Annotated in this window: 428 protein-coding genes, 4 tRNA genes and 16 pseudogenes (1 of these 448 cut by a window edge); 182 read left to right on the plus strand and 266 right to left on the minus strand. The window is 69.4% G+C overall.

The window, feature by feature from the left end; genetic code table 11:
- The 3 genes in view from HHL28_RS11395 to HHL28_RS11405 are tightly spaced (at most 58 nt apart) and all read right to left on the minus strand, a layout consistent with a single transcriptional unit that may run on beyond the window.
- Nucleotides 1-544, minus strand: partial view of a cisplatin damage response ATP-dependent DNA ligase gene (locus tag HHL28_RS11395; protein WP_075771855.1) — the 5' portion only. It extends 1,061 nt beyond the left edge of the window; the window shows 544 of its 1,605 coding nt (coding positions 1-544); the start codon lies at nucleotides 542-544; its stop codon lies off the left edge, out of view.
- Nucleotides 541-1,590 (minus strand): ligase-associated DNA damage response exonuclease, encoded by a 1,050-nt coding sequence (locus tag HHL28_RS11400; RefSeq protein ID WP_075771856.1) that lies wholly within the window; start codon nucleotides 1,588-1,590, stop codon nucleotides 541-543. The genes HHL28_RS11395 and HHL28_RS11400 overlap by 4 nt, the downstream gene beginning before the upstream one ends.
- A 58-nt stretch (nucleotides 1,591-1,648) precedes the next feature.
- The gene (locus HHL28_RS11405; RefSeq protein WP_075771857.1) at nucleotides 1,649-3,217 is read right to left on the minus strand and encodes an AbgT family transporter; all 1,569 of its coding nucleotides are present in this window, start codon (nucleotides 3,215-3,217) and stop codon (nucleotides 1,649-1,651) included.
- Between the two features lie 183 nt (nucleotides 3,218-3,400).
- On the opposite strand from HHL28_RS11405, the gene HHL28_RS11410 reads away from it, so the two are divergent.
- Nucleotides 3,401-4,369: a pseudouridine-5'-phosphate glycosidase gene (locus HHL28_RS11410; protein ID WP_075771858.1), complete on the plus strand. Its 969-nt coding sequence runs from the start codon at nucleotides 3,401-3,403 to the stop codon at nucleotides 4,367-4,369.
- A gap of 100 nt (nucleotides 4,370-4,469) precedes the next feature.
- Here HHL28_RS11410 and HHL28_RS11415 read toward each other — a convergent pair whose 3' ends face one another.
- Nucleotides 4,470-5,882: a DegQ family serine endoprotease gene (locus HHL28_RS11415; protein WP_404325613.1), complete on the minus strand. Its 1,413-nt coding sequence runs from the start codon at nucleotides 5,880-5,882 to the stop codon at nucleotides 4,470-4,472.
- Nucleotides 5,883-5,916: 34 nt separating this feature from the next.
- Nucleotides 5,917-6,153, minus strand: coding sequence for a hypothetical protein (locus HHL28_RS11420; protein WP_169655149.1), 237 nt, complete (start codon nucleotides 6,151-6,153; stop codon nucleotides 5,917-5,919).
- Nucleotides 6,154-6,287: 134 nt separating this feature from the next.
- On the opposite strand from HHL28_RS11420, the gene HHL28_RS11425 reads away from it, so the two are divergent.
- Nucleotides 6,288-6,485 carry a hypothetical protein gene (locus tag HHL28_RS11425; protein WP_075771861.1) on the plus strand — a complete coding sequence of 66 codons (198 nt, stop codon included), beginning with the start codon at nucleotides 6,288-6,290 and terminating at the stop codon, nucleotides 6,483-6,485.
- 414 nt (nucleotides 6,486-6,899) lie between these two features.
- On the opposite strand, the gene rplQ is transcribed toward HHL28_RS11425, so the two are convergent.
- From rplQ to HHL28_RS11625, 40 genes and pseudogenes are all read right to left on the minus strand, one after another.
- Nucleotides 6,900-7,319, minus strand: coding sequence for a 50S ribosomal protein L17 (gene rplQ, locus HHL28_RS11430; protein WP_075771862.1), 420 nt, complete (start codon nucleotides 7,317-7,319; stop codon nucleotides 6,900-6,902).
- A gap of 207 nt (nucleotides 7,320-7,526) precedes the next feature.
- The gene (locus HHL28_RS11435) at nucleotides 7,527-8,543 is read right to left on the minus strand and encodes a DNA-directed RNA polymerase subunit alpha (RefSeq protein ID WP_075771863.1); all 1,017 of its coding nucleotides are present in this window, start codon (nucleotides 8,541-8,543) and stop codon (nucleotides 7,527-7,529) included.
- 236 nt (nucleotides 8,544-8,779) lie between these two features.
- Nucleotides 8,780-9,178, minus strand: coding sequence for a 30S ribosomal protein S11 (rpsK, locus tag HHL28_RS11440; protein ID WP_075771864.1), 399 nt, complete (start codon nucleotides 9,176-9,178; stop codon nucleotides 8,780-8,782).
- 15 nt (nucleotides 9,179-9,193) lie between these two features.
- Nucleotides 9,194-9,562, minus strand: a complete 369-nt coding sequence (gene rpsM / locus HHL28_RS11445) for a 30S ribosomal protein S13 (protein WP_075771865.1) — start codon at nucleotides 9,560-9,562, stop codon at nucleotides 9,194-9,196.
- A 355-nt stretch (nucleotides 9,563-9,917) separates the two neighbouring features.
- Nucleotides 9,918-10,565, minus strand: coding sequence for an adenylate kinase (locus tag HHL28_RS11450; RefSeq protein ID WP_075771866.1), 648 nt, complete (start codon nucleotides 10,563-10,565; stop codon nucleotides 9,918-9,920).
- Entirely contained in the window at nucleotides 10,562-11,905 is a 1,344-nt protein-coding gene (gene secY, locus HHL28_RS11455) for a preprotein translocase subunit SecY (RefSeq protein WP_075771867.1), read from the minus strand. Before secY ends, HHL28_RS11450 begins: the two co-directional genes overlap by 4 nt.
- A gap of 109 nt (nucleotides 11,906-12,014) precedes the next feature.
- Nucleotides 12,015-12,503 carry a 50S ribosomal protein L15 gene (gene rplO / locus HHL28_RS11460; RefSeq protein WP_075771868.1) on the minus strand — a complete coding sequence of 163 codons (489 nt, stop codon included), beginning with the start codon at nucleotides 12,501-12,503 and terminating at the stop codon, nucleotides 12,015-12,017.
- A 36-nt stretch (nucleotides 12,504-12,539) separates the two neighbouring features.
- Nucleotides 12,540-12,731 carry a 50S ribosomal protein L30 gene (gene rpmD / locus HHL28_RS11465; protein ID WP_075771869.1) on the minus strand — a complete coding sequence of 64 codons (192 nt, stop codon included), beginning with the start codon at nucleotides 12,729-12,731 and terminating at the stop codon, nucleotides 12,540-12,542.
- Nucleotides 12,731-13,363 carry a 30S ribosomal protein S5 gene (gene rpsE / locus HHL28_RS11470; RefSeq protein WP_075771870.1) on the minus strand — a complete coding sequence of 211 codons (633 nt, stop codon included), beginning with the start codon at nucleotides 13,361-13,363 and terminating at the stop codon, nucleotides 12,731-12,733. The genes rpmD and rpsE overlap by 1 nt, the downstream gene beginning before the upstream one ends.
- 10 nt (nucleotides 13,364-13,373) lie before the next feature.
- Nucleotides 13,374-13,736, minus strand: a complete 363-nt coding sequence (gene rplR / locus HHL28_RS11475) for a 50S ribosomal protein L18 (protein ID WP_075771871.1) — start codon at nucleotides 13,734-13,736, stop codon at nucleotides 13,374-13,376.
- 11 nt (nucleotides 13,737-13,747) lie between these two features.
- A complete protein-coding gene (gene rplF / locus HHL28_RS11480; protein WP_075771872.1) occupies nucleotides 13,748-14,281 on the minus strand; it encodes a 50S ribosomal protein L6 in 534 nt (177 codons plus the stop codon).
- Nucleotides 14,282-14,292: 11 nt separating this feature from the next.
- The gene (gene rpsH, locus HHL28_RS11485; protein ID WP_075771873.1) at nucleotides 14,293-14,691 is read right to left on the minus strand and encodes a 30S ribosomal protein S8; all 399 of its coding nucleotides are present in this window, start codon (nucleotides 14,689-14,691) and stop codon (nucleotides 14,293-14,295) included.
- 12 nt (nucleotides 14,692-14,703) lie between these two features.
- A complete protein-coding gene (rpsN, locus tag HHL28_RS11490; RefSeq protein WP_075771874.1) occupies nucleotides 14,704-15,009 on the minus strand; it encodes a 30S ribosomal protein S14 in 306 nt (101 codons plus the stop codon).
- A gap of 16 nt (nucleotides 15,010-15,025) precedes the next feature.
- A complete protein-coding gene (rplE, locus tag HHL28_RS11495) occupies nucleotides 15,026-15,568 on the minus strand; it encodes a 50S ribosomal protein L5 (protein ID WP_075771875.1) in 543 nt (180 codons plus the stop codon).
- A gap of 8 nt (nucleotides 15,569-15,576) precedes the next feature.
- Entirely contained in the window at nucleotides 15,577-15,897 is a 321-nt protein-coding gene (rplX, locus tag HHL28_RS11500) for a 50S ribosomal protein L24 (RefSeq protein WP_404326915.1), read from the minus strand.
- On the minus strand, nucleotides 15,894-16,262 hold the full coding sequence (rplN, locus tag HHL28_RS11505; protein ID WP_075771877.1) for a 50S ribosomal protein L14: 369 nt from the start codon (nucleotides 16,260-16,262) through the stop codon (nucleotides 15,894-15,896). Before rplN ends, rplX begins: the two co-directional genes overlap by 4 nt.
- A gap of 12 nt (nucleotides 16,263-16,274) precedes the next feature.
- The gene (rpsQ, locus tag HHL28_RS11510) at nucleotides 16,275-16,532 is read right to left on the minus strand and encodes a 30S ribosomal protein S17 (protein ID WP_075771878.1); all 258 of its coding nucleotides are present in this window, start codon (nucleotides 16,530-16,532) and stop codon (nucleotides 16,275-16,277) included.
- A 13-nt stretch (nucleotides 16,533-16,545) separates the two neighbouring features.
- Complete coding sequence (rpmC, locus tag HHL28_RS11515; RefSeq protein WP_075771879.1) at nucleotides 16,546-16,752, minus strand: 50S ribosomal protein L29; 207 nt, start codon at nucleotides 16,750-16,752, stop codon at nucleotides 16,546-16,548.
- Nucleotides 16,749-17,174, minus strand: coding sequence for a 50S ribosomal protein L16 (gene rplP / locus HHL28_RS11520; protein WP_075771880.1), 426 nt, complete (start codon nucleotides 17,172-17,174; stop codon nucleotides 16,749-16,751). The genes rpmC and rplP overlap by 4 nt, the downstream gene beginning before the upstream one ends.
- Before the next feature lie 41 nt (nucleotides 17,175-17,215).
- Complete coding sequence (gene rpsC / locus HHL28_RS11525) at nucleotides 17,216-17,893, minus strand: 30S ribosomal protein S3 (protein WP_075771881.1); 678 nt, start codon at nucleotides 17,891-17,893, stop codon at nucleotides 17,216-17,218.
- The gene (rplV, locus tag HHL28_RS11530; protein WP_075771882.1) at nucleotides 17,893-18,291 is read right to left on the minus strand and encodes a 50S ribosomal protein L22; all 399 of its coding nucleotides are present in this window, start codon (nucleotides 18,289-18,291) and stop codon (nucleotides 17,893-17,895) included. The genes rpsC and rplV overlap by 1 nt, the downstream gene beginning before the upstream one ends.
- A 2-nt stretch (nucleotides 18,292-18,293) precedes the next feature.
- On the minus strand, nucleotides 18,294-18,572 hold the full coding sequence (gene rpsS / locus HHL28_RS11535; RefSeq protein WP_075771883.1) for a 30S ribosomal protein S19: 279 nt from the start codon (nucleotides 18,570-18,572) through the stop codon (nucleotides 18,294-18,296).
- A gap of 12 nt (nucleotides 18,573-18,584) precedes the next feature.
- A complete protein-coding gene (gene rplB / locus HHL28_RS11540; protein ID WP_075771884.1) occupies nucleotides 18,585-19,409 on the minus strand; it encodes a 50S ribosomal protein L2 in 825 nt (274 codons plus the stop codon).
- Nucleotides 19,410-19,419: 10 nt separating this feature from the next.
- Entirely contained in the window at nucleotides 19,420-19,737 is a 318-nt protein-coding gene (locus HHL28_RS11545; protein ID WP_075771885.1) for a 50S ribosomal protein L23, read from the minus strand.
- Complete coding sequence (gene rplD, locus HHL28_RS11550) at nucleotides 19,734-20,354, minus strand: 50S ribosomal protein L4 (protein WP_075771886.1); 621 nt, start codon at nucleotides 20,352-20,354, stop codon at nucleotides 19,734-19,736. Before rplD ends, HHL28_RS11545 begins: the two co-directional genes overlap by 4 nt.
- A 5-nt stretch (nucleotides 20,355-20,359) precedes the next feature.
- The gene (gene rplC, locus HHL28_RS11555; protein WP_075771887.1) at nucleotides 20,360-21,064 is read right to left on the minus strand and encodes a 50S ribosomal protein L3; all 705 of its coding nucleotides are present in this window, start codon (nucleotides 21,062-21,064) and stop codon (nucleotides 20,360-20,362) included.
- Between the two features lie 61 nt (nucleotides 21,065-21,125).
- Nucleotides 21,126-21,434, minus strand: a complete 309-nt coding sequence (gene rpsJ / locus HHL28_RS11560; protein WP_075771888.1) for a 30S ribosomal protein S10 — start codon at nucleotides 21,432-21,434, stop codon at nucleotides 21,126-21,128.
- A gap of 91 nt (nucleotides 21,435-21,525) precedes the next feature.
- Complete coding sequence (gene tuf / locus HHL28_RS11565; protein WP_169655151.1) at nucleotides 21,526-22,713, minus strand: elongation factor Tu; 1,188 nt, start codon at nucleotides 22,711-22,713, stop codon at nucleotides 21,526-21,528.
- A gap of 30 nt (nucleotides 22,714-22,743) precedes the next feature.
- A pseudogene (gene fusA, locus HHL28_RS11570) lies at nucleotides 22,744-24,818 on the minus strand (elongation factor G).
- Nucleotides 24,819-24,854: 36 nt separating this feature from the next.
- Nucleotides 24,855-25,325 (minus strand): 30S ribosomal protein S7, encoded by a 471-nt coding sequence (gene rpsG, locus HHL28_RS11575; protein ID WP_075773114.1) that lies wholly within the window; start codon nucleotides 25,323-25,325, stop codon nucleotides 24,855-24,857.
- Between the two features lie 435 nt (nucleotides 25,326-25,760).
- A complete protein-coding gene (locus tag HHL28_RS11580; protein ID WP_075773113.1) occupies nucleotides 25,761-26,327 on the minus strand; it encodes a Uma2 family endonuclease in 567 nt (188 codons plus the stop codon).
- Nucleotides 26,328-26,421: 94 nt separating this feature from the next.
- Entirely contained in the window at nucleotides 26,422-30,717 is a 4,296-nt protein-coding gene (rpoC, locus tag HHL28_RS11585; protein ID WP_075773112.1) for a DNA-directed RNA polymerase subunit beta', read from the minus strand.
- 137 nt (nucleotides 30,718-30,854) lie between these two features.
- Nucleotides 30,855-35,048 (minus strand): DNA-directed RNA polymerase subunit beta, encoded by a 4,194-nt coding sequence (rpoB, locus tag HHL28_RS11590; protein WP_075773111.1) that lies wholly within the window; start codon nucleotides 35,046-35,048, stop codon nucleotides 30,855-30,857.
- A 359-nt stretch (nucleotides 35,049-35,407) separates the two neighbouring features.
- Entirely contained in the window at nucleotides 35,408-35,794 is a 387-nt protein-coding gene (gene rplL, locus HHL28_RS11595; protein WP_075773110.1) for a 50S ribosomal protein L7/L12, read from the minus strand.
- A gap of 47 nt (nucleotides 35,795-35,841) precedes the next feature.
- A complete protein-coding gene (rplJ, locus tag HHL28_RS11600) occupies nucleotides 35,842-36,360 on the minus strand; it encodes a 50S ribosomal protein L10 (RefSeq protein WP_075773109.1) in 519 nt (172 codons plus the stop codon).
- A 340-nt stretch (nucleotides 36,361-36,700) separates the two neighbouring features.
- Nucleotides 36,701-37,408 carry a 50S ribosomal protein L1 gene (gene rplA, locus HHL28_RS11605; RefSeq protein WP_075773108.1) on the minus strand — a complete coding sequence of 236 codons (708 nt, stop codon included), beginning with the start codon at nucleotides 37,406-37,408 and terminating at the stop codon, nucleotides 36,701-36,703.
- Between the two features lie 4 nt (nucleotides 37,409-37,412).
- Nucleotides 37,413-37,846, minus strand: a pseudogene (gene rplK, locus HHL28_RS11610) (50S ribosomal protein L11).
- 159 nt (nucleotides 37,847-38,005) lie between these two features.
- A complete protein-coding gene (nusG, locus tag HHL28_RS11615; protein ID WP_075773106.1) occupies nucleotides 38,006-38,536 on the minus strand; it encodes a transcription termination/antitermination protein NusG in 531 nt (176 codons plus the stop codon).
- Between the two features lie 3 nt (nucleotides 38,537-38,539).
- Nucleotides 38,540-38,737, minus strand: coding sequence for a preprotein translocase subunit SecE (gene secE, locus HHL28_RS11620; protein ID WP_075773105.1), 198 nt, complete (start codon nucleotides 38,735-38,737; stop codon nucleotides 38,540-38,542).
- A gap of 89 nt (nucleotides 38,738-38,826) precedes the next feature.
- Nucleotides 38,827-38,902, minus strand: a tRNA-Trp gene (locus tag HHL28_RS11625).
- 283 nt (nucleotides 38,903-39,185) lie between these two features.
- Between HHL28_RS11625 and HHL28_RS11630 the strand changes: the two genes are divergently transcribed.
- Nucleotides 39,186-40,157, plus strand: coding sequence for a glycosyltransferase family 10 domain-containing protein (locus tag HHL28_RS11630; RefSeq protein WP_075773104.1), 972 nt, complete (start codon nucleotides 39,186-39,188; stop codon nucleotides 40,155-40,157).
- A gap of 27 nt (nucleotides 40,158-40,184) precedes the next feature.
- Here the strand turns inward: HHL28_RS11630 and HHL28_RS11635 are convergent, their stop codons facing one another.
- The 4 genes from HHL28_RS11635 to HHL28_RS11650 all read right to left on the minus strand — a co-directional run bounded on the left by HHL28_RS11635 (nucleotide 40,185) and on the right by HHL28_RS11650 (nucleotide 42,580).
- Nucleotides 40,185-40,937 (minus strand): glycosyltransferase family 25 protein, encoded by a 753-nt coding sequence (locus tag HHL28_RS11635; RefSeq protein ID WP_075773103.1) that lies wholly within the window; start codon nucleotides 40,935-40,937, stop codon nucleotides 40,185-40,187.
- Between the two features lie 161 nt (nucleotides 40,938-41,098).
- Nucleotides 41,099-42,286, minus strand: a complete 1,188-nt coding sequence (gene tuf / locus HHL28_RS11640) for an elongation factor Tu (protein ID WP_169655151.1) — start codon at nucleotides 42,284-42,286, stop codon at nucleotides 41,099-41,101.
- 52 nt (nucleotides 42,287-42,338) lie between these two features.
- Nucleotides 42,339-42,412: transfer RNA gene (locus HHL28_RS11645), tRNA-Gly, on the minus strand.
- 81 nt (nucleotides 42,413-42,493) lie between these two features.
- Nucleotides 42,494-42,580, minus strand: a tRNA-Tyr gene (locus tag HHL28_RS11650).
- Nucleotides 42,581-43,020: 440 nt separating this feature from the next.
- Between HHL28_RS11650 and rlmB the strand changes: the two genes are divergently transcribed.
- The 3 genes from rlmB (at nucleotide 43,021) to HHL28_RS11665 (ending at nucleotide 45,742) form a co-directional block, all read left to right on the plus strand.
- Complete coding sequence (gene rlmB, locus HHL28_RS11655) at nucleotides 43,021-43,905, plus strand: 23S rRNA (guanosine(2251)-2'-O)-methyltransferase RlmB (protein WP_083699543.1); 885 nt, start codon at nucleotides 43,021-43,023, stop codon at nucleotides 43,903-43,905.
- 48 nt (nucleotides 43,906-43,953) lie between these two features.
- Nucleotides 43,954-44,028: transfer RNA gene (locus HHL28_RS11660), tRNA-Thr, on the plus strand.
- Between the two features lie 283 nt (nucleotides 44,029-44,311).
- Nucleotides 44,312-45,742 carry an OprO/OprP family phosphate-selective porin gene (locus HHL28_RS11665; RefSeq protein ID WP_075773130.1) on the plus strand — a complete coding sequence of 477 codons (1,431 nt, stop codon included), beginning with the start codon at nucleotides 44,312-44,314 and terminating at the stop codon, nucleotides 45,740-45,742.
- A gap of 119 nt (nucleotides 45,743-45,861) precedes the next feature.
- On the opposite strand, the gene HHL28_RS11670 is transcribed toward HHL28_RS11665, so the two are convergent.
- Both HHL28_RS11670 and HHL28_RS11675 read right to left on the minus strand, forming a co-directional pair.
- On the minus strand, nucleotides 45,862-46,602 hold the full coding sequence (locus tag HHL28_RS11670; protein ID WP_075773131.1) for a hypothetical protein: 741 nt from the start codon (nucleotides 46,600-46,602) through the stop codon (nucleotides 45,862-45,864).
- A 57-nt stretch (nucleotides 46,603-46,659) separates the two neighbouring features.
- The gene (locus HHL28_RS11675; RefSeq protein WP_075773132.1) at nucleotides 46,660-47,130 is read right to left on the minus strand and encodes a hypothetical protein; all 471 of its coding nucleotides are present in this window, start codon (nucleotides 47,128-47,130) and stop codon (nucleotides 46,660-46,662) included.
- Nucleotides 47,131-47,309: 179 nt separating this feature from the next.
- On the opposite strand from HHL28_RS11675, the gene HHL28_RS11680 reads away from it, so the two are divergent.
- The gene (locus tag HHL28_RS11680; RefSeq protein WP_169655153.1) at nucleotides 47,310-47,465 is read left to right on the plus strand and encodes a hypothetical protein; all 156 of its coding nucleotides are present in this window, start codon (nucleotides 47,310-47,312) and stop codon (nucleotides 47,463-47,465) included.
- A 71-nt stretch (nucleotides 47,466-47,536) separates the two neighbouring features.
- Here the strand turns inward: HHL28_RS11680 and HHL28_RS11685 are convergent, their stop codons facing one another.
- A complete protein-coding gene (locus HHL28_RS11685; RefSeq protein WP_169655155.1) occupies nucleotides 47,537-47,899 on the minus strand; it encodes a hypothetical protein in 363 nt (120 codons plus the stop codon).
- Nucleotides 47,900-48,043: 144 nt separating this feature from the next.
- Nucleotides 48,044-48,781 carry a phosphate signaling complex protein PhoU gene (phoU, locus tag HHL28_RS11690; RefSeq protein ID WP_075773134.1) on the minus strand — a complete coding sequence of 246 codons (738 nt, stop codon included), beginning with the start codon at nucleotides 48,779-48,781 and terminating at the stop codon, nucleotides 48,044-48,046.
- Nucleotides 48,782-48,895: 114 nt separating this feature from the next.
- On the opposite strand from phoU (HHL28_RS11690), the gene HHL28_RS11695 reads away from it, so the two are divergent.
- Nucleotides 48,896-50,194 carry a pentapeptide repeat-containing protein gene (locus HHL28_RS11695; protein ID WP_075773142.1) on the plus strand — a complete coding sequence of 433 codons (1,299 nt, stop codon included), beginning with the start codon at nucleotides 48,896-48,898 and terminating at the stop codon, nucleotides 50,192-50,194.
- A gap of 77 nt (nucleotides 50,195-50,271) precedes the next feature.
- Here HHL28_RS11695 and HHL28_RS11700 read toward each other — a convergent pair whose 3' ends face one another.
- The 4 genes from HHL28_RS11700 to HHL28_RS11715 all read right to left on the minus strand — a co-directional run bounded on the left by HHL28_RS11700 (nucleotide 50,272) and on the right by HHL28_RS11715 (nucleotide 55,773).
- Nucleotides 50,272-51,879, minus strand: coding sequence for a carboxyl transferase domain-containing protein (locus tag HHL28_RS11700; protein ID WP_075773135.1), 1,608 nt, complete (start codon nucleotides 51,877-51,879; stop codon nucleotides 50,272-50,274).
- A gap of 345 nt (nucleotides 51,880-52,224) precedes the next feature.
- Complete coding sequence (gene clpA / locus HHL28_RS11705) at nucleotides 52,225-54,537, minus strand: ATP-dependent Clp protease ATP-binding subunit ClpA (RefSeq protein ID WP_075773136.1); 2,313 nt, start codon at nucleotides 54,535-54,537, stop codon at nucleotides 52,225-52,227.
- Nucleotides 54,538-54,543: 6 nt separating this feature from the next.
- Nucleotides 54,544-54,870: an ATP-dependent Clp protease adapter ClpS gene (gene clpS, locus HHL28_RS11710; RefSeq protein ID WP_075773137.1), complete on the minus strand. Its 327-nt coding sequence runs from the start codon at nucleotides 54,868-54,870 to the stop codon at nucleotides 54,544-54,546.
- 432 nt (nucleotides 54,871-55,302) lie between these two features.
- Nucleotides 55,303-55,773: a phasin family protein gene (locus HHL28_RS11715; RefSeq protein ID WP_083699546.1), complete on the minus strand. Its 471-nt coding sequence runs from the start codon at nucleotides 55,771-55,773 to the stop codon at nucleotides 55,303-55,305.
- Between the two features lie 367 nt (nucleotides 55,774-56,140).
- Between HHL28_RS11715 and HHL28_RS11720 the strand changes: the two genes are divergently transcribed.
- From HHL28_RS11720 to HHL28_RS11730, 3 genes are all read left to right on the plus strand, one after another.
- The gene (locus tag HHL28_RS11720) at nucleotides 56,141-56,875 is read left to right on the plus strand and encodes a peptidase (protein WP_075773139.1); all 735 of its coding nucleotides are present in this window, start codon (nucleotides 56,141-56,143) and stop codon (nucleotides 56,873-56,875) included.
- Nucleotides 56,876-57,068: 193 nt separating this feature from the next.
- Entirely contained in the window at nucleotides 57,069-58,379 is a 1,311-nt protein-coding gene (locus tag HHL28_RS11725; RefSeq protein WP_404325627.1) for a D-alanyl-D-alanine carboxypeptidase, read from the plus strand.
- A 137-nt stretch (nucleotides 58,380-58,516) separates the two neighbouring features.
- Nucleotides 58,517-59,587, plus strand: coding sequence for a CPBP family intramembrane glutamic endopeptidase (locus HHL28_RS11730; RefSeq protein ID WP_169655157.1), 1,071 nt, complete (start codon nucleotides 58,517-58,519; stop codon nucleotides 59,585-59,587).
- On the opposite strand, the gene HHL28_RS11735 is transcribed toward HHL28_RS11730, so the two are convergent.
- The 4 genes from HHL28_RS11735 to HHL28_RS11750 all read right to left on the minus strand — a co-directional run bounded on the left by HHL28_RS11735 (nucleotide 59,473) and on the right by HHL28_RS11750 (nucleotide 63,358).
- Nucleotides 59,473-60,837 (minus strand): UDP-glucose dehydrogenase family protein, encoded by a 1,365-nt coding sequence (locus tag HHL28_RS11735; protein WP_169655159.1) that lies wholly within the window; start codon nucleotides 60,835-60,837, stop codon nucleotides 59,473-59,475. The genes HHL28_RS11730 and HHL28_RS11735 overlap by 115 nt on opposite strands.
- A 63-nt stretch (nucleotides 60,838-60,900) precedes the next feature.
- Entirely contained in the window at nucleotides 60,901-61,776 is an 876-nt protein-coding gene (galU, locus tag HHL28_RS11740; RefSeq protein ID WP_169655161.1) for a UTP--glucose-1-phosphate uridylyltransferase GalU, read from the minus strand.
- 136 nt (nucleotides 61,777-61,912) lie between these two features.
- Nucleotides 61,913-62,635 carry a J domain-containing protein gene (locus tag HHL28_RS11745; protein ID WP_075769796.1) on the minus strand — a complete coding sequence of 241 codons (723 nt, stop codon included), beginning with the start codon at nucleotides 62,633-62,635 and terminating at the stop codon, nucleotides 61,913-61,915.
- A gap of 9 nt (nucleotides 62,636-62,644) precedes the next feature.
- Nucleotides 62,645-63,358, minus strand: coding sequence for a vWA domain-containing protein (locus tag HHL28_RS11750; protein ID WP_169655163.1), 714 nt, complete (start codon nucleotides 63,356-63,358; stop codon nucleotides 62,645-62,647).
- A gap of 363 nt (nucleotides 63,359-63,721) precedes the next feature.
- Between HHL28_RS11750 and HHL28_RS11755 the strand changes: the two genes are divergently transcribed.
- Together HHL28_RS11755 and HHL28_RS11760 are read left to right on the plus strand one after the other, a co-directional pair.
- The gene (locus tag HHL28_RS11755; protein WP_075769794.1) at nucleotides 63,722-64,366 is read left to right on the plus strand and encodes a response regulator transcription factor; all 645 of its coding nucleotides are present in this window, start codon (nucleotides 63,722-63,724) and stop codon (nucleotides 64,364-64,366) included.
- A 27-nt stretch (nucleotides 64,367-64,393) separates the two neighbouring features.
- A complete protein-coding gene (locus HHL28_RS11760; protein WP_075769817.1) occupies nucleotides 64,394-65,311 on the plus strand; it encodes an SAM-dependent methyltransferase in 918 nt (305 codons plus the stop codon).
- A gap of 203 nt (nucleotides 65,312-65,514) precedes the next feature.
- Here the strand turns inward: HHL28_RS11760 and HHL28_RS11765 are convergent, their stop codons facing one another.
- Nucleotides 65,515-66,288, minus strand: coding sequence for a patatin-like phospholipase family protein (locus HHL28_RS11765; RefSeq protein ID WP_404325630.1), 774 nt, complete (start codon nucleotides 66,286-66,288; stop codon nucleotides 65,515-65,517).
- 143 nt (nucleotides 66,289-66,431) lie between these two features.
- Here HHL28_RS11765 and HHL28_RS11770 point away from each other — a divergent pair, with 143 nt between their 5' ends.
- Nucleotides 66,432-67,310, plus strand: coding sequence for a sterol desaturase family protein (locus HHL28_RS11770; RefSeq protein WP_075769792.1), 879 nt, complete (start codon nucleotides 66,432-66,434; stop codon nucleotides 67,308-67,310).
- A gap of 161 nt (nucleotides 67,311-67,471) precedes the next feature.
- Here HHL28_RS11770 and HHL28_RS11775 read toward each other — a convergent pair whose 3' ends face one another.
- The 7 genes from HHL28_RS11775 to HHL28_RS11805 form a co-directional block, all read right to left on the minus strand.
- A complete protein-coding gene (locus HHL28_RS11775; RefSeq protein WP_075769791.1) occupies nucleotides 67,472-68,674 on the minus strand; it encodes a BaiN/RdsA family NAD(P)/FAD-dependent oxidoreductase in 1,203 nt (400 codons plus the stop codon).
- Nucleotides 68,671-69,294 carry an alternative ribosome rescue aminoacyl-tRNA hydrolase ArfB gene (gene arfB, locus HHL28_RS11780; protein ID WP_404325632.1) on the minus strand — a complete coding sequence of 208 codons (624 nt, stop codon included), beginning with the start codon at nucleotides 69,292-69,294 and terminating at the stop codon, nucleotides 68,671-68,673. Before arfB ends, HHL28_RS11775 begins: the two co-directional genes overlap by 4 nt.
- Entirely contained in the window at nucleotides 69,294-69,671 is a 378-nt protein-coding gene (locus HHL28_RS11785; protein ID WP_075769789.1) for a helix-turn-helix domain-containing protein, read from the minus strand. The genes arfB and HHL28_RS11785 overlap by 1 nt, the downstream gene beginning before the upstream one ends.
- Before the next feature lie 18 nt (nucleotides 69,672-69,689).
- Nucleotides 69,690-69,992 carry a type II toxin-antitoxin system HigB family toxin gene (locus tag HHL28_RS11790; protein WP_075769788.1) on the minus strand — a complete coding sequence of 101 codons (303 nt, stop codon included), beginning with the start codon at nucleotides 69,990-69,992 and terminating at the stop codon, nucleotides 69,690-69,692.
- Nucleotides 69,993-70,033: 41 nt separating this feature from the next.
- Nucleotides 70,034-73,405, minus strand: coding sequence for an error-prone DNA polymerase (locus tag HHL28_RS11795; protein ID WP_075769787.1), 3,372 nt, complete (start codon nucleotides 73,403-73,405; stop codon nucleotides 70,034-70,036).
- Between the two features lie 309 nt (nucleotides 73,406-73,714).
- Nucleotides 73,715-74,269, minus strand: coding sequence for a DUF6504 family protein (locus tag HHL28_RS11800; RefSeq protein WP_169655165.1), 555 nt, complete (start codon nucleotides 74,267-74,269; stop codon nucleotides 73,715-73,717).
- Nucleotides 74,262-75,566: a Y-family DNA polymerase gene (locus HHL28_RS11805; protein WP_169655167.1), complete on the minus strand. Its 1,305-nt coding sequence runs from the start codon at nucleotides 75,564-75,566 to the stop codon at nucleotides 74,262-74,264. The genes HHL28_RS11800 and HHL28_RS11805 overlap by 8 nt, the downstream gene beginning before the upstream one ends.
- Nucleotides 75,567-75,734: 168 nt before the next feature.
- Here HHL28_RS11805 and HHL28_RS11810 point away from each other — a divergent pair, with 168 nt between their 5' ends.
- The gene (locus HHL28_RS11810) at nucleotides 75,735-75,884 is read left to right on the plus strand and encodes a hypothetical protein (RefSeq protein ID WP_169655169.1); all 150 of its coding nucleotides are present in this window, start codon (nucleotides 75,735-75,737) and stop codon (nucleotides 75,882-75,884) included.
- Between the two features lie 82 nt (nucleotides 75,885-75,966).
- Here the strand turns inward: HHL28_RS11810 and HHL28_RS11815 are convergent, their stop codons facing one another.
- Together HHL28_RS11815 and HHL28_RS11820 are read right to left on the minus strand one after the other, a co-directional pair.
- Nucleotides 75,967-76,431, minus strand: a complete 465-nt coding sequence (locus HHL28_RS11815) for a helix-turn-helix domain-containing protein (RefSeq protein ID WP_075769785.1) — start codon at nucleotides 76,429-76,431, stop codon at nucleotides 75,967-75,969.
- An 18-nt stretch (nucleotides 76,432-76,449) separates the two neighbouring features.
- Nucleotides 76,450-76,764, minus strand: coding sequence for a hypothetical protein (locus HHL28_RS11820; RefSeq protein WP_169655171.1), 315 nt, complete (start codon nucleotides 76,762-76,764; stop codon nucleotides 76,450-76,452).
- A gap of 323 nt (nucleotides 76,765-77,087) precedes the next feature.
- Here HHL28_RS11820 and HHL28_RS11825 point away from each other — a divergent pair, with 323 nt between their 5' ends.
- On the plus strand, nucleotides 77,088-79,625 hold the full coding sequence (locus tag HHL28_RS11825; protein ID WP_075769783.1) for a cation:proton antiporter: 2,538 nt from the start codon (nucleotides 77,088-77,090) through the stop codon (nucleotides 79,623-79,625).
- Between the two features lie 18 nt (nucleotides 79,626-79,643).
- Here HHL28_RS11825 and HHL28_RS11830 read toward each other — a convergent pair whose 3' ends face one another.
- The 7 genes from HHL28_RS11830 to HHL28_RS11855 are packed head-to-tail and all read right to left on the minus strand — an operon-like array spanning nucleotide 79,644 to nucleotide 83,216.
- Entirely contained in the window at nucleotides 79,644-79,952 is a 309-nt protein-coding gene (locus HHL28_RS11830; RefSeq protein ID WP_075769782.1) for a type II toxin-antitoxin system RelE/ParE family toxin, read from the minus strand.
- Complete coding sequence (locus tag HHL28_RS11835; protein WP_075769781.1) at nucleotides 79,953-80,198, minus strand: type II toxin-antitoxin system ParD family antitoxin; 246 nt, start codon at nucleotides 80,196-80,198, stop codon at nucleotides 79,953-79,955.
- Nucleotides 80,199-80,257: 59 nt separating this feature from the next.
- A complete protein-coding gene (locus HHL28_RS11840) occupies nucleotides 80,258-81,268 on the minus strand; it encodes a sensor histidine kinase (RefSeq protein ID WP_404325637.1) in 1,011 nt (336 codons plus the stop codon).
- Nucleotides 81,163-81,753, minus strand: a complete 591-nt coding sequence (locus HHL28_RS18680) for a hypothetical protein (RefSeq protein WP_404325639.1) — start codon at nucleotides 81,751-81,753, stop codon at nucleotides 81,163-81,165. The genes HHL28_RS11840 and HHL28_RS18680 overlap by 106 nt, the downstream gene beginning before the upstream one ends.
- A gap of 38 nt (nucleotides 81,754-81,791) precedes the next feature.
- Nucleotides 81,792-82,670 carry a response regulator transcription factor gene (locus HHL28_RS11845; protein ID WP_083698892.1) on the minus strand — a complete coding sequence of 293 codons (879 nt, stop codon included), beginning with the start codon at nucleotides 82,668-82,670 and terminating at the stop codon, nucleotides 81,792-81,794.
- Nucleotides 82,609-82,896, minus strand: coding sequence for a hypothetical protein (locus tag HHL28_RS11850; RefSeq protein ID WP_169655173.1), 288 nt, complete (start codon nucleotides 82,894-82,896; stop codon nucleotides 82,609-82,611). Before HHL28_RS11850 ends, HHL28_RS11845 begins: the two co-directional genes overlap by 62 nt.
- Entirely contained in the window at nucleotides 82,851-83,216 is a 366-nt protein-coding gene (locus HHL28_RS11855) for a hypothetical protein (protein WP_169655175.1), read from the minus strand. Before HHL28_RS11855 ends, HHL28_RS11850 begins: the two co-directional genes overlap by 46 nt.
- Nucleotides 83,217-84,009: 793 nt before the next feature.
- On the opposite strand from HHL28_RS11855, the gene HHL28_RS11860 reads away from it, so the two are divergent.
- From HHL28_RS11860 to HHL28_RS11925, 14 genes are all read left to right on the plus strand, one after another.
- Complete coding sequence (locus tag HHL28_RS11860; protein WP_169655177.1) at nucleotides 84,010-85,389, plus strand: hypothetical protein; 1,380 nt, start codon at nucleotides 84,010-84,012, stop codon at nucleotides 85,387-85,389.
- A 106-nt stretch (nucleotides 85,390-85,495) separates the two neighbouring features.
- Entirely contained in the window at nucleotides 85,496-85,807 is a 312-nt protein-coding gene (locus HHL28_RS11865) for a phage holin family protein (protein WP_404325642.1), read from the plus strand.
- 21 nt (nucleotides 85,808-85,828) lie between these two features.
- Nucleotides 85,829-86,839 carry a hypothetical protein gene (locus tag HHL28_RS11870; protein ID WP_075769776.1) on the plus strand — a complete coding sequence of 337 codons (1,011 nt, stop codon included), beginning with the start codon at nucleotides 85,829-85,831 and terminating at the stop codon, nucleotides 86,837-86,839.
- Nucleotides 86,840-87,197: 358 nt separating this feature from the next.
- Nucleotides 87,198-87,680: an SUF system Fe-S cluster assembly regulator gene (locus tag HHL28_RS11875; RefSeq protein ID WP_075769775.1), complete on the plus strand. Its 483-nt coding sequence runs from the start codon at nucleotides 87,198-87,200 to the stop codon at nucleotides 87,678-87,680.
- A gap of 29 nt (nucleotides 87,681-87,709) precedes the next feature.
- Nucleotides 87,710-89,191, plus strand: coding sequence for a Fe-S cluster assembly protein SufB (sufB, locus tag HHL28_RS11880; RefSeq protein ID WP_075769774.1), 1,482 nt, complete (start codon nucleotides 87,710-87,712; stop codon nucleotides 89,189-89,191).
- On the plus strand, nucleotides 89,191-90,030 hold the full coding sequence (locus HHL28_RS11885) for a GNAT family N-acetyltransferase (RefSeq protein WP_083698891.1): 840 nt from the start codon (nucleotides 89,191-89,193) through the stop codon (nucleotides 90,028-90,030). The genes sufB and HHL28_RS11885 overlap by 1 nt, the downstream gene beginning before the upstream one ends.
- 12 nt (nucleotides 90,031-90,042) lie before the next feature.
- Nucleotides 90,043-90,801, plus strand: coding sequence for a Fe-S cluster assembly ATPase SufC (gene sufC / locus HHL28_RS11890; RefSeq protein WP_449686628.1), 759 nt, complete (start codon nucleotides 90,043-90,045; stop codon nucleotides 90,799-90,801).
- Between the two features lie 14 nt (nucleotides 90,802-90,815).
- A complete protein-coding gene (locus HHL28_RS11895; protein ID WP_169655179.1) occupies nucleotides 90,816-91,685 on the plus strand; it encodes a GNAT family N-acetyltransferase in 870 nt (289 codons plus the stop codon).
- Nucleotides 91,686-91,689: 4 nt separating this feature from the next.
- On the plus strand, nucleotides 91,690-93,009 hold the full coding sequence (sufD, locus tag HHL28_RS11900) for a Fe-S cluster assembly protein SufD (protein ID WP_075769772.1): 1,320 nt from the start codon (nucleotides 91,690-91,692) through the stop codon (nucleotides 93,007-93,009).
- Complete coding sequence (locus tag HHL28_RS11905; protein ID WP_075769771.1) at nucleotides 93,009-93,902, plus strand: GNAT family N-acetyltransferase; 894 nt, start codon at nucleotides 93,009-93,011, stop codon at nucleotides 93,900-93,902. Before sufD ends, HHL28_RS11905 begins: the two co-directional genes overlap by 1 nt.
- Before the next feature lie 103 nt (nucleotides 93,903-94,005).
- Entirely contained in the window at nucleotides 94,006-95,295 is a 1,290-nt protein-coding gene (locus HHL28_RS11910; RefSeq protein WP_075769770.1) for a cysteine desulfurase, read from the plus strand.
- 8 nt (nucleotides 95,296-95,303) lie between these two features.
- Entirely contained in the window at nucleotides 95,304-95,786 is a 483-nt protein-coding gene (sufU, locus tag HHL28_RS11915) for a Fe-S cluster assembly sulfur transfer protein SufU (protein ID WP_075769769.1), read from the plus strand.
- A 10-nt stretch (nucleotides 95,787-95,796) separates the two neighbouring features.
- Nucleotides 95,797-96,186: an SUF system Fe-S cluster assembly protein gene (locus tag HHL28_RS11920; RefSeq protein WP_075769768.1), complete on the plus strand. Its 390-nt coding sequence runs from the start codon at nucleotides 95,797-95,799 to the stop codon at nucleotides 96,184-96,186.
- Between the two features lie 17 nt (nucleotides 96,187-96,203).
- Nucleotides 96,204-96,554, plus strand: a complete 351-nt coding sequence (locus HHL28_RS11925; RefSeq protein ID WP_075769767.1) for a HesB/IscA family protein — start codon at nucleotides 96,204-96,206, stop codon at nucleotides 96,552-96,554.
- Between the two features lie 400 nt (nucleotides 96,555-96,954).
- On the opposite strand, the gene HHL28_RS11930 is transcribed toward HHL28_RS11925, so the two are convergent.
- The 4 genes from HHL28_RS11930 to HHL28_RS11945 all read right to left on the minus strand — a co-directional run bounded on the left by HHL28_RS11930 (nucleotide 96,955) and on the right by HHL28_RS11945 (nucleotide 99,477).
- On the minus strand, nucleotides 96,955-97,383 hold the full coding sequence (locus HHL28_RS11930; RefSeq protein ID WP_075769813.1) for a copper chaperone PCu(A)C: 429 nt from the start codon (nucleotides 97,381-97,383) through the stop codon (nucleotides 96,955-96,957).
- Nucleotides 97,384-97,600: 217 nt separating this feature from the next.
- The gene (locus HHL28_RS11935) at nucleotides 97,601-98,311 is read right to left on the minus strand and encodes an ATP-binding protein (RefSeq protein WP_075769766.1); all 711 of its coding nucleotides are present in this window, start codon (nucleotides 98,309-98,311) and stop codon (nucleotides 97,601-97,603) included.
- A 12-nt stretch (nucleotides 98,312-98,323) separates the two neighbouring features.
- Nucleotides 98,324-98,887: a hypothetical protein gene (locus HHL28_RS11940; RefSeq protein ID WP_075769765.1), complete on the minus strand. Its 564-nt coding sequence runs from the start codon at nucleotides 98,885-98,887 to the stop codon at nucleotides 98,324-98,326.
- Entirely contained in the window at nucleotides 98,884-99,477 is a 594-nt protein-coding gene (locus HHL28_RS11945) for a hypothetical protein (protein ID WP_075769764.1), read from the minus strand. The genes HHL28_RS11940 and HHL28_RS11945 overlap by 4 nt, the downstream gene beginning before the upstream one ends.
- 240 nt (nucleotides 99,478-99,717) lie before the next feature.
- Between HHL28_RS11945 and pepN the strand changes: the two genes are divergently transcribed.
- The 9 genes and pseudogenes from pepN (at nucleotide 99,718) to HHL28_RS11990 (ending at nucleotide 110,263) form a co-directional block, all read left to right on the plus strand.
- Nucleotides 99,718-102,378, plus strand: coding sequence for an aminopeptidase N (gene pepN, locus HHL28_RS11950; RefSeq protein ID WP_075769763.1), 2,661 nt, complete (start codon nucleotides 99,718-99,720; stop codon nucleotides 102,376-102,378).
- The gene (locus HHL28_RS11955; protein WP_075769762.1) at nucleotides 102,375-102,893 is read left to right on the plus strand and encodes an O-acetyl-ADP-ribose deacetylase; all 519 of its coding nucleotides are present in this window, start codon (nucleotides 102,375-102,377) and stop codon (nucleotides 102,891-102,893) included. The genes pepN and HHL28_RS11955 overlap by 4 nt, the downstream gene beginning before the upstream one ends.
- A gap of 21 nt (nucleotides 102,894-102,914) precedes the next feature.
- On the plus strand, nucleotides 102,915-103,424 hold the full coding sequence (locus tag HHL28_RS11960) for a macro domain-containing protein (RefSeq protein WP_075769761.1): 510 nt from the start codon (nucleotides 102,915-102,917) through the stop codon (nucleotides 103,422-103,424).
- Between the two features lie 539 nt (nucleotides 103,425-103,963).
- Nucleotides 103,964-104,758, plus strand: a pseudogene (locus HHL28_RS18685) (type III PLP-dependent enzyme); the annotation flags it as partial.
- A 600-nt stretch (nucleotides 104,759-105,358) separates the two neighbouring features.
- Nucleotides 105,359-106,776 (plus strand): annotated as a pseudogene (locus HHL28_RS11970) (homospermidine synthase).
- A gap of 125 nt (nucleotides 106,777-106,901) precedes the next feature.
- Entirely contained in the window at nucleotides 106,902-107,174 is a 273-nt protein-coding gene (locus tag HHL28_RS11975) for a type II toxin-antitoxin system VapB family antitoxin (protein WP_075769758.1), read from the plus strand.
- Entirely contained in the window at nucleotides 107,171-107,569 is a 399-nt protein-coding gene (locus HHL28_RS11980; RefSeq protein ID WP_075769757.1) for a type II toxin-antitoxin system VapC family toxin, read from the plus strand. The genes HHL28_RS11975 and HHL28_RS11980 overlap by 4 nt, the downstream gene beginning before the upstream one ends.
- Before the next feature lie 132 nt (nucleotides 107,570-107,701).
- A pseudogene (locus HHL28_RS11985) lies at nucleotides 107,702-108,852 on the plus strand (ATP phosphoribosyltransferase regulatory subunit).
- A gap of 118 nt (nucleotides 108,853-108,970) precedes the next feature.
- The gene (locus HHL28_RS11990; protein WP_075769755.1) at nucleotides 108,971-110,263 is read left to right on the plus strand and encodes an adenylosuccinate synthase; all 1,293 of its coding nucleotides are present in this window, start codon (nucleotides 108,971-108,973) and stop codon (nucleotides 110,261-110,263) included.
- Between the two features lie 306 nt (nucleotides 110,264-110,569).
- On the opposite strand, the gene HHL28_RS18695 is transcribed toward HHL28_RS11990, so the two are convergent.
- Together HHL28_RS18695 and hisS are read right to left on the minus strand one after the other, a co-directional pair.
- Complete coding sequence (locus HHL28_RS18695) at nucleotides 110,570-110,767, minus strand: His/Gly/Thr/Pro-type tRNA ligase C-terminal domain-containing protein (protein ID WP_404325647.1); 198 nt, start codon at nucleotides 110,765-110,767, stop codon at nucleotides 110,570-110,572.
- Nucleotides 110,764-111,915 carry a histidine--tRNA ligase gene (hisS, locus tag HHL28_RS11995; RefSeq protein ID WP_404325649.1) on the minus strand — a complete coding sequence of 384 codons (1,152 nt, stop codon included), beginning with the start codon at nucleotides 111,913-111,915 and terminating at the stop codon, nucleotides 110,764-110,766. Before hisS ends, HHL28_RS18695 begins: the two co-directional genes overlap by 4 nt.
- A 165-nt stretch (nucleotides 111,916-112,080) precedes the next feature.
- On the opposite strand from hisS, the gene HHL28_RS12000 reads away from it, so the two are divergent.
- Complete coding sequence (locus tag HHL28_RS12000; protein WP_075769753.1) at nucleotides 112,081-112,389, plus strand: HigA family addiction module antitoxin; 309 nt, start codon at nucleotides 112,081-112,083, stop codon at nucleotides 112,387-112,389.
- Here HHL28_RS12000 and HHL28_RS12005 read toward each other — a convergent pair.
- Nucleotides 112,358-113,149: an endonuclease III domain-containing protein gene (locus tag HHL28_RS12005; RefSeq protein WP_075769752.1), complete on the minus strand. Its 792-nt coding sequence runs from the start codon at nucleotides 113,147-113,149 to the stop codon at nucleotides 112,358-112,360. The genes HHL28_RS12000 and HHL28_RS12005 overlap by 32 nt on opposite strands.
- A gap of 130 nt (nucleotides 113,150-113,279) precedes the next feature.
- Between HHL28_RS12005 and pyrC the strand changes: the two genes are divergently transcribed.
- Entirely contained in the window at nucleotides 113,280-114,350 is a 1,071-nt protein-coding gene (gene pyrC / locus HHL28_RS12010) for a dihydroorotase (protein WP_075769751.1), read from the plus strand.
- Nucleotides 114,351-114,468: 118 nt separating this feature from the next.
- Nucleotides 114,469-115,140, plus strand: coding sequence for an orotate phosphoribosyltransferase (locus HHL28_RS12015; protein WP_075769750.1), 672 nt, complete (start codon nucleotides 114,469-114,471; stop codon nucleotides 115,138-115,140).
- A gap of 74 nt (nucleotides 115,141-115,214) precedes the next feature.
- Here HHL28_RS12015 and HHL28_RS12020 read toward each other — a convergent pair whose 3' ends face one another.
- Entirely contained in the window at nucleotides 115,215-115,802 is a 588-nt protein-coding gene (locus HHL28_RS12020) for a hypothetical protein (protein ID WP_083698889.1), read from the minus strand.
- Between the two features lie 98 nt (nucleotides 115,803-115,900).
- Complete coding sequence (locus HHL28_RS12025; protein WP_083698888.1) at nucleotides 115,901-117,589, minus strand: methyl-accepting chemotaxis protein; 1,689 nt, start codon at nucleotides 117,587-117,589, stop codon at nucleotides 115,901-115,903.
- 402 nt (nucleotides 117,590-117,991) lie between these two features.
- Between HHL28_RS12025 and HHL28_RS12030 the strand changes: the two genes are divergently transcribed.
- Nucleotides 117,992-118,306, plus strand: a complete 315-nt coding sequence (locus HHL28_RS12030) for a hypothetical protein (RefSeq protein WP_075769749.1) — start codon at nucleotides 117,992-117,994, stop codon at nucleotides 118,304-118,306.
- A gap of 155 nt (nucleotides 118,307-118,461) precedes the next feature.
- Nucleotides 118,462-119,316: a helix-turn-helix domain-containing protein gene (locus HHL28_RS12035; protein ID WP_075769748.1), complete on the plus strand. Its 855-nt coding sequence runs from the start codon at nucleotides 118,462-118,464 to the stop codon at nucleotides 119,314-119,316.
- 7 nt (nucleotides 119,317-119,323) lie between these two features.
- Here HHL28_RS12035 and HHL28_RS12040 read toward each other — a convergent pair whose 3' ends face one another.
- The 4 genes from HHL28_RS12040 to HHL28_RS12055 all read right to left on the minus strand — a co-directional run bounded on the left by HHL28_RS12040 (nucleotide 119,324) and on the right by HHL28_RS12055 (nucleotide 122,325).
- A complete protein-coding gene (locus HHL28_RS12040; protein WP_404326921.1) occupies nucleotides 119,324-120,424 on the minus strand; it encodes a serine hydrolase domain-containing protein in 1,101 nt (366 codons plus the stop codon).
- Nucleotides 120,425-120,595: 171 nt separating this feature from the next.
- The gene (locus tag HHL28_RS12045) at nucleotides 120,596-121,045 is read right to left on the minus strand and encodes a hypothetical protein (protein ID WP_075769746.1); all 450 of its coding nucleotides are present in this window, start codon (nucleotides 121,043-121,045) and stop codon (nucleotides 120,596-120,598) included.
- Nucleotides 121,046-121,224: 179 nt separating this feature from the next.
- Complete coding sequence (locus HHL28_RS12050) at nucleotides 121,225-122,145, minus strand: NAD(P)/FAD-dependent oxidoreductase (RefSeq protein WP_075769745.1); 921 nt, start codon at nucleotides 122,143-122,145, stop codon at nucleotides 121,225-121,227.
- Nucleotides 122,146-122,160: 15 nt separating this feature from the next.
- Nucleotides 122,161-122,325 (minus strand): hypothetical protein, encoded by a 165-nt coding sequence (locus tag HHL28_RS12055; RefSeq protein ID WP_169655183.1) that lies wholly within the window; start codon nucleotides 122,323-122,325, stop codon nucleotides 122,161-122,163.
- Between the two features lie 128 nt (nucleotides 122,326-122,453).
- Here HHL28_RS12055 and HHL28_RS12060 point away from each other — a divergent pair, with 128 nt between their 5' ends.
- From HHL28_RS12060 to HHL28_RS12080, 5 genes are all read left to right on the plus strand, one after another.
- Nucleotides 122,454-122,615 carry a hypothetical protein gene (locus HHL28_RS12060; protein WP_169655185.1) on the plus strand — a complete coding sequence of 54 codons (162 nt, stop codon included), beginning with the start codon at nucleotides 122,454-122,456 and terminating at the stop codon, nucleotides 122,613-122,615.
- A 279-nt stretch (nucleotides 122,616-122,894) separates the two neighbouring features.
- Nucleotides 122,895-123,128, plus strand: a complete 234-nt coding sequence (locus HHL28_RS12065; protein WP_169655187.1) for a hypothetical protein — start codon at nucleotides 122,895-122,897, stop codon at nucleotides 123,126-123,128.
- Nucleotides 123,129-123,222: 94 nt separating this feature from the next.
- Nucleotides 123,223-123,975: an enoyl-CoA hydratase-related protein gene (locus tag HHL28_RS12070; protein WP_075769743.1), complete on the plus strand. Its 753-nt coding sequence runs from the start codon at nucleotides 123,223-123,225 to the stop codon at nucleotides 123,973-123,975.
- Nucleotides 123,976-124,051: 76 nt separating this feature from the next.
- On the plus strand, nucleotides 124,052-124,933 hold the full coding sequence (locus HHL28_RS12075) for a MipA/OmpV family protein (protein WP_075769742.1): 882 nt from the start codon (nucleotides 124,052-124,054) through the stop codon (nucleotides 124,931-124,933).
- A gap of 100 nt (nucleotides 124,934-125,033) precedes the next feature.
- The gene (locus HHL28_RS12080; RefSeq protein WP_075769741.1) at nucleotides 125,034-126,005 is read left to right on the plus strand and encodes a glutathione S-transferase family protein; all 972 of its coding nucleotides are present in this window, start codon (nucleotides 125,034-125,036) and stop codon (nucleotides 126,003-126,005) included.
- A gap of 188 nt (nucleotides 126,006-126,193) precedes the next feature.
- On the opposite strand, the gene HHL28_RS12085 is transcribed toward HHL28_RS12080, so the two are convergent.
- From HHL28_RS12085 to HHL28_RS12100, 4 genes are all read right to left on the minus strand, one after another.
- Nucleotides 126,194-127,756: a SpoVR family protein gene (locus tag HHL28_RS12085; RefSeq protein ID WP_075769740.1), complete on the minus strand. Its 1,563-nt coding sequence runs from the start codon at nucleotides 127,754-127,756 to the stop codon at nucleotides 126,194-126,196.
- A complete protein-coding gene (locus HHL28_RS12090; protein ID WP_075769739.1) occupies nucleotides 127,753-129,072 on the minus strand; it encodes a YeaH/YhbH family protein in 1,320 nt (439 codons plus the stop codon). Before HHL28_RS12090 ends, HHL28_RS12085 begins: the two co-directional genes overlap by 4 nt.
- Before the next feature lie 135 nt (nucleotides 129,073-129,207).
- A complete protein-coding gene (locus HHL28_RS12095) occupies nucleotides 129,208-131,154 on the minus strand; it encodes a PrkA family serine protein kinase (RefSeq protein ID WP_075769738.1) in 1,947 nt (648 codons plus the stop codon).
- A 787-nt stretch (nucleotides 131,155-131,941) separates the two neighbouring features.
- A complete protein-coding gene (locus HHL28_RS12100) occupies nucleotides 131,942-132,475 on the minus strand; it encodes a pyridoxamine 5'-phosphate oxidase family protein (RefSeq protein WP_404325653.1) in 534 nt (177 codons plus the stop codon).
- 339 nt (nucleotides 132,476-132,814) lie between these two features.
- Between HHL28_RS12100 and HHL28_RS12105 the strand changes: the two genes are divergently transcribed.
- The gene (locus HHL28_RS12105) at nucleotides 132,815-133,012 is read left to right on the plus strand and encodes a hypothetical protein (protein ID WP_075769736.1); all 198 of its coding nucleotides are present in this window, start codon (nucleotides 132,815-132,817) and stop codon (nucleotides 133,010-133,012) included.
- Between the two features lie 117 nt (nucleotides 133,013-133,129).
- Here HHL28_RS12105 and HHL28_RS12110 read toward each other — a convergent pair whose 3' ends face one another.
- The gene (locus tag HHL28_RS12110) at nucleotides 133,130-133,660 is read right to left on the minus strand and encodes a hypothetical protein (protein WP_075769735.1); all 531 of its coding nucleotides are present in this window, start codon (nucleotides 133,658-133,660) and stop codon (nucleotides 133,130-133,132) included.
- A gap of 389 nt (nucleotides 133,661-134,049) precedes the next feature.
- On the opposite strand from HHL28_RS12110, the gene HHL28_RS12115 reads away from it, so the two are divergent.
- From HHL28_RS12115 to HHL28_RS12125, 3 genes are read left to right on the plus strand one after another with little or no spacing between them, the layout of a single operon-like run.
- Nucleotides 134,050-134,898 (plus strand): glycosyltransferase, encoded by an 849-nt coding sequence (locus HHL28_RS12115; protein WP_169655189.1) that lies wholly within the window; start codon nucleotides 134,050-134,052, stop codon nucleotides 134,896-134,898.
- Complete coding sequence (locus tag HHL28_RS12120) at nucleotides 134,898-136,358, plus strand: oligosaccharide flippase family protein (protein WP_075769733.1); 1,461 nt, start codon at nucleotides 134,898-134,900, stop codon at nucleotides 136,356-136,358. The genes HHL28_RS12115 and HHL28_RS12120 overlap by 1 nt, the downstream gene beginning before the upstream one ends.
- A gap of 4 nt (nucleotides 136,359-136,362) precedes the next feature.
- Nucleotides 136,363-137,592, plus strand: coding sequence for an oligosaccharide flippase family protein (locus HHL28_RS12125; RefSeq protein WP_075769732.1), 1,230 nt, complete (start codon nucleotides 136,363-136,365; stop codon nucleotides 137,590-137,592).
- A gap of 88 nt (nucleotides 137,593-137,680) precedes the next feature.
- On the opposite strand, the gene HHL28_RS12130 is transcribed toward HHL28_RS12125, so the two are convergent.
- Nucleotides 137,681-138,754, minus strand: a complete 1,074-nt coding sequence (locus HHL28_RS12130; protein WP_075769731.1) for a glycosyltransferase family 2 protein — start codon at nucleotides 138,752-138,754, stop codon at nucleotides 137,681-137,683.
- Nucleotides 138,755-138,809: 55 nt separating this feature from the next.
- Nucleotides 138,810-139,913: an acyltransferase family protein gene (locus HHL28_RS12135; RefSeq protein WP_075769730.1), complete on the minus strand. Its 1,104-nt coding sequence runs from the start codon at nucleotides 139,911-139,913 to the stop codon at nucleotides 138,810-138,812.
- Between the two features lie 198 nt (nucleotides 139,914-140,111).
- Between HHL28_RS12135 and HHL28_RS12140 the strand changes: the two genes are divergently transcribed.
- Nucleotides 140,112-141,479: an O-antigen ligase family protein gene (locus tag HHL28_RS12140; RefSeq protein ID WP_169655191.1), complete on the plus strand. Its 1,368-nt coding sequence runs from the start codon at nucleotides 140,112-140,114 to the stop codon at nucleotides 141,477-141,479.
- A 102-nt stretch (nucleotides 141,480-141,581) separates the two neighbouring features.
- Nucleotides 141,582-142,037, plus strand: coding sequence for a dihydroneopterin aldolase (gene folB, locus HHL28_RS12145; protein WP_404325658.1), 456 nt, complete (start codon nucleotides 141,582-141,584; stop codon nucleotides 142,035-142,037).
- Nucleotides 142,038-142,104: 67 nt separating this feature from the next.
- Here the strand turns inward: folB and HHL28_RS12150 are convergent, their stop codons facing one another.
- The 5 genes from HHL28_RS12150 to HHL28_RS12170 all read right to left on the minus strand — a co-directional run bounded on the left by HHL28_RS12150 (nucleotide 142,105) and on the right by HHL28_RS12170 (nucleotide 145,977).
- Complete coding sequence (locus HHL28_RS12150; protein WP_075769728.1) at nucleotides 142,105-142,770, minus strand: DUF799 domain-containing protein; 666 nt, start codon at nucleotides 142,768-142,770, stop codon at nucleotides 142,105-142,107.
- A 7-nt stretch (nucleotides 142,771-142,777) separates the two neighbouring features.
- Nucleotides 142,778-143,191, minus strand: coding sequence for a DUF4810 domain-containing protein (locus tag HHL28_RS12155; RefSeq protein WP_083698886.1), 414 nt, complete (start codon nucleotides 143,189-143,191; stop codon nucleotides 142,778-142,780).
- A gap of 21 nt (nucleotides 143,192-143,212) precedes the next feature.
- Entirely contained in the window at nucleotides 143,213-143,518 is a 306-nt protein-coding gene (locus HHL28_RS12160; protein WP_075769726.1) for a hypothetical protein, read from the minus strand.
- Nucleotides 143,519-143,526: 8 nt separating this feature from the next.
- Entirely contained in the window at nucleotides 143,527-144,519 is a 993-nt protein-coding gene (locus HHL28_RS12165; RefSeq protein WP_075769725.1) for a CsgG/HfaB family protein, read from the minus strand.
- 219 nt (nucleotides 144,520-144,738) lie between these two features.
- Nucleotides 144,739-145,977, minus strand: coding sequence for a threonine ammonia-lyase (locus tag HHL28_RS12170; protein ID WP_075769724.1), 1,239 nt, complete (start codon nucleotides 145,975-145,977; stop codon nucleotides 144,739-144,741).
- Between the two features lie 633 nt (nucleotides 145,978-146,610).
- On the opposite strand from HHL28_RS12170, the gene HHL28_RS12175 reads away from it, so the two are divergent.
- Nucleotides 146,611-146,907, plus strand: a complete 297-nt coding sequence (locus tag HHL28_RS12175) for a hypothetical protein (protein ID WP_075769723.1) — start codon at nucleotides 146,611-146,613, stop codon at nucleotides 146,905-146,907.
- A gap of 581 nt (nucleotides 146,908-147,488) precedes the next feature.
- Nucleotides 147,489-150,391 (plus strand): annotated as a pseudogene (locus HHL28_RS12180) (type ISP restriction/modification enzyme).
- A 279-nt stretch (nucleotides 150,392-150,670) separates the two neighbouring features.
- Here HHL28_RS12180 and HHL28_RS12185 read toward each other — a convergent pair.
- Nucleotides 150,671-154,168: an indolepyruvate ferredoxin oxidoreductase family protein gene (locus HHL28_RS12185; RefSeq protein ID WP_075769722.1), complete on the minus strand. Its 3,498-nt coding sequence runs from the start codon at nucleotides 154,166-154,168 to the stop codon at nucleotides 150,671-150,673.
- Nucleotides 154,169-154,528: 360 nt separating this feature from the next.
- Between HHL28_RS12185 and HHL28_RS12190 the strand changes: the two genes are divergently transcribed.
- The gene (locus tag HHL28_RS12190) at nucleotides 154,529-154,837 is read left to right on the plus strand and encodes a carboxymuconolactone decarboxylase family protein (RefSeq protein ID WP_075769721.1); all 309 of its coding nucleotides are present in this window, start codon (nucleotides 154,529-154,531) and stop codon (nucleotides 154,835-154,837) included.
- 46 nt (nucleotides 154,838-154,883) lie between these two features.
- Here the strand turns inward: HHL28_RS12190 and HHL28_RS12195 are convergent, their stop codons facing one another.
- On the minus strand, nucleotides 154,884-156,035 hold the full coding sequence (locus tag HHL28_RS12195; protein ID WP_075769720.1) for a serine hydrolase domain-containing protein: 1,152 nt from the start codon (nucleotides 156,033-156,035) through the stop codon (nucleotides 154,884-154,886).
- A gap of 128 nt (nucleotides 156,036-156,163) precedes the next feature.
- On the opposite strand from HHL28_RS12195, the gene HHL28_RS12200 reads away from it, so the two are divergent.
- Nucleotides 156,164-156,634 (plus strand): RNA pyrophosphohydrolase, encoded by a 471-nt coding sequence (locus HHL28_RS12200; RefSeq protein WP_075769719.1) that lies wholly within the window; start codon nucleotides 156,164-156,166, stop codon nucleotides 156,632-156,634.
- A 198-nt stretch (nucleotides 156,635-156,832) separates the two neighbouring features.
- Here HHL28_RS12200 and HHL28_RS12205 read toward each other — a convergent pair whose 3' ends face one another.
- The 6 genes from HHL28_RS12205 to HHL28_RS12230 all read right to left on the minus strand — a co-directional run bounded on the left by HHL28_RS12205 (nucleotide 156,833) and on the right by HHL28_RS12230 (nucleotide 162,850).
- Entirely contained in the window at nucleotides 156,833-157,633 is an 801-nt protein-coding gene (locus HHL28_RS12205; RefSeq protein WP_075769718.1) for an acyl-ACP desaturase, read from the minus strand.
- Nucleotides 157,634-157,825: 192 nt separating this feature from the next.
- Nucleotides 157,826-158,239 (minus strand): ATP synthase F1 subunit epsilon, encoded by a 414-nt coding sequence (atpC, locus tag HHL28_RS12210; protein ID WP_075769717.1) that lies wholly within the window; start codon nucleotides 158,237-158,239, stop codon nucleotides 157,826-157,828.
- Nucleotides 158,240-158,301: 62 nt separating this feature from the next.
- Nucleotides 158,302-159,729: a F0F1 ATP synthase subunit beta gene (gene atpD, locus HHL28_RS12215; RefSeq protein ID WP_075769716.1), complete on the minus strand. Its 1,428-nt coding sequence runs from the start codon at nucleotides 159,727-159,729 to the stop codon at nucleotides 158,302-158,304.
- Between the two features lie 61 nt (nucleotides 159,730-159,790).
- Complete coding sequence (locus HHL28_RS12220; RefSeq protein ID WP_075769715.1) at nucleotides 159,791-160,693, minus strand: F0F1 ATP synthase subunit gamma; 903 nt, start codon at nucleotides 160,691-160,693, stop codon at nucleotides 159,791-159,793.
- Nucleotides 160,694-160,760: 67 nt separating this feature from the next.
- A complete protein-coding gene (gene atpA / locus HHL28_RS12225) occupies nucleotides 160,761-162,290 on the minus strand; it encodes a F0F1 ATP synthase subunit alpha (RefSeq protein WP_075769714.1) in 1,530 nt (509 codons plus the stop codon).
- Entirely contained in the window at nucleotides 162,290-162,850 is a 561-nt protein-coding gene (locus HHL28_RS12230; RefSeq protein WP_075769713.1) for a F0F1 ATP synthase subunit delta, read from the minus strand. The genes atpA and HHL28_RS12230 overlap by 1 nt, the downstream gene beginning before the upstream one ends.
- A gap of 410 nt (nucleotides 162,851-163,260) precedes the next feature.
- Here HHL28_RS12230 and HHL28_RS12235 point away from each other — a divergent pair, with 410 nt between their 5' ends.
- From HHL28_RS12235 to HHL28_RS12245, 3 genes are all read left to right on the plus strand, one after another.
- Nucleotides 163,261-163,596 carry a hypothetical protein gene (locus tag HHL28_RS12235; RefSeq protein ID WP_075769712.1) on the plus strand — a complete coding sequence of 112 codons (336 nt, stop codon included), beginning with the start codon at nucleotides 163,261-163,263 and terminating at the stop codon, nucleotides 163,594-163,596.
- Between the two features lie 373 nt (nucleotides 163,597-163,969).
- A complete protein-coding gene (locus tag HHL28_RS12240; protein WP_075769711.1) occupies nucleotides 163,970-164,830 on the plus strand; it encodes a UDP-2,3-diacylglucosamine diphosphatase in 861 nt (286 codons plus the stop codon).
- The gene (locus tag HHL28_RS12245) at nucleotides 164,827-165,849 is read left to right on the plus strand and encodes a glycosyltransferase family 4 protein (protein WP_075769710.1); all 1,023 of its coding nucleotides are present in this window, start codon (nucleotides 164,827-164,829) and stop codon (nucleotides 165,847-165,849) included. Before HHL28_RS12240 ends, HHL28_RS12245 begins: the two co-directional genes overlap by 4 nt.
- A 703-nt stretch (nucleotides 165,850-166,552) precedes the next feature.
- Here HHL28_RS12245 and HHL28_RS12250 read toward each other — a convergent pair.
- The 6 genes from HHL28_RS12250 to HHL28_RS12275 form a co-directional block, all read right to left on the minus strand.
- The gene (locus HHL28_RS12250; RefSeq protein WP_075769709.1) at nucleotides 166,553-167,677 is read right to left on the minus strand and encodes a phage minor head protein; all 1,125 of its coding nucleotides are present in this window, start codon (nucleotides 167,675-167,677) and stop codon (nucleotides 166,553-166,555) included.
- Between the two features lie 113 nt (nucleotides 167,678-167,790).
- On the minus strand, nucleotides 167,791-170,031 hold the full coding sequence (locus HHL28_RS12255) for a primosomal protein N' (RefSeq protein WP_083698885.1): 2,241 nt from the start codon (nucleotides 170,029-170,031) through the stop codon (nucleotides 167,791-167,793).
- A 242-nt stretch (nucleotides 170,032-170,273) separates the two neighbouring features.
- Nucleotides 170,274-170,777: an HXXEE domain-containing protein gene (locus HHL28_RS12260; protein ID WP_075769708.1), complete on the minus strand. Its 504-nt coding sequence runs from the start codon at nucleotides 170,775-170,777 to the stop codon at nucleotides 170,274-170,276.
- Between the two features lie 269 nt (nucleotides 170,778-171,046).
- Nucleotides 171,047-171,601 (minus strand): carboxymuconolactone decarboxylase family protein, encoded by a 555-nt coding sequence (locus HHL28_RS12265; RefSeq protein WP_075769707.1) that lies wholly within the window; start codon nucleotides 171,599-171,601, stop codon nucleotides 171,047-171,049.
- A gap of 137 nt (nucleotides 171,602-171,738) precedes the next feature.
- Nucleotides 171,739-172,278 (minus strand): peroxiredoxin, encoded by a 540-nt coding sequence (locus HHL28_RS12270; protein ID WP_075769706.1) that lies wholly within the window; start codon nucleotides 172,276-172,278, stop codon nucleotides 171,739-171,741.
- A 241-nt stretch (nucleotides 172,279-172,519) separates the two neighbouring features.
- Nucleotides 172,520-173,572 carry a GlxA family transcriptional regulator gene (locus HHL28_RS12275; protein ID WP_075769705.1) on the minus strand — a complete coding sequence of 351 codons (1,053 nt, stop codon included), beginning with the start codon at nucleotides 173,570-173,572 and terminating at the stop codon, nucleotides 172,520-172,522.
- A 198-nt stretch (nucleotides 173,573-173,770) separates the two neighbouring features.
- On the opposite strand from HHL28_RS12275, the gene HHL28_RS18700 reads away from it, so the two are divergent.
- Complete coding sequence (locus HHL28_RS18700; protein WP_404325664.1) at nucleotides 173,771-174,106, plus strand: hypothetical protein; 336 nt, start codon at nucleotides 173,771-173,773, stop codon at nucleotides 174,104-174,106.
- Nucleotides 174,016-174,882 (plus strand): class I SAM-dependent methyltransferase, encoded by an 867-nt coding sequence (locus tag HHL28_RS12280; protein WP_404325666.1) that lies wholly within the window; start codon nucleotides 174,016-174,018, stop codon nucleotides 174,880-174,882. The genes HHL28_RS18700 and HHL28_RS12280 overlap by 91 nt, the downstream gene beginning before the upstream one ends.
- A gap of 361 nt (nucleotides 174,883-175,243) precedes the next feature.
- Here HHL28_RS12280 and HHL28_RS12285 read toward each other — a convergent pair whose 3' ends face one another.
- The 3 genes from HHL28_RS12285 to HHL28_RS12295 form a co-directional block, all read right to left on the minus strand.
- A complete protein-coding gene (locus HHL28_RS12285; RefSeq protein WP_075769806.1) occupies nucleotides 175,244-176,953 on the minus strand; it encodes a S8 family serine peptidase in 1,710 nt (569 codons plus the stop codon).
- A gap of 100 nt (nucleotides 176,954-177,053) precedes the next feature.
- Nucleotides 177,054-181,523 (minus strand): translocation/assembly module TamB domain-containing protein, encoded by a 4,470-nt coding sequence (locus HHL28_RS12290; protein WP_169655195.1) that lies wholly within the window; start codon nucleotides 181,521-181,523, stop codon nucleotides 177,054-177,056.
- Nucleotides 181,524-181,537: 14 nt separating this feature from the next.
- The gene (locus HHL28_RS12295) at nucleotides 181,538-183,415 is read right to left on the minus strand and encodes an autotransporter assembly complex protein TamA (protein ID WP_169655197.1); all 1,878 of its coding nucleotides are present in this window, start codon (nucleotides 183,413-183,415) and stop codon (nucleotides 181,538-181,540) included.
- A 688-nt stretch (nucleotides 183,416-184,103) separates the two neighbouring features.
- Between HHL28_RS12295 and typA the strand changes: the two genes are divergently transcribed.
- Nucleotides 184,104-185,930 (plus strand): translational GTPase TypA, encoded by a 1,827-nt coding sequence (gene typA / locus HHL28_RS12300; protein ID WP_075769703.1) that lies wholly within the window; start codon nucleotides 184,104-184,106, stop codon nucleotides 185,928-185,930.
- Nucleotides 185,931-186,311: 381 nt separating this feature from the next.
- On the opposite strand, the gene HHL28_RS12305 is transcribed toward typA, so the two are convergent.
- Nucleotides 186,312-186,887, minus strand: coding sequence for a hypothetical protein (locus tag HHL28_RS12305; RefSeq protein ID WP_075769702.1), 576 nt, complete (start codon nucleotides 186,885-186,887; stop codon nucleotides 186,312-186,314).
- Between the two features lie 467 nt (nucleotides 186,888-187,354).
- Between HHL28_RS12305 and HHL28_RS12310 the strand changes: the two genes are divergently transcribed.
- The 3 genes from HHL28_RS12310 (at nucleotide 187,355) to HHL28_RS12320 (ending at nucleotide 190,940) form a co-directional block, all read left to right on the plus strand.
- Nucleotides 187,355-188,530 (plus strand): acetyl-CoA C-acetyltransferase, encoded by a 1,176-nt coding sequence (locus HHL28_RS12310; RefSeq protein ID WP_075769701.1) that lies wholly within the window; start codon nucleotides 187,355-187,357, stop codon nucleotides 188,528-188,530.
- A 183-nt stretch (nucleotides 188,531-188,713) separates the two neighbouring features.
- Nucleotides 188,714-189,436 carry an acetoacetyl-CoA reductase gene (phbB, locus tag HHL28_RS12315; RefSeq protein WP_075769700.1) on the plus strand — a complete coding sequence of 241 codons (723 nt, stop codon included), beginning with the start codon at nucleotides 188,714-188,716 and terminating at the stop codon, nucleotides 189,434-189,436.
- A 145-nt stretch (nucleotides 189,437-189,581) separates the two neighbouring features.
- Nucleotides 189,582-190,940 carry a glycoside hydrolase family protein gene (locus HHL28_RS12320; protein ID WP_169655199.1) on the plus strand — a complete coding sequence of 453 codons (1,359 nt, stop codon included), beginning with the start codon at nucleotides 189,582-189,584 and terminating at the stop codon, nucleotides 190,938-190,940.
- Between the two features lie 64 nt (nucleotides 190,941-191,004).
- Here HHL28_RS12320 and HHL28_RS12325 read toward each other — a convergent pair whose 3' ends face one another.
- Nucleotides 191,005-191,586, minus strand: coding sequence for an NAD(P)H-dependent oxidoreductase (locus HHL28_RS12325; protein ID WP_075769698.1), 582 nt, complete (start codon nucleotides 191,584-191,586; stop codon nucleotides 191,005-191,007).
- 117 nt (nucleotides 191,587-191,703) lie between these two features.
- Here HHL28_RS12325 and HHL28_RS12330 point away from each other — a divergent pair, with 117 nt between their 5' ends.
- Nucleotides 191,704-192,135, plus strand: coding sequence for an NUDIX hydrolase (locus HHL28_RS12330; RefSeq protein WP_075769697.1), 432 nt, complete (start codon nucleotides 191,704-191,706; stop codon nucleotides 192,133-192,135).
- Between the two features lie 47 nt (nucleotides 192,136-192,182).
- Nucleotides 192,183-192,749: a phosphatase PAP2 family protein gene (locus tag HHL28_RS12335; RefSeq protein WP_075769696.1), complete on the plus strand. Its 567-nt coding sequence runs from the start codon at nucleotides 192,183-192,185 to the stop codon at nucleotides 192,747-192,749.
- A gap of 10 nt (nucleotides 192,750-192,759) precedes the next feature.
- Here HHL28_RS12335 and HHL28_RS12340 read toward each other — a convergent pair whose 3' ends face one another.
- Both HHL28_RS12340 and HHL28_RS12345 read right to left on the minus strand, forming a co-directional pair.
- Nucleotides 192,760-193,149, minus strand: a complete 390-nt coding sequence (locus HHL28_RS12340) for a hypothetical protein (RefSeq protein ID WP_075769695.1) — start codon at nucleotides 193,147-193,149, stop codon at nucleotides 192,760-192,762.
- 9 nt (nucleotides 193,150-193,158) lie between these two features.
- Entirely contained in the window at nucleotides 193,159-193,515 is a 357-nt protein-coding gene (locus HHL28_RS12345) for a hypothetical protein (RefSeq protein WP_075769694.1), read from the minus strand.
- Nucleotides 193,516-193,896: 381 nt separating this feature from the next.
- Here HHL28_RS12345 and HHL28_RS12350 point away from each other — a divergent pair, with 381 nt between their 5' ends.
- The 4 genes from HHL28_RS12350 to HHL28_RS12365 all read left to right on the plus strand — a co-directional run bounded on the left by HHL28_RS12350 (nucleotide 193,897) and on the right by HHL28_RS12365 (nucleotide 196,723).
- The gene (locus HHL28_RS12350; protein ID WP_169655201.1) at nucleotides 193,897-194,391 is read left to right on the plus strand and encodes a hypothetical protein; all 495 of its coding nucleotides are present in this window, start codon (nucleotides 193,897-193,899) and stop codon (nucleotides 194,389-194,391) included.
- A gap of 49 nt (nucleotides 194,392-194,440) precedes the next feature.
- A complete protein-coding gene (locus HHL28_RS12355) occupies nucleotides 194,441-195,235 on the plus strand; it encodes a metallophosphoesterase family protein (protein ID WP_075769692.1) in 795 nt (264 codons plus the stop codon).
- Nucleotides 195,236-195,404: 169 nt separating this feature from the next.
- Nucleotides 195,405-196,496 (plus strand): sensor histidine kinase, encoded by a 1,092-nt coding sequence (locus HHL28_RS12360; RefSeq protein ID WP_169655203.1) that lies wholly within the window; start codon nucleotides 195,405-195,407, stop codon nucleotides 196,494-196,496.
- Nucleotides 196,403-196,723, plus strand: a complete 321-nt coding sequence (locus HHL28_RS12365; protein ID WP_404325671.1) for a response regulator — start codon at nucleotides 196,403-196,405, stop codon at nucleotides 196,721-196,723. The genes HHL28_RS12360 and HHL28_RS12365 overlap by 94 nt, the downstream gene beginning before the upstream one ends.
- Nucleotides 196,724-196,873: 150 nt before the next feature.
- Here HHL28_RS12365 and HHL28_RS12370 read toward each other — a convergent pair whose 3' ends face one another.
- Nucleotides 196,874-197,365, minus strand: coding sequence for a YajQ family cyclic di-GMP-binding protein (locus tag HHL28_RS12370; RefSeq protein ID WP_075769690.1), 492 nt, complete (start codon nucleotides 197,363-197,365; stop codon nucleotides 196,874-196,876).
- Nucleotides 197,366-197,515: 150 nt separating this feature from the next.
- Here HHL28_RS12370 and HHL28_RS12375 point away from each other — a divergent pair, with 150 nt between their 5' ends.
- Nucleotides 197,516-197,908, plus strand: a complete 393-nt coding sequence (locus HHL28_RS12375) for a hypothetical protein (RefSeq protein WP_075769689.1) — start codon at nucleotides 197,516-197,518, stop codon at nucleotides 197,906-197,908.
- A gap of 68 nt (nucleotides 197,909-197,976) precedes the next feature.
- Here the strand turns inward: HHL28_RS12375 and HHL28_RS12380 are convergent, their stop codons facing one another.
- A complete protein-coding gene (locus tag HHL28_RS12380; RefSeq protein ID WP_169655205.1) occupies nucleotides 197,977-199,047 on the minus strand; it encodes a S10 family peptidase in 1,071 nt (356 codons plus the stop codon).
- The gene (locus tag HHL28_RS12385; RefSeq protein WP_169655207.1) at nucleotides 198,942-199,454 is read right to left on the minus strand and encodes a hypothetical protein; all 513 of its coding nucleotides are present in this window, start codon (nucleotides 199,452-199,454) and stop codon (nucleotides 198,942-198,944) included. The genes HHL28_RS12380 and HHL28_RS12385 overlap by 106 nt, the downstream gene beginning before the upstream one ends.
- Nucleotides 199,455-199,777: 323 nt before the next feature.
- Between HHL28_RS12385 and HHL28_RS12390 the strand changes: the two genes are divergently transcribed.
- The gene (locus tag HHL28_RS12390; protein WP_075769687.1) at nucleotides 199,778-200,095 is read left to right on the plus strand and encodes a hypothetical protein; all 318 of its coding nucleotides are present in this window, start codon (nucleotides 199,778-199,780) and stop codon (nucleotides 200,093-200,095) included.
- Nucleotides 200,096-200,243: 148 nt separating this feature from the next.
- Nucleotides 200,244-200,672 (plus strand): CBS domain-containing protein, encoded by a 429-nt coding sequence (locus tag HHL28_RS12395; protein ID WP_075769686.1) that lies wholly within the window; start codon nucleotides 200,244-200,246, stop codon nucleotides 200,670-200,672.
- Between the two features lie 252 nt (nucleotides 200,673-200,924).
- Here the strand turns inward: HHL28_RS12395 and HHL28_RS12400 are convergent, their stop codons facing one another.
- The 28 genes and pseudogenes from HHL28_RS12400 to HHL28_RS18730 form a co-directional block, all read right to left on the minus strand.
- Nucleotides 200,925-202,433 carry an AMP nucleosidase gene (locus tag HHL28_RS12400; protein ID WP_075769685.1) on the minus strand — a complete coding sequence of 503 codons (1,509 nt, stop codon included), beginning with the start codon at nucleotides 202,431-202,433 and terminating at the stop codon, nucleotides 200,925-200,927.
- Between the two features lie 221 nt (nucleotides 202,434-202,654).
- On the minus strand, nucleotides 202,655-202,879 hold the full coding sequence (locus tag HHL28_RS12405) for a DUF6491 family protein (protein WP_169655210.1): 225 nt from the start codon (nucleotides 202,877-202,879) through the stop codon (nucleotides 202,655-202,657).
- Complete coding sequence (locus HHL28_RS12410) at nucleotides 202,861-203,049, minus strand: hypothetical protein (protein WP_169655212.1); 189 nt, start codon at nucleotides 203,047-203,049, stop codon at nucleotides 202,861-202,863. Before HHL28_RS12410 ends, HHL28_RS12405 begins: the two co-directional genes overlap by 19 nt.
- Nucleotides 203,050-203,104: 55 nt before the next feature.
- A complete protein-coding gene (gene ftsY / locus HHL28_RS12415) occupies nucleotides 203,105-204,421 on the minus strand; it encodes a signal recognition particle-docking protein FtsY (RefSeq protein WP_075769683.1) in 1,317 nt (438 codons plus the stop codon).
- Between the two features lie 19 nt (nucleotides 204,422-204,440).
- Nucleotides 204,441-205,616: a tRNA (N(6)-L-threonylcarbamoyladenosine(37)-C(2))-methylthiotransferase MtaB gene (gene mtaB, locus HHL28_RS12420; RefSeq protein ID WP_169655694.1), complete on the minus strand. Its 1,176-nt coding sequence runs from the start codon at nucleotides 205,614-205,616 to the stop codon at nucleotides 204,441-204,443.
- 133 nt (nucleotides 205,617-205,749) lie between these two features.
- On the minus strand, nucleotides 205,750-206,589 hold the full coding sequence (gene dapF, locus HHL28_RS12425) for a diaminopimelate epimerase (protein ID WP_075769682.1): 840 nt from the start codon (nucleotides 206,587-206,589) through the stop codon (nucleotides 205,750-205,752).
- 194 nt (nucleotides 206,590-206,783) lie between these two features.
- On the minus strand, nucleotides 206,784-207,137 hold the full coding sequence (locus HHL28_RS12430; RefSeq protein ID WP_169655214.1) for a GtrA family protein: 354 nt from the start codon (nucleotides 207,135-207,137) through the stop codon (nucleotides 206,784-206,786).
- Between the two features lie 3 nt (nucleotides 207,138-207,140).
- The gene (locus HHL28_RS12435; protein WP_075769681.1) at nucleotides 207,141-208,151 is read right to left on the minus strand and encodes a glycosyltransferase family 2 protein; all 1,011 of its coding nucleotides are present in this window, start codon (nucleotides 208,149-208,151) and stop codon (nucleotides 207,141-207,143) included.
- A gap of 120 nt (nucleotides 208,152-208,271) precedes the next feature.
- Nucleotides 208,272-208,454: a hypothetical protein gene (locus HHL28_RS18705; protein ID WP_404325676.1), complete on the minus strand. Its 183-nt coding sequence runs from the start codon at nucleotides 208,452-208,454 to the stop codon at nucleotides 208,272-208,274.
- 8 nt (nucleotides 208,455-208,462) lie between these two features.
- The gene (locus tag HHL28_RS18710) at nucleotides 208,463-209,275 is read right to left on the minus strand and encodes a hypothetical protein (RefSeq protein WP_404325677.1); all 813 of its coding nucleotides are present in this window, start codon (nucleotides 209,273-209,275) and stop codon (nucleotides 208,463-208,465) included.
- Between the two features lie 23 nt (nucleotides 209,276-209,298).
- Nucleotides 209,299-209,880 carry a hypothetical protein gene (locus tag HHL28_RS18715; RefSeq protein ID WP_404325679.1) on the minus strand — a complete coding sequence of 194 codons (582 nt, stop codon included), beginning with the start codon at nucleotides 209,878-209,880 and terminating at the stop codon, nucleotides 209,299-209,301.
- 77 nt (nucleotides 209,881-209,957) lie between these two features.
- Nucleotides 209,958-210,314, minus strand: a complete 357-nt coding sequence (locus HHL28_RS12445; protein WP_169655216.1) for a type II toxin-antitoxin system RelE/ParE family toxin — start codon at nucleotides 210,312-210,314, stop codon at nucleotides 209,958-209,960.
- 400 nt (nucleotides 210,315-210,714) lie between these two features.
- Nucleotides 210,715-211,172, minus strand: a pseudogene (locus tag HHL28_RS12455) (aspartate 1-decarboxylase).
- A gap of 61 nt (nucleotides 211,173-211,233) precedes the next feature.
- Nucleotides 211,234-212,562 carry a thymidine phosphorylase gene (gene deoA, locus HHL28_RS12460; protein ID WP_075769676.1) on the minus strand — a complete coding sequence of 443 codons (1,329 nt, stop codon included), beginning with the start codon at nucleotides 212,560-212,562 and terminating at the stop codon, nucleotides 211,234-211,236.
- An 84-nt stretch (nucleotides 212,563-212,646) separates the two neighbouring features.
- On the minus strand, nucleotides 212,647-213,459 hold the full coding sequence (locus HHL28_RS12465) for a TAXI family TRAP transporter solute-binding subunit (protein ID WP_169655220.1): 813 nt from the start codon (nucleotides 213,457-213,459) through the stop codon (nucleotides 212,647-212,649).
- Nucleotides 213,460-213,815: 356 nt separating this feature from the next.
- Nucleotides 213,816-214,169, minus strand: a complete 354-nt coding sequence (locus HHL28_RS12470) for a hypothetical protein (protein ID WP_075769674.1) — start codon at nucleotides 214,167-214,169, stop codon at nucleotides 213,816-213,818.
- A gap of 168 nt (nucleotides 214,170-214,337) precedes the next feature.
- A complete protein-coding gene (locus HHL28_RS12475; protein ID WP_075769673.1) occupies nucleotides 214,338-215,102 on the minus strand; it encodes a methyltransferase domain-containing protein in 765 nt (254 codons plus the stop codon).
- Nucleotides 215,103-215,203: 101 nt separating this feature from the next.
- Nucleotides 215,204-216,193 (minus strand): CDF family Co(II)/Ni(II) efflux transporter DmeF, encoded by a 990-nt coding sequence (gene dmeF, locus HHL28_RS12480; protein WP_075769672.1) that lies wholly within the window; start codon nucleotides 216,191-216,193, stop codon nucleotides 215,204-215,206.
- 148 nt (nucleotides 216,194-216,341) lie between these two features.
- The gene (locus HHL28_RS12485; protein ID WP_075769671.1) at nucleotides 216,342-216,614 is read right to left on the minus strand and encodes an SDR family oxidoreductase; all 273 of its coding nucleotides are present in this window, start codon (nucleotides 216,612-216,614) and stop codon (nucleotides 216,342-216,344) included.
- Between the two features lie 6 nt (nucleotides 216,615-216,620).
- Nucleotides 216,621-216,746, minus strand: coding sequence for a hypothetical protein (locus HHL28_RS18720; protein WP_404325683.1), 126 nt, complete (start codon nucleotides 216,744-216,746; stop codon nucleotides 216,621-216,623).
- Nucleotides 216,747-216,757: 11 nt separating this feature from the next.
- On the minus strand, nucleotides 216,758-217,588 hold the full coding sequence (locus HHL28_RS12490) for a metal ABC transporter permease (RefSeq protein WP_404325684.1): 831 nt from the start codon (nucleotides 217,586-217,588) through the stop codon (nucleotides 216,758-216,760).
- Nucleotides 217,576-218,511, minus strand: coding sequence for a metal ABC transporter permease (locus HHL28_RS12495; RefSeq protein WP_075769670.1), 936 nt, complete (start codon nucleotides 218,509-218,511; stop codon nucleotides 217,576-217,578). The genes HHL28_RS12490 and HHL28_RS12495 overlap by 13 nt, the downstream gene beginning before the upstream one ends.
- Nucleotides 218,512-218,518: 7 nt before the next feature.
- Nucleotides 218,519-219,301, minus strand: a complete 783-nt coding sequence (locus tag HHL28_RS12500) for a metal ABC transporter ATP-binding protein (protein WP_075769669.1) — start codon at nucleotides 219,299-219,301, stop codon at nucleotides 218,519-218,521.
- A 9-nt stretch (nucleotides 219,302-219,310) separates the two neighbouring features.
- Nucleotides 219,311-220,294: a metal ABC transporter solute-binding protein, Zn/Mn family gene (locus tag HHL28_RS12505; RefSeq protein WP_075769668.1), complete on the minus strand. Its 984-nt coding sequence runs from the start codon at nucleotides 220,292-220,294 to the stop codon at nucleotides 219,311-219,313.
- A 101-nt stretch (nucleotides 220,295-220,395) separates the two neighbouring features.
- Nucleotides 220,396-220,746, minus strand: coding sequence for a helix-turn-helix domain-containing protein (locus HHL28_RS12510; protein WP_404325687.1), 351 nt, complete (start codon nucleotides 220,744-220,746; stop codon nucleotides 220,396-220,398).
- Entirely contained in the window at nucleotides 220,727-221,011 is a 285-nt protein-coding gene (locus HHL28_RS12515) for a BrnT family toxin (protein WP_075769667.1), read from the minus strand. The genes HHL28_RS12510 and HHL28_RS12515 overlap by 20 nt, the downstream gene beginning before the upstream one ends.
- Before the next feature lie 43 nt (nucleotides 221,012-221,054).
- The gene (locus tag HHL28_RS18725; protein WP_404325688.1) at nucleotides 221,055-221,669 is read right to left on the minus strand and encodes an HAD family hydrolase; all 615 of its coding nucleotides are present in this window, start codon (nucleotides 221,667-221,669) and stop codon (nucleotides 221,055-221,057) included.
- The gene (locus tag HHL28_RS18730) at nucleotides 221,666-222,133 is read right to left on the minus strand and encodes a hypothetical protein (RefSeq protein WP_075769666.1); all 468 of its coding nucleotides are present in this window, start codon (nucleotides 222,131-222,133) and stop codon (nucleotides 221,666-221,668) included. The genes HHL28_RS18725 and HHL28_RS18730 overlap by 4 nt, the downstream gene beginning before the upstream one ends.
- Before the next feature lie 82 nt (nucleotides 222,134-222,215).
- On the opposite strand from HHL28_RS18730, the gene HHL28_RS12525 reads away from it, so the two are divergent.
- Nucleotides 222,216-223,157, plus strand: a complete 942-nt coding sequence (locus HHL28_RS12525) for a nucleoside hydrolase (protein WP_075769665.1) — start codon at nucleotides 222,216-222,218, stop codon at nucleotides 223,155-223,157.
- Nucleotides 223,158-223,387: 230 nt separating this feature from the next.
- A complete protein-coding gene (locus HHL28_RS12530) occupies nucleotides 223,388-224,785 on the plus strand; it encodes a sensor histidine kinase (protein ID WP_075769664.1) in 1,398 nt (465 codons plus the stop codon).
- Nucleotides 224,786-224,791: 6 nt separating this feature from the next.
- Here HHL28_RS12530 and HHL28_RS12535 read toward each other — a convergent pair whose 3' ends face one another.
- The 6 genes from HHL28_RS12535 to HHL28_RS12560 all read right to left on the minus strand — a co-directional run bounded on the left by HHL28_RS12535 (nucleotide 224,792) and on the right by HHL28_RS12560 (nucleotide 229,513).
- A complete protein-coding gene (locus HHL28_RS12535) occupies nucleotides 224,792-225,109 on the minus strand; it encodes a hypothetical protein (RefSeq protein ID WP_075769663.1) in 318 nt (105 codons plus the stop codon).
- 331 nt (nucleotides 225,110-225,440) lie between these two features.
- A complete protein-coding gene (locus HHL28_RS12540; RefSeq protein WP_075769662.1) occupies nucleotides 225,441-226,160 on the minus strand; it encodes a Bax inhibitor-1/YccA family protein in 720 nt (239 codons plus the stop codon).
- A 424-nt stretch (nucleotides 226,161-226,584) separates the two neighbouring features.
- Nucleotides 226,585-226,812 (minus strand): hypothetical protein, encoded by a 228-nt coding sequence (locus HHL28_RS12545; protein WP_075769661.1) that lies wholly within the window; start codon nucleotides 226,810-226,812, stop codon nucleotides 226,585-226,587.
- Nucleotides 226,813-226,826: 14 nt separating this feature from the next.
- Nucleotides 226,827-227,417: a DUF4142 domain-containing protein gene (locus tag HHL28_RS12550; protein ID WP_075769660.1), complete on the minus strand. Its 591-nt coding sequence runs from the start codon at nucleotides 227,415-227,417 to the stop codon at nucleotides 226,827-226,829.
- Between the two features lie 128 nt (nucleotides 227,418-227,545).
- Nucleotides 227,546-228,589: an SRPBCC family protein gene (locus HHL28_RS18735; protein WP_075769659.1), complete on the minus strand. Its 1,044-nt coding sequence runs from the start codon at nucleotides 228,587-228,589 to the stop codon at nucleotides 227,546-227,548.
- Nucleotides 228,590-228,703: 114 nt separating this feature from the next.
- Nucleotides 228,704-229,513 (minus strand): DUF2141 domain-containing protein, encoded by an 810-nt coding sequence (locus HHL28_RS12560; RefSeq protein ID WP_075769658.1) that lies wholly within the window; start codon nucleotides 229,511-229,513, stop codon nucleotides 228,704-228,706.
- Between the two features lie 223 nt (nucleotides 229,514-229,736).
- Between HHL28_RS12560 and HHL28_RS12565 the strand changes: the two genes are divergently transcribed.
- Nucleotides 229,737-229,919 (plus strand): hypothetical protein, encoded by a 183-nt coding sequence (locus tag HHL28_RS12565; RefSeq protein WP_075769657.1) that lies wholly within the window; start codon nucleotides 229,737-229,739, stop codon nucleotides 229,917-229,919.
- A 7-nt stretch (nucleotides 229,920-229,926) separates the two neighbouring features.
- Here the strand turns inward: HHL28_RS12565 and HHL28_RS12570 are convergent, their stop codons facing one another.
- From HHL28_RS12570 to HHL28_RS12590, 5 genes are all read right to left on the minus strand, one after another.
- On the minus strand, nucleotides 229,927-230,589 hold the full coding sequence (locus tag HHL28_RS12570; protein WP_075769656.1) for a beta/gamma crystallin-related protein: 663 nt from the start codon (nucleotides 230,587-230,589) through the stop codon (nucleotides 229,927-229,929).
- 148 nt (nucleotides 230,590-230,737) lie between these two features.
- Nucleotides 230,738-231,175 (minus strand): DUF2141 domain-containing protein, encoded by a 438-nt coding sequence (locus HHL28_RS12575; RefSeq protein ID WP_075769655.1) that lies wholly within the window; start codon nucleotides 231,173-231,175, stop codon nucleotides 230,738-230,740.
- A 349-nt stretch (nucleotides 231,176-231,524) separates the two neighbouring features.
- Nucleotides 231,525-231,746, minus strand: a complete 222-nt coding sequence (locus HHL28_RS12580) for a hypothetical protein (RefSeq protein WP_075769654.1) — start codon at nucleotides 231,744-231,746, stop codon at nucleotides 231,525-231,527.
- A gap of 130 nt (nucleotides 231,747-231,876) precedes the next feature.
- Nucleotides 231,877-232,821, minus strand: a complete 945-nt coding sequence (metF, locus tag HHL28_RS12585) for a methylenetetrahydrofolate reductase [NAD(P)H] (RefSeq protein ID WP_169655222.1) — start codon at nucleotides 232,819-232,821, stop codon at nucleotides 231,877-231,879.
- Nucleotides 232,818-233,792 carry an ArsR/SmtB family transcription factor gene (locus HHL28_RS12590; protein WP_075769798.1) on the minus strand — a complete coding sequence of 325 codons (975 nt, stop codon included), beginning with the start codon at nucleotides 233,790-233,792 and terminating at the stop codon, nucleotides 232,818-232,820. Before HHL28_RS12590 ends, metF begins: the two co-directional genes overlap by 4 nt.
- 302 nt (nucleotides 233,793-234,094) lie before the next feature.
- Between HHL28_RS12590 and HHL28_RS12595 the strand changes: the two genes are divergently transcribed.
- The 7 genes from HHL28_RS12595 to HHL28_RS12625 all read left to right on the plus strand — a co-directional run bounded on the left by HHL28_RS12595 (nucleotide 234,095) and on the right by HHL28_RS12625 (nucleotide 240,709).
- Nucleotides 234,095-234,952 carry an MlaA family lipoprotein gene (locus HHL28_RS12595; RefSeq protein ID WP_075769653.1) on the plus strand — a complete coding sequence of 286 codons (858 nt, stop codon included), beginning with the start codon at nucleotides 234,095-234,097 and terminating at the stop codon, nucleotides 234,950-234,952.
- Nucleotides 234,953-235,039: 87 nt separating this feature from the next.
- A complete protein-coding gene (locus HHL28_RS12600) occupies nucleotides 235,040-235,699 on the plus strand; it encodes an MlaC/ttg2D family ABC transporter substrate-binding protein (RefSeq protein WP_075769797.1) in 660 nt (219 codons plus the stop codon).
- A 131-nt stretch (nucleotides 235,700-235,830) separates the two neighbouring features.
- Nucleotides 235,831-236,601, plus strand: coding sequence for a hypothetical protein (locus tag HHL28_RS12605; RefSeq protein ID WP_075769652.1), 771 nt, complete (start codon nucleotides 235,831-235,833; stop codon nucleotides 236,599-236,601).
- Between the two features lie 413 nt (nucleotides 236,602-237,014).
- Entirely contained in the window at nucleotides 237,015-237,653 is a 639-nt protein-coding gene (locus HHL28_RS12610; RefSeq protein WP_075769651.1) for a TetR/AcrR family transcriptional regulator, read from the plus strand.
- A complete protein-coding gene (locus tag HHL28_RS12615) occupies nucleotides 237,643-238,623 on the plus strand; it encodes an HlyD family secretion protein (RefSeq protein ID WP_075769650.1) in 981 nt (326 codons plus the stop codon). Before HHL28_RS12610 ends, HHL28_RS12615 begins: the two co-directional genes overlap by 11 nt.
- A complete protein-coding gene (locus HHL28_RS12620; RefSeq protein WP_075769649.1) occupies nucleotides 238,620-239,573 on the plus strand; it encodes an ABC transporter ATP-binding protein in 954 nt (317 codons plus the stop codon). Before HHL28_RS12615 ends, HHL28_RS12620 begins: the two co-directional genes overlap by 4 nt.
- A complete protein-coding gene (locus HHL28_RS12625) occupies nucleotides 239,570-240,709 on the plus strand; it encodes an ABC transporter permease (protein ID WP_075769648.1) in 1,140 nt (379 codons plus the stop codon). Before HHL28_RS12620 ends, HHL28_RS12625 begins: the two co-directional genes overlap by 4 nt.
- 111 nt (nucleotides 240,710-240,820) lie before the next feature.
- Here HHL28_RS12625 and HHL28_RS12630 read toward each other — a convergent pair whose 3' ends face one another.
- From HHL28_RS12630 to HHL28_RS12655, 6 genes are all read right to left on the minus strand, one after another.
- A complete protein-coding gene (locus HHL28_RS12630; protein WP_075769647.1) occupies nucleotides 240,821-243,208 on the minus strand; it encodes an ABC transporter permease in 2,388 nt (795 codons plus the stop codon).
- A 138-nt stretch (nucleotides 243,209-243,346) separates the two neighbouring features.
- Complete coding sequence (locus HHL28_RS12635; RefSeq protein ID WP_075769646.1) at nucleotides 243,347-244,549, minus strand: MFS transporter; 1,203 nt, start codon at nucleotides 244,547-244,549, stop codon at nucleotides 243,347-243,349.
- Nucleotides 244,550-244,657: 108 nt separating this feature from the next.
- The gene (locus HHL28_RS12640; protein WP_169655225.1) at nucleotides 244,658-244,864 is read right to left on the minus strand and encodes an ATP-binding protein; all 207 of its coding nucleotides are present in this window, start codon (nucleotides 244,862-244,864) and stop codon (nucleotides 244,658-244,660) included.
- 2 nt (nucleotides 244,865-244,866) lie between these two features.
- Entirely contained in the window at nucleotides 244,867-246,066 is a 1,200-nt protein-coding gene (locus HHL28_RS12645; RefSeq protein ID WP_404325693.1) for a sensor histidine kinase, read from the minus strand.
- A 155-nt stretch (nucleotides 246,067-246,221) separates the two neighbouring features.
- A complete protein-coding gene (locus tag HHL28_RS12650; RefSeq protein WP_075769644.1) occupies nucleotides 246,222-248,174 on the minus strand; it encodes an adenylate/guanylate cyclase domain-containing protein in 1,953 nt (650 codons plus the stop codon).
- Nucleotides 248,175-248,330: 156 nt separating this feature from the next.
- Nucleotides 248,331-249,818 carry a M48 family metalloprotease gene (locus tag HHL28_RS12655; protein WP_075769643.1) on the minus strand — a complete coding sequence of 496 codons (1,488 nt, stop codon included), beginning with the start codon at nucleotides 249,816-249,818 and terminating at the stop codon, nucleotides 248,331-248,333.
- 364 nt (nucleotides 249,819-250,182) lie between these two features.
- Here HHL28_RS12655 and HHL28_RS12660 point away from each other — a divergent pair, with 364 nt between their 5' ends.
- A complete protein-coding gene (locus HHL28_RS12660) occupies nucleotides 250,183-250,653 on the plus strand; it encodes a hypothetical protein (protein ID WP_075769642.1) in 471 nt (156 codons plus the stop codon).
- Nucleotides 250,654-250,858: 205 nt separating this feature from the next.
- On the opposite strand, the gene HHL28_RS12665 is transcribed toward HHL28_RS12660, so the two are convergent.
- Entirely contained in the window at nucleotides 250,859-251,632 is a 774-nt protein-coding gene (locus tag HHL28_RS12665) for a thermonuclease family protein (protein WP_075771735.1), read from the minus strand.
- Between the two features lie 196 nt (nucleotides 251,633-251,828).
- Entirely contained in the window at nucleotides 251,829-252,773 is a 945-nt protein-coding gene (locus HHL28_RS12670) for a peptidylprolyl isomerase (RefSeq protein WP_075771734.1), read from the minus strand.
- A gap of 354 nt (nucleotides 252,774-253,127) precedes the next feature.
- Between HHL28_RS12670 and secA the strand changes: the two are divergent.
- Nucleotides 253,128-255,886 (plus strand): annotated as a pseudogene (gene secA / locus HHL28_RS12675) (preprotein translocase subunit SecA).
- A 182-nt stretch (nucleotides 255,887-256,068) separates the two neighbouring features.
- Here the strand turns inward: secA and pdxY are convergent.
- Nucleotides 256,069-256,929 carry a pyridoxal kinase PdxY gene (pdxY, locus tag HHL28_RS12680; RefSeq protein ID WP_075771732.1) on the minus strand — a complete coding sequence of 287 codons (861 nt, stop codon included), beginning with the start codon at nucleotides 256,927-256,929 and terminating at the stop codon, nucleotides 256,069-256,071.
- A 145-nt stretch (nucleotides 256,930-257,074) separates the two neighbouring features.
- Between pdxY and HHL28_RS12685 the strand changes: the two genes are divergently transcribed.
- A complete protein-coding gene (locus tag HHL28_RS12685; RefSeq protein ID WP_169655229.1) occupies nucleotides 257,075-257,989 on the plus strand; it encodes an HpcH/HpaI aldolase/citrate lyase family protein in 915 nt (304 codons plus the stop codon).
- A 106-nt stretch (nucleotides 257,990-258,095) separates the two neighbouring features.
- Here HHL28_RS12685 and HHL28_RS12690 read toward each other — a convergent pair whose 3' ends face one another.
- A complete protein-coding gene (locus HHL28_RS12690) occupies nucleotides 258,096-258,833 on the minus strand; it encodes a GNAT family N-acetyltransferase (protein ID WP_169655231.1) in 738 nt (245 codons plus the stop codon).
- 218 nt (nucleotides 258,834-259,051) lie between these two features.
- Between HHL28_RS12690 and sdhC the strand changes: the two genes are divergently transcribed.
- The 8 genes from sdhC to HHL28_RS12730 all read left to right on the plus strand — a co-directional run bounded on the left by sdhC (nucleotide 259,052) and on the right by HHL28_RS12730 (nucleotide 266,417).
- Complete coding sequence (gene sdhC / locus HHL28_RS12695) at nucleotides 259,052-259,465, plus strand: succinate dehydrogenase, cytochrome b556 subunit (protein ID WP_075771729.1); 414 nt, start codon at nucleotides 259,052-259,054, stop codon at nucleotides 259,463-259,465.
- Between the two features lie 8 nt (nucleotides 259,466-259,473).
- Nucleotides 259,474-259,875, plus strand: a complete 402-nt coding sequence (gene sdhD / locus HHL28_RS12700) for a succinate dehydrogenase, hydrophobic membrane anchor protein (RefSeq protein ID WP_075771728.1) — start codon at nucleotides 259,474-259,476, stop codon at nucleotides 259,873-259,875.
- Between the two features lie 32 nt (nucleotides 259,876-259,907).
- On the plus strand, nucleotides 259,908-261,698 hold the full coding sequence (gene sdhA / locus HHL28_RS12705; protein ID WP_075771727.1) for a succinate dehydrogenase flavoprotein subunit: 1,791 nt from the start codon (nucleotides 259,908-259,910) through the stop codon (nucleotides 261,696-261,698).
- A 210-nt stretch (nucleotides 261,699-261,908) separates the two neighbouring features.
- A complete protein-coding gene (locus tag HHL28_RS12710) occupies nucleotides 261,909-263,330 on the plus strand; it encodes a lipase family protein (protein ID WP_075771726.1) in 1,422 nt (473 codons plus the stop codon).
- Between the two features lie 135 nt (nucleotides 263,331-263,465).
- A complete protein-coding gene (gene creD / locus HHL28_RS12715; RefSeq protein WP_075771725.1) occupies nucleotides 263,466-264,857 on the plus strand; it encodes a cell envelope integrity protein CreD in 1,392 nt (463 codons plus the stop codon).
- A gap of 112 nt (nucleotides 264,858-264,969) precedes the next feature.
- Entirely contained in the window at nucleotides 264,970-265,200 is a 231-nt protein-coding gene (locus HHL28_RS12720) for a cyclic nucleotide-binding domain-containing protein (protein ID WP_169655233.1), read from the plus strand.
- Nucleotides 265,201-265,220: 20 nt separating this feature from the next.
- A complete protein-coding gene (locus HHL28_RS12725) occupies nucleotides 265,221-265,523 on the plus strand; it encodes a hypothetical protein (protein WP_169655235.1) in 303 nt (100 codons plus the stop codon).
- 114 nt (nucleotides 265,524-265,637) lie between these two features.
- The gene (locus HHL28_RS12730) at nucleotides 265,638-266,417 is read left to right on the plus strand and encodes a succinate dehydrogenase iron-sulfur subunit (protein WP_075771723.1); all 780 of its coding nucleotides are present in this window, start codon (nucleotides 265,638-265,640) and stop codon (nucleotides 266,415-266,417) included.
- A 174-nt stretch (nucleotides 266,418-266,591) separates the two neighbouring features.
- On the opposite strand, the gene HHL28_RS12735 is transcribed toward HHL28_RS12730, so the two are convergent.
- The 3 genes from HHL28_RS12735 to HHL28_RS12745 form a co-directional block, all read right to left on the minus strand.
- Nucleotides 266,592-266,921 carry a hypothetical protein gene (locus HHL28_RS12735; RefSeq protein WP_075771722.1) on the minus strand — a complete coding sequence of 110 codons (330 nt, stop codon included), beginning with the start codon at nucleotides 266,919-266,921 and terminating at the stop codon, nucleotides 266,592-266,594.
- A 122-nt stretch (nucleotides 266,922-267,043) separates the two neighbouring features.
- The gene (locus HHL28_RS12740; protein ID WP_075771721.1) at nucleotides 267,044-267,844 is read right to left on the minus strand and encodes an SDR family oxidoreductase; all 801 of its coding nucleotides are present in this window, start codon (nucleotides 267,842-267,844) and stop codon (nucleotides 267,044-267,046) included.
- A gap of 5 nt (nucleotides 267,845-267,849) precedes the next feature.
- Nucleotides 267,850-268,431 (minus strand): septation protein A, encoded by a 582-nt coding sequence (locus HHL28_RS12745; protein WP_075771720.1) that lies wholly within the window; start codon nucleotides 268,429-268,431, stop codon nucleotides 267,850-267,852.
- 350 nt (nucleotides 268,432-268,781) lie between these two features.
- Here HHL28_RS12745 and HHL28_RS12750 point away from each other — a divergent pair, with 350 nt between their 5' ends.
- From HHL28_RS12750 to HHL28_RS12780, 7 genes are all read left to right on the plus strand, one after another.
- On the plus strand, nucleotides 268,782-269,756 hold the full coding sequence (locus tag HHL28_RS12750; protein ID WP_075771719.1) for a magnesium transporter CorA family protein: 975 nt from the start codon (nucleotides 268,782-268,784) through the stop codon (nucleotides 269,754-269,756).
- A gap of 127 nt (nucleotides 269,757-269,883) precedes the next feature.
- Nucleotides 269,884-270,651, plus strand: coding sequence for a DUF1194 domain-containing protein (locus HHL28_RS12755; RefSeq protein ID WP_075771718.1), 768 nt, complete (start codon nucleotides 269,884-269,886; stop codon nucleotides 270,649-270,651).
- A 354-nt stretch (nucleotides 270,652-271,005) separates the two neighbouring features.
- Nucleotides 271,006-271,833, plus strand: coding sequence for a response regulator (locus HHL28_RS12760; protein ID WP_075771717.1), 828 nt, complete (start codon nucleotides 271,006-271,008; stop codon nucleotides 271,831-271,833).
- Nucleotides 271,834-272,032: 199 nt separating this feature from the next.
- Nucleotides 272,033-272,848: an N-acetylmuramoyl-L-alanine amidase family protein gene (locus HHL28_RS12765; RefSeq protein WP_075771716.1), complete on the plus strand. Its 816-nt coding sequence runs from the start codon at nucleotides 272,033-272,035 to the stop codon at nucleotides 272,846-272,848.
- 81 nt (nucleotides 272,849-272,929) lie between these two features.
- Nucleotides 272,930-273,529, plus strand: a complete 600-nt coding sequence (locus HHL28_RS12770) for a BON domain-containing protein (protein ID WP_083699197.1) — start codon at nucleotides 272,930-272,932, stop codon at nucleotides 273,527-273,529.
- Nucleotides 273,516-274,502 (plus strand): hypothetical protein, encoded by a 987-nt coding sequence (locus HHL28_RS12775; protein WP_169655238.1) that lies wholly within the window; start codon nucleotides 273,516-273,518, stop codon nucleotides 274,500-274,502. The genes HHL28_RS12770 and HHL28_RS12775 overlap by 14 nt, the downstream gene beginning before the upstream one ends.
- A gap of 53 nt (nucleotides 274,503-274,555) precedes the next feature.
- Nucleotides 274,556-274,840 carry a hypothetical protein gene (locus HHL28_RS12780; RefSeq protein ID WP_169655240.1) on the plus strand — a complete coding sequence of 95 codons (285 nt, stop codon included), beginning with the start codon at nucleotides 274,556-274,558 and terminating at the stop codon, nucleotides 274,838-274,840.
- A 167-nt stretch (nucleotides 274,841-275,007) separates the two neighbouring features.
- Here the strand turns inward: HHL28_RS12780 and HHL28_RS12785 are convergent, their stop codons facing one another.
- Both HHL28_RS12785 and HHL28_RS12790 read right to left on the minus strand, forming a co-directional pair.
- Complete coding sequence (locus HHL28_RS12785) at nucleotides 275,008-275,472, minus strand: MmcB family DNA repair protein (protein ID WP_075771715.1); 465 nt, start codon at nucleotides 275,470-275,472, stop codon at nucleotides 275,008-275,010.
- Between the two features lie 127 nt (nucleotides 275,473-275,599).
- Nucleotides 275,600-275,950 carry a hypothetical protein gene (locus HHL28_RS12790; protein ID WP_075771714.1) on the minus strand — a complete coding sequence of 117 codons (351 nt, stop codon included), beginning with the start codon at nucleotides 275,948-275,950 and terminating at the stop codon, nucleotides 275,600-275,602.
- A gap of 318 nt (nucleotides 275,951-276,268) precedes the next feature.
- Between HHL28_RS12790 and HHL28_RS12795 the strand changes: the two genes are divergently transcribed.
- From HHL28_RS12795 to HHL28_RS12805, 3 genes are all read left to right on the plus strand, one after another.
- A complete protein-coding gene (locus HHL28_RS12795) occupies nucleotides 276,269-276,631 on the plus strand; it encodes a VanZ family protein (protein WP_075771713.1) in 363 nt (120 codons plus the stop codon).
- A 72-nt stretch (nucleotides 276,632-276,703) separates the two neighbouring features.
- Entirely contained in the window at nucleotides 276,704-277,138 is a 435-nt protein-coding gene (locus HHL28_RS12800; RefSeq protein WP_075771712.1) for a hypothetical protein, read from the plus strand.
- A gap of 7 nt (nucleotides 277,139-277,145) precedes the next feature.
- Nucleotides 277,146-277,292, plus strand: a complete 147-nt coding sequence (locus tag HHL28_RS12805) for a nucleotidyltransferase family protein (protein WP_169655242.1) — start codon at nucleotides 277,146-277,148, stop codon at nucleotides 277,290-277,292.
- Here HHL28_RS12805 and ubiB read toward each other — a convergent pair.
- The 8 genes and pseudogenes from ubiB to HHL28_RS12845 form a co-directional block, all read right to left on the minus strand.
- Nucleotides 277,289-278,835 (minus strand): annotated as a pseudogene (gene ubiB / locus HHL28_RS12810) (2-polyprenylphenol 6-hydroxylase). The gene HHL28_RS12805 and the pseudogene ubiB overlap by 4 nt on opposite strands.
- 10 nt (nucleotides 278,836-278,845) lie before the next feature.
- Nucleotides 278,846-279,619, minus strand: coding sequence for a bifunctional demethylmenaquinone methyltransferase/2-methoxy-6-polyprenyl-1,4-benzoquinol methylase UbiE (gene ubiE, locus HHL28_RS12815; RefSeq protein ID WP_075771710.1), 774 nt, complete (start codon nucleotides 279,617-279,619; stop codon nucleotides 278,846-278,848).
- 775 nt (nucleotides 279,620-280,394) lie between these two features.
- Nucleotides 280,395-281,098, minus strand: a pseudogene (gene phoB, locus HHL28_RS12820) (phosphate regulon transcriptional regulator PhoB).
- A gap of 50 nt (nucleotides 281,099-281,148) precedes the next feature.
- Nucleotides 281,149-281,886 carry a phosphate signaling complex protein PhoU gene (gene phoU / locus HHL28_RS12825; RefSeq protein WP_075771708.1) on the minus strand — a complete coding sequence of 246 codons (738 nt, stop codon included), beginning with the start codon at nucleotides 281,884-281,886 and terminating at the stop codon, nucleotides 281,149-281,151.
- 55 nt (nucleotides 281,887-281,941) lie between these two features.
- Nucleotides 281,942-282,745 (minus strand): phosphate ABC transporter ATP-binding protein PstB, encoded by an 804-nt coding sequence (pstB, locus tag HHL28_RS12830; protein WP_404325701.1) that lies wholly within the window; start codon nucleotides 282,743-282,745, stop codon nucleotides 281,942-281,944.
- 12 nt (nucleotides 282,746-282,757) lie between these two features.
- Nucleotides 282,758-284,074, minus strand: coding sequence for a phosphate ABC transporter permease PstA (pstA, locus tag HHL28_RS12835; protein WP_075771707.1), 1,317 nt, complete (start codon nucleotides 284,072-284,074; stop codon nucleotides 282,758-282,760).
- On the minus strand, nucleotides 284,067-285,530 hold the full coding sequence (pstC, locus tag HHL28_RS12840; RefSeq protein ID WP_075771706.1) for a phosphate ABC transporter permease subunit PstC: 1,464 nt from the start codon (nucleotides 285,528-285,530) through the stop codon (nucleotides 284,067-284,069). Before pstC ends, pstA begins: the two co-directional genes overlap by 8 nt.
- 103 nt (nucleotides 285,531-285,633) lie before the next feature.
- The gene (locus tag HHL28_RS12845; protein ID WP_075771705.1) at nucleotides 285,634-286,674 is read right to left on the minus strand and encodes a substrate-binding domain-containing protein; all 1,041 of its coding nucleotides are present in this window, start codon (nucleotides 286,672-286,674) and stop codon (nucleotides 285,634-285,636) included.
- Between the two features lie 317 nt (nucleotides 286,675-286,991).
- Between HHL28_RS12845 and HHL28_RS12850 the strand changes: the two genes are divergently transcribed.
- Nucleotides 286,992-287,456, plus strand: a complete 465-nt coding sequence (locus HHL28_RS12850; protein ID WP_075771704.1) for a YybH family protein — start codon at nucleotides 286,992-286,994, stop codon at nucleotides 287,454-287,456.
- A gap of 107 nt (nucleotides 287,457-287,563) precedes the next feature.
- Here HHL28_RS12850 and HHL28_RS12855 read toward each other — a convergent pair whose 3' ends face one another.
- From HHL28_RS12855 to HHL28_RS12860, 3 genes are all read right to left on the minus strand, one after another.
- Nucleotides 287,564-288,583: an ATP-binding protein gene (locus HHL28_RS12855; protein WP_404326925.1), complete on the minus strand. Its 1,020-nt coding sequence runs from the start codon at nucleotides 288,581-288,583 to the stop codon at nucleotides 287,564-287,566.
- Nucleotides 288,584-288,624: 41 nt separating this feature from the next.
- On the minus strand, nucleotides 288,625-289,035 hold the full coding sequence (locus tag HHL28_RS18740; protein ID WP_404325703.1) for a hypothetical protein: 411 nt from the start codon (nucleotides 289,033-289,035) through the stop codon (nucleotides 288,625-288,627).
- 112 nt (nucleotides 289,036-289,147) lie between these two features.
- Complete coding sequence (locus HHL28_RS12860) at nucleotides 289,148-291,418, minus strand: NADP-dependent malic enzyme (protein WP_075771702.1); 2,271 nt, start codon at nucleotides 291,416-291,418, stop codon at nucleotides 289,148-289,150.
- A gap of 237 nt (nucleotides 291,419-291,655) precedes the next feature.
- On the opposite strand from HHL28_RS12860, the gene HHL28_RS12865 reads away from it, so the two are divergent.
- Entirely contained in the window at nucleotides 291,656-292,654 is a 999-nt protein-coding gene (locus HHL28_RS12865; RefSeq protein ID WP_404325706.1) for a nitronate monooxygenase, read from the plus strand.
- Nucleotides 292,655-292,733: 79 nt separating this feature from the next.
- Here the strand turns inward: HHL28_RS12865 and HHL28_RS12870 are convergent, their stop codons facing one another.
- Nucleotides 292,734-293,897, minus strand: coding sequence for an iron-containing alcohol dehydrogenase (locus HHL28_RS12870; RefSeq protein WP_075771700.1), 1,164 nt, complete (start codon nucleotides 293,895-293,897; stop codon nucleotides 292,734-292,736).
- Between the two features lie 254 nt (nucleotides 293,898-294,151).
- On the opposite strand from HHL28_RS12870, the gene cdd reads away from it, so the two are divergent.
- Entirely contained in the window at nucleotides 294,152-294,556 is a 405-nt protein-coding gene (gene cdd, locus HHL28_RS12875; protein ID WP_075771699.1) for a cytidine deaminase, read from the plus strand.
- 26 nt (nucleotides 294,557-294,582) lie between these two features.
- The gene (deoC, locus tag HHL28_RS12880; protein WP_075771698.1) at nucleotides 294,583-295,359 is read left to right on the plus strand and encodes a deoxyribose-phosphate aldolase; all 777 of its coding nucleotides are present in this window, start codon (nucleotides 294,583-294,585) and stop codon (nucleotides 295,357-295,359) included.
- A 27-nt stretch (nucleotides 295,360-295,386) separates the two neighbouring features.
- On the opposite strand, the gene HHL28_RS12885 is transcribed toward deoC, so the two are convergent.
- A complete protein-coding gene (locus HHL28_RS12885) occupies nucleotides 295,387-295,839 on the minus strand; it encodes a DUF3291 domain-containing protein (RefSeq protein ID WP_075771697.1) in 453 nt (150 codons plus the stop codon).
- Nucleotides 295,840-295,984: 145 nt separating this feature from the next.
- On the opposite strand from HHL28_RS12885, the pseudogene HHL28_RS12890 reads away from it, so the two are divergent.
- The 3 genes and pseudogenes from HHL28_RS12890 to HHL28_RS12900 all read left to right on the plus strand — a co-directional run bounded on the left by HHL28_RS12890 (nucleotide 295,985) and on the right by HHL28_RS12900 (nucleotide 298,991).
- Nucleotides 295,985-297,492 (plus strand): annotated as a pseudogene (locus tag HHL28_RS12890) (UbiD family decarboxylase).
- 36 nt (nucleotides 297,493-297,528) lie between these two features.
- Nucleotides 297,529-297,822 carry a HigA family addiction module antitoxin gene (locus HHL28_RS12895; protein WP_075771695.1) on the plus strand — a complete coding sequence of 98 codons (294 nt, stop codon included), beginning with the start codon at nucleotides 297,529-297,531 and terminating at the stop codon, nucleotides 297,820-297,822.
- Nucleotides 297,823-297,848: 26 nt separating this feature from the next.
- Complete coding sequence (locus tag HHL28_RS12900) at nucleotides 297,849-298,991, plus strand: DUF3616 domain-containing protein (protein WP_083699194.1); 1,143 nt, start codon at nucleotides 297,849-297,851, stop codon at nucleotides 298,989-298,991.
- Nucleotides 298,992-299,005: 14 nt separating this feature from the next.
- On the opposite strand, the gene HHL28_RS12905 is transcribed toward HHL28_RS12900, so the two are convergent.
- From HHL28_RS12905 to HHL28_RS12920, 4 genes are all read right to left on the minus strand, one after another.
- Nucleotides 299,006-299,173 (minus strand): hypothetical protein, encoded by a 168-nt coding sequence (locus tag HHL28_RS12905; RefSeq protein ID WP_169655244.1) that lies wholly within the window; start codon nucleotides 299,171-299,173, stop codon nucleotides 299,006-299,008.
- A 154-nt stretch (nucleotides 299,174-299,327) separates the two neighbouring features.
- Nucleotides 299,328-299,891 carry a histidine phosphatase family protein gene (locus HHL28_RS12910; protein WP_075771694.1) on the minus strand — a complete coding sequence of 188 codons (564 nt, stop codon included), beginning with the start codon at nucleotides 299,889-299,891 and terminating at the stop codon, nucleotides 299,328-299,330.
- Between the two features lie 60 nt (nucleotides 299,892-299,951).
- Nucleotides 299,952-300,170 carry a hypothetical protein gene (locus tag HHL28_RS12915; RefSeq protein WP_169655246.1) on the minus strand — a complete coding sequence of 73 codons (219 nt, stop codon included), beginning with the start codon at nucleotides 300,168-300,170 and terminating at the stop codon, nucleotides 299,952-299,954.
- On the minus strand, nucleotides 300,140-300,667 hold the full coding sequence (locus tag HHL28_RS12920) for a class I SAM-dependent methyltransferase (RefSeq protein ID WP_169655248.1): 528 nt from the start codon (nucleotides 300,665-300,667) through the stop codon (nucleotides 300,140-300,142). The genes HHL28_RS12915 and HHL28_RS12920 overlap by 31 nt, the downstream gene beginning before the upstream one ends.
- Before the next feature lie 152 nt (nucleotides 300,668-300,819).
- On the opposite strand from HHL28_RS12920, the gene HHL28_RS12925 reads away from it, so the two are divergent.
- Nucleotides 300,820-302,172, plus strand: coding sequence for a TldD/PmbA family protein (locus tag HHL28_RS12925; protein ID WP_075771692.1), 1,353 nt, complete (start codon nucleotides 300,820-300,822; stop codon nucleotides 302,170-302,172).
- A gap of 177 nt (nucleotides 302,173-302,349) precedes the next feature.
- Here HHL28_RS12925 and HHL28_RS12930 read toward each other — a convergent pair whose 3' ends face one another.
- Nucleotides 302,350-303,810, minus strand: a complete 1,461-nt coding sequence (locus HHL28_RS12930; RefSeq protein ID WP_075771691.1) for a tetratricopeptide repeat protein — start codon at nucleotides 303,808-303,810, stop codon at nucleotides 302,350-302,352.
- A 427-nt stretch (nucleotides 303,811-304,237) separates the two neighbouring features.
- Here HHL28_RS12930 and HHL28_RS12935 point away from each other — a divergent pair, with 427 nt between their 5' ends.
- Both HHL28_RS12935 and HHL28_RS12940 read left to right on the plus strand, forming a co-directional pair.
- On the plus strand, nucleotides 304,238-304,576 hold the full coding sequence (locus tag HHL28_RS12935; protein WP_075771741.1) for a type II toxin-antitoxin system TacA family antitoxin: 339 nt from the start codon (nucleotides 304,238-304,240) through the stop codon (nucleotides 304,574-304,576).
- Nucleotides 304,564-305,067, plus strand: coding sequence for a GNAT family N-acetyltransferase (locus tag HHL28_RS12940; RefSeq protein ID WP_075771690.1), 504 nt, complete (start codon nucleotides 304,564-304,566; stop codon nucleotides 305,065-305,067). Before HHL28_RS12935 ends, HHL28_RS12940 begins: the two co-directional genes overlap by 13 nt.
- Nucleotides 305,068-305,088: 21 nt before the next feature.
- On the opposite strand, the gene purD is transcribed toward HHL28_RS12940, so the two are convergent.
- Entirely contained in the window at nucleotides 305,089-306,381 is a 1,293-nt protein-coding gene (gene purD / locus HHL28_RS12945; protein ID WP_075771689.1) for a phosphoribosylamine--glycine ligase, read from the minus strand.
- A gap of 14 nt (nucleotides 306,382-306,395) precedes the next feature.
- Nucleotides 306,396-307,409, minus strand: coding sequence for a threonine aldolase family protein (locus HHL28_RS12950; RefSeq protein WP_169655250.1), 1,014 nt, complete (start codon nucleotides 307,407-307,409; stop codon nucleotides 306,396-306,398).
- 258 nt (nucleotides 307,410-307,667) lie between these two features.
- Between HHL28_RS12950 and HHL28_RS12955 the strand changes: the two genes are divergently transcribed.
- The 4 genes and pseudogenes from HHL28_RS12955 (at nucleotide 307,668) to HHL28_RS12975 (ending at nucleotide 312,515) form a co-directional block, all read left to right on the plus strand.
- Entirely contained in the window at nucleotides 307,668-308,447 is a 780-nt protein-coding gene (locus tag HHL28_RS12955; RefSeq protein ID WP_075771687.1) for a 2OG-Fe(II) oxygenase, read from the plus strand.
- Entirely contained in the window at nucleotides 308,444-309,103 is a 660-nt protein-coding gene (locus HHL28_RS12960; protein ID WP_075771686.1) for a hypothetical protein, read from the plus strand. The genes HHL28_RS12955 and HHL28_RS12960 overlap by 4 nt, the downstream gene beginning before the upstream one ends.
- 123 nt (nucleotides 309,104-309,226) lie before the next feature.
- Nucleotides 309,227-310,773, plus strand: a pseudogene (gene xseA / locus HHL28_RS18745) (exodeoxyribonuclease VII large subunit).
- A 323-nt stretch (nucleotides 310,774-311,096) separates the two neighbouring features.
- The gene (locus HHL28_RS12975) at nucleotides 311,097-312,515 is read left to right on the plus strand and encodes a carotenoid oxygenase family protein (RefSeq protein ID WP_169655252.1); all 1,419 of its coding nucleotides are present in this window, start codon (nucleotides 311,097-311,099) and stop codon (nucleotides 312,513-312,515) included.
- A 13-nt stretch (nucleotides 312,516-312,528) separates the two neighbouring features.
- Here HHL28_RS12975 and HHL28_RS12980 read toward each other — a convergent pair whose 3' ends face one another.
- The 3 genes and pseudogenes from HHL28_RS12980 to lpxK form a co-directional block, all read right to left on the minus strand.
- The gene (locus HHL28_RS12980) at nucleotides 312,529-312,876 is read right to left on the minus strand and encodes a cupin domain-containing protein (RefSeq protein WP_075771684.1); all 348 of its coding nucleotides are present in this window, start codon (nucleotides 312,874-312,876) and stop codon (nucleotides 312,529-312,531) included.
- A gap of 165 nt (nucleotides 312,877-313,041) precedes the next feature.
- Nucleotides 313,042-313,944, minus strand: a complete 903-nt coding sequence (locus HHL28_RS12985) for a lipid A biosynthesis lauroyl acyltransferase (RefSeq protein ID WP_075771683.1) — start codon at nucleotides 313,942-313,944, stop codon at nucleotides 313,042-313,044.
- Nucleotides 313,931-314,937 (minus strand): annotated as a pseudogene (gene lpxK / locus HHL28_RS12990) (tetraacyldisaccharide 4'-kinase). Before lpxK ends, HHL28_RS12985 begins: the two are co-directional and overlap by 14 nt.
- A gap of 40 nt (nucleotides 314,938-314,977) precedes the next feature.
- Here lpxK and HHL28_RS12995 point away from each other — a divergent pair.
- Both HHL28_RS12995 and HHL28_RS13000 read left to right on the plus strand, forming a co-directional pair.
- Entirely contained in the window at nucleotides 314,978-315,160 is a 183-nt protein-coding gene (locus tag HHL28_RS12995) for a type II toxin-antitoxin system HicA family toxin (protein WP_075771682.1), read from the plus strand.
- Between the two features lie 9 nt (nucleotides 315,161-315,169).
- Entirely contained in the window at nucleotides 315,170-315,601 is a 432-nt protein-coding gene (locus tag HHL28_RS13000) for a type II toxin-antitoxin system HicB family antitoxin (RefSeq protein ID WP_075771681.1), read from the plus strand.
- 8 nt (nucleotides 315,602-315,609) lie between these two features.
- On the opposite strand, the gene HHL28_RS13005 is transcribed toward HHL28_RS13000, so the two are convergent.
- Nucleotides 315,610-316,944, minus strand: a complete 1,335-nt coding sequence (locus HHL28_RS13005; protein ID WP_404325713.1) for a 3-deoxy-D-manno-octulosonic acid transferase — start codon at nucleotides 316,942-316,944, stop codon at nucleotides 315,610-315,612.
- A gap of 183 nt (nucleotides 316,945-317,127) precedes the next feature.
- Between HHL28_RS13005 and HHL28_RS13010 the strand changes: the two genes are divergently transcribed.
- The 3 genes from HHL28_RS13010 to HHL28_RS13020 all read left to right on the plus strand — a co-directional run bounded on the left by HHL28_RS13010 (nucleotide 317,128) and on the right by HHL28_RS13020 (nucleotide 318,953).
- The gene (locus HHL28_RS13010) at nucleotides 317,128-317,802 is read left to right on the plus strand and encodes an RT0821/Lpp0805 family surface protein (protein WP_075771679.1); all 675 of its coding nucleotides are present in this window, start codon (nucleotides 317,128-317,130) and stop codon (nucleotides 317,800-317,802) included.
- A gap of 139 nt (nucleotides 317,803-317,941) precedes the next feature.
- Nucleotides 317,942-318,445, plus strand: a complete 504-nt coding sequence (locus tag HHL28_RS13015; protein ID WP_075771678.1) for a hypothetical protein — start codon at nucleotides 317,942-317,944, stop codon at nucleotides 318,443-318,445.
- A 64-nt stretch (nucleotides 318,446-318,509) separates the two neighbouring features.
- Nucleotides 318,510-318,953 (plus strand): hypothetical protein, encoded by a 444-nt coding sequence (locus HHL28_RS13020; protein WP_169655254.1) that lies wholly within the window; start codon nucleotides 318,510-318,512, stop codon nucleotides 318,951-318,953.
- Nucleotides 318,954-318,962: 9 nt separating this feature from the next.
- Here HHL28_RS13020 and HHL28_RS13025 read toward each other — a convergent pair whose 3' ends face one another.
- The 3 genes from HHL28_RS13025 to HHL28_RS13035 are packed head-to-tail and all read right to left on the minus strand — an operon-like array spanning nucleotide 318,963 to nucleotide 320,420.
- Entirely contained in the window at nucleotides 318,963-319,628 is a 666-nt protein-coding gene (locus HHL28_RS13025; protein ID WP_083699193.1) for an SdpI family protein, read from the minus strand.
- Nucleotides 319,618-319,926 carry an autorepressor SdpR family transcription factor gene (locus HHL28_RS13030; protein WP_075771675.1) on the minus strand — a complete coding sequence of 103 codons (309 nt, stop codon included), beginning with the start codon at nucleotides 319,924-319,926 and terminating at the stop codon, nucleotides 319,618-319,620. The genes HHL28_RS13025 and HHL28_RS13030 overlap by 11 nt, the downstream gene beginning before the upstream one ends.
- A 59-nt stretch (nucleotides 319,927-319,985) precedes the next feature.
- Nucleotides 319,986-320,420, minus strand: coding sequence for a nucleoside deaminase (locus HHL28_RS13035; RefSeq protein ID WP_404326926.1), 435 nt, complete (start codon nucleotides 320,418-320,420; stop codon nucleotides 319,986-319,988).
- 118 nt (nucleotides 320,421-320,538) lie between these two features.
- Between HHL28_RS13035 and HHL28_RS13040 the strand changes: the two genes are divergently transcribed.
- The 4 genes from HHL28_RS13040 (at nucleotide 320,539) to HHL28_RS13055 (ending at nucleotide 325,368) form a co-directional block, all read left to right on the plus strand.
- Nucleotides 320,539-320,886, plus strand: coding sequence for a dodecin family protein (locus HHL28_RS13040; RefSeq protein ID WP_404325715.1), 348 nt, complete (start codon nucleotides 320,539-320,541; stop codon nucleotides 320,884-320,886).
- A 371-nt stretch (nucleotides 320,887-321,257) separates the two neighbouring features.
- Nucleotides 321,258-321,779: a pyridoxamine 5'-phosphate oxidase family protein gene (locus HHL28_RS13045; protein ID WP_075771673.1), complete on the plus strand. Its 522-nt coding sequence runs from the start codon at nucleotides 321,258-321,260 to the stop codon at nucleotides 321,777-321,779.
- 238 nt (nucleotides 321,780-322,017) lie between these two features.
- Nucleotides 322,018-323,652, plus strand: coding sequence for a glucose-6-phosphate isomerase (gene pgi / locus HHL28_RS13050; protein WP_075771672.1), 1,635 nt, complete (start codon nucleotides 322,018-322,020; stop codon nucleotides 323,650-323,652).
- A 426-nt stretch (nucleotides 323,653-324,078) separates the two neighbouring features.
- Nucleotides 324,079-325,368 (plus strand): pentapeptide repeat-containing protein, encoded by a 1,290-nt coding sequence (locus HHL28_RS13055; protein ID WP_404325717.1) that lies wholly within the window; start codon nucleotides 324,079-324,081, stop codon nucleotides 325,366-325,368.
- 123 nt (nucleotides 325,369-325,491) lie between these two features.
- Here the strand turns inward: HHL28_RS13055 and HHL28_RS13060 are convergent, their stop codons facing one another.
- Nucleotides 325,492-325,935, minus strand: a complete 444-nt coding sequence (locus tag HHL28_RS13060; protein ID WP_169655256.1) for a type II toxin-antitoxin system VapC family toxin — start codon at nucleotides 325,933-325,935, stop codon at nucleotides 325,492-325,494.
- Nucleotides 325,936-325,947: 12 nt separating this feature from the next.
- The gene (locus HHL28_RS13065; protein WP_075771670.1) at nucleotides 325,948-326,211 is read right to left on the minus strand and encodes a type II toxin-antitoxin system Phd/YefM family antitoxin; all 264 of its coding nucleotides are present in this window, start codon (nucleotides 326,209-326,211) and stop codon (nucleotides 325,948-325,950) included.
- 407 nt (nucleotides 326,212-326,618) lie between these two features.
- Here HHL28_RS13065 and mutL point away from each other — a divergent pair.
- Nucleotides 326,619-328,510, plus strand: a pseudogene (gene mutL, locus HHL28_RS13070) (DNA mismatch repair endonuclease MutL).
- Between the two features lies 1 nt (nucleotide 328,511).
- Here the strand turns inward: mutL and HHL28_RS13075 are convergent.
- A complete protein-coding gene (locus tag HHL28_RS13075; RefSeq protein ID WP_075771669.1) occupies nucleotides 328,512-328,955 on the minus strand; it encodes a hypothetical protein in 444 nt (147 codons plus the stop codon).
- A gap of 174 nt (nucleotides 328,956-329,129) precedes the next feature.
- On the opposite strand from HHL28_RS13075, the gene HHL28_RS13080 reads away from it, so the two are divergent.
- Nucleotides 329,130-329,588, plus strand: a complete 459-nt coding sequence (locus tag HHL28_RS13080; RefSeq protein ID WP_075771668.1) for a hypothetical protein — start codon at nucleotides 329,130-329,132, stop codon at nucleotides 329,586-329,588.
- Nucleotides 329,589-329,630: 42 nt separating this feature from the next.
- Here the strand turns inward: HHL28_RS13080 and rsmD are convergent, their stop codons facing one another.
- The 5 genes from rsmD to HHL28_RS13105 form a co-directional block, all read right to left on the minus strand.
- Nucleotides 329,631-330,197: a 16S rRNA (guanine(966)-N(2))-methyltransferase RsmD gene (rsmD, locus tag HHL28_RS13085; RefSeq protein ID WP_075771667.1), complete on the minus strand. Its 567-nt coding sequence runs from the start codon at nucleotides 330,195-330,197 to the stop codon at nucleotides 329,631-329,633.
- The gene (locus HHL28_RS13090; protein WP_404326928.1) at nucleotides 330,178-331,752 is read right to left on the minus strand and encodes a pseudouridine synthase; all 1,575 of its coding nucleotides are present in this window, start codon (nucleotides 331,750-331,752) and stop codon (nucleotides 330,178-330,180) included. The genes rsmD and HHL28_RS13090 overlap by 20 nt, the downstream gene beginning before the upstream one ends.
- A gap of 180 nt (nucleotides 331,753-331,932) precedes the next feature.
- Nucleotides 331,933-332,307: a hypothetical protein gene (locus HHL28_RS13095; protein WP_075772328.1), complete on the minus strand. Its 375-nt coding sequence runs from the start codon at nucleotides 332,305-332,307 to the stop codon at nucleotides 331,933-331,935.
- 109 nt (nucleotides 332,308-332,416) lie between these two features.
- Nucleotides 332,417-333,817 carry a M16 family metallopeptidase gene (locus HHL28_RS13100; RefSeq protein ID WP_083699300.1) on the minus strand — a complete coding sequence of 467 codons (1,401 nt, stop codon included), beginning with the start codon at nucleotides 333,815-333,817 and terminating at the stop codon, nucleotides 332,417-332,419.
- A gap of 11 nt (nucleotides 333,818-333,828) precedes the next feature.
- Complete coding sequence (locus HHL28_RS13105; protein ID WP_404325721.1) at nucleotides 333,829-335,214, minus strand: M16 family metallopeptidase; 1,386 nt, start codon at nucleotides 335,212-335,214, stop codon at nucleotides 333,829-333,831.
- 263 nt (nucleotides 335,215-335,477) lie between these two features.
- Here HHL28_RS13105 and HHL28_RS13110 point away from each other — a divergent pair, with 263 nt between their 5' ends.
- Both HHL28_RS13110 and HHL28_RS13115 read left to right on the plus strand, forming a co-directional pair.
- On the plus strand, nucleotides 335,478-335,816 hold the full coding sequence (locus tag HHL28_RS13110; protein ID WP_169655260.1) for a hypothetical protein: 339 nt from the start codon (nucleotides 335,478-335,480) through the stop codon (nucleotides 335,814-335,816).
- Nucleotides 335,806-336,438 (plus strand): hypothetical protein, encoded by a 633-nt coding sequence (locus HHL28_RS13115; RefSeq protein ID WP_404325722.1) that lies wholly within the window; start codon nucleotides 335,806-335,808, stop codon nucleotides 336,436-336,438. Before HHL28_RS13110 ends, HHL28_RS13115 begins: the two co-directional genes overlap by 11 nt.
- Nucleotides 336,439-336,510: 72 nt before the next feature.
- Here HHL28_RS13115 and HHL28_RS13120 read toward each other — a convergent pair whose 3' ends face one another.
- The 4 genes from HHL28_RS13120 to HHL28_RS13135 form a co-directional block, all read right to left on the minus strand.
- The gene (locus tag HHL28_RS13120) at nucleotides 336,511-337,080 is read right to left on the minus strand and encodes a DUF3035 domain-containing protein (protein ID WP_075772325.1); all 570 of its coding nucleotides are present in this window, start codon (nucleotides 337,078-337,080) and stop codon (nucleotides 336,511-336,513) included.
- Nucleotides 337,081-337,124: 44 nt separating this feature from the next.
- On the minus strand, nucleotides 337,125-337,670 hold the full coding sequence (gene lspA, locus HHL28_RS13125; protein ID WP_169655702.1) for a signal peptidase II: 546 nt from the start codon (nucleotides 337,668-337,670) through the stop codon (nucleotides 337,125-337,127).
- A gap of 2 nt (nucleotides 337,671-337,672) precedes the next feature.
- The gene (locus tag HHL28_RS13130) at nucleotides 337,673-338,635 is read right to left on the minus strand and encodes a bifunctional riboflavin kinase/FAD synthetase (protein ID WP_075772324.1); all 963 of its coding nucleotides are present in this window, start codon (nucleotides 338,633-338,635) and stop codon (nucleotides 337,673-337,675) included.
- A gap of 194 nt (nucleotides 338,636-338,829) precedes the next feature.
- Nucleotides 338,830-339,318 carry a MaoC family dehydratase gene (locus HHL28_RS13135; protein WP_075772323.1) on the minus strand — a complete coding sequence of 163 codons (489 nt, stop codon included), beginning with the start codon at nucleotides 339,316-339,318 and terminating at the stop codon, nucleotides 338,830-338,832.
- Nucleotides 339,319-339,460: 142 nt separating this feature from the next.
- Between HHL28_RS13135 and HHL28_RS13140 the strand changes: the two genes are divergently transcribed.
- Entirely contained in the window at nucleotides 339,461-340,402 is a 942-nt protein-coding gene (locus HHL28_RS13140) for an alpha/beta fold hydrolase (protein WP_075772322.1), read from the plus strand.
- A 149-nt stretch (nucleotides 340,403-340,551) separates the two neighbouring features.
- Here the strand turns inward: HHL28_RS13140 and HHL28_RS13145 are convergent, their stop codons facing one another.
- Both HHL28_RS13145 and HHL28_RS13150 read right to left on the minus strand, forming a co-directional pair.
- On the minus strand, nucleotides 340,552-341,184 hold the full coding sequence (locus HHL28_RS13145; protein WP_404325724.1) for an HdeD family acid-resistance protein: 633 nt from the start codon (nucleotides 341,182-341,184) through the stop codon (nucleotides 340,552-340,554).
- Nucleotides 341,185-341,435: 251 nt separating this feature from the next.
- Entirely contained in the window at nucleotides 341,436-342,179 is a 744-nt protein-coding gene (locus tag HHL28_RS13150) for a PhoH family protein (protein ID WP_075772321.1), read from the minus strand.
- A gap of 442 nt (nucleotides 342,180-342,621) precedes the next feature.
- Here HHL28_RS13150 and HHL28_RS13155 point away from each other — a divergent pair, with 442 nt between their 5' ends.
- The 4 genes from HHL28_RS13155 (at nucleotide 342,622) to minE (ending at nucleotide 345,054) form a co-directional block, all read left to right on the plus strand.
- A complete protein-coding gene (locus tag HHL28_RS13155) occupies nucleotides 342,622-342,831 on the plus strand; it encodes a hypothetical protein (protein WP_075772320.1) in 210 nt (69 codons plus the stop codon).
- A gap of 245 nt (nucleotides 342,832-343,076) precedes the next feature.
- Entirely contained in the window at nucleotides 343,077-343,880 is an 804-nt protein-coding gene (gene minC, locus HHL28_RS13160) for a septum site-determining protein MinC (protein WP_075772319.1), read from the plus strand.
- Nucleotides 343,881-343,951: 71 nt separating this feature from the next.
- Entirely contained in the window at nucleotides 343,952-344,767 is an 816-nt protein-coding gene (minD, locus tag HHL28_RS13165; protein WP_075772318.1) for a septum site-determining protein MinD, read from the plus strand.
- Nucleotides 344,764-345,054 carry a cell division topological specificity factor MinE gene (gene minE / locus HHL28_RS13170; RefSeq protein WP_075772317.1) on the plus strand — a complete coding sequence of 97 codons (291 nt, stop codon included), beginning with the start codon at nucleotides 344,764-344,766 and terminating at the stop codon, nucleotides 345,052-345,054. The genes minD and minE overlap by 4 nt, the downstream gene beginning before the upstream one ends.
- A 183-nt stretch (nucleotides 345,055-345,237) precedes the next feature.
- On the opposite strand, the gene panB is transcribed toward minE, so the two are convergent.
- Nucleotides 345,238-346,065, minus strand: coding sequence for a 3-methyl-2-oxobutanoate hydroxymethyltransferase (gene panB, locus HHL28_RS13175; RefSeq protein ID WP_075772316.1), 828 nt, complete (start codon nucleotides 346,063-346,065; stop codon nucleotides 345,238-345,240).
- A gap of 132 nt (nucleotides 346,066-346,197) precedes the next feature.
- On the opposite strand from panB, the gene HHL28_RS13180 reads away from it, so the two are divergent.
- Nucleotides 346,198-346,851 (plus strand): TIGR02466 family protein, encoded by a 654-nt coding sequence (locus tag HHL28_RS13180; RefSeq protein WP_075772315.1) that lies wholly within the window; start codon nucleotides 346,198-346,200, stop codon nucleotides 346,849-346,851.
- A 110-nt stretch (nucleotides 346,852-346,961) separates the two neighbouring features.
- Here HHL28_RS13180 and HHL28_RS13185 read toward each other — a convergent pair whose 3' ends face one another.
- From HHL28_RS13185 to HHL28_RS13205, 5 genes are all read right to left on the minus strand, one after another.
- Nucleotides 346,962-347,405, minus strand: coding sequence for a DUF4383 domain-containing protein (locus HHL28_RS13185; RefSeq protein WP_075772314.1), 444 nt, complete (start codon nucleotides 347,403-347,405; stop codon nucleotides 346,962-346,964).
- 210 nt (nucleotides 347,406-347,615) lie between these two features.
- The gene (locus tag HHL28_RS13190; protein WP_075772313.1) at nucleotides 347,616-347,798 is read right to left on the minus strand and encodes a hypothetical protein; all 183 of its coding nucleotides are present in this window, start codon (nucleotides 347,796-347,798) and stop codon (nucleotides 347,616-347,618) included.
- 207 nt (nucleotides 347,799-348,005) lie between these two features.
- Complete coding sequence (locus HHL28_RS13195) at nucleotides 348,006-348,920, minus strand: RNA polymerase factor sigma-32 (RefSeq protein WP_075772312.1); 915 nt, start codon at nucleotides 348,918-348,920, stop codon at nucleotides 348,006-348,008.
- Between the two features lie 333 nt (nucleotides 348,921-349,253).
- Nucleotides 349,254-349,673 (minus strand): DUF3775 domain-containing protein, encoded by a 420-nt coding sequence (locus HHL28_RS13200; protein WP_075772311.1) that lies wholly within the window; start codon nucleotides 349,671-349,673, stop codon nucleotides 349,254-349,256.
- A 91-nt stretch (nucleotides 349,674-349,764) separates the two neighbouring features.
- Entirely contained in the window at nucleotides 349,765-351,930 is a 2,166-nt protein-coding gene (locus HHL28_RS13205; protein ID WP_404325728.1) for a protein-disulfide reductase DsbD family protein, read from the minus strand.
- Between the two features lie 314 nt (nucleotides 351,931-352,244).
- On the opposite strand from HHL28_RS13205, the gene trxB reads away from it, so the two are divergent.
- Nucleotides 352,245-353,261 (plus strand): thioredoxin-disulfide reductase, encoded by a 1,017-nt coding sequence (gene trxB / locus HHL28_RS13210; protein ID WP_075772310.1) that lies wholly within the window; start codon nucleotides 352,245-352,247, stop codon nucleotides 353,259-353,261.
- Between the two features lie 202 nt (nucleotides 353,262-353,463).
- A complete protein-coding gene (locus HHL28_RS13215) occupies nucleotides 353,464-354,375 on the plus strand; it encodes a LysR family transcriptional regulator (RefSeq protein WP_075772309.1) in 912 nt (303 codons plus the stop codon).
- 338 nt (nucleotides 354,376-354,713) lie between these two features.
- Here HHL28_RS13215 and HHL28_RS13220 read toward each other — a convergent pair whose 3' ends face one another.
- From HHL28_RS13220 to HHL28_RS13230, 3 genes are all read right to left on the minus strand, one after another.
- Complete coding sequence (locus HHL28_RS13220; RefSeq protein ID WP_075772308.1) at nucleotides 354,714-355,280, minus strand: LapA family protein; 567 nt, start codon at nucleotides 355,278-355,280, stop codon at nucleotides 354,714-354,716.
- Nucleotides 355,277-355,906 (minus strand): hypothetical protein, encoded by a 630-nt coding sequence (locus tag HHL28_RS13225; RefSeq protein ID WP_075772307.1) that lies wholly within the window; start codon nucleotides 355,904-355,906, stop codon nucleotides 355,277-355,279. Before HHL28_RS13225 ends, HHL28_RS13220 begins: the two co-directional genes overlap by 4 nt.
- Nucleotides 355,907-356,107: 201 nt before the next feature.
- Nucleotides 356,108-356,437 carry a hypothetical protein gene (locus HHL28_RS13230; protein WP_075772306.1) on the minus strand — a complete coding sequence of 110 codons (330 nt, stop codon included), beginning with the start codon at nucleotides 356,435-356,437 and terminating at the stop codon, nucleotides 356,108-356,110.
- A gap of 267 nt (nucleotides 356,438-356,704) precedes the next feature.
- On the opposite strand from HHL28_RS13230, the gene HHL28_RS13235 reads away from it, so the two are divergent.
- The 6 genes from HHL28_RS13235 to HHL28_RS13260 all read left to right on the plus strand — a co-directional run bounded on the left by HHL28_RS13235 (nucleotide 356,705) and on the right by HHL28_RS13260 (nucleotide 365,970).
- Nucleotides 356,705-358,765: an elongation factor G gene (locus tag HHL28_RS13235; RefSeq protein ID WP_075772305.1), complete on the plus strand. Its 2,061-nt coding sequence runs from the start codon at nucleotides 356,705-356,707 to the stop codon at nucleotides 358,763-358,765.
- Nucleotides 358,766-358,867: 102 nt separating this feature from the next.
- A complete protein-coding gene (locus HHL28_RS13240) occupies nucleotides 358,868-359,401 on the plus strand; it encodes a Dps family protein (RefSeq protein ID WP_404325730.1) in 534 nt (177 codons plus the stop codon).
- 679 nt (nucleotides 359,402-360,080) lie between these two features.
- A complete protein-coding gene (gene pdeM / locus HHL28_RS13245) occupies nucleotides 360,081-360,809 on the plus strand; it encodes a ligase-associated DNA damage response endonuclease PdeM (protein ID WP_075772304.1) in 729 nt (242 codons plus the stop codon).
- A 177-nt stretch (nucleotides 360,810-360,986) separates the two neighbouring features.
- The gene (locus HHL28_RS13250) at nucleotides 360,987-362,222 is read left to right on the plus strand and encodes an efflux RND transporter periplasmic adaptor subunit (RefSeq protein ID WP_083699296.1); all 1,236 of its coding nucleotides are present in this window, start codon (nucleotides 360,987-360,989) and stop codon (nucleotides 362,220-362,222) included.
- Nucleotides 362,223-362,258: 36 nt separating this feature from the next.
- Nucleotides 362,259-365,369 carry an efflux RND transporter permease subunit gene (locus tag HHL28_RS13255; RefSeq protein ID WP_075772303.1) on the plus strand — a complete coding sequence of 1,037 codons (3,111 nt, stop codon included), beginning with the start codon at nucleotides 362,259-362,261 and terminating at the stop codon, nucleotides 365,367-365,369.
- A 64-nt stretch (nucleotides 365,370-365,433) separates the two neighbouring features.
- Nucleotides 365,434-365,970 (plus strand): GNAT family N-acetyltransferase, encoded by a 537-nt coding sequence (locus HHL28_RS13260; protein ID WP_169655264.1) that lies wholly within the window; start codon nucleotides 365,434-365,436, stop codon nucleotides 365,968-365,970.
- On the opposite strand, the gene HHL28_RS13265 is transcribed toward HHL28_RS13260, so the two are convergent.
- A complete protein-coding gene (locus HHL28_RS13265; protein ID WP_075772301.1) occupies nucleotides 365,930-366,163 on the minus strand; it encodes a hypothetical protein in 234 nt (77 codons plus the stop codon). The genes HHL28_RS13260 and HHL28_RS13265 overlap by 41 nt on opposite strands.
- A 143-nt stretch (nucleotides 366,164-366,306) precedes the next feature.
- On the opposite strand from HHL28_RS13265, the gene HHL28_RS13270 reads away from it, so the two are divergent.
- From HHL28_RS13270 to HHL28_RS13285, 4 genes are all read left to right on the plus strand, one after another.
- Nucleotides 366,307-367,128 (plus strand): polyphosphate kinase 2 family protein, encoded by an 822-nt coding sequence (locus tag HHL28_RS13270; protein ID WP_075772300.1) that lies wholly within the window; start codon nucleotides 366,307-366,309, stop codon nucleotides 367,126-367,128.
- A gap of 178 nt (nucleotides 367,129-367,306) precedes the next feature.
- A complete protein-coding gene (locus tag HHL28_RS13275; RefSeq protein ID WP_075772299.1) occupies nucleotides 367,307-369,562 on the plus strand; it encodes a methyl-accepting chemotaxis protein in 2,256 nt (751 codons plus the stop codon).
- A 179-nt stretch (nucleotides 369,563-369,741) separates the two neighbouring features.
- Complete coding sequence (locus HHL28_RS13280; protein ID WP_169655266.1) at nucleotides 369,742-370,326, plus strand: thymidine kinase; 585 nt, start codon at nucleotides 369,742-369,744, stop codon at nucleotides 370,324-370,326.
- Between the two features lie 112 nt (nucleotides 370,327-370,438).
- Entirely contained in the window at nucleotides 370,439-370,918 is a 480-nt protein-coding gene (locus HHL28_RS13285) for a YchJ family protein (RefSeq protein WP_075772297.1), read from the plus strand.
- A gap of 349 nt (nucleotides 370,919-371,267) precedes the next feature.
- On the opposite strand, the gene HHL28_RS13290 is transcribed toward HHL28_RS13285, so the two are convergent.
- The 5 genes from HHL28_RS13290 to HHL28_RS13310 all read right to left on the minus strand — a co-directional run bounded on the left by HHL28_RS13290 (nucleotide 371,268) and on the right by HHL28_RS13310 (nucleotide 379,438).
- On the minus strand, nucleotides 371,268-373,073 hold the full coding sequence (locus HHL28_RS13290) for a methyl-accepting chemotaxis protein (RefSeq protein WP_075772296.1): 1,806 nt from the start codon (nucleotides 373,071-373,073) through the stop codon (nucleotides 371,268-371,270).
- A gap of 269 nt (nucleotides 373,074-373,342) precedes the next feature.
- Entirely contained in the window at nucleotides 373,343-374,548 is a 1,206-nt protein-coding gene (locus HHL28_RS13295) for an AMP-binding protein (RefSeq protein WP_075772295.1), read from the minus strand.
- Between the two features lie 14 nt (nucleotides 374,549-374,562).
- The gene (pyp, locus tag HHL28_RS13300) at nucleotides 374,563-374,949 is read right to left on the minus strand and encodes a photoactive yellow protein (RefSeq protein ID WP_083699294.1); all 387 of its coding nucleotides are present in this window, start codon (nucleotides 374,947-374,949) and stop codon (nucleotides 374,563-374,565) included.
- 232 nt (nucleotides 374,950-375,181) lie between these two features.
- Entirely contained in the window at nucleotides 375,182-376,417 is a 1,236-nt protein-coding gene (gene odhB / locus HHL28_RS13305; protein ID WP_169655268.1) for a 2-oxoglutarate dehydrogenase complex dihydrolipoyllysine-residue succinyltransferase, read from the minus strand.
- Between the two features lie 87 nt (nucleotides 376,418-376,504).
- Entirely contained in the window at nucleotides 376,505-379,438 is a 2,934-nt protein-coding gene (locus tag HHL28_RS13310) for a 2-oxoglutarate dehydrogenase E1 component (RefSeq protein WP_075773434.1), read from the minus strand.
- Between the two features lie 224 nt (nucleotides 379,439-379,662).
- Between HHL28_RS13310 and HHL28_RS13315 the strand changes: the two genes are divergently transcribed.
- The 3 genes from HHL28_RS13315 to HHL28_RS13325 all read left to right on the plus strand — a co-directional run bounded on the left by HHL28_RS13315 (nucleotide 379,663) and on the right by HHL28_RS13325 (nucleotide 382,479).
- Nucleotides 379,663-380,286: a TetR/AcrR family transcriptional regulator gene (locus HHL28_RS13315; protein ID WP_075773433.1), complete on the plus strand. Its 624-nt coding sequence runs from the start codon at nucleotides 379,663-379,665 to the stop codon at nucleotides 380,284-380,286.
- A 73-nt stretch (nucleotides 380,287-380,359) separates the two neighbouring features.
- Nucleotides 380,360-381,514 (plus strand): hypothetical protein, encoded by a 1,155-nt coding sequence (locus tag HHL28_RS13320; RefSeq protein WP_404325736.1) that lies wholly within the window; start codon nucleotides 380,360-380,362, stop codon nucleotides 381,512-381,514.
- A 62-nt stretch (nucleotides 381,515-381,576) separates the two neighbouring features.
- Nucleotides 381,577-382,479 (plus strand): peptidylprolyl isomerase, encoded by a 903-nt coding sequence (locus HHL28_RS13325; protein WP_075773431.1) that lies wholly within the window; start codon nucleotides 381,577-381,579, stop codon nucleotides 382,477-382,479.
- 305 nt (nucleotides 382,480-382,784) lie between these two features.
- Here the strand turns inward: HHL28_RS13325 and HHL28_RS13330 are convergent.
- Together HHL28_RS13330 and HHL28_RS13335 are read right to left on the minus strand one after the other, a co-directional pair.
- Nucleotides 382,785-383,329: pseudogene (locus HHL28_RS13330) on the minus strand (2OG-Fe(II) oxygenase).
- 164 nt (nucleotides 383,330-383,493) lie between these two features.
- Nucleotides 383,494-383,943: a DUF488 domain-containing protein gene (locus HHL28_RS13335; protein ID WP_075772758.1), complete on the minus strand. Its 450-nt coding sequence runs from the start codon at nucleotides 383,941-383,943 to the stop codon at nucleotides 383,494-383,496.
- A gap of 114 nt (nucleotides 383,944-384,057) precedes the next feature.
- Between HHL28_RS13335 and HHL28_RS13340 the strand changes: the two genes are divergently transcribed.
- From HHL28_RS13340 to rplT, 5 genes are all read left to right on the plus strand, one after another.
- Nucleotides 384,058-384,414: a nucleotidyltransferase family protein gene (locus tag HHL28_RS13340; protein WP_075772757.1), complete on the plus strand. Its 357-nt coding sequence runs from the start codon at nucleotides 384,058-384,060 to the stop codon at nucleotides 384,412-384,414.
- Nucleotides 384,386-384,709, plus strand: a complete 324-nt coding sequence (locus tag HHL28_RS18750; RefSeq protein WP_404325739.1) for a ribonuclease toxin HepT-like protein — start codon at nucleotides 384,386-384,388, stop codon at nucleotides 384,707-384,709. The genes HHL28_RS13340 and HHL28_RS18750 overlap by 29 nt, the downstream gene beginning before the upstream one ends.
- The gene (locus HHL28_RS18755) at nucleotides 384,687-384,857 is read left to right on the plus strand and encodes a ribonuclease toxin HepT-like protein (RefSeq protein ID WP_404325741.1); all 171 of its coding nucleotides are present in this window, start codon (nucleotides 384,687-384,689) and stop codon (nucleotides 384,855-384,857) included. The genes HHL28_RS18750 and HHL28_RS18755 overlap by 23 nt, the downstream gene beginning before the upstream one ends.
- A 160-nt stretch (nucleotides 384,858-385,017) precedes the next feature.
- The gene (gene rpmI / locus HHL28_RS13345; protein WP_075772756.1) at nucleotides 385,018-385,218 is read left to right on the plus strand and encodes a 50S ribosomal protein L35; all 201 of its coding nucleotides are present in this window, start codon (nucleotides 385,018-385,020) and stop codon (nucleotides 385,216-385,218) included.
- An 11-nt stretch (nucleotides 385,219-385,229) separates the two neighbouring features.
- Nucleotides 385,230-385,592, plus strand: a complete 363-nt coding sequence (gene rplT, locus HHL28_RS13350) for a 50S ribosomal protein L20 (protein ID WP_075772755.1) — start codon at nucleotides 385,230-385,232, stop codon at nucleotides 385,590-385,592.
- Nucleotides 385,593-385,666: 74 nt separating this feature from the next.
- Here rplT and HHL28_RS13355 read toward each other — a convergent pair whose 3' ends face one another.
- Nucleotides 385,667-386,269, minus strand: a complete 603-nt coding sequence (locus HHL28_RS13355; RefSeq protein ID WP_169655272.1) for a Uma2 family endonuclease — start codon at nucleotides 386,267-386,269, stop codon at nucleotides 385,667-385,669.
- A gap of 171 nt (nucleotides 386,270-386,440) precedes the next feature.
- Between HHL28_RS13355 and pheS the strand changes: the two genes are divergently transcribed.
- The 5 genes from pheS (at nucleotide 386,441) to HHL28_RS13380 (ending at nucleotide 392,452) form a co-directional block, all read left to right on the plus strand.
- Nucleotides 386,441-387,517 (plus strand): phenylalanine--tRNA ligase subunit alpha, encoded by a 1,077-nt coding sequence (pheS, locus tag HHL28_RS13360; RefSeq protein WP_075772753.1) that lies wholly within the window; start codon nucleotides 386,441-386,443, stop codon nucleotides 387,515-387,517.
- Nucleotides 387,518-387,522: 5 nt separating this feature from the next.
- Complete coding sequence (locus HHL28_RS13365; protein WP_075772752.1) at nucleotides 387,523-387,771, plus strand: DUF4160 domain-containing protein; 249 nt, start codon at nucleotides 387,523-387,525, stop codon at nucleotides 387,769-387,771.
- Nucleotides 387,772-387,779: 8 nt separating this feature from the next.
- Nucleotides 387,780-388,073, plus strand: coding sequence for a DUF2442 domain-containing protein (locus HHL28_RS13370; RefSeq protein ID WP_075772751.1), 294 nt, complete (start codon nucleotides 387,780-387,782; stop codon nucleotides 388,071-388,073).
- Nucleotides 388,074-388,104: 31 nt separating this feature from the next.
- The gene (gene pheT, locus HHL28_RS13375; protein WP_075772750.1) at nucleotides 388,105-390,495 is read left to right on the plus strand and encodes a phenylalanine--tRNA ligase subunit beta; all 2,391 of its coding nucleotides are present in this window, start codon (nucleotides 388,105-388,107) and stop codon (nucleotides 390,493-390,495) included.
- A 220-nt stretch (nucleotides 390,496-390,715) separates the two neighbouring features.
- On the plus strand, nucleotides 390,716-392,452 hold the full coding sequence (locus HHL28_RS13380; RefSeq protein ID WP_404325744.1) for a methyl-accepting chemotaxis protein: 1,737 nt from the start codon (nucleotides 390,716-390,718) through the stop codon (nucleotides 392,450-392,452).
- A gap of 129 nt (nucleotides 392,453-392,581) precedes the next feature.
- Here HHL28_RS13380 and HHL28_RS13385 read toward each other — a convergent pair whose 3' ends face one another.
- Nucleotides 392,582-393,556 (minus strand): radical SAM protein, encoded by a 975-nt coding sequence (locus HHL28_RS13385; protein ID WP_404325746.1) that lies wholly within the window; start codon nucleotides 393,554-393,556, stop codon nucleotides 392,582-392,584.
- A 166-nt stretch (nucleotides 393,557-393,722) separates the two neighbouring features.
- Between HHL28_RS13385 and HHL28_RS13390 the strand changes: the two genes are divergently transcribed.
- Entirely contained in the window at nucleotides 393,723-394,484 is a 762-nt protein-coding gene (locus HHL28_RS13390) for a class I SAM-dependent methyltransferase (protein ID WP_075772748.1), read from the plus strand.
- Nucleotides 394,485-394,486: 2 nt separating this feature from the next.
- On the opposite strand, the gene HHL28_RS18760 is transcribed toward HHL28_RS13390, so the two are convergent.
- From HHL28_RS18760 to HHL28_RS13405, 4 genes are read right to left on the minus strand one after another with little or no spacing between them, the layout of a single operon-like run.
- Entirely contained in the window at nucleotides 394,487-394,660 is a 174-nt protein-coding gene (locus tag HHL28_RS18760; RefSeq protein WP_404325748.1) for a hypothetical protein, read from the minus strand.
- Nucleotides 394,657-395,379: a DMT family transporter gene (locus HHL28_RS13395; protein ID WP_404325750.1), complete on the minus strand. Its 723-nt coding sequence runs from the start codon at nucleotides 395,377-395,379 to the stop codon at nucleotides 394,657-394,659. Before HHL28_RS13395 ends, HHL28_RS18760 begins: the two co-directional genes overlap by 4 nt.
- Nucleotides 395,376-395,582: a hypothetical protein gene (locus tag HHL28_RS13400; protein ID WP_169655276.1), complete on the minus strand. Its 207-nt coding sequence runs from the start codon at nucleotides 395,580-395,582 to the stop codon at nucleotides 395,376-395,378. The genes HHL28_RS13395 and HHL28_RS13400 overlap by 4 nt, the downstream gene beginning before the upstream one ends.
- Before the next feature lie 25 nt (nucleotides 395,583-395,607).
- Complete coding sequence (locus tag HHL28_RS13405; protein WP_075772746.1) at nucleotides 395,608-396,087, minus strand: Lrp/AsnC family transcriptional regulator; 480 nt, start codon at nucleotides 396,085-396,087, stop codon at nucleotides 395,608-395,610.
- 104 nt (nucleotides 396,088-396,191) lie between these two features.
- Between HHL28_RS13405 and HHL28_RS13410 the strand changes: the two genes are divergently transcribed.
- A complete protein-coding gene (locus HHL28_RS13410; RefSeq protein WP_083699460.1) occupies nucleotides 396,192-396,821 on the plus strand; it encodes a LysE/ArgO family amino acid transporter in 630 nt (209 codons plus the stop codon).
- Between the two features lie 3 nt (nucleotides 396,822-396,824).
- Here the strand turns inward: HHL28_RS13410 and HHL28_RS13415 are convergent, their stop codons facing one another.
- Complete coding sequence (locus tag HHL28_RS13415) at nucleotides 396,825-397,991, minus strand: Bcr/CflA family multidrug efflux MFS transporter (RefSeq protein ID WP_075772761.1); 1,167 nt, start codon at nucleotides 397,989-397,991, stop codon at nucleotides 396,825-396,827.
- Between the two features lie 327 nt (nucleotides 397,992-398,318).
- Between HHL28_RS13415 and fsa the strand changes: the two genes are divergently transcribed.
- From fsa to HHL28_RS13440, 5 genes are all read left to right on the plus strand, one after another.
- The gene (gene fsa / locus HHL28_RS13420; protein ID WP_075772745.1) at nucleotides 398,319-399,002 is read left to right on the plus strand and encodes a fructose-6-phosphate aldolase; all 684 of its coding nucleotides are present in this window, start codon (nucleotides 398,319-398,321) and stop codon (nucleotides 399,000-399,002) included.
- Nucleotides 399,003-399,027: 25 nt separating this feature from the next.
- A complete protein-coding gene (locus HHL28_RS13425) occupies nucleotides 399,028-399,759 on the plus strand; it encodes a DUF484 family protein (protein WP_075772744.1) in 732 nt (243 codons plus the stop codon).
- A gap of 241 nt (nucleotides 399,760-400,000) precedes the next feature.
- Nucleotides 400,001-400,945, plus strand: a complete 945-nt coding sequence (locus tag HHL28_RS13430; RefSeq protein WP_075772743.1) for a tyrosine recombinase XerC — start codon at nucleotides 400,001-400,003, stop codon at nucleotides 400,943-400,945.
- A gap of 17 nt (nucleotides 400,946-400,962) precedes the next feature.
- A complete protein-coding gene (locus HHL28_RS13435; RefSeq protein ID WP_075772742.1) occupies nucleotides 400,963-401,964 on the plus strand; it encodes a magnesium transporter CorA family protein in 1,002 nt (333 codons plus the stop codon).
- 153 nt (nucleotides 401,965-402,117) lie between these two features.
- Nucleotides 402,118-402,426 carry a DUF4282 domain-containing protein gene (locus HHL28_RS13440; protein WP_075772741.1) on the plus strand — a complete coding sequence of 103 codons (309 nt, stop codon included), beginning with the start codon at nucleotides 402,118-402,120 and terminating at the stop codon, nucleotides 402,424-402,426.
- An 82-nt stretch (nucleotides 402,427-402,508) separates the two neighbouring features.
- Here HHL28_RS13440 and lpdA read toward each other — a convergent pair.
- Nucleotides 402,509-403,917, minus strand: a pseudogene (gene lpdA, locus HHL28_RS13445) (dihydrolipoyl dehydrogenase).
- A 366-nt stretch (nucleotides 403,918-404,283) separates the two neighbouring features.
- On the opposite strand from lpdA, the gene HHL28_RS13450 reads away from it, so the two are divergent.
- Nucleotides 404,284-405,699, plus strand: a complete 1,416-nt coding sequence (locus HHL28_RS13450) for a methyl-accepting chemotaxis protein (RefSeq protein ID WP_075772739.1) — start codon at nucleotides 404,284-404,286, stop codon at nucleotides 405,697-405,699.
- Nucleotides 405,700-405,857: 158 nt separating this feature from the next.
- On the opposite strand, the gene HHL28_RS13455 is transcribed toward HHL28_RS13450, so the two are convergent.
- Nucleotides 405,858-406,730, minus strand: a complete 873-nt coding sequence (locus HHL28_RS13455) for a DMT family transporter (RefSeq protein ID WP_075772738.1) — start codon at nucleotides 406,728-406,730, stop codon at nucleotides 405,858-405,860.
- A 199-nt stretch (nucleotides 406,731-406,929) separates the two neighbouring features.
- The gene (fusA, locus tag HHL28_RS13460; RefSeq protein WP_075772737.1) at nucleotides 406,930-409,071 is read right to left on the minus strand and encodes an elongation factor G; all 2,142 of its coding nucleotides are present in this window, start codon (nucleotides 409,069-409,071) and stop codon (nucleotides 406,930-406,932) included.
- Between the two features lie 405 nt (nucleotides 409,072-409,476).
- Between fusA (HHL28_RS13460) and HHL28_RS13465 the strand changes: the two genes are divergently transcribed.
- Nucleotides 409,477-409,965, plus strand: coding sequence for a MaoC family dehydratase (locus HHL28_RS13465; RefSeq protein ID WP_404325755.1), 489 nt, complete (start codon nucleotides 409,477-409,479; stop codon nucleotides 409,963-409,965).
- A 123-nt stretch (nucleotides 409,966-410,088) separates the two neighbouring features.
- Nucleotides 410,089-411,714 carry an alpha-amylase family protein gene (locus HHL28_RS13470; RefSeq protein WP_075772736.1) on the plus strand — a complete coding sequence of 542 codons (1,626 nt, stop codon included), beginning with the start codon at nucleotides 410,089-410,091 and terminating at the stop codon, nucleotides 411,712-411,714.
- Between the two features lie 9 nt (nucleotides 411,715-411,723).
- Here HHL28_RS13470 and HHL28_RS13475 read toward each other — a convergent pair whose 3' ends face one another.
- The 7 genes from HHL28_RS13475 to HHL28_RS13505 form a co-directional block, all read right to left on the minus strand.
- Nucleotides 411,724-413,040 (minus strand): type II toxin-antitoxin system HipA family toxin, encoded by a 1,317-nt coding sequence (locus HHL28_RS13475; RefSeq protein WP_083699456.1) that lies wholly within the window; start codon nucleotides 413,038-413,040, stop codon nucleotides 411,724-411,726.
- Nucleotides 413,040-413,303, minus strand: coding sequence for a helix-turn-helix domain-containing protein (locus HHL28_RS13480; RefSeq protein WP_075772734.1), 264 nt, complete (start codon nucleotides 413,301-413,303; stop codon nucleotides 413,040-413,042). Before HHL28_RS13480 ends, HHL28_RS13475 begins: the two co-directional genes overlap by 1 nt.
- A 283-nt stretch (nucleotides 413,304-413,586) precedes the next feature.
- Nucleotides 413,587-415,779, minus strand: coding sequence for a M3 family metallopeptidase (locus HHL28_RS13485; protein WP_404325758.1), 2,193 nt, complete (start codon nucleotides 415,777-415,779; stop codon nucleotides 413,587-413,589).
- A 311-nt stretch (nucleotides 415,780-416,090) separates the two neighbouring features.
- On the minus strand, nucleotides 416,091-416,762 hold the full coding sequence (locus HHL28_RS13490) for a tellurite resistance TerB family protein (RefSeq protein WP_075772404.1): 672 nt from the start codon (nucleotides 416,760-416,762) through the stop codon (nucleotides 416,091-416,093).
- A 51-nt stretch (nucleotides 416,763-416,813) separates the two neighbouring features.
- The gene (locus tag HHL28_RS13495; protein WP_075772428.1) at nucleotides 416,814-417,482 is read right to left on the minus strand and encodes a LolA family protein; all 669 of its coding nucleotides are present in this window, start codon (nucleotides 417,480-417,482) and stop codon (nucleotides 416,814-416,816) included.
- A 107-nt stretch (nucleotides 417,483-417,589) separates the two neighbouring features.
- Nucleotides 417,590-417,889 (minus strand): CcdB family protein, encoded by a 300-nt coding sequence (locus HHL28_RS13500; RefSeq protein ID WP_075772405.1) that lies wholly within the window; start codon nucleotides 417,887-417,889, stop codon nucleotides 417,590-417,592.
- Complete coding sequence (locus HHL28_RS13505) at nucleotides 417,889-418,137, minus strand: type II toxin-antitoxin system CcdA family antitoxin (protein WP_169655278.1); 249 nt, start codon at nucleotides 418,135-418,137, stop codon at nucleotides 417,889-417,891. Before HHL28_RS13505 ends, HHL28_RS13500 begins: the two co-directional genes overlap by 1 nt.
- A 147-nt stretch (nucleotides 418,138-418,284) precedes the next feature.
- Between HHL28_RS13505 and HHL28_RS13510 the strand changes: the two genes are divergently transcribed.
- Nucleotides 418,285-420,405 (plus strand): type I secretion C-terminal target domain-containing protein, encoded by a 2,121-nt coding sequence (locus tag HHL28_RS13510; protein WP_075772407.1) that lies wholly within the window; start codon nucleotides 418,285-418,287, stop codon nucleotides 420,403-420,405.
- A 263-nt stretch (nucleotides 420,406-420,668) separates the two neighbouring features.
- Here the strand turns inward: HHL28_RS13510 and glcF are convergent, their stop codons facing one another.
- The 6 genes from glcF to HHL28_RS13540 form a co-directional block, all read right to left on the minus strand.
- The gene (glcF, locus tag HHL28_RS13515; protein ID WP_075772408.1) at nucleotides 420,669-421,976 is read right to left on the minus strand and encodes a glycolate oxidase subunit GlcF; all 1,308 of its coding nucleotides are present in this window, start codon (nucleotides 421,974-421,976) and stop codon (nucleotides 420,669-420,671) included.
- A gap of 9 nt (nucleotides 421,977-421,985) precedes the next feature.
- Nucleotides 421,986-422,390 carry a thiol-disulfide oxidoreductase DCC family protein gene (locus HHL28_RS13520; protein ID WP_083699333.1) on the minus strand — a complete coding sequence of 135 codons (405 nt, stop codon included), beginning with the start codon at nucleotides 422,388-422,390 and terminating at the stop codon, nucleotides 421,986-421,988.
- Nucleotides 422,387-423,583, minus strand: coding sequence for a glycolate oxidase subunit GlcE (gene glcE / locus HHL28_RS13525; protein WP_075772409.1), 1,197 nt, complete (start codon nucleotides 423,581-423,583; stop codon nucleotides 422,387-422,389). The genes HHL28_RS13520 and glcE overlap by 4 nt, the downstream gene beginning before the upstream one ends.
- 216 nt (nucleotides 423,584-423,799) lie before the next feature.
- Nucleotides 423,800-425,284, minus strand: coding sequence for an FAD-linked oxidase C-terminal domain-containing protein (locus tag HHL28_RS13530; protein WP_075772410.1), 1,485 nt, complete (start codon nucleotides 425,282-425,284; stop codon nucleotides 423,800-423,802).
- A gap of 334 nt (nucleotides 425,285-425,618) precedes the next feature.
- Nucleotides 425,619-425,744: a type B 50S ribosomal protein L36 gene (gene ykgO / locus HHL28_RS13535; protein ID WP_029014073.1), complete on the minus strand. Its 126-nt coding sequence runs from the start codon at nucleotides 425,742-425,744 to the stop codon at nucleotides 425,619-425,621.
- Between the two features lie 68 nt (nucleotides 425,745-425,812).
- Nucleotides 425,813-425,980, minus strand: a complete 168-nt coding sequence (locus HHL28_RS13540) for a helix-turn-helix transcriptional regulator (protein ID WP_169655280.1) — start codon at nucleotides 425,978-425,980, stop codon at nucleotides 425,813-425,815.
- 118 nt (nucleotides 425,981-426,098) lie between these two features.
- Between HHL28_RS13540 and HHL28_RS13545 the strand changes: the two genes are divergently transcribed.
- Nucleotides 426,099-427,760, plus strand: coding sequence for a DegQ family serine endoprotease (locus HHL28_RS13545; RefSeq protein ID WP_083699335.1), 1,662 nt, complete (start codon nucleotides 426,099-426,101; stop codon nucleotides 427,758-427,760).
- Nucleotides 427,761-427,771: 11 nt separating this feature from the next.
- Here HHL28_RS13545 and HHL28_RS13550 read toward each other — a convergent pair whose 3' ends face one another.
- Nucleotides 427,772-428,656: a ribose-phosphate diphosphokinase gene (locus HHL28_RS13550; protein WP_083699337.1), complete on the minus strand. Its 885-nt coding sequence runs from the start codon at nucleotides 428,654-428,656 to the stop codon at nucleotides 427,772-427,774.
- Between the two features lie 242 nt (nucleotides 428,657-428,898).
- Here HHL28_RS13550 and HHL28_RS13555 point away from each other — a divergent pair, with 242 nt between their 5' ends.
- Both HHL28_RS13555 and HHL28_RS13560 read left to right on the plus strand, forming a co-directional pair.
- Nucleotides 428,899-429,864, plus strand: coding sequence for a hypothetical protein (locus tag HHL28_RS13555; RefSeq protein WP_404325763.1), 966 nt, complete (start codon nucleotides 428,899-428,901; stop codon nucleotides 429,862-429,864).
- 3 nt (nucleotides 429,865-429,867) lie between these two features.
- Complete coding sequence (locus tag HHL28_RS13560; protein WP_075772412.1) at nucleotides 429,868-431,115, plus strand: pentapeptide repeat-containing protein; 1,248 nt, start codon at nucleotides 429,868-429,870, stop codon at nucleotides 431,113-431,115.
- 3 nt (nucleotides 431,116-431,118) lie between these two features.
- Here the strand turns inward: HHL28_RS13560 and HHL28_RS13565 are convergent, their stop codons facing one another.
- Both HHL28_RS13565 and HHL28_RS13570 read right to left on the minus strand, forming a co-directional pair.
- Nucleotides 431,119-432,192: a hypothetical protein gene (locus tag HHL28_RS13565; protein WP_083699339.1), complete on the minus strand. Its 1,074-nt coding sequence runs from the start codon at nucleotides 432,190-432,192 to the stop codon at nucleotides 431,119-431,121.
- Between the two features lie 48 nt (nucleotides 432,193-432,240).
- The gene (locus HHL28_RS13570; RefSeq protein WP_404325765.1) at nucleotides 432,241-433,887 is read right to left on the minus strand and encodes a helicase HerA-like domain-containing protein; all 1,647 of its coding nucleotides are present in this window, start codon (nucleotides 433,885-433,887) and stop codon (nucleotides 432,241-432,243) included.
- Between the two features lie 232 nt (nucleotides 433,888-434,119).
- On the opposite strand from HHL28_RS13570, the gene HHL28_RS13575 reads away from it, so the two are divergent.
- On the plus strand, nucleotides 434,120-436,597 hold the full coding sequence (locus HHL28_RS13575) for a HAMP domain-containing histidine kinase (RefSeq protein ID WP_075772414.1): 2,478 nt from the start codon (nucleotides 434,120-434,122) through the stop codon (nucleotides 436,595-436,597).
- A gap of 185 nt (nucleotides 436,598-436,782) precedes the next feature.
- Here HHL28_RS13575 and HHL28_RS13580 read toward each other — a convergent pair whose 3' ends face one another.
- Nucleotides 436,783-437,886, minus strand: coding sequence for an alkene reductase (locus tag HHL28_RS13580; RefSeq protein ID WP_075772415.1), 1,104 nt, complete (start codon nucleotides 437,884-437,886; stop codon nucleotides 436,783-436,785).
- 235 nt (nucleotides 437,887-438,121) lie between these two features.
- Here HHL28_RS13580 and HHL28_RS13585 point away from each other — a divergent pair, with 235 nt between their 5' ends.
- Nucleotides 438,122-439,429, plus strand: coding sequence for a hemolysin family protein (locus tag HHL28_RS13585; protein ID WP_075772416.1), 1,308 nt, complete (start codon nucleotides 438,122-438,124; stop codon nucleotides 439,427-439,429).
- Nucleotides 439,430-439,589 lie beyond the last annotated feature (160 nt).

The raw sequence follows: 439,589 nt of genomic DNA on the forward strand, positions 1-439,589 counted from the left end.
GGGCGCGCAGGCCGTGCCACAGCTCCTCGATCTCATCCACGCTGGCCTGGACGCCGTTGCCCCCGGCCCATTCCGCCAGGGAGGTCTTGGCCAGGCGGGCGGAGGCGCCGACGCGCAAACTGCCGGTGATCAGCTTCAGCAAGGCATAGCGCCCGTCGCTGTCCAGCGCGTCCAGCCAGCCCTCCAGCAGGGCCGGCACCTCCGACCGCTTGGCACTGGTCAGGCCGTGGACCACCTCCGACAGGGGCGGCGGGGGCGTGTTGGTGCCGGGGCGGGCCGGCCAGATCAGGGCCGCCGTCTCCGCCGTGTCGCCGACGAAGTCATATGACCAGCCATAGAGCACCGGGTCCACCCGGGTCATCACCAGGTTGCGCACGATGGCCGGCTTGGCCGCGCCGAAGGTCAGGCTGCCGGTCAGCGCCGCCAGCGCCCAGCCCCGCTCCGGGTCCGGCGTGGTCTGCCAATAGTCGGTAAGCAGGCGGATCTTGCCGTTGCGGGCTGGCGTGAACACCAGCGCGTCCATCAGGGCGGCGAAGCGGTTCACGTATCCTCCTCCTCGAACCCCACCAGGTGCAGGGGTCGCGCCCGGAAGCCCTGGCCCGTGGCCCAGTGGACCAGCGCCTCCTCCCGCCCGTGGGTGACCCAGACCTCCGGCGCCTGCACGTCCATCAGGGTCTGGCACAGCTCGTCCCAGTCGCAATGGTCGGAGATGACCAGCGGCAGCTCCACGCCCTTCTGCCGGGCCCGCTGCCGCACCCGCATCCAGCCCGAGGCATAGGCCACCACCGGGTCGGGCATCCGGCGGCTCCACTTGTCCTGGACGGCGGAGGGGGTGGAGAGGACGATCTGGCCCTTGAGGTCCTCCTTCGACGCGCCAGTGGCGGGGCGCAGCTCGCCCAAGGGCACGCCGTGCCGCTCATACAGCTCGCACAGGGGGATCAGGGCGCCGTGCAGCCAGAGGGGCCTGTCCCACCCGGCCTCCCGCAGCAGGGCGATGACCCGCTGCGCCTTGCCCAGGGCATAGGCGCCGACGATGTGGGAGCGGTCGGGGTACAGGGCGACGGAGTGGAGCAGCTTCGCCACCTCGTCCTCCGCCGGCGGGTGGCGGAAGACGGGCAGCCCGAAGGTGGCCTCCGTCACGAAGGCGTCGCAGGGCACCGGCTCGAACGGGGCGCAGGTGGGATCACGGCGGCGCTTGTAGTCGCCGGACACGACGACCCGGCTGCCCCGCCACTCCACCACCACCTGGGCGCTGCCCAGCACATGGCCGGCGGGGACCAGGGTGACCGTCACCTCCCCCACCGTCAGGGGCCGGCCGTAGGGCAAGGGCTGCTTGTGGGTTCCGCTCCCCTCCCCCAGCCGGCTTTCCATGATGGCCAGGGTCTCCGGCGTGGCCAGCACGTGGGTGTGGCCGCCGCGGGCGTGGTCGCTGTGGCCGTGGGTGATGACGGCGCGGTCCACGCCGCGGACCGGGTCGATGTGGAAGCCCCCGGGCTCCACCCACAGCCCACCCCCGCGCTCCACGGCGCAGGGGTAGACCCAGGTTTCCGGCAAGGGGGCTTTCAGGGCGGGGGCTGCGAGGTCGGTCATGCTTCCCAGGATATGGTTCCTGGAGGCAACGCGACCAGCCGTCAGCCGGGTCCCGTCGTCAGCCTCCCGCGGGCGGCGCGATACCCGGAACGGGGATGCTGGCGCTCACCCCCGGCCCCAGGGGAAGGTCCAGCAGGTACCAGACGCTGAACAGGGCGGTGGAGCTGATGCCGAACCAGACCGAGTAGGGCAGCATGGTGGCCACCAGCGAGCCGATGCCGAAGCTGGGCACATAGCGCTGGCACATGATCAGGATCAGCGGGAAGTAGGGCAGCAGCGGGGTGATCGGGTTGGTGAAGGCGTCACCCACACGATAGGCGGCCTGGGTCGCCTCCGGGCTGATGCCGACGCCCATCAGCATGGGCACCATCACGGGGGCCAGGATGGCCCACTTGGCCGACGCGCTGCCGATCAGGATGTTGATCATGGAGCCGACGAGGATAAGCGCCAGCAGCAGCGGCAGCCCGTCGATCCCCGCGGCGCGCAGGAAGGCGGCGCCGTTGATGGCCAGGATGGTGCCCAGGTTGGACCAGCCGAACAGGGCGATGAAGATGGAGGCGGCGAAGGCCAGAACCAGGTAGCCGCCCATGTCCGACATGCTCTTGCCCATCATGCCCACCACGTCCTTGTCGGACCGGATGGTGCGGGCGCCGACGCCATAGGCGATGCCGCAGAGCAGGAAGACGACGAACAGCAGGGTGACGATGCTGCCGAAGAAGGGCGCCAGCGGGTTGTTGGCGTTCTTCGGGTCGCGCAGGACGCCATCCTCCGGCAGCACCAGCCACAGGATCACGGCGACGCTGGCCAGCACCACCAGACCCGCCGCCCTCAGGCCACGACGCTCCAGCGCCTTCTGCTCGGCCGTGGGCTCATCCACCGCGCCTCCGGGGATGTCGGTCCCCAGGGGGGCGGAGGCCCAGAGGCGGGGCTCGATGATGCGGTCGGTGACGATGGCGCCCACGATGGTGAACAGGGGAACGAAGGCCATCATCAGGAAATAGTTGGCCGTGGGGGCCACCACGTAATTCGGGTCATAGAGCTGGGCCGCCGCGGTGCTGATGCCGCCCAGCAGCGGGTCCAGGCTGGTGACCAGCAGGTTGGCGCTGAACCCGCCGGCCACGCCGGCGAAGGCCGCGGCCAGGCCCGCGATGGGGTGGCGGCCGATGGAATGGAACAGGGCCGCGGCCAGGGGCGTGAGCACCACATAGCCGGCGTCCGCCGCCAGGCTGGCCTGGACGCCGGCGAAGACCACCGTCAGGGTCAGCAGGCGCGACGGCACGGCGCGCACCAGGGCCGCCAGGCTGACGCCGATCAGGCCCGCCCGCTCCGCCACGCCCACGCCCAGCATGACCACCAGCACCACGCCCAGCGGGTGGAAGCTGGTGAAGATGGTCGGCAGCTCCGTGAAGAAGCGCCGGATGTTGGCCGGGTCCGCCAGGCTGACGGCGGTGATCTCCTTGCCCGTGCCCGGGTGGACGGCGCTGGTGCCCAGGGAGGCGAAGAGCAGCGACAGCATCACCACGATGGCGATGGCGATCAGGAACAGGGTGGCCGGGTCCGGCAACCGGTTACCCGCCCGCTCGATCCCGGCAAGGATACGCTCGCCGAAGCCCTGACTTGTCCCCATTCCCAAACCCCCGCCCGTTGTTCGTATCGTTCCTGATGGAACCGTTGCGCCCTTCGTGCCAAGGCGGACGCCGCTTGGCAAGGGCCGGTCTGATCCAGGGTGCGATCACCCTACCCGACCTGTGGGTTGCGCCCGCCCCGCGGCACGGGCATTCTCGCGCCCGATCCCCGGGAGAGACAGGCCATGCACGACTTCCTTTCCATCCATCCGGCCGTCGCGGCGGCGCTGCGGGCGAACCAGCCGGTGGTGGCGCTGGAATCGACCTTGATCAGCCACGGCCTGCCCCACCCCGCCAATGTGGAGACGGCGCTGGCGCTGGAAGCGGCCGTGCGGGCGGCCGGGGCCCTGCCGGCCACCGTGGCCGTGCTGGACGGGCGCATCCGCGTCGGCCTGGAGGCGGAGGATCTGGAGCGGCTGGCCCAGCCGGGGGTGCGCAAGGTCAGCCGCCGCGACCTGCCCCTGGTGCTTGCCAGCGGCGCCGACGGGGCCACGACGGTGGCCGCCACCATGATCGCCGCGGAACTGGCCGGCATCTCCGTCTTCGCCACGGGCGGCATCGGCGGGGTGCACCGGGGTGTGGAGACGACCCTGGACATCTCCGCCGACCTGGAGGAGCTGTCACAGACCGACGTGGCCGTGGTCTGCGCCGGGGCCAAGGCCATCCTGGATTTGCAGAAGACCCTGGAATATCTGGAGACCAAGGGCGTGCCGGTGATCGGCTTCGGCACCGACCGTTTCCCCGCCTTCTATACCGCCAGCCTGCCGCTGCCCGTGGACGGGCGGGTGGACAGCGCCGACGACGCGGCCCGCATGCTGCGCGCCAAGTGGCAGTTGGGCCTGAAGGGCGGCGTGGTCATCGGCGTGCCCATCCCGGAGGAAGCCGCCCTGGACGCCGAGGCGGTGGAAGCCGCCATCCGCCAGGCGGTGGATGAGGCCGAGAACCAGGGCGTGCGCGGCAAGGAGCTGACGCCCTTCCTGCTGAAGCGGCTGGAGGAACTGACCGGCGGCGCCAGCCTGGCCGCCAACCGGGCCCTGCTGCTGAACAACGCCCGCGTGGCGGGGCAGATCGCCGTGGCCTATGCCCGCCAGAAGGCGGAGATGGCCCTGCCGAGGAAGGTCACCGCCCCGAACAAGCGCCCGCCGGGGTACTGAGCGGCGCAGGGCATCGTAGGTCGGGGTGACCACCGGGAACCCCGACATTCACGAGCGCCGTTGGTCGTCGGGGTTCGCATGCGCTCACCCCGACCTAGGGTCAGCCCCCCACCGTCGTGGTCAGCGTCTGGTCGCCGCGGCGGATGCTGATGGTCCAACGGCGCGCGCCCTCCCGCAGGGTGGACAGCAGGTCCTGCACCCGGCCGATCTCCGTGTCGTTCACCCGCAACACGATGTCCCCCGGCCGGAAGCCGAGGGAGGCGGCGGGGGTGCCGCGCTGGACATTCAGGATCACCACCCCCTCCCCCGCCCCGTTGAAGCGGATTTCCTCCACCAGGGCCGGGTTCAGGTTCGCCACCTCTGCCCCGCTCAAGGGCGTGCGGCCGGGGATCGTGGTCTGCTGGCGGGGCGGGTCCTCCGGCGGGCCGATCAGCCGCAGGGAAAGCTGCTGCTCCCGCCCCTGGCGCAGCACGGTCAGGCTGGCCGTGCCGCCGATGGGCAGGGTCGCCACCCGGTAGCGCAGGCTGTCAGGGTCGTCCACCGGGCGGCCATTCACCGCCGTCACCACGTCGCCCACCCGCAGGCCCGCCTGGGCCGCGGGGCCGCCTGGCTTCACTTGGTTGACCAGCACGCCTGCCGGGCGGGTCAGGCCCAGGCTGTTGGCGATGTCGCCCGTCACCGTCTGCCCGGCCGCGCCGATCCAGGGCCGCACCAGCTTGCCGCCGGTACCCGCCGCCTCGATCACCGTGCGGACCATGTTGGCGGGGATGGCGAAGCCGATTCCGATGCTGCCGCCGGAGCGGCTGAAGATGGCGGTGTTGATGCCCACCAGCCGCCCGTCCATGGCGACAAGCGCCCCGCCTGAATTGCCGGGGTTGATGGCGGCATCCGTCTGGATGAAGAAATTGTAGTCGGAGATGCCCACCGCCGTGCGCGCCACGGCGCTGACGATACCGCTGGTGACGGTCTGGCCCACGCCGAACGGGTTGCCGATGGCCAGCACCAGGTCGCCCACCTGCATGTCGTCCGAATCGTGGAACTCCAGGAAGGGCAGCCGCTCCCGGCCCGGGTCGATGCGTAGGACCGCCAGGTCCACCCGGTCGTCGGTGCTGACCAGCTTGGCCGGGAACTCCCGCCGGTCGGCCAGGACCACGGTGATCTCGTCCGCGTCCTTGATCACGTGGGCATTGGTGACGATCAGCCCGTCCGCCGCCAGGATGACGCCGGAACCCAGGGACTGCTCCACCCGCTCCCGCGGGATGCCGCCGGTCACGTCGCCGAAGAACCGACGGAACAGCGGGTCCTCCAGCAGGGGGGAGACGCGCTGCTGCACCACCCGCCGGCTGTAGATGTTCACCACGGCCGGTGCCGCCCGCTTCACCAGGGGGGCGTAGGACAGGGTGATCTGCTCCCGGCTGTCCGGCACGGTGCGCTGGGCCGAAGCCGGGGCGGCGGGCAGGATGAGGAGCGCCAGGGCAAGCGCGGCGGGGAGGGTCGGGCGACGGATCAGCATGGTGGGATCGGGCATCGACGACGGCGGGGGAGGATCAACGGCAGCCGGCCTGGCAGGCCTGCAACTCCGCCTGGCAAGTGCGGCCCATGCCATAGGTGGTGTTGCCGTCCTGGGCGGAGCGCTGGTCGCCGCAGATATCGTTCTGCCGCGCGCACTGCGCAAGGCAGGCCTTGCGGGGGTCCAGCACCCGCTCCTGCCCTTCCCGCTTGGCAGGTGGCGCCATGCAGCCGGCGAGCATCAGTAGGGCGAGGGAGGCGGCAAAGGCTTTCATGGCGGACATCCGGGTTGCGGGCGTGGCGGGCATCCTATCCCCCCGGCCCGGCAAGGCAAGGCGGCAATCGACCGGAACCCACACGCCCCCTTCCGGGTTGCATGCCGTGACGCAATTGACGGAGAGCGACGGCGATGACAGAGACAGGCGGTTCGGACTGGTACTACATGGTGGCCATCGTCCTGGGGCCCATCCTGTTCATCGCGGTGATGGCCTATGCCGTCATGCGCTCGGCCAAGGGACGCAAAGGCCGTTCCGCCCCGCCCGGCGGGACCCCGGCCCCGGACCCGCGGGAGGCCGGCTCCAACACGGTCACGCCACGGGAGCGCTGATCCCCGCCAGCATTCACCGACATAGCCGAAGCCCTTCCGCCACCCAGGCGAGAGGGCGTATGTGATTTCACAATCCCGCTTTTCCTAATTGCGTAGTCCGCACTAGAAAGAGAAACGGCGGGCCGGGGATTGGCCCCGAACCCGCCGCATAAGGGAGAACTGGCATGACGCAAATGCCGTTTCTCCTGGTGTTCCGGCTCCCGGTGTGGCGCCGGCGTGTGATCCACGTCGTCATCACCCTGGGCCGGGCCTAGGAGCCGGGCGGGTCGGGTCTAGACCCCCGGCCCGCCTTGCCCTGCAAAGATAGGCTGAAACACCGGCCTGTGCAAACCCTTCACACTGGCCCAAACGGAAACCGCGCCCGCGGCGGGTGCCGGGGCGCGGTCCGTTACCTCAGGAGGTTCGGTGGATGCCTCAGGCCTCCTCCGACTCCTCCTTCACCTCGACCGGGCCGCTGTCCTGGCCCTTGGCCGTGACATCGCGGTCCACCAGCTCGATGATGCCCATGGGGGCGGCGTCGCCGTAGCGGAAGCCGGCCTTCAGGACGCGGGTGTAGCCGCCGGGACGGCCCTTGTAGCGCTCAGCCAGGGTGGTGAACAGCTTGTCCACCATGGCGTGGTCCCGCAGCTCGGCATAGGCGAGGCGCTTGTTGGCGATGCCGCCCTTCTTGCCGAGGGTGATCAGCTTCTCGACGATCGGCCGCAGGTCCTTGGCCTTCGGCAGGGTCGTCTTGATCTGCTCATGCTTGATCAGCGCGTTGGCCATGTTGGAGAACATGGCCAGGCGGTGGGAGGTGGTGCGATTGAACTTGCGACCGGCGTAACCGTGACGCATGGCGTTGCTCCTTCATGGCTTGGCCCCCCGTGGGGAGCCGATGGTATTCCCCGCACGCCCTGTCGGGCCGGTACGGCGGGGGTGGGCTGGATGCCCGGGGTAAGCGGGTGACCTGGGTGTCGGGCTTCGCTTCGCTCAGCGCCGACCTACCGCAATGACGCCGTAGGTCGGTGCCGAGGCAGGGCCGAGGCCCGACGGCACGGGTGCTCAGTACGGCTCCTCGAGGCGCTTCGCCAGCTCCTCGATGTTCTCCGGCGGCCAGTTCGGAATCTCCATCCCGAGGTGCAGGCCCATCTGCGCCAGCACTTCCTTGATCTCGTTCAAGGACTTGCGGCCGAAGTTCGGGGTACGGAGCATCTCCGCCTCCGTCTTCTGCACCAGGTCGCCGATATAGACGATGTTGTCGTTCTTCAGGCAGTTGGCGGAACGGACGGACAGCTCCAGCTCGTCCACCTTGCGCAGCAGGTTCTTGTTGAAGGGGATCTCGTCCGCCTTCGTCTCCGCGACCGCGGCCTGCGGCTCCTCGAAGTTGATGAACATCTGCAGCTGGTCCTGCAGGATGCGGGCGGCGATGGCCACCGCGTCCTCCGGGGTGACCGCGCCGTTGGTCTCCACGTTCAGGGACAGCTTGTCATAGTCGGTGGTCTGGCCGACGCGGGTGTTCTCCACCTTGTAGGCGACCTTGCGCACCGGGCTGTAGATGGCGTCCACCGGGATAAGGCCGATGGGGGCATCCTCGGGCCGGTTCTGGCTGGCCGGGACGTAGCCCTTCCCGCTATGGACCGTCAGCTCCATGTTCAGCCGAGCGCCGGCGTCCAGGGTGCAGATCAGGTGGTCGGGGTCCAGAACCTCGATGTCGGCGCCGGTTTCGATCATGCCGGCGGTGACCTCGCAGGGGCCCTCGGCGCGCAGCCGCATGCGGCGCGGGCCCTCGGCCCCCATCTTCAGCGCCATCGCCTTGATGTTCAGGACGATGTCGGTCACGTCCTCACGGACGCCGGGGATGGAGGAGAATTCGTGCAGCACGCCGTCGATGTGGATGGCGGTGACGGCGGCACCCTGCAGGGAGGACAGCAGCACGCGGCGCAGGGCGTTGCCGAGCGTCAGGCCGAAGCCGCGCTCCAACGGGCCGGCGACGATGGTCGCCTCACGCCGCGAATTGTCGCCGGGAGTGATGTCGAGCTTGTTGGGCTTCTCGAGCGCCTGCCAGTTCTTCTGGATCAAGGAAGTAGCCTCTTGCCATCGGGTCAAAGATCACACCGGCCCCCACTCCACCCCAATGCTGGGCTGCCGCGATGGCGGGCGGCAGCCTGTCCCGGGGTGGCGGGGAACCGGTGTGGGTTCTGTCTTGCCCAGTACCAGGTTTCCTGGACCTGGGCAAACCGCGCCGACTGGCGCGGCGGCGGCACGTGCCGCCGGGCGAGGCCCCGGAGGGCCTCGCCGTTGTCAATGAAGCAGGATCAGACGCGACGCTTCTTCGGCGGGCGGACGCCGTTGTGCGGGATCGGCGTCACGTCGCGGATGGAGGTGATCTGGAAGCCGACGGCCTGCAGGGCGCGCAGCGCGGACTCGCGCCCCGAACCCGGGCCCTTCACCTCAACCTCCAGGGTCTTCATCCCGTGCTCCTGGGCCTTGCGGCCCGCGTCCTCGGCCGCGACCTGGGCGGCGTAGGGCGTGGACTTGCGGGAGCCCTTGAAGCCCATGGTCCCGGAGGACGACCAGGCAATGGTGTTGCCCTGGGCGTCCGTGATCGTGATCATGGTGTTGTTGAAGGTGGCGTTCACGTGGGCGACGCCGGCGGTGATGTTCTTGCGCTCGCGGCGACGCAGGCGCGCGGCGTTGGCGTTCGGCTTGGCCATGGTCGGGTCCCTACCTTACTTCTTCTTGCCGGCAATCGGCTTGGCGGGACCCTTGCGGGTGCGCGCGTTGGTGTGGGTGCGCTGGCCGCGCACCGGCAGGTTCCGGCGGTGACGCAGGCCGCGGTAGCAGGCCATGTCCATGAGCCGCTTGATGTTCATGGCGACTTGGCGACGCAGGTCACCCTCGACGCGGTAGTCGGCGTCGATGACCTCACGGATGCGCAGGACCTCTTCGTCGGTCAACTGGTGCACCCGGCGCTCGGTCGGGATGCCGACCTTGGCGCAGATGTCCTTGGCGAACTTCGGCCCGATGCCGTGGATGTACTGAAGGGCGATCTCCACCCGCTTCGCGGTGGGGATATTGACGCCAGCGATACGCGCCACGCGTTCTCTCCATGTCATGCCCGCCGGGATGTCCCGGACGGTGCGATCTTCGTCCACGCCCTGCCTGCCGGTCCCGGCTCCCGTGGCGGGGAGGTCGGGCGGCTTCAGGGCATCTCATCCGAAGAAATCCTGGTACTGGTACCGGATCTCCAAATGCATGTACGACCGCAGCCGCCCCATGCGCCTGAGCACCTGGGAGACCGAGGCCGGACCTGCTCAACCCCTTCCGGGATCAAGGGCGCGGAGTATAGCCACGCGCGCCCCGGCGTCAAGGCCGAACCTCATGCGCGTGCCCCAAAGCAGAAGGGCCGGCCCAACCGGACCGGCCCTTCCATCCACTTACGTCCGGAAGGCGTCAGGCCTTCAGGATCGCCTCGATCTGGCTGGTGACCTCATCAATCTCCGCCATGCCGTCCACCTGCTTCAGCACACCCCGGCCCGCATAATAGGGCAGGATCGGTGCCGTCTGCTTATGGTAGGCGTCCAGGCGCTTGGTCACCGTCTCGGCATTGTCGTCGGCGCGACGGCTGAACTCCGTGCTGCCGCAATTGTCGCAGACGCCATCCTTGGCCGGGCGCTTGAACGTCTCATGATAGCCGGCGCCGCACTTGGCGCAGGTGAAGCGGCCGGTGATGCGCTCCGTCAGGGCGGCGTCGTCCACCTTCATCTCGATGACGTGGTCGAGCTTAAGGCCCTTCTGCTCCAGCATCCGGTCCAGCGCCTCCGCCTGCACCACGGTGCGGGGGAAACCGTCCAGGATGAAGCCGGGCTTGCAGTCCGGCTCATCGATCCGGTTGGAGATCATCTCGATCATGACCTCGTCGGGCACGAGCTGCCCGGCCTTCATGATCGCGTCGGCCTTCTGGCCCAGGGGGCTGCCCCCCTTCACCAGGGCGCGCAGCATGTCACCGGTGGACAGCTGCACCATGCCATAGGCCTTCTCCAGCCGCTGCGCCTGGGTGCCCTTACCCGCGCCTGGCGGCCCCAACAGGATCAAGTTCATCCGCGTCTCCCCCGTAGCTTGGCCTTCTTGATAAGCCCTTCATACTGGTGCGCCAAGAGGTGCGAGTGTATCTGCGCCACTGTGTCCATGGTCACGGTGACCATGATCAGCAGCGACGTGCCACCAAAGTAGAAGAGCGCCCCGTACTCCGCGATGAGGAACTCGGGCAAAAGGCAGACCACGGTGAGGTAGGCGGCGCCGATCACGGTCAGCCGCGTAAGCACAAAGTCCAAGTAGTCGGCGGTGTTCTTGCCTGGGCGGATGCCCGGGATGAAGCCGCCATACTTCTTCAGGTTGTCGGCCGTCTCCGTCGGGTTGAAGACGATGGCCGTGTAGAAGAAGCAGAAGAAGATGATCAGGGCCGCGTACAGGATCATGTACAGCGGCGTGCCGTGGGCCAGGTAGCTGCTGATGGTGGTCAGCCATTCCGGCCCGCCCTGGCCGGAGAAGTTCACCATCGTCAACGGCAGCAACAGAAGCGAGCTGGCGAAGATCGGCGGGATCACGCCTGACGTGTTCAGCTTCAGCGGCAGGTGCGACGCCTCGCCGCCGAACTGCCGGTTGCCGACCTGGCGCTTCGGGTACTGCACGATCAGCCGGCGCTGGGCGCGCTCAAAGAACACGATGAAGAAGATGATGCCGATGGCCATCACAATCAGCAGGATGATGAACCAGGTGCTCATGGCCCCGGTGCGGCCAAGCTCCAGGATCTGGGCAATGGCCTTCGGGAACGCCGCCACGATGCCGGCGAAGATGATCAACGAGATGCCGTTGCCCACGCCCCGGGCGGTGATCTGCTCACCCAGCCACATCAGGAACATGGTGCCGCCAACCATGGTGATGACCGTGCTGATCCGGAAGAACCAGCCGGGCTCGATCACCACCCCTCCCCCTTGCGCGTTCATGCCCTCCAGCCCGATGGCGAGGCCGTAGGACTGCACCAGGGCGAGGGCGACGGTCAGGTAGCGGGTGTACTGGTTCAGCCGCTTGCGGCCAGACTCGCCTTCCTTCTTCAGCGTCTCCAGCGTCGGCGAGACAGCCGTCATCAGCTGGATGATGATGGACGCTGAGATGTACGGCATGATGTTGAGCGCGAAGATGCTCATGCGCTCGACCGCGCCGCCGGCCAGCATGTTGAACATGCCCAGGATGCCGCCCGAGCTGCCGGCGAAGATCTGCGCGAAAGCCGCGCCGTCGATGCCGGGGAGCGGGATATAGGTGCCAAGCCGATAAACGATAAGCGCACCCAGGGTGAACCAGATGCGCTTCTTGAGTTCCGTTGCCTTCGCGAAGGCGCCGAAATTGATGTTTGCGGCAAGCTGCTCGGCGGCTGATGCCATGGCCGGTAATCCTTGGTCGCCTAACGGCGTTCGTCGTGCGTGAAAAGGGACAAACCAAATAAGGGGAGGCCGGCGCCTGAGGACAAGCGCCGGCCCCGAAAACTACCGCTTACTCGGCGGCGGCCGCGTCGGCCTTCGGCGCGGTCACGGTGACCTTGCCGCCGGCCTTCTCCACCGCCGCGATGGCGGCGGCGGAAGCGCCGGCCACCTCGAAGGTGAGGGCGGCGCTGATCTCGCCCTTGTTCAGCAGGCGGACGCCGTCACGGGAAGCGCGCACCAGGCGGGCGTTGACCAGAACCTCGGCGGTGATCACCTCGGTGATCCCCAGGCGACCATCGTCGATGGCCTTCTGGATGGAACCGACATTGATGACCGCGTAGTCCTTGGCGAACTGCACGTTGGAGAAGCCGCGCTTCGGCAGGCGCCGATGCAGCGGCATCTGGCCGCCCTCGAAGCCCTTGATGGAGACGCCGGAACGGGACTTCTGGCCCTTCACGCCACGGCCACCGGTCTTGCCCTTGCCGGACCCGATGCCGCGACCGACCCGGGTCCGCGACTTGCGGGCGCCGGGATTGTCACTGAGCTGGTTGAGCTTCATGGTCTTGATCCTTCAAGCCGTATCGGGCCGGCCCCCTCAGGAGGCCGACTCGACGCGCACGAGGTGCTGAACCTTGGCGATCATGCCACGCACGGCCGGGGTATCCTCCAGCTCGCGCGTCCGGTTCAGCTTGTTGAGGCCCAGGCCGATCAGCGTCTCACGCTGGTCGTGGCGGCGGCCGATGGGGCTGCCGATCTGGGTGACGACGACGGTCTTCTTCTCGGCCATCACGCAGCCTCCTTGCCCTCACCGGCGGCGGTCTCCCGCTTGCCGAGGATGTCGCTCACGCGACGGCCGCGGCGGGCGGCGACGGCGCGCGGGCTGACGCACTTCTGCAGGGCGTCAAAGGTCGCCTTGATCATGTTGTGCGGGTTGGAGGTGCCGACCGACTTGGTCACCACGTCCGCCACGCCCAACGCCTCGAAGATGGCGCGCATCGGGCCGCCGGCGATGATGCCGGTACCCGCCGGGGCCGCACGGAGCAGCACCCGCCCGGCGCCGAAGTGGCCGTGCACGTCGTGGTGCAGCGTCCGGCCCTCGCGCAGGGGCACGCGGATCATGGAGCGCTTGGCCTGGTCGGTGGCCTTGCGGATGGCCTCCGGGACCTCGCGGGCCTTGCCGGCGCCGACGCCGACGCGGCCCTTGGCGTCACCCACCACGACCAGGGCGGCGAAGCCGAAGCGACGGCCACCCTTCACCACCTTGGCGACGCGGTTGATGCCGACCAGCTTCTCTACCAGGTCGTCGCCTTCCCGGTCCTCACGCCGATCGCGGTTATCACCCCGGTCGCGGCGTTCGCCGCGGTCCCGGTTGCGACGCTCACCCTCACCGCCGGCGCCGCTGTTCTCATTACGAGCCATGGTACACCCCTTAGAACTGCAGGCCGGCTTCACGCGCGGCGTCGGCCAAGGCCTTCACGCGGCCGTGGAACAGGTACTGGCCGCGGTCGAACACGACCGAGGTCACGCCCTTGCCCACCGCGCGCTCGGCGATCAGCTTGCCGACCGCCTTCGCCGCCTCGATGTCGGCCCCGGTCTTCAGGGCCTCGCGGAGGTCCTTCTCGAGGGTCGAGGCAGCGGCCAGGGTGTGCCCGGCCGCGTCGTCGATGATCTGCGCATAGATGTGCTGGGAGGACCGGAAGACCGACAGGCGGGGACGACCGCTGCCGAACTTCCGGATCCGGGTACGAACGCGCTGCTTGCGCCTCGCGTTGAGATCCTTCTGCTTGCTCATGGTCGCCTGCCTTACTTCTTCTTGCCTTCTTTGCGGACGATCACCTCGTTCTCGTACTTCACGCCCTTGCCCTTGTAGGGCTCGGGACCGCGGTACGCGCGGATCTCCGCGGCCACCTGGCCGACCTTCTGCTTGTCGAAGCCGCTGACCGAGATGCTGGTCGGCTTGTCGCACTTGATCGTGATGCCCGAGGGGATCGGGTACTTCACGTCATGGCTGAAGCCGAGGTTCAGCACCAGGTCATTGCCCTGGACCATCGCCTTGTAGCCGACGCCGTTGATCTCGAGGTTCTTGGTGAACCCCTTGTCAACGCCGGTGACCAGGTTGAAGACGTTGGTCCGGGCCGTGGCCCAGTTCTCACGGGCAAGCTTGCCCTCGTTGCGCGGCTTCACGACGACCTTGCCGTCCTGGAGCTCGGCCGCGATGTCCTCGATGAGGGTCAGGCTGAGCTGGCCCAGCTTGCCCTTGGCGGTGAGGGTCTGGCCGGTGACCTGGACGGTCACCCCGGCCGGGACCGGCACCGGATGCTTTCCGATACGCGACATGGCCGTGCTCCTTAGAACACCTTGCAGAGGACCTCGCCGCCGACATTGGCAGCGCGGGCCTCAGTGTCCGACATGACGCCGCGGGGCGTCGACAGGATCGCGATGCCGAGGCCGTTGTAGACCCGCGGCAGGTCGGCGATCTTCGAATAGATCCGGCGGCCCGGCTTGGAGACCCGGTGGATCTCCTTAATCACCGGCTCACCCTCGTGGTACTTCAGCTCGATGCGCAGGTTGCGCACACCGGGGCGGACGTCCTCGAGGTCGTAACCGCGGATGTAGCCTTCACGCTTCAGCACTTCCAGCACGTTGGTGCGGAGCTTGGACGCCGGGCTCAGGACGACCGATTGACGGGCTTTCTGACCGTTACGGATACGGGTCAGCATATCGCCCAGGGGATCGCTCAGGTTCATACCCGACCCTCCTTACCAGCTGGACTTGGTCATGCCGGGGATCTGGCCGTTGCTGGCCAGGTCACGCAGCGTGACGCGCGAGAGACGGAACTTGCGGTAGTAGGCGCGGGGGCGCCCCGTCATCTCGCACCGGTTCCGGATACGGACCTTGCTGCCATTGCGGGGCAGTTCGGCCAGCTTGAGGACAGCCTGGAAACGCTCCTCGGGCGGCAGCGTGCGGTTCCGCACGATCGCCTTCAGCTTCGCCCGCTTCTCAGCCTGCTGCGCGGACATCTGAGTCCGGCGCTTGTTCTTCTCGACGGCGCTCTTCTTAGCCATGATCGGTTCCCGCCCCTCAGCCGACGAACGGCATTTCGAAGTGCTTCAAGAGGGCCTTGGCCTCCTTGTCGCTCTTCGCGGTGGTCACGAAGATGATGTCCATCCCCCGGATCTCGTCGATCTTGTCGTAATCGATCTCCGGGAAGATGATCTGCTCCTTCAGACCCATGGCGTAGTTCCCACGGCCATCGAAGCTGTTGCCCGGGATGCCACGGAAGTCGCGGACGCGGGGCAGCGCGATAGTGACCAGGCGGTCCAGGAACTCGTACATGCGTTCGCGGCGCAGGGTCACCTTGCAGCCGATCGGCATGCCCTCACGCAGCTTGAACTGCGCGATGGACTTGCGGGCCTTCGTGACCACGGGCTTCTGGCCGGTGATGGCGGTCAGCTCGGCGACGGCGGCATTGATCTTCTTGCCGTCGCCGGCGGCTTCGCCGACGCCCATGTTGATGACGATCTTTTCCAGGCGCGGCACCTGCATGTCGTTGGCGTAGTTGAACTCCGCCTTCATCTTGCCGCGGATCTCGGCGTCGTAACGCTCTTTCAGTCGGGCAGCCATGGAGGGCCTCACCTGTCGATCACTTCGCCGGACGCCTTGGCAAACCGCACCTTGCGGCCGTCCTCGAGCGTCTTGAAGCCGACGCGGGTCGGCTTGTTGGTCTTCGGGTCGATGTGCGCCACGTTGGACACGTGCAGCGCAGCCTCGATCTCCACGATGCCGCCCTGCTGCATCGGCGTCTGGCGCTGGTGCTTCTTCACCAGGTTGACGCCCCGGACCTTCACCCGGTTGGCCTCAGGGAACACCTCGATGACCTCGCCCGTCTTGCCCTTGTCCTTGCCGGCGATGACGATGACGCGGTCATTCTTCTTGATCTTCGCAGCCATCAGAGCACCTCCGGCGCCAGCGAGATGATCTTCATGAACTTCTTGCCGCGCAGCTCACGGGTCACCGGCCCGAAGATGCGGGTACCGATCGGCTCGCCCTGCTTGTTGATCAGCACGGCGGCGTTGCGGTCGAAGCGGATGATGGAGCCGTCCTCACGACGGATCTCCTTGGCGGTGCGGACGATGACGGCGCGATGCACGTCACCCTTCTTCACGCGGCCCCGCGGAATGGCCTCCTTGATCGAGACGACGATGACGTCGCCGATCGTGGCGAACTTCCGCATGGAGCCGCCCAGCACCTTGATGCACTGCACCCGGCGCGCGCCGCTGTTGTCCGCGACCTCCAGGTTGGTTTGCATCTGGATCATGGGATGCGTTCCTTATTCAGCGGATGCAGCCGGAGCGGCTGCTTCGATGACGACAGTCCAGCGCTTCCGCTTCGAGATCGGACGGCACTCCTCGATCTGGACAGTGTCCCCGATCTTGAAAGTGTTGTTCTCGTCGTGGGCAGCGTACTTCTTGGACTGCTTGATGAACTTCTTATAGACGGGGTGCATGACGCGGCGCTCGACCAAGACGGTGACCGTCTTGTCTTCCTTGTCACTCACCACCGTGCCCTGCAGGATGCGACGGGGCATCTGACTCCCCCACTCAGGACGCGGGCGAAGCGGTCGCCCGCTCGCCCAGGATGGTCTTGATGCGGGCGATGTCGCGCCGCACCTCACGGACCCGCGCCGTGTTCTCCAGCTGGCCGGAGGCCTTCTGGAAACGCAGGTTGAACTGCTCCTTCTTGAGCTGGAGGAGCTGATCGTTCAGCTCGTCCACGCTCTTCACGCGAAGGTCGGTAGCCTTCGTCATGCCTCACCCCCTTCACCCAGACGGGTGACCATGCGCGTCTTGATCGGCAGCTTGGCAGCCGCCAGCTCGAAGGCGCGGGTGGCCAGCTCGGCCGGGACGCCATCGACCTCGAACATGATGCGACCGGGCGCCACGCGGGCCGCCCAGAATTCCGGCGAGCCCTTACCGGAGCCCATGCGGACCTCGGCCGGCTTGCTGGAGACCGGCAGGTCCGGGAAAATCCGGATCCAGACGCGGCCCTGGCGCTTCAGGTGGCGGGTGATGGCGCGACGGGCAGACTCGATCTGACGCGCGGTGATGCGCATCGGCTCCAGCGCCTTCAGGCCGAAGGCGCCGAAATTCAGGTCGGTGCCGCCCTTGGAGGCGCCGTGGATACGGCCCTTGTGCGCCTTGCGATACTTGGTTCGCTTCGGACTCAGCATGGCTAATTGCCTTCTCTATCCCTGCTAGTATCCGGCGGATGTCAGCGGACCGGCGCCTGGTCCCCGGCGCGCTTGTCCTGCGCCATGGGGTCGTGCGCCAGGATCTCGCCCTTGAACACCCACACCTTCACGCCGCAGGTGCCGTAGGTGGTCTTGGCGGTGGCCGTGCCGTAGTCGATGTCCGCACGCAGCGTGTGCAGCGGAACCCGGCCCTCACGGTACCACTCGAGCCGCGCGATCTCAGCGCCACCCAGGCGGCCGCCGCAGTTGATGCGGATGCCCTGGGCGCCGAGGCGCATCGCGGACTGCACGGCGCGCTTCATGGCGCGCCGGAAGGCCACGCGGCGCTCCAGCTGGCTGGCGATGTTCTCGGCGATCAGGCGGGCGTCCAGCTCCGGCTTGCGGATCTCGACGATGTTGAGGTTGACCTCACCACCCGCCATCTTGCCCAGCTCGCCGCGGAGCTTCTCGATGTCGGCGCCCTTCTTGCCGATCACCACGCCCGGGCGGGCGGTGTGGATCGTCACGCGGGCCTTCTTCGCCGGACGCTCGATCACCACGCGGGACACGCCGGCCGCCTGCAGCTTGCCGTGCAGGTACTTGCGCAGCTTCAGGTCCTTGTGCAGCAGGTCCGCATAGTCCTTGCCAGCGAACCAGCGGCTGTCCCAGGTCCGGTTGATGCCCAGGCGCAGGCCGATCGGATTGACTTTCTGACCCATTACTCCGCGGCCTCCCCGGCCTGTTCCTCAGCGCGCTCGCGCACGATCACCGTGAGGTTGCTGAACAGCTTCTCGACGCGGGCGCCACGGCCGCGGGCGCGGGCGTGGAAACGCTTCATCGTGAGGGCCTTGCCCACGCTGGCATGGCTGACGACCAGGCGGTCGACGTCCAGCTGGTGGTTGTTCTCGGCGTTGGCGATCGCGGACTGCAGCACCTTCTTCACTTCGCCGGCGACGCGGCGGCGGGAGAATGTGAGCAACGCGAGGGCTTCACCAGCGGTCTTTCCGCGGATCAGCTGCGCAACCAGGTTCAGCTTGCGCGGCGTCGAGCGGATCATCCCGCCGAACGCCATGGCCTCAGTCTCGCTGAGGCGCCGCTCTGCAGCAGGCTTTCCCATGATTACTTCCTCTTCGCCTTCTTGTCGGCCGCATGGCCGTAGAACGTCCGCGTCGGCGAGAACTCCCCGAACTTGTGACCGATCATGTTCTCGGTCACGAGCACGGGCAGGAACTTCTGGCCGTTGTAGACGCCAAAGGTCAGGCCGACGAACTGGGGCAGGATCGTAGAGCGACGCGACCAGATCTTGATGATCTCATTGCGACCGGAGGCGCGCGCCTTGTCTGCCTTCTTCAACAGGTAGCCGTCAACGAACGGCCCCTTCCACACGGAACGGGTCACGGCACCGCCTCCTTACTTCGAGCGACGGCGGATAATGAACTTATCCGTCGCCTTGTTCTGACGCGTCTTCTTGCCCTTGGTGGGCTTGCCCCACGGGGTGACCGGGTGACGGCCACCGGACGTGCGACCCTCACCACCACCGTGCGGGTGGTCGATGGGGTTCATCGCCACGCCGCGGACGGCGGGGCGACGGCCCAGCCAGCGGTTACGACCGGCCTTGCCGATCACCACGTTGGCCTGGTCCGGGTTGGACACGGCGCCGATGGTGGCCATGCACTCGCCGCGCACGACGCGCAGCTCGCCGGACGGCAGCTTCAGCTGGGCATAGCCCTGGTCGCGGCCGACGATCTGGAGGTAGGTGCCCGCGGCCCGCGCCAGCTGGCCGCCCTTGCCCGGCTTCATCTCCACATTGTGCACGATCGTGCCAACGGGGATGTTCCGCAGCGGCATGGCGTTGCCGGGCTTCACGTCCACCTTCTCGCCCGACACCACCACGTCGCCGGCCTTGAGCCGCTGCGGCGCGATGATGTAGGCCAGCATCCCGTCCTCGTACTTGACGAGGGCGATGAACGCCGTCCGGTTCGGGTCGTACTCCAGCCGCTCCACCGTGGCCGGCATGTCGAAACGCCGACGCTTGAAGTCGATGATGCGGTACACGCGCTTGTGCCCGCCGCCCATGCGGCGGGCGGTGATGCGACCGGTGTTGTTGCGACCGCCGGTGCCGATCAGGCCCTCGGTCAGCATCTTCACCGGCTTGCCCTTGTACAGCTCCGAGCGGTCGACCAGCACAAGCTGGCGCTGGCTCGGCGTAATGGGCCGGAATGTCTTCAGTGCCATCGCCTTACCCTCACACGCCCGTCGTCACGTCGATGGAGCTGCCTTCGGCGAGCGTGACCACGGCCTTCTTCCAGTCGGACCGGATGGCCGTGACGCCCTTGAAGCGCTTCGTCTTGCCCTTGACCACCTGGGTGTTCACGGCCGTGACCTTGACCTTGAACAGGCCCTCGACGGCGGCCTTGATCTCCGGCTTCGTCGCGTCCAGGGGCACCTTGAAGGTGACCTTGTTGTGCTCCGAACCCCGGGTGGACTTCTCGGTGATGACCGGCGCGACGATCAGGTCGTACATGCGCTCGGCGGACACCGTCGGCTTCTTGGTCGTGCTCATTTCAGGCGAGCCTCCAGCTGCTCGACCGCGTTGCGGGTCAGCACCAGGGTGTCCCGACGCAGGATGTCATAGACGTTGGCGCCCTGCTCCGGCAGCACGTCGACCAGCGGGATGTTGCGCGCGGCCAGGACGAACTTCTCGTCCAGGTTCGCACCATCGATGATCAGCACGGAGGTGAGGTTCAGGGCCTTGAACTGGGCGGCCAGGGCCTTGGTCTTGTGCGTCTCGGCCGTGGCGGCGTCGAGCACCAGGAGCTTGCCCTCGGCGACCTTCGTGGACAGGGCCGTCTTCAGCGCCAGCTTGCGGACCTTCTTGGTCAGGTCGTGGGCGTGGCTGCGCACGACCGGCCCGAAGATCCGGGCGCCGCCGCGGAACTGCGGCGAGCGGAGCGAACCCTGGCGGGCCCGGCCGGTACCCTTCTGGCGCCACGGCTTCTTCGTGGTGCCGGAGATCTCGGAGATGCCCTTGGTCTTGTGCGTGCCGGCGCGGCGCTTGGCCAGCTGCCACTGGACCATCCGGTGCAGGATGTCGGTGCGCAGCGGAAGGCCGAAGACCTCATCGGAGAGCTCGATCTCGCCGACGGTCTCGTTCTTCAGGTTGATGACGTTCGTCTTCATGGTGCTCAGCCCTCCTGCGCCGCAGGAGCCTCGGCCGGGGCGCGGAACGCACCCGGGAAGGGCACGCCGTCCGGCAGCTTCTTCTTCACCGCGTCCTTGACCAGGACCCAGTTGCCGTCATGGCCGGGGATCGCGCCCTTCACCAGGATCAGGCCGCGCTCGGCGTCGACCGACACGATCTTCAGGTTCTGGACGGTGACCGTCTCGACGCCCAGCTGGCCAGGCATCTTCTTGTTCTTGAAGGTCTTGCCCGGATCCTGGCGGCCACCGGTCGAACCGATGGAGCGGTGCGACACGGACACGCCGTGGGTCGCGCGCAGGCCGCCGAAGTTCCAGCGCTTCATGCCGCCGGCATAGCCCTTACCGATGGTCGTGCCCTGCACGTCCACGTACTGGCCCGGGACGAAGTGGTCGGCCGTCAGCTCGGCGCCCACCTCGATGAGGTTCTTCGGGTCCACACGGAACTCGACGAGCTTCTTCTTGGGCTCGACCTTGGCGCGCGCGTACATCTCGCGCTGGGCCTTGGCGACGTTCTTCACCTTCGCCTTGCCGGTGCCGAGCTGCAGGGCGGTATACCCGTCACGCTCCTCGGTCCGCTGGGCAACGACCTGGACAGAGTCCAGTTTCAGCACAGTCACCGGCACGCTCTCGCCCGCATCTGTGAAGACGCGGGTCATGCCGACCTTCTGCGCGATCAATCCGGATCGCATACTTGGCATCTCCTCACTCGGGACATCCTCAGGGGGAGAGGTCCCGTACTACACAAAGAAGTTAGATCTTGATCTCGACGTCGACGCCGGCGGCCAGGTCGAGCTTCATCAGGGCGTCCACGGTCTGCGGCGTCGGGTCGACGATGTCCAGCAGGCGCTTGTGGGTCCGGATCTCGAACTGCTCGCGTGACTTCTTGTCGATGTGCGGGCTGCGGTTGACCGTGAACTTCTCGATCTGCGTCGGAAGCGGGATCGGGCCGCGCACCCGGGCACCGGTCCGCTTGGCGGTGTTGACGATCTCGCTGGTGCTCTGGTCGAGCACGCGATGGTCGAACGCCTTCAGGCGAATCCGGATATTCTGGTTGTCCATGAGCTTAACCCCGAAAAAGAGGCCTTGTATAGCCAAGCAGGCGGCCGGCCCCAAGCGAAAAGGGACCGGCCGATGACATTCCTGCTACGCGTTACTTTATGATCTTGGAGACGACGCCGGCGCCGACGGTGCGGCCGCCCTCGCGGATGGCGAAGCGCAGGCCCTCGTCCATGGCGATGGGGGCGATCAGGCCCACCTTCAGGCGCACGTTGTCGCCCGGCATCACCATCTCCGTGCCCTCCGGCAGCGTGACCATGCCGGTCACGTCCGTGGTGCGGAAGTAGAACTGCGGCCGGTAGTTCGCGAAGAACGGCGTGTGGCGCCCGCCCTCCTCCTTGGTCAGGATGTAGGTCTCCGCCTCGAACTCCGTGTGCGGCGTGATCGAGCCCGGCTTCGCCAGCACCTGCCCGCGCTCAACGTCCTCGCGCTTGGTGCCGCGCAGCAGCGCGCCGATGTTGTCGCCCGCCTGGCCCTGGTCCAGCAGCTTGCGGAACATCTCCACGCCGGTGACCGTGGTCTTCACCGTCGGCTTGATCCCGACGATCTCGACCTCCTCGCCCACCTTCACGATGCCCTTCTCAACCCGGCCCGTCACCACCGTGCCGCGGCCCGAGATCGAGAACACGTCCTCGATCGGCATCAGGAACGGCTTGTCGACCGGGCGCTCCGGCTGCGGGATGTAGCGGTCCACCTCGGCCATCAGCTGCAGGATCGCCTGCCGGCCGATCTCCGGGTTCGTGTCGTTCAGCGCGCACACCGCCGACCCCTTCACGATCGGGATGTCGTCGCCGGGGAAGCCGTACGAGCTCAGCAGCTCCCGCACCTCGAGCTCCACCAGCTCAACCAGGTCCGGGTCCGCCAGGTCCATCTTGTTCAGGAACACCACCAGCGCCGGGACGCCAACCTGGCGCGCCAGCAGGATGTGCTCGCGCGTCTGCGGCATCGGGCCGTCGGCCGCCGAGCACACCAGGATCGCCCCGTCCATCTGCGCGGCGCCCGTGATCATGTTCTTCACGTAGTCCGCGTGGCCCGGGCAGTCCACGTGCGCGTAGTGCCGGTTCGTGGTCTCGTACTCAACGTGCGCCGTCGAGATCGTGATCCCGCGCGCCTTCTCCTCCGGCGCCTTGTCGATCTGGTCGTACGCCGTGAACGTCGCCCCGCCCGTCTCGGCAAGGACCTTCGTGATCGCCGCCGTCAGCGACGTCTTCCCGTGGTCAACGTGACCGATCGTGCCGACGTTGCAGTGCGGCTTCGTCCGCTCAAACTTAGCCTTCGCCATGGTCTCGTCCTCTCTCCTCGTCCCGTGTCTTCAAGCGATCTTGGCGCGGACGCCGTCCGCGATCGCCTGGGGCACCGGCTCGTAATGGTCGAATTTCATGCTGTAATGGGCCCGCCCCTGGCTGCGGGAGCGCAGGGCGTTGACATAACCGAACATGGTGGCCATCGGGGCCTTGGCCCCGACCAGCCGTGCGTTGCCGCGCACGTCCAGGTCCGTGACCTGGGCGCGGCGGCTGTTCAGGTCACCGATGACATCCCCGACATACTCCTCGGGGGTCACCACCTCGACCCGCATCACGGGTTCCAGCAGGGTCGGGCGTGCCTTGGCCAGCACCTCGCGGAGGGCCGCGCGGCCGGCGATCTCAAAAGCCTGGGCCGACGAGTCCACGTCGTGCGCACCGGCATCCAGCAGCTCCACCCGGGCATCGATGACCGGGAAGCCAGCCACCACGCCCGATTCCTTCGCGGCCTCGACGGCGCGCTGGACGGCGGCGGCAAACTCCTTCGGCACCGTGCCGGCGGGCATGCGGTTCTCGAACTTGAAGCCCAGGCCGGGCTCCCGCGGCTCCACGGCCAGCTTCACGCGGGCGAACTGCCCGGTGGTGCCGATGGTCCGCTTCATGGTGTGGTCCACCTCGGCGCGGGCGGCCACCGTTTCCCGGTAGGCCACCTGCGGGGTGCCGACGCTGGCCTCCACCTTGAACTCGCGCCGCATGCGGTCGACGATGACCTCCAGGTGCAGCTCGCCCATGCCGCGCAGGATGGTGCGGCCGCTTTCCGGGTCGCGGCCCACGCGGAAGGACGGGTCCTCCGACGCGAGTTTGCCCAGGGCCACGGCCATGCGGTCATGGTCGAGGGAGGTCTTCGGCTCCACCGCCACCTCGATCACCGGCTCGGGAACTCCATGCGCTCCAGCACGATGGGCGCGTTGGGGTCGCAGAGGGTGTCGCCGGTCGTGGTGTGGGTCAGGCCGGCCAGGGCCACGATGTCACCGGCGAAGGCCTTCTCGATGTCCTCGCGCATGTTCGCATGCATCAGCAGCATACGGCCCACATGCTCCTTTTCCCCCTTGCCGGCGTTCAGCACGTGGCCGTCGGCGGACAGGGTCCCGGAGTAGATGCGCGCGAAGGTGAGCGGGCCCGCGATGGGATCGTTCATCACCTTGAAGGCCAGGGCGGCGAAGGGTGCCTCGTCCGCCGTGGCACGGGCCACCGTCTCACCCTGGACGCCCTGGCCGAAGACGGCCGGCACGTCCAGGGGGGACGGCAGGTAATCGACGATGGCGTCCAGCATGGGCTGGATACCCCGGTTGCGGAAGGCAGCGCCGCAGATCACCGGCACGACGGACAGGGCAAGCGTGCCCTTGCGGACCAGCGCCTTCAGCCCGTCGGTGTCCGGCTCGGTCCCGTCGGCCAGGAAGGCACCTAGGGCCGTGTCGTCCAGTTCCACCACCCGCTCCACCAGGTCCTGGCGGTACCGGGCGGCCTGCTCGGCCATGTCGGCCGGGATTTCCGCCACGGCAGGGGCGGTGCCCGGCCGGTCGTCGTTCCAGACCAGGGCATGGTTCGCGACCAGGTCGACAACGCCCTGGAAGCCGGCCTCGGTCAGGATCGGCAATTGCAGGACCAGCGGCTCGGCACCCAACCGCTCCCGCACCATCTGGACGGTGCGGAGGAAGTCGGCGCCGGGCCGGTCCATCTTGTTCACGAAGCAGAGCCGGGGCACCCGGTAACGGTCGGCCTGGCGCCAGACCGTCTCCGATTGAGGCTCCACCCCGGCGACGCCGTCGAACACCGCCATCACCCCGTCGAGCACCCGAAGGCTGCGCTCCACCTCGATGGTGAAGTCCACATGGCCGGGGGTGTCGATGATGTTGATGCGGTGCTCCCGCCAGAAGCAGGTCGTGGCGGCGGAGGTGATGGTGATCCCCCGCTCCTGCTCCTGCTCCATCCAATCCATCGTCGCGGTGCCCTCATGCACCTCGCCGATGCGGTAGGACTTCCCGGTATAATACAGGATGCGCTCAGTGGTCGTCGTCTTGCCGGCATCAATGTGCGCGGCAATGCCGATGTTCCTGTAGCGATCGAGTGGGTGGGACCGGGACATGGCTGGGATGGCGCGACGGCGCCGCCTCCGTTCGGGTTACCAGCGGTAGTGCGAGAAGGCCTTGTTGGCCTCGGCCATGCGGTGCGTGTCCTCGCGCTTCTTCACGGCGGAGCCACGCTGCTGGGCCGCGTCCATCAGCTCACCCGACAGGCGCTCGGTCATGGTGTTCTCAGACCGGTTGCGGGCGGCGGCGATGATCCAGCGGATGGCCAGCGCCTGGGCGCGCTCGGTGCGCACCTCGACCGGCACCTGGTAGGTGGCGCCGCCGACGCGGCGGGACCGGACCTCGAGGTACGGGCGGACGTTGTTCAGCGCGTCATGGAACAGCTGAAGGCTGTCGGCCTTGGCCTTCGCCTCGATCCGGTCGAGGGCGCCATAGACGATGGACTCGGCCACCGACTTCTTGCCGTCGTACATCAGGCAGTTCATGAACTTCGTCAGGACGACGTCGCCGAACTTCGCGTCGGGCAGAACTTCACGCTTCTCGGCCTTGCGACGACGAGACATCGAGCACTCTCCTTCAATCGGACGCCTTGCCACCGCTGGCCGCGACGCCCTTCGCCATGCCTTGCCCCCAAAGGGGGCGCCTAACCGTGCCCCCGGAGGGAGCGCTTGAAACCCCAGCCGACCCGCTGCGTAATGACGAAAGCGCCCGCGGGCGAAGCGTTGTGCTCCGCGCGGGCACCTGCCAAACGCCGTCCGAACAAGGACTCGGGTGCGGCTATCTGTGTCTCGGGGGGTTCCTGGCGCGGACCGCCCGGCCTGGTTCAGGGGCCGGAAAGCCGCTTGGGGACAGCGTCTAGGCTGCACGCGGGCAGACTACAGCCTGCCCCCGAAAAACGGTCACGGGGTTATAGGGAGAGTCCCCAGGGTTGTCAACAACAGTCCCGGTAGAGTCTGCCGGTAGGCGGAACGCGAAAGGGGCCGGCGCGTTCCGGTCGGTCAGGCCTGCTCGTCGAGCGGAATAGCGCGGTAGATCTCCGCCATGGGGATGGTGAGGTCCAAGCTTTCCAGGCGGACCTCGCCGCCGAGGTCGCGGACAGTCCCCTCCTCCACCCAGAACTCACCTCGCAGCCTGTAGGCCCGAACCTCCGCCGTGTCCTGTTCGACCTCCAGCACTTCCCGGATGCCGGCCAGGGCATAGTCCCGGCGGCGTCGCGAGAGCTCGCGCGCCGTGTTGGAGGGCGAGACCACCTCGATGGCCAACACCGGGTCATTTGCCTCGAGTTCCGACTTGCCGCAACGGACCAGCAGGTCCGGCGCCCGCACCGTGTCCCTGGCGTCAATCCGAAGGGTGCTCCCCTGCTCCGGCGCGCAAGGGCGGTCGCCAGAGCGCAGGCGGGTCCCGATGGCGATGCCCAGGTTGGCCGTGATCCGCCCGTGGGGCGTGCTCGGCCAAGCCTGCCCGACGGGGAAGCCCTCCACCAGCTCATAGCGCAGGCCGTCGTCCGGCGGGGTCCAGGCGAGGAACTCCTCCACCGTCATGCGCCTCCTGGCCGGCAAGCCCATGGCCACCTCCCCTCCGCTGCCACGCGCTTGAGCATAAACGAAAAGGGCCGCCCGGTCACCCGGGCGGCCCCCTCGCACGCTAACCTGACAAGCCTTACTCGGCCGCCGTCTGCTGGGCGTCCGGCAGGGCCGGGGTGTCGCCACCCTCCTCGGCCATCTGCAGGGCCTTGTCCCGCTCCGCCGCAATCTGCTTCAGGCGGTTGACCACGGAGCCCGTGCCGGCCGGGATGAGGCGGCCGACGATGACGTTCTCCTTCAAGCCCTCCAGGTTGTCCACCTTGCCCTGCACCGCGGCTTCGGTGAGGACGCGGGTGGTCTCCTGGAACGACGCGGCCGAGATGAAGGACCGGGTCTGCAGCGAGGCCTTGGTGATGCCCTGCAGCACCGGCTTGCCCTGGGCGAAGCGGAGGTCCAGCTCCCCCTCGTCCAGGCGACGCTGCACCTGCCGGTTCTCCTCCTCGAACTCCACGCGATCCACCTGTTCCCCGGTGAGGAAGGTGGTGTCGCCGGGCTCGGTGATCTCGACCTTCTGCAGCATCTGGCGGACGATCACCTCGATGTGCTTGTCGTTGATCTTCACGCCCTGCAGCCGGTAGACGTCCTGGATCTCGTTGATGAGGTAGTTGGCCAGCGCCTCCACCCCCATCACCGCCAGGATGTCGTGCGGCACCGGGTTGCCGTCCATCAGCAGGTCACCCTTCTGGACATAGTCACCCTCCTGCACGGAGATGTGCTTGCCCTTGGGGATCAGGTACTCCTTCTCCTCCTGCGTCTCGTCGTTCTTCACGACGATACGGCGCTTGGTCTTGTAGTCCTTGCCGAACTCCACCCGGCCATCGATGTCCGAGATGATGGCGAAGTCCTTCGGACGACGCGCCTCGAACAGCTCGGCCACGCGGGGCAGACCGCCGGTGATGTCGCGGGTCTTGGAGGACTCGCGCGGGATACGTGCCAGCACGTCGCCGGCCCGCACCTTGGCACCGTTGTCCACGGACAGGATGGCGTCCACGCTCATGTAGTAGCGCGCCTCCAGCCCGTTCGGCAGCTTCACCACCTCACCCTTCTCGTCGGTCAGGGTGACGCGGGGACGCAGGTCGGCGCCGCGGGGCTGCTGCCGCCAGTCGATGACGACCTTGCTGGAGATGCCGGTGGCCTCGTCCATGACCTCGCGGACGGACACGCCCTCCACCAGGTCGACGTAGGTGGCCGTACCTTCCTTCTCCGTCAGGATCGGCAGGGTGTACGGGTCCCACTCCGCCATCCGGTCGCCCTTCTTGATGGGCGCGCCGTCCATGGCCAGGGCCTTGTTCAGCTTCGCGCCGTAGGGCACCCGGTGCTTGGCCCGCTCGCGGCCCTGCTCGTCCAGCAGCGCCAGCTCGCAATTGCGGCCCATCACCACGGGCACGCCCTCGGAGTTGAGCACCAGGTTGCGGTTGCGGACGATCACCTTGGCGTCCAGGGTCGCCTCGATGAAGGACTGCTCCGCGCCACGCTGGGCGGCACCACCGATGTGGAAGGTACGCATCGTCAGCTGCGTGCCCGGCTCACCGATGGACTGGGCGGCGATGACGCCGACCGCCTCGCCGATGTTGACCCGCGTGCCGCGGGCCAGGTCACGGCCATAGCAGTGGGCGCAGACGCCGTCCTGGGTCTCGCAGGTCAGGACGGAGCGGATGTGCACCTGGTCGATGCCCGCCCGCTCGATCAACTCCACCTCCCGCTCGGTGATCAGGTCGCTGGCGGGGACGATGACCTCGCCCGTCAGCGGGTGGATCACGTCGAAGGTGGCGGTGCGGCCCAGCAGGCGCTCGCCCAGGGGCACGACCACGTCGCCGCCGTCCACCACGGCCTTCACCGTCAGCCCGTTCTTGGTGCCGCAGTCGATCTCGGTGATGATCGCGTCCTGCGCCACGTCCACCAGGCGGCGGGTCAGGTAACCGGAGTTCGCCGTCTTCAAGGCGGTGTCGGCCAGGCCCTTGCGGGCGCCGTGCGTGGAGTTGAAGTACTCCAGCACCGTCAGGCCTTCCTTGAAGTTGGAGATGATCGGCGTCTCGATGATCTCACCCGACGGCTTGGCCATCAGGCCGCGCATGCCGGCGAGCTGCTTGATCTGGGCCGGCGAGCCACGGGCACCGGAGTGGGCCATCATGTAGACGGAGTTGACGCCCACGCCCGGCTTCGGCTGCTCGATGACCTTCATCATCGCGGTGGCGACCTTCTCGGTCGTCTCCGACCAGACGTCGACCACCTTGTTGTACTTCTCGCCCTGGGTGATCAGGCCGTCCAGGTACTGCTGCTCGAACTCCTTCACCCGCTCCTGCGCCTCGCGGATCAGGCCTTCCTTCTCGGCGGGGATGACCATGTCGTCCTTGCCGAAGGAGATGCCCGCCTTGAAGGCGTTGGTGAAGCCCAGCTTCATCATCCGGTCGGCAAAGATCACCGTCTCCTTCTGACCGCAGTGGCGGTAGACGATGTCGATGATGTTGCCGATCTCCTTCTTGGTCAGGAGCCGGTTGATCATGTCGAACTTGATGGCCGGGTGGCGCGGCAGGATCTCGGACAGCAGCATGCGGCCCGGGGTCGTGGTCACGCGGACGGTGATGGGCTTGCCCTCGTCGTCCACGGTCCTGTAGCGCGCCTGGACCCGGGCGTGCAGGCTGACCACCTTCTCCTGCAAGGCGTGCTCGATCTCGCCGATGGAGTGGAAGGCCATGCCCTCGCCCTTCATCGCCGGCAGCTCCATCGTGATGTAGTACAAGCCCAGGACGATGTCCTGGGACGGCACGATGATGGGGCGGCCGCTGGCGGGCGACAGGATGTTGTTGGTGGACATCATCAGCACGCGCGCCTCCAGCTGGGCCTCGAGGCTCAGCGGGACGTGCACGGCCATCTGGTCACCGTCGAAGTCGGCGTTGAAGGCGGTGCAGACCAGCGGGTGCAGCTGGATGGCCTTGCCCTCGATCAGGGTCGGCTCGAACGCCTGGATGCCGAGGCGGTGCAGCGTGGGCGCCCGGTTCAGCATGACCGGGTGCTCGCGGATGACCTCCTCCAGGATGTCCCAGACCTCCGGCCGCTCCTTCTCCACCATGCGCTTGGCCGCCTTGATGGTGGAGGCGAGGCCGTACAGCTCCAGCTTGGCGTAGATGAAGGGCTTGAACAGCTCCAGCGCCATCTTCTTGGGCAGGCCGCACTGGTGGAGCTTCAGCTCCGGGCCCACCACGATGACCGAACGGCCGGAGTAGTCGACGCGCTTGCCCAGCAGGTTCTGGCGGAAGCGGCCCTGCTTGCCCTTCAACATGTCGCTGATGGACTTCAGCGGACGCTTGTTGGCGCCGGTGATGACGCGGCCGCGGCGGCCGTTGTCGAACAGCGCGTCGACGGCTTCCTGTAGCATGCGCTTCTCGTTGCGCACGATGATGTCCGGCGCCTTCAGCTCGATCAGCCGCTTCAGGCGGTTGTTGCGGTTGATGACGCGCCGGTACAGGTCGTTCAGGTCGGACGTGGCGAAGCGGCCGCCGTCCAGCGGGACCAGCGGGCGCAGCTCGGGCGGGATCACCGGCACCACGTCCAGGATCATCCACTCAGGCCGGGTGGCCTCCGGGTAGACCTTGAACAGCGGGCGCTGGTCCGGCCGCTCGATCTTGCGCTTGTAGCCCTCGAAGCGGTGGAAGGCACCCTCGTCCTCCACCTCCTGGGGGATGCCCAGGAAGGCCTCGATCAGCTTCAGCCGCTTCACCAGCTTCTTGCGCTTGGCCTCGCTGGCGGTCTCCCTCAGCTCGTCGCGGCAGACGTCCATCTCCTCGACCAAGTCGATGGAGGTGAGCAGGTCCTTCAGGGCCTCGGCGCCGATCTTGGCGGTGAAGGCGTCCTCGCCGAACTTGTCCTGCTTGTCCAGCAGGTCGTCCTCAGACAGCAGCTGGTGCTGCTTCAGGTCCGTCAGGCCCGGCTCGACGACGACGTAGTTCTCGAAATAGAGGATCCGCTCCAGGTCCTTCAGCGTCATGTCGAGCAGCAGGCCGATGCGGCTCGGCAGGGACTTCAGGAACCAGATGTGCGCCACCGGCGAGGCCAGCTCGATATGGCCCATGCGCTCGCGGCGGACCTTGGACAGGGTCACCTCGACGCCGCACTTCTCGCAGATGATGCCGCGGTACTTCATGCGCTTGTACTTGCCGCACAAGCACTCGTAATCCTTGATCGGACCGAAGATGCGGGCGCAGAACAGGCCGTCGCGCTCCGGCTTGAAGGTCCGGTAGTTGATCGTCTCCGGCTTCTTGATCTCGCCGAAGGACCAGGAGCGGATGCGCTCCGGGCTGGCGATCGAGATGCGGATCTGGTCGAAACTCTGCGGCCCCTGCGGCTGGCCGAAGATGTTCATCAACTCATTCATGTGCCGTCTCCCCTCGGGGTGGGCCGGGAACGCTGGCCCTGGCGTCTCGTAAAATTCGTGCGGCGCTCGGCACGCGCGGCTGAAGACCGGGCAAGGGGCCATCAGGTGGTCCCCCAGCCCGGCCGGTTCAAGCGCGGTCAGTAGGCCTTCTGGTTCAGCTCGACGTTCAGGCCGAGGGAGCGCAGCTCCTTGACCAGCACGTTGAAGCTCTCGGGGATGCCGGCCTCGAAGTTGTCGTCCCCGCGGACGATGGCCTCGTAGACCTTGGTGCGGCCGGACACGTCGTCCGACTTCACGGTGAGCATCTCCTGCAGCGTGTAGGCGGCGCCGTAGGCTTCCAGCGCCCACACCTCCATCTCGCCGAAGCGCTGGCCGCCGAACTGGGCCTTGCCGCCCAGCGGCTGCTGGGTGACCAGGCTGTACGGGCCGATGGAGCGGGCGTGGATCTTGTCGTCCACCAGGTGGTGCAGCTTCAGCATGTAGATGTAGCCGACGGTCACCTTGCGGTCGAACGGCTCGCCGGTGCGGCCGTCCACCAGGGTGGACTGGCCGGAGCGATCCAGCCCTGCCCTCTCCAGCATGCGGACGATGTCCTCCTCCCGCGCGCCGTCGAAGACGGGCGTGGCGAAGGGGATGCCGCGGCGCAGGTTGGTGGCCAGCTCGGTCAGCTCCGCGTCCGACATGGTGGAGATGTCGGCCTCATAGACCTCCTCGCCATAGATCTCCCGCAGGCGGGCCTTCAGGTCCGTCACCGTCTTGGCCTTGATGGCCGCGTCGGCGGTCTGCGAGCGGATCCGGTCCAGCATCTCCCCGATCTGGCGGCCCAGGCCGGCCGCGGCCCAGCCCAGGTGCGTCTCGAGGATCTGCCCGACATTCATGCGCGAGGGCACGCCCAGCGGGTTCAGGACGATGTCCACGTTCCGCCCGTCCTCGAGGTACGGCATGTCCTCGATGGGGGTGATGCGGGAGATGACGCCCTTGTTGCCGTGGCGGCCGGCCATCTTGTCGCCGGGCTGCAGCTTGCGCTTCACCGCGACGAAGACCTTGACCATCTTCATCACGCCGGGCGGCAGCTCGTCGCCGCGCTGCAGCTTCTCGACCTTGTTCTCGAACCGCTCCTGAAGGCGCTGGACGGACTCATCGAAGACCTTGCCGGTCTGCTCGATGTGCTCCATCACCTGGTCGTTCTCCAGGCTGACCTGCCGCCACTGGCCGCGGGTCAGGCCCTTCAGCATCTCCTCGGAGACCACGTCGCCGGCCTTGATGCCCTTCGGCCCGGACACGACGCGCTGGCCCACCAGCAGCTCGCGCAGGCGGGTGTAGAAGGAGCGCTCCAGGATCGCCTTCTCGTCGTCCCGGTCCTTGGCCAGCTTCTCGATCTCGGCCCGCTCGATGGCCAGGGCGCGCTCGTCCTTGTCCACGCCGCGGCGGGAGAAGACGCGCACCTCCACCACCGTGCCCGACACACCCGGCGGCAGCCGCAGGGAGGTGTCGCGCACGTCGGAGGCCTTCTCGCCGAAGATGGCGCGGAGCAGCTTCTCCTCCGGCGTCATCGGGCTCTCGCCCTTCGGCGTGACCTTGCCCACCAGGATGTCGCCCGGGCGGACCTCGGCGCCGATATAGACGATGCCGGCCTCGTCCAGGTTCTTCAGAGCCTCCTCACCCACGTTCGGGATGTCGCGGGTGATCTCCTCCTGGCCCAGCTTGGTGTCGCGGGCCATCACCTCGAACTCCTCGATGTGGATCGAGGTGAAGACGTCATCGCGCACGATGCGCTCGGAGATGAGGATGGAGTCCTCGAAGTTGTAGCCGTTCCAGGGCATGAACGCGACCAGCACGTTCCGGCCCAGGGCCAGCTCGCCCAGGTCGGTGGAGGGGCCGTCGGCGATGATGTCGCCCTTGTGCACCCGGTCACCCACCTTCACCAGCGGCTTCTGGTTGATGCAGGTGTTCTGGTTGGAGCGCTGGAACTTCAGCATGTTGTAGATGTCGACGCCGGGGGCCGCCGGGTCCGTGTCCTCGGTCGCGCGGACCACGATACGGGTGGCGTCCACCTGGTCGACGATGCCGGCGCGCTTGGCCACGATGGTCACGCCGCTGTCGCGGGCCACCGTCGCTTCCATGCCGGTGCCCACCAGCGGGCTGTCGGCCTTCACCAGCGGCACCGCCTGCCGCTGCATGTTGGAGCCCATCAGCGCGCGGTTCGCGTCGTCGTTCTCCAGGAACGGGATCAGCGCCGCGGCCACGGACACCAGCTGCTTCGGCGACACGTCGATCAGGTCGATCATGTCCGGACGGGCCAGCAGGTACTCCCCGCCCTTGCGGCAGGACACCAGCGGCTCGGCGAACTTGCCCTCGCCGTCCAGCGGCGCGTTGGCCTGGGCCACCATGTAGCGGCCCTCCTCCATGGCGGAGAGGTAGACCACCTCGGAGGTGACGCGCTGGTCGATGACCTTGCGGTACGGGCTCTCGATGAAGCCGTACTGGTTCACCCGGGCGTAGGTCGCCAAGCTGTTGATCAGGCCGATGTTCGGGCCTTCCGGCGTCTCGATCGGGCAGATGCGGCCATAGTGCGTCGGGTGAACGTCGCGCACCTCGAAGCCGGCACGCTCACGGGTCAGGCCGCCCGGCCCGAGGGCCGAGAGGCGACGCTTGTGCGTGATCTCGGACAGCGGGTTGGTCTGGTCCATGAACTGGCTGAGCTGCGACGAGCCGAAGAACTCGCGCACCGCGGCCGCCGCCGGCTTGGCGTTGATCAGGTCATGCGGCATGACCGTGTCGATCTCGACGCTGGACATGCGCTCGCGGATGGCGCGCTCCATGCGCAGCAGGCCGACGCGGTACTGGTTCTCCATCAGCTCGCCGACGGAGCGGACGCGACGGTTGCCCAGGTGGTCGATGTCGTCGATCTCGCCCCGGCCGTCCTTCAGCTCCACCAGGATCTTCAGGATCTTGAGGATGTCCTCCTTGCGGAGCACGCGCACCTGGTCGTCCGTCTGGAAGTTCAGGCGGGCGTTCATCTTCACCCGGCCCACGGCCGACAGGTCGTAGCGCTCCTGGTCGAAGAACAGGCCGGTGAACAGGGCCTCGGCGGACTCCAGCGTCGGCGGCTCGCCCGGGCGCATCACCCGGTAGATGTCGATCAGCGCATCCTCACGGCTGGCGTTCCGGTCCGCCGCCATGGTGTTGCGGATGTAGGGGCCGACATTCAGGTGGTCGATGTTCAGGACGGGCAGCTCGTCCACGCCCATCCGCTCCAGCCGCTCCAGGGCGGCGGAGGTGATCTCGTCACCCGCCTCGTAGATGACCTCGCCGGTCTTCTCGTCGATGACGTCGATCGCCAGGTAGCGGCCGATGATCTCGTCGACGCCGACCTTGATCTCCGACAGGCCCTGCTCGGTCAGGCGCTTCAGCACGCGCGGCGTCACCTTGGTGTCGCGCTGCAGCAGCACCTCGCCCGTGGCGGCGTCCACCAGGTCGTTGGCCAGCTTCTGGCCCTTCAGGCGGTCGGCCACGAAGGGGGTCTTCCAGCCGTCGGCGAAACGCTGGTAGGTGATGGTCTCGTAGAAGGAGCCGAGGATCTCCTCCTTGGCCATGCCCTGCGCCTCATAGGGCAGCAGGTCCTTGCCCTGGGCCTTGCGGGCGGCGCGCGCCTCGGCCGTGTCCGCGCCGTCCAGCGCGTACAGCAGGGTGGTGGCGGGCAGCTTGCGGCGACGGTCGATGCGGACATAGACGATGTCCTTGGCATCGAACTCGAAATCTAGCCACGAGCCGCGGTAGGGGATGACGCGGGCAGCGAACAGGTACTTGCCGCTGCTGTGGGTCTTGCCCTTGTCGTGGTCGAAGAACACGCCGGGCGAGCGGTGCATCTGGGAGACGATGACGCGCTCGGTGCCATTGATGATGAAGGTGCCGTTGGCCGTCATCAGGGGCATGTCACCCATGTAGACGTCCTGCTCCTTGATGTCGCGGATGGAGCGCAGGCCCGTGTCCTCATCAACGTCGAAGACGGTGAGGCGCAGGGTGACCTTCAGCGGGGCGGCGAAGGTCATGCCACGCTGCTGGCACTCCTCCACGTCGTACTTCGGCTGCTCCAGCTCGTAACGCACGAAGTCCAACACCGCGCGCTCGGAGAAGTCCTTGATCGGGAAAACCGACTTGAAGACCTCCTGGAGACCCACGTTGGCGCGCTTCTCGGGCGCCACATCCATTTGCAGGAAGTGGTCGTACGAGCTCCGCTGCACCTCGATGAGGTTCGGCATGCGGGTGACTTCGGGGATACGCCCGAAGCTCATGCGGATACGCTTACGTCCCGTGAACGACTTGGCCATAGAGTGCCTCTCGTGAACTCGCCCGGATCAGTGCGCGCGCAACACTTCTCGGCACCACGGGTTGAAGGCAGGGCCCCCTTCCCAAGATGCGCGAATGGACGCGGGCAGCGGCCCTTGCGGGCCGCCGCCTGTCCGCGTCCTGAACCTCGTCCTGGCTCCCGCCCCCCGCCGCGTACGCGGGGCGGTCCGCCTTGTGCTTGCGGGTGTCGGGACCTCTCGGACCCTCCCCCCGTTCTACTTGCCGGCTGCCGGCGTTGCCGCCTTGGCCGGAAAAGGCAGACGACGCCGGGCGGGGCGCGCCCCCTTCGGGGGTCGGCCACCGTCCGGCGCCACCTGTCAAACCGCTCTGGTCAACAGTCTTACTTAACTTCGACCTTCGCGCCAGCTTCTTCAAGCTGCTTCTTGATCTTGGCGGCCTCGTCCTTGGACACGCCCTCCTTGACGGTCTTCGGAGCGCCCTCGACCAGGTCCTTGGCCTCCTTCAGGCCCAGGTTGGTGATGGCGCGGACTTCCTTGATCACGTTGATCTTCTTGTCGCCGCCATCGGCCAGGATGACGGTGAACTCGGTCTGCTCCTCGGCGGGGGCAGCGGCAGCGGCGCCACCGCCGGCGGCGGGAGCAGCGGCCACGGCCACCGGAGCGGCGGCGGACACGCCCCACTTCTCCTCGAGCATCTTGGACAGCTCGGCCGCCTCGATGACGGTCAGGGCGGACAGGTCTTCAACCAGCTTCTCAAGCTTGGACATGATGGTCTCCTAAGGGGACTCTATGGTCTGGTACTGATCGATGCGGCTCAGGCCGCCTCGTCCTTCTTGGCGTAGGCCGCGAGAACGCGGGCCACTTGGCCACCCGGCTGCTGCAGGATGCCGGCGATGCGGGTCGCGGGCGTCTTGATCATGCCGAGCAGGCCAGCGCGCAGCTCGTCGAGCGACGGCAGCTTGGACAGGGCTTCGATGCCCTTGGCGTCCAGGAGCTGCGTCCCGAGCCCGCCGCCGACGACCTGGAACTTGTCGTTGGCCTTGGCGTACTCGATGGCGACCTTGGCGGCCGCGACCGGATCCTTGGAATAGGCGATCGCGGTCGGGCCCTTGAACAGGTCCCCGGTGTTCTCGAACTGCGTGCCCTTCAGGGCGATGCGGGCGAGCCGGTTCTTCGTCACTTTGTAGCTGGCGCCCGCGGCCCGCATCCGCCGCCGCAGGTCACTGACCTCTGCCACCGTCATGCCCGATTGCTTGGTCACGACGATGAGGCCAGCCTGCTGCAGCTGGGTGTTAAGGGCCGCGATCGTCGCTTCCTTCTGTGTACGATCCACGGTTCGCCTCCAAACGTGGGACAAATCGGTTCCGGTTTCCCGGCGCCGGTCTTCCCGGTTCACGGATCGGCCGCCGTTCCGCCCGGACTGCCCGGTCGGCGTGCGGCCGTAGGTTCACCTGTCCCAGAAGCGTTGCCATCATGTCCGGGCTCGGGCGGGAAAGCCGTCGCCGGAAACTCTTGCTGCGCTGCTGTCTATGCAGGGGATTAAGCGTAGCGGAGAAACCCCGCGCGGCACCTGCAGTCTCGGACAGGGTGGGCCCGCCTTCCCCGGTTTCCCGGATCGTCGGGCCCGGCCCGGCCGGCGGGGCGGACCCCACCGGCCGGAAACTCGGGATGCCTTAAGCGTTCACCGCGGCGACCAGGGCCGGGATGTCCAGCTTCACGCCGGGGCCCATGGTGCTGCTCAGGGACACCTTCTCGATGTAGGTGCCCTTGGCGCCGGCCGGCTTCGCGCGGCTGATGGCCTGCACGAAGGAGCGGATGTTCTCCTCCAGCGCCTCGGCGGAGAAGCTGGCCTTGCCGACGCCGGCATGCACGATGCCGGTCTTCTCGGCCCGGAACTCCACCGCGCCACCCTTGGCGGCCTTCACGGCCTCGGTGACGTTCGGGGTCACGGTGCCCAGCTTCGGGTTCGGCATCAGGCCGCGCGGGCCCAGCACCTTACCCAGCCGACCCACCACGCCCATCATGTCCGGGGTGGCGATGCAGCGGTCGAAGTTGATGTTGCCGGCCAGGATCTGCTCGGCCAGGTCGTCGGCGCCCACCACGTCGGCACCGGCGGCGCGGGCCTCGTCGGCCTTGCCGGCGCGGGCGAACACGGCGACGCGGACGGTCTTGCCGGTGCCGTTGGGCAGCTGCACCACGCCGCGGACCTGCTGGTCGGCATGGCGGGGGTCGATGCCCAGGTTCATGGCGATCTCGATGGTCTCATCGAACTTCGCCGTGGCGTTGCCCTTCACCGCGGCGACCGCCTCGGTCAGGGCGTAGAACTTGTCGCGGTCGATGGTCGCGACGGCCTTCTTCAGGCGCTTGCCAAGCTTGGCCATTGGATCAGCCCTCCACCACGTCGATGCCCATGGAGCGGGCGGAACCGATGATCATGGTCATCGCCGCCTCCACGTCGTTGGCATTCAGGTCCTGCATCTTGGTCGTGGCGATCTCACGGACCTGGGAGGTGGTCACCTTGCCGACCGAGGCGCCCTTGCCCACGGTGGAGGACCCCTTGTCGATGCCGGCCGCCTTCTTCAGGAAGTAGGTGACAGGGGGGTCTTGGTGACGAACGTGAAGGTACGGTCACCGAACGCGGTGATGACCACCGGGATCGGCATGCCCTGCTCCATCTGAGCGGTGCGGGCATTGAACTGCTTCACGAACTCCATGATGTTCAGGCCGCGCTGGCCCAGCGCCGGGCCGATGGGCGGCGACGGGTTGGCCTTGCCGGCCGGCACCTGCAACTTGATGTAACCGACGATCTTCTTCGCCATCTCATCCTCACTACGGGCGGCGGGTCATGCCGCCCTGCTGCTCCGGCCCCGCCCCGAGGTTGGGGGCCGGTGGGATTGCGTGGTGCGGCGGCCCTTGGACTTGCGGGCGACGCCTCCCACACGGAACCGCCGGGGCCCTTGGGCACCGGCGGAAACTGGTCAGACCTTCTCGACCTGGGTGTATTCCAGCTCGACGGGGGTGGCGCGGCCGAAGATGGACACCGCCACCTTGACGCGGGACTTGTCCTCGTCGACCTCTTCCACCAGGCCGGTGAAGCTGGTGAAGGGGCCGTCGGTGACGCGCACCTGCTCACCCACCTCGAAGGTGATGGTGGGCTTCGGCCGCTCCACGCCTTCCTTCACCTGGTTCAGGATCCGCATGGCCTCGGCCTCGCTGATGGCCTGCGGCTTGCCGCCGCCACCCAGGAAGCCGGTGACCTTGGGCGCGTTCTTCACGAGGTGCCAGGTCTCATCCTGCAGCTCCATCTTCACCAGCACGTAGCCGGGGAAGAACTTGCGCTCGGAGTTGATCTTGGCGCCACGGCGCACCTCCACGACCTCCTCGGTCGGGACCAGGATCTCCTCGAACTTCTCTTCGAGACCCTTCTGGGCGGCCTTCTCGCGGATCGCCTGGGCGACCTTCTTCTCGAAGCCGGAATAGACGTGCACGACGTACCAGCGCATGGCCATGGGTCAGCCTCCGATCCCGAGGATGAGGCGCACGCCCCACGACAGTGCCAGGTCCACCACCAGGAAGAAGATGGAGGCCAGGATAACCATCAGGAACACCATGGCGGTGGACACGGTGGTCTCCTTCCGCGTGGGCCAGGTCACCCGGGCCACCTCGCGGCGCACCTCGCGCACGAACTCTGCGGGACTCGTCTTCGCCATGGCGTTTGGGGCCATCGTTCCTGGTTACGCGTTACTGGGATGCTTCCCTGTGCGGCCCTGCTCGGGCAATGCCACAGCCTTGCGGGCGGTGGCAGGAGTGGAGGGGCTCGAACCCCCAACCCCCGGTTTTGGAGACCGGTGCTCTACCAGTTGAGCTACACTCCTTCACGCACGACCCCCGGCGAGGACACCGGCCAGGGCACCGAAGCAGCGCGTCGCGCAGGCAATAGGCACCCTCGCCCGAACCAGCGTCGGGGAGGACGGGTGTTTAGCCCAGGACCGCCGCCAACGCAACACCTTTCCGGACCCGCCAATGGCGGCGGGGCCACTTTCTGACCCCCGTCAGGTGCAGGCCTGTCCTGCCCCGCCGACGGCCCGCGCCGGCGCTTGCCGGGCCGGCACGCTACCCCTAAAGGAGGGAGCGCCCACCCCCGCCGCCAGGAATGCCATGCTGGTCCGCCTGATCCGCAATTATCCCGACCCCGGCTGGCGGGCGCAATGTCCCGGCGGGACGGGAACCCTGGGCGGCATCACCTTCACCGACGCGCCGGTGGCGGAATGCGACGCCGTCATCATTTGCAACCATAGCCCTGAGGACGTGGAGCTGCGCTGCCCACCGGCCAATGTCTGGTCCGTGGTGCAGGAGCCCTGGTGGCCCGGCTCCACCGAGTGGATCACCAGGGCGAATGCCGGCATCGGGCGGATCTACTCCCACCATCCGGTGCGTCAGGCGCCGTGGCGCCGGTCGCACCCGGCGCTGCCCTGGCATGTGGGCAGATCCTGGGACGCGCTGCACGGAATGGAGCCGCCCGACAAGGCCGATGCAATCTCCATGATCGTCAGCAAGGCCAGCTTCTACCGCGGGCACCGGAAGCGGCTGGATTTTGCCGACGCCCTCTCCGCCGACCTGCTGGAGCGTTATGGGAAGGGCGTGCGGCCCGTGGCCGACAAGTGGGACGCGCTGGCGCCCTTGCGCTATTCGGTGGCCGTGGAGAACAGCGCCAGCCCGGATTACTGGACCGAGAAGGTGGCCGATTGCTGGCTGGCCTGGACCCTGCCCTTCTATGCCGGCTGCCCCAACCTGCCCGACTATGTGCCGCCGGAGTCCTTCATCCGCATCGACCTGTCCGACCCGGGGGGCGCCGAGTCGCTGATGCGGGAAGCCGTAGCCTCGGGACAGTGGCACCGTCGGTTGGAAGCCATCGCCGAGGCTAGGCGGCAGGTGCTGGCACGCTGGGCCTTCTTCCCTTTCTTCGCCGCGGAGCTGGCCCAGGCCCCCGCCGGCCCGCGGGAGACGGTGCGGATCGCGGGCTATGACCGCCGCCGGTTGTCGCCGTTGGCCAAGCTTCGGCGCAAGGCGTGGCGGCTTGCCAATGATCTGGAGCAACAGATCTGGGCGTGGCGCCGGGGCGGGGTCTGACGCGCGGTTTCGAATTCGAAAGTCGCTTCAGGCCGTCCGGTCCCGGTCCAGGCGGCGCCAGTGGCGCTTGGAGCGCGCCTTGTCCAGGCTTATCCGGAGCCGGTCCAGGCGGTTGGGTTCGTGCAGCCAGCGGCCCCCGGCATCCTGGATGCTGGAGACAAGGCTTTCCGCCGTGGTGACCGCCCAGGGGGTGACGGCATAGAGGTCGGCGCCGCTGTGCCAGTACCAGTCCAGCAGGGCGTCATAGGGCACCCGCATGGACCGGTGCCGCCGGTCCGTCAGCAAGGCGGCACCGGCGCGGGAGACCAGATAGGCGTGGGAGCCGTAGGCCGGCTTCCAGGGTCGGGCCAGGGTACGGCCTTCCCCCAGGGTCCGCACGGGGTCCATGGGGACGGTCGCAACGCCGCCCAGCTTCACCACGTCCCAGGGGTGCGGCAGGTCCAGGACGGCCCGGATCACGTCCGGCAGGTCGGGGTCGAGGATGGCGTCATCCTCCAGCACCAGCAGGGCCTCCGACCCACTGGCCAGGAAACCGTCCAGCAGGGACAGGTGGCTGGCGTAGCAGCCCACCTCCCCCGGGTTCAGGGGCACGCGGCTGCGTAGCGGTTCCCCCACGGACAGGCCCAGCCGGGCCAAGCCCTCCGCGCCGACAGCCCGGCCGTCCACCGCGTCGAAGAAGTGGAAGGGCAGGCCAAGGGCATCCAGTTGCCGGGCCATGTGCGCCCGGCGCTCCCCGGCCCGGGGAAGGCTGATGACGGCGATGTCGAGCGGTTTGGACATGGGGGCGGCCTGACAGGGTCTTCCACCCTTCTTACACCGGAAGGGTTAACCATCCCAGCCAAGACAAGGGGGTGGCGGCGACGGGGACGGGCAGTGGCCAAAGAAAAAGGGCCGCCCCGTGGGGGCGGCCCTTCCAGTCACCGCGGCAAGCCGCGGCGGACTTACTTTATGATCTTGGAGACGACGCCGGCGCCGACGGTGCGGCCGCCCTCGCGGATGGCGAAGCGCAGGCCCTCGTCCATGGCGATGGGGGCGATCAGGCCCACCTTCAGGCGGACGTTGTCGCCCGGCATCACCATCTCCGTGCCCTCCGGCAGCGTGACCATGCCGGTCACGTCCGTGGTGCGGAAGTAGAACTGCGGCCGGTAGTTCGCGAAGAACGGCGTGTGGCGCCCGCCCTCCTCCTTGGTCAGGATGTAGGTCTCCGCCTCGAACTCCGTGTGCGGCGTGATCGAGCCCGGCTTCGCCAGCACCTGCCCGCGCTCAACGTCCTCGCGCTTGGTGCCGCGCAGCAGCGCGCCGATGTTGTCGCCCGCCTGGCCCTGGTCCAGCAGCTTGCGGAACATCTCCACGCCGGTGACCGTGGTCTTCACCGTCGGCTTGATCCCGACGATCTCGACCTCCTCGCCCACCTTCACGATGCCCTTCTCAACCCGGCCCGTCACCACCGTGCCGCGGCCCGAGATCGAGAACACGTCCTCGATCGGCATCAGGAACGGCTTGTCGACCGGGCGCTCCGGCTGCGGGATGTAGCGGTCCACCTCGGCCATCAGCTGCAGGATCGCCTGCCGGCCGATCTCCGGGTTCGTGTCGTTCAGCGCGCACACCGCCGACCCCTTCACGATCGGGATGTCGTCGCCGGGGAAGCCGTACGAGCTCAGCAGCTCCCGCACCTCGAGCTCCACCAGCTCAACCAGGTCCGGGTCCGCCAGGTCCATCTTGTTCAGGAACACCACCAGCGCCGGGACGCCAACCTGGCGCGCCAGCAGGATGTGCTCGCGCGTCTGCGGCATCGGGCCGTCGGCCGCCGAGCACACCAGGATCGCCCCGTCCATCTGCGCGGCGCCCGTGATCATGTTCTTCACGTAGTCCGCGTGGCCCGGGCAGTCCACGTGCGCGTAGTGCCGGTTCGTGGTCTCGTACTCAACGTGCGCCGTCGAGATCGTGATCCCGCGCGCCTTCTCCTCCGGCGCCTTGTCGATCTGGTCGTACGCCGTGAACGTCGCCCCGCCCGTCTCGGCAAGGACCTTCGTGATCGCCGCCGTCAGCGACGTCTTCCCGTGGTCAACGTGACCGATCGTGCCGACGTTGCAGTGCGGCTTCGTCCGCTCAAACTTAGCCTTCGCCATAGCCTTGTTGCCCTTGCCTGGTCCGACTTCAGACGCCGGTGGGAGAATGTACTGGAGCGGGTGAGGGGAATCGAACCCCCGTCGTAAGCTTGGAAGGCTTCTGCTCTACCATTGAGCTACACCCGCACGGCTTGCCCGCCCGTTCCCAACGTGGCACGGCCCCGACAAGCAGAACGGCGCGCCCCATCATCTGGGGCGCGCCTGAACTGGTGGAAGGGGTAGGATTCGAACCTACGTAGGACTGAGTCCGGCAGATTTACAGTCTGCTGCCTTTAGCCACTCGGCCACCCTTCCGCGGGACCTTGCCCCGGCCGGGGCCGGAACGAGGTGTGCGCACTATGCAAATCGCCGATCGGCTGTCAACACCTGTCTGTCATGTTTTCTGCGGGGACTGAATCCCATGGCACCGGAACGAAACTTTCGGCAAGGATGGCGCCCATGAAGAACAGCAGATCGAACGGTCCCCGCTCCGGTGGCCGTGGCCCCTCCTCCCCCCGTGGGCGTGATTCGCGCCCCGAGGGTCGTCCCGCCGCCCCAGGCAAGCCCACCCGCGGCAAACCTGCCGGGGGAAGCCCGCTTTCGGCGACAAGCCAAGCGGCCGTCCCGCCCGCCCCGCCGGCGGCAAGCCCGGCTTTGGTTCGGGCGGCGGAAAGCCCGCCTATGGCACCAAGACCAACGATGCCCGCGGGGATGCCCGCGGACCCAAGCGCGGCCCCGCCCGCGAGGGCGAGCGCATGGGCACCCGTACAGGCGCCCAGCGCCAGGAACGGCAGGAGTCCCGGCCCCTACGCTCCCAGGCGCCGGCCCGGCGCAGCGCGGCGTCCGAGCTGGGGCTGGAGGATGATTCGCCCGTCGTCCGGTCCGCCGGGCGCCCGGTGAACAAGCACCACCTGCTCTACGGCATCCATGCCGTGGCCGCCGCCTGGGCCAACCCGACCCGCACCTGCCGGACCCTCTGGGTGACCGAATCGGGGCTGGAGGCGCTGGACGATGCCATGGGCAAGGCCATGGAGGCCGAGCTGGACCGGCCCGAGCCGACCCTGGTGGAGAAGGACACCCTGGACAAGCTGCTTCCGCCCGGCGCGGTGCACCAGGGTGTGGCCCTGGACTGCGCGCCGTTGCCGGAGGTGGCCATCGAGGACATCGTCATTGCGGCGCAGAACGACCCCAACGCCCTGGTGGTGGTTCTGGACCAGGTGACCGATCCGCACAATGTGGGCGCGATCATCCGCTCCGCCGCCGCCTTCGGCGCCAAGGCCGTGGTGGTGCAGGACCGACACGCCCCGCCGCTGACCGGCACCCTGGCCAAGACCGCGTCCGGCGGGGTGGAGGTGGTGCCGCTGGTGCGCGTCACCAACCTGGCCCGTGCCATCGACGAGCTGAAGCAGGCCGCCTTCTGGTCCGTGGGCCTGGACGAGGGCGGCGCCCGCCCCCTGCACCAGGTGGACCTGACCGGCCGCACCGCCGTGGTGCTGGGCAGCGAGGGCGAAGGCCTGCGCCGCCTGACCGCGGAACGTTGCGACGAGGTTGCCAAGCTGCCCACCGGCGGCCCCGTGGGCAGCCTCAACGTCTCCAACGCCGCTGCCGTGGCGCTTTACGAGGTCGCGCGGCGGCGCTAGTCTGCCGCCCCACGCCAGCCGGGGGTCCCCACCCCCGGCCCCTGGATCGCCGGCTTAGCTCAGCGGTAGAGCAACCGCCTTGTAAGCGGTAGGTCGTCAGTTCAATCCTGACAGCCGGCACCAGCCCCAACACCCCCCGCCTTCATCACTCCCCGGTCATGAGACCGCGCAACCGGCCGGGCCCGGCTTGGCGCGATCGGTCGGCTTTCATCACCACTGCTGTCGCAGCTTTGCCACACATGCCGCGGCACTGCCGGCCGTCACAAATGTGCAATCTGGCGGTGATCTTAGCGTCACGAACTCTCTGGTACCCCCACGCGTGGCCCTGGTCGTCGTTCCGGCGGGCAGGACATCCCCGCTTTCGAGAAGTCGGCGCACAAAAAAGCCACCGACCGAGGAGAGACTCATGACGTTCAAGACCACCCTGCTCGCCGGCACTGTCCTGGGTGTCGCGGCGCTGGTGTCCGCGCCGGCCCTGGCGCAGACCACCGCCCGCACGACCGCCCCGGCCGCGACCCCGTCCGCCCCGGCCGTGACCGCCGCCCAGGTGGACGCGCTGAACAAGCAGATCCAGGCCCTGCAGAGCCAGCTGGAGGGCCTGAAGGAGCAGGTCGGCAAGGACATCAAGGCCGTCGACAAGAAGGTGGCCGACGCCCCGACCGTGACCCTGGCCAATGGCCGCCCGCGCTTCCAGTCCGCCGACAAGGCCTTCGACGTGGCGATCCGTTCCCGCGTCCACCTGGACTACGGCTACTGGTTCGTCGACCAGGGCCTGACCACGGACCTGCCGGACGGCTTCAACTTCCGCCGCGTCTTCCTGGGCCTGAACGGCACCGTGTTCAAGGACTGGGGCTACGACGTCACCGTCGACTTCTCCGGCCGCGCCAACAGCTCCGGCCGCCTGCAGAACTTCGGCCTGTCCTACAACGGCATCAAGAACTGGGCGTTCGAGATCGGCGCCATCCAGCCGTCCTTCACCCTGATGGACAGCATCAGCTCCAACGACATCCCGTTCATCGAGCGCACCCAGACCAACAACCTGGCGGTCAGCATCGTGGCGAACGAGGCCCGCCTGTCCGCCGGCTTCCGCCACTGGGGTGAGCGGTACCGCGTCTCCGTCTACGCCACGGGCGACCAGGTCGGCACCGCGTCCCGCGACGACCAGGCCTCCATCATCGCCCGCGCCAGCGTGCTGGCCGCCACCGGCCCCACCTTTGACGTGCACCTGGGCACCTCCGGCGGCTACATGTACGAGGCGGGCGCCGACGCTGGCGTGCCGGCCCGCAACTACTCCCTGTCCGAGCGTCCCGAGACCCGCATCGGCGGCCTGGGCGGCAGCGGCCTGAACTTCAACACCGGCAGCATCAACACCGACGACTACGCGGTGTATGGCGGCGAGTTCGGCGCCACCTACCGCAGCTTCTGGACCATGGCCGAGTATTTCCGCCATGAGTTCAGCCAGCGTGGCGGCCTGCCCGACGTGGACTTCGACAGCTGGTACGTGGCCGCCGGCTGGCTGGTCACCGGCGAGCGCCGCCCCTACAACGTCGCCACCGGCGCCTTCGGCGCGCCGCGGGTGCAGTGGCCGTTCTCCACCACCAGCTACGGCCCCGGCGCCTTCGAGCTGGCCGCCCGCTACTCCGAGGCTGACCTGACCCGCGACGACGTCGCGAACGCCACCGAGGGCAAGCAGAAGATCTGGACCCTGGGCGTGAACTGGTACGCCAACGCGGCGATCCGCTTCATGGCCAACTACAACATCATCAAGATCGAGCGTCCGGTCCTGGTGGACACGGAGGCCGACGCCTTCACCATGCGCGCCCAGATCCAGTTCTGATCCGGAACGCCTGGACCTTGTGACGACCCCCGCCGGAGCGATCCGGCGGGGGTTTTCCTTTGTCCCGGCTTGTTCGCCCCCGGCCCGGGGCACGCTCTAACGGCCTCCGTGGAGACCCCTTACTTCACCACATAGGGCATGCCGGCCAGGTCATAGGCGATGGCCCGTTGTGGCACGTCGTTCAGGTTGGGCGCGCGCCGCGGGTCGGCCCCCTCATACAGGTCGATGTCCCAGCCGTTGATGTAGTACACGCCCGTGGTCCGGAAGGTGTAGAAGCCGCCCCGCTCCATGGACAGGGTCAGCACCAGTTCCGTGTCCGTCTCCAAAGGCCGATTCGCCGCGTAATCCAACCCCAGGCCGGCGGCGATGGCGGAGATGCCCCAGGGGAACCGGTCCATGAACACGCCAGCCACGCCGATGCCGCTGGCCAGCACGGTCAGCGGGCCGGGCGTGGTGTGGGATGCGACGCGGGTCGGGTCGGTGCGGACGATCTGCATGTCGATGCCAACCGCCACCACGTCGGGCCGGGGGTCCACCGCCACCAGATGCCCAAGGCCGACGAGCCGGGTCTCCACCGCGCTGGCGAAGGCCGTGCCGAAGGGGGAGGACGCGTTGCGCATCATGTAGACCTGGACGGGGACCTTCTTGCCGGTCTGGAACTCCAGGTGGGCGGAAATTGCCGAGGCCACATCGGTGGCGACCACCTGCCAATGGGCCGCGGACTGCAGCACCGGCTGCGGGCGGAGGGCCACCGGTACCGCCGGCGGGCGGCTGGAACAGGCGGACAGGCCGGCCAGGGCGGCGGCAAGCAGCAGGCCGGCGCGGGACAGGGCGGTGCGGGGGCGTGGGTGGCGGGTCATGGGGCGGCTTCCGGCGGGTCGCGGGGCTGCCGGAGCCGAAGCAACCCGCATGCCAGCCTACCGGTCGCGGGCGACGGTGGCGCCGATGATGCCGGCCACGCCGCCGCCGGGCCCGCCCAAGGGCAGGGACAGGGCCTCGATGTCATACAGGTCCCGGCCGGGGATGACGGAGGATTCCGAGGCGAAGCGCACCGGTGCCATATCCCGGCAGGTCAGGCGGAGGATGCTGATCACCCGCCCGACGAACGGGCTGCGCGCCAGGCTGGTGACGGGTTGACCGGTCGGGTCGATCCCATAGGTCCGGGCCGTCCCCTCCCCCATCATGACGCAGCGGAAATCCTCGCAAGGCCCCATCACCTCGAACTGCCAGAGCAGCCCGTGCAGCGGGTCCGTCTTCGGGATCGACAAGGAGGCGCCAAGGGGCAACCCAGGCCCTGCGGCCTGCCATATCAGGAACAGGCGACGAAGGGGCTCGGCGCGCAGCTCCGCTGGGCTGGTGACCGGGCCAAGGGTGAAGGCCGGTTCCACGATGTCCTCCCCTTGGTGGCATCCGTACGATGCGGCGACCACGTTTGTATTCAGCCTAGACGCGATCCGGGGGGACGGCAATGGCTTCCCGTCGGGGAACCCGGCCCCGCGCGCGGGGTTCACCTCCAGCCGGGCCATCCCTGGGGAAACGGGGTGCCACGCGACGGAGGGAGACAAGCATGGACGGAACCGAGCACCCGCCCGACCACGGCCACGCCGGCCACCAGGCCGGCCATGGTCCGGGCGAGGGCCTGCCTTGGGGCCCCCTGGTGGGAATCCTGATCGTGGTGGGGCTGTTCTTCTACAGCCTGTTCAGCATCATCCAATCGGGCTGAGGGCCGGCCTCAGCGCCGCAGCTGCTCGGCCGTCCGGGTCGCCTCGGCCACCTGCTCCGGCGGCAGGGCCTTCAGGGCGGAGACGAGGTCCGTCTCCTCCACCCGGCATTGGCGGGCGAAGACGTCCAGCAGGCGCTGGAACGCGGGCTGCCAGTGCCCATCCCCTGCGCTTCCCGCTCTGCCAGATCCACGGCCAGGGTCTCCACCTCCTGCTGCAGGTCGAGCGCTGCGGCCACCGGGTCGGGCCAGGCCTGGACGCTGCCCAGGCGCGGGTGGACCGCCGCGGCCATCATGTCGCCATGGGCGGTCCAGAGGCGGGCGAAGGCCTCCAGCCGGTTCCGCCTCTCCTCCGTCCCGGGTTCGGCGGCGTTGCCCACATCCTGCAACAGCGCGCCGCCGGCACGGTGGTCGTCCTCGATCCAGGTGATGATCATTCGGTTCCCCCTGTCTGCCTGCGGAACAGGGGGCGGGGGTGCCGGGTTCCGCCAGGCCCCAGGCGTGTTTACGCCGACCGTAACCACACGCCGGCGGAGTCTGCCCCGGCCGCCAGGCCGGGGGCGACTGAGGCAATCGAAAGCCTAGACCCGGTCCGTGCCCAGCACGGTGAAACTGGAATCGTCGCCCTTGTGCCGCTCCTCCTCTGGCAGGCGGCCCTGGATGCGGAAGACGATGGTCTCGGCGATGTTGGTGGCGTGGTCGCCGATGCGCTCCAGGTTCTTGGCCGCGAACAGCAGGTGCGTGCAGGCCGTGATCCGCTGGGGTGATTCCATCATGTAGGTCAGCAGTTCCCGGAACAGGGCGGTGTAGGCGCGGTCAACCTCCTCGTCCCGGTCGCGCACGGCGAGGGCCCCGGCGAGGTCGTCCGACTCGTAGACCTGGATGACGGACTTCAGCATGTCCGCCACGGTCCGGCCGATGGGGGCCAGGGAGCCGGTCAGCTCCACTGTCGGCAGGGATTGCAGGGCCAGGGAGCGTTTGGCCACGTTGGCCGCGAAGTCGCCGATGCGCTCCAGGTTGCTGGCGATGCGCAGGGCACCCACGATGTCGCGCAGGTCCCGTGCCATGGGCTGGCGCAGGGCCAGCAGGCGGATGGTCTGGTTCTCCACCTTCCGTTCCAGGGCGTCCAGCTCGGCATCCCGCTGCATGACGGCTTCCGCCGCCTCCACGTCCCGCCGGACCATGGCCTGGATGGAGTCGTCGATCTGCTGCACGGCCAGGGTCCCCATCTGCATGATCAGGGCATGCAGTTGCCGCAGCTCCACGTCATAGGCATTGACGATATGGCGCGTCGGCTGCGTCGTCTTCGCGTCGTCCACGTCGGTCCCCCAAAGTCAAATCCGTGTCGCGAAAGGTGCCATAACGGTCTAACACATCCTCCCGGCTTTGTGGCAGCCTATGGGTCCAACCCCTTGCACGGCCACGCCGGGATCATGACGCCCCACGAACTGATCGCGGTCATCGAGAAGCATGAGCGCTGGCTGAAGCGCCTGACCGGCGGCACGCGTGCCATGCTGGCGCTGGCCGAACTCCAGGGCATGTCCTTCACCGGCGCCAACCTGCAAAGCTGCAAGCTGTCCGGCGCCAACCTGACGGACGCGGACTTCACCGGCGCCAACCTGACCGGGGCCGACCTGTTCGCCGCCCGGCTGACCCGGGCCGTGCTGGTCAACACCAACCTGACCAATGCCGACCTGCGCGGCGCCCACCTGCGCGGTGCCCGGCTGAAATGCGCCATCCTGCGCGGGGCCGACCTGCGCGGCGGGGCCCTGCTGGACCGGCGCAACCCCAACACGCTGAAGATGGAGCCGTCGGACCTGCGCGGGGCGGAGATGGACGACGCCACCCTGTCCGACGCCAACCTGGCAGGCGCCGACCTCAGCGAGTGCAGCATGGTGGGGGCGGACTGCTCCGGCGCGCAGATGACCGGCGCGAACCTGAGCCGGGCCGTGCTGAAGAACACGAGCTTCAAGGGCTCGGACATGCGGGGCGTCAACCTGGCCAGTGCCAACCTGACCGGGGCGAACCTGCAAGGCTGCAACCTGACGGGCGCCGTGCTGTCCGGCGCCAACCTGCGCAACGCCGACCTTCAAGGCGCCAACCTGGACGGGGTGGACCTGACCGGGGTGGACCTGCTGGGGGCGAACTTCAGCCGGTCGGCGGAAACCTTCTCCGCCAGCATCCAGAAGCTGCTGGCCCAGCACCAGGCCTGGATCACCAGCAACGGCGCCAAGGGCGAACGGGCTGACCTGTCGGGCCAGGACCTGTCCCACATCGACTTGGCTGGCGCCAACCTGGGCGGGGCCAACCTGCGCGGGGTGAACCTGTCCGGCGCCAAGCTGCGGGACGCGTTGCTGGTGATGGCCGACCTGTCCAAGGCCAGCCTGCAATATGCCGACCTATCCGGCGCCACCCTGGACGGCGCGAACCTGCGCGAGGCCAACATGACCGGCATCAAGCTGGACGCGGCCAAGGTGGGATCGGTGGAGATCAAGGGCCCGGACGGGCGTCCCACCGGCCGGAAATGGCCGGCCAACCTGTCCGGCAGCCAGATGGGCAATGCCAGCCTGGTGCGGGCCTGGATGCGCGGCGCCAACCTGTCGGGCGCCGACCTGCGCGCCGCGGACCTGTCCAACGCCAACCTGACCGAGGCGAACCTGCGCGGCGCCAACCTGGAGGGCGCGATCACCACCGGTGCCGTGCTGCCGGTGGTGGATGAGGATGATGAGTGACGCCTGGCCACGTCCCTTCAGGACATGGCGCATTTAGGCCGCCAATCCTTAGCCAGCCCTGCCGAGTCCAGACCCGCTCACATCCGGAAGACGCCGAAGTTGGTCCGCGGCACCGGCGCGTTCAGGCTGGCGCTGAGGCCCAAAGCCAGCACCGTGCGGGTCTCCGCCGGGTCGATGATGCCGTCGTCCCACAGCCGGGCACTGGCATAGTAGGGATGGCCCTGGCGCTCATACTGGGCGCGGATGGGAGCCTTGAAGGCCTCCTCGTCCTCGGCGCTCCAGCCCTTGCCAGAGGCTTCCAGCCCGTCGCGGCGGACGGTGGCCAGCACGTTGGCCGCCTGCTCCCCGCCCATGACGCTGATCCGGGCGTTGGGCCACATCCAGAGGAACCGCGGTGAGTATGCCCGGCCGCACATGCCGTAGTTGCCGGCCCCGAAGCTGCCGCCGATCACCACGGTGAACTTGGGCACGGCGGCACAGGCCACCGCCGTCACCAGCTTGGCCCCGTCCTTGGCGATGCCGGCGTTCTCATACTTCCGGCCCACCATGAAGCCGGTGATGTTCTGCAGGAAGACCAGCGGGATGCCGCGCTGGCAGCACAGCTCCACGAAGTGGGCGCCCTTCAGCGCGCTCTCGCTGAACAGGATTCCGTTGTTGGCGATGATGCCCACGGGATAGCCCCAGATGCGGGCGAAGCCGCAGACCAGGGTGGTGCCGTAGTTGGCCTTGAACTCCTCCAGCTCCGACCCGTCCACGATGCGGGCGATCACCTCGCGCACATCGAAGGGCTTGCGGGTGTCGGCGGGAATGACGCCGTACAGCTCCGCCGGGTCAAACAGGGGCTCCCGCGGCTCGGCCACCGTCACCTGGGGCTGCTTCCGGCGGTTCAGGTTGCCGACGATTTGCCTGGCGATGGACAGGGCATGGCGGTCGTCCAGGGCGTAGTGGTCGGCCACGCCGGAGGTGCGGGTATGCACCTCCGCCCCGCCGAGGTCCTCAGCACTCACCACCTCGCCGGTGGCGGCTTTCACCAGGGGCGGGCCGCCCAGGAAGATGGTGCCCTGGCCTTTCACGATCACGCTCTCGTCCGCCATGGCCGGCACATAGGCGCCGCCCGCGGTGCAGGAGCCCATGACCACGGCCACCTGGGGGATGCCGGCGGCGCTCATGGTGGCTTGGTTGTAGAAGATGCGGCCGAAATGGTCGCGGTCGGGGAAGACCTCGTCCTGGTTCGGCAGGTTGGCCCCGCCGCTGTCCACCAGATAGACGCAGGGCAGGTTGTTCTCCCGCGCGATCTCCTGTGCCCGCAGGTGCTTCTTCACGGTCAGGGGGTAGTAGGTGCCGCCCTTCACCGTGGCGTCGTTGGCGACGACCACACATTCCTGGCCGGAGACGCGGCCGATGCCCGTCAGGATGCCGGCGGCCGGCACCTTGTCCTCATAAACCTCATGGGCGGCGAGCTGGCTGAACTCCAGGTAGGGGGTGCCGGGGTCCAGCAGGAAGCGCACACGGTCCCGGGGCAGCAGCTTGCCGCGGGCCAGGTGCTTTTCCCGCGCCTTCTCCCCGCCGCCCAGCTTGATGTCGGCGACGGTGGCCTTCAGGTCGGCCACCAGGGCCTCCATGGCGCGCACGTTGTCCGCGAAGGCGGCGTCGCGCGTGTCGATGGACGTGGTCAAGGCCGGCATGGTCACTCCCCTCCCCCTGGCCGGCGTGGCCCGCCGGTCCGTCTCTGGTCAGGGCGGGAGATTGCACAGGGCGGGGGGCGAGGGCAAGGACGGGAGGGGCATATCCACCCGGCCGAGTGCCAAGGAACATTCACGAACACGCACGAGACACACACAAACACGCACACAAGAAAGCTGACCACGGCTTCGCCTCACCCAGGTGGCGCCGCAGGCAACCCTTTTCTGTGAATGTTCGTGCGTGCATGGTGCGTGTTCGTGAATGTTCCTGGCACCCACGGCCAGCAAAAAAGGAAAAGGCCCCGGGTCACCCCGGGGCCTCCTTGGTCGTCAGGGGAGCGCGGCCACTCAGTCCGCGTCCACCATCTCTTCCACCGCCTCGTCCTTGTCGTCGCGGCGCTTGCCCTCGGCATACTCGAAGCCGAGCTTGTCCGCCGCCTCGTCCAGGGTGACCTTGACGGCGCCGCCCTTGGTGAGCTTGCCGAACAGCAGCTCCTCCGCCAGCGGCTTCTTGACGTGCTCCTGGATGGTGCGGGCCAGGGGGCGGGCGCCCATGACGGGGTCGTAGCCCTTCTTGGCCAGCCAGTCGCGGGCCGCGTCCGTCAGCTCGATGGTGACGCCGCGGTCGCTGAGCTGCGCCTCCAACTCCATCACGAACTTGTCCACCACGCGGGTCACCGTCTCCGGGGCCAAGTTCGCGAAGGCGATGATGGCGTCCAGGCGGTTCCTGAACTCCGGGGTGAACATCTTGTTGATGGCCTCGGAGTCCTCACCCACCCGCTGCTCACGGCCGAAGCCGATGGCCGGCTTGGCCATGTCGGCGGCGCCCGCATTGGTCGTCATGATCAGGATGACGTTGCGGAAGTCCACCGTCTTGCCGTTGTGGTCGGTCAGCTTGCCGTGGTCCATGACCTGCAACAGGATGTTGTACAGGTCCGGGTGCGCCTTCTCGATCTCGTCCAGCAGCAGCACGCAGTGCGGGTGCTGGTCGATGGCGTCGGTCAGCAGGCCGCCCTGGTCGAAGCCCACATAGCCCGGGGGCGCGCCGATCAGGCGGCTCACGGTATGGCGCTCCATGTACTCCGACATGTCGAAGCGGGTCAGCTCGATGCCCAGGGTGCGGGCGAGCTGCTTGGCCACCTCGGTCTTGCCCACGCCGGTGGGGCCGGAGAACAGGTAGTTGCCGATGGGCTTCTCCGCGTCGCGCAGGCCGGCACGGGCCAGCTTGATGGCGGCGACCAGGGTCTCGATGGCCTGGTTCTGGCCGAAGACCATGGTCTTCAAGTCGCGCTCCAGGTTCAGGAGCACTTCCTTGTCGTCACGGCTGACGGACTTCGGTGGGATGCGGGCGATCTTGGCGACCACGCCCTCCACGTCCTTCTGGGTGATGGTCTTCTTGCGCTTGCTGTCCGGCAGCAGGGCCTGGGCGGCGCCCACCTCGTCGATCACGTCGATGGCCTTGTCCGGCAGCTTGCGGTCGCCGATGTACTTGGCCGACAGCTCCACGGCCGAGCGCACCGCGTCCTTGGTGTACCGGACCTTGTGGTACTTCTCGTAGTAGGACTTGATGCCTTCCAGGATCTTGATCGCGTCCTCGATGGAGGGTTCGTTCACGTCGATCTTCTGGAAGCGGCGCACCAGCGCCCGGTCCTTCTCGAAGTAGTTCCGGTATTCCTTGTAGGTGGTGCTGCCGATGCAGCGCAGCGAGCCGCTGGCCAACGCCGGCTTCAGCAGGTTGCTGGCGTCCATGGCGCCGCCGGAGGTGGCCCCGGCGCCGATCACGGTGTGGATCTCGTCGATGAACAGGATGGAGCCGTCCAGGGCCTCCAGCTCCGACACCACGCTCTTCAGCCGCTCCTCGAAGTCGCCGCGGTAGCGGGTGCCCGCCAGCAGCGAACCCATGTCGAGGGCATAGATGGTGGCGTTCTTCAGGATCTCCGGCACCTCGCCATGGACGATCCGGCGGGCCAGCCCCTCGGCGATGGCGGTCTTGCCCACGCCGGGGTCGCCCACATAGAGCGGGTTGTTCTTGGAGCGGCGGCACAGGATCTGGATGGTGCGTTCCACCTCCTGCTCCCGGCCGATCAGCGGGTCGATCTTCCCGCTGGCCGCCTTCTTGTTCAGGTTGACGCAGTACGCCTCAAGGGCCTCGGTGCCTTTCTTCACGACCTTCTCCGCCTGGGCGTCGTCGTCGGCTCCGGAAACCCGCTTCGTCTCGGTACGTCCGGGAGCCTTGGCGATGCCGTGAGAAATGTAGTTCACCGCGTCGAACCGGGTCATCTCCTGCTCCTGCAGGAAATAGACGGCATGGCTCTCGCGTTCGGAGAACAAGGCAACCAGCACGTTGGCTCCCGTCACCTCTTCACGGCCCGAACTTTGTACGTGGATGGCCGCCCGCTGCAGGACGCGCTGGAATCCCGCAGTCGGTTTGGCATCGTCGGGCCGGTTGGTGATCAGGTTGGAAAGCTCGTTGTCGAGGTACTCGACAAGCTCGGCGCGGAGCTTCTGCATGTCCACGCCGCAGGCGCGCAGGACGGCGACGGCGTCCTGGTCATCCGTGAGGGCGAGCAGCAGGTGCTCAAGGGTAGCGTACTCGTGGCGTCGCTCGTTGGCGTTGGCAAGGGCCCGGTGGAGCGTCTGCTCGAGGTTACGCGAGAGCATTCGGGGCTAATCCTTCTCCAGGGTACATTGCAAAGGATGCTGGTGCTGCCGGGCGAAGTCCATGACCTGCGTCACCTTGGTCTCCGCCACCTCATAGGTGAAGACCCCGCAGACCCCGACCCCCCGGCGGTGCACATGCAACATGATGCGCGTCGCCTCTTCGCGGTTCTTGTTGAAGAAGCGCTCCAGGACGTGAACGACGAACTCCATGGGGGTGTAGTCGTCATTCAACATCAACACTTTGTACATCGAGGGCTTCTTCGTCTTCGGCTTGGCCTGTACGACCACGCCCGTCGAATTGCCCTCGTCCCCGTTCTTGTCGTCGTCGGCCATGTCTGTTCAGGAAGCCATCACGCGGGTCCGCATCCCTCGATCATATGAAATCCGGAGGCCCGGTTGGAAGGGGCCATATTCACGTCCCAAGGAGAACACGGCTCCGTCACGCAAGTCACGCGCCCGGCCGGGATGCCACCGGGGTTACCGCCCCTGACGGCCGCCTTCCCGCCCCTCCCCAGATAAGGAGAGATAAGGCCGCCAAGGGCTTGTGGAAGGCCTTGCGCGCCAGCCGGAAAAGAAAAAAGACCCGGCAGCCCTGGGGCCACCGGGTCCTTCCATCATACGGGCCCCGACCAAGGTCGGGGTCGGGCCGGAAACCTTTCCCGGCCCCGATACCCTGACCCGTCAGGGTTCCGGGCTTCGGCGGCATGGGCCGCCGCCGCGCCGGTCGGCGCGGATGCCGAGGGTCAAGGCTTTCGCCCCTCGGCATCAGGCCGCGAGCTTCACCTTGGACAGCTTCTCCACGGTGGCGTTGACCCGGGCCGTCAGCGGCTCCGCGGCCTCGTTGGCCACCTTCACGGTCATCTCGGAGACCTTGGTGGTCTCGGCGACCAGGGCGTCGAAGCTGCTGCGGGCATACTCGGTCTGCAGGTCCACCAGCTCCTTCAGCGTCTTCACGCCGATGGCGGCCTTCGCGACGGAGACGGACTGCTCCAGCTGGGACTGGGTGAAGGCGATCACGGACTTGGACAGCGCTTCGAAGCCCTTGGCGAGGATGTTGGAGGAGGCGAGGACGGCGTCCACCGTCTCCTTCTGCAGGCCGGCCAGCTCGTCATAGGCGGTGAAGACCTGCTTGGACACCTTCTCCACCTGCTCCTTGGTGTAGGCGACGGCCTGCTCCACGTTCTTCGTGGCGGCGTCCTGGGCGGCGGTGACGGTGGCCTCGATGGTGTCCTTCACGTCGGCGGGGACAGTCTCGACCTTGGGGCCTTGGGGGTACGGGGCGCGGTGGCCATGGGTAGTCTCCTTCAGGGTTGCGCGCGATGGGTGCCGGCCTGCACAAAGCAGCCCCGGCACCGGGTGCCGCTCTGTCCGGTCAACCTGTCGGCCGCCCGGAGCCTTATGCTGCGGTGCAGCATGTGCCGTTTATATCGGCACGGTACGGGACAGGTCAAGGGATTTTTGTGCACTGCACAACGACGAAATCGCAACCGTTCGCCGCCCGCATGGCTACCGATCCTTAGGATTTCTGCCGCTTTACGTTGGCCGGGACGCGTGCCACGATGCGCGCCCTTCCCCCACCCCCTGCCCCGCGCGGACCCCCAGGATGACCTACTGTCTCGGCATCAAGATCAAGGACGGGCTGATCGGCTTGTCCGACGGCCGCATCACGGCCGGGACACAGGTTTCCGTGGCCCGCAAGGTGACCATGGTGGGGGACAAGGCCGACCGTCTGTTCATCATGACGTCAGGCCTGCGCAGCGTACGCGACAAGACCCTGGCCTATCTGCGCCGCGACATGGCGCGGGCCGGGGCCGCGCCGGGGACAGTGCCCTTCGCCACGATGCTGGAGGCGGTGGGCGCCTTCACCAAGTGCCTGCGCGCCGTGGCGGCAGAGGACAAGGAGGCGCTGGAAGCGTCCAACCTGCCCTTCAACCTGCACGCCATCCTGGGCGGCCGGCTGGCGGAGGACCGGGAGCCGACCATGTTCCTGGTCTACCCGGAGGGCAACTGGATCGAGGTGGATGAGCGCACGCCCTACCTGTCCATCGGCTCCACCGCCTATGGCAAGCCCATCCTGGACCGGGCGCTGAAGCCCCACACACCCATGGCGACAGCCCTGAAGATCGCGTACCTGTCCTTCGACAGCAGCCGCTATTCCTCCTCCGACGTGGGCTATCCCATCGACCTGATCACCTACCGCCAGGCCGACCAGCAATGGCGGGAAGCCCAGTTCGACTATGACGACCTGGTGGAGCAGCGGCAGTGGTGGAACCGCCACATCACCGACCTGGCAACCCGCCTGCCCGACGGGCCCTGGGTGGGCAAGCTGCTGGGGTGAGTTCCCGCCGACCCGACTTCCTTGTCACAGCCTGCCCCGGTTGCCCCTGGCTATAACCCCTTCGGCTAGGACGGCGAAGCCACAGGCCCGTCGTGTAGTCAACAGATTAACGAATCTGCGCTAGACACTGATTCCGTTCGCATTTACGCTGACAAGCAGCAGCCGGGGCAAGGCTGATTCCAGGGGGCATCTCATGATGGTGGGCACGCGGGGCATCCGACCGGTGGGGGTAGCGACGCGCCGCACGCGGAAGGTCTTCGCACTTTTGGGGTTGCTGGCGCTGGCGATGGCCGCCCCGGCCAGCGCCCTTGCCAAGTACGCCTCCATCGTCATCGACGCGGAGACGGGGCAGGTCCTGCATGCCGCCGGCGCGGACACCCGGAACTTCCCGGCGTCGCTGACCAAGATGATGACCTTGTACATGGCCTTCGACGCCATCGAGAAGGGTCGCCTGAAGCTGGACCAGCGCATCCCCGTGTCCGCCCACGCCGCCGGGCAGGCGCCGTCCAAGCTGGGCCTCCGCGCGGGCTCCACGGTGAAGCTGGAGGACTGCATCCTGGGCATGGCGGTGAAGTCCGCCAACGACTGCGCGGCAGCGGTGGGGGAGGCGATCGGCGGGACGGAGGCCAACTTCGCCCGCATGATGACCGAGCGTGCCCGCCAGCTCGGCATGACCCGCACCACCTTCCGCAACGCCTCCGGCCTGCCCAACGCCGGCCAGCTTTCCACGGCCCGCGACATGGCGCGGCTGTCCCAGGCGCTGATCTACGACCACGCCAAATATTACCACTACTTCGGTGAGCGCAGCTTCGAGTTCAGCGGCGTGACCGTGGCCGGGCACAACCGGCTGATGTACCGCTATCCCGGCATGGACGGGCTGAAGACGGGCTTCATCCGGGCCTCCGGCTTCAATCTGGCGTCCTCCGCGGTGCGTGATGGCCGTCGCCTGATTGGCGTCGTGTTCGGCGGCCAGACCGCCGGCTGGCGTGACAACCACATGGCCGGCTTGCTGGACGAGGCCTTCGCCGGCCGCAGCACGCCCGTCCTGGTGGCCTCCGCCGACCGGGCCCGGTCGCCCAAGGCCAACCAGCGCAACCGCCCGGTGGAGCGTGATGACGAGGACGTCGCGCCGAAGGTGGTCGCCGCTGCCGCCAAGGCCGCCGGCAGCATCGCGTCTGGCGCCGGCGAGCTGGTGCTGCCCCGCACCGCCGTCGCCGCCCCCATGGCTGCGGTCCCCAAGGGCCGTCCCAGCGGCTGGGGCATCCAGGTGGGCGCGTTCAACGACCGTGCCGCCGGCCAGCGCGCCGTCTCGGCCGCCACGCAGCGGGCCGGCTCGCTGCTGGACAAGGCGATCCCCCACGTGCTGGAGGTCTCCACCGCCAAGGGCCCCATCTACCGCGCCCGCCTGATGGGCATGGATGAGAAGACCGCCCGCCAAGCCTGTTCGCGGCTGGCCAAGACCGGTCATGGCTGCCTGACGGTGCCGCCCCAGGCAGGGCTCTGAACCCCTACCCCGTCGTGGAATGATGGAGGGCGCCCGGCAGGTCCGGGCGCCCTTTCCATTTGGGCTGATGCACCGGCCTTGCGCGGCCATGCCCCATGTGGGAGGGCTTGGGGGCAGCCGAGCCAGCATGGATGCCCATGGCCCCCCGACCGGACTCCCCGCCCTGCCTGACCCTCTGGGACCTTGGCCTGACGCGGCAGGAGGCCCGTCGCCATTATGTCGGGGGCATCATCGCGCTGGTGGTCGGCATCCTGATGGTCGCCCCACTGGCATTCATGGTGATGATGGGTGTCGCTTTCCTGGCGGATGCCTTGGGAGGTCCATCGGCGCGACAGGTCGTCGAGGGGCTGGCCATCTTCCCAGTGGTCGGGTCGGCGATCATTCCCATGGCCGTGGTGGTCAGGGCCGTGCACGGCCGAACGGCCGCCAGCCTTGTCAATGCCACCGGCCGGGTAAGCTGGGCCCTGCTGGCCCGGGGTGCGGGGTTGTGGGCCGGGGTGCTCCTGCCCCTGGTGGCGCTGGGCTTCGCCTCGGGGGAGATGTCTCTCTCTCCTGACTGGCCCAGGGTCCTGCTGGTGGCGTCCATCGGGTTGCCTCTGGTGCTGGCCCAGGTGACGGCGGAGGAGATGCTCTGCCGCGGCTACCTGGCCCAGGCCTGTGCCCGCCTCACGGGGTCACCGGTCACCACCGTCCTGGTGACGACACTCGTCTTCACGGCCTTGCATGAGGGAAACCAAGCCAGCGATCCCTGGGGCCTACGGGTCCAGATCGCGGCCATGGGCCTTTTCCTGGCCCTGGTCACCTGGAAGGCAGGGCGGCTGGAGCCGGCGGTCGGCATCCACCTTGCCCAGAACATGCTGGCTGTCTTCGTCCTGGGCGCGGGTGGCGAAGCCATCCCCAACCTGGCGGGAAGGTCCGAACTGGCGGTGTTGCCGGACGATCCCGCGGCGATCCTGGGCAACTTGGCGGCATTCTGCCTGCCCGCGGGGTCTTCCTGTACCTGGGCTTCGGGAAGGGTTGGCTGGGCATGGAAAAAGGGCGGCCGGATCGCCCGGCCGCCCTGCGTTAGGTCACTGCGTCCAACAGGTGCCGGTCAGGCCTGCACCGGCTCCCGCACCTGGACCGGCGCCGCCGGCTTGCCCAGGCGTGAGCACCGGCCGACGCAGGAGTACTCGAGGCCGGCCATCTCCGCGGCCTCCGGGTCATAGACGTTGCGCAAATCCACCAGCACGGGCGCGCGCAGCAGCTTGGCGACCCGGCGCAGGTCCAGGGCGCGGAACTCGTTCCATTCCGTCAGCACCAGGGCGCAGTCCGCCCCCTCCAGCGCGGCATAGGCGTCCTTGGCCCATTCCACGCCCGGCAGCAGCCTCTCCGCCTCGTGCATGCCCGCCGGGTCATAGGCCGACACCGTGGCCCCCGCCGCCTGCAGGGCGGGCACGATGTCCAGCGCCGGCGCGTCGCGCATGTCGTCCGTGTTCGGCTTGAACGTCACGCCCAGCACGCCCACCCGCTTGCCGGCCACCGACCCGCCGCACGCCGCCACGACCCGCTCCGCCATGGCCTTCTTGCGCCTGTCGTTCACGTCCACCACCGCCTCGATGATCCGCAGCGGCGCCCCGAAGTCCTGCGCCGTCTTCACCAGGGCCAGCGTGTCCTTGGGGAAGCACGACCCGCCGTAGCCCGGGCCCGGGTGCAGGAACTTCTTGCCGATGCGCCCGTCCAGCCCGATGCCCTTGGCCACGTCGTGCACGTCGGCGCCCACCCGCTCGCACAGGTCCGCGATCTCGTTGATGAAGGTGATCTTCGCCGCCAGGAACGTGTTCGCCGCGTACTTGGTCAGCTCCGACGTCTCCAGGCTGGTCATCACCATCGGCGTCTCGATCAGGAACAGCGGCCGGTACAGACCCCGCATCACCGCCCGCGCCCGGTCGGAGTCCGTGCCGATCACCACCCGGTCGGGCCGCATGAAGTCCTCGATGGCCGAGCCCTCGCGCAGGAACTCCGGGTTGGAGCACACGTCGAAGTCCAGCTCCGGCCGCGCCTTGCGCACGATCCGCGCCACCTCGCGCCCCGTGCCCACCGGCACCGTGCTCTTGGTCACGATCACCGTGTAGCGCGCCGGGTCCAGCGCCAGCGCCACCTCCTCGGCGGCGGCGTACACGTAGCTCAGGTCCGCGTGCCCGTCGCCCCGGCGGGTCGGCGTGCCCACGGCGATGAACACCGCGTCCACCCCCCGCACCGCCTCGGCCAGGTCGGTGGTGAAGCTCAGCCGGCCCGCCCGGGTGTTCTTCGCCACCAGGTCGTCCAGGCCCGGCTCGTAGATCGGGATCTCCCCGCGCCTGAGCCGCTCGATCTTGCCGGCGTCCTTGTCGACGCAGCAGACCTCGACACCGAACTCCGAGAAGCACGCCCCGGACACCAGCCCGACGTACCCCGTACCGATCACGGCGATCCGCATGGTACCAACCCCCTTCAGGAAACCCTTGGCGCGGGCGTCGGCGCTGCCGCGCCCGCGCGGTTGTCAGATCATGTCCTTGAGCGCGGCCCTGACCTTGTCGGCCATGTCGGGCCGGTCGAGGGCGTAGGCGACGTTGGCCAGCACGAAGCCGAGCTTGTCGCCGCAGTCGAAGCGCTTGCCCTCGAAGCGGAAGCCGTGGAAGGGCTGGCGGCCCACCAGCCTGGCCATGGCGTCGGTGAGCTGGATCTCGCCCCCGGCGCCCTTCTCGAAGGCCGCCAGGTGCTCGAACACCTCCGGCTGCAGGATGTAGCGGCCCTGGATGGAGAGCGTGGACGGCGCCTCGGCCGGCTTGGGCTTCTCCACCAGCCCGCGCACCTCCACCAGGCGGCCGTCGGCGCTGGCGGCCCCGGTGTCCAGGATGCCGTACTTGTCGGTCTGCTCGCGCGGCACCTCGAACACGCTCAGCAGGTTGCCGCCCACCTGTTCATAGGCTTCAACCATCTGCGCCAGGCACGGCGTGGGCGCCAGCACCTGCTCGTCGGGCAGCAGCACGGCGAAGGGCTCCCCGCCCACGAACTCGCGCGCGCACCACACCGCGTGGCCCAGCCCCAGCGGCTGGGCCTGGCGCACGTAGGTCAGCTGCCCGCTCTCCACCCGCGCCCGCGCCAGCAGGTCCAGCATGTCCTGCTTGCCGCGCCGGCGCAGCGTCTCCTCCAGCTCCGGCGACAGGTCGAAGTGGTCCTCCAGCGCCCCCTTGCCCCGGCTGGTCACGAAGCAGAACTGCTCGATCCCCGCCGCCCGCGCCTCGTCCACCGCGTGCTGGATCAGCGGCCGGTCCGCCAAAGGCAGCATCTCCTTCGGGATCGCCTTCGTCGCAGGCAGGAAACGCGTCCCCAATCCCGCAACCGGGAACACAGCCTTGCGTACCTTCCTTGCCATCACGTCCCCTGGAACCATGGAAACAGGCGCCATCCGGCCACCCCTTGCCACCTTGGCGAGTCGGGGTCCCGGCGTTGTGCCATGCGGTAAACGGGCTGACAACCTGTCCGGATCGGCCTTTCCCGGGGGCTTTCGGTCAGGGGCGGCGCCCCCGTTTTAGGAGGACATCCTTCGCTTGGTTGATCTGGGCGGCGATATAGGTAGACCCGCCCTGATCCGGATGGTTGCGCAGCATCAACCGCTTGTGGGCCTCGCGCACCTCCGTCTCAGCCGCCCCGGCCGAGAGGCCGAGGATCTCCAGCGCCTCCTCCTCCGTCATGCCGGGGGCCCGGCTGCCGCCCGGCTGGGACGATCCGCCGCTGTCGCCGTCCACCCCGTCGCGCCAATCCGGGTGGGTGCGGTCCAGGTAGCTTTCCAGCAGGCGCACGGCCTGGGGATCCTCCCGCGACATCATGTGCAGCAGCGCCATGAGCTGGGGCCGGTCCAGGGATGACAGCCGGCGGTCCTTGAATCCGCCCCGCAGCACCTCCCCGTCCATGGTGCCGCTATCGTGGTCCAGCCACATGCGCAGCCAGCCCGTCTCCACGTCCGAGCGCTGGCCGGGCGTGGGCCCCGCCGCGGCCTTGAACCGCCCGGCCAGCCGCCGCCATTGGATGATGAAGGGTAAGGCGAAGGGCAGCAGGCCCAGCACGGCCCCGGCCCGCCCCGTAACCACCAGGAACAGCGCGCCCGCCGCGAGAAGGCCGATCCCTGCCCGCTTCAACCAGACGGCCAGCGTGCGGGGATCGGCGGTGGCGAACAGGCGTGCCAAACCGTACAGGCCCGCCAGGATGACGATGCCAAGGGCCAGATACTGCAAGGCGCCCCCTCAGCCCAACTGGTGGGTCAGGCGGAGCACCTCCGCCGACCGGCCCTTGCCCCAGTGCTGCAACGCCTTCCGCCCGCCGGCGGCAAAGACCGCCACGGCCGACAGCAGGTCCTTCAGGGTCTGGGCGCTGGAGGCGTCGAATGGGCACCAGGCGCCGCGGGACAGCTTGGCCACTTGCTGGAAGACGGTGCGCGCCACCGGGTCCTGCCCTTCCTGGAACATGAAGACGGGGACGCCCAGCAGCCCCAGCTCCCCGCGCAGGTGGCAGATGGGGTCCGGGTCCTCCTCACAGGCGTCGCCGACGAAGACCACCGCGTTGACCGGTTTGGCCCGCCCTTCCTTCAAGGCATGGGAAAGCACCCGGTAAATCTGGGTCTGGCCGCCCAGGCAGGTGACGCCGGTCATGCGCCGGATCATGTCGGCCGGGTCGCTGATCCAGGGCGTGGTCTTGCATTCCCGGAAACCCCGGTAGAAGACGAGTTGCACCTCCAACCCGCCCACCCCGGCCGCGGCGGAGAACATGTCGGCCTGGAGATGGCTGGCGCGGTCCCAGGTGGGTTGGCGGCTGGCGGTGGCGTCCAGGGCGAACAGCAGCTGCCCGCGCTGCCCGGCCGCCTTGCCCTGGGGCATGGCGGCAACCCTGGACAGGAAGGCGTCCACCGCGGAGTCATCCGGTCTGGCCGGTGCCGGCGTGCGTCGGTCGGGGTCGGTCATTGGCAATCCCGGTTTGCATGGCCCCTCACCGAGAAGATAAGCATAGGGGGCGGCCTGATCCAGGTTGCGGCGCATGGAAGCCCGGGCGGTTAAGCCCGGGATGATAGATCGGATAGGGATGCGCCCCGTCCGGACAGGGCAAAACCGGGGCGAACGGACCGGATGGGCACAGGACGGAAGGCTCGGCTTAGGCAAGCACGGAAAGAATTCTTTTTAGGTAGGAGAAGCTGATGACAGACAGGGGCGAACTTTTGTACTAGTAAGGCGTTATTCACGTAGATGCCTGAACCCTTTACCACTTTAGGCATATCGGCATCACCCTGGTGGCTAGGCCGGCCATTGACTCGGGTTGTAGGACGGGCGATGAACATCCTAATTGGCGATGACCACCTGCTGTTTCGCGAAGGGCTCTGCCGGCTGCTGATGCAGTTGGATGAGAACGCCAAGTTCTTCGAGGCGGGTACCTTCGACGAAGCCCTGGAGCTGTGCCAGGGCGACCAGGAATTCGACCTGATCCTGATGGACCTGCAGATGCCGGGCTGGCCCGGCTTCAGCGGCATCCAGCAGATCTGCGAGCTGCAGGCGGGCACCCCGCTGGTCATCGTCTCCGCCTCGGAGTCGCAGAGCGACGTGCGCGCGGCCCTGGATGCCGGCGCTTCGGGCTACATCCCCAAATCCTCCAGCGTGAAGATCATGCTGAGCGCCCTGAACCTGGTGTTTTCCGGCGGCATCTATGTGCCGCCCGCGGCCATCCAGGGCGAGTCGGCCAGCGCTTCCGGCGGCGGGGGCGGCGGCGCCCAGTCCGGCGGCCCGTCCATGCCGGCCCTGACCCAGCGCCAGCGCGACGTGCTGCGCTGCCTGCGGGAAGGCAAGTCCAACAAGCAGATCGCTTATGAGCTGGGCCTGTCCGAGGGCACGGTGAAGATCCACGTGACCGCGGTCATGCGGTCGCTGGGCGTGCGCAACCGGACCCAGGCCGTCATCGCTTCTACCGACATGCTGCCCTGAGCACCCGTGGACAACCCGGCTGATCCCGTGGCCCCGGTCGGCACCCCGACCGGGGCCACCGCCTATCTGGCCCCCGACGGCTTCCTGGAACCCCTGTTGCAGGAACTGGGGGAGGTGCGCGGCGTGCACGGCCGGCTGGTGCTGGCCGACGGCCCAGCGCGGCCCGCGGCCTGGGCGCAGAACGTCTGGTACGATCCGGTCACCATCCCCGTCCCCTCCATCAAGCAGGGGGCGAAGGCGCTGCGCTCCATCCAGCGCAACTGGGCCCCTTACGCGGTGGCCCATCACCGGCGCACCCAGCTGATCCAGGACAACCTGCCCCATGTCTCGGCCAAGCCGGTGGTGTTCTTCACCCCGCCGCCGACAGCGCCGCTGGGATCATGGATGCTGCTGGACGAGAACACGATCCTGGCCGCCCCGCGCTGCTCCAGCCCCTTCGTGAACGGGGAGGTGCCGTTCGTGGAGGACAAGTCCACCCCGCCCAACCGCGCCTACCTGAAGCTGTGGGAAGCCTTCACCCTGATCGGCCACACGCCGGAACCGGGGGAGCTGTGCCTGGACCTCGGCGCCAGCCCAGGCGGCTGGACCTGGGTGTTGCAGACCTGCGGCGCCCGGGTGGTGGCGGTGGACAAGGCGCCGCTGGACCCGAGGATCGCGGCCCTGCCCAAGGTCACGCAGCGACAGGAAAGCGCCTTCGGCCTGGATCCCAAGGCCTTGGGCCCGGTGGACTGGCTTTGCTGCGACGTGATCTGCTACCCCGCGCGCCTGCTGTCCATGGTGCGCCGCTGGCTGGAGGCCGGCACCGCGCGCAACTTCGTCTGCACCCTGAAGTTCCAGGCGGAGACGGACCATGAGACCGCGCGCGCCTTCGCCGCCATCCCCGGCTCCCGCTTGGTCCACCTGTCCCAGAACAAGCATGAGCTGACCTGGATGCTGGTCAGGTAACCAGCGGCCTCCCCCCACCGCCAGCTCGATGGCCGGGCGCATGGCAAGGGTGGCGGTGCGGCCCAGCTCGATCAGCTCCGCGGCCCGGTCGAAATCCAGGATGCCGATATGGCCGATGCGGGGCGTCAGCAGCACGTCCGGCGGCTCCCCCGCCAAGCGGCTGCGGGTGATCCGGTCCTGCATGATGTCGATGGAGCCGGCCATCACCTCCAGCACGTTGGGGGTGGGCTGCTTGGGTGACAGCATCTGGGCGGCCAGGAACTTGGTGCGTTCCCCCACCGTGGCGCCCAGGCGGCCGATGAACTGGGCCAGGGGCCGGGCGGCGGGCAGGACATTGTGGTGGGGGGCGATTCGGGTGTCGCGGCGTCCCCCTTGTCGGCCAGGGAGACGCTGACCGGTCCCAGGGTGGCCTTGGAGAAGCGGGGCAGCTGGGACAGGTCGCCGTTCAGGTTCACGGCGATGACGATGTCCGCCCCCATGGCCCGGCAAAGGGACACCGGCACCGGGTTCACCAGCGCCCCGTCCACCAGCCACATGTCCTTGTGGCGCACGGCAGGGAAAAGGCCGGGCATGGCGGCGGAGGCGCGCACCACATCCAGCAACGGCCCTTCCCGCAACCAGACCTCCCGCCCCGTGGCAAGGTCGGTGGCGATGGTGCCGAAGGGTTTGGACAGGCCCTCCACCGGCACGTCGGTGGCGGCGTTGCGGAACATCTCATAGGCCCGCTCCACCGTGACCAGGCCGCCGCGCTTGAAGGTGATGTCGATCAGCTTCAGCACGCCCAGCAGGCCCACGCGCTTGGCCCAGTCCTGGAGGTCATCCAGCTGCCCGGTCAGGTAGGCGCCGCCGACCACGGCGCCGACAGAGGTGCCGCAGACCACGTCCGGCGTCACGCCCATCTCTGACAAGGCGCGGATCACCCCGATATGGGCCCAGCCCCGCGCCGCGCCGCTGCCCAACGCCAACCCGATCTTCATGCTTTCCCCGTACTGACTGTGACGTGCGTCAACGCGCCCGCCCTCCGGCCTAGGCACCACTGCCGATGGTCGGGGGCACGGCCTTGCGCCCCTGCCCCGATCAGGGCAATAACCCTACTACGATTTCGGTGAAAGGAAGGCGCATGCGTGCCCTCGTCTCCCGCTTGGCATGGCCCGGACTGTTGAGCCTGTGCATCGCCGGCTATTGGGTGGGCTGGCAGGCCGGCCATGCCGTGCTGGCCTTCAACCTGACCTATTTCGGCCTGGCGCTCACCCTCCTGCTGCTGGAGCGGGCCATGCCATACGAGCAGGCGTGGATGGAGAGCGACGGGCAGTTGCTCAACGACATCGGGCACACCGCGCTGAACAAGGGCATCGGCCAGGCCTTGGCCGCCATGGCCGCCTTCGCCGGCGCCCATGCAGCCACCCCCGCCGCGGCCAGCGGGATCTGGCCATCGGACTGGCCCCTGGCCGCCCAGGTGGTGCTGGGGCTTGTCGTGGCGGAGTTCGGGCTTTATTGGGCCCACCGGCTGGCGCATGAGTGGCCGCTGGCCTGGCGCTGGCACGCTGTGCACCACGCGGTGACCAAGCTGTGGTTCGTCAACACCGGCCGGTTCCACTTCCTGGACAGCCTGTGGAAGACCAGCTTTGCCCTGGCCCTGGCCCTGCTGGTGGGGGCGCCGCGGGACGTGGTGCTGTGGGTGCTGGCCATCACCACCTATGTGGGCTTCCTGACCCACTGCAATGTGGACATGCGCAACGGCGCGCTGACCTGGGTCTTCAACACGCCGGAACTGCACCGCTGGCACCACAGCCGGGTGCCGGCGGAGGGGAACTCCAACTACGGGGAGAACCTGATCCTCTGGGACATGGTGTTCGGCACCCGCTACCTGCCGCCCCACCGGCCCCCGGTGAATGTGGGCTGCGACGACGCCGTGCCGACCGGCTTCCTGGCCCAACTCGCCTATCCGTTCAAGGGCTGGGGCAAGCGGGCGGAGGTGGCAAGGGAAGGGGCTGATTGAGGGGGGCCAAAGCATGCCATCAGCTTAGCTTTTGTTTCCCCTGCGAAAGCAGGGGCCCACAGTTCTTAATCCCTGAAGCGTCGAGAACCGGGTCAAAAGCCGTGGGCCCCTGCCTTCGCGGGGGAAACGGGTTCCCTTCGTGGAGAAGGAAGCCCCACCCCCTACGCCGCCATCCCCGCCGCGTAGCCGCTGCTCCAGGCCCACTGGAAGTTATAGCCCCCCAGCCAGCCGGTGACGTCCACCGCCTCCCCCACCGCGTACAGCCCGGGGACCGCCTTGGTCTCCATCGTCTTGGACGACAGGGCCGCCGTGTCGATGCCGCCCAGCATCACCTCCGCCGTGCGGTAGCCCTCGGTACCCTCAGGCTGCACGGTCCAGCCATGCAGGCGGGCGGCAACGGTGGCCAGGTCCGCGTCCCGCATGTCGGCCAGGGGGCGGCTCACCAGCGGCGCCTCGCCCAGGACAGGCGCCTCGAACAGCCGCTCGGCGAAGCGGCGGGGCAGCAGTTCGGCCAGCACGGTCTTCAGTTCCGCCCGCGGGCGGCTGCGCTTCAAGGCCTTGAGCGTGTCGGCCAGGGGCTGGTCGGGCGACAGGTCCACCGTGACCGGCATCCCCTCCCGCCAATAGCTGGAGATCTGGAGGACGGAAGGGCCGGACAGGCCGCGGTGGGTGATCAGCAGCGCTTCCCGGAATCCCACCCCATCACAGCGCACCGTGCCGTCCAGGGCGATGCCGGACAGGTCCTTGGTCCGGGCCAGGTCGTCAGGCCGGAAGGTAAAGGGCACCAGGGCCGGGCGCGGTTCCACGATGGGCAGGCCGAACTGCCGCGCCACGTCCAGGGCGAAGCCGGTGGCGCCCATCTTGGGGATGGACAGGCCTCCGGTGGCCAGCACCAGGCTGTCGCCGGTGAAGGTCCCGTGGCTGGTGGACAGGGTGAAGCCCCCCGGCTCGCCCCGCCCCACCGCCTGTACCTTGCATTCCAGCCGCAGCGCCACGCCCGCGTCGGCGCACTCGTCCAGCAGCATGGCGACGATGTCCTGGGCCGAGCGGTCGCAGAACAGCTGCCCCAGCTTCTTCTCGTGCCAGGGGATGCCATGCCGGTCCACCAGCGCGATGAAGTCGTGCTGGCTATGGCGCTTCAGGGCGGAGATGGCGAAGTGCGGGTTCTTGGAGATGAACCGCTTCGGGTCCGCATGCAGGTTGGTGAAGTTGCAGCGCCCGCCGCCGGAGATCAGGATCTTCTTCCCCGCCTTGTCAGCATGGTCCACCACCAGCACCCGCCGCCCCCGCCGGCCGGCGAAGATGGCCGCGTAGAGCCCGGCGGCGCCGGCGCCGATGATCAGCACGTCGAAATGGGTGGTCATGGGGACGGGGTCTGCCCTGGTCTTCCCTCTCCTGGGGAGAGGGTGGCGCGGGCGCCAGCCCGCGACGGGTGAGGGAGACGGGTTCGCGGGGACGATGGGGTTTGGCGGCGGTCTCCACGCCCACCTCCCTCACCCGCCCGCTGCCGCGGGCACCCTCTCCCCAGGGGAGAGGGATCATCGGCCCACCATATAGGCGAAGCCTCAGTCGAACTCCACCTTCCCCCGCATCTGCTTGACCTTCGCCCGCACGGCCTTGCCCTCCATGCGCTGCTGCTTGCTGGACCAGGTGGGGCGGGTGGGGCGGCGGGGGCTTGGCGCTCGGCGGCCTTGGCCAGGATGGCGACGAGGCGGGTGCGGGCGTCCTCCCGGTTCCGTTCCTGGCTGCGGAACTGCTGGGCGGTGATGATCAGCACCCCGTCGGCGGTCAGCCGCTTGCCCGCCACGGTGCGCACCCGCTCCTTCAGCCAGTCGGGCAAGGAGGGGGAGTTGGCCACGTCCAGCCGGAGCTGCACCGCCGTCTCCACCTTGTTGACATTCTGCCCCCCGGGCCCGCCGGCCCGCAGGAAACTCTCCTGCAACTCGGCCTCGTCCAGGGCGATGGCGGGGGTGATGGGGAGCATCAGTCAGGCCGGGTCTCGTAGGGGCGGATCAAGGTCTCCGCCGGGATTTTCCAGGCTTGGGATAGCTTCCAAGCCATGTCCATGGTCAAGCGGCGGCGGCGGCCAAGGATTTCCGTGGCGCGGGATTGGGAGCCCAGCAGGTCCGCCAGTTGGCCCCGCGTATAGCCGGCCTGCTCCATGCGTGCCTTGATGGCCTCCACCGGGTCCGGCGGGTCGATGGGCCAGCGGGCGGCTTCATAGGTGTCCACCAGGATGCCAAGCACCTCCAGCCTGTCATGCTCCGGGGTGCCCGGCTCCGCATCCCACAGCCGCCCGATCTCGGCCACGGCGGCGGCGTGCTCCTCGTCGGTGTGGATCGGCTTAACGGCATCGGTCATGGGCGATCTCCTGGCCCCTCAATACTGGTCGACGGTCAAGGCGTCGACCCGGTCATACTCGGCATGGGTGCCGATGAACTTGATGAAGGCGATGCGGGCGGTGAATTTGAACGCGACGATGAGCCTGTAGTTGCCGCCGCAGATCTCGAACCGCGCCCGCTCCCCGTTCAGCACCTTGGCCCGTGGATAGGCCCGCATCACGTCATCCATACGGGACCAATCGGCGGTCCGCGCCGTCTGGAACCATTCCTTCAGCGCCTGCTCCGTCTCCGGATGGCGGGTCCAGAACGCTTCCAGCGTGGCACGCTTGATGATGTTCATGGGCGCACTCTAACACGTTTCCCAAATTGGGAAAAGACTTCTCACCTGAAATTTCGCCCATCCGGGAATACCCTCGCCATCCGCTCGACCATCTCCCGTTCCCTGGGGTCCTTGCGCTTGTCGATCCCGGGGCGGCGGACCTCGTCGGCCCTGGCCATGGCGCCTTCCATGACCCGGGGCTGGAAGGCCTCGGGTTCTTCCGCCAAGCGGCGCAGGCTGGGGGTGAAGTCCTGGAGTTCCTCCACCCGCACATGGATGACGGGGGTCACGTCCTTGCCCGTGGCTACCACCCGCTCCACCCGGCCCAGGCAGAGCAGCAGGCGGCTGCCCAGCACCTGGCGGCGGTATTTCTCGAACAGGTCGGGCATGAGGACCAGGTTGGCCACGCCCGTCTCGTCCTCCACGGTGATGAACACCACGCCGCTGGCGCTGCCCGGCCGCTGGCGCACCAGGACGAGGCCGGCGACGGCGAGGCGCTTCTTGTCCGGCCAGGTCCACAGCTCTTCCGACCGCACCAGCGGGTGGCGGCGGGCCCGGGGGGCGTGGGCCTCCGCGATGCTGGCGCGCAGCAGGGCCAGCGGGTGGGTCTTCAGCGACAGGGACAGGGTGGCGTAATCCTCCACCACATGCTCCCCCACCGGCATGGCGGGCAGGTCCACAACCGGCTCCGGCCCGATGCCGCCGTCGGGAAGGCTGGCGAACAGGGGCAGGGGCGCCTCCCCCAGCGCCTCCACCGCCCACAGGGCCTGGCGTCGGTCCAGGCCCATGGAGCGGAAAGCGTCCGCCCGGGCCAGGTCCACCAGCGTCGCCATGGGCAGCCCCGCCCGCCGCCACAGGTCCCGCGGGTCGCGGAAGGGGCCATGCAGCGCGCGTTCCAGGGTGAGGCGGTCCATCTCCTCTTGGGCCAGGCCCTTGACCTGCCGGAAGCCGAGGCGGAGGGGGAGCGTGCCGTAGGTCGGATTAGGCGCGCCAGCGCCGTAATCCGACGCACCGGGGGCGGCCGATTGCCGTCGGATTACGCGGCGTCCGCCGCTAATCCGACCTACATCATCCTCCAACCGCGAATCCCAATCCGACAGGTTCACGTCCACCGCCCGCACCTCCACCCCGTGCTCCGCCGCGTCGCGCACGATCTGGGCGGGGGCGTAGAAGCCCATGGGTTGGCTGTTCAGCAGGGCGCAGGCGAAGACGTCCGGGTGGAAGCACTTGACCCAGGCGGAGACATAGACCAGCAGGGCGAAGCTGGCGGCGTGGCTTTCCGGGAAGCCGTAGGTGCCGAACCCCTCGATCTGCTTGAAGCAGCGCTCAGCGAAGTCCTGGGGGTAGTTGCGCTCCAGCATGCCGTTGATGAACTGCTCACGGAATCTGCTGACGTCGCCATACTTCTTGAACGTCGCCATGGCCCGGCGCAGCCGGTCGGCATCCTCCGGGCTGAAGCCGGCGGCGACGATGGCGATCTTCATGGCTTGTTCCTGGAACAGGGGCACGCCCAGGGTCTTGCCCAGCACCGCCTCCAACGCCGCGGAAGGGTAGGTTACCGGCTCGATCCCCTGGCGGCGGCGCAGGTAGGGGTGGACCATGTCGCCCTGGATGGGGCCGGGGCGGACGATGGCGACCTCGATCACCAGGTCATAAAACCTCCTCGGGCGCAGGCGGGGCAGCATGGTCATCTGCGCCCGGCTTTCCACCTGGAACACGCCCAGGCTGTCCGCCTTGCAGAGCATGTCGTAGACGGGCTTCTGCTCCGCCGGCACGCTGGCCAGGTCGTAGCGCCGGCCGTAATGCCGGTCGATCAGGTCGAAGGCCTTGCGGATGCAGGTCAGCATGCCCAAGGCCAGCACGTCCACCTTCAGCAGGTTCAGCGCCTCGATGTCGTCCTTGTCCCACTCGATGTTGGTGCGGCCCTCCATGCTGGCGTTCAGGATGGGCACCATCTCCGACAAAGGTCCGCGGGTGATCAGGAACCCGCCCACATGCTGGGAAAGGTGGCGGGGGAAGCCCACCAGCTCCTTCGCCAGCGCGATGGTCCGGTTCAGCAGGGGGTCGTCGGGGTCCAGCCCGGCTTGGCGGGCATGCTCCACGTCGATGCCCTCCTTTCCCCAACCCCAGACGGAGCCGGCCAGCCGGCCCACCATGTCCAGCGACAGGCCCATGGCCTTGCCCACTTCACGGATCGCGCCGCGGGCGCGGTAGCAGATCACCGTGGCGGCCAAGCCGGCCCGGTCGCGGCCGTATTTCCCATAGATGTATTGGATCACCTCCTCCCGCCGCTCATGCTCGAAATCCACGTCGATGTCCGGCGGCTCGTTCCGGGCGGCGGAGATGAAGCGCTCGAACAGCAGGCCCGAGCGCACCGGGTCGATGGAGGTGATGCCCAGGCAGTAGCAGACGGCGGAGTTGGCAGCGGAGCCGCGGCCCTGGCAGAGGATCTCCTGGCTGCGGGCGAAACGCACGATGTCATGCACCGTCAGGAAGAAGGGCGCGTACCTCATCTCCCCGATAAGGTTCAGCTCATGGCGAAGCTGGGCGGCCACGTCGTCCGGCACGCCGTCGGGATAACGGTCCGCCGCCCCTTCCCAGGTCAGCCGTTCCAGCACCGCCTGGGGGTCGCCGCCGGGGGCGACCTCCTCCGGGTATTCGTGGCGAAGCTCGTCCAGGTTGAAGCGGCAGGCCTCCGCGATCTCCATCGTGCGGGCCAGGGCGTCGGGATAGGCGGCGAACAGGCGGGCCATTTCCCGCGGATGCTTCAGGTGCCGCTCCGCGTTGGCGTTCAGCCGGAAACCCGCCGTCTGGATGGTCACCCCGTCCCGGATGCAGGTCATCACGTCCTGCAGGGGACGCCGGGCCGGGTGGTGGTACAGCACGTCGTTGGTGGCCACCGTGGGCACCCGGTGCCGGGCCGCCAACCCCGCCAGCCAGGCCAGCCGCCGCGCGTCGCTGCCCTGGTAGCGATGGGTCAGGGCCAGGTACAGGTCGCGACCGAAGCGGTGGCGGTAATCGGCCAAGTCCGCCTCGAAGCCCGCGTCCGCCTCCCAGGGCGGCAGCAGGACCAGCACCTGGCCCTGCGCGTGGTCGCGCACGTCGTCGCGGCCGATGAAGCATTCCCCCTTCGGCGCCCGCCGCTTGCCCAGGCTGAGCAGCCGCGACAGCCGCCCATAGGCGGCCCGGTCCCGCGGGAAGCACAGCAGGCCCGGCCCATCCGTCAGGTCCAGCCGCGCCCCCACCACCACCCGGAAGCCCGTCGTCTTCGCCGCCACATGCGCCCGCACCACCCCGGCCAGGGTGTTGCGGTCCGCCACCCCGATGGCCCGCATGCCCATGGAAGCGGCCGTCAGCACCAGCTCCTCCGCATGGCTGGCGCCCTCGAGGAAGCTGTAGTTGGTGGTGACCTGGAGTTCGGCGTAGGGGGTCATGCTTGCCCCTCACCCTTGTCAGCCTTCCGATCATCACAAGGGTCGAACCGTCGTACAGGCGTCCCCTCCCCCAGAGGGGCAGGGCTATCGCATATGAAAATCCCAAGTACGTTCCGTGCATTTGGAACCGCTCTTCGGATAGCGATTCTGCCCGGAACGCGCTTAGCAGAGTTCGATGTTTGCCGGGCGGAAGCGGGTCGAGCGCCATATGCGATAGCCCTGCCCCCTGGGGGAGGGGACGGTCGTACGGCGGTTCGGCCTACCAAAGTGCCGGAGTCATGACAGGAACGGGCGTGAGCCATAGTGCCCTCACCCCCACACGCCATGCAGGTACCAGGTCGGTGGCACCGGGTCGTCGAACAGGCCCAGGCGGTATAGCCAGAAGCGGCGGCCGCCCTGTTCTTCCACCCGGTAATAGTCGCGCAGGGCGGCGTCGGGCTGGTTCAGGCGGCGCCACCATTCGGGCGACAGCCGCTCCGGCCCCTCCGCCACGCGGACGCGGTAGGGCGTGCCGCGCCAAGTGAAACCGGCGGGTGGGGCGTCGGGGACCATGGCGGTCACCTGGATGGGTTCCGGCCGGCGCAGCAGGCGGACCGGGCGCGGCCGGTCGGCAGGCCAGGGGCGGGGCTCCCCGGCGGGGCTGTCCTCCTTGTCGGCGGGGGCATCCGCCGGGCGCAAATCCACCGCCCGCTCCGGCCACCAGCTTTCCCGCGGCAGGGGCCGGCGCACCTGGGCCAGACCCAGGCGGGAGCCGACCTGGTCCACCAGCTCCGGCACCGGCGGCGCCAGGGAGACCCGCCGCACCCGCACCGGCTTGGCCGGCCGCAGGGGCCCGGTCCAGGGCAGGGTGTTGAGGTCAGCCACCTTTCCCTCTCCCTGGGGAGAGGGGACAGTCGGCCTGCTTCCGGCACCCCCTCACCCCGACCCTCTCCCCGGGGGGAGAGGGGGATTTGTTGCTGCTACCACCTCCCTCACCCGTCCCGGCCTGTGGCCGGGCCACCCTCTCCCCAGGGAGAGGGAACCGCACCACGTTGGCCGGCGGGGCCGGGGGTTTCAGGGCGGCGGGGGGCAGGCTGGCCTGTTCCGGGTGGTAGTCGTCGGCCGCGGGCACGGTGAGGGCCATGACCTCGAAGCCGGGGCCGGGCTCCAGCGTGTCCAGCTTGGGCTCGAACAGGCGCAGCAGGTGGGCGGGGTCGCGGTTGGGGCGGCTGGTGCCGGCCTCCAGCAGCTGGGGCGGGGTGTCGATGCCGCCGTCCACCCGCCAGGCGGACAGGACCAGCCGGCGGGCCCCCTGCCCGGCCGCCTCCAGCCCCTTGCAAACCTGGGACAGCAGGTGCTGCAGGCAGCGGCGCATGTCCTCCGGCGTGCTGACGGGCTCGGCGAAGGCGAGGCGGGTGACATGGGGCGGCACGGCCCGGCGGGGGGACAGGGCCTCCTCCGCCGTCCCCAAGGCCTGGTCCAGCCGTTGCGCCACCAGGGGCCCGTAGCGCCCGGCCAGGGCGGCCCGCGGCACGGCGGCAAGGTTCCCCACCCGGCGCAGCCCCACCCGCTTCAGCCCGGACGCGGTGATGGCAGGCAGGCGCAGGGCGGCCACCGGCAGGGGTGCCAGCAGCAGCCCCTGGTCCCCCGGCGGGGCGATCAGGGGCCAGGGCTCCGGCCCGCCGAACCGCGCCAGGGCCCAGGCCGCGCCGGCCGTGTCGGCGATGGCGACGCGCGACTCCAGCCCCGCCCGCTCCAGCCGCAGGGCGAGGTCCTCCAGCAGTCCCGCCTCCCCCCCGAACAGGTGGGTGCAGCCGGTCACGTCCAGCCACAGCCCGCCGGCCCCCAGCACCACCTGCTCCGCCGGGTCGATGGCGGTCACGGGAGTATAGCGCTGGGCCCAGTCGCAGAGCCGGCCCAACGCCGCCGAATCGCCCGCCGGGTCCGCATCCGCCACCGCCAGCCCGGGTTCCAGCGCCCGGGCGTCGGCCAGGGGCAGGCCCGGCCCCACCCCGGCGGCCTGGGCCAGCCGGTCCGCGGCGGCCACGGTCAGCCGTCCCCGCTCCGCCGCCACGGCCACCAGCGGCCGGCCCGGGTCCGTGCCCAGGCGGCGTCGCAACCGGTCCGTGGCGAGGCACGGCAGCCAGAGCGACAGAATGCGGCGTGGACTGGCGGGCGACATGGCGCGGTACTTCCCCCTTTGGCCCCCTTGGCCCCCTCGGGACCCGAGCCTCAACAAGAACAGAACAAAACAAGAACATACCGCAAAAGGGGGAGAGTCAAGATGCCGCTGCCAAGGGAGGGGGCCGGCGCTGTTGGAGCATCACCAGAGGACGGAGGAGACAGCCGGATGCCCCCCACCCCACCCGACTCCAAGACCCCCGCCCGCCCACCGGAGGACAAGCTCGACCGTGGGGTGAAGGTCTTTTACCTGTGCATCATGGTCCTGCTGCTCTACGGCGTGACCCACTCCATCCTGCGCCTTCTGGGCAAGGCATAGGGGGGGCAGCCAACACCGGGCCAAGCTTGCGGATACATGCACGGCCACGCACAGGGGACCGGGCCCGGCGCTGGCATGGCCATCAGGCCTCGGTCACGGCCCACTGGCCTTTGCCGGTGCCTGTCGCGATCAGGGCGCCAACATCATCCCGGATGGCAGAGACTTGGCGGGCCGTCTCCGTGAAGGGCTGCCGCTCACCGACATGCTCGAGGAAGATCTGGCGTAGGGCCCTGTCTTCGGTGGGCGGGATGCTGGTCTTGGACTTCTCCCACCGGGCGACGGACTGGGCGTCCTTGCCCAGGAGGGTACCCAACTCCTCCTGGGTCATGTCCATCAGGCCCCGCAGGAACCGCACCTCCTGCCCCGTCAGGTGCCGCCGGCGCCGAATGATGACGAGGGCAATGGCCCGGTCCAGGGCCGTCGCGTTCTCGACCATGACCGCGGGGCCATGGGCCGTCTCCTCCCGCGTGAAGCCGGTGGACAGCCAGACATAATCCAAGCCGCTTTCCAGGTAATGGTGCCGGTCCGCGCCAACCGCTTTCGCCATGATCCCTGCTTCCCCAGCCTATGCGCGTCCCGGCTTCACCCACTCGTAGCCGGTGATCACCAGGATTTTCCGTTCGACGACCAAGACCCCGGCAACCTCGTGCGCCTCACCGGTCCGGAACCGCCGCATGGTGAACTTCCACCCGTTCGGCTCCCGCAGGTCGGGCACAGGACCCTCGACGACCGAGCCGTGGATCAGGCAACGCTTGATCTGTTCCCGCGTCAGGGGCTGTTTCCCGGCACCGGGGTTCCGTACCATCGCGTGGGCCGTCAAGGCGATCCGGTCCACCTCTGCCAGGAACCTGATATGGGCCTCGGCCTTCTTGCGGTCCATGATCACCTGTCACGATGATAGGCTGAGCGGCGGCGGTGATCAAGGGCTCTTCACCATGGCAGCCCAAGCCCCATACCTATCCCAGAGTATCGTAATCCGTGTGCTGCAGGCTACTTTCACGGCGATTGTTCCCAGCCGTCCTTCCCGGGCATGTCTGACCGGGGGCAAGACGGCCTCCCCTGAAAGCCGCCCCCTGCCCCATGCGGGCCACAATGGTGGGGCTTGTCTGGCTGCCGCTTGCCGCGGCCGGGGCGGGGGAATAGCTTTTCCCCGTCGCGCGGCCACCATGGGCGCGTGACACCGAAGGAAGGGCAGACCGCCGGATGGACAGCCTCGTCTACACCCTGTTCGCCGTCGCCGGCCTGCTGGTCCTGGTCAGCCTGCTGCCCCCGCTGGCCCAACGGCTTCGGCTGCCCTACACGGTGCTTCTGGCGGCCACGGGGGTGGGCATCGGCACCCTGCTGCACGTGGCCGGCCGGTCGGCGGAGGCAGGCGGTTTCGGCTTCGCGGGGGATTTCCTGGTGGCGGTGGGGGAGCTGGACCTCAGCTCCCAGGCCTTCCTCTACATCTTCCTGCCGGTCCTGCTGTTCGAGGCGGCGTTGAGCGTGGACGTGCGCCGCCTGATGGACGACCTCGGGCCGGTATTGCTGCTGGCCGTGGTGGCGGTGCTGATGTGCACGGCCCTGGCGGGGCTGGCCATGTACGGGGTCTGGGGCCTGTGGCACGGGGAGGCGACGGGCACGGCCCTGGTGGTCTGCTTCCTGCTGGCCAGCATCATCGCCACCACGGACCCGGCGGCGGTGGTGGGCATCTTCCGCGACATCGGCGCGCCCCGCCGCCTCTCCATCCTGGTGGAGGGGGAGAGCCTGTTCAACGACGCGGCGGCCATCGTGCTGTTCACCCTGCTGCTGGGCATGCTGACCGCCGGCGGCAGCATGGACCCGGTGGCGGCGGGCGGGGACTTCCTGGTGAAGTTCGCCGGCGGGCTGGCGGTGGGCTGGGGCCTGGGCAAGGCCATCGGCTGGCTGGTGACCCCCATGCGCAACCAGGCCCAGTCGGAGATCACCCTGACCGTGGCGCTGGCCTACCTGGCCTTCATCATCGGCGAGCATTACCTGGGCGTCTCAGGCGTGGTGGCCGTGGTCACGGCGGCCCTGGTCATGGCGGGGGAAGGCCGCACCCGCATCAGCCCGGAAAGCTGGGAAGGGCTGGAGAATGTCTGGTCCCAATTGGGTTTCTGGGCCAACAGCCTGATCTTCCTGCTGGCCTCCATGCTGATCCCGCCCACCCTGCTGAACGCCACCTGGGGCCACCTGATCATGCTGGCGGCGCTGATCCTGGGCGCGACGGCGGCCCGGGCCCTCGTCATCTTCGGCCTGATCCCCGGGCTGACGGCCCTGGGGGCCGCGGACAGGATCTCCGGCGCTTACAAGACCGTGATGTTGTGGGGCGGCCTGCGGGGCGCCGTGTCCCTGGCCCTGGCGCTGGCCGTGTCTGAGAACCGGCGCGTGCCGGACGACATCCAGGACATGGTCGCGGTGGTGGTCACCGGCTTCGTCCTGTTCACCCTGTTCGTCCAGGGCACCACCCTGCGCCCGCTGATGCGGCTGTTCCGGCTGGACCGGCTGACCCCGGTGGAGCTGGCCCTGCGCAACCGCGTGCTGGGCCTGTCCCTGTCCGACGTGCGGCAGGAGGTGGAGCGCATCGCCCGCGACTTCCGCATGGACCCGGAACCAGCCCTTGAGCCCTTGCTGGACCGGGGCGCCGGCCTGGCCCAGGAACAGCTCGACCTGGACAGCATGGGCGCGTTGAGCGCCGAGGACCGGGTCTATATCGGCCTGTCCACCCTGGCCCGGCGGGAGGAGGAGCTGTACCTGGGCTATTTCCGCGATGGCGTCATCTCCCGCCTGACGGTGCAGAGCCTGGGGGCGGCGGTGGGCCGGTTGCAGGACGGGGTGAAGACCCGTGGCCGCAAGGGCTATGAGGCGGCGGCCCGCTCCATCCTCCGCTTCGGCCCGGGCATGCGGACCCGGCTGTGGCTGCACCGTCGGCTGGGGCTGGAGCGGCCGCTGGCCAACGGGTTGTCGGAGCGCTTCGCCGAGCTGGCCGTGCAGCGCTTCGCCCTGCAACAGCTCCTGCATTTCACCAGCCAGCGCCTGTCGCCCCTGCTGGGCAGGGACACGGCCACCACCCTGCATGAGCTGCTGGCCGCCCGGTTGGCGGCGGTGGAGGAGGCCATGGCCGCCCTGCGCCTGCAATACCCGGCCTATCTGCGGGAGCTGGAGGCCCGGTACCTGGTGCGGGCGGGCCTGCGCTTCGAGGAGCGCACCCTGCAGGAGCTGTTCGAGGAGACGCTGATCAGCCGGGAGATCCTGCGCGACCTGTCCCGCGAACTGAACCAGCGGCGCCGCAACGCCGAGCAGCCGCCCAGGCTGGACCTGGGCCTGTCCACCCAGGAGCTGGTGGCCAAGGTGCCCCTGTTCGCCGGCCTGGCGCCGGAGCGGGTGAAGCGGATCGAGCGGCTGCTGAAGCCCCGGCTCTATGTCCCGGGGGAACTGGTGGTGCGCAAGGGCGACCGGGGCGACGCCATGTATTTCATCTCCTCCGGCGCGGTGGCGGTGCGGCTGCCGGGGCTGAGCACGCCGGTGCGGCTGGGCTCGGGCGAGTTCTTCGGGGAGATGGCGCTGGTCCTGGACCAGCCCCGCAACGCCGACGTGGAGGCCATCGCCTATTGCCAGCTCCTGGTGCTGGACCGCCGCGACTTCCGTCGCCTTTATGAGGAAGACGCGGAGGTGAAGGCCCACATCGACGCCACCGTCGCCCGGCGGCAGGCGCCCGTCCCGGCCGCGCCGGCGGCGTGAGGGCCCTTCATGGGGAAATCATACGTCGTCGAAACTTAATGGGCCGATGTCCCGGTGGCGCTCCACGACTTTGACGATCTCGACCGTGTCGGCGAGATAGCGGAAGTAGATCACGTACTCCTTGACCGGGAAGCTGCGCAGATCAGGTCGCAACTCGGGTCGTGACCGCCCAAGCTTCATCGGGAGCTTGGCGAATTTCTCACATTTGGCTTGCAGCTGCCGGACGAAGCGGCTGCCGATGTCGGAGCTTCCGCTCTGCTGGGAAATATATACTTGTATTCCGCGCAGGTCGCGTCTTGCCGCCGCGCTGTAGACGAGCCGCCGCACTCAGTAGCCCTGGGCCCGAAGTTCAGCCGCGGTCTCCTCGATCATCGCGGAGATATCCTCGTCGGAGTATTCGCCCCCCTCCGCGATGGCGGCATCGATCTCCGCCCGCAGGGCCTGGAGCTTGGCTTCCCGCTCCTCCACCAGCCGCAGCCCCTCGCGGACCACTTCGCTGGCAGAGCCGTAGCGGCCCTCCTTCACGACGCTGTCGATGAATTTTTCCCAGCGCTCGCCGACGGACACGTTCATGGGTCGCCTCCTGCTATGGCCATGTTAGGTCGATAACAGGAAATGCGCAATCTATGGCATCACCCTGGCAGGCGAATGCGCATGGACAGGCCTCCGGCCGGGCGGTTGGCGGCTTCCACCCTGCCGCCGATGGCCTCCACGTTGCGGCGGACGATCCAGAGGCCGATGCCGTAGTGGGGCATGCCGTCGTCGCCCCCGCCCTGCACCGCCACGGCCTGCCCGCCACCATTCCGCTGGCTGAAGTAGCGCTCGAAGATCTTGTCCAGGTTGGCCGGGTCCACCCCCGGCCCCTCGTCGTCCACGGCCAGGAACACGGCCCCGTCCGCCCGCTTCAGGCTGACGCGCAGGATGCTTTCCGGCGGGGAGAAGCTGAGCGCGTTGTCCACGATGTTCTCGATCACCGTCTCCAGCAGGTCCTCGCCGGCCCGGACCACCACATGGGGCTCGATGCGGCTGGCCAGGTCCACGCCCCGCTCCTCCATCAGCCCGCGGTAGCCCAGCAGCACCCGCTCCAACAGGGCCGACAGGTCCACGCGCTGGCGCGGCGGCTCCAGCAGGTCGGCGGTGGTCTCGTCCATGCGGCGGGCGAAGCTGACCAGCCCGTCCAGCCGCTCCACCGAGCCCTCGATCATCTCCACGGCGCGGCGGGCGCGGCTCTCCTCCGGCGGCAGCAGGCGCTTCAGCGGCTCCAGGCTCTGGCGGATGACGGCGATGGGGGTCTTGAAGGCGTGGGCGTTGTCCTCCGCCGCGCGGCGGAGGTTGGCGGCGGAGTTGTGCAGCGTGCCCACCAGACGGTCGAAATCCTCCGCCACCGGCTGCAACTCCGGCACCGTGTTCTGGGCCACGAAGCTGCCGGCGGGGCCGCGGTGCAGGACCATGTCCCGGGCCAACTCGCCGAAGCGGCGCAGGTTGCGCCAGATCTCCAGCAGCAGCAGCATGACCAGCGCCGCCATGGCCACATAGATCAGCCCGGCGGCCTGCACCTCCGGGCTGTGCCAATAGGGCTTGCCCGCCCCCTGGCCGAGGTAGGAGGCGGCGGCGTGGGACGTGACGATGGCCCAGCAGCCCATGGGCGTCTTGATGGGGTGATGCTGGTCAGCAGGTCCAGCCCCTCCCCGTCCGCATGGGGCACGGGGATGGCCAGCGGCTGGTCGCCGGCGCAGGAACCGCCCAGGCGCTGGAGCACCCCCTGCTCGATCAGCCGCTCCCGCTCCAGGTCCAGCATGGCGGTGGGGACCACCGGGGCGGAGGCCACGTAGAAGAACGCCTCGCCGTTGCCCGCGGCCGCGGTGGCCGGGCGCAGCAGCAGGCGCACGTTGGTGTGGGCGTCGGCATAGGGTTGCAGCCGGTCGCCCAGCCGTACCAGGGACTTGGCGTCCACCCCCGCCAGCAGCGGCTCCAGCGCCCGGGCCACAAGCTGGCCCTGCTGCTGCGCGCTGCGCAACAGCAGGAGCTGCTTCTCGCTGTCCGCGGCGCGGAACTGCTCGTAGATCAGCACCGGGACGGCAAGGAAGACCAGCAGGACGACCACCAGCCGGCTGGCCAGGGACCGCATCAGCCAGTGTGTCGCCCGCCGTCCTGTCGGGCCGGCCGTCATGCACGCTCGCGGCCGGGGCCGCCCGTCATCTCACCGGGGTGCCGGTCCGACCAGCGGTAGCCGAAGCCCGGGTAGTTCTCGATCTCGTCGAAGGCGTTGTCCACGGCACGGAACTTGTGCCGGATGCGCTTGATGAAGGCGCGGACGTTGGCGCGGTAGCCAGCGGGGCCGTAGCCGGCCACGAAGTCCTTGCCGTGCACCAGGTCATAGAGGTCGCGGTAGGACACGTCCTCCCCGGCCTTGGTGGCCATCAGGCGGACGATGTTGAACTCGGTCAGGGTCAGGTCGATGCGGGTGCCGCCCCAGAAGGCACGGGCGACCTCCAGCCGAAGCTCCAGCGCGCCGCGGCGGAAGATGGTGCCGCCGGCCCCGGCCCGGTCCTGGGCAGCGCTGGCGCCCACCGCGCTCGCCACCGCCAGCGCCGGGTCCTCGCCGCCGGGCTTGCGGCCCTGGACGATCAGCTGCATGCGCTTCAGCAGGATGGGCAGGCTGCGGGACTTCTCCACGAAGTCGACGGCACCGCCGCCCAGCGCCGCCTCCTCATAGATCTGGTCCGACAGCACGGTCAGGAAGATCACCGGCACGTCGATGTTGCGGGCGCGGAGCTGGCGCAGGGTCTCGATGCCGTCCATGCGGGGCATGCGCCAGTCCAGCAGGATCAGGTCCGCCGTGCCGCCGCCCGCGAAGTACTCCAGGGCCGATTGGCCGCGGTCGAAGGGCAGCACCTCGTAGCCCTCGTCCGACAGGTTCAGGCCCAGGGACTCCCGGAACAGGTCGTCGTCATCGACCAGGGCGACGCGGGCGACGGGCGGGTCATTGGCCAGCCGGTCGCCAGGCTTTTGCGACGAGTTCGGCAAGACATTGCTGATCGACATCGGGTTGCTCGTCCGTGCTGGATAGTTCGTAGGAAAGGGTCCGGAAGCTGCGCGTCGTCATGTCCATGAACAGGTGGACGCGGAGCTGGCACCGGCTGCTGGCGTATTGCCAGGTCTTGGCCGGCGGGTTCTCCTCGACCCGGGCGGGGCTCCCTAACAGGCGGAAGGTCTCTTGCTCAGTCAGGCCCACCAGCCCGGCCGGGTCGAAGCGCGGGGCCTCGTCCACGGCGGGCGGGGGACCGGGGCGGGCAGCACCGCCACCTGGGCCTCCACCGGCCGCTTGGCGGCAGCAGGCTTGGCCGGGGGCGGGGTGGGCTTGGTCTTGGGGATCGGCGTCTCGGGCACCGAGGGCGGCACCACCCGCGCCACGGCCGGCTTCCGCACGGCCGTGGGCTTCACCGGCTGCCGGTCGGCACAGGCCACCAGCAACATCGCCGCCAGCAGCAGGGCGACGACGCAGGCCAACAGCCCGTCCGTCCCCTGGGCCGCCAACGGGCCCGCGGCGGCGCGGGGCACGGAGACCTGGCGGTCGCCTTGTCCCATCATCCCCGCGTTTTCCACCAGATGGACCACCGGCCCGCTCCCCTTGGCTCTGCCCTGCCTGCATTTGGACCGGAGCCGAAAAAGGTTGGCCCGGATGCCAAAAACAGGCTGCTTACCGCACGCTTTCTGAGGCCAAAAAATGGCCGGGATGGTGAAGGACGGGTTAAAAAAACCTGGCCTACCCCTTCTTCGCGGACACCATCCTTCGGGCGTGACAAATAAGGGGTAGAGCAGGTCGTTTTGTGACCGGAAAGGGACGGTAACGGCATCGTCACGGGTACGCAACGAGATCATGCCTGACCCGCCGAATGGCTGGCCGGTTCGATTTCAAAGCATCGCCGGAGGGGGTGCCCGGAACGGAAGACGGCGGGCCACGCCCTCGGCATGGTCCGCCGCTCCACGGCCGTTTGGCCTCAGCCGGATGGGCACAAGCCGTGTCGCGTCACGGGGGACGGAGGCTTTGCCGCGATAAATCCGGCCGTTAGTCCGACAGGCCCCACGGGTGCCGGTCGGCGCCGCTGTCAGGAGTGGCTGTCGAGCCCGTCTCCATGGGCAGAGCGTGCGCCCCCCGGCCCCACGGGTCAATTGCCGGGTCGGCATGGCGCGCCGGGCCGCCCATCCCCTCAGGGCATGACATGGTTAACGGCAGTTGAACAGACCCCACGCGTCGGACTGCATTAGGGAACGATGTCCTTTTCTCCTTGTTGAAATGCCCGAACTCGCCGGCTGTGACCGGCAAGCCCGGCCCGGGCCCCGCCCGTGGCCGGTACCATCCAAAAATGCGAGGAGGCCAGGAATGGCGATGGGCGACACCACCGGCTCCGGGCCGCAGGGCAGCGCCGACCAGCAGGGCCAGTTCTCCGACGTGGCCAACCAGGTCAAGGGGCAGGCCCGCGACATGGGCGAGCAGTTCGTGGACGCGGCGCGTGAGCGGGTTCGCGACACCTTCGAGCGGCAGCAGGGCGTCGTGGCGGAGCAGATCGCCGGCGTCGCCGACGCGCTGCGGGAGGCCGCGGAACAGTTGAGCGGCCGCAACCAGGGCATCGGCGCCAACTATGTGCGCGGCGCCGCCGACCGGGTGGAGCGCTTCGCCGACCAGGTCCGCACCCGCGACTTCGACGAGCTGATCGACCAGACCGAGACCTTCGCCCGCCGCCAGCCGGAGCTGTTCGTGGGTGGCGCGGTCCTCCTCGGCGTGGCCCTCGGCCGCTTCCTGAAGGCGTCCAGCAACCGCCGCCAGGTGCAGAACGACGTCTACAGCGAGGCCTCCCGCCAGTCCTATTCCTCCGGCGGCTCCCGTTCCTCCTACGGGGCGGAGCAGGGCTTCGGCGGCTATGCCGGGCTGGACGACGACATGGACGACCAGTCCAACTACAACCAGTCCAGCTTCGGCGGCGCCCGCACCGGCAGCCGCACGGGCCGCGGCTACGGCTCGGCCTCGCGCATGTCGGCCGACTATTACCGGGGTGACCGGGCCCGCGGCGGCGGCGCCTCCTACAACGAGGACACCGTCACCCAGTATGGCTCCTCCGGCGGCATGGACGACCTCAGCCGCCAGATGCGCACCACCTCCAGCACCACGGACATCAACCGCACCGGCAGCCAGCGGCCGCAGAGCGCCTCCATGGGCGGCGGGGCCGGCGGCTATGGCACGGCTGCGGGCGGGACGGGTGCCGGGGGTCTGGGCGACACGGGCAGCGCGGCCGGGACGCCTGGCTCCGTCGGGGTCGGCATGGGCGCGGGCAAGGCGGGTGCCTTCGGCGGCACCGGCAGCGCCTCCCCCACCGGTTCCACCACCACGACCGCCGGCATGACCGCGGGCAGCCCCGTCACCTCTGGCAGCGCGGGCGGCAGCGGTGCCAACCGCACCCCCTCGGAAAGCGCCCTGGGTACCCATGGCGTGGGCGGCAGCAGCACAGGCAGCGCCGGCAGCCTGACTGGCGGTTCCACCATCTCCGGCAGCAACACCGGCCGCTCCGACCTGGGCATGGGCAACCAGTCCAGCGGTGAGACGCGCAGCACGGCCGCCACCTCCTCCACCGGGGCCAGCACCTCAGCCAGCCCGGAGGGAAACTTCCGGAACCCGACGGGGGACAAGGCCAGCACCGCCTCCACCAGCGCCACCGACGGGGCGAAGCGGGAGGGGACGGGCTCCAGCACCGGGGGGAAGGCATGACCGCCTATGAGCCGGGACCGGGGGGCGCGCCCCCCGGGAGGAGAAGCCGCTGACCTCGCTCCTGGCGGATCTGGCCAACGAGACCACCTCCCTTGTCCGCAAGGAGGTGGAGCTGGCCAAGGCCGAACTGTCGGAGAAGGCCACGGAAGCGGGCAAGGGCGTCGCCAGCCTCGCCATCGGCGGTGCGGTGGCGTTCTGCGGGCTGCTGGTGCTGCTGGCAGCCCTGGTGCTGGTGCTGGACACCTTCCTGCCGTCCTGGGCCGCGGCCCTGGTCGTGGGCGTGGTGGTCCTGGGCATCGGCTTCGTGATGATCCAGTCCGGCCGCAAGAAGCTGTCGGCCACCAGCCTGCAGCCCACCCGCACCATCGAGACCGTCAAGGACGACGCGCGCTGGGCCAAGACCCAGATCAGCCAGTAACGGCGACAGGAGGAGAGCCCCATGTCTTACACGTCCGATAATCGCCGGACCGGCTACGGCCAGGGATACGGCGACGCCGACACGCTGGACGACGCCTACGGGCAGGCCTATGGCGACAGCTATGCCGGTTACCAGAGCCTGTCCGACGTGCAGCGGCACGACAGCGGCGATGGCGGCTTCTTCGGCGGCAATGGCTGGATGCTGGCCCTGGGCGGCGTGGCGCTGGGCGCCCTGCTGTTCACCCAGGCCCGCAAGACCGAGACCTATGACCAGGCCGCCGACTGGGCAGCCCGGCGGACCCGGGGCGTACGGCGGAGCGTGTCCCAGCGGGCCGGGAGCCTGAAGGACGAGGCCACCAGCCGCTTCCGCGGCTCCAGCGACGACCAGGACGCCACGGCGGCGGGCTATGACCGCATCGCCGACTATGACGCCCGCAGCGACTATGCGGCCTATGGTGAGTCCGCCTACGACCGCGAGACCACCAGCTATGGCGGCGGCAGCTCCTACGGCAGCACCAGCGGTTATGGCACCGGGTCCGCATCCGGCAGCTATTCCTCCGGGTCCGGCAGCAGCTCGCTGATGGATCGCAGCCGGGGCATGCTGCAAGGGGCGGGCAGCCGCGCCTCCGACATGTCCAGCGGCTTCTGGGAGATGGTGGACGAGCACCCGATGGCCGTGGGCTTCATGGGTCTGGCCCTGGGTGCCGCCATCGGCGCCACCCTGCCGGCGACCCGCATGGAAGACCAGTGGCTGGGCGATTACCGCGACCAGCTGATGGACGAGGCCTGGAGCCAGGGCCGGGAGCAGTTCGACCGGGCCAGCCAGGCGGCCCGTGAGGCGGCCCAGGCCGGCGTGCAGGCGGTGCGGGAGAAAGTGGGCGAGGCGTCGTCCGACCAGGGCGGTTCCAATGGCGGGGCCTCCTCCGGCACCGCCGCGTCCGCGGGGACGTCGGGGACCAGCACGGGCATGGGCTCCACCCTCGCCACCGGCACGGCCTCCGGCGCCACCACAGGCGGGGCGGCGACGCGCTGAGCGGGCCGACTAGGACGTAGGATCGGGGGCGGCGCCGCAGGGTGCCGCCCCCTTTTCCGTTCTGATCGGACCCACTTAACCAATCTGATTGACCATCACCCCGGCGGAAGCCGGGGCCCAGGAGCCCGAGCACATCGCCCGTGAACCTGGGTCCCGACTTTCGTCGGGATGACAGAAGATTGGGAAAAGGGAAGCAAGAACGGGGTGGATTTTCCCTTCCCTCCCCTTTCGATCCGCGCTATCGCATGCCGCCCGCGCCGGGGATGCATGGCCTAAGTTCCTTACCGGCTTGACGAAACCCGGGGATGGACCACCTAATGCGTACCAGATTGGTACGGATTAAGGGGTTGGCGGGCGCATGCTGCGGCTCAGCAAGCTGACGGATTACGCGGTGGTGGTGCTGGCAGCGTTGGCGGAGCCGCCGGCGCGCGCCGGCGCCCTGCACACCGCCACCTCGCTGGCTGACCGCACGGGGCTGCCGGTGCCCACGGTGCAGAAGCTGCTGAAGCAATTGGCCAAGGCCGGCCTGGTGCAGTCGCACCGGGGTGCCGCGGGGGGCTATGGCCTGTCCCGCGGGGCCGACCGGGTGACCGTGGCCCAGATCGTGGAGGCCATCGACGGCCCCATCGCCCTGACCGATTGCGTGGACGGGGCCAGCGGCGCCTGCGGGGTGGAGAGCCTGTGCAGCCGCCGGGGCACCTGGGACAAGGTCAACCAGGCGGTGCGCCGGGCCCTGGATGACGTGACGTTGGCAGACATGGCGGCCGACATGGCCGCGCACTCGCCATTCGGGTTCGAGCCGCCGCGGGCCCCTGCCCCTGGCGCCGCCCTGGCGGGTTGAGACGGGATTCGAAGGGAAGGGACAAGGCCATGGCCGCGACGGAACAGACCCTGGACACGGTCCGCGAACTGACCGAGCAGAAGTACAAGTACGGCTTCTTCACCGACATCGAGTCGGAGATGGCGCCCAAGGGCCTGTCTGAGGACATCGTCCGCTTCATCTCCGCCAAGAAGAACGAGCCGGAGTGGCTGCTGGAGTGGCGGCTGAAGGCCTACCGGCACTGGCTGACCATGCCCACGCCGGACTGGTCGATGCTGAAGTACCCGCCCATCGACTACCAGGACGCCTACTACTACGCCGCGCCCAAGGTGAAGGAAGGCCCGAAGTCCCTTGACGAGGTGGACCCGGAGCTGCTGCGCACCTATGAGAAGCTGGGCATCCCGCTGAAGGAGCAGGCCATCCTGGCCGGGGTGGAGGGCGCCGGCGACACGCCCGCCATCGCGGTGGACGCCGTGTTCGACAGCGTGTCCGTGGCCACCACCTTCAAGAAGAAGCTGGAGGAGAAGGGCATCATCTTCTGCTCCATCTCCGAGGCGATCCGGGAGCACCCGGAGCTGGTGCGTCAGTACCTGGGCTCCGTCGTGCCCTATTCGGACAACTATTACGCCACGCTGAACTGCGCGGTCTTCACGGACGGCAGCTTCGTCTACATCCCCAAGGGCGTGCGCTGCCCGATGGAGCTGTCCACCTATTTCCGCATCAACGCCAAGAACACCGGCCAGTTCGAGCGCACCCTGATCATCGCCGACGAGGGGTCCTACGTCAGCTACCTGGAGGGCTGCACCGCCCCGCAGCGTGACGAGAACCAGCTCCACGCCGCGGTGGTGGAGCTGGTGGCCCTGGACAATGCCACCATCAAGTACAGCACCGTGCAGAACTGGTACCCCGGCGACGAGAACGGCAAGGGCGGCATCTACAACTTCGTCACCAAGCGCGCCGCCTGCCGCGGGAAGAACAGCAAGGTGTCGTGGACGCAGGTGGAGACGGGCTCCGCCATCACCTGGAAGTACCCGAGCTGCATCCTGCAGGGCGACAACTCGGTGGGGGAGTTCTACTCCGTCGCCATCACCAACAACATGCAGCAGGCCGACACCGGCACGAAGATGATCCACATCGGGAAGAACACCCGGTCCACGATCGTCTCCAAGGGCATCTCCGCCGGCAAGGCGCAGAACACCTACCGCGGGCTGGTGCGCATCCTGCCCAAGGCGGAGGGTGCGCGGAATCACACCCAGTGCGACAGCCTGCTGATCGGCGACAAGTGCGGCGCCCACACGGTGCCCTACATCGAGAGCAAGAACCGCACGGCGCGCGTCGAGCATGAGGCCACCACGGCCAAGATCAGCGAGGACCAGCTCTTCTACTGCCGCCAGCGCGGCCTGTCGGAGGAGGACGCGGTCAGCCTGATCGTCAACGGCTTCTGCAAGGAGGTCCTGAAGGAGCTCCCCATGGAGTTCGCCGTGGAGGCCCAGAAGCTGGTGGCCATCAGCCTCGAGGGGAGCGTGGGGTGATGCAGGGCTTCCGCCCCCTCGACCCGGACCTGGACGCGGCCCGCGCCATCGCCTGGGCGCGGGAGACGACCATCCTGGGCTTCGGCGACGAGTCGCGGTTCGTGCGCGACTTCGGGGCCGATGGGGCGGGGTTCGCGGACTGGTTACGCGACAAGCTGGCGGCCGACCCGGACTGTGCCGCCATCGTCGAGGTGGGCGGGGCGTCCGTGGGCATGGTGGTGCTGGGGAGGGTCGAGGGCCAGCCTAGCCTGGGGTACGTCCACCAGGTCTACCTGGATCCGGATCACCGCGGCCTCGGCCTTGGCAAGCGGCTGGAGGCCTGGGCCTGCGACCGGCTGCGGGCGGCAGGGTTCGCCCGGGCGCGGCTGAGCGTCGGGGTGCGCAATACGGCGGCCATCCGCTTCTATGAACGGCAGGGCTGGGCCGATGCCGGCCCCCGCCCCGGCAACCCCGAGGCGCGCTACATGGAGAAGGGGCTGGACACGGTCACCCTCTATCGCCCGGTCGGCCAGGCGGAGCACGACTTGGTCGCGGCCAGCGACTTCCGGGCCTTCCCGCCGCGCCTGCCGGAGCAGCCGATCTTCTACCCGGTGCTGGACCGGGACTACGCGGAGCAGATCGCCCGCGACTGGAACGCGAGGGAGCCCACCGGCGTGGGCTACGTGACCCGGTTCGAGGTCGGCGCCGACTTCCTGGCCGCCTACGCGGTGCAGGTGGTCGGGGGCTGGCAGCACCGGGAGTACTGGATACCCGCCGAGGACTTGCCGGCCTTCAACGCCGCCATCCACGGCCAGATCGAGGTCGTCGCGGCCTTCCACGCCACGCCGCAGGACGCTTAGGGAAACGGAACGATGTCACTGCTTGAGATCAAGAACCTGCACGCCACCGTGGACGGCAAGGAGATCCTCAAGGGGATCGACCTGACCGTGGAGGCCGGGAAGGTGCATGCCATCATGGGCCCCAACGGGTCCGGCAAGAGCACCCTGTCCTATGTGCTGGCGGGGCGGGAGGGGTATGAGGTGACGGAGGGCACGGCCACCTTCGCCGGGCAGGACCTGCTGGCCATGGAGCCGGAGGAGCGCGCGGCGGCCGGCCTGTTCCTGGCCTTCCAGTACCCGGTGGAGATCCCCGGCGTCAGCAACACCACCTTCCTGAAGGAGGCGCTGAACGCCGTCCGCAAGACCCGCGGCGAGGGCCCGCTGGACGCGATGCAGTTCCTGAAGCTGATCCGCGCCCGGGCCAAGGACCTCAACATGACCGAGGACATGATCAAGCGCGCGGTCAATGTGGGCTTCAGCGGCGGCGAGAAGAAGCGGAACGAGGCCCTGCAGATGGCCGTGCTCCAGCCCCGCCTCGCCATCCTGGATGAGACGGACAGCGGCCTGGACATCGACGCCCTGCGCATCGTGGCGGAGGGGGTGAACAAGCTGCGCAGCCCCGACCGCGGCATGCTGGTCATCACCCACTACCAGCGCCTGCTGGACTACATCGTGCCGGACGTGGTGCACGTGCTGGCCCATGGCCGCATCCAGAAGACGGGCGGCAAGGAGCTGGCCCAGGAGCTGGAGGCCAAGGGCTATGCCGAGTTCGGCGTGAACGAGGCGGCCTGAGGCGGATGATGGCCTTGCCCCCTGACATCAGCATCACGGTGGAACTCGGGGCGGACCTGCACACGTCCGCGTCCGAAACGGTTCTGGCCGGGCTGATGGCCTATAACGCGGCCAAGCTTCCCATGCCGGAATCGCGCTTCGCCGTGCTGGCCCGGGACGTGGAGACCGATGAGGTGCAGGCCGGCATCTCCATCGTCCTGTACAAGGGCGAGGCGGAGAGCTTCTGGGCCGGCTGGTCCGTCCCGGAGGCGGAGGGCGGCCCCGCCCTGCCCGCCGTACTGGCCTTCACGGAGCGGGACCTGGCCCGGCGCGGCGCCCGGGTGCTGCGCTGCTACAGCCGCGCCCATGATGACCGCGCCCCCTATCTGGCCGGCGGATACCGGGACACGGCGCGGGTGCGCGACCATATCCGCGGCGGCGACTTCGTCGTTTTCAGCAAGGCCCTGGGGGGCGAGGCGGCGCCCCTGCCCGCCACCCTGGCCTTTGAGCTGCGGGAGCCCCTGTCCCGCCCACTGGCCAAATATGTCTGGCGCCAGACCGACCAGCGCCGCCAGCGCCGGCTGGGCGTGCCCGTCCGCTGGGCCAGCGCCTATGTGCGCCAGGGCGGTGCCGTGAAGGGCGGCGCCCTGTGCTATGCCGCGGGCGACGACTTCATGGTGGACATGGTCTGGCTGGACGACAGCCTTCGCGGCACCGGTACCGGCTACGCCATGCTGGACGCGGCCCTTCAGGCCGGCCGGGCCATGGGCTGCACCCGCGCGGGCGTGGAGACCATGGACTGCCAGGCCCCGCGCTTCTACCCCAAGCTGGGCTTCCAGCCCATCGCCCACCTGCCCAGCGACGTGCCGGGCATGGGCATGACCTTCTTCCAGATGCGGCTCTGACGCCATGACCACCGACAACACCACCGTCCAGGCCCTTATCGCCCAGGCATCCGGCCTCGCCCCCACCCTGCCCGGGGCGGGCCTGCCCTGGCTGAAGGACCTGCGTGCCGCCGGGCTGGACCGCTTCGCCAAGCTCGGCCTGCCCACCCAGCGGCAGGAGGCCTGGAAGTTCACCAGCCTGCGCCCGCTGGAGAAGGTGAGCTTTGGCCCGGCGGCAGAGAGCGCGCCGGTCAGCATCGACCGGATCCCAAGCGTGCTGCCGGGTGGCCCGGCCCACCGCATGGTCTTCGTGGATGGCCGCTTCCGCGCCGACCTGTCCCAGCCCGGCGCCCTGCCGGCGGGCGTGGTGCTGGAGAGCCTGGGCGAGGCGCTGGCCCGCGACCCGGACCGGGTGGCCGGCCTGCTGGGCCGTACCGCCACCTTCGACAGCCACCCGCTGCTGGCCCTGAATACCGCCTTCCTGGCGGACGGGCTGCTGCTGTACGTCCCCCGCGGCGTCACCGTGGCGGACCCGATCGAAGCGGTCTTCCTGGGCACCCCCGGTTCCGCCCCCGCCGCCTGGCACCCCCGCCTGCTGCTGGTGGCGGAGGAAAACGCCGAGGCGACGGTGGTGGAGCACCACCTTGGCCTGCCCGGCGCCACCTACCTGTCCAACGTGGCATCGGAGGTGGTGGCGGGTCCCGGCGCCCGGCTGCACCACTACAAGATCCAGATGGAAAGCCTGGACGCCTTCCACCTAGCCACCGCCACGGCGCACCTTGGCCGCGACGCCACCTATGACACCTTCGTGCTGAACCTCGGCGCCCGGCTGGCCCGGCATGAGGCGCGCAGCGTGCTGGACGGTACCGGCATCACCTGCCGGGTCAGCGCCGCCTACGCGGCCGCGGGCAACCAGCACACGGACTTCACCACCCTGATCGACCACGCCAAGCCCCACTGCACCAGCCGCGAGGTGGTGAAGGGCGTGATCGACGGCCAGGCCCGCGCCGTCTTCCAGGGCAAGATCATCGTCCGCCCCGACGCGCAGAAGACCGACGGCTACCAGTTGAACCGCGCCCTGCTGCTCTCCCCCCAGGCGGAGATCAACAGCAAGCCGGAGCTGGAGATCTATGCCGACGACGTGAAGTGCAGCCATGGCGCCACGGCGGGGGAACTGGACGACGACCAGCTCTTCTACCTGCGCGCCCGCGGCATCCCCATCGACCAAGCCCGCGCCCTGCTGGTGGGCGCCTTCCTGGATGAGGCGGTGGAGGAGGTCCAGGTAGAGGTGGTGCGCGACCACTTCCGGGAGCGCCTGCACCGGGTGCTGGAGGGCCATCGCTGATGCCCGACAGCGCCTTCCTGTCCCCGGCCCCGCGCGCCGACATCCGCTTCCCCGCGGATGTCGAGGTGGCGCGCTGGCTGGCGCGGGAGTCGCTGCGGGCCGAGGAGGCCGCCCTTGGCGTCGCGCGGAAGCGGTTAGGCGTCTTCGCCCTGGACAGGGCCGGGCACATCGTCGGCGGCACCGTCTGCCTGCGCCAGGGCGGCGACCTGTACCTGCACCTGCTGTGGGTCGAGAAGGCGCGGCGCGGCACCGGCATAGGGGCCGCCCTGCTGCTGGCGACGGAGGCGGCGGGTTTGGCCCGGGGCTGCACCCGTGTCTACCTGAACACCATGGATTTCCAGGGCCCCCGCTTCTACCCGCGCTTCGGCTATGAGAGCGTGGGCGTGATGCCGGACTTCGTCTATGGCCAGGCCCGGCACTATCTCCGCAAGGCGGCCGTGGTGGCAGAGGCGCCTGCCCTGCCCGGCGGCCTGACCCTGCTGGTGACCGACCATCCCACGCCGGAGCAGGAGAAGGCGGTGGATGATGGGCTGACGGCCCATTGGCTGGAGCATGTGGACGTCCATTACCAGGAATTGTCCACCACCCTGCGCGACCACGCCGGCACCGCCCTTGCCGCCCTGAACGGTGTGGTGGACGGGGACTGGTTCACCATCGTCGATCTGTTCGTCGCCCCGGCCCATCGCGGCAAGGGCCTGGTCCGCCGCCTGCTGGCGGAGACCCACGCCCACGTGGCCCACCTGGGCTGCCGCTGGTCCACCGTGATGCCCATGGACTACCAGCACCCGGACGTCCTGGCCCGGCTGGGCTTCGCGCCCGTGCTGCGGGTGGACGACTACCTGCTGGGCCATGGCCGCACCTGGATGCGGCGGGAAATCGGGGGGACGGCATGACTTGTCGGCACCCCAGGCTCCCGTCCCGGCCCGATGCGCGGGCGCCATCTCCTACCCATATGGTAGGACATTCCAGACCCTCTTCGACGCCTCCGGAGGTCGCATGACCCGGCCCGCCACCCTGTTGTCCGATGCCCCCGTCACCAGCAACGCGCCCTATGACGTGGAGCGCGTGCGCCAGGACTTCCCGATCCTGACCCGGCTGGTGCATGAGCGCAAAGGGCGGCCCGGCAAGCCGCTGGTCTACCTGGACAACGCCGCCAGCGCCCAGAAGCCGCGGGCCGTGATCGACGCCATGTCGGGCCTGCTGGAGCGGGACTATGCCAACGTGCACCGGGGCGTCCACTTCCTGTCCCAGCGCAGCACCGACCTGTACGAGGCCACCCGGGACAAGGTGGCCAAGCTGCTGAACGCGCCGAGCCGGGAGAACATCGTCTTCACCCGCAACGCGACAGAGGCGTTCAACCTGGTGGCCCAGAGCTGGGGCCGCACCTTCCTGAAGACGGGCGACGTGGTGCTGCTGTCCTACATGGAGCACCACGCCAACATCGTGCCCTGGCAGCTTCTGCGCGACCAGACCGGCATCCGGATCGAGGTGGTGCCCGTGCTGGACGACGGCAGCCTGGACCTGGACGCCTATGAGAAGGCGCTGAAGACCTTGGCCGTGAAGCTGGTGGCCATCACCCATTCCAGCAACGTGCTGGGCACCGTGAACCCGGTGAGGCAGATGGCCCGGCTGGCCCACGAGCATGGCGCCACGGTGCTGTTCGACGGCAGCCAAGCCGTGGTCCACCGGCCGGTGGACGTGCAGGCCATCGACGCCGACCTCTACGTCTTCACCGCCCACAAGCTGTACGGCCCCACCGGCATCGGCGTGCTGTACGGCAAGAAGGCGGTGCTGGACGCCATGCCCCCCTACCAGGGCGGCGGTGACATGATCAGCACCGTGACCTTCGAGAAGACCACCTTCCGCGAGGCGCCCTACCGGTTCGAGGCGGGCACCCCGCCCATCATCGAGGGGGTGGGGTTGGGGGCGGCCATCGACTATGTCACCGCCCTGGGCCTGGACGCCATCCAGGCGCATGAGCAGCGTCTGCTGGCCTATGCGACGGAGCGGCTGCGGGAGATCGAGGGCCTGCGCATCATCGGCACCGCGCCGGAGAAGGCAGCCATCATCAGCTTCACCATCGACGGCATCCACCCCCACGACATCGGCACCTTCGTGGACCGGGCGGGGGTGGCGGTCCGGGTGGGCCGGCACTGCGCCGAGCCGCTGATGGACCGCTTCGGCGTGGGCGCCACCTGCCGCGCCAGCTTCGGCCTGTACAACACCGAGGCGGAGGCCGACGCGCTGGTGGAAGCAGTCAAGGCCACCAAAGCCTTTTTCGGGTAAGGACGATCATGTTCGACGACCTGCGCGACCTCTACCAGGAAGTCATCCTGGATCATGGCAAGAACCCCCGGAACTTCGGCAAGCCCGACGGATTCAACCGGACGGCCCGGGGCGACAACCCCATGTGCGGGGACAAGATCACCGTCTACCTGACCCTGGGCAGCGACGGCCGGATCGCGGACGTGCGCTTCGACGGGCGCGGCTGCGCCATCAGCCAGGCCAGCGCCAGCCTGATGACCGAGATGCTGAAGGGCAAGGAACCGAAGGAGGCCGAGGCCCTGTTCGGCGCCTTCCACGACATGTGCACCAAGGACGAGGAGGAGTGGACCGACCACGGCCCCTTGGACGAGGAGGCCATGGACAAGCTGCAGGTCCTGTCCGGCGTGCGCGAGTTCCCCATGCGGGTGAAGTGCGCCACGCTGGCCTGGCACACCATGAACGCCGCGCTGCACGGGGACCCCGTGGCCAGCACTGAGAACGCCGGTTTTTAAGGAGGACGCGATGAGCTCCGTCTACCGCCCCATCGCCCCCGACATCTCCATGTCCGCGCCTGTGGAGATCCCCGAGGACGAGCGCCTGCCCCCCGACGCGCCCCTGGCCGACCGGGTGGTGGAGGCGCTGCGCACCGTCTATGACCCCGAGATCCCGGTGAACATCTATGAGCTGGGCCTCGTCTACCGCTGCGACGTGGACGCCGAGGGCGACGTGGAGGTGGAGATGACCCTGACCGCCCCCGGCTGCCCCGTGGCGGGGGAGATGCCGGGCACGGTCCAGGAGGCCGTGCGCAAGGTGCCGGGCGTGCGCAGCGTCAATGTCGAGATCGTCTGGGAACCCGCCTGGGACCCGTCGCGCATGAGCGACGAGGCCCGCGTGGCCCTGAACATGTACTGAGCGGAGGGAGGCGAGCGATGACCACCCTGAAGGAACGCCCCAAGGCCCTGACCATCACCGACGCCGCCGCCGAGCGGGTGAAGCGGCTGATGGCCAAGGCGGACAAGCCCATCATCGGCCTGCGCGTGGGGGTCCGCTCCCGCGGCTGCTCCGGCATGAGCTACTTCGTGGAGTATGCGGAGGAGAAGAAGCGGTTCGAGGAGGTGGTGGAGGACAAGGGCGTCACCATCCTGATCGACCCCGCCGCCACCATGTTCCTGCTGGGCTCCGAGATGGACTATGTCGAGGACAAGTTCCAGACCGGCTTCACCTTCAAGAACCCCAACGAGAAGGGCCGCTGCGGCTGCGGGGAGAGCTTCCACGTGTGATCCGGCCGATGCCGATCACTGGAAGTCATCCCGGCCTTGAGCCGGGACCCTTGGGGCAGCCGTGGCGCCAAGGGGCGGCAGCGGGATGCAGGACCTTCACCAAAATCGACTTTCGAATTCGAAAGGGAGCATTCGGTGCCCTGCCTCGGCCAATCCCGAGGGTCCGAGGCAGGCCCCATAGGCGCTAAGTCAGGACCGAAGGCCTCTGCCAAGCACAACTGTTGCCCCCGCGAAGGCGGGGGTCCACAGTTCTTGACCCGGTGCGCGCCGTCCCTGTGCTTGAAAAGCCGCGGACCCCCGCTCCCGCGGGGGAAGCACAAAAATGCTTTCATGTCCGGTAGCTTAGCCCCTACGGCGCCAAGCCCGGTGTGCCCCCCAAGCGCCTTGCATCATGGGGGCCTCAATGCCCCGGCGCCGTCTCCACGAACACCTCCACCTCGACCTTCCCGCCCTTCTCGAACTCCAGCACCAGCGGGAACTTGTCGCCCAGCTTCAGGGGCTGGGTGAGGCCGGTCAGCAGCAGGTCGCGGGCGCCGGGGCGCATGGCGACGGGGGCGTTGGGCTTGACCTCCAGCGACGGGACCACGGCGGGCTTGCCGCCGACCAGGTCGCGGATTTCCACCTTGGCCGCCCGCGGGGTGCTGGCGCGCAGCAGCTTGTCCGCCTGCTTGCCGCCGTTCAGCAAGGCGACGAAGGCGGTGGCCTGCGGGCCGTCCGCCGGTTCCGCCCAGGGGTGCCCCACCATCACGTCCCCGCCCTTGTAGCTGTGGGCCAAGGCGGGCCCGGCGGCGGTCAGGAGGGCGAGGGCCAGGAAGGCACGGCGGAGCATGATGTGGTCCTTATGGTCACGGATGGCCGCCCATGTGGCCCCCGCACCGTTCGGGCACAATGCGACCGGTCGTCCCGAGCCTTCCTTTTTCCTCAAACGCCCCCGGATCGGGGTCCGGGCAGGCTCCGCCGCATCCGCGGCCCATTGCGCATGCTGGCATGCGCCAGCGGGGCTTATGCGGGCACGAGCCCGCGCGGCGGCAGTCGCCGCCGAAACATCAAACCGAGAAGGTCAGCACCGCCGTGCGTCCCCCATCCTCCGCGCGGAAGCCGCTGGCCAGGGTGCGCATGATCTCCAGCCCACGTCCGGACTTGGCCTCCACGCTGGACAGGCCGCGGACACGGGCCGGGTCGTACCCATCCCCCTGGTCGGTGACCCTGACCGACAGCACGTCCCCCGCCACATGGGCCGACAAATGGACCCGCTTGCAGGCCCGGTCGGCTTCCGCCAGCCGGCGGCTCAGCTTCTGGCAAAAGGCATCGAACTCCGCCGGGTCGTCCACCAGGGACCCGCCCATGGCCAGGTTGCCATGCAGCACGGCGTTGATCACCGCCTCATGCAGGCTCAGCTCCACGTCGTGGCGCAAATAGTCGGGCATCAGCCCGCGTTTGATCAGCCCCTCGCAGAACTTGGCCGCGGTGTCCAGGGTCCAGGCCAGCCGGGTGGACAGGGACAGGAAGAATGCCCCCTGCCCCAGTGCCGCCGCCAGTTCCCGCGACGGGAAGGCGGCGCCCTCGATCCGTTCCACCACCGCGCGGGGGGACCGGGCCAGTGCCTCCACCAGCAGGTCCGACTCGCCTTCCCCGACGACCTCCACCGACTCGCCGCTGCCGCCCGGCGCCAAGCCCAGCTCCTCCGCCAGCCTGGCGAGTTCCCCATCGTCGATGCCTGTTCCCACCAGGCAGATGCCTGCCGTCTGTGCGAGCATGGCCAGTCCTCTCTATCCCGCCGCTGCCTGCGCCGGCGCCGTCGACGCCAGCAGGTCCACCATCTCCGCGTCGCTCAGCACGAAGCCCGCCGAGGGGCTGTAGCGCTGGGCGACCCTGTTCCTGAACTCATCCGCCACCCGGGCGAAGCCGTACACCAGCCGCCCCTGCCCCGGTTCCCCCGCCCCGGGGCCGCGGGACAGCGCATTTGGCATGGATGGGTTCATCACCGCAACCTGCCACAGACGGTCGAACCGCTTCCACTCGTTATCGACCATGTTGACCGTACGCCTGGGCTGCGACTTCAGGTGCTCGACCTGTGCCTCCACCTGCGCGACCACCTTGGTCATCAGGGTGATGTGCGACTCGGCCTCCTCGATGGCGATCTTTGTCTGCTCCTCCTCCTTGCGGGCGGCGCGGAGGTCGGCGGCGATGGCGTTCTTCTCATCCACCGTCTTGGCCAGCCGCCGCTCGGTCGCCTTGATGACCAAGTAGATGCGGCGGGCGGACACCACCAGCACGGCCCCGGTCAGGGCCAGGGCGCAGAGGCTGAAGAAGTTCATCCAGGTGACGATCATCGGCCCGCCCCCATGGAACCGGCCGCGGCGGTCTCCGCCGGCTTGGAAGCGCCCTGCACCAGGGTGATCTCGCTGGTGCTGTACCCTTCCGCCGCGGGGAAAGCGGCGTGCAGCCGGGCGCGGGCTGCCCGTTCGCCCTGGGCCCAGATGCGGACATTGTTGGTGAAGCGCCAGATCAGGGGCGCGCTGTCGAAATCCTTGGCGGACTTGTCGGCGTTCAGCCGGTGCAGCACCCGGGCGATGTAGAGCTGGTCCCCCACCACCTGGTCCCCCAGCTCATGCCAGACCTCCACCCGTTCCCGGATCAGGGCGCCCAGGGTCACCTCTGCCCGGCTGAGCTGGCTTTTCAGGCGGAACCGCTCGGCGTTCTTGCGGTCACGGACGGCGGCTTGGTCCTGGTTCCTGGCGAGCAGCTTTTCCAGGGTGGAGCGGGCTTCCTTGATCTCCCGCTTGATCTTCTGGTGGTCGGCCACCCACTCATACACGTCGGGGATGATGAGCCGCAGCATCTCCAGCATCACCGCCGCCACCAGCAGCGCCGCGGCGATGGAGAGGATGACCACGTCCGATTCCGCGATCTCCAGATACATCGCTCCCCCCACCCCCGCTTCTGCCCACTATAATGGAGAAGGAAGTTAAGCCGAACGATCTTTTCGCGCGCAGGCGCGTTCGGGTTGGGCAACCCCTATCCGGTCGTGCCCCGATGGTACCCCGCCGACGAGCCGGAGCGGCCTGCGAAACTGCCCGAATTCCGGCCGGAGGTCGTGACAGGCGGCGGGCAGCGCGCCTATCCTGCGCGCCAAACCGGAACACCGCAGGAAACGCCGACCATGGACAAGGGCTCGCCTAGGGCTATCCACCTCAGGGACTACGCGCCGCCGGCCTGGCTGATCGACACCGTAGACCTGGCCTTCGATCTGCGCGAGGGGGCGACCCTGGTCACCTCCCGCCTGGGCATCCGCCGCAACCCCGCCCGCGCCGGCGAGGGGCCGCAGCCCCTGGTGTTGGACGGGCAGGACATGGAGCTGCTGACGGTGGCCGTGGACAACCGGCTGCTGACATCCGACGACTATGCCCAGGGGCCGGAGAGCCTGACCATCCCCGCCCCGGCGGGAGAGACGGCGACGGTGGAGATCGTCACCCGCATCAAGCCGGAGGAGAACACCGCGCTGGAGGGGCTGTACAAGTCCAGCGGCAACTACTGCACCCAGTGCGAGGCGGAAGGCTTCCGCAAGATCACCTATTTCCAGGACCGGCCCGACGTGATGGCCAAGTACACGGTCCGGATTGAGGCGGAGCGCGCCAAGTACCCGGTGCTGCTGTCCAACGGCAATTTGGTGGACCAGGGGGAGAGTGCGGATGGCCGCCACTGGACCCGCTGGGACGACCCCTGGCCAAAGCCCTGCTACCTGTTCGCCCTGGTGGCCGGCAAGCTGGTCCATATCGAGGACCATTTCACCACCCGTTCCGGCCGCGACGTGACCTTGCGCATCTATGTGGAGCCAGGGAACGAGGACAAGTGCGGCCATGCCATGGAGTCCCTGAAAAAGTCCATGAAGTGGGACGAGGACGCCTATGGGCTGGAGTACGACCTGGACATCTTCAACATCGTCGCGGTCGGTGACTTCAACATGGGGGCGATGGAGAACAAGTCCCTCAACGTCTTCAACACGAAGTACATATTGGCCCGCCCGGACACGGCCACGGACATGGATTTCCTCGGCATCGAGGCCGTGGTGGCGCATGAGTATTTCCACAATTGGACCGGCAACCGCGTCACCTGCCGCGACTGGTTCCAGTTGAGCCTGAAGGAAGGGCTGACGGTCTTCCGCGACCAGCAGTTCTCCGCTGACATGAACTCCGCCCCCGTGAAGCGCATCCAGGACGTGCAGCGCCTGCGCCAGGTGCAGTTCGCTGAGGATGCGGGCCCCACGGCCCACCCGGTGCGGCCGGAAAGCTATATCGAGATCAACAACTTCTACACCCCCACGGTGTACGAGAAGGGCGCCGAGGTCCTGCGCATGTACCACACGCTGCTGGGCGCGGCGGGGTACCGGAAGGGCATCGACCTGTACTTCGCCCGCCATGACGGGCAGGCCGTGACCACGGACGACTTCCTGGCCGCCATGCGCGACGCCAACCCGGACGTGTCCGTGGACTGGGAGCAGTTCCGCCGCTGGTACGCCCAGGCCGGCACCCCCGTGGTTGAGGGCGAGGGCCGGTATGACGCCGATGCGAAGACCTACACCCTGACCCTGCGCCAGACCCTGGCCCCCACCCCGGGCCAGCCTGAAAAGCTCCCCATGCTGGTGCCCGTCGCCATGGGGCTGGTGGGCCAGGATGGCCAGGACCTGCCGCTCCGCCTCGCCGGCGAGGACGCCCCCGCAGCCACCGAGCGCGTCCTGCTGCTGACGGAAGCCGAGCAGTCCTTCACCTTCACCGGCGTGGCGTCCAAGCCGGTGCCGTCCCTGTTCCGGGGCTTCTCCGCCCCGGTGAAGCTGCGCTTCGCCTACACGGACGGGGACCTGACCTTCCTGATGGCCAACGACAGCGACGCCTTCAACCGGTGGGAGGCGGGGCAGACCCTGGCCGCCAAGATCATCCTGGGCCTGGTGGCCGACCGGGCCGCGGGCCGGGACATGGTGGTGCCGCAGGGCTTCGTCGCCGCCCTGGGCAAGGCCCTGGACCGGGCGGGGGAGGACACCAGCTTCGCCGCCCTGGCCCTGTCGCTGCCGACGGAGTCCTACCTCGGCCAGTTGATGGAGGTGATTGACGTGGACGGCATCCATGCCGCCCGCGACCTGGTGAAGGCCGCCATCGGCCGCACCCACCGCAACGCCCTGCTGAAGGCCTACCGCGACAACGCGGACACGGGCCCGTTCAGCGTCAGCCCGGAGGCCATCGGCAAGCGGTCGTGCAAGAACGCCTGCCTTGCCTACCTGATGGCGGCCGGGGACGAGGAGGGGCGGCGTCTCTGCCTGGAGCAGTTCCGCACCGCCGCCGGCATGACCGATGTCATCACCGCCCTGATGCTGATCGCCGACAGCGACATGCCGGAGCGGGAGGACTGCCTGGCCGCCTTTGCCGACAAGTGGAAGGGCGAGGCGTTGGTCATGGACAAGTGGTTCAGCATCCAGGCCATGGCCAGCCACCCGGACACGGTGAAGCGGGTGACGGCGTTGCTGTCCCACCCGTCCTTCAGCATCCGCAACCCCAACAAGGTCTATGCCCTGGTGGGCGGCTTCAGCAGCAACCCCGTGTGCTTCCACGCGGCGGACGGGTCCGGCTATGCCTTCCTGGCCGACCGGGTGATCGAGCTGAACGCCCTGAACCCGCAGGTCGCCTCCCGCATGGTCAAGGCGTTCGCCCGCTGGCGCAAGTATGACGGGGAGCGGCAGGCGGCAGCCAAGGTGGAGTTGGAGCGCATCGCCCACACACCCAACCTGTCCCGCGACGTGTATGAGATCGTGGCGCGGAGCCTGGAGGGATGAGCGCCGCGCTTTCCGTGGTGGAGGGCGACATCACCGCCCTCCACCTGGACGCCATCGTCAACGCCGCCAACCCGCAGCTGGCGGGTGGCGGCGGGGTGGACGGGGCCATCCACCGGGCGGCCGGTGGTGCCGAGCTGCTGGCCTATATGCGGGCCACCTACCCCCAGGGCTGCCCCACGGGGCAGGCGGTGATCAGCCCCGGATTCCGCCTGAAGGCCCGGCACATCATCCACACGGTGGGCCCCGTCTGGCAGGGCGGCACGGGCGGCGAACCGGCCCTGCTGGCAAGCTGCTACCGGAACTCCCTGGCTCTTGCCGTGGCCCACGGCCTGCGCTCCGTCGCCTTCCCCGCCATCTCCACCGGCGTCTACGGCTACCCCAAAGAAGCCGCCGCCCGCATCGCCGTGGGCACCGTGCAGGACTTCGTGCGGACCAACGTCACCCTGCTGGAGCAGGTCGTCTTCTGCTGCTTCGGGGCGGAGAGTGCCGCGCTGCATCGGCGCTTTCTGGCCTGACCCTTTTCGGAACCTGACATCATGACCACCCTGACCGTCCTTGAGGGCGACATCACCACCCTGGCCGTGGACGCCATCGTCAACGCCGCCGCACCCGGCCTCGGCGGCGGCACTGGCGTGTCCCGGGCGATCCATGACAAGGCAGGCCCGCAGTTGTTCGAGGCTGCCAGCGCCATGGACCCGGTCAAGCGCGGCGACGCTGCCGCGACGCCCGGCTTCGACTTGCCGGCCAAGTGGGTGATCCACGCGGTGGGGCCGGTCTACGTCACCGGGGCATTGGGGGAGGACAAGACGCTGGCCAACTGTTATCGCCGGTCACTGGAGGTGGCCGCGGGCCTGGGCGCCCGCAGCATCGCCTTCCCCGCCATCTCCACCGGCGCCTACCGCTATCCCCGGGACAAGGCCGCCCAGGTGGCAGTGTCCGCCGTGCGGGCCTTCGTGGCGGCCAACCCGGGGGCGCTGGACACGGTCATCTTCTGCTGCCGCAACGCCGACAGCGCAGAGGCGCACCGGGTGGCGTTGGCATCGTAGGTCGGATTAGCAACACCAGCCGCGTAATCCGACGATCCCAAACGGTGGTGCCTTGCCGTCGGATTACGCTTCGCTAATCCGACCTACGAATCCCGCCCCCAAACTTACCCCTTGCGTCGCGGCCCGAAATGCCTAATTAAACGCTCAGACGCACCCGCACGTGCCCCTGGCCCTGGGCGTCGCCGTTGGCGGCCCCTGGTGTTTATGCAACGACGTCAGGCGTCCTTTTTGGCAGAACCGGCCAACCCGTGGGCCGGTCCCGAGAGGGATAGTCGAGATGAACGCCGTTTCGCATCGGCCACTTGGCGCGGTGGGCCCCATGTTAGGCTGACGTCGCCCCTGGTCATCCCCCGCGTCTGTTGACGCCTTGCGGTATCCTGCAAAGCAGGCAATGCCCGGCAATCACGGCGCCCGACCAGCGATCCCCACACACCGCCGCTTCCGGCTTCCCGCCGGTCGTTCGCCACGTTCATGCGCCCTGGCCGCCCCACAAGCGCCCGGGCCGCCGGGGACCCTCCGTCACTGGAGGGGGACGTCACATGACCCAGACCCGTTTCCGTTCCGCCGTCGCGCCCCTGCGCCGCAACACCACCCGCACCATCGCGGCGCTTCCCACCGTGGACGCGCTGGTGGCGGAGCTGCGCCCAGCGGAGCCCCTGCACTGCATCCGGCCGCAGGTGCTGCGCGCCACGGCCCGCCGCTTCGTGGACAGCTTTGCCGCGGCCACCGGCGGCGACGTCCTCTATGCCGTGAAGTGCAACCCCGACCCGGCCTTCCTGCGGAACCTGTGGAAGGGCGGCGTGCGCCATTTCGACTGCGCCTCCCCGGCGGAGATCCGCATCGTCCGCAGCATGTTCCCGGAGGCCGAGGTGCACTACATGCACCCGGTGAAGAACCGCGCCGCCATCCGGCAGGCCTATTACGGCCATGACGTGCGCGACTTCAGCCTGGACTCGGTGGAGGAGCTGGAGAAGATCCTGGCCGAGACTGGCCGTGCCAAGGACCTGGGCCTGTTCATCCGGCTGGCCATGCCCAAGGGCAACGCCGCCATGGACCTGTCCGGCAAGTTCGGCGCCGACAAGGACACCGCCGTCACCCTGCTGCGCCGCGCCCGCGCGGTGGGCCGGCGGGTGGGGCTGTGCTTCCATGTGGGCAGCCAGATGCTGGACCCCGCCGCCTACACCCGCGCGATCCTGATGGCGGGGGGAGTGGTGGCCGCGGCCGGCGTGGAGGTCGACGTGCTGGACGTGGGCGGCGGCTTCCCCGTTTCCTACCCGGACATGGAGCCGCCCGACCTGTCCCTGTTCATGGATGCCATCGCGGAAGGCCTCCGCGCCATCGCCCTGCCCGCTTCCACCCGCATCTGGTGCGAGCCGGGGCGCGCCCTGGTGGCCGCCGGGGGCAGCGTGGTGGTGCAGGTGGAGCGCCGCCGGGGGATGAGCTGTTCGTCAATGACGGCGTGTATGGCAGCCTGTCCGATGCCGGCGTGCCTGCCTTCCGCTTCCCCTGCCGGCTGGTGCGCCCGTCCGGGGACAGCGACGCCCCGCTGCTGCCCTTCAGCTTCTGGGCCCGACCTGCGACAGCGCCGACCGGATGCGGGGGCCCTTCCTGCTGCCGGCCGACGTGCGGGAGGGGGACTGGATCGAGATCGGCCAGCTCGGCGCCTATGGGGCGACCCTTCGGACGGAGTTCAACGGCTTCGACCAGGCTCGCCTGGCGGAGGTGGTAGACCCGCCCCTTCTGGAGACGGCGGGCCACGGCGTGTCGCCACGGTTGCCTCGAATGGCCGCCTAGTCCACTCTAGGGAGACCAACCTGAGCGCGTCCCGGGGCCGCCCCCAACAGGCGGCCTTGGGATCGCGTTGTGTCTGTTCAACCCCAAGCCGTAGGTCAAAGGACCTTTTACGCGCGATACCATGCTCGGAGCACGATGAAATGAATGACCATGTGAAGCACTGCGCCCTGCCCGGCCGCCTCGTGATGGTGGGCTTCGGAAGCATCGGACAGGGGGTCCTGCCCCTGATCTTGCGTCACATCGAGATCAAGCCCGAGCAGATCACCATCGTCACCGCCGACGACCGTGGCCATGACGAGGCCGACCATTTCGGCATCACCTTCGTGAAGGACCCGCTGACCCGCGACAACTACCGCGCGGTGCTGGACCCGCTGCTGGGCAAGGGTGACTTCCTGCTGAACCTGTCGGTGGACGTCTCCTCCGTCGCGCTGGTGGAGCTGTGCGCCGAGAAGGGCGCCCTGTACCTGGACACCTGCATCGAGCCCTGGCCCGGCGGCTACACCGACCCGAGCCTGCCGCTGTCCCTGCGCTCCAACTACGCCCTGCGGGAGACCGCCCTGGCGGTGCGGGAGCGTTTCCCCAACGGCCCCACCGCCGTGCTGACCCATGGCGCCAACCCCGGGCTGGTCAGCCACTTCGTCAAGCAGGCGATGCTGAACATCGCGGAGGACACCGGCCGCACCGTGGACGTGCCGAAGACCCGCGACCAGTGGGCCGCCCTGGCCAAGGACTTGAACATCAAGGTGGTCCACATCGCCGAGCGGGACACCCAGGTGTCCAGCGTGCCGAAGCGGCGGGGGAGTTCGTCAACACCTGGTCCATCGACGGCTTTATCTCCGAGGGCTCGCAGCCGGCGGAGCTGGGCTGGGGCAGCCATGAGAAGACCTTCCCGCCCGACGGCATCCGGCACGAGTTCGGCTGCGGCGCCGGCATCATCCTGGCCCGCCCCGGCGTGACCCAGCGGGTACGCACCTGGACCCCTATGGAGGGGCCGTTCCACGGCTTCCTGATCACCCATGGCGAGTCCATCTCCATCCCCGACTATCTGACGGTGAAGGAGGGGGACAAGGTGGTCTACCGGCCGACGGCCCACTACGCCTACCACCCCTGCGACGACGCGGTGAAGTCGATCCACGAGTTCGCCGGCAAGAACTTCGTCCAGCAGGAGCGCCAGCGCCTGATCATGGACGAGATCATCGACGGGGTGGACGAGCTGGGCGTGCTGCTGGCCGGGCACGAGAAGGGCGCCTACTGGTACGGCTCCCAGCTCTCCATCGAGGAGGCGCGCGGCCTAGTGGAGTACAACAGCGCCACCAGCCTGCAGGTCTGCGTCGCCGTGCTGTCCGGCATGGTCTGGGCCATTGAGAACCCCACCCAGGGCGTGGTGGAGCCGGACGAGATGGATTTCCAGCGCTGCCTGGAGATCTGCATGCCCTACCTGGGCCCCGTGGTCGGCGCCTACACCGACTGGACCCCTCTGGAGGGCCGCGGCAAGCTGTTCCCGGAGGACCTGGACACCAGCGACCCCTGGCAGTTCAAGAACATCCGGGTGGCGTGAAGCCGCACTGGTCTGGTGAGAGTACCAACGGGCGGGGAGCGATCCCCGCCCGTTCCGTTTGTGGGGACGGGCTTCACCCTGCCGCCGCGTTCCGCTACCCTTGGGCCGGAACAGGGAGGCTGGCCATGGGCCACATCCAGACGCGGGCGGACCTTCTGGCGGTGCAACTGGCTGCCCTGACCGGGGAGACGGCCGAGGAGGCGGTGGAGCGCGCGCTTGCCGAGCGGATCGAGCGGCTTGGCGGCGCGCCCCTGCCCCATCCCCTGGGCGCGGAGCAAAGGGCGGAACGGCTGCGGCGACTGGAGACCATCTGCGCCGAGGCGGCCCGGTTGCCCGTCCTTGATCCCCGCGGCGACGATGAGATCGTCGGCTACAACGACATCGGGGCGTTCGATTGATCGTCCTGGACACCTCGACCCTTGTCGCCGTCCTGCGTGACGAGCCGGAAGCCGGCCGGCTGCGGGCCGCGATGAACGAGGCGCCGTTGACCATGATCTCGGCCGTGAACGACTTCGAGGCCCGCCTGCTCCTGCGCGGCCGGTTCGGTCCTGGGATGGTCACCCGGCTGGACCAGTTCCTGGACGGGCTGGGGACCTTGGTCGTCCCGTTCAACCGGCACCAGGGCCATCTGGCGCTCCAAGCATTCGAGCGGTTCGGCAAGGGCCAAGGCCATCCGGCCCAACTCAACATGGCGGACTGCTGCGCCTATGCCCTGGCGCGGGCGCGCGGCTTGCCGCTGCTGTTCAAGGGCGACGACTTCGCCCGGACGGACATCCCGGCTGTTCCCTACTAAGCACGCCCCGCTCATGCCCGCCCTGCCCCGCCCGCCGGGCAATTCCGTTTGCATGGGCGGGGTGGCGGGGGTACGAAACGACCCGTGGCGGGGCTGGCCCGCCGATGGCCCGCATTCACCTTCCGAAGGCCCATGATCGACACCGCCGACAAGGCCCTGGCGGCCAAGGCCCTCCTGCCCAACGGCCTGCGCGACCTGCTGCCGACGGACGCGGAGCATGAGGCCAAGGTGGTGGGCCGCCTGATGAAGGAGTTCCACCGCCACGGCTATGAGCGGGTGAAGCCGCCCCTGGTGGAGTTCGAGACCAGCCTGCTGTCCGGTTCCGGCGCCGCCCTGGCCAACCAGACCTTCCGCGTCATGGACCCGGTAACCCAGCGCATGATGGGCGTGCGGTCCGACATGACGCCCCAGGTGGCCCGCATCGCCGCCACCCGCCTGCGCAAGGCGCCGCGCCCCTGCGCCTGTCCTATGCCGGCCAGGTCCTGCGGGTGAAGGGCAGCCACCTCCGCCCCGAGCGGCAGTTCGGCCAGGTTGGCATCGAGCTGATCGGGCCGTTGGTGGCAGAGGCCGACGCGGAGGTCATCCTGCTGGCCGCCAGCGCCCTGCATGCCGTGGGGGCGGAGGGGGTGAGCATCGACCTGACCGTCCCCACCCTCGTCCCCGCCGTCTGCCGTGCCCTTGGCTTGGAGCCGGAGCAGATGGCCCAGGTCCGCGCCGCCCTGGACAAGCGTGACGCCGCGGCCCTGCGGGACGCCGCGGGCGGTGCCGGCGACCTGCTTCAATCCATCCTGGCCGCCAGCGGCCCCGCCCCCGCGGCGGTGGAGCGGCTGGCCGCCATCGCCCTGCCGACAGAGGCGGAGCCGGACCGCGCCCGCCTGGCCCAGGTGGTGGCCTTGTTGTCCGCTGCCGCCCCGCACCTGTCGCTCACCATCGACCCGGTGGAGCAGCGCGGCTTCGAGTACCAGACGGGCCTGAGCTTCACCGTCTTCGCCCGCGGCGTGCGGGGGGAGCTGGGCCGCGGCGGCCGTTACCGGACCGAAACGGGGGAGCCCGCGACGGGCTTCACCCTCTATACCGACACGGTGCTGCGCGCCATCCCGGGGCCCGGCCCCGGCCTGCGCTTGCTGCTGCCCGCCGGCACCCCCTACAAGCGGGCCCATGACCTGCGGGAGCAGGGCTGGCAGACGGTGTCGGCGCTGGAACCGGTAGCCGATTTGGCCGAGGAGGCGCGCCGCCTGGGCTGCGGCCATGTGCTCGGCGCCCAGGGGCCGGAAGCCGTTTAGACGTGACGTAGGTCGGATTAGGGCGCAGCCCGTAATCCGACACCCGCTGTTTGCACGTCGGATTACGCGCCATGCGGCGCTAATCCGACCTACGAGAACCAGGAGCAGGAGTTCTACCATGGCCAACGTGGCGGTCGTCGGGTCCCAGTGGGGCGACGAGGGCAAGGGCAAGATCGTCGACTGGCTGTCCAGCCGGGCCGACGTGGTCGTGCGCTTCCAGGGTGGCCACAATGCCGGCCACACGCTGGTGATCAACGGCGTGACCTACAAGCTGAGCCTGCTGCCCAGCGGCGTGGTGCGGCCGGGCAAGCTGTCGGTCATCGGCAACGGCGTGGTGGTTGACCCCTGGGCCCTGCTGCGGGAGATCGAGACCCTGCGCGGCCAAGGCGTGGAGATCACGCCCGAAACCCTCGTGGTGGCGGAGAACTGCTCCCTGATCCTGCCGCTGCACAGTGCCGTGGACAAGGCGCGGGAAGAGGCGCGCGGCGTCAACAAGATCGGCACGACCGGCCGCGGCATCGGCCCGGCTTATGAGGACAAGGTAGCCCGCCGCGCCATCCGCCTGTGCGACCTGGCGGATGAAGCTGTGCTGGCCGACAAGGTGGAGCAGCTGCTGTTCCACCACAACGCCCTGCTGCGCGGCCTGGGCGCCGCGGAGCTGGACGGGGCCGAGCTGCTGGCCCAGTTGAAGGACGTGGCGCCGAAGATCCTGCCCTATGCCGGCGTCGTCTGGCACCGGCTGGACGAGGCGAAGCGCCAGGGCAAGCGCATCCTGTTCGAGGGCGCGCAGGGCGCCATGCTGGACGTGGACCACGGCACCTACCCGTTTGTCACCAGCTCCAACACCGTGGCCGGCAACGCCGCCGCGGGGTCCGGCATGGGGCCGGGGGCGGTGGGTTATGTGCTGGGCATCACCAAGGCCTACACCACGCGCGTGGGCTCCGGCCCCTTCCCCACCGAGCTGCTGGACGCGGTGGGGGAGAAGATCGGCGAGCGGGGGCGGGAGTTCGGCACCGTCACCGGCCGCAAGCGCCGCTGCGGCTGGTTCGACGCGGTCATGGTGCGCCAGGCCATCAAGACCGGCGGCATCACCGGCATCGCCCTGACCAAGCTGGACGTGCTGGACGGGTTCGAGGAGTTGAAGGTCTGCACCGGCTACAAGCTGGACGGCCAGGTGATCCAGCACCTGCCCGCCGGCCAGACGGCCCAGGCCGCCGTGGAACCGGTCTATGAGACCTTCGAGGGCTGGTCGGAGAGCACCCGCGGCGCCCGTTCCTGGGCCGACCTGCCCGCCACGGCCATCAAGTACATCCGCCGGATCGAGGAGCTGATCGAGGCCCCGGTCACCCTGCTGTCCACCAGCCCGGAACGGGACGATACCATCCTGATGAAGGACCCGTTCCAGGACTGAGGCGCGGAACAATCTCACCCCGCGGACGCCGGGGGTGGGAACCGCGCCAGGTTTCCGGCAGGACTTCCCGGTCCCGCACCAAGTCAAACGGCACCGTTCCGTCCCCTCTCACAGGGGGAGAGGGACAGGGTGAGGGGTGGTGCGGCCAGGACAGCAGGACTCTCTCCGCAGGTTCCCCTTTCCGGAAACGCCCTAACCCCTTTCCCTGTCCTTCCCCCTCTGGCGGAGGGGACGCGGTGGCCGCCGTTCGACCTAATCCGCGACCTCGACCGATCTAGGCGGCATGCGGGGTGGGAGCCGCGGCCGTTATTTCCCGGCGAACCAGCCGGCCAGGGCGGCGCGAGCGACCGCGTGCTGCTCCCCGCTGACCATGTCCTTCACCGTCACCTCGCCGCGGGCCTTCTCGTCCGGGCCCATGATGACGGCGTAGCGGATGCCGGCCTTGTCGGCATAGGCGAACTGCTTCTTGGGCTTGGCGGGTTCCAGCTGGATCTCCGTGTTCACCCCGCGGCCCGCAGCTCCGCCCCGATGGCAAGGTAGTCGGCCATCAGGGACGGGTCGAACTGGGTCACCAGCACCTGCACCGTGCTGGGCCCGTCCTGGACGATGCCGGCCTGTTCCAGGGCGTAGAACAGGCGGGTGAAGCCGATGGAGATGCCCACGCCCGGCAGCTTGGACTTGGTGTAGAGCCCGGCCAGATTCTCATACCGCCCGCCGGAGCAGACGGAGCCGAGGCCGGGGTGGTTGGTCAGGAAGGTCTCGTAGACCGTGCCGGTGTAGTAGTCGAGGCCGCGGGCGATGGACAGGTTCACCCGCCAGTGGGTCTCCGGCACACCGAAGGCCTGCAGTGCCGTGACCACCTCCCGCAGCTCCGCCACGCCCTGGCGGAATGTGTCGTTGTCGAGGGCGAGGCCGTCCAGGTGGGCGAGCGTGGCGTCCGCCGACCCGGCGAAGCCGATCATGTCCAGCACCTGGGACGCCACGTCGGGTGCCAGCCCGATCCCCTCCCCCGCCAGCAGCTCCAACACCTGCTCCCGGCTCAGCTTGTCCAGCTTGTCCACTTGGCGCAGCACCAGCACGCGGCGCTCCGGCTCGCTGATCCCCAGCGCCTCGAACAGGCCCAGCAGGATCTTTCGGTTGTTGAAGTTGATGGTGAAGGGACCCACGTCCAGCGCCGTGAAGACGCTGTGGATCACCGCCGGCATCTCCGCGTCATACGCCACCGGCAGGCTGTCCTTGCCGATCACGTCGATGTCGCACTGGTAGAATTCCCGGTAGCGGCCCTTCTGCGCCCGTTCCCCGCGGTAGACGCGCTGGATCTGGTAGCGGCGGAAGGGGAAGGCCAGGTCCCGCTCATGCTCCGCCACGTAGCGGGCCAGCGGCACCGTCAAATCGAAGCGCAGGGCCAGGTCCGGCTTGTGGCCCTGCTCGATCCCGCCCGTGCTCTGCACGAAATAGACCTGCTTCTCCGTCTCCCCGCCGGACTTGGACAGCAGCACGTCCGCCACCTCGAACACCGGCGTCTCGACGGGCAGGAAGCCGAACCGCTCATAGGTGCGGCGGATGGTATCCAGCATCCGCTGGAACGCCACCTGCCGCCGCGGCAGCAGCTCCATGGTGCCGGGGGGCGTGCGGGGGGAGATCAGGGCCATGGGGAAACTCACGGGCGGCGAGGGTGTGGATGGTTCGCCTGTGTACCCGCTGGCGCGGACTTCGCCAACATGGTTACGATTGGCGAGCGCGGCGCATCTGTTTCACCTGGACGGACCATGGGGCCGAGGATGTCGAGATCGTCGACTATCACCGCGGTTGAGCCGATGGCAGCGGACTACCCACCCGTTCACCCCGGCGAAATCCTCCTGGAGGACTTCCTAAAGCCTAACGGCATCAGCGCCTATTGGCTGGCGAAGGACATCGGCGTACCGGTGAACCGGATCACCGCCATCATCGAGGGGCGGCGGGGGATCACGGCCGACACGGCACTGCGCCTGGGCCGCTTCTTCGGCACCGACGCCCAGTCCTGGATCAACCTCCAAACCAACTACGACCTGGAAGTCGCCCGTGAGACCATCGGCGACCGCCTGGACCGGGAGGTCAGGCCCCTGCCCCGGCAAGCGGCGGAATAGGGTCGCCATCCTCCCACGCGGCACTGGCCGGGATCGCCTCCGCCGGGTCCACCGGGCGCCCATGCAGGCGCGCCTGGCCGGTGGGGCACATCCCGCGGACGACGCAACGATGGCAGGCCGGGTTGCGGAAGAAGCAGCAACGCTGGCCATGCAGCATCATGACCTCGTGGTTGTCATAGACCTGCTGGGCATCCCATTCCGGCGGCAGCAGGGCGGCCAGGGCCTTGTGGGAGGGGCCGACGGACATGCGGGCGGGGATCAGTCCCAGCCGTACCGCCACCCGGTGGTGGTGGCTGTCCACCGGCAGCGCCGCCCGGCGCAGGGTGCTGAAGCTCAGGACGGCGGCGCTGGTCTTCGGCCCGATGCCGGGGATCTGCTCCAGCCAGGCCCGGGCCTCCGGCACGTCCATGTGTTCCAGATGGTCTAGGGACAGGGTGCCGGCCAGCCGTTCCACGGCCTGCAGCACGGCCTTGATGCGGGGCGCCTTCTGCTCCGGCCAGGTGACGCCCGCGATGGTGGCCTGGATGTCCTCCACCGGTGCGTCGCGCACGGCGGCCCAGTCCGGGTAGCGGGCCTTCAACGCCTTGTAGGCCCGGCCCGAATCCGCGTTGCGGGTGCGGTGGGACAGCAGGGCGGAGATTAACTCGCTCAGCGGGTCGGTCCGGTGGAAATAGGCGATGGGGCAGCGGTATTCCTCGCACAGCAGGTGATGCACCGCCAACTGCTTGGCCTTTGGCCCGTCCAATTCCGCGGATGCCATCACCCTGTCCCCGGTTGCTGAAGCGAGACTGGGCACAACAGCCGTGGAACCCCTGCGTCCCGCTTGCCCTTGAGCGGCAGCGGCAACGGGCCTAAGGAAGGGGCGACCGCCCTGCCAGGATGCCCGCCCCATGACCGTCCAGACCGCCGACCAGCCCCAGCGCCTGACCATCCGCCGACCCGACGACTGGCACCTGCACATCCGCACCGGCGCCATGCTGCGGGCGGTGCTGCCCTTCAGCGCGCGGCAGTTGGGCCGGGCCATCATCATGCCGAACCTGGTGCCGCCGGTGGCCACCACGGCACGGGCGGAGGCGTACCGGGAAGAGATCCTGGCGGCCCTGCCCCCGGGCAGCCGCTTCCAGCCGCTGATGACCGCCTACATGACCGACGGCACCGACCCGGACGACATCGAGCGCGGCTTCAAGGCGGGCGTGCTGCGGGCGGTGAAGATCTATCCCCAGCACGCCACCACCAACTCCGCCCACGGCGTCTCCTCGCTGGAGAACGTGTTCCCGGTGCTGGAGCGGATGGAGCGGATCGGCATGCCCCTGCTGATCCATGGGGAGGTGACGGACCCCGCCGTGGACATCTTCGACCGGGAGGCGGTGTTCATCGAGCGGGTGCTGCCCGTGCTGCTGTCCCGCTTCCCCGCCCTGAAGGTGACGCTGGAGCACCTGACGACCGAAGAGGGCGTGGCCGTGGTGCGGGAGCATGGGCCGTCAGGGCGGTTGGCGGCCACCATCACCGCCCACCATCTGATGATCAACCGGTCCAGCATCTTCGCCGGCGGCATCCGCCCGCACCTCTACTGCCTGCCCATCGCCAAGCGGGAGAAGCACCGCATCGCCCTGCGCCAGGCCGCCACGTCGGGGGAGCCCTGGTTCTTCTTCGGCACCGACAGCGCCCCCCACCCCATCGGTGCCAAGGAGACGGCCTGTGGCTGCGCCGGCATCTTCACCGCCGCCACGGCCGTGGAGTTGTACGCCCAGGTCTTCGATGAGGAAGGGGCCCTGGACAATCTCGAGGCCTTCGCCAGCCTGAACGGCCCCCGCTTCCACGGCCTGCCCCCCAACGAGGACCGCATCACCCTGGAGCGCAGCGGCATGGTGGTGCCCGACGTGCTGGACATTGACGGCAAGGACGCCGTCCTGCCCTTCCGCTCCGGCGAGCGGCTGGACTGGCGGGTGGTTGAAGGGTAGACCCTGCCAAGTAGGTCGGATTAGCGTAGCGTAATCCGACGGCCCCACCAGACCCCCGACCGATTGCTGTCGGATTACGCGGCGAAGCCGCTAATCCGACCTACGTGCCAGGACCGCCATGATCGACGCCGAGACCGCCGCCACCCAGACCGCCCGCATCCTGCTGGAGACGAAGGCGGTGCACTTCAACGCCGCCCAGCCCTTCATCCTGACGTCCGGCCGGGCCAGCCCCGTCTACATCGACTGCCGCAAGCTGATCAGCTTCCCCCGGGCGCGGCGGTTCCTGATCGAGGCGGCGCGCGACCAGCTCTATCGCGACGCGGGCTTCGAGGCGTTCGACGCCGTGGCCGGGGGTGAGACGGCGGGCATCAGCTATGCCGCCTGGATCGCGGACGCGCTGGACCTGCCCATGCAGTACATCCGCAAGAAGCCCAAGGGCTTCGGCCGCAACGCCCAGATCGAGGGACACCTGACGGAGGGGCAGCGGGTGCTGCTGGTGGAGGATTTGACCACCGACGGCGGCAGCAAGGTCAACTTCGTCAACGCCCTGCGCCAAGCGGGCGCGGTGGTGGAGCATGCCTGGGTGGTCTTCCACTATGGCATCTACCCCAAGTCCAAGGAGACCATGGACGGCATGGGCGTGAAGCTGCACGCGCTGGCCACCTGGTGGGACGTGCTGCGCGTGGCCCGCGCCGACGGCGGCCTGGACAGCCGCACCCTGGACGAGGTGGAGAAGTTCCTGCACGCGCCGGAGGCCTGGTCCGCCGCCAACGGCGGCAAGGAGCCGTGAGCCGTAGGTCGGATTAGCGAAGCGTAATCCGACAGCCCGGGCTTGGTGCCGTCGGATTACGGTGCGTGCCGCACCTAATCCGACCTACGCAACCCCGCCAGATCGAACACCACCGTGACCGCCCCCAGCACCGCGCCGTCGGCGGGGTCGGTGAGGGTCATGCTGCCGGCGATGACCGGGCGGTTGACCACGTCGTCCTGCTCCTCCGGCCCCATCTGCAGGGCGCCGGGGCCTTTGGGCACGGTCAGGCGGTACTGGTCCTCGTCGCCCTGCCAGTAATCGTGGGACACCCAGGTCTGGGCCACGTTCAGGCCCAGCCGGTCATAGACGAACAGGTTGGCGATACGGCCGGCGCTGGCTTCCCGCCGCTGCCGAAGCCGGTCCGAGGCGGGGCTGTCCAGGTGCAGCCGGATGAACGGGGCCGGGCCGCCCTTGGCCTCCTCCCGCCAGCGCTGGTCCAGGGCCTGGATGGCGCCTTGCGTCAGCCCCTCCCGCTCACGGTTGGCCCGGCGCAGGGCTTCCAGCACCACCGGGTCGGCCACCAGCGCCGCAGCCTCCGCCCGCAGCAACGCCTCGCCCCGCGCAACCGGTGGCACCGGCTGGGCGAGCGCCGGGACCGACAGCAGGGCCAGGGCCGCGAGCATGGCGACGCGACGGTTCATGGGACAGTCCCCTTCTTGACTCCGGAAAACGAACGACCCCCGTGCCGGGGTGGCACGGGGGTCGCCGGAAGGCAACCGCTTCCGTAACGGTCGTGGCGTCAGGCCGTGCGGACCTGGGCCAGGAACTTCTCCACCTGCCGGGACAGCTCATCCGACTGCCTGCCCAGGTTGCGGGCGGCGGTCAGCATGTCCGTGGCCGATTCGCCGGTCTGGTGGGCCACCTGTTCCAGCGACTCGATGTTGCGGGTGACTTCCATGGTGCCCATGGAGGCCTGCTGCACGTTGCGGGCGATCTCCTTCGTCGCCGCGTCCTGCTCCTCCACCGCGCCGGCCACCATCTCGGAGATGCCGTTGATCTCGGCGATGGTGCGGCTGATGGCGACGATGGCGTCCACCGCCTCCTTCGTGGCGTCCTGCATGGTGGAGATCTGGGCGGAGATCTCCTCCGTCGCCTTGGCGGTCTGGTTGGCGAGGCTCTTCACCTCGCTGGCCACGACAGCAAAGCCCTTGCCCGCCTCACCTGCCCGTGCCGCCTCGATGGTGGCGTTCAGGGCCAGCAGGTTGGTCTGGCTGGCGATGTCGCTGATCAGCTTGACCACGTCGCCGATGCTCTGCGCCCGCTGGGCCAGGGACTGCACGGTGTCGTTGGTCTTCTCCGCCGTCTTGGCCGCGTCGCGGGCGATGCGGGCCGACGTGTTGACCTGGTTGCTGATCTCCGCCAGGGAGCCGGCGAGTTCCTCCGTGGCGCTGGCCACGGACTGAACGTTGGCGCTGGCCTGCTGGGTGGCGGCGGCCACGGCGCTGGTCTGGGCCCGGCTCTCCTCCGCGCTGGCGGACAGGCCCTCCGCCGTGGACTGTACCCGGCCGGAGGCGCCGCTCAGCTCCGCCACGACGCCCTTGACGGAGGATTCGAAGTCGCTGGCCAGCTGGTGCATGGCCTGCTTCTTCTCTTGCGCGGACAGACGCTCCGCCTCCTCCTGCTGCTTCTTCAGCTTCTCCACCTCGAGGGCGTTGTCCTTGAAGACCTGGACGGACTGCGCCATGGCGCCGATCTCGTCGCCGCGCTCGGTCCCTGTCACCTGGACCGTCAGGTCACCGCCGGCCAGGCTGGACATGGCCGTTTGCAAGGTCTTCAGCGGGGAGCCGACGATCTTGTGCAGCAGCACCACCAGAAGGCCGATCAGCGCGCCCAGCACCAGCAGCGCCACCACCGAGTTCTTCAGCACGGTGGCCGTGATGGTAGACTGCAGGGCGGCCCGGCTCCACACCACGGTCAGGGTGCCCACCTGGTCACGGTTGGCACCGGCGCGCACCGGCACCTGGACCACCAGGTGGCTGTCCTTGTCCACGACCCTCAGCTCGGCCACCACTTCCGTCAGCTTGTCGGCCTTCGTGTCATAGGTGGGGACGGTGGCGGAGGCATACTCGTCCAGCACCTCCCCTTCCTTGTCGACCACCTTCAGGTTGGCCAGGGTGCTGCCGTCCTTCTTGGCCAGGTCGGCATAGCTGTCCTGGACCGCAGCCTGCTGCTTGAAGCGCACGGCCGCCGACATCTGGGCGGCCATCATCTCCGTCACCTGCTGCTCAGAGCGGGTGGAGAGGTCCAGCATGGCGCCGCGCATGGCATTGGCGCTGAGCGCGATGACCGCGCCCAGTCCCAGGATGATGGGGACCGCGATGGCGAACGCGATCTTGCGGCTGATGGTCCAGCGGCTGAACTGCCCGAGAAAACCTTCCGCCTCGCCCGTGCTGCGCGACAGCCGGGCCATCGGCTTGGCATAGGTCATCGTCTCAAACCTCTCCTGTCCTTCCCCATGGCAAGCGGGGCGGTCGCGGGTCCGGCGCCTGGTGCCCACCGCCCGCCCTGCCCCGGCCTGCCGGGACTTGTCCCTTTATCGCCCGGCCCGCGCCGCGCCACACGCGCCTGTCCGGCGTCCCGCTTCTGCTTGACGGCGGGTTCGCCAGTGGAGTCGTGTGATGTCGCTTGCCGCCTACCCACACTTTCGCATAGGTATAGCCCGAGACGTAGCGAAATAGTAGCCATGGTTGGCGCATCCGGATCAGTCTTCGCAAGAAGACACCTGCATGCCACCTGGCCACACCGGACAGCCGGGCAGCCCGTCCCGGATGCCCGCGCGGGGATTGCTGCGACGTCGATGGATTGGGTTGGACAGGAAAGGCGACTGGCGATGAAGAAGCTCACCGCGTTGGCCGTGCTGGCCCTGGGACTCGGCTATTCCGGCAGCGCGCTCGCGGAATGCACCCTGAAGGACCCGCCCGCCGTGCCGGATGGCAAGTCGGCGGCGGAAGCGGACATGGTGGCCGCGCAGCAGGCCATCAAGGCCTATGTGACCGAGACGCAGGAATTCCTCGCCTGCCTGGAAGGCGAGAGCCGCGGCCGCATGAGCGGTGAGACGACCAAGCGCTACAACGAGGCATCCGAGCGCATGGAGAAGTTGGCGAGCGACTTCAACAAGCAGCTCAAGGCTTTTAAGACGAAGTAGCCATACGGCTGAAACCACAGGGCGGGTGCACCGGCGTCCGGGGCGTGGGCCCGGTGCTTCCGTCAGAAGATTCTGACTCTTGGTTGTGTAACGCCGCTGGACGGCGGCCGGCGGATGGCGCAGTATCCATAGGTGAATTATGGAGAAGCGCCGTCATGGATGCGCGCGCCGAGTTTCCCCGTACCGCTGGCCGTGCCCGCGCCGACGCGCCCCGCGGCACCTTCAGGCCCATCCGTGCCCTGCTGCGAGGGCTGGAATGCCTTGCCGTGTTGAACGGCCGCGACGGGGCCAGCGTGACCGACGTGGCCGCTGCCGTGCGGCTGCCCCGCACCACCGCCCACCGCATCCTGGAAACGCTGTGCGAGGGGGGCTTTGCGGTCCGTGACGCCTCCGACGAACGCTATCGGGTGACCATCCGGGTACGGTCCCTGTCCGACGGGTTCGGCGACCAGTCCTGGATCCGGGAGATGGCTAAGCCGGCATTGGAGGCCCTGGGCCGCCGGGTGCTCTATCCCGTATCGCTGGTGACCCCGGCGGGGCTGACCATGCTGGTGCGGGAGACGACGGACCGGCAGAGCCCCCTGGCACTGGAGCGCTACAGCGCGGGCAGCCAGCTTCCCATGGCGCACAGTGCGTGCGGGCGGCTGTACCTGGCGCTCAGCACCCCGGTCCAGCGGGCCGCCCTGCTCGACGTGCTGCAACGTTCCCTGCCCAAGGCCGACGCCCCGCGCAACCGGCCGGACCTGGAGCGGGAGTTGGACATCATCCGGACCCAGGGCTACGCCATCCACCACCGCACGCCGGAGCGGGAGGCCACCGTGGCCGTTCCCATCCAGGCGGCCGACCGCGGCAGCGACGGCCTGGTCGGCATCCTGTCCATGCGCTACATCGCCTCCGCCCTGACACCGAAGGAGGTGGTGGGCAGCTATCTGGCGCCCCTGGTGGAAACAGCGGCCCGCATCGCCGAGGCCCTGCGCGCCACATCCACCGCGGAGCCGGTCCCCGCCTGACCAGCGTTCACTGGTTGGCCGGCAGCGGGTCCAAGGGCACCGTCTCGACCTTCGGCACCGGTGGGGGCTTGGTGATGGGCGGCAGTTCCGTACTGCTGCCACGCGACATGATCTTGCGGTTGTCCGGCGGCGGGGTCGTGACGGCCCTGGACAGCAAATTGGCCAGCCGCGACTCGTCCCAATCGGCGACCGGCGGCCCCAGCCGCAGCACCACCAGCTCCTGCCCGCGGGAAACGGTCAGCCGCGCCCCTTCCCGCCCCTGCCAGAACACCGTATCCCCGTCGGCGAAGGCTTCCTTCGCCTGGACCGTGCCCTGCCGCTCGAAGGGCCAGCCGAACCGCACCCGCCAGCCATCATGCCGGCTGAACGGCACGGGGCGCAGCATCTCGTCCAGCCAATGCACCGGGATCAGGCCGGCGCCGCCCGCCTCGCCCCGGTCAAGCACCAGCAGGCCCAACCGCAGCCAGTCCCGCGCCGCCGCCTCCACACAGCAATGGACATAGGCGCCGGTCCCCTTGCCGTCGGCCATCAGGGTCGCCGGCCGCGCGCCCAGGGGTTGCCACAGGCCCTCCCCCAGATAGGCCGGCAGCGGCTTGCCCGCCGCGCGGGACAGGACCAGGCCCAGAACCTGGGTCTCGAAGGCGGAGGGTTGGAAGCGGGTCCCCGGCTCCGCCGCCAGCGGGGCGGACAGGGTCCAGGCGGCGGCGTCGGGTCCGGGCGGTTCGGCCGGGGCGTCCAGGCCGCTGCTGCCTTCCAACAGATGGCGGACCGTCACCCGCGCGCGGGGCCCGTCCTTCCATTCCGGCAGCCAGGTGGCGACGGACGTGTCGATGGAGGGCAGCAGCCCGGTCTTCAGCGCCTGCCCCGTCAGCATGACCATCAAGGCGTCTTCCAGCCCGCCGCCGGGCAGGCGGTCGAAGGGACGGACCTGCGGGGCATACCATTCCAGCTGCAGGGCGCCGCGGTGCCAGACGAGCAGCGCCGTGCTGCCCGCCTTCTCCGCCAAGCCTTGCGCCGCCTTCAACCCGTCCTCCCCGATGCTGCGGGAATCGGGCGCCGCCACGGGCAGCACGGCGCCCGCCCCGCCCGGCACCTCTGCCGGGACCATGGCAGGCAAGGGGCCGGCGGCGGCGGGGCGGCCAGTTCCGGCACGGGCGGCGGGGCCACTTCCCGCGGGGACAGGGCCCACCAGGCGGCCACGCCGCCGAGGGCCAGGATGGTGGCGGCCAACAGGATGCGGCGCATGCTCAACCCTCCCGGCCCGGCCGGGGGCCGACGGTCAGGATGCCGGCGCGGCCGATACCGGCGTCGGCCGGCTGCCCGGGACAGACTTGTCGTGCCTGTAGGTCGGGTACTCCCGCGCCTGCACCACCTCCCATGCGCCGTCGGGCTGGCGGCACAGGAAAGCCGTGCTGTGCTGGTACAGCTTGCCCTGCACGACCAGCGAGTGGAACTCGCGGCAGGGCCGGTTCTGGATGTCGAAGCCGTCCCGCAGCACCTTGACCGAGCCGGAGGCGGCCGGGGTGGCCCAGGCCACGGGCGTGTCCACCGGCTTGGCACCCATGTCCTTCAGGGCGGCGGCGATGGCGTCGCGCTCCTGCTGGGTCAGGCTGATGCTGGTGGGCTCGGGCGGGGCCGCCGGGGCCGGCGGGGGCGCATCCGGCGCCTTCTGCGCCGCGCAGGCGGCAAGGGCCAGGGAAGCCAACAGGGGGAGTGCGCGCCGGATCATGGACCGCCAACATGATGAGAGGGACAGGAGCGCTTGTTTGCCAAAGGCGGGGGCAGCACGCAAGCGCGACGCGGTCATGGCGGGTCCGGTCCCTTTGTTCACACATCCTCGCAGCCTGCAAGCCTGCCCGGCGAAGGTGGCGAAAGCACGGCGGCCGATGATACCGCGGGCCGCGGCCGTCAGCCCCCCCGCAGCCGGTTGTGGATGGCGGTGGCGATGATGGCGCCATGGGCCTGGGCGATGCTGATCTGGTTCAGGCCGGGGACCAGGTCACCGGCGGCGTAAAGGCCGTCGATGCTGGTCTGGTTGTGGCCGTCCACCTTCAGGCGTCCATCCTCGGCCAGGTCGGCGCCCAGGGGGCGGGCCAGTTCGTTGCGGGGGTCGCTGCCCAGGGCGGAATAGACGCTGTCGAAGTCCAGGCAGCCGCCACCGGCCAGGTGGAAGGCCTCGAACTTCCCTTCCTTAACGGCCACCCGCTCGATGGGCCGCTCCTCCCAGGCGATGCCGGCCTCCGACAGGCAGCCGCGCTGCTCGTCGGTCAGGGGCTGGCCGAGGGTGACCAGGGTCAGGTCCTTGGCATAGTCATGGATGAAGCGGGCTTCCCGCACGCCATGGTCGCCATGGCCGATCACGGCGACCCGGCTGCCGCAGACCTCGTACCCGTCGCAGATGGGGCAATAGCGCACCAAGCCATTGCGTACGCTGTCATAATGGTCGGGCAGCCCCGGTTCCCGGTCCACCACCCCGGTGGCAAGCAACACGTAGCGGGCGCGCCAGACGTCGCCGTCCGCCTCTCGCGCCAGGAACCCGTCCCCGTCCCGCTCCAGCGTGGTGACCCGGCCCCGCTGCACCACGGCGCCATAGCGTTCCGCCTGGGCGCGCATGCGTTGGAGCAGTTCCACCCCGTTGATGCCGTCGGGGAAGCCAGGGTGGTTGTGGCTGGTGGGGATCCAGGCGCACCGGGCGTTCCCCGCATCCACCACCATGAACTTCCGGCGGTAGCGGGCCAGGTAGATGGCGGCTGTCAGCCCCGCCGGGCCGCCACCGATGATGAGGGCGTCCAAGGCCTGCGTGACGCCGGCGGCGGGGCTTTCCAACATGTCGGGGCCTTCCGGTCAGACGTCGAAGTCGCGGCCGGGGGTCTTGGAGCGGTCGACTTTGCCGCCGTCCGAGAACTGCTCCTCCGACTGCTTGGTCAGGGCGTCGTCGCCCACCGGGCCCTCGGCGGCGTCGTTCTGCTTGGGGGTGTCCTTGGGCTTCTGCTTGTCCTGGTCGGCCATGCCGGTCGTCCTTCCTTGATGGGTCGGGATGCCGGGGACAACAGCGGAAATGCGGCTTCGTTGCCGGGAACGGGTGGCCCGCCGGGCCGGTTGGCAAGGGCACCATCCCGCGACAGGAGGCAAAGGCCATGTCCAAGAAGGACCACACCTTGAAGAACCAGTTGAAGGCCCAGGAGCAGCAGAAGCCGCCCCGCGGGGAAGGCGCCCACAACCAGGCCAATGACTTGGCTGACCAGCCCCTGAACCCCGGCCACGCCGGCCAGGGCCACCAGCGCCAGCCGAAGCCCTGATCGCCGTGGGAGGGGGCCCCAAGCCCCCTCCCCGGCCCGGCGGCCAGCGCCAGGACCAAGGGGATAAACACCTGGGCCCGAGTCCTGCAGCCCACCCATTGCATACGACCGTACACAAGCCGATCCGCCTAGGGACCACTCCGCACATCGGCCGGACGCCCCCCATAGGCCATAGAAGTGAGGCAGGGCGGGGCAGAACTGACGGCGAAGGGACAAGGAGCCACAGAAACCCTTTCCAGAGCGGCCTGTTCGTCCGGGTCCATCCACGGATCGGGGATTGTGACTGCGATGACTCCCGAACAGCTTTTCGACGTTGCCTTTGGTGTCTCCAACATCGTCATGGGTGGCGCCGTGGTTTATGCCGCCATCGTCCTGCGACGACTGAACGTCTCCAACCGCAAACCTTCTGCCCGCTTCTACGACGTCTATGGCAGGACCACGTCCGTCATGGGCCAAGTGGTCGTCGCCTTCGGGGCCGGCGTCATCGGGAACAGCTTCCTCGACATTGTGTAGGGCCGCCAGTTTCCGCACGGTCGTGCGCTTCCGGGCTTGACGGTTTCCCCGGCTTCAGGCGTCCTGCCCTGAACAAACCCAGGGAGGGACCGAGATGACCGCCGAGCATATCCTCGTCCAGGACCAGGACGGGGTCCGCACCGTCACGCTGAACCGGCCGGACAAGCGCAACGCGCTGACCGTCGCCATGTACGAGGCCATGGCCAAGGCCGTGTCCACGGCGGAGGATGACGGTGTCGGCGCCCTGCTGTTCCAGGGCAGCGGCGGGTTCTTCACCGGCGGCAACGACATCATGGACTTCGTCGCCAACCCGCCGACGGGGGACGATTCGGCAGTGTTCCGCTTCCTGTTCGCCATCGCGACCACCAAGGTGCCGCTGGTCGTGGCGGTGGAGGGCCAGGCGGTGGGCGTGGGCACCACCATGCTGCTGCATTGCGACTTCGTCTACGCGACCCGCGACGCCAGGTTCCACGTGCCCTTCATCGATCTGGGCCTGGTGCCGGAGGCGGCCAGCTCCATCCTGATGCCGCGGGTCCTCGGCACCCGCCGCGCCGCCCGCATGCTGCTACTGGGCGAGCCGCTGGGGGCGGAGGAAGCCTTCGAGGCCGGGCTGGTCACCGCCCTGGCCGCCGACGCGGGCAGCCTGCGGGACACCGCCCTGGGCACGGCCCGGGCCCTGGCGGCCAAGCCGCGCAACGCCTTGCGCCAGTCCAAGGCCCTGATGAAGGCGGACGAGGCGGAAATCCTCGCCACCATGCGCAAGGAAGGGGCTGTCTTCGCCCAATGCCTGCGCTCGCCGGAGGCCATGGCCGCCTTCCAGGCCTTCCTGGCCAAGGGCAAGCGGTAAGCTGTCCCACCCCCTGGCGCGCCCTTGGGTAATCCGGTAGAGGGATCGGGCCCGCAACAGCCCGGTCCCCCGCCCCATGCGCCGTCTCGCCCCGCTCGCCCCCACCGTTGCCCTGCTCGCCACCCTGCTCGCCGCCCCCGCGGCGCAGGCCCAATCCTCGCTGGTCCTGTCCAGCCAGCCGGGCGGCGACACCAAACCCTTGTGGGAGGTGGGATTCTTCCTGGGCGGGGCGCGGCTGCCGGACTATCCCGCCGCCGGGCAGAGCCAGACCCGCGTCCTGCCGCTGCCCTATGTCATCTACCGCGGCGACGTGTTCAAGATCGGCGACGGCGGCGGCGTCCGGGCGGAGACGGACATCACCGACCGGATCGAGTTCAGCCTGGGCTTCAGCGGCTCCTTCGACAGCGACAGCAAGGACAACAAGGCCCGCGAGGGCATGCCGGACCTGGACCTGCTGGCGGAGGCCGGGCCGGCCGTCAGCTTCCGCCTGACCCCGCGCAAGTCGGACTTCCAGGCCGTCCTGTCGCTGGAGGCGCGGGCGGTCATCTCCCTCGACTTCGACGACATCGGCTACCAGGGCATCGCCGTGAACCCGAAGCTGACGGTGCAGCAGCGGGACATCCTGGGCACGGGCCTGGGCCTGTATCTCTCCGCCGGGCCGGTCTGGGGCTTCGACGGGGTGAACGAGTATTTCTATGAGGTGGAGCCCCGGTTCGCCCGCCCGGGCCGCGCCGCCTATAAGGCCGACGAAGGCTACATGGGGACCCGGGCCAACATCGGCATCAGCACCATGGTCACCGAGAACGTCCGCCTCTTCGCCGGCACCCAGATCAGCTACCATGGCGGCGCCGCGAACGAGGACAGCCCCCTGTTCCGGGAGAAGTGGACCGTCGGCGCGGGCGCCGGCCTGACCTGGTCCATCTGGCAGTCGGAAAAGCGGGTCCCGGCGCGGGATTGACCTACCCAGTGGGACAAACCATCCCGACCTTCTCCTCTATGATGGTTGGCATGGGCGACGCATCTTCCTGTTGGACTGGGACGATAGGCAGGAGGATGCGATGGGATTGCTCGTCGAGGGCCGCTGGCAGGACCAGTGGTATGACACCAAGTCCACGGGCGGCCGCTTCAAGCGGATGGACAGCGCCTTCCGCAACTGGGTGACCGCCGACGGCAGCCCCGGCCCGACCGGTAGCGGGGGCTTCAAGGCGGAGGCCGGGCGCTACCACCTGTACGTCTCCCTCGCCTGCCCCTGGGCGCACCGGACCCTGATCTTCCGCCGGCTGAAGGGGTTGGAGGGGATGGTCGGCGTCTCCGTCGTCCATTGGCTGATGGCCGACCAGGGCTGGACCTTCGATGACGGCCCCGGCGTGGTGCCCGACCCCATCAACCATGCCCGCTTCCTGCACCAGGTCTACACGGCGGCCAAGCCGGACCATACCGGCCGGGTGACCGTGCCGGTGCTGTGGGAAAAGCAAGCGGGCAGCATCGTCAGCAACGAGTCCGCCGACATCATCCGGATGTTCAACAGCGCCTTCGACGGCATCGGCGCCACATCAGGCGACTATTACCCGGAGGCCCTGAGGGCGGAGATCGACGCGGTGAACGCCCGCGTCTACGACACCGTCAACAACGGTGTCTACAAGGCCGGCTTCGCCACCACCCAGGACGCCTATGAGGAGGGGGTGCGGCCCCTGTTCGAGACGCTGGACTGGCTGGAGGAACGGCTGTCCGGCCAACGTTACCTGGTGGGCGACCAAGTAACCGAAGCCGACTGGCGCCTGTTCACCACCCTGGTCCGCTTCGACGCCGTCTACCACGGCCACTTCAAGTGCAACCTGCGCCGCATCGCCGATTACCCGGCCCTGTCGGGCTACCTGCGGGAGCTGTACCAGTGGCCAGGGGTGCGGGAGACCGTCAACTTCCAGCACATCAAGGGCCACTACTACCAGAGCCACACCATGATCAACCCCACGGGCGTCGTCCCGCTGGGCCCAGTGCTGGATCTGGACCGGCCGCATGGGCGGGGGTGATGCAAGTCGCTGGATGTCACCCCGGCCGTAGCGCAGCGGAGAGCCGGGGCCCTCGGGATCGGTCGATGCAGATCACCGAAAAACCTGGCTAACTCTCCGCAGGCCTGCTGCCGCGCCATTGGCACGACGGCTTTCCCAAGGGTCCCGGGTCAAGCCCGGGATGACTCCGGTGCTTGGCAGGGCACTTCCTACCCGAACGTCCCTCCCAGCACCGTCCTCGGCCCCACCGTGTGCTTCTTCAGCCGGGCGCCGCTGGCGGCGTCGACCTCCTCCAGCACCACCTCATAGCCCCACAGATCGGCCAGGTGCTGGATGACGGCGCGGGTCTCCTCCTCCTCCAGCACCACCTGGTTCATGACCCGATGTTCCATCAGCAGGCGGCGGTCGCCGGTCAGGTCCACGTCCACGATCTGGATGTCGGCCTCAGCCCAGGCGATGTCGTACTGGCGGGCCAGGGCCTGGCGGACCTCGCGGTAGCCGCGCTCGTCATGGATGGCCTGGACGCGCAGCTCCGGCTCCCGGTGGTCGTCCTTGACGTGGAACAGGCGGAACTTGCGGATCATGGCCGGGGAGAGGTACTGCAGGATGAAGCTCTCATCCCGGTAGTTGGCCCAGGCATCCTTCAGCGCCACCATGCCGTCGCCGCTACCGGCCAGGTCGGGGAACCATTCCCGGTCCTCCGCCGTGGGGTTGGTGGCGATGCGTTCGATGTCCTGCATCATGGCGAAACCCAGCGCATAGGGGTTCATGCCGCCATAGCGCGGGTCGTCGAACTCCGGCTGGAAGACCACGTTGGTGTGGCTGTGCAGCGCCTCCAGCCAAGCCCCGTCCGTCAACTGCCCCCGCTCATGCAGGGTGTGCAGGATGCGGTAGTGGCAATAGGTGGCGCAGCCCTCGTTCATCACCTTGGTCTGGCGCTGCGGGTAGAAATACTGGGCCACGTGGCGGACGATGCGCAGGATCTCCCGCTGCCAGCCCTGCAGCCGCGGCGCCTTCTTCTCCAGGAAATAGAGGACATTTTCCTCCGGCAGTTCCAGCAGCGCCCGCCGCCGGTCCCGGTCGGACAGGGGGCTGGGCCCGCCGGCCTTGCTGGGCACGGTGCGCCAGAGGTCGTTGAAGGTGCGCTCCGCATGCTCCTGCCGCTCCCGCGACCGCTGCTGCTCCAGACGCAAATCCAGGCCGCGGCGGCGGGGATAGCGGTGGACGCCGTGGTTCATCAGGGCATGGGCGGCATCCAGCACCCGTTCCACCAGCGCCAGGCCGTAGCGCTCCTCGCACTTGGAGATGTATTCCTTGGCGAAGGACAGGTAGTCCAGGATGCCGTCCGCGTCCGTCCACTGCCGGAACAGGTAATTGTTCTTGAAGAAGTGGTTGTGGCCGAAGGCGGCGTGGGCGATGACCAGCGCCTGCATCGTCATGGTGTTCTCTTCCATGATGTAGCTGATGCAGGGGTTGCTGTTGATCACGATCTCATAGGCGAGGCCGCGCAGGCCCTTGCGGTACAGCACCTCGTCCCGGGCGAAGTGCTTGCCGAAGGACCAGTGCTTGTACAGCAGCGGCATGCCGATGCTGGAATAGGCGTCCAGCATCTGTTCCGAGGTGATGACCTCGATCTGGTTGGTGTAGATGTCCAGGCCCATTTCCTTGACGCCCACCTGCTCGATGGCGTCATAGACCTTGCGGACCTTGTCGTAATCCCAGTCGGCGCCGGTGTAGAGCGGCCCCGACGGGGCGTCCAAGAGCAGCGTCATGCGTCGACCCCCTGGGCGGCGCCCTCACGGGAAAACAGCTCGCGGAAGACGGGGTAGATGTCCCGCCGGTGGGTGACCCGCTTCATGGCCAGCGGCTGGTCCGGCCCCTGGATGTTCTTATAGGTGCGCCACAGGTCGGACTCGCGGCTGCCGCCGCCATAGCCGATGCCCGCGGGCATGCCGTCCTGGCCCACCTCGATATAGGCATAGTACTGGCACATGGGCAGGATCACGTCGCCCAGCAGGCTGGCCGTCTTGGCGTTGTCGGACAGGGCGTTGTCGCCGTCGCTGGCCTGGGCGGCGTAGATGTTCCACTCATCCACGGGGAACCGCTCCTCCACCACCCGCTGCATCTCCTCCAGCGCGGTGGAGACGACGGTGCCGCCCGTCTCCGGGCTGTAGAAGAAGGTCTCCTCGTCCACCTCCTGCGCCCGGTGGGTGTGGCGGATGAAGACCACCTCCACATGCTTGTAGCGGCGGGAGAGGAACAGGTAGAGCAGCATGTAGAACCTTTTTGCCAGGTCCTTCATGTGCTCGGTCATGGAACCGGACACGTCCATCAGGCAGAACATCACCGCCTGGGCCGTGGGCCGGGGCACCGCCTCGAACCGGTTGTAGCGCACGTCCACCGGGTCGATGTAGGGGATGCGCTGGGTCCGGCGCAGCAGCAGGGCAAGCTCCTCCCGCGCCTCTTCCAACCGGGCCCGGTCCTGGCCGGAACGCTCAAGGTCCTCGATCTCCTGCCGCAGGGCCTTGATCTCGTCCCCCGTGGGGCGGTTCAGGGCGATGCGCCGGGCCAGGCTGTTGCGCATGGTGCGCACCAGGTTCAGGTTGGCCGGCGACCCGCTGACCGAATAGCCGGCCCGGTGCCAGGACACGCTTTCCGTGACCTTCAGCTTGCGCTTGGCCAGGTCGGGGAGTTCCAAATCCTCCAGGAACAGGTCGATGAACTCGTCCCGGGACAGGACGAAGCGGAACTCGTCCTCCCCGCCCCCGTCGTCCGACCCCTCGTTGCCGCGCCCGCCCCCGCCGCCCTGGGGCGGCCGGGCGATGCGGTCGCCGGTCATGAACTCCTTGTTGCCGGGCACGACGATGTCGCGGATGCCGCCGCTGGAGGAGCGGTGCAGCGTGGGCTCACGGATGCCGTCGGGGGAGATGACGATGTCACCCCCCACCTCGATGTCGCGGATCTTGCGGCGTCCGGAGGCGTCCCGCACGGCGCGCATGACTTGTTCCTTGGCCCGCCGCAGGAAACGCTGCCGGTTGGCTAGGCTCTTGCCCTTCGGGTTCAGGCGCCGGTCGACGATGGTGAACAAGCTCTCACATCCTTTCCGTGCCGTCAGGAACCGTAGGTCGGATTAGGCGCGGAGCGCCGTAATCCGACGGCCCCGCACCCTCCCGTCTGCCGTCGGATTACGCGGCCTCCCGGCCGCTAATCCGACCTACGAAAATCACCCCGCCTGCTTCACCCGCATGTACCATTCCACCAGGCGGCGGACCTGCCGCTCGGTGTAGCCGCGGGCGACCATGCGCTGGACGAAGTCGTTGTGCTTCTTCTCGGTGTCGCTGTCCTTCTTGCTGCCGAAGCTGATGACGGGCAGCAGTTCTTCCACCTGGCTGAACATCCGCCGCTCGATGACGTCGCGCAGCTTCTCGTAGCTGGTCCAGGACGGGTTGCGCCCGCCGTTGCTGGCCCGCATGCGCAGCACGAACTTCACCACCTCGTTGCGGAAGTCCTTCGGGTTGGCGATGCCCGCCGGCTTCTCGATCTTGGTCAGCTCCTGGTTCAGCAGCTCGCGGTTCATCAGCTGGCCGGTGTCGGGGTCCTTGAAGTCCTGGTCCTCGATCCAAGCGTCCGCATAGTCCACATAGCGGTCGAACAGGTTCTGGCCATAGTCGTGGTAGCTTTCCAGATAGGCCTTCTGGATCTCGTTGCCGATGAACTCCGCGTAGCGGGGCGCCAGCTCGGCCTTGATGAACTCCAGGAACTTCTTCTCCGTCTCGTCGGGGAACTGCTCCCGGCGGATGGACTGCTCCAGGATGTACATCAGGTGCACCGGGTCGGCCCCGACCTCGGTGTTGTCATAGTTGAAGGTGCTGGCCAGGACCTTGAAGGCGAAGCGGGTGGAGATGCCGTTCATCCCCTCATCCACGCCGGCGGCGTCCTTGTACTCCTGCAGGGTCTTGGCCTTGGGGTCCGTCTCCTTCAGGCTCTCGCCGTCATAGACCCGCATCTTGCTGAACAGGTTGCTGTTCCCGTGCTCCCGCAGGCGGGACAGCACGGCGAAGCGGGCCAGCATCTCCAGGGTCGCCGGGGCGCAGGGCGCCTCCGCCAGCTCGGAGCCGCGGATCAGCTTCTCATAGATCTTCTGCTCCTCGGTCACCCGCAGGCAGTACGGGACCTTCACCACGCAGATGCGGTCGATGAAGGCCTCGTTGTTCTTGTTGTTCTTGAAGCTCTGCCACTCCGCCTCGTTGCTGTGGGCCATGATGACGCCCTGGAACGGCAGGGCGCCGATGTTCTCCGTGCCGATGTAGTTGCCTTCCTGCGTGGCGGTCAGCAGGGGGTGCAGCATCTTGATGGGCGCCTTGAACATCTCGACGAACTCGAGCATGCCCTGGTTGGCCCGGTTCAGGCCGCCGGAATAGCTGTAGGCGTCGGGGTCGTTCTGGCTGTACAGCTCCAGCTTGCGGATATCGACCTTGCCGACCAGGCTGGAGATGTCCTGGTTGTTCTCGTCGCCCGGCTCCGTCTTGGACACGGCGATCTGGCGCAGGCGGGACGGGCGCAGCTTGACGACCTTGAACTTGCGGATGTCGCCGTCGAACTCGTCCAGCCGCTTCAGGGCCCAGGGGCTCATCAGGCCGGTCAGGCGGCGGCGGGGGATGCCGTAGCGGTCCTCCAGCGTGGCGCCCATGGTCTCCGGGTGGAACAGGCCCAGGGGGCTCTCGAACACGGGGCTGACCTGGTCGCCGGCCTTCAGCACATAGATGGGCCTTTCCTCCATCAGCGCCTTCAGCCGCTCGGCGAGCGACGACTTGCCGCCGCCCACCGGGCCCAGCAGGTACAGGATCTGCTTCCGCTCCTCCAGCCCCTGGGCGGCATGGCGGAAGTAGCCGACGATCCGCTCGATGGTCTCCTCCATTCCGAAGAACTCGGAGAAGGCCGGGTAGACCTTGATCGTGCGGTTCATGAAGATGCGCGCCAGCCGCGCATCGCGGGCAGTGTCGACCACCTCGGGCTCGCCGATCGCCGCCAGCAGGCGCTCGGCCGCCGTGGCATAGAGGATCGGGTCCTCGCGGCAGCCCTCAAGGTAGTCCATCAGCGACATCTCGGTGTCGCGGCGGCTTTCGTAGGAATTGGCATAGCTGGCGAACAGGTCGGTGACCGGACTCATCAGCGCTCTCCTTCAGGCGGACCTGTCATCGACGGCCGTCGGGACGCGGCGGTCGGGGCAGTCCCGGCGGCGTTGGGGACGGAAGGAAGTTTTGGCGACGATCCCGCCCTGGCCTTCGGGTCTCCCTTGAAAGAGGAACCCCGTGGCGCGGCTTATGCTCCCGCGGTGGGCGACATTCTGTTTGTCGGCGGGGCCGGGACCCGAGGCATCCCGGCTGACCCCGATTTGGGCATGCCGGCCGCCCCGTCGGGAAGCCGGACGAAAGGCCAAGGGCGATGGGGCGCGGCAGGCGTCCTGCCGGGCAGTCCGACCGGAGGCCCGACCGTTCCCCCCCGGCGGGATCACCCGCCGGCCGGTGGACGGCCCTGGCGCCTCAGCAACGGTCACGTCATGCCCCTCGCCGATGTCGGAAGACCATGATCTCCCCAATGTCTTAACGAATTGAGGCGAGGAAAAGGCCGGACAAGCCCGGTCGGGCCGATAATCCCATTCCGCACCCCGGGCCGTGCCGTACCGTCGGGGATCACGCAGGTCGCAGGGGACGGGAAGGCGCGGGCGGTGGGTCCCGGCGCCTTGGGGGGCGGACTTGCCGGTGGGCCAAGGCCGACCGGACGCCCGCCAATGGCGCGTCCCTGTGTCGGTCCGGCACATCCCTGGCGGTCCTGCCTTTATGGTGCTGCCCTGCAGCAAGTAGAAGCATGACCGGTTTCCCCGCCGACGTAAAGCCACGCACCCGCGCCGGTCTGCGACACAGACGGCGAAGACACGGCTTTCCCTTCGGATCGCCTCAGGGGGCGACCCAGCGTCCCGTCCAGCCGGCCGCGATCCCTTGGCCGCCATGTCCTTCCGGTGACGGGCCTTCGCCGGCCGGGGAGAAGTCGAAACAGGCGCGCCGGTGGCCGTCGGCGTTCAGGAACAGCCAATCCAGGCGGTGGACCCGCACCTGGACGATGGCGAAGTTCTCCCGCCCATGGGCCGGCTCCCCGGCCGGGGGGATGGCGACTCGGGGGCCGTCCACCGACGCGCCGGGGGCGACGGGTTGGCGGTAGCAGGCCCGGCTGCCGGGGTGGGATCGGTCCCACAGCCGGTCCGGCAGCCCCCCTTCCCCGACCACCTCCGCCACCCCGTCCAGGCGGAGCTGCAACCGGGCGCCGGGGTCATAGAGCAACAGCCCCACCCGGGGCTCCGCCGCCAGCCCTGCCAGCTTGGGCGCCCGCCGGTCCGTGTGGAACCTCAGGATGCGGTCCGCCGGCTGCACACCCCGCAGCACCACCGTCCGGGCCGTGGGCGACCCGTCCTGCCGAAGGCTGGCCACGGTCATGGTGTGCAGGGCGGATTTCCTGTCCGCCGCCCGCGCGCCAGCCGCGCCCAGGCATCGGCGAAGACCGAGTCCAGCTCCTCGAAGGCGGCGGGGACGTGCATGGCGGGTCCGGGCGGGTTGGGGAGGGGTCCGGGCGACAGAAGTAACGCGCTTGCGCGCCCGGGCAAAGGGGCGCCCACGCCTTCGCAGTTGCAACAAAATCACGATTGCCGTGTTCTTATCGTGAGAGGGCCATTGTTCTGGATCAAAGGCTTCACAATCCGGTCATGATCCGGTGCAATGGTGCAGTGCCCACAACGACGGGTCAGGCGAAACGGCCGACCCCAACACTGGTGAGAGATGATGAATCCCGCCGAACTCCAGTCCACCTTCGACAACGCCTGCGCCGAGCTGGGCCTTGACCCGGCCAACACGAACTTCTTCACGGTGGAATGCCTGCGCCAGGGCCGCGATCCGAACACCACCCGGGCGTACGACCTGGACAAGAACGCCAGCGAGCTGTGGGCCACCTTCCGCAAGCTGAAGCGCGCCGGTTGACCGGCCGCGCTCCCTGCGGGGACCGACAAGGGCGGGGGCCACGGCTCCCGCCCTTTTTGATTGGAACGTCCTGACCCGATGCCCGGGTGCCGCATCCGGCACCACGCGGCACCCCCGTCACCCCTCGAACGTCGTCAGCGGCGGCGGGGCGGTCTGGAGCAGCAGGTCCAGCCAGCGCAGGATCTCCTCCATGTCGGTGCGGACCTGGTCCAGCTCCATGGAGGTCTTGTCGTCCACGGCCGACTCCATGAGCATCATGTCGAAGTCGTTCAGGACGCTGCGGAACGCCTCCTGCTCCATCTGCAGGATCTCGAAGGCGCCCAGGGCCTGCACCAGCAGGTCCGGCGGGTCGCGGAAGAACTGCAGGCTGATCCTGGTGAAGGCGGCGATGGCCCGCAGCCGCATGCGCACCAGCCAAGGCTTCAGGTCCTGGGGGGCGCCCCTCCCCTTCCCCTCCGCCGCCTTGTCGCCGATGGTGAAGATCAGGGCCTGGAGTTCCAGGTATTGGGCACGGGCCTTCTTGTATTCCGGGAAGGTGCGCAGGGGTACGCCTACCTGCTTCTCGAAGGCGGCGATGCTGGCGGACAGGCTCCGCGCCAGGTGCCGCAGCACCGTGGCCCGCTGCGCCACATCCTGTTCATAGCGCATCTTGCCCGCCGTCCCGGTTACGTCCGTACCCCAAGATTACGCAACTTGCCTAGCCCCTGCCAGCCCGCAGCACGGCCCGGCCGCGACAAAGGGTCAACCCCCGCCTGCCCCGCCGCGGAAAGATCGGGGAACCCCTGAAGCACTGCCCCTGACGCCCCCGGGACAGGGGGTGCCGGCGCTTCTTAAGCTTCCCCGACCGGCCTACCCGATCGGGACCCTGCCCGACGGGGCCATGTCCCGCGTTTACCCGCGGTCGATCCGGGGTCGAAGGGAACCGCCAAGGGCATGCTCACCGTCTTCTTCTCTTCCCGCAACGGGGCCCGCACGCTGCCGCGGGTCCTGGATGCCTACACGCGGCTCGGCACGGTCCCGGGGGCTGGAAGCTGGTGGTGGTGGACAACGCCAGCACCGACGACACGCCGTCGATCCTGTCCAGCTTCGTCCCGCGCCTGCCCCTGACCCTGCTGCGGGAGACGGGTGCGGGCAAGAACCGCGCCCTGAACCGCGCCCTTCCCCACGGCGAGGGGGACCTGTACGTCTTCACCGACGACGACGCGGTGCCCGAGCCGGACTGGCTGCGCCGCCTGCGCCAGGCGGCGGACGCGCACCCGGACCATGCCGTCTTCGGCGGCAGCATCCGCCCCTTCTGGCCGCAGGACCCGCCGGCCTGGATGGCCGGGTTCAAGGTGCCGCTGAACGTGCTGTACAGCATCACGGCGGAGAAGGAAGGCCCGGTGTCGGCCAACCTGGTCTGGGGCCCCAACATGGCCATCCGGGCAGAGGCCTTCGCCGCGGGCCACCGCTTCGACGACCAGGTCGGCCCCGACGGCAGCCCCGGCTATGCCATGGGCAGCGAGACCGAGTTCAACATGCGGCTGGAGCGGGCGGGCTACAAGGCGTGGTTCGCCGAGTCCGCCATCGTCCACCACATGATCCGCCCGGAACAGATGAGCGTGGAGTGGATGCTGGGCCGGGCCTATCGCCACGGCCGCGGCATCCGCCGCTTCGACCCGAGCCGCGTGCCCACCGACGGGCCGTTGCTGGACGGGGTGCCGTTGCCCGTGGTGGCGCGGCAGGCCTTCTATCGCACCGCCGCCGCCCTGGCCCGTCCCCTGCCGCCCTCGCGCAAGCGGTTCTGGCTGCTGTGGCGGGAGCAATGGTACCGGGGGCTGGCCGACAGCTTCCGTGACAAGGCAGGCCCCGCGGCCCCTGTCCGCCAGCCGGGGGCGCTGGCCTGATGATCCGCCGCAGCTTCTTCTTCTCCTTCGCGCAGAAATACAGCCAGCTCGCCTTCCGCACCATCTCGCTGGTGGTGCTGGCGCGGCTGCTGACGCCGGAGGATTTCGGCGTCTTCGCCACCGGCCAGGCCATCATCCACTTCATCACGGTCCTGGCCGAGTTCGGCATGACCCGTTACCTGATCCAGGAAAAGGACCTGACGCCGGAGCGCGAAGGCACCGTCCTGGGCATCTCCCTGATCGCCACCCTGCTGACCTGCATCGGCGTCTACCTGGCCGTGGGCTTCTACCGGGGCGACTTCTGGGACGACCAGATGGCCATGGTGGTGGGCATCCTGGGCCTGAACCTGGTGCTGCAACCCGTCAGCCTGCCGGCCATGGCCATGCTGCAGCGGGAGATGCGGTTCGACACCCTGTTCTATGTCGGCCTGTTCAAGGCGGCGGCCAATGTGGGCGTCGCCATCCTGCTGGCCTGGATGGGGTACGGGTTCCTGGCCCTGGCCTGGGGCCTCGCGGCGGAGCAGTTCGTCGCCACCCTGTTCGCCGTGGGCGTGCTGCGCCGCTACCCCCTGCGCCGCCCGACCCTGAAGGCATGGCGGGAGGTGTTCAACTTCGGCAAGCTGATCACCGGCATCGGGCTGCTGCATGAGTTCGGCCTGATGAGCACCATGGTGGTGGGTGGCAAGTTCCTGGGTGATGCGGCCGTGGGCCTGCTGTCCCGCGGCCAGGCCATCACCAGCATGTTTGACCGCATCATCCTCCAGGCCGTCTCCCCCGTCATCCTGCCGGCCCTCAGCAAGGCGGCGCGGGAGGGCCGGGACCTGAAGCCCCTCTACATGACCAAGCTGGCCTTCCTCAGCGTGGCGGCCTGGCCCTTCTTCCTGTTCGTGGCCCTGTTCGCCGAGCCGCTGGTGCATGTGGTCCTGGGCGACAAGTGGGCGGAGGCGGTGCCCGTGGTCCGTATCCTGGCGGCCAGCGGCGTGTTCCTGCCCTTCATCCACCTGAGCATCCAGTTCATCATCATCTGCGGCACGCTGGACGTGTTCATGCGCCGCTTGGCCGTCGCGGAGGGGCTGCGGCTCTGCCTGACCATCGGGCTCGCGCAGATTTCCCTGACCTGGCTGGCGGCGGGGCTGATCGTGGACGCGGCGGTGAAGGCCTACGTCATGCAGAAACCCATCAAGATGAAGCTGGGCTACCGTCGGGCGGAAGTCTGGGGCGCCATGTGGCCCAGCCTGGTGGTGACGGCCCTGTGCGGTGTGGCCATGCTGCCGGTGGCCTATGGGTTGGCGCAGCATGGCGACTGGGTCCGCCTGGTCGCCGGCGCCGGTGCCTGCGGCGCGGCCTGGGTCGGCGCCGCCCTGCTGGTGCACCCGCAGGTGAAGGGGGAGCTGGTCCACCTGGTCGGCGCCGTCCGCCGCCGCCTGTCCCGCCGCGACGTCCCCGCCGCCCTGGGCTGAACACATGGCACGGCGCCCGGACGCCAGGGCCTGGGCCTACCTGGACAAATGGGGGCAGCAGGCCGGGCAGCTCGTCGGCGCGCTGGCTATCGCCCGGCTGGCGGGGCCGGAGGCGTTCGGCACCGCCACCCTCGCCCTGCTGTACCTGCTGTTGGTGCAGGGCCTGCTGCTGGACGGGGTCAGCGACGCGGTGGTGCGGCAGCGGCACCTGTCCCGCCGCACCCTGTCCACCGGATTCTGGGCCACCGCCGGCATCGGCCTGGCCGGCACCGGCCTGACCGCCCTGGTGGCCCCGGCTCTGGCCGGGGCGGCGGGTCTGCCGGCCCTCCTCCCCTTGCTCCTCCTCGCGGGCCTGTCCCTGCCCGCGACCGGTCCCGGCGCCGTGCTGGACGGCCTGGCGCGCCGCCAGCGCCGGTTCCGCCGCCTGGCCCTGCGGAGCCTGTTGGTGACGCTGCCCGCCTGGGGGGTAGCCCTCTGGCTGGCCTGGAGGGGAGAGGGGGCGCTGGCCCTGGTGGCGGCCCAGGTGCTGCTGCGCTGGCTGGACCTGGCGGCGTTGGCCCTGCTGTTCCGCCTGCCCGGGCCCCGGCTGGACCGGGGGGAGGTCGCGGTCCTGGCCCGCGCCGCCGCGGACGGGGCGGGGATGAAGCTGACCGGCTTCCTGCATCTCCAGGCCGAACGGCTGCTGGTCGGCGCCGTTGCCGGGCCGGCGGCGCTGGGCCTCTACGGTCTGGGCCGGCGGCTGGTGGACAACGCCGTCTTCGCCCTGGGTGGGGTGGCGAGCGGGCTGGTGTTCCGCGACCTGGCCCACGCCCGGCCCGGTGGGGCAACCGCCCTGCTGGCCCGCGACCTGCGCCGCCTGCTGCTGGCCGCGACACCCCTGTTCCTTGGCTTGGCCCTGCTGTCCGAACCGCTGGTGCGGCTGGCATTGGGGCCCGACTGGCTGGCCCTGGCGGGGTTCCTGCCCGTGTTGGCGCTGGCAGGCCTGGTGACCAGCGTGGCCTGGCTGCTGATCGCCGCCCTGCGTGCCCTGGGTGGCGGCGGTGTGGCGGTCCGTGCCAACGCCGCCCTGACCCTGCTGAAGCTGGCCGCCGTGGCCGCCGCCCTGCCCTTCGGCTTGGCCTGGGTGGCGACGGCCAGCCTCGGCGTCGCCCTGGTGGGGCTGGTGGTGTGGGGGGTTATGGTGGGGAAAAGGTTGGCCATCGTAGGGCGGATCAGCGGGCGCCAGCCCGCCTAATCCGACGCCTGGCGGGTCGGCTTGGGGCCCTCGGATTGCCGGCCTAGCCCCGATCCGACCCACCAAAACGCACTTTCGAATTCGAAACTCACGCCCCCTGCCCCGCCGGCCGCAAGGGTCCATCCGGCTGGCGGGCGGCGAGCACCGCCACCCGGGCGCGGCGGCGCATCTCCAGCCCCGGCAGGGCGGGCGGGCCAGCCTTGTCCAGGGTGGGGCCGGCCTCCAGGAAGGGCAGCGGCGGCACCGTGCCCGCCATCTCCTTGCCGGACACGCGGACGAGCTGGGCGACGATGCCCTTGGGCCGCAGGGTGAGGGGCAGCAGCGGGTCCATGCTGATGGCTTTCAGCAATCGGCGGATGCCCTTGCCATGGCGGCCCACCTTCAGGTCGCGCTTGGCGGCGTACAGTTCGAACTTGGCCTTGGTCAGGCGGAACAGCCAGGCGGGCAGTTCCGGGTGCTCCCCGTGCAACCGGTCCAACAGGTCGCGGTGGAACTGCTCCGTCTCATGCGTACGATGGGACATGCTGGTGGGCAGGATGCGGTAGCCCACCAGGAAGCGCGGCACCACGGTGAAGCGCCAACGCTCCGCCAGCCGCAGGGCCATCATCCCCTCATCATAATGGGGCAGGCTGGTGTCGTAGCCGCCCACCGCCAGCATGGCCGACCGCCGCATCAGCATGGTGCTGCCGTTGCCGATGAAGCCGTACATGACCAGGGGCGGGAACGGGTTGTCGGCGAAGGTGAAGGCATGGATGATCCCGTTGGGGATCACCCGGCTTTCCTTGTCGATGGCCCAGGACCAGCAATAGCAGAGGGCCGCGGACGGCCCCGCCTCCTCCAGCGACCTGACCTGCAGCTCGATCTTGTCCCGCTGCCAGAGGTCGTCCCCGTCCAGGGAAGCCACGTACTCCCCCCGCGCGGCGTTCAGGGCGGTGTTGCGGGCGATGGGGCAGCCGCCGTTGGGCTGCTGGATCAGCCGCACCCGCGGGTCCCGGGCCGCCAGCTCGCGCACGATGTCCGGCGTGGCGTCGCGGCTGCCATCGTCCACGACGATGATTTCCAGGTTCCCATAGGTCTGGGCGAGGGCTGATTCCAGCGTCTCCCGCAGGGTGGGAGCGGCGTTGTAGGCGGGGACGATGACGGAGACGAGGGGGGACGACATCCCGGCGGACCCTATGACGATGGGATGCCCCCGGCTGGTCACCGGGGGCTTGGCATCACGACAACGCTGTGGGGCCCGGGGCGGCCATGCGCTGGGCGGCGAGCCGCTTTCCCAGACGGATGCCCGGCATCTCCACCGTCCGGAACAGCAGGTCGGAGAGGGGGACGCAGGCGAGGGCAGCCAGATAGAGCACCGGCAGGGCTTTCGGGCCCACCAGGCCGAGATACTTGGCCGACAGGAACGCCACCAGCTCCAGCACGAGGTAGTGGCAGAGATAGAGGGAGTAGCTGATCCGGCCCAGATACTGCGCCAGCCCGTTGCGCATCGCCCCCTGCCACAGGGTCGTCACCGGCCCCCAGGCCCTGGCCGTGTCGGGGAGCAGCATCAGCATGGCGACCAGCCAGCAGGCGATGGGCAGGTCGCGCAGGGCGATGGCGCCACCCGCGGCCACGACGATGGCCCAGCGCACCGCCGCATCCCCTGGCAGCCGCCCCCGCTCAACCGCCGAAAGCCAGCGGTCGCTGAGCATGCCCAGCAGGAACAGGTGCAGGCAGAGCAGCACGAAGCTGGGCTTCGACCATTCCAGCGGCAGGGCACCCGTGAGCAGCGCCAGCCCGGCCCCGCCCAGCAGCACGCCCCAGCGCCAGCGCTTCAGGGACAGGCCCAGGGCGATGAAGGGGGCCATCAGGTAGAACTGCCACTCCAGCGACACGCTCCAGCCCGGCTTCAGGAAGGCCGTGGAGCTGCTGGGCAGCCAAGTGTCCGGCACCGCGCCATGCAGCATCAGCACATGCAGCCAGGCATGGTCGGGCAGGTTCTCCTTCACCCCGTCGAACATGGGCAGGTTGGAGTACACCGCCAGGCCCGCCGCGAAGCACAGCAGGAACACCGGATACAGCCGCATGAAGCGGCGCAGGATAAAGACGTCATAGGGCTCTGGCGCCACGCGGAGCTGCCGCCCGATGACATAGCCGCTGAGGATGACGAAGACCGCCACCGCCAGCTCGCCATTGCCCAACAGGCCGAACAGGGCGTTGCCGGGGAAACTCTCGCGCAGGAGGGCGAACTGGACCACATGGGCGTTCACCACCCACAGGGCCAGCCAGCCGCGCAGACCGTCCAGGTCGGTCACGCGCTGCTGCGTAGTCTGCAAGGACATGGGGCTCCCGGTGTATTCGTTTTGATTGGGTCGCAAGTTGCAGAACACGAATGTAGCCGGGTAGGGGCGAATAGGGGCAATGGCTCAGCCGATGTGCAAGGGTCAGAGTAGCCCGAATGTTTTGTTGGCTGTGGGATCGGCGCCCGTGTTTCTTCACCTTCCGTGCTGGGTATGTTGGCCAAGGGCGACGATATCGATATGAGTAGCCAGGAACTGTTCAACCGTGCCCCCCCGGGGCAGACCGCCAAGATCCTCGGCCTGGCCGGCGCCACCCTGGCGGTGGGGCTGCTGCTGGTGCTGGCGGCCGCCATGCCCATGTACATCCTGCTGCTGTACGGGCTGGTGACCCTGGGCCTGCTGGGCCTTGCCGGGCTGGTCCGGCCGGACCTGTTCCTGCTGCTGCTGACCGCCGTGATGGCGATCCGGCCGGAAGAGTACCTGGACGCCATCGGCGGGGTGGAGGGCTCCAGCTGGTACAAGCTGGCCTATGTGGGCATCCTGGTCGCCTATGCCCTGCGGTTCGGCACCCAGCGCACCGTGAACTGGCCCGTCTGGGCCCTGGTGGCCATCGCCTTCTACAGCTTCGTCAACCCGAACCCCTATCCCACCCTGACCAAGTTCCAGATCGTCAAGTCGCTGTTCGGCCTGGCGGCCGGCTTCGCCGTCTTCTCCCTCTATTACCGCACCCATGACCTGCACCGGCTGATCTGGGCCATCGCCCTGATCCCCCTGATCAGCATTGTCGGCGGATTGGTGGAGCAGTTGGCCGGGCTGGGGCGGATGCTGGAATTCGACCCCATCAGCAACGTGCAGCGCCTGCAGGCCGGCTCCATCCCTGCCTATCTGGCGTCGCTCTGCCTGACCGGCTTCATCGCCGCGGTGAACGAGGCGATCCTGGACAAGCGCCGGGTCTTCTGGGTGCTGGCCGCTCTGAACCTGGCGGTGATGCTGGCCACCCTGGGCCGCATGCCGTTGGCCCTGGCCATGATGTACTCCCTCTCCATGCTGCTGTTCCTGCCCTTCAGCGCCCTGGGCGTGGGGCGGCGGCTGGTGCTGGTGATCGGCGGCAGCCTGTGCGTCGGCCTGTTCGCCATCATCTTCGCCGACGCGCTGATCACCCGCTTCCTGGGCGGCGGCGCGCCGGGCAACGAGGGCGAGGCGCTGAACTTCATGGGCCGGCTGGTCTATTGGGAGCTGGGCGCCGAGGTGCTGGAGCCCTCCCCCATCATCGGCCGCGGCCTGGGCACCGGCATCATCTTCATGCTGGATGCCAAGATCCCCGGCAACATCCGCGCCCCGCACAACGAGTACCTGCGGCTGCTGGTGGATGGCGGCTTCATCGGCCTGACCCTGTTCCTGGCCGGCTTCGTGGCGCTGCTGCGCGGCCAGACCCGCGGCAAGCCCAAGCCCATCCGGGTGATGGCCTGGACCGGCGCCCTGGTACTGGCGGTGTTCAGCCTGACGGACAACGCCATCTCCGCCCCCACCGCGTTGACCTTCCTGCTGTACCTGGCCCTGCTGCTGCAACGGGGTGAGGGGCCGAGCCTGCCGCGGGCCCCCAGATAGGGCTGCCAGCGCCCCGGGGGCCGCAAACGCATCCCAGGGCGCCGAAATGTCCGGGGGACCGTACCTTGTCCAGGGCCGGGCCCGATGGTAAATGCCCGCTCCATGAAGAACCTGTTCGCTGCCGTCACCGCCCCCTCGGCCCCGGCCATCCCCCTGCACCGGGCGGAGCGGCCGGCCAAGCCCGTGCCTGTCCCGGCCCCAGCGCCGACGGGGCGCATCTTCGTGCGCGACCTGCTGCTGTCCGCCCGGGTCGGCATCTATGACCGGGAAAAGCAGGCCGACCAGCGCTTGCGGGTGAACCTGGACATGGCCGTCACCCTGCCCGGCCCCGGCGCGCGGGACGAGATCGGCGAGGTCGTGTCCTATGAGGACGCCCTGAACCTGGTCACCGCCATAGTCGGCGAGGGCCACGTCAACCTGCTGGAAACCCTGGCCGAACGCATCGCGGCCGCCCTGTTGGAAGACGCCCGGGTCCTGTCCGTGACCCTACGCCTGGAAAAGCTGGACGCGTTCGAGGCATGCGCCAGCGTGGGCGTGGAGATCGTGCGGGGGCGGTGATCGCGCCGTTGCCGGAAAACGGAAAGGGCGGCCCCAGGGCCGCCCTTGGCGTGCCGACCCTGAAGGGTCAGTAATCTTTGGTGTGTTCCGGGTCGTACGGGCCCTTCGGGATGTACTTGCCGGGGCCGTACAGGGCGATGCCGTTGGCTTGGTAGGCAAGCGGGAGATAGCTGGGGCTGGCGCGTTCCATGGCCGCCACGACCGCCTGGGCAAGCAACTGGCCCAGCAACCCGCCACCGGAACTCTGCGCCTGCGGGCTGTAGGTGGTCTGGACCTTCTCCTCCCACAGCGTTTCCCCGGTTTTGCCGGATTTTAGCGTGTAGGTGATGGCCACGGTCGTGGTCGTGGCCAGGATGGCGTACGCCGACTCCCAACGCTCGATATTGGCGTAGAGAACGGCATCCGCCCCGAACAGGGCGGCCAGGCGCTTCACGTCGGCGCCATGCACCATGTCGGCGTCGCCTAGGCCCTCATCTTCCATGGTGCGCTTCACCATGTGGACGGGGAAGACATAGTAGCCGCGCTCGGCCAGGGGCACCGGGAGCGTGGTCAAGAAGTTGTCCGGCGCGTCCACCTGGGTGCTCTTGTTGGTGACAGGCACGACCAGGATGGAGCGGGGATGGCTGGCCTTGAAGGCCGTGTAGTCCTTCTTCTGCACCTCCGGCGGGGTGGCGCAGGCGGACAGGCCCAGCAGGGCGATGGCGGCCAGGGCCGCGCGGGCGAACAGACGCATGGGGGCCTCAGCTCACGGGGGTGGAGGGGGAGTCGGCGGGGGCGCTGGCCGGCACAAGGCCCGGCTTGGGCGGCAGCTTGCCTTCCCTGGCGCCAGCGATGGCCCGGTCCATCAGGGTCCCGGATTCGGGCCAGGCCGCCTTTTCCCGCTCGAACAGGGCGATGGCCCCCTGCTGGTCGCCATCGGCCAGCTTCAGGTAGCCCAGCTCGGCGAAGATCCCGGGCGGCACCTTGGAGGTCGGCCCGTCCTTCTCGACGATCTTCACCAGGGTGGCCATGTAGTCGGCCCGTTCGGTGGCGTCCTTGTGGTAGTCGTACAGAGCCTGGGAGTATCCGCCCCAGTTGTACTTGGTCCCGGGCCCCTGCGCGCAGGCAGAAAGGGCCAACGCCGCCGCGATGGGCAGCAACACTCGAGCACGCATGTCAGTCCTCGCGGCCTGGGTTCAGTTGGGAAGTGTGATGGTCTTGGTCATGTCGTCGCCCAGGTAGACCGACTGGGAGAAGACCAACCGACCGCCGTCCTGGACCTCGACCTTGTGGGTGCCGCGGTCGAGTTGCAGGGTGCGGTTCTTGCCATCGAAGCTGGACACCGGCCCCATGGACACGCCGTTCACCAGCAGCACCGCGGTGGGGCTGGCGTTGGCGAAGGCGAGTTGCGGGCGGGTATCCACGGTGCGGACCGTGGTGGTGGGATAGGTGCAGGCCGCGAGCGCGAGCAGGGCCAGCAGGGAGAGCGTGCGGGTCTTCATGGCGGGTCTCACTTCACCTCGGCGACGAACAGCCCGGCCGTGTTGGCCGGGACGGTGCCGGAGACGACCCGGGCCACGGAGCCCTCGTTCGTCTCGCTGTCGCCGAACAGGCTGTCCACCACCAGTTCGGCCACCTGGGTGGGCGGCAGTTCGATGTCGAAGCCGCTCTGGCCGCTGCGCACTTTCTCCCCCGCCTTCATGACGGCCAGCCGGTCGCCGGGCTTCAGCCCCTGGCGGGCGCCGCCGCTGATGAAGACACGGCCGGGTTCCGCCTTCAGGATGTCGCTGCGCCAGGGCCGCTCCTCGATCTTGGTGATCAGGCTGTTCAGCACGTCGGAAATGGCGGCCCCGATGGCACGGTCGTTCAGGGTCTGGTCATACTCGGCCTGGCTGCCGAAGCCCATCACCGTGCCCTTCTCTAGCGCCGCCTCGCCGGTGCCGGCAGCGGAGAAGAAGACGAGGCCGGTGCGCACGTCCACCAGCCGGATCTCCACCTTGGCGCGGGCGATCTGGCGCTTGGTGTTGCTGAGGAAGCCGGACTGCCCTTCCGTGGAGCGGCCGAACTCCGTCAAGGAGCCGACGATCAGCGTGTCCGTGCCGACGATGTTGGCGGGGCCGCCGGCCAGCGCCTGCTCGGCCTTGATGGCGGCAAGGTCCGGGCGTTCCAGCACCAGGAAGCGGCCCGACTCCACCAGCCGGGCGCTGAGCATGTCGCCGGTCTGGCGCCCCAGGGGATCGATCTGGTCCGCGGTCAGCAGCGCCTTGCCGTAGCGGGTCTCATTGGTGAAGCGACCGATGGCGATCTTACGCTTCAGGGCCTTGACGGCCGGCGGCGCGGCCTGGAGGGCGGCTTGGGCCTTCGCCACCTCCGCCGGCGCCTGGACAGCGGCAGGCGGCTTGGCGGGCGGGGTGGCGCAGGCGCCGAGCAGGAGCAGGGCGGCGAGGGACAGGGCGGTGGACCGCGTGGTCAGTACCGGCGCGGGCCTTGCTGGAAAGGACATGGTTCCCCTGGGCTTACGGATGTCCGGTCATCGGGCGGGATGGCGGGGCCGTCCGAACCGGCTTCCCACACACCCCATGACCAGAACCTAGCCCAGGACCCCCGCCTCCCTCAAGTTCGCATGCGATTAAGAGACATGCCACCTCTATGCGAAATTATGCGCGAGTCCAATGATGGTTGCGCCACCGGAACCATGCACGACCTGCAAGGGCTCAAACCCCTATTCCACCCCACCGGCCAGCACCTTGACCCCGAAGCCCCCTTTGTCGCGCAGGGTGGCGATGACCTTCTCCGCGTGCTTCTTGGACCGGCACTCGATGGTCAGGTCGATGTCGGTGGCCTTGACCGTGGCGGTGGTGAACAGGCGCTGGTGGGCGGCCTCGATGATGTTGCCGCCGGCCTCGCCGATCAGGCTGGTGATCTTGCCCAGGGCGCCCGGCCGGTCGGGGATGCCGACGCGGATGGCGATCAGGCGGCTTTCGCGCACCAGCTGGCGCATGATCACCTGGGCCAGGACGCGGCTGTCGATGTTGCCGCCGCAGAGCACGAGCCCGACCTTCTTGCCCCGGAACCGCTCGGGGTGGCAGAGCACGGCCGCCAGGCCCGCGGCGCCCGCCCCCTCCGCCACCGTCTTCTCGATGTTCAGGAACAGGGCGACGGCGCGCTCCACCTCCTCGTCCGGGACCAGCAGGACCTCATCCACCAGCCGGCGGCAGATCTCGAGGGGGAGTTTGCCGACGTTCTTGACGGCGATGCCCTCCGCGATGGTGTCGCCGCCCACCTGGATGGTCTCGCCCGCCAAGGCTTGGACCATGGCGGGATAGGCCGCCACCTCCACCCCCACCACCTCGATCCCCGGCTTCAGGGCCTTGGCGGCGGTGGCGATGCCGCCGATCAGGCCGCCGCCGCCCACCGGGACCACCAGCACGTCCAAGTCCGGGGCCGCGTCCAGCATCTCCAGCGCGATGGTGCCCTGGCCGGCCACCACGTCCGCGTCGTCATAGGGGTGGACGAAGACCAGCCCTTCCTCCCGACTCAGCCGCTCCGCCTCGGCTTGCGCTTCCACCAGCGTGGCGCCGTGGAGCACGACCCGGGCGCCGTGGCCCTCCGTCAGCTCCACCTTGATGAAGGGGGTGCCCTCCGGCATGACGATGGTGGCCGGGATGCCCAGCCGGCCCGCATGGTAGGCCACGCCCTGGGCATGGTTGCCCGCCGACATGGCCACCACGCCCCGCGCCCGCTCCTCCGCCGACAGCTTGCGGATCTTGTTGAGGGCCCCGCGCTCCTTGAAGCTGGCGGTGAACTGCAAATTCTCGAACTTCACCCAGATCTGCGCGCCGGTGATCTGGGACAGGGTACGCGACGGGATGCAGGGCGTGGCCGCCAGATGGTCGCGGAGGGCGTCCGCCGCCTCCTGCACGTCGGCCAGGGTGACGGGGCGCTGGGCGGTGATGGTCATGCTGGTTCCCCAAGCCAAAGGTTCTGCGGATTCTCGCCCGCTTTTGCTGCCACGGAAGGGGGCCGATTGCCATCGAAATGGGCAGGGGCCGGGAGCGACCCCGGCATGACCGGGGGCAAGGCGGGGGGCCGCGCCGCCGTGGCGCCGGCGCGGTGGGTGACGGGAGGAGACGTTAAGGTGACTAAAGTGACCGTAAGGTGACGCTTAAGGTGACGCGTGTCACATTCCAAGTACCTGAAACGCCTAAGGAAAATGCCTTAAGGAGACAAAGGTGACGGGGTTGGCTTCGTGTCTCGTTAAGGGGTCCGCCGTCGCGCATGTCGGTGCCCGCCCGCCGTCGGGGGTGGTGCCGCTTCACCATTGCCAAGACCCGGCCGCCCCGCAGGACAGCATCGGGTAGCATGGCATGGGATAGGAATTTTGTCCATCCCGTGGTGGTCGCGGCGGTACCGGAAACCGGGGTGCGAGCCGCGCCGGGGTTTGGGAACGCAGAGGACACAGAGGCCGGCCGTTGGCCGGCACGCAGAGGACAAGGAGGGTGTGGCGGCAGGGGAGAGGCTGCGACCCGGCACGTGGGGTCAACGATGCGCCTTACGTATCCAGACGACCAGACCCCACCGTCCATAGAGCCCCATGCGCGAACCCTCCCCCCTCGTCCGCCTGCTGCTGTCGCAACTCCGGGAGATGGAGCAGGCCCTGCGCCCCGCGGACCCGGCGACCGCCCTGGAGGACCGCGCCACCGCCCGCCTGCTGGACCGCCGCGAGACCCTGACCCGTCGCCTGTCCGAGGAACCCAACCTCTCCCCCGCCGACTTGCCCGCCAAACTGACCCTGCTGTGCGCCCGCCTGTGCACCGACCTGAACGTGGGGGACGCCAAGGCGGTGAGGACCTACATGCTGGCGGAGAGTGTCAGGGATGGGGTGGGGTGAAGTTTGGGAAGGGTTGCGGGTGACGAAAAGCAATTATCCCTCCCACCCTGATTCCCGTTGGGATAGAATGACTATCGCGAGAAGAGTCATCATCCGTTGATCAAGCGGGGTCCATCTTGGTGAAGATGTCTGTGGCTGACGCGGTCTCAAAATTCGGGGCTTCGGTCAAAGACAAGCTGAAAAGCCCGGCCATCTCAGGCAACCCGGAGGACCAGCTTCGCGCGCCGCTTGAACAGTTGGTCCAGGACATGGCCGCCGTCATCGGACTGCCGGCCGGTGCCATCGTGACGGTGGGGGAGACTTCCCTGGCGGACCTTCAGACCCGCCCGGACTATGCGGTCACACGACAGAAGGCCCTGATCGGCTTCATTGAGGTCAAGGCCCCCGGCAAGGGGCCCGATCCCCGGCGCTTCACGGACAAGCATGACAAGGGGCAATGGGAGAAGCTGAAGTCTCTGCCCAACCTGCTCTACACCGACGGCACCGGGTTCAGCCTTTGGCGCAATGGTGAGCTGACCGGTGAGGTGATCCGTCTCGACGGCGACGTTGAGACAGCCGGTGCCGCGTTGAAGGCGCCGGAAATGCTGCGGGCGGTGTTCCAGGACTTCTTCCATTGGGAACCTGTCCCGCCGCGGAATGCCAAGCAACTTGCTGACATCACCGCCCGCCTTTGCCGGCTGTTGCGGGATGAGGTGACGGAGGAACTGGACAAGGGCAGCCCCGCCCTGACCAACCTTGCCCAGGACTGGCGCAAGCTGCTGTTTCCCAACGCCACGAATTCCCAGTTCGCTGACGGCTACGCCCAGGCCGTAACCTTCGGCCTGCTGATCGCGCGGGCTCGGGATGTCAAGCTGGCGAATGGCCTTTCAGTTGTAGCGGGACAGCTCCGGAAGACGAACTCGCTGATCGGTGAAGCCCTGCGCCTGTTGACCGACCAAGCCGAGAATGACGAGACGCTCACCACATCCCTTCGGACCCTGGTCCGTGTCTTGGACGCGGTTTCCTGGTCGGCCATCGCCAAGGGCGACAAGGATGCCTGGCTTTACTTCTATGAAGAGTTCCTGAGCGTCTATGACAGCGACCTGCGAAAGCAGACGGGTTCCTATTACACCCCGCCTGAAATCGTGACGGCCATGGTCCGCTTCGTGGATGAGGTGCTGCGGGACTATACCCGGTTCGGGGTCGCGGGCGGCATCGCATCGCCGGAGGTGACGTTGGCCGACCCGGCGGTCGGGACGGGAACCTTCCTGCTGGGCGTGTTGCGGCGCATCGCCCAAGTAGCGCGGGAGGACATGGGCGAGGGCGCCGTCCCAGGCGTCATCCGGGATGCCTTGAAACGGCTCATTGGCTTCGAACTTCAGTTCGGCCCCTTTGCGGTGGCCCAGCTCCGGCTGCTGGCGGAGGTGGTGCAGCTGATCGACCCGGACAACAAGGGAATCAAGGAAGCCATCGACCTGCGGCTCCATGTGGTGGACACGCTGGCCAGCCCGTATGAGGAAGAGGAATGGATGCCTTCCTTCCTCGGCTCGCTGGCGCAGTCACGGCGAAAGGCCAACGAAATCAAGCGGGCGGAGCCGATCATGGTGGTGATCGGCAACCCACCCTACAAGGAAAAAGCCAAGGGGCTGGGCGGCTGGGTCGAGGAGGAGAGTGACAACACGAAGGCACCCGCACCGCTAAAAGCCTGGATTCCGCCGCCGGCGTGGAAAGTGTCGGCGCATGTGAAGCACCTGCGGAACCTGTATGTCTATTTCTGGCGGTGGGCGACGTGGAAGGTCTTTGGCGCCTCCCCTGCCGGCGCGGCCCTGCCGGGACACAAGGGTGTCGTCTGTTATATCACCGTGGCCGGGTTCCTGAACGGCCCGGGTTTCGAGAAGATGCGCGCCGACCTGCGGCGGGACGCGGACGATATCTGGGTGATCGACTGTTCACCGGAGGGGCACCAGCCCGAGGTCGCCACCCGGGTTTTCCAGGGCGTGCAACAGCCGGTCTGCATCGTGCTCGCCTCTCGCCATGGGAAGACCGATCCCACTGTCCCGGCCAAGGTGCGGTTCAGGGCCCTGCCGGAGGGGAAGCGCGAACTGAAGTTTGCCGCCATCGCCAGTATCTCGTTGCAAGGCGGTGGATGGCAGGACTGCCCGGATGAATGGCGCGCCCCGTTCCTGCCCAAGGCGACAGGGGAATGGGGGACCTTCCCCAGGCTGGAGGACCTGTTCATCTACAACGGTTCCGGCGTGATGCCTGGGCGAACCTGGGTCATCGCACCGGACCGCGAATCCCTGGAGCGGCGGTGGAAGTGCCTCATTGGCGAGAGAGACCCGGCGCAGAAGGAGGCGCTGTTCCATCCGCATATTCGCAACAATCAATTGGGAGACAAACATACACAAAAACTGCTCCGTGAAGGACTTCCTGGACATGAGTATAGGAATGTAAAGGTCGCGAATGACGAACTTCCAGTTATCACCCCAACACGGTATGGATTCCGCACTTTTGATCGTCAGTGGATTATCCCGGATAACAGGCTTTTGAATCAGCCAAATCCGACTCTGTGGGGATCACATTCCAAAGAACAAGTTTACCTTACATCGCTAGTTCAGCACTCGCCAACTGGTGGACCTGCAATCAGCTTCACCAGCTTGGTACCTGATTTGCACCATTATAAAGGTTCGTTCGGGGCAGGGCATTTCCCTTGTGGTCAGATAAGCAAGCTGTGACCCCCAACGTTCCAAACCAGCTTTTGGTTGACCTCAAAAATCGGTTCGGATACGCGGTGTCAGCAGCGGACATCATGGCGTATGTAGCCGCTATCGCTGCCCATCCGGACTACGTACGGCGGTTCGATGGCGACCTTGTCCAGCCCGGCCTTCGCATCCCGATCACGGCCAGTGCCGATCTTTTCGAAGAGGCCGTAGCCCTGGGCAGGCAGGTGATCTGGCTCCACACCTTCGGGGAAAGGTTTGTCGACGCCGCAGCGGGTCGCCCCCCTGGCCCTCCCCGGATGTCGTCGGAGATTGGCCCGACGATCCCGAAAGGCGGCACGATCCCCGACACGCCCGAGGACATGCCGGATCAGATTGACCATGATGCCGCCACCAACCGCCTTCATGTCGGGCGTGGATATGTGGAGCGCGTGCCCCGGGCCGTCTGGTTGTATGAGGTTTCGGGCAAGCAGGTCTTGACCCAATGGTTCAGCTATCGCCGCAAGAACCGGGAGCGGCCGATCATCGGTGAGCGGCGCAAGCCGTCGGCCCTGGGCGACATCCAGCCGGACCGGTGGTTGCCGGAGTACACGGCGGAGCTGCTGAACGTCCTGCATGTGCTTGGACGGTTGGTCGAGCTGGAACCGGCGCAGAAGGACCTGCTGGACAGGATTTGTGCCGGCCCCCTGCTGACGGAGGAGACGTTGCGCGCCGCCGGCGCCCTGAAGGAGAAGGACGCCGCGAAGGTGACCATCGCCGACCCTCGCCAAGCTTCCCTTCTTTAGGTTGCGCCTGGAAGGTGGAAAGCGGGAGGGGGTGGGGGTCTCTACGCCCACCTCCCCCCGCCTTCGTGGGGGCAGGCTCTCACCCTCCCACGGCCTTGCGGCCGTGGGTCCCTCCTCTCCCCAAGGAGAGGGAACAAGGGCCCGCTGCCGCGCCATTGGCATGGCGGCTTTCCCAAGGGCCCCGGCTCGGGGGCCGGGGTGACTTTGGTGATTGGCAGGGTCCCCTTGCCCCGACCCCCTTCCCGGTGGGGAGGGGGGGTGGGGCCGTGGGGGGTGGGGTTACTCCGCCGCCCGTGCCACCGGGGGGCGCGGGTTGCGCCAGCGGGTCAGGAGGTCGGATTCCTCGGCCTTGGCCTTGGCCAGGTGGGCTTCCTTGACGTGGCCGAAGCCGCGGATTTTCTCCGGGATGCTGGCGATGTCCACGGCCAGGCCGTGGTTGGCGGGGGAGAGGGTGGAGAGGAGTTCCTCCACGGTCTTGCGGTAGTCCTGGATCAGCTGGCGCTCCATCACCCGTTCCGGGTTGCGGGCGAAGGGGTCCAGGCGGGTGCCGCGCAGGCGCTTCATGCGGGCCAGGACCTTGAAGGCGGTCAGCATGGCGGGGCCGAATTCCTGCTTCTTCAGGTGGCCGGTGACGGGGTCGCGCTGGGCGGTGGCCGGCGGGGCCAGGTGGAATTTCAGCTTGTAGTCGCCCTCGAACTGGCTGGCGACCTGCTTCAGGAAGGTCGTGTCGGTGTAGAGGCGCGCCACCTCATACTCGTCCTTGTAGGCCATCAGCTTGAACAGGTACTTGGCCACGGCCTTGGACAGCTCCTCCCGGCCGGGGGTGACGGCGGATTCCTTGGCGCGGACCTTCTCCACGAAGGCGGTGTAGCTGGCGGCGTAGGCGGCGTCCTGGTAGCCGGCCAGGAACTCCGCCCGGCGGGCCAGCATCTCCTCGAACGTCTCGGACAGCTTGCGGTGGGCGTAGAGGTCGCCGCCCACCGGCGCGGGGAAGGCAGCCTCCAGCACGCGGGACAGGTCCAGGGCGGCGCGGCGGCCCCAGCGGAAGGCGTCGGTGTTCATCTTCACCGCGGCGCCGTTCATCTCGATCGCCTTCTCGATGGCCTGGGCCGAGGTGGGGATCAGGCCCTTCTGGTAGGCGAAGCCGAGGAGGAACAGGTTCGTGGCGATGCTGTCGCCGCACAGCGCCGTGGCGATCTTGCTGGCGTCCAGGGTGGAGAGATTGTCCGTGCCGCCCAGGGCGTTGGCGATGGTGCGCGCCAGGGACGGGGTGGAGATGCGGGCGTCCGGGTTGGTCAGGAAGGCGGCGGTGATCGTCTCCGTCGTGTTCAGGACGGCGGAGGTGCGGCCGGCGGTCAGCTTGGACAGGCTGTCGGCGTTGGCGGCCACCACCATGTCGGCGGCCAGCAGCAAATCGGCCCCACCGGCGACGATGCGGTTGGCGTGGATCTGGTCCGGCCGCTCCGCGATGCGGAGGTGGCTGGTGACGCTGCCGCCCTTCTGCGCCAGGCCGGCCATGTCCATGGCGGTGAAGCCGCGGCCCTCCAGGTGGGTGGCCATGCCGAGGATGGCGCCGATGGTGACGACGCCGGTGCCGCCGATGCCGGTGACCAGGATGTTCCAGGGCCGGTCCAGGGTGGGCAGGGCCGGCTCCGGCAGGTCGCCCCAGGCGTCGCCGGCGCCGGCCGCGGGCTTCGGCTTCTTGAGCTGGCCGCCCTCCACCGTCACGAAGCTGGGGCAGAAGCCCTTCAGGCAGCTGAAGTCCTTGTTGCAGGTGGACTGGTCGATCTGGCGCTTGCGGCCAAACTCCGTCTCGACAGGCGTGACGGACAGGCAGGAGGATTGCTGGGAGCAGTCGCCGCAGCCCTCGCACACCAGCTCATTGATCACCACGCGCTTGGCCGGGTCGGGGAACTTGCCGCGCTTGCGGCGGCGGCGCTTCTCGGCGGCGCAGGTCTGCTCATAGATCAGGACGGAGACGCCGGGGACCTCCCGCAGCTCCCGCTGCACCTGGTCCAGCTCGTCCCGGTGGTAGATCTTGGTGCCGTGGGGCAGGCCCTGGCCCAGGCCGTACTTCTCCGGCCCGTCACTGACCACGACGATGCGCGACACGCCCTCCGCGTCCAGCTGCTGGGCGATGTCGTGCACCGACAGGGTGCCGTCCACCGGCTGGCCGCCGGTCATGGCGACGGCGTCGTTGTACAGGATCTTGTAGGTGATGTTCACCTTGGCCGACACGGCGGCGCGCACCGCCAGGATGCCGCTGTGGAAATAGGTGCCGTCGCCCAGGTTGGCGAAGACGTGGTTGTCCTCCACGAAGGGGGTCTGGCCGATCCAGTGCACCCCCTCGCCGCCCATCTGGCTGAACACCTCGGTGTTGCGGCCCATCCAGGTGACCATGTAGTGGCAGCCGATGCCGGCCAGGCCGCGGGAGCCCTCGGGAATCTTGGTGGAGGTGTTGTGCGGGCAGCCCGAGCAGTAGAAGGGCGTGCGGGCCACGGTGGCCGCGGCTGTGGTGCGGCGGAGCTGGGCGTCGATGCGGGCCAGCCGCTCGGAAATGTGGGGGTTGGGGCCGAACCTCAGGATACGCTCACCCAGGGTGCGGGCGATGTCGATGGGGTTCAGCTCCGCCTTCTCGGTGAACAGGGGGCGGCCCGTCTCATCCGTCTTGCCCAGCACGCGGGGGCGGCGGTCCCAGTTATAGAGCTGCTCCTTGATCTGGAGTTCGAGGACGGAGCGCTTTTCCTCCACCACCAGGATCTCTTCCGTGCCCTGGGCGAAGGCGCGGATACCCTCCGGCTCCAGCGGCCAGGCCATGGCGACCTTGTAGATGCCGAGGCCCAGGTCGTGGGCCATCTCCTCGGAGAGGTCCAGCTCCTCCAGCGCCTGGCGGACGTCCAGGTAGGACTTGCCGATGGTGACCAGCCCCAGGCGGGGGCGGTCGTGGCCGAACACCACCTTGTCCAGCTTGTTGGCGCGGGCGAAGGCCTTGGCCGCCGCCAGCTTCCAGTCGATCATCCGCGCTTCCTGGATCAGCGGCGTGTCGTGCAGCCGGATGTTCAGGCCGCCGGGGGGAAGCTCGAAGTCGGTGGGCTCCACGATGTTCAGCCGGTCGGGGGCGACCTGGACGATGGCTGTCGTGTCGATGGTGTCGGCGATGGCGGTGAAGCCAACCCAGACGCCGGCATAGCGGGACAGGGCGAAGCCGATCAGGCCGTAGTCCAAGAACTCCTGCACCCCCGCCGGGTTGATCACCGGCATGAAGGCATGCATGAAGGCGTGGTCCGACTGGTGCGGCAGGGTGGAGGACTTGGACGCGTGGTCGTCGCCGGCGATGGCCAGCACGCCGCCATGGCGCGAGGTGCCGGCGAAGTTGGCGTGCTTCAGCGCGTCGACGGAGCGGTCGACGCCGGGGCCCTTGCCGTACCAGATGCCGAAGACGCCATCGACCTTGGCGCCCTGCCAAAGGTTCACCTGCTGGCTGCCCCAGACGGCCGTCGCCCCCAGCTCCTCGTTCACGCCGGGGACGAAGTGGATGTTGCCGTTCTTCATGAAGCGGCGGGCCTGCCACAGGGCCTGGTCGTAGGCCCCCAGGGGCGAGCCGCGGTAGCCGCTGATGAAGCCGCCGGTGTTCAGGCCCGCCAACTGGTCCCGCTGCCGCTGCAGCAGGGGGAGCCTGACCAGCGCCTGGGTGCCGGTCATGAAGACCCGGCCACGGTCCAGCGCGTACTTGTCGTCCAGCGACACGGTCGCGAGCGTGCGGGCAGCCTGTGCCATCGGTGTCCCCTCCCCCTTGGCCCCGCCATTCTGGCGGGCCCGTCCCAACCTTATCTGGGCGAGATGGTAACCAAGAAAATAGGTCAATGCTACTGACTTATTTTTTGTCGGGAAAGCTGGGCTTTCGGACTCGGATCGTACCCGCGGGAGGCGAGGATTGGGGCATTGTTGCTGCCGCAATGCGGTATCGCGGTGCAATATGGGACGCGGCGGATTCCGGGGGTTTCCGGGCACCTTCCGGGGGCGCGGAATTGCCAGAAAGTCGGATGCCGGGACGGGTGGCGGCAGGCCGTTCCTGTGGCACCCTTTGTTTGCAAGCGCCCGGCGACAGACCGGGCGCGCGAATGATGAGGAAGCGCCATGTACGACATGCAGAACATCAAGAAGCTGGGCACCCTGGGCAAGCTGGCGCCGGAGGCCATGGCGGCGTTCGGGGCCTTCGACAAGGCGGCCCTGGCGGACGGGGCGATCCCGAAGAAGTACAAGGAGCTGATGGCCCTGGCCGTGGCCCTGACCACCCAGTGCCCCTATTGCCTGGAGATCCATCGCAAGGCCGCGCTGGCGGCCGGCTGCACCGAGGAGGAGATGGCAGAGACCACCTTCCTGGCGGCGGCCCTGCGCGCCGGGGCCGCCGTGACCCACGGCACGCACCTGGTGGGGCATGACTGAGGGCTGAGCAGGCCCTCGGGGCAAGGCAGGGGCGCCCCAGGAGGGTTCAGGGCGCCCTGGCCTCCGCCCGCTTGATGAGGGCGCCCAGGGCCTTGGTCACGGCCCCCTCGGCCCCACCGCTGGCGCTGTTGCTGGCGGCGGCCACGGCGAAGCCGCGGGCGGGCGCGACGCGGGCATTCAGGAACCACATGGTGTTGGAGCCGGCATGCCCCAGGGCCGGCCGGTCCCCCGCCCAGGGTGCCGCCCGCACGCCCCAACCCAGGGCATAGTCCTGGAGGCCGGGGGTGAGCAACCGCTGCCAGCTTTCCGGTGTCAGCAAGGTGCCGCGGCCGTTGGCCCCGTCGACCACGGCCCGCAGGTAGGTGCCATAATCCGCCAGGCTGAGGTGGACGGTGCCGGCGGGGCCCAGGGCCGGCGGGTTGTCCGCCTTGCCGCCGGCCGGGTCCATGGGCGTGGGCTTCAGCAGCACGGGCACCAGCGGCCTGGCATGGCCCCAGGGCTGGTCCGGGCCGGGCGGCGCGCCGAAGCCGGCGGTGGCGAGGCCGAGGGGGGCGAACAGGTACTCCCGCATCAGCTCCTCCCAGGGCTGGCCGGTGCGCGCCTCCAGCATGGCGCCGGCCATGACGTAGCTAGGGTTGGAATAGGCCCAGGCGGTGCCGGGCTTGGCCACCGGGGGCTTGGCCGTGACCTCCGCCACCAGCTCCTTGCGCAGGGCCGGCAGCGGCTTCTTGTTGGCCCAGAAAGCGCCCCAGGCGGACAGGTTGCCGATGTCCTCCGGCGCGCCGGCCCGCATGCCCAGCAGCTGTTCCAGGGTGACCGGGCGCCAATCGGCATGCATGGACGGGGCAAGGTCGGGGAAGGCCTCGGCCAAGGTGGTGCCCCAGGACAGGCGACCGGCCTCCACCAGCCGGGCGGCGAGCACGGCGGTCATGGACTTGGTGTTGGAGCCGATGTGCCAGCGGTCAGCCGGGGTGACGGGATCGCCGCCATCCAGCCGGCGCTTGCCGGTGGCGGCTACCTCCACGCTGCCGTCGGCATGCACGACCAGCCCGGCCAGGGCGGGAAGGCCCGCCTCTGCCCGGATCGCTTCAAGGGTAGCGGCCAGGTCGGCGGACGGGTTGCCGGCGGGCACCTGGGCGACCCCGCTGCCGGTGACGGTCGCCAGGGCCACCAAGGCCATGGCCAGGATGCGCTTCATGCCTGCCCCCTTCCCCCTTCTTGCGGGTGAGGTAGTGGGAAAGCCCGGCCGGCGCAACGGGCTGGCTGCATCCCTGCATGCATTTCTGTAGTCTGCGCCCCCGTGCCCCCTTCGCGGAACCGAGGACGATGAGCAAAGAGCCCCTGCCCTATCGCCGCAATGTCGGCATCATGCTGGTGAACCGGGAGGGGCTGGCCTGGGTCGGGCGGCGCAAGGACACGCCGGACGCCTGGCAGATGCCCCAGGGCGGCATCGACAAGGGGGAGGAGCCGCGGGCCGCCGCCCTGCGCGAGCTGGAGGAGGAGATCGGCACGGCCAACGTGGCGGTGCTGGCAGAGACGGCCGGCTGGCTGCGCTACGACTTCCCGCCGGAACTGCGGACCAAAGGCTGGATGAAGCACTATGCCGGGCAGGAGCAGAAATGGTTCCTGTGCCGGTTCCTGGGCGCGGACGACGAGATCGACCTGGAGACGGAGCACCCGGAGTTCGACGCCTGGAAATGGGTGCCGGTGGCGGAACTGGTCGGGCTGATCGTGCCGTTCAAGCGGGCGATCTATGAGCGGGTGGTGGCGGAGTTGGGGCCGTTGGTGCGGGCGTAGGGAAATGCAGGGCGCTGGAGGTCACCCCGGACAAGCGTAGCGAAGCGGAGCGCCGATCCGGGGCCCTCGGGATCGGCCAATGCAGGGCACCGAAAGCCTGGCTACCTCTCCGCAGGCCCGCTGCCGCCCCTTTGCACATCCGCTTTCCCGAGGGTCCCGGGTCAAGCCCGGGATGACATCAGAGATTGGCAGGGCGCTTTATGCCGCCTTCTTGCGCATGCGGCTGTAGGCGAACTTGGCGGCCATGTCGTGGAGCCAGCCCTGGGGCTTCAGGCCGCTGGCCTTGAAGACCATGGCGACCATGCGGTCCAGGTGGTGGGGCCGGTAGTAGCTGTAGGCCAGCTTGGTGTACTCGGCATGGTTCTCCGCCCGGTCATAGGGGCGGGTCCAGTGGTTTGCCGCGTAGTAGGCGTAGGCCAGCTCGTCGTCCTCGGTCTCGTTGATCCGGGACAGGCTGATCATCAGCCGCTGGACGCGGTTCAGCTTCTCCGACTCCAGGTAGCGCTTCAGGTGGTCGTAGAAAAGCTTGTAGTGGCGCAGCTCGTCCGCGGCGATGTGCTTGCAGATCTGCTTGAACACCGGCTCTTCGGTGCTTTCCGCCAGGGCGGTGTAGTAGCTGGAGGTGCCGGTCTCCACGATGCAGCGGCTGACCAGCTCCCCGGCGCGGGAGCCGCGCTTGCTGTCGGTGGCGGCGGTGTCGATCTTGTAGCCGTCGCGGAAGCGCTGCACGGCGGCCTGGAAGTCCCAGGACGGGTCCACCCGTTCGGCCCAGCGGCCCAGGGCCTCGCCATGCTGCACCTCTTCCACCGCCCAGTCGCGGGCGACCTGCTGGAAGATCGGGTCGTCATGGAAGACGTTGCAGAGATAGTCGGCGTAGATGTGGCCGTTATACTCCACCAGGGCCGCGGCCTTGGCGACGCGCAGGGTCTCCGGGGCGACCTTCTCGGGCGCGAGCTGGTCCCAGGGGAGCTCCTCGATCGTCCAGTGCTTGTACGCCATGATGGTACCCTACGCTGTGCTGCCGATCCCCGGCGGGGTTTCGCGGCCTGGAGATTGGGGCATCGTCATGAAAATGCAACGGGGGCGTTGCCGCCCCCGTCACCATTCCCCCAAGGGGGCTATGTCTGTTGCCAAGAAGTCGCTTTACCTTGTTCCCTCAGGCGCCCGGCATCCGCGGCCCTGGCCTGGGGCTCAGTGCAGCCCTTGGACTTCCAGCTTGGCCTGGAGCACCGCGACACGGCCTTCCAGGGTCTTGCGCTCGGCGTCCGACTTGGCGTCGTCCAAATCCTCACGCAGGTCGGAGAGCTGCTTCTCCAGACCGGCCCGGTCCTGGGCGCGCAGGGCGTCCAGCTCCAGGGCTTCCTCCGCCAGGACGGTCACCCGGGTGCCCGTGACCTCGCAGAAGCCGCCGGCCACGAAGATGCGGCGGGTGATGGTGGCCATGTCGTCGGCATAGACGTCGATCACGCCCGGCAGGACGGTGACGATCATGGGCGCGTGGCCTTCCAGCACGCCCAACTGCCCCTCGGCGCCCGGCACCACCACCATGCGCACCGACTGCGACATCAGCAGCTTCTCGGGCGATACCAGCTCGAACTCGACCATGACGGACTCCGGACGTTCCCGTGACGGGGGAAGGGTTGCCCCCTCCCCCGGGATCACTCAGCTCAGGCGGCCTCGGCGGCCATCTTGCGGGCCTTCTCGATGGCCTGCTCGATGGTGCCCACCATGTAGAAGGCGGCCTCGGGCAGGTGGTCGTAGTCGCCGTTCACGATGCCCTTGAAGCCCTTGATGGTGTCTTCGATGGACACCAGCACGCCCGGGGTGCCGGTGAACACCTCGGCCACATGGAAGGGCTGGGACAGGAAGCGCTGGATCTTGCGGGCGCGGGCCACGACCAGCTTGTCCTCCTCGGACAGCTCGTCCATGCCCAGGATCGCGATGATGTCCTGGAGCGCCTTGTACTGCTGCAGCACCTGCTGGACCTTGCGGGCCACGCCGTAGTGCTCGTCACCCACGATGCGGGGGTCGAGGGCACGGGAGGTGCTGTCCAGCGGGTCCACGGCCGGGAAGATGGCCTGCTCGGCGATGGAGCGGCTCAGCACGGTCGTGGCGTCCAGGTGGGCGAAGGAGGTGGCCGGGGCCGGGTCGGTCAAGTCGTCGGCGGGCACGTAGATGGCCTGCACCGAGGTGATCGAGCCCTTCTTCGTGGAGGTGATGCGCTCCTGCAACGCGCCCATGTCGGTGGCCAGGGTCGGCTGGTAACCCACCGCGGAGGGGATGCGGCCCAGCAGCGCCGACACCTCGGCGCCCGCCTGGGTGAAGCGGAAGATGTTGTCCACGAAGAACAGCACGTCCTGGCCTTCCTCGTCGCGGAAGTACTCCGCGATGGTCAGGCCGGACAGGCCGACGCGGGCGCGCGCACCCGGCGGCTCGTTCATCTGGCCGTACACCAGGGCCACCTTGGAGCCCGGCTCGTCCAGCTTGATGACCTTGGACTCGATCATCTCGTGGTAGAGGTCGTTGCCCTCACGGGTACGCTCACCCACGCCGGCGAAGACCGACACGCCGCCATGCGCCTTGGCGACGTTGTTGATCAGCTCCATGATGGTGACGGTCTTGCCCACGCCGGCGCCGCCGAAGAGGCCGATCTTGCCGCCCTTCAGGTAGGGGGCCAGCAGGTCGATGACCTTGATGCCGGTGACGAGGATCACCGCCTCGGTGGACTGCTCCACGAATTCGGGCGCCGGGCGGTGGATCGGGTAGGTCTTGTCGGCGACGACAGGGCCGCGCTCGTCCACCGGCTCACCGATGACGTTCAGGATGCGGCCCAGGGTGGCGGGGCCCACCGGCACGGCGATGGGGGCGCCGGTGTCCACCACCTCCTGCCCACGGACCAGGCCGTCGGTCGTGTCCATGGCGATGGTGCGGACGGTGTTCTCGCCGAGGTGCTGGGCAACCTCCAGCACCAGGACCTTGCCCTCGTTCTGGGCGTGCAGCGCGTTCAGGATGGGGGGCAGCTCGGCGTCGAACTGCACGTCCACGACGGCGCCAAGCACCTGCGTGATGCGGCCGACAGCGTTCGCCTGGGTCATCGTAGCCATGGGGTAAGCTCCCTCGGAACCAACGTCTCGGTGATAGTCTCTGTAACCGGCCTCAGACCGCCTCGGCGCCGGAGATGATCTCGATCAGCTCCTTGGTGATGGCGGCCTGGCGCGTGCGGTTGTAGATCAGCGTGTACTTCTTGATCATCTCGCCCGCGTTGCGGGTGGCGTTGTCCATGGCGGTCATCTGCGCGCCATAGAAGGACGCCGCGCTTTCCAGCAGGGCCGAGTAGATCTGGATGGCCAGGTTGCGCGGCAGCAGGTCCGCCAGGATGCGCTCCTCGCTCGGCTCGAACTCGTAGACGGCCTTGGCGCCGTCCTGGAGGCCGACCGAGCCCACGGCGTCGACGGTGCCGGCCGCCGGGGCGAACGGCACGATCTGCTGCAGGGTCACCACCTGGGTGATGGCCGACTTGAACTTGTTGTAGATCATGGTCGCGACGTCGAACTCGCCGGCGTCGAACAGCTCCAGGATCTTGTTGGCGACCTTGTCAGCCTCGGCGAAGGACAGGCGCTTGCGGCCCATATCCTCGAAGTTCGCCACGATCAGGCTGGGGAACTCCCGGCGCAGCAGGTCGCGGCCCTTGCGGCCCACGGTCAGCAGCTTCACCGTCTTGCCCTCACCCTGCAGGCGCAGGATGGTGCGGCGCGCCTCACGCACCACGGTGCTGTTGAAGCCGCCGCAGAGGCCGCGGTCGCCGGTCATGACCACCAGCAGGTGGACCCGGTCGGACCCGGTGCCGGCCATCAGCCGGGGCCCGCCGGCGCCACCGGCCACGTTGGCGGCCAGGGAGGACAGCATGCGGCCCATGCGCTCCGCGAACGGGCGGCCGGCCTCCGCCTGCTCCTGCGCGCGGCGCAGCTTGCTGGCGGCCACCAGCTTCATGGCGGACGTGATCTTCTGCGTCGACTTGACGCTGGCGATCTTGTTTCGGATGTCCTTCAAGCTCGGCATGCCGGACTCGCGCTCTTCTTGTCTGCCAGGGCCGGCCGGGAGTGGCCGGCCCTTACCGCGTCACGGATCAGGCGAACACCTTGGTGAAGCCGTCGAGGAAGGTCTTCAGCTTCTCTTCGGTGTCCTTGCTGATCGCCTTCTCCGTGCGGATGGCGTTCAGGATGTCCGGCGCCTTCGCCCGCAGCTCGTCCAGGTAACGGGCCTCGAAGCGGTTGACGTCGTTGGTGGGGATACGGTCCAGGTAGCCGCGCACGCCGGCGAAGATGGACACCACCTGCTCCTCGACGGGCAGCGGGTTGAACTGGGGCTGCTTCAGCAGCTCCGTCAGCCGCGCGCCGCGGTTCAGCAGGCGCTGGGTGGTGGCGTCCAGGTCCGAGGCGAACTGCGCGAAGGCAGCCATCTCACGGTACTGGGCCAGTTCCAGCTTGATGGTGCCGGCGACCTGCTTCATCGCCTTGATCTGCGCGGCGGAACCCACGCGGGACACGGACAGGCCCACGTTGATGGCCGGGCGGATGCCGCGGTAGAACAGGGCCGTCTCCAGGAAGATCTGGCCGTCGGTGATGGAGATGACGTTGGTCGGGATATAGGCGGACACGTCGCCGGCCTGCGTCTCGATCACCGGCAGGGCGGTCAGCGAACCGGCGCCGTTGGCGTCGTTCATCTTCGCCGCGCGCTCCAGCAGGCGGGAGTGCAGGTAGAACACGTCGCCGGGGTACGCCTCGCGGCCCGGCGGGCGGCGGAGCAGCAGGGACATCTGGCGGTAGGCCACGGCCTGCTTGGACAGGTCGTCATACACGATCACGGCGTGCATGGCGTTGTCGCGGAAGTACTCACCCATGGCGCAGCCCGTGTAGGGCGCCAGGAACTGCAGCGGGGCCGGGTCGGAGGCGGTGGCCGCGACGACGATGGAGTATTCCATCGCGCCCGACTCCTCCAGCTGCTTCACGATCTGGGCGACCGTGGAGCGCTTCTGGCCGACGGCCACGTAGATGCAGAACAGCTTCTTGCTGTCGTCGTCGCCGGCGTTGACCTTCTTCTGGTTGATGAAGGTGTCCAGGACGATGGCGGTCTTGCCGGTCTGGCGGTCGCCGATGATCAGCTCACGCTGGCCGCGCCCGATGGGGACCAGGGCGTCGATGGCCTTCAGGCCGGTCTGCATGGGCTCATGCACCGACTTGCGCGGGATGATGCCCGGGGCCTTCACCTCCACGCGCTGGCGGACGACGTCCAGCAGGGGGCCCTTGCCGTCGATGGGGTTGCCCAGGCCGTCCACCACGCGGCCCAGCAGGCCGCGGCCCACCGGCACCTCGACGATGGCGCCCGTGCGCTTCACGACATCGCCTTCCTTGATGTCGCGGTCGGAGCCGAAGATCACGATGCCGACATTGTCGGTCTCGAGGTTCAGGGCCATGCCCTTCACCCCGCCGGGGAACTCGACCATCTCGCCGGCCTGGACCTTGTCCAGGCCATACACGCGGGCGACGCCGTCGCCGACGGACAGCACGGTGCCAACTTCGGCGACATCGGCCTCGGTGCCGAAGTTCGCGATCTGCTGCTTCAGGATCGCGGAAATCTCAGCGGCGCGGATTTCCATCACCCAACCCCTTTCATGGCGAGTTTCAGCTTGGTCAGCTTCGTGCGCACGGAACTGTCGATCATGCGCGAACCGACCTTGACGATCATGCCGCCGATCAGCGCGGGGTCGACCCGCACCGAGACGGCCATCTTGGCCCCCAGGGCCCGCTTCAGCGCGTCGGAGACCGCGTCCAGCTGCTCAGGGCTGAGCGGCCGCGCGACGGTGACCTGGGCGGTCTGCTCGCCACGGCGGCGGGCAAGCTCGGCCAGGAACCCGTCGATCATCCCCGACAGGGCGAACAGCCGCCGGTTCTGCGCCACGAGGCCCACGAACTTGCGCACGAGGCCTGAGATGCCGGCCGAGGCCAGCACCGCATCCATGGCGCGCGCCTGGTCCGCGCGGGCGAGCAGCGGGCTGCCGACGAGTCGGCGCAGGTCCGGGCTCTCCGCCAGCATCTGCTTGAGGAGGGTGAGGTCCTGGGCCGTCTGGTCCAGCACCTTCTGGTCGTCGGCTAGGTCGAACATGGCGGTCGCGTAACGCGCCGCAAGTCCGGATACGCCTGTCCCTTCGGTTGCCACCTGGTAACCTCGGTTCGTCCGTAGACCTGAATGATTTCAGGACTTTGGCAATAAGCGGGAGGACCGGGAGGGAACCCCCGGCGTCGAGCGAGCGAGCATGTAACACAGCCACTACCCCGGTGCAACTGCGACACATCCGTTCCGGGCATGCGCTATTGCAGCGCAGCTAGACGCTGGTCGTAGGGCCGGCGGCGGGGATGCGGCCCCCCGCGCAGGGTAGAAGCGGGGTGGTGCTTGTGCGGTGCGGCACGACGCCGACGATCAGGTGGGCGAGGCCATACTAAAGGACAAGGGGTGCCGGCGGCCCGGCCCGCTCCCGCCCGTGCATTCGGCCACCGCCCTTAAGCCCCCCTTAATCCTTGGCGGGCCACCATCCGGCCATAGCAACGCCCAACCCGTGGTTTGCCCGCATGACCGTGGTCCCCTTCCTCGCCGCCCGGTTCTCCCCCGCCGACCTTGCCGAGTGGAACTCGGTGGCCCTGCCGAAGCTGAGCCGCGGCCTGTGGGAGACGGTGGAGCGGTCCACCGGCCCCGACTTCGACCGGCTGGTGGTGCGCTTCCCCAACCTGGAGCGGCCCGTGTTCCGGTTCGAGCGGGACCGCCGCGGCACCTACCGGCTGCTGTTCAACGACCGGCGCGGCTGGTACGAGATCGGCAGCGGCCAGACGGCCGCCGAGTGCCTGTCCGTCTGGAAGGGCCGCCTGCCCCGCACCGAGCAGCAGACCGCGGACGCGCAGACGGTCTGACGCCCCTTCCCCTTCCCCGACCCGTTCCCGAGGGCCGCCCCAACCGCTGGGGGCGGCCCTTTGCATTCCGGCCCAGGGCTTGTGGCCGATTCGAGGCTGGGGTGTCCGGCAAGGCGGGGGCGGGCTTGCGGGGGTGGATTTCTGGTGCCGCCCAGGAACTGGGACCATGACGGTGAAATGAATGGCGCGTTTCACTTCCGTGAAACGCGTTGCAGATCAATGAAACGGGGAAGAATTTTTTGCGGCTGCACAGTCCAGCCGCCGTTGGTTCTTTTTCCTTTAATACCCCGTCCTCTATATGGCCCCCGAGAACCGCGGTCCAGGCCCGATGGGGATGGTGCCTTGCCCGCGGCCAGCCGAGGGGGTTCTGGCCATGACGAGCGAGCCGACGGTCACCCGATACCGCAGCATCTGGCTGTCCGACATCCACCTGGGTACCCGCGGGTGCCAGGCGGAGTACCTGCTGGACTTCCTGCGCCACACCGAATCCGACACGCTGTACCTGGTGGGGGACATCGTGGACGGATGGCGGCTGAAGAAGGGCTGGTACTGGCCCCAGAGCCACAACGACGTGGTCCAGAAGGTGCTGCGCCGCGCCCGCAAGGGCACCGCGGTGTTCCTCGTCCCCGGCAACCATGACGAGGCCTTCCGCGAGTTCATCGGGATGCAGTTCGGCGGCGTGACCATCCTGGAGGACACGGTGCATGTGGCCGCGGACGGCAAGCGCTACCTGGTGATCCATGGCGACCAGTTCGACGCGGTGGTGCGCTATGCCAAGTGGCTGGCCTATGTGGGCGACGCCGCGTACGAGTTCGTGCTGCGGGTCAACACCCTGTTCAACCAGGCGCGGCGCAAGCTGGGCCTGCCCTACTGGTCCCTGTCCGCCTACCTGAAGCACAAGACCAAGAAGGCGGTGGAGTTCATCGGCGCCTATGAGGAGGCGCTGGCCGAGGAGGCCCGCCGCCGCCAGGTGGACGGGGTGATCTGCGGCCACATCCACCATGCGGAGATGCGCGACCTGGGCGGCGTGCTGTACGTCAACGACGGCGACTGGGTGGAGAGCTGCACCGCCCTGGTGGAGCACATGGATGGCCGGCTGGAGATCCTGTACTGGGCCGACGTGATCCGCGACCGCGCCCGGGCCGCCGCCCCCGCCCCGGCAGCCAAGGACCTGCCCCCAGCCCTGCCCGCCCCCATCGCCGCACGGGGCCCGGCGGCCGTGGAGGCGGCGTGAGGCTGCTGGTCGCCAGCGACGCCTGGCAGCCCCAGGTCAACGGCGTGGTCCGCACGCTGGCGACGACCCGGGACGAGCTGGTGCGGATGGGCCACGACGTGGAGGTGGTCGGCCCCGACCGCTTCCGCACCGTGCCCCTGCCCACCTATCCGGAGATCCGGCTGGCGGTGAATGCCGGCGGCGCCCTGGCCCGGATCATCGGCGGGTTCCGGCCCGATGCCATCCACATCGCGACGGAGGGGCCCATCGGCCTCGCGGCCCGGGCCTGGTGCCTGCGCCAGGGCATGCCCTTCACCACGGCCTACCACACCCGTTTCCCGGAGTATGTGCGCGACCGGGCGCCGGTGCCGCTGGCCCTGACCTATGCCCTGGTGCGGCGGTTCCATGCGCCGGCCAGTGCCGTGATGGTGGCCACCGCCAGCATCGAGGCGGACCTGCGCGCCCGCGGCTTCACCAACCTGCGCCGCTGGTCCCGCGGGGTGGACACCGCCCTGTTCCGGCCGCAGGACAAGGGGTGGCTGGACCTGCCCCGGCCCGTCTTCGCCTATGTGGGCCGGGTGGCGGTGGAGAAGAACGTGGAGGCCTTCCTGGCCCTGGACCTGCCGGGGTCCAAGCTGGTGGTGGGCGACGGGCCGCAGCGCGCGGAGCTGGCGGCCCGCTATCCCAATGCCCGTTTCGTGGGCGCCAAGTCCGGGGAGGAGTTGTCCCGCCACTACGCCGCGGCGGACTGCTTCGTCTTCCCCAGCAAGAGCGACACCTTCGGCCTGGTGCTGCTGGAAGCGCTGGCCAGCGGCGTTCCCGTGGCCGCCTATCCCGTGCCGGGGCCGCTGGACGTGGTGGGGACCGGCGGGCCGGGGGTGCTGGACACCGACCTGCGCAACGCCTGCCTGGCCGCCCTGGACATCGACCCCGCCGCCTGCCGCGCCCACGCCCTGACCTTTTCCTGGCGGGCCGCGGCCGAGCAGTTCCTGGCCAACCTTCGCCCGGTGCACGAGAAGGGGCTGCCGCTGGCGGCGTGAAATTCCACCCTGGATGGGGATAGGCGCTTCGCATACACTTTTCCCCCAGATGTCGGGGGAGCGGGTGATGGCGCGGGTCTGGGTGGTCTTTGTGGCGATTGTCTGGCTGGCACTGGTGTCAGGCCCTGTCCAGGCCATGGATTGGGCGGAGCCCGATTGCGGACTGGTCAACTGGGAACTCTGCGGGGCGTGGACGCCCTATCACGACGCCGGCGGAGACATGCATGTCACGGCGCGGTCCCTGAGCTACAATAACGGCAGCATTTCCGACTGTAGGGTTCTGGGGGAAGTCAGGCAGGAGACCTACTTCTACTCCATGTTTGAATGCTTGGAAGAGAATATCTGGGGTGATAGGTGGACCGGATATTATCGTACCTTTGTCCCACCGGCGACTAACGGCGAATTGACTTTGGTCATCGTTGGGGTTCGCCGGGCGGAGTGCCTGCCGGCCGTCATCCCAGGTGAGGTTGATTATTGGTCAACGGTACCAGAAGAATGTGCCGAGGCTCGCTGGCTCTATGGCCGGGATACTTGCCTTGACATTGGGCGGTCCCAGGAGCAAGAGCGGCGAAAGAGGACAGGCCAGCAGCGCGGTTTTCGGTCCTCCGCCCCGTTATCACGCACGCAGCAGTTTTGGGGATGTCGGCTCGATCCATAGTATCGCTCTCCCGAACTCACGTTGTCTCGATTGACCAGACCTGCCTCAGTTTGTTGAGTCTTCTTCAATTTTTTCTTTTTCATCTTCTTCCTGTTTCGCCGCTTCCTCAAATAGTTTTTCAGTGTTAATGTTTCTTTCCAGCGGAATTCCAGATCTTTGGCAATTCTCAGCAGCATCCCGCCAGCGGCGTCGATCAACAGCCGCAAAGAATTTCGGCCATTTACTTTTCTCAAATTTCGAGCTGCCAAGATTGTACATCATGTCCATCAATGCCTGTTTAGCTGGCCCAGGAAAGCAGTCGAAAGCAGAGAATCTCCCTTTAACTTCCTTCTCAAACTGCTGGAATTTTTCCCTGAAAAGCTTTTCCGTTTCCTCTTTTGTCAGCCTTAATCTAGTCAGCATTTTCCAGTCCACAGCTGGAACATTAATTATTTTCACAGGCTTCTTCTCAGATCTATTTCCGCTTTCAATGTAATTTGCCCGTTCAAACAGATCGATTATCCTATCCAAAACCTTGCCATACCCTTCCAGCTTCTCCGCTTCCGTTGCAGGGCGGAATGGATCACCGTCTATGGTCCACGGAAGCCGACGAAAATCCCACCACCGGTCCACATTCAATCCTGGCCCGGCCGTGATGTTGCCGCGTGTGTCGCCGTAGGGCCATTCAATGTTCCCCTCGAACTCCTCAATCATGGCCATGGCTTCTTCCCGCCACGGGTCATCAAAGCAAGGCGGCTCCGGCTCCTCGACAGGAGCCTCCACCGGCTCAGCCCAGCAGCGGCAGTTGGAGGCCTCGCCGGGGTGGCCGCCCTGCGGCGGATCGGACCAGCGGAAAACCTTACCGTCGCGCTCGGCATGGCTGGGGCGGACGCGCTCGTCGCGCATGGTGCGCCAGACATAGCTGCCGCCCTTGCCCTTCGCGGCCAGGGCGGCGTTGATGGCGGTCTCCGTCGCGTCACCCGGGCTGATCCTCCCAGTGGCGGGCAGGCCTGCGCGGCGCTGGAGGTCGCGCACCGCGACGATGATGCGGCGATCCGGGATGCCGTTCATGCCCGCGTCCGGCGATGGCATCCACAGCTCCAGCCGGTTGAGGGTGATCTGGAGGGCGCGTGCATCCCCAGGCTCGACCCGGCTGTCCGGGCCGATGGGTTGGGTCAGGCGCAGCGACATGGGCAAACTCCCCCGGCAACGAAAAAGCCCGCCCCGCGCGGACGCGGGACGGGCCTGTTGCTAGGCATATTTACCTATGCTGTCGCCACCGTCAAGGGGAAGGTTCCCTCCCCTCACATGAAGCTGTACGGGTCGATGTCCACCTGGACGCGGACCTGGGGCGGGACCTCGACCTGGGAGAGCCAATCGGCCAGGACGGGTTGCAGGGGCAGGTTCTTCGGGCCCTTCAGCAGCAGGCGGCGGCGGTGGCGGCCGCGGAGGATGGCCAGGGGGGCGGGGGCGGGGCCGAGGATGGTCAGCTCCAGCCGGCCGCGGGGGGCGGTGCGGCCCAGGCGCAGGGCGACCTGGTCCACCAGCCGGTCATCCTCCCCCGACACGATCAGGGCGGCCATGCGGCCATAGGGCGGCATCTCCATCTGCTGGCGCGCCTCCGCCTCGTGCGCCAGGAAGCTGTCCCGGTCATGGGCGGCCAGGGCCTGCATCACGGGGTGCTCGGTCATGTGGGTCTGGATGAAGACCCGGCCGGGGCGACTCTCCCGGCCCGCACGGCCTGCCACCTGGTGCAGGAGCTGGAAGGTACGCTCCCCCGCCCGCAGATCGCCGCCGGCGAGGCCCAGGTCGCCGTCCACCACGCCTACCAGGGTCAGCAGGGGGAAATGGTGGCCCTTGGCCATGATCTGGGTGCCGATCAGCAGGTCCACCTCCCGCGCCTTCACCTTCTCCACCACCTCCTGGATGGCGCGGGGGCCGATCAGGGTGTCGGAAGTCATCATGGCGGTGCGGGCATCGGGGAACAGGGCCACCACCTCCTCCGCCACCCGCTCCACGCCTGGGCCGCAGGCGACGAAGCTCCCCTCGGCGCCACAGCTCTCACAGGATTCCGGGGTGCGGGCAGTGAAGCCGCAATGGTGGCATTGCAGGCGCTTGGTCAGCCGGTGCTCCACCAGCCAGGCGGTGCAGTGGGGGCATTGCAGCCGGTGGCCGCAGGCGCGGCAGAGGGTCAAGGGCGCGTAGCCGCGGCGGTTCAGGAAGAGCATGGCCTGTTCGCCGGCCGCGAACGTCTCCTCCAGCGCCGCTTTCAGAATGGGGCTGATCCAGTGGCGGGCGGGGGGCTGGGCGTCGGGCTTGCGCAGGTCGATCAGGGTGACGTCGGGCATGGTCGCCCCGCCATGGCGGGCCGGCAGGTCGATGCGGGCGTAGCGGCCGGCCTCCGCGTTCACCAGGCTTTCCAGGGAGGGGGTGGCGCTGACCAGGACGATGGGGATCTTTCCCAAGTGCGCCCGCACCACCGCCATGTCGCGGGCATGGTAGATGACGCCGTCCTCCTGCTTGAAGGCGGTCTCATGCTCCTCATCCACCACGATGCAGCCCAGGTCCGGGTAGGGCAGGAACAGGGCGGAGCGGGCGCCGACGACCACCCGCGCCTCCCCGTTGGCGATGGCCCGCCAAGTGTGCCGGCGGGTGGGGCCGTTCAGGTCGGAGTGCCATTCCGCCGGGCGGACGCCGAAGCGGCCCTCGAACCGGTCCAGCCATTGGGCGGACAGGGCGATTTCCGGCAGCAGCACCAGGGCCTGCTTGCCGGCGCGTAAGCTCGCCGCCACTGCCTCGAAATACACCTCCGTCTTGCCGGAGCCGGTGACCCCGTCCAGCAGGGTGCAGGAATAGCCGCCCTCCTCCACCCGCTTGCGTAACGAATCCGCGGCGTGTTGTTGCTCAGCCGAAAAGGTCGGCCCATGCCGGTCATGGTCCGGCTCGGCGAAGCGGGGCAGGCTGCGCATGGGCACAGGCACCAGGATGCCGGCATCGGCCAGGCCCCGCACCACGGCGGGGGTGCAGCCCGCCTCCTCCGCCAGGTCGGCGGGCAGGCGGGGCGGGCTGTCGGCCAGCAGGTCCAGGATGCGGCGGCGGGCTGGGGTCAGGCGGAAGTCCGGCGGGATCGGGTCATCCCCCAGCCGGTAGGCGGTGAGCAGCCGCGGCTCTTCCAGCGCGGCGGAGACGCTGATCGCCATACGCAGCACGTTGCCCGGCAGGCTCATGGTATAGGCCGCCACCCAGTCCACGAACTTGCGGCTGACCTCCGGCATGGGCGGCAGGTCGAAGCGGCGGGCCACCGGCTTAAGCTTGGCGTCGGGGACGGTGTTGTCCGGGTCGCGGGGCAGCGCGTCGCCCCAGACCACGCCGAACACCCGGCGGGGACCCAGCGGCACCTCAACATACGCCCCGTCGGGCAGGTCCATGCCGTCGGGCACGCGGTAGTCATAGGGTTCCGGGAACGGCAGGGGCAGCAGCACCCGCACCCGCCGCGCGGGCGCCGCCGGTTCCTCCGCCACCAACCTGAACTCCGACCCGTCCACGCCTGACCCCGCCTGCTGCACCTAGCCCTGTTGTTAGCACCTGATGGTGCCGGGTTGCCAGGGACTGCACCTCACCCATGACCTGCCGGACCCGGAGGTCCCCTGGCTGCGGCAGAACATGCCGGCCAGCCTGCCCATCATCCCCATCGACGCCGCCCAGCCTCTGGTCAGCCGCGAGGCCAAGGGCTGGTTCCCGACACATGGTCAAGCCGGCCCCCCGCGACCCCTGCCAGCGGATCTGTTCATGAAAAGGGAAAGCCGCCCGCATCTGTCCCATCGCGGTCCCGCGTGAGGCCATGGCCAATGAACAGCCAGATGAACGCGATGAGGGGAACCCCGACGGCCAGGGTGCCCACCGCGATCTGCGACGGGGTGAGGCCGCTGTGAAGCGCCGCCCGAAGTGTCAGGATCGATGTGGGCGCTACTAGCAAAACGGCGCTCACGACGCCGGCGGTGTAGCGACGAAGGGCGGCGGTCAGAAGAACATGCGGAAAGAAGACGTTGATCGCCATGACCACCGCGGCACCGGCCAGCAGTTGGTCGGCGCTCGCCAAACCCGCCGCCTTCAACGGCACCAAGGCAAAGCCCGCAAGCGTTATGACCGCCAGGGCGACGCGGAAACGTCGGACGGGAACGCGAAACCCCCGGCTGGAAAGCGCCTCCGCCAGTCGGTTGATGAAGGCATACTCTTCGGCGTTATGGATGAGCAGCAAGCTGGCGAACAGCCAGAACCAGATCATTTCCATAGGCTGGCTCCGTGGAACGATCAGCTTTCCCGGTATATCGGCACCCCTTCCCGCCGGCAGGGCGAATCAGGGGGGACATGCTGTCGCAGTCCCGCGTGCTTGGCCGAGGCTGAAAGCTGGCCGGACCCTGACCTGCCACCTTCCACACATGGGAAAGGCCCTGGGGCTCGCCACCCCAGGGCCTCTCATGTCACCCGTATCTTCGCCACCGTGGGCGCCGCATCGGGGGACACCGTCCAAGTGTCACCAGCGACGGCAACCGGTCCGGTTCAGGCCGCGGCGGCTTGGGAGGCGCCGGACAGGGCGGCTTCGGTGTCCAGGACGGTGGCGACGGCGTGGATCACGGCGGCGATGCGCACCACGTCCTGCACGTTCTCCTTGGTGGCGCCCTTCTGGATCACCTCATGCTCGTGGGCGTCGATGCACATGCCGCAGCCGTTGACGGCGCTGGCGGCCAGGGACCACAGCTCGAAGTCCACCTTGGCGACGCCGGGGTTGCCGATGATGTTCATCCGCAGCTTGGCCGGCATCTTGCCGTATTCCTTGTTCGCGGCCAGGTGCACGAACCGGTAGTACACGTTGTTCATGCCCATGATGGCGCCCGCGGCCTTGGCGGCGTTCAGGGCGGCGGCGTCCAGGTGCTGGGCGGCGTCGGCCACGATGGCGCGGGTCAGCACGTCGTTGCGGCTGGCGATGGCGGCCGTCACGGCGGTGCCCCAGGCCTGGGCCGGGGTCAGGGAAGAGGTGGTGATGACGGACCCGAGGTTCAGCTTCAGGTCCTTGGCATAGTCGGGAAGCGTCTGCTTCAGCGCGTCGATGGACATGGGATGACTCCGGGGACGCGTGCCCGGGGGCACGTCCGCATCAGGAAAACCAGGAATGTCTTGGGAATGGAGGGGGGCGGGCGCCGCGATTGGGGGGGTGCGGCGCCCGCCTTCCGGAAGGTCGCGCCCGGGGGAGCTTAGGCGACCTTCAGGACCTCTTCGCCCTTCTGCCAGTTGCAGGGGCACAGCTCATCGGTCTGCAGCGCGTCGAGGGTGCGCAGCACCTCGTTCACGTTGCGGCCCACGGACAGGTCATGGACGGAGGCGAAGCGGATGATGCCCTCCGGGTCCACGATGAAGGTGGCGCGCAGGGCGACGCCCTCGTTCTTGTCCAGGATGCCCAGCTCGGTGGACAGCTCGCGCTTGATGTCGGCGAGCATGGGGAACGGCAGGTCCTTCAGGTCGGCATGGTTCTGCCGCCAGGCCAGGTGCACGAACTCGGAGTCCGTGGAGGCGCCCAGCACCTGGGCGTCACGGTCCGCGAACTCACCGTTCAGCTTGCCGAAGGCAGCGATCTCGGTCGGGCAGACGAAGGTGAAGTCCTTCGGCCAGAAGAACACGACCAGCCACTTGCCCTTGTGGGTCTCGTTGCTGATCTGGGTGAAAGCGGTCTTCGGGTCGGTGGAAACGACGGCCTTCAGGTCGAACGCGGGAAACTTGTCGCCGACGGTCAGCATGCTATGAAGCTCCGGGAATGTTGCGCAGGATCGCGATCTTGCAGTGGCGGTCATCGGTGGGCACAGCAGCATCCGCGCCCAAGGCAACCGCCTTGAACGGTTCCAGAAATGGCCCCACCGCCTTGATATTTCAAATCGGAACTTCCGATTATGACGATAGGCTGGGCCTATTGCGACGCAGCATCCTAATACGCGCGATCACAGGACGGCCGATCGTCAGGGTCGTCCGCGCGTCATCCGGTCAGCCCGCCGGCACCACTTCCCGCCGGGGCAGGGGCACCGGCGGCGGGCGCAGGCCGGCGAATTTGCGACGGTACTGGCTGGGGGTCAAGCCGGTCTTGCGCTTGAACAGGCTGCGGAAGAAGGCCGGGTCCTCATACCCCACCGAGAGGCCCACCTGGTCGATGCAGGCGTCGGTGGACTCAAGGGCCTGCTTCGCCTCCTCCAGCCGCAGGGTCTGGGCATATTCCAGGGGCGTGAAGCCGGTGGCGGCCTTGAAGCGGCGCTTGAAGGTGCGCTCCGGCAGGCCGGTGCAGGCCAGCATGCCCGCCACCGGGTTGGGCCGGGCGTAATTCTCCGCGATCCAGGACTGGGCCGCGGCGATGGCGGGGTCGGCATATTGCCGGCTGCGGGCCATGGCGGCATAGGGGAGCTGGCCTTCCTGGTGGCCGGAGATCAGCAGCACCTTGGCCGTCTGCACGGCATGCCTCTCCCCACAGAAGCGGGCGATGAGGTAGAGGGCCAGATCGTTCCAGGAGGCGGAACCGCCGGCGGTGACCAGCCGGTGCCCGTCCCCGGCGGGGACCAGGATGCGCTCCGGCCGCAGCTTCACGGCGGGGTAGAAGCGGCGGATGGGCTCGATGAAGCCCCAGTGGCTGGTGGCCTCCTCCCCGTCCAGCAGGCCCGTGGCCGCCAGCATCAGGGTGCCGGTGCAGACGGAACAGACGATGGCGCCGTTCTCATAACTCCGCCGGACCCACTCCACCTCCGGCCGGAGCCGCTCCGGCAAAGGCTGGTCCAGGGGCACCAGGATGTCCGGGACCACCAGCACCGCGCGGGACAGGCCGTCGGCGAAGCCGGCCTGCGGCTCCACCGGGACACCGCCCAGGCAGTGGAAGGGCCGCTTTTCCGCCGCCACGATGCGCACGTCCATCAGCGGCTCGCACGCCCCCTCCCCCATGATCTGGGACCAGAGGACGCCGGCGAAGCTGAAGATGTCGAACAGGCCGTAGAGGCAGGAGGACGCCGCCTCCGGCATGGCCAGCAGGTCGATGGTGACGCGCGGGGTAGCCATACGGCACCTCCCATCCCCCCCTTGGGCCATTCCCCATGAGGATAGTGGGGTTTTGGCACGGGAGCCCCGGTCCTGGCCGGTCCGTCCCTCACGGTGGCTTGCGCGGCGGGCGTATGTCCAGGGCCGCCGGCACGGTCCGGCCAATTCCAGTTTGGCAAGAAAACGGGTCGGTTTCGACCCGGTTATAGGGAGTAAGTCATGCCGGATACCCAAATCCAGGCGGAAACGCGACAGACCATCGGTACCACCGCCACCACCTTCGACCAGGCCCGGTCCGAGCAGTTCATGGGGCGGATGGTGGAATTCATGAACGGCGCCGCCGTTTCCATGATGGCCGCCATCGGCCACAAGACCCGCCTGTTCGACACCATGGCCGCCCTGCCCGCCGCCAGCAGCCAGCAGGTGGCCGACGCCGCCAGGTTGGATGAGCGCTATGTGCGGGAATGGCTGGCCGTCATGGTGACGGCGGGGTGGTGGAGTATGACGCCGCCGCCTGCACCTACCGCCTGCCGGCGGAACACGTGCCCTTCCTGACCGACGCCAGCGGCACCAACCTGGCGGTCACCGCCCAGCTGCTGCCCGTGGCCACCCGGGCCATGGACCGGGTGGTGGAGTGCTTCCACAAGGGCGGCGGCACCCATTACCACGAGTATCCCTGCTTCCACGCCTGCATGGCGGAGGAAAGCGCCCAGTCCGTCGTCGCCCACCTGTTCACCGCCATCCTGCCCCTGGTGCCGGGGGTCCTGGAACGGCTGGGGCAGGGCATCGCCGTGATGGATGCCGGCTGCGGCCAGGGCCGGGCCCTGCTGGCCATGGCGGAGCGCTTCCCCAAAAGCCGCTTCGTGGGCCTGGACCTGTGCGAGGACGCGCTGGACGCCGGCTGGCGCATGGCGCGGGAGCGGAACCTGACCAACGTGTTCTTCGAGGCGCGGGACCTGAGCGACTTCGCCGAGCCGGAGGCCTTCGACCTGATCACCACCTTCGACGCGGTGCATGACCAGAAGAACCCGGCGGGCCTGCTGCGCGGCATCGCCCGGTCGCTGAAGCCGGGCGGCACCTACCTGATGCAGGACATCGGCGGGTCCAGCTTCCTGGAGCGGAACCTGGAGAACCCGTTCGCGCCCCTGCTCTATGCCATGTCCACCCTGCACTGCATGCCCGTGTCCCTGGGCCAGGGCGGGGCGGGCCTGGGCACCATGTGGGGGGTGGAGCTGGCGGAGAACATGCTGCGGGAGGCCGGCTTCCGTGACATCACCTGCCACCGGCTGGAGCATGACCCGGTCAACGCGTACTTCGTCAGCCGGGCGTGAGCCTCAGGGGCGGGGGCGATAGTTCAATCCCCGCCCGCCCCTGACAATCACAATGACTTGATTGAATTAACCAATCCGTCGCAATGGTCGGGATACCCTGGAGAGACTTATCGATCGGACCCATCGCTGGTCTGTCAGCGCTGCGATTTCTGTCTTGCTCAATTCAGCCGTCAAGACTCGCTGCTCACCAGCACCCTTCACCCCGGCCCTGGCGAGAATATCAACGCCGTCACGAGGCGTAGGAAGATCGACGCGCAAGAAGACAGGGAAAGTCCCCTTGCCGCTCGATGAGGCCAGCTCAATAGCAAGTGCCGAGTCGATCTTAGCGGGTAACATTTTCACCTCACGACAGACCCTAAGCTCAAAGCGCCGCGGCGTCAATGATCCCAAATCCATAACGTCGATCAAACCCGGGCATTGGCGATACCGCTGACGTGAGCAAACGCCGAGCACTATACGGGTCCAGCATCCGATCACGCTGCAATAAGAGCCCGCACAGCCCAGTTATAACAGGGCAGGCCATGCTGGTTCCCGCATTCGCCCTCAGATAGGTGTCAATTTTGTAACTGTCGTCGACATTCGCACCAGACTGAGCCGACATCGCAGAAATCAGAAACGCGCCTGGCGCCGCCAAATCCGGCTTGAGCTTTCCATTCCGGAGTGGGCCTGGGCTGGAGTAAGGTGAAATCGCGCCAAGAGGCATCGCAGAGCTCCTGCGGGTGTTGGTGATATCGGTCCAACTATCCCGACTGGTGATGCTGGCCACCGTGATGGCACTGGACGCACTTCCCGGCGACCCGATTTTAAAACCGTCATATGCATGAGGAGGGCGGAATGTTACGTTACCTTCATCCGCCATTGCCCACATATGCACTTTAACGTTTGCTGAACTCCGATTCCGAAGGTGCAATCTCCACACAGTTCCTAATTGAATGCTGCTTGGTAGAATGCTAATTAAAACCTGATAATCCCCATTGGCAATATCTCGTCTACCATCAATAATAATTCTGTTTGCCGCCAGATAGAGTGTTTCTACGCCAGTCGCTGAAGTGTCAGCAGAAAACCATGGTGTTACTTGGCCGATCGGTGACTCGATTGCAAGCTCCAGCGGTTCGCTGCCTCCATACCAGCAGTTCAGAACCGCCTCTGCCGGCGTGTTCCCATTTGACTGAAGGCGGAACTGGATTGCGTCGGGGGAGTGGCCCCGCAATTCAGTCAATGCGTGGATGTCATCGTCACCCTCATTTCCAGCAGCACAGCACACCAGTCTTCCAGGACCGGAGACGTCATTAATCAACTCCGATAACGCATCTGTTCCATCATGAGCGTCGAAATGCCCCCCTAAGCTCAGATTCACGACAGCAGGCATTCCTAAAGACTTTGCGACGCGGAAAATGTAGCGAATTCCGTCCGCGATGTGGGCATTTTGGAAATCTGTTTTGACGATTACCAGTTTTGCTTCCGGTGCCACACCTTGGTACTGCAGGTGCGCACCGGCTGCGATACCTGCTACATGAGTACCATGTCCGTTCTCATCCCGGGCTTTAGATATAGCGTGCCCGGTAAGTTCATGCCCATAATCACCTTCAGCGACAGTGATGCCGGGAATTGTTTGATCCCAAACAGCTTCAATGCGCCCATCAAACATAGGGTGCCTTCCATCAATACCTGAGTCGACTATACCGATGATGACTCCTTTTCCAGTTAGATTGGTTTTTACTTGAAACGATGGGAAATTTATCAATTTAAGCGCTCGATCCATCTTCGGCTTGAGTTGCACAGATGGATAAATGAATTTTACGCCTGGATGTGAAGCCAGCACCCCTATTTTCTCAATCGGGCAAATCGCCGTTCTTATACGACCGCTGTTCTGATTTATTGTTATGCCATGAGCAGGCATTTGAGAAAACTCTGCGTGCTCGTGCGTTCTAAGGAAAAGTAAGGTCTTGGGCGATCCGGCAGAAGATGCCACCATTCCCAACATCTTGGCCGCTCCGGGCAAATTACTCCCGCTCGGCGCTAAATGTTCGATTGCGGTAAAAGTACCTGGTGCTATTTTTGAATAATCCATCTCAGCCACCTCAGGCTTCATGCAATTCACTATAGAAATATACCTATCCGTATCGGATTGCTATAAAAATCCCACTCGCGAGCGACGTCTTCCATCGGCCTTAGTAATCCCACTCGAACTGCACGCCGACCTTGCTTTCGGTGCCCACCTCGCCGCGGGCCTTGATGTTGTCGGTCAGCTCATACTCCACGGTGGCCTTGCTCTGGCCGGTGCCCAATTCCTGTTCCACGCCCACATAGGTGCGGCGGCCCACATAGCGGCCGGCGGCGACGGTGCCCAGCCCTTCCCCGCTCTCGCTGCCGCGGATTTCCAGCCGGTCCACGCCCAGGGACTGCTTCACCTTGTCAAGCACCCCGGGCCCGCCGCCGATCAGGCCGGTGAGCTGGGCGGCGCTCTGGGCCAGTTGCAGGGCCTCGAAGGCGGAGAGCTGGCCGGCGCCGCGGTTGAACAGCAGCCGGGCCAGCACCTCGTCCTCCGGGTAGGGCGGCTCGGATGTCAGCTTGACCACGGGCTTCGACGGCCGTCCCTCCACGTCGATGATGGCGGTGATGTCGCCGCGCTGGGTGCGGGCCTCCACGTCCAGGTTGGGCTCCAGCGTGCCGTCGCCCAGGAAGGTCAGGTTGGCGCGGGCCAGGGTGAAGGTCTGGCCCAGGACCGACAGGTCGCCCTTCACCAGGGTCACCTCACCGGTCACCAGCGGCTGGGCGGTGGTGCCCTTCACCTCCAGGTCCGCCTGGAACTCGCTGTCCAGGCCGCGGCCCTGGACATAGACCTGGTTGGGGGCGGTGACGTCCAGGTCCAGGGCGATCACCGTCTCCGCCGGGGCGGCGGCCGGGTCGGTGGGGGACACGGGCAGGCCCCCGGGGGTCCCCAGCCCCTCGGAGGAGCCGCTGTCCTGGGCGCCGCTGCCGGCGGTGGTGACGGCGGGCGGCGGCTGGGCCCGGTTGTCCGCCAGCTCCCCCGGCGGTGGCGGCGGGGGCGGGGCGTTCTTCTCGATGATCTTCAGGTCGGCCACCTGGGGCGGCAGCTTGTCGGGGATGCGCACCCGCGCCTCCCGCACGTCCACCCGGCCGGCCACCAGCATCTGCTGGAAGCTGCCCGTGACGGCGATGTCCGCCCCGGCGGTGGCGGTGGCCAGGTCCGTGTTGGCCAGCAGCGCCCGGTCGGCGGTGAGGCGCAAGTCGATCTGGCGCTCGGCCAGGGCGGGGTCGAAGCGGATGGCCCCGCTTGCCCCCAACGTCCCCTGCCCTGCCCGGCCGGTGAAGCTGCGGACCACCAGCCCCTGCGGGTCGCCCACCAGGGTGGCGTCGATGTCGCGGATGATGGTGCCCCACTGCTGGTTCTCATAGCGGGCCTTCAGGAGCTGCACCGTGCCGGCCAGCTGCCGGTCCGCCAGGGTGCCGCCCAGGGTCAGGTCCACGGCAAGCCCGCCGCGGATGCGGTCGCCTGAGCCGGCCAGGAAGTCGTTCAGGCGGGACAGCTCCACCCGCCCGTCCACGCTGCCGCTGACGGGCCGGTCCTGCGGCAGCTCCACCGCGAAGGCGCTGCCCGCCAGGATCAGGGGGATGTCACCCTTGGCCGTCAGGTCCACCCCGCCGCCGTCCGCCGTGGCGCGGGAGGTGAGGGCAAGGCGGCCGTTGCGCCAGGTGCCGTCCAGGGTCGCCCCCAGCGCGCCCGGACCGCCGCGGGCGGCGGGGGAGATGCGGAAGCCGCTGAGCCGGAAGCCCAGGTCGCCCCGCGGGTCCGCCACCGTGCCGGCCAGGGTGGCCTGGCCGTTCAGGTCGCCCTCCAGCGTCAGGGTCGGGTCCAGCAGCCGGGCCCAGGCCAGGGGCACGCGGGTGAGGGCGAGCCGCCCCTCCAGCGTCTTGCCCGTGATGTCGGCGTCCAGCGCCAGCCGGGCATTGCCGGAGACCAGGGCGAGGCCGTCCACCGCCAGCCGGTCCCCCGCGCTGGTGATGGTGGCGCGCTGGGCCAGGCGGAACTGGGTGTCCTGGATGCGGGCGGACAGCCGGTCCAGGGCCACCCGCGTCTCCCCCGCCGCATTGCGGGCCAGGGTGCCGGCGCCGCTCAGGCTGACGGGCCGCGCGCCGCGGCCGGCGGCGTCCAGGGCGATGGCCGTGTTGGTCAGGGGGCCCTTGGCCGTGGCGGTTACCGTGTCCAGGCGGAAGCTGCCGCTGCTGATGTCCGCCGCGCGCAGGGCCACGTCCAGGTTGGGCGTGCCCGTGGCATCGGCCACGCGGCCGGTCAGGGTCAGGCGGCCGAGGTTCTGGGCCTCGTCCTCCACCCGCCGCACCAGGTTGGCGAGGGTGGCGTCCACCAGGATGGCTTGGCGGCCGCCCGGCGCCTCCAGCCGGATGGTGGCGTCGCCGGTGCCGGCGAGGCGCTGCCCCGCCAGCTCCCCCAGCGGGCCCAGGTCCGGCAGCTCCGCCCCCACCCGCCCCACGGCGGTGCCGGAGGCGAGGTCCGCCGCCACTTCCCCCGCCAGCCGGTTGGGGCCCACGGTGGCGGCCAGGTCGGACAGGGCCAGGCGTTGCTCGCCAAGGGAGAAGCGGGCACCCAGGGTGACGGGCTGCCCGTTCAGGCTGGTGGCGCCGTCCACCCGGCCGCGGGGGGCGCGGGGCACCTCCGCCGCCTCCACCGCCAGCCGGGCCGTGCCCAGGTTCCGGCCGGCGATGTCCAGCCCCTCGCCGTTCAGGGTGGCGTTGACGGTGAGGGCGTCCAGCGGGCCCTCCGCCCGTGCCTCCAGCCTTCCGCTGCCGGCCATGGGCGTTTCCAGCGCCTGACCCAGGGGGGCGAGGTCTGGCAGGCGGGCGTTGCCTTCGGCGGTGAGCCGGTCACCCCGCAGGGTGGCGTTGCCACGTACCTCCGCCCGCGGGCTGGTGAGGGCGAGGTCCTGCACGCGGGTGGTGTCGCCGGCCTGGGTGACGGTGCCGGCCAGGGTGGTCTCCGGCCCCAGCAGGGCGTCAGCCGCCGGGGTGCCGGTGGCCAGGGCCTTGCCCCTTGCGTCCAGCCGGGCGGTCAGGGTGCCGTCCTTGCGGGTGGCCTTCAGGTCGGCGGTCAGGGCCCCGCCCAGGTCGCGGCCCGCCAGGGCGCTGAGGGTGCCCAGGTCGGGGGCGGTGAGCCGGGCCGTGGCGTCCAGGGCGCCGCGGCCCCAATCCTGCGCCGTGCCCTCGGCCGTGGCATCGAGGCCGGCGCTGTCCAGCACCAGCCGGTCCAGGCGGATGGCGCCATTGTTGGCGTCGATGAGGGCCTGGAGGTCCAGCCCCGCCTTGGGCCCTGCCACGGGGGCGAGGCGGACGTCGTCGCCGCCCAGCCGATCGAACGCCGCCTTGGCCGTGACCAGCATGCGGTTCCGGTCATTGCCCTGCGGCACCGCCGAGGCGACCAGGGTCAGCGCCTGGGCCGCGTATTGTCGGAAGGCCGGGTCCTGCAGGGCGAGTTCCAGGTCGAATCGGGGCAGGCGGGTGGTGCCGGTGACGCGCAGCTCCGCCCGCCCTTCCCGGAACACGGGCTCCGCCACCACCTGGTGCAGGGTGGAGTCCTCCGCCGCCTCGAACACCAGGCCGAGGTCCAGCCGGTCCGTGTTCAGCGCGTACTGCCCGCCGCCGGACAGGCGGCCGGCGGCGGTGGTCATGCCGATGCCGTCCAGGTTGACCAGCTCCCCCGGGATGATCAGGCCGCCGGCGCCCAGGGCAAGCTTCGGCCCCACCAGGTCGGCGGCCGCGTCGGGCAGCAGGGCCTGGATGTTGCCGTCGGCCTCCAGCCCGAAGGTGAAGCGGCCATTGGCCGGGCGGATGCGGGCCTCCGCCTCCAGGTTCGCCACGTCGCCCGCGAGTGCCGTGAGCTTGCCGGTCCAGTCGGTGAGCGGGCCCTTGCCGGTGAGGGTGGCGGTGACCGGCGGCCGGCCGGGGATGTCCAGCAGTTCCGACACCACCCCGCCCGCCGGCTCTTCCACCTTCAGGTCGAGGGCGAGGGTGCTGCCGGGCACGTAGGTGGCGTCCAGCACCGCGCGGCCCGGGTTCTCATCGATCCGGTCCACGGTCAGGTTGACATGGCCGCCAACCTCCCCCGCCGGGATCTCCGCCGCCCCCTTGGCGGCCAGGACCGCCTGTTGCCCGCCCAGCAGGCCGGGGCCCAGCTCAATCCGGGGCAGGTCGAGTTGTTCCAGCTCGATGGCGACGGGCAGGCGGAAGGGCTGGCCGTCGTCCGGTTCCTCCGGCTTGGGCTCGGACACCGGGGCACGGGCCACCTCCACCCGGCCGGCGGCGAGGCGGTTCACCTCCACCGTGCGGCCGGCCAGCGCCAGGGCGGACCAGTCGAGCTGGGGCTTGTCGATGGTCAGCCAGACGCCGTCCCGGTCGGACAGGGTGATGCGGTCGGCGGTCAGGTCGAAGACGGAGCCCTGGGCCCCCTCGACCTTCAGGCCGGGCACGTTGGCCTCAAGCTGGCTGACCACGAAGTCGCGACCGCTGCCGGTCGAAAGCCAGCCGCCGACGCCCACGACGATGAGCAGGATGAGGCCGATCAGGCCGCCGATGACGTAAAGGGTGATGCGCAACGGTCTGGACATGCTGATGGGGCCCTTCAGAACGCCTGGCCGATGCTGACATAGAGCTGGAAGCTGTTGTCCCCCGACTGCCGCCGCAGGGGCACCGCCGCGTCCACCCGGATGGGGCCGACGGGGGTGTAGTAGCGCACGCCGATGCCGGCGCCGTAGCGCAGCCCGTCGGACAGGCTTGGATACTCGGATTCATAGACGTTGCCGGCGTCGATGAAGGGCACGATGCCGATGTTTTCCGCCACCTTGATGCGCATCTCGATGCTGGCCTCGAACAGGGAAAGACCGCCCTGGGGATCGTTCTCCGCGTCGCGGGGGCCCACCTTCTGGTAGCCATAGCCGCGGATAGAACCGCCGCCCCCGGCGTAGAACCGCTTGTCCGCCGGCACGTCCAGCAGCCCGCCACCGACGATGAAGCCGTACACGGCCCGGCCGGCCAGGACGTAGTTGTCCGTGTCGCCCAGGCCCAGATAGGCGCTGCCCTGGAACCGGGCGATGGTGAAGCTGGAACTGTCGCCGAAGGCCGCCAGGTAGGGCGTGGCCGCGGCGCTGAACCGCCAGCCGGACGTGGCGTTCAGCAGGTCGTTGCTCTTGTCGATGGTCAGGGCCGCCGGGATGCCGAACAGGGTGTTGTTGGTCCGCTGCTCGTTCTCCGTCACCTGGCTCTGCTCAAAGGTGACGCCCAGGCTGGCGGTGATGTCGTCGGAGATGGGGCGTTCCACGATGCCGCTCAGCACCAGCGCCTTCCGGCGGTATGCGTCCGGGTGCTCCAGCACGGCGCTGCTGGAAAGGGTCAGGGACTGGTTGCGGCTGAGGAAATCCGGTTCCCGGTAGGTGGCCGTCAGGTCGTAGTCGAACTCCCCCGCGTCGGTCGTGCTGTTGCGGCCGATGCCGGCGATGGTGGCGCCCACCCGGAAGTTCTCCGCCCCGCCCAGCAGGTTGCGGTGGCCCCAATAGGCGTTGGCGCCGAAGCCGTCGTCGGTGCCGTAGGTGGCGCCGAAGCCGATGAAGCGCATGTCCCGTTCCTGGACGATCACCTCCACCGGCGCGGTGCCGTCGGGCATGGGCTGGTCCGCCAGCCGCAGGCGGACGCTGGAGAAGACGCCCAGTTCCGCCAGATCCTCCCGCGCCTCTTCCAGCTGGAGCGGGCGGTAGGGGTCGCCGGGCTTCCAGGGGATGCGGCGGCGCACCGCCTTCGCCTCCACGTCCTCCAGGCCCTGGATGCTCAGGTCGCCGTACTTGATGGGCAGGCCGGGGTCCACCTGGAAGGTCACGTCCATGGTCCTGGCGATGTGGTCCACCACCAGCCGCCGGTCCACCACCCGGGCATAGGCATAGCCCCGCTCGGCGAAGCGGGGGGTGATGCGGTCCTCCGCCGCCAGCACGTCCGGCCCGCGGGCGGGGGCGCCCTTGCCCAGGCCAAGGTCCTCCGCCTTCAGCACGTCGGTGGGGAGGGGCTGGCCCTTGGCGTCCTCCAGCCTGACGGAGGAGACGGTGTAGCGCGGCCCCTCCTCGATGGTGATGGTCACCAGGGCGGGGCTGGTCTCCACGTCCACGTCGATGTCCATCACCGCGTCGAAATAGCCGGCGGAGCGCAGGGCGGCGGCCAGCCGCTCCCGGTCCGCCTCCGCCCGGCGGCGCAGGCCCACGGGCGAGGGCGGCGGCTGTTCCCGCAGGGCCACCAGGCGGGAAACCTCCTCCAGCAGGGTGGTGAGCTGGTCATGCTCCTCCACCCCCTTGATGGCGACGGTGTAGGGCGTGGCCTCTGCCGGGCTATCGGCGGTCTCGTCGGCGGGGGCCGGGGCCGGGGGTTCCTGCGCCGGGGCGGGGCAGGCCAGGGCGGGTGCCAGGCAGGCCGCAAGGGCCAGCAGCGCGGGACGGCGCCGGAACATCGACAGCTTCATGCCTGGTGCAACCCTTCCTCGACCCCCGGTCCTGACCACACCCGACCGTAGCGGGGCGGCAACCGTCTTCCAACACGCACGACAGGGGTATGGCACGAACAAACCCCTCGCCCGAACGGCAGGGGCCATGAAGGGCACCTACGCTTGCATTGAAAGGGGGGGCGGTCCCGCGTATAGTCGGGAGGTAGGCGGGGCGGTGCTCCTACACCACCCCGCCCGCTCCTAGGGCCGGCCGATCATGACGGTGACGTGGATGACACGCCCCCGCCAGAACGGAAACCGGAGCACCAGGAGAAATGGCATCTTCGTCATGCCACTTTCCTCCGTGACGGCGGGTCGGGGAATTCCGGCCCGCCGCTCTGGTTTATACGGACGGGCTAACTCCTTCTAGAGCATGCATCCGCGTGCTTGTGGCGGGTGTTGCCACCGGCCGCTTGGCTTGCGCGGCCAGGGGATGGCGGCGGCTGGCACGTTGATCTTGCGACATTCCTGGGCCGCCCGCGAAAACGCGGGGCGGCCTTGCGGCCCCGACCCTTTCCGGGGCGGGGCGCCATCGCTATATTGCGCCGCGACACGAACAGCCCGGCTCCCTTCCCCTTGGGGAAAGTTGCCGGGCGTTTTTCATGCGCGCACCTTTGGGCCGGTCCCGGCCTTGGCAGGCAGCGCGCCCGGACCAAGGCTGACCCTTATGGAATTGCGCAACATCGCCATCATCGCGCACGTCGACCACGGCAAGACGACGCTGGTCGACATGCTCCTCAAGCAGTCCGGCACCTTCCGCGAGAACCAGCAGGTCGCGGAGCGGGCCATGGACAGCAACGACCTGGAGCGTGAGCGCGGCATCACCATCCTGGCCAAGTGCACCAGCGTCGTCTGGAACGACGTGCGCATCAACATCGTGGACACCCCCGGCCACGCCGACTTCGGTGGTGAAGTGGAGCGCATCCTGAACATGGTGGACGGCGTCTGCCTGCTGGTGGACAGCGCCGAGGGGCCGCTGCCCCAGACCAAGTTCGTGCTGGGCAAGGCCCTGAAGCTGGGCATGCGCCCCATGGTGGTGGTCAACAAGATCGACCGCCAGGACGCGCGGCCCGACGAGGTCCACAACGAGATCTTCGACCTGTTCGCCAGCCTGGACGCCAGCGACGAGCAGCTGGACTTCCCGACCCTGTTCGCGTCGGGCCGCAACGGCTGGGCCGTGGTGGACCTGAACGATGAGCGCAAGGACCTGACCCCGCTGTTCGAGCTGGTGGTGCGCCATGTGCCGGCGCCGAAGGTCGACAGCGCCGACGCGCCCTTCAAGATGCTGGCCACCACGCTGGAGGCCAACCCCTACCTGGGCCGCATCCTGACGGGCCGCATCCAGTCCGGCCGGGTCCGCACCAACATGGCCATCAAGGCCCTGGACCGCGACGGCAAGCTGATCGAGCAGGGCCGCGCCTCCAAGGTGCTGGCCTTCCGCGGGCTGGAGCGCGTGCCGGTGGAAGAGGCGCAGGCGGGCGACATCGTCGCCATCGCCGGCCTGACCAAGGCCACCGTGGCCGACACCATCGCCGAGATGGCGGTGGACGAGGCCCTGCCGGCCCAGCCCATCGACCCGCCGACCCTGGCCATGACCTTCTCGGTCAATGACAGCCCGCTGGCGGGCCGCGAGGGCGACAAGGTCACCAGCCGCATGATCCGCGACCGGCTGTTCCGCGAGGCGGAGGGCAACGTGGCCCTGCGCATCCGCGAGACGGACAATTCCGACGCCTATGAGGTGGCGGGCCGCGGCGAGCTGCAGCTGGGCATCCTGATCGAGACCATGCGCCGCGAGGGCTTCGAGCTGTCCATCAGCCGCCCCCGCGTGGTCATGAAGACCGATGCCACCACCGGCCAGCGGCTGGAGCCCATCGAGGAGGTGGTGATCGACGTGGATGAGGAGTTCTCCGGCGTCGTCGTCCAGAAGCTCAACGAGCGCAAGGGCGAGATGGTGGAGATGAAGCCGTCGGGCGCCGGCAAGCTGCGGCTGGTGTTCTACGTGCCGTCCCGCGGCCTGATCGGCTACCAGTCGGAGTTCCTGACCGACACCCGCGGCACCGGCGTCATCAACCGGCTGTTCCACGACTACGCCCCCTACAAGGGCCCGATCCCCGGCCGCCGCAACGGCGTTCTGATCTCCAACTCCGACGGCGAGGCGGTGGCCTATGCCCTGTGGAACCTGGAGGACCGCGGCCCGATGATGATCGAGCCGGGCTGGAAGGTCTATGAGGGCATGATCGTGGGCGAGCACACCCGCGAGAACGACCTGGAGGTCAACGTCCTCAAGGGCAAGAAGCTGACCAACATCCGCACCACCAGCAAGGACGAGGCCGTCACCCTGACGCCGCCGATCCGCATGACCCTGGAGAAGGCCCTGTCCTACATCCAGGACGACGAGCTGGTGGAGGTCACGCCCAAGTCCATCCGCCTGCGCAAGAAGCTGCTGGACCCGAACGACCGCAAGCGCGCCGAGCGCCAGGCCGAGGCCGGCTGAGCATTCGACCAGGGTTGAGTGCCGAAGCCCCCGTCCCGCAAGGGACGGGGGTTTTGCTTTGCCCAGGCCCTATACCAGCCGCCGTTGATCATGACCGATCAACGGCCCCTCATACCAGCCGCCGTTGATCGTGGCCGATCAACGGCCCCTCAAGCGCCGGGCGCCGCCATCCGGCGGCTTGGCTCACGCGGGCATGGGCCCGCGGGCCGGCGGTCGCCGGCCTCCAAACGCATGATTCAAAAACTCATGCGCTTGGTATCGGGCGCCGGGCGCCCGCATCCGCGGGCTTGGCTTACGCGCCACCTGTTGTGAAAAGGATCGGGCGCGGGCCGGCGGTCGCCGGCCTGCAAGCGCATCGGTCAGCGACCCATGCGCTTGGCATTACTCCTGCACCCACCTCGCCATGGTCGGGAACGGTGCAAGGCCGTTGTGGCCCATGAAGGAGAAGAGCGCGGGGTAGCCGGCCATGCCGGCGCGGGCCAGGGCCAGCGGGCCGAGGTGGGTGCCCCGTTCCAGCCAGGCCAGCATGGGGTGCGTGCCCTCATAGGGTCCGACCCGGTAGGAACCAGGGAAGAAGATGCTTTCCGGGCTGACGCCCATGGCAAGGGCGGCGGCATAGGACCAGGCCTGGGCCATCACCTCGTCGTTGCTGGTGGCCTCGGCGATGGCCGGGTCCGGGGTGGGGCCCGGCTCCGCGGCGAAGGCGGCGAGCATGTCCGCGTGCAGGTCCTTGTTCAGCCGGGGCCAGAACCGGCGGGGCACGATGGCGATGTGGCCGGCCTCATGCAGCAGGTCGCCGGAACCGACCAGGGTCTCCGGGTCCACATGGATCACCCCACCATGGATGTTGATCCCGGGCAGGAAGCCGTCCGCGGCACCTTCCGCCCCCACCTCCACAGCCATCCCGATCCCGCGGAGGAAGTCGATCATCGTCGGCAGGGCTTCGGCGTGGTACATCATCCTCTCCAAAGGCGGTAGCTGGCCTTACGACTTCTGCTCTAACAGCGCGTGCAGGGCAAGGGGTGGGACAGGCGTGGGACACCGCGCCACCCCAGGCGGGGTGACGCGGGCCCGAACGGCCCTGCCTGCCCGACTGCTTCGGGGCAGCCAGCCCGGGAGGGGACAGGCCTGGGACGGGCTGCGGCGGGTCCGCGCCGGGCCGGCGCCAAGTGTCCACCATCGTCACCGCGGCCATGGGCGGTGAGGCAGAGTTCATCCTTGTCTTCGCCCTGAAAGCGCCGCCGCGGGAGAGGGAAAGTGGTGCCGAAGAGGTACCGTCAAAGATCCGCCATTCTTGACTTACCGCAATAATTGTCGCGGGCACTGGACGCGCCCCCCGAATCCTTGCGGATGCTGCACGACTCCGCCTAATCTCCCAGGCGCCTGCCCAGGCCCATAATGCCCGCTTGAGAGAGGGAACAGTCATGGTTGAGGTCGTCATCGCCGGTGCGGCGCGTACGCCGATCGGCTCCTTCAACGGTTCGCTGAGCAGCGTCCCCGCCTCTTTCCTGGGGGAAGTCGCCATCCGTGAAGCCCTTGCCCGGGCCAAGACCGACGCCGCCGAGGTGAGCGAGGTGGTGCTGGGCCAGGTTCTGGCCGCCGGCACCGGCCAGAACGCCGCCCGCCAGGCCGCCGTGAAGGCCGGCATCCCGGTGGAGCGCACGGCTTACGCCATCAACCAGCTCTGCGGTTCCGGCCTGCGCACCGTGGCGCTGGGCTACCAGGCCATCGCCCTGGGCGATGCCGACGTGATCGTCGCCGGCGGCATGGAGAGCATGAGCCAGGCGCCCCACGTGATGCACCTGCGGTCCGGCACCAAGATGGGTGACGCCGCCATGGTGGACACCATGCTGCGGGACGGGCTGCTCGACGCCTTCCACGGCTACCACATGGGCCAGACGGCGGAGAACGTGGCCGAGAAGTGGCAGATCACCCGTGAGGAGCAGGACGCCTTCGCCGCCGCCTCGCAGCAGAAGGCCGAGGCCGCCCAGAAGGCCGGCAGGTTCAAGGATGAGATCGCGGCGGTGACCATCGCCGGCCGCAAGGGTGACGTGATCGTCGACACGGACGAATACCCGAAGCACGGCACCACGGCCGAGGCCCTGGCCAAGCTGCGCCCCGCCTTCAAGAAGGACGGCACGGTGACCGCCGGCAACGCGTCGGGCATCAATGACGGCGCCGCCGCCCTGGTGCTGATGTCTGCCGACAGCGCCGCAAAGCGCGGCGTCCAGCCGCTGGCGCGCATCGTGTCCTGGGCCACGGCGGGCGTGGACCCGGCGGTCATGGGCTCCGGCCCGATCCCGGCCAGCCGTGAGGCCCTGCGCAAGGCCGGCTGGAAGATCGACGAGCTGGACCTGATCGAGGCCAACGAAGCCTTCGCCGCCCAGGCCATGGCCGTGAACAAGGACCTGGGCTGGGACCCGGCCAAGGTGAACGTCAATGGCGGCGCCATCGCCCTGGGCCACCCCATCGGCGCTTCCGGCGCCCGGGTGCTGGTGACCCTGCTGCATGAGATGCAGAGGCGCGACGCCAAGAAGGGCCTGGCCACGCTGTGCATCGGCGGCGGCATGGGCGTGGCGCTCTGCGTCCAGCGCGACTGACCTGACACGGCCCCCCGCCCCGGCCGGCGTGCCGGGGCGGGGGCCGGAATTCCCGGGGGCGGCAGGGCGGGGAGCCCTCCCCCATCCCGGGGCTAGCCTCGGCACCCGACCCGACCTTATCCTGAGCGGACGGGACGGCGGGCGCAACCGACGGCCGTAAGAGACCATCAACGGGGGAAAACTATGGCACGAGTGGCATTGGTGACCGGCGGCACCCGCGGCATCGGCGAGGCGATCAGCCTGGCCCTGAAGGACGCGGGCTACACGGTCGCCGCGAACTATGGCGGCAACGACAAGGCGGCACAGGAGTTCACCGAGCGGACGGGCATCAAGGCCTACAAGTTCGACGTGTCGGACTTCAGCGCCGTCCAGGAAGCCGTCAAGAAGATCGAGGCGGAGCTGGGCCCCGTGGACGTGCTGGTGAACAACGCCGGCATCACCAAGGACGGCACCATGCACCGCATGACGTTCGAGCAGTGGAACGCCGTCATCCAGACGAACCTGACCAGCTGCTTCAACACCTGCCGCGCCGTGATCGACGGCATGCGGGAGCGGAACTTCGGCCGCATCGTCAACATCGGATCGGTGAACGGCCAGGCCGGCCAGTACGGCCAGGTGAACTATGCCGCCGCCAAGTCCGGCATCCACGGCTTCACCAAGGCCCTGGCGCAGGAAGGTGCCGCCAAGGGCATCACCGTGAACGCCATCGCCCCCGGCTATATCAACACCGACATGGTCCGCGCCGTGCCGCCGAACGTGCTGGAGAAGATCGTCGCCAAGATCCCGGTCGGACGGCTGGGCGAGGCGGAGGAGATCGCCCGCGGCGTGCTGTTCCTGGTGGCGGACAATGCCGGTTTCATCACCGGCTCCACCCTGTCCATCAACGGCGGCCAGCACATGTACTGATCCCCGCCGGGGTCAGCGCGACGGACGGCCCCCGGGGAAACCCGGGGGCCGTTCGCGTTTTGGTTTATCGATGGCCCAAGGGGCATTGACTTAGAGTGGCTACTACCCCCAAATTTCATATGCCCAATGAAAACAGGGGGAGAAAATGACCAACACCGACAAAACGTCCTGGTCATGCAGTGCTACGGCCGGCAGCGATGGGGCAGCGCCGACTGCCAGCCTGACGATGGCGCTGAACGGCGCCACGGCAGCGCCCACGGTCCTGAAGGGCCTCTGCTACTCGCCGTGCCCGATCAACGCCGCGAACAGCAGCGCGCCCAACCTGGGCGACTGGTTCTGGGACAGCTATACCGCGAATGGCTGGACCATCAACGATTGGGCCGGGGTCTGGCAGAACGACCTGCCGAAGATCCGCGCGCTGGGGGTGAACGCCATCCGCGTCTATTCCATGCTGTCGCGCCAGCTCAACCCCGACGGGACCTACCCCGCCCCGCCCTATGGCCACGAGTTCCAACACACGGCCTTCCTGGACGCCTGTTGGAACGGCGGCCAGGACCCGCTCTATGTCCTGGTCGGGATCCCGCTGCCCCAGGCCATGTTCTGGAAATCCGTCCATGACCAGACGCCCGCGTCGCAGATCACCTTCTGGGAGTCCGTCCTGGCGGAGACGGTGGCCCAGGTGGCCGGCCACCCGGCGGTGATGGGCTTCATCATCCAGAACGAGTGGGATTCCGGCGTCGTCACCTATGGTTCGGACACGACCGCCGTCACCTTCTGGTGGGACCAGGTGGAGGCCATGGCCCAAGCGGCCAAGGCGGCCCTGGGCACGAACCAGAAGCTGGTCGGCATGGCGGTGCATGACGACCCGAACATCTGCGGCCAGGCCGCGACCTACATGGCCGGCTGCACCTCCATGGATTTCTGGGGGGTGAACAGCTACCAGCAGGTCAACTTCGACCCGGTCTTCGGGGCGATCCCGAACATCGGCCCCGGTTATGCCGGCCTGACCGGGGCGGCCCTGAAGCCGGTCATCTTGACCGAATGGGGCGTGCCGGCGACCGGCCACAAGGTGGCGGACGATCCGTCCACCATCTATGCCGATTCCGCCACGGAGGCCAAGGCGGCGACCAACATCACCAACGTCATCCCGGAAGCGTCCCCGTCGGCCCAGCCCTTGTGCCTGGGCCTGTTCTATTTCGAGTATTGCGACGAATGGTGGAACCAGGCCGGGTCGCCCAACATTTACACCTGGTATGGCGGCCCAGCCGCGCCGGGATTCCCCAACGGCTTCTGGGACCAGGACGGGTTCGGTCTGTATGCCGTCGGCCGGGGCTTCCTGTCCTACCCGAACCCGACGAACTATCCGCTTCCCAACGACGCCCCCACCTGGACGGTGGACCCGACAAGCATGACCCAGGGCCCGGTGGTGCCGCTGGACCGGCGGATGGCCCGGACGCCCACCATCGACGCGCTGACCACCGCCTTCGCCAGCTTCGGTAGCTGACAAGCGGGCAACCCGCCGTGCCGACGGGGTGGCATCCCGTCGGCACGGCACCAGCGCGGCGGGATCAGACGCCCCGCACCCCCAACCCCCGCATCCTGCCCAGGATCGCTGCGCGCTTTGCCTCCGTCAGGCCCTCCACCATGCCCACCAGCGTGTCGCGGATGGGGCTGATGCCGACGAAGCCCAGGATGCTGCGCTTCAGGCAGCGCAGGGAATGGGCGCCGAACCACCAGCGATAGGCCAGGGCCGGCATGCCCATGGTGATGACCACCCGAGCCGACTTGCCCTTCATCCGGCTTTTCCAGGCGGTGGGGCTGCTGCGTTCCATGGCGAAGCCGGGGCGCAGCACCTGTTCCAGGAAGCCCTTCAGCACTGCCGGCATGCAGCCCAGCCAGAGCGGGTAGAGGATGACGAAATGGTCGGCCCAGAGCAGGTCCGGCTGGACCGCGGCGACGGATGGCGGCGGCAGGCCCGCGTCCCATTCGGCCTTGGACCGGACCAGGGGGAAATCCAACCCGGCGACATCCACCCGCCGCACCTCATGCCCGCCGGCCCGCGCCCCTGCCGCATAGGCATCCGCCAGGGCATGGCAGAGATGGCCGCCCGCCGGGTCCGGATGCCCCTGGATGATGAGGATCTGGGTCATGGCCCCTTCCTCCCTCTGTTCCTTCACTCTCCCAGCATATCCCGGATCTGGCCGCCCCGCCTTGACCGGGGTCAAGGAGGGGTTAATGTCGCGGCACCGTGACGGGAGCCCCGAGCCATGACCAACCCCACCCATCCCCGCGTCGGCGTCGGCTGCATCGTCTGGAAGGGGGATCGGGTGCTGCTGGTGCGGCGGGGCAAGCCGCCGGGCTATGGCGAGTGGTCCCTGCCCGGCGGCAGCCAGGAGCTGGGGGAGACCCTGTTCCAGGCCGCGGCGCGGGAGGTGTTGGAGGAAACGGGGGTGACCGCCACGCCCACCAGCGTGCTGACCGCCGTGGACAACATCGTGCCGGGCCCGGACGGGGGCATCCTGTTCCACTACACCATCGTGGACGTGGTGGCGGATTGGGCGGCGGGGGAGCCGCAGGCCGCCGACGACGTACTGGACGCCCGCTGGGCCACCCTGGCGGAGGCGGAGGCCCTGGTGGCCTGGGAGCCGCTGCGCGTGGTGCTGCGCATGGCCGCCCAAGCCCGGGGCCTGTTGGGCTGACGGGCGGCCCCCGGGCAACTTTCCCGGCCCGGGACGGTTTCCAGGGCATGGGAACTTACCTGACCGACAATCCCCTGACCCGGGCCGACCTGCGGGCCGCCCGCGCCATCCACCCCCACCGCCACCACGGATTCTTGCAGGCCGCCGCCGACTGGAGCGAGCTGACGGACCAGGAGCCGCTGTTCGCCGGGGCGGCGGGCCTGATGGCCCTGGCCTGGGCCAGCGGCTACCGGGCGGAGGCACGAAAGCTGGCCCATGTGCTGGGCGCCCTGGCGGCGGCCACCCTGTTGAAGGACGGGATGAAACGGTCGGTGGCCCGGTCACGGCCGGTGCTGCTGCACGACAAGGGCATCCACCGGGTGCGCCTGCGCGGGAAGAAGGACAAGAGCTGGCACTCCCTCCCCTCCGGCCACGCCGCCGGGGCGGCAGCGGTGGCCGCGGCCGTCGCCCGTGCCTGGCCCGCGGCGGCCCTGCCCGCCTACCTGGCCGCGGGCCTGCTGTCGGCGGCGCGCATGCCCACGGGGCTGCATTACCCCAGCGACGTGGCCGCCGGGGTGGCGGTGGGGCTGGTGGCGGAAGGGATCGTGCAGCGGCTGTGGCCCGCCAGCCCCTGAGTGGGCCGGGTCAGCGCTCCACCAACGACACCAGCAGCACGTCCAGCACCACGTCGCCCAGGGCGGCGCGGGCGGCGTCCAGGATGCGCTGCTTGAGGGCCTTGGCGTCTTCCGCCGTGATCCGGCCCTCGCCCACCGGCTGCTCCCAGCTTTCGGCGATGACCTTGCCGACGATGCGGGGCTGCTGGCTGCGGGCCAGGTCGCGCTGGGTGGGGTCCTGCAACACGATGTCCGCCTGGACCCGGGCCATGGCATAGGGGCCGCGGCTGGGGATGGGGATCATGAAGGGTTCCATCCGCAGGACGTTGTCCGGCGGGCGGGTGGGCTTCTTGCCGCCGGCCATGGCGGGGCCGGTCAGCAGCAGGGCCGCCAGCAGCAGGAGCAGCAGGGTGCGCGGCATGGGGCGGGCTCAGCCCCCCGCCCGCTTGGCATTGAGCTGCCGCCAGCGCCACAGGGCGATGCCGCCGAACATCAGGGCGAAGAACAGCACCCCGTGCAGGGCCAGCAGCACCGTCATGGCCACCAGGCAGGCGACGGTGGTGATCTCCCACAACTGGCCCTGGCCGGAGCGCACCAGCATCAGCCCGGCGGCCATGCTGGTGCCCAGGCCCAGCAGAAGGGCCAGGACAACGGCCTGCCCCTGCGATTCCGGCGGCAGGTCGCCAGCCCGCAGCAGGGTGGCGGCCAGCACCGCGTCGCCCAGGATCTTCAGGGCCACGGGGCTGAGGGGGAAGGGCCGGGATTCGGGATGGCTGTTCAGGCTCATGGCGTGTCGTCAAGGCCGTCGCTGTCGGGCCGGGGACCGGCCGGATCCCGGATATGGCCCCGCGCATCTGCCGGGTCAACCGCAGGGGCGCCCGTTAACCGGCCAGCAAGCCGACAGGGGCGATTATGGCGCACCCCTCCCCAGCCGGTCGAACGCCCCGATGGCCCCCCTGCCCTTCCGTCCCGCCGCCCTTGCCGCCTGCCTTGCCACCGCGCTGCTGCTGGGGCCGCCCCGGCCCGGTCGGCCCCGCCCCAGGCGCCGGAGGCGGCGGAGAAGCCCGGCCCCGACTGGAGCGCCGTCTGCCCCCGCAAGGGCCCGGACGGGTTCTGCACCATCACCGCCACGCCCGCCTATGGCGACAACCGCGGCGGGCGGGAGCGGGTGACCGTCAGCCTGCGCCGCGACGCCCAGTGCACCAGCCTGCATGTGGGCTTCGATCGGGCCATCGACCTGTCCCGGCCGGTGCTGATGCGGGTGGATGACGGGCCGGTGCAGGCCTTCTACACGCCCAAGCAGCTCAACGACCTGGCCGACGCGGTGGATGCCGGCCAACGCGCCAACCTCGGCGAGCCGGGCTTCGCCGCCTTCCTGACGGAGATCGCAGCCGGCCAGGTGGCGGCCGGGGAGCCGGCGGCGGCGGAGATGCTGGCCCGCTTCGCCCGCATCAAGGAAAGCCGCCGCCTGGGCGTGGCCTGCGAGGCCATGGCGCGGCTGCTGCCCCAGCTCCGCGCCGGGTCGTTGCTGCGCCTGTCCTTCCATGTGGTGACGCCGTCGGAGCCCGAGCCCTATCACTGGCCGGCCCTGGGGCGGCGGGAGGTGGTGGTACCCCTGCAATCCCTCGCGCCCATCCTGGATTCGTTGCCGCCAACCCATTAACTCTAGTGTTTGAGGACCCGAGACAGACCGCCCACGGACCCGATTGCCGTTGCTCCGATTCCGCCCCCGCCCGGCCGCCAGGCCCGCCGCCCCGCGCCAGGCCCGGGTACCGGCGGGACAGCGCCTGTATGTCGTCGGCGACATCCACGGACGCGTGGACCTGGCCGCGCAGATGCTGGACAGCATCCGCGCCGATGCCGCCACGGCGCCGCCCGGGCTGCACCACACGCTGGTCTTCCTGGGCGACTATGTGGACCGGGGGCCGGACAGCCGGGGCGTGCTGGACCTGCTGGCCGGCCACCCGCCCCCGGGCTTCGGTGCCATCTTCCTGAAGGGCAACCATGAGGAGGCCATGCTGGCCTTCCTGGCGGACCCGGCGGTGGGCAATGACTGGCTGCGCTTCGGCGGGCAGACGACCCTGGCGAGCTATGAGGTCTACCGCCACCCGTCCTTGAGCCATGACGAGTGGCTGGAGGTGGCGCGGGATGCCCTGGCGGCGCAGTTGCCCCCCCTGCACCTGGCCTTCCTGCGCGCCCTGCGCGGCCGGCTGAAGGTGGGCGACTATGTCTTCGCCCATGCCGGCATCCGCCCGGGCGTGCCCCTGGACCGGCAGGAGGAGCAGGACCTGCTGTGGATCCGGGAGCCGTTCCTGTCCAGCACCGCCGACCATGGCGCGGTGGTCGTCCACGGGCACACGATCACCGAGGCGCCGGACATCCGCCACAACCGAATCGGCATCGACACCGGCGCCTATGCCACCGGCCGCCTGACCTGCCTGGTGCTGGAAGGGGCGGAGCGCCGGTTCCTCTGCACCGGCGATGCCCCGGCCAAGCCACAGACCTAGGCGGAAGACAACCCCGGGCCGCACGGATGGGCAGGGCGACGCGATGTCGCGTGCACCGAAAGCACGGCTTTCCAACCCTGCCGGGACCATGGCTTAATCTGCGGCGGTGCCCGGGGGCCGTCCCGGCCCGCCCGCCCTTCGTTGCCCAACATCCCGAGGACAGACCCCCGTGCGCAACCTGCTGCGCAACCTGATCGGTGCCGCCCCGGCGGAAACGCTTGCCGAGACCGAGGCGGCCCTGGAAGCGGCGCGCCGGCAGGGGGACGCCGACCGCCAGGCATTGCAGGCGGCACGGGCGGAGGCCGCCAGCCTGCGGGCCGCCCTGGCCGCGGCGGAAGCCAAGGCGCGGGACCTGCCGCCGCCGCCCGCCACGCCCGACCCGGCGGGGCAACAGACCTTCCGGCTGCTGGCAGCCGCCAGCCACGATCTGCGCCAGCCCTTCCAGGCCATGCGGCTGTTCCTGCACCTGCTGGAAGGCCGGCTGTCCGCGCCGAAGGACCTGGAACTCGCCCAGCGGCTGGAAGAGGCACTGGAGGCCGGCGCGGGGCAGGTCAACGCGCTGCTGGACCTGGCGACGCTGGAAGCCGGCACGGCCAAGGTCTCGCTCGGCGCCGTCCCCCTGGGCCCCCTGCTGTCCCGGCTGGTGGAGGAGTTCACGCCCCAGGCCGCGGCCAAGGGCATCACCCTGCGGCTGGTGGCGACCAGGGCCGCCGTGCGCAGTGACCCGGTGCTGCTGGAAAAGATGTTGCGCCCGCTGCTGGACAACGCCATCCGCTTCGGCACCGGGGACAAGGTGCTGGTGGGTGCGCGGCGGCGCGGGGCCGTGGTGGAGGCGCAGGTCCTGGACCAGGGGCCGGGCATCCCGGCGGAGCGGCAGGACGCCGTCTTCCAGCCCTTCATCCGCGGGGATGACCGGGGCAAGGACCGCAAGGGCGGCCTGGGCCTGGGGCTTGCCATCGTCCGTCGCACGGGCGACCTGCTGGGCCATGCCACCGGTGTGCGCACCGTGCCCGGGCGGGGGGCCTGTTTCTTCGTGGGGTTGGCGCTGGACGGCGTGGTGCCCGCGGCAGGTCCGGAACCTGCCGCCCCGAGCCCGCGACCGGGGATGCCCGCCTGCTGGTGGCCCTGGCGGAGGATGACCGGCTGCAACTGGCCGCCCTGGAATCCATGGTGGGGGGCTGGGGCTGCGATGCGGCCCTGGGCGGCGGCACGGCGGAGTTGCTGGAGAGTCTGGGCGACCGGGCGCCGGGCCTGGTGGTGACCGACTACCGCCTGTCCAAGGGGCTGACCGGCCCCCAACTGGTGGCCGCCCTGCGCCACCGGTACGGCACCGCCCTGCCCGCCCTGATGCTGACCGGCGACACCCACCCGGACACGCTGGCCCTGGCCAAGGCCGCCAACATCACCGTGGTGCACAAGCCGGTCCACCCCGCCCGCCTGCGCCGGGCCATCGAGCAGGCGACGGGGCGGGTTTTGGCGGAGGGGTGAGATTTCCCGGGGAGTGCCAGGGAACATTCGCGGACACGCACCAGGCGCGCACGAACATTCACAAGAGAATTGATGTGGCTTCGCCGCAGGCAGCCTTCTTCTTGTGCGTGTCCGTGCGTGCTTACGGCCCCGCGCCCTAGACCACGGCCGTCAGTCCCGGAAGTTCACGTACTGCAGCGGCTGCTCGATCTTCAGGCCCTTCACAAGGGCGATGGCCTCTTGCAGGTCGTCGCGCTTCTTGCCGGTGATGCGCAGCTCGTCGCCCTGGATGGCGGCCTGGACCTTCATCTTGTTGTCCTTGATGGCCTTGACGATCTTCTTGGCCAGTTCCTGCTCGATGCCCTGCTTGACCTTGATCACCTGGCGCAGGGTGCCGCCGGCCGCGTTCTCCGCCTTGCCCCAGTCCAGGGCGCCGGGGTCCAGCTTGCGGCGGACGAAATAGGCCTTCAGCATCTCGGTCAGCTGGGCCAGCTTGGTGTGGTCCTCGGTCTGGATCAGGATCTCCCCCTCCTTCTCCTTGTGCTCCATGGTGCTCTTGGAGCCCTTGAAGTCGAAGCGGTTCTCCACTTCCCGCATCACGCCCAGAACGGCGTTGGTGACCTCGGCGGTGTCGGTCTTGGAGACGATGTCGAAGGACGGCATGGCTTTCTTGTTCGGCTTCCGGTTCGGGGGACGGGGACGGATGATAGCACCCCGCCAAGCGGGCGGGGACAGGAAAGGCGGCAGCCGACGGTTGACGGCAGGCCAACCCTCCCCACCTAAGGCAAAAGATCGGGGCAAAAGGGGGAGACGATGCCGTTCCTGGACCGTGACAGCTTCATCCGGATGCTGGAGACGCTGGGCGACCCGGACGACGCCACCGCCCTGGCGGCGGCACGCACCATCCATGCCCGCCTGGAAGAGGCCGGGGTGGGCTGGGACAGCCTGTTGGTCCCGCCGCCCGGCGCGGCCCCGGCCACCGGCCTGGACGGGGACGAGCCGGAGGAACGCTCCCCCCACCCCGCCGCCTTCAGCGCGGGGGAGGAGCAGGACGCCGCCCTGATCGACCGGCTGCTGGACATGCCCCTGTCCGACGACACGCGGCAGGAGCTGCGCGACCTGCGCGCCGACCTGACCGCCGGGGAGTTCACGGCGGAGGACAGCCGCTACGTCCGCGCCCTGGCGCAGCGGCTGATGTCGAAGTAGGTCGGATTAGGCGCGTCAGCGCCGTAATCCGAGGCCCCGGCTGTCGGATTACGCTTCGCTAATCCGACCTACGAAATCCACGGCGCCACGAAACGGCGGATGTCGGCGTTCAGCGCCTCCAGCGAGGGCTCGTGCACATACATCATGTGCCCGGCCTCGTAATAGGTCATCTCCACCCGGTCGGCGGGGATGTCGTTGGTGGCGAGCGTGTTCTCCACCGCGAAGAAGGGTGTCGCCAGGTCATAGATGCCGTTGGCGACCAGCACCCGCAGCCCCGGCTGTTCCCGCAGCATGCGGGCCAGGGTGGGGGCCACGTTGGGGGCGGTGGGCCAATTGAAGGTGCCGGGCGGGCGCTTGCCCAGCCAATCCCACTTCTCCAAGGCCTCCCGCCGGATGACGTGGTAGGTCTGGTCCATCTCCACCTTCAGGGTGCGGGTCAGGTGGTCCATCACCGCGGCCACATAGGCCCCGTCGATGGCATAGGCGGAGGCGTCGTTCTCCGGCTCCGCGCCCACGTCGTCCAGGTCGCGTCCGGTGTAGCGGGTGTCGAACCGGCCGAAGGTCAGGCCGCGGTCCCGCAGCATCTCCTTGCGCACCCGCGCGGGCTCCAGCCGCAGCCGCACCCGCTCCAGGTATTCCGGCGACAGGCCGGTGTAGCGGGCCAAGTCCTGGGCCACCTGCCTGCGCCTCTTCACCGGCAGGCGCTGGCCCATCAGCAAGGCGGTGGCATAGTCGGTCAGCGCGAAATCCCGCACCCGGCGCAGGAAGGAAGCGGCATCCCGCGGGGCCGGCTTGATCTTGCCATGGTAGAGGGCGGTGGCCGCGTAGGTGGGCAGGAAGGCCACTTCCGGCAGCACGTTGCCCCTGTTGAAGCGGGCGGTGTGGAAATCCAGGATGGTGGAGACCAGCAGCAGGCCGTTCAGCGTCACGCCGCGGAAATTGCCGTTCACTTTGTCCGCCACGATGACGGCGCGGGTGGTGCCATAGCTCTCCCCGCCCACATATTTCGGGGAGGCCCAGCGGCGGTGCTTGGTCAGCCAGTCCCGGATGAACTGGGCCACGGACTCGCCGTCCTGGTCCATGCCCCAGAAATCCTCCTCCTTCCCCTCGCCCACGGCGCGGCTGTAGCCGGTGCCCACCGGGTCGATGAAGACCAGGTCGGTGACGTCCAGGGGCAGAGCGGGTTGTCCACCACGGCATAGGGCGGGGCGCCGGCGGAGGTGGCGTCGCTGGGCACGGCCACCCGCTTCGGCCCCATGTTGCCCATGTGCAGCCACAGGCTGGCGGACCCGGGGCCGCCGTTGAACAGGAAGGTGACGGGCCGGCGGGCCGGGTCGTCCACCCCGTCCATCAGGTAGGCGACGGAGAAGATGGCGGCGCGGGGCTTGCCCTTCTCGTCCAGCAGGTGCTGCTCCCCGGCGACGGCGCGGTAATCCACCTCCGTCCCGTTGAACACGCCGGTGTGCTGGGTCTCGAACAGCCGCGGGGGCGGAACCGGCTCCGGCTTGCTTGCGGGGTCGGGGGTGCGGGTCTCAGTCTCGGCCATGGTCCTGGGGGCTCCCTGCCGGGCGGTCTCCGCCGCCCCATCGTCGGTTGGCGCGAAAGTGACAGGGGCGGGATGCACGCGTCAATGGCGAGGTGACGTAAGCGTAAGGTTAGGTGCCGTCAGCATGGGTGCGCACACGCCCTGCCGGGGCCGCAGCATCGTCAATTCCCGGCATTTCCAGTCCCGCCCCAGAGCGTCGGGCCGTGCCGTAGGCCGCCCTGTGGCAGAGGCACGGGCACGGGAAACCTTAATACCCCTATTGCCTTATCTCGGAAGTGGTATTATCAATTTCAGCACGGCTAAATGCTTAAGTGGGGGACGATATGGCCAAAACCGTTATGATGAAACACGCTGGTAGCGGCATCATTAAGCGTGGTTTCTATGGTTTCTCCTGGACGACTTTCTTTTTCGGGTTCTTTCCGGCTCTTTTTCGCGGAGATTTCCTGACATTCATCGGGGCGTTCGTCATCATCGTTATTCTTGGGGCCCTGACGTTTGGCATTGGGTCCTTCATTGCCATGATCGTCTGGGCATTCCTCTACAATAGCTATTACACCAAGCGGCTGCTGGAGAAGGGATACGTCTTCGCCGATTCTGAAGGTGTCGTCGCGGAAGCAAAGCAACAGCTGGGTGTGGTCTGAACCGATCCCGGCAGGGGATCGGCAATTTGGCGGGGCGGCCGGGAATTCCTGGCCGCCCCTTGCTTTTCCCGCGGCGGAACCCCCTGCCCCGGCCACGGTTGGGGTGGCGCACAGGCCCGCGACCGGGCCGGCCACAGGGAGAACACCCATGCAGATCCGTGAAATCATGACCAAGGACGTGGAACTGGTGTCGCCCAACACCACGCTCCAGGAGGCCGCGCGGAAGATGCGCGACGCGGACACCGGGTTCCTCCCGGTGGGTGAGAACGACAAGCTGGTTGGCACGGTGACCGACCGCGACATCACCGTGCGCTGCGTGGCCGAGGGCGCCAACCCCGCGGAGGCCAAGGTCAGCGACGCCATGACCGACAACCTTGTCTATGTCTTCGAGGACCAGGACACGGCCGAGGCCGCCCAGGTCATGGCCGAGAAGGCGGTGAAGCGCCTGCCGGTGCTGAGCCGGGACAAGCGCCTGGTAGGCGTCGTCAGCCTGGGCGACGTGGCCTCCAAATCCGACGACGAGGACGTGGCCGGCGCCGCCCAGAGCGACATCAGCCAAGCGCCGAGCAACTCGTGAGGGGTGCCGTAGGTCGGAGTAGAGCGTGTTTACGCAGACCGTAAACACGCTCCGGCGGCGACTGCCGCCGCGCCCGCCCATGCGGGCGTACAAGCCGCGGATGCGGCGCCGGCGTGTGAGGAACACGAAAGGCTAGACCCGTTTCCGGTCAACGGAAAACGGGTCTAGCGGCCCCGGCCGCGTAATCCGACGGCCATGCGGCCGCCGGTGTCGGATTACGGCGCCGCACGGCGCCTAATCCGACCTACGACATCATTGGAACGCCGCCTCGTCAAAGCTGCGCAGTTTGCGGGAGTGCAGCTTCTCCAGGCCGTAGTCGCGCATGATCTCCATGGCCAGCATGCCGATGGCCAGGTGCTGGTCCACCCGTTCCCGGTAGAAGGCGTTGGCCATGCCGGGCAGCTTGATCTCCCCGTGCAGGGGCTTGTCGGAGACGCAGAGCAGCGTGCCGTAGGGCACCCGGAAGCGGAAGCCGTTGGCCGCCACCGTGGCGGATTCCATGTCCAGGGCGATGGCGCGGGACTGGCTGAAGCGGCGTTCCGGCTCGCGGTAGTCGCGCAGTTCCCAGTTGCGGTTGTCGATGGTGGCCACCGTGCCGGTGCGCATCAGGCTCTTCAGGGCGTAGCCCTCCAAGCCCGTCACCCGCTCCACCGCCTTCTCCAGGGCCACCTGCACCTCCGCCAGGGCGGGGACGGGGACCCAGGTGGGCAGGTCGGCGTCCAGCACCTTGTCCTCCCGCACATAGCCGTGGGCCAGCACATAGTCGCCCAGCCGCTGCGTGTCGCGCAGGCCGGCGCAGTGGCCCAGCATCAGCCAGACATGGGGCCGCAGCACGGCGATGTGGTCGCTGATGGTCTTGGCGTTGGACGGGCCCACGCCGATGTTGACGATGGTGATGCCGTTCCCGTCCTTGCGCTTCAGGTGGTAGGCGGGCATCTGCGGCAGGCGCGCCACCTTCGCCCCTTCCGGGGCGCGGCCGGGGTGCAGGGCCTGGTTCCAGGTGATGTGGTCGCCCGGCTCGATGAAGGCCTCATACTGGTCGCGATAGGCCTGGACCGCCGGGTCGTCGCTGGGCTGCATGATCTCCAGCCCCTTGCGCACGAACTCGTCGATGTAGAACTGGTAATTGGTGAACAGGACGTAGTTCTGGAAATGGTCCGGCTTGGTCGCGCAATAGTGCTTCAGCCGGTGCAGGCTGTAATCCACCCGCGGGGCGGTGAACAGGGCCAGCGGGGACGGTTCCCCCTGCATCAGCTGGAAGGTGCCGTTGACGATGCTGTCGTCCATCAGCGCCAGGTCGGGCAGGTCGAACACCTCCCGCATTTGGTACAGCCGCTCCGGCGTCAGGTCCCCCTCCACATGCATGCCCTCGGGATAGGCGAACTGGATGGGGATGGGGGTGCGGCTGGTGCCCACCTCGATGGCGACGCCGTGGTTCTTCACCAACAGGCGGAGCTGTTCCCGGTAATAATGGTCGAACAGGTCCGGCCGGGTCACGGTGGTGCGGTAGGTGCCGGGGCCGGCCACGAAGCCGAAAGCCAGCCGACCGTCGACGCGGGGTTCCGTATCCACCCGGATTTGTACGAAGGGGTAGCAGGCGCGGACCCTGCCATGGATCGCCTCGCCCTTGGCGAAGGCCTGGAACCGGTCGCGCAGGTACTGGGTGGCGGTCTGGTAAAGGGACAGGACGCGCTGGTAAGCGCCCTCCGCGTCGGCGAAGGCTTCCACCGGTTCGGTATCGGTCGTCAATGTCGGGATCATGCAAGCTCCTACGAGTTTGCACGCCTATATGCCTGCATCACCGCCCGTCTGGGAAGCACCGATATGTTGAAGCTTTCCTGACGATATGTTGAAGGTGGGAGAGCTTTTCATGTTCCTCAGGCACCGGCGCAGGCTCCGCCTGCTTGGCTTACGCGGGCATGGGCCCGCGCGGCGGCGGTCGCCGCCGTGGCGGCTTCATGGAGAAGCCGCCATGGGGCCGGTCAGCGGGCCGCCTCGGCCACCTTTGCCGTCTCCGGTACCTTCCACATCTTGGTGATCAGGCAGGGCCGCCCCTCGACGAAGACCCGGTCGCCCGGGCAGACGGACCCGGCGGTGGATTGCAGGCCGATGGCGAGGCCGTCGGTCAGCCTCGCCTGGCAGAAGCCGCCGAAGCGCAGCAGGTAGCGCCCCTCGTTCGTCTGGAGGATCAGGTTTTCCTCATCCACCGGGTGAAGTTGTAGACGGGCGTCGCCCAGGCGCAGGCATCGTCCTTGCCGGTCTTTTCCGCCGAGGCCACCACGGCCTGGAGTTCGGCCTTGCGGGCCGCCTTCTGTTCCGGGCTGGCGCAGGCGGCCAGGGCCAGGGGGAGCAGCAGGAGGGCGAGGGTCGGGCGCATGGGCATCACTCCGCGGGCGGGCCATCCGCCTATGGAAGTGGCGACGGGGCCGGCTTTATTCCAGCCCCACCAGGGCCCGGGCAAAGGCCTTCGCCTCGAAGGGACGCAAATCATAGACGCCCTCGCCCACGCCGATGAAGTGGACGGGCAGCTTGAACTTCTCCGCCAGGGCGACCAGCACGCCGCCGCGGGCGCTGCCGTCCAGCTTGGTCAGGACCAGGCCGTTGATGGCGACCATGTCCTTGAACACCTCCACCTGGGAATGGGCGTTCTGGCCGGTGGTGGCGTCCAGGGTCAGCAGGGTGGTGTGGGGGGCGTCCGGGTCCAGCTTCTTGATGACGCGGACCACCTTGCGCAGCTCGTCCATCAGGCCGGCCTTGTTCTGCAAGCGGCCGGCCGTGTCGATCAGCAGCACGTCCGCCCCGGCAGCCTTGGCCTGCTGGAAGGCGTCGAACGCCAGACCGGCCGCGTCGGCGCCCGTGTCCCGGGCCACCACGGGGCAGCCGGTGCGCTCCCCCCAGATCTTCAGCTGGCTGACGGCCGCGGCGCGGAACGTGTCGCCCGCGGCCATCCACACGGTCTTGCCCTCGGCACGGAGCTGGCGGGCCAGCTTGCCGATGGTGGTGGTCTTGCCGGTGCCATTGACCCCCACCACCAGCACCACATGGGGCTTGCGGGCGGGATCAATGGTGAGGGGCTTCGCCACCGGCTCCACGATCTTCTGCACCTCCCCCGCCAGGTACTCGCGCACCTCCTGGGGGGAGACCTCCTTGCCGAAACGGGTCTTGGCGAGGCCGGCGGTCAGCCGCGCCGCGGTGGTGGGGCCAAGGTCGGCCCGGATCAGCAGCTCCTCCAGCTCCTCCAGCGCCTCATCGTCCAGCTTCTTCTTGGTGAAGATGCCGGTGATCCCCTCCGTCAGGCGGGAGGTGGACTTGGACAGGCCATCCTTCAGCCGGGAGAACCAGCTCTTCTTCTCCGGCTTGTCCTCCAGCTCGGGGATGGCATCGGCCTCAAGGGCGGCCGGGAGGGGGGAAACTTGCTCCGGCTCCGCGGCGAAGCCGGCCTGTTCGGGGGTGACTTCGGGAGTGGGCTCTCCATCCTCCTCCCTGTCATCCCGGCGCAAGCCGGGAGCCAGGGTCAGGGGATCGACGTCGGGGTCAACGTCGGCCGGGGCAGGCGGAGGGGTCGGTGCCTGGGGCTCCTGGGTCCCCGCTTCCGCGGGGATGACGGTGGAAGGGGGGATGGCGGAATCACTGTCCGACACCGTCTCCGGCACCGCCGCGGGGGTCGCGTCCGGCACCACCTCCGGCGCCTTCGCCTCCTCCGTCTTGGCGGGCTCGGCGGGCTTCTTCTTGCGGAACCAGTCGAACATCAGTCCAGCACCGTGGCGGTCAGGGTGTCGCCCGAAATCCCGCCAGCCTGGCGCGGACGATGGCGCCGGGCTCGCCCGGGCGGTCCAGGGTGACCTGGGCGAAGGTGGGGGTGCGGCCCAGGGTGGGCTTTTCCAACAGGATGTCGGCGGTGGTGCCCACCAGCCCTTCCAGGTGGCGGCGCACCTGCACCTCGCCCAGGGCACGCAGGCGGGCGGCGCGCTCCTTGCGGACGGGGCCGGGGACCTGGGGCATCTTGGCGGCGGGGGTTCCGGGGCGCGGGCTGTAGGGGAAGACGTGCAGCCAGGTCAGGCCGCATTCCTCCACGCTGCACAGCGTGTTCTGGAACATCTCCTCCGTCTCCGTCGGGAAGCCGGCGATGATGTCGGCGCCGAACACCATGTCGGGGCGCAGGGCCCGGGCCTTCTCGCAGAAGGATATCGCGTCGGCGCGGCTGTGGCGGCGCTTCATGCGCTTCAGGGTCAAATCGTCCCCGGCCTGGAGCGACAAATGCAGGTGCGGCATCAGCCGCGGCTCCTCCGCCACCAAGCGCCAGAGGTCGTCGTCCATCTCCACCGCGTCCAGGGAGGACAGGCGCAGGCGCGGCAACTCCGGCACGGCCGCCAGCAGGCGGCGCACCATCTGGCCCAGGGTCGGCTGGCCCGGCAGGTCGGGGCCGTAGCTGGTGACGTCCACCCCGGTCAGCACCACCTCATTGTAGCCGGCGGCCACCAGGGCGCGGACCTGGGCCACCACCTCCCCCATGGGCACGGACCGCGAATTGCCGCGGCCGAAGGGGATGATGCAGAAGGTGCAGCGGTGGTCGCAGCCGTTCTGCACCTGGACGAAGGCGCGGGCGCGGCCCTCCATGCCCTGGATCAGGTGGCCCGCCGTCTCCCGCACCGACATGATGTCGTTGACGCGCACCCGCTCCGTCGCCCCGGCGCCCAAATCGGCCCAGGGCTGGGCGGTCAGCTTGGCGTCGTTGCCCAACACATGGTCCACCTCCGCCATGCCGGCGAACCCGTCCGGGTTAACCTGGGCGGCGCAGCCGGTGACGACGATCTTGGCGCCCGGCCGCTCCCGCCGCAGCTTGCGGATGGTCTGGCGGGCCTGCCGCTCGGCCTCGGAGGTGACGGCGCAGGTATTGACGATCACCACGTCGCCCAGGCCGGCGGCGCGGGCGTGGGTGCGCATCACCTCCGACTCATAGGTGTTCAGGCGGCAGCCGAAGGTGACCAGGGTGGGCCCGCCCTCCTCCCCGCTGAACACGGGGGGCCGGCCTCCTCCTCGGCATGGACCTGGTCGCGGTCGCGAAGGTGCGCGTCGCTCATGCCGGCACCCGCTCGTCCAGCAGGCTGGGGTGCAACACGCCCTCGAAGGAGGTGGCCACCGGGCCGGTCATCAGCACGTGGCCGTCCTCGCGCCACGCGATATGCAGGTCGCCGCCGTCCAGCCGCACGGTCAAGGCGCGCTCCGCCAAGCCCCGGCGGATGGCGGCCACGCCCACGGCACAGGCGCCGGACCCGCAGGCCCGGGTGATGCCGGCGCCCCTCTCCCACACCCGCATGCGGACCAGGGTGGGGGACAGGACCGTTGCCACCTCGATATTGCAGCGCTGGGGGAACAGGGGGTGGTGCTCCAGCACGGGGCCGTGCGTCGGGAGATCCACCGCCTCCGCGTCAGGCACGAAGAAGACGGCGTGGGGGTTGCCCATGTTGACACCCACCGCGTCGGCCAGCGGGCCGGCGGCGGCGGACAGGTGCAGCGTGTCCTCTTCCCGGGAAAGCGGGATGTCCTGCCAGCCCAGCCGGGCCGGCCCCATGTCCACGGTCACCAGCCCGTTGGCGTGCACTGTGGCGCCCAGCAGGCCGGAAATGGTGCGGATGGTCAGGTCGTCCTTGCCCAAGCCCCCTGCCACCAGGCTGGCCACGCAGCGGGTGGCGTTGCCGCAGGCCCCGCTCTCGCTGCCGTCGGGGTTCAGGATGCGCATGAAGACGTCGGCGCCCGCGTCCCGCTCCAGCACGATCAGCTGGTCGAAGCCCACGCCGGTGCGCCGGTCCCCGATGGCGCGCGCCTGCGCCGCCGTCAGGGACAACGGGTCGTGTCGGGCATCGATGACAACGAAGTCGTTGCCCAGCCCATGCATCTTGAGGAATCGGCGCGCCATGATGCGCCCTTATATGGCGAGCGGCCGGGGTTGGTAAACCGGGCAGCGGGTCAGGGCGGGGATGCGTGGGTGGGGACCCGAGGGCTGTCCGGATCACCCCCGCCGGAACACCAGGAACTTCGACGCCACGAAGTTGAACGCCATGCCGGACAAGCTGCCAGCGGCCTTGGCCAAGTAGGGCAGCAGGGGCAGGGTCACGGCGGGCCAGGGGGCCAGCGGGGGCCGAAGGTGACGACGGCGGCGTAGACGGCATAGTTGACCGCCGCCCCCACCCCGTTGGCAGCCAGGAACTTGGCCCATTGCGCCAGGGCGCGGCGGCGGCTGACGCCGCGGAAGGTGAAGGTGCGGTTCAGGTACCAGGTGAAGGTGGCGGCGACCAGGTAGCTGAACAGGCCGCCGCTGTAGACGCCCAGGCCCAGCAGGTTCAGCGCCACCCACAGGGCGCCCATGTCCACGAACAGGGCCACCCCGCCGATCACGGCGAAGCTCAACAGTTCCCGGCGCAGGCCGCCCGCAGGGGCGGCGGGGGCGGACGCGGCGTCGGCCATGCCTCAGGCCGCGCCCTTGACCGTGGCGGGGTCGAAGTCCGGGGCCGGAACCTCCAGGTACTTCAGGCGCTTCATCTCCCGCCGGCCACGGGTCACCGTGTCCAGGATCAGGCCGCAGACCAGCGACAGGAAGGACAGGATCATCAGGCCCGTGGACAGCACCGCCGTGGGCAGCCGGGGCACCGTGCCCGTCTCCATGAAGTAGGTGAAGATGGGCCAAGCGATGACGACCGAGACCAGGGCCAGGGCCAGGGCCACCAGCCCGAAGAACTGCATCGGCCGCTCCTCCTTGATCAGCTTGCCGATCATCCAGAGGATGCGGAAGCCGTCGCGGAAGGTGCTGAGCTTGGAGACGCTGCCGGGGGCGCGATCCTTGTAGGGGGTCTCCACCTCGCCGATGGGCATGCGCATCTCCAGCGCGTGGACCACCAGCTCCGTCTCGATCTCGAAGCCGCCGGCCAGGACCGGGAAGCTCTTCACGAAGCGGCGGGAGAAGACTCGGTAGCCGGACAGCATGTCCTGGGTGCGCTTGCCGAACACCATGGTGACCAGGGTGGTCAGCAGCACGTTCCCGAACCGGTGGCCGGTGCGGTAGTTCTCCCAATCCGTCACGCGGGCGCCGTTGACCATGTCCAGCTGCTCCGCCAGCAGCTTCTCCACCAGCAGCGACGCCTTGGACGCGTCATAGGTGTCGTCGCCGTCCACCATCACGTACACGTCCGCCTCGATGTCGGCGAACATGCGGCGGACCACGTTGCCCTTGCCCTGCAACGGCTCCCGCCGGACCACGGCGCCGGCCTTGCTGGCCAGCTCCACCGTCCGGTCCTTGGAGTTGTTGTCATAGACATAGACCGTGCAGCCCGGCAGGGCCGCCTTGAAGTCCGCCACCACCTTCTCGATGCTGGCTTCCTCATTGTAGCAGGGCACCAGCACGGCGATGCGGGGCGTGGCCGGCTGGGCCACGGCCGCGGGGGCCTGGATCGGGTAAAGGGTCGCGGTCTGCGGCGTGGACATCTGGATCAGGGTCCCGACTGGGGAAGAAGATGACTTCTACCCATAGATAACACGAAAAGGGGCGAAAGGATGGTGCCGTCCGGGCTTTCCCGTGCAACCCGCCCTTGCCGCCCGGGATTGTCACCCCGCCCGTTTCACGGGGCACAGCTTCATCGGCTCATCCAGGTTGCTGGTCACCGGCTGGCAAGCGTCCAGGTCGGCCTTCAACCCGTAGAAGGGCAGGATGTGGTCGTTGGTCCAGGTCTCCCAATGGGCGACCAGCAGGTAGAAGTCGCCGGTATGGGCGGCGATCCGCTCCCGCATCCCCTTGTTCAGCAGGATGTCCCGTGGTCCGGGTGGATGAAGTAGCTGTGGATACGCAGGAACGGCACCTGCTTGGGGAAACCGGTGATCAGGAAGCTGGTGGGGGCGTATCCGGTCTGCAGGATGATGGTGTTGTCCGGGTTGGGCAGGCTCGGGGCCTGGACCTCCACGAACCGGTCGGACCAGGGGATGCGCGCCCAAGTGCCGGGCTTGGCCGTGACCGTGACCAGGGCCAGCAGGGCCAGCGCGATGGCCGCCCGCGCCTTCACGGGGATGGGCCAGAGGGCGATGGCCGCCACGACCAGCAGCGGCGCCAGCATCTCCAGCGGGATCAGGTAGCGGTAGATGCTGAACAGCTTCAACCAGACCAGGTAGGTCAGCGCCCCCGCCACGAGCAGGTAGACCAGTGGCCGCCGGTCCCCCACGGCCGGGGCGGCGGCACCGCGCAACCGGCCCCAGAGCAACAGGAGGGGCGTCAGCAGCAGCACCACATAGGCCACGGGGACCCGCAGGTCGCGGAAGATGATCTCCCCCACCAGCTTCGGATCGGCTACCCAGCTGAAGGGGAACAGCAGTTTCGGCAATAGGCCCGGCGGGATGAACTTGTCGTCCCGGTACGCCTCCGGCACGCCCCAGGGCGACTTGATGATGTCGTTGAAATAGGGGAACAGCGGGTTCTCGTACCGGCTCCACAGGTGCCACATCCAATGGCCGGAGAAGAGGGCCATGCCGGCGATGACGCCGATGCCGAACCAGAAGCTCAGGAAGAACCGCCGCCAGAACCCGCCCGCCACCAGCAGGAAGGCGAAGCACAGCCCCACCGCATAGGGCAGCGTCGGCTGCTTCAGCCCACGGCACTGCCTACCAGGAGCCCGCCGAAGGCCACGGTGGCGAAGGCGCGCCCGGGCGGGCCGTCCCAGACCACATGCGCCTTGGCCGCCACCACCCAGGCGGCGCCCAGCACGAACAGGCTGATGACGTTGTCATAGAAGGTGGTGCCGACCAGCCCCACCTGCCCGCCGCCGAAGAAGCCGATGGCCGCCAGGGCCAGGGCCGCCACCTCACGCCGCCCGGCCGGCAGGCCCGCCAGCAGCACAAGCGACAGGCCGTAGAGCGGCAGGATGTTCAGCCCCTGCACGAGCCCGATGGCCGCCCCCACCGCCTTGGCGGGCAGCACCTGCGCCAGCCAGTAGACCGGCAGGTCCAGGGTGGGGTTGTAGAAGCTGGCCACCTGGGCCGGCGCCACGTCGAACCCTTCCCGCCCCGTCAGGTAGGCGTAGGCGTTGTACCAATGGTAGTTCCGCAGGTCCCAGTTCCCGTCCTGGCCCAGGGCCAGGGACAAGCCGGCCACCAGCAGCGGGAACAGGGCCAGCGCCAGCAGCACCAGCGGCGGGGTCGGGCGGGCGGCAGGATCAGGGGTGGGCATCGGGGCCGTGCATCAGGAAAAGCTCCCGCCTTGGTAGGGGAGCGACACGGCAAGATCAAGGCGGGGGTGCGGCAGCCTCAGGGAAGGTCCTGCCAGGGGCCACGCACGCGGATGATGAGGACGACGCCGGTTTCCTCGATGATCCTATAGCGAATACGGTGCCCCTCGACGATGCGCATCCGATACGCAGCATTCCTGTCGTCAATCGGCCATCGATAAGGACCATCTGCCAACATCCGCAATGCCTTGCTGATCGCGCTCGCCCGTTTCAGGGCAGCTCGTCCACCACGGGAATAGTAGAGTCTGATATCTTCCAGGTCGGACGCGGCTCGCGGCGTGTACAATAGGCGATAGGGCATGATTTCGGTTCTTAACGAAGCTTGCGTGCCTTCGGTGGCGGCAATTCGTTGTCCGTGCCCCAACTTTCGATCCACGCATGGACCTCCTCGCCGGGAATCCCGATACCCTCCTCCGAGTACTCCCGCCAAGCCTCCTCGGTCAGGCGCGCGTCCTCCTCCTCGGGGTCTCAAGGCGCTTGCGGATCGGATCGTCAGGCATCGCATTCCCCTCCCGTCACTCCGTCCATCCATCAGAAACACTGGCGGGCTTGGGGGCGCGGCAGTTCGCGGTTGGTCCCCAAGCTGTCCAGCCAAGCCTCAACCTCCTCAATAGGGATGCCAATGCCCTGGTCAGCCTTGCGCAGGGCATCTTCCGTCAGCCGCCGACCCTCTTCCTCTGGCGTTTCAACACGCGTCCCGGCCGGATCGTCAGGCATGGCTGTCCCCCATCCGCCTGCAACAGTAACACGGGATGCGGGACGCCGAAACCAGGTCTTCACCCCTGGATAGGCACGGGCACCAGGGTGGCCTCGGCCTCGCCGTCGGTGATGTCCAGGGTGCGGAAGTCGAAGTCGCGGGTCTCGCCCTTGTAGACGTCGTAGCACAGCACCCGGTCCACCCGGTTGTCCGGGTGGAAGGTCAGGACCTTGGGCTTCACGGTGTACAGGTCCCGCGGCTCGATGCTTTGGGACGCGGCGATGATCACCTCGTCGCCCTTCTGGCAGGTGCGGGCGGCGGCGCCGTTCAGCACGCAGCAGCGGGACCGGGCTCCCCGAAGATGACGTAGGTGCTGATCCGGGCGCCGGAGTTCTTGTTCCAGATCTCCACGAATTCCAGCGGGTAGATGCCCGCCAGGGCGCATTGTTCCGGGTCCAGGGTGATGGAGCCGTGGTAGTTCAGGTCGGCCCCGGTGACGCGGATGCCGTGGAACTTGGCGCGGACGATCTTGATCATGGGGCCCCGACCCTGTGGCGATGCCCGGGATGGGCACGCCACGCTGCAATGGCGCCGTGCTCTACCCTGCCGTGACCCGCCCGGCAACGGGATTTTGGGGGACGGGCTCCGCCTCGCCGATGGTCACGGCGCGCCGGATGGCCTCCGCCGCCGCGTCGGCCTCCGCCCCCGTCCGGGCGTGGACGATGCAGAGCGGGGCTTCCCCCGGCCCCACGCGGGTGCCCAGGGCGGCGACGTCGCTGAAGCCAACCGCCGGGTCCACGGGGTCACTGGCCTTGGCCCGGCCGCCCCCAAGCGCAACGACGGCCAGCCCGATGGCCCGAACGTCCTGCCCCGCCACGAAGCCGGCCCGCGGCGCCTCCACGGCCCGCACCACCGGCGCCGCGGCCAAGTGCTTGCCCGGCTCCTCCAGCAGGTCCGCCGGCCCGCCCAGCACCCGGACCATGCGGGCGAAGTGCTCTGCCGCGCGTCCGCTGTCCAACGCCGCATCCACCTTGGCCCGGGCGTCGTCCAGGTCGGTGGCGAGGCCGCCCAGCAGCAGCAGTTCCGCCGTCTGCTCCCGCGTCACGTCCCACAGCCGCCCCTCCCGCGCGCCGCCGGTGAGGATGTCCAGGCATTCCCGCACCTCCAGCGCGTTGCCGGCGGTCCGGCCCAACACCTGGTCCATGTCGGTCAACAAGGCCACCGTGGGCAGGCCGGCGCCCGTGGCCGCATCCACCAGGGCCTTTGCCAGCGCCTCCGCGCAGTCCCGTTCCGGCATGAAGGCGCCGCTGCCGAACTTCACGTCCAGCACCAAGCCCTGCAAGCCCGCCGCCAGCTTCTTGGACAGGATGGAGCAGGTGATCAGGTCCAGGCTTTCCACCGTTGCGGTCACGTCGCGGATGGCATAAAGCCGGCGGTCGGCGGGGGCGATGTCCGCCGTGGCGCCGACGATGGCGCAGCCCGCCTCCCGCACCGCCTGGCGCAGCAGGGGCGTATCCGGCTGCGCCCGGTAGCCGGGGATGCTTTCCATCTTGTCCAGGGTGCCGCCGGTGTGCCCCAGCCCCCGGCCGGAGATCATGGGCACGAAGCCGCCGCAGGCCGCGACAATGGGGGCGAGCACCAGGCTGACCTTGTCCCCCACCCCGCCGGTGGAGTGCTTGTCCAGGATGGGGCCGGGCAGCCCCTCCGGCGTCCAGTCCAGCACGCTGCCGGAATTGGTCATGGCGCGCAGCAAGGCCACCCGTTCGGCCCTGTCCAGGCCGCGGAAGAACACCGCCATGGCGAAGGCCGCGGCCTGCCCTTCCGTCACGCTGCCGTCGGCGATGCCGGTGACGAAGCGGGCCAGCGCGTCAGGGTCGAGCCGTCCGCCGTCGCGCTTGGTACGGATGACTTCCTGGGGCAGGAACATGGGACCTCGTGCCGGTAGTCTCAGTCGGACTTACCGATAGCCTGTCCCGAAAGTTCGGGCAAAGTCCAATCCGGTGAAGCTGTTTCAGCGTGCCCGTACCTGCTGGCAGGGCATGGCGACGGGATCGCGGCCATAGGCGGCGGCGGCACCGGGGTGCAGGGGGGCCACCGGGCGGGCGGGCACCGGCTGTTCCAGGGCCAGGGGGATCGTATCGCCCGCCTTCAGCAGGTCACGGTTCGGCTTTGCCGAGAGGGCCTGGGCCATGGGGCCGGCCAGGGTGGCGGGAAGGTCCGGCCCGGCGATCCAGACCACGGGCTGGTCCAGGGTCTCCACCGCCCCCGCCTCCCCATAGGTCCCGGCCGGGATCTTCCCCGGGCCGGAGAAGGGATGCAGGGCGGACAGGCGGCCCGCCGCCTCCCCCGTCACGGGCAGCAGCACAACCTTCTGGGCGGCGGCCAGCTCGGCCACCTTGGGATCGGGCACCGCGGCGATGCGGAACAGGGCGTCCACCTTGCCCTCCGCCAAGGCGGCAAGGGCATCATCCCCCGCCAGTTCCTGGGCGCGCACGTCGCGGCGGCGCAGGCCATGGGCGGTCAGCAGCCGGTCGGCCAGCCGCCGGTCGGCCGAGGCGGCCTTGCCGATGGCGACGCGGCGGCCCTTCAGCCCCTCCACCGTGGTGATGTCCAGGCCGGGGCGGACGAGCACATGCAGCGTCTCCCCATACAGGTCGCCCAGCAGGGTCAGGTTGGCGGGCTTGGCGTTGGGTTCGGCGGGGCAGCGAGCGGCATGGACCGCGTCGGCGGTGGCGATGCCCGTGTCCACCTGCCCGCCGGCCACGGCGGCGGTGATGTCACCCTGGACCGGCAGGCTCTGCGCCAGGGCCACCAGCCCGGGCACGCCGCAGGCCTCCCCCGGCCGGCAGGGGGCAGGCCGGGTGGCCGCGACAGCACCCCCGCCAGGACCGTGCCCGTCTGGAACCCCAGGGTCCCGGTGGGGCCGGCGGCGATGCGCAGGTAACGGACCTCCGCCGCCGGCACGTCGGGCACGCGCCACAAGGCCGCGGCCAGCAGGGCCAACAGGACTAGCGGGGTGATACGCCAGACGAGGGAGGACATGATAGGGCGCCGCAGCAGCCGCGATTGACAGACATAACGCCCCAACCCCTTGTCCGGTCAAAGGCGAAGCTGCGTCAAAGTGCGGAATCGCCACGGCTGTTGCGACCATGCTTCACCCCTTCCGGGTGGCCGACCCAGCTACTCCTTCCGGCAAGCCGCGGCGGTGGCCCCGGACTGGGCGCAGCGCATGCCGGTGGAGCTTTTGAAGCTGCCGTCGCTGGTGCGGCGGACGGAGATGCCGTTGCTGAACTGCACCCAGCCGGCGCTGCCCCAATGGGTGCTGATGCCGTTGGAGAAGGCGAGCTTGCCGTCCGGCAGCTTGGTGATGCTGACGCCGTTCTCGAACTTGATCCGGCCGTCCTCTTCCAGGGCGCTGCGGCCGTTGGTGCAGGTCACCACCTCCCCCGTCGCCGCCTCCATGGTACGGCAGGTGAAGCCGTCCGTGCCGCCGGACAGGACAAGCGCATACACCGCGATTTCCAAGGCGTTCACGCCGGCACTCCCCGCAAAACCGCCAAGACACCACCATAGATAAGGGTATGCCGGGGTGCCCGCGCAATCCCCCGGGCGCACGGGTAAACTTTTGTTACATCGTTGGTCGTCGATCGCCCGCGACCAACGCCCCGTTCAAGCGCGCCGGCGCAGGCTCACGCCGCCGGGTCACACCCTTGCCATGAGGAACAGGCGGCGGAAGGGGAACAGCGTGTGGCCGCCCGTTTCCGGCGGGTAGGCTTCCCGCAAGCGGTCGCGGTAGGCGGCGATGAAGGCATCCCGCTCCGCCCCTTCCAGCCGCTCCAGCACCGGCAGCAGGGCGGTGGACCTGACCCATTCCAGCACCGGGTCCGGCCCGTCCAGCTCATGCAGGTATTCCGTTTCCCAGACCTGCACGCTGCGGCAGATCGGGCGCAGCAGGCGCCAGTAGAAGGCGGGCGGGTGCACCGGCTCCTCCGCCAGCGCCCCGTCCAGCTTGGCCGCCCAGGGGCCGGTGGCTGCCACCTCCCGCATCAGGGCGTGGCTGGGGCTGGCGAAGTTGCGGGGCATCTGGCAGGCCAGCACCCCGCCGGGGGCAAGCGCCAACAACAGCCGGGGGAACAGGGTCTGGTGGTCCGGCAGCCAGTGCAGGGCCGCGTTGCTGAAGGCCAGGTCCACGGGTTCCGGCGGATGCCAATGGGCGATGTCGCCCAGCTCCCATGCCACCCGGCTGGACTGGCCCACCGCCTTGGCCAGCATGGCAGAGGAACTGTCCAGCCCCACCACCCGCGCGTCGGGCCATTTATCCGCCAGTCGCCGGGCCAAATGCCCGGTACCGCAGCCAAGGTCCACGATCCGGGCGGGCTCCAGCGGTGGCAGGGCGGCGATCAGGTCCTGCCCCGGCCGCTCCCGCGCGCCCTGGAAAAGGTCGTACTGTTCCGGGTCCCAGGCCATGGCGGACATCCCTCGTAGGTCGGATTAGCGAAGCGTAATCCGACATGAAGGGGCAAGCCCGTGGGGACGTCGGATTACGCGGCTGGCGCCGCTAATCCGACCTACTCTACCTGCACGGTCACGTGGCTCAAGCCCTCCAGCCCGGCCAGCCGTTCCCGGAAAAAGCCCGCGCGGCGGCCTGCCGGGTCGGTCACGTGGGCGACGGCGGCCAAATGGCCGGGGCCCAGGCGCCAAAGGTGCAGGTCGGTGACGGTGGCGCCCGTGTCCTGCAGCCGGCCGCGGATGGCGTGCTCCAGCTTCGTGTCCGGCACGGCGTCCAGCAGGTTCGCCCCGGCGTCGCGCGTCAGCCCCCAGGACCAGCGGGCGATCACCACCGCGCCCAGCAGCCCCACCGCCGCATCCATCCAGGTCCACCCCAGCTTCCACCCCGCCGCCAGTCCCAGGATGGCGAGGACGGAGGTCAGCGCGTCGGCCAGCACGTGGAAATAGGCGGAGCTGAGGTTCAGGTCCCGCCGGTGGGCGTGCCGGCCCTCATCCTCACGGTGGCCATGGTCATGGTCGTGGTGGTCATGGTGACCGTGCCCATGGTGGTGCCCGTGCTCCTTGTCGTGCAGCAGGGCGGCACTGGCCAGGTTGACGACCAGGCCCAGCACCGCCACCAGCATGGCTTCCCCGAACCGGATCTGCCCCGGGTCCAGCAGCCGCTCCACCGATTCCCAGCCGATCATCAGGGCGACGAAGCCCAGGGCCACGGCGCTGGCGAAGCCCGCCAGGTCGCCCACCTTGCCGGTGCCGAAGCTGAAGCGGGGATCGCGGGCGTGGCGGCGGGCGAAGGCATAGGCCCCCGCCGTCACCAGCAGCGCCCCGGCATGGGTCGCCATGTGCCAACCGTCCGCCACCAGGGCCATGGAGCCGAAGACGGTCCCCGCCCAGATCTCCGCCACCATGGTGACCACGGTCAAGCCGATGACCCACCAGGTCCGCGACTCGTTCCGCCGGTGCCCGGCGCCCAGGAACCCATGGTCCCGCGCGGCGCAATCATCCGCAGGCGTGTGGTGGTGGGGATGGGGGTGGTCGTGGTGGTCTGGCATGGACGGGGTCCCGGGTTCAGGCCCGAAGGGCAGCCAAGTCTACACGGACGACACGGACCGGCACACGGGACAACCGCGGACGACAAGGATCGGCTCCGCCGGGCAGGTACCGGTCCGTGCCCGTCCGTAAATCGTCCGTGCCCCTGGCTCAAACAGCCGGCGCCTGCACCACCAGGTCGCAGCGGCCCCAGCAGGTGCGGCACTCGGCCACCGCCTCGGCCAAGTCGGCGGGGGAGGACGGGTCGCCGGGAAGGAAGACGGCGATGCCGCCATTGCCGGTGTTCAGCGCCAGGACCAAGCGGTGGCCCCGGTCGATGTCGGTGTCCAGCACCACCAGCCGGGCCCCTGCCGCCTTCAGGGCCCAAGCGGCCCCCGCCGCCGGGCCGTCGCTGCCCGCCACCACGATGCCGGATCTGTCCATGCCGCCTCAGACGCCTTCCGCCGCCAGGTCCAATGCCGCGGCGCGCGCCCGGCGCCGCTTGGCCAACACGCCGTAGCGCGGGGCCAACAGGATGGCAAGGGCAAGGAAAAGGCCCGACAGGGTGGCGATCATGCCTGCCGCGTTCAGCGACGTCTCAAACCCCAGGGCCAGCGGCCCGAAGGCGCCCAGGACATACCCCCCACGCCGGTGATCCCGCCGACCAGCAGGGACAGGGCCACCTGGGCCTTCAGGTCGTCGGTCAGCAGCCGCGCCGTGGCCGGCGGGCAGATCAGCATGGCGATGACCAGGATGCTTCCCACCGCCTCGAACGCCGCGATGGCCGCGATGGCGGTCAGCGCCACGATGCCGTGCTGGACAAGGCCGGCGGGGATGCCCAGCGTGTCCGCCAGGGCCGGGTCGAAGCTGACCAGCCGCAATTCCTTGAAGAACAGCACGATCAGGGCAAGGCAAAGGAAGAACACCACCGCCACCTGCACCACCTGCCGCGGCAGGGTTGACCACACCGCCGGGTCGGCCAGGGAGGACAGGTCGGTGGGCCCGAACCAGAGCACGGCCTCCAACTGGCCGTACAGCACGCAGTCCGCGTCCAGGTCCACGGCGCGGGCGGCGCCCTGCTCGATCAGCACCACGCCCAGGGCGAACATGCCGGTGAAGACCACGCCCATGGCCGCCCCCGCCTCCACCTTGCCCAACCGGCGGACCAGCTCGATCAAGACCCCGGCCACCAGGGCCGCCACCAGGGCGCCGGCCAGCATGGGGAAGGTGTCCCGCGTGCCGGCGACCAGGAACCCGGCGACGATGCCGGGCAGGACGGCATGGCTGACCGCGTCGCCCATCAGGCTTTGCCGCCGAAGCACTAGGAAGTTGCCCACCAACGCGCAGGACAGGCAGGCGAAGGTGGCCGCCAGGATGGCCGGCAGGTCGATGGAGAGGAAGCCGGTCATGCCCCCCATGGCGTCCCCTCCCCCAGGGTCACGTCGCCCCGAGCGATGGCGCCACGCAGCCGGCGGTACCGCCAGGTCTGGGCCAGCAGGCCGCGCTTGGGCGCGAACAGCAGGCTGAGGGTGAACAGGGCCGTGGCCGTCAGCACGATCACCGCGCCGGCGGGCATGTCCTCATACTTGGCGGACAGCCAGGCGCCGATGCCGCCGCTCAAGCCCCCGATCAGGGCGGCGATGCCCACCATGCTTTCCAGGCTGTCGGTCCAGAACCGGGCGGCGGCGGGCGGGGTGATCAGCAGGGCGATGATCAGGATCAGGCCGACGGTCTGCAACCCCACCACCGTCACCAGGGTGACCAGGGCCATCAGGGCCAGGTCGATGCGCCCGGCGGGCCAGCCCTGGACCCTGGCGAACCCCTCGTCGAAGGCGACCAGCTTCAGTTCCTTGAACAGCAGGGCCACCACCAGCGCCGCCAGCAGGGCCAGCACGCCGAGGCCCGCCGCCTCCGCCGCGCGCATGGCCGCGGTCTGGCCGAAGATGAAGGTCTTGATCCCCGCCGCCCCGCCGGTGGGCAGGCCCTGCACCACCGACAGCAGCACGATGCCCAGCCCGAAGAAGCAGGACAGCACGGCGCCGATGGCCGCGTCCTCCGGCAGGCGGGTCCAGCGGGTGATGGCCTGGATGGCCAGCACGCCCAACACCCCGCTGGCGGCGGCCCCCGCCAGTAACAGGGGCAGCGACCGCCCCTCCACCCCGAACCAGGCGCCCAGCAGGAAGGCGCCGGCGATGCCCGGCAGGGTGGCGTGGCTCAGCGCGTCGCTGACCAGGGCCCGGCGGCGCAGCAGCATGAAGGTGCCCACCACGCCGGACGCGATGCCCAGGGCCGTGGCCCCGAACAGCACCACCAGGGTGTTGAAGCCCAGATCGCCGATCATTTCCGGCTCATGGCAGCAGCGGCGCGTCGCTCGCCCTATGGCCATAAGTGGCGCGGAGGTTGGCGTCGGTCAGCACCTCCCGCGTGGGGCCGGACGCCACCACCTTCACGTTCAGCATCAGCACGTGGTCGAAGACGTCGGCCACGGTCTGGAGGTCATGGTGCACGCAGACGACGGTACGGCCCTGGCTGTCCAGGTCGCGCAGCACGTCCAGCACCGCCCGCTCCGTGGCGGCGTCCACGCCGGCCAGCGGCTCATCCATGAAATACAGCCGGGCCTCCTGCGCCAGGGCCCGGGCCAGGAACACCCGCTGCTGCTGCCCGCCGGACAATTGCCCGATCTGGCGGTTGGCGAAGTCCGCCATGCCCACCCGGTCCAAGGCGTGCAGCGCCGCTTGCCTGTGGGCCTTGGACACCCGGCGGCCCCAGCCGATCATGCGGTAGCGGCCCATGGCCACCACGTCCAGGGCCGACACGGGGAAGTCCCAGTCCACGCTTTCCCGCTGGGGCACATAGCCCACCAGCCGGCGCTGCCGCGCCAGGGGCCGCCCGAACACCTCCACCGTCCCGGCGAGCGGCGGGACCAGGCCCAACACCGCCTTCAGGAAGGTGGACTTGCCGGCGCCGTTGGGGCCGACCACGGCCACGAGGCCCTGCTGCGGCGCCGTCCAGGACACGTCCCACAGCACCGGGCGGCGGTGGTAGGCCACCGTCAGCCCCTTCACCAGCAAGGGGCTGACCCCCGCCTCCTTCGGCGGGATGAAGTCCAGGGAGCGCAGGCGTTGCAGCATGGTCCCCCCTTACCGCGCCAGCGCCAGCCGGCCCTGGAAGCCGCCCGCCGGGGCGTTGCCGCCAAGGGCGCGGGCGATGGTGGTGACGTTGTGGTCGATCATGCCGACATAGCTGCCTTCATAGGTGCCCGGGGCGCCCATGGCGTCGGAGAACAGGCTGCCGCCGATCACCACCTTGTGCCCGCGGGCAGCGGCCCCTTCCACCAGGGCGCGCACGTTGCGGTCGGTGACGGACGTCTCCACGAACACGGCCGGGACCTTGCGGTCAACCAGCATGGCCACCAGCTCCTCGATCCGGCGCAGGCCGGCCTCCGACTCCGTGCTGATGCCCTGGATGCCCACCACTTCCACCGCATAGGCGCGGCCAAGGTAGTTGAAGGCGTCATGGGCGGTGACCAGCACCCGCCGCTCCTGCGGGACGGAAGCGAGGACGTCCGCCGCATAACCGTGCAGCCGCTCCAGCTCCTTGGCATAGGCGTCGGCATTGACCTTGAAGGTGGCGGCGTCCGCCGGGCGGAAACTGGACAGGGCGTCCCGCACCACCTCCAGCCCCCGGCGCCACAGGCTGACGTCCATCCAGACATGGGGGTCCGGCTCCCCCTCGAACCCGGCGGGGGTGAGCAGGCTGTCCTTGCCGATCCCCTCCGCCACCGCCACGGACGGGCGGCCGGTCTTGCCCACCCGCTCCAGCGCGTCGGTCATTTTGCCTTCCAGCAGCAGGCCGTTGTAGAACACGGCCTCCGCCCCCATCAGGCGGGCCACGTCGCTGCGGGTCAGCTTGTAGGTGTGGGGGTCGATCCCCTCCCCCAACAAATTCTCCACCACGGCCCGGTCGCCGGCCACGGCGCGGACCAGCTCCGCCACCTGCGCCGTGGTGGTGAGGACCTTCGCCGGCTTGCCCTGCGCCCGCGCGGCCAGCGCAACCCCCGCCAACGGCAGGGAAGCGGCCAGCGCCAGCAGGTGACGTCGGGGCAAGGCAGGGGCTTGGGTCATCGCACCGTCCGGACGGTTGAGCATTCCAGCATATAAAGCGCCCCCGGCCGCGTGCAAGCGGTGGGGGAACAGCCCAATCGGGTCAGGGTTCCTGGGTTGGTTCAGGCAGCCAGCGCCTGACGGACGGTTTCCGGCGCGTGCTCTATGACCCGCAAGAGCGTGCGGGCAGTGCCCTCCGGCTGGGCACGGCCCTGTTCCCAGTCACGTAGGGTGTAGAGGTTCAGTCCGAAAGTGCTGGCGAATTCCTCTTGGGTCATGCCCAACTTGCGGCGAAGTGATCTGGGATCGGGATAGGCACGAACAACGCGGAACTCGGCCTCGTCCAGTTCGCCAAGGTCGATGCCGCCATCCTCGACGATATGACGCTGGATATCCTCTTCCGTGGTGGCCTCCATCTTCGCGCGATCCTCAAACCGCGCGGCCTCCACATCCTCAAGGGAAAAACGCGGCATGTTTCCTCCGTTCCTTCCGGTTTGCGATGTGGGCGGAGATGATCCAGCGATAGGGGCCGTCCTCTGCCATGCGCCATGTGTAGATGACCGCTAGATACATGCCGTCTGCCATACCGATGGCGTGGATTCTTCGCTCCCCATAATCAAACCGGGTGTCATCCCGCTCGACGGTATGTCCCAGGAAGATACGGGCAGCCGCCAGGAAGCCGAACCCGCGTTCCCTGAGGTTCCTCTCACTTTTGGCGGGGTCGAAATCTATCTTCACGATGCCAAACTAAGGCCAGCCCTTACCCAAGTCAAGACACACGCTATCTCCGCCGAACCGTCTTCACCACCGTGGGGTGCTGCATCAGGGCCAGGAAGGGCAGGTCGGAGGGGCGGTTGCCGTAGCCCCAGGTGCCGGTGAAGGGGCCGTGCTCGGCCAGGTAGGCGGTGACGCGCCGGGCCTTTTCCTCCCGCACACAGTTGCCGCCGGACAGGTGGCCGGTGAGGACGCCGTCCTTGCACTCCAGTTCCGTCGCCAGCAGGGCGTCCACCGGCAGGCCGTCCAGCAGGGCCGGCATGTAGAGGGCCAGGGCGCCGGTGGCCACCACCACCCGGTCGCCCTTGTCCGCGTGGCGCCGCAGCGTGTCCAGCAAGGGCGGGTGCCAGCGCAGCCAGGGTTTCAGGCCGGTTGCCGCGTCCTGTGCCTTGGATACCGGGACGCCCTTCAGGGTGCGGGCCAGGAAGCCGGTCTTCACCGCGGTGCGGATGTCGAACCCGGGCCCCGGCCGCCGCGCCGCCTGGCGCAGGGCGCGCTGCACGGACAGCAGGAAGGCCGTGCGGGCGCGGCGGCGGCCGACCAGCCGTTCCACGAACGGCACCAGGCTGTCCCCCTGGACCAGCGTGCCATCGAAGTCGAAGATGGCAATGCCCCGGCTCACAGCCGGACCCGCCGGCGCAGCGCCACCCCGCCCCAGGCGCCCAGCACGATGGCGGGGGCCGTCAGGGGCATGGTTTCCGGCGTGTCGAAGAAGCGGCCGAACCCGCCGGAGAAGGCCAGCAGGGTCAGCACCGCCAGGAACACCCAACTGGCGTTGGCCTCTGGCACGGACAGCTTCAGGCGCAGGTGCTTCAGGGTCAGCCGCAGCCCGGCATGGGCCAGGAAGGCGGCCAGGAAGCTCAACCCCATGGGCGCCAGCACCCCTTCCACCAGGTCGGGGATGCCGTCCAGCCAGCGCAGGGCCACCTGGGCCAGCAGGCCCACCTTCACGGCCAGCACCCAGAGGACGCCATAGAAGATGGCGTAGATCAGCACGCCGTTGGCGACCAGGTTGACGGCACGGGCGAACAGGGCGGGCCTCCGAAAGAAACGGGCCGGCGCGCCGGGAAAGACCCCACGGCGCACGGTCGGCGTGAAAATAGCCCCCGCGGCGCTTTCCTCTCAATAGCTTTGCGGGTAAGTCCTCTCCCATCCGAGGAGAGACAGAATGGCGCCCGAGAAGATCATCATCGACACCGACCCCGGCCAGGACGACGCCGTGGCCATCCTGCTGGCCCTGGCCAGCCCCGAGCTGGAGGTGCTGGGCATCACCGCCGTGGCCGGCAACGCGCCCCTGCACCTGACCGAGGTCAACACCCGCAAGATCTGTGAGCTGGCGGGCCGCCCGGACATCAAGGTCTTCGCCGGCTGTGACAAGCCCATGCTGCTGGAGCTGCACACGGCCCCTGAGGTGCACGGCCCCACCGGCCTGAACGGCCCGGACCTGCCGGACCCGGCCATGCCGCTGCAGGGGCAGCACGCCGTGGACTTCATCGTGGAGACGGTGCTGAACGAGCCGCCGGGCACCGTCACCCTGTGCCCCCTGGGGCCGCTGACCAACGTGGCCCGCGCGCTGATGAAGGACCCGCGGGTGGCGGCGCGGCTGAAGCGCATCGTGCTGATGGGCGGGGCCCAGTCGGAGGGCGGCAACAGCAGCCCGGTGGCGGAGTTCAACATCTTCGTCGACCCCCACGCCGCGGACGTGGTGCTGAAGTCCGGCGTGGACATCGTCATGTTCCCGCTGGACGTCACCCACCAGGTGCTGACCAGCCAGAAGCGGATGGAGGCCATCGCCGCCATCGGCACGCCGCTGGCAAAGGCGACCTACCAGATGCTGGACTATTACCGGCAGTATGACGAGAAGAAGTACGGCACTGACGGCGGCCCCCTGCACGACCCCTGCGTCATCGCCTGGCTGATCAAGCCGGAGCTGTTCGAGGGCAAGCGCGTCAACGTGGAGGTGGAGGTGTCCAGCCCCCTGACCATCGGCCAGACCGTGGTGGACCATTTCCACAAGACCGGCCGCCCAACCAACGCCGTGTACATGCGCAAGGCCGACGCGGACGGGTTCTTCGACCTGCTGACGGAGCGGCTGAGGCGGCTGGGGTAACGGCGGGGACCTTGCCAGCTCGGAGCCAAGAACATCCACGGACACGCACAACACACCCACGGACACGCACACAAGATCATTGCGGTTTCGCCGCCCAGGCAGCGCCGCAGGCAGTTCTTCTCGTGAATGTTCGTGCGTGTCTGGTGCGTGTCCGTGTGTGTATCTTGCCCCACGGCCCGCATCATGGGACCTGACCCCGTCGCAGATCCCGTCCTTCCCCACCAGGAGACATGGCTCTTACCCTGCCCCCCTTCGCCCGCAGCCTGTCATCCAAGCTGCTGCTGCTGACGGTGGCCTTCGTCATGCTGGCGGAGGTGCTGATCTTTCTGCCGTCGGCGGCCAAGTTCCGGGTGGACTGGCTGAACGCCCGGCTGGCCTCCGCCCACCTTGCGGCCCTGTCGGTGGTCGCCGCACCCGAGGGCATGGTGACGGACGAGCTGGAGGCGGAGCTGCTGAGCCATGTCCAGGCCTATGCCGTGGACGTGACCCTGGCGGACAAGCGGGTGCTGATGCTGATGCGGCCGGACCAGCCCGCCCCCATGGCCCGCTATGACCTGGCGGCATCCGGGCCGCTGGACATGATCAGGGAGACGTTGGCCCTGCTGCTGCGGGTGGGGAACCGCGTGGTCACGGTCACCGGCCCCTCGCCCAAGGACCCGGCGGTGGGTGTGGCCATGCTGGTGCAGGAGGGGCCGCTGCGGGCGGCGCTGCTGGAGTTTTCCGGCAGGATCCTCTGGCTGTCCATCATCATCTCCCTGGTCACGGCCAGCCTCGTCTTCCTGTCCCTGCATGTCCTCACCGTGCGGCCCATGCGGCGGCTGGTGGAGGCGATGATGGCGTTCAAGCGCGACCCGGAAAGCGCGGAACCGGCCGCCCGCCTCGCCACCCGGCGGCAGGATGAGGTGGGCATCGCCCATCGGGAGCTGCTTTCCATGCAGGCCGCCGTCCGCCAAGCCCTGCGCCAGCGGGAGCGGCTGGCAACGGTCGGCACGGCGGTGACCAAGATCAACCATGACATACGGGGCATCCTGTCCTCTGCCACCCTGCTGTCGGAGCGGCTGCTGGACAGCCCGGACCCGCAGGTGCGGCGGGACGGGCCGCGCATCCTGGCGGCGCTGGAACGGGCGGCCCAGCTCTGCGGCCAGACCCTGGACTATACCCGCGACGGCGTGGCCCCACCCCGGCGGGAACCGGTGGCCCTGGCCCGGCTGGCGGAGGAGGTGGGGGAGGCGCTGCTGGTGGAGCACAGCCAACTGCCCCAGGCGGCCGCCCCGGTCTGGCAGGTGGACATCCCGGAAGAGCTGGTGCTGGAGGCGGACCGGGGCCAGCTTTTCCGCGCCCTGGGCAACCTTGGCCGCAATGCGCTGGAGGCGGGCGCGACACGGGTGACGGTGGCGGCGGTGGGGGAGGACGGGCATGTACGGCTGTCGGTCGGCGACGACGGCACCGGCCTGCCGACCAAGGTGCTGGACCGGCTGTTCCAGCCCTTCGCCTCATCCGGCAAGCCCAATGGCACGGGCCTGGGCCTCGCCATCGCGCGGGAGGTGGCGCGGGCCCATGGCGGCGACATCCGCCTGGACGGCACCGGCCCGGGCGGGACGCGGTTCACGATGGTGCTTCGGGGGTGACGGCGGTCAGGCAGGGCTGCCGTTCCGGCGGCGGCGCCAGGTCTTCCACTTGCGTTCCCCCCAGACCATCATGCGGCTGACGGGGCCCTTCAGGAAGGGCAGGTCGATGGCCAGCAGCAGCAGGCCGATGGGCAGCATCCAGACGCCCAGCACCGGCAGGAAACTGAACACCCCGCCCACCATGAACAGCAGGGCGACGGGCACGCGGATCCAGACGGCGCGCGGGCGGCGCAGGCGGCTGACCTGGACGCTGACGGGGTCCGGCAGGGCTTGTTCCAACTTGTCGAACTGGCGGTCGAGGCGCCGTTCTTCCTTGTCGCTCACGAGGGCGGTCTCCGGCTGGCGGATACGCTGAGGCTAAGGTCGGCAGATGGCGGGAGCATGGCGGCTGGTCAAGCCCACCCGTCCTATTGCCCCCTCAAACGCCCCCGGCTCGGGGGCCGGGGCAGGCTCGCGCCCGCTCCGCGGGCCCATGCGCATGCTGGCATGCGCCAGCGGGGGCTCACGCGCACACGGGTGCGCGCGGCGGCGGTCGCCGCCGTGGCGTCCCTGCGGGGTGCAGGAACGCCTTCAATCGACTCCTGGCCCCCAAAACAAAACCGCCCGGGGTTGCCCCCGGGCGGCGTCGCGGGTCTGGCCGGTGGGGCCGACGCGCTTACTCCTCACGCTGGCCCATGAACTGCAGCAGGAACTGGAACAGGTTGATGAAGTTCAGGTACAGCGACAGGGCACCCATGACCGCCATGCGGGAGTTCGCCTCCTGCCCGTAGGACTCGGCGTAGCTCTCCTTGATGTTCTGGGTGTCCCAGGCGGTCAGGCCGGTGAACACCAGGACGCCGATGGCGGAGATGGCGAACTGCAACGCGCTGGACTGCAGGAAGATGTTCACCAGGCCGGCGATGATCAGGCCGATCAGGCCCATCACCAGGAACGAGCCCATCTTCGATAGGTCGGCCTTGGTGGTGTAGCCGTACAGGCTGGTGGCGGCGAACATGCCGGCGGTGATGAAGAACACCCGGGCGATGCTGGCCCCGGTGAACACCAGGAAGATCGCCATCATGCTCAGGCCCATCAGGGCGCTGAACACGAGCAGCATGGTGCGCAGCGTGCCAGCCGACATGGTCTGCGGCCGGAAGCCGAAGAAGATGAAGGCCAGCGGCGCCAGCATCACCACCCACTTCAGCGGCGTGCCGTAGATGGCCTGCACCAGCGCCTGGCTCTGGGAGCCGAAGAAGGCCACCAGGCCCGTCACCGCGAGGGCCATGCACATGTAGTTGTAAACGCTCAGCATATGCTGGCGCAGACCGGCGTCGAACTGGGCCTGGTCGATCGTCCGGTCGTATGTCGCGAAGCGACCGAAAGGTCCGTTAGCCATGGATGTCCCCGAAACTCCTGTTGGACTGGACTTCCATATTGGGAGGCCCCTTCCAGGATTCAACCTCAATCGAAAGCTGGTTTCTCGGAATCCGGCCGGGACAAGGGACTGATTAGAAACATGAAATTTATGGTCTTCGGCGGGATTGTGAGAAGGGTTGCCGGGACACACGAAATCTGGTCCGGCCGGGCATGGCTCTAGCACACGATGATGCGCCCCGCGCATCGCTGGGGGCCCGATCGGGCAATCGTACAGCCACTTTCGAATTCGAAAGTGGCGTTGGTGGACGCCGGACCCGACCGAGTTGTCGCTGACACCTCCGCTCCAGCGACTTCAACCCAATCCCGATCACCGAACCGTCAGGGGGTGGATTGGAATTGGGGAGCCGGAGGGCTGGCCAGCGGGATCGGGGCGACGCCAGGGCTCACGCCCCCTCCCCCAGCGACCCCGGGGCGGCGTCCACGATGCGCGGCATGGCGCGTAGCCGATCCACCGCGTCGGGCACCGGCCCGCCGGGGAATTCCAAGGTGACCTCGGTCATGCCCTGCATGCCGGGGGTGGCGGCCAGGGTGCGGGCGCCGGGGAACAGCTCCAGCACTTCCCCCTCCAGCGCCTGGTCGCGACCGCCCTGGTAGACATAGACGACCTGCATCGGTTTCCCCTCCCCTATCTTGGCGCCTGGTTCTGGGCCATGCCGGCGCCGGCAGCCTGTTCCAGGGCGCCCAGGTTTTCCTGCAAGGTCGGCAACGCGTCCCGGGCCATGCTGGACAGGACCCCGTCCTGGGAACCGGCGGCGGCCTGCTGGTAAAGCTCCACCGCCCGGCGCTGGCTGTCCACCTGCTGTTCCAGCCAGAGCTGGTCGAAGCCGCCGTCGCCCACCTGGCGGAGTTGCTCCAGCATGGCCGAGCGGGGTGGGTCCAGCTCCGCCGCCGGCAGGGCGCCCTGGTCGTTGGCGATGGCGGTCAGGTCGTCATGCAGGCCCTTCTGGGAGGTGAGCAGCGTCTCCGCCAACTGCTGCACCTCTTCATTGTCCGAACGCTCGGCGGCGAGGCGGGAGGCCTCGACCGTGTAGATGGCGGTGCCGATGGCGCCTTCCAGGAAGGAGCGGTCCGCCTCTGCCAAGGGTTTGCCGGCTTTGGGCAGGGCCTTCGATTCCGCCCCCGTCGCGGGAACGCCACCCGTGGTGACCTGCGCCCAGGCCGGCGGTCCGGCCAGCAGCGCGGCGAGGGTGAGGAGCGGGGCAAGGGTCCGTCTCATAGCGACCATCCTCTTGGGTGGGAGGTTTGTTGAGTGGAAAGGTTGGACGGCGCCCCCACCCAAGCGGCGAAAGCCCGCACGGGGGTTCCCCCGCGCGGGCTTCGCGTCACGTCCGGGTCGGGGTGGGGTTACGAACCCGTGCCCGTGGTGCTGCCGGCCATGGCCCCCGTGCGGGTGGTGCTGCCGGTGGTGGAACCGGTGCCGCCGCCCAGGCTGCCCGTGCTGGTGGAGCTGCCCAGGGTGGCGCCGCTGGTGCCACCCACGGAGGAGGTGGAACCGGTGGCGGACCCGCCCATGGAGGAGGTGGAGCCCATGGACGAGGAGGACGAGCCGGAGCCCGCGCCCGTGGTCTCCATCATCCGCTTGAAGCGGTTCAGGTCGTCGATCATCTGCTGCTGCGGCTCCTCGCCCAGCAGCTTGGCGACGGCGCGGCCCAGGGCGCCGCCCGGCGGCTCGTAGCGGATGACGGCGTGCAGCTCGGTGCCGCGGCCGCCCGGCGCCGGCCGGAACTCCACATGGCCCCAGTTCGGCACGTCGGACCCCTCGACCGCCCGCCAGGCGATGCGGCGGTTCGGCTGGTCGTCGGTGACCTGGGCATCCCAGGAGACGCGCAGCCCCGCCGGGGCCTTGGCCACCCAATGGGAGTTGCGGTCGTCGATCACCTCGATCCGGTCGATGTGGTTCATGAACTGCGGCAGGTTGGAGAAGTCCCGCCAGAAGCTGTACAGGTCCTCGGCGGACCGGTTGATGGTCACCGTGTGGGACACGGTGCTGGCCCGGCTCTCATGGTCCACCTGGCCGCCCATGCCCACCCATTGGGCGATGTCGGGCTTGCCACTGAAGGCCTGCTGGATGACGCCCAGCCCGGCCAGCGCGATGCCGTAACCCAGCCAGCCGCCACGCCGGACGCCCAGCGCCGCCATCAGGCCGCCCACGACCAGCGGCGCCATCTGGTAGGCCGAGCCGGTGCCCTGGGTGCCACGCTCCTGCCCACGGCCGCCACGGCCGCCCTGGCCGAAGGACCCCATCCGGGACCCGCCGAACCGCGACCCGCCGGAGCGCGACCCATAGTTGCTCCCGGCGCCGCGGCCGCCATAGCCGCCGCCGTAGGAGTCGTCGTCATCGTCCATGCCGTAGCCGTAGCCGCGCCCGGATGTGCCGTAGTTGCTCATGGAATCCCTCCAAGTTGCCGCCGTTGCTGACCCGGCGGGTTGGCAATTCCCCCCGACAACAGGCCGGGGGAAGGAGGGTTCCCATCGGTTGTGGCGTGAACGGGCGGGAGCCGCTCAGCGCAGGGTGAGCGCCGTTTCCGTGCCGGGGAGCAGCGGCACGGCCGCCGCCTCGAACGTCGGCAGGGCCCCGCCTGCGGGTGCCTCCCCGCTGACGGCCCGCGGCTCCCCCTCGCCCAGCCGGCCGTCGGGGATGGGTTCGAAGAAGGCCAGCACGGCGTAGCGGCCCTCCGGCAGGGGCGGCAGGGTCAGGGTCAGCTCCGCCGACGCGGGTCCGGTCCGGTTCAGGAACACCGTGGCGTCGCGCCCGCTTTCCGCCGCCCGGGCCCAACCCTTCCCGTCCGCGAACAGGCGCAGGCGCAGCACCCCCTCCCCCGTCGGCAGGTTCCTCAGGCGCAGGGTGGGGCCCTGGGGTCGCCGTTCCAGCTTGGCGCCGGGGCCGAGGGCGAGGGCCACCGCTGCCGGCCCCTTCCCCGCCAGCGGGACGGCGACGTCGGCGAAGGCAGGGATGGGCGGGCGCTTCAGCAGGGGCCGGCCGCCGCCGACCGCCAGCGGGTCACCGATGCCGTCGGCCACCGTGTATTCCACGTCGCCGTCATTGTCCCGGTCATGGTGGGCGGCGACGGCGTAGCTGCCCGGCGCCAGCCCGCCGATCCGGTACTCCGGCACCCCGTCCAGGGCGGGCACCCGCAGGGTCAGCCTCGGCCGGTCCAGGTCGCGGTAGTCCTTGTCATTGTCGAACAGCATGACCCGCACCGTCCCCTCCGCCCCGCTTATGCCTGGGGTGGTGACGGTCAGGTCGGCCGCGGCGGCACCGGGGACGGCCAGGGCGAGCACCGACAGGACGGCGGCAAGGCGGGCGGGCATGCGAACCTCTCGGAAGGGCTACCCGCCCTGGCTGGCAGACCCTGCCCCGGCCGTCAAGGGCCCTCGCGGATGCGCCCTGCCACCGCGGCTTGACCACCCGGGCACCTGCACAATCTCGCTGGGAATCGTCCGCGCGGGAGCCTGCCCAGGGGCCCTGCGTTGGGACGAACGGGGCGCCCCCTTGTTCCAGGGGGATGGGGGGTGTCTGGAGGGGGACTGGCCCATGTTGCGGAATTTGCTGGCGATCCTGCTGGCCCTGGTGGCTGGGGGGACCGCGCACTGGCTGCTGACCGGCATCGCGGGGCTGGAGGGGGCAAGCGCCCAGGCCCTGGCGGTGATCACCGCCATCGCCGTCGCCTCCGCCTACCAGTCGGCGGTGGAGGCCACGGAGCGGGACCCGTCCTGAGCCGGGCCTACTGCCAGATGTTCACCCGACCGCCGCGGCAGCGGAACTGCCAGGGCTGGCCGTCGAACCAGACCGTGCCCTCGTCGGGGAAGCCGCTGAAACGCGCCCGGGCGCGATAGCCGTAGCGCTGGATCAGCCCGTCATAGACCTGGCGCTGGCAGCTGGACCAGTCGTAATCCCGGTCCCCGCCCCAATCCCGGTCACGGTCCCAGTCACGGTCGCCCCAGCGGGGCGGCGGCGGGGGTGGCGGGGGCGGGCGGCGCCAATCGTCGTCACGCCAGTCCGGGTCGCGCGGCCAACGCCGGTCATCGTCCCAGTCACGGTCGCGGTCGCGGCCACGCCAGCCGTAATCATCCCCCACCTGGCGCAAGGAACTGATCTGGCCGAAATAGCCGATCTGGCCCAGGTCGGCGACACGGGCGCCGCGGCGGAGCTGGACGCAGTCCTTGTATTTCTTGTGCTTGCAGACTTCCCAGACACCGCTGTTCACCACCAGCGAGCGCGCCCGGTCATTCCAGGGCGGCAGCTTGGACAGGTTGGAGATGTCGCCGTCGATGGTCAGCCGCTCCCCCCGGAAGTGGCCTTCGGAAAAGAGCGTGACCGACCCGGCGGCGGCGGGACCGGCCCAGGCGGCCAAGGTGAGGCCCAGGATGGCAATGGTCGGCTTCATCACTCCACGCGGCACCCCCGGGGGTGCTCCCATCCATCGCCCGGACGAGCGGGCACCCCTGCAAGCTGGGGGGACTTTGTGGCAGGCGATGGGCGCGGCCGGGGCAAGGTGGCGACGCCGGCACGGCTCCCGGGCCCCGGAAACCGTCCTAGCGGCGGAGGTTGATCTTCAGCGAGGCCCCCGCATCCCCCACCACCACCGCGGCGGCGCCGAAGCTGGGCGGCCCCAGGGTGCCGATGGCGTCGTTGGAAAAGCCGAAGGGCTCTGTCGGGACCCCCAGCAGGTTGGTGTCCACCTTGCCGTTGTCGTTCAGGTCCTGGAAGACGCGTACCGCATACTTGCCCGGCGGCAGCGGCCCCACGGCCAGATGGGCCCCGTCACGCGCGTTGCGCAGCACCAGGGCGGCCACGGGGGCGCCGTTCTTCTCGAACGCCTCCTCACTGTCATAGATGGCGGCGCGGAGCTGGCTGGCCCCGGCCAGCGGGGCGACGTTGGTGATGAAGACGCTGAGGTCGCCGGCCAGGGCGGGCGCCGCGGCCCCGAGGGCCAGGGTCACGGCCAGGGTGGGGCGGGTGGGAAGGCGCATGGCGGGGGCGGCTCCAACGGGGTCGCGGGCCATCAGGGGCCCGGTGCCCCCACTATATGCGGGGGAAAGTGACGGGAACGACCGTCCGTAAGGGGTGCCCGCCCGGCTTGCCCCGGTCGCGGGCATCCCGGCCCGCACACTGGCGCAAGACCTACCCGAAGTAGTTATGGCTTAAGTGAGAGAGAACATCCGGGCTAACCGGACGATCCCCGTCCGTTCACGGCCAATGTCCCGACTTTCTTGCTCTGTGCCCTATCCGTTCATGGCGATGCTCAGTTTCTGTCAATGATTGAGCAAGAAAACATTAATATTACTATGGCTTAGGCCGCTTTGTCGGCGCAAGCCCAGCCTATCCCTGGTCCAGGACGCGGCTGTTCTCCTCCGCCAGCCGGATGGCTTCGGTCAGCAGTCCCAGGATACGGACGTTGTTGTCCAGGATGGCGCGCATCTCGCGCCGGGGATCCTGGCCGTAGCCGACCATGCGCACCAGCAGGTCGGACCGGATCTCGGATAGTATCTCTTCCGTCCGCTTGCCGGACGGGTTGGCGCTGGACAGCAGGATACGGGTCATGTCCGCCCCCCTCCCAAGAAGACGGGAAGGCCGGGGCCGGCCTCCCCTCCCCCAGAGGGTGATCCCACTTACCCTTTCGCGCAAAGGACCAAAAGGACAGGGTGGACCCGCGGGCCGGCGGTCGCCGGCCTTAGGCGACCACCTTCGCCTTCGCCCGCACGCCCAGCATGTGGCAGAGGGCGACGGTCAGGTCGGCCTTGTTCATGGTGTAGAAGTGGAAATCCTTCACCCCGTGCTTGGCCAGGTAGCGGCACTGCTCGATGGCCACGGTGGCGGCCACCAAGTGCCGCGTCTCCGGCGAGTCGTCCAACCCTTCGAACAGGTTGGTCATCCAGCGGGGGATGTAGGTGTTGCACTTGCGGCCCATCTCCGCGGTCTTGGTGAAGTTCAGGATGGGCATGATGCCGGGGACCATGGGCACGTCGATGCCCCTGTCCGCCGCCTTGTCGCGGAAGCGCAGGAACACCGCCGGGTCGAAGAAGAACTGGCTGATGGCGCGGCTGGCGCCCGCGTCGACCTTGCGCTTCAGATTGTCCAGGTCGATGTCGGCGCTGGGCGCCTCCGGGTGGATCTCCGGGAAGCAGGCGACCGAGACCTCGAAGTCCGCCACCCGCTTCAGCCCCTCCACCAGGTCGGCGGCATAGGCGTAGCCGCCGGGATGCGGTTCATACCCAAGGCCGCCCAGGCCACCGGTGCCGTCCGCCTTCAGCGGCGGGTCGCCGCGCAATGCTACGATGTGGCGGATGCCGGCGTCCCAATAGGTGCGGGCGATCTCGTCGATCTCCTCCCGCGTGGAGCCGACGCAGGTCAGGTGGGCGGCGGCGGGGATGCCGGTCTTGGCCTGGATCTCCGTCACCGTGGCATGGGTCCGCTCCCGCGTGGTGCCGCCGGCGCCATAGGTCACGGACATGAAGGACGGCTTCAGCGGGGCCAGCCGGTGGATGGCGGCCCACAGGTTCTCGTGCGCCTTCTCCGTCTTGGGCGGCGAGAACTCGAAGCTGACGGACAGGCCGGACGGGGTCGTCACCAGGGCGGTCGGGTCGGTGGTGGCGTCCAGCAGTTCGGCTAGGCTCATGACAGGGCTCCGGCGATGGCGCGGGTGGGAACGGGTTGGGCGGCGGGCGGGCGGGTGCCGCGCCAGACGCAGACGGTGAGGGGCTGGCCCGGCAGGGCCACCACGGGTTCGGGGGCAAGGCCGGCCTTGGCCATCCAGCCCTCCACCTCACCTGAGTCGAAGCCAAGGCGGCGGTGGGCATGGTCGGTGCGCAGGGCTTCCAGCTCATGGCGGGCGAAGTCCACCACCAGCAGGGTGCCGCCGGGCCGCAGCAGGCGCGCGGCCTCCCCCAGCGCCTCCGCCGGCTCCTCCGCGAAGTGCAGCACCTGGTGGAAGATCACCGCATCCTGGCTCTGCCCCGGCAATGCCAGCTGGTACATGTCGCCCAAGCGCACCTGGCAGTTGCGCAGGCCCGCCTTCTCCAGGTTCACCCGGGCCACGGCCAGCATCTCGCGCGAGCTGTCGATGCCCAGCGCCCGGCCCACCCGGGGGCCGAACAGCTCCAGCATCCGGCCGGTGCCGGTGCCCACGTCCAGCAAATCCTGCACACCTGTCTCCGGCAGCAGGGAAAGGAGCCTCTGCTCCACCTCCGCCTCGGGCACGTGCAGGCTGCGGATCTCATGCCAGCGTCCGGCATTCTCACTGAAGTACCGCGCGGCGGCGGTGCGGCGGCTGTCGCGGATGCTCTCCAGACGCTCCAGGTCCAGCACGAGGCCCGAATCGTCGGCGGGCAGCGCGTCCACCAGGGTGCGGGCCAGCTCCGCCGTGGGGCCACGCTCCGCCAAGCGGTAATAGGCCCAGATGCCTTCCCGGTAGCGCTCCAGCAATCCCGCCTCACACAGCAGCTTCAGGTGCCGGGAGACACGGGGCTGGCTCTGGCCCAGGATCTGGGTCAGCTCGGTCACGGTGAGTTCGCCATGGGCGCACAAGGCCAGCAGGCGGAGCCGCGTAGGCTCAGCCGCGGCCTTCAACGCATTCAGCAGAAACTCCATGGCACCAGCCTTCACCAGGGATCGGGCCAACGTCAGCCGCTGGATCAATATATAAAGATATCTTTATGCCTTGTAAACCTTGGTCCGTGGTCCGGCAGGTACTTGCAACTTTTCCCCTTGGGTTGCGTTCCTGCTGCACACGCCATCCGACCTCGCCGAATGGTCTACCCCGAACTGGGGACGGCAACCCTGCATGGCTGGTCGGAGGTCCAGGATCATTGCGTCACCGATTCTCAACATTATATCCGCCAATGGCCTACCGGGCGGTTCCCCGCCGCCCCACCCTGGAAAGTCTGTCCCCCATGCGCCCTGGTCCCCTTTCCCGGCTCATGCTGCTGGCGGTCGCCGCGACTGCCCTGGCTGCCTGTTCGACCAGCACCCAGCAGGCGACCACCCCGACCCTGGACGGCCCGCCGGGCCAGGCATCGGGCGCGCCCGGCACGGTGGTGCCCGTGAACAACAACGACCCGCTGGAGCCGGTGAACCGGGGCATCTTCTGGTTCAACGAGGCGCTGGACGCCGTGCTGATCCGCCCGGTGGCGGAAATCTACCGGGCCGTGCTGCCCGACCCGGCGCAGCGCGGCGTGCGCAACGTGCTGCAGAACCTGCGCTCACCCCTGGACCTCGCCAACCAGACCCTGCAGGGGGACTGGGACGGGGCGGGCGACGTGGTGAAGCGTTTCGCCATCAACACCACCGTCGGCTTGGGCGGTCTGATCGACGTGGCCGGGAAGAACGGCATCCCCTATGAGTATGAAAGCTTCGACCAGACCCTGGCGGTCTGGGGCGTGCCGGAGGGGCCGTACCTGGTGTTGCCGGTGATCGGGTCCTCCTCCCTCCGCGACGCGGTGGGATTCGGGGCGGAGTTCTATGCGGACCCGGTATCCAACTATGCCAGCAACAACGACGCCGACTGGTTCACCTATGGTCGCGCCGGGCTGACCGTGGCGGATACCCGCGCCGGCTACATCGACGTGATCGACGACCTGAAGCGGAACAGCTTCGACTACTACGCCGCCATGCGCTCCCTCTACCGCCAGCGGCGGGACAACTGGATTCGCGACGGCGCCGCAGATCCGTCGCAATTGCCGGATATTCCGGATTACGACGACGGCGATGCCGCCCCGCCCTCGCCGGTGCGGGCTGGCCAGGGGTCCTAGGGCCCCGGACCGTGACGCCCGTCACTGTCGGACTGTTAGCGCCGCCTGATACTTGACTTGGACTGAAGGATTTTAGCCGTGGATGCCATGCTGACCAACCGTCGCCCCCTCCTCCGCCCCGCCGCTGGCCTGTTGATGGCCGGCCTGGCAGCCTTCGCGCTGCCGGCGACCGCGCAGCAGACGGCGCCGGCCCAGGTCGCGGCCCAGCCCTCTGCCAAGGCCCCGACGGACTTCGTGCAGGGCCTGGGCGACAAGGCCATCGCCACCCTGGCCCAGAAGAAGGACCCGGCGCAGACCAAGCAGGTCTTCCGGGATCTGCTGAACCAGAACTTCGACCTGACCACCATCGGCCGCTTCGTGGTCGGCCGCTATTGGAACACCGCCACGCCGGAGCAGCAGCAGCAGTACATGCAGCTGTTCGAGCGCATGATCATCGACGTGTATGCCGAGCGCTTCAGCCAGTACGCGGGGGAGACCTTCAAGGTCACCGGCGGCCAATCCACGGGTGAGCGCGACACGCTGGTGACCAGCCAGGTGGTCCGCCCCAACGGCCCGCCGGTCAACGTATCCTGGCGCGTGCGCAACCGCGACGGCGCCTTCAAGATCGTGGACGTGCTGGTGGAGAATGTCAGCATGAGCCAGACCCAGCGCAGCGAGTTCGCCAGCGTGATCGAGAACAATGGCGGCCGCTTCGACGCCCTGCTGGACGCCCTGCGCCAGCGCACCCAGACGGCCCAGGCGCGGTAACGGGAGCCAAGGCCTGCGACCGCCGGCCCGCGGGCGCGCGCCCGGCGCTTGAGGGAATAGCATGAGTCTACGGCCCGCCGGGAAACCGGCGGGCCGTTTGCTTTGGGGCGGGCCTGCCGCTACCTTGCGGCATGCTCTGGGAACTCTGGGCCAGCCTGCGCACCGACTGCCCGCCGGACCTGCGGCGGCTGGGCTACCGTTATGGCGCGGTGGCCTGTCTGGCCCGCGCCCGCCGCTGCGCCAAGGCCTGGGCCCCGCACCAGGAACGGACAAAGGCCGCCATCCACGCGGCGCTGGCCTGGGCCGGGCCGGGGGACACGGCCATCGTCCTGGGCTCCGGCCCCTGCCTGGACCTGCCGGTGCCGGCGTTGCTGGCCCGCTTCCCCAAGCTGGTCCTGGTCGACGCGGCCCACCCGCCGCCGGCAAAGGCCCTGGCCCGCCGGCACCCCGGGATCGAGCTGGTGAGCCTGGACCTGACGGGCACGGCGGCGGGGCTGCTGGACCCGGACGCCCCGGCGCCGCCGCGACCCGGCTGCACGGCCCTGCTGGACCGGCCGGGAGTGGGGCTTGTCGTCTCCGCCAACCTGCTGTCGCAACTGCCGCTGCTGCCGGTGGCGGCAGCTTCGGCGCGCTGGCCGGGGCTGGAGGGGGACCGCTTCGCCCGCGCGGTGGTGGAGGCGCACCTGGCCCACCTCCGCGCCTTCAACTGCCCGGCCCTGCTGGTCACCGACGTGCGCCGCCGGGCCTATGGCCATGACGGCGCGCTGCTGTCGGACGAAGACCCCCTCGCCGGCCTGGCCCTGCCGCCGGGCGAGGAATGGGACTGGGACATGGCCCCGCGGGGTGAGCTGCCCGGCGGCAAGCAGCTGGTGACCCGGGTCAGGGCCGTGCGGGTGGGGTGAGGGAGGATCGTCGTTCGCGCCGCGACAGGCCATGGCGGCGGGTCCAGAGTAACGCAGAGGACGCAGATGGCCGCAGAGGACACAGAGCGGTCCGGCCCTGCGTCCAACCGCCGGCTTCCCCGTGGATGGCGGACCGTCTGCGCCTCCGGCACCGTGGACCTGGACGGCAACCGATTGGCCCAGGCCAGACACTTGGCCCTGTCCCTCTGCGTCCTCTGCGGCCATCCGTGTCCTCTGCGTTCCCAACACACCTTGCGTGCCGGACTTCCGGTGACCGCGCTGGCACCCGATGCCCCCCTTCCCCCGCGCCTGACGCAGGTCATTTCCCCCCAAGACCTGCGCCGGGCAGCATTGACATCATCGGCAACGCAGCGCTTTACTGACTGACCAGTCAGTTACTAGCGATCGACCCCATGCGAGACACCCCGATCCGCCGCCGCAAGGATGCCCGCCCTGCCGAACTGCTGGCGGCGGCCCGGGAGGTCTTCGCCGCCAAGGGCTTCGCCGCCGCCCGGATGGAGGACATCGCCGCCCGGGCGGGCGTGTCCAAGGGCACGGTCTATCTCTACTTTCCCAGCAAGCAGGCGGTGTTCGAGGCGCTGGTGCGCCAAGCCATCCTGCCCAACGTGGAACGGCTGGAGGCCATGGCCGCCGCCTACGAGGGACCCACGGCGGACCTGCTGCGGCAGGCCATGGCCCTGTTCCCCACCTTGGTCCGCGACCCGAAGGTGGTCACCATCCCCCGGCTGGTGATCGGGGAGGCGGGCAACCAGCCGGAGATGGCCGACTTTTACCGGCGGGAGGTGGTGGAGCGGGGCCTGGGTCTGATCTCCGGCATCCTGCGCCGCGGCGCGGAGCGGGGGGAGTTCCGGCCCCTGGCGCCGGACACGGTGGCAAAGCTGTGGTTCGCGCCCCTGCTGCTGGCCGTGGTCTGGCGGACCACCTTCGAGCCGGTGGGCGGGGCGCCGCTGGAGCTGGACGACTATCTGCGCACCCATGTGGACATCATGCTGCGGGGCCTGGCCCCGGAGGGAGGGACCGATGCGGCCTGAGATCATCCGCGCCCTGCCGCTTGCCGCCCTGGCCCTGCTGGCGGCCTGTGGGGACGAGGGCCCGACCCGCTGGCAGGGCTATGCGGAGGGGGAATACCTGCGGATGGGCGCCCCGGAAGCCGGGTGGGTGGAGAGCCTGTCCGTGGCGCGCGGCCAACGGGTGGAGGCCGGCGCGCCCCTGTTCACCCTGGAGTCCAGCCGCCAACAGGCAGCCCTGGCCCAGGCCCGGGCCGAGCTGGCGCGGGCGGAAGCCAACCTGGCCGACCTTCGCCTGGGCCGCCGGCCGGAGGAGATCGCGCAGGTGGAGGCGCGACTTCACCAGCATGAGGCCATGCTGCGCCTCGCCCAGCTGGAACTGCGCCGGCAAGAGCAGTTGGCCCGGCAGGATGTGGCGGCCAAGGCGCGGCTGGACCAAGCCCGCGCCGAGTTCGAGTCGACCCGCGCCCAGGTGGCGGCGACGGAGGCGGAGCTGGCCACCGCCCGCCTGCCCGCCCGCGCCGACCAGATCGCCGCCGCGGAGGGCGCCGTGGCCGCGGCGAAGGCCGCCTTGGCCCAGGCGCAATGGTCCCTGGACCAGCGCCGGGTGGTGGCCCCGGTTGCGGCGTTGGTGGACGACACGCTGCGCCGCCCGGGGGAGTGGGTGCCCGCCAATGGCGCCGTGGTCACCCTGCTGCCGCCGAGGCAGGTCAAGCTGGTGCTGTTCGTGCCGGAGGGGGCGCGGTCGTCCCTGGCCCCGGGCAAGCAACTGTCCGTGGGTTGTGACGGCTGCCCGCCTGACATGACGGCCCGGGTCAGCTTCGTGGCGGCGGAGGCGGAATACACCCCGCCCGTACTGTACAGCGTGGAGAACCGCGCCAAGCTGGTCTATCGGGTGGAGGCCCTGCCGGAGGGCAGGCCCTTCGCCCTGCTGCCCGGCCAGCCGGTGGACGTGGCGCCGTTGGAGGCCGCGTCGGCAGGGGCCGGGACATGACCGGCGCCCCCGCCATCGACGTGCAGGGCCTGACCAAGCGGTTCGGGGCCAAGACCGTGGTGGACGGCTTCTCCATCCAGGTCACCCGGGGCCAGATCCACGGCTTCCTGGGCCCCAACGGCAGCGGCAAGACCACCACCATCCGCATGCTCTGCGGCCTGCTGGTGCCGGACGCGGGCACGGGCACCTGCCTCGGCCACGACATCGTGCGGGAGAGTTGGGCCATCAAGCGCCAGGTCGGCTACATGACCCAGAAGTTCAGCCTCTATGAGGACCTGACCATCGGGGAGAATTTGGACTTCGTCGCCCGCCTCTATGCCCTGCCCGACCGCAAGGCGCAGGTGAAAGCGGCGCTGGACCGGCTGGGCCTGGCCCACCGGCGGGACCAGTTGGCGGGCACCCTGTCCGGCGGCTGGAAGCAGCGCTTGGCGCTGGCCGCCTGCATCCTGCACGGGCCGAAGCTGCTGCTGCTGGACGAGCCCACCGCCGGGGTGGACCCCAAGGCGCGGCGGGAGTTCTGGGACGAGATCCACGCCCTGGCGGCGGAGGGCATGACCGTGCTGGTCAGCACCCACTACATGGATGAGGCGGAGCGCTGCCACCGCATCGCCTACTTGGCCTATGGCAAGCTGCTGACCGTGGGCAGCGTGCCGGAGGTCATCGCCGGGGCCGGCCTGCACAGCCTGGCGGCAGAGGGGGAGGAGCTGGGCCCCGTCCGCCGCGACCTGGAGGGCAAGCCGGGGGTCAGCATGGTGGCGCCCTTCGGCTCGCGGCTGCATGTCAGCGGGCCGGACCCGGTGCTGCTGGCCCAGGCCGTCGACCCCTGGCGGGACCAGCCGGGCCTGCGTTGGCAGGCGGTGGAGCCGTCGCTGGAGGACGTCTTCATCCACTTGATGCACCAGTCCCGGGACAACTTCGCCCCCGGGACGGCGACGGGAGGCACGGCATGAGCGGCGACCGCTTCTCCCCCACCCGGCTGCTGGCCATGGTGGTGAAGGAATTCATCCAGATGAAGCGGGACCGGCTGACCTTCGCCATGATGGTCGGCATCCCCATCATCCAGCTGATGCTGTTCGGCTTCGCCATCAACAGCGACCCCAAGCACCTGCCCACCGCCATCCTGTCCCTGGACCAGGGCCCGTTTTCGCGCAGTGTCGTGGCCGGATTGCAGAACAGCGCCTATTACCGGGTCGAATGGGTAGCGGAAACGCGGGCTGAGGTGGACGCCATGCTGGACCGGGGCGTGGTGCAGTTCGTGCTGACCATCCCCGCCGGCTTCGGCCGGGACCTGGTGCGCGGGGACCGGCCGGTGCTGCTGCTGGAGGCGGACGCCGCCGACCCCGCCGCCACGGGCAACGCCGTGGGCGCCCTGAACAATATTGTCCGCGACAGCCTGCGCCATGACCTGACCGGGCCGCTGGCGGAACTGGCGCAATCCCAGCCGCCGGTCGATCTGCGCATCCACCGCCGCTACAACCCGGAGGGGCTGACCCAGTACAACATCGTGCCCGGGCTGGTGGGCACCATCCTGACCATGACCATGATCATCATGACCGCCCTGGCCGTGACGCGGGAGCGGGAGCGCGGGACCATGGAGAACCTGCTGGCCATGCCCGTCCGCCCGCTGGAGGTGATGGTGGGCAAGCTCGCCCCCTTCATCCTGGTGGGCGCCGTGCAGGTGACCATCATCATCGGCGCGGCCCGCCTGCTGTTCGGCGTGCCCATGCTGGGCAGCCCGGTGGCCCTGGTCGTGGGGCTGCTGTTCTTCATCACCGCCAACCTGGCGGTGGGCTTCCTGTTCAGCACCCTGGCCCGCAACCAGCTGCAGGCCATGCAGATGAGCTTTTTCTTCTTCCTGCCGTCCATCCTGATGAGCGGCTTCATGTTCCCGTTCCGCGGCATGCCCCAATGGGCCCAGACCATCGGCGAGGCCCTGCCGCTGACCCATTTCCTGCGCATCGTCCGCGGCGTCATGCTGAAGGGCAACGGCCTGCCGGACGCCTGGCCCAACCTGTGGCCCCTGGTGCTGTTCCTGCTGGTGGTCAGCACCATCGCCGTGAACCGGTACCGGCAGACGCTGGACTGAAGCACCTATGTTCGCTTGTTGTCGGGGTTCGCTGGCGCTCACCCCGACCTACGGGACGCACGCGTAGGTCGGGGTGACCAACGGGAACCCCGGCATACCCCACCGCCCCCCTCACTCATACCGCAAAGCCCGGGCCGGCGGGGCCAGGGCGACACGCAGGGCATGCAGGCTGACCGTCGCCAGCGCCACCACCAGCGCGGCGGTCCCGGCGGCAATGAAGGGCTCCGGACCCAGGGTGATGCGCACGGTGAACTGCTCCAGCCAGCCGGACAGCAGCCACCAGGCCACCGGCCAGGCCACCAGGTTGGCAAGCAGCACCGGCCGGGTGAACTGCCACGCCAGCAGGCGCAAGACGTCCCCCACTCCGGCCCCCACCACCCGGCGGATGCCGATTTCCTTCGTCCGTCGGGCGGCGGCCAGGGCGGTCAGGCCGAACAGCCCCAGGTTGGCCAGCAGGATGGCCAGCGCTGCGAACACGGCAAAGACCCGTGCCTGGCGCTCCTCATTCCGGTAGAGGGAGTCGATCCTGTCATCCAGGAAGCCTTGCCAGATGCGTTCCAGACCGGGGAAAAGCCGGTCCACCAAGGCGGACAGGGCCTCCACCGCCGGGCGTGGGTCGCCGGGCGCGAGGCGGACCGTCAGGAAGTCCGCCGCCGGGCCGATGGTGAACAGCATGGCCTCCGCCCCTTCCCTCGCGTTGCGCAGGCGGATGTCGGGGATGACACCGACGATCTCCGTCGGGTTGCCCGAATCCTCCTCGCGGAAGAAGTACCGGGTACCCACGGCCTCGGCCGGGTTGGCGAAGCCCAGCCGCCGCGCCCCCGCCTCGCTCACCAACCCGTAACGCCAGTCGGGGGCCTGCCCGGGCAGCCCGGGCCCGGCGGTGACCGGGATGTCGTAGGTGGCCAGGAAATCCCTGTCCGCGGTGAAGGTGGACATCAGCGCCGGCTCATCGTTCCGGCGGCCTTCCACCAGGACGGTGCTGATGGTCTCGCTGGGGTTGGCGGGGACGATGGAGGTGAGGGTGGCGGACAGCACGCCGGGGATGCGCGCAGCCTCCGCCTTCAGGGTCTGGGCCGTGCCCTCCGGCCCGTCGGGCAGGCTGCCGACCACATAGAGGTTTTCCTGCCGGAAGCCCAGATCGGCGCCGCGGGCATGGTCCACCTGCCCCTGCACGGTCAGGGTCGCTACCACCAGGGCGATGGAGATGGCGAACTGCCCCACCACGAGGGCGGAGCGCAGCCGGCCGGAGCCCGGCGGCCCCGCCCGGCCCTTCAGCACCTCCGCCGGGCGGTAGCCGGACAGGACCAGGGCCGGGTAGAGGCCGCCCAGCACCCCCACCACCAGGGGCGCCGCCAGGCTTACCGCCAGCAGCGGCCCGGCATAGAGGGAGGCGGCCGAGAGCTGCCGGCCCACCAGCCCCTCGAAGGCCGGCAGCAGCAACTCCACGAGGCCCAGCGCCAGGATCGTGCCGGCCAGGGCCAGGGCCACCGACTCCCCCGTGAACAGCAGGACAAGTTGGCGTCGCCGGGCCCCCGCCAGCTTGCGAATGCCCACTTCCTTTGCCCGCTGGATGGCCTGGGCCGTGGCCAGGTTGGTGTAGTTCACCACCGCCACCCCCAGGATCAGCAGGGCCACCCCCACCAGCAGCCGCAGGGTGCCCACGTCGCCGCCTGGCTTGGCATCGTCCACCGCCTTGACCTTCAGGTGGATGTCGGTGACGGCGTCCAGGCGCAGGCGCAGGAAGTCCGGTGCCCATTCCTTGGGCGGCAGGCCGGTGGCGAACTGCTCCACGAAGGCGGTGAGGCCATCACGCAGCCGGCCGGGGTCGGCCCCTTGCCGCAGGCGGACATAGGTGCTGGCGCCGCCCTGGCTCCAGCTTTCTGACGCCCAATTGGACCAGGAGCGGGGGCCGAGGGCCGCCTCCGCGGCGATGGCGGCAAAGTCCAGGTGGCTTTCCGGCACGGGGGCGAGCACGCCGGTCACGGTCAGGACCGGGCCGCCCTTCACGGACACCGTGCGGCCCACCGGGTCCAGGTCCCCGAACAACGTGCGCGCCAGCGTCGGCGACAGGACCAGCCCGTCCGGCCGGGCCAGCGCCGTGGCGGGATCGCCGGACCGCAGGGGGAAGTCCAGGACGGAGAACAGGTTGGCGTCCGCCCAGAGCAGCGCCGCCTCGAACACCCGGCCATCCTGGTCCAGCCCCACCTGCTGTCGCCGGACCCGGGTTGCGGCCTCAACCTCGGGGAAGCGCCCCAGCAGGGGACCGAGCATCTCCGGCGCCGACATGGTGGTCACCATGGGGCCGCGGCCCGGCAGGGTGATGGTATTGGCCACCCGGTACAGCCGGTCAGCGGCGGTGAAGCTGCGGTCCACCGCGTATTCCCCCTGGACATAGAGGCTGACGCCCAGGAACCCGGCGATCCCCACGGCAAGGCCCACCAGGTTGATCAGGGTGAACAGGGTCTGGCGGCGGAACAGGCGGAGCAGGTGGACCATGCTGGCATGCTTCCCGTGGCGGAACCGGTCAGCGCGACGGAAAGCAAGAACCGGACCCCGACCCGAAGCCGCGGAAATCCTGGATTCCCCTCAGCTGATCCGCTGTCCGCCTGCGGACACTGTCCGGGAACGGACGGCTCAGGCGTTCGCGAAGGCGGCGAGCCGGCGGTCGCGGATGGGCAGGTGTACCAGGGCGGCCAGCACGGACAGGCCGATGCTGGCGTACCAGACGGCGTCGTAGTTCCCGAAGGCCTCGACGGAGATGCCGCCCAGGAACGCCCCCAGGAATGCCCCCACCTGGTGGCTGAGGAAGACCAGGCCGAACAGGGTGGAGACGAACCGGGGCCCGAAGATCCCCGCCACCACCCCCGTGGTCAGGGGCACGGTGCTGAGCCAGAGCAGCCCCATGGAGGCGGCAAAGGCCAGGGTCACCCCGGGGGTCTTGGGCAGCAGCAGGAACAGGGTGATCAGCAGGCCGCGCAGGCCGTAGATGGCCGACAGCAGGTATTTGGGCCGGTACCGCCCGCCGAGCTGGCCGGCCGCCAGGCTGCCGATGATGTTGAACAGCCCCACCAGGGCCAGGGCCCAGGCGCCCACCTCCGGCATCAGGCCGCAACTGGCCACGTAGCCGGGCAGGTGGGTGGTGATGAAGGCGAGCTGGAAGCCGCAGACGAAGAACCCCAGGGACAGCAGCCAGTAGCCCTCATGCCGGCCGGCAAGGGCCAGCGCCTCCCGCAGGGACGGGCCGGGCGCGGCCTCGGCGGGCCGGGGCGGCGGGCCGCCCAGCGGCCAGGCCATGGGCACCACCAGCAGGGCCAGCAGCGCCATGGCCATCAAGGCCACCTGCCAGCCCTGGTCCCCGATCAGCGACTGTCCCAGGGGCACGAAGGCGAACATGCCGAAGGAGCCGCCGGCGCTGGCGATGCCGAAATACAGGCTGCGCTTTTCCGGCGGCGTCACCCTTGCCACGGCCCCCAGGACGATGGAGAAGCCCAGCGCCCCCAGCGCCGTGCCCACCAGCAACCCGGCCCCCACCTGGAAGGCGAAGACGCTGCCGCCCAGGGCCATCAGCACCAGCCCGGCTGCATAGGCCAGGCCCCCGCCCGCCACCACCAGCCGCGGGCCCTTGGTATCCGCCAGGGCGCCGAACAGGGGCGGCACCACGCCCCAGACGATCTGCTGCAGGGCGAAGGCGAAGGAGACGGAGGTGACGGCCCAGCCCTGGCTTTGGCTGACGGGCAACAGAACCAGCCCGAAGATCTGCCGGATGCCCATGGCCACCGCCAGGGCGAACGACCCGCAGAGCAGCACGGTCAGGGCGGAGGGGCCACGGGACGGCATGGGTGCGCTCCGGCGATGGTTCAGGACCGGAAGCGTATGGCCCCATCGCCCCTGCGGCAATCCGCGGCGGCGGCAGGCCACCCATGTGTTTCGGAAGGGCGAGAGCCCCTATTCCAGCGGCACGCCCAGGGTGAAGCGGGTGCCCGGCCCGCACTCCACCCCCAGGCTGGCGCCCAACTGGCGGCAAAGGGCGCGCACCAGCCGCAGGCCCAGGCTGGTGGACTGGCCCAGGTCGAAACCCCGCGGCAGGCCGATCCCGTCATCGGCCACGGTGACGGCCAGGCTCCCGCCGACACCCACGGCCAGTGTCTCCACCCTCACCTCCCCGGGCGGTTGCCGGGGAAAGCATGCTTGACGGCGTTGGTCACCAGCTCGTTCACCATCAGGGCCAGGGGCACCAGCCGGTCCGGTGCCAGCATCCTGTCCTCGGCCACCGTCACGGACACCCGGATGGTGCGCCCGTCCAGGCCCAGGCTGCGGGTAAGGTCGTCCACCAGCCCGGACAGGTAGTCCCGCAGGCCCACCCCGTCGGCCCGCTCCCCCCGGTACAGCCGCTCATGGATGCGGGAAACGGTGAGGATGCGGCCGCAGGCCTCGTCGAAGCTGCGCCGCACCTCCGGATAGGGGGACACCGCCGCCTCAAGGGCCAGCAGGCTCGCCACCATCTGCAGGCTGTTCTTGATGCGGTGGTTGGCCTCCTTCAGCATCAGGTCGTGGCGGGCCAGCAGCTCTTCCTGGGGCAGGGCGGCGGACTGGGCCGTCACGTCGTACAGCGCCCCCACGACCCGCCGGACCGTGCCGTCATCGCCGCGCAGGGTGCGCCAGAGGGACCGGACCCGCCGCACTTCCCCGTCCTTGCGCACGGCCCGGAACTCCGCCTGCAGCGGCAAGCCGTCCAGGGGCAGGAAGGCCCGGCCGAACAGGGCGGTGACCGCCGCCCGGTCCTCCGGGTGGATGCGGTCCAGCAGCCCGCGGAAGCCGACCGACTTGCCTGGCGGCAGGCCCAGCAGCTCATGCAGGCGCCCGGCGCTGTAGGTGGCTTCCGGTTCCCACTCCCAGAACCCCAGGCCGGTCAGGTCGGTGGCCAGGTCGAGGCGGGCGAAGAGGCTGGCGGAGCCGGGACCCTCACGGCCCGTCTCATCCACCACCACGCCGGTCAGGCTGCGGGCGCGGGACTGGGGATGGGTGCGCAGGTCGCCGCGCACCAGGACGCAGCGCTGCTCCCCGCTGGGCAAGCGGAGACGGACATGACGCTCAAGCCGGCCGTCCGGAACCACGCGCAGGGCGCGCAGGGACAGCCTGCGGGCATCTTCCGGATGCAGCCGGGCGAAGAACGCGTCCACCCGGTGGCCGGCCTCGCCGGGCCGGAAGCCGAAGATGTCGTCCAGCCGCTCCGACCGGTCGAGGGAGCCGGTGTCGAGTTCCAGGGAGAAGGCCCCGACATCCACACGGTCCGCCGCCTGGGCCGCCTGGGAGGGGGGCATCGCCGGGCGGAACGGGTCCACCCCGGCCGCCACCAATGCGCCATTGCCTGCCCAAGCCGGGGGATCTGCCATTTCCTGCCAGAGAGACAATGGTACCCCCTGCCGGTCCGCTACATACGATTGCAGGTATGATCACCCTTTTCTTCGAACCTGCGCAATAACCCGAAAGGAGTATAATAATACACACTCTAATTAAGCTTATTCCCGGCCGGGTCGGTCTTGAGCCGCCAGACCCTGACGGGCCCGGTACGCCCGCGTAACGTGTAGGTGCCGATATCCTGCATCGGGATGTCGACGACGCAGTCGCCCGCATCCCGTACCGTGTCCGCGCTGACCAGGGCGACACAGCACTCGTCCCCCAGCAGCTCGCTGCCCAGGGCCTCCAGCCGCGCGGCCGTGTTCACCGTGTCGCCGACGATGGTGTAGTTGATGCGGCTCAGGGCCCCGATGTTGCCCACCACCACCGGGCCGGAATGCACGCCCACCCGCAGGCAGATGGCCGGCCGGCCGGCGGCGCGGGCCTCCGCCCCCTCCTCTTCCACGACGCGGGCGATGGCCATGGCGGCGCGCAAGGCGCGGGCCGCGTGGTCTGGCTGGTCCTCCGGCGCCCCCCAGAACGCCATGACCGCGTCACCGATGAATTTGTCCACCGTGCCGCCCTCCTCCTCGATGCAGGCGGCGATCCGGGTGAAGTGGCGGTTCAGCCAGTCCGCCGTCTCCTGCGGGCTCATGGCCTCGGCCAGGGCGGAGAAGCTCTTGATGTCGGTGAACAGGACCGTGACCTCCCGCTCCTCCGACCGGACGCCGACGCTGCGCGCCTCCCGCCGGATCAGGCGCAGCACCAGGGCCTTGGGCACATAGGTCTCGAACCAGCGCAGGCCGGACACCATGGTGTTGAACGCCTCCGCCGCGTCCGACACCTCGCGGAAGCGGCTGTCCGGCAATTCCGGCACCGTCTGGAAGTCCAGGTCCCGCAAGGACACGGCCGCCCCGGCCAGCCGCTTGATCTGCCGGCTGATCGCCTTGCCCAGCAACAGGGCCAGCAGCACCGACACCACCAGGATGACGAATCCCGCCCCGGCCAGCTTCACCAGGCGGCGCAGTTCCGGCGTCACCTCCTCCTCGTCGAAGGCGATGGCCAGCGTCCAGGGGTGGCTGCCATAGTCCTTCAAGGTCTTCAGCAGGTAGACATACTTCTTGTCCCCCAGCTCCGACGCCCGCAGTTCCAGGCCGGGGTCGCCGCTGATCTGGAACTCCGCCCGCACCCGCATGCCCTCCGGCCCCTTCTGGCTGGAGGCGCCGTCGGGCCCGGCCTTCTGCCAGATGCCGGCCGCCACGGGGTCACCCAGCTCCGCCAGGGTGGGCAGGGGCGGGCGGCCGGTCACCTTGGCATAGTCCAGCGCCTTGGCCGGCAGGGCCGGGTGGGCCAGCACGTAGGTGTCGTCATACAGGATGAAGCTGCGGGCCTCGGTGCCCTGGTCCATGCGGTCCAGGAAACGGGACAGGTCCAGGAAGCTCACGCCCGTGACGATGATGCCCAGGAACCGCCCGTCCCGGCGCACCGGCACGCGCACGCTGAGGATGGTGGCCTTCTCCTCCTCCGCCCAGATGGGGTCGGCCCAGACGGCGCCGCCGGTCTGGAGCGCCGCGTCCAGCACCTCCTGGCCCCAGGGCTGCTTCGGCTCCACCCGGTAGAGCACGCCGCCCTTGCCGTCGCGCACGGCCACGTGGAAGTCGCCCTCACGCGCCAGGAACCCGATGCCGGTGATCTGGGGCGCCGCGGCCAGGGAGGCACGAAGCGTGTCGGCCAGCCGCCCCTGCTCCGCCGGGTCCACCTGGCCGGTGGAGAACAGGCCGGTGACGAACTCCGCCTGGGCCCGGGCCGGTTCCAACTGGGTGCGGACCCGGGTCTCCATCATCTTCATGACCAGGTCGGCCTTGTCGCCCACCAGTTCCGACGTGTTCCGGCCGGAGACGTTGAGGCCCAGCACCAGCACGCTGGCCACCGCCAGCAGCACCAGCCCGCCGAACCCCACCACCAGCACCGCCGCGATGGGCAGCCGGAAGCGCTTCCGCCGCCAGGGCCGGCGGAACGGCGTGCAGTCCAGGGGCGGTTCGCCGGCAGGGGTATCGGCCATCATGGCGGGCAAGCTACAGGCGGGCTGCCCCGCCCGCAACCGCCGGCCCGTCCCCCGACCCGGATCGGCCCCAGCCTTCGGGGTTAGGGGGACCATTCCGTGGCCCTCGATCGTTGCCGATCAAGCGCTCCCTCAGGCGCCGGGCGGCGGTCGCCGCCCTTAATCCGCCACCACCAGCTTCACCAACTGGCCCGGCCGCAGCGGCGTGCCGGGGGCGATGTCGTTCAGGACGCGGAACCGCTCCTCCGGGTAGTCGCGGAAGGGCATGCGGCGGGCCAGGTCCTCCACCGTCTCGCCCGCCCGCACCTGGACGACCCGCAGCCGGTAGGGGCGCAGCCCGGCCCGGTCGGCGGAGGTCAGTCGGCGGAAGCTGGTGGCCGTGTCCTGGAAGGCCCGGTCGGCGGCCGGGCTCAGGGTGGGGGTGACGAACAGGAACCGGTAATAGCTGTCCGCGTCCCAGCGGATCGCCACCAGCCGCGCGTTCACCTGGCCGGAACGGGTGTTCACCGGGGTGATGGCGGTGGCGGCGGGCAAGCCGTCGATCGTCAGGGTTTGGGTGCCCGACAGGGGCGCGTTGGGGGCCCAGACACCGGCGATGAACTCCGCCGGGTTGCGGGCGCCCTGGCCGGGCGCGCCGTCGAACACCATCAGGGTCTTGCCGTCGGGGGCGATGGCGGTGACGTTGCTCTGCCCGTTCAGCAGGCGGAAGCCCTCCGGCACCTCGAATCGGAAGCCCAGGGACGGGTGGGCGAAGACCTGGCCGCGCACATAGCCGTTCTTGGGGCTGTCGCCATAGAGCATGCCGTCGATGGTGCGCAGGTAGGCGGCGCCGTCCGTCTCCCAATCCTGGGGCGCCCGCTGCTTGGCGGCGGCGGCGGCCTGCTCCACCCGCTCGCCCGTGGGCGGGTGGGTCTGCAGGTAGCTGAACTGGTCGGCCGCGCCCGGCTTGCCCGCCAGCAGGGCCTGGAGTTGCGCGTGCCGGCCCATGGTGGCCAGGAAGCTGGACATCTCCGTCGGCGCGAAACCCGACCCGGCCATGTAGCGGATGCCCAGGCTGTCCGCCTCCAGCTCCTGCCCGCGGCTCCAGCCGGCCAGCACGCCGGCGGCGCCCTGCTGCGCCAGTTGCCCCACCTCCGCCCCGCCCAGGACCGTGGCCAGCACCGCGCCCACCTGGGCCAGGGTGCCCCGGCTGTAGCGCTCGGCGGAGTGGCGGGCGGTGACGTGGCCGATCTCATGCCCGATGACGCCGGCGAGCTGGGCCTCGTTGTTGGCCAGCGCCATCAGCCCGCGGGTGACATAGACATAGCCGCCCGGCAGGGCGAAGGCGTTGACGATGTCGCTGTCCAGCACCGTGAAGGTGTAGCGCACGTCCGGCCGCTCGGTATTGGCCGCCAGCCGCTGGCCGATCTTGTCCACATAGGCCTGGATGGCGGGGTTGTCATAGGGCCCGCCGAACTCGTCCATCACCTGTTTGTGCTGCTCCGCCCCGACGGACTTTTCCTGCTCCGGCGACATCAGGGCGGTGAACTGCCGCTCGCCCGTGGCCGGGTTGGTGGTGCAGGCGGACAGGGCCAAAAGGGCGCCGGCCAGCCAAGCGGCGACCGGCAAGCGGGGGCGGCGGGGCGGCACGGGGCGGTTCCTCTTCATGCGGCTTGTTCTTGGGGCACCATCCGGTCAACGCCCGGCCTGATCCGGGGGTTCCGGGACGGGCGGCATGATGGGACAAGGGACGGCCGGGGTGAAGCCCCCGCGCGGTGGGGCGTGGACAAAGGGTCATTGCGGTTTGCAAGAAGGCCGGGGTCCGTTCCAGGATCATTGCTCTTCGCCATTGCGATACGCACTGGCGCTGCATCAATCCAGACCCCATCGGCCTACCCTCCGACACCAACCCCTTCTCATTATGAGGTTTTTTGGAATCGCCCGAGATCGTCACACTTGGCCCGCAGCATGCATACTCCGTTCGGCATAACCGGCCCATGCGCCGCCCCGCCGAACCGATGGAGCTTCTCCCATGTCCCGTCTCGCCGCTTCCGCCCTCGCCGCCTCCACCCTGGCCCTGCTGGCCGCGGCGCCCGCCCTGGCGCAGTCCGCCTCCGGCACCATCCAGCTCAACGGTTCGGTGGCGGTCGCCTGCACCGTGGCGGTGACGGACAACAACGTGGCCCTGAACCTGGCGGGTGGCGAGAGCGCCCGCGCCGTGGGCCGCATCGTGGAGACCTGCAACAAGGGCAACGGCTACACCATCACCGTCGCCTCGGCCAACGCCGGCACCCTGACCTCCGCGGCCGCCGGCGCCACCCCCATCAGCTACACCGTGGGCTATGACGGCGCTTCCGGCGGCCTGTCCACCGCCCTGCAGGTGAACCGCGACAGCGCCCAGTTCGGCCGCCAGCGCGACCTGACCGTCACCGTCCCGGCCTCCGCCCAGTACATCGCCGGCAGCTACGCCGACACCGTCACCGTCAGCATCGCCGCGCGTTGACACGCGCCCCCCGGGCGCCGGGCGCCGCCTCCGGCGGCTTGGCTTGCGCGGCCACGGGGCCGCGGGCCGGCGGTCGCCGGCCTTGGGCCTCCCGGCACCTCAGGCGAACCGTCACCGGACCAGCGCGGCCGGGCCCCTTCATCGGTTCGGGGCGAAGCGCGTGAACTCCCCGGCGCGGCGGCCCAACGGCCCCGCGCCGGACTTTCTATTCCGGCAGCACGGTGAGCTGTTCCGGCAGGGTCAGCCGGATACAGGGCCCGTCGCGGGACTCCACCCAGCCGCGGACCTCCACCACCCGCCCCTTCAGGGCCAGCGGGTCCAGCCCGGCCTTCCTGAAGGCCCGCAGGTCACCTGGCGCCAGTTCCGCCGTGAAGTCGGTCCGCCAGTCCGGCCCGAAGCCCAGCACGATCCGGTCGTCCAGCCTCAGCGCCCGTCGCACCGTGCCGCGGACCACCTGCACGGCGCCCACATCCCCCTCCGCGAGGGCCGCCGCGTCCCGCACCGCATAGGAAGGATGGGCCCAGAGGCCCCTTCCAGCTACCTTCGCCTCCCCCTCCGCCGCCAGCAGCAGCCCGGCCCCGGCCCGCGTCTCCGGCCAGACCCGCACCCGCGCCCAGCCCCGGCGCAGCAGCCCCGCCTGGAGCCAGACCCCGTCGTCCCGCCGCAGATGGGCCAGGGTCCGGCCATGCCGGTCCAGTTCCTGGCCCGCCGAGAACAGGGCCACCGCCCGGCCTGCCGCCAACTCGGCCAGTGCCGCCCTGGCTTCGTCCGCCAACGGCCCGGCCGGCGCGTCGCCCAACCCCGGCCAGGGCGCCTCCACCCCCGCCAGCCGCACCTCCCGCCCGTCCGCCAGCCGCAGCGTGTCGCCGGAGATCACCTCCGCCACCACCCCCTCGCCCGCGGGCTTCAGCTCCATGGGCAGGTCTTCCGCCAGGACGGGGGCTGCGAGGAGAAGGATGAATGGCAGGAAGCGGCGCATGGCGATTCGTAGGTCGGATTAGCGCCACAGGCGCGCAATCCGACGACTCACAAGGCATTAGCGGTTGCCGTCGGATTACGGCGCGCCGCGCCTGATCCGACCCACGATAGCGTACAAGTGGGTTCGCCACACCCCAAAACGATAAGGGCGCCCCGTTGCCGGGGCGCCCTTATCGTCAGGTGTGACTGACTTGTCCTTACTGCTTCGGCTTCTGGCCGCCGGCCGGGGCGTCGGCCGCCGGGGCCGGGGCGGCCGGCAGGGGCTTGCCCTCCAGGTCGAAGGTCTCGACCTTCGCGGTCTTGCGCAGGTTGGCCACCACCTCCTCGGCGATGTCCTGGGCGGCGGCGGCGCGCAGCTCACCCTTGGCCTGCTCGAAGGTCGGCAGGGTCTGCTTGCGCTTGTCCTCCACCTTGATCACGTGGAAGCCGAACTCGGTCTGCACGGGGGTCTTGCTGACCTCGCCGGCCTTCATGGCGAAGGCGGCCTCCGCGAACGGCGCCACCATCTGGTCCTTGGTGAAATAGCCCAGGTCACCGCCCTGGTCCTTGGTGCCGTCGGTGCCCTTCTCCCCCGCCAGCTTGGCGAAGTCGGCGCCGCCGGCGATCTGCTTGATCAGGGCCTCGGCCTCGGCCTTGTCCTTCACCAGGATGTGGCGGGCGCGCACCTCGTCCTGGGGCGGGTTGGCCTTCACGTACTCGTCATACTTCTTCTTGATGACGGCGTCGGTCAGCTTAGCGTCGATCTCCTTGCGCAGGTAGGCCTGCTGCACGAACTGCTCCTCGGCGCGCTTCAGCTGCTCCTTCACCTCGGCGCTGTCCTGGAGCTTGGCCTTGTAGCCGGCGTCCGACACCAGGCGGGTGGCGACCAGCTGGTCGATCACCAGCGGATAGGCCTGCTGCAGCGGGATCTGCTGCGCCTGGGGGCCGAGCTGCTGCAGGAAGCTGATCACCTCGGACCGCTTGATCTCCTTGCCGTTGACCTTGGCCACGGTCACGTCCTCGGCGGCCGGGGCGGGCGCGTTGGCGGCGGGCTTGTTCCCGGCGGGGGCCGGGGTCTGGGCGTGGGCGGCGAACAGCGCCATGCCGGCGGCGGTGGTCAGGGCCGCGGCGGTCAGGGCGGCGCGCATCGTCTTCGAAGCCATGAGCGAGAAATCCTTCACAAATCTTCAGCTCGCAACCCCGCCCGGGGAATCGCAAGTCCTGGGGTTGTCCTGCGGCCGCGCCGGTTCTTCCCGTCACGCCCTGGCGCCAGCGTCGGCCAGCCCGCTTAAAGCATGGGCCGGGGCCGCGGGCAAGCCTCCGCGCACCGCAGTCCCGCCATCAAGGCAGTGGGAAAATGGCCGCATCATGGTAAGGTCCCGGCCGCGCCGCTGGCCTGAGAAGGCTTGCGTTGACCCTGGCGCGCGTCGGTCCTATCTGTCCACCGTCGCGTGCCGGGTATCCCCTTGCCGCGGGGCCGAATGGGTCGGCCTGTCGTCTTTCGCCTGAGGTTGTCCATGTTCGGTGCCATTGCCCGCAAGCTGTTCGGCAGCGCGAACGACCGCGTTGTGAAGGGTTTGCGGAAGCAGGTCGAGGCCATCAACGCCCTGGAACCCAAGCTGCAGGGCCTGTCCGACGACGAGCTGCGCATGCGCACGGACTGGCTGCGGGACCGGCTGGAAAAGGGCGAGACCCTGAACGACATCCTGCCCGACGCCTTCGCCACGGTGCGGGAGGCCTCGAAGCGCGTGCTGGGCATGCGCCCCTTCGACGTGCAGCTGATCGGCGGCATGGTGCTGCATTCCGGCAAGATCTCGGAGATGCGCACGGGTGAGGGCAAGACCCTGGTCGCCACCCTGCCCGTCTACCTGAACGCGTTGCAGGGCAAGGGCGTCCACGTGGTGACCGTGAACGACTACCTGGCCAAGCGCGACAGCGGCTGGATGGGCAAGCTCTACAATTTCCTGGGCCTCTCCACCGGCGTCATCGTCCACGGCCTGGACGATGAGGAGCGGCGCGCGGCCTACGCCGCCGACATCACCTATGGCACCAACAACGAGTTCGGCTTCGACTATTTGCGCGACAACATGAAGTACCGGCTGTCGGACATGGTCCAGCGGCCCTTCAACTATGCCATCGTGGACGAGGTCGACTCGATCCTGGTGGATGAGGCGCGCACCCCGCTGATCATCTCCGGCCCGTCCACCGACAGCTCCGAGCTGTACATGGCCGTGGACAAGGTCATGCTGCGGATCGAGGAAGGCGACTTCGAGAAGGATGAGAAGGCGCGCGCCGTCTCCCTGACCGAGGGCGGGACGGAGAAGGTGGCCCAGATCCTGACGGAGATGGGCCTGCTGAAGACCGGCGACCTCTACGACATCCACAACGTCTCCCTGGTGCACCACGTGAACCAGGCGCTGCGGGCGCACAAGCTGTTCACCCGCGACGTGGACTACATCGTCAAGGACGACAAGGTCGTCATCATCGATGAGTTCACCGGCCGCATGATGGAGGGCCGCCGCTATTCCGAGGGCCTGCACCAGGCCCTGGAGGCGAAGGAGCATGTGACGATCCAGCGGGAGAACCAGACGCTGGCGTCCATCACCTTCCAGAACTATTTCCGCCTGTACCCCAAGCTGGCCGGCATGACCGGCACGGCCATGACGGAGGCGGCGGAGTTCCAGGAGATCTATGGGCTCGAGGTGGTGGACATCCCCACCAACGTGGCGGTGAGGCGCAAGGACCAGGACGACGAGGTCTACCGCACCGCCGAGGAGAAGTACGAGGCCATCGTCAAGCTGATCGAGGAGTGCCAGGAGCGGCAGCAGCCGGTCCTGGTGGGCACCGTCAGCATCGAGAAGTCGGAACTGCTGTCCGAGTACCTGAAGAAGAAGAAGATCCCGCACAACGTCCTGAACGCCCGCTACCACGAGCAGGAGGCGTTCATCGTCTCCCAGGCCGGGCGCCCCGGGGCGGTGACCATCGCCACGAACATGGCCGGCCGCGGCACCGACATCAAGCTGGGCGGCAACGAGGAGATGCGCGTCGCCGTCGAGCTGGCGGACATGCCCGAGGGGCCGGAGCGGGACGCCCGCATCCAGCAGATCCGTGAGGAGATCGAGGCCGCCAAGGAGATCGTGCTGAAGGCCGGCGGCCTGTATGTGGTCGGCACGGAGCGGCACGAGAGCCGCCGCATCGACAACCAGCTCCGTGGCCGTTCCGGCCGCCAGGGCGACCCCGGCGCCTCCAAGTTCTTCCTGTCCCTCGACGACGATCTGATGCGCATCTTCGGCAGCCAGCGCCTGGACGGCATGCTCCAGAAGCTGGGCCTGCAGGAGGGTGAGGCCATCATCCACCCCTGGATCAACAAGGCGCTGGAAAAGGCCCAGCAGCGGGTGGAGGCCCACAACTTCGAGATCCGCAAGAACCTGCTCAAGTACGACAACGTCATGAACGACCAGCGCAAGGTCGTCTATGAGCAGCGGCGCGAGATCATGGAGAGCGAGAACGTGCATGAGCTGGTGGGCTCCATGCGCCTCGAGGTGATCTCGGAGAAGGTGCGCTCCTGCATCCCCGAGAACGCCTATGCCGAACAGTGGGACATGGACCGGCTGCATGAGGAGGTGCTGCGCATCTTCGGCGCCGACCTGCCGGTGAAGGAGTGGGGCAAGGAAGAGGGGATCGCCGACCAGGAGATCACCGAGCGCCTGCTGAAGTTCGCCGACGAGCGCATGGCGGAGAAGGAGCAGGCCTTCGGCCCCGACCTGATGCGGTCCATCGAGAAGAGCCTGCTGCTGCAGATCCTGGACCAGGTCTGGAAGGACCACCTGCTGTCCCTGGACCATCTGCGCCAGGGCATCAACCTGCGCGCCTATGCCCAGAAGGACCCGCTGAACGAGTACAAGCGCGAGGCCTTCACCCTGTTCGAGGAGATGCTGGGCAGCCTGCGGGAGCAGGTGACCCAGATGCTGCTGATGGTGCAGGTCCGGGTGCAGGAGCCCCCGCCGCTGCCCGAGCTGCCGCCGGAGCTGCAGCTCGGCCGCCAGGACCCGGCCCTGGTGGGTGCCGGCGGCGACGGCTTCCCCCGCCCGACGCCCCCCTGCCCGCCGGCATGGTCCGCCGGTCCATGCCCCAGGCCTTCGGCGCCACGGCCATGCCGGTGGCGAAGGAACAGGCGCTGAACGACCCGGAGCTGTGGAAGAACACGCCCCGCAACGCCCCCTGCCCCTGCGGCTCTGGCAAGAAGTACAAGCACTGCCACGGCGCGGCGGCCTGAACCGCCGCCACCTGATTCAATCGGACGCGGGCGGCCCCTGTCGGGCCGCCCGTTCCGTTTCGGGGCAGGGGCATGAAAGGCAGCTTGTGCCCCTGTAGGCCGGCGACCGCCGGCCCGCGCCCGCGTGGGCGCGTGAGCCAAGCTGCCGGAGGCGGCGCTGGCGCCTGAGGAACAGGGAATGACTACCGCACCTTCACCGGCGTGAAGCGGCGGCTGGGGGCCACCAGCTCGTCCTGGGCGCGGATGATCTGGAGTTCCCGCTGGCCGGACAGCTTGGTCACGGCAAAGACGGCATAGATGGCGCTGGCGGCATGGGCCAGGGCCTCCGGCGGTTCCCCCGTCTCCAGCAGCTTGGCCAGGAACAGGGCGGCGACGCAGTCGCCCGCGCCATTGGGCAGCGGGTCCAGGTCCAGCCGGGGTGTCGCCACCAGCCAGGCGCCGTCCGGCCCGTCCAGCAGCATCTCGATGCTGTCGGCGGGGGCGTCCTGGCGGGACAGGCTGGTCACCAGCACCCAGCGGGGCCCCAGCGCCCGCGCCGCCGCCGTGGCCTGGAGCGCGGAGGCGAGGTCGCCGACCGTGCGGCCCGTCAAGTATTCCAGCTCGAACTGGTTCGGGGTGATGGCATCCGCCAGCGGCACCGCCTTTTCCCGGAAGAATTCGGGGATGCCCGGCCGCACGAAGAAGCCGCGGCCCACGTCGCCCATCACGGGGTCGCAGCAATAGAGCGCCGACGGGTTCAGGCCCTTCACCCGCGCCACCGCATCCATGACCACGTCGCCCAGATCCGCCGCCCCCATGTAGCCGGTCAGCACCGCGTCCACCCCGGCCAGGGCGCCGCGGTCGTTCACGCCGCTGATCACCTGGGCCACATGCTCCGCCGGGAAGACGGTGCCGCTCCAGGCGCCATAGCCGGTGTGGTTGGAGAACTGCACCGTGTTGACGGCGATGGCCTCCAGCCCAAGCCGCTCCAGCGGGAACACGGCGGCGCGGTTGCCCACATGGCCGAAGGCGACATGGGACTGGATGGTCAGGATGGTGCGCATGGGCAGGCCTTCGAAACTGTGTGCCCCATGAGCTAGGGCGAGGGCGCCCGCTTCGGCAACCCCAAATCCCTCTCCCGTCTGGTGGTTTACCGATGGGGGTGTGTCCGCTACCGTGCGCCCAGCCGCCCCAACGCCCGAGGACACCATGGCCGTCCGCCCCCGCCGCTCCGTCCTGTACATGCCCGGCGCCAATGCCCGCGCCCTGGTCAAGGCCCGCACCCTGCCGGCCGACGGGCTGATCCTGGACCTGGAGGATTCGGTGGCACCCGACGCCAAGGACCAGGCCCGCGCCACGGTGCTGGAAGCCGTCCGCACCGGCGGCTATGGCGGTCGGGAGCTGGTGATCAGGGTCAACGGGCTGGACACCCCCTGGGGCTATGCCGACCTGGTCGCCGCCGCCACGGCGGGGGCTGACGCGGTGCTGGTCCCCAAGGTCGAGTCGGGGGAGGCGCTGCGCATGGCCGAACGGGTCCTGGTGAATGCCGGGGCCCCCGACACGCTCCAGCTCTGGGCGATGATGGAGACGCCGCGGGCCATCCTGGATGCCGGCTCCGTGGCGTCCGCCACCCGGCGGCTGACCTGCCTGGTCATGGGCACGTCGGACCTGACCAAGGACCTGAACGCCCGCGACCTGCCCGACCGGCTGCCCATGCAGGCCAGCCTGGCCGCCACCCTGCTGGCCGCCCGCGCCCATGGGCTGGCCGCCCTGGACGGGGTGCATGTGGACCTGGAGGATACCGACGGCTTCGCCGCGTCCTGCCGCCAGGGCCGGGCGCTGGGCTTCGACGGCAAGACCCTGATCCACCCCAACCAACTCGAGGCCGCCAACGAGGCCTTCGCCCCCACGGCGGCGGAGGTGGAGAAGGCCCGCAAGATCATCGCCGCCCATGCGGAAGCCATGGCCGCCGGCAAGGGCATCACCGTGGTGGACGGAAAGCTCGTGGAAGCCCTGCATGTGGAGACCGCCCGCCGCACCGTGGCGCTGGCGGAGGCCATCGGGGGTGACTTGTGCCCTCTCCCTGGGGAGAGGGTGGCCCGGCCGCCAGGCCGGGACGGGTGAGGGAGGTGGGTTCCTCGAAACGCCATGGCGACGGCCTATCCCCACGCCAACTTCCCTTCTCCCCAGGGAGAAGGGGAGGTTGGCACCTATTCAGCGCGCCTTTCCCCTACATCACCCGGTACACATACCCATACGCCTCCCGGAACCCCAGCCCCCGGTACAGCGCCACCGCCGGCCCGTTGCCGGCCGCGACTTGCAGGTAGGCCCCCGTCGCCCCCTGCGTCCGGGCTTCAACCAGCAGGGCGGTGAGCAGCCGCCGCGCCATTCCCCTGCCCCGGAAATCCGGGTGCGTGACCACCTTGTAGAGGCCGACCCAGCCGCGATCGACCACAGCCATGGCCGTCGCGACCAGCGTCCCTTCCAGCACCAGCCCTGCATAGATGGCCGGCACCGGGATGGCCGACAGGATGCGGTGCAGCCAGGGCAGCTCGCGTTCCGGGATCGGGACCAGGGTGCGGTACCCGTCCAGCCAGCCCTCATCCCACCGCCGCCCCACCCGCACCTCCGGGTCCGGCGCTGCCTGGGGCAACTCCCCCAACGTCAGCACCAGGCTTGGCTGGTAGTGCCGGTACCCTCGCCGGTCCAGCTCCCCCACCAGCCCCGCGGGGAACAGGGGCGTCTGGCGGAAGCAGGGCGGCAGGCCGTGGGCGCGGTAGAACCCTTCCGCCACATCCACCTTACCCGCGACCGGCAGGCAGCCGGGCCCGACGATGTTGACGGAGTTGGCGCGCCCCGTGTGCCCGCCCCCGGCGCGCACCTGCCAGCCGTCATGCAGCAGCGTCAGCGGCGCCGGCCAGGCGGTGAGGGCTAGGTCCTCGAGCCGGGCGATCTCGGCCAAATCCATGGGGCGTCTCCGGGGTTGCGGAAAAGCCATGCTGCCATGCGGCAAGAATCGGGGCCAGGGGGGCCGAAAATCGGGGGCGTGCGGCCATCTGCGCGCAGGCGCAAGCGTTGACCTGCCCGTGGGTTAGGCGTATTTGACCACGATCGAAGAATGTCATCGCCCCATCGGCCGGGTGCTGCACCTGCTTACCCGGCCGAGGCCAACAGGACGCGCGACGCATGACGGACACGCAGGCGGCCCCGACCGCACAGAGGCCGAACCGCCCCCTTTCGCCGCACCTGCAGGTCTACCGCCTGCCCTTGCCGGCCATCGCCTCCATCACCCACCGCATCACCGGCGCCGGCCTGACGGCGGGCACGCTGCTGTTCGCCTGGTGGCTGGTGGCCGCCGCCACCGGGGCGGAAGCCTTCGACACGGTGCAAGGCGTGCTGGGCAGCCCCATCGGCCTGCTGATCCTGTTCGGCTTCACCTGGGCCACCTGGTACCACACGCTGAACGGCATCCGCCACCTGGTCTGGGATGCCGGCGGGGCGCTGGAGTTGGGCGCCGTCTACCGCGGCGGCTTCCTGGTGTGGGGGGGCTCCGTCGGCCTCACCATCGTGACGTTCATCGCCGCTTTCGCGCTGAAGTGAGGGGACCCATGGCCGCCAACCAATCCGACGTCGGCTTCCGCAGCTCCCTGGGCCGGGTCCGCGGCCTGGGCTCCGCCCGCACGGGCGCCGAGCACTGGGTCTCCTACCGCCTGCTGAGCGCGGCCTATGTGCCGCTGCTGCTGTGGTTCATCATCGCCGTGGTGGGCCTGACCGGCGCCGACCACGCCACCGTGACGGCCTGGATAGCCAAGCCGCTGAACGCGGTGCTGCTGCTGTTGCTGATCGGTGTGACGTTCCACCACGCCGCCTACGGTATGCAGGAAATCTACGAGGACTATATCCACGGGAAGCTGGCGAAGACCGCCGTGATCGGGCTGACCCGTGGGGCCTGCCTGGTCCTGGCGGTGGCAAGCGCCTTCTCGGTGCTGAAGATCGCCTTCGCGGGCTGAACGAGAGACGGTCGGGACAGGGGTAGAGAGACATGGCCACGGCCTACAAGATCATCGACCACGAGTATGACGTCGTCGTCGTCGGCGCCGGCGGCGCCGGCCTGCGCGCCACCTTCGGCATGGCCGAGAAGGGGCTGAAGACGGCCTGCATCACCAAGGTGTTCCCCACCCGCAGCCACACCGTGGCGGCGCAGGGCGGCATCTCCGCCGCCCTGGGCAACATGGGTGAGGATGACTGGCGCTACCACATGTACGACACCGTGAAGGGGTCGGACTGGCTGGGCGACCAGGACGCCATCGAGTACATGTGCCGGGAAGCCATCCCCGCCATCATCGAGTTGGAGCACTATGGCGTGCCCTTCAGCCGGACGCAGGACGGCAAGATCTACCAGCGCGCCTTCGGCGGCATGACCACCCGCTTCGGCGAGGGGCAGGCCTACCGCACCTGCGCCGCCGCCGACCGCACCGGCCACGCCATCCTGCACACCCTCTACCAGCAGTCCCTGAAGCACCAGGCGGAGTTCTTCATCGAGTACTTCGCCCTCGACCTGCTGATGGACGATGAGGGCGCCTGCCGCGGCGTGCTGGCCTGGAACCTGGACGACGGCACCATCCACCGCTTCCGGGCGCACCAGACGGTGCTGGCCACCGGCGGCTACGGCCGCGCTTACTTCAGCTGCACCTCTGCCCACACCTCCACCGGCGACGGCGGCGGCATGGTGCTGCGCGCCGGCCTGCCCATGCAGGACATGGAGTTCGTGCAGTTCCACCCCACCGGCATCTACGGCGCCGGCTGCCTCATCACCGAGGGCGTGCGCGGCGAGGGCGGGTACCTGACCAACAGCACCGGTGAGCGCTTCATGGAGCGCTACGCCCCGTCCGCCAAGGACCTGGCGTCCCGCGACGTGGTCAGCCGCTCCATGACCATCGAGATCCGGGAGGGCCGCGGCGTCGGCCCGCAGAAGGACCACATCCACCTGCACCTGGAGCATCTGGACCCGAAGATCATCCATGAGCGCCTGCCCGGCATCGCCGAGACGGCCAAGATCTTCGCCGGCGTGGACGTGACCAAGGAGCCGATCCCCGTGCTCCCCACCGTCCACTACAACATGGGCGGCATCCCGACGAACTACCGGGGTGAGGTGATCAACCCCACCGCGGAGGACCCGGACCGCACCGTCCCCGGCCTGATGGCCATCGGCGAGGCGGCCTGCGTCTCGGTGCACGGCGCCAACCGCCTGGGCTCCAACTCCCTGCTGGACCTGGTGGTGTTCGGCCGCGCCGCCGCCATCCGCGCGGCGGAGATCGTGGAGAAGGGCAGCGCCCACAAGACCATCCCCCAGGACCTGACCGACAAGGCCCTGGACCGGCTGGACAAGACCCGGCACGCCAAGGGCGACCTGCGCGTCGCCCACCTGCGGCTGGAGATGCAGAAGGTCATGCAGAACAACTGCGCCGTCTTCCGCACCGGCGAGGTGCTGAACGAGGGCGTGGGCAAGATGCAGGAAGTGTGGGCCAAGCGCCCGCGCATCCAGGTGACCGACCGCTCCATGGTCTGGAACAGCGACCTGGTGGAGGCGCTGGAGCTGGACAACCTCATGGTCCAGGCCGTCGCCACCATCACCAGCGCCGCCAACCGGCAGGAAAGCCGCGGCGCCCACGCCCGCGAGGACTTCCCGGACCGCGACGACGACAGCTGGATGAAGCACAGCACCGTCTGGGTGGACGACAACGGCGCCGTCACCCTGGGCGACCGCCCCGTGCACCTCTACACCCTGACCAACGAGGTCCAGGCCTTCCCGCCGAAGAAGCGGGTGTACTGACCACCGGTCAGCGACTGCCTTATCCAGGGCCCCGCGGTTCCGCCGCGGGGCCCTTTGCTTTTGGGCTGCCGGAACCCCGGACAGTCGATTCGTCAGCAATAAAATCATCTCTAGACGGATATAATGTTTTACCCCAAAAGTTTGGAATGGTCCTAGGAGCCGGCAGATGCGCCGGCCCGGGCGCCGCAACCTGACTTGAGGGAGTTGCGCATGTCATCCTTGCCGTCGCTGCCAGCCTCCGTCTTCCAAGGCACCGATTACGGGCTTGTCTGGCTCGGCCTTGCCAACGCGGCCTACATCCAGCAGGGCACGCCGGATACCGGGGTGATCGCCCGGACCATCCAGTTCGCCTTCAACCCCACCGACGGCAACACCTACATCCCCAACCCGCCGACACCCGCGGGCATGACGGGGGCCGGTTCCCCGCTCCAGGGCTATTGGAACGTGGATTGGGGGCCGGGGATCACCGCCGACAACTCCAACCTGCTTTACCTTGTCAGCTTCCGCCAGGGCACCCGCCCGGCAGCCGGCGGGGCGCAGGGCGCGCCCTATTTCTTCGCCGTCGCCATCCGCGGCACGGACATCAGCACCGGCCGGCTGGCCCTGCTGCAACAGGTGCTCCAGGATTTCGACGCCGTCACCAAGGTGCCGCTGAGCGTGGTCCTGGCCGACCCGCTGGTGCCCAACCCGGCGAAGAAGCTGCTGCCGCCCTTGAAGTTGGCCGGTATCTCCATCGGCACCTCCGCCGGCTTCACCCGGATGTCGGCGCTCCAGTCCAGCTATGTGGACCCGTCCACCAACACCGCGACCACCGGCCCCATCGCCGCGGCCCTGCTGGCCAACCTGAACTTCTACAAGGGCGTGCCCCTGGTGGTGACCGGCCACAGCCTGGGCGGCTGCCAGACCCAGATCATGGCCACCTACCTGGCCTGGCAGTTGTCCGACACCGACACGGCGAAGGCCCAGGCCATCTATCCCAACGCCATCGCCCCCTCCACGGCGGGCGACGCGGGCTTCGCCAGCTATTACGACTCGCTGTTCCCCTACGGCCATTTCTGGTTCAACCAGCTGGACTTGGTGCCCTGCGGCTTCGCCAACCTGGCCACCATCTTCACCCTCTGGCAGAAGTCCAAATGGCCGCCCGGCTCCGTCGACCCGGCCACGAACCAGCCCAACGGCGGCACCGCGGGTCCCCGCGCGCCCGACGTGCTGACCCTGCTGTCGGCCACGCTGGGTCCGGAGATCCTGTTGCAGAACTATACTCGGCCGAAGAACGGGCTGGTGCCCATGTCCAACGGCCTGCCGCCGTCCCAGACCATCCTGGAGATGCTGCAGGACATGGCGGAGCCAGCACCCCTGACTGCCACCCAACCCACCGCCGACCAGGCCGCGCTGGCCGCCGCCATGGCCGACGGCTTTGCCGGGACCGAGCTGTCGGCCCTGACCGCCGACCTGGAGGGCAAGAAGACCCTGGCCCAGAAGGCGACGGACGGGCTGTCCATGCTGATGTGGCAGCACTTCATGCCCTGCTACTACCAGCTCATCTCCAGCCAAACGGGCGTGCTGCCCTACGCCTCCATCAACGACAAGGACGTGCCGCAGCAGAGCAACCCCACGCCCGCCGCGGGCTGACCCTGGGCGGGGCGGGCGCCGCGCCGCCCGCCCCGTGCCCCCGGCTTTCCACAACTTGGCCGCGATCCCGGGCCATCCCTGCCATTGGCGCCCGTGACAAAGCCCCCTCGACCAACATGATGGTGGAGGGGAAACATGCAATCACTCTTCAATGACGGGCCGCCGGCGACGCCACAGCCGCGCTGGTGGCACGGGCTGGCCGGCGGGTCGGCCCTGAAGCTGGGACAGGTCGCGGCGCTGACCCTGGCCCTGATGGTGCCCTTGTCCCTGGTACAGGGGCTGGTGGAGGAACGGAGCAGCCGCGGGGCGGAGGCGGTGGCCGGCATCGCGGAGGCCTGGGGCGGGGACCAGCGCATCGGCGGGCCCATCCTGGTGGTTCCGGTGGAGGACCCGGACGGCAAGATCGGCCGGATGCTGCACGTCGCCCCGGCCACCCTGTCGGTGGGGGCCGCCCTGGCGCCGGAGGTGCGGTACCGGGGCATCTGGCAGGCCCTGCTCTATACCGGGGACATCCGAATCCGCGGGCACTATGCCCTGCCGGACCTGCCGTCCCTGCTGGTCCGGCCAGAGGCGCTGCGCCTGGATCTCGCCTTCGTGCAGCTGGGCCTCAGCGACCCCAGCGGCCTGGGGGACACGCCCACGGTCAAGCTGGGGGACAAGGCGGTGGAGGTGCGGCCGGGCTGGCACCGCTCCCCCCAGGCCGGCGGAGGCATGCCCGAAGGCCTGATGGGCCTGACCGCCCTGACCGGGGCACAGGGGCTGGAGCAGGGCCTGGACCTTGAGGTCGCCCTATCCCTGCGGGGGACGGAGTCCCTGTCGGTGCACCCGCTGGGCCGCGACACGACGGTGGCCGTCACGGCCCCCTGGCCTTCCCCCAGCACCATCGGCAGCTTCCTGCCCACCGGCCTGGAGGTGCGGGATGACGGATTCGCCGCCCGCTGGTCCGTGCCCTTCGCGGCCCGCGACTTCCCGGCTGACTGGGTGGTACCCGCCGGTGGGAAGCTGGAGCGGCAATTCCATGCCAACGCCGCACGGGTGGGCGTGTCGCTGGTGACCCGCATGGACCATTATGCCGGGGTGCTGCGGGCCACCAAGTATGGGGTGCTGTTCGTGGCCCTGACCCTGCTGATGTTCTTCCTGTGCGAGGCGGTGGGCGGGGCCCGCGTGCATTGGGTGCAGTACGGCATGGTGGGGCTGGCGGTCTGCCTGTTCTACCTGTTGCTGCTGTCCCTGTCGGAACAGGTGGCGTTCGGCCTCGCCTATGCCGCGGCCTCGGCCGGGATCGTCGGCATGGTGGGGCTGTACAGCCTGTCCGTCCTCCGCAGCCGGCGGCAGAGCCTGCTGGTGGTACCGGCGCTGACCGCCCTTTATGCCCTGCTCTACGTCATCCTCCAGGCGGAGGAGCAGGCGTTGCTGCTGGGGTCCCTGCTGCTGTTCGCCACGCTGGGCGCGGTGATGTTCGTGACCCGCGACATCGACTGGCACCAGGACGTCGACCGCAAGGTTCCGGCGGACCTGCCGGCCTGACCGGGCCGGGGCGGCCGGCCCCCCCGGCCGCCCCTTTGGTCGCAGCAACGGGTGCTTGCATCCGCAGGCTGATTTTCGAATTGATAAGGGGGTTCCGACCAGCGGGTGCCCCATGATCCTCGACCGCCGATTCTACGCCGCCGGGCAGCGCATCTTCAGCGAGGGGGATGACGCGTCCTGCGTCTACCTGGTCCAGCGCGGGATGGTGCGCATCTCCAAGGGGCGAAGGGAGGAGGAGGTGACCCTGGCCCTGATCGGTCCCAACGGCCTGTTCGGGGAGATGTCCATCGTGGATGACAACCCCGCTCCGCCAATGCCAGCGCGGCAGAGGACACCACCCTGATCCGGGTGCCGAAATACGCCATGCAGGAAAAGATCAACGGCTCGGACCCGCTGGTCCGGTTGCTGGTCCGGGTGCTGACCCGCAACCTGCGCGCCACGACGGAACAGGTGACCCGGCTGGCCCGGGAACTGAAGGACGAGGGGGACGCCACGGGGGGAAGGCCGCGAAGGAGGACCGCTTCCTGCGCCGCCGCACCGACGACGCCCACGACATCGAGGAAATGGAAGCGGAAAAGGGCTGACGGCCACCACGGGGGAAGTCCCACCCCGCCGGTGCCATTTGCCGCACCGCACCGCCGTTCCATCGACGTCATTCTGCAATAGATTTCTGTGCGTTGAGCCAATATTGTGGCGCCGCTTGCCGGCCTGCCCGGCAGGCGCCCGCTGCTTCGTTGTGCGTGTGCGGGAAATCCCGCGTCCCAGACAGGCGTCCAACCCATGGCCGAATTCACCCTGCCCGCCAACTCCAAGGTCCAGCCCGGCAAGACGGTGGTCGTCGCAGGCCCGGAGGCGAAGCGGAAGAAGACGTTCCGCATCTACCGTTGGGACCCGGACACGGGCGCCAACCCGCACGAGGACAAGTACGAGATCGACCTGGACAAGTGCGGTCCCATGGTCCTGGACGCGCTGATCCATATCAAGAACGACGTGGACAGCACGCTCGCCTTCCGCCGGTCCTGCCGGGAGGGCATCTGCGGGTCCTGCGCCATGAACATCGACGGGCGCAACACCCTGGCCTGCCTGAAGCCCATCGACGACGTGAAGGGCGACGTCAAGATCTACCCGCTGCCCCACCAGCCCGTGGTGAAGGACCTGGTCCCCGACCTGTCCCGCAACTACGCCCAGCTCGCCTCCGTGAAGCCTTGGCTGCAGACCCAGAGCGCCCCGCCCAGCCGGGAGCGGCTGCAGAGCCCGGAGGAGCGGGAGAAGCTGAACGGCCTGTATGAGTGCATCCTCTGCTTCTGCTGCACCACCAGCTGCCCCAGCTACTGGTGGAACGGCGAGCGGTACCTCGGCCCCGCCGTGCTGCTGCAGGCCTACCGCTTCATCGCCGACAGCCGCGACGAGATGACGGGGGAGCGGCTGGACGACCTGGAAGACCCGTTCCGCCTGTACCGCTGCCACACCATCATGAACTGCACCCAGACCTGCCCCAAGGGCCTGAACCCGGCCAAGGCGATCCAGGAGATCAAGAAGCTGATGGTCGCCCGGCGCTGAGCCGGACCGGACGCTGGAACGACAAGGGCCCCGCAGGCAACGGCGGGGCCTTTTTCTCATCTCGCCGTAGGTCGGATTAGCGGCTACCAGCCGCGTAATCCGACGAACTCGCGCGCCACTATGGTTGCTGTCGGATTACGGGCCCGCGGCCCTTATCCGACCTACGGGAATCCCTCACCGCACCTCCGTCACCGACACCAGCTCCCCGCCCTTCACGACGCAGCGCAGGGCGCGGCGTTCCGGTGCCTCGAAGTTCTCCTTCCGCAGGGCCAGGGTGAAGGCTTGGCGGACGGTCTGGGTGGGGCCGTCGGTGGACAGCTCCGGCAGCTCATAGGCGATGCGGTAGCGGCTGTCATAGGTACGGTCCACCTCGCGCCGGCACAGGTCGGTGGCGGTGCGGGGCAGGTTGTAGCCCGGCCCGTGGGTGTCCCCGTCCACGTTGATGGAGCAGGCGGACAGCGCCAGGGCGCCGAGGGCGAGCAGGCACAGGGTGCGGGTCGTCATGGTGTGGGAAGCCCCGACAGCGATTGTCAACTTCCGCCAAGGTAGCAACCCGCCCCCACGCCGCAACTCTCGTTACCTTGCCGTTACAGCCTTTGACGTAGCGGCAACAATCCTCGCCGCGCTCAGCGCACGTTGGCCTTCTCCAGCAGGCGCGCGAACAGGTCGGGGAAGAAGCGCTTGATGCGCACGTACTGCGCCTCCTTGCCGCCGATCACCACCTCCCGCTCGCCCCGCGCCAGGGCGTCCAGCATGTGGCGGGCGAAGACGGCCGGGTCCATGCCGTTGGCCTGGCCGGGGTCGGTGAAGCCCTGGGCGCTGCCGTCGCCCGTCAGGGCGTTGGCGGAGACCTCCGTCCGGATAAAGCCGGGGCAGACCAGGGTGACCTGCACCCCCGTCCCCGCCAGCTCCGCCCGCAAACTGTCGAAGAAGCCGTGCAGGGCGTGCTTGCTGGCCGAATAGGCGCTGCGCAGGGGTGACCCGAACTTGCCGACGATGCTGCTGATCGCCACCAGCCGGCCGGAGCCCTGGGTCACGAGGTGCGGCAGCAGGGCCTTGGTCAGGGCCACCGTGCCGAAGAAGTTCACCTCCATGATACGCCGGTCCACCTCCAGGCTGGTGTCCCGGGCCAGGCTGCGCTGGCTGATGCCGGCATTGTTCACCAGCATGTCCACCCGGCCGAAGGCCTCCAGCGCCCGGGCAACCGCCTGGGGCGCCGAGTCGGTGTCCGCCACGTCCAGGGGCAGCAGGACCACCGGGGCGTTGTGCCCGCCGCAGGCATCCCGAACCCGCTCCAGCTCTGCCTGCCGCCGGGCGGACAGGACCAGCCGGGCGCCCTGCCCCGCCAACTCCTTCGCCAGCGCCTCCCCGATGCCGCTGGAGGCGCCGGTGATCCAGACCACCTGGCCCTTGAAGGCGCCGGCCATGGGCGTCAGGCCTCCGGCGCCTTGGCCGGGGCGGGCTCGCCGTCCTCCGCCTTGGCAAGCTGGTGCTTCAGGATGACGGGCGTCTGCAATGCGCTGAACACCAGGGTCAGGGGCAGGATGCCGAACACCTTGAAGTTCACCCAGGCATCCGTGTCGAAGTTGCGCCAGACCACCTCGTTCAACCCCGCCAGCAGCAGGAAGAACCAGGCCCAGCGCACGGTCAGGATACGCCAGCCCGCCTCGTCCAGCTCCAGCACGGCGCCCAGCGCGGTCTTCAGCAGGTTGCGCTTGAGGGCGAGGCCCACGAACAGGGTCACGGCGAACAGCAGGTTCACCACCGTGGGCTTGACCTTGATGAACAGCTCGTCATGCAGCCACAGGGTCAGTCCCCCGAACAGCAGCACGAAGAAGCAGCCCACCACGGGCATGACCGGGATGCGCCGTTCCAGCTTCCAGGACAAGGCCAGGGCCAGGGTGGTGGCCACCATGAAGGTGGCCGTGCCGGCCATGATGCCGGCATTGCTGTTGACGACGAAGAAGACGGCCAGCGGGCCGGCCTCCAGCGCGAGGCGTACGAAGGGGCTCATGCGCCCAGATGTAGCGGGGCAGGCGCCGTTGCGCCAGGGGGTGTGGGGCGGTTGTCCCGCGGGTTGTCCTTTCCGGCAAGGCCGGTGCAGGGAAAACGGACGACACGGACTGGATTTCGACCCACCGGCCAATCGTGCGAAACGGGCTTTATCGCGCCTGCGGCGCAGCCATTCTTCCTTGTCTGTGTCCGTCCGTGTTGCCAGCGAAGCTGGCGTCCGTGTCGTCCGTGTTGACTGTGACCCGTCCCCCGGAGACACACCGCACGCGATCCCCCTTCCACCGACCCCCTGGGCCGCGGTAAACCGTTCAAGTCTCCCCCTTTTCCCGCAGCGACAGGACGGAGGTACCGATGATCCGGGCCTACCGCGTGGCCGAGGGCCGCAATGAGCGCCTGCCCGACGACGCCGGCAGCGACCTGCTGCGCGCCGCCGCCTGGATCGACCTGCTGTCCCCCAGCCCGGAGGAACAGCGGCTGGTGGAGCGCACCTTCCGGATCGAGCTGCCCACCCGCGAGGAGATGCGGGAGATCGAGCTGTCCAGCCGGATCTACCGGGAGGAGGCGGGCGTCTTCATGACCGCCACCGTCCTCTGCCGGGCCGACGCGCCGGTGCCGGAGACCATGGACATCACCTTCGTCCTGGCGGCGGAGACGCTGATCACCCTGCGCTTTGATGACCCCAAGCCCTTTTACGGCTTCCACAACCAGGCGGCCCGCAACGGCATCAAGCTGGACCATGGGGTGGGCGCCTTCACTCAGTTGCTGGACGCCATCCTGGACCGGGTGGCCGACGTGCTGGAAGGGGCGGGGCGCGACGTGAACCAAGTGGCCCAGCACCTGCTGATCGAGGGGCATGGCGGGGCGTTGGGGTCCGACATGCAGCACCAGCTGCTGAAGCGCATCGCCCGCGCCCATGACCTGACCGCCAAGGCGCGGGAAAGCCTGGTGACCCTGACCCGGGTGCTGGCCTTCCTGGCAACGGTGAGGGAGGTGGCGGGCGACAAGGCCATGCGGGCGCGGCTGAAGACCCTGACCCAGGACACCCAATCCCTGGCCGACTACACCGCCTTCCTGTCCAGCAACATCGCCTTCCAGCTGGACGCGCTGCTGGGCGTGGTGGGGATCGAGCAGAACAACATCGTCAAGATCTTCTCCGTCGCCGCGGTGGTCTTCCTGCCGCCCACCCTGGTGGCCAGCATCTATGGCATGAACTTCCACCACATGCCCGAGCTGGACTGGGAATGGGGCTACCCCATGGCCCTGGCCCTGATGGTCCTGTCCGTGCTGGTCCCGCTGGTCTGGTTCAAGCGCCGCGGCTGGCTGTAGCCCGGCCCCCGGGTCATAGTCCGTTCCGCCAGTTGTCCAAGGCGCCAATAACCATCGCGTCCTTGCGGTCAGGGCCGGGGTCCGGCAGCCTGGGGTGACGCGTCCCGCCAGATGGGGTGTCATCCGTATGCGTAAGACCCGCCTCCTCCCGGCCTGCCTCACCGCCCTGGCCCTTTGGGCCGGACCTTCCGGCGCGCAGGAACTGGTGGACCTGGAGCTGGTGCTGCTGGTGGACGTGTCGGGCAGCGTGGACGCGCAGGAGGCGGAACTGCAGCGCCGCGGCTATGCCAATGCCCTGTCCAGCCGGTCGGTGGTGGACGCCATCCAGTCCGGTCCCCATGGCCGGATCGCCGTGACCTATGTGGAATGGGCCGACGACACCTACCAGGTGACGGTGGTTGACTGGTCGGTCCTGGATGGGGAGGCCAGCGCCCGCGCCTTCGCCACCAAGCTGGCGGAGGCCCCCGTCAGCACCGCCTTCTGGACCAGCATCGGCACGGCCATCGACTATGGCGCCGCAAAGTTCGACAACAACGGCTACCAGGGCCTGCGCAAGGTCATCGACATTTCCGGCGACGGCTACAGCAACCGCGGCCGCCCGCCAGAGGAGGCACGCGACGACGCCATCGCCCGGGGCATCACCATCAATGGCCTGCCCATCCTGAACAGCCGGCCGAACCCCTGGGGCGGGCTGCCGCCCCTGGACCTGGACAATTATTACCAGCAGCACGTCATCGGCGGCCCCGGCGCCTTCCTGCTGGTGGCGGAGGACTTCTCCACCTTCGGGGAGGCGATCATGACCAAGCTGGTGAAGGAGATCGCCCATGCCCCCGCCGCCGGGGACGGCACGCGGCATGCCGCCCTGGAAGGGGCATCGGCTAACCCCCTGCGTTGACCCCCGGACAAAAAACGAGCCGCCCGAGGGGCCCTGGGCCCGTCCGCGGCGGCTCGCGTCCAAGTTTCTGGCGGTTCAGGGAGGCAACGCACCAGTGCCCGCGAAAACAGGCCCGGAGGCAGTGGCGTTCCCGCCGAAATCCCCTCTCCCCAGGGATGAGGTGGGCTTACCCAACACCCGCCCGCGCGGCTTAGGCGCTACTCCCTGACGAACCGGAGGGGGCATGGGCATGCCGACCGGGCGACCGCGCAAGTGGGATGGCGTTCCCCGCGAAACTCCCGACAATTAGGGCCAGTGACGGACACGCGGCCAGCCGCACCCTTCGCCATGGGTGCAGCCGTGGAAGGAAGATCGATGGACGCCTACGCCCAACAGCTACTGAAGCACCTGCCGTTTCTGCGCCGCTACGCCCGTGCCCTGACGGGCACGGGGGAAAAGGGTGACGAGCTGGTCGGCCAGGCCGTCCAGGAGGCGCTGGACGACCCCGAGGGCCATGGCCTGGGTGGCCGCGACCGCTCGCCGCTCTATGCCCTGCTGAACCGCTTGCATGACGCCTCCGGCTCGCCCAAGCCCGTGCCCCAGGACGGCCATCCCATGGAGAAGGCGCTGGCCGCCCTGCCGGAGGTGGAGCGCCGCCTGTTCCTTCTGGTCAGCCTGGAGGAGCTGGGCTTCGCCGAAGCCGCGGGCATCATGGGCCTGCCCCTGGAGGAGGCCCATGGCCGCATGGTCAAGGCCCAGGAGGCGCTGCGCGAGGCGCTGATCGCCAACATCATGATCGTGGAGGACGACGCCGTCATCGCCTTCGACTTGGCGGAGACGGTACGCAACATGGGCCACCATGTCTGCGGCACGGCGGCCACCATGGACGCCGCCCTGACCACGGCCAAGCGCAACCGCCCCACCCTGGCGCTCATGGACCTGCGCCTCGCCCACGGCGACAGCGGCATCACCACGGCGCAGATGCTGCGGCAGAGCAGCGAGCTGCCCATCATCTTCGTCACCGCCTTTGGGGACGAGCTGACCCGCCGCGGGCTGGAGCATCTGGGCCCCGTCATCCGCAAGCCTTTCACCCGGGAGCAGATCGAGCGGGCCATCACCCAGGCGGTCTTCGCCCCGACGCGGGAACCCAATTCCCCCGCCCTCGCCGCCCTGGCGGGACAGGGCGGCCACCCCGGCCACTGAGGGGCGCCACCGGGGGCCATGCGGCCCTTGCACTGTAGGCCTGTGGCAACAGTGTGACGCAACCGCTAAATGCCCCACAGGTTCCTGTTGCGGAACCAAAATGGCCGGTCCAAACATACCCCCCGGGAGAGGGCCCCTTGGTGGCAGGGCCCGGGTGGTGGTTGGCTCCATGGATCGCAGGCCGTTGGATCGTAAGCCGATGGATCGTCGGGCGTTGCTGCGTGTCGCGCTGGGCGTGCCGGTGGCGGGCGTCTCGTTCACCTTGCTGGGCGGCCTGCCCGACGCGGCCCTGGCGCAGGAGCTGGCGGAGGCCCGCGCGCCCAAGTCCAAGCCCCGCCCGCCGCGGCTGGTGATGCTGGACCCGGGCCATGGCGGCAAGGACCCCGGCGCCATCGGCGCCCGCGGCACCCATGAGAAGGACGTCACCCTGGACATCGCCAAGGAACTGGCGCGGCTGCTGGACCGCGGCCGCGGCACCAAGGCGGCCCTGACGCGGGAGACGGACGTGTTCCTGTCCCTGCCGCAGCGGGTCCAGGCGGCGCGCGACGCGCGGGCCGACCTGTTCATCTCCATCCACGCCGACAGCGCGCCCAACGCCAACGCGCGCGGCCTGTCCGCCTATACCCTGTCGGAGAACGCCTCCGACGAGTTCGCCGCCGCGCTCGCCAAGACCGAGAACCTGGCCGACGGCGCGGACATGAGCCACGTGAACAATGCCGTCGCCGCCATCCTAGGCGACCTGGCGGCCCAGCATGTCCACCGCGCCTCCCTGCTGGCCAAGCACAGCCTGGTGGCGGGGGTGGAGAAGGACCTGCGGTTGCTGGAAAACCCGAAGCGTTCCGCGAACTTCGCCGTGCTGAAGTCGCCGGAGACGCCGTCGGTGTTGGTGGAGACGGGCTTCCTGTCCAACCGGGAAGACGAGAAGTTGCTGCGTGACCCGGCGGCACGGCGGCGCATCGCCGCGGTGCTGGCCCGGGAACTGGCGGCGGTGGTGAACGCGGCCCCCTTCGCCTGAGGGCGGGGGTGGGTCGGGGGCAAGGGTCCACAGGGACCGGCGGCCACCGCGCAGGCGGGGCAGCGGGCGGGAGGCAGGGTGATGGGGAGCGGGCGCCCACGGGCGCATCAGGGCCGGCGCCGCGGGGCGCAGGGCAAATGGAAGGCGGGCGCCGCGCTGGCGCTGCTCGCCCTGGCGGGGCTGTCGGGCTGTCAGTCCGCCGACCGGGGCGCGGCTGACCGCGCCGCGGCGCAGCAGGCCTACAAGGTCTCCGATTCCGGCGTCCGGGCGGAGATCGAGCGCCGCTGGAAGGAGGCCGGCGGCATCGACGACCGGCTGGACGTCACCGTCACCGGCGGTCGGGCGCTGCTGACCGGCAACGCCAGGGACCCGGACCAGCGGGTGGAGGCTGTCCGCCTCGCCTGGCAGGTGGAGGGCGTGCAGGAGGTGATCAACGAGGTCCAGGTGGGCGACAGCTCCGGCCTGTCGGACACGGCCACGGACCTGTGGATCGCCACCCAGCTCCGGTCCAAGCTGCTGTTCGACTCGGAGATTTCCTCCAAGAACTACACCATCGAGGTGGTGAACCAGACCGTCTACCTGTTGGGCCGGGCGCGGTCGCCCCAGGAGCTTGAGCGTGTCCAGGGCTACGCGCGGGAGATCGGCCGGGTCCGGCGGGTGGTGAACCATGTCCGGATGTAGGGCCGGCATCCTGTTGCTGGTGCTGCTGGTCTGGGGCTGGTCGGCACCCGCCGCGGCCCAGGACCAGTCGGCCCAGGCGAACCGCCAGTTCGTCCAGGCCATGCAGGTGCTGCAGCGGGCCGACAGCACCTATGACGCCCAGGAGCAGGCCAAGCTGCTGCTGGAGGCGGACAGGCTGCTGACCGACATCATCACCCGCCTGCCCGAGAGCAACCTGGCGGTCCAGCTCATCACCAACCAGTTCGTGGGCGACTTCGACTATGGTGACTTCAAGGCCCGCATCCGGGGCCTCGCCTGCAACGATGCCACCGCCAACGCCTGCCTGCTGCACCGGGTGGAGGGGCTGATCGCCCCCATCGAGTATCCCATCGCCGCCCCCCGCTGGGACTGGCTGTCCCTGGCGGTGGCGCAATACCATCTGGGCGACAAGGGGCGGGTCCGTCCGATCATCGCCCCTTTCCTGCAGGCCCTTCGCCGGGGGGCCGGTAAGCAGGAGGCGAGCCAGGACCTGTTCGTGGGGCGGGCCCTGGCGCTGACCGGCGAGGCGGAGCTGGCGCTCCAGGTCACCCGCGGCATCAACGACTGCTCCACCCGCGTCTACAACCTGGCCGACATCGCGGAGGCCCTGGTCTGGCAGGGCAGCACCGGCCGCGCCGCCGAGCTGGCGGAGGAGGCGGCGGAGTATGCCCGGGCCCAGTCCTGCGCCTGGGAACTGGGGCTGGTGGCCCAGGCCCTTCTGCATGTGGGCAACGAGGCCCGCGCCCGCACCCTGTTCCTGAACACGGTGGAGGAGCAGTTCAGCCGGTTCAAGGACAAGCGCGGCAATTGCTGCCCGCCGGAGCTGGCGGTGGCCGCCGGCGACCTTGGCGACCCCAACCTGGCCCTCGGCCTGCTGCGTACCGTGCAGGAGGAAAGCCCCTGGACCGTGCCCCAGGTGCTGGGCCGCCTGGGCGCCCGGGGGAGAAGACCCTGACCCTTACCTATGCCGACCAGCTCCAGGACCAGGAGCTGAAGGCCGAGACCTATGTGGAACTGCTGGCCGGCGCGCTGAAGGCCGGCGACCGCCAGCAGGCCGAGACCCTGTCCGCCCGCCTGAACGCCCTGCTGGCCAAGGCGCGCAACCCCGTGGTGCTGGTGCAACGGGCCCGGGCCGACAAGCTGCTGTACAAGGACCAGCGCTGGCGCGCCCCCTTCGTCGCCGCCCTGTCCGAAGCCGAGAAGACCAGCGCCACCACCACCCGCCGCGACGTGGCCGTCCCCTTCCTGGCCGCCCTGGTGGAAATCGAGACCGGGCTGCCGATGTTGGAGTAGGTGCGGTTTTCGCTCCTGGGGTGCCAAGAACACGCACGGACATGCACCACCACACACACGAACATTCACAAAACTACTGCTGCCGCAGGCTGTTTCTTTCGTGCGTGTTGTGAGTGTATTGTGCGTGTTCGTGAATGTTTAATGCCCCACTCCTCGAACAGCAGGCCTCACATCCCGAACCCCGGGTCCTCCACCCGGTGCAGGCGCCCGGCGGCGCAGAGGACGGCGCGGAGGGTCACCGCCTTGCGGCGGGCCGCCACCAGCTTCGCGACGGGGCTTTCCCGCAGCACCTCCGCCCCGAATGCGTCGGCCACCATCAGCCCGCACTCCTCCGGGATCAGTTCCTGTGGGAAGTCGGGGCCCACGGCGAAGTAGAAGCTGTCGCAATAGTCCAGGTAGTCCTGCCATTTGTGGTCGGACCGGAAGTCGGCGACGCTGCTCTTCACCTCCACAATGACGATGTCCCCGCCCTCGTCGATGCCGAAGATGTCGGCCCGGCGGTTGTTGGCCAGGGAAAACTCCACCAGCGTGCGGACGCCCCGGTCGGCCAGGGCGCGGCGCACGCCGCGGGTGATGGTGGCGGCGGTGTCTGACGGCGGGCGGGGCAGCAGGGGCGACTCGGCGATGCTCATGGTACATATCATGAACATATCCGCCGCCGGGTTCAAGGCGCGCGGAGAGCCCGGCCCACGCCTGTCACGGGGCCATTCCCTACCGGAAAACGAACCGCCCCCGCCGGTCAGGCGGGGGCGGGAAACGTCAGGGCCGCAGGCTGAGGACCGAGCAGCCGCCGATGCTGGCGGGCCGCAGGGCGGGCTCCAGCCCGGCGCGGCGCAGCAGGCCATAGACGGCCTCGGCCACGGCGGTTGGACGGGTCAGGGTGATGCTCTGCCCGCGGTGGCCCAGGGTCCGGCCGCGGGATACCGCGTCCAGGATCTGCCGGGCCAGCACCTCCGCGCCATGGGGCAGCGGGGTGGGCAGGGGCGGGAGGTCGGTGAAGGTCTTCACATCAGACGGCAGGCCGGTGAAGGCGATGCCGGGGACGGCTGAAACGGCTGCCGTCAGGCCGGATTCCGGATTGAGGGCTCCGGTCGCCACTACGGGGAACATGCAAGGTCCCTGGGTTGCGGTTCGCCGGGGGCAACAAGCCACCGACGTCCGTCTAATAATGCGCTTCCTGGTGTCATTTCAGCGGCGACAACCATGTAATCTCCGCAGGTCAGCAATGAGTGTCCCCTTCGCGCCACAGGGGGATGGCATATCCCGGACGGGCAAGCCCCAACGGTCCCGCCAAGGTCACTGCCGCGTCACTGACAGGTCACGGCGCCGTCACCATGTTCGGAGAACCTTCGTCGCCCTGCCCCGGGCGGCCATCCTCCCCGATCCCGGAGCCTCCCTTTGCTGTCCCGACTCGTGAACCCGACTGACATGGACCGACGCCTTGCCGGCGTGCTGCTGGCCATCCTTGCCATCGCCCTGCTCTGGGCGGGGTTGCAGCCCCGCCTGGCGCCGCCCAGCGCCTATGGCATCGACAAGATCCTTCACGCCGGGGCCTTCGGTTTCCTGGCCGTGCTGGGCACCATCGCCCTGCGGCACAAGCTGGCCCCCTTCCTGTCCATGGCCGGCATCGCCGTGGTCGGCGCCCTGCTGGAGGTGGCGCAGGGCCAGGTCAAGGGCCGCGTCGGCAGCCTGGAGGACTGGGTCGCCGACGCGGTGGGCATCGTCCTGTCGGTTGCGGCCTTCCAGGCGTTGCGCGCCCATGCCCGCCGTCGCCTGCCCGCGGCGGCATGATGGTCGAAGGCGGGTAGGCGCAGGCGGCGGTCTGCGCTAGGCTGTGCCCAGGCACAACGGGAGGGACCGACCATGGACGCCATCCCCGACCGGGCGCTGGACACCGCCCGGACCCTGGCCCGCCGCCTGGGCCATTCCAGCGACGAGCTGCGCAAGCTGCTGCCGGTCACCGGCACGGAGCTGGCCTACATGCCGGAAAAGTTCAGGACGGAGGCGGACGCCCTGTTCCACCGCTTCCTGACCCTGCACAGCCTGTTGTCCCACCACATCCTGCCGGCCGCCCTGGGCGGTACCCGGGATGACCTGCCGGCCGCCGCCGCGGCCGCGGGCCTGGTCCCCTCCCCCGACGTGCTGGCCCATTTGTCCGCCCTGCGGTCCCGCCTGTGTGAAGGCTTCCCCACGGAGCCCGCGGCCGAGGCCACATTGCTGAATGAGATCGCCGCCGCCAGCCAGACCCTGCGGGGCCTGCTGGACCGGGCGGAAACGGCGCTGGCGGCCAGGGGCTGAAACGGCCTTGCGCCTGACCCCGGACGAGATGCGCCTGTTCGGGTCCCGGGCCGACGACTGGGCCCGGGGCGGCGATATCGACCTTGTCGTCACGGCGGACCGGCTTCCATCCCTGGAAGCGGAACTGCGGACCGCGCGGACCGGCGTGGCCTAGCCCAGCAGCAAAACCCCCAGGATCGCGCCCAGTAGCCCGGCGATGACCCACAGCGGCCGGGTGACCGCGGCTCCCCTGCCCCTCTGCGCCTCGGCCATGAGCCGCACCGTCTCCGGGTCCAGGCGCAGGCCCGTGGTCGCGACTTGCCCTGCGGCCCGCTCCAGGTCGCGGACCAGGGTGGGGATGCGGCCGATGATGCCGGCGAGCGCCCCGGCCGCCTCTGCCACCCGGGCCTCGGGGCCGCGGTTCTCCACCATCCAGCGCTCGATCAGGGGGCGGGACAGTTCCCACATGTTGAGGGACGGGTTCAGGCTGCGGCCCACCCCCTCCGCCGTCAGCATGCTCTTCTGCAACAGCAGCAGCTGCGGCTGCGTCTCCATCTGGAACTGCTCGGTCACGGCGAAGAGCTGGGCCAGAAGTCGGCCGACAGAGATGTCGGCCAGGGGCTTGCCATGCAGCGGTTCCCCGATGGCGCGGCAGGCCTGCTTGAACAGTTCCTGGTCCTGGCTGGCGGGCACGAAGCCGGCGTCGAAATGCACCTTCGCCACCAGGTCGTAGTCCCGGTTCAGGAACCCGATCAGCATGTCCGCCAGGTACAGGCGCGTCTGCCGGTCAATCCGGCCGACGATGCCGAAATCCACGGCAACCAGGTTGCCCTGCCGGTCCACGAACAGGTTGCCCGGGTGCAGGTCGGCATGGAAGAAGCCGTCGCGGAAGACCTGGTTGAAGAAGGCGTTGGCCGCGTGGCGCAGCACCAGGTCCGGGTCGATGCCGGCCGCCCGGATCTCCTCCACCCGGTCCACCGGGAACCCGTCCACCCGCGCCAGGGTCAGGACCCGCTTCGACGTGCGCTGCCAGTCGATGGGCGGCACGCCGAAGCTCTCATCCCCGTCGAAGTTACCCCCCAGCTCGGCGGCGGCGGCGGCCTCCATGCGAAGGTCCATCTCCAGCGCCACCGTATCGGCGAAGGTTTCCACCACCTCCGTGGGCTTCAGCCGCTTCAGCCGGGGCTGGAAAGCCAGGAACAGCCGGGCCAGCCAGCGCATCAGGTCGATGTCCCGCTGGAATGCCCGCTCGATCCCCGGCCGCAACACCTTCACCGCCACGGCGCGGCCATCCGGCGTCTCCGCGAAATGCACCTGGGCGATGCTGGCGGCGGCCACCGCCTGGTCGTCGAACCGGCTAAACAGGGCCGACAGGGGCTCCCCAGCTCCGCCTCGATGATGCAGCGGGCCTGGTGCCCGTCGAAGGGCGGCAGCCGGTCGCGCAACTGGGCCAGGTCCGCCGCCACGGCGTCGCCCACCAGGTCGGCGCGGATGGACAGCACCTGCCCCAGCTTGATGAAGCTGGGCCCCAGCTCTTGCAGCGCCCGGGCCAGCCGCTCCCCCGGCCGCCCGGGGGCATTCCGCCGGTTCAGCTTGTCCACCAGCCAGGCCGTGGCGGGGGAGCTGTCCCGGATCGGGTCGGCCAGCAGGGCCCCATGCCGGGCCAGCGTCCGCCCGATGGTGACCAGCCGGGCCAGGTTGCGGAGGGTGCGGATCACAAGCGTTCCCCTACACCCGCCACCCGGAATGGATGGCCGCGATGCCGCCGGACAGGTTGCGGGCGCGGGCCTGGGTGAAGCCGGCGGCCTCGATCCGGGCGCACAGGGCCTGCTGCTCGGGGAAGCGGCGGATGCTCTCCACCAGATACTGGTAGCTGTCCCGGTCGCCGGCCACCAGCTGGCCGATGCGGGGCAGCAGGCTGAAGGAATAGCGGTCGTAGGCTTCCTTCAGCACGGGGATGGAAACATGGCTGAACTCCAGGCAGAAGAACCGCCCGCCCGGCTTCAGCACCCGCCGCGCCTCCTTCAGCGCCTTGTCGATCCGGGTGACGTTCCGCAGGCCGAAGGCGATGGTGTAGGCGTCCATGGACCGGCTGGCGAAGGGCAGGTCCTCCGCGTTGCCCACGGTCCAGTCGATGCCGGACAGCACCCCCTGGTCCACCCCGCGGTCGCGGCCCACCCGCACCATGGCCTCCGTCAGGTCGCAGACGGTGACCTTGGCCCCCGCTGCCGCGCGGGCCAGGCGGAAGGCGATGTCGCCCGTCCCCCCCGCCACGTCCAGCAGCGCCTCCCCCGCCCTGGGCCTCACCAGCCCGACGAAGCTGTCCTTCCAGAGCCGGTGGATGCCCGCCGACATCAGGTCGTTCATCAGGTCATACTTGGCCGCGACGTTGGAGAACACCCCGCGGACCAGCGGCGTCTTCTCGGTCGGGTCCACCTCGCGGAAGCCGAAGAAGCGGCCTTCCTCGCCGGCGGCGGGCTTGGGGGGGATCGTCTCGCTCATGGGGCCGCACCATAGCCGCAAGGCACCCTGAGCGGAAGCGGGCGCGGCAAAAGGGGGCGAGGTCCAACGATGACCGCGGCCAACCCGATGCCAGCGGTTGGTACGGCTATCGACAATCGTCGATCGGCCGCATTTTGACAAAACCTGGTGTTGGCATCAGCGTTACCCCCTGCCTCCACAAATCAAATGCCACGTCGCTAATGAAAATATCCTTGTAGAATGATGACGCGCCAGAAATAACATTCTCACCAATAACTCCTTTCCTGAACCTTGAATTGCAGTATTTTACAAGCCTCGAATGTATATACTTGCCGAACACATAATCTGATAATTGATTTGACAGTCTCACAGCGAACGAGGCCGCGTAAAGAGTGTCTTCTTTGTGTTTTGGTAAAATGAATTGAACACAATTCAGTAATGATCTTGTATGATTAGTGCTGCCTTTCAATGGGGAAAAGAAAATTTGAATATGGCTCTGATTGTAAGCATCGCTGGGATTCACTAACTCTAGCCGTGCATCTCCATTTGGTTCGTTGCCCTTCATTATCCAAATAGCGACGTCGTTTCTGTCAAATGGGTCCGTTAGAAACGTAGACACTTCCAATGGCGATAAAAAGATTTGCACCCTCTTTCCCGACATGAAGCACCTCGCATTGAGACGAGACCAACAATGCCCGTTCGTGCTTCAAGTGTCGTCCAATACTTTTCCTGCGAGCAATGGCCCCACTTCCTCGCTTGGTCACCGACTCCCTGGCCGGCCGCCCTACGGGCGGCCTCACACCGTGTTCTCGTCCAGCGCATACCCCGCCGAGCGGACGGTGCGGATCACGTCCTGTTCCTCGGTCTCGTTCAGGGCCTTGCGCAGGCGGCGGATGTGCACGTCCACCGTGCGGGGCTCCACATAGACGTCGTGGCCCCAGACGATGTCCAGCAGCTGCTCCCGGCTGAACACCCGGCCCGGGTGCTGCATGAAATGGCGCAGCAGGCGGAACTCCGTCGGGCCCAGATGGATGTCCCGGCCGCCCCGGCGCACCCGGTGGGCGGCCAGGTCCATGGTGATGTCGCTGAAGCGCAGCAGCTCCTCCGCCAGCGCTGGGGAGGCGCGGCGCAGCACGGCGCGGATGCGGGCCACCAGCTCGGTCGGGCTGAAGGGCTTGGCGATGTAGTCGTCGGCCCCGCTGTTCAGGCCGCGGACCTTGTCCCCCTCCTCCCCCTTGCCGTCAGCATGATGACGGGCACGTCGCGGGTCTTGGGGTTGCGGCGGAGCTGGCGGCACACCTCCAGCCCGCTCATCAGCGGCAGCATCCAGTCCAGCAGGACCAGGTGCGGCGTCTGCTCGTCCGCGGCGACCAGGGCCTCCTCGCCGTCGCCGGCGGTCTGCACCCGGAAGCCTTCCTTTTCCAGGTTGTAGCGCAGCAGGGTGACCAGGTCGGCCTCGTCGTCCACCACCAGGATCAACGGCTTCAGGGCAGAGTTCATGGCGTCCGTGTCGGCTGCGTCAGTCGGGGCGGGATCGGTCGGGGCGGCGCTTACGGGCCGGCCGGCAGGTCGGCGGCGGGCTCCGGCGCCACCACGGCGAAGCTGCTCTTGTCGCCCTTCGGCCGGGCGCCGGTCAGGGGCTGGCCCACCACCAGGAAATGCACCGTCTCGGCGATGTTGGTGGCGTGGTCGCCGGCCCGCTCCAGGTTCTTGGCGATGAACAGCAGGTGGGTGCAGGGGGTGATGTTACGCGGGTCCTCCATCATGTAGGTCAGGACCTCGCGGAACAGGCTGGTGTAGAGGTCGTCCAGCTCCTCGTCCCGGTGCCAGGCGGCGACCGCCTTCTCCACGTCCCGGTCCACATAGGCGTCCAGCACGTCCTTCAGCATCTCCTGCACCAGCCGGCCCATGCGGGGGATGGCGGAGGCGGGCCGCACGGCCGGGAGCTGGGCCAGCGCGATGGAGCGCTTGGCGGAGTTGGCGGCATAGTCGCCCGTGCGCTCCAGGTCGGCGCTGATCTTCAGCGCCGCCAGCACCTCGCGCAGGTCCACGCCCATGGGCTGGCGCAGGGCCAGCATGCGCACGGCCTCCTGCTCGATCTGGCGCTCATACTCGTCCAGTTGGCTGTCCGCCTGCAGCACGCGGCCGGCCAGGTCCACGTCGCGGCGGGCCACGGCCTGGACCGCCGCCTCCACCTGCGCCTCGGCGACGCCGCCCATCTGGGAAATCAGGTTGGACAGGCGCCGCAGCTCCTGCTCGAACGCCTTGACGGTATGCTCGGCGGCCATGCTCGCCCTCTCGCTCAAATATGCCTGTCGGGAAATGTGTTGGACCGGTCGGGGCTCAGCCGTAGCGGCCGGTGATGTAGCCCTGGGTCCGCTCGTCCCGCGGGTTGGTGAAGATTTCCTCGGTGTTCCCCACCTCCACCAAGTCGCCCAGGTGGAAGAAGGCGGTGCGCTGGGAGACGCGGGCCGCCTGCTGCATGTTGTGGGTCACGATCACGATGGTGAAGTTCTCCCGCAGCTCGTCGATCAGCTCCTCGATATGGGCCGTCGCGATGGGGTCGAGCGCGGAGCACGGCTCGTCCATCAGGATGACCTCGGGGCTGACCGCCACGGCGCGGGCGATGCACAGGCGCTGCTGCTGGCCGCCGGACAGGCCGGTGCCCGGCTCCATCAGGCGGTCCTTCACCTCGTTCCACAGGCCGGCGCGCTTCAGGGACTGCTCGACGATGGCGTCGAACTCGTCCTTCTTGGTGGCCAGGCCGTGCAGCTTCGGCCCGTAGATGATGTTCTCGTAGATGGACTTGGGGAACGGGTTCGGCTTCTGGAACACCATGCCGACGCGGGCGCGGAGCTGCACCACGTCCAGCTTGGGGTCATAGATGTCCGCCCCGTCCAGGGTGATCAGGCCCTCGACCCGGCAGATGTCGATGGTGTCGTTCATCCGGTTCAGGGTGCGCAGGAAGGTGGACTTGCCGCAGCCCGAGGGGCCGATCAGGGCGAGCACCTCGTTCTCGTAGATGTCCACGTCGATGCCGTGCAGGGCGCGCTTCTCGCCGTAGAAGACCTTCACGCCGCGGGCGCTCATCTTCGCCGACTTGGTGCCGTTTTCGGCGGCCGGCTTGGTCATGGTCTGGGTGTCCATTCTGTTCCCCGTTTACCAGCGACGCTCGAATTTCTTGCGGAAGTAGATGGCGGTCGCGTTCATCGCCACCAGGAAGGTGAGCAGGACCAGGATGGCCGCGGAGGTCAGCTCCACGAAGCCGCGCTCCGGCTTGTCCGCCCAGATGTAGACCTGCACCGGCAGGGCGGAGGAGCTGTCCAGGAACCCCGTGGGCGGGGCCGTGACGAAGGCGTTCATGCCGATCATCAGCAGCGGCGCCGTCTCGCCCAGCGCGTGGGCCATGGCGATGATGGTGCCGGTCATGATGCCCGGCATGGCCAGGGGCAGCACGTGGTGCATCACCGTCTGCAGCTTCGACGCCCCCATGCCCAGCGCCGCCTCGCGGATGGAGGGGGGCACCGCCTTCAGCGCCGCGCGGCTGGCGATGATGATGGTCGGCAGCACCAGCAGGGCCAGCACCATGCCGCCCACCAGCGGCGAGGACCGGGGCATCCCGAAGAAGTTCAGGAACATGGCCAGGCCGAGCAGGCCGAACACGATGGAGGGCACGGCCGCCAGGTTGTTGATGTTCACCTCGATCAGCTCGGTCAGCCGGTTCTTCGGGGCGAACTCCTCGAGGTACACGGCGGCGGCCACGCTGATGGGCAGCGACAGCAGGATGGTCACCACCATGGTCAGCAGCGTGCCCACCGTGGCGCCCAGGATGCCGGCCAGCTCCGGGTAGTTGCTGTCGGACGCGGAGAAGAAGGTGCTGTTGAACGCCGTGCGGATGGCGCCCTGCGATTCCATCCGGTCCAGGTAGCCGAGCTGGGTGTCGTTCACCGGCCGGTTGGACTCGGGCAGCGTGCGGTCGATGTTGCCCTTGGCGATCTGGTTGATGCCGTCGGAGGTGGGCAGCCAGACCTTCACCGTCTGGCCGACGACGGCCGGGTTCTCCAGGGCGTAGTTCACCAGGAAGGCGCCAGCCACCGGGCTGAGCAGGCCGCGCAGCTCGCGCCGGTCGGTGCGGCCGGTGACCTCCGGGAAAGCCTTGTACAGGGCCTCGTTGGCCAGGCCCTGGAAGGCGCCGCGGTCCCAGTCCGCCGGGTTGCCGGTCCCCTTGGGATCGACCACTGCCGCGTCGAACGTCACCTCAAGCTGCATCTCGGTCTGCCAGAAGGCGGAGATGCCCGTCCGGAACAGCGTGAACAGCAGGATGGCCAGCATGGACACGGCAAAGGCGATGGCGATGACGCCATAGGCCTTGAACCGCTTCTCCGCCGCGTACCGGGCGCGCAGCCGCTTCTCCGCGGCGTCGCTGGTGTGGAACGAGACGGACCTGTCCGAGAGGGGGGCGGTGATCTCAGTCATATTTTTCCCGGTACCGCTGGACGATGCGGAGGGCGACGACGTTCAGCACCAAGGTGACCGCGAAGAGCACGAGGCCCAGGGCGAACACCGACAGCGTCTTGGCGCTGTCGAAGACCTGGTCGCCGACCAGGATCGACTTGATCTGCACGGTCACGGTGGTGACGCTGGCAAGGGGGTTGGCGGTGAGGTTCGCCTGCAGGCCCGCGGCCATGACCACGATCATGGTCTCGCCGATGGCGCGGCTGACGGCCAGCAGCATGGCGCCGACGATGCCCGGCAGGGCAGCCGGCAGGATGACCTGCTTCACGGTCTCGGACCGGGTGGCGCCCAGCCCGTAGGACCCGTCGCGCAGGGACTGGGGCACGGCGTTGATCACGTCGTCCGACAGGGACGAGACGAAGGGCACGATCATGATGCCCATGACCACACCCGCCGCCAGCGCGCTCTGTGACGATACGTCCAGGCCGATGGCGGCGCCCATGTCGCGGATGAAGGGCGCCACCGTCAGGATGGCGAAGAAGCCGAACACCACGGTGGGGATGCCGGCCAGGATCTCCAGCACCGGCTTGATCACGTTGCGCACGGCGCCGGACGCGTACTCCGACAGGTAGATGGCGGAGAGCAGGCCCACCGGCGCGGCGACGCACATGGCGATGGTCGCGATCAGCAGCGTGCCCGCGAACAGCGGCACCGCGCCGAACGCCCCCGACGAACCCACCTGGTCCGCCCGGATGGCCGTCTGCGGGCTCCATTGCAGGCCGAACAGGAACTCGGTGACGGGGACCTTGGTGAAGAACCGCAGGCTCTCGAACACCAGGGAGAGGACGATGCCGACCGTGGTCAGGATGGCGATCAGCGAGCAGATGATCAGCAGGAAGGTGACGATCCGCTCGACGTTGTTCCGCGCCCGGAAGGCCGGGCCGATCTTGCCGCGGGTGATGAACAGGGCCGCCGCGGCCAGGCTGACGCAGATGCCGAACAGGGCCCAGTCGGTCAGCGACCGCAGGTCCTGCATGTGGGCGGCGGCGGGGCGCAGGATGTCCACCACGGCCGGGTTCACGTACTGCGCCTGGCCGGCGGCCAGGTTGGTAATGTTGATCAGCAGCAATTGCCGCTGGATGTCGGTGAGGGCCCCTGCCCCCTCCGCCACGCGGGCCCGCACGGCCTCCAGCTCGCCCGGCGGGATGGACGCGTTGGCCCAGCCCAGCACGGCCTCGGGCGCCATGCCGTCCACGACGGCCCAGTTGATGACCGGCCCCTTGAGGGCCAGCCACAGGAGCACCAGCGAGATCGTCGGCAGCAGCACCCACAGGGCCGAGAAGGACCCGTAATAGGAGGGGACCGAGTGCAGCGAGGCGATGTTGCCGCCCGCCACCGTCACCGCCTTGCGCCGGCCGAGAAGGTATCCCAGTGCGGTGAGGATCAGGAGCGTGCCGACGGTATAGGTGATGGGCATCGGGGGCCGTCGCGGTTGGGACTGGGGGGAACGGTACAAGGGTTCGGCGGCACCCCCGGGGGGAGGTGCCGCCGCGCCCTGCTATATCCCGTTTCCGGGGGACTTACGAGGCGGGCTTGGCCATCGGGCTCATCTTCAGCGCGGACTGTTCGGCGGCCTTGCGCTTGTCGTCCGGCAGCGGCACCAGGCCCTTGTCGGCCAGGTAGCCGTCGTCGCCCATGGCCCGCTCGGAAGCGTACTCGGCCAGGAACTCCTTCAGGCCGGGGATCACGCCCATGTGCTGGTTCTTGAAGTAGACGAACAGCGGGCGGGACACCGGGTACTGGCCGGAGGCGATGGTCTCGTACTTCGGCTCGACGCCGCCGACGGGCACGCCGCGCAGCTTGTCGACGTTCTCCTCCAGGAAGGAGTAGCCGAAGATGCCGAAGGCGTTCGGGTTGCCCTCGAGGCGCTGCACGATCACGTTGTCGTTCTCGCCGGCCTCGATGAAGGCGCCGTCCTCGCGCATGGTCTTGCAGACCGCGTCATGGCGGGCCTTGTCCAGCGCCTTGATCGCCGGGAACTCCTTGCAGCCGGCCTCCATGACCAGCTCGACCCAGGCGTCACGGGTGCCGGAGGTCGGGGGCGGGCCGAGGACCTCGATCTGGACCTTCGGCAGGGAGGGGTCGATCTGGTCCCAGGTCTTGTAGGGGTTCGCCACGACCTGGCCGTTGGCCTCGACCTCCTTGGCCAGGGCCTGGAACAGCTGGGCCTTGGTCAGCGCGATCTTCGGGCCGTTCTTGTTCTGGGAGATGGTCAGGCCGTCGAAGCCGATCACCAGCTCGGTGATGCCCTCGACGCCGTTCTTCTGGCAGGTGTCGAACTCGCTGGCCTTCATGGCGCGGGAAGCGCCCGTGGCGTCCGGCGTGTCGGCGCCGATGCCGGTGCAGAACAGGCGGAAGCCGCCGCCGGTACCGGTGGACTCCAGGATCGGGGCCTTGAACTTGCCGCCCTGGGCGAACCGCTCCACCACCGTGGAGCTGAAGGGGAACACCGTGGAGGAACCGACGATGCGGATCTGGTCGCGGGCCGCGGCGGCGCCGCTCATCGCCACGAGGGACACGGCACCCAGCACAGCGGCGAGGGCAAGCTTCTTGGTGGTCACGACTTTGCCTCCGGTATTTGGCCTTGGTCCGACGGGAAGGTCCGCAGGGGATGGGGACTGCGTGGGCAGTCCCCCGGGGGGCCGGCTGGGACCCGTCTCGGGTGGGCGGACCATAGCTTTGCTGCGCGACTTAAATACTACAGGTCGATGACGGTTTGATGACAGCGACCCCCTTTCTGCCCGATCCCTGTCACCACCCGGCCCTTTCCGGCGTTATGCCCGGTTCGGCCAAAAACCGCTTGCAAGGCCGGGATCGTGTGTTGCGCCAAGGGCCGCGCCGCGCTTCTCCTGGGGGGACACCCCTGCCGGAGACGACCATGCCCCGCCGCCTTGCCCTGGCCGCAGCCCTGCTCTGCCTGTCCGCCATCACTTCCGCCGCCGCCGACCACCCGGCCAAGGCGGTGATGGACGCCGACCGCGCCTTTGCCGTGAAGGCCAAGGAGGTGGGCCTGGCCAAGGCCTTCCAGATGTTCGCCGCCGACAAGGTGGTGATGTTCAGCACCGCCACGCCCGAGATGACGCCGGAGCAGGTGGCCGCCCTGTTCCCGCCGGGCTTCGACATCGACTGGGCGCCGGAGGGCGGGGCCATCTCCGACGACGGCACCCTGGGCTACACCTGGGGCAAGGCCCGCTATTCCGCGAAGAAGCCGGGCGGCACCGTCACCGACCTGGGCCCCACCCGCTATGTCACCATCTGGCGCAAGCAGAAGGACGGCTCCTGGAAGTTCATCGGCGACGGGGAACTGACCAACCCCGAGACAAGGGCCTTCCAGAAAAAGTAGGTCGGATTAGGTGCCGCAAGGCACCGTAATCCGACATCGCGTGAATACGCGCGTGGGATCGCGGGACCGTTTGCCGTCGGATTACGGTGCTTCGCACCTAATCCGACCTACGCCACGTCCGCCTTCGCCGTCGCCGCCGGCTCCTCCGCCGCGGGCAGGTGCACGGTGAAGGTGCTGCCCTTGCCCACCTCGCTGTCGATGGTCAGCCGGCCGCGGTGGCGGTTGACGATGTGCTTGACGATGGCGAGGCCCAGGCCCGTGCCCCCCAGGGCGCGGGACCGGGCCGGGTCCACCCGGTAGAACCGCTCGGTCAGGCGCGGCAGGTGGGTGCGGGGGATGCCGTCGCCCCGGTCGCGCACGCTGACGCAGATGTTGCGCCCGCCGCGCCCCCGGCCCGGCAGCACGGGCAAGCCCAGGCTGGCGGCGGAGGATGCCGGGTCGCTGACGGACAGGCTGACCGTCACCTCCGTCTGTTCCTTGCCGTACTTGATGGCGTTGTCGATCAGGTTCTGGAAGACCTGGGTCAGCTGGTCCTCGTCCCCCACCACGGCGGGCAGGGTCTCCGCCCCCTCCACCTTCAGCCGCACCTTGCGGCCGGCGGCGCGCAGCTCCAGCGTGGCCGCCACCCGGCGGACGATCTCCGCCACGTCCACCCGGTCGGTGGGCGGGGAATGCTCGTCCAGCTCGATCCGCGACAGGGACAGCAGGTCGTTGACCAGCCGGGACATGCGGCTGGACTGGTCGTGCATGATGCCCAGGAAGCGGTCCCGCGCCTCCGTGTCGTCCCGGGCCGGGCCGCGCAGGGTCTCGATGAAGCCGATCAGGGCGGCCAGGGGGGTGCGCAGCTCATGGCTGGCGTTGGCCACGAAGTCCGCCCGCATCTGCTCCGAGCGCTTCAGCAGGGTGATGTCGTGCAGGGTCAGCAACAGCCGCGGCTCGTCCGGCGCGGGCTCTCCCCCCGTGGGGTCCGTGCGGGAGAAGGGCTTCACCCGTGCCTCCAGGGTGCGCTCCACCGGCACGGGCAGCATGAACTCGACGCTGCGGGAGGCACCGCCGTTGCGCACGGCGTCCACCGCCTCCAGCAGGGCCGGGTTCCGCAGGGACACGGCCAGGTCCCGGCCCACCATGCGGTCGCCGAACAGGGCCCGGGCGGCGTTGTTGGCGCGGATCACCCGCCGGTCGGCGCCCACCAGCAGCAGCGGGTCGTGCAGCCCGTCCACCACGGCCTCCGCCGCGTCCACCCGGCGCTGCCCGGCCTCCCCCGCTCCAGCCAGCGCGACTGGGTGCGGGCCATGGCGGAGACCACCGTCTCGGCCGAGACGGAATTGACCAGCGGCATGGGCACGGGCGGGCCCCCCTCCGCCAGGCGGTCCGCATAGGCGACCATAGCGCGGGTGTCCTGGTGGATCAGCCGCAGCAGCACGCCGGACACCGCCGCCACCAGGGCGAACAGGGCCAGGGCGTTGCCGGCATGGATGTGCCCATGCCACGCCAGCGACAAAAGCACGCCCCCGCTCGGCCCGACCAGCAGCAGGCCGATCAGGAAAAGGCGGAAGGGGTACAGGTCGCGCGGCATCATGGGGGCCGGGGCTATGACGGTTCGTTATCGCCGGGCATAGCATAGCCCCGTCCCGGGAAGGCCCGCGTCACCTAAATTTAACATCAGCCGCGGACGAAGGACCCGCCCCCCTTCACCGCACCATGGCGTCGTGGGCCGCCATCACGGCCGCCGTGACCAGGTCGTTGGCCGTGGCGCCCATCTGGACCACCTGCACCGGCTTGTCCGTGCCGATCAGCAAGGGGCCCACCAGGGTGCCGCCGCCGAACTTCTGCAGCAGCTTGGCACCGATGTTGGCGGCATGCAGCGCCGGCATGATCAGCACGTTGGCCGGCCCGGACAGGCGGCAGAACGGGTAGAGCCGCTTCATCAGCTCATGGTCCAGGGCCACGTCGGCGGACATCTCCCCGTCGAACTCGAAGTCGGGGTTCCGTGCGCCCAGCAGGGCCACCGCGTCGCGCACATGGGCGGCGCGGTCGCGCATTGGCTGGCCGAAGTTGCTGAAGGACAGGAAGGCCACCCGCGGCTCGTGCCCCATCTGCCGGGCGGTGCGGGCCGCCTGGATGGCGATGTCCACCAGCTGCTCCGAGGTGGGCCGCTCATGCACCGTGGTGTCGGCGATGAACACGGTGCGCGCCCGGGTCGCCAGCACCGACAGGCCGAAGACCAGATGGCCGGGGGTAGGGTCGATCACCCGCTCGATGTCCTCGAAACTGACGGAGAAGCTGCGGGTCAGGCCGGTGACCATGGCGTCCGCGTCTCCGCTGGCCACCATGCAGGCGGCGAAGACGTTGCGGTTCTGGTTCACCATGCGCTGGCAGTCGCGGAACAGGTGTCCGCGGCGTTGCAGGCGCTGGTACAGGAACTGCCCGTACCGTTCGTTGTGGCGGGACAGGCGGGCGTTCCAGACCTCCAGCGGCTCCAGGTTGGCCAGGCCCATGGCCTCCATCCGCTCCCGCACCACCTCCTCCCGGGCCACCAGGATGGGGGTGCCGAAGCCGGCGGCGCGGTAGGCGATGGCGGCGCGGATGGCCCGCTCCTCCTCGCCCTCGGCGAAGACCACCCGCTTGGGCGCGGCCTTCACCTTCTCGAAGATCAGTTGCAGCGAGTCGGAGGTGGGATCCAGGCGGAGCCGCAAGCTGCGGCGGTAGGCGTCCATGTCCACGATGGGCTTGCGGGCCACGCCGCTGTCCATGGCCGCCTGGGCCACCGCCGCCGGGATGGTGACGATCAGGCGGGGGTCGAAGGGCACGGGGATGATGTATTCCGGCCCGTACCGCAGGCGCCGGCCGGCATAGGCGGCGTCCACCTCATCCGGCACGTCCTCCCGCGCCAGGGCGGCCAGGGCCTTGGCCGCGGCGATCTTCATGGCGTCGTTGATGGTGCTGGCCCGCACGTCCAGGGCGCCGCGGAAGATGTAGGGGAAGCCGAGGACGTTGTTCACCTGGTTCGGGTAGTCGCTGCGCCCCGTGGCCACGATGGCGTCGCCGCGCACCTCCCGCACCTGCTCCGGCGTCACCTCCGGGTCGGGGTTGGCCAGGGCGAAGATGATGGGGTTGGCGGCCATGGAGCGCACCATGTCCGGCGTGACCGCCCCCTTCACCGACAGGCCGACGAACACGTCCGCCCCCTTCATGGCGTCGGCCAGGGTGCGGGCGTCCGTGTGGACGGCGTGGGCCGACTTCCATTGGTTCATGCCCTCGGTCCGGCCCTTCCAGACCACGCCCTTGGTGTCGCACAGGGTGATGTTGGCGGGCGGGAAGCCCATGGCCTTGAACAGCTCGGCACAGGCGATGGCGGCGGCCCCGGCGCCGTTGATCACCATCTTGCTCTGCTGGATGTCGCGGCCCGTCAGCTCCAGCGCGTTGAACAGGCCGGCGGCGGCGATGATGGCCGTGCCGTGCTGGTCGTCATGGAAGACGGGGATGTCCATGATCTCCCGCAGGCGCTGCTCGATGATGAAGCAGTCGGGCGCCTTGATGTCCTCCAGGTTGATGCCGCCGAAGCTGGGGCCCAGGAAGCGGACGCAGTTGATGAACTCGTCCACGTCGCGGGTGTCCACCTCCAGGTCCAACCCGTCCACGTCGGCGAAGCGCTTGAACAGGACGGCCTTGCCCTCCATGACCGGCTTCGACGCCAGGGCGCCCAGATCGCCCAGGCCCAGCACGGCGGTGCCGTTGCTGATAACCGCCACGATGTTGCCCTTGGCGGTGTAGTCATAGGCGGTGCTGGGGTCCTGGTGGATGCGCAGGCAAGGGGCAGCCACCCCGGGCGAGTAGGCCAGGGACAGGTCGCGCTGGGTGCCCATCGGCTTGGTCGGCGTCACCTCCAGCTTGCCGGGCCGCCCGCTGCTGTGCAGCAGCAGGGCCTCTTCGTCGGTGACGCGCGTGTCGGTACCGGCCATTCCCCCCAACTCCCCTTGTTACGCTGACATGCCCCCGGGCTGTGCGGGCCGGCATGGTAAACGAGGCGGGGCCGCCACCGCTAGGCTTGCCGAGGCGTGCGGCGTTAAGCACCCATCCGCTGGTTGGGAAAGCGGTGCGCGCTTCCCCCCACCCCCGCGATGGCCTACAAAGGCGGGCGACAAGCCGGGCGGACGACCCGGCGGCGGCAACCATCGCCCCAGGGAGGTTCCCACCCCATGCCCATGCCGAAGCTGTTCCAGGGCAAGCTCGCCCTGCCCGTGATCGCCTCCCCCATGTTCATCGTCAGCTACCCGGAGCTGGTGGTCGCGGAGTGCAAGGCCGGCATCGTCGGCACCTTCCCCAGCCTGAACGCCCGGCCCATCGAGCTGCTGGACCAGTGGCTGGGCCAGGTGACGGAGGAGCTTGCCGCCTACGCCGCCGCCAACCCGGACAAGCCGGTGGCGCCGTTCGGGGTGAACCTGATCGTGCACAAGTCCAACGGCCGCCTGATGGACGACCTCGCCCTTGTCGTGAAGCACAAGGTGCCGCTGGTCATCACGTCGGTCGGCGCGCCGACCCAGATCGTTGAGGCGGTGCATTCCTATGGCGGGCTGGTCTTTCACGATGTGACCAACGTGAAGCACGCCAAGAAGGCGCTGGAGGCGGGCGTTGACGGGCTGATCCTGGTCTGCGCCGGTGCCGGCGGCCATGCCGGCACCCTGTCGCCCTTCGCCCTGCTGCCGGAGGTGCGGGCGTTCTTCGACGGACCCATCGTGCTGGCGGGCTCCATGTCGTCCGGCGCCGCAATCCGCGCGGCGGAGGTGATGGGGGCGGACTTCGCCTACATGGGCACCCGCTTCATCGCCACGGCGGAGGCGAACGCCAGCCCGGCCTACAAGCAGATGATCGTGGACGGCGCGGCGGCGGACATCGTCTATACCCCGTCTTCAGCGGCATCCCCGGCAACTACCTGGCCCACAGCGTCATCGCCAACGGCATCGACCCCAGCCAGATCAGCGCCGCCGTGGGCAAGCCCAACGTGTCCGACTGGGACAACCCGTCCAAGAAGGCCTGGAAGGACATCTGGTCCGCCGGCCAGGGCATCGGCACCATCCATGACGTGCCCACCGTGCAGGAGCTGGTGGACCGGCTGGCGGCGGAGTACCGCGCCGCGGCCGAGCGGCCGGTGTTCGGCTGAACTCCCCCTCTCCCCACCGGGGAGAGGGTCGGGGTGAGGGGGTGCCGGGAGCAGGGAAACCTAGGCCTACGCTCCCCCCTTCATCCGGCGCCACCCTCTCCCGGGGCTGAGGGCCCTCAAGCCGCCCACGCCTCCCGGTACAGCGCCACGATCTGCTGGGCGTCGGGTACCCGCGGGTTGTTGCCCGGGCTGCCCGACGCTATGGCCTGCTCAGCCATGGTGGCCAGCAGGCCGTTCCAGCGGGCCTCGTCGATGCCATAGGCCTTGGGTCCCGGCACCTTCAGGTCGGCGTTAAGGTCCCGCAGCGCGTCCAGCAGGGCAAGGCCGGCGGCCTCGTCCGGCATCCCCTCCCCCACGGCGCCCATGGCCCGGGCGCAATCGGCATAGCGGGCCTCCGCCGCCGGCAGGCTGAAGGCGGTGACCGCCGGCAGCAGCATGGCGTTGGACAGGCCGTGCGGCACGTGGAAGAAGGCGCCGATGGGCCGGCTCATCCCGTGCACCAGGGCGACGGAGGCGTTGGAGAAGGCCATCCCCGCCAGGGTGGCGCCCAGCATCATGGCTTCCCGCGCCGCCCGGTTGCCCGGCTCGGCACAGGCGGCGCGGATGTTCGGGGCGATCTTGCGGATGGCGGCCAGGGCCATGCTGTCGGAGAAGGGGTTCGCCTTGCGGCTGACATAGGCCTCGATGGCGTGGGTCAGGGCGTCGATGCCCGTGTCCGCCGTCAGCCGCAGCGGGCAGGTCAAGGTCAGCTCATAGTCCACGATGGCGGCGGTGGGCACCAGCATGGGCCCGGCGATCAGCATCTTCTCATCCGTGCCCGTGTCGGTCACCACGGTGAAGCGCGTCACCTCCGAGCCCGTGCCCGCCGTCGTCGGGATGGCCAGCAGGGGCACGCCCGCCTTGGGGATGGGGTTGGGCACCTTGTAGGACCGCAGTTCGCCCCCGTTGGCGGCCAGGATGCCCATGGCCTTGGCCGTGTCGATGGGGGACCCGCCGCCCAGCGCCACCATGCTGTCGAAGCCGCCGGACAGCAGCCGTTCCGTGCCTGCGGCCACCACGTCGGTGGTGGGGTCCGGCACCGTGTCGGCGAAGACGTCGAAGGCCATGCCCGCCTGGCGCAGGGGGGCCAGCACCTTTTCCACCGTGCCGCTGTCACGCATCCAGGGGTCGGTCACCACCAGGGGCCTGGAGCAGCCCAGCCGGGCCAGCACCTCGGCCACGCGGGCCACGGCGCCGCCGCCGACCTCCATGATGCGGGGGGTGAGGATGGTGGCGATCATGGTGCTTCCTCCCGGGTTTGCTCTTGGCTGTTGGCGCCCAGGGTAACCATCGCGGCGGCCAGGGCAAGGGTGCAACGGCCCAGGTGGCCTTCCTCAAGCGCCGGCGCCGCATCCGCGGCTTGGCTTTCGCCCGCATCGGCGGGCGCGGCGGCAGTCGCCGCCGGACCATGTCCCCGGTGGCCGGAAACATGGTCTAGCCGTGGGCACGCCCTGCCCCTATGCTGCGGCGACTTTCCCAGGGGAACCCAACAGAGATGACCACCGACCTGTTCGAGGCGGCCCGCGCCGTGCGGGAAAAAGCCCACGCCCCCTATTCCCGCTTCAAGGTGGGCGCCGCCATCCGCACCCAGTCCGGCGCCGTCTTCGCCGGCTGCAACGTGGAGAATGCCGCCTACCCCCAGGGCCAGTGCGCCGAGGCCAGCGCCATCGGCATGATGGTGGCCGCCGGTGAGGGCCGCATCGCCGAGATCACGGTGGTGGGCGGGGAGGCCGGGTCCGGCATCCTCTGCACCCCCTGCGGCGGCTGCCGCCAGCGCATCCGGGAGTTCGCGTCCCCCGACACCCCCATCCATGTCTTCGACGCCGGGGGCCAGGGCCAGCGCTTCACCCTGGCGGAGCTGCTGCCCCACAGCTTCGGCCCGGACAACCTTGGCTTCTGACCTTTATTCCGACTCTGGAACGACCAATGACCGATCATTCCGCCTCCGAAATCGCGACCGCCCGCCGCGCCCTGCCGTTGCTGGACCTGACCAGCCTGAACGATGGGGACGATGCCGACAGTACCGCAGCCCTGTGCCGCCGCGCCGTCACCCCGGCCGGGTCCGTGGCCGCGGTCTGCCTCTGGCCGCAGTTCGTGCCCCAGGCCAAGGGCCTGCTGGCCGGGTCGGGCGTGAAGGTGGCCACGGTGGTGAACTTCCCCGGCGGCAGCTTCCCGGCGGAGAAGGTGGCCGCCCAGATCGCCGCCGCCCTGGCCGACGGGGCGGATGAGATCGATGTCGTGATGAACTATGCCGACGTCTACCAGGGCAGCGGCACCCGCGCCCTGGAGCACCTGAAGGCCTGCCGGGAGGCCTGCGGCCCCACCACCATGAAGGTGATCCTGGAAACGGGCGCCCTGGCCAAGCCGGTGCTGGTGGAGCGGGCGGCCGCCATCGCGGTGGAAGCCGGGGCGGACTTCCTGAAGACCTCCACCGGCAAGGTCCCGGTGGGCGCCACCCCCGGCGCCGCCCGCATCCTGCTGCAGGCCTGCAAGGACGCCGGCCTCCCTGTGGGCTTCAAGGCATCCGGCGGAATTCGCGATGTGACCGGTGCGGCCGAGTACCTGGCCCTGGCGGACGAAATCTGCGGCCCCGGCTGGGCCAGCCCTGCCACCTTCCGCTTCGGCGCCTCCGGCCTGCTGGACGCGCTGCTGGCCGTGCTGGGCCACGGCAAGCCCGGCGTGGCGCCCAGCAGCGGGTATTGAGGTCCTGCGCCGTCCCGGCCTGGATTGTCAGGCCGGGACCGGTGCCGGAAACCGTTCCTTGAAGGTGAAGGCGACCGGGGTGGGCCCGTGCCGGTCCAAATGGTCCAGGCGCTCCCGCGCTTCCGCCAGGGTGGGCTCATGCCCCGCGGGCACCCACCACAGGGCCATGTAGGCCCCTTCGTGCCTGGCGAACCATTCCCGTCGGCCACGCATCACGCCGGTGTGGTCGGCTTGGCGGTAGGTGAAGTCGAACAGGGCTTCCACGCTCTCCCACACCGACATGTTGACGATCACCTCCGGGTCGGGGAAGGGCCGCAGGCTGGTGGCGTCGTTGCCATCGCCCTTCAGCCGCCAGACGAAGCCCGGCGCCGACTCCGCCATGGCGTTCACCATGTCCAGGCGGGAGGTGAAGCCGAGGAGTTGAGGGCTGTCGATGGGGGCCAGCAGCTTGGCGATGTTGACCTGCGCGAGGTGGTACATGGTCTTGGCTTTCCCGCCAGGGGTGTGGGTGCAAGCCATTTCACCGGCGGTCAGGGTGCGACGCAAGCGGCAGCTTGACCTGGGGACATGTTCCCCGATCTTCTGCGCACCCCCATCGGCCCCTCCCCATTAGAGAGTGCGCCCCATGCCCTACGGTTCCCTGCGTGAGTTCATCGAGCGGCTGGAAAAGGCCGGAAGGCTGGTCCGGGTGCGGGAGCCGGTGTCCACCCACCTGGAGATGACGGAGATCCACACCCGCCTGCTGGCGGAGGGCGGGCCGGCCGTGCTGTTCGAGAACGTCATCAAGGCGGACGGGACCCGCAGCGAGATGCCCGTCCTGATCAACCTGTTCGGCACGGTGGAGCGGGTGGCCTGGGGCATGGACCGGGAGCCGAACGAGCTGCGCCAGGTGGGGGAGACGCTGGCCTTCCTGAAGCAACCGGAACCGCCCCGCGGCCTGCGGGAGGCGTTCGACCTGCTGCCCCTGGCCAAGACCGTGCTGGCCATGCGTCCCGGCAACGTGTCCCGCGCGCCCTGCCAGGAGGTGGTGCTGACCGGGGACCAGATCGACCTTTCCCGCCTGCCCGTGCAGGGCTGCTGGCCGGGGGAGCCGGCGCCGCTGATCACCTGGCCCCTGGTGGTCACGAAGGGCCCCAGCGACAAGCGGGAGGACAATTACAACCTCGGCATCTACCGCATGCAGGTGCTGGGGCGGGACAAGACCATCATGCGCTGGCTGAAACACCGCGGCGGCGCCCAGCACCACCAGCGCTGGAAGGGTGCGGGCAAGCGCGAGCCCCTGCCCGCCGCCGCCGTCCTCGGCGCCGACCCCGGCACCATCCTGGCCGCCGTGACGCCCGTGCCGGACACGCTGAGCGAGTACCAGTTCGCCGGCCTGCTGCGCGGGAAAAAGGTGGATTTGGTGGACTGCAAGACCGTGCCCCTGAAGGTGCCGGCCAACGCGGAGATCGTGCTGGAGGGCTACGTGTCCCTGGACGAGTACGCGGACGAGGGGCCGTACGGCGACCACACCGGCTATTACAACAGCGTGGAGCCCTTCCCCGTGTTCAACGTCACGGCCATCACCATGCGCCGCGACCCCATCTACCTCTCCACCTTCACCGGCCGCCCGCCGGACGAGCCGAGCGTGCTGGGGGAGGCGCTGAACGAGGTGTTCATCCCCCTGCTCCAGCAGCAATTCCCGGAGATCGTGGATTTCTGGCTGCCGCCGGAGGGCTGTTCCTACCGCATCGCCGTGGTCAGCATGAAGAAGGCCTACCCGGGCCACGCCAAGCGCGTGATGATGGGCGTCTGGTCCTTCCTGCGGCAGTTCATGTACACCAAGTGGGTCATCGTCGTGGACGACGACATCAATGCCCGCGACTGGAAGGACGTCATGTGGGCCATGTCCACCCGCATGGACCCCGCCCGCGACATCACCGTGATCGAGGGCACCCCATCGACTACCTGGACTTCGCCAGCCCCGAATCCGGCCTGGGCGGCAAGGTCGGCCTGGACGCCACCAACAAGCTGCCGCCAGAGACCCACCGCGAATGGGGCGTGAAGCTGCGGATGGAGCAGGAGGTGGTGGACCGGGTGACGGAGCGCTGGGGGAAGCTGGGCTTGCCGGGGAGCGGGAAGGCGATCTGGTAGTGTGGTAATCTGGGCCGTCAGCGAGAAGCATATCCCATGATCGGCCCTACCCCGCCCATCCACCCCGGTGAAATCCTCACCGAGGAGTTCCTGAAGCCGATGGGCCTCACGGCGTCGGCGCTCGCCAGGACTTGCAAGGCTTCCCGTACCCGGATTGAGCGGTTTGCCCTGGGGCAGACACCGGTCACAGGTGACCTCGCCCTCCGCCTTGGCAGGGTATTCCGGACCGGTCCGGAGTTCTGGATGAACCTCCAGGCGCTGCACGACCTCACCGAGGTGGCGGCCATCGTGCATGACCTTGACGGCATTGAGCCCTTGGTCCCAGCCTGACAGGCTGACCAACCCAAGGAGCCCCCATGCCCCCCGCCCCCGTCGCCACCATCCGCGTGACCCTTCCCACCCACCGCGGCCTGCCGGGGGAGAAGGATGTCCGCCAGGACCTGTCGGTGGTGGAACCGGTGGGGGACAGCCTGTTCGTGGCGTCGGATGAGACGGCGACCATCGAGCGGCTGACCCGGCAGAAGGACGGGACCTATGGCGACCATGTGCCGGAGCGGCTGAGCGCCTTCTTCGACCTGCCCCTGGCGACCGAAGAGGACGTGGCCGCCGGGGAGGCGGATGAGGCGGCCGAGCGGGGCGAGGTGGACATCGAGGGCTTCGGCTATGACGACAGCACCGGCTATGTCTGGGTCACCGGCTCCATGAGCCTGGCCCGCCGCCGGCCCAAGCCGGACGAGCATGACGACGCCGCCTGCCTGGAGCGGCTGACCACCGTCCGCCGCGACCCCAACCGTTACCTGCTGGGCCGCATCCCCTGCGTGCCCTCCGGCAAGGGCGGGGAGTACGACTTGGTCAAGGAGGGCAAGGGCAAGGACGGCAAGACCCTGACCGCCGCCTGCCTGAAGATGTCCGGCAAGGGCGGCAACCCCCTGACCAAGGCCCTGGCGGAGGATGAGCATATCGGCCGCTTCCTGGAGGTGCCGGCCAAGGAGAACGGCTTCGACATCGAGGGGCTGGCGGCCTATGGCGACCGGGTCTGGCTGGGCCTGCGCGGCCCCGTGCTGCGCGGCTGGGCCACGATCATCGAGGTGAAGCTGACGGAGAAGAAGGGTCGGCTGAAGCTGGACGAGTGCGGGCCGGACGGCGCGCCCTACCGCAAGCACTTCCTCGACCTGGACGGGCTGGGCATCCGGGACATGAAGCGGCAGGGGGACGATTTGCTGATCCTGGCCGGCCCGACCATGGACCTGGACGGGCCGGTGTTCATCTATCGCTGGCCGGGCGCCGTCAAATCCACGGAACAGATGCTGGTCAGCCGGAAGGAGCTGGTGCGGGTGACGGACATCCCCCACGGCATCGGCTTCGACCATGCGGAGGGCATCGCCCTGCTGCCCCGGCCCGACGGCCCGCCCCGGCTGCTGGTGGCCTATGACAACCCCGGGGAGGGCCGGCTGCGCGGCGGCGACGGGGTGGATCTGGACCTGTTCGACCTGCCCTGAGGCACCGGGCCCGTTCAGTGCCGGTCGGACGCGGCTTCCGGGGCCGGCTGGGCCACCGGGGGCCGCGGGGCCTCCTGCGCCTTGGCATGGCCGGCGCGCATCGGCGCGGACAGGATGGCGGCCAGGATCAGGGCCAGCAGCAGCAAGGCCTGGAAGGCCACCGTCGTGCGGTGCTTGGTCATGGGCGCGTCCTCCCGTCGGGCTGGAACAATCGTTCGAGGGGCAGGAGACCAGCGGTTCGTGTCCGAAACATGTCCGCCCCTGGGCGGTTTTTGTCTGGATCGTTACGCTGGAACCCTGTGTCGCGGATGCAACGTTTCGCCGCCCGCCACCCTTTTACGGATCGCCCAGCCTGATCCTGCCGACCAGCGCGAAAGATCGGTCAGGGTTGGGCCCCAGGACCACGATCTCTCCCGAGGAAGGCACAGCCCCGGTCAAGGCCGTGATATTTACCTGGTGCGTGACCATCACCAGCGTGCCCCTGCCGTCCCAGGCCTTCATATGGTCACGCACGGCCGCCGTGCGGGCCGGCTCCTCCCCCCGGTCCTCGAAGAAGCTGTCCAGCGGCGGGAAGGGCGTCACCGTGCCGAAGGCGAGCCGCGCCGTCTCCAGGCAGCGGCACCAGCGGCTGGACAGCACCGCCGACACCGCCACCCCCTCCGCCCGCAACCGCTCCCCCAGTGCCCGGGCCTGGGCGCGGCCCTGTTCGGACAGGTTGCGCTGGGTGGAGCAGTCGTCCAGCTTGAAGCCGGACGGGTCGCCGATTCCCGGCGCCAGGGCATGGCGGATCACGGCCACGCCGCCGCCCCGGCGCAGCACCTCCCAGGCCTTCGCCTCATCCTGGGCTTGGGCCGGCGCCGCCAGCAGTAGGGCAAGTATCAGCAGGACCAGCCGCGCCATGGGCACCTCCCTCGCCATCCGCCAGGAAAGCTAGGGCGGCCTGTCCCCAGGGGAAGCGCCTCACCCCGCCCGGCGGAGCACCAGGGCGAAGTCCCCGGCCCGGGGTGCCGGGGCCATGCGGGCCATGGCGCGCTTCAGGCGGGACCCGCCGGCCTCTTCCGGCAAGGGCCCGGGCTGCCAGGGCAGGCTGTGGTCGGCCACTGGTTCCAGCCCCAGCCGCCGGGCCGCCTCCCGCGCCACTTGGGGCGTCAGGCCGGGCGGCGGCTTCTCCCCCGGCACCAGCGGCGCCAGACCACGGCGGGGTGGCTGTCATCCGTGCCCAGCACCACGATACGCCCGCCCGGCGCCAGCCGCCGCAGCGCCCCGCCCAGGTCGCGGGACAGGCCGCGCAGGCCGCCGATGGCCTGGACCAGCACCAGGTCGAAGGCCTGGGGCGGCACCTGGTCCACCCGGAAGGCCACGGCCGTGCCCACGGTGAAGTGCAGCCGCCCCAACCCCTGCCGGACACTGGCCAGCCGGGCGCGGCAGACATCCTCCACGTCAGGCGCCACGCCGATGCCCAGGCCCAGGTCCGGCGCCAGCCCCAGCAGTACCTGGCCCGTGCCGCAGCCCACATGCAGCAGGCTTGGTCGCCCGGGCCCGCACAGGCTTCGCAGCAACGCCACCTGGGCCGCCAGGGCGCGGGCGCCGGGGTCGTCGGGCGATCCGCCATCCCCTACCCCGCGGCGGCGGGCGGGGGCAGGCGGCGGGGGGAGGTGTGACGGGGCGAGGGTCATGGCCGCACAACAGGGCCGCAGGGGCGCGGTTCCTTCATGGAAGCAGACGGTTGCCCCGAGGGAACCACCGCCCGACCGGGGGGCTTCTACCCGTGTCCGGCGTCTGCTAGACCTGGGGTCCGGCACCCCGTCCCGAATCGAAGCGGAACCCCATGCCCAGCCACACCCCCGACCCCGCCGCCGCCAGCCTGCTGGAAGACCTGATCCGCCGGGCCAAGGCCGCGGGGGCCGACGCGGCCGACGCCCTGCTGGTGGACAGCGCCTCCCTCTCCCTCTCCATGCGGCTGGGCAAGCCGGAGGGGCTGGAACGGTCGGAGTCCGGCGATTTGGGCCTGCGGGTCTTCATCGGCAAGCGGATGGCCGTCGTCTCCTCCACCGACCGCAGCCAGCAGATGTTGCAGGAGTTGGCGGACCGGGCCGTCGCCATGGCCCGCACCGTGCCGGAGGACCCGTTCTGCGGCATCGCCGAGCCGGGGGACGTCGCCACCGACTGGGCCGACCTGGACCTGTGCGACAGCTCCGAGCCCACGGCCGAGGCACTGATCGAGGCCGCCCGCCGCTGTGAGGAGGCCGCCCGCGGCGTGGCCGGCGTCAGCAACTCCGACGGCGCCGACGGGTCGTGGAGCCGGTCCAGCGTCACCCTGGCCGCCAGCAACGGCTTCGTCGGCGGCTATTCGGTCAGCCGCCATTCCCTGTCCGTCTCCGTCCTGGCCGGGTCCGGCACGGCCATGGAACGGGACTATGACTACCATTCCACCGTCTATGGCACCGACCTGGAGGCGCCGGAGGAGATCGGCCGCCGCGCCGGCGAACGGGTGGTGCGCAAGCTCGGCCCCCGCAAGGTGATGACCCAGGCCGTGCCCGTGGTGTTCGAGCCGCGGCTGGCCGGCGGCCTGTTAGGGCACCTGTGCGGCGCCATCTCCGGCCCATCCATCGCCCGCGGCACCAGCTTCCTGAAGGACCGGCTGGGCCAGCCCCTGTTCGCCCCCGGCATCAGCGTGGTGGAGGACCCCTTCATCCGCCGCGGCCTGCGCTCCAAGCCCTTCGACGCGGAGGGGCTGCTGAACCGGCGCCGCGCCATCATCGACGACGGCACGCTGACCACCTGGCTGCTCGACCTGCGCTCCGCCCGGCAGCTCGGCCTGTCCAGCACCGGCCACGCCTCCCGCGGCACCGGCGGCCCGCCCTCGCCCAGCCCGACCAACGTCTACCTAGCCCCCGGCAGCCTGCCGCCGGAGGAGCTGATCCGCGACATCAAACAGGGGTTCTACGTCACCAGCCTGATGGGCTCGGGCGTCAACGGCGTGACCGGCGACTATTCCCGCGGCGCCGGCGGTTTCTGGATCGAGGATGGGCAGGTCACCTACCCGGTCAGCGAGGTCACCATCGCCGGCAACCTGAAGGACATGTTCCGCAACCTGACCCCCGCCAACGACCTGACCTTCCGCCACGGCATCGACAGCCCCACCGTGCGGATCGAGGGGATGACGGTGGCGGGGATGTGAACAGACGTGCAAATCACTGGAGGTCACCCCGGGCTTGACCCGGGGCCCTTGGGAAAGCGGACCTGCCAAGGGGCGGCAGCGGGCCAAAGAACAAAGAAAAACAGGGCTTTCGGTGACCTGCATCGACCGATCCCGAGGGCCCCGGGTCAAGCCCGGGGTGACCTCACGTGCCCTGCATCACGCTTTCCCCGCCACCACCACATACCCCACCACAGGCTCCCCGCCCTCGCGCCGCAGCACCTCCTCATGCAGGGTGGCGACGGTCAGCCCCGCGCTTTCCAGCACCTGCCGCAGGTAGGTCTCGGAATGGGAGTAGCGGCCGGTGGGCAGCAGGGTCCAGGTGCCCTCCTCCAGCCGTTCGGCCGTCAGGCCCAGGGTACCGCCGGGGGCCAGCGCCCCGGCCAGGGTGGACACCGGCCCCGCAAGGTCCCCCAGGTAGGGCAGCACGTCGCCGGCGGCCATAAGGTCGAACCGGCCCGCCTGCCCGGCCAGCCAGGCGGTCAGCTCCGCCACCTCCAACGAATCGTACAGGCCCCGGGCGCGGGCCTTCTCCACCATGCCGGGGGACAGGTCCACGCCGGTGAGGGCCTTGGCATAGGGCTTCAGCCCCGGCGCCAGCAGGCCGGTGCCGCAGCCGGCGTCCAGCACCGACAGCCCGCCCGTCGGCTCGCCCAGCACCTTGCCCAGGGCGGCCAGCAACAGTTCCGGCGCGTGGTTGTCCACGGCGGCCATGGCCTCGTCATAGATCTCGGCGAAGGGGTTGAACTGGTTGACCAGGAAGTCGTCGGAGGCCCGCGTCGTGCCCTCCCCCAGCAGGGCGGCGGCTCGGTGCTGGGCGATGGGGCTGTCCGGGTAGGTTTCCCGCCAGGTGGCGGCCAGCCTGCGGGCCTGCTCCGGGTCCCGTTCCGCCAGGGCTTGCAGGGCTTGGCCGAGCTGGTTGTGCACCGGCTCCGCCTGCGGCACCAGCTTCAGGGTGGCGAGGTAGCGTTCGGCGGCTGCCGCGGGGTTGCCGCCCACCTCCTCCAGCCGGCCCAGGGTGTAGATGGCCTCGGCGAAGTTGGGCTCCTGCGCCAGGCAGGCCTCCAGCTCCGCCTTGGCGGCGTCCGGCCGGCCGGTCTGGCGCAGCACGTTGGCCAGGTTGAAGCGGGCCTGGAGCGACCGCGGGTCGGCGGCCAGGGCGCGGCGGCAGGCATCCTCCGCCCGTCCCATGTCGCCCAGCTTCTCGCAGGCGATGCCCAGGCCCACCCAGGCGTCGTGGAAATTGGGGTCCAGCTCGATGGCGCGGGTCAGGCTTTCCAGCGCCTCCTCCAGCTTGTTCTGCTGCAGCAGCGCCATGCCCAGATTGTGGTGCGGCGGCGGGTGGTCGGGCTTCAGGGCCCGGGCCTTCTTCAGGGCGATGACCGCGTCGTCGAACTTGCCCAGCCCTTGCAGGGCAGCACCCAGGTTGGACCAGGCCACGCGCACGTCCGGGTGGCCCTCATACACCTTCACGACCTTGCGATAGACGTCCACCGCCTCCTTCAGCCGGCCCTGCTTGTGCAGGGTGGTGGCGATCTTGACGTCGTTGGCGAAGCGGGCGGACAGGTCGGGCGCCTTGGGCAGCTCGGCAAGCTGGCGGCGGCGGTCACGGCGGTTCATGCGGGCATCCGGACTGGGACTGGAGATGAAGGCCTTGATAGCAGCCCCACCCCCCGCACGCCAGACGGGAAGGGTAACCCCGGCACCCGGCCCCGAACGTAGACAGGGCCGGTGCCCGAAGACACCGGCCCTGCCCCTACGGTAGCCGTAGACGATCCGCTCGCGGGTGGTCCGCGACGGATGTCCGCCAGGTCAGCCGTGAACGACCTTGCTGACGGAGAGATCCGCGCGGGTCCGCTTGAGGGAACGAGACATCGGATCACCTCCTTTCTGTTGGTTGCGCCAATGCCCCTACAGTTGGGCAGCTTTCCCCGGAGGTCAAGGGAAAATGCATCCGAGGTCGGATGTTTCTCGAAATTGTCCCGCCCCGTCGATCTGATGGGTCCGGTGTATTGACACTGTGGATACAAATGCCAGAATGGTGGCCATGACAGATGATCTTGGTGCCCCCCACACCGCCGGCGACGGGCCGGCCGACGCCAGCGACCGCGGCATGTCCGGCGGGGCGAAGGGCAGCATCAACCTGCGCATCGAGGGGCCGACCCGCCAGCTGATCGATGAGGCCGCGTCCATCCTGGGCAAGACCCGAACGGAGTTCATGGTGGACAGCGCCCGCAAGGCCGCGGTGGACGTCCTGCTGGACCAGCGGCTGTTCACCCTGGACCCTGACCGGTTCGACGCCTTCGTCCAACTATTGGACCACCCGCCGCCGCCGGGCCCGAAGCTGCGCGCCCTGATGAGCCGGAAACCAGCATGGGAGGGTTGACGCCCCCGGCCCCCTTGCGGCCGGACCATGACGTCAGCGCCTTCGCCTGTGGCCAACCGGCCCTGGATGACTGGCTGCGGCACCGCGCCATCAAGAACGAAAGCCGGTTCTCCAGGACCTATGTGGTCTGCGACGGCGGTCGCGTGGTCGCCTACTACTGCCTCGCGGCCGGGGCCGTGGACCGGTCGGCAGCCCCGGGCAGGCTCCGCCGCAACGCCCCGGACAGCGTCCCGGTTTCCGTTCTCGGGCGGCTGGCGGTGGACCGCGGCCATGCTGGCCGGGGCCTGGGCAAGGACCTGCTGGCCGATGCCTTCCGGCGTGTCGTGGGGGCGGCGGATGCAATCGGCATCGCCGCCCTGCTGGTCCAAGCAAAGGATGATGGGGCGAAGCGCTTCTACCTGTCCTGCGCAGAGTTCATCGAGTATCCCGCGGACAGCCGCATCCTGTTCCTGCCTATCGAGACGGTGATGGCGGCCCTGCAAGCTCGATGAGCGCTGGCAACAGGACGGGCCTCACGCCCGGTGCAGCGCCCGCCACCCGATGTCCCGCCGGCAGAAGCCCTCCGGCCAGTCGATCAGGTCCACGGCCGTGTAGGCCTGGCGTTGGGCGTCGATGATGGTCTTGGCCATGGCCGTCACGCCCAGCACCCGGCCGCCTGTGGCCAGCACACGGCCATCCTCCGCCCGCTTGGTGCCGGCGTGGAAGACCACGGCCTCCTCGATCTCCGCCGCCTGCTCCAGGCCGCGGATCTCGGTGCCCTTCTTGTAGTCGCCGGGATAGCCCTGGGCGGCCATGACCACGCAGAGGGCCGCGTCGTCATGCCATTCCAGCTCGGTGCCCGCCAGCTTGCCCTCCGCCGCGGCCACCAGCACAGGCAGCAGGTCGGACTTCAGGCGGCGCATCAGCACCTGGCATTCCGGGTCGCCGAAGCGGACGTTGAATTCCAGCAGCTTGGGCACCGGCTCCCCGTCCTTGCCCGGCACCACCATGATGCCGGCGAACAGCACGCCGTTGAAGGGCTTGCCGTCGGTGGCCATGCCGCGGACCGTGGGTTCCACGATCTCCCGCATGATCCGGGCCTCAAGCTCCGGCGTCAGGACCGGGGCGGGGCTGTAGGTGCCCATGCCGCCGGTGTTGGGGCCCTGGTCGCCGTCGAAGGCGCGCTTGTGGTCCTGCACGCCCACCAGGGGCACGGCTGACGTGCCGTCGCACAGGGCGAAGAAGCTGGCCTCCTCCCCGTCCAGGAACTCCTCGATCACCAGCTCGGTTCCGGCGGCCCCGAAGCGCTGGCCCACCATCATGTCGTCGATGGCGGCCTCCGCCTCCTCCACGCTCTGGCAGATGATGACGCCCTTGCCGGCGGCGAGGCCGTCGGTCTTCACCACGATGGGCGCCCCCTGCGCCCGGACGAAGTCCTTGGCTTTGCCCGGGTCGGTGAAGCGGCCATAGGCGGCGGTGGGCACGCCGAATCTTGCCACCGCGTCCTTCATGAAGCCCTTGGACCCCTCCAGCGCCGCCGCGGCCTTGGACGGCCCGAACACCTTCACGCCCGCGTCGCGCAGCCGGTCGGCCAAGCCCAGAACCAGCGGCTCCTCGGGCCCCACCAGGACGAAGTCGATGCCGGTGTCCTTGGCGAACCTGACGATCCCGTCCACATCGTTGGCGGCTATGGGCACACAGGTCGCCACGTCGGCGATGCCGGCGTTGCCGGGGGCGCACCACAGTCCCCCGCACAGGGGCGACTGGGCGATCTTCCAGCACAGGGCATGCTCCCGCCCGCCCGAGCCCACCACCAGCACCTTCATCGCCGCCTCCCCGTTCACGCCGTGCGCGCTGCCTGTAACACCCGGGCGCAGAGGTCCGCAACGTCGCGGAGGTCCCAGGCCAGCGTCGCGTCGCCCACGCTGACCTCCGTGGAGCTCCAGCCCGGCACCGGCGTCGCCCCCACCCGGCCCGCCAGCCAGATGCCCTCGTCGCCGGCAAGGCGTCGCAACACGGTTTCCAGCCGGTCGGCCGGCGCGTCCCAGAGAAGCTGGAAGCTGTTCCCGTGCGGCACGCCCGGGTTCACCCGCAGGCCGTCCACCCCGGCCAGCGCCACCGCCAACGCTTTGGCGTGTTCATGGTACGCCCCCATCCGCGGCAGGTGCCGCTCGATGCCGTCCAGCGCCGTGACCACCAGCGGGAAGGCGGTATAGAGGTTGCCGCCGAACCGGGTCCGCCAGGCCCGCGTCGCCTCAATCAAGTCCACGGGCCCTGCCAGCACGCAGCCGCCCAGGCCACCCAGCCCCTTGTAGAAGCTGACATAGACGGTGTCCGCCAGCCCGGCGATGTCGGCCAGCGGCCGCCCCAGCCAGGGCTGCACCTCCCACAGCCGCGCGCCGTCCAGGTGCAGCGGAACGGCCCTTTCCCGGCACCAGCCGCTGATGGCCCCAAGCTCCTCCCAGCCATTGCCCTGGAACGCCGCCCGGCGCAGGGGCAGCTCCACGCTCACCGCCGCCAGCGGCTCCCGCACCGCCGCCAGCTCCGCCGCATTGAAGGGGCGGTGGTCCGGCCCGGTCCGGCGCAGGCGCAGGGGCGTCAGCCGCTCGATGGCGTCCTCCTCATCCAGCGCGATGTGGGACTTGGGATGCAGGGCCACCGTGGTCCGACCCGTCCTTTCCCCATGGGCCAGCAGCGCCGCCTGCTGCGCCACCACCCCCTTGTGGAAGAACAGGGCCGCCGGCTTGCCCAGCAGGCCGGCGCAACGCTCCTCCAGCGCCCGCACCGCCGGCCCCTCCCCATACTCGTCGAGTCGCGCCCCCAGGTGGGGGAGGCGGCCATCCGCTCCACCCAACCCTTCGCCGTACGCGGCCCATGGCCGTTCAGGAAGCGGGTGCAGCGGGCGCGCAGGTCGGCAAGCTCGTCGTTGGTCATGGCTGTTTCCGGTGCGGGATCGTCCCTGCCTTGCTCGCACGGAAGGGGCCGCAGCGCCAGCCTCCCACGCGGCAAATGGGCGCCGGGAACGACCAGCTTATGACTCTTGCGAGCTTGGTACACGGTTGGGAATATGCCCCTCACCTAAGCGCATCCTGGCGCCAGGGAACGGAGCATCATGCGGTCAGTGCTTTCCGGGATCACGGCGTCGGACATCCGCCCGGACCCCTTCCCCCATGTCCTGGTCCCCGACGCCCTGGACGGGGACCTCTACGCCGCCCTGGCGGACAGCTTCCCGTCGCTGGAGACGCTGACCTGGGCCGGCGGGCGGCACGGCAGCAACCGCCGGTATGAGATGAACGCGAAGGCGATCCTTGAGCATGACGGGATCGCCCCGGCCTGGAAGCGATTCCTCGCCCACCACGCCTCCCCCGCCTTCTATGGGGAGGTGGTGTCCCTGTTCCGCGACCATTGGCCGGAGGCGCTGCTGCGGGCGCTGGACGGGTCCCTGCTGGGCCATGCCACGGGCCTGGTCTGGCCCGGCGCCTTCGACGCGGCCCGCATCGCCCTGGACGCGCGGTTCGAGGTGAACACCCCGGTGACGGGCCCGGCCTCCGTCTCCCGCGGGCCGCACCTGGACCGACCGGAACGGCTGTACACCGGCCTGCTCTATTTCCGCCACCCGGACGACGACTCGGAAGGCGGGGAGCTGGTGCTCTACCGCTGGCAGCCGGACTCCCCGCGGAACACAAGCCATTTCCAGCTTCCCGACACGGCGGTGGAGGAGGTGGCCCGCATCCCCTACCGGGCCAACCAGCTTGTCATGTTCCCCAACGGGATTGATGCCCTGCACGGGGTCGGCCTGCGCCAGCCCACGCCGCACCTGCGCCGCTACGTCTTCATGACGGCGGAGCTTGCCACGCCCTGGCTGTTCCCGCCGGGAGAGGTGCCGTCATGAAGCTCCTGGTCCACGGCATGCAGTCCAGCGGCGCCACCTCCTTCACCCTGTTCCTGGCCCAGCGGCCGGGCACCCTGGCCCTGGTGGACATCGCCAACACCGACCTGGCCCCATGCGTCGATCCCGGCCCCGACATGGTGGCCAAGGTGGTGGTGACCGTCGCCCATCCCTGGCCGACCCATGTGGAGCGGTTCCGTCCCGACCGGACGATCCTGTTCCTGCGGGACCCGCGGGACAACTGGCAAAGCCTCTCGACCAAGCCCTACCGCGACGGCTCCGGCAGCATGGAGGAGAAGTTCCGCCTGCTGGACGGGCTGTTCGCCCGCCGGTCCGACTTCGACTTGGTGGTGCATTATGAGGATTTCGTGCGCCGCGACCCCGCCGTGCTGGAGGGCGTCACGCAGCTGGGCTGGCCGGTGGGGCCGGCCCAGTTCGACTATGCCCGCCGGCATGAGGCCATCTTCGCCGACCTGTGGCACCACCTGCCCCACCTGTTCGAGGAGCTGAACCTGGTCTTCGGCAATGTCCGCGGCCGGTCGGTCACCGAGGCCCACCGCGACAAGCCCCGCGACCCCGCGGCGGAGGCGGAGCTGGAGCGGCTGTGCCCCCTTGTCCTCGCCCATTACCGGGCGCGGGAGGCGGCCGGCCCCCCGTGACCAACCCCGGCCCGCCCCGCCTTCGCGGTTCCATCCGCCGCCGCCCATGCCTATGCTGGCGGGCATGACCGACCTGCCCCCGACTATTCCTACGCGGATGCCGCCCCCCGCACGGGCAGCAACCTGCCCGAGGTCTCCGTCTCCGAGCTGGCCCGCGACCTGAAGCGGACGGTGGAGGAGCGGTTCGCCTATGTCCGCGTGCGGGGGGAGATCAGCCAGCCCAAGCGCCACACCTCGGGCCACCTGTACCTGCGCCTGAAGGACGAGTCGGCGGTGCTGGAGGCGGTGTGCTGGAAGGGCACCGTGGCCCGCCTGTCCGTCCGCCCCGAAGAAGGCATGGAGGTGGTCTGCACCGGCCGCCTGACCACCTACCCCGGCCGCAGCCAGTACCAGCTGGTCATCGAGACCATGGATCTGGCGGGCGAGGGCGCCCTGCTGAAGATGCTGGAGGAGCGCAAGAAGCGCCTGGCGGCGGAAGGCCTGTTCGCGCCGGAGAAGAAGCGCCCCCTGCCCTTCCTGCCCAACGTCATCGGCGTCGTCACCAGCCCCACCGGCGCGGTGATCCGCGACATCCTGCACCGGCTGGCAGACCGCTTCCCCCGCCACGTCCTGCTCTGGCCCGTGGCGGTGCAGGGGGAGCGGGCGGCGGCAGAGGTGGCGAAGGCCATCCAGGGCTTTAATTCCATCCAGCCGGGCGGCAGGGTCCCCCGCCCCGACCTGCTGATCGTCGCCCGCGGCGGCGGCAGCCTCGAGGACCTGATGGCCTTCAACGAGGAGGTGGTGGTGCGGGCGGCGGCGGCCAGCCGTATCCCCCTGATCTCCGCGGTCGGGCATGAGACCGATACCACCCTGATCGACTTCGCCAGCGACCGCCGCGCCCCCACCCCCACCGCGGCCGCGGAGATGGCGGTACCCGTGCGGGCGGAGCTGCTGTCCCAGGTGCTGGACGACGGCCGGCGCCTGCATGCCTGCATGTCCCGCGCCCTGGAGAACCGGCGGTCTTACGTGGAGGCGCTGGGCCGCGGCCTGGGCGACCCCGCGCCCACCTGGAGGGCTGTGTCCAGCGGCTGGACGACCGGGCGGAGCGCCTCACCCTCGCCATGGCCGCCCAGCTAGAGCGGCGGCGCACCGCCGTGGCGCAGGCCGGCAGCCGACTGCGCCACCCGCGGGAGGTGCTGGCCCTGGCCGTGACCCGCATGCAGGCCGCCACCCGCGCCCTGCGCACCGGCCTGGACAAGGCCGTGCGGCTGGAAGAGGGGCGCTACCACCGCGTGTCCGACCGGTTGACCCTGCTGCCCATCCGCCGCCAGCTCACCGACGGCGGCACCAAGCTGCGCGACCTGCCGCCCCGGCTGGACCAGGCCTATGCCCGCCGCCTCACCCAGGCGTCCGACCGGTTGGCGGCCCTGGGGCAGTTGCTGGAGAGCTACAGCTACCGCGGCGTCCTGGCCCGCGGCTTCGCCCTGGTCACCGACGGCGCCGGCCAGCCCGTCACCCACGCCGCCGACACCCAGCCCGGCCAGGGCCTGACCATCGCCTTCCAGGACGGCAAAGTGGAAGCCCTGGTGGCCGGGGAAGCCGCCGCCCCGCCACCGCCGCCCGCCGCGAAACCGGCCAAGCCCACCAGGGTAAGGAAGGCGGAGCCGGCGAAGCAGGAAAGCCTTTTCTAGGAGCGCGTCTCGCTGCCCTTTCCTCCCCCGTCATCCCGGCAAAGGCCCGTGCGTGCTGAGCACACTGGCCTGCGGGTTTTCTGCTTCCCCCGCGCAGGCGGGGGTCCACTGTTTTCAACCACATAGACGGCACACACCGGGTCAAAAACTGTGGGCCCCCGCCTTCGCGGGGGATGCGGTGGTGCCTGTCACAGACGGTTCAGCCGGAATTAGGACCGCCGAACGACAGCCGGGGTGGCTGATGGGCCCCGCACAAATGCCCCGCGACTCGAACGCCCCCCACCCGTTGAACTCCCCATGGCATTGCAAGCAGCGGGGTTGACGTGGCGGATTTCCGGATCGGCTTCCGGAGCCTGAGCGAGGAGGTGGGGGGTATCGACCTGCCGGTGCAGGGCCGCGTCCCGGACTGGCTGGAGGGGGTGCTGCTGCGCACCGGCCCTGCCCTGTTCGAGGTGCGGGGCAAGCCGCTGGGCCATTGGTTCGATGGCTTGGGCATGCTCTACCGCTTCGCCTTCCGCGGCGGCCGGGTGGAGTACCGGAACCGCCTGCTGCAGAGCCAGGGGCTGAAGGACGCCCGCCGCTTCGGCCGCGTCACCCAGGACGGCTTCGGCACCAAGGCCGACCACGGCCCCCTGTTCAACCGCCTGTTGGGCCTGTTCCGGGGCGCCGTGCCCAGCGACAACGCCAACGTCAACATCCACCGCACCGACCGCGGCACCTTCGCCCTGACGGAGGTGCCGGGCCCCATCCGCATCGACCCGGACACGCTGGAGACGCTGGGGCCCGAGACCTGCCGCCGCGCCCCGCCGGGCCATCTGACCACCGCCCATCCCCAATGGGACGGGACGCGCAAGGAATGGGTCAACACCCTGCTGGAGTTCGGCCGGCGCAGCACCTGCCGCGTCGTCGCCCAGGCCCCGGGCAAGCCCTATCCCCGCACCGTCGCCTTCGTGGAGATGCGGGCCCCCGCCTACATGCACAGCTTCGGCCTGACGGAGAACTTCGCCGTCCTGTTCGAGCCGCCCTTCCGTGTGAACCCGCTGGAACTGCGCCTGTCCGGCAAGCCCTTCATCGCGAACTACCGCTGGTGCCAGGGCGAGGGGACCCGCTTCCACATGGTGGACCGCCGCAGCGGGTCGGTGCGGACACTGGAGGGTCCCGCCTGCTTCGCCTTCCACCAGGTCAACGCCTTCGAGCGGCCGGGGGAGGTGGTGATCGACCTCTGCGCCTACCAGGATTCCGGCGTGCTGGACGGCTTGCGGCTGGACACGCTGCGCGGCGCCAGCCCGTCCCTCGCCACGGGCCGGGTGCTGCGCTACCGCCTGCCGCTGGACGGGCACGACGCCATCCAGGAAGTGCTGTGGGACGGGCTGATGGAGATGCCCCGCATCCATGAGGCCCGGGACAATGGCCGGGAGCACGCGGTCGCTTGGGGCACCGGCCTGTCAGACCCCGCGTCCGGCTTCCTGGACTGCCTGCTGCGCCTGGACGCCGCGAAAGGCCAGCGCACCGCCCTCTGGCACCAACCCGGCGCCTACCCGGGGGAGCCCGTCATGGTCCCCCAGCCCGGCGGGTCCGGCGGCGTGCTGCTGTCCCTGGTCCTGGACGCCGCCGCCGCCCGCTCCTTCCTGCTGGTCCTGGATGCCGACACTCTGGACGAGCTGGCCAGGGCCCCATTGCCCCACGCGGCCCCGTTCAACTTCCATGGGCAGTTCTACGCGGAGGAGAAGGCGGTAGCGTGAGGCCTCCAGCCCCTCACTCATACACCGCGTACAGCTTCTTCGCCGGCTCCACCACCGCCCACGTCCCCGTGAAGCCCGATGGCATCACGAAGGCGTCGCCCGCCTTGAAGGTCCGGCTCTCCCCGCTGTCGGAGGTCACGACCACCACGCCCTCGACCAGATGGCAGAACTCGTTCTCGGTGAAGCTGACCCTCCAGGTGCCCGGCTGGCCGGTCCAGACGCCGCAGTTGAAGCGGCCGTCGGCGCTGGCGAACAGGTTGGCCACGCTCTGCACCGGGTCCCCGGCCAGCACCTTGGCCGCGTCCGGCCGGTAGCTGTCCGCCGGGGGCAGCGGGTCCTGGAAGCTGGTGACGCTGGTCATGATGCCTTCTCCCTCATCCGGCTTGGCTCACAGGTCCTTCGAACAATCCCGCTTCCCCGCGAAGGCGGGGGCCCACGGTTGTTTTACGACGACGCTGCCGGGAAACGAGCCAAAAACTGTGGACACCCGCCTTCGCGGGTGAGGCGACAGGGTCTCCGTACTCGATCAATCCGGCCACCGCCGGTGCTGCCACAGCCATTGTCCCGGCTCGGCCCGCACCCAATCGCCAAGCAGGTCGTTCACCCGCCCCATCACGGCGCGCACGTCCGCGGCCATGTCGCCGGACTTGGCGAACTCCAGCGGCGGGAACACCTCCACCCGGAACCGCGCGCCCTTCAGCCGCACCACCCGGATCGGCACCACCGGCGCCTGGTAGCGCAGGGCCAGGTCCGCCAGCACCGTGCCGGTCATGGCGTCCCGGCCCAGGAAGGGGACGGGGATGCCCTCGTTCAGCTTCTGGTCTACCAGCAGGCCCACATGGCCGCCCTTGCGGATGGCCGTCATCAGGCCCCGCGCCGCCTCCCGCCCCTTGGGCACCATGGTGCCGCCCAGGGGCCGCCGCGCCTCCGCCAGCAGGGCGGCGGCATAGGGGTTGTTGGGCTGGCGGAAGACGAAGGTCAGTTCCATCCCCGCCCGGGCGCAGGCCAGGGCCGACAGCTCCCAGTTGGCGAAATGGCCGGTCATGGCGATGCCGGGGCGGCCATCCCCGGCCAGTTGGTCCAGGTACTCCCCGCCCACCAGCTCCACCCGCCGGTCCCACTCCGCCGCCAGGGTGCCCAGATGGACATACTCGGCCATGGTCCGGCCGAAATTCTCCCAGGCCCCGGCCAGGATGTCCCGGTGCTGCTCTGGCGTCATCTCCGGGAAGGCCAGGGCGATGTTGCGCAACGCCTTCTTCGACGCGCCCGACCGCGGCCCGAAACCGCGCGCCAGCCAGCCGCCGAAGGCCGAGGCCCGGTCGATGCCCAGCGACCGCAGCAGGCCCAGCAGCAGCCACAGCCCCGCCGCCTCCAGCCGGTAGCCGACGGTGCGGTCCCAGCGGCGGCGGGCCTTGCTATGGTTGGCCATGGCGCACCGCCTGTTCCAGCAACGCCGTCACCGCCCCCTCATCCTCCCACGCCAGGGCCACGGGCAGGATCGCCACCCGGTCCCGCGAGCCCGGCGGCAGCCGAACCGCGTCCTTCGCCGTCGTCACCGGGACGGCGCCCAGCCTGTCCGCCTGTGCCAGCAGCCCTTCCACCTCCGCCCCGGTATAGGGGTGGTGGTCCGGAAAGGGAACCGCCTCCACCACGTCCGCCCCGATCTCCCGCAGCGTGTCGAAGAACTTGCCGGGCCGCCCGATGCCGGCGAAAGCCAGCACCGGCTTCCCGCGCAGCCCCACGGCAACGGCCGGGTCGGGCACCAGCCGCGCCCGCACGACCCGCACCCGCCCACCAACCGTCCCCGCCACCCCGGCCCGGTCTTCCCCCACCAGGACCAGCGCCTGCGCCCGGGCCAGCCCATCACCCACCGGTTCCCGCAGCGGCCCCGCCGGGATCACCCGCCCGTTGCCGAAGCCCACGGCCCCGTCCACCACCACAAGGGACAGGTCCTTGGCCAGGGCCGGGTTCTGGAAGCCGTCATCCATCACGATGGCCTGCGCCCCCGCGGCGACCATGGCCCGCGCCCCCGCCGCCCGGTCCCGCGCCACCCAGGCCGGGCCACCCGCCGCCAGCAGCAAGGGCTCGTCCCCCACCTCCGCCGCCCCATGGCATCCCGGGTCCACCCGCACCGGCCCTTCCAGCCTGCCGCCATACCCCGCGACAGGCTGTGCGCCGCCACCCCCATGCCCCGCAGCCGCGCCATCAGGTCCAGCACCACGGGCGTCTTCCCCGCCCCGCCGGCCACCAGGTTTCCCACACAGACCACCGGCACCCCTGGCCGGAACCCGGCCCGCCCCAGCTTGGCCCGCCCGACAGCGGCCCACACCGCCGCCACGGGCGACAACAGCGCCGCCGCCACGCTGGGGGGCGGTACCAGAAGGCGGGGGCCTTCACCGCGCGCCCCTGTCGCATGCAACATTTCTGTTGACCAAGAATCGGTACGACACCACCATTCCTGGATGCGGAGCTCGGAGTTCAAGCGCTGGCTGGAGCGTCAGGGGGCCACCTTCAAGCCCGGCAAGGGCGGGCACCTGATCGTGTTCCTGGGCGGCCGCCGCTCCGTCCTTCCCATGCATGGCAGTTCCCACGACCTGCCCAAGGGCACGGTCGAGTCGATCAAGAAGCAGCTCGGGCTGAAGTGAGGGACCAGGATGCGCGCCTACCCTGCCCGCCTTGACCAGGACCCGGAGACCGGGGGTTTCGCCGTCACGTTCCGCGACGTGCCGGAGGCCATCACCTGCGGCGACACGCTGGAGGAAGCCAAGCTGCACGCGGTGGACGCGCTGGAGACGGCGCTGTCCCTCTATGTGGAGGACCGCGCCGACCTGCCCACGGCGACGCCGGCCGAGCCCGGCGAGACCCTGGTGCCCCTCTCCGCCCTCGGCATGGCCAAGGCCGCGCTGTATGAGACCATGCGCGCCCAGGGCGTGGGCAAGGCGGCGCTGGCGCGGCGGCTGAACTGTCACCTGCCGCAGGTGGACCGGCTGCTGGACCTGACCCACGCGTCCAAGCTGGAACAGGTGGAGACGGCCCTGGCCGCCCTGGGCAAACGGCTGGTGGTGGACATCGCCGACGCGGCCTGAGCGTCCCGTCACGTCCTTCCTCCCTGCCCCACCCCCGCCGCATCCAGCACGGGCCCCAGCGCCTCCATCACCCGGTCCACGGCCTGCCGGTTGTGCTCCGCCACGGCCAGGGCCGAATCAGCCATGCCCTCCCGCGCGCCCTGGTCGGACAGCAGGCGGCGCAGCTCCCGTGCCAGGCCGTCGGCGTCGGCCACCGTCACGGCCCCGCCGGCCGCGGCCAGCTCGGCCGCCACCTCGGCGAAGTTGAACATCTGGGGTCCGTGCAGCACGGCGCTGCCCAGCAGGGCGGGCTCGATGGGGTTGTGGCCGCCCACGGGCACGAAGGACCCGCCGACCACCGTCACCGGCGCCAGGCGGAAGGCCAGCCCCATCTCCCCCATCGTGTCCAGCAGGTAGATGTCTGTCGTGCCCGTCACCGCCTCGCCCAGGGACCGGCGGGCGACGGTCAGCCCGCCCCCTTGCAGCAGCGCCGCCACCGCCTCCCCCCGCGCGGGGTGCCGGGGGGCCAGCAGGGTCAGCAGGCCAGGGAATTCCCCCGCCAGGGCCTTGTGGGCGGCCAGGGCCAGCTCCTCCTCCCCGGCGTGGCTGGAGGCGAGGCACCAGCGGGGGCGACCCAGCAGGTCGTCGGTCAGCCGGGCCAGTTCCGCGTCGTCGCAGGGCAGCGGCTTGGCGGAGTATTTCAGGTTCCCCACCGTGCGCGTGTCGGCGATCCCCAGGGCCTTCAGCCGCTGTGCCTCGGCGGCCGTCTGCGCCAGGGCCAGTCGGAAGACGGACAGCAGCCGCCGGGCCGTGCCGGGCACCCGGCGCCAACCGTGGAAGCTCTTCTCGCTCAGCCGGGCATTGACCAGGGCGGCGGGGATGCGGCGGCGGCGGACGCCGGCCAGCAGGTTGGGCCAGAACTCCGATTCCACCCACAGCACCAGGTCCGGCCGCCAATGCTCCAGGAAGCGGTCCACCGCGGGGGCAAGGTCCACCGGCACATACTGGTGGAAGGCCCGGGCCGGCAGCCGTTGCGCCATCAACCCGGCGGACGTCACCGTGCCCGTGGTCACCAGCACGGACAGGTCGGGGTCGCGGGCCAGCAACCGGTCCACCAGGGGCAGCACGGCCAGACTCTCCCCCACGCTGGCCGCATGGATCCAGGCGAGCCTGCCCGCCGGCCGGGGCAGGCCGGCATGGCCCAGCCGCTCCCCCCGCCGGTCGGGGTCTTCCTTGCCCCGGGCCGCCCTCTTGTCCAGCAGGCGGCGCACGGCCGGCCCGGCAAGGTGGGTCAGGCCGCGGTACAGGGTCTCGAGCATGGCGGGCAGGGCGGGGTTTCCGGGGGCCGGGCGCTTCCCCGGCAAGGGCGGCGCACCCTACCACGGCCCCCGCGGCGGGCGGTAGCCCCGGCCCAGGCCCCATTCCCCACCGGACATACCCACAAAGAGGCCACACCAAATCGCCGGCCCCATGCCCTACCTTGGCCGTGATCGGGGGCGAGCCTGCCCCTGGAGAGAGCCTCGACCAACGACCGAACGAGCGAACCGATGAAGTTCCGCCACACCCTGCCTGCCACCGTGGCCACCGCCGCCCTGGCCGGCCTGCTCGCCCTCGGCCCCACGGCAGCGGCCTATGCCGACCCGCCCCCCTGGGCCCCGGCGCACGGCCACCGGGCGAAGGAGGAGAAGCACAAGCACAAGCACAAGGACGATGACGACCGCCGCACCGTCATCATCCGCGAGGTGGAGCGCCCGCCGCAGCTCGCCGCCGGCCTGCCCGCCTTCTACGGCCTGCCCGTGGGGATCGAGCAGGGCCGCTGCGACCGCGGCCTCGTCCAGGCCAATGTGGGCACGGTGCTGGGCGCCATCGCCGGCGGCCTGGCGGGCAGCCAGTTCGGCAAGGGCGACGGCAAGGTGGCCATGACCGCCGCCGGCGTGCTGCTGGGCGCCGTGCTGGGCAACGCCGTGCAGGGCCAGTTGGATGCCGCCGACCAGGGCTGCCTGACCCAGGCGCTGGAGCGGGCGCCCACCGGCCAGCCCGTCGTCTGGAACAACCCGGACAACGGCGCCCGCTACCAGGTCACCCCCGTCCGCACCTATGAGCCCGAGCCCGGCCGTTATTGCCGGGAATACAAGAGCCGCGCCACCATCGGCGGCCGGGCAGAGACGGTGACCGGCACCGCCTGCCGCCAACCCGACGGCACTTGGCGCATCGTCGGCTGACGGGGCAAGGGCGACCCCGATCCTTCGGGGGCGCCCCGGCACCCGAGGGAGAACGAAAGGCCCCTCCCCCTTGACGAAGGCGGCGGGAGGGGCGACCTTTCAGGGAATGGTTTGGCCCCGTCCCGTTGGGAGCGTTCGCATGTCGCCCACCCGCACCGCCGTCCTGCTCGCCCTCGCCGCCGGCCTCGCCGGTGCCGTGCCCGCGGTCGCGGCGGAGAAGGCCTACAACACCTTCCAGCGCATCGACCGCGCCCCCCTGCCGGGAGAGCGGGCCGCCGCCATGGCCCAGGGCGGCCCCGCCCTGTTGAGCGACCAGCGGGCGCTGGCCATGGCCGCCACCCCGCGGGAACTGGATGTCTATGGCGGCAGCGACGGCAGCAGCGGCGTCCGCTTCTCCGTCACCGGCCAGGGCACCGTCGGCAACCCCAACGCCCGTGACCGCGCCTCCCGCTACCTGGGTGACGGCGTCGGCTATTACGACAACGACGCGTTCCAGCCCAGCATCGCCAACAGCTACTATGGCTGGGGTTATGGCGGCACGCCGCGGCTGGCCTACAACGAGTCGTACCTGCGTTACCGCTATGGCGGCAACATCGGCGGCCTGCCCTCGGTGGGCGCGCCGCTCGACTTCTGGCGGAAGTGATGCGCCGGGGGCCGACCCTGGCCCTCGCCCTGGGCGGCCTGCTGCTGGCCGCCCCGCCCGCCCTGTGCGCGCCGGACGGCAAGCCCGCCCCTGCCAAGGCGGAGACCGTCAACACCTTCACCCTGCTGCCGCCCACCCCGGCCCCCGCGGCCCCATCGCCCAGGCCGACCGGGAACAGATCGCCGCCGCCAACAGCCCGCCCCTGCCCCCGCCCTGCACGGGCCGCAGCACCACCGGCGTGGATGTGGGCACGGCCCTGGGCGCCGCCGCCGGCGTGGCGGCGGGCCTTGTCATCGGTGACGGGGACGGCTGGTCCAAGCTGGGCAACGCCGTCCTCGGCCTCGCCACCGGCAGCACGGTGGGCTACCTGGCCGGCCGCGCCTATGACGGCCCGCGCACCTGCGCTGACCAGCCCGAATATGGCAAGCGCACCGTCGTCCTGCCCACCGAGGAGGTGGAGCGCCGCCAGCGGGAACGCGCGGACGGCCCCCCGCCGCTGAAGCCCTGACCCGCGGCCTTACCCGCCTGTCCGGCGCGCCTGCCGCCAGAGCCCCCACGACAGGGTGAGGGGGAAGCCGATCACCACCACCAGGGCCAGCAGCATCCCCGGCACCCGCCAACCCTCCGGCACGGCGCCCAGCCCCATGGCGGCCACCGCCAGCCCCACCGCCACATAGACCCGCCCCGTGGCCCGGTGGGTCTTGTCCCAGACCCGGTCGTCCGACAGGGTCCAGGGCGTGCGGATGCCCACGGTGAAGGTGGGCCGCAGCTTGCCCAGCAGGTTGCCCACGATGGCGAACAGCAGGCCCAGCCCCGTCATCACCACCGCACCCATGTCCAGATCCACGCCGAAGGCGTTCGCCAGGGTGACGGCGTGGATGGCGGCCAGCAGCCCCATGGTGGCCAGGATGATGGTCGCCGTCGGCTTGGCCGAGCGCTCCCGGTTCTCCTCCCTCGGCTCGATGAAGGGGATGACCAGGGCGGCGGCCCAGACGATCAGGGCGCTCAGCGGCATGGCGAACAGGGCGAGGCCCGGCTTGCCCCAGCGGTCCGGCTGGCCGTCCAGCCCGTAATGGACCGGCAACAGCGTGTCCGCCGGCAGCGCGTCATAAGCCACCGCGGCGCTGCCGAACATGGCGGCCAGGACCAGTCCGCCCACCAGCGGGATCCTCTCAGGTCGCATGCCCTTTCCCCTTCTTCCCGTCCGTACCCTTCTCCGCCAGCCCGATCCCCATCACCCCCGCCAACGCCAGCAGCGCCTCCTCCAGCACGGACAGCTTCAGCCGGTAGGTGATGCTCGTGCCGTGCTTCTCCGCCTCCACCAGGTCCGCCTCCCGCAGCACGGCGAAGTGGCCGGACAGGGTAGGCTTGGCGAGGCTGAAATGCTCCGCCAGCTCGCCGGCGGTCATCTCCCGCTCCCGCAGCAGTTCCAGGATGCGCCGCCGCGTCGGGTCGGCCAGGGCTTTGAAGACCAGGTTCATGTTCGCTATTTTGCCAAATACCGAAATATAGTCAAGAACCATCGGTATCAGGCCGGACCCTACCGCCGCTCCCGGAAGAACCCCCGCAGCAGGTCGGCCGCCTCCCCCTCCCGCAGCCCGCCATAGACCTCCGGCGCATGGTGGCAGGTGGGTTGGTGGAAGAAGCGGGGCCCATGGTCCACACCGCCGCCCTTGGGGTCGTAGGCGCCGAAATAGACCCGCCGCAGCCGGGCGAAGCTGATGGCCGCGGCGCACAGGGCGCAGGGCTCCAGCGTCACATACAGGTCCAGCCCCGGCAGCCGCGGCTCCCCCAGCGCTTGGCAGGCTTCCCGGATGGCCAGCACCTCCGCGTGGGCGGTGGGGTCGGCCAGTTCCTCCGTCCGGTTCCCGGCCCGGGCCAGCACGGCCCCCGTGCCCGGGTCCACCACCACGGCGCCCACCGGCACCTCCCCCCGCGCGGCGGCGGCGCGGGCCTCGGCAAAGGCGATGTCCATGGGGGTGGTGGGCGTGTCGGTCATGGCGCGCGGAGGCTGCGCCGCCACCCCCTCCGCGTCAAGCCCTGCCGCTTCCGCGCGAAGGCATCCCCCGGCCGGGGTGTGAGAAACTGACCCCATGACCGAACGCCCGGAACCGCAGGCCCCGCCCATGTCGCGTCTCATCCCCCCGAACGCCGACCCGATCACCCTGGGCCAGATCCCCACCCCGCCCGCCGGCATCCCCGGCCTGGCGGACGAGGCCACCGGCACCTACCGCACCCTGCACCTGGTCGCCACCTCGGCCGAGAGCCTGCCCGACGCCATCGAGAACGCCCTGGCCCGTGCCACCAGCCTGGTCCCCGGCGTGGACTGGTTCGAGCTGACCGAGCTGCGCGGCAGCGTCGCCGACGGCAAGGTGGGCCGCTGGATGGTCGGCGTGAAGGTCGGCTACCGCCCCGACACCCCCGGCACGCCGCGGGCGTGAGGAAAGTTCGGGGAGAGTTTTCCCTGGCCATCGGTCAAGCGGTTATGTGTTTGGGGAAAACGGATTTGAACGGATCAAAGCGGATTGAACGGATAAAATCTCAAGCCTTCTAATAAAATCAACGAACGCCGAAATAATTCTCCGCGCCTGCGGCGCAATACTTGCAACCAAAAAGGCTGCCGGCCTCCGGGTAAGGCCAATTTCCGTTTCCATCCGTTCTGATCCGTTTAATTCCGTTTTCCCCGAACACCGCACCGGTGCCGACCGGCATCCAAACCGGCACGGTTCCTGGCAAGCACAACACCCCCAGGAACCCCCACCCACCCCCTCCTGTTGCAAGGCCATTCCTTCCGGCAAGACAGGAGTGTGCCATGGCCAGTTCGGCCATCCCCGATCCCTCGGCCGACCCGAAGACCGCCAAGCTGTGGGACATGATCCGTGAGATCGACATCGCCATGATGACCACGCTGGACGGCGGCCATCTGCGCGCCCGGCCCATGTGGTGCCTGCAGGACAAGTTCGACGGCGCGCTGTACTTCTTCACCCGCGCCTCCGCCCACAAGGTGGAGGAGGTGCGCCAGGACAGCCACATCGGCCTCGCCTACGCCAAGCCGAACAGCCAGGACTATGTCTCCGTCTCCGGCCGCGGCCGGCTGGTGCAGGACAAGGCCCTGGTGAAGGAGCTGTGGAAGGAGCCCATGCGCACCTGGTTCCCCAAGGGGACCGACGACCCGGACATCGCCGTGCTGGCGGTGGACGTGGAGCTGGCGGAATATTGGGACAGCCCGTCCAGCACAATGGTGCACCTGTACGGCTACGCCAAGGCCGCCTTGACCGGGGAGCCCCCGCACCCCGGCGACAATGAGAAGCTGGACTTCCGCGGCCGGGCGTAACGCCCCGCAGGTCGGGGTGAGGCGCAAGCCGAACCCCGACGACCGACGGCACCGGGAAGTGTCGGGGTTCCCGATGGTCACCCCGACCTACCGCACCCCCTGTCACGTTACGCCTCAAGCCTTTACGGCACGGCAGGCATCCCGCCCTACCCCCCTCGATAGACCCTGTGCGCGCTTGAGCACCGTCCGCGCCGTGCTATCAATTCACGGTCCGCCGCCCTGAGACCGGAGCCCCCGCATGTCTGCCCTCACCGCCTCCCCCGCCTGGAAGGCGCTCGCCGCGCACCGCCAAGCCATGGAGGGCGTGAGCCTGCGGGACCTGTTCGCCCAGGACCCCGGCCGGTTCGACCGTTTCTCCGTCCGGGTGCCTGGCCTGCTGCTGGACTATGCCAAGAACCGCGTGACGGGGGAGACGATGTCCCTGTTGCTGGACCTCGCCCGGTCGCGGGACCTGGAGGGCTGGCGCGACCGGCTGTTCTCCGGCGCGCGGATCAACACCACGGAGGACCGCGCCGTCCTGCATGTGGCCCTGCGCGCGCCCAAGGGCCGGCGGATCGAGGTGGACGGGCAGGACGTGGTGCCGGACGTCCACGCCGTGCTGGACCGGATGTATGATTTCTGCCGCCGGGTGCGGGACGGGCAGTGGCTGGGCCGCACCGGCAAGCCCATCACCGACATCGTCAACATCGGCATCGGCGGGTCCGACCTGGGCCCCGTCATGGCCACCCAGGCCCTGACCCCCTGGCACCACCCGCGCCTGCGGGCCCATTTCGTCTCCAACGTGGACGGCACCCACATCGCGGAGGCGTTGAAGCAGGTGGACCCGGAGACGACCCTGTTCATCGTCGCCTCCAAGACCTTCACCACGCAGGAAACCCTGACCAACGCCCACACCGCCCGGTCCTGGTTCCTGGAGAAGGGCGGCAGTGAGGCGGACATCGCCAAGCACTTCGTCGCCGTCTCCACCAATGAGGGGGAGGTGCGCAAGTTCGGCATCGACCCTGCCAACATGTTCGGCTTCTGGGACTGGGTGGGCGGCCGCTACAGCCTGTGGTCCGCCATCGGCCTGCCCATCGCCCTGATGGTGGGGCCGGAGGCCTTCGCCGAGTTCCTGGCCGGCGGGCATGCGATGGACGAGCATTTCCGCACCGCCCCGCTGGACCGGAACATGCCCGTCATCCTGGGCCTGCTGGGCGTCTGGTACGGCAACTTCTGGGGCGCCTGCGCCCAGGCAGTCCTGCCCTATGACCAGTACCTGGCCCGCTTCCCCGCTTACCTCCAGCAGTTGGATATGGAGAGCAACGGCAAGGGCGTGGACCGGGACGGCAACCCCGTCGACTACGCCACCGGCCCCATCATCTTCGGCGAACCCGGCACCAACGGCCAGCACGCCTTCTACCAGCTGATCCACCAGGGCACCCACCTGATCCCCTGCGACTTCATCGCCCCCGTGAAGACCCAGAACCCGGTGGGCCGCCACCACCCCATCCTGCTGTCCAACATCCTGGCCCAGGCCGAGGCCCTGATGCGCGGCAAGACCCAAGACGAGGTCCGCGCCGAGCTGACCTCCGAGGGCAAGTCCGGCCCGGCGCTCGAGGCCCTGCTGCCCCACAAGGTCTTCCCCGGCAACCGCCCCACCAACATGATCCTGGCGGACCAGCTGGACCCCCGCACCCTGGGCATGCTGATCGCGCTGTATGAGCACAAGGTCTTCGTCCAGGGCGTGATCTGGAACATCAACAGCTTCGACCAATGGGGCGTGGAGCTGGGCAAGCAACTGGCCAAAGCCATCCTGCCGGAACTGGAAGGCGGCCCGGCCAAGGACCACGACGCGTCCACGGCGGGGCTGGTGGCGGCGATCCGGGGTGGGTGACCGGGGTATCGTCTGGGACGAGGCGGTTCGGCTTGGGGCTGGCTCTGGTGCCGTCAACACGGACGACACGGACGCCGCTTCGCGGCACACGGACAAGCACGGACAGCTGTGAGGCCGTACGGTGGCACCCGGCACCCGCGGCGTAGCCGCAATGATGCCTCCCGCTGAAAGTTGCAGGCATTCCTGGGATCTTTGGATTTCTGCGGCTTCGCCGCGGCAGGTGGTCTTTGGGTAAGCACCACGGCCTCCCCAAGCCCCGTCCGTGTCTGTCCGTGTCCGCGAAGCGGCGTCCGTGTCGTCCGTGTTGAACGGCCCCACGCCGCCCCAAGTCCGACCACCTCGATCGCTCCAAAGCCGCCCGGCATTGCCAGGACAGGTCCGCTTCCGGCATGATCCTTGGGACCACCGGCCCGAGGAGCGCGCATCTTGGACCCCCGCCCGCTCTACCGGGTGACGCAGGAGCAGTTGGACCAGATCGTGCGGCGGCACGAGATGTTCCGCAACGCCCGCATGGGCGGGGCCCGGGCGGTGCTGTCCTTCTATGATTTGTCGGGCCTGGACCTGACCGGCCGCGACCTGGCCCATGCGGACTTCACCGGCAGCGTGCTGAAGGGCACCAAGCTGGCCGGGGCGACCCTGGACTGCGCCACCCTGTTCGGCTGCGACCTGCGCCAGGCCGACTTCCAGGGCGCCTCCCTGGTGAAGGCGGATTTGCGCGGCGCCTGCCTGCGCGGGGCGGACCTGACCGGTGCCACCCTGGTGAACGCCGACCTGCGCGACGGCTCTATCGCCGCACGGGAAAAGGACGGCACCCTGCGCGTGATCCAGGCCGACGGCGGCACCACCCCGTCGGACATGGAAGGGGCGAAGCTGGCCAACGCCAACCTGTCCCAGGCCCGCCTGTCCGGCACCATCGCCATGCACACGGATTTCACCGACGCGGTGATGCGCGGCACCAAGCTGGTGCGGGCGAACCTGCGCAACGCCACCCTGGACGGGGCCATCCTGGAAGGGGCGGACATGTCCGGCGCCGACGTGCGCGGCGCCAGCCTGAAGGGCGCGGTGCTGACCGGCGCCACCCTGACATTGACGGAGCTGGGCGGGGCCGACCTGGCCGGCGCCTTGACCGACAAGCCCGCCGGCAAGCCCCTGGACAGCCTGCCCCGCCCGCTGGAGGAGCTGGTGAAGCTCCACGCCCTCTGGGTGGGCAGCGCCGGGCAGGAGGGCATGCCCCTCCGCCTGGACGGCATCGATCTGCGCGGCACCCACGCCCTGTCCCACGCCTGCCTGACCCGGCTGATGGCGGTGGAGGCGGTGCTGTACGGGGTGGACCTGACGGCGGCCCAGCTCCAGGTCGCCCAATTGCAAAGGGCCGACCTGCGCACCGCCACGCTGGCCGGGGCGGACCTGCGCGGCGCCAACCTGGCCGCCACCCGGCTGAACAACGCCGACCTGAAGGGCGCCAACCTGTCCTTCCTGAAGATCGACGACACCCGCGTCGTCCGGGCCGAGCTGGCGGGTGCTGCCCTGCGCTACGCCGACCTGTCCGGCAGCCGCCTGCGCAAGGCCAACCTGGCCGGCGCCGACCTGTCCTACGCCAACTTGGCTGACGCCGACCTGCGTGAGGCCGACCTGACCAACGCCAAACTCTCCGGCGCCAAGCTCCGCAAGGACCAACTCACCGACGTCATCGGCTGGCCCCCCGCGAAGCCATAGGGCCCCGTCCTGCCAATCACCTGATGTCAGCCCGGGCTTGACCCGGGGCCCTTGGGAAGGCCGTCCTGCCAATGGGCGGCAGCGGGCTTGGCGGAAAGATGGCTACACCCGTCACAAGCGGGTTCATGGTCCCCGCTCCGGCAGTTCCTCCCCGTCCGGGTTCAGGATCGGCACATCAAACGGCAGGAAGTGGCGGGTGTTCGCTGTCAGCACCGTCAGGCCATGAACTTGGGCCGTTGCCGCTATGGCCGCATCCTCGAATTGCGGCTCATGCCCGGCCTTCCTGGCTTGTGCCAGCTTCTCCCCAGTGCCCAACGCCACGGCGGCAGACAGGTGCAGGATGCGGTCCCCGAATTCCTGTAACAGGCCGCTGATCCATCCCTTCAAGGCCCGGGCCACGCGCGCATGCCCCTGCGCTTCGGCATAGGCAGCCCCGTGTTGAAGCTCCGCTACTGTGATCACGCTGATGAAACAGTCGTCGGTGTGACGGTCAAGCCAACGGATCAAGCCCTCGTTCTGGTCCCGCCCCCCTGGGGCGCAACGCCCGATGATGTTGGTGTCGAGCAAGTACAAGAATGCTTACTCCTGGTCAGGGAGCAGGGGATCACGCAGCACCCGCGCAGGTCGCCGGGGTGGCAGAAGATCCGGGGTAATGGGACACTCTGCCAGGAAGCTCCCAAGGCCTTTCCGGCGCGGAGGACGGCTGACCCGGTTCCATTCCTCTTCGCTGATGACGACATAAGGCCGGCCATTCCGCGTCACACGTTGCGGCGCGTCCTCGGCTGCGTCCAGCAAATCCCGCATGTGGGCTCGCGCCTCGTTCACCTGCCACGTCCGCATCATCCCTGCCTCCCAGGTGCAGCCACCCGACAAAGATAGGGGACGATGTACATCATGTACAGGTTTGATGTTTGCTGACTTTGATCCTATTCCATGCCACACTCCCAGTCAGGCGCCTGCGCCCGGCTCTTGGACATCCTGAACACCCATCACCACCGGGCACCCGCACCCCACCCATCGGGCCCTTAAGGTGACACGAAGCGGAACCGGTCACCTTTGTCTCCTTAAGCCACTTTCCCCAGCGTTTTCAGTCCTGTGGAAGGAGACACCCGTCGCCTTAAGCGTCACCTTTAGGTCACTTTAGTCTCGTTAAGGTCTCCCATGGTCACCTCAAGGCAGGCCAACGGACCGACGCACAATCCCTGGCCCCTCCCCTGGCAAGCAGGCCCAACTGCTGCTAAATGTGGGGCATGCGCATGATCCGTCGCCTGCCTGACACCCTGGTGAACCAGATCGCCGCCGGCGAGGTGGTGGAGCGGCCGGCCGCGGCCGTGAAGGAGCTGGTGGAGAATGCCCTTGACGCGGGCGCCCGCCGGGTCGAGGTGTCCTTGCGGGACGGCGGCAAGGCCCTGATCTGCGTGGCGGACGATGGCCACGGCATGGGGCCGGAACAACTGGCCGTGGCGGTGGAACGGCACGCCACTTCGAAGCTCCCAGACGACGACCTGACCCACATCCGCACCCTGGGCTTCCGGGGGGAAGCGCTGCCCAGCATCGGCGCCGTCAGCCGCCTGACCATCACCAGCCGCACGGCAGACGCCGACCATGCCTCCTGCATCACGGTGGAAGGGGGGCCAAGGGCCTCGTCGGCCCCGCCGCCGGCGGGGTGGGCACGCGGGTGGAGGTGCGGGACCTGTTCTACGCCACCCCCGCCCGCCTGAAGTTCCTGAAGGGCAGCCGGCGGGAGTGTGAGCATGCGGTGGACGTGGTGGAGCGCCTCGCCATGGCCCACCCGCAGGTTGCCTTCACCCTGACGGAGGATGGCCGCACCCCGGTGCGACTGCCCGCCTGTTCCGGGGAGGGGGAGCAGGCCCGCCTGGCACGCCTGGGCGCCATCTTAGGCCGGGAGTTCCAAGACAATGCCCTGCCCATCAACGCCGAACGCCAGGGCGTGCGCCTGTCGGGCCATGTGGGGCTGCCCACCTACAACAAGCCCACCTCGGCCGGGCAGTATTTGTTCGTCAACGGCCGGCCGGTGAAGGACAAGCTGCTGGTTGGGGCCGTGCGCGGCGCCTATGCGGACTTCCTGGCCCGCGACCGCCACCCCGTCCTGGCCCTGTTCCTGGACATCGACCCGGTGGACGTGGACGTGAACGTCCACCCGGCGAAGACGGAGGTGCGCTTCCGCGACCAGGCCCTGGTGCGCGGCCTGATCGTCGGCGCCATCAAGCACGCCCTGGCCGCCGCCGGCCACCGGGCCAGCACCACGGTGGCGGAGGACACCCTCACCAGTCTGGTGCCCAAGGTTGCCCCCGCTGCCACCGGCCTGCTCTGGCAACCCCAGCGCCCCGCCTATCCCCCGCCGGGCCAGCAGCACCACGGGCCCACCCCGCCGCCCCGCGCCCTGGCAGAGGCGGCGGTGGCCTTCCAGGCGCCCATCGGCGTCCGCCCCGGCACCTACGCCCCGCCCGCCTATGGCGCCCCGGCCGCGGATGAGACCTTCGCCCCCCAGGCAAGGGCGGAGCTGCCCGCCGACGCCCCCCAGGGCGATGCCCAGCGCTTCCCCCTGGGCGCCGCCCGCGCCCAGCTCCACGCCACCTACATCGTGGCCCAGACGGCGGACGGCATCGTCATCGTGGACCAGCACGCGGCGCATGAGCGGCTGGTCTATGAGAAGGTGAAGCAGGACCTTCTGTCCGGCGTGGTCAAGCGCCAGCTCCTGCTGATCCCGGAGGTGGTGGAGCTGGACCCCGCCGACGCCGAACGCCTGGCCGAGCGGTCGGACGAGCTGGCGGAACTGGGCCTGGCCCTGGAACCCTTCGGCACCGGGGCCGTGGTGGTGCGGGAGGTGCCGGCCCTGCTGGGCGGCCGGGCCGACGTCCGCGGCCTGGTCCAGGACATGGCGGACGAGTTGGCCGAACTGGGCGACGCCCACGCCCTGAAGGAGAAGCTGGAGGCCATCTGCAGCCGCATGGCCTGCCACGGCTCGGTCCGCGCCGGCCGGCCCATGAACATGGAGGAGATGAACGCCCTCCTCCGCCAGATGGAGGCCACGCCCCATAGCGGCCAGTGCAACCACGGCCGCCCCACCTATGTGGAGCTGAAGCTGTCCGACATCGAGCGGCTGTTCGGGCGGCGCTGACTCAGGTCTTGATGTCGACGGTCTTGCGGCCCTGCACCGGGTCACTGGGGCCTTTCTTGGCCGTGGCGGCCTCCTGCGCCTCCTTGGCCCGCTTCGCATCGCCTGCCGCGTCCACGGGCCGGCGCTTCATCTCCTCCCTGGCCACGTCCGCGTCGCTGCCCCCGGCGGCGGCGAGCTGGGCTTTGAACTGGTCGCGCCTGGCTTCCTGTGCCTTCAGTTCGCGGCGGGCCTTGTCCAACTCCATCTGGAGTTTGGGCACGTCCGGCCCCCTGGCTTGGCGGACCGCTTCCTCCAGTTTGGGGATCTTCTCCCGCAGGGCCTGGATGCGCTCCTCCGCGTCGGCGATGGCGGACGCGAGGGCCTGGCGATCCCGGCCGGGGGTGACTTCGCTGCGGCGCGCCTCTGCGGCAGGCGCGGGTGCGGGTGCGGCGGCGATGCTGGTCATGACGGCTCCTTGGTCGTTTTGACGATGGAGGCAGCCCTTTTGGGCGAGTCCAGCATAGCCGGGGCCGTCCCTTCGGGCAACGGGCGGCACCGCCCTTGGCCTCCCTGGCGTGGAACCCTGCCACCCCTGCGCGTGTTGGCTGTCGGGGGCTGTCACGACAGAGGATACAGCCGAATGATCAAGACCATGGTTGCCGGCCTGGCCCTTGCCGCCGGCCTCGCCTTGCCTGCCCTGGCCCAGGACACGGGCCCGGCATCGGACCCGAGCGTCCCCGCCACCAAGTCCGCCCTGGACGACGGCGTGGCCATCCGGCCGGAGGACCGCGTCTACCGCATCCTGGACTGGGTGCGGCCGGGCACCGAGGTGCCGAAGCCGGAATGCCCCACCGGGCAGTCGCCCCAGGTCTATGCCACGCCCCTGGCCTTCGGCATGACGCAAGGACCCGGCCCGCTCCAGGGCTTCCGCACCTGGGCCGAGGATGCCGGCGACCGCTGGGTGGTCCGCAAGGAGATGGTGGCCGACAGCGGCAACGCCCCCACCAGCGCCGATGGCGGCTGGGTCAAGGTGGGCGTCGTCTGCGCCGACGGCGACAGCCGCACCGCCCAGGCAACCACGACCGGCAGCGGCGGGTAAGGGGGTCCGGCAGGGCCGGTCCCGCGCCAGCGGGCCGGCCCGTCAGCCCAGATGGCGCAGGAACCCCACCCGGGTCTTCCCGTACGCCCGTTCCTCCAGCAACTCGAACCCCGCCGGGGCCGCCAGCGGGTCGCGTTCGCCCACCTCCGCCACGCAGAGGCAGCCGGCGGCCAGCCAGCCGCGGGACGCCAGGGCGGTGAGGGCGGCGGGAACCAAATCCTGGGCGTAGGGTGGGTCCAGGAAGGCCAGGGTCGCGGCAGCCGGGGCCGGCTGGGGCTTGGTGGCGTCGCCCAGGACGAAGCGGCAGCGCCCCTCTTCCCCCAGGACGGCGGCATTTCGGCGGGCGGCGTCGAGGGAAGCGCGGGAGCGGTCCAGCAGCAGGGCGCTGCCCGCACCACGGGACAGGGCCTCCAGCGCCAGGGCCCCGGTGCCGCAGAAGGCGTCCAGCACCACGGCCCCGTCGATCACGTCGCCGTCGTCCGCGGCCCAGTCGCCATGGGCCAGGATGTTGAACAGGCTTTCCCGGGTGCGGTCGCTGGTGGGGCGCACGTCCAGTCCCGGCGGCGCCTCCAGCCTGCGGCCCCGGTGCTTACCGCCGACGATCCGCACCCTTGCCCCCAGGTCCGCGTCGCGTCGGGCCAGAGCCGCCCGGACCCTTGTCCTGTGGCGGCTGCGGCCGGCTGGGCCGCGGGCCGCTCTTGGCCGAGCGGCTGTTCGCCCCACGGGCCGGGCGCGCCGGCTTGGGCGCGTCAGCGGGACCACCCTCACGCCGGGGCGCACGCCCCTCGAAACCACCCTCCTCCCGCCGCCGGGACGGCCGGGCATCCTCACCGGCGCGGCTCGGGCGGGAAGGCCGGTCACCGTCACGGGCCGGGCGGGGCTCACCCCGCGCCGGGCGGTCGCCACGGGCCTGGAAGCCGCGATCCTGCCGGTCGGCCGGCTGCTCGGCCCGCGGCCGGGCCGGACGACGGTCGCCCTGGGGCCCGGCCCCTTCGGCGCGGCCACGGGCCGGGAAGGGCTTGGCACCCGTGCGGGCCGGGGCTTCCGGGGGTGCGGCGGCGGGACGGCGCGCCGCGGGCCGGCGGCGTGGCTTGCCCTCATCCTCATCGTCGCGCAGGCCGTCCAGCGCGCGGTCCATCTCCTCCGCCATGCGCTTGGCCCGCTCCTCCGCCGGGGTCAAGGGGCGGCCGGCGCGGGGCGCCGCGGGCGCCTGCTCCACGGGGCGGGCCGCGCGCTCCTCATGCCGGGGGGGACGGGGGCGGTCGGGTGCCGCCTCCCGCCGCGGTTCGCCGCGCAGGAACCGCTCCGCCGACTCCCGGGCGATGCGGGCGGAGGGACGGGCGCCGCCCTTGGTGGCGGACGGGGCGGCCCCCGCGGCCTTGCTGGCGGGCAGCCGGTCATAGCGCATGATGGGGGCGGAGGCGCCGCTGATAGCCGCCTCCCGGGTGCGGTCCTCCTTGGGGAAGAACGCAGGGAGCTGGTCGCGCAGGATGCGGCGCGGCACCTCTTCCACCGCCCCGCGTTCCAGCTTGCCCAACTGGAACGGGCCGTAGGCGGTGCGGATCAGCCGGCTGACGGGGAAGCCCAGATACTCCATGACCGTCCGGACCTCGCGGTTCTTGCCCTCGCGCAGGCCGACGGTAAGCCAGGAATTGTGGCCGACGGTGCGGTCCACCGTGGCCTCGATGCTGCCATAGGCCACGCCGTCCACCACCAGCCCGTCGGCGAGCCGCTTCAGATGGTCGGCGGAGGGCGTGCCGAAGACGCGGACCCGGTAGCGCCGCAGCCAGCCGGTGGCGGGCAGCTCCAGGTGGCGGGCCAGCTCGCCATCGTTGGTCAGCAGCAGCAGCCCTTCCGACGACAGGTCCAGCCGGCCGACGGAGACCACGCGCGGCATCTCCGGCGGCAGCCGCTCGAACACGGTGGGGCGGCCCAGCTCGTCCCGGGCGGTGGTCACCAAGCCGTCGGGCTTGTGGTAGCGCCAGACGCGGCTGGGCTCCGGGTCCGGCACCACATGGTTGTCCACGGTGATGCGGTCACCGGGGCGTACCAGGAAGGCGGGCGTGTCCAAGCGCCTGCCGTTGACGGCGACGCGCCCCTCCCCGATCAGGCGTTCCGCATCACGGCGGGAGCAGACGCCGCTTCGGGCAAGGCGTTTTGCAATGCGTTCCGCATTGGGATCGTCGACACCTTCCCCGGCGGGGGTGGCGAGCGGGTCGAAAGGCTTGGGAGAATCGTCTGTCGGCATGGCGCGGGACTGTACGCGCCATGCCGGGCCGGGGCAAGCCGCCGCGGTCGGCCCGGGCGCGGGCCAGACCCAAGGCAAACGCCGGGATTCCGCCGGTCACTCCGCCGCGGCGAGGCGGCGGGGCGGGATGAAGCTCTTCGCACGGGGCGGCAGGGCCGCGACCGAGGCCGCGGGCACCGGGTCGGCGGCAGCCGCGGCGCTTTCCGCATGGACCAGGGCGGCATGCTCCCGCACCAGATTGCGCAGCACGGCCCATTGCTTGCGGATCTCGTCCTCCAGCAAGCGCCGGCGGGAGGGCTGTTCCTGGGGCGAAGCGGCGGAGATGGCGGCCAGGATCTCGGACAGGTCCACGCCGCCGGTCCCCGTGTCGAACAGGCGGAGACCGCTGGGCAGGGGCACGGCGTCGCTGTCGGCGCTGGCCCGGGAGGGCCGGAGGGATGCGACGGGACGGTGCAACCGGTTCTGCTGCATGGGCTTGCCTCCTTCTGAGCTGTGACAAAAGAAGGAAGCAAGCCCTATGCCAAAGGGGTAAGACGTGTTCGCGGCCACCGGAGACAAGCTCCGGCGACCGAGGAGAAACTCAGCCCTTCTCCCCGAAGGCGGTCGCCGTGGGCGTGACGCCGGCCGGCTGCCCGACCACCACGGTGGCCAGGTTGGCCGGGTCCAGCAGCTTCCTCGCCACCCGGTTCACGTCGTCCAGGGTGACCTTGTTGATCAGGTCGTTGCGCCGGTTCAGGTAGTCGATGCCCAGATTATCCCGCTGCACCTGCAGCAGGATACCGGCGATGGACCCGGTGTTGGTCAGGGTCAGGGGGAAGGAGCCGGTCAGGTAGGTCTGGGCGTTCTTCAGCTCCTCTGCCGTGATGCCCTTCTGGCCCACGTCGGCCCAGACCTCACGGATGACCTTGACGGCGTCGCCCGCCTTCTCGTTGGCGGTGGAGCCGCCCACCACCAGCAGGGCCGCATGCTCGAAGGGTTGCAGGCTGGAGCTGACGCCATAGGTCAGGCCCCGCTTCTCCCGCACCTCCTCCATCAGGCGGGAGGAGAAGCTGCCGCCGCCCAGCACATAGTTCAGGATCACCCCGGCGAACCAGTCCGGGTCGTCGCGCTTCAGCCCCTGCGTGCCCATGACCATTATGGTCTGCGGGATGGGCCGCGGCACGGCGATGACGGAACCGGCCCCTTTGGGCGCCACATCCGCCACGGTGAAGGGCTCCGCCTTGGCGGGCAGGGTACCGAAGATCTTGTCCAGGGCGGCCGCCAGCTCCGCCGCCGTGATGTCGCCGGCGGCGGCCACGGTCAGCTTGTCCCGGCCGAACCGCGCCTTGGGGAAGGCCGCCAGGTCGTCGCGGGTGATGGCGGGGATGGTTTCCAGCGTCCCGCGGGACTGCTTGCCATAGGGGTGGTCGGGGAACACCGCCTGGGAGAAGGCGAGCTGGGCCCAGTAGTTGGGGTCGGCCTGGGAACGCTTCAGCCCGGCCATGATCTGGTTGCGGATGCGCTCCACCGCCTCCGTGTCGAAGCGGGGCTGGGTCAGGGCCATGCGCGCCAGGTCGAAGGCCAGGTCCTTCGTCTCCTTCAGCGTGGTGACGCTGCCGAAGATGCCGTCCCGGCCGGCGCTGAAGCCCAGGCCGATGGAATTGTCCTCCAGCTTCTTCTGGAAGGCCTGGCTGTCCAGGTCCCCCGCCCCTTCGTCCAGCAGGGACATGGTCATGCTGGCCAGGCCCAGCTTGGCGGCCGGGTCCAGTTCGGACCCGCCATCGAAGGCGAACTGGATGGAGATGATGGGGTTCTTGTCGTCCCGCACCAGCCAGGCCTCGATCCCGCCGGGGCTGACCACCCGCTCGATGTCGATGGCGCGGGCGGGCGCGGCGGATAGGACGAAGGCGGCCAGCAGCAGCAGGAAGGCCAGCAGGCCGGCGGCCGGGTTCGTTGCGGGGCGGGCGAGGGCGAGCGCCCTGGCGCGGCGACGGGGGGTCATGGGCAAGCCTCTCATCGCCTGTGGTCTCCGGCGCTGGTCGGGGGCGGGCCGACGGGGGCCGCCGCGACGGGGCCCGTGGCCGGGGCGTTGGGGTCGGGCAGCAGCACGCCGGTGACATGGTCCTGCTGGGACAGCACGGCCTTGGCGGCGGCGTTCACCTGTTCCACCGTCACCTTGCCGATACGGTCGGGCCAGGCCTCCACGTCCTCCACCGTCTGGCCGGTGGCAAGGGCATAGCCGAAGGCTTCCGCCGGGCCTTGCAGGCTGTCACGGGCGAAGACGGCCTCCCGGCGCAGGCGGGTCTTCGCCGTCTCCACCTCCTCCGCCGTCACCCCGTCCTTCAGCAGGCGGGCCACCTCCGCCTCCATGGCGGACTCCACCTTGGCCAGCTCCACCCCCGGCATGGGGGAGGCGCCGAGGCCCAGCGTGCCCAGGTCCAGCGCGGTGGGCGAGTACCACATGGACGCGCTGGCGGCGACCTTCTGCTCCACCACCAGGGTGCGGTACAGGCGGCTGGTGGCCCCGCCGCCCATGATGGTCTGCAGCACCTGCAGGGCGTAGGCGTCCGGCTTCTCCCCCGCCTCGGCATAGGAAGGGGCCTTCCACAGCCGCTGCCAGCTCGGCTGGCGCACCTGCGGGTCGGTCAGGCTGACCCGGCGGGCACCCTCCGTCGGCGGCTCATCCACCCGCACCCGTTCCGGCACCTTGCGGGCGGGGATCTTGCCGAAGGTCTTCTCCGCCAAGGGCTTCAGCTCGGCGGCCGTGATGTCGCCGGCCACCACCAGCATGGCGTTGTTGGGGGCGTACCAGGTCTTGTAGAAGTCGAGCGCGTCCTTGTAGGTCAGCTGCTCGATCTCGTTCATCCAGCCGATGATGGGCGTGCCATAGGGGTGGTGGATGAACAGGGCGCTGTTCATCATCTCCCACAGGCGGGCGCCGGGGTTGTTGCCGGTGCGTTGGCGCCGCTCCTCCATCACCACGGCCCGCTCGGGCAGGGCCACCTCCTCCGTCAGGCGGAGGTCGGCCATGCGGTCCGCCTCCATCTTCATGACCAGCTCCAGCCGGTCGCGGGCGATGTTCTCGAAATAGGCGGTGTAGTCGTAGCTGGTGAAGGCGTTGTCCCGGCCGCCGTTGCGGGCCACGGTGCGGGAGAACTCCCCCGGCTTCAGCTCGTCCGTGCCCTTGAACATCAAATGTTCCAGGTAGTGGGCGATGCCGGACTTGCCCCGCGGCTCATCCGCCGAGCCCACCTTGTACCAGACCATGTGGCTGACCACCGGGGCCCGGCGGTTGGTCACCACCACCACCTGCATGCCGTTGGACAGGGTGAAGGTCTCCGGGTCGAAGACGCGGGCCGAAACCGGCGGGGCCAGCGCCACCAGCGCCGTGAATGCCACGCCCGCGGCCAGCGCCAGGGCGCCGCGCCTGAACCGGCGGGGGACGGGAGAACGGGAAGCCTCACGCGCACGGGGCCAACCTCCGCTGCCAGGATCGTTGGGGTGCCGCGCGGGCACCCGGGACAGCAATGTGGCGGCTGGGGCCGCCAGTGCCAACTGAAACCATTGTCATGTTCCGACCATTCCATTCGGAAGTGTCCGGGGCCGTCCCTGGACCCTGTGGGACAGATCGGCTATCTTTGTCCCACAGCATGGAGGATGCCATGACGGCGCTTGCCAAAACCGCAACCCCGGCGCAGGGCCGGACCCTAGGTTCCCTCGGTTTCGCCAAGTCCGGCAAGCCGGCGCGGATCGCGCGCGACCTGTTGCGGGCGGCGGCGGCATTGGAAGCCGATGGGCGGCTGAGCGGGGTGCGGTCGCGGAAGCTCAGCGTGCGGGTGGACCCGGGCGCCCTTGAGGCCGCGGCGGAACGGCTGGGGCTGGACAACCCGTCCGACGTGGTGAATGCCGCCATCCTGCTTGCGGCGGAACCGGACCCGTTCAAGGATTGGTGGCTGAACCCCGGCGCCCCCCTGCCCGAGGATTTCGAGCGTGCCCTCTGAGGGGTTCGTCCGGGAAGCCCTGGACCGCCACGATCCGGCCTGCTACCTGCGCTCCATCCCGGAGCGGCCGACGGCAGAATTGCCCTACGATCCGGCCAGCATCCCCGAGGGGGTGCCGCTGATGCTGGATACCACGGCCTATATCGACAAGGCGGCGCGTCGACTTCCCCTGTCTATCGACAGGCTGGTCGCCGTCCGGCGCGTGATCCACAGCGCCGTCGCCTTGGGGGAATTGGCGATCTCCATCGGCCTGCTAGACCCCACGGATCCCCGCACTCCTGGCACGGTCGGGACGATCCACGACATCCTCGGCGGCATTCCCTTGGGCAAAGCCGTCTCCCCCAGCCCCGCGGCCCACATCGAGGCAGGCTTGGTCGCCGGCATCCTGGCCCGCACCCAGCAACTGAACCGCCCGCGCAAGGGCCTGACGCCGGAGCAGGACTGCTGCCAGAAGGGCCTGCGGCGGAAGCTGTTGAACGACGCGCTGCTGTTCCTGTCCGCCGCCGAGCAGGGGGCGTGCCTGGTCAGCGCCAACCGGACCGACCTGGACCGGCTGCTTCGGTTCTGGCCCGATGCGCACGTCCTGCTTTACCAACCGTTGGCGTCCCCGGTCCCGGCCTGACCCTGCCGCGCAACAACAAAGGGCGCCCCTCGCGGGGCGCCCTTGGGACTGTCCTGCCGGGAACCGCCTGGGTCAGCGGCCGGTGCCGGGGATGGTGACCGGGATGCCGGCCGGCGGCGTGTCCGCCGCGGGGGCCGGGGCGTTGGCCTGGGTGCTGCCGGTGCGGGCGATGGTGGGCGGGGCGCCCTGGTGCACCGTCTGCTGCGGCTGTTCCCCGTCCTTCCAGAACAGTAGGCGGTCGAGGAAGGACCGCTCCCCCACCACCACGCCGGGGTTTTCCCGGTCCACGATGGTGCGGATGTCGGGGTTGGCCTGGTCGGCGCCGGCCTGGGACAGCAGGGCCGCCTCGCCGTTGCTCTGCTGCCGGCTGGTGCGCGGGTCGATCAGGCCGCCGGTGCTGCCGGCGGCGCCGAACACGCTGGCGTTGGCGCGGGTGTCGCGGTCCAGCTCCTGCGGGCGGGGGGTGCCGGGGGCCGGCGGGCGGAGGTTGTAGTCCGGCGGGACCTCCAGCGGGGCGCGGGCCACCACCTGGAACTCGTCCGGCGAGGACCGGTCGAAGATGCTGCACGCCGACAGCGCCGCGGCCGAGGCCAGCAGCGCCAGGACCGGCAGAGCGTTGCGCGAAACCTTGCCCTTACCCATGAGACCCTTCCGCAGGATAACCCGAAAGAATTGACGGCCGCAGACTAGCGCCGCCGCGACCCGGCGAACAGCCCTTCCGCGAGCAGCAGCAGCACGCCGACGACGATGCAGCTGTCGGCGATGTTGAAAGCGGGCCAGTGCCACCCCGCCACGTGGAAGTCAAGGAAATCGGCGACGGCCCCGAAGCGGAACCGGTCCACCACGTTGCCGACGGCCCCGCCGATCACCAGGCCGATGCACACGGCCTGGAACGTGCTGTCCGTGCGGCGCAGCCAGGACACCAGGAAGACGCTGATGCCCAAGGCCACGGCGATCAGGACATAGGGCATGAAGTCCGCCTCGTGGGCGAACATGCCGAAGCTGACGCCCCGGTTCCAGGCCATGACCAGGTTGAAGAAGCCGGTGACGGTGATGGGCGGCGTCTCCACCGCGCACCAGGGGCCGGAGGGGCCCGACAGGCAGGGCAGCGCTACGGCCAGGACCCACCATTTGCTGAGCTGGTCCAGCACGAAGGCCACCGCGGCCACCCCGAAGCCCAGGCCCAGCATGCGACGCCGCACGCCCGCCGGGGCCAACGCCTCCCCCACCATGGTCACGTCACTCCCTCTGCGCCCGGGTCGGCGGCCAGCCAGGCCCGCGCCGCCCCTGCATCCCTTGCGATTTGGGCTTTTAGATGGTCAAGGCCGTCGAACTTCATCTCCGGCCGCAGGAAATGCAGCAGCCGCACCCTGAGGTGCCGGCCATAGAGGTCACCGTCGAAGTCGAACAGGTGGACCTCCAGCCGCTCCACCGCGCCGCCCACCGTGGGGCGGCGGCCGAGGTTGGCGACGCCGTCATGCCAGACGGTCTGCCCGCCCAGATCCACCCCGGCCCGCACGGCATAGACGCCGAAGCGCGGGCGGACATACTCCCCCAGTTCTACGTTCGCGGTGGGGAAGCCGATGGTGCGGCCCCGCTTGTCGCCATGCTCCACCCGGCCCTCGACCTCGAAGGGATGGCCCAGGATGGCTGCGGCAGCCTCCGCCTCCCCGGCCTGGAGCAGCTCCCGCACCTTGGTGGAGGAAAAGATGATGCCCGACGGGTCGGCCACGGGGCGGACCTCCGTCACGCCGAAGCCGAACCGCTCCCCCGCCGCGCGGAGGAAGGCCATGTCGCCACCCCGGTTGTGGCCGAAGACGAAGTCATAGCCCGCCACCACATGCCGGGCGCCCAGCCCCTGGACCAGCACCGACTCCACGAAGGCCTCGGCGGATTGCTGGGAGAAGGCGCGGTCGAAATGCACGCTGAACAGCGCGTCCACCCCCAGCGCCTCCACCAGCCGCGCCTTGATGCGGAAGGGCGTCAGCCGGAAGGGCGGCTGGTCCGGCTTGAACAGGGCCCGCGGGTGCGGCTCGAAGGTCAGCACGGCGGACGGCACGCCCAACTTGGCGGCCGCTTCCTGCGCGGCGCCGATCACGGCCCGGTGGCCGCGGTGCACCCCGTCGAAGTTGCCCAGTGCCACGGCGACGCCGCGCGCGTCCGGGGGCAGGTCGGTGGTATGGCGGAACAGCTTCATCGGCCGGGCGGCCACTCGCAAGCTTCGGGGTCTGGGCCAGGGATATAGGCATGCGATGGCCCATCGGTCCAGCACCACACGCTGTTGTCCCCTCAAACGCCGGGCGCCCGCTCCGCGGGCTTGGCTTGCGCGGGCATGGGCCCGCGGGCCGGCGGTCGCCGGCCTTGGGTGCTTGTCCGCCAGATAGGGGCGGCTTAGTCCGCGGCGGCGCTGCGCTCCAGGGCGGCGCGGCTGGGGACCATGACCACGGCCTCGCCCTCGATCACCACGTTTCCGGCCACGGTGCAGGTGGTGGTCAGGATGGCGCGGCGCTTTTCCGCCACCAGCTCCTTCACCGTCACGGTGGTGGTCACCGTCTCCCCGATCCGGACGGGGGAGCGGAAGCGCAGGTTCTGGGACAGGTAGATGGTGCCCGGCCCCGGCAGGCGCGTACCCAGCACCGTGGTGATGAAGCAGGCGGACAGCATGCCGTGGGCGATGCGGCCCTTGAAGGGCGTCGCCTTGGCGTATTCCTCGTTCAGGTGCATCGGGTTGGTGTCACCGGAGATGCCGGCGAACATGACGATGTCCGTCTCCGTGATCGTGCGGGCATAGACGCCCTTCATGCCGACATACAGGTCTTCCAGGTAGAAGCCGGTCAGGTCGGCGGGGTCGAGGCCGGTGCGGCGGGCGATCACGTCCATATCCGTAACATCCTAAGGCTATGCTGCGCTGCACAGTGTACCGGGGCAGCCCGAGACGCGGCAAGGCCGCCCCTGCCCCGCCGCCGCTTTGCCGCAGGGGATGGGGCTGGTACGCTTGCACGGGATAACGGGAGAGGCGGCCTTGCGGGACGGCGAAGAAAGATCGGGCGGCTGGGCGTTCCGCCGGCTGGACCTGGCGGACGGGTCCCACCTGCGCCTGGGCCACTGGCCCCCATCGGACGGGAACGCCCGCGGCACGGTGCTGGTCGTGACCGGCCGGGCGGAGTGCCTGGAGAAGTACGCGGAGGTGGCGGCGGACCTGACGGGCCGCGGCTTCCGCGTGGTGGCGCTGGACTGGCGCGGTCAGGGCGGCAGCTGGCGGCCCCTGCCCAACCCGCAGAAGGGCCACATGGCCAGCTTCGACCCGTTCCTGGACGACCTTGACGCCGCCCTGCCCGGCCTGCTGGACGGCGCGCCGGGCCCGGTGATCGGGCTGGCCCACAGCATGGGGGCCCACATCCTGCTGCGCCATGTGGCGGAGCGTCGGCACCCCTTCGCCGCGCTGGTGGCCTGCGCCCCCATGCTGGGCATCAATGCCGGGCCGACGCCGGAGATCCTGGCCAAGCATGTGGCGGCGGAGGCGGTGCGCCGCGGCCATGGGGAGGATTACGCCTTCGGCCAGGCGGACTGGCGGCCCGACGCCCCACCCTTCAAGGCGCCGCTGCTGACCAGCGACATGGACCGGTTCAACAAGTTCCAGGCCGTGTTCCATGCCGACCCGTCGCTTGCCATGGGCGGGGTCACCTGGGGCTGGCTGGACGCGGCCTACCGCTCCATGGACGCGCTGCTGCGGCCGGGGGTGCTGGAGCGGGTGGGCATCCCCGTGCTGGTCCTGTCCGCCGGCAAGGACCGGATCGTCCGTGTGGACCGCCAGAAGCAGGCCGCGGCCCGGCTGCCCCAGGGCGTGCTGAAGACCTACCCGGAGGGGCGGCACGAGCTGCTGATGGAGGCGGATAGCATCCGCGACCGGGTCTGGGCCGACATCGACACCTTCCTGGACGGGGTGGCGCCACGCGCCCAGTGACCCCTGAACCGGGGGATCAGGGCGTGCTTGCGCGGAGCGTGAGCACGCCCCGGCGGCGACTGCCGCCGCGCCCGCCCATGCGGGCGTGAGCCAAGCCGCGGATGCGGCGCCGGGGCCTGAGGAACACGACAAGCCAGGCCCGCTTCCAGTCAACTGGAAGCGGGCCTGGTGCTGCCCAGGGCGCCCACCTCGCTGCTGCGCTCCAGGCGGATGTGCAGGTGGCGGAGCTGGAAGCCCCAGGCCACCAGCAGGATGCCCCAGGCGAAGGCGTAGGTCCCCACCAGGAAGACGATGGCATAGCCCCCGGCCGGCGGCACGACCACCATCAGCACGCCCAGGATGATGGACAGCACCCCGCCCACCAGCAGCCAGGCCCGCCCGCCGCCCGGCCCCACCCGGCGGGCGGCCATCAGCTCCAACACCCCGGTGAGGATGGCCCAGAAGGCCATGATCAGGATCAGGGCCAGGATGGTCGCCCCGGGCATCATGATGGCCAGGACGCCCGCCACCAGCCCCGCCACCCCTTCCAGGATGAAGTGCCCCCAGCGTTGGTGCTTGGCGATGGCCCGCACCCCGGCGATCAGGGCGAAGGTGCCGTCCACCAGCAGGTAGGCCGCCAGCAGCAGGGCGAGGCTGACCAGGGTCGGCCCGGGCAGCAGCAGGGCGATGACCCCGAACAGCAGGGCCATCAGCCCCCGCAGCAGGAAGGCCCACCAGTTCCGGGCCAGGGACATGATCCGCCCGTTCGAGGTGCCGAAGCCGGGCGTGGCCGACGGTTCCACGGTGACGGCGGCCGCGGGGGATGGGGCATGGGGTCCCGCGGCGGCAGGTCGGACATGGGGTTGGCTCCGGCTGGGGTGGGCTCCCTGCCGGAACAGCCGCCGGGGCATCGGGGTTGCGCGCGCCCATGCGGCATGGGGCCCCGGTGCCCCTCCCGGAACTTGCGAATTCGAAAGTCACGTTTCGTCACCGCCCCAACCCATGGGGCAGGCGCCCGGCCCGGGCGGTCCCGGGCCGGGTGGGGCTCCGCCGGTCAGAGCACCGTCAGCATGCTGGCCACCAACGGGTGGCGGACGATGTCCGTCTCCGCCAGCCGGACGACGGAGATGCCCTCCACCACCTCCAGCCGGCGGGCGATGTCGGCCAGGCCCGACAGGCCTTCCAGCAGGTCCGACTGGTCGGGGTCGCCGGTCAGGACCATGGTGGAGTGCCAGCCCAGGCGGGTCAGCAGCATCTTGATCTGGGCATAGGTGCAGTTCTGCGCCTCGTCGATCACCACGAAGGCGTTGTTCAGGGTGCGCCCGCGCATGAAGCCCACCGGCGCGATCTCGATCGTGCCCTCGGCCATCAGGGTACGCAGGCGCTTGGCCCCCAGCCGGTCCCCCAGCGCGTCATAGAGTGGGCGCAGGAACGGGGCCATCTTCTCGTTCATGTCGCCGGGCAGGTAGCCGATGCTCTCCCCCGCCTCGATGGCGGGACGGGACAGGACGATGCGGTCCACGCTGCCCTTTTCCAAAGCCTCCACGGCGGCGGAGATGGCGAGGTAGGTCTTGCCGGTGCCGGCCGGCCCCAGGGCAAGGGTCAGGTTGTGGGAGATGATGGCCTGCATCAGGGCCGCCTGGCCGGTGGAGAGGGGCTTGACCGTGCGCACGTAGCTCTGGTCCCGACGCTCCTCCCCCTCATGGCCCAACGGGTCCCAGCCGGATGCGCGGCGGGGGAACAGCGGGTGGACCTTGGGGTCGGAAGCGGGGGCGGCTTTCGTCTGGCGCTTGGCCATGGGCGTCTCCTCACGGTCTGGTCGGGATGGAGGGGATCGTTTGTCCGGTAGGGGGTCCGGCAGCCCAGGGTGCCCCGCGGGCAACAAAAAACCGCACCCTCGATCGAGGCGTGCGGTGCGGGGCGTCTGGCATGTCCGGGGTGCTGCCGGGTGGCTCGCAGGGTCGAAGCGACCGGCCGCCGAGGGCGGGGGTTGCTGCGCGGTCGGGGGTCAGGGGTGTTGTCAAACCCGTGTCCGTCCTGTCTGGAACCACTGCATTGCACAATACCTGAGAAAACAGCCCCCGTCAGCTTCTGTTGCGTCTGCAACGAAAGATTCACGCTATATCTTGCGTATGTAATCTGACGGGCAGAGGCCCGACACGGCAGGACTGGCAGCCGGCAGACCGCTCGACTATGCTGGGGCCGCAGGAAGCCCCGGCCCCCCAACCCACCGGCCCGCCATGCCCCCATCCGACCCCAGATCCCAGCCCTTTGGCCGTCCCGGCGCCGCCGCGGCCGGCACCGACGCCGAGTCCGGGACCGAGAACCCGGAACTGTCGGAGGAGAAGCGGAAGTCGCTCTATGCCCTGAAGGTCATGTTCGAGCGCGGGCTGTTGCCGAAGGCCGAGTATGAGGCGCGGCGGGCGGCCCTGGAAGGGAAACAGGGTTAGGTCCTGTCCTTTGCTTGCGGACGCCTTGCCGCGGCATGGACAAGGCAAAGGATGCCCCAATAGATATTGTGCGAAGGCCCAAATCTGTCGCAAAATGTGGCGACGAAAGGCTTGACGCAGGGTAAGTTCTGGGCTTGAACGGCGGGCTTGGATGAGCCGTCGCGCCGGACCGGCCGGGACCAGGAACCAGGACCGGGACGACGGGCGCGACAAGGCGCGGGATCAGGGGCAGGATTGTCAGGACGATGAGCACCCAGGTGGCCTATCGGGACGCGCCGTTCCAACTGCGTGGTGCGAACTTCACCATGATGGTGTTGCGCGTCAGCGACCCGCGCAACCCGAACTTCTTCCCCGTCCTGTCCGGCAAGATCGCGCAGGCGCCCAACTTCTTCCGCAACGCCCCCGTCGTCCTGGACCTGGACGACCTGCCGGCGGGCGTGCCTTTCGATTTCGATAACTTCACCGGCCTGCTGCGGAACCTGGGCATGATCGCCATCGGCCTGCAGGGCGGCACGCCGGAGCAGCAGCAGGCCGCGCTGAAGGCCGGCTTGGCCGTGCTGCCCCAGGCCAAGGGCAAGGCGGAGACGTTCGACCCCCTGGCCGGCACGGGCCGCAGCCCCGCCCAGGGCGTGCACAACATCCAGGCACAGCCGGAGCCTCCCGCCCCAGTACCGGCAACCCCCGCCCCGGCCCCACAGCCGGAGGTGATCGTCCAGCGCACCACCATGATCGTGACGGAGCCGGTTCGTTCCGGCCGGCAGCTCTATGCGGCCGGCGGCGACCTGGTGGTGGTGGGCCCGGTGTCCCCGGGCGCGGAGCTGGTGGCCGACGGCAGCATCCACGTCTATGGCGCCCTGCGCGGCCGTGCCCTGGCGGGCGTCAGCGGTGACCAGACGGCCCGCATCTTCTGCCAGAGCCTGGAGGCGGAGCTGGTGTCCATCGCCGGCCTGTACCGGGTGAGCGACGACATGGACAAGGACATCCGGCGCCGCCAGGTCCAGATCTATCTCGACAACGGGTACCTCCACATCGACCCGGTCACCGTGTGACCGCGCCCAACCAAACCTTGTAAACTGTCCACCGACTTCCGACATCGGACGCAAGACTCAGGAGACGCCACTTGGCCAAGATCATCACGATGACCTCCGGCAAGGGCGGCGTTGGCAAGACGACCTCCAGCGCCGCCTTTGGCACCGGCCTTGCCATGCGCGGGTTCAAGACCTGCATCATCGACTTCGACGTGGGCCTGCGGAACCTCGACCTGATCATGGGGTGCGAGCGGCGCGTCGTGTTCGACTTCATCAACGTGGTGAACGGCGAGGCCCGGCTGAACCAGGCCCTGATCAAGGACAAGCGCGTCGAGAACCTGTTCATCCTCCCCACCTCGCAGACCCGGGACAAGGACGCCCTGACCAAGGAGGGCGTGGAGAAGGTCCTGGACGAGTTGAAGAAGGAATTCGACTACATCCTCTGCGACAGCCCGGCGGGGATCGAGAAGGGCGCCCTGATGGCGCTGTACTTCGCCGACCACGCGATCATCGTGACCAACCCGGAGGTCTCCTCCGTCCGCGACAGCGACCGCATCCTGGGCGTGATCCAGGCCAAGTCGCGCCGGGCCGAACTGGGGTTGGAACCGGTGCAGGAGCATCTGCTGTTGACCCGCTACGACCTGGACCGGGTCGAGAAGGGCGAGATGCTGAAGGTGGACGACGTGTTGGAGATCCTGGCCATCCCGCTGCTGGGCATCATCCCGGAGAGCCCGGCCGTGCTGAAGGCCAGCAACGTGGGCATGCCGGTGGTGCTGGACGACAAGTCCACCGCGGGCATGGCCTATTCCGACGCGGTTGCCCGCTTCCTGGGCGAGAAGGTGGAGCACCGCTTCCTGAAGCCCGAGAAGAAGGGTTTCTTCGACCGGCTGCTGCGGAGGACCGCATGAACCTGTTGGATTTCTTCCGGCGATCCAAGGAGCCGACCGTCGCCTCACAGGCCAAGGAGCGCCTGCAGATCGTGCTGGCGCACGAGCGGAGCGACCGCAACAGCCCGGACTTCCTGCCGGCCCTGCAGAAGGAACTGCTGGCCGTGATCAAGAAGTACGTGCCCATCGATGATGAGAAAGTGCTGGTCAAGCTGGAGCGGGAAAGCGGCTGCTCCATGCTGGAGGTCAACGTGGAGCTGCCCACCCCCGCCAAAGGGGCGAGCAAGCCGGTGGCCGCGGCGAGCTGACCCCGCTTCACCCGATCCTGACAGCCAGGCCGACAGCCCATGACGGGCTGACGCCTTCCTGCGCCCGCGCCCCACGCCCGAGGGCGCAAATTGCCGCGATGATCCCGGTCCGGCCCGGGGTCCTTCCCCACCCCCTGCAAGTACCCGCAGGCATCAGGTGGTGTCCCGGGCGACCGATCCCGGTCAGGTGGGCTTCTTCACCCCGAATACATGCTCCGGCCCGGGGAAGCGGCGGGCGCGGACGTCGTCGGTGTAGGCCTTGGCGGCCTCCGCGACCAAGGGGCCGATGTCGGCGTAGCGCTTGACGAACTTGGGCGTGAAGCCGCCGAACAGGCCCAGCATGTCGTCGCTGACCAGCACCTGCCCGTCGCAGGCGGCGGACGCGCCGATGCCGATGGTCACGGCCCCCACCTGCTCCGTCACCAGCCGGCCCAGGGGCTCCACCACCCCCTCCACCACGATGGCGAAGGCGCCGGCTTCCGATATCGCCCGGGCGTCGCCCAGGATCTTCTGCTGCTCCGCCTCCGACCGGCCGCGGGCCTTGTAGCCGCCCAGCGCGTTCACGGCCTGCGGCGTCAGCCCCACATGGCCGACCACGGGGATGCCGCGGCGGACCAGGAAGTCCACCGTGTCCGCCATCTCTTCCCCGCCTTCCAGCTTCACGGCTTGGCAGCCCGTCTCTGCCAGGATGCGGGCGGCGTTGCGGAAGGCCTGCTGCGGGCTTTCCTGGTAGCTGGCCCAGGGCATGTCCACCACGACGCAGGCGTGGGAGGAGCCGCGCACCACCGCGGCGCCATGGGCGATCATCATGTCCACGGTCACCGGCAGGGTGCTGTCCATGCCGTACAGCACCATGCCCAGGCTGTCGCCCACCAGCAGGCAGTCCACATGCGGGTCCAGCAGGCGGGCCACCGACACGGTATAGGCCGTGAGCATGGAGACCGGCTCCTTGCCCTTGCGGGCGGCGATCTCCGGCACGCTGACGCGCTTCACCTGACCCGTGGCGCTCATGGTCCCATCCCCTGGCCTTGCTGCGGTGCGGCACCGCTCGTTACGGCTTGCCTACACCAAAGCGTGGGTCGCGACAATGTGTGGCCTGGGTCGAGGTTGACCGGCGGCCCCATCCAGGCTAGTGCCGGGGGCATGAGCGACGAAGCCCCCTCCCCCGCCGGCACGCCCGGCGCCGCCGTGATCGAGGCCCTGTTCCCCACCCGCCTGTACCGGGCGGATTTGGGCGGCGGGGATGGGTTGAACGAGGAGCTGCTGGCCTGCTGCCTGTCGGCGGCGGCGGACGATGTGGCGGGGCAGCGCTGGTCGGCGAAGCACGGCTACCCCGGCTATACGTCCTACGCCTCGCTGGACGACCTGCCCTGGCGGTACCCGGCGGTGAAGCAGCTGAAGAAGCTGCTGGACAAACATGCCGCGGCCTTCGCCAAGGCCCTGCACTGGGACCTTGGCGGCGGCAAGCTGGAGATCAACGCGCTGTGGATCAACGTGCTGGAGCCGGGCGGCTTCCACAGCGGCCACATCCACCCCAACAGCGTGCTGTCCGGCACATATTACGTCTCCGTGCCGAAGGGGGCCGGCGCCATCCGGTTCGAGGACCCGCGCCTGCCCCTGATGATGGCCACCCCGCCCCGCAAGCCCAAGGCCCCGCGGGATTTCCAGTCCCACCTGTCCGCCGCGCCCAGCCCCGGCACCCTGTTGCTGTGGGAAAGCTGGCTGCGGCATGAGGTGCCGCTGAACCAGGCGGAGGAGGAACGGGTGTCGATCAGCTTCAACTACGCTTGGCGATAGGCCCGTAGGTCGGATTAGGGGCTGCAAAGCCCCGTAATCCGACGGCTCACGGCATATGGGGCCGTCGGATTACGCCGCGGGCGCGGCTAATCCGACCTACGAAAGCCAACTCAATACGTCCGCACGCCCGTGGTGGTGCTGGTGTTCACCGCGGTGTCGGCCGGGATCTTGGCGACGAAGCCGAAATAGGCGGCGGACAGGGCGATCAGCCCATGCAGCCAGACGTCGTTGCCATAGATGGGAACCAGGCCGAAGGTGGTGTTCAGGGCCGGGATCAGGCCCATGACCGCCAGCACGGCATAGATCACCGCCACGCTGCGGGAATAGGCGCGGGAGGAACCCCAGCCGCGGCTGGCGGCCAAGCCCCACAGGCCGAACAGCAGGTGCACCACGTTGTGCAGGATGTTCACCGGGAACAGGCCCAGCAAATGGCCGTGGCCGGCGCTGATGGCCAGCGGCGGGTCACCGGCCGGCGCTTCCAGGAAGCTGGGGACGAAGCCCAGGATGCCGACAAGGGTGAAGACGATACCCATGATCAGGGCATAGGTCCGCATGGGAAGGTACTCCGCAGTTACGAGTTCACTGTCCTACCCAACCGCCCATCCCCACCGGCGTTCCGGTCGTTTGGTGTTCGGCAGGCCACATGTGCCTTTGCGGTGACGGTCAGGGCGTGTTTCCGGCGACCTGGAACACGCCCCGACGGCGACCGCCGCCGCGCGCCCCCATGGGCGCCGGAGGCGGCGCCGGCGATTGAGGAGAATGTCTCAAGCATCCGCCACGGTGTCGTCGTCGCCGGGCCGGGGGCGGCGTTCCTTGTCGGCGGGCGACTGGTTCTGGTTCAGGGCGTTGCCCAGCTTGCCGTCCTCCAGGTGGCCGGACCGGGCCGCCTTGCCGGGTCCGCCGGAGTCATGCTTGTCCTGCTGCGTGTCCTTAGTGCCCTTGGTCATGAGACCCTCCTTGTTCCCTCAGGCGCCGGGCGGGCGCATCCGCGCCCTTGGCTTGCGCGGGCACGGGCCCGCGGGCCGGCGGTCGCCGGCCTTGCCGACGGCGGGTGCCGCCGGCCATGGCGCCAGGACCAGACCAACAAAAAGGCCGCCGCGGGCGTTCCGCGGCGGCCTCCGTCAGACGGCGAGTTCCGATGTACCTGGGGACCTTCAGTTGGCGAGCCGCACCTCGCCCTTGGCGCGCTTGGACGCCATGGGCAGGATGGGGTTGGCCGATGCCTCGGCCGTGCCGCGCACCCGGCGGGCGACCTTCTTGTAGGCCCCGCTCTCGATCTGGCGGATGCGCTCCTTGCTGACCCCGTACTGCTGGGCCAGGGTCTCCAGGGTGACCGGCTGGTCGGTCAGGTTGCGGGACACGAAGATGTGGCGCTCACGGTCGCCCAGGACCTTGAGGGCATCCACCATCAGGGCCTTGCGGGCGTCCAGCTCCGACCGCTCGGCCAACCGGTACTCCACGCTCTCGCTGTCGTCGGCCAGCAGGTCCATGGCCTCGCTGTCGCCCTCCTCGCCCATGGGCGTGTTGAGCGAGCTGACCGGCGTGGCGAAGCGGTGCTCCATCTCCCGCACCTCCTCCACGCTGGCGTTCAGCGTGGTGGCCACGGTGCGGGCCTCCTCGTCCGTCATCATGCGGTCCTGGATGCCCAGGCGCCGCTGGGTCTGGCGCAGGTTGAAGAACAGCCGCTTCAGCGCGGCGGTGTTGCCGCCCTTGATCATGGACCAGTTGTGCAGCACGTAGGACTGCACCTCCGCCCGGATCCACCACAGGGCATAGGTGGCCAGCCGGAAACCGCGGGTCGGGTCGAACCGCTGCACCGCCTTGACCAGACCGATGTTGGCCTCGCTGATCAGGTCGGCGACGGGCAGGCCCGAACGGGCATACTTGCTTGCGATCTTCACGGCCAGGCGCATGTGGCTCTTGACCAGCATGTCGAAGGCACGCCGGTCCTGACGCTCCAGCCACGCCTCCGCCAACTGCTGCTCCTCCTCGGGCCGCAGCATGGGGAAGTGGTTCGCCTGGGCAGTGAAGGTCCGCAGGATATCGATACTGTCGGAATACGCCGTCATGCTGATGTCTCCTTGAGACGCGGCGCGACGCGAAGGCCCGGCCCGCGCATCGGCGCCGGGCGCATCAAGGGATTGCCGCTCTTTCTTGGAACGGTTCTAAGATAAGGTCGCGCATGCCCCGGCGCAAGACCCAGCGCCGCAGTGGGACATTAATTTTTTGCCATGCCCCGTTCCAACACCCAGGGAGGCTCCCCATCTCATGGCGTTCAGGGCGGAACGGGACGGTTTGTCGCAGGAAAGGTTTGCCGCGGCACCTTTTCCGGCGGGACGCGACCCCGACGAAGGGGCCGCCCCCCTGCCCCGGGCACGCTGGGCCCGGGGCGATAGCGGTTGTCAGACGCATTTCAGGGCGTACAGGCCCTTGTTCAGATAGTCGTTCAGGCTGACCTTCTCAGTCAGGTAGTCCACGTCGCTGCTGGCGGGCACCTGGGCGGCCTGGTCCATGGCCTGGTCCCATTCCCCGGCCGCGAAGTCGCCGCGGCCCACCAGCATGGCGGCCTTCAACTCCTGCCGCTGCTCCTCTGACAGCCCGCCGATGGCGTCGCGCAGGGCCCCGATCTCCGGCCGACCCACCTGGTCCAGGATGGACAGGGTGTCCAGGTCGGTGGGGTTGCGGCTGCCCCGCTCCAGCGTCTGCTCGCCCAAGTCGATGTCGTTCAGGCCGCCGATCACCTTGCGGTGGGCCTCGGCGGCGGTCCGGGCCAGTTCGGCGATGCGCCGGACCTGGTCGACGTCCAGGCTGCTGAAGGCCATGTCGTCTCTCTCCCATGGTTGAACCGTGGGGGGACAACAGGGCCTGTCGGCGCGAGTCACGTTTCCGTCATAAGGGATTCTTTTAGCGCCCTCAGGCGTTGCCGCCGGGGATAGCCTTCAGCGCGTCCAGCACGATGCCCTCGGTCAGGACCTGGGGCAGCACCCGCGGCTCCTTCTCCCCCGGCACATAGACGAGATACAGCGGCACGCCGCTGCGGCCGAAGCGCTCCAGAACCTTGGCGATGGTGGCGTCGCGGTTGGTCCAGTCGCCCTTCAGGTAGGTGACCCCCTTCTCTGCCATGGCCTGCTTGACCGCGGCACCGGACAGGGAGGTGCGCTCGTTCACCAGGCAGGTGATGCACCAGGCCGCGGTGAAGTTGACGAAGACCGGCTTGCCCTGGCCGGTCAGCTCCGCCAGCCGCGCTTCGCTGAACGCCTCGAATCCCTCGCCGGCGGCAACGGGCGCGCCGGTGGAAGGCAGGGCCGCCTGGGCCGGGGCCGGGCCGCCGGGCAGGCGCACCAGGGCGATGGCGGCTACCAGGGTCGCCAGGGCCACGGCCCCGCCGCCCACCCGCCAACCGCCGGGGGAGTGGCGGGTGACGCCATAGAGCCAGGCGCCGAAGGCCACCAGCACCATGCCGGCCAGCACCCCGGCCACGGCGGTGGGCCCAGCCTGGATGGACAGCACCCAGACCAACCAGGCGGCGGAGGCGTAGAGCGGGAAGGCAAGGGCCTGCTTCACCCGCTCCATCCACAGTCCCGGCCGCGGCAGGCGCCGCAGCAGGGCCGGGCTGAGGGTCAGCAGCAGGAAGGGCAGCGCCATGCCGAGGCCCAGCGCCAGGAACACGGCCAGGGCCTGGTACCAGGGCTGCAGCAGGGCATAGCCGATGGCCGCGCCCATGAAGGGCGCCGTGCAGGGCGTGGCCACCACGGTGGCCAGCACGCCGGTGAAGAAGCTGCCCGCATAGCCCTCGCGCCCCGCCAGCCCCTGCCCCACGCCCATGACGCTGCCGCCCAGGGTGAAGACGCCGGACAGGGACAGGCCCAGCAGGAACATGACATAGGCCAGGATGCCCACCACCAGCGGGTCCTGGAGCTGGAAGCCCCAGCCGATCTGCGCCCCGCCCGCCTTCAGCGCCAGCAGGGCCCCGGCGACGGCGGCGAAGCTGGCCAGCACGCCGGCCGTGTAGACGAACCCGTGGGCCTTGGCATGCTCCGGCCCGTGCCGCACCAGGGCCAGGGCCTTCATGGACAGGACCGGGAAGACGCAGGGCATCAGGTTCAAGATCACGCCGCCCAGCAACGCGAACAGCAGGGCGAGGCCGAAGCCCAGGCCCGCCGTCTCGGCCGCCGCCGCGGTCTGCCCGCCCAGGGTCGCGGCGGTGCCGCCCGTGGTGCCGGCCGCGGCGGCAGGGGCACTGCCCGTCAGCTCGGCGGCGATCTCCAGCGCCTGCCGGCTGGGGGTGCCACCGCCCAAATTCTCCTCCACCACCAGCACGCCCTTCACCGGCCCGGCCGGGAGGTCTCCCCCGGGCGGGAAGGACAGGCGCAGGCCGTCGGCGCCCACTTTCAATGCCTGTTCCGCGTTGGCGGGGGTGACGGTCCAGGCCTCCGGGAAGAAGAAAGCCTTGGTCAGGCGGCCATCGTCGGCCTGCGGCAGCGCGATGGCCAGCTCATGCCGGTCCTTGCCGGCCAGGAAGGTGGCGGGGACCGGACTGGGCACGGGCAGGCTGGCCCGGGCCGCGCCGAACATGACTTTGGCGGCGTCGGTCGGCGGGGAAGCCTCAGCCGCCACGGCCAGCGGCAGGGTCAGGCTGGCGGATTCGGGGATGCAGATGTCCTCGCACACCAGCCAGTCCACGTCGGCCTTCAGGGTCACCGAGTCGCCGGGTTTGGCGTCGGCGGGGACCGTCAGCGGCACCAGCAGGTGCACCTCGTCCTTGTAGCCGAAGTTCACCAAAGGCCCGATGGGGAAGCGTTCCGGCGCCGGCCAGACGATGGCACCGGCGCTCCAGCCCTGGGGCAGGGTCCACTTGATTTCTGTCGGGATGCCGCTGTCGCCGGGGTTCTTCCAATAGGTGTGCCAGCCCGGGCGGATGCGCTGGGTCACCGCCATCCACAGGGTCTGCCCCGGCACGGCGGCGGGCAGCTCGGCCGAGAGCTGGGCCTCCACATTCTCCGTCCTCACCGGGTTGGCGGCGGCCGGCAGCGCGGCGAACAGCGACAGGGCGAGGGCGGCGATGGCCTGTTTCAGCATGGGGCGACCCGGTTTGGCGACCGACAGGACGATTCCTTGCAAGATGTAGGCGCCTTTGGCCCCGCGCACCACCCTGCCCTTCGCTTGTTTACGCACGTGATTGCGTGCGCCCCCAGGCGCCGGCCTCCAGCGACCTGGGGTAGAACCCCAAGCCGCTGGGCATGTCCCCGCATGCCCGCAGTTGATGCCAGGCCCGCGGGCGGCTACGGTCGCAAACCCTGGCTCAAGACCCGATATCGTTTCAAACGGGGCCGACGCCCCCAAGCTGTAGCCCCCTCCCCCGGGCCACGCCCGGTGCAACAAGGACAGTTCCAATGGCCACCCACCGTTCCAAGGTCCTGATCATCGGCGCCGGCCCGGCCGGCTACACGGCGGCCATCTATGCCGCCCGCGCCAATTTGGCGCCGACGCTGGTCCAGGGCCTGCAGCCGGGCGGGCAGCTCACCATCACCAAGGACGTGGAGAACTACCCGGGTTTCGCCGACCCCATCGAGGGGCCGCACCTGATGGAGCAGATGCGCCAGCAGGCGGAGCGCTACGGCACGAAGATGGAGTTCGACGTCATCACCGACGTGGACTTCACCCAGCGCCCCTTCGTCTGCAAGGCCGACAGCGGGGACGAGTATGTGGCCGACGCCGTGATCATCGCCACCGGCGCCCAGGCCCGCTGGCTGGGCATCGAGGGGGAGCAGCATTACCAGGGCGCCGGTGTCAGCGCCTGCGCCACCTGTGACGGCTTCTTTTTCCGTGGCAAGCCGGTGGCCGTGGTCGGCGGCGGCAACACGGCGCTGGAGGAGGCGCTGTACCTGACCCACCATGCCAGCAAGGTGACCGTCATCCACCGCCGCGACAGTTTCCGCGGGGAGAAGATCCTGCAAGAGCGCGTGGCCGCCAACGAGAAGATCGAGGTGGTCTGGGACAGCGTGGTGGAGGAGATCCTGGGCGAGGGCGGCAGCAGCTTCACCGACCCCAAGCGCGTCACCGGCGTGCGCGTGCGCAACGTGAAGACCGAGGCCACGACGGACATCCCGCTGGAAGGCGTCTTCGTCGCCATCGGCCACGACCCGGCCACCAAGGTCTTCAAGGGCAAGGTGGAAATGGACGACGAGGGCTACATCGTCACCGCCCCCGACAGCACCAGGACCAACATCCCCGGCGTGTTCGCCGCCGGCGACGTGAAGGACAAGATCTTCCGCCAGGCGGTCACCGCCGCCGGCATGGGCTGCATGGCGGCCCTGGAGGCGGAGAAGTGGCTGGCCATGCACCAGGCCCCCCTGACGGAGGCGGTGCAGGAGGCCTTGCGCCCGGACATGATCCAGGCGTGGGATTGAGCCGGGCGGGAAGGAAATTGCGCCATGGTGGCAAGCTTCCTTCCCCACCCTCACGACAGGTAGCGATGGCAACGAAAGGGACTGACAAGCCCTAGCATCGCAGCGCGCAAGGGTATATCATCCATGCGCCGGACGCATCCGTGGCCGGCCAAGACAGGGCGGCCGGGGTATCCCTCCCGGCCGCGTTTCGTAGGGACGGGTCATGGACTGGGACAAGCTTCGCGTCTTCCACGCCGTGGCGGAGGCTGGCAGCTTCACGCATGCGGGTGAGACACTGAACCTCAGCCAATCGGCGGTGAGCCGGCAGATCAGCGCGCTGGAGGAAAGCCTCCACGTGCCGCTGTTCCACCGCCACGCGCGCGGGCTGATCCTGACGGAGCAGGGCGAGCTGCTGTACCGCACCGCGCGGGAGGTGTTCGCCAAGCTGTCCATGACCGAGGCGATGCTGTCCGAATCGAAGGAGCATCCCAAGGGCCCGTTGAAGGTCACCACGACGATCGCCTTCGGCAGCACTTGGCTGACGCCGCGGGTGAAGGAGTTCCTGGGCTTGTTCCCGGACGTGCAGCTGACCCTGCTGCTGGACGACAATGAGCTGGACCTCTCCATGCGGGAGGCGGACATCGCCATCCGCATGTCGGCCCCGCGGCAGCCGGACCTGATCCAGCGCCACCTGATGACCGTGCGGGTGCACCTGTACGCCCACAAATCCTATGTGGAAAAGCGCGGCGTGCCCAACAGCATCGCCGAGCTGGACCAGCACGACCTGATCGCCTACCCGAATGAGGCGCGGGCCCCCGTGGCCAACATCAACTGGGCCCTGCATGTGGGCGACCCGCCCGGCGGGGAGCGGCGCACCGCCCTGCGCGTGAACAGCCTGTACGCCATGTTCCGGGCGGTGCAGAGCGGCCTCGGCATCGCCTCCCTGCCCGACTATGTGGTGGATGGCCAGCCGGACATGGTCCGCGTGCTGCCGGACGTCAGCGGCCCGCGCATCGACGCCTACTTCGTCTATGCGGAGGAGCTGCGCCATTCCAAGCGCATCTCCGTGTTCCGCGACTTCCTGGTGAAGAAGGTGGCCGAGACGTTCCCCGCAAGCCATGCGACCGGCGCATAGCTCGCGTCGGGGATCGGCCCTGGTGTCTTGGTCGAGGCTGCTTAATTCTTAGGCCGTCGGCTGCTGCGACGCAGCATCCGGCGTTTCGCCCCGGGATACCCGCCCGGGGTTGGGTCTCCGGACCCACGTCTCCCAGACGTGAAGCCTCCCTGTTCAACTCGCCGCCGGCCCCTTGGGCTCGGCGGCGTTCTTTTTTGCTGAAGCGTGTTTGCGACCAGCGTAAGCACGCTTCAGCGGCAACTGCCGCTGCGCACAGGCGTGCGTGCGCGAGCCAAGCCGCGGATTCGGCGGAGCCTGCCCCGGACCGCGATCCGGGGGCGCCTGAGGGACACGGACGCTTAGGCGCTTTCCTTTTGTGCCACCTGGCCGAGCACTGACACGGTGGACAAATCGTCCGCGTGGGGGATGACCTCCAGGATCTCGAAGCCCTGTTCCTCGGGGAAGCGGACCAGGGATTTGCGGCGGGCGCGGGCCACGTCGGACGCGAAGAAGAAGACGTAGCGCCCCTCCTCCCACAGCCGGGTCACGGCTGATGGTTCCAGGGCCGGCGCCTGGTCGGGCGGGCGGCGCAGGCGGATGATCCAGCCGGACTCCGACAGGCCGCGGCGTTCGTCCAGCACCAGCACGCGGCGGTCGATGGCTTCCAGCTCCTGCACCCGGTGTTGCAGGCCCGCGATGCGGCCGGTCAGGTCGTCGGATTCCATCTGGTCCTGGCCGGCGGTCAGGCGCTGGTCCAGGCTTTCCTTGGCCAGCATGCGTACCTTCTGGCTGAGGGCGTGCTTGCGCCGCTTCAGCTCCAGGATGGCTTGGCGGGCCTCGCGGATAGTCCGCTGGGCCTTGAGGTAGGAGGGCTTGGCTGAGAGCGCCACCACCACCGCCCCGATCAGGAAGGCCATGTTGCTCACCCCGCGCCCTCCATCGCCGCGCGCACGGGCACCTTCACCGTATCGCCTTCCAGGACCAACGGGTTGCCGGGCTTGCCGTCGGCCGTCAGGGCCTGGGCGAAGACGATCTTGAAGCCGGCCGCCTTGGGGAAGACCCGCTCGAACTCCGCCTTCGCCTCCTCCGGGCCCTTGGCCCAGACATGCACCGGGCAGGGCCGGGCCCAGCTCGAGTCGTAGAAGGGATGGCGTTCACCACGCTTTACCTGGTGCGCGACGGAGCTGTTCAGCACCAGGAACTCATAAGGGCGGTTGGGCTGCACCTCCGCCCCCACCATGCGGACGAAGCGGTGGGGGGCGCCCTCCAGCTCCCGCAAGCGGGCGCGCAGCGTCTTTTCCTGCCGCTGGGAGCCGAACAGCAGGCTGGCCGCGCCCGTGGCGGCGTTCTTGCGGGCCTCCACCCGGGTCTGCAGGCCGTTGGCGATGCGGGAATAGCGGACGATCCGGTCCTTTATCTGCTCCTCCCGGGCGTTGTGGCGGATCATGGCGGCATGGAGGTGCGACGCCACGGCGATCAGGATGTTGGTCCCCATCGCGGCCAGGAAGGTGAACAGGCCAAATTGCAGGATCGACAGGACCCCGTTACCCACGGCACCCCCCGTGAGGGCAGAACTCGCTTCGAATACTGTAAAGAAGTCCGGCAAGGCAAAAAAGAGGAAAGTCTTGCCGGGTAGGCAAGGCAATCAAGCCATTGAGGACTGGGCGGGAAGACTAGGGAAAGATCAAGGCCTGGGGTCCGCGGGGCCTGGATCGCCCATACGGGTAGTGGCCGATGCCCGGATGTGGCCGGGTCAGATGTCCTGCCGCGGGGTGACGCGGAGGATGCAGAGGCCCTGGCCGCCGGTGCCGGCAACGCTGGTGACGTGGCACTCCAGCCGGGCGGGGACCGGAGTCGCGCGCGCCGCGCCGCCGTCGGCGACCGCCGGGAAGGGTGCGAGCGGGTCCGCGGCGCTGATCCTCTGGGCTGACATCGCCGAGTCGCCGGCCGACCCTTGCAGGTCCGCCGGGGCGGACAAGGCCAGGTGGAGCACGCCCGCCAGCAGGGCCGGCAAACCCAGCAACCCCGCGGCACGCCGGGCGGCGCGGGTCAGGGGGGGTGTGGCGGGGGCGGTGGTCTCCATGCCAGGGAATGTAGCGCTGGCGGTGGGGATTTGCACCCACCCCTTTGTTTCAGGGCGGTAACAGGACGCAGGGGGCGATTTCCGCTCGACAGGCCCGGCGGGCGGGGTGTTCGATAGGGGCAGGAGGAATTGGCCCCCCGGGTCGGGACACACCCGGCGGGCTTCCGACCTTTCGGCCAAGGTCCCTTTGGCCAGAGTCGTTGGGCCGGTCGTCCGCATGGGCGCTGCCCCGGGGAGCCTGAGAACCAAGGAACCCGGAGGCGCAGAATGATGAACGGCACGAGGTCGGGGCCGCGCGTAGCGGCCCTTGTCGGACCCTATCTCAGCGGCAAGACCACGCTGCTGGAAAGCCTGCTGCTGGCCTGCGGCACCCTGCACCGCAAGGGCAGCGTGGATGACGGCTCCTGCGCCGGCGACGCCAGCCCCGAGGCCCGCGCCCGCCACATGAGCACGGAGCCCAACTTCGCCGCCGCCGAATATCTGGGCGAGCGCTGGACCTTCATCGACTGCCCCGGCTCGGTGGAGTTGCAGGCGGAGGCGCAACGCGCCCTGTCCGTGGCCGACGTGGCGGTGGTGGTGTGCGAGCCGGCGCCCGACAAGGCCGCCATGCTGGCGCCGCTGTTCCGCTTCCTGGACGAGCTGTCCATCCCCCACATGGTCTTCATCAACAAGATGGACCAGCTGACCGGCACCGAGCTGCGGGTGCGGGACGTGATGCAGGCCCTGCAGGCCGCGTCCCAGCGCCCCCTGGTGCTGCGCCAGGTGCCAATCCGCGAGGGGCAGGCGGTCACGGGCTATGTGGACCTGGTGAGCGAGCGGGCCTATCGCTGGCGGCCGGGCAAGGCGTCCGACCTGGTGGCCCTGCCGGACACCGTGCGGGAGCGGGAGCAGGACGCCCGGCAGCAGATGCTGGAGGCCCTGGCCGACTTCGACGACACGCTGCTGGAGCAGTTGCTGGAGGACGTGGCGCCGGGGCGGGAGGAAGTGTACCGCCAGTTGAGCCGCGACCTGGCCGGCGACCTGATCGTGCCCGTCTTCATGGGCTGCGCCGACCGGGACCATGGCGTCCGCCGGCTGCTGAAGGCCCTGCGGCATGAGACGCCGGAAGTGACCCACGCCGCCGCCCGGCTGGAGATCCCGGAGGCGGTGGGCGGGCCGCTGGTCCAGGTGTTCAAGACCGTCCACGCCGCCCACACCGGCAAGCTGTCCCTGTGTCGCGTCTGGCGGGGCGGCGTGTCCGACGGCATGACCATCGCCGGGGAGCGGGTGGGCGGCCTGTACGAGTTCGTGGGCAGCACGCCCGTGAAGCGCGGCGCCGCGGAGGCCGGGGACATCGTCGCCCTGGGGCGGCTGGAGAAGCCCCGGGCCGGGGAACTGCTGGGCCCCGCCCAGGCGCTGGGCACCGCCCCCGCCTGGCCCGCCCCGCCGGCCCCCGTCCATGCCCTGGTGGTGGAGGCGGAGCAGAAGACCGACGAGGTGAAGCTGACCGCCGTCCTGTCCAAGCTGGTGGACGAGGACCCCAGCCTGTCCTTCGGCCAGGGGATCGAGCCTTGGGCCGACGCGGGCGAGATGGTGCTGTGCGGCCAGGGGCCGGTGCACTTGGCCTTGGCGCTGGACCGGCTGAAGCACCGCTTCGGCGTGGCCATCCGGTCGCGGGCGCCGCGGGTGCCATACCGGGAGACCATCCGCAAGGGCACCGCCCAGCATGCCCGCTTCAAGCGCCAGACCGGCGGCCATGGCCAGTTCGCCGACGTGCATGTGGAGGTCCGGCCCCTGCCCCGGGGCGAGGGCTTCCGCTTCGAGGACCGGATCGTCGGCGGCGTGGTGCCCAAGACCTACATCCCCGCGGTGGAGGCAGGCGCCAAGGAGGCCCTGGCCCACGGGCCGCTGGGCTTCCCCGTGGTGGACGTGGCCATGGCCCTGACCAACGGCCAGTACCATGCCGTGGACAGCAGCGAGCAGGCCTTCCGCACCGCGGGCCGCATGGCCATGGCGGAGGCCCTGCCCCGCTGCGAGCCTGTGCTGCTGGAGCCCATCCTGCTGGTCAGCCTGGTGGCCCCGTCCGACTATACCAGCCGGGTCCAGCGGCTGGTCAGCGGCCGGCGCGGGCAGATCCTGGGCTATGACGGCCGCCCCGGCTGGGCCGGGTGGGACGAGGTCAAGGCCTATATCCCGCAGTCCGACATGGCCGACCTGATCGTGGAGCTGCGGTCCCTGACCCTGGGGCTGGGCAGCTTCACCGCCAGCTTCGACCACCTGTCCGAGCTGGTGGGCAAGCAGGCCGAGCGGGTGGTGGAGGGGCGCGCCGCGCTTGTGGCGGCGCAGTAGGCCCGAGGGCACAAAAGCCCGTCGAGACTGTTCCAGGACAGGGGCGCCCGCAGGAGAAGCGGGCGCCCCACCCCTTTCCATTGCCAAGACGGGACCCTGCCCATGGACACGCGCATGCCCAACCCGACCACGGACACCGAGCGGACCCCGGCGTCGCACGAGGCGCTGCCGGTGCGGACCGGCATCGCCGACGAGCACCGCCAGAAGCTGGCCGAGGGGCTGGCGGTGGTGCTGGCCAACACCTACACGCTGCTGGGCAAGACCCACGGCTTCCATTGGAACGTCACCGGTGCCCGCTTCCACAGCCTGCATGAGATGTTCCAGGACCAGTACGAGGACCTGACCGAGGCGGTGGACGAGCTGGCGGAGCGCATCCGCGCCCTGGGCCATTTCGCCCCCGGCAGCCTGTCCCAGTTCCTGAAGCTGACCGAGATTGAGGACGAGCACGGGGTGCCGGACGAGCAAGAGATGCTGGCCCAGCTGGTGCGCGACAACGAGGTGGTGAACCGGTCCTGCAAGCGGGTGGTGGAGATCACCGGCGATGCCAACGACACGGTCACCGAGGACCTGATGAACAAGCGCATGGGCTACCATGAGAAGGCGGCCTGGATGCTGCGCGCCAGCATCGCCCAGTGACCGGCCTTGGCCCCCGGTGCCTTGCGCCGGGGGCCGCCTTGGCCGTTTGACAAAGTTGACCTTAACTTGACTAACGTTACCTAAAGGTGACGCTTAACTTTACCATGGTTAAGTTATATGTGACTGAAATCATTCAGATTTGTGGCTTAAGGTGACTAACTTTACCGGGTTGAGGTTTGTGTCAACTTAAGGGGTGGTTGCGTCAGGGGTGCTGACCTGTTGACAGGCTTGGCGGAAGGATTGGGACACGGATGAACGGGATGGATGCCGGATTGTCCCGGATGTGTTGAGGGATGCATGGTTCCAAGAGCCGGCGCCGGGGTGGGCGCGGGTGGAAAGGTGGCATGGGATAGGATTTTTTTCCAGGGGCGGTCCCTGTTCCCTCTCTCTGGGGAGAGGGTGGCGCGGTAGCGCCGGGTGAGGGAGGTGGGCGTAGGGAGAGACCTCAGGCCCACTTCATCCGAGACGATCCGGTAATCATCCCGTTCATCCGTGTCCAAGTCCTTCCGCCGGCCGTCCGCGAAACCATATCGACTCTCTCTACGCCCACCTCCCTCACCCGTCCCGGCCTGTCGGCCGGGCCACCCTCTCCCCAGGGAGAGGGAACGGGTGCTTGAAGGTATGTTCCTTCTATGTTCTTATCGGGCCGCCCCGCCCCGCTGATAAGAACCTTGTCCTGATGCCCCAGTCCGAGATCCTGTTGAACGGCGTGAGCTTGGTGGCCGACCTGTCCGGGGTGCTGTGGTGGCCGGCGCGGCGGTGGCTGGTGGTGGCGGACCTGCACCTGGAGAAAGGGTCGGCCTTCGCCCGCAAGGGCCAGTTCCTGCCGCCCTATGACACGGCGATGACGCTGGAGCGGCTTGAGGCCGCCTGTGCCCGGCTGGGGCCGGCGCGGGTCATCTGCCTGGGCGACAGCTTCCACGACCGCACGGCGGCGGAGCGGGTGGGCGAGGCGGAGGGCCGGCGCATCGCCGCCCTGGCCGCGGCCCATGACTGGGTCTGGATCGCCGGCAACCACGACCCCGCCCCGCCAGAGGGCTGGGGCGGCACCGTTCTACCGCAGATGGACGAGGGCGGGCTGCTGTTCCGGCATGAGGCGGTGGTGCCCCTGGACCGGCCCGGCGAGGTGTCCGGCCATTACCATCCCAAGGCATCGGTCAGCACGCGCGGGCGCCGCGTCACCGCCCGCTGCTTCGTCAGCGACGGGCGGCGGCTGGCGCTGCCGGCCTTCGGCAGCTTCACCGGCGGGCTGAACGTGCTGGACCCGGCCATCCGCGGCCTGTTCCAGCCGGGCTTCCAGGTCTGGATGCTGGGGCAGGAGAAGCTGCACTGCCTGCCCGCCACCCGGCTGGCGGCGGAGCCCCCTTCCCTGGACCGGTGGGACATGGGCCGGGCCAAACGGGGGTGAGCGCGACCGGGATGCACGGCCCGGCCGTGCAAGGACAAGGGCGCGTTACAAATCGAAACACCCCATGGCTTTCATGTGGAATAGGCCAGGTGTATTATGGCGCCTTGTCGCGGGCCTTGGCGCCCCACCCCAATTGGCACCCGCCTTTAGGCGGGACCCTATCCAAGGTGATCTTGCATGAGCATCCAGCCCGTCGAGCCGCTGCAGCGGGTGCAGCCGAAGACCGCCCCCTTCCCGGGCAGTGTCCAGGCGCCACCCCGGCGGGGCGGGAGTGCCAAGTGGGTCGTGGGCGGCGTGGCGCTGGTGGCCCTGGCGGGTGCCGGCGTCCTGCTGCTGAAGCCGTCCGGCACGCCGGCGCCGCAGGCCGCAGCACCCGCGGTGGCGCAGGCGGGCCTGACCGTCACCGTGGCCCCCGTGCAGGAACGGGAAATCCAGCGCACCCTGCTGGTCACCGGGTCGCTGGCCGCCTGGGACGAGCTGCCCATCGGGAGCCAGGTCAGCGGCCTGGCCATCGTCGAGGTGCTGGCGGATGAGGGTGACGCGGTCAAGGCCGGCCAGTTGCTGGCCCGCTTCGACGACAGCGTGCTGAAGGCCGACCTGGCCCAGAAGGAGGCCAGCCTGCGGGAGGCGGAGGCGGTGGCCGGGGAGGCCGCGGCCAATGTCCGCCGGGCGGAGGAGCTGTCGCGCACCGGGGCGGTGAGCGCGCGGGAACTGGACGCCCGCCGGGCCACCGCGGCCACGGCCCAGGCCCGGGTGGGCGTGGCCCAGGCCAACCGCGACCAGGCCGTGGCCCGCCTGCGCCAGACGGAGGTGCGGGCCCCCACCGACGGCACCGTCACCAGGCGCAACGCCCGGCTGGGCGCCGTCATGGCCGCCGGCGGGACGGAGCTGTTCCGCATGATCCGGGAGGATCGGGTGGAGCTGGTGGCGGAGGTGCCGGAGCTGGACCTGTTCGGTCTGGCGGTGGGCCAGAAGGTGACCCTGGGCGTGGACGGGGCTGAGGGACAGGCTGTGGTGGGCACCGTTCGCCTGATCGCCCCCACCGTGGACCCGAAGACCCGCATGGGCATCATCAAGGTGGATCTGGAGAAGAGCGGCGCCCTGAAGCCCGGCATGTTCGTGACCGGTCGGGTGGAGGTGGGCCGCACCAAGGCCCTGGTCGTGCCTGACGCGGCCGTGGTCTACAAGGACGCCAAGCCGCTGGTGTTCGTCCGGGGCGAGGGCGACACGGTGCAGATGCGCAATGTGGAGACGGGCGGCCGCGACGGGCAGCTCATCGCCATCACCCGCGGCGTGGCCGCCGGGGAGAGCGTGGTGGTGGCCGGGGCCGGCTACCTGAAGGACGGGGACGCGGTGACCGTGGCGGACAAGATGCCGGACGTGCCGGTGAAGCCGCTGCCCGTGCAGAAGTGACCGGTACCCCATCCCAGCGATCCTGAGGCACATCCCATGAGCCGCGGCAACATCTCGGCGGTCGCCATCCGCCACCCGGTCCCGCCCATCGTCCTGTTCATCATCCTGACCTTCGCCGGGATCGTGTCCTTCCTGTCGCTGGACGTGACGGCCAACCCGGACATCGACTTCCCCGTGGTCAACGTATCGGTGTCGCGCCCAGGGGCGGCCCCGTCGGAGCTGGAGACCCAGGTCACCAAGAAGATCGAGGACGCGGTCGCCAACGTCACCGGCATCGACAAGATCTCTTCCAGCGTCAGCGACGGCAGCACGACGACGACGGTGGAGTTCAAGATCGGCTATGACACCGACCGCGCCGTGAACGACGTGCGCGACGCGGTCAGCCGCATCCGGTCCGACCTGCCGCAGGACATCTATGAGCCGCAGGTGCGGCGCCTGGACGTGACCGGCGACGCCATCCTGTACTATTCCGTCGCGTCGGAGACGCGGACGGTGGAGCAGCTGTCCTGGCTGGTGGACAACGAGATCACCCGCGCCATCCAGCGCGTGCCGGGGGTGGGTGAGATCGAGCGGCGGGGTGGGTTGTCCCGCGAGATCCGCGTCAACCTGGACCCGAACCGGCTGATGGCCTTCGGCGTCACCGCGGACGAGGTGAACACCCAGCTGCGCGTGCTGAACGTGGACCTGCCGGGCGGCCGCGGCACCATCGGCTCCACCGAGCAGTCCATCCGCACCCTGGGTGCGGCCCGCACCGTGGAGGACCTGGCCAACACGGAGATCGCCATCTCCGGCGGGCGCAAGGTTCGGCTGCGGGAGCTGGGCGAGGTGACCGACGGCACCAGCGAGATGCGGTCCGTCGCCCGCCTGGACGGGGAGCCGGCGGTGACCTTCGCCATCAAGCGGTCGCCGGGCTCGTCCGAGCTGACCGTGGCCCAGGGCGTGGCCAAGGTGGTGGAGAAGCTGCGCAAGGACTATCCGGACGTCCGGTTCGAGCTGACCATCGACGTCACCAAATTCACCAAGAACAGCTATGACGCCTCCGTCTCCGCCCTGATCGAGGGGGCGCTGCTGGCCGTGCTGGTGGTCTGGCTGTTCCTGCGGGACTGGCGCGCCACCCTGATCGCCGCGGTAGCCATGCCCCTGTCCATCATCCCCACCTTCCTGGTGATGGAGTGGCTGGGCTTCACCATCAACGGCATCACCCTGCTGGCCCTGGCCCTGGTGGTGGGCATCCTGGTGGACGACGCGATCGTGGAGATCGAGAACATCGTCCGCCACATCCGCATGGGCAAGAGACCCTTCCCCGCGGCGCTGGAGGCGGCGGACGAGATCGGGCTGGCCGTGGTGGCCACCACCATGACCATCGTCGTGGTGTTCGTGCCCGTGTCCTTCATGCCCGGCATCCCCGGCCAGTTCTTCAAGAGCTTCGGCATCACCGTGGCCGTGGCGGTGCTGTTCAGCCTGGCGGTGGCCCGCCTGATCACGCCGCTGATGGCCGCCTACCTGCTGACGCCGGCCCAGCCGCACCACAAGGATGGCGGGCCCTGGACCGACCGCTACATGCGGGTGCTGGACTGGTGCCTGCGGAACCGGTGGAAGTCGGCGCTGATGGCGCTGGGCATCTTCATCGCCTCCGTGGCGCCGGTGCTGTTCATCCCGACCACCTTCGTGCCGGCCCAGGACCAGGGCTTCTCCGTCCTGACCATCGAGCTGCCGCCGGGCGCCACCCTGGCGGACACGGACGCGGCGGCGCAGCGGGCCGCCGGCCTGCTGGCCACCCGGCCGGAGGTGAAGGCGGTGTGGACCAGCGCCGGCCGCGGCGGGCAGGTGCGGTCCGGCCAGATCATCGTCATGCTGAAGGACCGCAAGGAGCGGGCCCTGCACCAGAAGGAGTTCGAGACGGACGTGCAGCCCCTGCTGCGGCAGGTGCCCGGGGCGCGCTTGTTCTTCCAGGCCACCGGCCCCGGCGGCGGCGGGCGCGACATCTCCATCGCGCTCACCAGCAATGACGGCGCCCTGCTGGACAAGCATGCCGAGCAGGTGGCGACGGAGCTGCGCAGCCTGCCCTTCGTCGCCAACGTCACCACCACGGCGGCGTTGCAGCGGCCGGAGATCCTGATCAAGCCGCGCCTGGACCGGGCGGCGGAGCAGGGCGTGTCCGTCCAGGCCATCGGCCAGGTGGCGCGCATCGCCACCCTGGGCGACATCGACAGCAATACCGCCAAGTTCAACATGGGTGACCGGCAGGTGCCTATCCGGGTGCAGCTGGACCCCGGCTACCGCGGCAACCTGGACCTGATCGCCAACCTGCGGGTTCGCACCAACGCCGGCGCCACCGTGCCGCTGAAGTCGGTGGCGGACATCGAGCTGGGCAGCGGCCCGGTGCAGATCAGCCGCTTCGACCGGGCGCGCCGCGTCTCCGTCCAGGCCGACCTGAAGGGCATGGAGTTCGGCGACGCGATGAAGCAGATCAACCAGCTTCCCGCGGTGAAGAACCTGCCGCTGGGCGTGTCCAAGCCCGCCGTGGGCAACGCGGAGCAGATGGCGATCCTGTTCAAGGGCTTCGCCATTGCCCTGGGTACGGCGCTGTTGCTGATCGTGGCCGTGCTGATCCTGCTGTTCCGCAACTTCTTCCAGCCGCCCACCATCCTGATGGCCCTGCCCCTGTCGGTGGGCGGGGCGCTGGGCGGGTTGATGCTGTGCGGGATGAGCATCAGCCTGCCGTCCATGATCGGCATCCTGATGCTGATGGGCATCGTGACCAAGAACTCCATCCTGTTGGTGGAGTACGCCATCGTCTCCATCCGCGACGAGGGGCTGGACCGGCACGCCGCCCTGCTGGACGCGGGCGCCAAGCGCGCCCGGCCCATCATCATGACTACCATCGCCATGATCGCCGGCATGGTGCCCATCGCCGTGGGCTGGGGGGCGGACGTGGAGTTCCGCCAGCCCATGGCCGTGGCCGTGATCGGCGGGCTGGTCACCTCCACCTTGTTGTCCCTGGTGTTCGTGCCGGTGGCCTTCACCTTCATGGACGATTTCCAGAAGTGGCTGGGCCCGAAGCTGGGCCGGATGCTGACCCACCATGACGACATGCACCCCGGCCCGGAAACGCCGCACCTGCGGCCCGTGGGCGGGGATGACTGAGGCGGGGCCAGACAAGAAAGGGCCGGCGGGACACCCCGCCGGCCCTTCGCCCTTGGGGATGGTGATGGCCCGGACCGCGAGGCTGGACCTGCGGGAGTTCAGCCTTGCGGAGGCGCCCCTGTTCCTGGCGCTGAACGCCGACCCGGAGGTGCTGCGCCATACCGGCGACGCGCCCTTTGCCGATGTGGCGGAGGCGGCGGCGCTGATCCGCGGATATGACCGGTACCGGCGGCACGGCTTCGGCCGCTGGTCCTTGTATCGGAGGGCGGAGGGGAACTTTATCGGCTGGTGCGGGCTGAGCCGGGACGACGCCACCGGCGAGGTGGACCTGGGCTTCCGCCTGTTCCGCGCCGCCTGGGGGCAGGGTTACGCCACGGAGGCGGCGCGCGCCTGCCTGGACCTGGCCTTTGGCCGGTTCGGCCTCGCGGAGGTGGTGGCCCGGGCGCGGCCGGGGAACGCGGCCTCCCTCGTCGTGCTGCGAAAGCTGGGCTTCCGGGAGGCCGGGATGATGGAGCGGGAGGGCCAGCCCTGGTGCCGGTTCGTGCTACGACGGGGGGAGGCTATTCCCCCACCCCCTCCTCCCGCGCCCGGCTGGGGTTGATGTCCTCATCCCGTTGGCGGCGCAGGCTGTCCAGGTCCATCTGGTCCATGTCCGCCCGGCCGACGGAGCCGGGTTGTTGGGAGTTGTTCAGCACGCGGCTGGGGGGCGCGGGCTGGTCCGCGCCACCTGCGGCCGGGGTGGCGGGCGTCTCGGGGATGGCGGGCTGGCGGTCGTCGGCGGTGTCGCTGGCCATGGGGCTTCTCCTGCAAGGGGCTTCCCCTGGCAACAGCGGCGGGCGGCGGGCGTGCCGCGGCGATGGGAACCTGTGTTGACGTGGCTCATTCCCCGGGTGCCCCGGCCGGCTATGCTGGGGACAAACCAAGACGGAAGGGAGCCATGGCCCATCGTACGCCCATCACCCTGGTGGACAAGCCGCCCAAGCTGAAAACCATCAACACCAAGGCCCACCGCATGGTGGACCGCGCGGCCTATGAGTCGGAACTGGGCAAGCTGCAGGAGACGGTCCTGCACGTGCAGCAGGCCTATTGGCACACGGGCCGGCGGGCGGTGATCGTGTTCGAGGGCTGGGACGCCGCCGGCAAGGGCGGCGCCATCCGCCGCCTGACGGAGAAGCTGGACCCCCGCGGCGCCCATGTCTGGCCCATCGCCGCCCCCACCAAGTCCGAGCAGGGGCGGCATTACCTCTGGCGCTTCTGGGAGCGGCTGCCGGAGCCCGGCACCTTCTCCATCTTCGACAGGTCCTGGTACGGGCGGGTGCTGGTGGAGCGGGTGGAGGGCTTTGCCACCAAGCCGGAATGGCGCCGCGCCTATGATGAGATCAATGAGTTCGAGCGGCTGCTGACCGACGACGGGGCCCGCATCGTCAAGCTGTTCCTGCACCTCACGCCGGAGGAGCAGTTGAACCGCTTCAAGGAGCGGATGAACAACCCCTACAAGCGCTGGAAGTTGACGGTCGAGGATCTGCGCAACCGGGACCGCCGCCCGGATTATGAGGACGCCATCGACGACATGTTCGCCAAGACCTCCACCACCTACGCCCCCTGGATGGCCATCCCGGCCGACGCCAAGTGGTACGCGCGGGTGGCGGTGCTGCGGTCCGTGGTGAAGGTGCTGGGCGAGGGCGTCGACATCAGCCCGCCGCCCGTGAACCCGGAAGTGCAGCGGGCCGCCGCCGACTTGCTGGGCATTGAGTTGTGAATGGTCGCGGGACAGGTATCTTGTAGCAGTCCTTGGCACCGGCTGCCGAAAACTAGGGCAGGCTACCGGGTGGTCTACCTATCCCAATGAGGCAAACAGCAAAGATTGCGTCGTCCTTGACGGATCGGTAATCCTTTTGCGTAACAAAGGGGTAACCATCCGTCAGGGGGCTTCCACCATGCTTCGGTCGTTGGGTATCGCGCACAAGCTGGGGCTCGCCTCCCTGCTGTTCCTGTTTCCCGTCGGCTTCCTGCTGGTGGCCCTGGTCAACTCCCAGAACGTCGCCATCGATTTCGCCCGCAAGGAGGAGGATGGCGCCGCCTACCTGAAAGGTCTGACCGCCGTGCAGTTCGAGATGGCGCGGGCCGGCGTGGCCGGGGCCGCCCTGGACACGGCCAAGCTGGCGGGCGCGGTTCAGAAGCTGGAAACGGCCCATGGCGAGGGGATGGAAAGCGCCGCCCATGTGGCGACGCTGCTGGACACCCTGAAGAAGGCCGGCGGCAAGGATGACGCCACGGCGCGGGAGGCGCTGCGGGCGCTGGTGTCCAGGGTGGGCGACAAGTCGAACCTGATCCTCGACCCGGACCTGGACAGCTATTACGTGATGGACCTGGTCCTGCTTAAGCTGCCGGACCTGGTGGACCGGGTCACGGCCATGCAGGCCCTGTCCAAAGCCATCTTCGCCGACGGCGCCGTCGACGCGGAGGAGAAGGTCGGGCTGTATGTCAACCTGGGCGGGCTGAAGACGGTGACGGACGGCATCGCCGCCTCCGTCGCGTCGGGCTACAGCGGCAATGCCGACGGCAGCCTGAAGCAGAACCTGGACGCGGCCTACAGGCGCGCCGAGGCCACCGCCGTGGCCTTTACCGCCAAGGCGGAGAAGGCCGCCCTGGCGGAGGCGGACGCGCTGGGCGTGCTGAAGGACACGGAGGCCTTCTATGCCGTGGCGAGCGCCGAGCTGACCCGCCTGCTGGACAAGCGCATCGCCGGGTTCAGGGCGGACCAGCTCCAGACCCTGCTGGTAACCCTGGTGCTGTTCGCCCTGGCGGCCGGCCTGGTGCTGGCCTTCGTCATCCGCGGCGTGCTGGCGCCCCTGGGCGGCCTGACCCGCTCCATGGGCCGGCTGGCGGAGGGCGACCTGTCGGTGCAGGTGGAGCATGAGGGCCGGGCCGACGAGGTGGGCGCCATGGCCCGGGCCATGGGCGTGTTCCGGGCGAACGCCCTGCGCAACCGGGAGCTGGAGGCCCTGCAACAGCGGGAGAACGCCGCCCGCGCTCGCCGGCAGGAGGCTTTGGAGGCCCTGGCCCGCGACTTCCAACTGGCGGTGAGCGGCCAGTTGCGCAGCGTGGCCGCCGCGGCGACGGAGCTGGAGGCCACCGCCGCCGGCCTGTCGCAACAGGCCGACCAGACCACCGAGCGCACCATGGAGGCCATCGAGACGGCCCGCCTTGCCACCCAGAACGCCCAAACCGTGGCCACCGCGGCGGAGGAGCTGACCTCTGCCAGCGCGGAGATCGGCGCACAGGTGGAGAGGACCGCCGGCACCACCCGCCAGGCCGTGGCGGAGGCGGACCGGGCCAAGACCGTGGTGGACGAGCTGGCCGGCGTGGTGGCCGGGGTGAGCCAGGTGGTGGAGTTCATCCATGAGATCGCGGCCCAGACCAACCTGCTGGCCCTGAACGCCACCATCGAGGCGGCCCGGGCCGGCGACGCCGGAAAAGGCTTTGCCGTGGTGGCGGGCGAGGTGAAGAGCCTGGCCATGCAGACCGCCAAGGCCACCGACGACATCCAGTCCAAGGTCAATGCCGTGCGGTCGGCGGCCGGCCATGCCATCGACATCATCGGCCTGATCGCCCGCACCATCGCCGAGGTGGACGGCAACTCCGGCGCCATCGCCTCTGCCGTCACGGAACAGGGCGCCGCCACGGGAGAGATCAGCCGCAACGTGGGCGAGGCCGCCAGCCGGACGGAGGTGGTCACCAGCACCCTGGACCAGGTGCAGGAAAGCGCGGAGTTCACCAAGGTGGCCTCTACCCAGCTCCTGTCGGCCGCGGGTGAGCTGTCACAGCAGTCGGAGCGGCTGCGGGCGGAGGTGGAGGAGTTCCTGACCGCCATGGCCAGGGCCGGCGACCGCCGCCAGTTCGAACGCCATCCCGTGCGGGCCGCGGCGACCCTGACCGTCCGCGGCCGCCGCGGCGCCGCCACGGACTTCCCCATGACCCTGGTCGATCTGGGCATGGGTGGCTGCGCCCTGGAAGGTCCGGCCGACGCCCCGGACGGGGCCGAGGTGACGCTGGAGACCAACGGCCTGCGCGTCGATGGCCGGGTGATCAACCGCGACAAGCACCTGCTGCGGGTCCAGTTCCGCCTGGACGACGCCACCCGGGCCACCGCCGACCGGCTGATGCACAAGCTGGTGCCGGAAGCGGCGTGAGGGGGGTGCCCCGCAGAAGCGCTCAGTCACGGGTATGGCAGCAACCCGCTCTCAACCGGCCCTCCCGCTTCCCCTGCGAAAGCAGGGGAAGCAGGAAAACTGCAAACCGGTGCGAAGCCATTCCACCAAGCCCCGTCCTGCGCTAGGACTCCCGTTCGACCGATTGGGGGGAGCGGGTCTTGGCGTACGGGAAGCTTGAGGTGGTGTGTGGCCCGATGTTCTCGGGCAAGTCGACGGAGATGTTGAAGCACGCCGTCTGGCACATCCATGGCACCGGCTCACGCATCATGCTGCTGAAGCCGGCCTTCGACGTGCGCTATTCCGAGACGAAGGTGGTGAACCATGACGGCATCGGCTTCGACGCCATCCCGGTCACCCGCATGCCGGAGGTCCCGGCGGACGTGACCGCCGTCTTCATCGACGAGGTGCAGTTCTGCTGCGCCCCCCATTACGAGGGCGACCTGGTGGAGGACGTGCGCGGCCTGCTGGCCCGAGGCGTCCAGGTGGCGGTGGCCGGGCTGGACATGGATTGGCAGGGCCGCCCCTTCCCCGTGACCGCCGCCTTGCTGGCCATGGCCGACAAGGTGTTCAAGCTGCGGTCCCGCTGCGCCGTCTGCGGCGTGGACGCCACCAAGACCTTCAAGAAGCAGCGCAACGACCGGCGGGTGGAGCTGGGCCAGGCCGACCTGTACGAGCCCCGCTGCAACGCCCATTGGCATGACCACAGCCAGCGGCCGGGCGTGGAGCTGGCGCTGGAGATCTGAGGGGCCCGTCCCCTCGCCTCCCCGGCTTGGGGAGTTTGACGAAGCGGCCCGGATGGGCTAACCGGGCGTGAGACGCTTTACCCTTCCCAGTGGAACCCTTCCCGTGGATAGCATGGATACCTGCCCCTGCGGCTCCGGCCGCGCCTACGCCCAGTGCTGCGAGCCTTACCTGGCCGGCGCGGCCGTCCCGCCGACACCGGAAGCGCTGATGCGGTCGCGCTATTCGGCCTTCGCGGTCAACAACATCGACTACCTGGAGCAGACCCTGCTGCCGGAGACCCGGGCCGACTTCAACAAGGCCGAGGTGGACCAGTGGTCCAAGGAAGCCACCTGGACCGGCCTGGACGTGCGCGCCACCGAGGGCGGCGGCGAGGACGACACGGAAGGCTGGGTGGAGTTCGTCGCCAAGTTCCGCATGCAGGGCAAGGACCTGGTGCACCATGAGACCAGCCGCTTCCAGAAGGCGGAGGGCCGCTGGTGGTACGTGGACGGCATCATGGGCCAACGCCCCCGCCGGGTGGAGAAGGTGGGCCGCAACGACCCCTGCCCCTGCGGCAGCGGCAAGAAGTACAAGAAGTGCCACGGGGCGTGAGCCCCTTCCTGCAAGGAACCTGAGGTCACCCCGGCCTTGAGCCGGGGCCCTTGGGAAAGCCTCAATGCAGATGGCGCGGCAGCGGGGGCGGAAAGAGCTTGAAACACGAAGGACACGAAGAACACCAAGGGAGTAAACGAAGAAACTTCCTGATAAGTCTCTGTCTGCCCCGCAGGGATTTCGGAGGCGGCTGCGCGACCCGTCAGCGGCCTGATGATTGTTACGTCGTGTCCTTCTTGTCTTCTTGGTGAAATTCTTCAGGCCCGCTGCCGCGCCATCTGCACGTCCGCTTTCCCAAGGGCCCCGGGTCAAGCCCGGGGTGACCTCCAGGGCCTTGCAGTAACGCTGCCTACCCCACCTGTATGCGCTTCAGGAAGCCGTCCACGTCGCCACGCAGGGCCTGGGCCAGTTCGCCCAGTTCCTCGGCGGAGCGCAGCAGGGTGCCGGCGGATTGGCGGGTGTCGGCGGCGGCGGTGCTGACGCCGGCGATGGTGCGGCTGACCTCTTGCGTGCCGCCGGCGGCCTGCTGGACGTTGCGGGTGATCTCATGGGTGGAGGCGCCCTGCTGTTCCACCGCGGCAGCCACGGCGCCGGTCATGCCGCTGATCTCCCCGATGGTGCGGCTGATGCCCTCGATGGCGGTGACGGCACGGGTCGTCTCCGCCTGGATGGACTGGATCTGGGCCTGGATGTCCTCCGTGGCCTTGGCGGTCTGGGTGGCCAGGTTCTTCACCTCCCCCGCCACGACGGCGAAGCCTTTGCCGGCGTCGCCCGCCCGCGCCGCCTCGATCGTCGCGTTCAGGGCCAGCAGGTTGGTCTGGCTGGCGATGTCCTGGATGAGCTGGACCACGGCGCCGATGCGCTGGGCGGCGTCGGCCAGTTCGCGCACGCTGCCGCGGGTGGCCGTGGCCTCTGCCACCGCCTGTTCCGCCACGCGGGAGGCGCCGACCACCTGGCGGGCGATCTCTGACACGCTGGCGGACAGTTCCTCTGCCGCCGCGGCCACGGTCTGGACGTTGCCGGTGGCCTGCTGCGCCGCCGAGGCCACGACGCCGGAGCGGTGGGACGTGTCGTCGGCGGTGCCCAGCATGTGCTGCGCCCCCTCACGCAGGGTGCCCACGGCGCGGGCCAGGTGGCTGATCTTCTCCGCCACCATCTGCTCGAACTCCTCGGCGAAGCGGGCGCGGGTGGCCTTGCGCTCCTCACGCGCCCGCTGGTCGGCGGCGGCCTGTTCCCGGCGGAGGGTCTCCGTCTCTTCCAGGTTGCGCTTGAACACCTCCGCGGCCCTTGCCATGTCGCCCAGCTCGTCCGCCCGGTCGGTGTCGGTGACGGCCACGGCGCGGTCGTTGGCGGCGAGGCGGGTCAGGGTGGCGGTGATGCGCCCGATGGGCCCCACCACCCGGCGGCGCAGCACCCAGACGGTGGCGGCGACGGACACGGCCAGCATCAGGGACGCCACCGCCAGGATGCTGGCCCAGACCTTCACCCGCGCCTCTGCCGTGCGGATCGCGTCACCCGTGCGCTTGTCCAGCAGCACGAAGAACTCGTCGATGGGCCGCATGATCTCGGCCTTGAACCGGTGGTAGTCGGCGGAGTGCAGGAGCCGGCGGCCGAGCACCGGGTCCGGGTCGCCCTTGGCGGTGAAGCCACCCTGGCCGTCGTCGAACTGGCCCTTCACGGCGTTCATGGCCTGGGTTTCCAGTTTGGTCAGCCCGTCGGCGTTGGCCGCGGCCTGGCGCAGGCGGCCGAACTCCTCCTCCGTGAAGCCGGCGCGCTTCATCAGGTCCAGCAGGGCCACGGTTTCCCCGTCGGGCCGCGGCTTCTTGCCGTCGGCGGCGACGAAGTCCCAATAGATGCGGTTGTATTCCTGGGGCCGGGGCTTCTGGCCGTTGCGGATGGCGACGATGTCCAGGTACTGCTGCTCATAGGCGGGGTCCTGGGTCAGCACATAGACCCGGGCGAGGCGCGTGAGGTCATCGCTGCTCTGCCGCAGCTCATCCGCCAGCAGGTAGCTGTCGTAGCGGGACTTGTAGGCGGCGCCGACTTCCCCCTGCGCCCGGTTCATCAGCACATAGCCCGCCACCATCAGCGCGGCGCTGAGGCCAAGCGCGGCCGCGATGGAGAGGGACAGGGCACGGATGGTGAGCGACCGCATGGAACCTCCCAGGTCTGTGCCGGGCTTTTTGTTGCCCGGTCACCGTGCCGGTGGTGCCCCTGCCCTGCGAGCAGGGGCAACCCGATATATCGGATGGTGCGTCAGTTTCGCGCGGGACGGAAGCGACAGGCCGCAGAACTTTCGGCTCGGCATATCTTCCGAAAGTGGCATTCCACCTAGACCCGTTTTCCGATGCAACCAGGCATGGGGTGCCTGCCGGCGGGAACCACGGTGGTGCCGGTTTCCAGACGACCAGGGCTCGGCCGGTTTCAGCCGGGGTCGGGCAGGGGCCAGTCGGCAGGCTTGCCGAGGGTGGTGCGCGGCAAGGCGTCCAGCAGCACCAGGCTGCGGGGCCGTTCCGCCGGGGTGAGGCGGGTAGCGGCCCAGCGGTCCAGGTCGGCCCGCAGGGCATCCGGGTCCTGCCCGGCGGCGGGCACCACGGCCGCCTTCAGGCGCAGCCCCTCCCCCGCCGGGAAGGGGCGCACGGCGGCATCGGCCACGCCGGGATGTTCGCGCAGGATCGCGGCCACCCGGTCGGGGAAGACGTTGGTACCGCCCACTTGGACCGCCCCGTCCCGCCGCGCGCCCACGCGGAACAGGTCGAGGCCTTCCCAGTCCACCTGGTCCGGCAGGGGCAGCGGGTCGCCGCCCTGGCGGCGCAGGGCCGTGCCGTCCGGGGTGGCGGACCAGCGGGGGAACAGCCGGTAGGGCATGGCCGGGTCGTCACGCCAGCCGATGCCGGCGGTCTCGCTGGAGCCATAGACCTGCACCAGCCGGGCCAGCCCCCTTGCCCGCAGCCCGTCGGCCACGGCGTCCGGGCAGGGGGCCGTGCTGGTCACGCCGGTGACGCCGGGCGGCAAGGCCGGGGCGAGGCGCAACAGGGTGGCCCAGAACTCGGGGAAGCCGATGACCAGGTCGCCGGGCCGCAGCAGGGCAGCGACGCTGCCGGGCAGCTTGCCGCGCACGTCCAGCACGGGGATGCCCAGATGCTTCGGCAGCAGGAGGGTGTGGATGAAGCCGTAGATATGGTGGCAGGGAACGGCGGCCAGCAGCCGGCGTGGCGGTTCCGGCGCGGACAGGAGGTCGGCCAGGACGGCCGCCTCCCCCTCCAGGCCGGCCAGGGCGTGGCGGCAGGGCTTGGGCGTGCCGGTGGAGCCGGAGGTGCGGAACACCAGTTCCCCGTCACAGCGGGCCAGGGAGGCGGCGGCGACCCCCACCCAGCCGCCCAGGGTGCGCCGGGCAAGCAGGTAATCCTCCAGCCCGGCGTTCTGGAGTTGCAGCAGTTCCACCAGGGTGGTGGCGAGGGTGACCAGTTCAAGGCTGTCGGCGCCCAGGCCGCCGGGGCCAATCTCCAGCCCGTCTTCCCAGGTGGTGGCGGGCGGCAAGGGTTGGCCCGGCCGCAGCCGCGCCAGTTCCCCCGCCAACAGGTCGGCGACCAGCCGCCGGACGGCCCCGTCCTCCCGCCACCAGGCCATGGCCTTGTCCCCGGTCAGAGCCGCTTCACAAAGACCCAGTAGCTGTCGCCCACCAGGGCCTTCTTCATGTGCACCTTCACCTTGGTCGGCTTCATCTCATAATCGAAGGTGTATTCGATCATGGTGTTCAGGGTGCCCGCCTTGACGCCGGCGTCGAAGGCGCCCTTGAAGGCCGGGGTGTTGGTGCAGGGCGCCACGTCGGTGAAGAAGTTCTTGCCCACTACAGCCTTGGGGTCGCGGCCGGTGATCTGGCCCTCGGCCATGTTGTACTGGAGGATGGTGCCCTTGGCGTCCAACTGGATGGCGCCGAAGGCCAAACCGTCGATCTCGGCCTTGGACATGCCGGCCATCACGTTCTCGATGTCGGCCTTGCCGAACTCCACCATTTCCAAGCCTAGCATGAAAAAGCCCCCATCCTGTTGGCATGAACGGCCCCAACCCACCACGGGCCTCCGGCCGTACCGGTCACGAGGGGCGAAATAGATCGGGGTAGATTGCTTTCAATCGGTTCTAAACAATTACCACTTTCTAGACATTCCCGTGGTAATCGGCCCGCCCTGTCCGGAAAAGCGAACGCCCCGCCCGGTTTCCCGGGCGGGGCGCTTGGCAGGACTGGTGCTGTCCGGGACGGGTTCAGACGTCCAGCAGGATGCGCTCCGGGTTCTCGATGCACTCCTTCACCCGCACCAGGAAGGTCACGGCCTCGCGGCCGTCGATGATGCGGTGGTCATAGGAGAGCGCCAGGTACATCATCGGCCGGACCTCGACCTTGCCGTTCACCACCACGGCGCGGTCCATGGTCTTGTGCATGCCCAGGATGCCGGACTGGGGCGTGTTCAGGATCGGCGTGCTCATCAGGCTGCCGTAGACGCCGCCGTTGGAGATGGTGAAGGTGCCGCCCGACAGCTCGTCGATGGACAGCTTGCCGTCGCGGGCCTTCTTGCCCAGCTCGCCGATGGTCTTCTCCACCCCGGCGAAGGACAGCTTGTCCGCGTCGCGCACCACCGGGACCACCAGGCCCTGGGGCGTGCCGACGGCGACGCCGATGTCATAGTAGTTCTTGTAGACCAGGTCGGTGCCGTCGATCTCCGCGTTGACCGCCGGCAGCTCCTTCAGGGCCACGATGGCGGCCTTAACGAAGAAGGACATGAAGCCCAGCTTCACGCCGTGCTTCTTCTCGAAGGCGTCCTTCAGCTGGTTGCGCATGGCGATCACGTTCGTCATGTCCACCTCGTTGAAGGTGGTCAGCATGGCGGCCGTGTCCTGGGCCTGCTTCAGCCGCTCGGCGATGCGCTGGCGCAGGCGGGTCATCTTCACCCGCTCCTCCTGGTCGGCGCGGGGGCGCGGGCCGGTGGAGGCGGGGGCCGGACGCGGTGCCGGGGCGGGCGCGGGGGCGGCGGGGCGCGTCTCCAGGTGCTGGATCACGTCACCCTTGGTCACCCGCCCGTCCTTGCCGGTGCCGGCGATGGAGGCGGCGTCGACCTTGTTGTCCTCCGCCATCTTGCGGGCGGCGGGCATCACGCCGGCACCGGCGGCCGGCGCCGCGGCGGCCGGGGCCGGGGTGGGAGCCGGGGCGGCGGGGGCAGGCGCGGCGGCCGGGGCCGCGGCGGGCTTCGGCGCGGGGGCGGCGGCACCCTCGCCGATGACGCCCAGCAGGGCGCCCACGGCCACGTTGGCGCCCTCGTCCGCGACGATCTCCGTCAGGGTGCCTGCGGTGGGGGCGTTGACCTCCACGTTGACCTTGTCGGTCTCCAGCTCCAGCAGGACCTCGTCCGCCTGGACCGTGTCACCGACCTTCTTCAGCCAACGGGCGACGGTCGCTTCCGTCACCGACTCGCCCATCGTGGGCACCTTGATTTCCGTCGCCATGGTTATCAGGCCTTCTTCTCGTTCCCGTGAGGCTCCCCGGCCGGTTTCCCGGCCGGGCTTCAGTCAATCAGCACGCTAAGGGGCAGGTCAGGCCGACAGCGCGTCGTCCAGCAGCTTCGCCTGCTCCTGGTTGTGGCGCTTCAGCAGGCCGGTGGCCGGGGCCGCCGACTCGGGCCGGCCCGCGTACTTCGGCCGGCCTGCCTTGTGGCCGATGTCGGCCAGCACCTTCTCGATCCGGCGGTCGGTGAAGAACCAGTAACCCTGGTTCTCCGGCTCCTCCTGGCACCAGACCACGTCGGCGTTGGGGTACTTGGCCAGCTCCGCCGCCAGGGTCTTGGCCGGGAACGGGTAGAGCTGCTCCAGCCGGACGATGGCGATGTCGTTGACGTTCCGCGCCTTCCGCTCGGCATAGAGGTCGTAATAGACCTTGCCGGTGCAGAGCACGACGCGGCGCACCTTCTCGCCCGCCACCTCCACGCCCTCGTCGGGGAGGACGCGGTGGAAGGTCTGGCCCTCCGCGAACATGGCCAGCGGGCTGACCGCCTGCTTGTGCCGCAGCAGCGACTTGGGCGTGGCGATGATCAGCGGCTTGCGGAAGTCGCGGCGCACCTGGCGGCGCAGGGCGTGGAAGTAGTTGGCCGGCGTGGTGATGTTGCAGACCTGCCAGTTGTCCTCCGCCGAGAGCTGCAGGAACCGCTCGATGCGGCAGGAGCTGTGCTCCGGACCCTGGCCCTCGAAGCCGTGGGGCAGCAGCATGACCAGGCCGGACATGCGCAGCCACTTGGACTCGGCGGAGCTGATGAACTGGTCGATGATGACCTGGGCGCCGTTGACGAAGTCGCCGAACTGCGCCTCCCACAGCACCAGGGCGTGCGGCTCCGCCAGGGAGAAGCCGTACTCGAAGCCCAGCACGCCCGCCTCCGACAGGGGGCTGTCATGGACCTCGAACACCGCTTGGCGGCCGGGCCGGATGTGGTTCAGGGGAACGTACTTCTCCTCCGTCTCCTGGTCCACCAGCACGCAGTGGCGCTGGGAGAAGGTGCCGCGGCCCACGTCCTGGCCGGACAGGCGGACGGGCGTGCCCTCCACCAGCAGGGTGCCGAAGGCCAGCGCCTCACCCGTGGCCCAGTCGATGCCCTCGCCGGTCTCGACGGCTTCCTGCTTGGCCTTGAGCTGGCGGACGATCTTGGAGTTGACGGCCACGCCGTCCGGCACCTTGGAGATGGCGAGCCCCACCTCCTTCAGCACGTCGGACCCCACGGCGGTCTGGCCGCGGCGGTCATCGTTGCCGGCGGTGGTCAGGCCCTGCCACTTGCCCTCCAGCCAGTCGGCCTTGTTGGGCTTGAAGCTGGTGGCGGCCTGGAAGTCCGCCTCGAGCTGGGCCTGGAACTCCTTGGCGATGCCGTCCGCCTCCTCCTGGCTCAGCACGCCCTCGGCCACGAGCTGGCGGGCGTAGAGTTCCCGGGTGGTGGGCTGGTTCTTGATCGCCCGGTACATCAGGGGCTGGGTGAAACCCGGCTCCTCGGTCTCGTTGTGGCCCTGGCGGCGGTAGCAGACGATGTCCACCACCACGTCCTTCAGGAACTTCTGCCGGAACTCGATGGCGATGCGGCTGACATGGATCACCGCCTCGGGGTCGTCGCCATTGACGTGGAAGATCGGCGCCTGGATGGACTTCGCCACCTCCGTCGGGTAGGGGCCCGAGCGGCCGTACTGCGGCGCGGTGGTGAAGCCGATCTGGTTGTTGATGATGAAGTGGATGATGCCGCCGGTGCGGTAGCCCTTCAGCTCCGACAGCAGCAGCGTCTCCGGCACCAGGCCCTGGCCGGCGAAGGCGGCGTCGCCGTGCAGCAGCACGCCCAGCACCTGGGCGCGGCTTTCCTCTGTCGGCGGGATCTGGCCGCCCACCTGGCACTGCTTGGCGCGCACGCGGCCGCAGACGATGGGGTTCACCGCCTCCAGGTGCGAGGGGTTGGGGGACAGGGACAGGTGGATGACGTTGCCGTCGAAGTCCCGGTCGGAGCTGGTGCCCAGATGGTACTTCACGTCGCCGGAGCCCTGCACGTCCTCCGGGTGGGCGGCGTTGCCCTGGAACTCGCTGAAGATGGCCTGGAATGGCTTGCCCATCACGTTGGCCAGCACGTTCAGGCGGCCGCGGTGGGCCATGCCCAGCACGATCTCCTTCATGCCCAGCTGGCCGCCGCGCTTCATCACCTGCTCGATGGCGGGGACCAGCACCTCACCGCCCTCCAGGCCGAAGCGCTTGGTGCCGGTGTACTTCAGCTGCAGGAACTTCTCGAAGCCCTCCGCCGCGGACAGGCGCTGCAGGATGGCCTTCTTGCCGTTCGTGGTGAAGTCGGTCTGGTTGCGGATGCCCTCGATGCGCTCCTGGATCCAGGCCTTCTGCTCCGGGTCCTGGATGTGCATGAACTCCACGCCGATGTGGCCGCAATAGGTCCGGCGGACCGCGTCCACGATCTGGCGCAGGGTCGCCGTCTCCATCCCCAACACGTTGTTGATGAAGATGGGGCGGTCCAGGTCGGCGTCGGTGAACCCGTAGGAGCGGTAGTCCAGCTCCGGGTGGTCGGCGCGCTTCTCAAGGCCCAGCGGGTCCAGCTTGGCCAGCAGGTGGCCGCGCACGCGGTGGGCGCGGATCAGCATCAGGGCGCGGATGCTGTCCAGCTGCGCCTGGCGCACCTGCTCCGGCGTGATGCCGGCGGCGGGGGCCGCGGCGGGCGCGGGGGCAGCGGCCTTGTCACCCTTGCCGGGCTTCGCGGGGGGCGGGGCATCGGGGTCGGCCGCGCCGATCACCTTGGCGCCGGTCTTCGCCCAGGAAGCGCCCTGCAACTCCGCCAGGACCTGCCGGCCCTCATCCCCCAGCTCGGCGAAGAAACCCTGCCAATCCGGGGAAACGGCGTTGGGGTCCTGCTGGTACCGGGCGTAAAGCTCGGCGATGAAGGTGCCGTTGGCGCCGTACAGGAAGGAGTGCCGCTCAGACGGTGCTTGGTCGTAGGGGGCCATTTGTTTGTCCGGTCGGGGGCCTTTGGCGCGGGTCGCGCCGGGCGGGTCTTGGGAAAGCGGTCAGGTTTTACGCCAGCGATTCAGGGGCTTCAATATGCAGTGCCGCCGTGGCTGCCTCCCGCCCGTTGCGCAGGTAGGGGGCCCTGGGGCACTACATGCAAAGCTTTGCCTCGCCGCACGCTACAGATAATGCCTGATGCGGCTTATGCCAGGACAGAACGACCATGGTCGCAACCACCCGCCGCCCCCGCCCCGAACTGGCCCAGGCCGCCCTGCATGAGGCGCGTCGGTTGGTGGCCAAGGACGGCCTCGCCGGGTTGACGGCACGGGACCTGGCGCAAGCCGTGGGGTGTTCCGTCGGCACCTTATACAACCTGTACCCAAACCTGGACACCGTAAGGCTGCACCTGAACGCGGAGCTGCTGGACCGGCTTCTCCAGGTGGTGCGGGAGGCGGACGCCGCCGTGGGCCAGGATGCGGGGCCGGAGGCGCGGCTGCTGGCCCAGGCGCGGGCCTATCTGGGCTTCGCCCGGTCGAACCTGAACCTGTACCTGGCCCTGATCGACAACCGCCCCCCGGCCACCGACGACCCGGTGCCGGGCTGGTTCCTGGAGAAGGTCGCGGCACTGCGCCGCACCGTGGAGGGCGCCCTGTCCCCCCTGTTCGCCCCCGGCGAGGCGGACGCCCTGGAACGGGCCGCCACCATGCTGTGGACCAGCGTCAACGGCCTGTGCGAGGCGGCGGTGAGCCGCAACCTGGCCCGGGTCACCCGCAGCGACCCGGACCTGCTGCTGGAGGAGTTGGTGCGGACGCTGGTGGCGGGGCTGCGGATACGGGGAGGCGGTTGATGCGGCAGCTGGCCCTCGCCCTGTCGGTGTCCCTGGCCCTGGCCGGCCCGCGCGGGCCGATGTGGCACAAGAGGTGGCTTCCCGCGGCTGCGGGGTGCTGGCGGAGCGGGTGGCGGCCTTCCCCGGCACGCAACCCGTCCTGCTGCGCAGCTATGACGGGCCGGAGGGGCGCGGGGCCCTGCCCGAACCGTCCCTGAAGGATGCGGCCTTCACCTATGACAACGCCTTGGCCGCCATCGCCCTGCTGGCCTGCGGGAAACAGGCCGAGGCGCAGCGGGTGGGCGATGCCCTGGTGCTGGCGGTGGCCAAGGACCGGGCGGGAGAGCGGGGGCGGCTGCGCAATGCCTATCGCGCCGGGCTGGTGGGCGAACCCCTGCCGCCCGGCTGGTGGAACGACAAGGCGGGGCGGTGGGAGGAGGACTCCTATCAGGTGGGCACGGCCACGGGAAACGTGGCCTGGGCGGCGCTGGCCCTGCTGACCCTGCACGAGGCGACGGGAAAGGCTTCGTACAAGGAGACGGCGGCCAAGTTGCTGCGCTGGGTGGTGGCGAACACGACCGATCCCAAGGAGCCCGGCGGCTTCACCGGTGGGGTGCACGGGTTCGAGGATGCCCCGGTACGCATCGGCTGGAAGTCCACGGAGCACAATGTGGACCTGGTGGCCGCCTTCGGCTGGATGGCGCGGCTGGACCCGGGCGGGGGGTGGGACCGGCACGCCGCGGCGGCGCGGGCCTTCGTGGATGCCATGTTCCGGCCGGGGACGGGCCATTTCCTGACCGGCACCCTGCCGGACGGGGTGACGCCCAACGAGCGGACGTCCGGCCTGGACGCCCAGCTCTGGCCCCTGCTGCTGGAGGGGGCGCCCGCGGCTTGGACACCGGCGCTGGCCTATGCCGCCAAGGCGCATGGGGCGGAAGGTGGGCTGGACTTCAACGACGACCGGGACGGGCTGTGGGTGGAGGGAACCGCTCAGGGGGCCCTGTCCGCCAAAGCCGTGGGGCAGGCCGACCTGGCCGCGCGGTTCCTGGCGGAGTTGGCGAAGGAATGGAGCCCCGGCGGCTACCTGTGGGCCACCCGCAAGCCCAGCATCACCACGGGCCTGGCCATCGGCCCGGACAGCACCACCGCCGACTTCCTGTACTACCGCCACCCCCACCTGGGCGCCACCGCCTGGGCCGTGCTGGCCGCCACGGGGTGGAACCCGTTCACGGGGAAGCGGGTACCCTAGTTGCCGACAAGATGGGCTTCTGGGACACTCCCTGGCATCAGACACCAAAGAAGAAGGCCATAATGTCCCGCCTCGCCGCCGCCCTTGCCCTGACCCTGCTGGCCGCGCCCGCCCTGGCGCAGGAGGCCAAGCGCCCAACCCCGGCAGAAGTGCTGAAGGCCGCCCCGGCGGAGCACTGGCGGGTGCCGGAGCCGGAGAACCTGCTGTACATGACCCTGCCCGGCGGCCGGGTGGTGATCGAGCTGGCGCCCCAGTTCGCGCCCAACCACGTGGCCAACATCCGCGTCCTGGCCCGGGAGGGCTGGTACGAGGGTGTGATGGTGGTCCGGGTGCAGGACAACTACGTCACCCAATGGGGTTGGCCGGAGGACCGGGGGGAAAAGCCGGCCAAGGTGGGCAAGCTGTCCCTGCCGCCGGAGTTCACGGTGAAGGGCGGCGCCAAGTCCCTGCCCTTCGCCAAGCTGCCGGACCCGGACGCCTATGCGCCGGAGGTGGGGGCCGTGGGCAGCTTCCCCGCCGCCCGCGACCCGGCGTCGGGTGAGGCGTGGATGGCCCATTGCTATGGCATCGTCGGCGTGGGCCGCGGCCTGCCCCTGGACAGCGGCAGCGGGGCGGAGCTGTACGTGGTCATCGGCCACAGCCCCCGCGCCCTGGACCGGGTCATCACCCTGGCGGGCCGGGTGCTGAAGGGCATGGAGCACTTGGCCGCCCTGCCCCGCGGCACGGGGAACCTGGGCTTTTATGAGAAGCCGGAGCAGCAGGCGCCGATCACCGCCGTCCGCCTGGGCAGCGACGTGCCGGAGGCGGAGCGGGAGCCCTTGCAGGTGCTGCGCAGCGACAGCCCCACCTATGCCGCGTGGGTGGAGGCGCGGCGTCAGCGCAAGGACGATTTCTTCATCCTGCCCGCCGGCCGCATCGACGTGTGCAACGCCATGCCCCCGGTGCGCCGCCCGCCGGGTAGCTGATCTGTGAAGTTCCCTCAAACGCCCCCGGCTCGGGGGCCGGGGCAGGCTCGCGGGCGCATCCGCGCCCTTGGCTTACGCGGGCATGGGCCCGCGGGCCGGCGGTCGCGGGCCTTGTTCGTGTTCCCTCAGGCGCCGGGCGCCCGCATCCGCGGGCTTGGCTCACGCGCCCATGGGGGCGCGGGCCGGCGGTCGCCGGCCTTGTTCGTGTTCCCTCAGGCGCCGGGCGCCCGCATCCGCGGGCTTGGCTCACGCGCCCATGGGGGCGCGGGCCGGCGGTCGCCGGCCTTGCGGAATGAGCCTGCGGCTCATTCCGCATCGTGGAAGATGATGCCCAGCGTGTGGCGGGTGCCTGACCGCACCGTCGCCACCCCGTGGCGCAGGTTGGTGCGGTAGGTGCCTCGGGCGCCCCGGGCCGGGCGGTGGCGGGTGGCGAACAGGATGGCTTGGCCCTGGGTGGGGGCGAAGGCCTCCCCCGGCTCTGCATCCGGGGGCGCTGCTCGGTCAACAGGAACTCGCCCCCCGTGAAATCCTCGCCCGGGCGGGACAGCAGGATCGCTATCTGGATGGGGAAGACCACGCCGCCATAGATGTCCTGGTGCAGGGCGTTCCACCCGCCCGCCCCATAGCGCAGCAGCAGGGGCGTGGGCCGCGTCTGGCCGGCGGCGGCGCAGACTTGCCGGAACTCAGGCAACGTGTCGGGGATGGGGTGGCCGATCCCGACCTTGGGCGCCCAATCCCGGGCCAAGGGGGCGAGGTGGCGGTAGGCGGCTTCCCGCAACCCGGCCACCAGCGGCGGCAGCGGGTCGGCAAAGTAGCGGTAACGGCCCTCGCCATAGCCATGCCGGGCCATGTCCACCGTGCTGCGGAACAGCGCGTCCCGGTCGAACAGGGCGGTCAGGGCGGCACACTCTTCCGCTGTCAGTATCGCCGGGGTCAGGGCGGCGCCACGGGCATCCAGCTCCGCCAGCAGGGCGGGCCAGTCCAGGGCGGTGAGGCGGGTGGGAACGTCGGGGGTCAAAAGGCGGGGTCCGGGCTGAGGTGGCGGATGCCGAAACCATGCTGCCCGGCCAGCAGCTCCGCCACCCGTTTCCTGTGGCAGTGCTCATGGCTCGCCTCGAAGCAGAGCAGGCAGGCGGGCCCCTCCCCCGCGATGCCGCCGGCCCGGGCCAGATCGTGGGCGGCCTCCGGCGTGGCCAGCTTGTCCTCCACGATGTGCCAGAACAGGGCCATGTCGCCCTTGTGGTTGGCGACGCGCCCTTCCTTCGGCGTGCCCAGGCCCTTCAGGTGGACATAGGCGATGCCGGCCTCCGCCAGGCTGGCGGACAAAGGTTTCTTGGAGAAGCCGGCGCGGCGGGACAAGGGCAGGTCCCGCACGTCCACCAGCGTGCGCACCCCCGCACCCTTCAGCGCGGCGATCACCGCGGGCTGCGACGCCCCCTCATAGCCGATGGTGAACAGGTCCATGGTCCCCTCCCCGGTTGTTGGCCGCAAGGGTAGCGTGGCGGCGGGAATGGGTGAAGGGACGGCCCTTGGCCCGATCCCTTGGATAAACTAGGATGCGCAGGCGGAGGTCCGCCCATGGCCATGGCTGAGCGCAAATACCCGACCTACCAGGAGCTGCGTGCCCGGCGGCTCGCGGAGCTGCGGGCTACCGCGATCGAGGCCGTACGGGGCGCGGAGCGCTTGGCCCGTGCCCGTGGCGGGCACCTCGTGGTGTTCGGGTCGCTTGCCACCGGACGCCTGCATGAGCGGTCCGACATTGACGTGGCCTTGTACGGGGTCCCACCTGGGCAGGACCTCGCCGTCGCGGCCGAGGTGATGAGCCACCTGAACTTGGCCGGCTTTGAGGCCGACGTCCTGGAAGAGAGGTTCCTGTCCCCGTCCCTGAAGGCAAGGATCGAGCGCGATGGCAGGCTTCCCGGTGATCTGGCCTGACCTCGCGGAAAGCTTCGCGCAAGCCGAGGCGCTTGTGGCAGAAGCCTCAGCCCAAGCGGAAGGGCTTGACGACCCGTCGTCGGACTCGGCGCATAGGGTGCAGCGGGAAGTCTATGTCGGCTACTTGCTGCACAATGCTTATTGTGCCGTTGAACGCGCCCTCGAGCAGTTGGTGCTTGCGGTGGATGGCGGGTTGCCGTCCGGGGCACGTTACCACGCCGAGCTTGTCCGGGCCCTGAGCCTCCCCGCCCCTATCGGCCACCGTCTACGACATGTCGGTTGCCCGCGACCTTGATCGGCTTCGAGCCTTCCGCCACGCGTTCCGGCATGCCTACACGAGCTATCATTACCAGAAAGCGTCCGAGAACGTCCCGGTCGCGGTGTCCGTGGTTCCCCGGGCCAAGGCGGCCATCATCGCTTTCCTGGAGTCCCGCGGGGCGTGACGGCCGCTGCCCAGGGCCGCACAAGCTGAAACGCTAGCCGCCAAACCGCGCTTGCAATCATCCGGTCATCCCACTATAACCCGCCGCTCTATCGGGCGGCGAGGCCGGGCCGGTGTGCCCGGGGCATGCCCAACCGCCCAATTAGGAAGAAGGACCCAAAATGCCCAAGTTGAAGAACCATTCGGGCTCCAAGAAGCGGTTCAAGTTCACCGCTTCCGGGCTGGTCAAGGCGCAGGCCCAGGGCAAGCGCCACGGCATGAGCAAGCGGCCCCAGAAGATGAAGCGCAACGCGCGCGGCACCTTCGTCATGTTCAAGGCCGACGGCGAGAAGATCGCCGAGAACTTCCTGCGGGTAAAGTGAGGAGCTGACCCATGGCACGCGTCAAGCGGGGCGTCACCACTCACGCCCGTCACAAGAAGATCCTGAAGCTGGCCAAGGGCTACCGCGGCCGCGGCTCCAAGTGCTACCGCGTGGCGCTGGAGAAGGTCGAGAAGGCCCTTCGTTACGCCTATCGCGACCGGCGCAACAAGAAGCGCGACTTCCGCAAGCTGTGGATCCAGCGCATCAACGCCGGTGCCCGCCTGCACGGCCTGAAGTACAGCACCCTGGTGCACGGGCTGAAGCGCGCCGGCATCGAGCTGGACCGCAAGGTCCTGTCCGACATCGCCGCCCGCGAGCCGGAGAGCTTCGGCGCCCTGTGCCAGCAGGCCCAGGCCGCCCTGAAGGCCGCCTGATCCGGCTGACAGGTCGTTGGAAGTACGGGAAGGGCGCGGCCTGCGGGTCGCGCCCTTTCTGCTTTTGGGGCGGGTCAGACGCCGTCGTAGATGTCATCCAGGCTGAGGCCGCCGGGCACCGTCTCCAGCGGGACCAGCGCGTCGCCGATGTAGTCCCGCACGAACCAGCCTTCCGCCTGTCGGGACCAGAGCTGGACCCACCGGGACTGGCTGTCCACGAACAGGATTTCCTGCACGGTGGGGATCAGCCGGTAGTCCTGGCCCTTGCGCCCCCGGTCATGGGCCATGGTGGTGGGGGACAGGATTTCGACCACCAGGGCCGGGCCCGTGATCCACTTGCCGTCGCGGGCATGGGGGCGACAGGACACGGCGATGTCCGCCTCATAGAAGGCATCATCCCGGTTGGGCAGGCGCAGCCCCGCTTGGGCATAGGGACGGCAGGGCAGACTGAGCTTGGCCCTCAGCAGGCTGGCCAAGTTCACGGCCAAGGCACCATGCCCGGCAGTTGGTGGGGCCATGGCTACGATCCGGCCATTGACCAACTCATACCGCACGTCCGGCTCTCCCTCGTACTCCAGGAACTCTTCCACGGTGATGAGCTTTTCACCGGGGTGGCCGGGCATGGGTGCCTCCGTCTCGATCCGCTTGAGGATGCGCGTCCCGCGGGCGTGTTTCAAGCCACCCCCATCCCATGCTGTCCCGTCCTGGCAGACTCGCGGGCACCCCGCATTCCAACGGCGGGCCGGCGATGGCACAGTCTCCGCCCCGGCGCGGGGCTTGGAATCGTCTGGCCTTCGCCCGCCGCGCTGGGTAGAACCTACGGCCTTCCTTTTGCTGGACCCGCTGTGATGACGAGCCTCGACGCCCTGAAGTCCGACCTGCTGTCCCTGGTGAGCGGTGCTTCCGACCTGCCCGCGCTGGAAGAGGCCCGCGTGGCGGCCCTGGGCAAGAAGGGACGCATCACCGGGCTGATGGGCGACATGCGCGCCCTGTCGCCGGAGGAACGGAAGGAACGGGGCCAGCAGCTGAACGCCCTGAAGGACGAGGTGGCCGCCGCCATCGAGGCGCGGCGCGGCGTGCTGGCCAAGGAGGCGCTGGCGAGGCGGCTGGAGGCGGAGCGGGTGGACGTGACCCTGCCCGCGCGGCCCGAGGCCCAGGGCCGCATCCACCCCATCACCCAGACCATCGACGAGATCGTGGCGATCTTCGCCGCCATGGGCTTCACCGTGGCGGAGGGGCCGGAGATCGAGGGGGAGTTCAACAACTTCACCGCCCTGAACATGCCGGCCAACCACCCCGCCCGGCAGATGCACGACACCTTCTACCTGCCCGCCGCGCCGGACGGGACGGACCGGGTGCTGCGCACCCACACCAGCCCGGTGCAGATCCGCACCATGCTGGCGGAGAAGCCGCCGATCCGGATCATCGCGCCGGGGCGCACCTACCGCTCCGACTATGACCAGACCCACACGCCCATGTTCCACCAGGTGGAGGCGCTGGTCATCGGGGAGGACATCCACATGGGCCACCTGAAGGGCACCCTGCTGGAGTTCGCCCGCGCCTTCTTCGGGATCGACGACCTGCCGGTGCGCTTCCGCCCCAGCTTCTTCCCCTTCACCGAGCCGAGCGCCGAGATCGACATCGGCTGTTCCCGCAAGGGCGGGGAGCTGAAGCTGGGCAACTTCGGCGACTGGCTGGAGATCGGCGGCAGCGGCATGGTGCACCCCAAGGTGCTGGAGAATTGCGGCCTGGATCCCAGCCGCTGGCAAGGCTTCGCCTTCGGCATGGGGATCGAGCGGATGGCCATGCTGAAGTACGGCATCCCCGACCTGCGCACCTTCTTCGAGGCGGACCTGCGCTGGCTGAAGCATTACGGCTTCGTGCCGCTGGACATGCCCAACCTGGCCCAGGGGCTGGGGCGGTAGTTACGGTGCCGACCATCGCCGAATTCGACGGGATTAAGGTGCTGATGTATTATCGGGACCACGAACCTGCCCACTTCCATGTGGAGTACGGGGAGGCGGAGGCCCTGGTGCGCATCGCGGATTTGGGCCTGATTGATGGCGAGGTGCCCAGCCGTATCATGCGGCGGGTCCTGGATTGGGCGCGGCCGCGGCAGGCCGCGCTGGCCCTGAACTGGTTGAAGTGCCGCGGCCACGTGGCGCCGGACCGATTGTGAGGATCGTGATGCCCGGCTTGCTGAAGAACAGGATCGTCACGGCCAAGCCCGACCCGTCGACCCGGACCATCGCGCTGACCTGGGAGGATGGGTCGGAGACGGCCTATGACCTTTCCGCCGCCATCGCCCAGGGGGGCGTGTTTGCGGCATTGCATGACCCCGCCATATTCTCGGCCCTGGCCATCGGCCCCCGCGGCCGGTCGCTGCGGTGGCCGGGGGATGTCGACATCGACGCCGATGCGATCTGGTTTGACGCCCACCCCCAGGACAACCCATTCACCAAGCCCGCCGCGGCCGAGTGATCCCGACATTCCCGCCTGACGGACACATCCCATGAAGTTCTCCCTCTCCTGGCTCAAGGCGCACCTGGACACGGATGCGTCGCTGGACACCATCACGGACAAGCTCACCGCCCTGGGCCTGGAGGTCGAGGGGGTGGAGGACCGCGGGCGGGAGCTGGCGGCGTTCCGCATCGCCCATGTGGTCAGCGCGGAAAAGCACCCCAACGCCGACAAGCTGAAGCTGTGCATGGTGGATGCCGGCACGGGGGAGCTGGTGCAGGTGGTCTGCGGCGCGCCCAACGCCCGGGCCGGGATCAAGGGCGTGTTCGCCCTGCCGGGTGCCGTCATCCCGGTGGACGGGTCGGTGCTGAAGGTCGGCGCCATCCGCGGGGTGGAGAGCCGGGGCATGCTCTGCTCCGAGCGCGAGCTGAAGCTGTCGGATGAGCATAACGGCATCATCGAGCTGCCGGAGGACGCGCCCGTGGGCGCCAGCTTCGCCGAGTGGCGGGGCCTGAACGACCCGGTGATCGAGATCGCCCTGACCCCCGACCGGGCCGACTGCGCCGGCGTGCGCGGCATCGCCCGCGACCTGGCCGCCGCCGGGCTGGGCACGTTGAAGCCCCAGGACACCAGCCCCGTCCCTGGCAGCTTCCCCGCCCCGGTGACGGTGCGGCTGGAGACGCCGGGCTGCTACCAGTTCGCCGCCCGGGTGATCCGCGGCGTCAAGAACGGCCCCAGCCCGCGCTGGCTGCAGGACCGGCTGCTGGCGGTGGGGCTTCGCCCCATCAGCGCCCTGGTGGACATCACCAACCTGTTCAGCCTGGACCAGGCCCGGCCGCTGCACGTGTTCGACGCTGCCAAGCTGCGGGGCGACCTGCTGCTGAAGCCGACGGCGGAGGGCGACAGCTTCCTGGCCCTGAACGGCAAGGAATATGCCTGCCCCGCTGGGCTGGTGGGCATCTATGACGACAGCGGGATGGTCTCCCTGGCCGGCGTCATGGGCGGGGAGACGACGGGCGTGACCGAGGCCACCACTGACGTGGTGCTGGAAGTGGCGCTGTTCGACCCCGTGATGATCGCCAAGGCGGGCCGCGCGCTCGCCATCGACAGCGACGCCCGCTACCGCTTCGAGCGCGGGGTGGACCCGGCTGGGGTGGTGGCGGCGGTGGAGCAGGCCACCCGCCTGATCCTGGACCTCTGCGGCGGCGAGGCGGGGGAGACCTTCATCGCCGGCGCCGAGCCCGAGTGGCGCCGCACCCTGCCCCTGCGCCCGTCCCGCGTTGCCCACCTTGGCGGCGTGGACGTGCCGGAGGCGGAGCAGGTGCGCATCCTGGAGGCGCTGGGCGTGGAGGTCCGGCAGGACGACGGGCGACTTGCCTGCGTGCCCCCGTCCTGGCGCGCCGACATCCATGGTGAGGCGGACCTGGTGGAGGAGGTGCTGCGGGTCCACGGCTTCGACCAGATCCCCGCCACCCCCCTGCCCCGTGACGTGACCACGCCGAAGCCCGCCCTGTCCGGCACCCAGCGCCGGGTGTCCCTGGCCAAGCGCGCCCTGGCCGCCCGCGGCCTGCTGGAAGCGGTGACCTGGTCCTTCGTGCCCCATGAGGTGGCCGGCCTGTTCGGGCAGGTGAACCCGGACCTGAAGCTGCTGAACCCCATCAGCACCGACTTGGCGGTGATGCGGCCCAGCATCCTGGCGACCCTGATCGGTGCCGCGGGCCGCAACGCCGCGCGCGGTTTCCCCGATGTGGGATTGTTCGAGGTGGGCCCCGCCTTCCGCGACCCCACGGACAAGGGCCAGGACACGGTGGCCGCGGGCGTGCGCGCCGGGGCGGCGGTGTCGCGCAACTGGGCAGGCCCGACGCGGGCCGTGGACGTGTTCGACGCCAAGGCGGACGCCGTGGCGGTGCTGGAGGCGGCAGGCGCGCCGACGGCCAACCTGCAGGTGACCCGCGACGCGCCGGACTGGTACCACCCGGGCCGGTCGGGCGTGCTGCGCCTGGGCCCCACCGTGCTTGCCCGATTCGGTGAGGTGCACCCCAGCATCCTGGAGGCGCTGGACGTGGCCGGCCCCGTGGTGGCGTTCGAGGTGTTCCTGGAGGCCGTGCCCGCCCCGAAGAAGAAGGGTGGCACCGCCAAGCCGCTGCTGGTCCTGTCGCCCTTCCAGCCCGTGGACAGGGATTTCGCCTTCCTGGTGGATGCCGGGATCGAGGCGGACAAGCTGGTGAAGGCCGCCAAGGGGGCGGACAAGGCCTTGATCTCCGACGTCTTCGTCTTCGACGTCTACCAGGGCTCTGGCGTGGAGCCGGGCAAGAAGTCCGTCGCCCTGTCGGTCACCCTGCAGCCCGTGGACAAGACCCTGACCGACGCGGAGATCGAGGCCGTGGCCGGCAAGGTTGTGGCGGCGGTGGCCAAGGCCACGGGGGCTTCCTTGCGCACCTGACCGATGCACGTTACGGCCTATCCATTATTGCGTGTGTCCCGTCGGGCACAAGAATCGGCGCCACCGGATAATTCGGTGGCGCCGATTTGCTTCGCCCCTTGCGACGGTGCAGGGAGTTCCACCACATTGTAGGAAACCATAAAGGATAGCTGGCTACCGTGCGGGCCAGTGGAAGGTCCACCGGGGAGGCGACATGCAGGCGTTCAAGAATCTGCCGATCGTGCAGAAGCTTCTGATCCCCCTCGTGCTGATGGGGGGCCTGACAGTCGGCACCTCCCTGTATGCGCTGTCGCAGATGCGGACCGTCGGCGACGAGTATCAGGGACTGATCGCCGAGGAGGTCACCGCCACCCAGGCCATCCTGCGCGCCAACGAGGCCGTGTCCACCATCGGCCGCACCGCCTACCTGATGCTCGCCGAATCGGACAGTTTCATCCTGGAGGGGCTGAAGGATGAGATCGGCGTCACGGCAGAGGGGCTGACCAAGCAGCTGGCGACGGTGGAGCAGCTGGTCCCTGAGTTCAAGAACGACCTGGACAGCGCGCGCGGCGACTTTACCGAGCTTCTGGCCATCATCGAGAAGGCCCGCCAGCTGGCCATGGCCGGAAAGGGCCAGGAGGCCGGCCGCGAGCTGGTGGATGTGGCCGACCCGAAGATGACCGACGGGCTGGACAAGCTGGCCGGCCTGACCCGGGAGCTGGAGAAGCGGACGGCGGAGGAGAACGCGGCCGCCGCCTCGCTCTATGACGACGCCCTGCGGGTGACCCTGACGGTGGGGCTGACCGGCACGGCCCTGTTCCTGGCGCTGGCCCTGTGGCTGACCCATGTGGGCGTGTCCCGGCCGCTGAAGCGGCTGGTGCGCTCCATGACCGCCCTGGCCGACGGCAATCTGGACGTGGCCGTCACCGGCGGCGAGCGCAAGGATGAGATCGGCGCCAACGCCCGTGCCCTGGCGGTGTTCCAGCAGAACATGCGCGACGCCGACCGCATGCGGTCGGAGCAGGAGGCCATGAAGGCCCAGGCGGAGGCCGACAAGCGCGCCGCCCTGCGCCGGCTGGCGGACGAGTTCGAGGCCAGCATGGACGAGGTGGTGCGGTCCGTGGCCCAGGCGGCGGAACGGATGCGTGGCACGGCCCAGGGGCTGACCGGGGTGGCGGAGCACACCAACCGCCAGTCCGCCGCCGTGGCCAGCTCTGCCGAGCAGGCGGCCCAGAACGTCAACACCGTGGCCGCGGCGGCGGAGGAGCTGTCAGCCAGCATCCATGAGATCGCCCGCCGGGTAGCGGAGAGCAGCCGCATCGCCACGGAGGCGGTGAACGAGGCCGCCCGATCCAACCAGACCGTCACGGGCCTTGTGGAGGCCGCCAGCCGGATCGGGGAAATCGTCCGCCTGATCAACGACATCGCCAGCCAGACCAACCTGCTGGCCCTGAACGCCACCATCGAGGCGGCCCGGGCCGGCGAGGCGGGGCGCGGCTTCGCCGTGGTGGCGCAAGAGGTCAAGGCCCTGGCCACCCAGACCGCCAAGGCCACGGAGGAGATCGGCGGCCAGATCGGGGAGATGCAAGCCGCCGCCGGCAGCGCCGCCGAGGCCATCCGCGGCGTGGGCGGCACCATCGGCCGGATCAACGAGATCGTGACCACCATCGCCGCCGCGGTCGAACAGCAGGGCGCCGCCACCAGCGAGATCGCCCAGAGCGTGGCCCAGGCCGCCGCGGGCACCAACGACGTCAGCGGCACCATCGGCGACGTCACCCGCGCCGCGGCCGAAACCGGCACCATGGCCGGCGACGTGCTGGCCGCCGCCAACGAACTGGTGGAGGAATCGGGCGTGCTGCGGAACCAGGTCGAGGGCTTCGTGGCGCGGGTGCGGGCGGGTGATGCCAGGGTTCCCTCTCCCTGGGGAGAGGGTGCCTCGCGCAGCGAGGCGGGTGAGGGAGGTGGGCGTAAGGACTGACCCTGGCTCTGCTCCCGGCCCCCCTCACCCCAACCCTCTCCCCGGTGGGGAGAGGGGGAGGTTTCGAAGAACCCGTCCCCCTCATCCGGCGCTTACACGCCGCCTTCTCCCAGGGAGAAGGAACAGGGGTCACGCCGAACAGCTCGCCCCGCCCAGCACGCAGAACTTGGCGCAGTGGGGGTGGTTCAGGGGCACGACCTTCCGGCTGTCGGCCAGGGTGCCGCCCAGCTCGAACCGCGGGTCATAGGGCAGCAGGGTGCAGGCGACGACGGCGGGCCCGTCCGCCCCCTTGCGCTTCACCACCATGCGGCTGCTGGCGCACATCATCTGGTCCGGGTGCTTGTCCAGGATGGCCCAGCAGCCGGTGCTGACCTCCGGCACGTCCACCCGCTCATCCATCTCCGGGAACAGGACGAGGCGGCTGGGGTCCTGGGTGTCCAGGGGGATGCCCAGCTCGGCGAACAGGCGGGCATAGCCGGCGCGCATGGCGCCTTCCGCCTCCCCCGACAGCTTGCGGCCGGCCACGGCCAGGTTGAAGCCGTGCTGGCCCAGCCAGCGCAGCCCCTTCATCAGCGGTTCCCAGGTGCGGGGGCCACGCTCCGCCTCATGCACGGCGGGGCCGTAATGATCGATGGAGACGCGCAGCGCGAGCTGGTCGCCATACCGCTCCCTCAACGCCAGCAACGCCTTGGCATGGCGCTGCATGGGGCGCATGGCGTTGGTCAGCACCAGGGTGCGGAAGCCGCCGGACAGGCAGTCCTCGAGGATCCCCAGGACATCCGGGTTCATGAAGGGCTCGCCGCCTGTCAGGCCGATCTCCCGCGTGCCCAGGCCCTGGGCCGCGATCTCATCCAGGTAGGCCTTCACCTCCGCCCGGCTGATATAGGCGAGACGGTCGTTCTTCGGGCTCGATTCGATATAGCAGTTCAGGCAGGTAATGTTGCACAGGGTGCCCGTGTTGACCCACAGCGTCTCCAGCCGTTTCAGGGCCACCCTGGCGCGGGGTTCCCCCTTGGCGGTGCGGTCCGCGTCGCGGAACTTGGCGGGGTCCAGGGGCTTCAGCGCGAGGGGGGCGGGGGCGGCCAGGGTCATCAGCGCGGGCATACGTCCATCGGGGAACCTCAACAGCAACATAAACGGCCCGGAGCGTAAAGCATCCCCCTCCCGTGCGCCCTCACCGGGTCGTGAAGGGGGTGCCTTCACCCCGGGTCCTGGAACCACCCCTCAGCCACGGCTTGGCCCACGCCGGAAACATGCTAGCTTGGGTGCCATGTACAGCGATGTCCTCGACCTCAGGGAGTTCTACCAGGGCAGCCTGGGACAGGTGGTGCGCCGCCTGATCCGGCGGCGCATCCGGCAGCTCTGGCCTGATGTCACGGGCATGCGGGTGCTGGGGCTTGGGTACGCGACGCCCTATCTGCGCCCCTTTCGGGAGGAGGCGGAGCGGGTGGTGGCGGTCATGCCGGCCAGCCAGGGCGTCACCTTCTGGCCGCCGGAAGGGCCGGGGCTGGTGGCGCTGGGGGAGGAATCGGAACTGCCCTTCCCCGACATGTCCATCGACCGGGTGCTGCTGGTCCACGGGCTGGAATGCACGGAGGAGCTGCGCCCGATGATGCGGGAGGTCTGGCGCGTGCTGGCCGGCGGCGGGCGGCTGATCGTGGTGGCGCCCAACCGGCGCGGCATCTGGGCCCGGTCGGACCGGACCCCCTTCGGCCATGGCAGCCCCTTCTCCCCGTCCCAGCTCAAGCGCACGCTGCGGGCCAACCTGTTCGTGCCGGAGCGGGAGGCCTGCGCCCTGTTCATCCCGCCCACCAGCTCCCGCTTCTTCCTGGCCAGCGCGGGGCCGATCGAGGAGGTGGGGGAGCGCTGGTTCAAGGCCATCGCCGGCGTGAACATGATCGAGGCGTCGAAGCAGATCTACGCCAACGCCGGGAAGGCCAAGGCGCGCAAGCGCTCCGGCCTGCTGTCCCCCTCCGCCCAACCCGCCTTCGGCCGCCTGGCGGCGGAGCGGGGCGAGGGGAAAGAGGGTTAGGCTTATCGCTTGCCCAACCCCCGCCCCGCGATCACCGCCCCGCCGACGATCAAGGCCGCGGCGGCGGCCAGGGTCCAGCTCAACGCCCCGCGGCCGGCCAGCAGCAGCAGGGCGGTGGACATCAGGGGCGTGGCATAGCTGATGGCGCCCAGGGTCTGGATGTCGCCCCGCTTCACCCCATGGTCCCAGACGAAAAAGGCGGCCCCACGGGCCCCAGCCCCATGGCGACGATCGCCAGCCAGGCCGTGCCCCGCGGCCAGCTCCCCCACGGCTCCAGCGCCAGGTGGCAGAGGAAGGCCAGGGCCGCGGTGGCCAGGATGAAGAAAGCCACCGCCTCCGTCGGCACATGACCCACCCGGCGGGACAGGACGGAATAGCCGGCCCAGGTGATGGCGCAGGCCAACGCCGCAAGGTAGCCGGTCAGGTACTCGGCCCGGACCTGGAGCCCCTGCCCGCCCGTGACCAGCAGCGCCGTGCCCGCCAGCCCGGCGGCCGCACCCAGCAACTGCGCCTTGCCCAGCCGCTCCCCCGGCAGGAAGCCGGCGAAGACGACGATCAGCAGCGGCCACAGGTAGTTCACCAGGTTGGCTTCCACCGCCGGGGCGGTCTGGAGCGCCAGGAAATAGAGGAAATGGTAGCCGAACAGCCCACCCACCCCCAGCAGCCAGACCTTGGGCGGCTGGCGCATCGCGGCGAAGGGCGCGCCGCCGCGGGCCAGCAGCACGGCCAGCCCCGTGACACCCCCCACCCCGAAGGACAGGGCCACCAGCAGGAAGGGCGGCACCGGCCCGGCCAGGTCCGCCAGCAGCGCCAGCGTCGCCCACATCAGGATGGCCGACGCCCCCACCAGCGTGGCCCGGCGGACGGCGGGGTGGTCAAGGGTGGCGGCGGTCAATTCCCGTCGAACCGATCTTCGGGAATGGGTTCCTGGGTACCGGCCCGGGCCAGGATTTCCAGGGCGCGGCCGCGAGGCACCCGGGCGGCACGAGCCGCAAGATATGCTTCGGCCTCGGCCTGGATCTGGATCATGGCCCGAGCGGCGAGATACCGTCCTGCTTCCGTCTCGCCTTCTTCTGGCAGTCTCTCGCGGTCCATCATGGCCCCCAAGTTTCGAGGCCGCATCTTACGACAGGACCGGGTTTCCCTCTACAACCTTCCCCGCCACCTTCGTGCTCAGCACCAGGACTGAGCGGGTGGAGCCCAAGGGGGCCAGGGCGGTGATGATCCGGTCCAGGTGGCGGACGTCGCCGGCGGCCAGCTTCAGCAGGTAGCTGTCCTCCCCCGTCACCTCATGGCACTCCAGCACCTCAGGCACCTCCGCGGCGAAGGACTCGATGGCGGCGTCCTGGCCGGGGAAGGCGCGGATGCCGACGAAGGCGGTCAGGCCCCAGCCCAGCGCCGCCCGGTTGACCTGGGCGTGGTAGCCCTGTATCAGGCCCGCGACCTCCATGCGGCGCACGCGCTCGGCCACGGCGGGCGGCGTCAGCCCCACCAGCCTGGCCAGGTCGGTGAAGGGGCGGCGGGCGTCGCGCTGCAGCTCGGCCAGAAGCCTGCGGCCGATCTCGTCCAGCAGGTCGGTCGGTGGGGTGGGGCGTGCGGTCATGGCGGCGCATCCTAACCGCGCCGAAGGATTTCCGCCATTCCGTCAGGGCTGTGCGGTTGGGGTGGTTCGCGCCGCGGCACCGGTGCGGGAAGGTGGGGTGGGGCTTGCTGGAAGAGCTGGGACTGCTGTGGCGGGGCATCATCCTGGGCGTGGTCATCGCCGCGCCGGTGGGGCCCATCGGCCTGCTGTGCATCCGCCGGACGCTGGAGCGGGGCCTGGCCGCCGGCTTCGCCACGGGCATCGGGGCGGCCATGGCCGACGCCTTCTTCAGCGCCATCGCCGCCTTTGGTGTGACCGCCATCCTGGACCTGATCACCGGCCACATCGGCGCCCTGCGGCTGGTGGGGGGCGTGTTCCTGATCGGCGTGGCCATCCACAGCTTCCTGCGCGACCCCAAGCCCCTGGCCGCCGTGCCGGAGCCCGGAAACCTGGTGGCCGCCACGGCCAGCGGCTTCGCCCTGACCTTCACCAACCCGGTGACCATCCTGGGCATCGTCGCCGTGGTGGTGGGCTTCGGCACCACGGACAGCACCCTGCACGCCACCACCCTGGTGGCGGGCATCCTGCTGGGGTCGCTGGCCTGGTGGTCCATCCTGTGCGGCGGCATCAGCCTGCTGCGCCACCGGGTCACGGCCAAGACCGTGCACTGGATCAACATGAGCACCGGCGTGCTGCTGGGGGCGCTGGGCCTGTGGGCCCTGGCGGGGCTGTGGCTGAGGCCGATGGCGGGGTAAGGGTCAGGCCCGCCGCACCAGGGTCAGGTTGATGCACAGGGCCAGCAGGCCGCAGGCGGCGATGATGGCGCACATGGGCACGGGCGTGCCGTCGGCGAAGTGGCCCACCAGCCAGCCGGTGCCCGCCCCCAGCCCCAGTTGCAGCGTGCCCGCCAGGGCAGAGGCCGCCCCTGCCCGCTCCGGCACCCTGGCCAGGGCGCCGGCCATGCCGTTGGCCCCCACCAGCCCGGTCATGCCCAGGTAGCCGACCAGGGGCACCACGATGCCCCACAGGCCGCCGACGCCGCTGGCGCCCGCCGCCAGCAGCACGCAGCCCATGCTGGCCGCCACCGCCGTCCCGGCGCGCATCAACGGGTCGGTGCCCAGGCGCAGGACAAGCCGGCTGTTCACCGTGTTCACCAGCATCATGCCGACCACGTTCAGCCCGAACAGGAAGCCATATTGCTGCGGCGGCACGCCGAAATACTCGATATACACATAGGGCGTGCCGGCGATGTATGCGAACATGCCGGCGAAGACGAAGCCGCTGGACAGCACATAGCCCAGGAACCGCCGGTCCCGCGCCAGCGCCAGGTAGCTGCGCAAAGCCTGCACGCCGCCGCCCATCACCCGCCGGGAGGGGTGCAGCGTCTCCCGCAGGGTCGCCAGCCCGGCCAGCGCCACCAGGCCGAAGCCGGCCAGCACCCAGAAGATCGTCCGCCAGCCGCTGTGGGCCAGCACCTGCCCGCCGGCCAGGGGGGCCAGCATGGGGGCGATGCCCATGACCAGCATCATCAGGCTCATGGTGCTGGCGGCCCGGTCCTTGTCAAAGCTGTCACGCACCATGGCGCGGGCCAGCACCGGGGCCGCCCCCGCCCCCAGCCCCTGCACGAAGCGCCAGCCGGCCAGCCCGACCACGCTGCCCGCCAGGGCGCAGCCCACGCTTCCGCCCACGAACAGCAGGATGCCCGCCGCCGCCGGGGCCTTGCGGCCATAACGGTCGCCCAGGGGACCCCAGGCGAGCTGGCCGAAGCCGAAGGCCACCAGGAACCAGGACAGGGTGAGCTGCACCGTCGCCTGGTCGGCGCCGAAGTCCCGGCCGATGGCGGGCAGGCCCGGAAGGTACATGTCGATGGCCATGGGGCCGAACATGGTCAGCAGTCCCAGCACGGGGATCAGCCAGGGAACCATCCCGGCCTTCACCAAGGAAGAATCGGCCGTCTGGCCCTGAGACAAGTCCGGTCCCGGCATGGGAAATCCTGTTGCTTCGGTGGCAGCAGCATTTAGCCATCGGCGACCCCGCGGGTAACCTGTCCGCAGGGAGGGGCTGCCATGCCGGGGCAGGCCGGGAACCCCCTTCCGGGGCACCCCCCTGTCGTCCGCGCGCCACAGGGGGCGTGGCTTCTGCGGCACCCGTCTTCCGCCCGCATCCCCGCTCGGCTAAGGTCAGCGCTCGACAGGGGCGGGGGACGGGAGTAAAGCACCGGCCAATCCCCCTTCGCCCCGAGGACCCGAGCCATGAAGTTCTTCGTCGACACCGCCGATATCGCCGAGATCCGCGACCTGGCCGCCACCGGCCTGCTGGACGGCGTCACCACCAACCCCTCCCTGGTGGCCAAGGCGGGCCGCAACTTCGTGGAGCTGGTGGCGGAGATCTGCGACGTGGTCTCCGGCCCGGTGAGCGCGGAGGTCGCCTCCACCGAGTTCGAGCCCATGCTGAAGGAGGGCCGGTACCTGGCCACCATCGCGCCGAACGTGGCGGTGAAGGTGCCGCTGACGCCGGCCGGCCTGAAGACCTGCCGCATCCTGGCGAACGAGGGCACAATGGTGAACGTGACCCTGTGCTTCAGCGCCGCCCAGGCCATCCTGGCCGCCAAGGCCGGCGCCGCCTTCGTCTCCCCCTTCGTCGGCCGGCTGGACGACATCGGCCAGAACGGCCTGGCCCTGATCGAGGAGATCTGCACCATCTATGCCGCCTACCCGCACTTCACCACCGAGGTGCTGGTGGCCTCTGTCCGGAACCCCACCCATGTGGTGGAGTCGGCCAAGATGGGCGCCCACGTGGCGACCATGCCGCCGTCCGTCATCCGGCAGCTGTTCAACCACCCGCTGACCGACAAGGGCCTGTCGCAGTTCGTCGCCGACTGGGCCAAGACCGGCCAGAACATCCTGGACCAGAAGATCCCCACCAAATCCGCCTGAGCGTCCACAGCAGGAAGGCCACAGCATGTTCCGCGACCCCGGACCGCCCGCCAACATCCTGGCCTCCCCCGCCCCGGAGGACGCGCTGACGGCGGAGGACGTGGCGGCCTACCTGCGGGACAACCCGGATTTCCTGGTGCAGCGGCCGGACGTCATCCCCTATCTGGTCCCGCCCTCGGCGGACCTCGGGGATGGCGTGGCCGACATGCAGTACTTCATGGTGCAGCGCCTGCGGGGGGAGCTGGCCCGCATGGCCGACCAGCAGCGGGAGCTGGTGGCCACGTCCCGCGCCAACCTGAACAACCAGAACCGGGTCCACGCCGCGGCCCTGTTCCTGCTGGACGCCACCAGCTTCACCCACCTGGTGCAGACCATCACCACCGACCTTGCGGTGCTGCTGGACCTGGACGTGGCAGCCCTGGGCGTGGAAGGCGTGACGGGGGAGGTCACCCACGTCAACCCGTCCGGCGTGCGGGTGCTGGAGCCGGGCTTCGTCAACGGCCTGCTGGGCCGCCGCGACGTGGGCCTGCGGGCCAACATCCAGGGGCTGCCTGAGATTTATGGCCAGGGCGCCGGCCTGGTCCGGTCGGAGGCGCTGGTGCGGCTGGATTTGGGCCCGGAGGCGCCGGTGGGCCTGTTGGCCTTCGGCAGCCGGGAACCGGACATGTTCCACCCCGGCCAGGCGACCGAGTTGCTGGCCTTCCTGGCCCATGTGGTGGAACGGAGCATCCGTCGGTGGCTGGACCTGCCGGGGTGAGGGGGGGCCTTCAGGCGTCGCCAAGGCGGCGCCGTGTGTGGGGAAAACGGATTTGAACGGATCAGAACGGATGAAAACGGATGGGTCTGGCATCGCGGCTTCGTTCTGATAGCGGATTGAGATTCCAGGCGGCTTCGCCGCATTCGTTTCTTTACCGTTCCAATCCGTTTCGATCCGTTTTCATCCGTTTTCCCGACACAGGCCGACGGGCGACCGGTGTTGGCCGGAAAGTCACCCGGACATGACCCCTACCCTCGGCTTTTCCTGCCAGGCGGACGTGGCGGACGCCGTCGGGGCGTGGCGGGCGTACCTGTCCAGTGAGAAGCGGTTTTCCGACCTGACGCTGGTGGCCTATACCCGCGACCTCAGCCAGTTCCTGGTCTTCCTGACGGAGTACCAGGGGGCGAAGCCATCGCTGGAGCGGTTGGCCAAGGTGTCCGTGGCCGATTTCCGCGCTTGGCTTTCCTGGCGGGCGGAAGGCGGGGCCATCGCGGCCACCCGCAACCGGGGCCTGGCGGCGGTGCGCAACTTCTTCCGTTGGCTGGACCGCACGGGCCGCATGCACAACCCCTATATCGGCGTGGTGGAGGGGCCAAGGACCAAGCGCCCCCTGCCCCGCCCCCTGACCGTGGCCGACGCGGGCACCCTGCTGGAGGAGGCGGCCGGCCTGCCCGACGCGCCCTGGGTCGGCCTGCGCGACCGGGCGCTGTTCACCCTGCTCTATGGCTGCGGCCTGCGCATCAGCGAGGGGCTGGCCCTGAACCGGAACGACCTGCCCGACGGCGCGGAGACGGTGCGGGTGCTGGGCAAGGGGTCGAAGCAGCGGCAGGTGCCGGTGCTGCCGGCGGTGCATGAGGCCCTGCGCGCCTACCTGGCGGCCTGCCCCTTCAACCCGGGGCCGGGCGGGCCGATCTTCCTGGGCGTGCGGGGCGACCGGTTGAGCGACTCGGTCGCGCGCAAGCAGATGCAGAGCCTGCGCGGCCTGCTGGGCCTGCCGGACAGTGCCACGCCCCACGCCCTGCGCCACAGCTTCGCCACCCACCTGCTGGGCGGCGGGGCCGATTTGCGCGCCATCCAGGACCTGCTCGGCCATGCCAGCCTGAGCACCACCCAGCGCTACACCGACGTGGACACGGAACAGCTCCTGGCCGTTTATGAGAACGCCCATCCGCGGGCGCGGCGTTAGGGACTGGCCGACTTCCGATGCTCACCTATTACACCCTTGACCAGGGCTGCCTGGTCCCCACCGACAAGCCCGACGGCTGCCCTCATGTGGCCTGGGTCGACCTGCACTCGCCGACGGAGGCCGAGGAGCGGGAGGTGGAGGAATGCCTGGGGCTGGACATCCCCACCAAGGCGGAGATGCGGGACATCGAGGCGTCGTCCCGCCTTTATGTGGACAAGGGCGCCCTGGTGCTGACCGTGGACCTGGTGTCCAACGCCACCGGGCCGGACCCGCGGGTGGAACCGGTGACCTTCTTGCTGCGGCCCGACGGCCAGGGCGGCGGCTGCCTGGTAACGCTGCGATATTGCGAGCTGCGCTCCTTCGCCCTGTTCGTCCAGGGCTGCAACCGGGAGCCGCTGGAGTCGGGCGATCCCTGGACCGTCTTCCTGGGCATCCTGGAGACGGTGATCGAGCGGCTGGCGGAGACGCTGGAAAAGGTGGGCGAGGATCTGGACGACCTGACCCGCCGCATCTTCCGCCGCGGCAACCGCCGGCAGTTGGCCACCGCCTCCGCCCCCCGGGCGGACCTCAGCGTCGTGTTGGAGCGGATCGGACAGCACCATGACGTGGTGTCCAAGGTACGCACCAGCCTGCTGGGGCTGGGCCGCATGGCCGCCTATGTGGCGCAGCGGCGGGAGGCGCACCTGAAGCTGCCGCCGGAGGCGCTGGCGCGGCTGGAAGCCTTCCGGGTCGACCTGGGGTCCTTGTCGGAGCATGACAACGTGCTGTCCGCCAAGGTGGACTTCATGCTGGACGCCACCCTGGGCCTGATCAACGTGGAGCAGAACGGGATCATCAAGATCTTCTCCGTCGTCTCCGTGATCTTCATGCCGCCCACCCTGGTGGCCAGCATCTATGGCATGAACTTCGACTGGATGCCGGAACTGAACTGGCCCTACGGCTACCCCTTCGCCCTGGCGCTGATGCTGGGCGCGGCGGTGCTGCCGTACCTGTATTTCAAGTGGCGGCGGTGGCTTTGAAGCGACTATTAAAATGCGGAAGCGCCGCTGTGCTAGACAATTAGTTGCGTGTCGACCATAGCAGACCCACCCTTGCAATTTACCCCTTTCGTGTAAGAATAACCGTTCGGTGTCGATTGATCGCACCCGGATTGCAAAGAGGGGAGCTTTGGAATGTTCGGCTTCACGTTGAAAGATTTTCTTGGATTTGAACGAATGGTTGCCTCATCCTTGGTGAAGCTGGTTTATTGGATCGGCATCATCCTGGGCGGACTGGCCGCCATATCGCAAGTGTTCGCCGCCTTTGGGGTCATGCGCTACAGCTTCGGGGGCGGGATCAGCTATTTGCTCGCTGCCATCGTGGGGACTGTGATTGGCGTCCTGTTCTGGCGCGTCCTTTGCGAAGGCATGATCATCATGTTCGGCATTTATGATCGACTTGGCGAGATTAAGCGCGACCTTGCACGGGGTAGCCAAGCCTGAATCTGGCCTTCCATGCGAGAAACCCCGCGGCATCGGGATGCCGCGGGGTTTCTTCTGTCATGACGGAACCGGGCGCCGCCGCTCAGATATGGATCGGCCGGCCATCCACGGCGAGGCAGGCTTCCTTGATGGCCTCGGTCAGGGTGGGGTGGGCGTGGCTGGTGCGGGCCACGTCCTCGGCCGAGGCGCCGAACTCCATGGCCAGGCCCAGTTCCTCGATCATGTCGCCGGCGTTGGCGCCGATGATGTGGGCGCCCAGGATCTTGTCGGTCTTGGCGTCGGCCAGCACCTTCACGAAGCCCTCGGTGGCCTGCATGGCGCGGGCGCGGCCATTGGCGGTGAAGGGGAACTTGCCGACCTTGTAGGCAACGCCCGCCTCCTTCAGCTGCTCCTCCGTCTTGCCCACGCTGGCAACCTCCGGCCAGGTGTAGACCACGCCCGGGATGGCGTCATAGTTGATGTGGCCGGACTGGCCCGCCATCACCTCGGCGGCCACCACGCCCTCCTCCTCCGCCTTGTGGGCGAGCATGGGGCCGGCGATCACGTCGCCGATTGCCCAGATGCCGGGCACGTTGGTACGGAAATGGTGGTCGACCTTGACGCGCTTGCGGTCGTCCAGCTCCACGCCCGCCTGCTCCAGCCCCAGCCCCTCGGTATAGGGGCGGCGGCCGATGGCCACCAGCACGCGGTCGGCCTCCAGCGTCTCCGCCGCCCCGCCCTTGGCGGGCTCCACGGCCAGCTTCACGGTGGCGCCGTCCACCTGGGCGCCGGTGACCTTGGTGCCCAGCTTGAAGGTCAGGCCCTGCTTGGACAGGATGCGCTGCATCTGCTTGGACACTTCGCCATCCATGCCGGGCAGGATGCGGTCTAGGTACTCCACCACCGTCACCTGGGCGCCCAGGCGGGCATAGACGGTGCCCATCTCCAGCCCGATATAGCCGCCGCCGATCACGACGAACTTTTCCGGCACCGCGTCCATGGAGAGGGCGCCGGTGGAGCTGACCACCTTGTCCTCGTCGATGGCCACGCCGGGCAGCGGCATGACGTCGGAGCCGGTGGCGATCAGGATGTTCTTGGTGGTGATGGTCTCCGTCGAGCCATCCTCCTTCGTCACCAGCACCTGGCCCGGGGCGGGGATGCTGCCCTTGCCGGTGAAGCGGGTGACCTTGTTCTTCTTGAACAGGAACTCCACGCCCGTGACGTTGGCGTTCACCACGCCGTCCTTGTGCTTCAGCAGCGTGCCCAGGTCCAGCTCCACCCCCGACACCTTCACGCCGAAGCCGGCCAGGTGGTGCTTGGCCTCCTGGTACTTCTCGCTGGCGGTCAGCAGGGCCTTGGACGGGATGCAGCCGATGTTCAGGCAGGTGCCCCCAGGGTCTTCCGCATCTCGACGCAGGCCGTGCGCATGCCGAGCTGGGCCGCGCGGATGGCCGCCACATAGCCGCCGGGGCCGCTGCCGATGACGACGAGGTCGAATTGGGTGTCCGCCATGGGGGTGAACCGCTTTTCTTCGTGGGGGCCGGGACCGGCCTGGGGAGGGTTTCGCGCCGAAGTTTATGGCAATGGCAAGGGCCCCTGTCCACCCGCGGGAACCCTTGCCTGCTGCGGCATGGCGGCATGGCTAGCCGGCTTGGAAGGGGGGCCGGGACGGTCGGCGGCAGGGACATACAACCGTCTGCGAACGAACTATTAAACATTTGGGGCTTAGGCTCGCCTTTCGTCTAATCGGATTTACCCGAAATTGCGTATATGCTGGCTTTGATCAGGTCCGCACCATAGAGAACGGACCAATCTCCAAAGTGACCAGTACGAAAAGACCTTGTGCCCGCAAGGCTTTCTCCGGAGGGAGGCAAGAGGATGGCGGACGGATCCCACACGGCGATTAAGGGCTTGTCCCGTAGCACCACCGCCATTGCTGATCTGGCGGAAGAGGTGGGCAGCCTTGGCGTCGCCATTGCTGACGTGGCCGGCCATGTCGACGACGTTTCGGGACGCATCAGCACCCAGGCCGGCGTGTTCGACGCCCTGCGCCGGGATGCGGCCGGGATGACCAAGGGCAACGCCGCCGTCGCCTCGGCCGCCGCCGCCGCCCGGGAGGTGACGGGCCGGGCGCGGGGTGAGGTGGCCGGCAGCCGGGAACAGGTGGAACGGGCCCTGGCCGACATCCGCGCCTTGGCCGACACGGTGGCCGGGATCGAGCGCCAGTTGGGCGGGCTGACCGCCGCCCTGGACCGGGTGGGCAAGGTCGCCGGCGGCATCAACGCCATTGCCAAGCAGACCAACCTGCTGGCCCTGAACGCCACCATCGAGGCGGCGCGGGCCGGTCAGGCGGGCCGCGGCTTCGCCGTGGTGGCACAGGAGGTCAAGGCCCTGGCCAACAAGACGGCGGAGGCGACGCAGGAGATCGACTCCACCCTGCGCGACCTGACCACCCAGGTGAAGACCCTGGCCGCCCAGGGCGCCGCCGGCGTGGCCAAGGCGGACAGCGTGCGCGGCGACACAAACCGCATCGGCGAGGTGATGCGCGCCGTGGACACCTCCATGGCCCAGGTTGGGACGGAGCAGGACCGCATCGACGAGGCCACCCGCGCCATCGGCGACCGCATTCAGGCGGTGGAGACGCGGATCATGGACCTGGCCGCGGGCGTGACCCAGTCGGCGGGCAGCCTGGGCTCGGCCCGCGACCGGCTGAACGGGTTGCTGGGCGCCAGCGAGAAGCTGATCGGCCTGACTGCCGACCTGGGCGTGGAGACGGTGGACAGCCCCTTCATCCACGCCGCCCAGGAGGCCGCCGCCCGCATCGGTGCCGCTTTCGAACGGGCCCTGGCCCAGGGCCGCGCGCGGCTGGATGATCTGTTCGACGGCGATTACCGCGCCATCGAGGGCACCAGCCCGCAGCAGGTGCTGACCCGCTTCACCGAGCTGACCGACGCCCTGTTGCCGGAGATCCAGGAGCCGGTGCTGGCCCTGTCGGACCGGGTGGTGTTCTGCGCCGCCGTGGACCGCAACGGCTACCTGCCCACCCATAACCGCAAGTTCAGCCAGCCGCAGCGGCCCGGCGACACGGCCTGGAACGCCGCCAACTGTCGCAACCGCCGCATGTTCAACGACCGGGTGGGCCTGGCGGCCGGGCGGAACCAGAAGCCCTTCCTGCTGCAGGCCTACCGCCGCGACATGGGCAACGGCCAGTACGCCCTGATGAAGGACGTCTCCGCCCCTATCATCGTGCAGGGGCGGCACTGGGGCGGGCTGCGCATCGCGTACAAGGTGTGAGGAAGGGCCTTAGACCCGTTTACCGCAGACTGGAAACGGGTCTAGCCCTTCGTGTTCCTCAGTCGCCGGCGCCGCATCCGCGGCTTGGCTTACGCGGGCATGGGCCCGCGCGGCGGCAGTCGCCGCCGAAGCGTGTTTGCGGGCAGCGCAAACACGCTCTACCCCTTCCTCAGCACCAACGCCACGGCCACCGCCACCACGGCCATGCCGGCCAGGGCGAAGGCGCCCAGCGTCTCCCCGAACAGCAGCCAGGCCATGATCGCCGTCGTCGGCGGGGTCAGGTAGAACAGGCTGGCGACGCGGGATGCCGCCCCGCGGCGGATCAGGGCGAACAGCAGGAAGATGGCGCCCACCGACAGCACCAGGCACAGCCAGGCCAGGGCGAAGACGAACTCCCCCGTCCAGTCGATGGCCATGTCCTCCGTCAGCGGCGCCAGGATGCCGAACAGCACGGCGCTGGCGGCGTACTGGATGGCGGTGCCGCTGCGCAGGTCCATGCCGCCGCAATGGCGCTTCTGGTAAAGGGTGCCGGCCGTGATGCCCACCAGGGCCAGGGTGGCCAACCCCAGGCCGGCCACCATGCCGGGCCCCAGGGACAGCTTCTCCCACACCACCAGGGCGACGCCGCAGAGGCCCAGGCCGAAGCCTAGCCACTGCCGGCCCGTCACCGTCTCCCCCAGCAGCGGCCCGGCCACCGCGGCGGTCAGCAGCGGTTGCAGCCCCACCACCAGGGCCACGGTGCCCGCGGGCAGCCCATGCTCCAGGGCGGTGAAGACGCCGCCCAGGTAGGTCCCGTGCACCAGCAGCCCCGCCAGGGCGATGCGGCCCGCCTCCCCCCGGCTTTTCGGCCAGGGCGCCCTGACGGCCAAGGCAACGCCCCCCAGCAGGGCGGCCACCAGCACCATGCGGACCAGCAGGAAGGTCAGCGGCTCGGCATAGGGCAGCCCCAGCTTGCCCCCGATGAAGCCCGTGCTCCACAGCAGCACGAACAAGGCGGGGGCCATGCGGGCCCAGGGGGAGTCGGGGGGCATCCGGGTTCCTTGGTAGGTCGGATTAGGTGCGCCAGCACCGTAATCCGACGGCAGAAGCAATGGCAGGGGGTGGATAGGCATAGGCGGGGAGCCGTCGGATTACGCGGCCAGGGCCGCTAATCCGACCTACGGACCCCAAAGAAAAACGGCCGCCCCGGGGAGGGGCGGCCGTCTTCCGTACTCAGTGCTGGCCTGGAGATCAGGCGGCCTTGCCCTGCTTGGCCACGATCTCATCCGCCACGTTCTTCGGCACCGGGTCGTAGTGCGAGAACTCCATGGTGAACGAACCACGGCCCGAGGTCATGCCGCGCAGCTGGCCGATGTAGCCGAACATCTCCGACAGCGGGACGTTGGACTCCACGGCGATGTTGTTGCCGCGCTCCAGCTGGCCCAGGACGGTGCCGCGGCGACGGTTGATGTCGCCGATGACGTCGCCCAGGTAGTCCTCGGGGATCACCACCTCGACCTTCATCACCGGCTCCAGCAGGACCGGGCCGGCCAGCTTCATGGCCTCACGGAAGCAGGCCTTGGCCGCGATCTCAAAGGTCAGGGCGTTGGAGTCCACCTCGTGGTACTTGCCGTCCACCAGGGTGGCCTTGAAGTCCACGGTCGGGTAGCCGGCGATGACGCCGTCTTCCTTCTGGAGCTTCAGGCCCTTGTCCACGGACGGGATGTACTCGCGCGGCACGGTGCCGCCGACCACCTCGTCCACGAACTCGAAGCCCTCACCGCGCTCCTTCGGCTCGAAGATGATCTTCACTTCGGCGAACTGGCCGGAACCGCCGGTCTGCTTCTTGTGGGTGTAGATGTGCGTGACCGGGCGGGTGATGGTCTCACGGTAGGCCACCTGCGGCCGGCCCATGATGCCCTCCACGCCGAACTCCGTGCGCATGCGGTCCAGCGTCACCTCCAGGTGCAGCTCGCCCATGCCGCGCAGGATGGTTTGCCCCGTCTCCTTGTCGGTCTCCAGCCGGAGCGAGGGGTCCGCGCGGACCATCTTGCCCAGGGCGGCGGAGAACTTGTCCTGGTCGCCGCGGTTCTTCGGCTCCACGGACACGCTGATGACGGGCTCGGGGAAGCGCATGCGCTCCAGCACCACCGGGGCGGTGGCGTCGCACAGCGTGTCGCCGGTGTCCGTCTCGGCCAGGGAGACGAACGCCACGATGTCGCCCGCGCGGGCTTCCTCAAGGTCGTTGGTGTCCTTGGCGAACATCTCCACGATGCGGCCGATGCGCTCACGCTTGCCGCGGGTGGTGTTCAGCAGCTGGGTGCCCTTGGCGACCACGCCGGAGTAGACGCGGACGAAAGTCAGCGCGCCGTACTTGTCGTTGATCACCTTGAACGCCAGGCCGGAGAAGGGCTCGTCGTCGGAGCAGATGCGCTCGCCGTTCGGGTTGCCGTCCGGGTCCACGGTCTTGATGGCCTCGACGTCGGTCGGGGCCGGCAGGTACCAGATGACCGCGTCCAGCAGCTGCTGCACGCCCTTGTTCTTGTAGGACGAGCCGCACAGCACGGGCACGAAGGCGCCGGACAGGGTGGCCTTGCGGATGCACTCCTTGAGGACGTCGACGCCGGGGGCCTCGAGCGTCTCCAGGTAGTGGTTCATCGCCTCGTCGTCCTGCTCGACGCAGGCTTCCACCAGCTCCTGCCGGTAGGTTTCCACCTGGCTCAGGATCTCGCGGTCATAGGCGTTGGTGATCTTCAGCTTGTCGGCCAGGTCGGCGTTGACGTCCCAGACCTCCCACTTGCTGTCCTTCTCGTCGGAGAACCAGACGTAGGCCTTCATCTCCACGAGGTCGACCATGCCGAAGAAGTTGTCTTCGGAGCCGATGGGCAGCTGCAGGCAGATGGGGCGCGCGCCGAGGCGGTCCTTCACCATCTGCACGGTGCGCCGGAAGTTGGCGCCCGAGCGGTCCATCTTGTTGACGTAGCACATGCGCGGAACCTTGTAGTTGTCCGCGAGGCGCCAGTTGGTCTCGGTCTGCGGCTCCACGCCCGCCACGCCGTCGAACACCACGACCGCACCGTCGAGCACCCGGAGCGAACGGTTCACCTCGATGGTGAAGTCCACGTGGCCTGGGGTGTCGATCAGGTTGATCTTCTTGTCCTTCCAGAAGCAGGACACCGCGGCGGACTGGATGGTGATGCCGCGCTTCTGTTCCTGCTCCAGGTAGTCGGTCGTCGTGGACGACTTCAGGTCCTTGGTGTCGTGGATGTCGATGATCGTGTGCTTGCGCCCCGTGTAGTACAGGATGCGCTCGGTCGTCGTCGTCTTGCCGGCATCGACGTGGGCAATGATGCCGATGTTACGGATGTTCGCCAACGGGGTATTGCGGGGCATAAGCTAGGCTCCGTCGTCCAGCGTCGTGTCTTGATCGTTGACCCGGCGTGGCAAGGTCGGTGATCGGGGGCGGGCCACACCCCGATACCGGAAAGCGGGCCGCATGAAAAAAACCAGGAGGCGGTGGCGAAACGCCCCGACCTCCCGGCGGCGGACTATTTAACGCGGCGCGCACCGGATTCCAAGGGGCTGGCGAGCATGACCGCTACGCGCGCGGTGAGTGTCGCAGTCCGGAAACAGGAGCAGTCCCCGCGGCAACCGCCGCCGTGGGCATCAGGCCCTGAAATGGTGAGGAATCGGTAAAGGGGAAGCGACCGCCGGCCTGCGCTTTCGGGGGTGGATGCCGTTGCCGTCGGGCGGGTGACCCGGTAAACCTTCATCACCAACGAAAACGGGAGGGTCGCGGTGCAGGACGGGTTCCAGGGCTACATGGCCAAGCCGGCGGTGAGCGCCGCGGACTATGCCGGGCTGGTGGGGACGGAGCTGGGCGTTTCCGACTGGGTGGAGATCCCCCAGGGCCTGGTGGACGCCTTCGCCGATGCCACCGGCGACCACCAGTTCATCCATGTGGACCCCGCCCGGGCCGCCATGACCCCGCTGGGCGGCACCGTGGCCCATGGCTTCCTGACCCTGGCCCTGCTGGGCGGGCTGGGGCCGAAGGTGATCCCGCCGGTGGCCGGGAGCGTCATGGGCTTCAACTACGGCTTCAACCGGCTGCGCTTCGTCACCCCGGTGCGCACCGGCAGCCGGGTGCGGGCCCGCTTCGTGCTGAAGGGCTTCGAGGAGAAGGCGCCGAAGCAGTACACCAGCACCTATGACGTGACGGTGGAGATCGAGGGGCTGGGCAAGCCGGCCCTGGTGGCGGAATGGCTGACCGTGGCGGTGGTGGGCTGACGGCCCAAGGTAAACCTGGGTGGGGGGACAGTAGACCGAGAGCAGTACTGGAATCTCACGAAGCGGTCGTGCCATTTCCGCGTGTGGCCTGTTGGCATCCCGACAAGCAAGGGATGCCTGGACATGCTGGACCTCTGGTACAAGAACGCCGTCCTCTATTGCGTGGACGTCGAGACCTATATGGACGGCAACGGGGACGGGGTCGGGGATTTCCGCGGCCTGTCCCAGCGGCTGGACCACATCGCCGGGCTGGGGGCCACCTGTGTCTGGCTGCTGCCCTTCTATGCCACGCCCAACCGGGACAATGGCTACGACGTCAGCGACTATTACGCCGTGGACCCGCGGCTGGGCACCTTCGGCGACTTCGTGGAGTTCACCCACCTGGCGCGGGAGAAGGGGCTGCGGGTCATCGTCGACCTGGTGGTGAACCACAGCAGCACCGAGCACCCCTGGTTCAAGGCGGCCTGCGCCGACAAGGACTCCCCCTTCCGGGATTTCTACCTGTGGTCGGAGGAGAAGCCGGCCGACGCCCATGAGGGCATGGTCTTCCCCGGCGTTCAGCACACCACCTGGACCTGGAACGAGCAGGCCGGCGCCCACTATTTCCACCGCTTCTACGACCATGAGGCGGACCTGAACATGGACAACCCCGCTGTCCGCGAGGAGATCGAGCGGATCATGGGGTTCTGGCTGCAGTTGGGCGTGTCCGGCTTCCGCATCGACGCCGCCCCCTTCGTGATCGAGACGCCCGTTGGCCCCGACAAGGGTAAGATGCATTTCGAGTACATCCAGGAAATGCGCTCCGTTCAGCAATGGCGCCGGGGCGACGCCGTGCTGCTGGCCGAGGCCAACGTGCTGCCGGAGGAGGTGGGCGATTACGTCGGCGACGGCGACGGCATGCACCTGATGTTCAACTTCATCACCAACCAGCGCCTGTTCCTGGCCCTGGCCCGGCAGGACCCCAAGCCGCTGGCCGAGGCCATCAGGTCCCTGCCCGACATGCCGGAGATGGCCCAATGGGCCAACTTCGTGCGGAACCATGACGAGCTGGACCTGGGCCGCCTGTCCGAGGAGGAGCGGGAGGAATGCTTCCGCCTGTTCGCCCCGGATGAGCACATGCGCGCCTATGGCCGCGGCATCCGCCGGCGCCTGGCCCCCATGCTCGGCAATGACCGGCGCAAGCTGGAGCTGGTTTACAGCCTGATGTTCACCCTGTCGGGCACCCCCGTCATCTGGTACGGGGAGGAGATCGGCATGGGCGAGAACCTGGAGCTGGAAGAGCGCACGGCCGTGCGCACGCCGATGCAATGGTCCGACGGCCCCAACGGCGGCTTCAGCCCCGTCGGCAAGGACAAGCTGGTCCGCCCGGTGAACAGCGGCGGGGAGTACGGTTTCGAGACGGTGAACGCGGAGGCCCAGGCCCGCGACCGCGACAGCCTGCTGACCTGGTTCGAGCGGGCCGCCAGGATGCGCCGCCAATGCCCCGAATTCGGCTGGGGCCCGACAGAGCTGCTGGACCTGGGCAACGACAAGGTCCTGGCCCACCGCTGCCGCTGGCGCGGCAATAGCGTCGCCGCCCTGCACAACTTCAGCCCGGACAAGCAGGCCGTGTCCCTGGAGCCCCTGTGCGAGGAGGGCACCCGGCTGGTGGACCTGTTCGAGGACAAGGATTACGGCCGCCTGCAACGCACCGACCGGCTGGAGCTGGAGGGGTACGGGTATGTCTGGCTGCGGGTGGAGGGGAAGTGACCGGGCCGCTCAGGCCAGTCGGTCCATGGGCAGGCCCGCTTCCCCCTCGTCATCCGGCCCGTTCTCCCCTGCCCCAGGGTCCCGTGAGACGTTGAGTACCACTGTCCGGCAGCGCTGCCGGATGGCGTCGGCGAAGACGGGCAGCATGGCATGGTCGCCGGCGGGCATGGCCCTGACCTCGGCGACGGCGGCATCCACCCCTTCCTGCACCCGATGCCCCAGGTCCGCCACCCGGCGGAGCACGGCCCTGGCGTTCAGGCCACACGCTGTCGCCATCCGGGCCCAATGCTTCGCCCGCACCTGCCGCCCGCGCCGCTCGCCCCCGATGGACTGGGCATGGTTCTGGGTGATGTTTTCCCAGGCGGCGGCGCACATCAGGTCATAGAGAGGGGCGAGGCGCGGTGGCTCCCCCGCACGGTCGAACAGCAGGGAGTAGTTCTTGGCGTGGGAATCCACGTTCGCCAGCAGCACGTTCAGGATGACCGCGTCCAGAAACGGCAACAGGGCGCCCGGCCGCGCCTCCCGCCGCAGCAGCCCGGCCAGGGCGGGCAAGCCGGTGGCCCGGGTCCCGGACCCGTCATGCTCGTATTTGGCGGCGGGCGGCAGGCCCAGGGCCTGGCAGAAATCCTCCTGGTGCTGCCGCCGCCATACCGCCCCGTGGCGGAACCGGTCGTACCGCTGCACCAGCAGGTAGGTGCGGTCGCCCACCCGGCCCGTGGTCACGGGCGCCACGTCCAGGCCCGCGCGCCGGGCCAGGACCATGCACAGGGCCTCGTTCTGCACGCTGCCGAACAGGTTGGGGTTGTCGGGCTTCAGGATGTGGGTGGAGGGGGCGCCGTCCACCGGGATGGCGAGCCGGTCCCCTTGCAAGGCCACGGGCAGCTTGTGCTGGGCCCCCGCCAAGCTCATGGACACCCCGTCCTCGCCCACCAGGAAGGGCCGCCGGGGCAGGTCGTTGATGATGCGCTCCAGGTCGGGGGCGCCGGCGATGCCCAGGTAGTCGGGCTCCTCCCCCTCCCGGGGCGCGCCGATGGCCAGGGCGCCGGCCGTGTCCCGGCCGATGCGGCCCACCAAGCCCAGCACGTCCTCCGCCGCGATGCCCATGGCCCGGCCCACGGTACGCAGGATGTCCCCCTCCGGCAGCAGGTTGGCCAGCCAGGGAACCAGCCTGTCCGGCCCATGCCGGTCCACGGCCAAAGGCATGGTGACGGAGACGGGGAAGGCCCCCCGGGTCCGCTGCCAGCGCGGGTCATAGCGGAACACCGGCCCCCCGGCTTCCGCCGCGATCTCCCCCACCAGGAAGGTTTCGTAGAAGACCGGGACCATCAGCCGTTCCCGGTGCTGGGCAGGTCGTAGCCGCCGGGATCATCCGGGGGAACCGGCGCCGGCCCGGTTGCCTCTGGCAACAGTCGCAGCCCGACTGCCTCGGCCGCCGCAAGCGCTTTGCCCAAGTGCGCCGTGGGCTTCCCGGCCTCCAGGTCCACGATGAAGCGCGGCCCGGAGCCGATCAGCAGGGCCACCTCCTCCTGCGTCAGCCGGTTGGCCACCCGGTGTTGCCGGACCAACCTGCCGAACTCGGCCGCATCCATGGCGCCCTCCGCTTTATGCCGCGGCTACTGATCCTGGCCGATCAACGGCCCCCTCAGACGCCGGGCGCCGCCATCCGGCGGCTTGGCTCACGCGCCCATGAGGGCGCGGGCCGGCGGTCGCCGGCCTCCACCGGCATGAGTCCCTGACTCATGCCGGTGGTCTTCCCGATCGGTAAGGTGCGCGCCCATTTCCGGCTTGGCAAGACCAATTCTTCCCGATCGGGAAGCAGAAAGGGGCGGACCTTTCGGCCCGCCCCTTCCCTTCACCAGCAAATGGGCTGGGTCAGTTCACCCGCGGTTCCCCCGCCGGCACCAGGCCGCGGTTCTTCAGCAGGGCATCCACCTTGGGCTCGCGGCCGCGGAAGCGGATGTAGGCTTCCATCGGGTCGGAGGTGCCGCCGGCGGAATAGACGTTGTCGTACAGCTTCTTGGCCATAGCGGGGTCGAAGATGTTCCCAGCCTCCTTGAAGGCGTTGAAGCCGTCGGCGTCCAGCACCTCCGCCCACATGTAGCTGTAATAGCCGGCCGAATAGCCGTCGCCGGAGAAGATGTGGGAGAAGTGCGGGCTGCGGTGCCGCATCACGATCTCCTTCGGCATGCCGATCTTCTTCAGCGACGCCGCCTCGAAGCCATTGACGTCCAGCCCCTCGGCGGACTTCAGGGCGTGGAACTCCATGTCCACCAGGGCGGAGGAGACGTATTCCACCGTGGCGAAGCCCTGGTTGAAGTTGCGGGCCGCCAGGATCTTGTCCAGCAGTGCCTTGGGGATGGGCTCGCCGGTCTTGTAGTGGACGGCGAACTTCTGGAGGATCTCCGGCTGCTCCAGCCAGTGCTCATAGACCTGGGACGGGAACTCCACGAAGTCGCGCAGCACCGACGTGCCCGACAGGTACGGGTACTTCACATTGGACAGCATGCCGTGCAGGCCGTGCCCGAACTCGTGGAACAGGGTGTTGGCGTCGTCGAAGGACAGCAGAGTCGGCTCGCCCGGCGCGCCCTTGGCGAAGTTGTTGTTGTTCAGCACCAGCGGCCGGATGGATTCGTCCAGGTTCTCCTGGTCGCGGAGCGTGCTCATCCAGGCGCCGCTGCGCTTGGTGGGCCGGGCGAAGTTGTCGCCGATGAACAGGGCGACGTGCTTGCCGTCCTTGTCCTTCACCTCCCACGCCCGGACGTCGGGGTGGTAGAGGGGCAGGCCCTTCACCTCCGTGAAGGTGACGCCGAACAGGCGGTTGGCGGTGTAGAACGCCGCCTCGATCATCTTGTCCAGCTGGAAGTACGGCTTGATCTCCGCCTCATCCAGCTCGTACTTGGCCTTGCGGACCTTCTCGGCGTAATAGCGCCAATCCCAGGGCTCGATGTCGATGTTCTGGCCCTCGGACCGGGCCATCTCGGCCAGCAGCCCCTTCTCCTCCGCCGCCCGCTCCTTGGCCGGGCCCCAGACCTTCAGCAGCAGGTCGCTGACCGCCGCCGGGGTCTTGGCCATGGTGTCGGCCAGCTTGTAGTCGGCGAAGGTCTCATAGCCCATGATCTTCGCCCGCTCGATGCGCAGGGCGACGATCTCCTGGATGATCTTCTTGTTGTCCTGGGCGTCGCCATTGTCGCCGCGCAGGGTCCAGGCCTTGAACGCCGCCTCGCGCAGGTCGCGGCGGGCGGAGAAGGTCAGGAACGGCTCGATGGAGGAGCGGGACAGGGTGATGACATGCTTGCCCGGCAGGTTCCGCTCGGCAGCCGCCTGGGCCGCCGCGGCGCGGGCGAAGTCCGGCAGGCCGGCCAGGTCGCGCTCCCCCTCCAGGACCAGCATGTAGTCCTTCTCGTCCTGCAGCACGTTCTGGCTGAAGGCGGTGGAGATGACGGCCAGGCGCTGGGTGATCTCCGCCAGGCGCTGCTTCTGCTCCGGCTTCAGCTGGGCGCCGGCGCGGACGAAGGCCAGGTGGTAGCGCTCCACCACCCGCTTCTGCTCGGGCGTGAGCTTGAGCTTGTCCCGCTGCTGGTAGACGGCGTCGATGCGCTGGAACAGCTCGGGGTTCAGGCTGATCTCACTGCGGTGCTTGGCCAGCACCGGGGCCATGTCGCGCTGGATGGCCTGCAGCTCGTCGTTGGTGTGGGAGCTGGTCAGGTTGCCGAAGACCTTGTCCACCTGCTCCAGCAGCCGGCCGCCACGCTCCATCGCCTCGATGGTGTTGGCGAAGCTGGGGGCTTCCTTGGTGCCGGTGATGGCGGCGATCTCCGCCTTCTGCTCCGCCATGCCGCGCTCATAGGCGGGCTTGAAGTGGGCCGGCTTGATCTTGTCGAAGGGCGGCAGGCCGAACGGGGTCTGCCACTGGGTGAAGAAGGGGTTCGTGTCCATGCTCGCCTGGGTCGCCTGTGCTGGGGCCGCCTTCTGGGTGGGCGCGCTGCCGTTGGCCGCCATGGCCCCGCCCGCACCCACCAGCGTGAGGATCAGGGCCGAGACGCCCGCCGTCAAAGCAGATTTCAACGTTCTTCCTCCGGATACCGTTCTCCAGCCGCGGTGACCCGCCGCCGACCGGGCAAATGGAAGGCCGCCGCCCCCAGGGCAAGGCAAGCGCCGTTACCGTGTGGTTACAAAAAATTAAGCGGGGGTGCAGGGGCGGATGTCGCGGGGGCAAGCAGCACCCCGTCCGCCTAAGCGCGACCGCCCCTCCCCCGCGCAGGCGGGGGTCCACAGTTCTTGACCCGCGAGCCTGCGCGACCCCCATCAAAAACCGTGGACCCCCGCCTTCGCGGGGAAGCGGTAAAAGAAAAACGATATGGGACCTGCGCCCCCCCTCACCCGATCCGGCGCAGCTCCTCCGCCCGGCCGTCGGGCAGGTTCAGCCGGTCGGCCAGGTAGCGCAGGTAAGACTGCTCCGCCCGCCCGTCCGGGGTGATGGCCATCTGGGAGGCGAGATAGACCTGCTCCGCCGTCTCCGGGTCGCGGGCCTGGGCGACGATGTCGTCCATGCTGGGCGGGTCGGCCAGCTCACGTTCCAGCAGGCGGCGCTCCTCCTCGCCGGCGCCGGCCTGGTTGACCGTGTCCAGGATGCGGGCGCGCTCGTCCGCGTCGATCTGGCCGTCGGCGTTGGCGGCGGCCACCATGGCGCGGATCAGCAGCAGGGCCTTCTGGTCGGCCACACCCATGGCCGGTTCCTGTGGCGCCGGCCCGCGGGACAGCATGTCGCCGATCCGGTCACCGAGGGAGGAGCCGGTGCCGCGGGCGCTTGTCGCCTGCGGGTTCATGTGGGCGCCCGGCCCGGCGCCGGCCCCGGCGGGGTTGTTGGCCTTGTAGTCCTGGTAAGCCTTGTAGGCCAGGTAGCCGAGTGCTGCCACGCCGGCCGTGCTGCGGAAATCGCCGCCGACGCCCGGCGTGCGGGTGCCCGCCGCGAACACCGGCCCGCGGGCGCTGCGCCCGCCCAGCCCCGTCGCCATCATGGCGCCCAGCAGCCCACCAAGGTTAGCCATGGTCCGTCCTCCCCTGTCCTGTCGTGGAACGGGGGAGTCAACCGGCGGGCGTCAGTCCCGTTCCTTGCGGCGCTCCGGATTGCGGAAGACGAACAGGTCCTTGTCCAGCGAAACGCCGAGTTCCGGGTTCTGCAACGCCACTTCCGTCGTCAGCCCCTGGGCGTCCAGCACCCGCCACTTGCGTAAGGAGTAGGGCCTGTCCTCGAACACCAGGGTCAGGCGGCCGAGGCCGGGGTCCTTGGCCTGGGCGAGCGTGATCTCCACCGCCCCCGGGCCCTTCTCCACCTTCGTCACCACCACGTCGCCGGACAGCTTCAGGTCCGGGCGCAGCAGGAAATCCGCCATGGTGCTGCCGATGGGGGCGTTGGACTGCTCCTTCATCTCCGCGTCCCAGAAATAGACGAAGGAGCCGTCGGCCACGATGAAGTTCTTGGACGGCGGGTCGAAGTCGATCCGCATCCGCCCGGGGCGGGACAGGCTGAAGGTGCCGCGGGCGACGCTGCCGTCGTCCGACACCTGCAGGAACTGGGACCGCATGGTCTTGATGCCGCCCAGGTACTCCTCCGCCCGCCTGACCTCCGCCGCGTCCTCCGCGGTCAGCTTGGCGGGGGCGACAGGGGCGGCCGACTGCCTGGCAGGGCCTTGCGCCGATGCGGGCAGGGCCGGGAGGGCCAGGGTCAGGGCCAGGAGGGCGGCGGCGAGGGGCTTGGTCGTGCGCATGGGCAGGATATGGCGCGCCTTCGTGGCGGGAATGGGGACAGGAAGGGGGCATTTCCGCGCCCGCCGCATAGGAACGGTGCCGGGGGCGGTTTGGTCAAGCATTCCTGTCAGATGCCGCCAAACAGGCGGTCGAGCGCGTTGATGATCGTGAAATGCTCCTGCCTCAGCTTGCCTACGGGTGTCTGGAGCACCGCGGTAGGAACGGCGTTCAGCAAATGGGTCGCCAGGAAGTAGATGCTGCCATTAACCTCGACCGTGGGATGAAGCCGGTTGTCAGGCTTCAGGCCTGGCCTGCGGGGAAGCAGCGGGATCACCACCCGCGTCCCGAACTGTTCGAGAATGTCCGCTTGGACGTCCAGTAGCAGGGTACCGGAATCGTCATGCCGGTAGACGTCGTACCGGGCCATCAGAATGTCCGGTACTTTCCAAGTGGCAGACCGTGGTTCCGCACGTAGGCGTTCCAGGACTCCGCCACCTCAGGGTCCAGCGGCTCGTCCGTTGCCCGGGCATTCCGGATGGCCGCCGTCAGTCCGGCCGCGCAAGCCCCCTCGATATCGATGCCCAAGGACTTCGCCCTATCCAGCAAGGCCTTGTCCACGGCGACGCTGGCCTTGGGAAGGCTGCCCTCACGGTTCAGCAAGGGATTGTCCGGCACGACCATCTCCAGCGCTAATGATCCTTGAGTATGCGCATCCCATCGCCACCCGGCAAGGCCAGCCGGGGCTACCCCACCCGCGCGGGGCTGTGGCGGGCCGCCGGGCGTTAGAGTGGGGCCTTGCCCGATGCCCCGGAGTGCCCTGCCATGCGGTCCCTGACCCGCCTGCTGCTGACCAGCGCCGCCCTTGCCCTGCCGACCCTGCTTCCGGCCGCGGCGGCGGAGGGGCCGGTGGTCGCCCTCCCCAAGGGCGTGCGGGCCGCCGACATCGCCCGCGCCCTGGGCAACGCGCCGGATGGGGCGCGGGTGGTGCTGCCCGCCGGGGCCACGGTGAAGGTGGACCGCACCATCGAAGTGGAGCCGGGCAATCGCCGGCTGACCCTGGACCTGAACGGGGCGACGCTGGAGCAGGCGGGCAAGGGCAGCATCGTCAAGGTGGTGGGCGGCATGGGTCCGGCGGTGGAGGTCAGGACCCTGGGCCGCCGGGGTGACAAGACGGAGGTCACCTTCGCCAAGCTGCCCAAGGGGCTGGCGGTGGGTGACTGGATCAAGGTGGTGGCGGAGGACCCGCTGCCCGGCGGCAAGCATGGCCGGAACCCCGTGCGGCTGGGCCAGGCCACCAAGGTGCTGGCCATCGACGGGGACACCGCCATCTGCGCCCCCGCCCTGCACGGGCAGGAGGAATACCGCACCGGCCTGCGCGCCGCCGCCTTCGCCCGGGGAAGCATCACGGTGGAGCGCGGGACCCTGTTGGGGGACGGGGACACCGGGTCGCCCCTGCTGCGGGTAACCTCCGTCGTGGAGCCGCGGGTGGACCGGGTCTGGCTGCGCCGCGGCGGCGGGCCGGGGCTGGAGCTGGAGAATACCGTCCGCGCCCGGGTGACGGAAGTGGCCGCCATCGACCTGAAGGACGACACGGACCGCGGCCATTTCGGCTATGGGGTCCACAGCCATGCCAGCCTGCTGACCCACGTGGACGGCGTCTATGGCGAGCGGCTGCGCCACACCACCGACAACAACGGCAGCACGGTCCCGGCCAAGTCCCCGCCCGCCGGCTATGGCGGCGACATCGGCATGGTGGTGCGCAACGCCATCACCTATGACACCACCGCCTCCGCCTATTCTTGGCACTCCGAGGCGAACCTGGGCCTGTATGAGAACGTCCTGGCCTTCGGCGGCAAGCAGATGGCCGTTCTGCGCGGGCTGGACAACCGCATGGTCAACAGCGGCGGGGCGGGGCTTGGCCGTGGCGTCCAGCTTTTCCAGTATGGTGACGGGGACGGGAGGCGGCTGCTGCTGGACGGGTTGAAGTTCCGCGGCCTGAAGGACCGGTCCGTCTATACGACAGGCAAGGTGACGGACAGCACGGTGCGCCAGTCCCGGCTGGAGTCCATGAGCCCCAACCACCTTGGCGTCGGCCAGGGCGTGCGGCTGATCGGGCTTTCCGACGACATGGCCGGGATGCGGGACGAGGAGCGGCTGCGCCTGGGGACCGACGGTGACGACGACTTGGCCGGCGGCAGGGGCGACGACATCGTCTGGGGCGGGCCGGGGGCTGACAACCTGTCCGGCGGCCCGGGCCAGGACCGGTTCCTCTACAACGACGTGGCGGAGGGCGGGGACACCATCACCGACTTCAAGCCCGGGGCCGGCGGGGACATGGTGGACCTGGGCGCCCTGCTGGTGCGGCTGGGGGTGGCGCCGGGCCAGGACCCGCGGCGCTTCTTCACGGTGGAGGCCGCGGGCAAGGACACCAGGGTGCTGGTGCAGGCCGACGGCAAGGCGGTGACCCTGGCCACCCTGGCGGGGGTGTCGGCAAAGGCCCTGGTGCCGGAGAACATCAAGCTGACCCTGGGCTTCGACGGCAGCCCCGGGGAAACGCTGCCCCCCTGGGACGCCGAGCCGACGCCCCGCCCCGCCCCGCCGCCCACCGCGCGGGAGGAAGCCCGGGAAACCACCGTCGCCCTGGCCGTGCCCCGGTCGGAGGAACCGGCGCGCCGCACCGGGCCGGACATCACCGTGGCACCGGACGGCTTCGCCAGCGTGAAGCTGCGGGAGGACCTGTTCGAGGGGGAGGCCGGGCTGAACTACCGTGTCTCCATGGCCAACGGCCAACCCATGAAGAATTGGATCGAGGTGCGCGGCGACACCCTGGCCCTGGCACCCAAGGACTGGGACAAGGGCGAGCACAAGGTGATGGTCACCGCCTTCAGGAAGGGCCGCGCCGTGGGCACGCGCACCGTGACGGTGCGGGTGGGGGGGTCATAGGGGAGTTGTGGAACTGTGGGATGACTCTATCCGTCCAGTATCCTCGTTATCCCGGCGCAAGCCCAGGGGCGCAAAGTTAACCCGGTTGAGGTTTTTTCTGCCTCCCCCGCGAAGGCGGGGGTCCACGGTTCTTCAACCAAGGTGACGGCATACAGCGGGTCAAAAAACTGTGGCCCCCCGCCTTCGCGGGGGAAGCGGTAGTTATCTGTACCTGACGGCTCGGCCCCAGGATGATCGGGAGTTTGAGAGTGACAACCCCAAGTTCAGGCCGGAACCCTGTCCCCTACCCTCGCCAACCCCTCCGGCTCCGGCCCGCCGGCGGCCCAGTCCAGCAGTTCCACCGTGTGGACGATGGGGATGCCGGTGTTCTGGCCGATCTGGGTCATGCAGCCGATGTTGCCCGTGGCGATGATGTCGGGCCGCACGCTCTCGATGTTCATGGCCTTGCGCGCGCCCAGTTGGCCAGCCAGTTCCGGCTGGAGGATGTTGTAGGTGCCGGCGCTGCCGCAGCAGATATGGCCCTCCGGCACCTCCAGCACCTGGAACCCGGCCGCCTTCAGCAGGTCGCGGGGTGGCCGGTGCAGCTTCTGGCCGTGCTGCATGGAACAGGCGGAGTGGTAGGCCACCTTGAGCGGCCGGGGCGCCTTCGCCCCCTCCGGCAGGCCCAGCATCGCCAGCACCTCCGTGATGTCCTTGGCGAGGCTTGAGACCTTGGCAGCCTTTTCCGCCAGCTCCGGGTGCTCCCGCAGCATGAAGCCGTAATCCTTCACCGTGGTGCCGCAGCCGGACGCGGTGATGACGATGGCGTCCAGCCCCTCCCCTTCGACCTCCCTCATCCAGGCCCGCACGTTCGGCCCGGCGAAGTCAGGCTCATGGTGGCCCAGATGGTGGGTGAGGGCGCCGCAGCAGCCCACGCCGGCGCTGACCACCACCTCCGCGCCCAGGCGGTTCAGCAGGCGGATGGCGGCCTCGTTGATGCCGGGGTTCAGCACCGGCTGCACGCAGCCCACCAGCATGCCCACCCGCATCCGCCGCGGCCCTTCCGCCGGGAACACGCCCGGCCGCTCCTGCCGGGACGGCGGGTGCACCTTGCCGGGGGCCAGCGACAGCATGGTCTGCAAGCGCTTTGGCAGCACCGCCTTGAAGGGCCGCCCGGCCTTGGCGCCCAGCAGGGCGGCCCGGAACCGGTTGCGGTAGGGCAGCACCTCTGCCAGCAGCTTGCGCTGCATGCGGTCCGGCAGGGGGCGCTGGTAGGTCTGCTCGATATGGGCCCGGCCATGGTCCACCAAGTGCATGTAATGCACCCCGGATGGGCAGGTGGTCATGCAGGACAGGCAGGACAGGCAGCGGTCGATATGGGTGACCTCGGCCTCCGTGGCCGGCCGCCCGTTCTCCAGCATGTCCTTGATCAGGTAGATGCGCCCACGCGGGCTGTCCCGCTCGTCCCCCAGCAGCAGGTAGGTGGGGCAGGTGGCCGTGCAGAAGCCGCAATGCACGCATTTGCGCAGGATCTTCTCGGACTCGTTCACGTCCGGGTCGGCGAGCTGGGCCAGGGTGAAGTTGGTCTGCATGCTGGTGCGTCAGCCTCGGGCTGCGCGGCGTTCGCGCCGCTTGTTGTGGGCGTAGAGCAGGGGCGCCAGGGCCCGGTCATAGACGAACCGGGCCGCCGGCTTGACCGGCCGGGCGCCCACGAGCCGGGCCAGCCACCGGTAGCGCGGGATGGCCGACCAGATCCGCAGGAACGCGTCCACCCCGACATATGGGCGGCCGTCGGGCCCGATCACATGGAGGCGCCTTTTCACCTCCTCTTTGTCCAGCCCGTATCGGGCCAGCAGGTCGTCCGCCTCGTACAGGTTCACGAAGCGGTTGCCGTTGCCGGCCTTGGCGTCCAGCCGGGCATAGTGCTCCACCTCCGGCCGGCAGACCGGGCAGGCACCGTTGTACAGGGTGGTGCAGGCATCATGCCGGTCACCCTGCATGGTCATCCCCCCATCCGCCCGGGGTTCAGCACGCCCGCCGGGTCGAACTGCGCCTTGACCCGGGCCGACAGGTCCGCCAGGGGCTTGGGCTGGGGCTGGAAGACGGGGACCGCCGCCCGCACCGGGTCGGGGGCGCGAAACAAGGTTGCGTGGCCGTTGCCGCTGAGGGCGCCGCGCACCAGCCCCGCCTGGGCGTCGCCGGGCGGGATGCCCAGCCAGACCAGCCCGCCGGCCCAGTCCAGCCAACCCACCGTGCCGGGGATGGCTTGCCGGACCCTCTCCAGCACCGCCGCCCCCTCCCCCGGGGTCACCGACAGGCGCCAGACGACCAGGTCGGGCCGCTGGGCGAAGGGCGTGGCGTCGCGCAGCTCCTCCCACAGGGCGGCGGACTCGTCATTGTCCAGCACCGCCGTGGCGGCCCGGCCCTCCAGCAAGCGGGTCAGCCCCGCCAGCCGCGCATCGACGGAGACGTCCACCCCCTCCAACCGCAGCAGGACGGAGGGCGTGCGAGGCGGGATGCCGGTGAAGGGCAGCTCCGCCGGGACCCAAGCGGCGGACGCCACCTCCGCCGGGCTGCCCATGGCGTCGGCCATGGCCTTGACCCCCGCCGCGGCGTCGATCCCCGCCAGCACCAGGGTGCGGGTCAGGGGCGGGGCCGGCAGGGCCTTCAGCACGATCTCCGTCATCACCCCCAGGGTGCCGTGGGACCCGGTCAGCAGCTTGGGCAGGTCATAGCCGGTGACGTTCTTCACCACCTTGCCGCCGGCGCGGAACAGCTCCGCCCGGCCGGACACGGCGGTCACGCCCAGCACATGGTCCCGCGCCGCCCCCGCCTTCAGCCGACGCGGGCCCGACAGGCCGGCGGCCACCAGCCCACCGACGGTCCCCTCCCCCGCCTGCCCGCCCCAGAGGGGGGCATAGTCCGGCGCCTCGAAGGCCAGGCACTGGCCCTGGCTGCCCAGCAGCGCCTCCACCTCCAGCATCGGGGTGCCGGGGCGGACCACCAGCACCAGCTCCTCCGGCTCGTAGCTCACCACCCCGGACAGGCGGGACAGGTCCAGCGTGTGGGCGGCCTGCACCGGCCGGCCCAGGCCCCGCTTGCTCCCCTGGCCGACGATCTCCAACGGCTGCCCCTCCGCCACCGCCCAACGGACGGCATCGATCACCTGGGCGTCGGTCTCGGGGGTGAAGGTGGTCATGGGGCTTCTCTGTTCTTGTTCTTGCAAATCACCTGAAGTCACCCCGGGCTTGACCCGGGGCCCTTGGGAAAGCCGTCGTGCCGATGCCGCGGCAGCGGGCTTCAGAGTCCCCAGCTATCTCGACTTTCGAATTCGAAAGTTGGTTTTCGGTGCGCTGCATCGACCGATCCCGAGGGCCCCGGGTCAAGCCCGGGGTGACATCGTTTCTTGGCATCGTCAGAACCGCGGGATGTCCGGGAAGGGCAGGTTGCCCTTGTGGACCACCATCTTGCCCAGCTCGGCGCAGCGGTGGAGCTGGGGGAAGACCTTGCCGGGGTTCAGCAAATGGTCCGGGTCGAAGGCGCATTTCAGGCGCATCTGCTGGGCCAGGTCCGCTTCCCCGAACTGGTCGTCCATCAGGTCGCGCTTCTCGATGCCCACCCCGTGCTCCCCGGTGAGCACGCCGCCCACCTCCACGCACAGCTTCAGGATGGCGGCCCCGACCTTTTCCGCCGCCTCCAACTGGCCTTCCTGGTTGGCGTCGAACAGGATCAGCGGGTGCAGGTTGCCGTCGCCGGCGTGGAAGACGTTGGCGATCTTCAGGCCGTATTCCTTCTCGAAATCCTGCATCCGGCGCAGCACGATGGGCAGGGCCTTCCGCGGGATGGTGCCGTCCATGCACATATAGTCCGGGCTGATCCGGCCCACGGCGGGGAACGCCGCCTTGCGCCCGGCCCAGAAGGCCAGCCGCTCCTCCTCCGATTGGGACACGCGGCAAGAGACGGCGTCGTTGGCAAGCGCGATTCGCTCCACCTCCGCGATCAGATGGTCCACCTCCGCCGCCGGACCGTCCAGCTCCACGATCAGCAGGGCCTCCACGTCCAGGGGATAGCCGGCGTTCAGGAAGTCCTCCGCCGCGTGGATGGCGGGCTTGTCCATCATCTCCATCCCGCCGGGGATGATGCCTGCGGCGATGATGGCGGCCACCGTGTCGCCGGCCTTCTCGCTGCTGTCGAAACCGACCAGGACCGCGCGGGCCGTCTCCGGCTTCTGCAGGATGCGGACGGTCACCTCCGTCACCACGCCCAGCAGCCCCTCGGACCCAGTCAGCACGCCCATCAGGTCGTAGCCTTCCGAATCCAGGTGCTTGCCGCCCAGGCGCAGGATGTCCCCATCGATGGTGACGAACTCGATGCCAAGGATATTGTTGGCCGTGACGCCGTACTTCAGGCAGTGCACCCCACCGGAATTCTCTGCCACGTTGCCGCCGATGGTGCAGGCGATCTGCGATGACGGGTCAGGGGCATAGTAGAAGCCGCGTGAGGCGACCGCCTGGCTGATGGCCAGGTTGGTGACGCCGGGCTGCACGGTGACGGCCCGGTTGTCATAGTCGATGTCGAGGATGCGGTTCAGCTTGGACAGGCCCAGCAGGATGCCGTCGGCCAGCGGCAGCGCCCCGCCGGACAGGCCGGTGCCGGCCCCGCGGGGCACGACCTTCACGCCCATCTCCCGGGCGATCCGGCAGACGGCCGCCACCTGTTGCGTGTCGGAGGGCAGGACCACCACCAGCGGCATCTGGCGGTAGGCGGTCAGGCCGTCCGTCTCGAACGGCCGCATGGCAGAGTCCTCGGCGATCACGCCGCCAGGCACGGCCTCCCGCAGCCGGGCCAGCAGGGCCGCCCGGCTCGCCAGCACCCGCGCGTCCGGTTCCGGCATGCGCATGGGTCGTCCCTCCCCCGAATCCCTTGTCCGGAATGGATGATGGGCGCCCCGGGGGCGTCATTCAATGGAGACGCGTTCCGGCCCGTGGAAAAGCGGTGCCGCAGGCGACCAGGGGGGGATGCCACCTTCCCCGTGGGAGTGCCTTCCCCAGGATCACCCGACCGGACCGGCGATTTCCCGGTTGTCAGGCCACCCGCGGCAGCGGCAGTCGAACCAACGGGGTGGCCTCCGACAAGCACAGGCCCAACAACGAAAACCGCGCCCCACCTTGCGGCGGATGGCGCGGCTTACGTTTCGCGGGGTGCTGAAGACCCCACGCCGAACCTGTCGGACTTCAGCCCTGGCGGGCCTTGAAGCGGGGGTTCAGCTTGTTGATGACATAGACCCGGCCCTTGCGGCGGATGACGCGGCAGGCCTTGTGGCGGGTCTTCATCGACTTCAGCGAGTTGACGATCTTCATGGTTAGGGTGCTCGGCGCTGGAGGCTTCCTGAATGAGGCGCGGACCATACAGACGGCACCCCCGCCTGTCAACCGAGGCGGGACGGATTCTTTCGCCACTCCACCAAGCCCGTCAGGCGGCCTTCGGGCACGTCGACGGCCTCGGCCACGGCATAGGCGGACAGGCCCAGCGGCTCCAGGAACCCAGTCCGCAGGACATGGCCCGGGTGGATCGGCCCGGCAAATGGTCGTGCCATTCCATGATGTGCCCCATCCCCCAACAGACCCGATTCGCCGAGGCACCCCGAGACGATCCGCCCTTTGCGGCGTTGACACTGCCGGATGAGCCCCGCACGCCGACAGGAGACGCCGCCCATGGCTTCCGCGCGATCCAGAGCCCGTGCCCGCGCCGTGGCGGCACGGACGCCGCTGCCCTACCCCGTGACGCTGGCCGCCGCGGGCGCGCTGGCGGCCCTGTGCGCCTTCGCCCAGCCGGCCAAGGCCCAGCTGGCCCCGGGCAGCACGCCGGCCACCACCCAGGACAGCACCACCGCCGCCATGCCGTCCAAGGCGGCGCCCGCCAGCTTCGCGGCGCTTGCCAAGGCGAAGCTGCCCGCCGTGGTGACCATCACCGCCGCCGGGGAGGCCACGGCCGGCCCCGGCGGTCAGGTCATCCCCGGGATCCCGGGAGGGCCGGGGGGACCCGGGGGGCCGGGTGGTCCCGGCGGACCGGGCCAGGGCCAGCCGGGCGCCCCGCCCTTCAACCTGCCGCCGGGGTCCCCGCTGGAGGATTTCTTCAACGACTTCTTCGGCCGCGGCGGCCCGGGCGGGCCCAACGGGCAAGGCCCGGCGCGGCCCACGCCCACCCGGTCGCTGGGGTCCGGCTTCATCATCGACAAGACGGGCTACATCGTCACCAACAACCACGTGGTGGAGAACGCCACGGAGATCGAGGTGACGCTGAACGACGACCGCACCCTGAAGGCCAAGCTGGTGGGCACCGACCCCGCCACGGACGTGGCGCTGCTGAAGGTGGAGGATGGCGGCGAGCTGCCGACCCTGGCCTTCGGCGACAGCGACCGGATCGAGGTGGGTGACTGGGTCATCGCCATCGGCAACCCCTTCGGCCTGGGCGGCACCGTCACGTCAGGCATCATCTCCGCCCGCGCCCGCGACATCGGGGCGGGCAACTATGACGACTTCCTGCAGACCGACGCGGCCATCAACTCCGGCAACTCCGGCGGGCCGCTGATCGACATGGCGGGCCAGGTGGTGGGCATGAACACCGCCATCTTCAGCCGCACCGGCGGCAGCATCGGCATCGGCTTCGCCGTGCCCGCCACCATGGTGCGCAGCGTCGTGGCCGAGCTGCGGGAGAAGGGCTATGTCACCCGCGGTTACCTTGGCGTGACCATCCAGCCGGTGACGCCGGAGATCGCCGACGCCCTGGGCATCCAGCCCCGCACCGGCGCCCTGGTCAGCAGCATCTCCCAGGACAGCCCGGCGGCGAAGGCCGGGGTGCAGACCGGCGACATCATCACCGGGGTGGAAGGGCAGAAGGTGGAGCGGCCGCGGGACCTGTCCCGCCGGGTGGCCGACCTGGACCCCGGCCAGTCCGTCCGCCTGTCCCTGCTGCGCGACGGGCAGGAGCGCACCGTGACCGCCCAGGTGGGGGAGCTGCCGCGGGAGCGGGAGCAGGTGGCCGCCAACGACCAGGCCCCGTCCCAGGACGGGACCCTGGGCCTGACGCTCGCCCCCATCACCCCGGACGTGCGCCAGCGTCTGGGGCTGGAGGAGGCGTTGCAGGGCGCGGTCGTCACCAACGTGGTGCCGAACAGCGCGGCGGCGGAGCGGGGCTTCCGCCCCGGCGACGTGATCACCCGCGCCAACCGCGACCAGGTGAAAAGCCCCCGCGACCTGGCCAACGCCGTGGAGCAGGCCCGCAAGGAAGGCCGCGACTCGGTGGTGGTGCTGCGCCGGACGGAAGACGGCTCCGTCTTCGTGCCCCTGCCGCTGAAGCCGCAGGGGGCGGGGTAAGAAAGTGACCCTCAGCCCCTGACCGCCTCGGCGACCAGGGGCGCCAGGGCAAGGGCATTCGTGGGGTGCGGGACGCCGTCTGCGGAGACCACCGTGTCGATGCCGGCGGCGCGGAAGCGGTCGGCCATGTCCGGCCCGCCCACCGCGTGGGCCGTGGCGGCCAGCAGGCGGGCGGCGCCGGCGGCCCTGGCCGCGCGGGCGATGTCCAGCATGGTCCCGCCGGAACTGATGATGTCGTCCACCAGCAGCACGGTCCGGCCCGTGAGGTCGGTGCCGACCGGCAAGGCGCAGGACACGTCCCGGTCCCCCCGCCGCACCTTGCGGCCGCACAGGCCCTCGATGCCCGCGGCCTCGACGACGCCGGCCACCAGGGGCTCCGCCTCCTCATCCGGGCCCAGCACCAGCCAGGACCCGTCCGCCCCCTGTGCCCGCGCCCAGGCGCCCACCAAGGGGGCCACGCTCAGGGCATGGGCTTCCCGCCCGGGGAAAACCTCCGCCAGGTCGTGGGTGCGGTGCAGGTGGGGCTCCACCGTGACGATGCGGTCGAACAGGCCGGCCAGCCATTGCCCCACCACCCGCTGGCTCACCACCTCGCCCGGGTTGAACTCCATGTCCTGGCGCATGTAGGCGAGGTAGGGCGCCACCAGGGTCAGCCGTTCCGCCCCCCGCTCCCGCAGGGCAGAGGCGAGGAAATGCAACTCCACCAGCTTGTCGTTGGGCCGGTCCAGGGACCGGACGACCACCGCCTCCCGCGGGGCAGCCTCCAGCCGGACCAGGCTTTCCCCGTCGGGGAAGCGGTGGAGCGCCACCTCCCGCCAGGACATGCCCAGCGCCTGAGCCAGCGACTGCGCGAAGGCCCGGCTGTCCGGGAAGCCCACCAGCAGACTGTCCATCATCCCCCACCCCGAATTCCCCTGGGCTGACGGGTATACCCCGCGTGGCCCCGCGGCGGGAATACGATCCTCGGCCTATGCAGCGCGCGCCCGGCCCCGGTTTGGCACTGGCGTAAATCCTGGAATGGATTTATTCGAAAGGGGTGCGCTTTTGGGCGGATGTTAACACCTTCGCGGGCGCTATACGCCGGGGGCGGCGGTCGGTGTACGCACCGGGGGCCGGGTCGGGCGTGCGGGGAGGCTTGATGGAACCGTTGGAGCTGTCAGAGCGGGAGTACAATGCCCTGGAGGAGGCCCTGCTGGCCTCTGCCCGCGGCCGGGCATTCCTGCGGCAACGGGACCGGCAGACCCGCCTGGTCGCCCAGGACGACTGGCGCCAATTGCTGAACCAGTTGACGGAGCAGGTGGCCAAGCTGTCCGCCGGGGCAGCCCCCCTGGCCGTCGCGGCCATGCCCGACATCGCCGGCCAGAACCCGCACCTGCGCATCATGCGGGAGGAGCTGAAGCAGCTTTCCAACTATATCGAGCAGACGCGGCAGGAGATCGCCCAGCTCCGCCCCCTGGACGCGGGCGCCAACCGCATCATGGCGGCCACCAACGAGCTGGACGCCATCGTCACCGCCACGGAACGGGCCACCAGCGACATCCTGAACGCCACGGAGCGCATCCAGGCCCTGCTGGGCCGGCTGCCGCCCAGCGACATCACCAACGACATCGAGGCCCAGACCATCGAGATCATGACGGCGTGCAGCTTCCAGGACATCACCGGGCAGCGCACGACCAAGGTGGTCAACACCCTGCGCTACATCGAGCAGCGCGTGAACACCATGATCGAGATCTGGGGCGTGGAGGAGCGGGGCGGCGGCCCGGCGCCGCCGCAGGCCGACGGGCTGTTCGCCACCCGGCCGGACGACCACCGGCCGGACAAGCACCTGTTGCACGGCCCCAGCGACAACGGCGTCAGCCAGGAAAACATCGACGCCCTGTTCGACGCCATGGACGCCGCGCCCCCGGCGCCCGAGCCGGAGATGCCGGAGCCGCCGGCCGACGACATGGACGATTGGGGCGCCGCCCTGGCCGAGGCGGCTCCCCCACCCCCGCCCCCTCCCCCGCCGCCACCCCCGCCTCCGCCGCCCCCTCCCCCGCCGCCCGCGGGACCGAAGCCGGGGCAGACCGCGTCGCAGGCGGACATCGACGCCCTGTTCGGGTGAGCCATGGGCAGCGACGGCGCCCCCAGCCCCCGCGTGCGCCTGAGCCAGGCCCAACTGGACCGCGCCTGCGACCGGCATCATGCCTATCTGTCCGGCCGGTCGGGCGGGGCGCGGCTGAACCTGCCCTTCTTCGACCTGTCCGGCCTGGACTTCCACGGCCGGAACCTGACCAACGCCAACCTATCCGGCGCCGTGCTGCGCGGCGCCGCCCTGGCCGGGACGACCCTGGACTATGCCGACCTGTTCGGCTGCGACCTGCGGGACGCCGACCTGACGGGGGCCCACCTGACCCGTACCGACCTGCGCGCCGCCTGCCTGAAGGGCGCGACGCTGCAGGGCGCCCGGATGGTGGAATGTGACCTGCGCGACGGCGCGCCGGCAGCCGGTGCGCGCACGGACTTCCGCCTGCTGGGGTTCGAGATCGGGCCCGCGGACATCAGCGCCAGCACCATGGCTGGGGTGGACCTGACCCGGGCGCGGATGAGCGGCAGCGTGGCCCGGGGCACGGACTTCACCGGCGCCATCCTGACCGGGGCGCGGCTGCTGTGGGCCGACCTGCGCGACGCCACCCTGGCGGGGGCCGACCTGACTGGTGCCGCGCTGGAGGGCACGGATCTGCGCGGCGCCGACCTGACCGGCGCCACGGTGGAACCCGAGGCCCTGGCCGTGGCCGTCCGCTGTGACGGGGACATGGCGCGCATCGGGGCCCTGGCCCATGGCGGGGAGGAGCCGGAAGACCTGCCGGGCTTGGCCGGGCCGTCCGGCGCGGCCCTGGCGACCATGCTGGACCGGCATGCCAAATGGGTCGCCAGCGGGGGCAAGCAGGGCCGGCAGATGGATGTCAGCGGCCTGGACCTGACCGGGGCCGACCTGGCGGGCCGGGTGCTGACCCTGGTGAAGGCCACAAACGCCACCCTGCGCGGCGCCGACCTGCGCGGCGCCCAGATGCAGGCCGCCTTGCTGGCGGGGGCTGACCTCCGCTCCGCCGACCTGCGCTTCGCCGATTTGCGGGGCGCCACCCTGGACCGGGCCAACCTGATCGATGCCAACCTGGAAAACGCCAACCTGGCCTTGCTGGTGACGGCCAAAGGCTGCCAGGTGCGCAGCTCCCTGGTACGCGCCCGGATGGCCGGCGCGGCGCTGCACGGGGCAAGCCTGGCCGGTGCCGACCTGACCGGTGCCGACCTGACGGGGGCGGACCGGTCGGGGGCGGACTTCAGCGACTGTTGCCTGGACGGGGTGCGGGGATAGCCCCTACCGCCCGCTCGCCTTCTTCTCGATGCTGTCGATGTGGTCGAGGCCGGGGAGGATCTCGGAGCGGATGAACTCGACCCGCTTCTGGGGCCCGCCGCCGCCCTGGGGGAAGCGCTGCTTCCAGAGGGCCATCTTCACCGCCAGGCCGCAGAGCACGCCGCCGATGGTGACGTGGTGGCTTTCGATGTCGTGGCGGACGGCGCGGAAGCTGTCGGCGCTGATGTCGTTCCAGAAATCCTTGCTGCGCCGGTCGAAGGCCTCGAACCGCCCGGTGATGGAGGTGGTGATGGAGGTGAGCTTGGACTGCACGTCGGCCAGCATCTTGACCATCTGCCGGTCACGGGCGACCAAGTCGCTTTCCTTCGCGTCCATGGCCCATTTCATGAACCGCTGCACCTCTGGCACCAGCCCGTCCAGGCAGTTGCGGAAATAGGCTAGCGACAGGAAGACGTCGCCATATTCCTCCAGGAAGTCGGGGATGTCCTGGAGCTTCACCTTCAGCTTTTCCGACAGGAGCCGCAGGTTGCGCAGCGCCTCCTCCCGGTCGGGGTTGGCCAGCATGGCCAGGATCTCCGACACGTCGCTGACCTGCCGTTCCTCCCCGCCATAGACCTGCTGCAGCAGGGGGCGGGTGAAGTCCTTCATGTAGCCCGTCAGTTCCCCCCGCTTGCCCTCGGACAGCTTGAGGTGGTCGGCATTGTTCACGGCGATTCCAAGCCGCCGCAATTCCTTGCGCAGGGTGTAGACGTCGAAGCTGTTGATGCGGGTCAGCTTGGCGATCTGCACCATGTCCACCCGCAGTTCCTTGGTGTGGGTGGGGAACAGGCTGCCCAGGTGCTCGGCGCTGACCTGGCCGCTGCCGGTCTGCCGGTCGTGGAAGACCTCCACCACCGTTTCCAGCCGGGCGTTCTTGATCAGCTTGGACCGCCGCAGCCCCGGCGTGGACACCGGCAGCATGGCCATGGGCAGGATGTGCAGCGCGTCCCGCGACTTGTCGTCGAACAGGGGCCCGTCCGCGTCGGCGGGGGCGCAGGGGGCGCAAGGGGCGGCGGTGGGGGATTCGGGCATCGACATGGTCGCGGACACTACCACGGCAGGCCCGGCCTTGGCGTGTCCAGAGGGTCAGGAAAGGGGACTTGCGAATTCGAAAGAATCCGGCACGGGCGCAGGGATCTTTCGAATTCGAAAGCGCCGTGACTCACCGTCCCCGGAACAGGGCCCCCAGCACGCCGCGCACCAGCTCCTTGCCCAGGCGCTGGCCCATGCTGCTGCCGACCGAGCGGGCGACGGACTTGGCCAACGCCTCCCCGAAGCTGTCGGTCCGGCGCCCGGCTGATTTGCCGCGGGCGGGCTTGGCCGGTTGCTCCCCCAGACAGCACCGCCCAACCCACCCCAGGGGCTGCCCGGCCCCTGGCCCGGGTCGCTGCCAGCCGGGGGCAGCGGGTCGCCGCCGCGGGGCTCCGGGAAAGGCGGCGGTGCCTGGACCTTGCGGGTCAGCAGCTCATGGGCCGATTCCCGGTCGATGGCCTGGTCGTAGCGGCCGGCCAGGGGGCTGGCGCGCAGCATGGCGGCCCGTTCCTCCGCCGTGGCGGGGCCGAGCCGCGCCTCCGGCGGGCGGACCAGCACCCGCTCCACCGGGGTGGGGGTGCCCTGGGCGTCAAGGGTGGAGACCAGCGCCTCCCCCACCGCCAGCTCGGTGATGGCCTTGCCGGTGTCGATGGCGGGGTTGGGGCGGAACGTCTCCGCCGCCGCCCGCACCGCCTTCTGGTCACGGGGGGTGAAGGCGCGCAGGGCATGCTGCACCCGGTTGCCTAGCTGGCCCAGCACCGTCTCCGGCAGGTCCAACGGGTTCTGGGTGACGAAATAGACGCCCACCCCCTTGGACCGGATCAGCCGCACCACCCGCTCCACCTGGTCCACCAGGGCGGCGGGGGCATCGTCGAACAGCAGGTGCGCCTCGTCGAAGACGAAGACCAGGCGCGGCTTCTCCACGTCGCCCATCTCCGGCAGTTCCTCGAACAGCTCCGCCAGCAGCCAGAGAAGGAACGTGGCATAGAGCTTGGGGGCGCTGTTCATCAGCTTGTCGGCGGCCAGGACGGAGACATAGCCCCGCCCGTCCGACGTGGTGCGCATGATGTCCGCCAGCTCCAGCGACGGCTCGCCGAAGAAACGGTCCCCGCCCTGGCTTTCCAGCTCCAGCAACTGGCGCTGGATGGCACCGACGGAGGCCTTGGTTACGTTGCCGTAGCGGGTGGACAGCTCCCCCGCATTGTCGGCCACGAAGGCCAGGAGGGCGCGCAGGTCCTTCAGGTCCAGCAGCAGCAGGCCGTTGTCGTCCGCGGCGCGGAACGCCACGGTCAGCACGCCGGCCTGGGTGTCGTTCAGGTTCAGCAGCCGGGCCAGCAGCACGGGCCCCATCTCCGACACGGTGGTGCGGATGGGGTGGCCCTGGTCGCCCAGCAGGTCCCAGTACAGGGTCGGCACCCCGCGGTAGGACAGGGCAAGGCCCAACTCCTTCGCCCGCGCCTCCAGCTTCGGGTGGGGTTTGCCGGGCTGGCTGAGGCCGGACAGGTCGCCCTTCACGTCGGCCAGGAACACCGGCACGCCGGCGTCGGAGAACCCCTCGGCCAGGGATTGCAGGGTCACGGTCTTGCCCGTGCCGGTGGCCCCCGCGATCAGGCCGTGGCGGTTGGCGTAGCGCAGGTCCAGCCGCGCCTCCTTGGCACCACCCCCCGTGCCCCGACCGATCAGGATGTGACCGCCGCCCATGCTAGCCTCCCGTCGCCGCGGACCCGCTGCCCCCGTTCCCCTCGGGGGGGTGGGGGCGGTCCTGCCGGGGGTCAACGGTACAGCCATTCCGGCCGGCCGACGCCGCGCCCGTTCGGGGAAGCCGGCCTACCCCTTGCTATCCTTCCGTTTGCGGTAGGACCCGCCTTGGCCTAGAGTGTCACGTGACGACGGGCCGCGGCCCGACCGACCCGGCGGTGTGGGGACTGACTGCATGCGGGCAGCGCTGTTCGGCGCCCTGATCCTTTTGGCCGCCGTCCAACTGGCCGGGGCGGTGCTGGGCATCCAGCATGAATGGCAGCAATACCGCCTTGCCACCGTGCGGGTGGAGCAGAAGGGCATCAGCCGCGCCCTGCTGGATGGCGTCCGGGATTTCTCCTTCGAGCGGGGCCTGGTGGCCGTCTCCATCGGCCGTGCCGGCCGGGACCAGGGCATCCGCGGGCAGGTGGCCCGGCACCGCCAATCTTCCGACACCATCCTGGACGGTGCGCTGCGGTCCCTGGAAGCCGCCTCCCCCGATGGGGCGCTGGTCGGCGCCATCGCCCAAGTCCGCGCCAGCCGGGCCGAGGTCATGACGCTGCGGGCGGAGGTGGACGCCCTGCTGGACGGGGAGGAGGCGGCCCGGCCCGCCCGGCTGGCCCTGCTGGACCGGTGGGTGGAGGTGGGCCACCGGCATGTGGGCGCCCTGCTGGCCCTGACCGCCGCCATCAACGAGCCCGGCGGCAACGACGATGCCGCCACCGCCACGGCGGAGATGCTGGTCCTGGATGCCGTGTCCCTGCGGACGGAGGCGGGGCACGACGTGGTCGGGCTTTATGCCGGCGCCCTGGCGGGGCGCCCGGTGGACGAGGCGGCGCGGCTACGCTTCGCCGCTTCCCTGGCCCGGGTGGAGGCGACCTGGAACGCCGTGCGGCACCGGGTGGGCAACAGCCGGGACGAGGTGATGGCCGAGGCGCTGCGCCAGGCGGAGTCGGCCTATTTCCAACGCTTCATGGGCCTGCGCGCGCAGTATCTGGAGGGCGGGCCGGAGGCGCTGGGCGGCAACGGGGCTGCGGACCTGATGCGGCTGGGCGTCGGCGCGCTGAACGCCATCGCCGACCTGGTGGCCGACGCCGTGCAGCGGGCCGACGAGGCGGCAACCCGGCTGGAGGGGGCGACCCGGAATGCCATGTTCCTGGCGGTGGGCCAGTTGCTGCTGTCCCTAGCCACGGCGGCCTTCGCCCTGTGGCTGGTGCGCAGCCGGGTGACCCGGCCGATCGAGAAGCTGACCCACACCATGAGGGAGCTGGCCGCCGGCAACCTGGAGGTCACCGTGCCGGAGGAGTCCGGCTCGGGCGAGATGGGGTCCATGGCCAAGGCCCTGGCCGTGTTCAAGCAGACCGCCCACCAGCTGGCCGTGGACAACCGCGAACGCCGCCGGGCCGAGCGGCTGCTGACGGTGGAGCGCGGCATCCTGGAGATGGCGGCCGCCGGCGCCGACTTAGCGGCCGTGCTGGCCGCCCTGTGCCGCGGCATCGAGGAGCAGATCGACGGGGCCCTGTGCTCCATCGTCCTGGTGACCCCGGACGGGCTGCGCATCACCAACGGCGCCGCCCCGCGCCTGCCCAAGGAATATCTGGACGCCATCGAGGGGGTGGCGGTGGGGCCGGACGCCGGGTCCTGCGGCACGGCCATCTACCGGCGGGAGCCGGTGGTCGTCGCCGACATCGCCACGGACCGGCGCTGGGCCCGCTACAAGGACGCCGCCCTGGCCCACGGCCTGCGCGCCTGCTGGTCCCTGCCCATCCTGACGCCGGAGGGGGAGGCGCTGGGCGCCTTCGCCATCTATCTTAAGGAACCGCGCCAGCCCCAGGACTGGGAGCTGGGCCAGGCCCGCCGCGCCACCCACCTGGCCTCCCTGGCCATCGCCGGGCGGCGGGCGGCGGAGCAGCTGGAGCAGGCCAAGGCCGAGGCCGAGCTGGGCAGCCGCACCAAGTCGGAGTTCCTGGCCAACATGAGCCATGAGCTGCGCACCCCGCTGAACGCCATCATCGGCTTCGCGGAGGTGCTGGACGCGGAGCTGCAGCGCATCGACAGCCCCATCGCCAGCTCCGGCTATGCCCAGGACATCGTCATGTCCGGCCGGCACCTGCTGACCTTGATCAACGACATCCTGGACGTGTCCAAGATGGAGGCCGGCCGGGTGGAGCTGCGGGAGCGCATCTGCGACGTGGCGGAGCTGCTGCATGGCTGCGAGCGCATCGTCCGCGCCCGCGCCATGGAGCGGCGGCTGCTCCTGTCGGTGGAAGTGCCCCAGGGCATCCCGCCGGTGCTGGTGGACGACGTCAAGTTCAAGCAGATCATCCTGAACCTGCTGTCCAACGCCATCAAGTTCACCGCCACCGGCGGCAAGGTGACCGTCATCACCAGCATCGACCCTGCCCGCGGCCTGTCCGTGGCGGTGACCGACACGGGCATCGGCATCAAGCCGGAGGACATCCCCAAGGTGTTCGTGCCCTTCCACCAGGTGGACAACATCTATGCCCGCAACAACCCGGGCACGGGCCTGGGCCTGACCCTGTCCAAGGGCATGGCGGAGCTGCATGGCGGCAAGCTGACCCTGGACAGCGTCTTCGGCCAGGGCACCACCGCCACCCTGACCCTGCCCCCCGCCCGCATCGTCTGGAACGAGCTGGCGGACATGATGGGGTGAGGGGGGGAGTCCGGCGGCGGGGTTGGATTCACACGGACGGCACGGACACGCCACGGACAGGCACGGACGAGAAAGGATTGGCTGCGCCGCTTGGGTCGGGTGCCGCCGGAGGCATTGTTCCTTGTCCGTGTCGTCCGTGCCCTTGTCCGTGACGTCCGTGAAAAACCTTCACGCCTTCAGGAAGGTCACGCCGCCGCCATGTCCAGCGCCGGGTAGTCGGTGTAGCCCTTGGCGTCGCCGCCGTAGAAGGTAGCGCGGTCGGCCGGGGCCAGGGGTGCTCGCAGTTGCAGGCGGCGGACCAGGTCGGGGTTGCTGATGAAGGGGATGCCGAAGGCCACCGCGTCGGCGGCACCCGACTCCACCGCCTGGACGGCGCTGTCCCGGTCATAGCCGCCGTTCAGGATGTAGGGCCCCGTGAAGGCCCGGCGCAGCAGGCCCGCCACGCCGGGTGCCCCGGCCGGGCCCGCCATGGGATGGCCGGGCACCACCGGCTCGATCACATGCAGGAAGGCCAGGCCGAAGCGGTTCAGCTGCTCCGCCGCGTGGCCGAAGGTGGCGGCGGGGTCGCTGTCGGTGATGTCGTTGAAGGGGTTGGTGGGGCTGAGGCGCACGCCCACGCGGGACGCGCCGAACACGTCCACCACCGCCGCCGTCACCTCCAGCAGGAAACGGGCGCGGTTCTCCACGCTTCCACCGTACTGGTCGGTGCGCTTGTTGGTGCCGTCGCGCAGGAACTGGTCGATCAGGTAGCCGTTGGCGCCATGGATCTCCACCCCGTCGAAGCCGGCGGCCTTGGCCTGGGCGGCGCCGTGGGCGTACTGGGCGACGATGCCGGCGATCTCCCCCGTCTCCAGGGCGCGGGGGGTCGGGTATTCCTTCATCCCCTCATGGGTATAGACGCTGCCCTTGGCGGCGATGGCGCTGGGGGCCACCGGCAGGGCCCCGCCCGGCTGGAACACGGGGTGGGAGATGCGGCCCACATGCCAGAGCTGGAGCGCGATCCTGCCGCCCGCGGCGTGGACGGCGTCCACCACGGCCTTCCAGCCCTCCACCTGCGCCTCGTTGAAGATGCCGGGGGTGTCCGGGTAGCCCTGGCCCTGCTGGCTGACCTGCGCGCCCTCGGTGATGATCAGGCCGGCGGAGGCGCGCTGGCGGTAATAGTCCACGGAAAGCGGGTTCGGCACCTGGCCGGCGGCGGCGCGGCTGCGGGTCATGGGGGCCATCACCACGCGGTTGGCGAGGTCGATGTCGCCCAGCCGCACGGGGCTGAAAAGGTCGGTCTTGCTCATGGTCGTCGTCCGGGAGACGTTCAGGGGGGACCCGCCGCCGGGGCGGCCGGGTTCACGGAGGGATATAATGTACCGGTCAGTAAAGTAAAGTGACCGCCATCACCCTTCTCCGCCCGAAAGGGGGACCTGTGCGCTTTCTCCGGAAAACATGTCCCGTGCCCCTCGCATTTCCAGGGGGATGCCGTAAGATGCGGGCGCGGGCCGCACCCCTGGCCCGTGCCACCTGTCCGGACCGATGGTCTATCTAGAAATTGCCGCCGTCCTGCTGCTGATCCTGCTGAACGGTTTCTTCGCCATGTCGGAGCTTGCGGTGGTCTCCGCCCGCAAGCTGAGGCTCCAGCAATTGGCCGAGGAGGGGCGCAGCGGCGCCCGGATCGCCCTGGTGCTGCAGGAGGAGCCGTCGCGGTTCCTGTCCTCCGTCCAGATCGGCATCACCCTGATCGGCATCATCAACGGCGCCGTGGGCGGCGCCACCCTGGCGGACCGGCTGGGCACGGTGCTCGATTCGTACCCCCTGCTGGCGGGCTATGGCCGCACGGTGGCCGTGGTGCTGGTGGTCTTCGCCATCACCTACCTGTCTCTGATCGCGGGCGAGCTGGTGCCGAAGCGCATCGCCCTGAACAGCGCGGAGCGGATCGCCGTCTTCGCCGCGCCGATCATGAACGGGCTGAGCCGGGCCACCTCCCCCTTCGTCTGGCTGCTGGGCGCCTCAACCGAGGCCATGCTGCGGCTGCTGCGGGTGCCGGAGAAGAGCGAGCATGTGATCACCGAGGAAGAGGTGAAGAACATGATCGCGGAGGGCACCGCGTCCGGTGTGTTCGAGCCGGAGGAGAAGCGGATGATCGAGGGCGTCATGCGGCTGGCCGACCGCACCGTCCGCTCGGTCATGACGCCCCGGCTGGAGGTGAAGTGGCTGGACGTGGACGACGAACCCGCCGCCATCAAGCAGGACATCCGTGAGAGCGGCCATTCCCGCCTGCCCGTCTGCCGGGGGGAGTTCGATGACGTGCTGGGCATCGTCCATACCAAGGACCTCCTGAACAGCCTGCTGGGCGACCAGCCCTTCGACCTGCGCCACGCCATCAAGGACGCGCTGGTGGTGCATGACGGGACGGAGGTCATGCGCCTGCTGGAGCTGTTCAAGCAGTCGGGCGAGCAGATGGCCGTGGTGGTGGACGAGTACGGCACGGTGGAAGGCATCGTCACCCTGACCGACGTGCTGGAGGCCATCGCCGGGGAGCTGCCCGAATCGGGCGACGACGCCGACAGCGACCTGGTCCGCCGGGCCGACGGGTCCTTCCTGATCGACGGCATGCTGGCGGTGGAGGAGGTGGAAGCCCATCTGGGCCTGAAGTCCCTGCGGGACGAGGACAGCGGCTACCACACCCTGGCCGGCTTCCTGCTGTTCAAGTTCGGCCGCATCCCCACCGCCGGCGAGGTGGTGGAGCATGACGGCTACCGGTTCGAAGTCGTCGACATGGACGGCCGCCGCATCGACAAGGTCCTGGTCAGCATCGTGCCCGACGCGGAGATGGGGGCGTGAGGTGATGCCCCCGGTTCGGCGGGTGTCGCGTGCTTGAAGGCGTGGCGGAAGGATTTGGGCACGGATGAACCCGGATGATGTCCGGATGGTCAGGGATGCCGGGGTGCGGTGACGCCTGACGTGACTATCGGAAAGCCATCAATGCCTGCGGCGCTTCCAG

It is taken from the genome of Aerophototrophica crusticola (genome assembly GCF_012913305.1).
GTDB lineage: Bacteria > Pseudomonadota > Alphaproteobacteria > Azospirillales > Azospirillaceae > Niveispirillum > Niveispirillum crusticola.

Excerpts from the sequence above, each read along its gene's own strand:
- HHL28_RS11400 (WP_075771856.1), bottom strand. The coding sequence starts at position 1,590 with ATGACCGACCTCGCAGCCCCCGCCCTGAAAGCCCCCTTGCCGGAAACC.
- HHL28_RS11405 (WP_075771857.1), bottom strand. The coding sequence starts at position 3,217 with ATGGGGACAAGTCAGGGCTTCGGCGAGCGTATCCTTGCCGGGATCGAG.
- HHL28_RS11410 (WP_075771858.1), top strand. The coding sequence starts at position 3,401 with ATGCACGACTTCCTTTCCATCCATCCGGCCGTCGCGGCGGCGCTGCGG.
- HHL28_RS11415 (WP_404325613.1), bottom strand. The coding sequence starts at position 5,882 with ATGCTGATCCGTCGCCCGACCCTCCCCGCCGCGCTTGCCCTGGCGCTC.
- HHL28_RS11420 (WP_169655149.1), bottom strand. The coding sequence starts at position 6,153 with ATGAAAGCCTTTGCCGCCTCCCTCGCCCTACTGATGCTCGCCGGCTGC.
- HHL28_RS11425 (WP_075771861.1), top strand. The coding sequence starts at position 6,288 with ATGACAGAGACAGGCGGTTCGGACTGGTACTACATGGTGGCCATCGTC.
- rplQ (WP_075771862.1), bottom strand. The coding sequence starts at position 7,319 with ATGCGTCACGGTTACGCCGGTCGCAAGTTCAATCGCACCACCTCCCAC.
- rpsK (WP_075771864.1), bottom strand. The coding sequence starts at position 9,178 with ATGGCCAAGCCGAACGCCAACGCCGCGCGCCTGCGTCGCCGCGAGCGC.
- HHL28_RS11450 (WP_075771866.1), bottom strand. The coding sequence starts at position 10,565 with ATGAACTTGATCCTGTTGGGGCCGCCAGGCGCGGGTAAGGGCACCCAG.
- secY (WP_075771867.1), bottom strand. The coding sequence starts at position 11,905 with ATGGCATCAGCCGCCGAGCAGCTTGCCGCAAACATCAATTTCGGCGCC.
- rplO (WP_075771868.1), bottom strand. The coding sequence starts at position 12,503 with ATGAAGCTCAACCAGCTCAGTGACAATCCCGGCGCCCGCAAGTCGCGG.
- rpmD (WP_075771869.1), bottom strand. The coding sequence starts at position 12,731 with ATGGCCGAGAAGAAGACCGTCGTCGTCACCCAGATCGGCAGCCCCATC.
- rpsE (WP_075771870.1), bottom strand. The coding sequence starts at position 13,363 with ATGGCTCGTAATGAGAACAGCGGCGCCGGCGGTGAGGGTGAGCGTCGC.
- rplR (WP_075771871.1), bottom strand. The coding sequence starts at position 13,736 with ATGAGCAAGCAGAAGGATCTCAACGCGAGGCGCAAGCAGCGCGTTCGT.
- rplF (WP_075771872.1), bottom strand. The coding sequence starts at position 14,281 with ATGTCGCGTATCGGAAAGCATCCGGTGCCGGTCCCGGCCGGGGTGACC.
- rpsH (WP_075771873.1), bottom strand. The coding sequence starts at position 14,691 with ATGAACCTGAGCGATCCCCTGGGCGATATGCTGACCCGTATCCGTAAC.
- rpsN (WP_075771874.1), bottom strand. The coding sequence starts at position 15,009 with ATGGCTAAGAAGAGCGCCGTCGAGAAGAACAAGCGCCGGACTCAGATG.
- rplE (WP_075771875.1), bottom strand. The coding sequence starts at position 15,568 with ATGGCTGCCCGACTGAAAGAGCGTTACGACGCCGAGATCCGCGGCAAG.
- rplN (WP_075771877.1), bottom strand. The coding sequence starts at position 16,262 with ATGATCCAGATGCAAACCAACCTGGAGGTCGCGGACAACAGCGGCGCG.
- rpsQ (WP_075771878.1), bottom strand. The coding sequence starts at position 16,532 with ATGCCCCGTCGCATCCTGCAGGGCACGGTGGTGAGTGACAAGGAAGAC.
- rpmC (WP_075771879.1), bottom strand. The coding sequence starts at position 16,752 with ATGACGAAGGCTACCGACCTTCGCGTGAAGAGCGTGGACGAGCTGAAC.
- rplP (WP_075771880.1), bottom strand. The coding sequence starts at position 17,174 with ATGCTGAGTCCGAAGCGAACCAAGTATCGCAAGGCGCACAAGGGCCGT.
- rpsC (WP_075771881.1), bottom strand. The coding sequence starts at position 17,893 with ATGGGTCAGAAAGTCAATCCGATCGGCCTGCGCCTGGGCATCAACCGG.
- rplV (WP_075771882.1), bottom strand. The coding sequence starts at position 18,291 with ATGGGAAAGCCTGCTGCAGAGCGGCGCCTCAGCGAGACTGAGGCCATG.
- rplB (WP_075771884.1), bottom strand. The coding sequence starts at position 19,409 with ATGGCACTGAAGACATTCCGGCCCATTACGCCGAGCCAGCGCCAGCTT.
- HHL28_RS11545 (WP_075771885.1), bottom strand. The coding sequence starts at position 19,737 with ATGAGCACGACCAAGAAGCCGACGGTGTCCGCCGAGCGCATGTACGAC.
- rplD (WP_075771886.1), bottom strand. The coding sequence starts at position 20,354 with ATGAAGACGAACGTCATCAACCTGAAGAACGAGACCGTCGGCGAGATC.
- rplC (WP_075771887.1), bottom strand. The coding sequence starts at position 21,064 with ATGCGATCCGGATTGATCGCGCAGAAGGTCGGCATGACCCGCGTCTTC.
- rpsJ (WP_075771888.1), bottom strand. The coding sequence starts at position 21,434 with ATGGACAACCAGAATATCCGGATTCGCCTGAAGGCGTTCGACCATCGC.
- tuf (WP_169655151.1), bottom strand. The coding sequence starts at position 22,713 with ATGGCGAAGGCTAAGTTTGAGCGGACGAAGCCGCACTGCAACGTCGGC.
- rpsG (WP_075773114.1), bottom strand. The coding sequence starts at position 25,325 with ATGTCTCGTCGTCGCAAGGCCGAGAAGCGTGAAGTTCTGCCCGACGCG.
- HHL28_RS11580 (WP_075773113.1), bottom strand. The coding sequence starts at position 26,327 with ATGGGCTTGCCGGCCAGGAGGCGCATGACGGTGGAGGAGTTCCTCGCC.
- rpoC (WP_075773112.1), bottom strand. The coding sequence starts at position 30,717 with ATGAATGAGTTGATGAACATCTTCGGCCAGCCGCAGGGGCCGCAGAGT.
- rpoB (WP_075773111.1), bottom strand. The coding sequence starts at position 35,048 with ATGGCCAAGTCGTTCACGGGACGTAAGCGTATCCGCATGAGCTTCGGG.
- rplL (WP_075773110.1), bottom strand. The coding sequence starts at position 35,794 with ATGTCCAAGCTTGAGAAGCTGGTTGAAGACCTGTCCGCCCTGACCGTC.
- rplA (WP_075773108.1), bottom strand. The coding sequence starts at position 37,408 with ATGGCCAAGCTTGGCAAGCGCCTGAAGAAGGCCGTCGCGACCATCGAC.
- nusG (WP_075773106.1), bottom strand. The coding sequence starts at position 38,536 with ATGGCCATGCGCTGGTACGTCGTGCACGTCTATTCCGGCTTCGAGAAG.
- secE (WP_075773105.1), bottom strand. The coding sequence starts at position 38,737 with ATGGCGAAGACGAGTCCCGCAGAGTTCGTGCGCGAGGTGCGCCGCGAG.
- HHL28_RS11630 (WP_075773104.1), top strand. The coding sequence starts at position 39,186 with ATGCTGGTCCGCCTGATCCGCAATTATCCCGACCCCGGCTGGCGGGCG.
- HHL28_RS11635 (WP_075773103.1), bottom strand. The coding sequence starts at position 40,937 with ATGTCCAAACCGCTCGACATCGCCGTCATCAGCCTTCCCCGGGCCGGG.
- tuf (WP_169655151.1), bottom strand. The coding sequence starts at position 42,286 with ATGGCGAAGGCTAAGTTTGAGCGGACGAAGCCGCACTGCAACGTCGGC.
- rlmB (WP_083699543.1), top strand. The coding sequence starts at position 43,021 with ATGGGCACCCGTACAGGCGCCCAGCGCCAGGAACGGCAGGAGTCCCGG.
- HHL28_RS11665 (WP_075773130.1), top strand. The coding sequence starts at position 44,312 with ATGACGTTCAAGACCACCCTGCTCGCCGGCACTGTCCTGGGTGTCGCG.
- HHL28_RS11670 (WP_075773131.1), bottom strand. The coding sequence starts at position 46,602 with ATGACCCGCCACCCACGCCCCCGCACCGCCCTGTCCCGCGCCGGCCTG.
- HHL28_RS11680 (WP_169655153.1), top strand. The coding sequence starts at position 47,310 with ATGGACGGAACCGAGCACCCGCCCGACCACGGCCACGCCGGCCACCAG.
- HHL28_RS11685 (WP_169655155.1), bottom strand. The coding sequence starts at position 47,899 with ATGATCATCACCTGGATCGAGGACGACCACCGTGCCGGCGGCGCGCTG.
- HHL28_RS11695 (WP_075773142.1), top strand. The coding sequence starts at position 48,896 with ATGACGCCCCACGAACTGATCGCGGTCATCGAGAAGCATGAGCGCTGG.
- HHL28_RS11700 (WP_075773135.1), bottom strand. The coding sequence starts at position 51,879 with ATGCCGGCCTTGACCACGTCCATCGACACGCGCGACGCCGCCTTCGCG.
- clpA (WP_075773136.1), bottom strand. The coding sequence starts at position 54,537 with ATGCTCTCGCGTAACCTCGAGCAGACGCTCCACCGGGCCCTTGCCAAC.
- clpS (WP_075773137.1), bottom strand. The coding sequence starts at position 54,870 with ATGGCCGACGACGACAAGAACGGGGACGAGGGCAATTCGACGGGCGTG.
- HHL28_RS11720 (WP_075773139.1), top strand. The coding sequence starts at position 56,141 with ATGACCTACTGTCTCGGCATCAAGATCAAGGACGGGCTGATCGGCTTG.
- HHL28_RS11725 (WP_404325627.1), top strand. The coding sequence starts at position 57,069 with ATGATGGTGGGCACGCGGGGCATCCGACCGGTGGGGGTAGCGACGCGC.
- HHL28_RS11730 (WP_169655157.1), top strand. The coding sequence starts at position 58,517 with ATGGCCCCCCGACCGGACTCCCCGCCCTGCCTGACCCTCTGGGACCTT.
- HHL28_RS11735 (WP_169655159.1), bottom strand. The coding sequence starts at position 60,837 with ATGCGGATCGCCGTGATCGGTACGGGGTACGTCGGGCTGGTGTCCGGG.
- galU (WP_169655161.1), bottom strand. The coding sequence starts at position 61,776 with ATGGCAAGGAAGGTACGCAAGGCTGTGTTCCCGGTTGCGGGATTGGGG.
- HHL28_RS11750 (WP_169655163.1), bottom strand. The coding sequence starts at position 63,358 with ATGACCGACCCCGACCGACGCACGCCGGCACCGGCCAGACCGGATGAC.
- HHL28_RS11755 (WP_075769794.1), top strand. The coding sequence starts at position 63,722 with ATGAACATCCTAATTGGCGATGACCACCTGCTGTTTCGCGAAGGGCTC.
- HHL28_RS11765 (WP_404325630.1), bottom strand. The coding sequence starts at position 66,288 with ATGAAGATCGGGTTGGCGTTGGGCAGCGGCGCGGCGCGGGGCTGGGCC.
- HHL28_RS11770 (WP_075769792.1), top strand. The coding sequence starts at position 66,432 with ATGCGTGCCCTCGTCTCCCGCTTGGCATGGCCCGGACTGTTGAGCCTG.
- HHL28_RS11775 (WP_075769791.1), bottom strand. The coding sequence starts at position 68,674 with ATGACCACCCATTTCGACGTGCTGATCATCGGCGCCGGCGCCGCCGGG.
- arfB (WP_404325632.1), bottom strand. The coding sequence starts at position 69,294 with ATGCTCCCCATCACCCCCGCCATCGCCCTGGACGAGGCCGAGTTGCAG.
- HHL28_RS11785 (WP_075769789.1), bottom strand. The coding sequence starts at position 69,671 with ATGACCGATGCCGTTAAGCCGATCCACACCGACGAGGAGCACGCCGCC.
- HHL28_RS11790 (WP_075769788.1), bottom strand. The coding sequence starts at position 69,992 with ATGAACATCATCAAGCGTGCCACGCTGGAAGCGTTCTGGACCCGCCAT.
- HHL28_RS11795 (WP_075769787.1), bottom strand. The coding sequence starts at position 73,405 with ATGACCCCCTACGCCGAACTCCAGGTCACCACCAACTACAGCTTCCTC.
- HHL28_RS11805 (WP_169655167.1), bottom strand. The coding sequence starts at position 75,566 with ATGTCGCCCGCCAGTCCACGCCGCATTCTGTCGCTCTGGCTGCCGTGC.
- HHL28_RS11810 (WP_169655169.1), top strand. The coding sequence starts at position 75,735 with ATGCCCCCCACCCCACCCGACTCCAAGACCCCCGCCCGCCCACCGGAG.
- HHL28_RS11815 (WP_075769785.1), bottom strand. The coding sequence starts at position 76,431 with ATGGCGAAAGCGGTTGGCGCGGACCGGCACCATTACCTGGAAAGCGGC.
- HHL28_RS11820 (WP_169655171.1), bottom strand. The coding sequence starts at position 76,764 with ATGGACCGCAAGAAGGCCGAGGCCCATATCAGGTTCCTGGCAGAGGTG.
- HHL28_RS11825 (WP_075769783.1), top strand. The coding sequence starts at position 77,088 with ATGGACAGCCTCGTCTACACCCTGTTCGCCGTCGCCGGCCTGCTGGTC.
- HHL28_RS11835 (WP_075769781.1), bottom strand. The coding sequence starts at position 80,198 with ATGAACGTGTCCGTCGGCGAGCGCTGGGAAAAATTCATCGACAGCGTC.
- HHL28_RS11840 (WP_404325637.1), bottom strand. The coding sequence starts at position 81,268 with ATGGGCTGCTGGGCCATCGTCACGTCCCACGCCGCCGCCTCCTACCTC.
- HHL28_RS18680 (WP_404325639.1), bottom strand. The coding sequence starts at position 81,753 with ATGCGGTCCCTGGCCAGCCGGCTGGTGGTCGTCCTGCTGGTCTTCCTT.
- HHL28_RS11845 (WP_083698892.1), bottom strand. The coding sequence starts at position 82,670 with ATGTCGATCAGCAATGTCTTGCCGAACTCGTCGCAAAAGCCTGGCGAC.
- HHL28_RS11855 (WP_169655175.1), bottom strand. The coding sequence starts at position 83,216 with ATGATGGGACAAGGCGACCGCCAGGTCTCCGTGCCCCGCGCCGCCGCG.
- HHL28_RS11860 (WP_169655177.1), top strand. The coding sequence starts at position 84,010 with ATGGCGATGGGCGACACCACCGGCTCCGGGCCGCAGGGCAGCGCCGAC.
- HHL28_RS11870 (WP_075769776.1), top strand. The coding sequence starts at position 85,829 with ATGTCTTACACGTCCGATAATCGCCGGACCGGCTACGGCCAGGGATAC.
- HHL28_RS11875 (WP_075769775.1), top strand. The coding sequence starts at position 87,198 with ATGCTGCGGCTCAGCAAGCTGACGGATTACGCGGTGGTGGTGCTGGCA.
- sufB (WP_075769774.1), top strand. The coding sequence starts at position 87,710 with ATGGCCGCGACGGAACAGACCCTGGACACGGTCCGCGAACTGACCGAG.
- HHL28_RS11885 (WP_083698891.1), top strand. The coding sequence starts at position 89,191 with ATGCAGGGCTTCCGCCCCCTCGACCCGGACCTGGACGCGGCCCGCGCC.
- sufC (WP_449686628.1), top strand. The coding sequence starts at position 90,043 with ATGTCACTGCTTGAGATCAAGAACCTGCACGCCACCGTGGACGGCAAG.
- sufD (WP_075769772.1), top strand. The coding sequence starts at position 91,690 with ATGACCACCGACAACACCACCGTCCAGGCCCTTATCGCCCAGGCATCC.
- HHL28_RS11905 (WP_075769771.1), top strand. The coding sequence starts at position 93,009 with ATGCCCGACAGCGCCTTCCTGTCCCCGGCCCCGCGCGCCGACATCCGC.
- HHL28_RS11910 (WP_075769770.1), top strand. The coding sequence starts at position 94,006 with ATGACCCGGCCCGCCACCCTGTTGTCCGATGCCCCCGTCACCAGCAAC.
- sufU (WP_075769769.1), top strand. The coding sequence starts at position 95,304 with ATGTTCGACGACCTGCGCGACCTCTACCAGGAAGTCATCCTGGATCAT.
- HHL28_RS11920 (WP_075769768.1), top strand. The coding sequence starts at position 95,797 with ATGAGCTCCGTCTACCGCCCCATCGCCCCCGACATCTCCATGTCCGCG.
- HHL28_RS11925 (WP_075769767.1), top strand. The coding sequence starts at position 96,204 with ATGACCACCCTGAAGGAACGCCCCAAGGCCCTGACCATCACCGACGCC.
- HHL28_RS11930 (WP_075769813.1), bottom strand. The coding sequence starts at position 97,383 with ATGCTCCGCCGTGCCTTCCTGGCCCTCGCCCTCCTGACCGCCGCCGGG.
- HHL28_RS11935 (WP_075769766.1), bottom strand. The coding sequence starts at position 98,311 with ATGCTCGCACAGACGGCAGGCATCTGCCTGGTGGGAACAGGCATCGAC.
- HHL28_RS11940 (WP_075769765.1), bottom strand. The coding sequence starts at position 98,887 with ATGATCGTCACCTGGATGAACTTCTTCAGCCTCTGCGCCCTGGCCCTG.
- HHL28_RS11945 (WP_075769764.1), bottom strand. The coding sequence starts at position 99,477 with ATGTATCTGGAGATCGCGGAATCGGACGTGGTCATCCTCTCCATCGCC.
- pepN (WP_075769763.1), top strand. The coding sequence starts at position 99,718 with ATGGACAAGGGCTCGCCTAGGGCTATCCACCTCAGGGACTACGCGCCG.
- HHL28_RS11955 (WP_075769762.1), top strand. The coding sequence starts at position 102,375 with ATGAGCGCCGCGCTTTCCGTGGTGGAGGGCGACATCACCGCCCTCCAC.
- HHL28_RS11960 (WP_075769761.1), top strand. The coding sequence starts at position 102,915 with ATGACCACCCTGACCGTCCTTGAGGGCGACATCACCACCCTGGCCGTG.
- HHL28_RS11975 (WP_075769758.1), top strand. The coding sequence starts at position 106,902 with ATGGGCCACATCCAGACGCGGGCGGACCTTCTGGCGGTGCAACTGGCT.
- HHL28_RS11990 (WP_075769755.1), top strand. The coding sequence starts at position 108,971 with ATGGCCAACGTGGCGGTCGTCGGGTCCCAGTGGGGCGACGAGGGCAAG.
- hisS (WP_404325649.1), bottom strand. The coding sequence starts at position 111,915 with ATGGCCCTGATCTCCCCCCGCACGCCCCCCGGCACCATGGAGCTGCTG.
- HHL28_RS12000 (WP_075769753.1), top strand. The coding sequence starts at position 112,081 with ATGGCAGCGGACTACCCACCCGTTCACCCCGGCGAAATCCTCCTGGAG.
- HHL28_RS12005 (WP_075769752.1), bottom strand. The coding sequence starts at position 113,149 with ATGGCATCCGCGGAATTGGACGGGCCAAAGGCCAAGCAGTTGGCGGTG.
- pyrC (WP_075769751.1), top strand. The coding sequence starts at position 113,280 with ATGACCGTCCAGACCGCCGACCAGCCCCAGCGCCTGACCATCCGCCGA.
- HHL28_RS12015 (WP_075769750.1), top strand. The coding sequence starts at position 114,469 with ATGATCGACGCCGAGACCGCCGCCACCCAGACCGCCCGCATCCTGCTG.
- HHL28_RS12020 (WP_083698889.1), bottom strand. The coding sequence starts at position 115,802 with ATGAACCGTCGCGTCGCCATGCTCGCGGCCCTGGCCCTGCTGTCGGTC.
- HHL28_RS12025 (WP_083698888.1), bottom strand. The coding sequence starts at position 117,589 with ATGACCTATGCCAAGCCGATGGCCCGGCTGTCGCGCAGCACGGGCGAG.
- HHL28_RS12030 (WP_075769749.1), top strand. The coding sequence starts at position 117,992 with ATGAAGAAGCTCACCGCGTTGGCCGTGCTGGCCCTGGGACTCGGCTAT.
- HHL28_RS12035 (WP_075769748.1), top strand. The coding sequence starts at position 118,462 with ATGGATGCGCGCGCCGAGTTTCCCCGTACCGCTGGCCGTGCCCGCGCC.
- HHL28_RS12040 (WP_404326921.1), bottom strand. The coding sequence starts at position 120,424 with ATGGTCCCGGCAGAGGTGCCGGGCGGGGCGGGCGCCGTGCTGCCCGTG.
- HHL28_RS12045 (WP_075769746.1), bottom strand. The coding sequence starts at position 121,045 with ATGATCCGGCGCGCACTCCCCCTGTTGGCTTCCCTGGCCCTTGCCGCC.
- HHL28_RS12050 (WP_075769745.1), bottom strand. The coding sequence starts at position 122,145 with ATGTTGGAAAGCCCCGCCGCCGGCGTCACGCAGGCCTTGGACGCCCTC.
- HHL28_RS12055 (WP_169655183.1), bottom strand. The coding sequence starts at position 122,325 with ATGGCCGACCAGGACAAGCAGAAGCCCAAGGACACCCCCAAGCAGAAC.
- HHL28_RS12060 (WP_169655185.1), top strand. The coding sequence starts at position 122,454 with ATGTCCAAGAAGGACCACACCTTGAAGAACCAGTTGAAGGCCCAGGAG.
- HHL28_RS12070 (WP_075769743.1), top strand. The coding sequence starts at position 123,223 with ATGACCGCCGAGCATATCCTCGTCCAGGACCAGGACGGGGTCCGCACC.
- HHL28_RS12075 (WP_075769742.1), top strand. The coding sequence starts at position 124,052 with ATGCGCCGTCTCGCCCCGCTCGCCCCCACCGTTGCCCTGCTCGCCACC.
- HHL28_RS12080 (WP_075769741.1), top strand. The coding sequence starts at position 125,034 with ATGGGATTGCTCGTCGAGGGCCGCTGGCAGGACCAGTGGTATGACACC.
- HHL28_RS12085 (WP_075769740.1), bottom strand. The coding sequence starts at position 127,756 with ATGACGCTGCTCTTGGACGCCCCGTCGGGGCCGCTCTACACCGGCGCC.
- HHL28_RS12095 (WP_075769738.1), bottom strand. The coding sequence starts at position 131,154 with ATGAGTCCGGTCACCGACCTGTTCGCCAGCTATGCCAATTCCTACGAA.
- HHL28_RS12100 (WP_404325653.1), bottom strand. The coding sequence starts at position 132,475 with ATGACCGTGGCCAGCCTTCGGCAGGACGGGTCGCCCACGGCCCGGACG.
- HHL28_RS12105 (WP_075769736.1), top strand. The coding sequence starts at position 132,815 with ATGATGAATCCCGCCGAACTCCAGTCCACCTTCGACAACGCCTGCGCC.
- HHL28_RS12110 (WP_075769735.1), bottom strand. The coding sequence starts at position 133,660 with ATGCGCTATGAACAGGATGTGGCGCAGCGGGCCACGGTGCTGCGGCAC.
- HHL28_RS12120 (WP_075769733.1), top strand. The coding sequence starts at position 134,898 with ATGATCCGCCGCAGCTTCTTCTTCTCCTTCGCGCAGAAATACAGCCAG.
- HHL28_RS12125 (WP_075769732.1), top strand. The coding sequence starts at position 136,363 with ATGGCACGGCGCCCGGACGCCAGGGCCTGGGCCTACCTGGACAAATGG.
- HHL28_RS12130 (WP_075769731.1), bottom strand. The coding sequence starts at position 138,754 with ATGTCGTCCCCCCTCGTCTCCGTCATCGTCCCCGCCTACAACGCCGCT.
- HHL28_RS12135 (WP_075769730.1), bottom strand. The coding sequence starts at position 139,913 with ATGTCCTTGCAGACTACGCAGCAGCGCGTGACCGACCTGGACGGTCTG.
- HHL28_RS12140 (WP_169655191.1), top strand. The coding sequence starts at position 140,112 with ATGAGTAGCCAGGAACTGTTCAACCGTGCCCCCCCGGGGCAGACCGCC.
- folB (WP_404325658.1), top strand. The coding sequence starts at position 141,582 with ATGAAGAACCTGTTCGCTGCCGTCACCGCCCCCTCGGCCCCGGCCATC.
- HHL28_RS12150 (WP_075769728.1), bottom strand. The coding sequence starts at position 142,770 with ATGCGTCTGTTCGCCCGCGCGGCCCTGGCCGCCATCGCCCTGCTGGGC.
- HHL28_RS12155 (WP_083698886.1), bottom strand. The coding sequence starts at position 143,191 with ATGCGTGCTCGAGTGTTGCTGCCCATCGCGGCGGCGTTGGCCCTTTCT.
- HHL28_RS12160 (WP_075769726.1), bottom strand. The coding sequence starts at position 143,518 with ATGAAGACCCGCACGCTCTCCCTGCTGGCCCTGCTCGCGCTCGCGGCC.
- HHL28_RS12165 (WP_075769725.1), bottom strand. The coding sequence starts at position 144,519 with ATGTCCTTTCCAGCAAGGCCCGCGCCGGTACTGACCACGCGGTCCACC.
- HHL28_RS12170 (WP_075769724.1), bottom strand. The coding sequence starts at position 145,977 with ATGACCATCACCGCCCAGCGCCCCGTCACCCTGGCCGACGTGCAGGAG.
- HHL28_RS12175 (WP_075769723.1), top strand. The coding sequence starts at position 146,611 with ATGCGCGAACCCTCCCCCCTCGTCCGCCTGCTGCTGTCGCAACTCCGG.
- HHL28_RS12185 (WP_075769722.1), bottom strand. The coding sequence starts at position 154,168 with ATGGCACAGGCTGCCCGCACGCTCGCGACCGTGTCGCTGGACGACAAG.
- HHL28_RS12190 (WP_075769721.1), top strand. The coding sequence starts at position 154,529 with ATGTACGACATGCAGAACATCAAGAAGCTGGGCACCCTGGGCAAGCTG.
- HHL28_RS12195 (WP_075769720.1), bottom strand. The coding sequence starts at position 156,035 with ATGAAGCGCATCCTGGCCATGGCCTTGGTGGCCCTGGCGACCGTCACC.
- HHL28_RS12200 (WP_075769719.1), top strand. The coding sequence starts at position 156,164 with ATGAGCAAAGAGCCCCTGCCCTATCGCCGCAATGTCGGCATCATGCTG.
- HHL28_RS12205 (WP_075769718.1), bottom strand. The coding sequence starts at position 157,633 with ATGGCGTACAAGCACTGGACGATCGAGGAGCTCCCCTGGGACCAGCTC.
- atpC (WP_075769717.1), bottom strand. The coding sequence starts at position 158,239 with ATGGTCGAGTTCGAGCTGGTATCGCCCGAGAAGCTGCTGATGTCGCAG.
- atpD (WP_075769716.1), bottom strand. The coding sequence starts at position 159,729 with ATGACCCAGGCGAACGCTGTCGGCCGCATCACGCAGGTGCTTGGCGCC.
- HHL28_RS12220 (WP_075769715.1), bottom strand. The coding sequence starts at position 160,693 with ATGCCGAGCTTGAAGGACATCCGAAACAAGATCGCCAGCGTCAAGTCG.
- atpA (WP_075769714.1), bottom strand. The coding sequence starts at position 162,290 with ATGGAAATCCGCGCCGCTGAGATTTCCGCGATCCTGAAGCAGCAGATC.
- HHL28_RS12235 (WP_075769712.1), top strand. The coding sequence starts at position 163,261 with ATGACCGTGGTCCCCTTCCTCGCCGCCCGGTTCTCCCCCGCCGACCTT.
- HHL28_RS12240 (WP_075769711.1), top strand. The coding sequence starts at position 163,970 with ATGACGAGCGAGCCGACGGTCACCCGATACCGCAGCATCTGGCTGTCC.
- HHL28_RS12250 (WP_075769709.1), bottom strand. The coding sequence starts at position 167,677 with ATGTCGCTGCGCCTGACCCAACCCATCGGCCCGGACAGCCGGGTCGAG.
- HHL28_RS12260 (WP_075769708.1), bottom strand. The coding sequence starts at position 170,777 with ATGGAAATGATCTGGTTCTGGCTGTTCGCCAGCTTGCTGCTCATCCAT.
- HHL28_RS12265 (WP_075769707.1), bottom strand. The coding sequence starts at position 171,601 with ATGTCCATCGACGCGCTGAAGCAGACGCTTCCCGACTATGCCAAGGAC.
- HHL28_RS12270 (WP_075769706.1), bottom strand. The coding sequence starts at position 172,278 with ATGCTGACCGTCGGCGACAAGTTTCCCGCGTTCGACCTGAAGGCCGTC.
- HHL28_RS12275 (WP_075769705.1), bottom strand. The coding sequence starts at position 173,572 with ATGGCTACCCCGCGCGTCACCATCGACCTGCTGGCCATGCCGGAGGCG.
- HHL28_RS18700 (WP_404325664.1), top strand. The coding sequence starts at position 173,771 with ATGCCGGATACCCAAATCCAGGCGGAAACGCGACAGACCATCGGTACC.
- HHL28_RS12280 (WP_404325666.1), top strand. The coding sequence starts at position 174,016 with ATGGCTGGCCGTCATGGTGACGGCGGGGTGGTGGAGTATGACGCCGCC.
- HHL28_RS12285 (WP_075769806.1), bottom strand. The coding sequence starts at position 176,953 with ATGGATTATTCAAAAATAGCACCAGGTACTTTTACCGCAATCGAACAT.
- HHL28_RS12290 (WP_169655195.1), bottom strand. The coding sequence starts at position 181,523 with ATGTCCAGACCGTTGCGCATCACCCTTTACGTCATCGGCGGCCTGATC.
- HHL28_RS12295 (WP_169655197.1), bottom strand. The coding sequence starts at position 183,415 with ATGAAGCTGTCGATGTTCCGGCGCCGTCCCGCGCTGCTGGCCCTTGCG.
- typA (WP_075769703.1), top strand. The coding sequence starts at position 184,104 with ATGGAATTGCGCAACATCGCCATCATCGCGCACGTCGACCACGGCAAG.
- HHL28_RS12305 (WP_075769702.1), bottom strand. The coding sequence starts at position 186,887 with ATGTACCACGCCGAAGCCCTGCCGACGATGATCGACTTCCTCCGCGGG.
- HHL28_RS12310 (WP_075769701.1), top strand. The coding sequence starts at position 187,355 with ATGGTTGAGGTCGTCATCGCCGGTGCGGCGCGTACGCCGATCGGCTCC.
- phbB (WP_075769700.1), top strand. The coding sequence starts at position 188,714 with ATGGCACGAGTGGCATTGGTGACCGGCGGCACCCGCGGCATCGGCGAG.
- HHL28_RS12320 (WP_169655199.1), top strand. The coding sequence starts at position 189,582 with ATGACCAACACCGACAAAACGTCCTGGTCATGCAGTGCTACGGCCGGC.
- HHL28_RS12325 (WP_075769698.1), bottom strand. The coding sequence starts at position 191,586 with ATGACCCAGATCCTCATCATCCAGGGGCATCCGGACCCGGCGGGCGGC.
- HHL28_RS12330 (WP_075769697.1), top strand. The coding sequence starts at position 191,704 with ATGACCAACCCCACCCATCCCCGCGTCGGCGTCGGCTGCATCGTCTGG.
- HHL28_RS12335 (WP_075769696.1), top strand. The coding sequence starts at position 192,183 with ATGGGAACTTACCTGACCGACAATCCCCTGACCCGGGCCGACCTGCGG.
- HHL28_RS12340 (WP_075769695.1), bottom strand. The coding sequence starts at position 193,149 with ATGCCGCGCACCCTGCTGCTCCTGCTGCTGGCGGCCCTGCTGCTGACC.
- HHL28_RS12345 (WP_075769694.1), bottom strand. The coding sequence starts at position 193,515 with ATGAGCCTGAACAGCCATCCCGAATCCCGGCCCTTCCCCCTCAGCCCC.
- HHL28_RS12365 (WP_404325671.1), top strand. The coding sequence starts at position 196,403 with ATGGTGGGGGGCTGGGGCTGCGATGCGGCCCTGGGCGGCGGCACGGCG.
- HHL28_RS12370 (WP_075769690.1), bottom strand. The coding sequence starts at position 197,365 with ATGCCGTCCTTCGACATCGTCTCCAAGACCGACACCGCCGAGGTCACC.
- HHL28_RS12375 (WP_075769689.1), top strand. The coding sequence starts at position 197,516 with ATGCCGTTCCTGGACCGTGACAGCTTCATCCGGATGCTGGAGACGCTG.
- HHL28_RS12385 (WP_169655207.1), bottom strand. The coding sequence starts at position 199,454 with ATGGCCGAGACTGAGACCCGCACCCCCGACCCCGCAAGCAAGCCGGAG.
- HHL28_RS12390 (WP_075769687.1), top strand. The coding sequence starts at position 199,778 with ATGGCCAAAACCGTTATGATGAAACACGCTGGTAGCGGCATCATTAAG.
- HHL28_RS12395 (WP_075769686.1), top strand. The coding sequence starts at position 200,244 with ATGCAGATCCGTGAAATCATGACCAAGGACGTGGAACTGGTGTCGCCC.
- HHL28_RS12400 (WP_075769685.1), bottom strand. The coding sequence starts at position 202,433 with ATGATCCCGACATTGACGACCGATACCGAACCGGTGGAAGCCTTCGCC.
- HHL28_RS12410 (WP_169655212.1), bottom strand. The coding sequence starts at position 203,049 with ATGCGCCCGACCCTCGCCCTCCTGCTGCTCCCCCTGGCCCTGGCCGCC.
- ftsY (WP_075769683.1), bottom strand. The coding sequence starts at position 204,421 with ATGTTCGACTGGTTCCGCAAGAAGAAGCCCGCCGAGCCCGCCAAGACG.
- mtaB (WP_169655694.1), bottom strand. The coding sequence starts at position 205,616 with ATGCGCACCCACGCCCGCGCCGCCGGCCTGGGCGACGTGGTGATCGTC.
- dapF (WP_075769682.1), bottom strand. The coding sequence starts at position 206,589 with ATGGCGCGCCGATTCCTCAAGATGCATGGGCTGGGCAACGACTTCGTT.
- HHL28_RS12430 (WP_169655214.1), bottom strand. The coding sequence starts at position 207,137 with ATGGCCGACGCCGCGTCCGCCCCCGCCGCCCCTGCGGGCGGCCTGCGC.
- HHL28_RS12435 (WP_075769681.1), bottom strand. The coding sequence starts at position 208,151 with ATGTCCACGCCGCAGACCGCGACCCTTTACCCGATCCAGGCCCCCGCG.
- HHL28_RS18705 (WP_404325676.1), bottom strand. The coding sequence starts at position 208,454 with ATGCGGGAGCGGATCGCCGCCCATACCGGCGACTTCTACCTGCTGGTC.
- HHL28_RS18715 (WP_404325679.1), bottom strand. The coding sequence starts at position 209,880 with ATGCCCACCCCTGATCCTGCCGCCCGCCCGACCCCGCCGCTGGTGCTG.
- deoA (WP_075769676.1), bottom strand. The coding sequence starts at position 212,562 with ATGTTCCTGCCCCAGGAAGTCATCCGTACCAAGCGCGACGGCGGACGG.
- HHL28_RS12475 (WP_075769673.1), bottom strand. The coding sequence starts at position 215,102 with ATGGCCTGGGACCCGGAACAGTACGACCTTTTCCAGGGCGCGCGGGAG.
- dmeF (WP_075769672.1), bottom strand. The coding sequence starts at position 216,193 with ATGCCAGACCACCACGACCACCCCCATCCCCACCACCACACGCCTGCG.
- HHL28_RS12485 (WP_075769671.1), bottom strand. The coding sequence starts at position 216,614 with ATGGACAGATCCGGCATCGTGGTGGCGGGCAGCGACGGCCCGGCGGCG.
- HHL28_RS18720 (WP_404325683.1), bottom strand. The coding sequence starts at position 216,746 with ATGATCGCCACCCTGTCGGGCCTTTTCCTTGCCCTTGCCATCCTGTTG.
- HHL28_RS12490 (WP_404325684.1), bottom strand. The coding sequence starts at position 217,588 with ATGGGGGGCATGACCGGCTTCCTCTCCATCGACCTGCCGGCCATCCTG.
- HHL28_RS12495 (WP_075769670.1), bottom strand. The coding sequence starts at position 218,511 with ATGATCGGCGATCTGGGCTTCAACACCCTGGTGGTGCTGTTCGGGGCC.
- HHL28_RS12500 (WP_075769669.1), bottom strand. The coding sequence starts at position 219,301 with ATGCTGCAACGCCTGCGCTCCCTGGACTTCATCCCGCCGAAGGAGGCG.
- HHL28_RS12505 (WP_075769668.1), bottom strand. The coding sequence starts at position 220,294 with ATGACCCAAGCCCCTGCCTTGCCCCGACGTCACCTGCTGGCGCTGGCC.
- HHL28_RS12510 (WP_404325687.1), bottom strand. The coding sequence starts at position 220,746 with ATGCCGCGTTTTTCCCTTGAGGATGTGGAGGCCGCGCGGTTTGAGGAT.
- HHL28_RS12525 (WP_075769665.1), top strand. The coding sequence starts at position 222,216 with ATGGCGCCCGAGAAGATCATCATCGACACCGACCCCGGCCAGGACGAC.
- HHL28_RS12530 (WP_075769664.1), top strand. The coding sequence starts at position 223,388 with ATGGCTCTTACCCTGCCCCCCTTCGCCCGCAGCCTGTCATCCAAGCTG.
- HHL28_RS12540 (WP_075769662.1), bottom strand. The coding sequence starts at position 226,160 with ATGGCTAACGGACCTTTCGGTCGCTTCGCGACATACGACCGGACGATC.
- HHL28_RS12545 (WP_075769661.1), bottom strand. The coding sequence starts at position 226,812 with ATGCAGGTCGTCTATGTCTACCAGGGCGGTCGCGACCAGGCGCTGGAG.
- HHL28_RS12550 (WP_075769660.1), bottom strand. The coding sequence starts at position 227,417 with ATGAGACGGACCCTTGCCCCGCTCCTCACCCTCGCCGCGCTGCTGGCC.
- HHL28_RS18735 (WP_075769659.1), bottom strand. The coding sequence starts at position 228,589 with ATGAGCAACTACGGCACATCCGGGCGCGGCTACGGCTACGGCATGGAC.
- HHL28_RS12560 (WP_075769658.1), bottom strand. The coding sequence starts at position 229,513 with ATGCCCGCCCGCCTTGCCGCCGTCCTGTCGGTGCTCGCCCTGGCCGTC.
- HHL28_RS12565 (WP_075769657.1), top strand. The coding sequence starts at position 229,737 with ATGTTGCGGAATTTGCTGGCGATCCTGCTGGCCCTGGTGGCTGGGGGG.
- HHL28_RS12570 (WP_075769656.1), bottom strand. The coding sequence starts at position 230,589 with ATGAAGCCGACCATTGCCATCCTGGGCCTCACCTTGGCCGCCTGGGCC.
- HHL28_RS12575 (WP_075769655.1), bottom strand. The coding sequence starts at position 231,175 with ATGCGCCTTCCCACCCGCCCCACCCTGGCCGTGACCCTGGCCCTCGGG.
- HHL28_RS12580 (WP_075769654.1), bottom strand. The coding sequence starts at position 231,746 with ATGACCCGTATCCTGCTGTCCAGCGCCAACCCGTCCGGCAAGCGGACG.
- metF (WP_169655222.1), bottom strand. The coding sequence starts at position 232,821 with ATGAGCCTAGCCGAACTGCTGGACGCCACCACCGACCCGACCGCCCTG.
- HHL28_RS12590 (WP_075769798.1), bottom strand. The coding sequence starts at position 233,792 with ATGGAGTTTCTGCTGAATGCGTTGAAGGCCGCGGCTGAGCCTACGCGG.
- HHL28_RS12595 (WP_075769653.1), top strand. The coding sequence starts at position 234,095 with ATGCGCCCTGGTCCCCTTTCCCGGCTCATGCTGCTGGCGGTCGCCGCG.
- HHL28_RS12600 (WP_075769797.1), top strand. The coding sequence starts at position 235,040 with ATGCTGACCAACCGTCGCCCCCTCCTCCGCCCCGCCGCTGGCCTGTTG.
- HHL28_RS12605 (WP_075769652.1), top strand. The coding sequence starts at position 235,831 with ATGCTCTGGGAACTCTGGGCCAGCCTGCGCACCGACTGCCCGCCGGAC.
- HHL28_RS12610 (WP_075769651.1), top strand. The coding sequence starts at position 237,015 with ATGCGAGACACCCCGATCCGCCGCCGCAAGGATGCCCGCCCTGCCGAA.
- HHL28_RS12615 (WP_075769650.1), top strand. The coding sequence starts at position 237,643 with ATGCGGCCTGAGATCATCCGCGCCCTGCCGCTTGCCGCCCTGGCCCTG.
- HHL28_RS12620 (WP_075769649.1), top strand. The coding sequence starts at position 238,620 with ATGACCGGCGCCCCCGCCATCGACGTGCAGGGCCTGACCAAGCGGTTC.
- HHL28_RS12625 (WP_075769648.1), top strand. The coding sequence starts at position 239,570 with ATGAGCGGCGACCGCTTCTCCCCCACCCGGCTGCTGGCCATGGTGGTG.
- HHL28_RS12630 (WP_075769647.1), bottom strand. The coding sequence starts at position 243,208 with ATGGTCCACCTGCTCCGCCTGTTCCGCCGCCAGACCCTGTTCACCCTG.
- HHL28_RS12635 (WP_075769646.1), bottom strand. The coding sequence starts at position 244,549 with ATGCCGTCCCGTGGCCCCTCCGCCCTGACCGTGCTGCTCTGCGGGTCG.
- HHL28_RS12650 (WP_075769644.1), bottom strand. The coding sequence starts at position 248,174 with ATGATGGCCGATACCCCTGCCGGCGAACCGCCCCTGGACTGCACGCCG.
- HHL28_RS12655 (WP_075769643.1), bottom strand. The coding sequence starts at position 249,818 with ATGAAGAGGAACCGCCCCGTGCCGCCCCGCCGCCCCCGCTTGCCGGTC.
- HHL28_RS12660 (WP_075769642.1), top strand. The coding sequence starts at position 250,183 with ATGTCCCGTCTCGCCGCTTCCGCCCTCGCCGCCTCCACCCTGGCCCTG.
- HHL28_RS12665 (WP_075771735.1), bottom strand. The coding sequence starts at position 251,632 with ATGCGCCGCTTCCTGCCATTCATCCTTCTCCTCGCAGCCCCCGTCCTG.
- HHL28_RS12670 (WP_075771734.1), bottom strand. The coding sequence starts at position 252,773 with ATGGCTTCGAAGACGATGCGCGCCGCCCTGACCGCCGCGGCCCTGACC.
- pdxY (WP_075771732.1), bottom strand. The coding sequence starts at position 256,929 with ATGCGCACCATCCTGACCATCCAGTCCCATGTCGCCTTCGGCCATGTG.
- HHL28_RS12685 (WP_169655229.1), top strand. The coding sequence starts at position 257,075 with ATGGCCGTCCGCCCCCGCCGCTCCGTCCTGTACATGCCCGGCGCCAAT.
- HHL28_RS12690 (WP_169655231.1), bottom strand. The coding sequence starts at position 258,833 with ATGGATTTGGCCGAGATCGCCCGGCTCGAGGACCTAGCCCTCACCGCC.
- sdhC (WP_075771729.1), top strand. The coding sequence starts at position 259,052 with ATGACGGACACGCAGGCGGCCCCGACCGCACAGAGGCCGAACCGCCCC.
- sdhD (WP_075771728.1), top strand. The coding sequence starts at position 259,474 with ATGGCCGCCAACCAATCCGACGTCGGCTTCCGCAGCTCCCTGGGCCGG.
- sdhA (WP_075771727.1), top strand. The coding sequence starts at position 259,908 with ATGGCCACGGCCTACAAGATCATCGACCACGAGTATGACGTCGTCGTC.
- HHL28_RS12710 (WP_075771726.1), top strand. The coding sequence starts at position 261,909 with ATGTCATCCTTGCCGTCGCTGCCAGCCTCCGTCTTCCAAGGCACCGAT.
- creD (WP_075771725.1), top strand. The coding sequence starts at position 263,466 with ATGCAATCACTCTTCAATGACGGGCCGCCGGCGACGCCACAGCCGCGC.
- HHL28_RS12720 (WP_169655233.1), top strand. The coding sequence starts at position 264,970 with ATGATCCTCGACCGCCGATTCTACGCCGCCGGGCAGCGCATCTTCAGC.
- HHL28_RS12725 (WP_169655235.1), top strand. The coding sequence starts at position 265,221 with ATGCAGGAAAAGATCAACGGCTCGGACCCGCTGGTCCGGTTGCTGGTC.
- HHL28_RS12730 (WP_075771723.1), top strand. The coding sequence starts at position 265,638 with ATGGCCGAATTCACCCTGCCCGCCAACTCCAAGGTCCAGCCCGGCAAG.
- HHL28_RS12735 (WP_075771722.1), bottom strand. The coding sequence starts at position 266,921 with ATGACGACCCGCACCCTGTGCCTGCTCGCCCTCGGCGCCCTGGCGCTG.
- HHL28_RS12740 (WP_075771721.1), bottom strand. The coding sequence starts at position 267,844 with ATGGCCGGCGCCTTCAAGGGCCAGGTGGTCTGGATCACCGGCGCCTCC.
- HHL28_RS12745 (WP_075771720.1), bottom strand. The coding sequence starts at position 268,431 with ATGAGCCCCTTCGTACGCCTCGCGCTGGAGGCCGGCCCGCTGGCCGTC.
- HHL28_RS12750 (WP_075771719.1), top strand. The coding sequence starts at position 268,782 with ATGATCCGGGCCTACCGCGTGGCCGAGGGCCGCAATGAGCGCCTGCCC.
- HHL28_RS12755 (WP_075771718.1), top strand. The coding sequence starts at position 269,884 with ATGCGTAAGACCCGCCTCCTCCCGGCCTGCCTCACCGCCCTGGCCCTT.
- HHL28_RS12760 (WP_075771717.1), top strand. The coding sequence starts at position 271,006 with ATGGACGCCTACGCCCAACAGCTACTGAAGCACCTGCCGTTTCTGCGC.
- HHL28_RS12765 (WP_075771716.1), top strand. The coding sequence starts at position 272,033 with ATGGATCGTCGGGCGTTGCTGCGTGTCGCGCTGGGCGTGCCGGTGGCG.
- HHL28_RS12770 (WP_083699197.1), top strand. The coding sequence starts at position 272,930 with ATGGGGAGCGGGCGCCCACGGGCGCATCAGGGCCGGCGCCGCGGGGCG.
- HHL28_RS12775 (WP_169655238.1), top strand. The coding sequence starts at position 273,516 with ATGTCCGGATGTAGGGCCGGCATCCTGTTGCTGGTGCTGCTGGTCTGG.
- HHL28_RS12785 (WP_075771715.1), bottom strand. The coding sequence starts at position 275,472 with ATGAGCATCGCCGAGTCGCCCCTGCTGCCCCGCCCGCCGTCAGACACC.
- HHL28_RS12790 (WP_075771714.1), bottom strand. The coding sequence starts at position 275,950 with ATGTTCCCCGTAGTGGCGACCGGAGCCCTCAATCCGGAATCCGGCCTG.
- HHL28_RS12795 (WP_075771713.1), top strand. The coding sequence starts at position 276,269 with ATGGACCGACGCCTTGCCGGCGTGCTGCTGGCCATCCTTGCCATCGCC.
- HHL28_RS12800 (WP_075771712.1), top strand. The coding sequence starts at position 276,704 with ATGGACGCCATCCCCGACCGGGCGCTGGACACCGCCCGGACCCTGGCC.
- ubiE (WP_075771710.1), bottom strand. The coding sequence starts at position 279,619 with ATGAGCGAGACGATCCCCCCCAAGCCCGCCGCCGGCGAGGAAGGCCGC.
- phoU (WP_075771708.1), bottom strand. The coding sequence starts at position 281,886 with ATGGCCGCCGAGCATACCGTCAAGGCGTTCGAGCAGGAGCTGCGGCGC.
- pstB (WP_404325701.1), bottom strand. The coding sequence starts at position 282,745 with ATGGACACCCAGACCATGACCAAGCCGGCCGCCGAAAACGGCACCAAG.
- pstA (WP_075771707.1), bottom strand. The coding sequence starts at position 284,074 with ATGACTGAGATCACCGCCCCCCTCTCGGACAGGTCCGTCTCGTTCCAC.
- pstC (WP_075771706.1), bottom strand. The coding sequence starts at position 285,530 with ATGCCCATCACCTATACCGTCGGCACGCTCCTGATCCTCACCGCACTG.
- HHL28_RS12850 (WP_075771704.1), top strand. The coding sequence starts at position 286,992 with ATGCCCCGCCGCCTTGCCCTGGCCGCAGCCCTGCTCTGCCTGTCCGCC.
- HHL28_RS12855 (WP_404326925.1), bottom strand. The coding sequence starts at position 288,583 with ATGGTGGGCCGGGACCTGGCCGTGTCCCTGCGGAACCCGGCCCTGCTG.
- HHL28_RS18740 (WP_404325703.1), bottom strand. The coding sequence starts at position 289,035 with ATGATGCCGCGCGACCTGTACCCCTTCCGCCTTTTCCTGATCGGCCTG.
- HHL28_RS12860 (WP_075771702.1), bottom strand. The coding sequence starts at position 291,418 with ATGGCCGGTACCGACACGCGCGTCACCGACGAAGAGGCCCTGCTGCTG.
- HHL28_RS12865 (WP_404325706.1), top strand. The coding sequence starts at position 291,656 with ATGCCCATGCCGAAGCTGTTCCAGGGCAAGCTCGCCCTGCCCGTGATC.
- HHL28_RS12870 (WP_075771700.1), bottom strand. The coding sequence starts at position 293,897 with ATGATCGCCACCATCCTCACCCCCCGCATCATGGAGGTCGGCGGCGGC.
- cdd (WP_075771699.1), top strand. The coding sequence starts at position 294,152 with ATGACCACCGACCTGTTCGAGGCGGCCCGCGCCGTGCGGGAAAAAGCC.
- deoC (WP_075771698.1), top strand. The coding sequence starts at position 294,583 with ATGACCGATCATTCCGCCTCCGAAATCGCGACCGCCCGCCGCGCCCTG.
- HHL28_RS12885 (WP_075771697.1), bottom strand. The coding sequence starts at position 295,839 with ATGTACCACCTCGCGCAGGTCAACATCGCCAAGCTGCTGGCCCCCATC.
- HHL28_RS12895 (WP_075771695.1), top strand. The coding sequence starts at position 297,529 with ATGATCGGCCCTACCCCGCCCATCCACCCCGGTGAAATCCTCACCGAG.
- HHL28_RS12900 (WP_083699194.1), top strand. The coding sequence starts at position 297,849 with ATGCCCCCCGCCCCCGTCGCCACCATCCGCGTGACCCTTCCCACCCAC.
- HHL28_RS12905 (WP_169655244.1), bottom strand. The coding sequence starts at position 299,173 with ATGACCAAGCACCGCACGACGGTGGCCTTCCAGGCCTTGCTGCTGCTG.
- HHL28_RS12910 (WP_075771694.1), bottom strand. The coding sequence starts at position 299,891 with ATGGCGCGGCTGGTCCTGCTGATACTTGCCCTACTGCTGGCGGCGCCG.
- HHL28_RS12920 (WP_169655248.1), bottom strand. The coding sequence starts at position 300,667 with ATGACCCTCGCCCCGTCACACCTCCCCCCGCCGCCTGCCCCCGCCCGC.
- HHL28_RS12925 (WP_075771692.1), top strand. The coding sequence starts at position 300,820 with ATGCCCAGCCACACCCCCGACCCCGCCGCCGCCAGCCTGCTGGAAGAC.
- HHL28_RS12930 (WP_075771691.1), bottom strand. The coding sequence starts at position 303,810 with ATGAACCGCCGTGACCGCCGCCGCCAGCTTGCCGAGCTGCCCAAGGCG.
- HHL28_RS12935 (WP_075771741.1), top strand. The coding sequence starts at position 304,238 with ATGACAGATGATCTTGGTGCCCCCCACACCGCCGGCGACGGGCCGGCC.
- HHL28_RS12940 (WP_075771690.1), top strand. The coding sequence starts at position 304,564 with ATGGGAGGGTTGACGCCCCCGGCCCCCTTGCGGCCGGACCATGACGTC.
- purD (WP_075771689.1), bottom strand. The coding sequence starts at position 306,381 with ATGAAGGTGCTGGTGGTGGGCTCGGGCGGGCGGGAGCATGCCCTGTGC.
- HHL28_RS12955 (WP_075771687.1), top strand. The coding sequence starts at position 307,668 with ATGCGGTCAGTGCTTTCCGGGATCACGGCGTCGGACATCCGCCCGGAC.
- HHL28_RS12960 (WP_075771686.1), top strand. The coding sequence starts at position 308,444 with ATGAAGCTCCTGGTCCACGGCATGCAGTCCAGCGGCGCCACCTCCTTC.
- HHL28_RS12980 (WP_075771684.1), bottom strand. The coding sequence starts at position 312,876 with ATGACCAGCGTCACCAGCTTCCAGGACCCGCTGCCCCCGGCGGACAGC.
- HHL28_RS12985 (WP_075771683.1), bottom strand. The coding sequence starts at position 313,944 with ATGGCCAACCATAGCAAGGCCCGCCGCCGCTGGGACCGCACCGTCGGC.
- HHL28_RS12995 (WP_075771682.1), top strand. The coding sequence starts at position 314,978 with ATGCGGAGCTCGGAGTTCAAGCGCTGGCTGGAGCGTCAGGGGGCCACC.
- HHL28_RS13000 (WP_075771681.1), top strand. The coding sequence starts at position 315,170 with ATGCGCGCCTACCCTGCCCGCCTTGACCAGGACCCGGAGACCGGGGGT.
- HHL28_RS13010 (WP_075771679.1), top strand. The coding sequence starts at position 317,128 with ATGAAGTTCCGCCACACCCTGCCTGCCACCGTGGCCACCGCCGCCCTG.
- HHL28_RS13015 (WP_075771678.1), top strand. The coding sequence starts at position 317,942 with ATGTCGCCCACCCGCACCGCCGTCCTGCTCGCCCTCGCCGCCGGCCTC.
- HHL28_RS13025 (WP_083699193.1), bottom strand. The coding sequence starts at position 319,628 with ATGCGACCTGAGAGGATCCCGCTGGTGGGCGGACTGGTCCTGGCCGCC.
- HHL28_RS13030 (WP_075771675.1), bottom strand. The coding sequence starts at position 319,926 with ATGAACCTGGTCTTCAAAGCCCTGGCCGACCCGACGCGGCGGCGCATC.
- HHL28_RS13035 (WP_404326926.1), bottom strand. The coding sequence starts at position 320,420 with ATGGACATCGCCTTTGCCGAGGCCCGCGCCGCCGCCGCGCGGGGGGAG.
- HHL28_RS13040 (WP_404325715.1), top strand. The coding sequence starts at position 320,539 with ATGACCGAACGCCCGGAACCGCAGGCCCCGCCCATGTCGCGTCTCATC.
- HHL28_RS13045 (WP_075771673.1), top strand. The coding sequence starts at position 321,258 with ATGGCCAGTTCGGCCATCCCCGATCCCTCGGCCGACCCGAAGACCGCC.
- pgi (WP_075771672.1), top strand. The coding sequence starts at position 322,018 with ATGTCTGCCCTCACCGCCTCCCCCGCCTGGAAGGCGCTCGCCGCGCAC.
- HHL28_RS13065 (WP_075771670.1), bottom strand. The coding sequence starts at position 326,211 with ATGATGCGGACGTGGCAGGTGAACGAGGCGCGAGCCCACATGCGGGAT.
- HHL28_RS13075 (WP_075771669.1), bottom strand. The coding sequence starts at position 328,955 with ATGACCAGCATCGCCGCCGCACCCGCACCCGCGCCTGCCGCAGAGGCG.
- HHL28_RS13080 (WP_075771668.1), top strand. The coding sequence starts at position 329,130 with ATGATCAAGACCATGGTTGCCGGCCTGGCCCTTGCCGCCGGCCTCGCC.
- HHL28_RS13095 (WP_075772328.1), bottom strand. The coding sequence starts at position 332,307 with ATGCAGCAGAACCGGTTGCACCGTCCCGTCGCATCCCTCCGGCCCTCC.
- HHL28_RS13100 (WP_083699300.1), bottom strand. The coding sequence starts at position 333,817 with ATGACCCCCCGTCGCCGCGCCAGGGCGCTCGCCCTCGCCCGCCCCGCA.
- HHL28_RS13110 (WP_169655260.1), top strand. The coding sequence starts at position 335,478 with ATGACGGCGCTTGCCAAAACCGCAACCCCGGCGCAGGGCCGGACCCTA.
- HHL28_RS13120 (WP_075772325.1), bottom strand. The coding sequence starts at position 337,080 with ATGGGTAAGGGCAAGGTTTCGCGCAACGCTCTGCCGGTCCTGGCGCTG.
- lspA (WP_169655702.1), bottom strand. The coding sequence starts at position 337,670 with ATGGTGGGGGAGGCGTTGGCCCCGGCGGGCGTGCGGCGTCGCATGCTG.
- HHL28_RS13130 (WP_075772324.1), bottom strand. The coding sequence starts at position 338,635 with ATGAAGCTGTTCCGCCATACCACCGACCTGCCCCCGGACGCGCGCGGC.
- HHL28_RS13135 (WP_075772323.1), bottom strand. The coding sequence starts at position 339,318 with ATGGACGTGATCGCCCGCCGCACCGGCCTCGACCCCGCCGACCTGACC.
- HHL28_RS13150 (WP_075772321.1), bottom strand. The coding sequence starts at position 342,179 with ATGGCCAAGCGCCAGACGAAAGCCGCCCCCGCTTCCGACCCCAAGGTC.
- HHL28_RS13155 (WP_075772320.1), top strand. The coding sequence starts at position 342,622 with ATGCCCCCATCCGACCCCAGATCCCAGCCCTTTGGCCGTCCCGGCGCC.
- minC (WP_075772319.1), top strand. The coding sequence starts at position 343,077 with ATGAGCACCCAGGTGGCCTATCGGGACGCGCCGTTCCAACTGCGTGGT.
- minE (WP_075772317.1), top strand. The coding sequence starts at position 344,764 with ATGAACCTGTTGGATTTCTTCCGGCGATCCAAGGAGCCGACCGTCGCC.
- panB (WP_075772316.1), bottom strand. The coding sequence starts at position 346,065 with ATGAGCGCCACGGGTCAGGTGAAGCGCGTCAGCGTGCCGGAGATCGCC.
- HHL28_RS13180 (WP_075772315.1), top strand. The coding sequence starts at position 346,198 with ATGAGCGACGAAGCCCCCTCCCCCGCCGGCACGCCCGGCGCCGCCGTG.
- HHL28_RS13185 (WP_075772314.1), bottom strand. The coding sequence starts at position 347,405 with ATGCGGACCTATGCCCTGATCATGGGTATCGTCTTCACCCTTGTCGGC.
- HHL28_RS13190 (WP_075772313.1), bottom strand. The coding sequence starts at position 347,798 with ATGACCAAGGGCACTAAGGACACGCAGCAGGACAAGCATGACTCCGGC.
- HHL28_RS13195 (WP_075772312.1), bottom strand. The coding sequence starts at position 348,920 with ATGACGGCGTATTCCGACAGTATCGATATCCTGCGGACCTTCACTGCC.
- HHL28_RS13200 (WP_075772311.1), bottom strand. The coding sequence starts at position 349,673 with ATGGCCTTCAGCAGCCTGGACGTCGACCAGGTCCGGCGCATCGCCGAA.
- HHL28_RS13205 (WP_404325728.1), bottom strand. The coding sequence starts at position 351,930 with ATGCTGAAACAGGCCATCGCCGCCCTCGCCCTGTCGCTGTTCGCCGCG.
- trxB (WP_075772310.1), top strand. The coding sequence starts at position 352,245 with ATGGCCACCCACCGTTCCAAGGTCCTGATCATCGGCGCCGGCCCGGCC.
- HHL28_RS13215 (WP_075772309.1), top strand. The coding sequence starts at position 353,464 with ATGGACTGGGACAAGCTTCGCGTCTTCCACGCCGTGGCGGAGGCTGGC.
- HHL28_RS13230 (WP_075772306.1), bottom strand. The coding sequence starts at position 356,437 with ATGGAGACCACCGCCCCCGCCACACCCCCCCTGACCCGCGCCGCCCGG.
- HHL28_RS13235 (WP_075772305.1), top strand. The coding sequence starts at position 356,705 with ATGATGAACGGCACGAGGTCGGGGCCGCGCGTAGCGGCCCTTGTCGGA.
- HHL28_RS13240 (WP_404325730.1), top strand. The coding sequence starts at position 358,868 with ATGGACACGCGCATGCCCAACCCGACCACGGACACCGAGCGGACCCCG.
- pdeM (WP_075772304.1), top strand. The coding sequence starts at position 360,081 with ATGCCCCAGTCCGAGATCCTGTTGAACGGCGTGAGCTTGGTGGCCGAC.
- HHL28_RS13250 (WP_083699296.1), top strand. The coding sequence starts at position 360,987 with ATGAGCATCCAGCCCGTCGAGCCGCTGCAGCGGGTGCAGCCGAAGACC.
- HHL28_RS13255 (WP_075772303.1), top strand. The coding sequence starts at position 362,259 with ATGAGCCGCGGCAACATCTCGGCGGTCGCCATCCGCCACCCGGTCCCG.
- HHL28_RS13260 (WP_169655264.1), top strand. The coding sequence starts at position 365,434 with ATGGCCCGGACCGCGAGGCTGGACCTGCGGGAGTTCAGCCTTGCGGAG.
- HHL28_RS13265 (WP_075772301.1), bottom strand. The coding sequence starts at position 366,163 with ATGGCCAGCGACACCGCCGACGACCGCCAGCCCGCCATCCCCGAGACG.
- HHL28_RS13270 (WP_075772300.1), top strand. The coding sequence starts at position 366,307 with ATGGCCCATCGTACGCCCATCACCCTGGTGGACAAGCCGCCCAAGCTG.
- HHL28_RS13275 (WP_075772299.1), top strand. The coding sequence starts at position 367,307 with ATGCTTCGGTCGTTGGGTATCGCGCACAAGCTGGGGCTCGCCTCCCTG.
- HHL28_RS13285 (WP_075772297.1), top strand. The coding sequence starts at position 370,439 with ATGGATACCTGCCCCTGCGGCTCCGGCCGCGCCTACGCCCAGTGCTGC.
- HHL28_RS13290 (WP_075772296.1), bottom strand. The coding sequence starts at position 373,073 with ATGCGGTCGCTCACCATCCGTGCCCTGTCCCTCTCCATCGCGGCCGCG.
- HHL28_RS13295 (WP_075772295.1), bottom strand. The coding sequence starts at position 374,548 with ATGGCCTGGTGGCGGGAGGACGGGGCCGTCCGGCGGCTGGTCGCCGAC.
- pyp (WP_083699294.1), bottom strand. The coding sequence starts at position 374,949 with ATGCTAGGCTTGGAAATGGTGGAGTTCGGCAAGGCCGACATCGAGAAC.
- odhB (WP_169655268.1), bottom strand. The coding sequence starts at position 376,417 with ATGGCGACGGAAATCAAGGTGCCCACGATGGGCGAGTCGGTGACGGAA.
- HHL28_RS13310 (WP_075773434.1), bottom strand. The coding sequence starts at position 379,438 with ATGGCCCCCTACGACCAAGCACCGTCTGAGCGGCACTCCTTCCTGTAC.
- HHL28_RS13315 (WP_075773433.1), top strand. The coding sequence starts at position 379,663 with ATGGTCGCAACCACCCGCCGCCCCCGCCCCGAACTGGCCCAGGCCGCC.
- HHL28_RS13325 (WP_075773431.1), top strand. The coding sequence starts at position 381,577 with ATGTCCCGCCTCGCCGCCGCCCTTGCCCTGACCCTGCTGGCCGCGCCC.
- HHL28_RS13335 (WP_075772758.1), bottom strand. The coding sequence starts at position 383,943 with ATGGACCTGTTCACCATCGGCTATGAGGGGGCGTCGCAGCCCGCGGTG.
- HHL28_RS13340 (WP_075772757.1), top strand. The coding sequence starts at position 384,058 with ATGGCCATGGCTGAGCGCAAATACCCGACCTACCAGGAGCTGCGTGCC.
- HHL28_RS18750 (WP_404325739.1), top strand. The coding sequence starts at position 384,386 with ATGGCAGGCTTCCCGGTGATCTGGCCTGACCTCGCGGAAAGCTTCGCG.
- HHL28_RS18755 (WP_404325741.1), top strand. The coding sequence starts at position 384,687 with ATGTCGGTTGCCCGCGACCTTGATCGGCTTCGAGCCTTCCGCCACGCG.
- rpmI (WP_075772756.1), top strand. The coding sequence starts at position 385,018 with ATGCCCAAGTTGAAGAACCATTCGGGCTCCAAGAAGCGGTTCAAGTTC.
- rplT (WP_075772755.1), top strand. The coding sequence starts at position 385,230 with ATGGCACGCGTCAAGCGGGGCGTCACCACTCACGCCCGTCACAAGAAG.
- pheS (WP_075772753.1), top strand. The coding sequence starts at position 386,441 with ATGACGAGCCTCGACGCCCTGAAGTCCGACCTGCTGTCCCTGGTGAGC.
- HHL28_RS13370 (WP_075772751.1), top strand. The coding sequence starts at position 387,780 with ATGCCCGGCTTGCTGAAGAACAGGATCGTCACGGCCAAGCCCGACCCG.
- pheT (WP_075772750.1), top strand. The coding sequence starts at position 388,105 with ATGAAGTTCTCCCTCTCCTGGCTCAAGGCGCACCTGGACACGGATGCG.
- HHL28_RS13385 (WP_404325746.1), bottom strand. The coding sequence starts at position 393,556 with ATGCCCGCGCTGATGACCCTGGCCGCCCCCGCCCCCCTCGCGCTGAAG.
- HHL28_RS13390 (WP_075772748.1), top strand. The coding sequence starts at position 393,723 with ATGTACAGCGATGTCCTCGACCTCAGGGAGTTCTACCAGGGCAGCCTG.
- HHL28_RS13400 (WP_169655276.1), bottom strand. The coding sequence starts at position 395,582 with ATGATGGACCGCGAGAGACTGCCAGAAGAAGGCGAGACGGAAGCAGGA.
- HHL28_RS13405 (WP_075772746.1), bottom strand. The coding sequence starts at position 396,087 with ATGACCGCACGCCCCACCCCACCGACCGACCTGCTGGACGAGATCGGC.
- HHL28_RS13415 (WP_075772761.1), bottom strand. The coding sequence starts at position 397,991 with ATGGTTCCCTGGCTGATCCCCGTGCTGGGACTGCTGACCATGTTCGGC.
- fsa (WP_075772745.1), top strand. The coding sequence starts at position 398,319 with ATGAAGTTCTTCGTCGACACCGCCGATATCGCCGAGATCCGCGACCTG.
- HHL28_RS13425 (WP_075772744.1), top strand. The coding sequence starts at position 399,028 with ATGTTCCGCGACCCCGGACCGCCCGCCAACATCCTGGCCTCCCCCGCC.
- HHL28_RS13430 (WP_075772743.1), top strand. The coding sequence starts at position 400,001 with ATGACCCCTACCCTCGGCTTTTCCTGCCAGGCGGACGTGGCGGACGCC.
- HHL28_RS13435 (WP_075772742.1), top strand. The coding sequence starts at position 400,963 with ATGCTCACCTATTACACCCTTGACCAGGGCTGCCTGGTCCCCACCGAC.
- HHL28_RS13440 (WP_075772741.1), top strand. The coding sequence starts at position 402,118 with ATGTTCGGCTTCACGTTGAAAGATTTTCTTGGATTTGAACGAATGGTT.
- HHL28_RS13450 (WP_075772739.1), top strand. The coding sequence starts at position 404,284 with ATGGCGGACGGATCCCACACGGCGATTAAGGGCTTGTCCCGTAGCACC.
- HHL28_RS13455 (WP_075772738.1), bottom strand. The coding sequence starts at position 406,730 with ATGCCCCCCGACTCCCCCTGGGCCCGCATGGCCCCCGCCTTGTTCGTG.
- fusA (WP_075772737.1), bottom strand. The coding sequence starts at position 409,071 with ATGCCCCGCAATACCCCGTTGGCGAACATCCGTAACATCGGCATCATT.
- HHL28_RS13470 (WP_075772736.1), top strand. The coding sequence starts at position 410,089 with ATGCTGGACCTCTGGTACAAGAACGCCGTCCTCTATTGCGTGGACGTC.
- HHL28_RS13475 (WP_083699456.1), bottom strand. The coding sequence starts at position 413,040 with ATGGTCCCGGTCTTCTACGAAACCTTCCTGGTGGGGGAGATCGCGGCG.
- HHL28_RS13480 (WP_075772734.1), bottom strand. The coding sequence starts at position 413,303 with ATGGATGCGGCCGAGTTCGGCAGGTTGGTCCGGCAACACCGGGTGGCC.
- HHL28_RS13490 (WP_075772404.1), bottom strand. The coding sequence starts at position 416,762 with ATGGCTAACCTTGGTGGGCTGCTGGGCGCCATGATGGCGACGGGGCTG.
- HHL28_RS13495 (WP_075772428.1), bottom strand. The coding sequence starts at position 417,482 with ATGCGCACGACCAAGCCCCTCGCCGCCGCCCTCCTGGCCCTGACCCTG.
- HHL28_RS13500 (WP_075772405.1), bottom strand. The coding sequence starts at position 417,889 with ATGGCCCGGTACGACGTCTACCGGCATGACGATTCCGGTACCCTGCTA.
- HHL28_RS13510 (WP_075772407.1), top strand. The coding sequence starts at position 418,285 with ATGCGGTCCCTGACCCGCCTGCTGCTGACCAGCGCCGCCCTTGCCCTG.
- glcF (WP_075772408.1), bottom strand. The coding sequence starts at position 421,976 with ATGCAGACCAACTTCACCCTGGCCCAGCTCGCCGACCCGGACGTGAAC.
- HHL28_RS13520 (WP_083699333.1), bottom strand. The coding sequence starts at position 422,390 with ATGACCATGCAGGGTGACCGGCATGATGCCTGCACCACCCTGTACAAC.
- glcE (WP_075772409.1), bottom strand. The coding sequence starts at position 423,583 with ATGACCACCTTCACCCCCGAGACCGACGCCCAGGTGATCGATGCCGTC.
- HHL28_RS13530 (WP_075772410.1), bottom strand. The coding sequence starts at position 425,284 with ATGCGCATGCCGGAACCGGACGCGCGGGTGCTGGCGAGCCGGGCGGCC.
- ykgO (WP_029014073.1), bottom strand. The coding sequence starts at position 425,744 with ATGAAGATCGTCAACTCGCTGAAGTCGATGAAGACCCGCCACAAGGCC.
- HHL28_RS13540 (WP_169655280.1), bottom strand. The coding sequence starts at position 425,980 with ATGGCACGACCATTTGCCGGGCCGATCCACCCGGGCCATGTCCTGCGG.
- HHL28_RS13545 (WP_083699335.1), top strand. The coding sequence starts at position 426,099 with ATGGCTTCCGCGCGATCCAGAGCCCGTGCCCGCGCCGTGGCGGCACGG.
- HHL28_RS13550 (WP_083699337.1), bottom strand. The coding sequence starts at position 428,656 with ATGATGGACAGTCTGCTGGTGGGCTTCCCGGACAGCCGGGCCTTCGCG.
- HHL28_RS13555 (WP_404325763.1), top strand. The coding sequence starts at position 428,899 with ATGGAACCGTTGGAGCTGTCAGAGCGGGAGTACAATGCCCTGGAGGAG.
- HHL28_RS13560 (WP_075772412.1), top strand. The coding sequence starts at position 429,868 with ATGGGCAGCGACGGCGCCCCCAGCCCCCGCGTGCGCCTGAGCCAGGCC.
- HHL28_RS13565 (WP_083699339.1), bottom strand. The coding sequence starts at position 432,192 with ATGTCGATGCCCGAATCCCCCACCGCCGCCCCTTGCGCCCCCTGCGCC.
- HHL28_RS13570 (WP_404325765.1), bottom strand. The coding sequence starts at position 433,887 with ATGGGCGGCGGTCACATCCTGATCGGTCGGGGCACGGGGGGTGGTGCC.
- HHL28_RS13575 (WP_075772414.1), top strand. The coding sequence starts at position 434,120 with ATGCGGGCAGCGCTGTTCGGCGCCCTGATCCTTTTGGCCGCCGTCCAA.
- HHL28_RS13580 (WP_075772415.1), bottom strand. The coding sequence starts at position 437,886 with ATGAGCAAGACCGACCTTTTCAGCCCCGTGCGGCTGGGCGACATCGAC.
- HHL28_RS13585 (WP_075772416.1), top strand. The coding sequence starts at position 438,122 with ATGGTCTATCTAGAAATTGCCGCCGTCCTGCTGCTGATCCTGCTGAAC.